The sequence below is a fragment of the Flavobacteriales bacterium genome (assembly GCA_026129465.1).
GTDB lineage: Bacteria > Bacteroidota > Bacteroidia > Flavobacteriales_F > PHOS-HE28 > PHOS-HE28.
Map to the genome: position 1 here is coordinate 287,398 of JAHCIA010000001.1, position 461,373 is coordinate 748,770.

382 protein-coding genes, 5 tRNA genes and 1 riboswitch (1 of these 388 only partly in view) are annotated in these 461,373 nt (G+C 63.6%); of the genes, 185 read left to right on the top strand and 202 right to left on the bottom strand.

Features of this window, described 5'->3' with window-relative positions:
- From KIT10_01155 to KIT10_01180, 6 genes are all read left to right on the top strand, one after another.
- Positions 1–1,595, top strand: the 3' portion of a protein-coding gene (locus KIT10_01155) for a M3 family metallopeptidase (protein MCW5897849.1). The gene continues 565 nt to the left of window position 1, outside the view; the window shows 1,595 of its 2,160 coding nt (coding positions 566–2,160); the start codon falls outside the window, past its left edge; the stop codon is at positions 1,593–1,595.
- Positions 1,596–1,786: 191 nt separating this feature from the next.
- Positions 1,787–4,747, top strand: a complete 2,961-nt coding sequence (locus KIT10_01160; GenBank protein MCW5897850.1) for a fibronectin type III domain-containing protein — start codon at positions 1,787–1,789, stop codon at positions 4,745–4,747.
- Between the two features lie 287 nt (positions 4,748–5,034).
- Positions 5,035–6,942: a type IIA DNA topoisomerase subunit B gene (locus tag KIT10_01165; GenBank protein ID MCW5897851.1), complete on the top strand. Its 1,908-nt coding sequence runs from the start codon at positions 5,035–5,037 to the stop codon at positions 6,940–6,942.
- Between the two features lie 116 nt (positions 6,943–7,058).
- Complete coding sequence (locus tag KIT10_01170) at positions 7,059–7,739, top strand: hypothetical protein (GenBank protein ID MCW5897852.1); 681 nt, start codon at positions 7,059–7,061, stop codon at positions 7,737–7,739.
- Positions 7,736–8,149 (top strand): hypothetical protein, encoded by a 414-nt coding sequence (locus KIT10_01175; protein MCW5897853.1) that lies wholly within the window; start codon positions 7,736–7,738, stop codon positions 8,147–8,149. Before KIT10_01170 ends, KIT10_01175 begins: the two co-directional genes overlap by 4 nt.
- Positions 8,150–8,159: 10 nt before the next feature.
- The gene (locus KIT10_01180) at positions 8,160–10,913 is read left to right on the top strand and encodes a DNA gyrase/topoisomerase IV subunit A (GenBank protein ID MCW5897854.1); all 2,754 of its coding nucleotides are present in this window, start codon (positions 8,160–8,162) and stop codon (positions 10,911–10,913) included.
- A gap of 22 nt (positions 10,914–10,935) precedes the next feature.
- Here the strand turns inward: KIT10_01180 and KIT10_01185 are convergent, their stop codons facing one another.
- From KIT10_01185 to KIT10_01195, 3 genes are all read right to left on the bottom strand, one after another.
- The gene (locus KIT10_01185; protein MCW5897855.1) at positions 10,936–12,039 is read right to left on the bottom strand and encodes a DGQHR domain-containing protein; all 1,104 of its coding nucleotides are present in this window, start codon (positions 12,037–12,039) and stop codon (positions 10,936–10,938) included.
- Positions 12,040–12,119: 80 nt separating this feature from the next.
- Entirely contained in the window at positions 12,120–14,906 is a 2,787-nt protein-coding gene (locus KIT10_01190; GenBank protein ID MCW5897856.1) for a T9SS type A sorting domain-containing protein, read from the bottom strand.
- 67 nt (positions 14,907–14,973) lie between these two features.
- On the bottom strand, positions 14,974–15,762 hold the full coding sequence (locus tag KIT10_01195; GenBank protein ID MCW5897857.1) for a universal stress protein: 789 nt from the start codon (positions 15,760–15,762) through the stop codon (positions 14,974–14,976).
- Between the two features lie 150 nt (positions 15,763–15,912).
- Here KIT10_01195 and KIT10_01200 point away from each other — a divergent pair, with 150 nt between their 5' ends.
- Positions 15,913–18,282 carry a choice-of-anchor B family protein gene (locus KIT10_01200; GenBank protein MCW5897858.1) on the top strand — a complete coding sequence of 790 codons (2,370 nt, stop codon included), beginning with the start codon at positions 15,913–15,915 and terminating at the stop codon, positions 18,280–18,282.
- 5 nt (positions 18,283–18,287) lie between these two features.
- On the opposite strand, the gene KIT10_01205 is transcribed toward KIT10_01200, so the two are convergent.
- Together KIT10_01205 and tsaD are read right to left on the bottom strand one after the other, a co-directional pair.
- Complete coding sequence (locus tag KIT10_01205; protein MCW5897859.1) at positions 18,288–19,250, bottom strand: tetratricopeptide repeat protein; 963 nt, start codon at positions 19,248–19,250, stop codon at positions 18,288–18,290.
- Between the two features lie 33 nt (positions 19,251–19,283).
- Positions 19,284–20,303, bottom strand: coding sequence for a tRNA (adenosine(37)-N6)-threonylcarbamoyltransferase complex transferase subunit TsaD (gene tsaD, locus KIT10_01210; protein ID MCW5897860.1), 1,020 nt, complete (start codon positions 20,301–20,303; stop codon positions 19,284–19,286).
- A gap of 64 nt (positions 20,304–20,367) precedes the next feature.
- Here tsaD and KIT10_01215 point away from each other — a divergent pair, with 64 nt between their 5' ends.
- Positions 20,368–24,780, top strand: a complete 4,413-nt coding sequence (locus KIT10_01215; protein ID MCW5897861.1) for a translocation/assembly module TamB — start codon at positions 20,368–20,370, stop codon at positions 24,778–24,780.
- Positions 24,781–24,801: 21 nt separating this feature from the next.
- Here KIT10_01215 and KIT10_01220 read toward each other — a convergent pair whose 3' ends face one another.
- The 5 genes from KIT10_01220 to KIT10_01240 form a co-directional block, all read right to left on the bottom strand.
- Positions 24,802–26,022 (bottom strand): bifunctional 3,4-dihydroxy-2-butanone-4-phosphate synthase/GTP cyclohydrolase II, encoded by a 1,221-nt coding sequence (locus KIT10_01220; protein MCW5897862.1) that lies wholly within the window; start codon positions 26,020–26,022, stop codon positions 24,802–24,804.
- Positions 26,023–26,094: 72 nt separating this feature from the next.
- Positions 26,095–27,282, bottom strand: coding sequence for a glycosyltransferase (locus tag KIT10_01225; protein ID MCW5897863.1), 1,188 nt, complete (start codon positions 27,280–27,282; stop codon positions 26,095–26,097).
- On the bottom strand, positions 27,279–28,484 hold the full coding sequence (locus tag KIT10_01230) for a glycosyltransferase (protein MCW5897864.1): 1,206 nt from the start codon (positions 28,482–28,484) through the stop codon (positions 27,279–27,281). Before KIT10_01230 ends, KIT10_01225 begins: the two co-directional genes overlap by 4 nt.
- Complete coding sequence (locus KIT10_01235; GenBank protein ID MCW5897865.1) at positions 28,459–29,916, bottom strand: LptF/LptG family permease; 1,458 nt, start codon at positions 29,914–29,916, stop codon at positions 28,459–28,461. The genes KIT10_01230 and KIT10_01235 overlap by 26 nt, the downstream gene beginning before the upstream one ends.
- A gap of 42 nt (positions 29,917–29,958) precedes the next feature.
- A complete protein-coding gene (locus tag KIT10_01240) occupies positions 29,959–30,336 on the bottom strand; it encodes an SRPBCC domain-containing protein (GenBank protein ID MCW5897866.1) in 378 nt (125 codons plus the stop codon).
- Positions 30,337–30,532: 196 nt separating this feature from the next.
- On the opposite strand from KIT10_01240, the gene KIT10_01245 reads away from it, so the two are divergent.
- A complete protein-coding gene (locus KIT10_01245; GenBank protein MCW5897867.1) occupies positions 30,533–30,988 on the top strand; it encodes a hypothetical protein in 456 nt (151 codons plus the stop codon).
- A gap of 107 nt (positions 30,989–31,095) precedes the next feature.
- Positions 31,096–31,169: transfer RNA gene (locus KIT10_01250), tRNA-Met, on the top strand.
- A 40-nt stretch (positions 31,170–31,209) separates the two neighbouring features.
- Here KIT10_01250 and KIT10_01255 read toward each other — a convergent pair.
- Positions 31,210–32,334, bottom strand: coding sequence for an FAD-binding oxidoreductase (locus KIT10_01255; protein ID MCW5897868.1), 1,125 nt, complete (start codon positions 32,332–32,334; stop codon positions 31,210–31,212).
- 69 nt (positions 32,335–32,403) lie between these two features.
- On the opposite strand from KIT10_01255, the gene KIT10_01260 reads away from it, so the two are divergent.
- Complete coding sequence (locus KIT10_01260; GenBank protein ID MCW5897869.1) at positions 32,404–36,144, top strand: hypothetical protein; 3,741 nt, start codon at positions 32,404–32,406, stop codon at positions 36,142–36,144.
- Positions 36,145–36,392: 248 nt separating this feature from the next.
- Here the strand turns inward: KIT10_01260 and KIT10_01265 are convergent, their stop codons facing one another.
- Positions 36,393–37,892 (bottom strand): DUF5106 domain-containing protein, encoded by a 1,500-nt coding sequence (locus tag KIT10_01265; GenBank protein ID MCW5897870.1) that lies wholly within the window; start codon positions 37,890–37,892, stop codon positions 36,393–36,395.
- Positions 37,893–37,955: 63 nt separating this feature from the next.
- Complete coding sequence (locus KIT10_01270; GenBank protein MCW5897871.1) at positions 37,956–39,551, bottom strand: peptide chain release factor 3; 1,596 nt, start codon at positions 39,549–39,551, stop codon at positions 37,956–37,958.
- A gap of 132 nt (positions 39,552–39,683) precedes the next feature.
- On the opposite strand from KIT10_01270, the gene KIT10_01275 reads away from it, so the two are divergent.
- The 4 genes from KIT10_01275 (at position 39,684) to KIT10_01290 (ending at position 47,544) form a co-directional block, all read left to right on the top strand.
- The gene (locus KIT10_01275) at positions 39,684–41,720 is read left to right on the top strand and encodes a T9SS type A sorting domain-containing protein (GenBank protein MCW5897872.1); all 2,037 of its coding nucleotides are present in this window, start codon (positions 39,684–39,686) and stop codon (positions 41,718–41,720) included.
- 219 nt (positions 41,721–41,939) lie between these two features.
- Positions 41,940–43,523 carry a PQQ-dependent sugar dehydrogenase gene (locus KIT10_01280; GenBank protein MCW5897873.1) on the top strand — a complete coding sequence of 528 codons (1,584 nt, stop codon included), beginning with the start codon at positions 41,940–41,942 and terminating at the stop codon, positions 43,521–43,523.
- A gap of 90 nt (positions 43,524–43,613) precedes the next feature.
- On the top strand, positions 43,614–45,593 hold the full coding sequence (locus KIT10_01285; GenBank protein ID MCW5897874.1) for a T9SS type A sorting domain-containing protein: 1,980 nt from the start codon (positions 43,614–43,616) through the stop codon (positions 45,591–45,593).
- Positions 45,594–46,209: 616 nt separating this feature from the next.
- Positions 46,210–47,544, top strand: coding sequence for a PhoH family protein (locus tag KIT10_01290; GenBank protein MCW5897875.1), 1,335 nt, complete (start codon positions 46,210–46,212; stop codon positions 47,542–47,544).
- 116 nt (positions 47,545–47,660) lie between these two features.
- Here KIT10_01290 and KIT10_01295 read toward each other — a convergent pair whose 3' ends face one another.
- From KIT10_01295 to KIT10_01310, 4 genes are all read right to left on the bottom strand, one after another.
- Entirely contained in the window at positions 47,661–48,053 is a 393-nt protein-coding gene (locus tag KIT10_01295) for a DUF1987 domain-containing protein (protein MCW5897876.1), read from the bottom strand.
- A 113-nt stretch (positions 48,054–48,166) separates the two neighbouring features.
- A complete protein-coding gene (locus tag KIT10_01300; protein MCW5897877.1) occupies positions 48,167–48,577 on the bottom strand; it encodes a hypothetical protein in 411 nt (136 codons plus the stop codon).
- Positions 48,574–49,119: a tetratricopeptide repeat protein gene (locus KIT10_01305; GenBank protein MCW5897878.1), complete on the bottom strand. Its 546-nt coding sequence runs from the start codon at positions 49,117–49,119 to the stop codon at positions 48,574–48,576. The genes KIT10_01300 and KIT10_01305 overlap by 4 nt, the downstream gene beginning before the upstream one ends.
- Before the next feature lie 23 nt (positions 49,120–49,142).
- On the bottom strand, positions 49,143–49,583 hold the full coding sequence (locus tag KIT10_01310) for a hypothetical protein (GenBank protein MCW5897879.1): 441 nt from the start codon (positions 49,581–49,583) through the stop codon (positions 49,143–49,145).
- Between the two features lie 57 nt (positions 49,584–49,640).
- On the opposite strand from KIT10_01310, the gene KIT10_01315 reads away from it, so the two are divergent.
- Entirely contained in the window at positions 49,641–50,807 is a 1,167-nt protein-coding gene (locus tag KIT10_01315) for a hypothetical protein (protein ID MCW5897880.1), read from the top strand.
- Positions 50,808–50,844: 37 nt separating this feature from the next.
- Complete coding sequence (locus tag KIT10_01320; protein ID MCW5897881.1) at positions 50,845–51,357, top strand: very short patch repair endonuclease; 513 nt, start codon at positions 50,845–50,847, stop codon at positions 51,355–51,357.
- Here KIT10_01320 and KIT10_01325 read toward each other — a convergent pair.
- Positions 51,270–51,614, bottom strand: a complete 345-nt coding sequence (locus KIT10_01325; GenBank protein ID MCW5897882.1) for a diacylglyceryl transferase — start codon at positions 51,612–51,614, stop codon at positions 51,270–51,272. The genes KIT10_01320 and KIT10_01325 overlap by 88 nt on opposite strands.
- Before the next feature lie 48 nt (positions 51,615–51,662).
- Positions 51,663–52,769: a PD40 domain-containing protein gene (locus tag KIT10_01330; protein ID MCW5897883.1), complete on the bottom strand. Its 1,107-nt coding sequence runs from the start codon at positions 52,767–52,769 to the stop codon at positions 51,663–51,665.
- A 101-nt stretch (positions 52,770–52,870) separates the two neighbouring features.
- On the opposite strand from KIT10_01330, the gene KIT10_01335 reads away from it, so the two are divergent.
- Together KIT10_01335 and KIT10_01340 are read left to right on the top strand one after the other, a co-directional pair.
- Entirely contained in the window at positions 52,871–53,947 is a 1,077-nt protein-coding gene (locus KIT10_01335; protein ID MCW5897884.1) for a PA0069 family radical SAM protein, read from the top strand.
- A gap of 202 nt (positions 53,948–54,149) precedes the next feature.
- Positions 54,150–57,791, top strand: coding sequence for a PQQ-dependent sugar dehydrogenase (locus KIT10_01340; protein MCW5897885.1), 3,642 nt, complete (start codon positions 54,150–54,152; stop codon positions 57,789–57,791).
- Positions 57,792–57,797: 6 nt separating this feature from the next.
- Here KIT10_01340 and KIT10_01345 read toward each other — a convergent pair whose 3' ends face one another.
- Positions 57,798–60,395 (bottom strand): TonB-dependent receptor, encoded by a 2,598-nt coding sequence (locus KIT10_01345; protein MCW5897886.1) that lies wholly within the window; start codon positions 60,393–60,395, stop codon positions 57,798–57,800.
- A gap of 108 nt (positions 60,396–60,503) precedes the next feature.
- On the bottom strand, positions 60,504–61,661 hold the full coding sequence (locus KIT10_01350) for a hypothetical protein (protein ID MCW5897887.1): 1,158 nt from the start codon (positions 61,659–61,661) through the stop codon (positions 60,504–60,506).
- 50 nt (positions 61,662–61,711) lie between these two features.
- Between KIT10_01350 and KIT10_01355 the strand changes: the two genes are divergently transcribed.
- Positions 61,712–62,365 carry a phosphatase PAP2 family protein gene (locus KIT10_01355; protein MCW5897888.1) on the top strand — a complete coding sequence of 218 codons (654 nt, stop codon included), beginning with the start codon at positions 61,712–61,714 and terminating at the stop codon, positions 62,363–62,365.
- Here KIT10_01355 and KIT10_01360 read toward each other — a convergent pair.
- The 4 genes from KIT10_01360 to KIT10_01375 are packed head-to-tail and all read right to left on the bottom strand — an operon-like array spanning position 62,350 to position 65,928.
- A complete protein-coding gene (locus tag KIT10_01360) occupies positions 62,350–62,853 on the bottom strand; it encodes a hypothetical protein (GenBank protein MCW5897889.1) in 504 nt (167 codons plus the stop codon). The genes KIT10_01355 and KIT10_01360 overlap by 16 nt on opposite strands.
- 45 nt (positions 62,854–62,898) lie before the next feature.
- Entirely contained in the window at positions 62,899–64,203 is a 1,305-nt protein-coding gene (locus KIT10_01365) for a DASH family cryptochrome (protein ID MCW5897890.1), read from the bottom strand.
- A 25-nt stretch (positions 64,204–64,228) separates the two neighbouring features.
- Positions 64,229–65,806 carry a cryptochrome/photolyase family protein gene (locus KIT10_01370; GenBank protein ID MCW5897891.1) on the bottom strand — a complete coding sequence of 526 codons (1,578 nt, stop codon included), beginning with the start codon at positions 65,804–65,806 and terminating at the stop codon, positions 64,229–64,231.
- Positions 65,761–65,928 carry a DUF2256 domain-containing protein gene (locus KIT10_01375; GenBank protein MCW5897892.1) on the bottom strand — a complete coding sequence of 56 codons (168 nt, stop codon included), beginning with the start codon at positions 65,926–65,928 and terminating at the stop codon, positions 65,761–65,763. The genes KIT10_01370 and KIT10_01375 overlap by 46 nt, the downstream gene beginning before the upstream one ends.
- 68 nt (positions 65,929–65,996) lie before the next feature.
- Here KIT10_01375 and KIT10_01380 point away from each other — a divergent pair, with 68 nt between their 5' ends.
- Positions 65,997–69,107 carry a histidine kinase gene (locus KIT10_01380; GenBank protein MCW5897893.1) on the top strand — a complete coding sequence of 1,037 codons (3,111 nt, stop codon included), beginning with the start codon at positions 65,997–65,999 and terminating at the stop codon, positions 69,105–69,107.
- Between the two features lie 5 nt (positions 69,108–69,112).
- On the opposite strand, the gene KIT10_01385 is transcribed toward KIT10_01380, so the two are convergent.
- The 5 genes from KIT10_01385 to KIT10_01405 form a co-directional block, all read right to left on the bottom strand.
- Complete coding sequence (locus tag KIT10_01385) at positions 69,113–69,271, bottom strand: hypothetical protein (GenBank protein MCW5897894.1); 159 nt, start codon at positions 69,269–69,271, stop codon at positions 69,113–69,115.
- A 152-nt stretch (positions 69,272–69,423) separates the two neighbouring features.
- Positions 69,424–70,152: a hypothetical protein gene (locus KIT10_01390; protein MCW5897895.1), complete on the bottom strand. Its 729-nt coding sequence runs from the start codon at positions 70,150–70,152 to the stop codon at positions 69,424–69,426.
- Positions 70,153–70,178: 26 nt separating this feature from the next.
- A complete protein-coding gene (locus tag KIT10_01395; GenBank protein ID MCW5897896.1) occupies positions 70,179–71,528 on the bottom strand; it encodes a hypothetical protein in 1,350 nt (449 codons plus the stop codon).
- Complete coding sequence (locus KIT10_01400; GenBank protein MCW5897897.1) at positions 71,525–72,193, bottom strand: hypothetical protein; 669 nt, start codon at positions 72,191–72,193, stop codon at positions 71,525–71,527. The genes KIT10_01395 and KIT10_01400 overlap by 4 nt, the downstream gene beginning before the upstream one ends.
- A gap of 5 nt (positions 72,194–72,198) precedes the next feature.
- Positions 72,199–72,495, bottom strand: coding sequence for a hypothetical protein (locus KIT10_01405; protein ID MCW5897898.1), 297 nt, complete (start codon positions 72,493–72,495; stop codon positions 72,199–72,201).
- 210 nt (positions 72,496–72,705) lie between these two features.
- Between KIT10_01405 and KIT10_01410 the strand changes: the two genes are divergently transcribed.
- The 4 genes from KIT10_01410 to KIT10_01425 all read left to right on the top strand — a co-directional run bounded on the left by KIT10_01410 (position 72,706) and on the right by KIT10_01425 (position 78,874).
- Positions 72,706–73,455: a response regulator transcription factor gene (locus KIT10_01410; GenBank protein ID MCW5897899.1), complete on the top strand. Its 750-nt coding sequence runs from the start codon at positions 72,706–72,708 to the stop codon at positions 73,453–73,455.
- 107 nt (positions 73,456–73,562) lie between these two features.
- Positions 73,563–75,716, top strand: coding sequence for a hypothetical protein (locus KIT10_01415; GenBank protein ID MCW5897900.1), 2,154 nt, complete (start codon positions 73,563–73,565; stop codon positions 75,714–75,716).
- A gap of 20 nt (positions 75,717–75,736) precedes the next feature.
- Entirely contained in the window at positions 75,737–77,323 is a 1,587-nt protein-coding gene (locus KIT10_01420) for a T9SS type A sorting domain-containing protein (protein MCW5897901.1), read from the top strand.
- 18 nt (positions 77,324–77,341) lie between these two features.
- The gene (locus KIT10_01425; protein ID MCW5897902.1) at positions 77,342–78,874 is read left to right on the top strand and encodes a hypothetical protein; all 1,533 of its coding nucleotides are present in this window, start codon (positions 77,342–77,344) and stop codon (positions 78,872–78,874) included.
- Between the two features lie 6 nt (positions 78,875–78,880).
- Here KIT10_01425 and KIT10_01430 read toward each other — a convergent pair whose 3' ends face one another.
- Positions 78,881–79,291 carry a transcriptional repressor gene (locus KIT10_01430; GenBank protein MCW5897903.1) on the bottom strand — a complete coding sequence of 137 codons (411 nt, stop codon included), beginning with the start codon at positions 79,289–79,291 and terminating at the stop codon, positions 78,881–78,883.
- Between the two features lie 117 nt (positions 79,292–79,408).
- Here KIT10_01430 and KIT10_01435 point away from each other — a divergent pair, with 117 nt between their 5' ends.
- Both KIT10_01435 and KIT10_01440 read left to right on the top strand, forming a co-directional pair.
- Complete coding sequence (locus KIT10_01435) at positions 79,409–79,987, top strand: type 1 periplasmic binding fold superfamily protein (protein MCW5897904.1); 579 nt, start codon at positions 79,409–79,411, stop codon at positions 79,985–79,987.
- A gap of 26 nt (positions 79,988–80,013) precedes the next feature.
- Entirely contained in the window at positions 80,014–80,409 is a 396-nt protein-coding gene (locus tag KIT10_01440; protein MCW5897905.1) for a MerC domain-containing protein, read from the top strand.
- On the opposite strand, the gene KIT10_01445 is transcribed toward KIT10_01440, so the two are convergent.
- From KIT10_01445 to KIT10_01505, 13 genes are all read right to left on the bottom strand, one after another.
- Complete coding sequence (locus KIT10_01445; GenBank protein MCW5897906.1) at positions 80,370–80,924, bottom strand: ATP-dependent Clp protease proteolytic subunit; 555 nt, start codon at positions 80,922–80,924, stop codon at positions 80,370–80,372. The two genes, KIT10_01440 and KIT10_01445, sit on opposite strands and share 40 nt — an antisense overlap.
- Before the next feature lie 77 nt (positions 80,925–81,001).
- The gene (locus KIT10_01450; GenBank protein ID MCW5897907.1) at positions 81,002–81,574 is read right to left on the bottom strand and encodes a hypothetical protein; all 573 of its coding nucleotides are present in this window, start codon (positions 81,572–81,574) and stop codon (positions 81,002–81,004) included.
- A 38-nt stretch (positions 81,575–81,612) separates the two neighbouring features.
- Entirely contained in the window at positions 81,613–81,924 is a 312-nt protein-coding gene (locus tag KIT10_01455) for a hypothetical protein (protein ID MCW5897908.1), read from the bottom strand.
- 6 nt (positions 81,925–81,930) lie between these two features.
- Positions 81,931–83,358 (bottom strand): TolC family protein, encoded by a 1,428-nt coding sequence (locus KIT10_01460; protein MCW5897909.1) that lies wholly within the window; start codon positions 83,356–83,358, stop codon positions 81,931–81,933.
- The gene (locus KIT10_01465; GenBank protein MCW5897910.1) at positions 83,358–84,731 is read right to left on the bottom strand and encodes an HlyD family efflux transporter periplasmic adaptor subunit; all 1,374 of its coding nucleotides are present in this window, start codon (positions 84,729–84,731) and stop codon (positions 83,358–83,360) included. The genes KIT10_01460 and KIT10_01465 overlap by 1 nt, the downstream gene beginning before the upstream one ends.
- 6 nt (positions 84,732–84,737) lie before the next feature.
- On the bottom strand, positions 84,738–86,438 hold the full coding sequence (locus KIT10_01470; GenBank protein MCW5897911.1) for an ATP-binding cassette domain-containing protein: 1,701 nt from the start codon (positions 86,436–86,438) through the stop codon (positions 84,738–84,740).
- 2 nt (positions 86,439–86,440) lie between these two features.
- Positions 86,441–87,115 (bottom strand): TetR/AcrR family transcriptional regulator, encoded by a 675-nt coding sequence (locus KIT10_01475; protein MCW5897912.1) that lies wholly within the window; start codon positions 87,113–87,115, stop codon positions 86,441–86,443.
- A gap of 172 nt (positions 87,116–87,287) precedes the next feature.
- Positions 87,288–88,409 (bottom strand): sorbosone dehydrogenase family protein, encoded by a 1,122-nt coding sequence (locus KIT10_01480; protein MCW5897913.1) that lies wholly within the window; start codon positions 88,407–88,409, stop codon positions 87,288–87,290.
- Between the two features lie 3 nt (positions 88,410–88,412).
- Complete coding sequence (locus tag KIT10_01485) at positions 88,413–88,853, bottom strand: universal stress protein (GenBank protein MCW5897914.1); 441 nt, start codon at positions 88,851–88,853, stop codon at positions 88,413–88,415.
- Between the two features lie 105 nt (positions 88,854–88,958).
- Positions 88,959–89,516, bottom strand: a complete 558-nt coding sequence (locus KIT10_01490; GenBank protein ID MCW5897915.1) for a hypothetical protein — start codon at positions 89,514–89,516, stop codon at positions 88,959–88,961.
- Positions 89,517–89,643: 127 nt separating this feature from the next.
- Complete coding sequence (gene selD / locus KIT10_01495) at positions 89,644–90,714, bottom strand: selenide, water dikinase SelD (protein ID MCW5897916.1); 1,071 nt, start codon at positions 90,712–90,714, stop codon at positions 89,644–89,646.
- Positions 90,683–91,720, bottom strand: coding sequence for a tRNA 2-selenouridine(34) synthase MnmH (gene mnmH / locus KIT10_01500; protein MCW5897917.1), 1,038 nt, complete (start codon positions 91,718–91,720; stop codon positions 90,683–90,685). The genes selD and mnmH overlap by 32 nt, the downstream gene beginning before the upstream one ends.
- A 20-nt stretch (positions 91,721–91,740) precedes the next feature.
- On the bottom strand, positions 91,741–92,181 hold the full coding sequence (locus KIT10_01505; GenBank protein MCW5897918.1) for an OsmC family protein: 441 nt from the start codon (positions 92,179–92,181) through the stop codon (positions 91,741–91,743).
- Between the two features lie 201 nt (positions 92,182–92,382).
- Here KIT10_01505 and KIT10_01510 point away from each other — a divergent pair, with 201 nt between their 5' ends.
- Both KIT10_01510 and KIT10_01515 read left to right on the top strand, forming a co-directional pair.
- Positions 92,383–92,745: a hypothetical protein gene (locus tag KIT10_01510; protein ID MCW5897919.1), complete on the top strand. Its 363-nt coding sequence runs from the start codon at positions 92,383–92,385 to the stop codon at positions 92,743–92,745.
- 133 nt (positions 92,746–92,878) lie between these two features.
- Positions 92,879–94,588 carry a hypothetical protein gene (locus KIT10_01515; GenBank protein ID MCW5897920.1) on the top strand — a complete coding sequence of 570 codons (1,710 nt, stop codon included), beginning with the start codon at positions 92,879–92,881 and terminating at the stop codon, positions 94,586–94,588.
- Here KIT10_01515 and KIT10_01520 read toward each other — a convergent pair whose 3' ends face one another.
- Positions 94,589–95,887, bottom strand: a complete 1,299-nt coding sequence (locus tag KIT10_01520; GenBank protein MCW5897921.1) for a hypothetical protein — start codon at positions 95,885–95,887, stop codon at positions 94,589–94,591.
- A gap of 23 nt (positions 95,888–95,910) precedes the next feature.
- Between KIT10_01520 and KIT10_01525 the strand changes: the two genes are divergently transcribed.
- Entirely contained in the window at positions 95,911–96,453 is a 543-nt protein-coding gene (locus KIT10_01525; GenBank protein MCW5897922.1) for a hypothetical protein, read from the top strand.
- 22 nt (positions 96,454–96,475) lie between these two features.
- On the opposite strand, the gene KIT10_01530 is transcribed toward KIT10_01525, so the two are convergent.
- From KIT10_01530 to KIT10_01545, 4 genes are all read right to left on the bottom strand, one after another.
- On the bottom strand, positions 96,476–97,081 hold the full coding sequence (locus KIT10_01530) for an NAD(P)-binding domain-containing protein (protein ID MCW5897923.1): 606 nt from the start codon (positions 97,079–97,081) through the stop codon (positions 96,476–96,478).
- A 100-nt stretch (positions 97,082–97,181) separates the two neighbouring features.
- Positions 97,182–97,988 carry a DUF481 domain-containing protein gene (locus KIT10_01535; GenBank protein ID MCW5897924.1) on the bottom strand — a complete coding sequence of 269 codons (807 nt, stop codon included), beginning with the start codon at positions 97,986–97,988 and terminating at the stop codon, positions 97,182–97,184.
- Positions 97,989–98,025: 37 nt separating this feature from the next.
- The gene (locus KIT10_01540; GenBank protein MCW5897925.1) at positions 98,026–98,958 is read right to left on the bottom strand and encodes a hypothetical protein; all 933 of its coding nucleotides are present in this window, start codon (positions 98,956–98,958) and stop codon (positions 98,026–98,028) included.
- 108 nt (positions 98,959–99,066) lie between these two features.
- Positions 99,067–99,813 carry a type 1 glutamine amidotransferase domain-containing protein gene (locus tag KIT10_01545; GenBank protein ID MCW5897926.1) on the bottom strand — a complete coding sequence of 249 codons (747 nt, stop codon included), beginning with the start codon at positions 99,811–99,813 and terminating at the stop codon, positions 99,067–99,069.
- Positions 99,814–100,168: 355 nt separating this feature from the next.
- On the opposite strand from KIT10_01545, the gene KIT10_01550 reads away from it, so the two are divergent.
- The gene (locus KIT10_01550; GenBank protein MCW5897927.1) at positions 100,169–100,534 is read left to right on the top strand and encodes a helix-turn-helix transcriptional regulator; all 366 of its coding nucleotides are present in this window, start codon (positions 100,169–100,171) and stop codon (positions 100,532–100,534) included.
- Positions 100,535–100,555: 21 nt separating this feature from the next.
- Here KIT10_01550 and KIT10_01555 read toward each other — a convergent pair whose 3' ends face one another.
- Positions 100,556–100,930, bottom strand: coding sequence for a helix-turn-helix transcriptional regulator (locus tag KIT10_01555; GenBank protein ID MCW5897928.1), 375 nt, complete (start codon positions 100,928–100,930; stop codon positions 100,556–100,558).
- 89 nt (positions 100,931–101,019) lie between these two features.
- Here KIT10_01555 and KIT10_01560 point away from each other — a divergent pair, with 89 nt between their 5' ends.
- On the top strand, positions 101,020–101,970 hold the full coding sequence (locus tag KIT10_01560; GenBank protein ID MCW5897929.1) for an NAD(P)-dependent alcohol dehydrogenase: 951 nt from the start codon (positions 101,020–101,022) through the stop codon (positions 101,968–101,970).
- Between the two features lie 63 nt (positions 101,971–102,033).
- Here KIT10_01560 and KIT10_01565 read toward each other — a convergent pair whose 3' ends face one another.
- Positions 102,034–102,852: a sterol desaturase family protein gene (locus KIT10_01565; GenBank protein MCW5897930.1), complete on the bottom strand. Its 819-nt coding sequence runs from the start codon at positions 102,850–102,852 to the stop codon at positions 102,034–102,036.
- 107 nt (positions 102,853–102,959) lie between these two features.
- Between KIT10_01565 and KIT10_01570 the strand changes: the two genes are divergently transcribed.
- The 15 genes from KIT10_01570 (at position 102,960) to KIT10_01640 (ending at position 112,485) form a co-directional block, all read left to right on the top strand.
- Positions 102,960–103,994, top strand: a complete 1,035-nt coding sequence (locus tag KIT10_01570; protein MCW5897931.1) for a helix-turn-helix domain-containing protein — start codon at positions 102,960–102,962, stop codon at positions 103,992–103,994.
- A 124-nt stretch (positions 103,995–104,118) separates the two neighbouring features.
- A complete protein-coding gene (locus KIT10_01575; protein ID MCW5897932.1) occupies positions 104,119–104,469 on the top strand; it encodes a winged helix-turn-helix transcriptional regulator in 351 nt (116 codons plus the stop codon).
- Positions 104,469–104,891 (top strand): hypothetical protein, encoded by a 423-nt coding sequence (locus tag KIT10_01580; GenBank protein ID MCW5897933.1) that lies wholly within the window; start codon positions 104,469–104,471, stop codon positions 104,889–104,891. Before KIT10_01575 ends, KIT10_01580 begins: the two co-directional genes overlap by 1 nt.
- A complete protein-coding gene (gene arr, locus KIT10_01585) occupies positions 104,888–106,228 on the top strand; it encodes an NAD(+)--rifampin ADP-ribosyltransferase (protein MCW5897934.1) in 1,341 nt (446 codons plus the stop codon). Before KIT10_01580 ends, arr begins: the two co-directional genes overlap by 4 nt.
- A gap of 52 nt (positions 106,229–106,280) precedes the next feature.
- The gene (locus tag KIT10_01590) at positions 106,281–106,715 is read left to right on the top strand and encodes an SRPBCC family protein (protein ID MCW5897935.1); all 435 of its coding nucleotides are present in this window, start codon (positions 106,281–106,283) and stop codon (positions 106,713–106,715) included.
- Positions 106,716–106,733: 18 nt separating this feature from the next.
- On the top strand, positions 106,734–107,126 hold the full coding sequence (locus KIT10_01595; protein MCW5897936.1) for a DUF1801 domain-containing protein: 393 nt from the start codon (positions 106,734–106,736) through the stop codon (positions 107,124–107,126).
- A gap of 3 nt (positions 107,127–107,129) precedes the next feature.
- Positions 107,130–107,591, top strand: coding sequence for a GyrI-like domain-containing protein (locus KIT10_01600; protein ID MCW5897937.1), 462 nt, complete (start codon positions 107,130–107,132; stop codon positions 107,589–107,591).
- Between the two features lie 21 nt (positions 107,592–107,612).
- Positions 107,613–108,206 (top strand): YdeI/OmpD-associated family protein, encoded by a 594-nt coding sequence (locus KIT10_01605; protein MCW5897938.1) that lies wholly within the window; start codon positions 107,613–107,615, stop codon positions 108,204–108,206.
- Positions 108,207–108,260: 54 nt separating this feature from the next.
- A complete protein-coding gene (locus KIT10_01610) occupies positions 108,261–108,938 on the top strand; it encodes a DUF998 domain-containing protein (protein MCW5897939.1) in 678 nt (225 codons plus the stop codon).
- A gap of 60 nt (positions 108,939–108,998) precedes the next feature.
- A complete protein-coding gene (locus tag KIT10_01615) occupies positions 108,999–109,556 on the top strand; it encodes an SRPBCC family protein (protein ID MCW5897940.1) in 558 nt (185 codons plus the stop codon).
- A gap of 4 nt (positions 109,557–109,560) precedes the next feature.
- Entirely contained in the window at positions 109,561–110,256 is a 696-nt protein-coding gene (locus KIT10_01620; GenBank protein ID MCW5897941.1) for a DUF1801 domain-containing protein, read from the top strand.
- Between the two features lie 38 nt (positions 110,257–110,294).
- A complete protein-coding gene (locus KIT10_01625; GenBank protein MCW5897942.1) occupies positions 110,295–110,672 on the top strand; it encodes a DoxX family protein in 378 nt (125 codons plus the stop codon).
- A gap of 67 nt (positions 110,673–110,739) precedes the next feature.
- On the top strand, positions 110,740–111,114 hold the full coding sequence (locus KIT10_01630; GenBank protein MCW5897943.1) for a DUF1428 domain-containing protein: 375 nt from the start codon (positions 110,740–110,742) through the stop codon (positions 111,112–111,114).
- A 37-nt stretch (positions 111,115–111,151) separates the two neighbouring features.
- Positions 111,152–111,652 carry an SRPBCC domain-containing protein gene (locus KIT10_01635; protein MCW5897944.1) on the top strand — a complete coding sequence of 167 codons (501 nt, stop codon included), beginning with the start codon at positions 111,152–111,154 and terminating at the stop codon, positions 111,650–111,652.
- 17 nt (positions 111,653–111,669) lie between these two features.
- Complete coding sequence (locus KIT10_01640) at positions 111,670–112,485, top strand: class D beta-lactamase (protein ID MCW5897945.1); 816 nt, start codon at positions 111,670–111,672, stop codon at positions 112,483–112,485.
- A 6-nt stretch (positions 112,486–112,491) separates the two neighbouring features.
- On the opposite strand, the gene KIT10_01645 is transcribed toward KIT10_01640, so the two are convergent.
- Together KIT10_01645 and KIT10_01650 are read right to left on the bottom strand one after the other, a co-directional pair.
- Positions 112,492–113,265: a C40 family peptidase gene (locus KIT10_01645; GenBank protein ID MCW5897946.1), complete on the bottom strand. Its 774-nt coding sequence runs from the start codon at positions 113,263–113,265 to the stop codon at positions 112,492–112,494.
- A gap of 100 nt (positions 113,266–113,365) precedes the next feature.
- Positions 113,366–114,544 carry an acetyl-CoA C-acyltransferase gene (locus KIT10_01650; GenBank protein MCW5897947.1) on the bottom strand — a complete coding sequence of 393 codons (1,179 nt, stop codon included), beginning with the start codon at positions 114,542–114,544 and terminating at the stop codon, positions 113,366–113,368.
- A gap of 123 nt (positions 114,545–114,667) precedes the next feature.
- On the opposite strand from KIT10_01650, the gene KIT10_01655 reads away from it, so the two are divergent.
- From KIT10_01655 to KIT10_01665, 3 genes are all read left to right on the top strand, one after another.
- Positions 114,668–114,760: transfer RNA gene (locus tag KIT10_01655), tRNA-Ser, on the top strand.
- A gap of 569 nt (positions 114,761–115,329) precedes the next feature.
- Positions 115,330–115,404, top strand: a tRNA-Pro gene (locus tag KIT10_01660).
- Positions 115,405–115,460: 56 nt separating this feature from the next.
- Positions 115,461–115,534: transfer RNA gene (locus KIT10_01665), tRNA-Arg, on the top strand.
- Between the two features lie 8 nt (positions 115,535–115,542).
- Here the strand turns inward: KIT10_01665 and KIT10_01670 are convergent.
- Complete coding sequence (locus KIT10_01670; GenBank protein ID MCW5897948.1) at positions 115,543–117,723, bottom strand: S8 family peptidase; 2,181 nt, start codon at positions 117,721–117,723, stop codon at positions 115,543–115,545.
- A 116-nt stretch (positions 117,724–117,839) separates the two neighbouring features.
- On the opposite strand from KIT10_01670, the gene creD reads away from it, so the two are divergent.
- Both creD and KIT10_01680 read left to right on the top strand, forming a co-directional pair.
- On the top strand, positions 117,840–119,213 hold the full coding sequence (creD, locus tag KIT10_01675; protein MCW5897949.1) for a cell envelope integrity protein CreD: 1,374 nt from the start codon (positions 117,840–117,842) through the stop codon (positions 119,211–119,213).
- A gap of 153 nt (positions 119,214–119,366) precedes the next feature.
- Positions 119,367–122,561, top strand: coding sequence for a right-handed parallel beta-helix repeat-containing protein (locus tag KIT10_01680; protein ID MCW5897950.1), 3,195 nt, complete (start codon positions 119,367–119,369; stop codon positions 122,559–122,561).
- A gap of 4 nt (positions 122,562–122,565) precedes the next feature.
- Here the strand turns inward: KIT10_01680 and KIT10_01685 are convergent, their stop codons facing one another.
- The 9 genes from KIT10_01685 to KIT10_01725 form a co-directional block, all read right to left on the bottom strand.
- A complete protein-coding gene (locus tag KIT10_01685; GenBank protein MCW5897951.1) occupies positions 122,566–123,333 on the bottom strand; it encodes a tetratricopeptide repeat protein in 768 nt (255 codons plus the stop codon).
- Entirely contained in the window at positions 123,330–125,066 is a 1,737-nt protein-coding gene (locus KIT10_01690) for a protein BatD (GenBank protein MCW5897952.1), read from the bottom strand. The genes KIT10_01685 and KIT10_01690 overlap by 4 nt, the downstream gene beginning before the upstream one ends.
- 15 nt (positions 125,067–125,081) lie before the next feature.
- A complete protein-coding gene (locus KIT10_01695; GenBank protein MCW5897953.1) occupies positions 125,082–125,552 on the bottom strand; it encodes a hypothetical protein in 471 nt (156 codons plus the stop codon).
- Complete coding sequence (locus KIT10_01700) at positions 125,549–126,346, bottom strand: hypothetical protein (GenBank protein ID MCW5897954.1); 798 nt, start codon at positions 126,344–126,346, stop codon at positions 125,549–125,551. Before KIT10_01700 ends, KIT10_01695 begins: the two co-directional genes overlap by 4 nt.
- Complete coding sequence (locus KIT10_01705) at positions 126,343–127,491, bottom strand: VWA domain-containing protein (GenBank protein MCW5897955.1); 1,149 nt, start codon at positions 127,489–127,491, stop codon at positions 126,343–126,345. Before KIT10_01705 ends, KIT10_01700 begins: the two co-directional genes overlap by 4 nt.
- A complete protein-coding gene (locus tag KIT10_01710) occupies positions 127,488–128,489 on the bottom strand; it encodes a VWA domain-containing protein (protein MCW5897956.1) in 1,002 nt (333 codons plus the stop codon). The genes KIT10_01705 and KIT10_01710 overlap by 4 nt, the downstream gene beginning before the upstream one ends.
- A 70-nt stretch (positions 128,490–128,559) precedes the next feature.
- On the bottom strand, positions 128,560–129,468 hold the full coding sequence (locus tag KIT10_01715) for a hypothetical protein (GenBank protein ID MCW5897957.1): 909 nt from the start codon (positions 129,466–129,468) through the stop codon (positions 128,560–128,562).
- On the bottom strand, positions 129,465–130,352 hold the full coding sequence (locus tag KIT10_01720; GenBank protein ID MCW5897958.1) for a DUF58 domain-containing protein: 888 nt from the start codon (positions 130,350–130,352) through the stop codon (positions 129,465–129,467). Before KIT10_01720 ends, KIT10_01715 begins: the two co-directional genes overlap by 4 nt.
- A 74-nt stretch (positions 130,353–130,426) precedes the next feature.
- Positions 130,427–131,455, bottom strand: coding sequence for a MoxR family ATPase (locus KIT10_01725; GenBank protein MCW5897959.1), 1,029 nt, complete (start codon positions 131,453–131,455; stop codon positions 130,427–130,429).
- Between the two features lie 138 nt (positions 131,456–131,593).
- Between KIT10_01725 and KIT10_01730 the strand changes: the two genes are divergently transcribed.
- Both KIT10_01730 and KIT10_01735 read left to right on the top strand, forming a co-directional pair.
- Positions 131,594–132,001 (top strand): nucleoside triphosphate pyrophosphohydrolase family protein, encoded by a 408-nt coding sequence (locus KIT10_01730; GenBank protein ID MCW5897960.1) that lies wholly within the window; start codon positions 131,594–131,596, stop codon positions 131,999–132,001.
- 61 nt (positions 132,002–132,062) lie between these two features.
- Positions 132,063–132,569 carry a DUF4442 domain-containing protein gene (locus KIT10_01735; GenBank protein ID MCW5897961.1) on the top strand — a complete coding sequence of 169 codons (507 nt, stop codon included), beginning with the start codon at positions 132,063–132,065 and terminating at the stop codon, positions 132,567–132,569.
- Here the strand turns inward: KIT10_01735 and KIT10_01740 are convergent, their stop codons facing one another.
- From KIT10_01740 to KIT10_01750, 3 genes are all read right to left on the bottom strand, one after another.
- Positions 132,570–133,178 (bottom strand): PorT family protein, encoded by a 609-nt coding sequence (locus KIT10_01740; protein ID MCW5897962.1) that lies wholly within the window; start codon positions 133,176–133,178, stop codon positions 132,570–132,572.
- A 63-nt stretch (positions 133,179–133,241) separates the two neighbouring features.
- Positions 133,242–133,730: a 6,7-dimethyl-8-ribityllumazine synthase gene (locus KIT10_01745; protein ID MCW5897963.1), complete on the bottom strand. Its 489-nt coding sequence runs from the start codon at positions 133,728–133,730 to the stop codon at positions 133,242–133,244.
- Positions 133,731–133,785: 55 nt separating this feature from the next.
- Positions 133,786–134,475, bottom strand: coding sequence for a tetratricopeptide repeat protein (locus KIT10_01750; protein ID MCW5897964.1), 690 nt, complete (start codon positions 134,473–134,475; stop codon positions 133,786–133,788).
- A 217-nt stretch (positions 134,476–134,692) separates the two neighbouring features.
- On the opposite strand from KIT10_01750, the gene KIT10_01755 reads away from it, so the two are divergent.
- The 3 genes from KIT10_01755 (at position 134,693) to KIT10_01765 (ending at position 137,228) form a co-directional block, all read left to right on the top strand.
- On the top strand, positions 134,693–135,829 hold the full coding sequence (locus tag KIT10_01755) for a DNA replication/repair protein RecF (protein MCW5897965.1): 1,137 nt from the start codon (positions 134,693–134,695) through the stop codon (positions 135,827–135,829).
- Entirely contained in the window at positions 135,798–136,088 is a 291-nt protein-coding gene (locus KIT10_01760; GenBank protein MCW5897966.1) for a DUF721 domain-containing protein, read from the top strand. The genes KIT10_01755 and KIT10_01760 overlap by 32 nt, the downstream gene beginning before the upstream one ends.
- A gap of 678 nt (positions 136,089–136,766) precedes the next feature.
- On the top strand, positions 136,767–137,228 hold the full coding sequence (locus KIT10_01765) for a hypothetical protein (GenBank protein ID MCW5897967.1): 462 nt from the start codon (positions 136,767–136,769) through the stop codon (positions 137,226–137,228).
- On the opposite strand, the gene KIT10_01770 is transcribed toward KIT10_01765, so the two are convergent.
- Positions 137,209–137,604, bottom strand: coding sequence for an IS5 family transposase (locus KIT10_01770; GenBank protein ID MCW5897968.1), 396 nt, complete (start codon positions 137,602–137,604; stop codon positions 137,209–137,211). The two genes, KIT10_01765 and KIT10_01770, sit on opposite strands and share 20 nt — an antisense overlap.
- A complete protein-coding gene (locus tag KIT10_01775) occupies positions 137,535–137,975 on the bottom strand; it encodes a transposase (GenBank protein MCW5897969.1) in 441 nt (146 codons plus the stop codon). The genes KIT10_01770 and KIT10_01775 overlap by 70 nt, the downstream gene beginning before the upstream one ends.
- A gap of 155 nt (positions 137,976–138,130) precedes the next feature.
- Here KIT10_01775 and KIT10_01780 point away from each other — a divergent pair, with 155 nt between their 5' ends.
- The 5 genes from KIT10_01780 (at position 138,131) to KIT10_01800 (ending at position 142,724) form a co-directional block, all read left to right on the top strand.
- A complete protein-coding gene (locus KIT10_01780) occupies positions 138,131–138,679 on the top strand; it encodes a T9SS type A sorting domain-containing protein (GenBank protein ID MCW5897970.1) in 549 nt (182 codons plus the stop codon).
- 46 nt (positions 138,680–138,725) lie between these two features.
- Positions 138,726–139,202 carry a hypothetical protein gene (locus KIT10_01785; protein MCW5897971.1) on the top strand — a complete coding sequence of 159 codons (477 nt, stop codon included), beginning with the start codon at positions 138,726–138,728 and terminating at the stop codon, positions 139,200–139,202.
- Positions 139,203–139,375: 173 nt separating this feature from the next.
- The gene (locus KIT10_01790; protein MCW5897972.1) at positions 139,376–140,317 is read left to right on the top strand and encodes a T9SS type A sorting domain-containing protein; all 942 of its coding nucleotides are present in this window, start codon (positions 139,376–139,378) and stop codon (positions 140,315–140,317) included.
- A gap of 73 nt (positions 140,318–140,390) precedes the next feature.
- The gene (locus KIT10_01795; GenBank protein ID MCW5897973.1) at positions 140,391–141,188 is read left to right on the top strand and encodes a hypothetical protein; all 798 of its coding nucleotides are present in this window, start codon (positions 140,391–140,393) and stop codon (positions 141,186–141,188) included.
- Between the two features lie 63 nt (positions 141,189–141,251).
- Positions 141,252–142,724 carry a tail fiber domain-containing protein gene (locus KIT10_01800; GenBank protein MCW5897974.1) on the top strand — a complete coding sequence of 491 codons (1,473 nt, stop codon included), beginning with the start codon at positions 141,252–141,254 and terminating at the stop codon, positions 142,722–142,724.
- A 65-nt stretch (positions 142,725–142,789) separates the two neighbouring features.
- Here the strand turns inward: KIT10_01800 and KIT10_01805 are convergent, their stop codons facing one another.
- Positions 142,790–143,209: a nucleoside-diphosphate kinase gene (locus KIT10_01805; GenBank protein ID MCW5897975.1), complete on the bottom strand. Its 420-nt coding sequence runs from the start codon at positions 143,207–143,209 to the stop codon at positions 142,790–142,792.
- 129 nt (positions 143,210–143,338) lie between these two features.
- On the opposite strand from KIT10_01805, the gene KIT10_01810 reads away from it, so the two are divergent.
- The 5 genes from KIT10_01810 (at position 143,339) to KIT10_01830 (ending at position 147,651) form a co-directional block, all read left to right on the top strand.
- Entirely contained in the window at positions 143,339–144,226 is an 888-nt protein-coding gene (locus tag KIT10_01810; GenBank protein ID MCW5897976.1) for a hypothetical protein, read from the top strand.
- An 8-nt stretch (positions 144,227–144,234) separates the two neighbouring features.
- Positions 144,235–144,840, top strand: coding sequence for a hypothetical protein (locus tag KIT10_01815; protein MCW5897977.1), 606 nt, complete (start codon positions 144,235–144,237; stop codon positions 144,838–144,840).
- A gap of 383 nt (positions 144,841–145,223) precedes the next feature.
- On the top strand, positions 145,224–146,249 hold the full coding sequence (locus KIT10_01820) for a bifunctional oligoribonuclease/PAP phosphatase NrnA (protein MCW5897978.1): 1,026 nt from the start codon (positions 145,224–145,226) through the stop codon (positions 146,247–146,249).
- On the top strand, positions 146,246–146,779 hold the full coding sequence (locus KIT10_01825) for an FKBP-type peptidyl-prolyl cis-trans isomerase (GenBank protein MCW5897979.1): 534 nt from the start codon (positions 146,246–146,248) through the stop codon (positions 146,777–146,779). Before KIT10_01820 ends, KIT10_01825 begins: the two co-directional genes overlap by 4 nt.
- The gene (locus tag KIT10_01830; GenBank protein MCW5897980.1) at positions 146,776–147,651 is read left to right on the top strand and encodes an FKBP-type peptidyl-prolyl cis-trans isomerase; all 876 of its coding nucleotides are present in this window, start codon (positions 146,776–146,778) and stop codon (positions 147,649–147,651) included. The genes KIT10_01825 and KIT10_01830 overlap by 4 nt, the downstream gene beginning before the upstream one ends.
- Positions 147,652–147,655: 4 nt before the next feature.
- On the opposite strand, the gene KIT10_01835 is transcribed toward KIT10_01830, so the two are convergent.
- Both KIT10_01835 and KIT10_01840 read right to left on the bottom strand, forming a co-directional pair.
- Complete coding sequence (locus KIT10_01835) at positions 147,656–148,339, bottom strand: SAM-dependent methyltransferase (GenBank protein MCW5897981.1); 684 nt, start codon at positions 148,337–148,339, stop codon at positions 147,656–147,658.
- 56 nt (positions 148,340–148,395) lie between these two features.
- Positions 148,396–148,869 (bottom strand): low molecular weight phosphotyrosine protein phosphatase, encoded by a 474-nt coding sequence (locus KIT10_01840; protein ID MCW5897982.1) that lies wholly within the window; start codon positions 148,867–148,869, stop codon positions 148,396–148,398.
- Positions 148,870–149,209: 340 nt separating this feature from the next.
- On the opposite strand from KIT10_01840, the gene KIT10_01845 reads away from it, so the two are divergent.
- The 3 genes from KIT10_01845 to KIT10_01855 are packed head-to-tail and all read left to right on the top strand — an operon-like array spanning position 149,210 to position 151,147.
- Positions 149,210–149,683 carry a T9SS type A sorting domain-containing protein gene (locus KIT10_01845; GenBank protein MCW5897983.1) on the top strand — a complete coding sequence of 158 codons (474 nt, stop codon included), beginning with the start codon at positions 149,210–149,212 and terminating at the stop codon, positions 149,681–149,683.
- Entirely contained in the window at positions 149,683–150,030 is a 348-nt protein-coding gene (locus KIT10_01850) for a delta-60 repeat domain-containing protein (GenBank protein MCW5897984.1), read from the top strand. Before KIT10_01845 ends, KIT10_01850 begins: the two co-directional genes overlap by 1 nt.
- Positions 150,011–151,147: a delta-60 repeat domain-containing protein gene (locus KIT10_01855; protein ID MCW5897985.1), complete on the top strand. Its 1,137-nt coding sequence runs from the start codon at positions 150,011–150,013 to the stop codon at positions 151,145–151,147. The genes KIT10_01850 and KIT10_01855 overlap by 20 nt, the downstream gene beginning before the upstream one ends.
- 60 nt (positions 151,148–151,207) lie before the next feature.
- Here KIT10_01855 and dnaA read toward each other — a convergent pair whose 3' ends face one another.
- Complete coding sequence (dnaA, locus tag KIT10_01860; protein MCW5897986.1) at positions 151,208–152,638, bottom strand: chromosomal replication initiator protein DnaA; 1,431 nt, start codon at positions 152,636–152,638, stop codon at positions 151,208–151,210.
- A 401-nt stretch (positions 152,639–153,039) separates the two neighbouring features.
- Between dnaA and KIT10_01865 the strand changes: the two genes are divergently transcribed.
- A complete protein-coding gene (locus KIT10_01865; GenBank protein ID MCW5897987.1) occupies positions 153,040–153,450 on the top strand; it encodes an acyl-CoA thioesterase in 411 nt (136 codons plus the stop codon).
- Here the strand turns inward: KIT10_01865 and KIT10_01870 are convergent.
- Genes KIT10_01870 through ribD form a run of 3 tightly spaced genes read right to left on the bottom strand, consistent with a single transcriptional unit; the run spans position 153,435 to position 155,970 of the window.
- Positions 153,435–154,043 carry a YigZ family protein gene (locus KIT10_01870; GenBank protein ID MCW5897988.1) on the bottom strand — a complete coding sequence of 203 codons (609 nt, stop codon included), beginning with the start codon at positions 154,041–154,043 and terminating at the stop codon, positions 153,435–153,437. The genes KIT10_01865 and KIT10_01870 overlap by 16 nt on opposite strands.
- Positions 154,043–154,897: a DMT family transporter gene (locus KIT10_01875; GenBank protein MCW5897989.1), complete on the bottom strand. Its 855-nt coding sequence runs from the start codon at positions 154,895–154,897 to the stop codon at positions 154,043–154,045. The genes KIT10_01870 and KIT10_01875 overlap by 1 nt, the downstream gene beginning before the upstream one ends.
- The gene (gene ribD, locus KIT10_01880; GenBank protein MCW5897990.1) at positions 154,885–155,970 is read right to left on the bottom strand and encodes a bifunctional diaminohydroxyphosphoribosylaminopyrimidine deaminase/5-amino-6-(5-phosphoribosylamino)uracil reductase RibD; all 1,086 of its coding nucleotides are present in this window, start codon (positions 155,968–155,970) and stop codon (positions 154,885–154,887) included. The genes KIT10_01875 and ribD overlap by 13 nt, the downstream gene beginning before the upstream one ends.
- A gap of 69 nt (positions 155,971–156,039) precedes the next feature.
- On the opposite strand from ribD, the gene prmC reads away from it, so the two are divergent.
- The 6 genes from prmC (at position 156,040) to KIT10_01910 (ending at position 161,775) form a co-directional block, all read left to right on the top strand.
- Positions 156,040–156,897 carry a peptide chain release factor N(5)-glutamine methyltransferase gene (prmC, locus tag KIT10_01885; GenBank protein MCW5897991.1) on the top strand — a complete coding sequence of 286 codons (858 nt, stop codon included), beginning with the start codon at positions 156,040–156,042 and terminating at the stop codon, positions 156,895–156,897.
- On the top strand, positions 156,894–157,541 hold the full coding sequence (locus KIT10_01890; GenBank protein MCW5897992.1) for a hypothetical protein: 648 nt from the start codon (positions 156,894–156,896) through the stop codon (positions 157,539–157,541). Before prmC ends, KIT10_01890 begins: the two co-directional genes overlap by 4 nt.
- On the top strand, positions 157,531–159,552 hold the full coding sequence (ligA, locus tag KIT10_01895; protein MCW5897993.1) for an NAD-dependent DNA ligase LigA: 2,022 nt from the start codon (positions 157,531–157,533) through the stop codon (positions 159,550–159,552). Before KIT10_01890 ends, ligA begins: the two co-directional genes overlap by 11 nt.
- On the top strand, positions 159,549–160,118 hold the full coding sequence (locus tag KIT10_01900) for a hypothetical protein (protein MCW5897994.1): 570 nt from the start codon (positions 159,549–159,551) through the stop codon (positions 160,116–160,118). Before ligA ends, KIT10_01900 begins: the two co-directional genes overlap by 4 nt.
- Positions 160,119–160,165: 47 nt before the next feature.
- A complete protein-coding gene (dapA, locus tag KIT10_01905; protein ID MCW5897995.1) occupies positions 160,166–161,059 on the top strand; it encodes a 4-hydroxy-tetrahydrodipicolinate synthase in 894 nt (297 codons plus the stop codon).
- 116 nt (positions 161,060–161,175) lie between these two features.
- Positions 161,176–161,775, top strand: coding sequence for a 3'-5' exonuclease (locus KIT10_01910; GenBank protein ID MCW5897996.1), 600 nt, complete (start codon positions 161,176–161,178; stop codon positions 161,773–161,775).
- A gap of 55 nt (positions 161,776–161,830) precedes the next feature.
- Here the strand turns inward: KIT10_01910 and KIT10_01915 are convergent, their stop codons facing one another.
- The gene (locus KIT10_01915; GenBank protein ID MCW5897997.1) at positions 161,831–162,277 is read right to left on the bottom strand and encodes a hypothetical protein; all 447 of its coding nucleotides are present in this window, start codon (positions 162,275–162,277) and stop codon (positions 161,831–161,833) included.
- Between the two features lie 132 nt (positions 162,278–162,409).
- Between KIT10_01915 and KIT10_01920 the strand changes: the two genes are divergently transcribed.
- From KIT10_01920 to KIT10_01930, 3 genes are read left to right on the top strand one after another with little or no spacing between them, the layout of a single operon-like run.
- Entirely contained in the window at positions 162,410–163,216 is an 807-nt protein-coding gene (locus KIT10_01920; protein MCW5897998.1) for a rhomboid family intramembrane serine protease, read from the top strand.
- Positions 163,217–163,264: 48 nt separating this feature from the next.
- Entirely contained in the window at positions 163,265–165,958 is a 2,694-nt protein-coding gene (locus tag KIT10_01925) for an HAD-IC family P-type ATPase (protein MCW5897999.1), read from the top strand.
- Between the two features lie 53 nt (positions 165,959–166,011).
- Positions 166,012–167,307, top strand: coding sequence for an acetyl-CoA hydrolase/transferase family protein (locus tag KIT10_01930; protein ID MCW5898000.1), 1,296 nt, complete (start codon positions 166,012–166,014; stop codon positions 167,305–167,307).
- A 6-nt stretch (positions 167,308–167,313) separates the two neighbouring features.
- Here KIT10_01930 and KIT10_01935 read toward each other — a convergent pair whose 3' ends face one another.
- The 8 genes from KIT10_01935 to KIT10_01970 form a co-directional block, all read right to left on the bottom strand.
- A complete protein-coding gene (locus KIT10_01935) occupies positions 167,314–167,724 on the bottom strand; it encodes an META domain-containing protein (protein MCW5898001.1) in 411 nt (136 codons plus the stop codon).
- 105 nt (positions 167,725–167,829) lie between these two features.
- Positions 167,830–168,951, bottom strand: a complete 1,122-nt coding sequence (gene dnaN, locus KIT10_01940) for a DNA polymerase III subunit beta (protein ID MCW5898002.1) — start codon at positions 168,949–168,951, stop codon at positions 167,830–167,832.
- Between the two features lie 128 nt (positions 168,952–169,079).
- Entirely contained in the window at positions 169,080–170,096 is a 1,017-nt protein-coding gene (locus KIT10_01945) for a hypothetical protein (protein MCW5898003.1), read from the bottom strand.
- Positions 170,093–171,847: a gliding motility-associated ABC transporter substrate-binding protein GldG gene (gene gldG / locus KIT10_01950; GenBank protein ID MCW5898004.1), complete on the bottom strand. Its 1,755-nt coding sequence runs from the start codon at positions 171,845–171,847 to the stop codon at positions 170,093–170,095. The genes KIT10_01945 and gldG overlap by 4 nt, the downstream gene beginning before the upstream one ends.
- A gap of 1 nt (position 171,848) precedes the next feature.
- The gene (gldF, locus tag KIT10_01955) at positions 171,849–172,574 is read right to left on the bottom strand and encodes a gliding motility-associated ABC transporter permease subunit GldF (protein ID MCW5898005.1); all 726 of its coding nucleotides are present in this window, start codon (positions 172,572–172,574) and stop codon (positions 171,849–171,851) included.
- 126 nt (positions 172,575–172,700) lie between these two features.
- Positions 172,701–173,570 (bottom strand): tetratricopeptide repeat protein, encoded by an 870-nt coding sequence (locus tag KIT10_01960; protein MCW5898006.1) that lies wholly within the window; start codon positions 173,568–173,570, stop codon positions 172,701–172,703.
- A gap of 29 nt (positions 173,571–173,599) precedes the next feature.
- Positions 173,600–173,896: an antibiotic biosynthesis monooxygenase gene (locus tag KIT10_01965; protein ID MCW5898007.1), complete on the bottom strand. Its 297-nt coding sequence runs from the start codon at positions 173,894–173,896 to the stop codon at positions 173,600–173,602.
- Between the two features lie 47 nt (positions 173,897–173,943).
- Complete coding sequence (locus tag KIT10_01970; protein ID MCW5898008.1) at positions 173,944–174,741, bottom strand: SAM-dependent chlorinase/fluorinase; 798 nt, start codon at positions 174,739–174,741, stop codon at positions 173,944–173,946.
- A 104-nt stretch (positions 174,742–174,845) separates the two neighbouring features.
- On the opposite strand from KIT10_01970, the gene KIT10_01975 reads away from it, so the two are divergent.
- Together KIT10_01975 and KIT10_01980 are read left to right on the top strand one after the other, a co-directional pair.
- A complete protein-coding gene (locus tag KIT10_01975; protein MCW5898009.1) occupies positions 174,846–175,802 on the top strand; it encodes a PhoH family protein in 957 nt (318 codons plus the stop codon).
- 23 nt (positions 175,803–175,825) lie between these two features.
- Positions 175,826–176,755: a phosphoribosylaminoimidazolesuccinocarboxamide synthase gene (locus tag KIT10_01980; GenBank protein MCW5898010.1), complete on the top strand. Its 930-nt coding sequence runs from the start codon at positions 175,826–175,828 to the stop codon at positions 176,753–176,755.
- A gap of 6 nt (positions 176,756–176,761) precedes the next feature.
- On the opposite strand, the gene KIT10_01985 is transcribed toward KIT10_01980, so the two are convergent.
- The gene (locus KIT10_01985) at positions 176,762–177,697 is read right to left on the bottom strand and encodes a hypothetical protein (protein MCW5898011.1); all 936 of its coding nucleotides are present in this window, start codon (positions 177,695–177,697) and stop codon (positions 176,762–176,764) included.
- A gap of 133 nt (positions 177,698–177,830) precedes the next feature.
- Here KIT10_01985 and KIT10_01990 point away from each other — a divergent pair, with 133 nt between their 5' ends.
- Positions 177,831–179,285 carry a sodium:solute symporter gene (locus KIT10_01990; protein MCW5898012.1) on the top strand — a complete coding sequence of 485 codons (1,455 nt, stop codon included), beginning with the start codon at positions 177,831–177,833 and terminating at the stop codon, positions 179,283–179,285.
- On the opposite strand, the gene KIT10_01995 is transcribed toward KIT10_01990, so the two are convergent.
- The 4 genes from KIT10_01995 to mtaB all read right to left on the bottom strand — a co-directional run bounded on the left by KIT10_01995 (position 179,286) and on the right by mtaB (position 184,628).
- Positions 179,286–181,115, bottom strand: a complete 1,830-nt coding sequence (locus tag KIT10_01995; protein ID MCW5898013.1) for a hypothetical protein — start codon at positions 181,113–181,115, stop codon at positions 179,286–179,288.
- An 81-nt stretch (positions 181,116–181,196) separates the two neighbouring features.
- Positions 181,197–181,994: an inositol monophosphatase gene (locus tag KIT10_02000; protein ID MCW5898014.1), complete on the bottom strand. Its 798-nt coding sequence runs from the start codon at positions 181,992–181,994 to the stop codon at positions 181,197–181,199.
- Between the two features lie 100 nt (positions 181,995–182,094).
- Positions 182,095–183,258, bottom strand: coding sequence for a prolipoprotein diacylglyceryl transferase (locus tag KIT10_02005; protein ID MCW5898015.1), 1,164 nt, complete (start codon positions 183,256–183,258; stop codon positions 182,095–182,097).
- A gap of 5 nt (positions 183,259–183,263) precedes the next feature.
- Entirely contained in the window at positions 183,264–184,628 is a 1,365-nt protein-coding gene (mtaB, locus tag KIT10_02010) for a tRNA (N(6)-L-threonylcarbamoyladenosine(37)-C(2))-methylthiotransferase MtaB (GenBank protein ID MCW5898016.1), read from the bottom strand.
- Positions 184,629–184,834: 206 nt separating this feature from the next.
- Between mtaB and KIT10_02015 the strand changes: the two genes are divergently transcribed.
- The 4 genes from KIT10_02015 (at position 184,835) to KIT10_02030 (ending at position 194,152) form a co-directional block, all read left to right on the top strand.
- Positions 184,835–187,684 carry a DUF11 domain-containing protein gene (locus KIT10_02015; GenBank protein MCW5898017.1) on the top strand — a complete coding sequence of 950 codons (2,850 nt, stop codon included), beginning with the start codon at positions 184,835–184,837 and terminating at the stop codon, positions 187,682–187,684.
- A gap of 136 nt (positions 187,685–187,820) precedes the next feature.
- Complete coding sequence (locus KIT10_02020; GenBank protein ID MCW5898018.1) at positions 187,821–189,968, top strand: DUF11 domain-containing protein; 2,148 nt, start codon at positions 187,821–187,823, stop codon at positions 189,966–189,968.
- A 10-nt stretch (positions 189,969–189,978) separates the two neighbouring features.
- Positions 189,979–192,195 carry a hypothetical protein gene (locus KIT10_02025; protein ID MCW5898019.1) on the top strand — a complete coding sequence of 739 codons (2,217 nt, stop codon included), beginning with the start codon at positions 189,979–189,981 and terminating at the stop codon, positions 192,193–192,195.
- A 322-nt stretch (positions 192,196–192,517) separates the two neighbouring features.
- The gene (locus KIT10_02030; protein MCW5898020.1) at positions 192,518–194,152 is read left to right on the top strand and encodes an ABC transporter substrate-binding protein; all 1,635 of its coding nucleotides are present in this window, start codon (positions 192,518–192,520) and stop codon (positions 194,150–194,152) included.
- On the opposite strand, the gene KIT10_02035 is transcribed toward KIT10_02030, so the two are convergent.
- From KIT10_02035 to KIT10_02065, 7 genes are all read right to left on the bottom strand, one after another.
- Entirely contained in the window at positions 194,134–195,081 is a 948-nt protein-coding gene (locus tag KIT10_02035) for a hypothetical protein (protein MCW5898021.1), read from the bottom strand. The genes KIT10_02030 and KIT10_02035 overlap by 19 nt on opposite strands.
- 3 nt (positions 195,082–195,084) lie before the next feature.
- Positions 195,085–196,521: an MBOAT family protein gene (locus KIT10_02040; protein MCW5898022.1), complete on the bottom strand. Its 1,437-nt coding sequence runs from the start codon at positions 196,519–196,521 to the stop codon at positions 195,085–195,087.
- Between the two features lie 52 nt (positions 196,522–196,573).
- Positions 196,574–197,716, bottom strand: coding sequence for an endonuclease/exonuclease/phosphatase family protein (locus KIT10_02045; GenBank protein ID MCW5898023.1), 1,143 nt, complete (start codon positions 197,714–197,716; stop codon positions 196,574–196,576).
- A gap of 16 nt (positions 197,717–197,732) precedes the next feature.
- Positions 197,733–198,626 carry a rhomboid family intramembrane serine protease gene (locus tag KIT10_02050; GenBank protein MCW5898024.1) on the bottom strand — a complete coding sequence of 298 codons (894 nt, stop codon included), beginning with the start codon at positions 198,624–198,626 and terminating at the stop codon, positions 197,733–197,735.
- Positions 198,627–198,694: 68 nt separating this feature from the next.
- Entirely contained in the window at positions 198,695–199,441 is a 747-nt protein-coding gene (locus KIT10_02055) for a rhomboid family intramembrane serine protease (protein MCW5898025.1), read from the bottom strand.
- Positions 199,441–201,261 carry a DNA mismatch repair endonuclease MutL gene (gene mutL / locus KIT10_02060; GenBank protein MCW5898026.1) on the bottom strand — a complete coding sequence of 607 codons (1,821 nt, stop codon included), beginning with the start codon at positions 201,259–201,261 and terminating at the stop codon, positions 199,441–199,443. The genes KIT10_02055 and mutL overlap by 1 nt, the downstream gene beginning before the upstream one ends.
- Positions 201,254–201,574 (bottom strand): hypothetical protein, encoded by a 321-nt coding sequence (locus KIT10_02065; GenBank protein MCW5898027.1) that lies wholly within the window; start codon positions 201,572–201,574, stop codon positions 201,254–201,256. Before KIT10_02065 ends, mutL begins: the two co-directional genes overlap by 8 nt.
- A gap of 156 nt (positions 201,575–201,730) precedes the next feature.
- Here KIT10_02065 and KIT10_02070 point away from each other — a divergent pair, with 156 nt between their 5' ends.
- Both KIT10_02070 and KIT10_02075 read left to right on the top strand, forming a co-directional pair.
- Complete coding sequence (locus KIT10_02070; GenBank protein MCW5898028.1) at positions 201,731–204,781, top strand: serine hydrolase; 3,051 nt, start codon at positions 201,731–201,733, stop codon at positions 204,779–204,781.
- Positions 204,782–204,856: 75 nt separating this feature from the next.
- Positions 204,857–205,342: a hypothetical protein gene (locus KIT10_02075; protein MCW5898029.1), complete on the top strand. Its 486-nt coding sequence runs from the start codon at positions 204,857–204,859 to the stop codon at positions 205,340–205,342.
- An 8-nt stretch (positions 205,343–205,350) separates the two neighbouring features.
- On the opposite strand, the gene KIT10_02080 is transcribed toward KIT10_02075, so the two are convergent.
- The 8 genes from KIT10_02080 to KIT10_02115 form a co-directional block, all read right to left on the bottom strand.
- Entirely contained in the window at positions 205,351–206,040 is a 690-nt protein-coding gene (locus KIT10_02080; GenBank protein MCW5898030.1) for an ABC transporter ATP-binding protein, read from the bottom strand.
- A gap of 1 nt (position 206,041) precedes the next feature.
- Entirely contained in the window at positions 206,042–207,298 is a 1,257-nt protein-coding gene (locus KIT10_02085; protein ID MCW5898031.1) for an ABC transporter permease, read from the bottom strand.
- 6 nt (positions 207,299–207,304) lie between these two features.
- Entirely contained in the window at positions 207,305–208,384 is a 1,080-nt protein-coding gene (locus KIT10_02090; protein ID MCW5898032.1) for an efflux RND transporter periplasmic adaptor subunit, read from the bottom strand.
- A 51-nt stretch (positions 208,385–208,435) separates the two neighbouring features.
- Positions 208,436–208,939 (bottom strand): tryptophan-rich sensory protein, encoded by a 504-nt coding sequence (locus tag KIT10_02095; GenBank protein ID MCW5898033.1) that lies wholly within the window; start codon positions 208,937–208,939, stop codon positions 208,436–208,438.
- 70 nt (positions 208,940–209,009) lie between these two features.
- Positions 209,010–211,235, bottom strand: a complete 2,226-nt coding sequence (locus KIT10_02100) for a BamA/TamA family outer membrane protein (GenBank protein MCW5898034.1) — start codon at positions 211,233–211,235, stop codon at positions 209,010–209,012.
- 122 nt (positions 211,236–211,357) lie between these two features.
- Complete coding sequence (locus KIT10_02105; GenBank protein ID MCW5898035.1) at positions 211,358–216,439, bottom strand: translocation/assembly module TamB; 5,082 nt, start codon at positions 216,437–216,439, stop codon at positions 211,358–211,360.
- A gap of 56 nt (positions 216,440–216,495) precedes the next feature.
- On the bottom strand, positions 216,496–217,461 hold the full coding sequence (locus KIT10_02110) for an SIMPL domain-containing protein (GenBank protein ID MCW5898036.1): 966 nt from the start codon (positions 217,459–217,461) through the stop codon (positions 216,496–216,498).
- A gap of 44 nt (positions 217,462–217,505) precedes the next feature.
- On the bottom strand, positions 217,506–218,138 hold the full coding sequence (locus tag KIT10_02115; protein MCW5898037.1) for a carboxypeptidase-like regulatory domain-containing protein: 633 nt from the start codon (positions 218,136–218,138) through the stop codon (positions 217,506–217,508).
- A 230-nt stretch (positions 218,139–218,368) separates the two neighbouring features.
- Between KIT10_02115 and KIT10_02120 the strand changes: the two genes are divergently transcribed.
- The 6 genes from KIT10_02120 (at position 218,369) to yaaA (ending at position 223,027) form a co-directional block, all read left to right on the top strand.
- A complete protein-coding gene (locus tag KIT10_02120) occupies positions 218,369–219,427 on the top strand; it encodes a T9SS type A sorting domain-containing protein (GenBank protein ID MCW5898038.1) in 1,059 nt (352 codons plus the stop codon).
- A 96-nt stretch (positions 219,428–219,523) separates the two neighbouring features.
- Positions 219,524–220,108: a LemA family protein gene (locus KIT10_02125; protein ID MCW5898039.1), complete on the top strand. Its 585-nt coding sequence runs from the start codon at positions 219,524–219,526 to the stop codon at positions 220,106–220,108.
- 1 nt (position 220,109) lies between these two features.
- Positions 220,110–220,553, top strand: coding sequence for a TPM domain-containing protein (locus tag KIT10_02130; GenBank protein MCW5898040.1), 444 nt, complete (start codon positions 220,110–220,112; stop codon positions 220,551–220,553).
- Positions 220,550–221,350 (top strand): TPM domain-containing protein, encoded by an 801-nt coding sequence (locus tag KIT10_02135; protein ID MCW5898041.1) that lies wholly within the window; start codon positions 220,550–220,552, stop codon positions 221,348–221,350. Before KIT10_02130 ends, KIT10_02135 begins: the two co-directional genes overlap by 4 nt.
- A 51-nt stretch (positions 221,351–221,401) precedes the next feature.
- Positions 221,402–222,163: a TerB family tellurite resistance protein gene (locus KIT10_02140; GenBank protein ID MCW5898042.1), complete on the top strand. Its 762-nt coding sequence runs from the start codon at positions 221,402–221,404 to the stop codon at positions 222,161–222,163.
- A gap of 96 nt (positions 222,164–222,259) precedes the next feature.
- Positions 222,260–223,027 (top strand): peroxide stress protein YaaA, encoded by a 768-nt coding sequence (gene yaaA / locus KIT10_02145; GenBank protein MCW5898043.1) that lies wholly within the window; start codon positions 222,260–222,262, stop codon positions 223,025–223,027.
- On the opposite strand, the gene KIT10_02150 is transcribed toward yaaA, so the two are convergent.
- The gene (locus KIT10_02150; protein ID MCW5898044.1) at positions 223,024–223,647 is read right to left on the bottom strand and encodes a hypothetical protein; all 624 of its coding nucleotides are present in this window, start codon (positions 223,645–223,647) and stop codon (positions 223,024–223,026) included. The genes yaaA and KIT10_02150 overlap by 4 nt on opposite strands.
- A 367-nt stretch (positions 223,648–224,014) precedes the next feature.
- Here KIT10_02150 and KIT10_02155 point away from each other — a divergent pair, with 367 nt between their 5' ends.
- Both KIT10_02155 and KIT10_02160 read left to right on the top strand, forming a co-directional pair.
- The gene (locus KIT10_02155) at positions 224,015–224,839 is read left to right on the top strand and encodes an alpha/beta hydrolase (GenBank protein MCW5898045.1); all 825 of its coding nucleotides are present in this window, start codon (positions 224,015–224,017) and stop codon (positions 224,837–224,839) included.
- Between the two features lie 152 nt (positions 224,840–224,991).
- Complete coding sequence (locus KIT10_02160) at positions 224,992–225,600, top strand: FKBP-type peptidyl-prolyl cis-trans isomerase (GenBank protein ID MCW5898046.1); 609 nt, start codon at positions 224,992–224,994, stop codon at positions 225,598–225,600.
- A 446-nt stretch (positions 225,601–226,046) separates the two neighbouring features.
- Here the strand turns inward: KIT10_02160 and KIT10_02165 are convergent, their stop codons facing one another.
- From KIT10_02165 to KIT10_02175, 3 genes are read right to left on the bottom strand one after another with little or no spacing between them, the layout of a single operon-like run.
- Positions 226,047–226,319: a DUF551 domain-containing protein gene (locus KIT10_02165; protein MCW5898047.1), complete on the bottom strand. Its 273-nt coding sequence runs from the start codon at positions 226,317–226,319 to the stop codon at positions 226,047–226,049.
- Between the two features lie 36 nt (positions 226,320–226,355).
- Entirely contained in the window at positions 226,356–227,909 is a 1,554-nt protein-coding gene (locus KIT10_02170) for a hypothetical protein (protein ID MCW5898048.1), read from the bottom strand.
- 31 nt (positions 227,910–227,940) lie between these two features.
- Entirely contained in the window at positions 227,941–229,056 is a 1,116-nt protein-coding gene (locus KIT10_02175) for an alkane 1-monooxygenase (protein MCW5898049.1), read from the bottom strand.
- A gap of 52 nt (positions 229,057–229,108) precedes the next feature.
- Between KIT10_02175 and KIT10_02180 the strand changes: the two genes are divergently transcribed.
- Positions 229,109–230,392, top strand: a complete 1,284-nt coding sequence (locus KIT10_02180; GenBank protein MCW5898050.1) for an insulinase family protein — start codon at positions 229,109–229,111, stop codon at positions 230,390–230,392.
- 4 nt (positions 230,393–230,396) lie between these two features.
- The gene (locus tag KIT10_02185; GenBank protein MCW5898051.1) at positions 230,397–232,577 is read left to right on the top strand and encodes an insulinase family protein; all 2,181 of its coding nucleotides are present in this window, start codon (positions 230,397–230,399) and stop codon (positions 232,575–232,577) included.
- A 14-nt stretch (positions 232,578–232,591) separates the two neighbouring features.
- On the opposite strand, the gene KIT10_02190 is transcribed toward KIT10_02185, so the two are convergent.
- A complete protein-coding gene (locus KIT10_02190; GenBank protein ID MCW5898052.1) occupies positions 232,592–233,062 on the bottom strand; it encodes an acyl-CoA thioesterase in 471 nt (156 codons plus the stop codon).
- 44 nt (positions 233,063–233,106) lie between these two features.
- On the bottom strand, positions 233,107–234,030 hold the full coding sequence (locus KIT10_02195; GenBank protein MCW5898053.1) for a LysR family transcriptional regulator: 924 nt from the start codon (positions 234,028–234,030) through the stop codon (positions 233,107–233,109).
- 57 nt (positions 234,031–234,087) lie between these two features.
- On the opposite strand from KIT10_02195, the gene KIT10_02200 reads away from it, so the two are divergent.
- Complete coding sequence (locus KIT10_02200) at positions 234,088–234,606, top strand: DNA starvation/stationary phase protection protein (GenBank protein ID MCW5898054.1); 519 nt, start codon at positions 234,088–234,090, stop codon at positions 234,604–234,606.
- Between the two features lie 487 nt (positions 234,607–235,093).
- Here the strand turns inward: KIT10_02200 and KIT10_02205 are convergent, their stop codons facing one another.
- The 11 genes from KIT10_02205 to KIT10_02255 all read right to left on the bottom strand — a co-directional run bounded on the left by KIT10_02205 (position 235,094) and on the right by KIT10_02255 (position 246,194).
- Complete coding sequence (locus KIT10_02205) at positions 235,094–235,624, bottom strand: hypothetical protein (protein ID MCW5898055.1); 531 nt, start codon at positions 235,622–235,624, stop codon at positions 235,094–235,096.
- A gap of 31 nt (positions 235,625–235,655) precedes the next feature.
- Entirely contained in the window at positions 235,656–238,082 is a 2,427-nt protein-coding gene (locus tag KIT10_02210; protein MCW5898056.1) for an immune inhibitor A, read from the bottom strand.
- A 51-nt stretch (positions 238,083–238,133) separates the two neighbouring features.
- Complete coding sequence (locus KIT10_02215) at positions 238,134–239,144, bottom strand: hypothetical protein (protein MCW5898057.1); 1,011 nt, start codon at positions 239,142–239,144, stop codon at positions 238,134–238,136.
- A 64-nt stretch (positions 239,145–239,208) separates the two neighbouring features.
- Positions 239,209–239,883 carry a YggS family pyridoxal phosphate-dependent enzyme gene (locus KIT10_02220; protein MCW5898058.1) on the bottom strand — a complete coding sequence of 225 codons (675 nt, stop codon included), beginning with the start codon at positions 239,881–239,883 and terminating at the stop codon, positions 239,209–239,211.
- 18 nt (positions 239,884–239,901) lie between these two features.
- A complete protein-coding gene (locus tag KIT10_02225; protein MCW5898059.1) occupies positions 239,902–241,116 on the bottom strand; it encodes a DUF1015 domain-containing protein in 1,215 nt (404 codons plus the stop codon).
- A complete protein-coding gene (locus KIT10_02230; protein MCW5898060.1) occupies positions 241,113–242,084 on the bottom strand; it encodes a D-2-hydroxyacid dehydrogenase in 972 nt (323 codons plus the stop codon). Before KIT10_02230 ends, KIT10_02225 begins: the two co-directional genes overlap by 4 nt.
- Before the next feature lie 3 nt (positions 242,085–242,087).
- Positions 242,088–243,176: a 3-phosphoserine/phosphohydroxythreonine transaminase gene (gene serC / locus KIT10_02235; protein MCW5898061.1), complete on the bottom strand. Its 1,089-nt coding sequence runs from the start codon at positions 243,174–243,176 to the stop codon at positions 242,088–242,090.
- Positions 243,177–243,239: 63 nt separating this feature from the next.
- Positions 243,240–244,019: a hypothetical protein gene (locus KIT10_02240; protein MCW5898062.1), complete on the bottom strand. Its 780-nt coding sequence runs from the start codon at positions 244,017–244,019 to the stop codon at positions 243,240–243,242.
- A complete protein-coding gene (locus KIT10_02245) occupies positions 244,016–244,897 on the bottom strand; it encodes a polysaccharide deacetylase family protein (GenBank protein ID MCW5898063.1) in 882 nt (293 codons plus the stop codon). Before KIT10_02245 ends, KIT10_02240 begins: the two co-directional genes overlap by 4 nt.
- Positions 244,898–244,938: 41 nt before the next feature.
- Positions 244,939–245,799, bottom strand: coding sequence for a hypothetical protein (locus KIT10_02250; GenBank protein ID MCW5898064.1), 861 nt, complete (start codon positions 245,797–245,799; stop codon positions 244,939–244,941).
- A gap of 47 nt (positions 245,800–245,846) precedes the next feature.
- Positions 245,847–246,194, bottom strand: a complete 348-nt coding sequence (locus KIT10_02255) for a 4Fe-4S dicluster domain-containing protein (GenBank protein ID MCW5898065.1) — start codon at positions 246,192–246,194, stop codon at positions 245,847–245,849.
- Positions 246,195–246,293: 99 nt separating this feature from the next.
- On the opposite strand from KIT10_02255, the gene KIT10_02260 reads away from it, so the two are divergent.
- Positions 246,294–247,370: an acyl-CoA reductase gene (locus KIT10_02260; GenBank protein ID MCW5898066.1), complete on the top strand. Its 1,077-nt coding sequence runs from the start codon at positions 246,294–246,296 to the stop codon at positions 247,368–247,370.
- Between the two features lie 10 nt (positions 247,371–247,380).
- On the opposite strand, the gene KIT10_02265 is transcribed toward KIT10_02260, so the two are convergent.
- The gene (locus KIT10_02265; protein ID MCW5898067.1) at positions 247,381–247,611 is read right to left on the bottom strand and encodes a hypothetical protein; all 231 of its coding nucleotides are present in this window, start codon (positions 247,609–247,611) and stop codon (positions 247,381–247,383) included.
- A 618-nt stretch (positions 247,612–248,229) separates the two neighbouring features.
- Here KIT10_02265 and KIT10_02270 point away from each other — a divergent pair.
- Positions 248,230–249,198 (top strand): T9SS type A sorting domain-containing protein, encoded by a 969-nt coding sequence (locus tag KIT10_02270; GenBank protein ID MCW5898068.1) that lies wholly within the window; start codon positions 248,230–248,232, stop codon positions 249,196–249,198.
- A gap of 89 nt (positions 249,199–249,287) precedes the next feature.
- Entirely contained in the window at positions 249,288–251,348 is a 2,061-nt protein-coding gene (locus KIT10_02275; GenBank protein ID MCW5898069.1) for a tail fiber domain-containing protein, read from the top strand.
- A 98-nt stretch (positions 251,349–251,446) separates the two neighbouring features.
- Here KIT10_02275 and KIT10_02280 read toward each other — a convergent pair whose 3' ends face one another.
- On the bottom strand, positions 251,447–252,952 hold the full coding sequence (locus KIT10_02280) for a hypothetical protein (GenBank protein ID MCW5898070.1): 1,506 nt from the start codon (positions 252,950–252,952) through the stop codon (positions 251,447–251,449).
- A 129-nt stretch (positions 252,953–253,081) separates the two neighbouring features.
- On the opposite strand from KIT10_02280, the gene KIT10_02285 reads away from it, so the two are divergent.
- Positions 253,082–253,348, top strand: coding sequence for a type B 50S ribosomal protein L31 (locus KIT10_02285; protein ID MCW5898071.1), 267 nt, complete (start codon positions 253,082–253,084; stop codon positions 253,346–253,348).
- 191 nt (positions 253,349–253,539) lie between these two features.
- Here the strand turns inward: KIT10_02285 and KIT10_02290 are convergent, their stop codons facing one another.
- The 4 genes from KIT10_02290 to KIT10_02305 all read right to left on the bottom strand — a co-directional run bounded on the left by KIT10_02290 (position 253,540) and on the right by KIT10_02305 (position 256,454).
- Positions 253,540–254,145, bottom strand: a complete 606-nt coding sequence (locus KIT10_02290) for a YdeI/OmpD-associated family protein (GenBank protein ID MCW5898072.1) — start codon at positions 254,143–254,145, stop codon at positions 253,540–253,542.
- Between the two features lie 73 nt (positions 254,146–254,218).
- Complete coding sequence (pcaF, locus tag KIT10_02295) at positions 254,219–255,424, bottom strand: 3-oxoadipyl-CoA thiolase (protein MCW5898073.1); 1,206 nt, start codon at positions 255,422–255,424, stop codon at positions 254,219–254,221.
- A 1-nt stretch (position 255,425) separates the two neighbouring features.
- Entirely contained in the window at positions 255,426–255,866 is a 441-nt protein-coding gene (locus KIT10_02300; GenBank protein ID MCW5898074.1) for a hotdog fold thioesterase, read from the bottom strand.
- 66 nt (positions 255,867–255,932) lie between these two features.
- Entirely contained in the window at positions 255,933–256,454 is a 522-nt protein-coding gene (locus tag KIT10_02305) for a methylated-DNA--[protein]-cysteine S-methyltransferase (GenBank protein MCW5898075.1), read from the bottom strand.
- A 28-nt stretch (positions 256,455–256,482) separates the two neighbouring features.
- Here KIT10_02305 and KIT10_02310 point away from each other — a divergent pair, with 28 nt between their 5' ends.
- Positions 256,483–257,166 carry a DUF2461 domain-containing protein gene (locus KIT10_02310; GenBank protein MCW5898076.1) on the top strand — a complete coding sequence of 228 codons (684 nt, stop codon included), beginning with the start codon at positions 256,483–256,485 and terminating at the stop codon, positions 257,164–257,166.
- 57 nt (positions 257,167–257,223) lie between these two features.
- Here KIT10_02310 and KIT10_02315 read toward each other — a convergent pair whose 3' ends face one another.
- Together KIT10_02315 and KIT10_02320 are read right to left on the bottom strand one after the other, a co-directional pair.
- Positions 257,224–257,883, bottom strand: coding sequence for a YceI family protein (locus tag KIT10_02315; protein MCW5898077.1), 660 nt, complete (start codon positions 257,881–257,883; stop codon positions 257,224–257,226).
- Between the two features lie 89 nt (positions 257,884–257,972).
- Positions 257,973–259,127, bottom strand: coding sequence for a 3-hydroxybutyryl-CoA dehydrogenase (locus KIT10_02320; GenBank protein ID MCW5898078.1), 1,155 nt, complete (start codon positions 259,125–259,127; stop codon positions 257,973–257,975).
- A 139-nt stretch (positions 259,128–259,266) separates the two neighbouring features.
- On the opposite strand from KIT10_02320, the gene KIT10_02325 reads away from it, so the two are divergent.
- Positions 259,267–259,893 (top strand): hypothetical protein, encoded by a 627-nt coding sequence (locus KIT10_02325; GenBank protein MCW5898079.1) that lies wholly within the window; start codon positions 259,267–259,269, stop codon positions 259,891–259,893.
- 10 nt (positions 259,894–259,903) lie between these two features.
- Here KIT10_02325 and paaG read toward each other — a convergent pair whose 3' ends face one another.
- From paaG to paaA, 6 genes are all read right to left on the bottom strand, one after another.
- Positions 259,904–260,683 carry a 2-(1,2-epoxy-1,2-dihydrophenyl)acetyl-CoA isomerase PaaG gene (paaG, locus tag KIT10_02330; GenBank protein ID MCW5898080.1) on the bottom strand — a complete coding sequence of 260 codons (780 nt, stop codon included), beginning with the start codon at positions 260,681–260,683 and terminating at the stop codon, positions 259,904–259,906.
- Positions 260,684–260,866: 183 nt separating this feature from the next.
- Positions 260,867–261,292, bottom strand: a complete 426-nt coding sequence (locus tag KIT10_02335; GenBank protein MCW5898081.1) for a hypothetical protein — start codon at positions 261,290–261,292, stop codon at positions 260,867–260,869.
- A 4-nt stretch (positions 261,293–261,296) separates the two neighbouring features.
- The gene (gene paaJ, locus KIT10_02340) at positions 261,297–261,782 is read right to left on the bottom strand and encodes a phenylacetate-CoA oxygenase subunit PaaJ (protein MCW5898082.1); all 486 of its coding nucleotides are present in this window, start codon (positions 261,780–261,782) and stop codon (positions 261,297–261,299) included.
- Positions 261,783–261,890: 108 nt separating this feature from the next.
- Positions 261,891–262,643, bottom strand: a complete 753-nt coding sequence (gene paaC / locus KIT10_02345) for a phenylacetate-CoA oxygenase subunit PaaC (GenBank protein ID MCW5898083.1) — start codon at positions 262,641–262,643, stop codon at positions 261,891–261,893.
- Positions 262,644–262,747: 104 nt separating this feature from the next.
- Positions 262,748–263,041 carry a 1,2-phenylacetyl-CoA epoxidase subunit B gene (gene paaB / locus KIT10_02350; protein ID MCW5898084.1) on the bottom strand — a complete coding sequence of 98 codons (294 nt, stop codon included), beginning with the start codon at positions 263,039–263,041 and terminating at the stop codon, positions 262,748–262,750.
- A gap of 85 nt (positions 263,042–263,126) precedes the next feature.
- Positions 263,127–264,068, bottom strand: a complete 942-nt coding sequence (gene paaA, locus KIT10_02355) for a 1,2-phenylacetyl-CoA epoxidase subunit A (GenBank protein ID MCW5898085.1) — start codon at positions 264,066–264,068, stop codon at positions 263,127–263,129.
- Between the two features lie 106 nt (positions 264,069–264,174).
- On the opposite strand from paaA, the gene paaK reads away from it, so the two are divergent.
- Positions 264,175–265,311: a phenylacetate-CoA oxygenase/reductase subunit PaaK gene (paaK, locus tag KIT10_02360; protein MCW5898086.1), complete on the top strand. Its 1,137-nt coding sequence runs from the start codon at positions 264,175–264,177 to the stop codon at positions 265,309–265,311.
- 105 nt (positions 265,312–265,416) lie between these two features.
- Here paaK and KIT10_02365 read toward each other — a convergent pair whose 3' ends face one another.
- The 5 genes from KIT10_02365 to KIT10_02385 all read right to left on the bottom strand — a co-directional run bounded on the left by KIT10_02365 (position 265,417) and on the right by KIT10_02385 (position 272,824).
- Complete coding sequence (locus KIT10_02365) at positions 265,417–265,971, bottom strand: hypothetical protein (GenBank protein ID MCW5898087.1); 555 nt, start codon at positions 265,969–265,971, stop codon at positions 265,417–265,419.
- 61 nt (positions 265,972–266,032) lie between these two features.
- Complete coding sequence (locus KIT10_02370; protein MCW5898088.1) at positions 266,033–267,577, bottom strand: response regulator; 1,545 nt, start codon at positions 267,575–267,577, stop codon at positions 266,033–266,035.
- Complete coding sequence (locus KIT10_02375; GenBank protein MCW5898089.1) at positions 267,574–269,706, bottom strand: GHKL domain-containing protein; 2,133 nt, start codon at positions 269,704–269,706, stop codon at positions 267,574–267,576. The genes KIT10_02370 and KIT10_02375 overlap by 4 nt, the downstream gene beginning before the upstream one ends.
- 48 nt (positions 269,707–269,754) lie before the next feature.
- On the bottom strand, positions 269,755–270,510 hold the full coding sequence (locus KIT10_02380; GenBank protein ID MCW5898090.1) for a hypothetical protein: 756 nt from the start codon (positions 270,508–270,510) through the stop codon (positions 269,755–269,757).
- 4 nt (positions 270,511–270,514) lie between these two features.
- Positions 270,515–272,824 carry an Rv1355c family protein gene (locus KIT10_02385; GenBank protein ID MCW5898091.1) on the bottom strand — a complete coding sequence of 770 codons (2,310 nt, stop codon included), beginning with the start codon at positions 272,822–272,824 and terminating at the stop codon, positions 270,515–270,517.
- Between the two features lie 143 nt (positions 272,825–272,967).
- Here KIT10_02385 and KIT10_02390 point away from each other — a divergent pair, with 143 nt between their 5' ends.
- From KIT10_02390 to KIT10_02415, 6 genes are all read left to right on the top strand, one after another.
- Entirely contained in the window at positions 272,968–273,456 is a 489-nt protein-coding gene (locus KIT10_02390; protein ID MCW5898092.1) for a response regulator, read from the top strand.
- Positions 273,457–273,520: 64 nt separating this feature from the next.
- Entirely contained in the window at positions 273,521–275,386 is a 1,866-nt protein-coding gene (locus KIT10_02395) for a M1 family metallopeptidase (protein ID MCW5898093.1), read from the top strand.
- Between the two features lie 175 nt (positions 275,387–275,561).
- Positions 275,562–276,506, top strand: a complete 945-nt coding sequence (locus tag KIT10_02400; protein ID MCW5898094.1) for a glycosyltransferase family 2 protein — start codon at positions 275,562–275,564, stop codon at positions 276,504–276,506.
- Positions 276,507–276,528: 22 nt separating this feature from the next.
- Positions 276,529–277,401 carry a hypothetical protein gene (locus tag KIT10_02405; protein ID MCW5898095.1) on the top strand — a complete coding sequence of 291 codons (873 nt, stop codon included), beginning with the start codon at positions 276,529–276,531 and terminating at the stop codon, positions 277,399–277,401.
- 12 nt (positions 277,402–277,413) lie between these two features.
- Entirely contained in the window at positions 277,414–278,574 is a 1,161-nt protein-coding gene (gene rffA / locus KIT10_02410; protein MCW5898096.1) for a dTDP-4-amino-4,6-dideoxygalactose transaminase, read from the top strand.
- A gap of 1 nt (position 278,575) precedes the next feature.
- Positions 278,576–280,399: a hypothetical protein gene (locus tag KIT10_02415; GenBank protein MCW5898097.1), complete on the top strand. Its 1,824-nt coding sequence runs from the start codon at positions 278,576–278,578 to the stop codon at positions 280,397–280,399.
- A 77-nt stretch (positions 280,400–280,476) separates the two neighbouring features.
- Here KIT10_02415 and KIT10_02420 read toward each other — a convergent pair whose 3' ends face one another.
- Together KIT10_02420 and KIT10_02425 are read right to left on the bottom strand one after the other, a co-directional pair.
- Positions 280,477–282,606 carry an elongation factor G gene (locus KIT10_02420; GenBank protein MCW5898098.1) on the bottom strand — a complete coding sequence of 710 codons (2,130 nt, stop codon included), beginning with the start codon at positions 282,604–282,606 and terminating at the stop codon, positions 280,477–280,479.
- Positions 282,607–282,800: 194 nt separating this feature from the next.
- Complete coding sequence (locus tag KIT10_02425) at positions 282,801–283,010, bottom strand: hypothetical protein (GenBank protein MCW5898099.1); 210 nt, start codon at positions 283,008–283,010, stop codon at positions 282,801–282,803.
- Positions 283,011–283,175: 165 nt separating this feature from the next.
- On the opposite strand from KIT10_02425, the gene KIT10_02430 reads away from it, so the two are divergent.
- The 7 genes from KIT10_02430 to KIT10_02460 all read left to right on the top strand — a co-directional run bounded on the left by KIT10_02430 (position 283,176) and on the right by KIT10_02460 (position 288,096).
- Positions 283,176–283,823 carry a hypothetical protein gene (locus KIT10_02430; protein MCW5898100.1) on the top strand — a complete coding sequence of 216 codons (648 nt, stop codon included), beginning with the start codon at positions 283,176–283,178 and terminating at the stop codon, positions 283,821–283,823.
- Positions 283,824–283,873: 50 nt separating this feature from the next.
- Positions 283,874–284,065, top strand: a riboswitch (cobalamin riboswitch).
- A gap of 107 nt (positions 284,066–284,172) precedes the next feature.
- Positions 284,173–285,459, top strand: coding sequence for a T9SS type A sorting domain-containing protein (locus KIT10_02435; GenBank protein MCW5898101.1), 1,287 nt, complete (start codon positions 284,173–284,175; stop codon positions 285,457–285,459).
- Between the two features lie 81 nt (positions 285,460–285,540).
- A tRNA-Thr gene (locus KIT10_02440) sits at positions 285,541–285,615 on the top strand.
- Positions 285,616–285,691: 76 nt separating this feature from the next.
- Positions 285,692–286,096, top strand: a complete 405-nt coding sequence (locus tag KIT10_02445; GenBank protein ID MCW5898102.1) for a nuclear transport factor 2 family protein — start codon at positions 285,692–285,694, stop codon at positions 286,094–286,096.
- Positions 286,097–286,136: 40 nt separating this feature from the next.
- The gene (locus tag KIT10_02450) at positions 286,137–286,763 is read left to right on the top strand and encodes a rhomboid family intramembrane serine protease (GenBank protein ID MCW5898103.1); all 627 of its coding nucleotides are present in this window, start codon (positions 286,137–286,139) and stop codon (positions 286,761–286,763) included.
- The gene (locus tag KIT10_02455; GenBank protein MCW5898104.1) at positions 286,763–287,257 is read left to right on the top strand and encodes an HAD family hydrolase; all 495 of its coding nucleotides are present in this window, start codon (positions 286,763–286,765) and stop codon (positions 287,255–287,257) included. The genes KIT10_02450 and KIT10_02455 overlap by 1 nt, the downstream gene beginning before the upstream one ends.
- Positions 287,254–288,096: an aminotransferase class IV family protein gene (locus tag KIT10_02460; GenBank protein ID MCW5898105.1), complete on the top strand. Its 843-nt coding sequence runs from the start codon at positions 287,254–287,256 to the stop codon at positions 288,094–288,096. The genes KIT10_02455 and KIT10_02460 overlap by 4 nt, the downstream gene beginning before the upstream one ends.
- On the opposite strand, the gene KIT10_02465 is transcribed toward KIT10_02460, so the two are convergent.
- Positions 288,093–288,680, bottom strand: a complete 588-nt coding sequence (locus tag KIT10_02465; GenBank protein MCW5898106.1) for a YqgE/AlgH family protein — start codon at positions 288,678–288,680, stop codon at positions 288,093–288,095. The two genes, KIT10_02460 and KIT10_02465, sit on opposite strands and share 4 nt — an antisense overlap.
- 105 nt (positions 288,681–288,785) lie before the next feature.
- Here KIT10_02465 and pdxH point away from each other — a divergent pair, with 105 nt between their 5' ends.
- Complete coding sequence (gene pdxH, locus KIT10_02470) at positions 288,786–289,433, top strand: pyridoxamine 5'-phosphate oxidase (protein MCW5898107.1); 648 nt, start codon at positions 288,786–288,788, stop codon at positions 289,431–289,433.
- A 69-nt stretch (positions 289,434–289,502) separates the two neighbouring features.
- Here pdxH and KIT10_02475 read toward each other — a convergent pair whose 3' ends face one another.
- The 6 genes from KIT10_02475 to KIT10_02500 form a co-directional block, all read right to left on the bottom strand.
- Positions 289,503–289,730: a 30S ribosomal protein THX gene (locus tag KIT10_02475; GenBank protein ID MCW5898108.1), complete on the bottom strand. Its 228-nt coding sequence runs from the start codon at positions 289,728–289,730 to the stop codon at positions 289,503–289,505.
- A 234-nt stretch (positions 289,731–289,964) separates the two neighbouring features.
- Complete coding sequence (locus KIT10_02480) at positions 289,965–290,651, bottom strand: RNA methyltransferase (protein ID MCW5898109.1); 687 nt, start codon at positions 290,649–290,651, stop codon at positions 289,965–289,967.
- Positions 290,652–290,739: 88 nt separating this feature from the next.
- The gene (locus KIT10_02485) at positions 290,740–291,012 is read right to left on the bottom strand and encodes an HU family DNA-binding protein (GenBank protein MCW5898110.1); all 273 of its coding nucleotides are present in this window, start codon (positions 291,010–291,012) and stop codon (positions 290,740–290,742) included.
- Positions 291,013–291,205: 193 nt separating this feature from the next.
- On the bottom strand, positions 291,206–292,171 hold the full coding sequence (fmt, locus tag KIT10_02490) for a methionyl-tRNA formyltransferase (protein ID MCW5898111.1): 966 nt from the start codon (positions 292,169–292,171) through the stop codon (positions 291,206–291,208).
- Between the two features lie 14 nt (positions 292,172–292,185).
- Positions 292,186–292,770: a DNA-3-methyladenine glycosylase gene (locus KIT10_02495; GenBank protein MCW5898112.1), complete on the bottom strand. Its 585-nt coding sequence runs from the start codon at positions 292,768–292,770 to the stop codon at positions 292,186–292,188.
- An 11-nt stretch (positions 292,771–292,781) separates the two neighbouring features.
- A complete protein-coding gene (locus KIT10_02500; GenBank protein MCW5898113.1) occupies positions 292,782–294,614 on the bottom strand; it encodes a RecQ family ATP-dependent DNA helicase in 1,833 nt (610 codons plus the stop codon).
- 100 nt (positions 294,615–294,714) lie between these two features.
- On the opposite strand from KIT10_02500, the gene KIT10_02505 reads away from it, so the two are divergent.
- Complete coding sequence (locus KIT10_02505; GenBank protein MCW5898114.1) at positions 294,715–295,785, top strand: branched-chain amino acid aminotransferase; 1,071 nt, start codon at positions 294,715–294,717, stop codon at positions 295,783–295,785.
- A gap of 11 nt (positions 295,786–295,796) precedes the next feature.
- Here KIT10_02505 and KIT10_02510 read toward each other — a convergent pair whose 3' ends face one another.
- On the bottom strand, positions 295,797–296,300 hold the full coding sequence (locus KIT10_02510) for a J domain-containing protein (GenBank protein MCW5898115.1): 504 nt from the start codon (positions 296,298–296,300) through the stop codon (positions 295,797–295,799).
- 73 nt (positions 296,301–296,373) lie between these two features.
- Here KIT10_02510 and KIT10_02515 point away from each other — a divergent pair, with 73 nt between their 5' ends.
- Positions 296,374–297,726, top strand: coding sequence for a carboxypeptidase regulatory-like domain-containing protein (locus tag KIT10_02515; protein ID MCW5898116.1), 1,353 nt, complete (start codon positions 296,374–296,376; stop codon positions 297,724–297,726).
- 7 nt (positions 297,727–297,733) lie between these two features.
- Here the strand turns inward: KIT10_02515 and KIT10_02520 are convergent, their stop codons facing one another.
- The gene (locus tag KIT10_02520) at positions 297,734–298,267 is read right to left on the bottom strand and encodes a histidine phosphatase family protein (GenBank protein MCW5898117.1); all 534 of its coding nucleotides are present in this window, start codon (positions 298,265–298,267) and stop codon (positions 297,734–297,736) included.
- Between the two features lie 32 nt (positions 298,268–298,299).
- Positions 298,300–298,740 carry a hypothetical protein gene (locus tag KIT10_02525; protein MCW5898118.1) on the bottom strand — a complete coding sequence of 147 codons (441 nt, stop codon included), beginning with the start codon at positions 298,738–298,740 and terminating at the stop codon, positions 298,300–298,302.
- Positions 298,741–298,951: 211 nt separating this feature from the next.
- On the opposite strand from KIT10_02525, the gene KIT10_02530 reads away from it, so the two are divergent.
- A complete protein-coding gene (locus KIT10_02530; protein MCW5898119.1) occupies positions 298,952–303,289 on the top strand; it encodes a hypothetical protein in 4,338 nt (1,445 codons plus the stop codon).
- Between the two features lie 5 nt (positions 303,290–303,294).
- Here the strand turns inward: KIT10_02530 and KIT10_02535 are convergent, their stop codons facing one another.
- Positions 303,295–304,050 (bottom strand): class I SAM-dependent methyltransferase, encoded by a 756-nt coding sequence (locus KIT10_02535; protein MCW5898120.1) that lies wholly within the window; start codon positions 304,048–304,050, stop codon positions 303,295–303,297.
- A 160-nt stretch (positions 304,051–304,210) separates the two neighbouring features.
- Between KIT10_02535 and KIT10_02540 the strand changes: the two genes are divergently transcribed.
- Together KIT10_02540 and KIT10_02545 are read left to right on the top strand one after the other, a co-directional pair.
- Entirely contained in the window at positions 304,211–305,308 is a 1,098-nt protein-coding gene (locus tag KIT10_02540; protein MCW5898121.1) for a prolyl oligopeptidase family serine peptidase, read from the top strand.
- 293 nt (positions 305,309–305,601) lie between these two features.
- Positions 305,602–306,012, top strand: coding sequence for a hypothetical protein (locus KIT10_02545; protein ID MCW5898122.1), 411 nt, complete (start codon positions 305,602–305,604; stop codon positions 306,010–306,012).
- Between the two features lie 98 nt (positions 306,013–306,110).
- On the opposite strand, the gene nhaD is transcribed toward KIT10_02545, so the two are convergent.
- Positions 306,111–307,409, bottom strand: a complete 1,299-nt coding sequence (nhaD, locus tag KIT10_02550; GenBank protein MCW5898123.1) for a sodium:proton antiporter NhaD — start codon at positions 307,407–307,409, stop codon at positions 306,111–306,113.
- 200 nt (positions 307,410–307,609) lie between these two features.
- Between nhaD and KIT10_02555 the strand changes: the two genes are divergently transcribed.
- On the top strand, positions 307,610–308,368 hold the full coding sequence (locus KIT10_02555; protein MCW5898124.1) for a DUF475 domain-containing protein: 759 nt from the start codon (positions 307,610–307,612) through the stop codon (positions 308,366–308,368).
- Between the two features lie 37 nt (positions 308,369–308,405).
- On the opposite strand, the gene KIT10_02560 is transcribed toward KIT10_02555, so the two are convergent.
- On the bottom strand, positions 308,406–310,922 hold the full coding sequence (locus tag KIT10_02560) for a DNA translocase FtsK (protein MCW5898125.1): 2,517 nt from the start codon (positions 310,920–310,922) through the stop codon (positions 308,406–308,408).
- Positions 310,923–311,089: 167 nt separating this feature from the next.
- A complete protein-coding gene (locus tag KIT10_02565) occupies positions 311,090–311,797 on the bottom strand; it encodes a hypothetical protein (GenBank protein ID MCW5898126.1) in 708 nt (235 codons plus the stop codon).
- A 125-nt stretch (positions 311,798–311,922) separates the two neighbouring features.
- Here KIT10_02565 and rocF point away from each other — a divergent pair, with 125 nt between their 5' ends.
- From rocF to KIT10_02580, 3 genes are all read left to right on the top strand, one after another.
- The gene (gene rocF / locus KIT10_02570) at positions 311,923–312,861 is read left to right on the top strand and encodes an arginase (GenBank protein MCW5898127.1); all 939 of its coding nucleotides are present in this window, start codon (positions 311,923–311,925) and stop codon (positions 312,859–312,861) included.
- 129 nt (positions 312,862–312,990) lie between these two features.
- Positions 312,991–313,950, top strand: coding sequence for an amidinotransferase (locus KIT10_02575; protein MCW5898128.1), 960 nt, complete (start codon positions 312,991–312,993; stop codon positions 313,948–313,950).
- 70 nt (positions 313,951–314,020) lie between these two features.
- Positions 314,021–315,811, top strand: coding sequence for an arginine--tRNA ligase (locus KIT10_02580; protein MCW5898129.1), 1,791 nt, complete (start codon positions 314,021–314,023; stop codon positions 315,809–315,811).
- A 45-nt stretch (positions 315,812–315,856) separates the two neighbouring features.
- Here the strand turns inward: KIT10_02580 and KIT10_02585 are convergent, their stop codons facing one another.
- From KIT10_02585 to KIT10_02595, 3 genes are all read right to left on the bottom strand, one after another.
- Positions 315,857–316,861, bottom strand: coding sequence for a type IX secretion system membrane protein PorP/SprF (locus KIT10_02585; GenBank protein ID MCW5898130.1), 1,005 nt, complete (start codon positions 316,859–316,861; stop codon positions 315,857–315,859).
- Positions 316,858–320,922 (bottom strand): gliding motility-associated C-terminal domain-containing protein, encoded by a 4,065-nt coding sequence (locus KIT10_02590; protein MCW5898131.1) that lies wholly within the window; start codon positions 320,920–320,922, stop codon positions 316,858–316,860. Before KIT10_02590 ends, KIT10_02585 begins: the two co-directional genes overlap by 4 nt.
- 73 nt (positions 320,923–320,995) lie before the next feature.
- Positions 320,996–323,923: a gliding motility-associated C-terminal domain-containing protein gene (locus tag KIT10_02595; GenBank protein ID MCW5898132.1), complete on the bottom strand. Its 2,928-nt coding sequence runs from the start codon at positions 323,921–323,923 to the stop codon at positions 320,996–320,998.
- A gap of 170 nt (positions 323,924–324,093) precedes the next feature.
- Between KIT10_02595 and KIT10_02600 the strand changes: the two genes are divergently transcribed.
- The 5 genes from KIT10_02600 (at position 324,094) to KIT10_02620 (ending at position 327,996) form a co-directional block, all read left to right on the top strand.
- Entirely contained in the window at positions 324,094–324,489 is a 396-nt protein-coding gene (locus KIT10_02600) for a hypothetical protein (GenBank protein ID MCW5898133.1), read from the top strand.
- Positions 324,490–324,494: 5 nt separating this feature from the next.
- Positions 324,495–324,824, top strand: coding sequence for a hypothetical protein (locus KIT10_02605; GenBank protein ID MCW5898134.1), 330 nt, complete (start codon positions 324,495–324,497; stop codon positions 324,822–324,824).
- A 75-nt stretch (positions 324,825–324,899) separates the two neighbouring features.
- Positions 324,900–326,240, top strand: a complete 1,341-nt coding sequence (gene ffh / locus KIT10_02610; GenBank protein ID MCW5898135.1) for a signal recognition particle protein — start codon at positions 324,900–324,902, stop codon at positions 326,238–326,240.
- 34 nt (positions 326,241–326,274) lie between these two features.
- Positions 326,275–327,165 (top strand): bifunctional 5,10-methylene-tetrahydrofolate dehydrogenase/5,10-methylene-tetrahydrofolate cyclohydrolase, encoded by an 891-nt coding sequence (locus tag KIT10_02615; GenBank protein MCW5898136.1) that lies wholly within the window; start codon positions 326,275–326,277, stop codon positions 327,163–327,165.
- Positions 327,166–327,255: 90 nt separating this feature from the next.
- Complete coding sequence (locus tag KIT10_02620; protein MCW5898137.1) at positions 327,256–327,996, top strand: hypothetical protein; 741 nt, start codon at positions 327,256–327,258, stop codon at positions 327,994–327,996.
- Between the two features lie 6 nt (positions 327,997–328,002).
- Here KIT10_02620 and KIT10_02625 read toward each other — a convergent pair whose 3' ends face one another.
- Positions 328,003–328,425, bottom strand: a complete 423-nt coding sequence (locus tag KIT10_02625) for a phosphoheptose isomerase (GenBank protein ID MCW5898138.1) — start codon at positions 328,423–328,425, stop codon at positions 328,003–328,005.
- Positions 328,426–328,438: 13 nt separating this feature from the next.
- On the bottom strand, positions 328,439–330,355 hold the full coding sequence (gene acs, locus KIT10_02630) for an acetate--CoA ligase (protein ID MCW5898139.1): 1,917 nt from the start codon (positions 330,353–330,355) through the stop codon (positions 328,439–328,441).
- 200 nt (positions 330,356–330,555) lie between these two features.
- Here acs and KIT10_02635 point away from each other — a divergent pair, with 200 nt between their 5' ends.
- From KIT10_02635 to KIT10_02680, 10 genes are all read left to right on the top strand, one after another.
- Complete coding sequence (locus KIT10_02635; GenBank protein MCW5898140.1) at positions 330,556–330,714, top strand: hypothetical protein; 159 nt, start codon at positions 330,556–330,558, stop codon at positions 330,712–330,714.
- 180 nt (positions 330,715–330,894) lie between these two features.
- Positions 330,895–332,124 (top strand): hypothetical protein, encoded by a 1,230-nt coding sequence (locus tag KIT10_02640; GenBank protein MCW5898141.1) that lies wholly within the window; start codon positions 330,895–330,897, stop codon positions 332,122–332,124.
- A gap of 10 nt (positions 332,125–332,134) precedes the next feature.
- Positions 332,135–333,199 (top strand): hypothetical protein, encoded by a 1,065-nt coding sequence (locus KIT10_02645; protein MCW5898142.1) that lies wholly within the window; start codon positions 332,135–332,137, stop codon positions 333,197–333,199.
- A gap of 141 nt (positions 333,200–333,340) precedes the next feature.
- Positions 333,341–334,927: a hypothetical protein gene (locus tag KIT10_02650; GenBank protein ID MCW5898143.1), complete on the top strand. Its 1,587-nt coding sequence runs from the start codon at positions 333,341–333,343 to the stop codon at positions 334,925–334,927.
- A gap of 73 nt (positions 334,928–335,000) precedes the next feature.
- A complete protein-coding gene (locus KIT10_02655; protein ID MCW5898144.1) occupies positions 335,001–336,734 on the top strand; it encodes a hypothetical protein in 1,734 nt (577 codons plus the stop codon).
- Between the two features lie 54 nt (positions 336,735–336,788).
- Positions 336,789–337,247 (top strand): hypothetical protein, encoded by a 459-nt coding sequence (locus KIT10_02660; GenBank protein ID MCW5898145.1) that lies wholly within the window; start codon positions 336,789–336,791, stop codon positions 337,245–337,247.
- 4 nt (positions 337,248–337,251) lie between these two features.
- Positions 337,252–337,794, top strand: a complete 543-nt coding sequence (locus tag KIT10_02665; GenBank protein MCW5898146.1) for a hypothetical protein — start codon at positions 337,252–337,254, stop codon at positions 337,792–337,794.
- A 399-nt stretch (positions 337,795–338,193) separates the two neighbouring features.
- The gene (locus KIT10_02670) at positions 338,194–338,775 is read left to right on the top strand and encodes a 7-carboxy-7-deazaguanine synthase QueE (GenBank protein ID MCW5898147.1); all 582 of its coding nucleotides are present in this window, start codon (positions 338,194–338,196) and stop codon (positions 338,773–338,775) included.
- 65 nt (positions 338,776–338,840) lie between these two features.
- Positions 338,841–340,763: a PD40 domain-containing protein gene (locus tag KIT10_02675; GenBank protein MCW5898148.1), complete on the top strand. Its 1,923-nt coding sequence runs from the start codon at positions 338,841–338,843 to the stop codon at positions 340,761–340,763.
- Positions 340,764–340,834: 71 nt separating this feature from the next.
- Complete coding sequence (locus KIT10_02680; protein ID MCW5898149.1) at positions 340,835–343,027, top strand: S8 family peptidase; 2,193 nt, start codon at positions 340,835–340,837, stop codon at positions 343,025–343,027.
- Positions 343,028–343,084: 57 nt separating this feature from the next.
- Here the strand turns inward: KIT10_02680 and KIT10_02685 are convergent, their stop codons facing one another.
- Positions 343,085–344,125 (bottom strand): hypothetical protein, encoded by a 1,041-nt coding sequence (locus tag KIT10_02685; protein MCW5898150.1) that lies wholly within the window; start codon positions 344,123–344,125, stop codon positions 343,085–343,087.
- Between the two features lie 26 nt (positions 344,126–344,151).
- Complete coding sequence (locus tag KIT10_02690; protein MCW5898151.1) at positions 344,152–345,195, bottom strand: SRPBCC family protein; 1,044 nt, start codon at positions 345,193–345,195, stop codon at positions 344,152–344,154.
- 363 nt (positions 345,196–345,558) lie between these two features.
- Between KIT10_02690 and KIT10_02695 the strand changes: the two genes are divergently transcribed.
- The 4 genes from KIT10_02695 (at position 345,559) to KIT10_02710 (ending at position 348,222) form a co-directional block, all read left to right on the top strand.
- Positions 345,559–346,137 carry a hypothetical protein gene (locus tag KIT10_02695; protein ID MCW5898152.1) on the top strand — a complete coding sequence of 193 codons (579 nt, stop codon included), beginning with the start codon at positions 345,559–345,561 and terminating at the stop codon, positions 346,135–346,137.
- Positions 346,138–346,272: 135 nt separating this feature from the next.
- Complete coding sequence (locus tag KIT10_02700; protein ID MCW5898153.1) at positions 346,273–346,950, top strand: zinc metallopeptidase; 678 nt, start codon at positions 346,273–346,275, stop codon at positions 346,948–346,950.
- Positions 346,951–347,048: 98 nt separating this feature from the next.
- Positions 347,049–347,495 (top strand): hypothetical protein, encoded by a 447-nt coding sequence (locus tag KIT10_02705; GenBank protein MCW5898154.1) that lies wholly within the window; start codon positions 347,049–347,051, stop codon positions 347,493–347,495.
- 31 nt (positions 347,496–347,526) lie between these two features.
- Positions 347,527–348,222 (top strand): SDR family oxidoreductase, encoded by a 696-nt coding sequence (locus tag KIT10_02710; protein ID MCW5898155.1) that lies wholly within the window; start codon positions 347,527–347,529, stop codon positions 348,220–348,222.
- 6 nt (positions 348,223–348,228) lie between these two features.
- On the opposite strand, the gene KIT10_02715 is transcribed toward KIT10_02710, so the two are convergent.
- Positions 348,229–348,627, bottom strand: a complete 399-nt coding sequence (locus tag KIT10_02715; protein ID MCW5898156.1) for a DoxX family protein — start codon at positions 348,625–348,627, stop codon at positions 348,229–348,231.
- Between the two features lie 119 nt (positions 348,628–348,746).
- Between KIT10_02715 and KIT10_02720 the strand changes: the two genes are divergently transcribed.
- A complete protein-coding gene (locus KIT10_02720) occupies positions 348,747–349,460 on the top strand; it encodes a tetratricopeptide repeat protein (GenBank protein ID MCW5898157.1) in 714 nt (237 codons plus the stop codon).
- A gap of 87 nt (positions 349,461–349,547) precedes the next feature.
- Here the strand turns inward: KIT10_02720 and KIT10_02725 are convergent, their stop codons facing one another.
- The 14 genes from KIT10_02725 to KIT10_02790 form a co-directional block, all read right to left on the bottom strand.
- The gene (locus KIT10_02725) at positions 349,548–352,769 is read right to left on the bottom strand and encodes a T9SS type A sorting domain-containing protein (protein MCW5898158.1); all 3,222 of its coding nucleotides are present in this window, start codon (positions 352,767–352,769) and stop codon (positions 349,548–349,550) included.
- Positions 352,770–352,843: 74 nt separating this feature from the next.
- Positions 352,844–354,016, bottom strand: a complete 1,173-nt coding sequence (locus tag KIT10_02730) for a hypothetical protein (GenBank protein ID MCW5898159.1) — start codon at positions 354,014–354,016, stop codon at positions 352,844–352,846.
- Between the two features lie 127 nt (positions 354,017–354,143).
- A complete protein-coding gene (locus tag KIT10_02735; protein ID MCW5898160.1) occupies positions 354,144–354,908 on the bottom strand; it encodes a response regulator transcription factor in 765 nt (254 codons plus the stop codon).
- Positions 354,909–354,910: 2 nt separating this feature from the next.
- Positions 354,911–357,283: a tetratricopeptide repeat protein gene (locus tag KIT10_02740; protein ID MCW5898161.1), complete on the bottom strand. Its 2,373-nt coding sequence runs from the start codon at positions 357,281–357,283 to the stop codon at positions 354,911–354,913.
- A 185-nt stretch (positions 357,284–357,468) separates the two neighbouring features.
- A complete protein-coding gene (locus KIT10_02745) occupies positions 357,469–360,624 on the bottom strand; it encodes a gliding motility-associated C-terminal domain-containing protein (GenBank protein MCW5898162.1) in 3,156 nt (1,051 codons plus the stop codon).
- A gap of 283 nt (positions 360,625–360,907) precedes the next feature.
- Positions 360,908–363,916, bottom strand: coding sequence for a T9SS type A sorting domain-containing protein (locus KIT10_02750; GenBank protein ID MCW5898163.1), 3,009 nt, complete (start codon positions 363,914–363,916; stop codon positions 360,908–360,910).
- Between the two features lie 621 nt (positions 363,917–364,537).
- On the bottom strand, positions 364,538–369,718 hold the full coding sequence (locus KIT10_02755; GenBank protein ID MCW5898164.1) for a proprotein convertase P-domain-containing protein: 5,181 nt from the start codon (positions 369,716–369,718) through the stop codon (positions 364,538–364,540).
- A 20-nt stretch (positions 369,719–369,738) separates the two neighbouring features.
- Positions 369,739–370,140 carry a DUF4907 domain-containing protein gene (locus tag KIT10_02760; GenBank protein ID MCW5898165.1) on the bottom strand — a complete coding sequence of 134 codons (402 nt, stop codon included), beginning with the start codon at positions 370,138–370,140 and terminating at the stop codon, positions 369,739–369,741.
- A 227-nt stretch (positions 370,141–370,367) separates the two neighbouring features.
- Entirely contained in the window at positions 370,368–373,103 is a 2,736-nt protein-coding gene (locus tag KIT10_02765; protein ID MCW5898166.1) for a T9SS type A sorting domain-containing protein, read from the bottom strand.
- A 6-nt stretch (positions 373,104–373,109) separates the two neighbouring features.
- On the bottom strand, positions 373,110–373,460 hold the full coding sequence (locus KIT10_02770) for a hypothetical protein (protein ID MCW5898167.1): 351 nt from the start codon (positions 373,458–373,460) through the stop codon (positions 373,110–373,112).
- Between the two features lie 497 nt (positions 373,461–373,957).
- Positions 373,958–378,901: a T9SS type A sorting domain-containing protein gene (locus tag KIT10_02775; GenBank protein MCW5898168.1), complete on the bottom strand. Its 4,944-nt coding sequence runs from the start codon at positions 378,899–378,901 to the stop codon at positions 373,958–373,960.
- 42 nt (positions 378,902–378,943) lie between these two features.
- Positions 378,944–382,282, bottom strand: a complete 3,339-nt coding sequence (locus KIT10_02780; protein MCW5898169.1) for a hypothetical protein — start codon at positions 382,280–382,282, stop codon at positions 378,944–378,946.
- 366 nt (positions 382,283–382,648) lie between these two features.
- A complete protein-coding gene (locus KIT10_02785) occupies positions 382,649–386,539 on the bottom strand; it encodes a response regulator (GenBank protein ID MCW5898170.1) in 3,891 nt (1,296 codons plus the stop codon).
- 293 nt (positions 386,540–386,832) lie between these two features.
- Positions 386,833–388,644: a T9SS type A sorting domain-containing protein gene (locus KIT10_02790; protein MCW5898171.1), complete on the bottom strand. Its 1,812-nt coding sequence runs from the start codon at positions 388,642–388,644 to the stop codon at positions 386,833–386,835.
- 596 nt (positions 388,645–389,240) lie between these two features.
- On the opposite strand from KIT10_02790, the gene KIT10_02795 reads away from it, so the two are divergent.
- The 6 genes from KIT10_02795 (at position 389,241) to KIT10_02820 (ending at position 394,266) form a co-directional block, all read left to right on the top strand.
- The gene (locus tag KIT10_02795) at positions 389,241–389,639 is read left to right on the top strand and encodes a hypothetical protein (protein MCW5898172.1); all 399 of its coding nucleotides are present in this window, start codon (positions 389,241–389,243) and stop codon (positions 389,637–389,639) included.
- Positions 389,640–389,866: 227 nt separating this feature from the next.
- Positions 389,867–391,810, top strand: coding sequence for a threonine--tRNA ligase (gene thrS, locus KIT10_02800; GenBank protein MCW5898173.1), 1,944 nt, complete (start codon positions 389,867–389,869; stop codon positions 391,808–391,810).
- Between the two features lie 128 nt (positions 391,811–391,938).
- The gene (infC, locus tag KIT10_02805) at positions 391,939–392,436 is read left to right on the top strand and encodes a translation initiation factor IF-3 (protein ID MCW5898174.1); all 498 of its coding nucleotides are present in this window, start codon (positions 391,939–391,941) and stop codon (positions 392,434–392,436) included.
- A gap of 71 nt (positions 392,437–392,507) precedes the next feature.
- Positions 392,508–392,699 (top strand): 50S ribosomal protein L35, encoded by a 192-nt coding sequence (gene rpmI, locus KIT10_02810; GenBank protein MCW5898175.1) that lies wholly within the window; start codon positions 392,508–392,510, stop codon positions 392,697–392,699.
- Between the two features lie 102 nt (positions 392,700–392,801).
- A complete protein-coding gene (gene rplT / locus KIT10_02815; GenBank protein MCW5898176.1) occupies positions 392,802–393,146 on the top strand; it encodes a 50S ribosomal protein L20 in 345 nt (114 codons plus the stop codon).
- An 88-nt stretch (positions 393,147–393,234) separates the two neighbouring features.
- Positions 393,235–394,266 carry an endonuclease gene (locus tag KIT10_02820; protein ID MCW5898177.1) on the top strand — a complete coding sequence of 344 codons (1,032 nt, stop codon included), beginning with the start codon at positions 393,235–393,237 and terminating at the stop codon, positions 394,264–394,266.
- Here the strand turns inward: KIT10_02820 and KIT10_02825 are convergent.
- The gene (locus KIT10_02825) at positions 394,260–395,477 is read right to left on the bottom strand and encodes an NAD(P)/FAD-dependent oxidoreductase (GenBank protein MCW5898178.1); all 1,218 of its coding nucleotides are present in this window, start codon (positions 395,475–395,477) and stop codon (positions 394,260–394,262) included. The two genes, KIT10_02820 and KIT10_02825, sit on opposite strands and share 7 nt — an antisense overlap.
- Positions 395,478–395,498: 21 nt before the next feature.
- On the bottom strand, positions 395,499–396,728 hold the full coding sequence (locus KIT10_02830; GenBank protein ID MCW5898179.1) for an alpha/beta hydrolase: 1,230 nt from the start codon (positions 396,726–396,728) through the stop codon (positions 395,499–395,501).
- 161 nt (positions 396,729–396,889) lie between these two features.
- Between KIT10_02830 and KIT10_02835 the strand changes: the two genes are divergently transcribed.
- Positions 396,890–397,495, top strand: coding sequence for a hypothetical protein (locus KIT10_02835; protein MCW5898180.1), 606 nt, complete (start codon positions 396,890–396,892; stop codon positions 397,493–397,495).
- Positions 397,496–397,561: 66 nt separating this feature from the next.
- Here the strand turns inward: KIT10_02835 and KIT10_02840 are convergent, their stop codons facing one another.
- Positions 397,562–398,116: a hypothetical protein gene (locus tag KIT10_02840; protein MCW5898181.1), complete on the bottom strand. Its 555-nt coding sequence runs from the start codon at positions 398,114–398,116 to the stop codon at positions 397,562–397,564.
- Positions 398,117–398,269: 153 nt separating this feature from the next.
- Between KIT10_02840 and KIT10_02845 the strand changes: the two genes are divergently transcribed.
- Positions 398,270–398,677, top strand: coding sequence for a hypothetical protein (locus KIT10_02845; GenBank protein MCW5898182.1), 408 nt, complete (start codon positions 398,270–398,272; stop codon positions 398,675–398,677).
- Here the strand turns inward: KIT10_02845 and KIT10_02850 are convergent.
- Positions 398,647–399,660, bottom strand: a complete 1,014-nt coding sequence (locus tag KIT10_02850; GenBank protein ID MCW5898183.1) for a tetratricopeptide repeat protein — start codon at positions 399,658–399,660, stop codon at positions 398,647–398,649. The two genes, KIT10_02845 and KIT10_02850, sit on opposite strands and share 31 nt — an antisense overlap.
- A 72-nt stretch (positions 399,661–399,732) precedes the next feature.
- Complete coding sequence (gene recA / locus KIT10_02855) at positions 399,733–400,752, bottom strand: recombinase RecA (GenBank protein MCW5898184.1); 1,020 nt, start codon at positions 400,750–400,752, stop codon at positions 399,733–399,735.
- Positions 400,753–401,294: 542 nt separating this feature from the next.
- Here recA and KIT10_02860 point away from each other — a divergent pair.
- A complete protein-coding gene (locus tag KIT10_02860) occupies positions 401,295–411,227 on the top strand; it encodes a hypothetical protein (protein MCW5898185.1) in 9,933 nt (3,310 codons plus the stop codon).
- Between the two features lie 82 nt (positions 411,228–411,309).
- The gene (locus KIT10_02865) at positions 411,310–412,587 is read left to right on the top strand and encodes a replication-associated recombination protein A (protein MCW5898186.1); all 1,278 of its coding nucleotides are present in this window, start codon (positions 411,310–411,312) and stop codon (positions 412,585–412,587) included.
- Positions 412,588–412,597: 10 nt separating this feature from the next.
- Here the strand turns inward: KIT10_02865 and KIT10_02870 are convergent, their stop codons facing one another.
- Complete coding sequence (locus KIT10_02870; protein ID MCW5898187.1) at positions 412,598–413,044, bottom strand: hypothetical protein; 447 nt, start codon at positions 413,042–413,044, stop codon at positions 412,598–412,600.
- Positions 413,045–413,130: 86 nt separating this feature from the next.
- Here KIT10_02870 and KIT10_02875 point away from each other — a divergent pair, with 86 nt between their 5' ends.
- Genes KIT10_02875 through KIT10_02885 form a run of 3 tightly spaced genes read left to right on the top strand, consistent with a single transcriptional unit; the run spans position 413,131 to position 416,322 of the window.
- On the top strand, positions 413,131–414,738 hold the full coding sequence (locus KIT10_02875; GenBank protein ID MCW5898188.1) for a hypothetical protein: 1,608 nt from the start codon (positions 413,131–413,133) through the stop codon (positions 414,736–414,738).
- 4 nt (positions 414,739–414,742) lie between these two features.
- Entirely contained in the window at positions 414,743–415,972 is a 1,230-nt protein-coding gene (locus KIT10_02880) for a hypothetical protein (GenBank protein MCW5898189.1), read from the top strand.
- Positions 415,973–415,995: 23 nt separating this feature from the next.
- On the top strand, positions 415,996–416,322 hold the full coding sequence (locus tag KIT10_02885) for a multidrug efflux SMR transporter (GenBank protein ID MCW5898190.1): 327 nt from the start codon (positions 415,996–415,998) through the stop codon (positions 416,320–416,322).
- Between the two features lie 73 nt (positions 416,323–416,395).
- Here KIT10_02885 and KIT10_02890 read toward each other — a convergent pair whose 3' ends face one another.
- Together KIT10_02890 and gyrA are read right to left on the bottom strand one after the other, a co-directional pair.
- A complete protein-coding gene (locus KIT10_02890) occupies positions 416,396–417,586 on the bottom strand; it encodes a tetratricopeptide repeat protein (protein ID MCW5898191.1) in 1,191 nt (396 codons plus the stop codon).
- Between the two features lie 25 nt (positions 417,587–417,611).
- Positions 417,612–420,179, bottom strand: coding sequence for a DNA gyrase subunit A (gyrA, locus tag KIT10_02895; GenBank protein ID MCW5898192.1), 2,568 nt, complete (start codon positions 420,177–420,179; stop codon positions 417,612–417,614).
- A 277-nt stretch (positions 420,180–420,456) separates the two neighbouring features.
- On the opposite strand from gyrA, the gene KIT10_02900 reads away from it, so the two are divergent.
- Complete coding sequence (locus KIT10_02900; protein MCW5898193.1) at positions 420,457–423,051, top strand: ATP-dependent Clp protease ATP-binding subunit; 2,595 nt, start codon at positions 420,457–420,459, stop codon at positions 423,049–423,051.
- A gap of 9 nt (positions 423,052–423,060) precedes the next feature.
- On the opposite strand, the gene KIT10_02905 is transcribed toward KIT10_02900, so the two are convergent.
- Genes KIT10_02905 through KIT10_02915 form a run of 3 tightly spaced genes read right to left on the bottom strand, consistent with a single transcriptional unit; the run spans position 423,061 to position 424,385 of the window.
- The gene (locus KIT10_02905; GenBank protein MCW5898194.1) at positions 423,061–423,729 is read right to left on the bottom strand and encodes a hypothetical protein; all 669 of its coding nucleotides are present in this window, start codon (positions 423,727–423,729) and stop codon (positions 423,061–423,063) included.
- The gene (locus KIT10_02910; GenBank protein ID MCW5898195.1) at positions 423,726–424,106 is read right to left on the bottom strand and encodes a hypothetical protein; all 381 of its coding nucleotides are present in this window, start codon (positions 424,104–424,106) and stop codon (positions 423,726–423,728) included. Before KIT10_02910 ends, KIT10_02905 begins: the two co-directional genes overlap by 4 nt.
- A gap of 3 nt (positions 424,107–424,109) precedes the next feature.
- Entirely contained in the window at positions 424,110–424,385 is a 276-nt protein-coding gene (locus tag KIT10_02915) for a DUF493 family protein (protein ID MCW5898196.1), read from the bottom strand.
- A gap of 87 nt (positions 424,386–424,472) precedes the next feature.
- Between KIT10_02915 and KIT10_02920 the strand changes: the two genes are divergently transcribed.
- From KIT10_02920 to KIT10_02930, 3 genes are read left to right on the top strand one after another with little or no spacing between them, the layout of a single operon-like run.
- Positions 424,473–425,576, top strand: coding sequence for a hypothetical protein (locus KIT10_02920; protein ID MCW5898197.1), 1,104 nt, complete (start codon positions 424,473–424,475; stop codon positions 425,574–425,576).
- Between the two features lie 11 nt (positions 425,577–425,587).
- The gene (locus KIT10_02925) at positions 425,588–426,193 is read left to right on the top strand and encodes a sigma-70 family RNA polymerase sigma factor (GenBank protein MCW5898198.1); all 606 of its coding nucleotides are present in this window, start codon (positions 425,588–425,590) and stop codon (positions 426,191–426,193) included.
- Positions 426,165–427,064 carry a hypothetical protein gene (locus KIT10_02930; protein MCW5898199.1) on the top strand — a complete coding sequence of 300 codons (900 nt, stop codon included), beginning with the start codon at positions 426,165–426,167 and terminating at the stop codon, positions 427,062–427,064. The genes KIT10_02925 and KIT10_02930 overlap by 29 nt, the downstream gene beginning before the upstream one ends.
- Before the next feature lie 6 nt (positions 427,065–427,070).
- Here the strand turns inward: KIT10_02930 and KIT10_02935 are convergent, their stop codons facing one another.
- On the bottom strand, positions 427,071–428,081 hold the full coding sequence (locus KIT10_02935) for a N(4)-(beta-N-acetylglucosaminyl)-L-asparaginase (protein MCW5898200.1): 1,011 nt from the start codon (positions 428,079–428,081) through the stop codon (positions 427,071–427,073).
- A gap of 78 nt (positions 428,082–428,159) precedes the next feature.
- On the opposite strand from KIT10_02935, the gene KIT10_02940 reads away from it, so the two are divergent.
- The 3 genes from KIT10_02940 to KIT10_02950 are packed head-to-tail and all read left to right on the top strand — an operon-like array spanning position 428,160 to position 433,330.
- Positions 428,160–429,434, top strand: coding sequence for a sugar MFS transporter (locus KIT10_02940; protein MCW5898201.1), 1,275 nt, complete (start codon positions 428,160–428,162; stop codon positions 429,432–429,434).
- Positions 429,431–430,354 (top strand): ROK family protein, encoded by a 924-nt coding sequence (locus tag KIT10_02945; protein ID MCW5898202.1) that lies wholly within the window; start codon positions 429,431–429,433, stop codon positions 430,352–430,354. Before KIT10_02940 ends, KIT10_02945 begins: the two co-directional genes overlap by 4 nt.
- A gap of 3 nt (positions 430,355–430,357) precedes the next feature.
- On the top strand, positions 430,358–433,330 hold the full coding sequence (locus KIT10_02950) for a GH92 family glycosyl hydrolase (GenBank protein ID MCW5898203.1): 2,973 nt from the start codon (positions 430,358–430,360) through the stop codon (positions 433,328–433,330).
- 9 nt (positions 433,331–433,339) lie between these two features.
- Here the strand turns inward: KIT10_02950 and KIT10_02955 are convergent, their stop codons facing one another.
- The 3 genes from KIT10_02955 to KIT10_02965 all read right to left on the bottom strand — a co-directional run bounded on the left by KIT10_02955 (position 433,340) and on the right by KIT10_02965 (position 438,716).
- Positions 433,340–435,883 (bottom strand): T9SS type A sorting domain-containing protein, encoded by a 2,544-nt coding sequence (locus tag KIT10_02955; GenBank protein ID MCW5898204.1) that lies wholly within the window; start codon positions 435,881–435,883, stop codon positions 433,340–433,342.
- A gap of 101 nt (positions 435,884–435,984) precedes the next feature.
- On the bottom strand, positions 435,985–437,979 hold the full coding sequence (locus KIT10_02960; protein ID MCW5898205.1) for a glycoside hydrolase family 2 protein: 1,995 nt from the start codon (positions 437,977–437,979) through the stop codon (positions 435,985–435,987).
- Positions 437,976–438,716, bottom strand: a complete 741-nt coding sequence (locus tag KIT10_02965; GenBank protein ID MCW5898206.1) for a hypothetical protein — start codon at positions 438,714–438,716, stop codon at positions 437,976–437,978. Before KIT10_02965 ends, KIT10_02960 begins: the two co-directional genes overlap by 4 nt.
- 49 nt (positions 438,717–438,765) lie before the next feature.
- Between KIT10_02965 and KIT10_02970 the strand changes: the two genes are divergently transcribed.
- Positions 438,766–440,709, top strand: a complete 1,944-nt coding sequence (locus KIT10_02970; GenBank protein MCW5898207.1) for a tetratricopeptide repeat protein — start codon at positions 438,766–438,768, stop codon at positions 440,707–440,709.
- Between the two features lie 75 nt (positions 440,710–440,784).
- Positions 440,785–442,029 carry a DEAD/DEAH box helicase gene (locus tag KIT10_02975; protein MCW5898208.1) on the top strand — a complete coding sequence of 415 codons (1,245 nt, stop codon included), beginning with the start codon at positions 440,785–440,787 and terminating at the stop codon, positions 442,027–442,029.
- Here the strand turns inward: KIT10_02975 and KIT10_02980 are convergent.
- The 3 genes from KIT10_02980 to KIT10_02990 all read right to left on the bottom strand — a co-directional run bounded on the left by KIT10_02980 (position 442,026) and on the right by KIT10_02990 (position 443,924).
- The gene (locus tag KIT10_02980) at positions 442,026–442,619 is read right to left on the bottom strand and encodes a peptidylprolyl isomerase (protein MCW5898209.1); all 594 of its coding nucleotides are present in this window, start codon (positions 442,617–442,619) and stop codon (positions 442,026–442,028) included. The genes KIT10_02975 and KIT10_02980 overlap by 4 nt on opposite strands.
- Positions 442,620–442,801: 182 nt before the next feature.
- The gene (locus KIT10_02985; GenBank protein MCW5898210.1) at positions 442,802–443,329 is read right to left on the bottom strand and encodes a hypothetical protein; all 528 of its coding nucleotides are present in this window, start codon (positions 443,327–443,329) and stop codon (positions 442,802–442,804) included.
- Between the two features lie 46 nt (positions 443,330–443,375).
- Positions 443,376–443,924, bottom strand: coding sequence for a 1-acyl-sn-glycerol-3-phosphate acyltransferase (locus tag KIT10_02990; protein MCW5898211.1), 549 nt, complete (start codon positions 443,922–443,924; stop codon positions 443,376–443,378).
- An 82-nt stretch (positions 443,925–444,006) separates the two neighbouring features.
- On the opposite strand from KIT10_02990, the gene KIT10_02995 reads away from it, so the two are divergent.
- Positions 444,007–444,564: a 3'-5' exonuclease gene (locus KIT10_02995; protein MCW5898212.1), complete on the top strand. Its 558-nt coding sequence runs from the start codon at positions 444,007–444,009 to the stop codon at positions 444,562–444,564.
- Between the two features lie 4 nt (positions 444,565–444,568).
- On the opposite strand, the gene KIT10_03000 is transcribed toward KIT10_02995, so the two are convergent.
- The 6 genes from KIT10_03000 to KIT10_03025 form a co-directional block, all read right to left on the bottom strand.
- Complete coding sequence (locus KIT10_03000) at positions 444,569–444,880, bottom strand: hypothetical protein (protein ID MCW5898213.1); 312 nt, start codon at positions 444,878–444,880, stop codon at positions 444,569–444,571.
- Complete coding sequence (gene coaE / locus KIT10_03005; protein ID MCW5898214.1) at positions 444,858–445,454, bottom strand: dephospho-CoA kinase; 597 nt, start codon at positions 445,452–445,454, stop codon at positions 444,858–444,860. The genes KIT10_03000 and coaE overlap by 23 nt, the downstream gene beginning before the upstream one ends.
- 49 nt (positions 445,455–445,503) lie before the next feature.
- Complete coding sequence (gene yajC / locus KIT10_03010; protein MCW5898215.1) at positions 445,504–445,827, bottom strand: preprotein translocase subunit YajC; 324 nt, start codon at positions 445,825–445,827, stop codon at positions 445,504–445,506.
- Positions 445,828–445,851: 24 nt separating this feature from the next.
- Positions 445,852–446,319 carry a DUF1573 domain-containing protein gene (locus KIT10_03015; GenBank protein MCW5898216.1) on the bottom strand — a complete coding sequence of 156 codons (468 nt, stop codon included), beginning with the start codon at positions 446,317–446,319 and terminating at the stop codon, positions 445,852–445,854.
- Between the two features lie 63 nt (positions 446,320–446,382).
- A complete protein-coding gene (locus KIT10_03020) occupies positions 446,383–447,336 on the bottom strand; it encodes a transcription antitermination protein NusB (GenBank protein MCW5898217.1) in 954 nt (317 codons plus the stop codon).
- A gap of 21 nt (positions 447,337–447,357) precedes the next feature.
- Positions 447,358–448,458 (bottom strand): Glu/Leu/Phe/Val dehydrogenase, encoded by a 1,101-nt coding sequence (locus KIT10_03025; GenBank protein ID MCW5898218.1) that lies wholly within the window; start codon positions 448,456–448,458, stop codon positions 447,358–447,360.
- 176 nt (positions 448,459–448,634) lie between these two features.
- Here KIT10_03025 and KIT10_03030 point away from each other — a divergent pair, with 176 nt between their 5' ends.
- The 12 genes from KIT10_03030 to dapB all read left to right on the top strand — a co-directional run bounded on the left by KIT10_03030 (position 448,635) and on the right by dapB (position 461,211).
- Entirely contained in the window at positions 448,635–450,533 is a 1,899-nt protein-coding gene (locus KIT10_03030) for an ABC transporter ATP-binding protein (protein ID MCW5898219.1), read from the top strand.
- 74 nt (positions 450,534–450,607) lie between these two features.
- Complete coding sequence (locus KIT10_03035) at positions 450,608–450,964, top strand: PUR family DNA/RNA-binding protein (GenBank protein ID MCW5898220.1); 357 nt, start codon at positions 450,608–450,610, stop codon at positions 450,962–450,964.
- Positions 450,965–451,188: 224 nt separating this feature from the next.
- Entirely contained in the window at positions 451,189–451,866 is a 678-nt protein-coding gene (locus tag KIT10_03040; GenBank protein ID MCW5898221.1) for a metal-dependent hydrolase, read from the top strand.
- A 99-nt stretch (positions 451,867–451,965) separates the two neighbouring features.
- On the top strand, positions 451,966–452,781 hold the full coding sequence (locus KIT10_03045; protein ID MCW5898222.1) for a ParA family protein: 816 nt from the start codon (positions 451,966–451,968) through the stop codon (positions 452,779–452,781).
- Positions 452,782–452,947: 166 nt separating this feature from the next.
- Positions 452,948–453,832: a ParB/RepB/Spo0J family partition protein gene (locus KIT10_03050; GenBank protein ID MCW5898223.1), complete on the top strand. Its 885-nt coding sequence runs from the start codon at positions 452,948–452,950 to the stop codon at positions 453,830–453,832.
- Positions 453,833–453,934: 102 nt separating this feature from the next.
- A complete protein-coding gene (locus tag KIT10_03055; GenBank protein ID MCW5898224.1) occupies positions 453,935–454,762 on the top strand; it encodes an alpha/beta hydrolase in 828 nt (275 codons plus the stop codon).
- A gap of 126 nt (positions 454,763–454,888) precedes the next feature.
- Positions 454,889–455,308, top strand: a complete 420-nt coding sequence (locus KIT10_03060; GenBank protein ID MCW5898225.1) for a hypothetical protein — start codon at positions 454,889–454,891, stop codon at positions 455,306–455,308.
- A 90-nt stretch (positions 455,309–455,398) separates the two neighbouring features.
- Positions 455,399–455,893: a hypothetical protein gene (locus KIT10_03065; protein MCW5898226.1), complete on the top strand. Its 495-nt coding sequence runs from the start codon at positions 455,399–455,401 to the stop codon at positions 455,891–455,893.
- 318 nt (positions 455,894–456,211) lie between these two features.
- Positions 456,212–457,693: a T9SS type A sorting domain-containing protein gene (locus KIT10_03070; protein ID MCW5898227.1), complete on the top strand. Its 1,482-nt coding sequence runs from the start codon at positions 456,212–456,214 to the stop codon at positions 457,691–457,693.
- 171 nt (positions 457,694–457,864) lie between these two features.
- Complete coding sequence (locus tag KIT10_03075; protein MCW5898228.1) at positions 457,865–459,397, top strand: T9SS type A sorting domain-containing protein; 1,533 nt, start codon at positions 457,865–457,867, stop codon at positions 459,395–459,397.
- 105 nt (positions 459,398–459,502) lie between these two features.
- Positions 459,503–460,138: a hypothetical protein gene (locus KIT10_03080; protein ID MCW5898229.1), complete on the top strand. Its 636-nt coding sequence runs from the start codon at positions 459,503–459,505 to the stop codon at positions 460,136–460,138.
- 335 nt (positions 460,139–460,473) lie between these two features.
- Positions 460,474–461,211, top strand: coding sequence for a 4-hydroxy-tetrahydrodipicolinate reductase (gene dapB, locus KIT10_03085; protein MCW5898230.1), 738 nt, complete (start codon positions 460,474–460,476; stop codon positions 461,209–461,211).
- Positions 461,212–461,373 lie beyond the last annotated feature (162 nt).

Consider the following 461,373-nt stretch of genomic DNA (forward strand, 5'->3'; position numbering starts at 1 on the left):
TCAAGGCCATCAACGAGGAACTCTCCAAACTCTCCACAGCGTTCAGCGACAACGTGCTGGCCGAGACCAACAGCGGCGCCGTGGTGGTGGACGATGTGAAGCGCCTCGAAGGGTTGGGCGAAGCGGAGATCGCCGCCGCTGCGGACGCCGCCAAGTCCAAGGACATGGAAGGCAAGTGGCTGATAACCCTCAGCAACACCACGCAGCAGCCCGTGCTGGCGAGCCTGAAGGACCGTGTGCTGCGCGAACAGGTCTACAAAGCCTCCATCGCACGCGGGTCACAGGGCAACGCCCACGACAACCTGAAAGGTGTGGCCCGCCAGGCCAAGCTCCGCGCTGAGCGCGCCAGGCTGCTGGGCTACGAGGATCACGCGGCCTATGTGCTCGCCGATGAGATGGCAGGCACCCCGAAGGCCGCGCTGGACCTGATCACCGGCATGGTGCCCGCCGCGGTGAAGAACGCACAGGCGGAAGCCGCCAAGTTGCAGGCGATGATGGACAGGGAGTACGCCAGATCCGCCACGAACCGTCAGGCCCCGCGCCTGATGCCCTGGGATTGGGACTACTACGCCGAGCAGGTGCGCAAGGCGGAATACGAGCTGGACGAAGCCGCCATCAAGCCCTACCTGGTACTGGACAGCGTATTGAAGAACGGAGTGTTCCATTCCGCCGAAGTGCTCTTCGGCATCACCTTCCGGGAGCGTGCCGACATCCCCGTGTACCACCCCGATGTGCGGACCTGGGAGATCTTCGATGCCGACGGCATGGGCATCGGCCTTTTCTATGGCGACTTCTTCGCCCGCGACAGCAAACAGGGTGGCGCATGGATGAGCGGCTTCGTGGACCAGAGCTTCCTGCTCGACGAGCTGCCGGTGATCACCAACACCTGCAACTACGCCAAGCCGCCCGCTGGCGAGCCCGCGCTCATTTCCTGGGATGATGTGCGCACGCTATTCCACGAGTTCGGCCACGGCGTGCATGGCATGCTCAGCCGCGTGAAGCACCCTTACTTCAGCGGGACCAACGTGCCACGCGACTTCGTGGAGTTCCCCAGCCAGTTCCAGGAGAACTTCATGCTGGAGCCCACCGTTTTCGCCAGCTACGCCCGTCACTACAAGACCAACGAGCCGATGCCCCAGGCGCTCGCTGGGAAGCTGCTGGCCAGCACACGCTTCAACCAAGGCTACGCCACCACCGAGTACCTGGCCGCAGCCCTGCTCGACCTGGAGTGGCACATGCTGCCCGCCGATGCCCCCGAGGTGGCGGACCCATTGGCCTTCGAAGCCGAGGCATTGATGAAGCACGGCATCGCGCTGGACGTGGTGCCGCCACGTTACCGCACACCCTACTTCAGCCACATCTGGGGCGGCGGTTACAGCGCTGGTTACTACGCCTACCTGTGGAGCGAGGTACTGGAGGCCGATGCCTACGCCTGGATGCAGGAGAACGGCGGCATGACGCGCGACAATGGTCTGCACTATTGGGGGCTCATCCTCGCCAACGGCGGCAGCCGCGATGGCAAGGAGCTCTACCGCGCCTTGACCGGCCGTGAGCCGCGTGTGGAACCTTTGCTCGCGAAGCGGGGTCTTCGCTGAACCCTGTGTCCCAGCGGAGTACGGGCGTTCCTACCCGTTTCCGTCGGGCTTTATGTGTTGTCCATCGAAATTATTCGGATCCCGGTCGTTTTACCGGTCGCTTGGTCGATCCCGGAGCAGGGAACCCGCGTTGCAAGGCACGCTCGCGGGCTATTTTGGCCCGGCACGCAGCACCACCATAAAGCACGCGCATGCGATCATTCTTACTCTTTCTTGTTCTGGCGATCGGTCTGGGACTGGGTTCAAATGCCCAGGGACCGGGACAGGTGGCGCAACACATCCAAGCCTTGCAGGGTGCGGGCAAACCCTTCCCTTCCGCCTCGCTGTTCGAGATGGAGCAGCCTACGCCATCGTCGGACCTGCTCTGGCAGTCGGCCTTGACACGTGCCGATGTGCTGCGCCTGGATGCCGCACGGATACCACTCCTGACCGCGATGGCCGGCACCACCGTGGCCATGGAACTGCCATCGCAGGAGGGCACCTTGATCCTGGACCTGGAGCGTGTGGACATCGTGACGGACGAATTCAAGGTGGTGACCAGCAGTGGCGAGGAGATCCATGGAGCACCGGGCCTGCACTACCGGGGCATGATCCGCGGCCGTGCCGGGTCATTGGCGGCGATCAGCGTTTTCGGTGATGAGGTCATGGGTCTATTGGCCGATGAGCAAGGCCAATTGGTGCTGGGCCGTCTGGAAAACGACATCCAAGGCCGCCATGTGCTTTACCGTGACAGCGACCTGCTGGGTACGCACGGCGCTGTTTGCGCCACCCCGGACGGCGGCCCTGACTACACGCCCGCGCAAGTGCGCTCCGAGGGTGTGCCCAAGACCCTGCGCTGTGTAAGGTTCTATTGGGAGGTGAACCACGATATCTTCCTGAACAAGGGCAATGTGGCCAACGCCACGAACTATGTGACGGGTCTGTTCAACCAGACGGCCATCCTTTTCGCGAACGATGGCATCGACGTGGTGCTCAATGAGGTCTTCGTGTGGACCACGCCCAGTCCATACAATGCCAACAGCTCCAGCGGCCGTCTGAATCAATTCGGCGACTACCGCACCAGTTTCAACGGCGACCTGGCCCACCTGCTGGACCTGGCCGGTTATGGCGGCGTGGCCTGGTTGAACACCCTCTGCAACGGTCAAGCGCGTTATCGCATGGCCTACAGCGGAATCAACAGCAGCTACCAGAATGTGCCCACCTACAGCTGGAGTGTGGAGGTGGTGACGCACGAGCAGGGCCACAACATGGGATCGAAGCACACCCACGCCTGCGCCTGGAACGGGAACAACACGGCCATCGATGGCTGCGGACAAGTAGCGGGCTATCCGGAAGGTGGCTGCCCCACCGGACCGATACCACCCTCGAATGTCGGTGGCACCATCATGAGTTACTGCCACCTGACGTCCAGCACGATCAAATTCGCCAACGGTTTCGGTCCGCAACCCACCGCGGTCATCGTCAACGCGGTGAACGGCGGCAATTGCCTGCCCACCTGCGGTTCTTCCTGCGGGCCGCCCCCTGGTCTTACAGCATCGAACATCGGCACCACCACGGCCACCCTCGTGTGGGCCAACACCGGTGCGGATACCTATTCCATCCGCCGCAGGCTCTCGCCCAGTGGGTCATGGACCACCACCAACGGTCTCGCATCACCGACCCACGCCTATACGGGGCTCGCCACAGGCACCACCTACGATGTGCAGGTGCGCTCGGTGTGTTCGGGGCAGAATTCCGCGTGGACAACCTCCTACACCTTCACTACCCTGGTGCCCTGCCCGGACGCGCTGGAGCCCAACAATACCATCGGTGCCGCGGCGCCCGTCGCGCTCCCGGCCTCCATCAACGCACAGATCGCCAGTTCCTCCGACGTGGACTACTACAGCTTTACGCTGGACCAGACCGCCAATATCGTGATGTCGCTCAGCAACCTGCCGGCCGACTACGACCTGCGCCTGCTGAACGCTGGTGGAGGGCAACTGGCGATCTCGCAGAATGGCGGCACCACCAGCGAGTCCATCAACTACGCCAATGCGCCGTCAGGTACCTACTACGCGCATGTCTATGGCTATCAGAATGCCAGCAGCAATACCCAGTGCTACCTGCTAACGGTGAACACCACAGGAGCCCAAGGTTGCGGAGTGCCCAACGGTCTCAATGCCTCGAACATCCTGTACAATGGCGCCACGATCGGATGGTCGCCCATGCAGGCCGCCACGGGCTACGACCTGCAATGGCGTGCGGTGGGCGCGCCCGCATGGACGGACGTGTCCAACATCACGGGCACCAGCCATATGCTCACGGGCCTCGCCTGGTCCACCTTGTATGAATGCCGCGTACGAACGCGCTGTGCCGGTGGCAACTCGCTCTACGGCGCGCCGATCCAATTCACCACTTTGGATCCGCCATGCGAAGTGGTGCCCAAGGTGAACGTGCGTCCCAAAGCGCTCCTCGATGGCCCTTACCAAGGCTCCGGCCTGATGTCCGACGGCTTGCGGACCCAGGGCCTCATTCCCTTGCAGGAGCCGTACAGTGCCATGGGTTGGACGATATCGGGCGCCACCTCCATCAGTGCGGGTGTGCTAGCCACCACAGGGGTGAACGCCATCGTGGATTGGGTGGTGGTGGAGTTGCGGTCCAACACGTCGCCGTGGGGAGTGCTGGAACGCAAGGCCGCCCTTTTGCAACGTGATGGGGATGTGGTCGGTCTCGATGGCACGTCCCCCGTGGGCTTCTGCGTGAACCCCGGCACTTACCGTGTGGCCATCCGCCACCGCAACCACTTGGGCGCCATGACCGGTCAGGGATATGCTTTGTCCGCCAACGCCGTCACGGTCGACCTCACCCAATCCGCCACCACCACCTGGGGAACCAGTGCCCGCAAGACCTCTGGATCGGTGATGCTGCTCTGGGCAGGCAATGCCCTCACGGACCAGATCCTGCGCTATACCGGTCAGTTCAACGACCGGGACATCATTCTCCAGCTCATCGGGGGAACAGTGCCTTCCAACACGGTGAGTGGCTATCACCTCGCTGATATCACCATGGACGGGCTGGTGAAGTACACCGGCCCCGGCAACGACCGCGACCCCATCCTGAGCAATGTGGGCGGCTCGCTGCCCACGAATACCTTGGTGGAGCAGATGCCGTGAGGCGTACACATGTGCATGCTGGCGGCCTTCGTCCGGTCAAGGGCGAAGGCCGCTTTCTTTCCCGCGATCGTGGTGGCGAGGTACCGCATCCGTGGCTGGCGCCTGTTGAAAACTCCCCCTCCCTGTTCATAACCCCCGCCCGCCCGCTCCGGTAACCTCGGCGTAACTTCGTCCACCCGCTGAAAGCCCCGCCGTTGCTGGGATTCCGGTGGATGACACGGACAAGGCATTCCCCGCCGCCCAGTGCCCGAACTGACTTCGGGACCCGGGCCGCACCCTATCGATCGATGAGCGAGACCACCTACAGCGAAGAGCATATCCGGTCACTGGACTGGAAGGAGCACATCCGCCTGCGCCCCGGCATGTACATCGGCAAGCTGGGCGACGGCAGCAGCTATGACGATGGCATCTACATCCTGCTGAAGGAAGTGTTGGACAATTGCATCGATGAATTCGTGATGGGCCACGGCAAGAAGGTCGAGGTGTCCATACAGGACAAGCGCGTGGAGGTCCGCGATTTCGGCCGTGGCGTGCCGCTGGGCAAGGTGGTGGACGTGGTGAGCAAGATCAACACCGGAGCCAAGTACGACAGCAAGGCCTTCAAGAAGAGCGTGGGCCTCAATGGCGTGGGCACCAAGGCCGTGAACGCGTTGAGCCACTATTTCAAGATCGAGAGCGTGCGCGACGGCCAATTGAAGCGCGCCGAGTTCGACCGTGGTGTGCTGCGCAAGGACGAGAAGCTGCAGAAGACCGAAGAGCGCAACGGCACGCGTGTGGTCTTCGAGCCGGACCCCGACATGTTCCGGCATTTCCAGTTCCGCGACCAGCACATCGAGCGGCTCCTCTGGAACTATTGCTACCTGAACACGGGCCTCACCATCTGGTTCAATGGCCGCAAGTTCCACAGCGAGAACGGACTGCTGGACCTGCTGAAAGAGAAGATGGACGGCGAGCCACTCTACCCGATCATCCACCTGAAAGGCGACGACATCGAGGTGGCCATCACCCATGCCAACCACTACGGCGAGGAATACTACAGCTTTGTGAACGGGCAGCACACCACCCAGGGTGGCACCCACCAGGGCGCCTTCAGAGAAGCCGTGGCCAAGACCATCAAGGACTTCTTCAAGAAGGACTGGGAGGCCGGTGACGTGCGCACGGGTATCGTGGCGGCCGTAAGCGTGAAGGTCATAGAGCCGGTGTTCGAGAGCCAGACCAAGACCAAGCTGGGCAGCCTGGAGATCGAACCCAACGGCCAGAGCATGCGCGCCTTCGTGGGCGACTTCATCGGCCGCGAGCTGGACAACTACCTCCACAAGAACCCGCCGATCGCGGAGGTGCTCCAGGCGCGCATCCTGCAGAACGAGCGCGAGCGCAAGGAGCTTAGTGGCATCCGCAAGCTGGCCCGCGAACGCGCCAAGAAGGCCAGCCTGCACAACCGCAAGCTGCGCGACTGCCGCATCCACTTCAACGACCCCAAGCCCCATCCGAAGAAGGGCGATACCACGCTCTTCATCACCGAGGGCGACAGCGCCAGTGGCAGCATCACCAAGAGCCGCGATGTGGAGACGCAGGCCGTCTTCAGCCTGAAAGGCAAACCGCTCAACTGCTACGGCCTCACCAAGAAGGTGGTGTATGAGAACGAGGAGTTCAACCTGGTCCAGGCCGCGCTCAACATCGAGGACGGCATGGACGGCCTGCGCTACAACAAGATCGTCATCGCCACCGACGCCGACGTGGACGGCATGCACATCCGCCTGCTGCTGATGACCTTCTTCCTGCAGTTCTTCCCGGACCTGGTGAAGAACGACCACCTCTACATCCTGCAGACACCGCTGTTCCGCGTGCGCAACAAGAAGGAGACGATCTATTGCTACAGTGACGAGGAGCGGCAACGGGCCATCCTGAAATTGGGGAAGGGCGCCGAGATCACGCGATTCAAGGGCCTGGGCGAGATCAGCCCGGACGAATTCAAGCACTTCATCGGTGAGGACATACGCCTGGAGCCGGTGATGATCACCAAGGAGGCCGTGGTGCATGACCTGCTCGATTTCTACATGGGCAAGAACACACCCAAGCGTCAGGAATTCATCATCGGCAACCTGCGTGTGGAGAAGGACCTGGTGGAGGAGATGAAGATCGATCCCGTGAAGGTGATCGCGCGCAAGCTGGACGAAGTGGAGGAGGAGGCATGAGGCAGGACACACGCATCAACGAGGGAAGCATGCGGATATGTGCCCATGTGGGCATGTGCGCATGGGGGCTTCGTGGTCTGGTATTGTTGTTCATGCTCGCATGTTCGCATGCCCACATGGGCACAACTCTGCACGCCCAGGACACCGGCACGCTGCGGCTGCTGATCGATCCTGGCGACAACTTCCAGTTCGTGGTGGACCGCCGGTTCCGCATGCAGCAACGAGAAGTGACGCTGAGTGGCGGCCCGCACCACTTCGCCATCTGGGCGCCCACGCGCACCATCGTCGACACCACTTTGCAGGTGGTCCCCGGACGCACCACCGACTTCGTTTTGCGCCTGCCTTACAGCCAGGAGTATCTCACGTTCCGCGGTGAACTGGACGCCCACGTCCAGAAACGGCGCTGGGCACGCACCTGGCCCGTGGCGATCAATGTGGGCGCCGTGGCCTGGACGATCGTGTCCTACAACGGCTATCGCCAGGCACACCGCCAGCTGGAGACCGACCTGGCCACCTACGAGAACAGTGTGGTGCCTGCTGATATCACGGTGCTCAAGGAGGAGATCATACCTGCCCACAAACGGGATTTCCGCCAGGCGCGCGACATGGCCATCGCCTCGGCGGGCGTGACGGTGCTGAGTGCCGGCTTCACCTGGTGGCGGTTCAAGCGCACGGCACAATGGCCACAGCCCGTATTCGAGGACAAGGAGCGCATCCGTTTCGAGGGACTCGCCTATTTGCCCGGCAGGCAGGGGGGGCATTGGGCCACCGCCATCACCATTCCCCTGGCACGATGAGGACCGCTGTCACCCTTTTGATGATCGCCCTGCTGGGCACGGGCTGTGTGAAGGACGAGTTGAAGGACCTCACCTACAACCCCTTCGACCCGGCCTATGATGGCCCGCCACTCTTCAGCCTGCACAGCACCACCGTAGAGGAGATCCTCACTCCGGAAGGCCTGGACCGCCGGCTCACGCAGCGCATCCGCATGGACCGGAACCTGCTGCTGCGCAACACCACATTCACGCTGGAATGCGTACGCATCACAGGCGGCAGCGGTACGGTTAACGTACCCTCCAACGAACTCCTGGACGGGTACTTCGACCTGGTCACCAATTTTTCCCAGCAGGGCACCGAGTATTGCTGGGAGATACGTTTGACGAATCTCGGCAGCATTGGCGCACGCAACGACGTGTGCGGCACATAGGATCGGGCCCATGAGTGAAGAAATGGATGAGCTGGCCAGCGGGGCCGGGAATGGAGCGGACGACGGCAAGGGCATTCCCGGGGCCGGCGCGAGCAACACGTTCTCGGTGAGCGGCATGTACAAGGACTGGTTCCTGGATTACGCCAGCTATGTGATCCTGGAACGTGCGGTGCCCGCGCTGAACGACGGCTTGAAGCCCGTGCAGCGCCGCATCCTGCACGCCATGAAGGAGCTGGATGATGGCCGCTACAACAAGGTGGCCAACATCATCGGTCACACCATGCAGTACCACCCGCACGGCGACGCCAGCATCGGCGATGCGCTGGTGCAACTGGGCCAGAAGGACCTGCTGATCGACTGCCAGGGCAACTGGGGCAACACCCTCACGGGCGACAGCGCCGCCGCACCGCGCTACATCGAGGCACGCCTAAGCAAATTCGGCAGCGAGGTGGTCTTCAACCCCAAGACCACCGAGTGGCAGTTGAGCTACGATGGCCGCAACAAGGAACCCGTACACCTGCCCGTGAAGTTCCCGCTGTTGCTGGCACAGGGTGGCGAAGGCATCGCCGTGGGCCTCAGTTGCAAGGTGCTGCCCCACAATTTCAACGAGCTGATCGATGCCAGCATCGCCGTGCTGCGCAAGCGCTCCTTCGACCTGGTGCCCGACTTTCCCACGGGCGGCATGGCCGACACGAGCAACTACAACGAGGGCGAGCGTGGCGGGCGCATCCGTTGCCGGGCGCGCATCCGCAAGGAGGACAACAAGACCCTGGTGATCACCGAGATCCCCTTCGGCACCACCACCACCAGCCTCATCGAGAGCATCATCAAGGCCAACGAGAAGGGCAAGATCAAGGTGCGGCACATCGAGGACAACACCGCCGAGCACGCCGAGATCGTCATCCACCTGGCCGCCGGCGTGAGTCCGGATACCAGCATCGACGCCCTTTACGCCTTCACCGACTGCGAGGTGAGCATAGCGCCCAACGCCGTGGTGATCGAAGCCGCCGGCAATGGTCTGCAGGAGCGTCCGCGCTTCGTGGGCGTGAAGGAGCTTCTGCGCATCAGCACGGAGAACACGCTTCGCTTGCTGGAGCTGGAGTTGAAGATCCAACTGGGCGAGTTGGAGGAGCAATGGCACTTCGCCTCGCTGGAGCGCATCTTCATCGAGAAGAAGGTCTACCGCAAGATCGAGGAGGCTGAGACCTGGGAGCAGGTGATCGAGTTCATCGACAAGGGCCTCAAGCCCCATGTGAAGGAGCTCAAGCGGCCGGTGACGCAGGACGACATCGTGCGCCTCACCGAGATCCGCATCAAGCGCATCAGCAGGTACGACGGCTTCAAGGCCGATGAGCACATCAAGCAACTCGACACGCGCATCCTCGAGACCAAGGACAAACTGGCCCACCTGACGGACCATGCCGTGGATTGGTTCAAGGAACTGAAGCGCAAGTACGGCGCTGGCCGCGAGCGGAAGACCGAGGTCCGCACCTTCGATACCATCGTGGCCACCAAGGTGGCCGTGGCCAACCGCAAGCTGTACGTGGACAAGGCCGAGGGATTCGCCGGATGGAGCCTGCGCAACCATGAGCTGGTGGGCGAGTGTTCCGATCTGGACGACATCATCGTGTTCCGGGAAGATGGCACCATGCTCGTGACCAAAGTGGCGGACAAGAAGTTCATCGGGAAAGGCATCCTGCACGTGGGCGTTTGGAAGAAGAACGACGAGCGCACCATCTACCACATGATCTACCAGGATGGCCCCAAGGGTGCCTTCTACATGAAGCGCTTCGCCGTCACGGGTATCACGCGCGACAAGGAGTACGACCTCACCAATGGCACCAAAGGCAGCCGGGTGGAGTATTTCACCGCCAACCCCGATGGCGCCGCCGAGGTGGTGCAGGTGACGCTGCGTGCGCGACCCAATCTGCGCAAGAACAAGTTCGACGTGGACTTCGCCAAGCTGGCCGTGAAAGGCCGGGGCAGCAAGGGCAATCTGCTTACGCGCCACATGGTGCAGAAGATCACCCAGAAGGAACGCGGTGCCAGCACGCTAGGCGCCATCCCCATCTGGTTCGATGAGACCGTGCGCCGCCTCAACGACACCGGGCATGGCCGATACCTGGGCCGCTTCGCCGGCGAGGACCGTATCCTCTGCATCACCAGGAGCGGCACCTATCAGCTGTTCCCTTTCGTCCTCACCACGCATTTCCCGGACGATACGATCACCGTGGTGAAATGGAACCCCAAGGAGGTGGTCACCGCCGTCTATTGGGAAGGGGAGAAGCAGCAGTTCAATGTGAAGCGTTTCCTGGTGGAACCCGCCCGCGATCCAGTGGGCTTCATCACGGACCACCCGGACAGTAAATTGACCGTGCACAGCCTGATGCCCGAACCGGTGCTGCATGTGGCCTATGACAAGCGAAGCACCAGCCGCGAGGACGAGGAGGTGGACCTGGCCGCCTTCATCGGTGTGAAGGGCGTGAAGGCACTGGGCAACCGCCTCACGCCGCACAAGGTGAAGGAACTGACGCTCTCCACGCCGGTCTTCATCCCCATGACGCCGGAGTTGGAAGAGGTGCAGGGCATGCTCATCACCGAAGAGGAGATCGGCAACTTGGAGGCGCCCGAAGAGGAAGGCCTGGAGGAGAGCCCGATGAAGCAGTTCCGCCGTCAGCAGGCCGCGGACGAAGTGGAACGCTCACCGGAGGACCCGATGATCGGCTACGAGCCGGGGAAACAGATCACGCTGGGGTTGGATTGAGGGTTCGTGTGGGGTCACACCCTCACGACCCCAACTTCCCCATCAGGTACTTGTGCACCTTGCCCACGCGTTCCACCTGCCCCTTGGCGGCGAAGCGCTCGTAGAAGCCCTCGTCCCGGAAATCGCGCACGCTTTCGGCCCAGGCGGCACTGAGGCGTTGCGTCCAGCGGGCCTCACGGGTACTGTCGTCGCCCCGGTCCCGTGCGGCCAGGTCGGCGCACACCCGTATCAGCGCCTTCAGTGTCACGGGCTTGGTCACGTGGTAGCGGGGGTCGCCCCAGGCATGGCCGAAGGCGGCCTTCGCGGCCCGCAGGAATTCCTGGATGATGCGATAGCGCCTTTCCACCGCGGCGGCGTTCACCTTCTCGCCCTTGTCCAGACCCCGGGCCACCCAGCGGTGCACCTCGTTGAAGAGCTCCGCCTGCATGATCCACTTCTCCTGTTTGCTGCGGTTGCCCAGGCGATTGATGCGGTAGCGCAGCGGGCTGTCCGGCTCGTTGTACAGCCTTTCGATCACCTTCGCCGCCAGCCGCTTGTCGGGCTTCTCCCAACTGACGCGCTCGTACAGGTCGATCAGGTGGCTCTTGTTGATGCGCGTGGGTGTGCTGTTGATGATGACGAACATCTCCGTGGCGAAGTCCTCGCTCTCCCCATCGAAGATGATGCAGGGCACGTGGATGGTGCGGGCCTCGTCCGGATGCGAACGCAGGTAGAACTCCAGTGCGGCCAGGCGGTGCTGCCCGTCGATGATGAGATACTTCTCGCGCGGTTCCTTCAGGTCGCCCACGTTGCTGAGGTTGCCCAGCGGGCTGAACTCGAGGATGTCGCTGCTGAAGAGGAGCACTGTTCCCGGGATCGGTGGCTGCGCCACGGCCGTCTCGTAGAAGTTGCGTATCGCTTTGATCTTGCCCTGCGACATGCTGCGTTGGAAAGCCGAGTCGCTGCGTTCGATCCGCTGGATGAAACCGGCCACCTCGTCGCCCTTGCCCGCCTCGTCCGCACTGATGGGCTTTTCGCCCTCGGCATAGAAACGGCTGATGAAGCGCACACGCCGCAGGATGTCCTCGGCGGGGTAGGACACGAAGTAGAAACGCGCGTCCTTCTGGCGGATCTGGGTGGCGATCATGGCGGTGGCGCCCGGCTTTTGTGGCGGGCGTTGAAAGTTAGGTGCTCCAAGGGATCCGCCACGCGGTCCCGGCCTGCGACTTATCCCGCTTTCACCAACCGGGCATGGGCGATCCGCCCATGGCGCACCACCCGAAGCAGGTAGGTGCCATCAGGTTGGCCGGAAAGGTCCAGCCAAAGGGGCCGGGCGGTATCCGCCGCTGTTGAGCCCTGGTCGATCGACCTGCCCATGGCATCCAGAATTTCGTAGGTCAGCGGGCCCTCGCCGGTCATTTCCACCCAGAAACCTGTGGCAAAGGGGTTGGGCGCCACCAACAGCCCCAGGGGTGCGGTCAGGTCCTCCAGCCCGGTGCAAAGTTCCACCTCCACATGTATGGTGGCGGTGCCTGCGCAGAAGCCTTCAGGTTCCGAGGTGAGTGTCACCGTCCACAGACCTTCGCCCCAGAATGCGGGATCGAAGAGGGCCATGGAGCCGAAGCCCGATGCGGCGCCCCCCCATATTCCCGGCGGGTTCCCCGTAAGCGTCACCGGTCCGCCGTCCAGGCAAACCAGTCCCACCGGGTCGATCACCACCGTGGCATCGAAGAGCACCTGCAACGTGGCGGGGCCGCTCTGCAGCACGCAGCCTGCGGGATCCGTGTAGGTATAGCCCACGGGATACTCGCCCGGGGCCGTGGAACCGGGATCGAATACGCCATTCTCATCCAGGGGGGCCTGCCAGGTACCGCCGGCCGGGAAACCGCTGAAGGTGACCGGCTCACCACTGCGGCAGAAGATCCAGGACGCCGAAGGTCCTTGCACCGTGGCGGCATCCGCCAGTATGACCTCCATTTGGGCGGTGTTGGAGCAACCCTCCGGGGCTTCATAGAAGTAGGCGAGCACATGGGTGCCGGCACCGGCGAGGGTTGGGTAGAAGACCTCTTCGATCACCCCGGTACCGCTCCACAGGCCGCCAGCCGGTTCGGCCACCAGGGCGATGGGCACACCACCCGCGCAATGCGGTGCGATGGGAGCTATGCTCAATTCGGGAATGTCATCGCTGACCACGATCACAAGTGTGTCCGTACCCATGCATTGCTGCGGGCCAGTGGGCATGCGCACGAGGATGACCTGGTAGAGGCCCGCTCCTTGTGAGGGATCGAAAAGGGCCGATCCCTCGGTGGAGGAGACGATGTCGCCGCTCCAACTGCTGTTGGGCAATTGCACTTCAGGTACGATCTCCTGCGGACCATCGTTCACGCAGAACGGCCCGGCGGGTTGTATGGCGGCGGGGATCGTGGCCCAGACCGACAGGGTGCCGAGGATCTGGATGCAGGTGCTGCCCGTGGGGTCGGTATAGGCGCACACGATGGTCTCGCCGGCGTAGGTGGCTGGATCGAGGATGGCCCCTTCCGTCAAGCCGATCCATTCGGTGGCCTGCGGAACGGAACCCATCTGGATCGGCCCGTCGCCACTGCAGATCACCGGACCCAATGCGGGCGTGACAACCGGCGCCATGATGAGCTGGATGAAGGCGCGGTCGCCCACCGGGCAGCCCTCGGGCTCGTACCACGTGTAGCCCAAGGGGTAGCTGCCCGAGCCCGGTGCATTGGAGCGATGCAGCATATTGTCAGAGACCCATGTGCCGCTCCACATCCCGCCACTGGGCAACGCATCTGGCAACGGAACTGAGGGGCCTGCGATGCAGAGCGTATCCAGCACAGGCAATGCCACAGTGGTGGTGGGTTCGGGCATCACGTTCCGGTACCAGGAGATGACGGTGTCGTCACCCAGAATGAGGTCATCCACCCCATCGCCATCCAGGTCCGCGAGCAACAACCCGTTTCCGCGTGGAATGGACGGCAGGTCTTTGGCGGGGGAGAAAGCGAACAGTCCCCCCAGGTACTGCCGCCAGCGCACTGGCAGAGCCGGGTTGGCAGGCACCCAGACCACGGCCGCACCGGCATCACAGGGGGTGCGGCCAAAACGTCCCTGGCCGGCTGAGGTAAAGCCTTCGAGGTGGCGCAGGGTGAAGGCGTTGAAAGGCACATTCTCGTCCAGCCGGTTCTCGGCCCATTGGATGGAAGTACCCGAGGCGTCCGCGATGTCGAGGTCACCGTCACCGTCCACATCGATCAGCTGCGGATCGGAAAAAGGCCCATTGAAGTTGATGAACAGCGGCAGTACATCCCAGATGCTGGCATCGCCTGCGCCGTTCATCACGCCCACGCCACTGAGCGCGTCGGCCATCAAGAACACGTCGACGCCGCCGCTCAGGTCCAGATCACCGAGGAGCATCACGGCCGGCGCATCGCCAAGAAAGAGCGTCGCCGTGGTGGCGAGCGCACCGAAGCCCGCCTCCAGGCCGGGGAACCAGCCGATCCTCACATCGCCATCCATCCCGAGGGTCAGGACCAGGTCAGGAATGCCGTTGCCGGTGATGTCTCCCACACGCAGCGCACCTGCTTCGCCTGGCAGACCGCCAACCAACATGGGATCCCCGAGGATGCCGGTCCCATCGTTCATGGCCACCATCATCAGATGCTCTGACTCCTCCACGTAAGCCAGATCGGCGGCCCCGTCGCCGTCCAGGTCGGCGATGGCGAAGTGCGCGATCGTGCCTGTGGTCTGGAACCAGGTCCCTTGCACTTCAAAGGCGCCTGACCCATCCACGTTGCGCATCCACTGCAAATGGTCGATGCCGCTGCGCTTCACCAGGTCCAGGTCGCCATCGCCATCCAGGTCCACCGCGAAAAGGCCTTGGCCAGGGCCAAAGGGCGCCACGGGAAGTGCTGGAGCGAACTGCGCCTGGACAGGACAAGCCGACAGCAGGAAGAAGGCGGGGAGGGCTAGAAGCCAAGCGACCCGGCTTGGGAAGGACAGGGTCATGTTGGAACGATCTTGTGTACGAAGGTATGGCGGCCTCCCGGGCGATCGACTGAGATGTATCAGCCGATCAGGCGCAGAGCACCGGGATGCCCGGGGTGTTGGTGAACATCCGCTCCTTTTCCGCATCGGCGATGAAGCGGTATTCACGCGAAGCGTGGGCCATCATGGCGATGCAGGAGGCCCCGGCTTTTTCGGCGTGGCGGATGGTGGGTTCGGCGAAACCTGCGCTGAACACCTCGCTTTCCTCGTTCACTTCGCGGTGGCGCACCCCCTCCTCCGCCAGGCGGCGCAACGTTTCCCTTTTGTTGCGGGCCAGTTCCTCGGAAGCTGCACCCAGTGGCCGGATCACCTCATACACCTCCACCTCGGCGGCGAAGAGCCGTGCCAGCTCGATGGTGATGTCCTCCAGCTTGTCCACGTCCTCGTGCGCGGCCACCGGCATCACGATGCGGTCCAGCATTTCACGCCTGGGACTGTGTTCCTGCACCACCAGCGCCGGGATGGGCAGCTTCCGCACCAGTTTCAGGATATCCGCGCCGAAAAGGCTCTGCCGCAGCCCCCTGGGTCCATGGGTGCATAGGACCACAAGGCCGTGCGCATGTGAAGCGGCTTCCGTGATGGCCGTCAAGGGGTCGCCACGCATGATCACCACCCGGGCCACCTCCGAACCTCCGGCTTCGGCGATACGATGCGCCATGTGCTCCCGGGCGCGGGCCTCGCTCTCCTCGGAGGCGTGCTTGTCCAGCACATGAAGAAGATCCACGTGTTTGCCTGCCCGGCCGGCGATGAGCAGGGCATGGTACAGGGCGGTATCCGAAGCGGGGCTCAGGTCCGTGGCACAGAGGATGTCTTTCATGGTCCGCGATCAGCGCGGCGAAAGTAGCCATCGCGCCAGCGCCGAGCATGCCCGCCTGTGCGGCTTTCCAATACTGGCCGAACCGCTCCTCGCGGAGATGGCTGCCAGCCACTGGCATTCCCCCTACCTTGCGCTCACCTGCAAGTGAACATGAGGAATCCGATCATCGCGGCCGCCATGGTGTGGTCGTTAAGTGCCGCTGCGCAATACAACATCGAGTATGTCGGCCGCCTGGATTACCAGGATCTGCGCAACTCCAATCTGAGCAATCTTTGGGGCTACACCGACGAAGTAGGCAACGAGTACGCCATCGTAGGGGTGAATGGAAACCCGGATGTGCCGAACAGCGGTGGTGTGAGCGTGGTGGCCCTTGGAGATGGTACCAACCCCCAGGAGGTCTTCTTCTATCCTGGCCCGCCCAGTATCTGGCGGGAGGTGAAGGTCTGGGGTGACCATGCCTACGTGACCACCGAGGCCAATAGCGGCGGCATCACCATCGTGGATCTGGGGCCGCTGCCGCAGAGCACGGCGCTCAACGCCACCGTATGGGACGCTCCGGATTGGTCCCGCTCGCACTCACTGTTCATCGATGAGAACGGCCGCCTGTACATCCATGGCGCCAACCGCGGCAACGGTGGCGTGATCATGTACGACCTGTCCAACCCCATGAACCCTGTGGAGGTGGGCGAGTACGACCAATGGTACTGTCACGACAGCTTCGCGCGGGGCGACACGCTCTATGCCGCGCACATCTACGCGGGCTTCTTCTCCATCGTGGACGTGAGCGATCCGGCCAACCCGGTATTGCTGGGGGTGCAGACCACGCCGGACGATTTCACCCACAACGTGTGGCTGGACGACAGCGGGCAATACATCTTCACCACCGACGAGCGCACCAACGCCTATGTGGGGGCCTACGACATCGGCGATCCCACGGACATCGTCTTCAAGGACAAATTGCGGAGCGACAACGGTTCGGGCGCTGTACCACACAACACCTACTGGTTGCACGGTCACCTGGTCACTTCGTATTACACTTTCGGGGTGACGATCTACGATGCCGAGCGCCCGCACAATCTGGTCGAAGTGGGGCACTACGACACATCACCCTTCACCGGCGAAGGATTCCGCGGGGCCTGGGGCGTATATCCCTTCTTCCCATCGGAACGGCTCATCATCTCGGACATCGAAACGGGCTTGTGGGTGCTGGAGCCCACTTACCGCCGTGCCTGCTGGCTGGAAGGTACCGTGCGCAACGCCGCGAACGAACTCCCTGTGGGCCAGGCCACGGTCAGCATCGTCTCCACGCCGGGCACGAGTACCACGGGCATCGATGGCAAGTACGCCACAGGCCACCACCAGGCGGGCACCTACACGGTCACTGCCAGCGCACCGGGCTATTTGTCCGCCACCATCACGGGCGTGTCGTTGGTGGAGGGCGAGGTCACCTTGCTGGACATCCATCTGCAGCCACTGGTCTCCTTCGTGCTCACCGGCACGGTGGTCGATGCCGGCACGCTGCAACCATTGCCGGACGCGCAGGTACGGATCAAGAGCGAGACCTACCTGTACGAGACCACGAGCAACGCCTCAGGTGTTTTCACCTTGCCGGCGGTCTTTACGGATGAGTACGAGGTACTCGGCGGCAAGTGGGGATGGCGCACCTCGTGCCCTGCACCACAGATCATCGGGCCCGCCACGGCGCCCCTGGTCATCGCGCTGGAGAAAGGCTACTATGACGATTTTGAGTTCGACTTCGGCTGGACGGTGAACTCCACAGCCTCGGCAGGCATCTGGGAGCGGGGCGTGCCCATCGGAACCACCTTCAACAGCCAATGGAGCAATCCCAATGTGGATGTGGGGGGCGACTGCGGCGCGCAATGCTATGTCACCGGCAATGGTGGTGGTGGTGCGGGCAATGACGATGTGGACGATGGCCACACCACGCTCACCTCACCGGCCTTCGACGCCACCTCGGTCTTCGATCCCCAGATCCGCTTCAACCGGTGGTTCTATAACGCGGGCGGCTCCGGTGCGCCCAACGACCGCATGGAGGTCCGCCTCACGGATGGCACCCAAACTGTGCTGCTGGAGACGGTGACGCAATCCTCCTCCTCGTGGTTCTACCGCACCTTCCGCATTCTGGACCACATGACACCGGGCACGGCCATGAAGCTCTTCGTCTTCATCACGGACGACAACCCCGGCCACTTGGTGGAGGGTGGGTTCGACATTTTCCAGTTGGTGGACCTGAGCCCGGTCGGTATGGGTGAGGTCACGCAATTGGAGATGAACCTCTGGCCGAATCCCTCGGCCGACCGTTTCGAGGTGACCCTCCCTGGTGCGCAAGAGGCCACATTGGAGGTGTTCGACGCCTTGGGCCGTGCGGCCTTGGACCCCATCGCCCTGCGCGGTGGAAGGGCCACAGTGCCGCATATGCTGTCTTCGGGCACCTACCTGGTCCGGGTCACTACGGCCGCGGGCGCACAGGCCACACAGCGCCTGCAGGTGGTGCGTTGATCGGGTCAACGGCTTTCGGGCAGCGGGGTGGTGGCGCAGTGCTCGCGCACCAGTTGGTCCACTTCGGCGATATCGCCCAGCACCTTGGCGAGTGTGAGGTCCTCGCAGGCTTGGGCACGGTCACCTTTTCGCAGGCGGATCAAGGCCCGCGTGCGCAACGCGTAGGGGTTCGCCGGCATGGACCGCAGGCTGCGCTCCACATCCTGCGCCGCTTCTTTTTCGCGGCCCAGCATCAGGTGCACGTAGGCCCGGTTGCTCAGGGCCACGGGTTCGTCCTTGTCCTTGGCCAATGCCTTTTCGATCACGGGCATGGCCTCTTGGTAGCGCCCCAGCATCACCAGTTCGAAGCCGCGGTTGCTCCAATGGCCCAGTTCATCCGGTTCCATTTCGCAGAGCTTCTCCAGCAACGCAAGGGCTTCGGCATGGCGACTGGCCGCATCGTACATGCGGGCCAGCGTGGACATGGCGCGGGTGTCGTCCGGGATCAGCGCAAGGCCCGCTTCAAGGTCCTCAATGGCCGGTCCCTGACGTTTGAAAGCGGCGCGCGCCTGACCCCGGATGAGCAAGGCCCTGGCGCGTGAATGATCATCGGGAGCATGGTCCGCAGCCCGTGTGGCGTGGTGCTCTGACAGACTGAAGTCCTCGCCGTAGAGGGAATAGGTGGCGCGCAGCAAATGCCCCCTGTGGTTGGCGGTGTCCAGCCGAAGCAGCTTCTCGGCATCCAGCATGAACTTGTCCAGCTTCTCCGTTTCGAACCAGGCCTGGCTCCGTCCTTCCAGCGCTTTGATGTGGTTCGGTGACAATTGGAGCGCCTTGGTGAAGGCGTCGGCCGCCTGCTTTTGTTTGCCTGCCACGAGCAACGAATCACCTTGGGCTGTCCACATGTCGGCGTCCTGCGCATGCAGTACCATGGCGCTGAACAGGATGGTGGATGCGATGAGGGATCGGGCGGGGATCGTCATGGGCATGGTCGGGCGAAGGTAACGGGCCGCGCCCTGCCACTATCGCGCCGATCGTGCGAAGGGCACCGTGTCCAGCGCGGCGGTGGTGCCCGCTTCAAGCAACAGGTGCCCGGCCATGGCGATCATGGCGGCATTGTCGGTGCAATAGGCGAAAGCAGGGATGTAGGCCTCCCAACCCTCGCGTGCGGCCAGCTCCATGGCGCCCTGCCGCAGGGCGCTGTTGGCACTGACACCACCGGCCAGGGCGATGCGCGGCACGCCTTCCTGGATGGCCGCATCGCGCAGACCGCGCAACAGGATGTCCACGATGGTCCGCTGCAACGTGGCGCAGAGATGCGGCAGTTCCTTCTGGATGAACATGGGGTCACGGTCCATGCCACCGTGCACGAGATCGCGGAAGGCGGTCTTCACGCCGCTGAAACTCATGTCCAGACCCGGCATACGCGGACGCGGCAGGCGGTGACGATCCGGGTCGCCACCCTGGGCATGCCGGTCTATCAACGGTCCGCCGGGATAGGGCAGCCCCAGCAGTTTGGCGCCCTTGTCGAAGGCCTCGCCGGCGGCATCGTCCTGTGTGGTGCCGAGCACCCGCATGTCCAACGCGCTGCGCACCAGCACCAATTGAGTGTGGCCGCCGCTCACGGTGAGGTTGATGAAGGGGAATGCGGGCACGGGACGTGGTTCTACATCGCCGATGAAGTGGGCCAGGACATGGGCACGGATGTGGTCCACCGCCACCAGTGGGATGCCCAAGGCCTGTGCCATGGACCGCGCGAAACAGGCGCCCACGAGCAATGCGCCCATCAGGCCGGGACCCTGCGTGAAGGCGATCGCGGTGAGTTCCTCCTTCCTCAGACCGGCTTCTCGCAGCGCCTGGTCCACTACGGGCACGATATGCTCCTGATGCGCACGGCTGGCCAGTTCAGGCACCACACCGCCCCATTGGCTGTGCACAGCCTGGCCGGCCACCACGTTGCTGCGCACCACACCGTCCACCAGCACGGCCGCGGCCGTCTCGTCACACGAACTCTCGATACCCAGTATCACGACCGGCCTCATGACGGCGGCTACTTTTATGCGCTTGGGCGCGTTCCTTGCGTGAAGGCGCCAAAGCTAACGGCCCATGGCGGGGGGCATCACACGGCATCTGCGGCGCGCATGGCGCATCCTGGGCTGGTCCATCACCGGCCTGCTGCTGCTTGTGGTGGTCTGCGCGCTGCTGCTGCTGGTACCCGCCGTGCAGCAGGTCGTGGCGCAACGCCTGGCGGCCATCGCCACGGAGCGGCTCGGTGCCGAGGTTCGCATCGGCCACTTCGCCGTACGGCCCTTCCTGGATGTGGAATTGGGCCAGGTATACATCGGCGACCTGCGCGGTGACACCCTCATCGCCCTGGAGGAGCTCCGCGTTTCGGGCTTGCGCATCCACCCGCGTCGCGAATTGGTCCAGGCCGCGTCATTGCGATTGAGCGGAGCACGTTTCAAGCTGCACAACGCCGCGGACGACCCGCACAGCAACCTCACCAACCTGCTGGGCAAGCTCGCCTCCGGCGACACCACCACCAGCGCGGCGGATTGGAAGGTCCGCTGCACCGCTTTCCACATCGCCGACCTGCGTTTCACCTACCACCACGATGAGAAGGAGCGGAAGCGATCCGGTGTGGATTTCGCGCATGTGGACGTCCAGGACGCCGACCTGCGCGGGCACCATTTGTGGGTGGCGGGCGATTCCGTGCTGGCACATCTCGATGGCATCACACTGCGGGAGCACGGTGGTTTGGCGCTGGAACGCTTGTCGGGCGCGGCGCAGGTCAGCCCGCGCGGCATCATCATCGAGGCGATGCGGCTGCGCACCGATCGCTCGGAGCTGAATGGTGAATTGCGCTTCATCACAGAGGATTGGAGCGACTACGACGAGTTCACCCAGCTGGTGACGATGCGCTTGGAACTGGACAGTTCGCGGCTGGACTTCGCGGATGTGGCCCTCTTCGCCCCGGAGTTGGAAGGTATCCAGCTGCCGATCGGCCTGCATGGGCGCGTGCGTGGCACCGTGGCCGACCTCAAGGGCCGGGGATTGCGGATCGACTTCGGCGAGCGTTCACACTTCGCAGGCAATGCCGAACTCATGGGCCTGCCCGACCTGTCCAACACCTTCATGCTGCTCGACATCGAGGAACTGCGCACGGACCACCGCGATGTGGCCGCCTTGCCGGTGCCGCCCTTCACTTCGGGTGCACGGCTTGAAGCGCCTCGCGAATTGAAGGAGCTGGGCACGCTCCAATTCACCGGCAACTTCACGGGCTTCCTGCATGCGTTCACCGCTTACGGCACCTCACGCACCGCGCTGGGCGAACTGCGCACGGACCTCTCTTACAAGCGCCACCCCGGCGATCCGGTCTTCGATCTGCGTGGCCGCCTGGCCACATCAGGATTCCGCCTGGGGCCTTTGATCGGCCTGCCTGCCCTGGGCAACATGGCCGCCAACATCCGCCTCACCGGTCACGGGCGCAGCTTGGCCGGCCTCCACGCAGACCTCGATGGTGAGATCCCCATGATCGAGATCTCCGGCACACGCTTGCAGGGGATCGTCGCCAAGGGAAGGCTCGAACCCAAGCTCTTCAACGGATCGCTGCGGGCGCGCGACGAGAATCTCGTGCTCAACTTCGATGGCCTGGCGGACCTGCGCGGGCAATGGCCCCAAGTGGACTTCAAGGCCGATCTTCAGCACGCCGACCTCGGTGCGCTCGGCATCACCCGGGTAAAGGACTACAACACGCTCAGTGTGCTGGTGGAGGCCGAGGGGCGACTTTCGCCCGACAGTCTGCTGGGCCGTGTGGAGTTGAAGGGGATCTCCTATTGCGATGAGGAGGGCGAACACGACCTCGGCGACCTGCTCCTCACCAGCGGAAGGCGCGATGGGGAGAACGTGGTGGACCTGGTCTCCACCTTCGCCGATGCCGAGGTACGTGGCACCTTCCTGCCCACGAAGCTGCCGGGTGCGATCACCAGCGTGGTGTACAGTGTGTTCCCATCACTGCGCGATGAAGTGGTGTACGCACAGGCCGAACAACGCTTCCGCTTCATGGTGCGCACCAAGGACACCGGTCCGGTGCTGGGACTGTTCGTACCCGGCCTTTCGGTGGACAGCGGCGGCACCATAGAAGGGTGGCTGGACAGCCGCAGCTTCGACATCGGGCTCACCGCCCGCCTGCCGGAAGTGCGCCGCGGCGATCTGCGTGCCAGTGGCATCCAGGTCATCGCGGACAAGACGTTGGACGTGCTCGCCTTCAGCATCGCCAGCGAAAGACAGAGTTGGCGCGACAGCCTCTGGATCTCGGGCACATCGCTTACCGGCAAGGCCTACCAGGATGAAGTCGACCTCGCCCTCGGCTGGCGCGACAGCCAGATCGGCACCAACGGACACGTCGATGTGCTGGGCGAAGTACGCGGGCTGGACCGCTTCACCCTGGACCTGATGCCTTCGCGGATCTTCTTGGGCCGCGGCGATTGGGAAACGCTGGAAGCCGCCACCGTGCGGATCGACAAGGACACCATACGCATTGAGCCGCTGGCGTTGCACAACGCCGGGCAGCGCATCACCATCGCCGGCACCATCTCTCCCGATACCACGGCCGCCCTGGACATCGGCCTGGTAGCGGTACGCTTGGAGAACCTGAAGCCCTTCCTCGGCGGACCCGTGCTGCGCGGCAGTGTCGGCGGCGAGGCGCAGGTGCATGGCTTGCGCGGATCGCCCTACGTGCTGGCACACCTCGACCTGGACAGTGTGCGCGTGCGCGACATCCCTGTGGGCGACATCACCTTCGATGCGCGCTGGGCCGAGGGGCAGCGTGCCATCGCCCTGCTCGGAACCCTGCATCGCGGCCCCATCAAGGCACTGGATTTCGATGGGGCCTTCCGCCTGGGCGCGGACGAGGAGCTCGATCTGCGGCTTGTGATGGACCGTTTCGACCTCACCTTCATCGACCCCTATCTGCCCGAGGGCATCAGCGGCATCCAGGGACTTGTCACCGGCACCATCGACGTCACAGGCCGCCTTGCCGACCCGCAGGTCCATGGCGACCTGGACCTGCGCGACGCGGGCTTGCGGATCGACTACCTGAACACGCGCTACCGCTTCAGCCACCCCGTGCAGGTGCGGCCGGACATGTTCGCGCTGGACTTCGCCACGGTGTACGATGAGGAAGGCAACACCGCGGTGATGAGCGCCACCATCCTGCACAACGGATTGAAGGAATGGAACTACCACCTCTGGGGCGAGATGGACCGATTCCTCGCGCTGAACACCACGCTGAGGGACAATGCGCTGTACTACGGGAAGGCCTATGGTACGGGCGAGCTCTCCATGAGCGGCTACCTGGGCCGGATGGAGGTGACCGTGGACGCCCGCACGGCGCCGGGCACCGACATCCACCTGCCCGTGGGCGGCAGCACCGAAGTATCTTCCATCGGCTTCGTGCGCTTCACCAGCAAGGAAGGCGCGGAAGCCGAAGCGCCGGCCGTGGACCTCAGCGGCATCTCGCTGGATATGAAGGTGGAGGTCACGCCCGATGCGCTCTTCGAACTCATCTTCGACCCCACCGTGGGCGACATCCTCGCCGGGCGCGGGCGCGGCACCCTGCAATTGGGCGTGACGCAGAGCGGCGACTTCAGCATGCGCGGGCAGGTGGAGGTGATCGATGGCGACTACCTCTTCACGCTGCGCAATGTGGTGAACAAGCGTTTCCAGATCGAACCCGGTGGCGTTATCACCTGGTACGGCGACCCCTTCGACGCCCAGTTGGACCTGAAGGCGCTCTATCGCCTCCGAGCGCCCCTGTACGACATCATGTTCGAGAAGAACGAGGCTTACCGCCGCCGCGTACCGGTGGACGTGGTGATGCACCTGCGCGACAAGCTCCTGAACCCGGAGATCGTCTTCGCGGTGCGACTTCCCACGGTGGATGAGGCCGTGCGCATGCAGGTGAACAGCGTGCTCAGCACCGAGCAGGAGATGAACCGGCAGGTCTTCGCGCTCATCGTGCTGAATCGCTTCCTGCAGCCGCCCACATGGGGTGGCGGAGCATCGGGCCCGGGGGGCGCCAATTTCGCGGGCACCACCGGTAGCGAATTGCTCAGCAACCAGGTGAGCAACTGGCTCAGCAAGCTCAGCAGCGAGTTCGATCTGGGCGTGAACTACAGGCCGGGCGACAACCTCACACAGGACGAATTGGAACTCGCCGTGAGCACACAACTCTTCGATGAGCGCCTGCTGGTGAGCACCAACCTCGGCGTGCAATACGGTGCCGCGGCGGCGCGAAACAGCAATGCGCTGGTGGGCGATTTCCAGTTGGAGTACCTGCTGCCACCGGAAGGGAAGATCCGCCTGAAAGCCTTCAGCGTGAGCAACGACCGCAACCTGAATCGCACGGACCAGTCCCTCACCACACAAGGCGCCGGGGTGGCCTACCGCGAGGAGTTCAACACCTGGAAGGAATTCTGGAAAGGGGTGGGCGGCCTCTTCAGCAGGAAGAAGAAGTAGCCGCGCACGGCCCCCGATGGCTCACTCCCGGCCCAGCTTCAAGTCGTGCCCCAGCTTGTCCTTCTTGGTGCGGAGGTAGCCGCTGTTGTGCGGGTTGGACGGTACTTCGATGGGCACGTTCTCCACGATCTCCAGCCCGTAGCCCACCAGGCCGGTGCGCTTGCGGGGGTTGTTGGTCATGAGCCGCATCTTGCGAACGCCCAGGTCGTGCAGGATCTGGGCCCCCACGCCATAGTCGCGCGCGTCCATGTCGAAGCCCAGCATCAGGTTGGCTTCCACCGTGTCGGCGCCCTGTTCCTGCAGCTTGTAGGCCTTCAGCTTGTTGAGCAGGCCGATGCCACGCCCTTCCTGCTGCATGTACACGATCACACCACGGCCTTCGCGCTCCACCATCTCCATGGCGCGGTGCAGTTGCGGGCCGCAATCGCAGCGGCAACTGCCGAAGATGTCGCCCGTGACGCAACTGCTGTGCACGCGCACCAGCACCGGCTCCTGCGGCTCCCAGCGTCCTTTCACCAACGCCAGGTGTTCCTCGCCGGTGGTGGTCTGTCGGTAGGCCACAAGCTCGAAATCGCCGTGGACCGTGGGCAGTTGCACATCCACCTGGCGTTCCACGATGCGCTCGGTGCGCATGCGGTAGGCCACCAGTTCCTCGATGCTGATGAGTTTCAGCCCGAACTTCTTCGCGATCTCGCGGAGCTGTGGCAGGCGGGCCATGGTGCCATCCTCGTTGAGGATCTCCACAATGAGGCCGGCCGGCTCGAAGCCCGCCAGCCGCGCCAGGTCCACGGCGGCTTCGGTGTGGCCCGTGCGACGCAACACGCCGCCCTGCTTCGCCTTGAGGGGAAAGATGTGCCCTGGGCGCAGCAGGTCGCCGGGGGTGCATGACGGGTCGATCAGCGCGAGCATGGTCTGGCTGCGGTCGCTGGCGCTGATGCCGGTGGTGGTGCCGCGGCCACGCACGTCCACACTCACCGTGAAAGGGGTCTCGTGGAGCGCGGTGTTGTCGCGCACCATCAGGTCCAGTCCCAGTTCCTCGCAGCGCTCCTCGGTAAGCGGGGCGCAGATGAGGCCGCGCCCGTGCATGGCCATGAAGTTGATCACCTCGGGCGAGGCGTTGCGGGCGGCGGTCACGAAGTCGCCTTCGTTCTCACGGTCCTCATCATCCACCACGATCACCACCTTGCCACGCCGGATGTCCTCGATGGCGTCCTCGATGGGGTCGAAAAGGCTGCTGCTCATGGGCGGGGGAATGCGGGGGCAAAGGTAGCGGGGGCGTGTGGCCCTTGGACCCTGCCACGCATGCCCCAAGGCTCAGGCGGGCATGGCGCGGCCGGTGCGCACGATGGTGTCCAGGGCTTCAGCGGCGCGGTCCCAATCGAAGCGTTCGCGCACGAACAGGAATCCGTTGTTGGCCAGACGTCCGCGTTCCGCGTCGTCGTCGAGCAGGCGCAGGATGTGCTCGGCGTAGTCCTCGGGCTTCTCGCCGATGAGGATGGAGTGGCCGGGATCGGCGCCCACGGCGTTGTTGGCCAGGGCGCTGGTGATGCAGGGTATGCGCATGGCCATGGCCTCCAGCAGTTTGTTCTGCAGGCCGGTGCCGATCTGCATGGGTGCCACAAAGATGCGCGCGGCGGCGTAGCTGCTGCGGATGTCGCGCACCCAGCCGGTGACCTCGATGAGGGGATCGGTGCGGGCCAGGTCGCGCACCGCCGGGCTGGGGTCCACGCCGCTGATGAGCAAGCTGGTCCCCGGCCGCCTGGCGCGCACCAAAGGCAGCACCCGGCGTACGAGATACAGCACACTGTCGATGTTGGGCGGGTAGTTCATGTTGCCCGTGAACAGCAGGTCATAGTGCGGATCCAGCCGCTGGGGGCTGAAGTGCTCGGTGTCCACACCGTTGGGCACCACCACCATGCGATCGCGCCAGGGGTGGTAGATGTAGTCACGGTCCTGTGCGCTGATGATCACCGTGTGGTCGAACAGGTCGAACATGAGGTTCTCGTAGCGGATCAGGCGGCGTGTCTCCAGCCGGAAGATGGGACGCAGATACCAGGGGGCGGTCTCCGTGCGGCGTTCCATGCCCTTGCTCAGGGTGTCCATGTAGTCGAGCGTCTTGGGCAGCTCGTGCCTGTGGCGCACGTATTCCGTGGTACGTACCAGCTGGCACAGCACATGGTCCGGCTTGAAGGCCGCGATGGCCTTGTCGATGCGGCGTTGCGCGTGCTTGTGGTGGAAGTAGACCACCTGGACAGGCAGCCTGGAGAAAACCGCGGTGAGGAGTTTCAACAGGATGCGCCACCGGCGGATGTGCACCACTTCGATGTGTGCGCATACGCGGCGCAGGTGATCCAGGTGCTCGGGGGCGGTGGGGGTATCGCTGAGACAGAAGAGGTAGACCTCGTGCTTGCGGGCCAGGCGGGTCACCAGGTGGTAGGCGCGGAGCTTGTCGCCCTTTTCCAATGGCCAGGGCACGCGCGAAAGGAGCACCAGCAGCCTCATGCCTTCAGCAGCCGCTTGTAGAAGGCCACCAGGTCGGCCACGATGCTCCCGTCGCTGTATCGCTTCTCCACCAGCTTGCGCGCTTCCATGCCCAGGCGGTGCGCCAGCGCCGGGTCGTCCATCAGGGCGACCATGTGCTGCGTGAACTCCTGCGCGTTGCGACCGATGAGGATGTCACGTCCTTCGGTGTGTGCGATGCCTTCGGCGCCGATGGGGGTGGAGATGATGGCCTTGCCCAGCGCCATGCCTTCAATGATCTTCACCCGCATGCCGCCTGCGCTGAAGAGCGGTACCACCATCACCTGCCGCGCCTGCATGTAAGTGAGGGCGTTCTTCACCCGGCCTTTCACCTGCACGCCGTCCAGTTCCAGTTCCATCAGGTCCTTGGGCATCTTGTTGCCAGCCAGGTGCAGCCGCGCGTCGGGTCGCTTCTTCACCACTTTGGGCCACACGCTTTCCAGCAACCAGCGCACGCCCTCCTCGTTCGGCAACCAATCCATGCTGCCCAGGTGGAAGAACACCGGCCTGCCGCCGGAAGGCCGTGGATCAACGGGGTATTCGTCCGGGTCCACGCCGAATGGGATGCTGGCGATGGGGGTCTTTGTCCCGTGTTCCTTGAAGTGTTCGGCGTCCGTGGGGCTTATCGCGGCCACACCATCCAGCCTGTCCAGCACGGCCATTTCGTACTGCTCCAGTTGCTTGGCCAGGAAACGCCTGTAGGGCCGCTTGAGGAAATTCCGTTCGCCCGTGGCGATGCGGTCCTGGATCACATGTTCCAGGTTGTGCGAACGCAGCACCACGCGTGCCTTGGAGTAGCGCCGGATGGTGGGGATGTAAGGCGTCATGAACAGGCTCTCCAACTGCACGATGTCGAAGGTCTCCTCGCTCAGCAGGCGGATCAGCCGGATGTCCATGTCAGGCGAGAAGAACCGGCTGATATTGTAGTTGTCCGCGGTGATCAGGTCGGTGAAGGCGTCCACCACGTTCACGCGGGTATCCACATAAACGGCCTCCATCCTGGTCTGCCGGGCCATCTCACGGGGCACCTCCGAGGGTTGGAACCCCTGTTTGGGCGTGCTGATGCACAGCACCTTCACCTGGTGCCCCGCTGCGACCAGGCCGCGCATGAGGTTGTGCATGGCCTTGCTTCCCCCGTCGATGGGTGGCCAGGGGGGCTTATTGCACAGCTGGAGAATGCGCATCGCGGCGGCGGAAAATGGAGCGTAAACGGTACCAAGCGCGATGATACGCATCGGCATCCAGCAGGGGACTGTCGGTGGCGGCCTTCCACACCAGGAACAGGCCGATGGGCAGCAGCGCCAGCGTGCCGATCCACATGCCTGGCCAGGCGGAAAGCTCGCCGGCCACCACAAGCTTCTCGGTGCTGAAGGAGATGATGTGGAAGGTGAGGAAGAAGAAGATGGCGAAGACCACAGGAAGGCCCATGCCACCCTTGCGAATGATGGCCCCCAGCGGCGCGCCGATGAGGAAGAACACCAGGCAGGCGAATGCGAGCATGGGCTTGCGGTGTGCCTCCACCTGGAAGCGGGCCAGTTGCTCGCGCCGGGCACGCCGTTCCTCCATCCCGCGGTCGATGAAGTTGAGGTGGTTGCGCACCATGTTCATGGCCACTTCGTAGAGCCCGGACTGCTCGGCGTGTGACAATCCGCCAAGGAATGGCGCCGCCGGAATGGCCGCCGCCTCCGTGTTCAGGCGCTGCGTTTCGCGTGTGGAGAACAGGCTGTTGCGCAGGTGCATGGCATGCTCCGCCTCGCGTTCGGCGAGTTTTTCCCGCAGGCTGTCCTCCGCCTGCCGCAGCTGGCCCAGCGTGAGCATCTTGTAGTGGTCCTTGAAGAGGTCCTCATCGGTGCGGTCCAATCCCAGGCCGGTGAGGTCCAGCCGCAATTCATCCTGCCTGAAGGTGCCGCGCAGCATGGGGTGGCCCGTCCTGCCTTTGTTCCCACTGCCGCCGGCGTTGTGCTCGTCGTAGAAATGGCCGTCGTGCAGGGTGAGCACGAGGAAGTGGCCGTCGGTACTGCGGCGCATGGTGCCGGTGCGGGCACGCACCACGGTGCGGTTGCCTTGAAAGGCCTCGCGGTGGTCGTAGATGAGCACATCGTGCAGCAGCCCGGTATCCTCGTCCTTGTCCATCACGCGGATGCGGAAACCGTCAATGCCCTCGTAGAAGATGCCGGGCCGCAGGTTCAGCGCGGGTTTCTTGCGTGTCACGTCCCACAGCAGCGATTGGAACTTCAGGTTGGCGATGGGCAGCAGGTTGTTGCTGAAGTAGAAGGAGGCACCGGCCAGCACGAGGGCCGATATCGCCAGGGGCAGCAGGATCCGGCCCAGGCCGAGTCCCGCGGAACGCATGGGCACCAGTTCGCTGTTCTCGCCCAGCCCGCCCATGGTCATGATGCTGCTGAGCAGCACGGCCAATGGCAGGGCCAGGGGCACGAAGCTGGCGGTGGCGTAGGTGAGAAGTTCCACCAGCACGTGCCACTCCAGACCCTTGCCCATGAGGTCGTCCACGTACTTCCACAGGAACTGCATCACCAGAATGAAGAGCACGATGATGAAAGTGATCACCAGGGGCCCGACAAAGGCCCGTACGATCATGCGGTGCAGCCGTTTCATCACGGCGTCAACGTGGGTGTGGGCCCCGTGGTATATGGGGCATCAGGCGCCCAGCACGCGCAACAGCGACGCGATCTGGCTGTTCCACAGGTTGCGCGTATCCTCCACTTCATGGGGCCAGGCGTGGTCCGTCACGATCAGTGCCACCTCGTTGGTCATGGGGTCCACCTTCACGCGGAACTCGAAGAAGGCCTCGGCGTCATCGTCGTCGTTGCGGCGGAAACGTATCACCTCGCCCAACCGCCGGCCGATCAGGGTGGTCACCTCCTCCTCACCGTCCCAGAGGAAGGTGTACTCCTCGCCACGCACGTTCACATCGTTGCAGTACCATTCGCTGAAGCCACTCGGGGTGCTGATCAATTCGTAAAGCACGTTGGGCGACCCGCGCACCTGGAATTCCAGTTGGACGCGCTCCTTCATGGGGCGTTTCGCGACAGCCGCCAACGGACGCGGTTTGGGTGCGGCAGGCTTGGCCGCTGTGGAAGCCGAAGGAGTGGCCCTGGCCTGTGCATTGGGTGCAATGGCGGGTTTGGCCGGGGCCTTTGATGTCTTGGGTGCGGGGAGCGTGGCCGGATCCCCTTTGGTGGTCTTCGGGGGCGTGGCCTTCACCTCTGCCTTGGCCAAGGTCGGTTTGGCTTTGCCCGCGGTTCCTGCTGCTGTTCGGGCAGGCTTCTTCGAAGTAGCGGGTTTCGCCTTGGTGGCCTGGGTCACCGGCCGTGGCTTCACCACCGCTTTTTTCACCACAGGCTTCTTCGCCAGAGGCCGTTTGGCGGCCCCTCGCTTGGCAGGCTTCGCGGATCTCTTCGCAGTGGCAGGTTGGCGCGCTGGGGCCTTCTTCACCGGTCGCTGCGCTACTTTCTTTTTCTCGGCGGGCTTCTTGGCGGTCTTCGCTGGCTTCGTTGCGGTCCTGGCCTTCTTGTTCGGTGTGGTCCGTGCGGACTTCACCACGGGTTTCTTCCGCGCGCTCTTGGGCGGAGCGGGTCTGGCCTTGCGCTTGGCAGCGGCGGTGCGGGCGGGCGTCTTCTTGGCCATTCGTGTGGGTCCGTGCTCGGCGATGTACGATCGCGGCTAAGGTAGCGAGATCGTCCACCCGCGCAAGCCCGTCTGTTTCGCCCGACTCCGTAGCGGTTGCAACGGCTGTCTATATTTGCCGCCCCTTGCCCGAAAGGGTGGGTGATCGGCGCGGTAGCTCAGCTGGTTAGAGCGCAGGATTCATAATCCTGAGGTCGAGAGTTCAAGTCTCTCCCGCGCTACGGAAAGGCCATCCATCGCAAGGTGGGTGGCCTCGTCATTTCAGCCCACCAAGGCAGCCGCCTTGCGTGCCACCCGTATGCCAATGGCCACGCCCATGCCGCTGAGGCCGGCGGCCACCACCATGCGTTCGCCGAGGCGCTCCACCAAGGGTTGCTTGCCCTTGCTGCGGAAGCCCATCACCCCGCTCCAGCGATGCGCGATGTGGTGGGGGATGTCGGGCAGAATAGTGCTTCGAAGCAGTTCTTCCAAGTGTTCCTGGATCAGGGGGGTCACACCCTCGTCGGTGGTCCGTTCACCTTCGGGGTCCAGGTTCCTGCCGCCACCCAGCAGCACACCGCCCTGGTATTCGCGGAAATAGATGTAGCCTTCGTCCATGTGGTAGGTGCCGCTCAAGGAGAGGCCGGGCACGTTACCGGTGAGCAGCACTTGTCCGCGTGCGGGCAGCACATCGATGCCGGGCAACAGGCTGGTGGAGTAACCGTTGGTGGCCACCACCACGCGGGCAGCGCGCATGCTGCTCCCGTCCTGGAGTTGGACCACCACATGGGCGCTGTTCTCCTCCATCCCGGTCACGGTTGAGCCTCCCCGGAAGAGCACTCCCTCCGCAGTGGTCTTTCTCAGGAGTGTGCGCATCAGCATGCCGCTGTCCAAAGGACCTTCAAGATCGGTTGTAGCAAGATGCTTCACATGATTGAAGCCCAGTGATTTGATGGAAGTGTCATTCCAGCGAAATGGGGTGGATCCCAGGATGGGTGACAGGGCTTTGTTCAGGCCATCGAACCCCTGTGCCACGTGGGTGTACAGGGGGTCATTCGCCATGAATAGTTCATGCCCGCCCGAGGCCTCGAAGCCGATGTTGCCATCCCCGAGTTCGGCACGCAGTTCCAGCAGTCCCCTCCAGCGTTCATCCACCCGGGCCAAGGCCGCTGCTTCGCCTTCCGCGGCGATGTCGGCAAGCAATTCGCTGGGGCTGCCGAAGCAGGCGAAGCCCGCATTGCGCACGCTGGCACCCGCCGGGAAGGCACCTTTATCCAAGACCACCACATGATCACCGGGTCGCGCGCGTTGATGGAAGAGGGCCGTGAAAAGGCCCACCAGGCCACCACCCACCACCACCAGATCGGCGTCGCGATGGAATCCTGTACGCTCCCAGATGCTCCACATGGGTCTGTGCGATCGGTGCTCCGCCAAGCCGGACGCCGCGCCCAAAGATGTCTTAATTTGCGGCGTTCTATGGACCACCTGCAGGTTAAGGGACCAAGTCCTGTCGTCGCACCCCGTTCCAACAGGAGCGCGCGCCTCATCGCCCTGTTGTTCCCCATCGCTTTCGCCTTGGGCGCCCATGCCCAGTTGGATGTGGTGTACATCTTCGGCACGGTGAAGGACTACTTCAGCGCCAAGAAGATCGACGGGGTGACCGTGACGGTCTACAAGAACGGGGCGAAGCTCACCGACGTCCGCACCAACGCCAGCGGCAAGTACGATATCAACCTGGACTATGGCGCGGACTACAAACTGGTCTATGCCAAGCAGGGCATGATCTCGAAGATCATTTCGCTGGACACGCGCAACGTGCCCGAGGAGGACCGGGTCGGGGGCCATGGCTTCAATCTGGAGATGACCCTCTTCAACGACATGCCCGGTGTGGATTTCAGCATCCTGCAACAGCCCATCGGCAAGGCCAAGTTCGATCAGGCCAAGGGCGAGATCTCCTGGGACTTCGCCTACACCGAGCAGATCCGCAATGAGGTGAACCGCCTCATGAAGGAGTACGAGGACAAGAAGAAGCGCGAAGCGGGCGCCGAGGCCGAATACGCCAAGCAGATGCAGGCCGGTGAGGCCGCCATGAAGGCCAACGACTTCAAGAAGGCCGTGGCATCCTTCTCCGCAGCGCTTGTGGCCAAGCCCGCCGATCCGATGGCCACGGCCAAATTGAGCGATGCGCAGATGCGGCTGGACGAGCAGGAGGGAGGCAAGCGCCGCGAGGAGGAGTATGCCGCCCTGATCAAGGATGGCGACGCGCTTTTCCTGAAGAAGAGCTACGAGGAGGCCAAAGTGAAGTACAACCTGGCACTGAACATCAAGGAGAACGAGGCCCACCCCAAGGCGCGCATCAAGGAGATCGACCGCCTTTTGGAAGAAATGGCGAAGAAGGCCGAGGAGGAACGCAAGGCGAAGGAGTTGGAGGAGAAATACAAGGCGGCCATCGCGGCGGGCGATGCGGCCTTCAAGGCGGAGAAGTGGGATGATGCAACCGTCAAGTACAACGATGCCATCGGCCTGAAGCCGCAGGAGAAATACCCGAAGGACCAACTGGCCGCCATCGCCCAGAAGAAGGATGAAGCGGCCAAGAAGGCCGAGGAGGAACGCCTGGCCAGGGAACTGAACGAGAAATACCAGGCCGCTGTGAAGGCGGGCGATGTGGCCTTCAAGGCGGAGAAGTGGGATGATGCCGCGGCGAAGTACACCGAAGCATCAGGCCTGAAGCCGGATGAGAAGTATCCGAAGGACCAATTGGCGGCGATCGCACTGAAGAAGGACGCCGCCGCGCGGAAGGCCGAGGAGGAGCGCTTGGCGAAGGAGCTCGATGAGAAGTACAAGGCGGCCATCGCCGCTGGTGACGCGGCCTTCAAATCGCAAAAGTGGGAGGATGCCACCGCGAAGTACAACGAGGCGCTGGGTCTGAAGGCCAACGAGAAGTATCCCAAGGAGCAACTCGCGGCCATCCAGAAAAAGCTGGACGAACTGGCGAAGAAGGCGGAGGAGGAGCGCATGCAGCGCGAACTGGATGAGCGCTACCAAGGCATCATCACCGAAGCGGACAAGGCCTTCGGGAAGCGCGATCTGGCCGAAGCCAGGACCCGCTACCAGGAAGCGAGCGGCCTGAAACCCCAGGAGCGCTATCCCAAAGATCGGCTGGCCGAGGTGGCCGCCTTGGAGGCCGAGTTGGCCAGGAAGGCCGAGGAGGAGCGCAAGCAGCGGGAACTGGATGAGCGCTATGCGGGCCTGATCGCCAAGGCGGACAAGGCCTTCACGGAGGAGCAATGGCCCGTAGCGCTGAATGACTACAGAGACGCGCTGCAATTGAAGCCCGGCGAAGCCCACCCCAAGAACCGCATCGCCGACATCGAAAGCAAACTGGACGCTGCAGCACGCGCCAAGGCGGAGGAAGAGCGGCTGGCACGGGAGAAGCAGGAACTGGAGAAACGCTACAACGAACTGGTGGCTGCGGCGGACAAGGCTTTCGGACAGAAAAAGTACGAAGAGGCCAAGGACGGTTATTCCGGAGCCTTGGGTCTGAAGCCTGATGAGCGCCATCCGAAGGACCGACTCGCCGAGATCCAGGCCATCCTGGCCGACCAGGCCAGCAAGGCCGAAGCCGATCGACTGGCCGAAGAGCAGCGAAGGGCCGAGGAAGAACGCAAGCGCCGGGAAAAGGAGGAGGCCGATGCCGCCGAGCTTGCCCGTCTGGCCGAACTCGAACGCCAGCGCAATGCGGATGCCGCAGCCATAGAGGCGCGCTTCAAGGAGTTGGTGGCCCAGGCGGACATGGCCTACACAGCGGATGACTTCGACCGTGCGCGCAGCAAGTATTCTGAGGCCTTGGAGGTGAAGCCCGAGGCGAAACACCCCAAGGACCGCCTGGCCGCCATGGATGCCGAACTGGCCCGCCGGGACAAGGCACGCTCGGAAGCCGATCGCCTGGCGGAAGAGCAGCGGCTTCGGGACGAGGAACGCCGCCTCCGGGAGATCGACGAGGCCGAAGCGCGCAGGCTGGAGGAGGAGCGGCAAAGGATGGAACGCGATGCCTCGAAAGCCATTGAGGAGCGTTATCGTCAGAGTATCATCGATGCCGATGAGGCGCTTGCGGTGAAGGAGTACGATCGCGCCCGCAGCCTCTATTCACAAGCCAGCGACATCAAACCGGCGGAGACCTATCCGAAGTCGAAGATCGAGCAGATCGACAAGCTGCTGGCCGAGTTGGAGCGCCAGCGTGAGGAGGCCGAGCTGGCCGCAAGGCGCGCGGAAGAGGCCCGGCAGGCCAACCGGCAGCGTTCAGGCAACACCATCGACACGCGCAAGGAACAGGAGGCCGAACAGTTCATGCGCGCCGCCCGTGAACGCGAGGAGGCCGAGAAGTACGAACGCATCCGCAAGTTCCGGGACAAGCTGGAAGGCGAAGAGGCGGATCGCGCCGACCGTTCGGCCGAACGCCGTTCAGCAGAGGTGGACCAGAACCAACGCACGCTTGAAGCCGGGGCGGGGGTCTACGAGGGCGATGATGCGCGCCGCCGCCGCAACGCCGAGGAGCTCGAAGCCTATCGCGAAGCACTGTCCCGGGAGGAGGCCCGCCGCGCCGGCCGTGCCGCCCAGGAGCGCGATGCGCAGTACAATGAGAAACTGCGGCGCGAGGAGGACAAGCAGGCCTTCGACCGTGAGCGCGATGAACTACAGGCACAGCGCAACCGGCAGGCGGCGAATGATGCCGAGCGGATAGCCCAGGAACAGGTGCGTCGCACGGAAGCAGGTACGGATCGCAATGTGCGCAACCGCGAGGAGGCCCTGGAGACCGCCGAACGACAGCAGCGCATGCAGGACAAGGGCAGCCACCAAGCGGAGGCGAATCGGCATGCCGTGGAGGACGAGAAGCGCGCACAGCAGGCCCGCGAGGCGGGTTATGCCAAGGCCAGCGAACTGGCCCGCACCAGCGCCCAGAACCAGCAGGCGGCCGCACAGGCCGGTGGGTCAAGGGCCTTCGCGGACATCAACCGCTCGAAACTCGCGCAGGAATACCCACCAGGGGTCACCGAGGAGAGCTATACCGAAGGCAACAAGGTGATCATCCGCCGGGTGGTGGTCAACGGCAACCGTGCTGATGAGTACAGCAAGGTCATCGCCAAGTGGGGCACCTTCTACTTCAAGAACGGCCAAAGCATATCCGAGGCCATCTGGAGCAAGGAGACGGAGGGGTGAACCCGGGTTGGCCTGTTGCGCGTTCGCAGCTGGCGACCCGGTCCGTTCATCAGGTCATCAGGATATGCCCCGCTTCGGCCCACATCCGAAGCCATCCGCGGACCAATCCCATTCCGGGCATCGATGGTAGGCGGCGGCCTCACGGACCCCAAGACGATCGTGCTCCACCTGCGTGAAGGTGACTTGCCGCTGGTGAACTTGCCGCTCGCCACTTCACGACTTCGGATGGGGCGTTCAGCACCAATGGTTCACTCCTTGTTCTTGCGTTCCTTCAAGCGTTTCACCAGATCCTCGATCTGCTCCGGGGCCAGTTGTTTGCCCACGATCTTCCGGTCGCCGTCCACCAGGAAGATCTTCGGCGTGCTGTACACGTCGTATGTGTCCGCATAGTTGAGGCTTTCCAAGGTGGTGAGCTTGGGGATGTACTTCATCGGGTCCTTGCGCGCTTCTTCATACACCGTCTTCGTCAGCGCCACATTCACCCAATCGAGGTCCTTCTCGCGGATGAACTTCTTCCAATCGCGCAGCAGGCCATCATCCACGGCCTTGGCCACGGCGAAGACCTCCACACCAAGCGCCTTGAGTTTTTCCTTGTAAACCTCGTGCAACGCGGGCAACTCCTTTTTGCACACCCCGCAGTGCGGGTCCCAGAAGACGATGACGACGTACTCGGCCGGCAGCTTGTGGAAGGAGATCCACCGCTGCTCGGTGCTGTCGGTGAGGATGATGTCCTTGGCGGGCTTGCCCAGGGTGAGCGGGGCCAGCTTGCGTGCCCTTTCACAGAGCTTCTCTAGTTTCTCGTCGCTCATCCAGGTGGCGCGGCTGCCACGGCCCGGCGCGGGGCAGTAATAGGTCTGCGCCATGTGCACGAACACCGCGTCCATGCCCATGATGTCGCTGGTCTCGTACTTGTGCGTGTAGCTGTGCACCACGTATTTGAAGACCTCCTCGCTGGCCTCGGTGCGGGCGATGAGGGCATCGGCCAGGCGGGTGATGGTGTCCGGCACCTGCGGCACCAGCTTGGTCATGTACTCCTCCAGCTTGTTGGCGAAGATGGGCACGCGCACGATGCGCTCGTCCGTGAGGTCGAAGTGGTCCCAGTAGTGTCTGCGGAACTGGTGGTAGGCGGCCAGGCTGTCCAGGGTTCCATCAGCCTTGCGGATCTCGGGCAGCTCGGGTGGCATGCTCATGTGCACCAGCCCGGCGGCCAGCGTGCCGGGGTTGTCGGCGATGAGCTTCCGTTGGAACTCCTTCACGCGCCGGTCCAGATCCTCCATGTCGGCCTTCATGCCGGCCTTGGCGATGGGGTCCTTCGCGGCGCCCATCCTTTCCCGCAGCGCGTCACCCTCGGCCTTTCGTTCGGCCAGGAAATGGATGTAGTCGAGGAACAGCTTGTTCTCCAAGGATTCCTTCACCTGCAGGTCGCCATTGAGATCGCTGAGGGTGGTATGCAGCACGATGCGCGGCTCATTCACCACCACCTCGAAGTACTTCGGGCCGGGCACCACCACCGCATACACGCCGGCCTTGTAGCCCTTGGCATCGTCGAAGCGCGCCGTGGCCTTGGCGTCGGCCACGGCCGTGTCGGCGTAGAAGAGTTTGTTCCCGTAGTAGTTGGCCAGGTAGACGGTATCGCCCTTCGCCAGTCCTTCGGCGCGCACTTCAATGACGCGGCTCGGGGCCTGTTGCGCGGCGATCGTTGTGGTCAGCAATAAGCAGGGGAGAAGCGCAAGGTCACGGTTCGGCATGGTCGCAAAAGTAGGATCGCGTGGCGCGCGCTCAGGCAAGATCCATACCGCGCGGGCGGCGCGTCAGACCACCGCGGTCTTGAACTCGCTGGTGGTGTGGAAGGTGATCCCCGGGTTGTTGCGCCGTTCCAGATCCAGCATGTAGGCGCTGGGGGCCATGAATACCGGGTTGCCGTCCTTGTCTTGCACGATCTGCTGGGCTTTGACGCGGATGAACTGGTCCAGCGCGGCGGGATCGTCGCTGGTCATCCAGCAGGCCTTGTGCGCGGGGATGGCCTGGAAGGCGCATTTGGCGCCGTACTCGTGCTCCAACCGGTAGGCGATCACCTCGAACTGCAGTTCGCCCACACAGCCCACCACCTTCTTGTTGCCCGGCTGCTGGGTGAAGAGTTGTGCCACGCCCTCATCGGTGAGCTGGCGGATGCCCTTGTCCAGCTGCTTGGTCTTCATGGGGTCCAAATTGACCAACTCGCGGAAGAGCTCCGGGCTGAAGGCCGGGATGCCGCGGAACTGGAATTTGGCGCCCTCTGTGAGCGTGTCGCCGATCTTGAAGTTGCCAGTGTCGAACAGGCCGATGACGTCACCGGGCCAGGCTTCGTCCACGATGTTCTTGCTGGCGGCCAGGAAGGTGGTGGGGTTGGCGAAGCGCAGGTCCTTGTCCAGGCGCACGTGATGGTACGGGGTGTTGCGCTGGAAGCGGCCGCTGCACACCCGCAGGAAGGCGATGCGGTCGCGGTGGTTGGGGTCCAGGTTCGCGTGGATCTTGAAGACGAAGCCGCTGAAAGCGGGATCGTCGGGCTTCACATCGCCCTGGTCGGTGGGACGTGGTTGCGGTGGTGGTGCGATGCCTGTGAAGGCGTCGAGGACCTCCTTCACGCCGAAGTTGTTGAAGGCGCTGCCGAAGAAGACCGGTGCGATTCGGCCCGCCCGGTAGGAGGCCACATCCAGCGGATCGTACACGCCCTGGATCAGCTCGATGTCCGCCCGAAGCTCCGTGGCGGCATCCTCACCGATCAATTGGTCCAACCGCGGATCCCCCACCTCGTTGATGCGCACGCTGCTGCTTTCCACCTTGGTCTTGCCGGGATCGAATAGCCGAAGCCCACCGGCATAGAGGTCGTACACACCCTGGAAGGTGGCACCGATGCCAATGGGCCAGCTCATGGGCCGCACCTTGATCGAAAGTTTTTCCTCCAGTTCGTCCAGCAGGTCGAAAGCATCGCGGCCCTCGAGATCGAGCTTGTTGATGAAGACGATCACCGGCGTGTCGCGCATGCGGCACACTTCCATGAGTCGCTCGGTCTGGGCCTCCACACCCTTCACGCAGTCGATCACCAGCACCACACTGTCCACGGCCGTGAGGGTGCGGTAGGTGTCCTCGGCGAAGTCGCGGTGGCCGGGGGTGTCCAGCAGGTTGATGAGCTTGCCCCCGTAGGCGAATGTCATCACCGAGGTGCTGACGGAGATGCCACGCTGGCGTTCGATCTCCATGAAATCGCTGGTGGCGCCGCGGCGGATCTTGTTGCTCTTCACCGCGCCGGCCGTCTGGATGGCGCCGCCGTAAAGGAGGAACTTCTCCGTGAGGGTGGTCTTGCCGGCGTCCGGGTGACTGATGATGGCGAAGGTGCGCCGGTGCTCGATCTCTTCGTGAAGGCCCATGATTCACCCGTGCTTGGCAGGGCGGCAAAAGTAGAGGTCACTGCCGGAGCGTGTGGGCATGCATGGCCGTCTTTCCTTGCGTGGGTGGCGTGTACCGGCTACTTTGCCATGCTCAACCCAAAATCCACGCTCATGGATCAGAAGAAAACCCTTGCCGCCCTGCTGCTGCTCGCAGGCACTACCGGCCTGCATGGCCAGACCACCCTTTTCCAAGAAAATTTTGAAGGGACCTATGCATTCACGCTGAACACCACGGACGTGGGATGCATAACGACATCCACCACCAACAAATGGGTGGTGAACAACGTGTATACGGGTGGGCTCTTCGGCCTGATACCGAACACTGCGGCCCAGCCCGCCGGGATCGTGCCGGCCAACGGCAATTACCTGCACACGTTGAGCAATACGGCGCAGACCTTTGGTGTGCTCAACAGCAACTTCATGGCGCCGGGTGACGGCCCCACCTTCGCCCGGATGAGCGCTGACGTGAGCACCATTGGCTTAGTGGACATCAACCTTTCCTTTTGGTGGGTATGCCAGGGCGGTCCCACCAATTTTGGGGAGGTCTACTACAGCACGAACGCTGGCAGTACCTGGACGCTGATCAACACCGGTTCGCCCGCTTCGGGGCAGTACCGCAACCAGACCGCCTGGGTGCAGCAGAATATTTCCCTGCCCGCATTCGAAGGGCAGGCCACCCTGCGGTTCGGGTTCCGTTTCGTCAACTCCGGCTCGACCGGCAGTCCCTCATCGCCGGGATTTTCGATCGACGATGTGCGGGTCATTGGTACGGCGGCCGGACCCACCTGCACCGAAGACCTCTTCTTCGTGCACAACAACACCACCAACTACCAGGATCTGGTGTGGACCATCCACGACCAGACGGACGACTCCGTGGTGGAGACCGGCGGCATCAACCCAGGCGAGGGCAGCGTGCCCCTGTGCCTGCCCGACGGCTGCTTCTACCTGCGCGTGACCAACAGCGGTGGCAACGTGATCAGCGGTGGCTACCGCCTGGTGCTGAAGGATGCCGTGGGCGCCTACGGCAATGCCCGCATCATCGACGATACGGACAACCTGGTGCTGGGGCCCGGTGGCGGCAGCGGCATCAGCAACAACGAGGGCTTCTGCATTCCGCTGGGCACCGATGAGCCCATCTACACCAGCTGCGACCGCTATTGGTGGAGCAGCGGCGACTACCTGGTGGGCAAGGAGAACGCGGCGGTGAGCGCCGAGTTCGGCGGTCCCAACGCCAGCAGCAGCGGCTACGAGTTCTGGTTCTACGATCCCAATGGTGGCCTCAGCTTCCGCAAGACGCGTGTACACACCGTGAGCGATGGCTTCGCGCCCAACAACGCAGTGCGCGCCTGCCACATCAAGCTCAACAACTGGGCGGCCGCCAGCCACCTGCAGAACGGGGTGCTCTACAACGTGCGCTCGCGCGGCGTGGTGGCCGGCAACCCGCTCAGCGAGTTCGGCCCCGCCTGCCGCGTGACGCTCGATCCGGTGCTGGCCGCCTGCCCGCCCACGGGTCTGAACGACATCCCCGGCAACCCCAACTACAGCTGCGGCGTGACCAAGAAATTCGGTGGACCCAACCAGGTGGCCAACCGCCTGTACTGCCGCCCGGTGGCAGGTGCCAACCTGTACGAGTGGGAGTTCACCAATGACCCCAACGAACCGGCCTACTACGTGACGCGCCAGACCACCGGCGTGCAGCGCCACCTGAACTGGCCTGCCAGCCAAGGTGATCCCATGCTCGTAGGCAATACCTACCGTGTGCGCGTGCGGGCCAGCAAGGACGGTGGTGCCAATTGGTGCGACTGGGGCTGGACCTGCGAGGTGACCATCATACCCAGCGCAGCGCCGGGCAATGAGAACATGGCCCCGGAAGGCGAAGCCGCCAGCAACCTGGCCCTCTGGCCCAACCCCAACAACGGCCAGCAAGTGTGGATCACCCTCCCTTCAGCCGGAGTGCCCCACGAGGCCCGTTCCATGACGGTAGACATCCACGATCTCGGAGGCGATCGGATCATGGCTCGGGAAATGGCCATTGGTCAGGGTGTCTTATCCATCGACTTGGAACACCTGCTGGCGCCTGGGGTGTACATGGTCATAGCAACGGTTGGCGAGGATCGCCATGTGCGGCGTTTGGTGGTCGCGCACTGAGGCCGTCGTGGTGTTATGATGCCGGGGCGGTATCACGAAATGGTGATGCCGCCCCGATCCTGCCTGTTCGGCCTGCATATCGGATAACCTGACACAAGGCACTCCCAGAATGCCATGGTTACTGCCCGGTCATGAAGTCCGTCAAGCCCTAGCTTTGAACACGAAACCCAAGGAAGAATCATGTTGTTTAGAGCAATTCCTCTGCTTGTGGGCGTTCTGATGTCCGCCTGTGCAGATGCCCAATCACCCAGCCCTGTGCGGGTGCAACTGCAGACCTTCGCCACTGGCCTGGGCCAGATCACCGATGTCGCCCATTGTGGCGACGACCGTCTCTTCGTGGTGCAACAGAACGGCAACATCCGCATCGTGCAGCCCAACGGCACGGTGCTGCCCACGCCCTTCCTCAGCATCAGTGTGAACACGGGGGCCAACGAGCAGGGTTTGCTGGGACTCTGCTTCGATCCGGACTATGCCACCAACGGCTATTACTACGTGTATTACACGGCCGGAACAGGAGCCGGCATTTCACGGGTTTCGCGCTTCTCCGTGGATCCGAACAACCCGAACGTGACCCTCCCCGGCAGTGAGACGATCCTGTACACGCGCTCGCAACCGCAATGGAACCACAATGGTGGCGATCTGGAGTTCGGCCCGGATGGCTACCTCTATGTCTCCTTCGGCGATGGCGGAGGCGCTGGAGATACGCAGAACAACAGCCAGAACAACGGCAATGTGCTGGGCACCATCATCCGCATCGATGTGCATGGTGAGCCGCCCTTCTCCATTCCGCCTGACAATCCCTTCGTGGGCGTGCCGGGCGTGATGCCTGAGATCTGGGCCAGTGGCTTGCGCAACCCCTGGCGCTTCGGATTCGACGCCCTTACTGGAGATGTGTGGATCGGCGATGTGGGCCAAAACGCTTGGGAGGAGGTGGACTTCTGGCCAGCGGGCGACAATAGCGGCCCCAATTTCGGCTGGCGATGCTACGAGGGCAATGCGCCGTACAACACCGCGGGCTGCCAGCCCGCATCGAACTATGTGGCCCCGGTGGCAGTGCATGTCACCAGCGGTTCGCAATGGTGCTCGGTGATCGGCGGACGCGTGTACCGTGGTGGTCCCTACTGGCGGCTCTATGGCCGCTATATATACACGGACTATTGCCTGGGGCGCTACTTCTCGTTGCGGCCCAATGGCTCGGGCGGCTGGATCAACGAGCAGATCACCACCACGGGTATCAGCGGCGCCACCTGCATCGGCGAGAACAGCGCGTTGGAACTCTTCGTGGGCAACCGTAACACGGGCATCGTCTACCGCATTGTGGACGTGTGCCCCATGGCACAGCCCAGCATCACGGTGGACGGCAACGTGCTCACCGCGAGCGAGGGCCTGGGCTACACCTGGTTCCTGAACGGGCAGGCGATACCGGGTGCCAATGAGCAGACCTTCGAGGCTGGACAGTCCGGCGACTACGCTGTGCTGGTGGACAATGGCCCGGACTGCCTGCTCCTTTCCGATGTGGTTAACGTGACGATCACCGGAGTGACCGTCCTGGCGGAAGGTGCGGTGAAGGTGCACCCGGTGCCCACCAACGGCCTGCTCTTCCTGGATGGCCTGTGCGCCGAGGCGTTCGATGCCGTGCTGGTGGACATGGCCGGCCGGACCCTGCTTCGCCAGGATCTGCGCATGCGCGACGGCCGGGCCACGTTGGATCTGACCTCACTGGCGGAAGGCAACTACATGCTGGTGGTTCGTGGCGCCCAAGGCGAGGAACTGCTGGGTCGGCAGGTGAGCGTTCTGCGATAGGCCGCTGCAGGCATCCAGCAGTGGCGAAGCCCGCGAGCCTTGACCAGTTCGCGGGCTTCGCTATTTTGCCCTTCCTTAACCAGCTCACCCATGCGATCGACCACGACCCTGCTCCTCATTCTGCCCTTCCTGTCGGCCCAAGGCCAGACCGTGCTCTTCTTCGAGGACTTCGAGTCCATGACACCGGCCTTTACCCTGAACACCACGGATATGGGTTCCGTGGCCAACTCACCCGACAACACCTGGCTGGTGAACAACGCTTACGCGGGCGGAAGCGGCACGGTGACCTGCCTGGGCTTCCCATTCCCCTTCACGGTGCCACCCACGGCGGCCCAGCCCGCTGGTATCACCAACCAGAACGGCCGATATATGCACACCACCAGCGTCGCCGCCATGAACAGCGGTGTGATGAACTGCTGCTTTCTGGCCGCGGATGGCTTATGCGCATCGGCAGCGAACCATTTCGCGCGCATGAACACGGATGTGAGCACGGTCGGCGCCTCGCAGGTGACCCTGAGCTTCTGGTGGCTCTGCGGAGGCGGAAACAACAACTACGGTGAACTGTACTACAGCACCAACGCCGGTGGCAGTTGGACCTTGATCACCGAGTCGCCCAACCAGTACCGCAACCAAAGCACCTGGACACAGCAGACCGTAAGCCTGCCGGCTTTCGACGGGCAGGCCACCTTGCGTTTCGGCTTCCGCTTCGTGAATGGCACCACCCTGAGTGCCTCCGATCCCGGCTTCGGCATCGATGATGTGCGGATCACCTCGGCGGGTGGCGCGCCGCCCACCGTGCAGCCCGGCCTCATCAACCCGCTGAGCTATTGTGCCGGCAACGCGGTGTCAGTGCCATACAACGCCCAAGGCACCTTCGATCCCGGGAACGTGTTCACCGCGCAACTGTCCGACCCCTTTGGTGGCTTCGCTTCACCCGTGAGCATCGGTTCGGTGGTTTCGACCACTTCTGGGACCATCGCGGCCACGATCCCGCCGGGCACTCCGCCGGGCGCAGGCTACCGCATCCGGGTCGCAAGCAGTTCGCCCATGATCGTTTCCGACCCCAACGCGTCCAACATCACCATTTCGGAGACTCCCTTCGCGGGTCAGAGCACCCAAGCGACATTCTGCACGGGATCGGGCAATGTGGATCTCTTCGCGCTGTTGGGGCCGGGCGTGAGCACATGCGGAAGCTGGACCGGCCCGGGTGGGGCGCCCTTTGGCGGAACGCTCAATACCAGCACGGGGGTGAGCGGCATATACACCTATGCCACGAACTGCCCGGGTCCTTGTCCACAGGACCAGGCGACCGTTACGGTGACCCTTGTGGCGGTTGCCAATGCCGGCAACGACGTCCAAGCCAGCTTCTGCGCCACCGGACCCGCGCCCGATCTGCCATCACTCGTTTCCAATGGACAGGCCGGTGGACAGTTCCTCTACCAAGGACAACCCTCACCATTGCCGGACTGGACCGTTCCAGGGGTGTACATCCTGCAGTATGTGGTGAATGCGCCACCGCCATGCGGAACGGACTTCGCCATCTTCACCATCACCGTCAGCGCTGCCGCGAACGCCGGCCAAGGGGCGAGCATCCAGCTCTGCGTCTACGGTCCGCCGGTGCAGTTGTCCGGTTTCCTCACCGGCGCGGATCCCGGTGGCACATGGACAGGCCCGGATGGCATGCCTTTCAATGGCACGCTTGACCCGGCCACCGGCATGCCGGGATTGTACACCTATACCGTTCAAGGCCAGCCACCGTGCCCCATCGCTCAGAGTTTTGTCGCTGTGGTGATCGATCCATGTCTGGGGGTGGAAGAGCAGAGTTGGACGGCTCCCATCCTTTGGCTGGGTCAGACCGTTGATGGAGGACATGATTTCTCCATGCCAATGGGTCGGGTGTTGGCGCATGAACTCTACGACCTTGGCGGTCGGCTGGTGAGTGGCAGCAGCTTGGTGCCGGTGGGAGAAAGACTGCGCTTGTCGCTGCCCTCCTCGTCGGGTGCCTATGTGCTTCGTCTTCGCTTGGAGGAAGGCTTTGCGGTGGTCCGGATCATCCACCAGGCATGGTGAAAGCCGTGTTCGGAAGTTGTGCATAAAGCAAGTCCTCACGATTTGGCCCAGGGTGACGCGCACGGATACATTGGCATCACCAACGTTCATTGAGGTCTGGCCGCAAGGCCACACGATCACGGATCACAAGGAGGGCGGAAACGGCGCGGCGGCATCGCAAGATGCATCCAACCTGGTAAGAGGTCATGCGCAACGGACCACCCGGCCATGCCAGCCATGCGCCACCTTGCCGTGTATCAGCGAGGGATGTGTGACCTTCGGGTGACACAAGTACCAAGGGCCGGGATGGACATGGTCATGCGCACAAGGCCAAGGCCGAGTACGCATGGGAGCGGGGATCGCCGACAAGGTGGTCCCCGCTTCGCATTCATGCCCACCGCATTTGCCATCGCCCCCGATCCATATCATGGCGGCATGTGGGACCGTCAATGGATACCCCTTGCACCAAGCGGACGGGTGACATGGATGGCGCGACGATCACCTGCGCTTGACACGGAGGAAAGCCTGCGTACACGTTGGCCCATTGGAACATCCGATCGTGGATAAGTGCACCATGCCGTCTCCCGGCCACCGCATCGCACGCGGATACTTTTGGTCATCACCGTTCATTGAGAGGATGAAGAAGAAAGACCGGAAGATCTTCGTACTGGATACCTCCGTGATCCTGTACGACCATTCGGCCATCGAAAGCTTCGAGGAGCACGACGTGGCCATCCCCATCCAAGTATTGGAGGAACTCGACACATTCAAGAAAGGGAACGACACGATCAACTACGAGGCGCGGGAGTTCATCCGCCACCTCGACGACATCGCGAAAAGGGACGTCCTCACGGACTGGATCCCGCTGAACGGCTCCTCGAAGGGGAAGTTCAAGGTGGTGGCCAAGCACGACCTCAATGGCGTGGACGCCACCAAGGTGTTCGATGATGGCAAGAACGACCATCAGATCCTGAACGCCACGCTTACCCTGCAGCGCCAGAACAAGGACCGCAAGGTGGTGCTGGTGAGCAAGGACATCGCCCTGCGCCTGAAGGCCAAGAGCCTCAATATCGTGGCGGAGGACTACCTCACGGGCAAGGTGCGCGATGTGCGGGAGAAGCTCTACACCGGCCGCACCGTGGTGGAGGACATGGACGAAGGGATGATCGACACGCTCTTCGCGAATGACCGGCTTCCAGTTGAGGACCTCGGTTTGAAGAAACCTTCAGGCAACCACTTCTTCATCCTGAAGCACAAGAAGAAAAGCATTCTGGCCAAGTTCGATCCGCGCACGGGCCAGGTGGAACGCGTGGAGAAGCAGAGCATCTTCGGCATCGGCCCGCGCAACGCGGAGCAGGCGCTGGCCATGAGCGCGCTGATGGACCCGGAGATCAAGCTTGTGACCTTGCAAGGCACCGCGGGCACGGGCAAAACGCTGCTGGCCCTGGCCTGTGCCCTGGAGCAGCGGCGCAACTACCGGCAGATCTATGTGACGCGGCCGGTGGTACCCCTCAGCAACAAGGACATCGGCTACCTCCCCGGGGACATCCAGAGCAAGCTGGACCCCTATATGCAGCCGCTGTGGGACAACCTGAAGCTGATCAAGGGGCAGTTCGAGAAGCACGACAGCACGCCCAAGCGCATCGATGAGATGCTCGAGAACGAGAAGATCGCCATCGCGCCGCTCGCCTACATCCGTGGCCGCAGCCTGAGCAACATCTTCTTCATCGTGGATGAAGCGCAGAACCTCACACCGCTGGAGATCAAGACCGTGATCAGCCGTGCGGGCGAAGGCACCAAGATCGTCTTCACCGGAGATGTGCACCAGATCGACACGCCCTTCCTCGATACCGAGAGCAACGGGTTGAGCTACCTGATCGACAAGGCCAAGGGCGATCCGCTCTTCGCGCACATCACTTTGGAGAAAGGCGAGCGCAGCCCGCTGGCCAATCTGGCCAACGACCTGCTCTGATCACAGGCCATTTCCTGATGACGATCCCCGTGCATGTCACGGGGATCGTCGTTCCCACCAGTCGCGAAAGGAGAAGCCCGCTGTGCAGCGGGCTTCATTCCTTGGCTTGAAGTGCTTCAGAAGAGCTCCTTCACCTCGATGAACTGGAAGTCGATGTTGAAGAAGCTTTCGTAATCCTTGCCGGTCTCGGCCATCTCCTCGTCGCCCGTCTCATAGTGCCAGTTCACCTGCACGCGCTGCCCGCGTTCGCTTACCGCGTCGAGCTTCTGGAAGATGTTGTAGAAGTGCTTGCTGGAACTGGTGTCCAGGTAATCGAGCCGCATATTCACCGTGGTCTCCCCCTTGGGTCGCTGGAGATACTCGTCCAGCCAGCGGTAGACGCGGCCATAGAACTGTTCGGAATTGGGCGGGAGCGAACGGCCGACGAATTCCATGCGGCCCTCCTCCAGGTCCAGATCCACCTGGGGCGAGGTCTCGGTGCGCTCGATGTGGTAGCGTTTCGCGGACATTTCCACCTTGGTGCGTGCTATGCTCCAAAGGTGGGGGTGGCCCGCATGCGGGTGCCCATGCTCGAGCCAGGCTCATGAACAGGGCGCTGTTGACTACGGTCCGCGCCGCGGGCTCAGCGACCTCTATACTCGGTGATGATCTCCTGGTCGGAGGGGAGGATGATCTCCGTGTCGTTCACACGGCGCACCCAGTAGAGGTACTTGCCCGTGCCCTGGCATGCGAAGGCTTCCATGCTCTCGTTGGCGGCCAGCGCCTTCACGGGGAAGGTGCGCCAGGTGCCGCCCTTTTCCTGCATGGCCATCTTCACCTCGATCATTTCCCGGCAGGTGTTGCGCATCTCCAGGATGAAGGTGCCGCTGAAATCGCGCTTGTAGCCCTCCTTGTAGTATTCACATTTCTCGCAGGGTGCGCCCCACTTGCTGCCCACCTTCATCAGGCAGTCCGAATAGCTCTGGTCCTGGGCGTTCACCGCGGCCACCATGGCGAAGGAGAGGATGACGAGTAGGGTAGGTTTCGCGCTCATTTGCAACGGGTGTTCGTGAGGATGATCTTGGCTTCGCCATTGCCCAGGCGTTGGCTGGTCTTCCAGTCGCGGCACGCGGCGTCCAGGTCGCCCAAGGCCTTGTGGGCCCAGCCACGGTTGTTGAAGGCCTCCTCGTTCCTGGCGTCCAAGGCGAGCACAGCGTCGAAATCCTTCAGCGCGAGTTGGGGTTCTCCCATGCGGAGGTAGGCGCTGCCGCGGCTGGTGAAGGCCCACAGGTGGTCCTGTTTTCGCGCGATCACCGCTGTGAAGTCCTTCACAGCGGCTGGGTAGTCCTTGTTCAAACTATGGCAGAAACCGCGCTGCAGATAGGCATTGAGGTGGTCGCCATCCAACCGCAGCACCTCGGTGAAGCGCTCGATCGCCGTGGCATGGTCGCCGCTGCGGTAGGCTCTTTCGCCGGCCTGGTAGATGGTCTGAACCTCCTTTCCCAGGCCGGTGTTGTCGGCCAGGTATTGGGCCACACAGCGACCTGTGAACAGCACCGGCAGGGCCATGGCCAGGGTGAACGCACGCGTCGTCATGGTCGTGTTCTACGGGGCAAGCATCAACGGGTTACACCAGCCTGCAAAGCGTGGGGGCAGGGGGAAGCGCGCCACATTTCATGCAGCGCCTCCATGGTCCGCGCACCATCATCGCCAGGGGGCAGGTGTATGACGTAGCGTGAACTCCGCTTCAGCAGCCCTGTGCGCAGATCCTCGCGTTCCACACAGCGGTTCCCATCACGGCAGGACAGCATGATCATGGGCGAACCGGGATCATGGACATTGGCCTCGGCATCCAGGTCGCAGATGGAGAACCTGTCCTGTCCGGTGCGTCGCCCTTCGTGCAAATGGTCTATGTGGAGCCGGCCGGTCGCATCGATGCGGTGGCGCGCACCCTCCCCGAACACGTGGATGTCCATGGGTCCGGGAGGCCGGAAGTGGTCCTGGGCCATCCCTTGGTCCGCGATCAGAACCAGGGAGAGAAGATGGAACAGCGGTCTCATCAGTGAACCTCCGAGGCGGCTCTTACGTACACCGGCGCCCTTGGTTCAACACCCGCAATGGAAGACCGCTACGAGACCGCTTGGCGCACCATCCTGATGGCCCTGGGCATGACGCTCGCGTTGATGTCCTTTGGGCAGGGCAAGTTCACCATCAACGGAAGGCTCAAAGCCGAAGGCGGTGACCTGAGCGGCGCACGCGCCGTGGTGTACAAGAATGGCGAGAAGGAGCGCACCATCACGAGCAACCTGAGCAAGTTCAGCATGGAGCTTGACCTGGATGCCAACTACGTCATCTCCTTCGAGAAGGAAGGCTATGTGACCAAGAAGCTCTCCTTCAACACCAAGGTGCCTGCGGACGCGCGCGGTGGCAGCTTCACGCCATTCGACTACGCGGTATCGCTCTTCAAGCAATATGACGACATCAACATCGTGGTCTTCAACCAGCCGGTGGGTGTGATCCGCTACGACCCGGGAACCGCCGACTTCGATTACGACACCGACTACACCAAGTCCATCCAATCGCAGTTGCAGAAGGTGATGGCCGAAGTGGACAAACGGCAGAAGGAAGAGTCCAGGACCGCGGTGCAGGACGCCAAGCAGAAGGCCGCCGAAGAGAAGGCCCGCGCCAAGGCGGAAGCCGAGGAGCGCAAACAGGCCGAAGCCGCGTTGAAGGAGGAGCAGCGCCGCGAAGCTGAAGCGCGCAAGGCCGAAGAAGAGAGACGTCGTGCAGAAGCGGCCCGCCTGGCCCAGCAGGAGGCACCGCCAGCACCCCGACCGATCGAGGAACCGGAGCCAGCACCCATTGCCGAGGTGGCACCGCCCGCACCGAAACCCGTATCTGCGCCCAAACCCGCGCCTGTGCGCAGGAATGCCCTGCTCGCCGAAACACTTGGTGGGGAGGAGGGCCGTCGCGGCATTTCACCGGTCATGGGTGAGGAGGCCTCACGAGTCGCGCCGGCGTTGGCGCATGGCGAATCCGATGAACGCCCGGAGGATATCGTCCATATGTCCGAGGTGTTCCGCAATGAGCAACTCATCGTCGAACCGAACAAGGTGATGACCATCGTGGAACTGGAGCGCGATGGGCGGCGGGACGAATACCGGAAGGTGATCCACAAGTGGGGCGATACCTTCTACTTCAAGAACGGCAAGGCCTGCTCCGCACAGGTCTACCAGCAGGAGGCCATGGCCGACCGCATGGTGGCCGCCATGCCCCGGGATTGACACGGTCCGACGCCGCCGTGCGGGGCTACCTTTCGACATGGCACCCGCTGTTTATGTCCGCGACCGCCGTTCACCCAAGCCCAAGGACGAGCGCACCAGTGCGCTCATGAGCCGGATCCGGTCGCGGGATACAGGACCGGAAAGGGTCATGCGACGCCTCCTGTCCGAAGCCGGTGTGCGCGGCTACCGGTTGCACCACGCGGGCACCGAAGGCCGGCCTGACATCGCTTTTCCCGGTCGGCGTGTGGCGGTCTTCATCCATGGTTGCTTCTGGCATGTATGCCCGCATTGCAAGCGTTACGCGCCGAAGAACAACGCGCGATTCTGGTCGGAGAAGCTGGAACGCAACCGGCTTCGCGACCAACGCAAGACCAATTGTTTGCGTGTTGCCGGCTGGCGGGTGGTGACCATCTGGGAATGCCGGCTCAAAAGTTACCCGGCGGCACAGGTGGGCCGGGTGCTTCAGGCCTTGTCACGGGCCGAGTCCGACCGACGACCGAAGAGCCGTGCGAAGAAGCGCTTCTCGAATGTCCAGAAGAAGCGGAACTGACCGAAGATCGCCCCGTAGATCAGCAGGATGACGTTGTAGACGGGCAGGATGAGGACGTAGTAGAGCACCGTGAACAATACGGGCTGCTCGCCCTCGCCGGCAAAGAAGGTCACCACCGGCCGCTTCAGGAACATCACGGTGAAGCCCGTGCAGGCGAACACGAGCAGGATGATGAACACCTGCGCTGTGCCCACACCCCAGCGATCGCGCAAGCGCCCAACCCAACGCGGGCCATTTGTGTCGTTCTTCCGGTGCATGTTCCGCTGGTCCTCTTCAGGCCAAACCCCACCCACCCCCAAACAGCGTCAATCCTTCCACTCCGCGATGAACAGGTTCGTGTCCCGTGAACCGGGCTTGTTGTTGCGGTTGCTGCTGAAGACAAGGTGTTTCCCATCGCCGCTGAAGACCGGGAAGGCGTCGAAAGTGTCGCCAAAGCTGATCTGCTCCAATCCGCTCCCGTCGATATTGACCATGAAGAGCGTGAAGGGGAAACCGCGCTGGCTCTTATGGTTGCTTGCGAAGATGATCTTCTCACCCTTGGGGTGCCAGTATGGGGCCCAGTTGGCCTGGCCCAGATCGGTGATGCGGCGGGCATCGCTTCCATCGGCGTTGGCCACATACAGCTCCATGTTGGTGGGCATCACCAGGCCCTGTTGGAGCAACTCCTGGTACTCGCCCAACTCCTCAGGTGTCTTGGGCCGTGAAGCACGCCACACCAGCTTGCTGCCATCGGGGCTGAAGAAGGCGCCACCATCATAGCCGGGTTCGTTCGTCACGCGGCGCACGTCACTGCCGTCAATGGCCATGGTATAGAGATCCAGGTCGCCATCGCGCATGCTGGTGAACACGATGCGGTCGCCCTTTGGCGAAACGGTGGCCTCCGCATCATAGCCGGGTGTGTCGGTGAGTTGCTTCACGATGTTGCCTTCCAGGTCGCTTACATAGATGTCGAAGCTCTCGTAGATGGGCCACACGTATTTGCCATCGGCACGGCGTTCCGGCTTGGCGGGACATGTAGCAGCGGCCTCGTGCGTGCTGGCGAATAGGATGGTGCGATCGCCCGGCATGAAATAGCTGCAGGTGGTGCGCCCGCCGTGGATGCTCACCCGCTGCGGGGGGACGCCCATGAGGTCGTTCTCAAAGGGGCTGAAATGGAAGATCTGGTCGCATTCGTCGCCCCATTCGGGTACGGTGGCCTGGAACACGAGACGGCGGCCATCGAAGCTCCAATAAGCCTCGGCGATGTCGCCGCCATTGCTCAGTTGGCGCAGGCTTTTGAAGTGTTTCTCATCGGGATGGATGAGTGCCCTGCCGGCAGGCTCCTCTTGCTGCGCCTGGCTTTCGCCTGATGGGGTACCACAAGTGGTAAGGATGAGGCTGAGAAGGATCGTGCTTTCACTGGCTCGTCGCATGGTTTCCTGCCCCGCTTCTTCACGCGGGGCCGCGAAGGTATCCCTTCACTTTCGGAGGAATGTCACTGAAGATCCACAGGACGGATATCTAACTTCCACGCATGCCGATCGACGAAAAAGTCGTCCGTGGCCGGGGCGCAATGGGGGAGGTGGAGAACCGCTTCCTGCGCGTCCAGCGTGGCATTGTGCATCCAGAAGGTGTGGATGGACCCGACCCGGACGATCCGGCGGATGCCCCCACCATTTACCGCGATGAGTGGCCGCGCAGCATCCTCAACAAGGTCGAAAGCGCCGATCTGCCCTTCCGTTGGAGCCTGAATCCCTACCAGGGTTGCGAGCACGGTTGCAGCTACTGCTACGCGCGGCCCACGCATGAGTATTGGGGCCTTGGAGCGGGTCTGGATTTCGAGCGCGTGGTGCTGGTGAAGCGTGATGCGGCCGCCCTGCTGGTGAAGGCCTTGCGATCACCGGGCTGGAAGGCCGAGCCCATCATGCTTTCCGGCGCCACCGACCCCTACCAGCCCGTGGAGCGGAGGGAACGCATCACGCGTTCCTTGTTGCAGGTGATGCACGACCACGGCCAGCCGGTGTCGGTGATCACCAAGAACGGCCTCATCCTGCGCGATCTGGATCTGCTTGCGCCCATGGCCGCCTTGAGACAGGCCCAAGTGGCCATCAGCATCACATCATTGAATGAGGACCTGCGGCGTGCCATGGAGCCACGCACCGCCAGCGCCAGGGTGCGCTTGAAGGCCATCGCGAAACTGTCCTCCGCAGGCGTTCCGGTGCATGCCATGATCGCTCCGGTGATCCCCGGTCTCAATGACCAGGAGATCCCCGCACTGCTGGAAGCCGCTGCCCAGGCCGGTGCCCGGTCGGCCAGCTACATCCTGTTGCGCACCAATGGGCCGGTGCATGAGGTGTTCACGCGCTGGCTGCGCACCCACTTCCCGCTTCGGGCCGCCAAGGTGGAGCATCTTACCGCGGAGACCCATGGCGGTTCCATGAGCGACCACCGCAGCGGGAGGCGCTTCAAAGGTGAAGGCCCTGTGGCCCAGCAGATCGGCGCTTTGTTCAAGCTCATGCATGGCCGTCACCTTCATGGGCGCAGTGCACCGCCCTTGGACAGCAGCGGCTTCCGCAGGCCCGCGCAGGGGCAGTTGGACCTGTTCCAGTGAGTGCGGACGACTCCTGGGGTGATGCCGATCATGGCGATCGTGGATATTTCACCTTGACCTTTGGTCGACTTCCGAGGTAATTTCGTCGTCCGTTTCCACTCGCTGGTGTGTGGAATGGACCAATTCGAAGGGCAGTTCAATGATCCACATCCCCACTTTCGTGTCGCGATTGCTCCGCTTGATGCCGTCGGCAGCGTTTCTCTTGACAGGGCCTACAGATGGAGCACAGGCGCAGATCGTACCCCCCAATTTCGCCGATGCCCTGGTCATGGGCGGTTGGAACGAACCCGTTGGGGCCACTTGGGACGCGAATGGCCGGATGTACGTGTGGGAAAAGCGCGGCATGGTGTGGATCGTGGACGGTGGCGTCAAGCTGCCGAATCCGCTGGTGAACATCAGCGAGGAGGTGGGCAACTGGCGCGACCATGGTCTGTTGGGGTTCGCGTTGGACCCGAACTTCCTGGCGAACGGGAGGGTGTACCTGCTGTATCTGGTGGATCGGCACCACTTGAAGTTCCACGGTACACCGAACTACAACCCCAATACGAACCACTACTACCAGGCCTCCGTCATGCGCATCACGCGCTACACGGCCAATGGTCCATCGTTCAACTCGGTCGACCCCGCCAGTCGTTTTGTTCTGGTGGGTGCAACGCCGCAGACCGGCGCACCCAACCTGCACGAATCCCACAGTACGGGGTCCATCGTCTTCGGCGCGGATGGTACGCTCATGGCCGCTTTTGGCGATGGTGCGAGCTATGCCAGCACGGATCTGGGCAATGCGGGCGAGACCTATGTGGATTCGGCGCTTGCGGACGGCATCATCCGACCGCAGGAGAACGTGGGCGCTTTTCGGTCACAGATGGTGAACTGTCTCAATGGCAAGGTGATCCGCATCGATCCGGTGACCGGCCATGGCATACCGAGCAACCCCTGGTACGACCCCGCTGAGCCCAATGCCACGCGTTCCAAGGTCTGGGCGCTTGGGCTGCGCAACCCGTTCCGCATGACGATCGACCGGAGCCAAGGCAGCAACGATCCATCCGCCGGGCGCCCCGGGACCCTATACATCGGTGATGTAGGCTGGAATGTGTGGGAAGACCTGAACGTATGCTACGAAGGGGGTATGAATTTCGGCTGGCCCCTGTACGAGGGCATGACACAGCACAACAACTACATGGGTGCGAGCATCATGAACCTGGATGCGCCGAACCCGCTCTATGACGGGGTCTCCTGCACCCAATCACATTTCATGTTCAAGGACCTGCTTAAGCAGGACACCCCCATCCACCTCAACGGGCACCCCAATCCGTGCAACCCTTCGGTGCAGATCCCCAACTCCATCCCGAAATTCTTCCACGCGCGTCCGGCCATCGACTGGCGCCATGGCAACCAATCGCGTTGTGCTGGATTCCTGGGCAGCACAGCAGTGACCTGGGACTTGGACGCTGCTGATTCCCCCGTGCCGGGTCCGCGTTTCGGGGGCAACGCCGCCATCGGTGGGCCGAAGATGGCCGGGCAGAATTTTCCATTGGGTTACCAGAACAGCAGCTTCCACGGTGATTACCCAGGCGGATGGATACGCCGCTTTGTTTTCGACGCCCAGGACAAACCTGTAAGCGTACACAACTTCGCCACCAACCTGGGTGCCATCGTTTGGATCGGGGAGGGACCTGATGGTTGCCTCTGGTACATCAAGTACAACAACAGCGAACTGCGCCGCATCTGTTACACCCTGGCGGTGAACCTGCCGCCTGTGGCCGTGGCCACGCAGAATGAGCAGTACGGGCCGGGGCCGCTCACGGTGCAGTTCTCCAGTGCGGGCAGCCTCGATCCGGAGAACGGACCGATAACCTTTCATTGGGACTTCGGCGACGGGCAGCAGAGCACGGCACCGAACCCCCAGCACACCTACACCGCGCCGCCGGGTGTACCCACCACCTACCAGGTTGTGCTTACCGTGAAGGATGACCAGAACCAGCAGGCCACGGCCAACCTGATCGTCTCGCTGAACAATACTCCGCCACAGGTGGAGATCATCAGCTTCGAGAACGGCAGCACTTATCCCCTGGGTGTCGATACCGTGTACCAGCTGGTGGCGAATGTGACTGACTTGGAGCATGGTCCTGCGCAACTTTCCTATGCCTGGCGAACCACCCTGCACCACAACACCCATATGCACCCGGAGGCCATCGACAACAATCCGGTGACCAGCACCATGATCAGCGGCGTGGGCTGCGACGGCGAGAGCTACAGCTACAACATCACCTTGACCGTTACGGACGCCGGAGGGCTGGCGACCACGGTGGACCACTGGCTTTTCCCGCGCTGCTCGGCCATTGCGCCTACCGCGGTCATCCTCACCAATACGAATGCAGGCCCGGGTCCGCTGCAGGTCCAGTTCGATGGCACCAACTCCTACGACCCCGGCTACATCGCGGCCTACCATTGGGACTTCAACGACGGCACCTTCAGCACCGATCCCGCGCCATTGAAGGTCTTCACCGAGAGCGGAGACCATGTGGTGGTGCTTACCGTGACGGATGATGATGGGCTCACCGATCAGGCCACGCGTGTGATCACCGTGGTGACGCCCGGACCAGCCGAGTGTGTGGGCGCTTTGGGCAGTCTGCTCGCCCAAAGGTGGACCGGCATCGGCGGCACCAACGTGAGCGACCTGCTCAACCACCCGAACTACCCCAACAACCCGAACACGACCTTCTACCCGACCAGTTTCCAGGGGCAGGTGAACATCGCCGACAACTACGGCACGCGTGTGCGGGGCTACATCATTCCACCCACCACCGGGCTGTACACCTTCACGGTCACCAGTGATGACGCGTCGGTGGTCTACCTCAGCCCCGGTCCCGACCCCCAGTACAAACAACAGATATGCAGTGTGCCGGGTTGGACGAACGAGACCGAGTACTTCAAGTATCCTTCCCAAGTGAGCGCGCCTGTCATGTTGCAGGCGGGCGCCTATTATTATGTGGAGATGATCCACAAGGAAGGCAGCGGCGGTGACCACTGGGCCCTGCGCTGGCAGACACCCACCAACTCGAACCGCGTGATCATTCCGGGTTCCGCGCTCGGACGCTGGCAGGATTGCGGCCCGGGCGTGAAGTTGCGTGCCGCGCTGCAGGGGCCATGGGATCCCAGCGTGAACCTGATGAAGGACGGCATGCGCCAGCAAGGGCTTGTGCCCCTGGCCGAACCCTATGCCGCGCTCGGCTTCGGCAATGCCGGTGGGGAAACCACCACACCACAACGGCTCGCCGTTTCGGGCAAGAATGCCGTGGTGGACTGGGTGTTGGTGGAGATCCGCAACAAGAACACGCCCACCACCGTGCTGGCCCGCAAGAGCTGCCTGCTGGAGCGCGATGGCGATGTGGTGGATGTGCAAGGCAAGTCGCGGTTGGAGTTCGGTTTGCCACAGGGCGAGTACCTCGTTTCGATCCGCCATCGCAACCACATGGGCGCCATGGCGCAATGGCCGGTGATGCTCTCGCCGCAGGCCGGCTTTGTGGACCTTACCATGCCGAGCACCGCTACGTGGGGCCAACAGGCGCGTGCCCCGCTCAACGGCGGACGCATGGGCCTGTGGAGCGGACATGTGGTGCGCAACGGCAAGGTGAAGTACACCGGCCAGGACAATGATCGCGATCCGATCCTGGTGCGTATCGGTGGCGTCGTGCCCTCCAACACCGCAGCAGGCTACCACGTGGAGGATGTGAACCTGGACGGCCTGGTGAAATACACAGGCGCCGGCAACGATCGCGATCCCATCCTGGTGAATATCGGCGGCACGGTGCCCACCTCGATCCGTGAAGAGCAACTGCCCTGATCGCGATCAGAAGCGGAAACGTGCCCCGGCGAGGATGGCCCGTGGCAGACCGGGACGTGCACCAGCGGGCACGAGCGACGCCAGGTAGCGCTCGTCCAGGAGATTGCGGATCGTGAAGGAGAATTCCACCTGCTCCTTCGCCTGGCCGATGACCGGCCGCCAATAGGCCACCAGATCCACCACGGCATAGGCCGGCACTTCCGTCTTCACGGCATCCGATCCACTGTGTCGGCCCGTGGGCATTTCGCCCACGAAAGTGGCCTGTGCGCTGATGCCGCCGCGGGCACTTTCCAATCCGGCGCGGAGGTTCACCTGGTGCCGGGCGATATAGGGTATGGGGTCCCCTTCCAACACCTGCCCCCAGCCGCTGAAGGTGCTGTTGAAGCTGCTTCCGAAACGGGCATCCGTCAACGTCCAGGCCAGTTGCATGGGCAGACGAAGCTTCTCACCGCGTCCGTGCAAGGCGTCGTGCTCCACATGCAGCTCGATACCGCGCACCAAGGCCCGGCCACCATTGAACAGGTCGCCGCTGCCCGTACCGCCCGCCGCGGCCAGATCGGCGCCGAGCAGTTCCTCATAGTCGTTCAGGAAGCCGATCAATTGGAAATGTGTGCCCTTGTGTCGGATGCGCAGCCCGCTCTCGTAGTTCAAACTTCGCTCAGGTCTGGTCTCCGGATCGCTGCCAGGCGGGGAGAAGCCCCGGTGGACGCCCGCGAAAAGGAAGAGGCCATCACGTATCGTCAGGTCCACGCTCACACCAGGTATCCACACCTCCACGGTATTCTCGGTCCGCACAAGCTGGTCACCCGTCCGCCCGGGATCCTGCCGGCCGTAGTCGTTCTGTGCCAGGGTGATATGCTCGTACCGCAGCCCTGGCCGAAAACCCACACATCCGCGCTCATAGGCATAGGCCACATGCGCAGCGCGTGCGTCGGCGGTGGCCAGCCGATTGCTCTCGGTGCCCTGTTGGCCGCGGCTGGTGAGCATCATGTGGCCGCTGCGCATGCGGTAGCCGTCTGTGCGTTGGAAGCGGTCCATCAGATCACGGTGCACGCGGATGCCAGCTTCAATGTCATGCCTGCCCCGATCCATGCTGATGTTCTTGGAAGCGGTGAATTGCAGCCCGCTGCTCTGGTAGTTGCGCAGGTTCGACTTCACTTGCATCGCATCACCGCCGGTATCGCCGCCACCGAGCGCCTCCATCGCCCATGGCCAAGGTGAGGGGTCATCGAGCAGGCTCGCGATCGGCAACTTGGCTCCAGAACTGTCCACCACCTGGTCCAACTTGTACCAGTCGCGGTGCGTGTTGGTGCGGTACGCCGTTGCTACGAAGCTTATTCCGCCCTTCAACTCCAAGCCATAGCGCGCGGTGAGCATATCCTGCCGCACCGTCATGCGGTCATTGGCCGATGCGGCATAGCGACGCAAGGGTGTCCGCTGGAAGTCGGCCATGGAAAGGCCCAGGTAGGTCTCGTCGCTCGCCTCGGTGTTGAGGCTGGCGCGAAATGAGATCGCCTGCCGGATGCGGGCTTCGTCACGTGCCCGCCATTGGGCCTTCACCACATGGTCGCCTTTCTGGAATCCGGTGGGGCCCTGGGTATCGAGCTGCTTGAATCCGTCGGCGGCCTGCTGGAAGGTCTCCACCAGGAAACCCGCGTGATCGCCGTTGGCCAGGGTCTGTTCGGTCCCCGCATGGGCATGCAGGTCGCGCATACCGAAGGATCCGCCGCGCAACAGGACCATACCGCTGGTGCGTTCGGGGATGGGTGTGGACAGCAGGTTGATGGCGCCACCCGTGGTGAGTGGCCCATGGCGGATCTGGCTGCTCCCCTTGGCCACTTCCACCGCGTGCATACGGCCCATGGTGGGGAAGTAGTACGCCGCTGGGGCCGCATAGGGCGCAGGCGCCACCAGCACACCGTCCTCCATCACGGTGATCTTCGCGCTGCGCTCCGCACCCGCACCGCGCATGCCGATGTTTGGTCGAAGTCCGAAACCGTCCTCCTCCTGCACATTCACACCGGGCACCGTGCGCAACAACCGGCCAATGTCCGTCTGGCCATACAGCGCCATCTCCTTCGGACCGATGTACCACACCGATCCCGGGGTCTCCTGTGCCGGGCCGGAACCACCGGTCAAGCTCGATCGCACCGTGAAGACAGGAAGCTCCACGACCCTTTCCTTCAGCTTGATCTCCATGGGTGCGCCATTCACGGCAGCGGCCCCGGTCCAGAGATCATGTCCCACGCTGCTTACGGCGATCCGTGCGCCTTCGGAAGGGATCCCTTGCAGGCGGAACCGGCCTTGGGCATCCGTGACCGTGCCGATGGATGTTCCCAGGATGGACACGTTCACGAAGGGCAGCCCCAGTCCCCGTGCATCTGTGACGATACCGTGCGATACCATCTCCTGGGCTTGGACCGATGGCATGCATGCCCACACCAAAGCGGCCACCTTGCCCATGGCGCGCAGCCAGGCCCGCAGCGCACGTCCAGGGGCCTCGCGGGAAATTTCGCCCAACACGGCCTTGGTGCGCGCATCCAGCAGCCGGGAGGTCTCGCTTCGCCTGGAGCGGTGGAGAGAACACTTGCCGATGGTGGACATGGGAGCCGGGTGGAGCGGCCGCAAAACTTCCCTCTGCCAACACAGTGGGCAATACTTCGATCGTGGTATTGATCGGCGGAAGGATCGACGATCGATCGTGGGATCGCGTCAGTCGCCTTGGTCGTTGCGGCGAAGCAGAAGGACCTGACGGCCGAGTTCGGCGAAGGACCAACCACTGGCCACGAAACCCTGGGCCAGGGCATGCACGTGCAGCAACTTCGCCTCCTTGCCGGTCTCATAGGCACGTTCCCATGACAGTTGCCCGTTGGTGCCGCAGCGCATCGCCATGGCGTCACCGATGGCCGACCGGTATCGCTCCCCGCCAATGATCAGGTCGCCGTTGGACGCCAGTGCGATGGCGTGGGCCGCGCGGTTGAAGATCGTGTCGCCATGCACGCGCGTCCAGAGCGTGTCGCCGTTGTGGTCCAGCTTGATGAGGTGGACGCAGCGTTTCCGCCTGCCCAGATGGTCCTGTGGCCCCAGTCCATCGGTGTGTCCTGCCAGGATGAAGCGGCCGTCCGGTGCGCGCACCACCGCCTTGGCGGTCTCATTCAATGCGCTGCCCGTGCTGTTGTCCCATTGGAGCGCGCCTTGAAGGTCCAGCCGCATCGCCATCGCATCACTGGCGCCGCCCGCGTTCATACGGCGCCCGGCGATCACCAGGCCGGTGGCATCCACCGCGACCCCGTTGGCCTCCTCATCGAAGATTGAGGGGAAGACCTGTGTCCATAGCACACCACCTTGGGCATCGAAGCGCGCCACCAGCACGTCATGCGTGGCGCCGGTCACAGAGACGCCGCAGACCACCGCACCGCCATCGGGCAGGGACGCCACGCCGAGGTATTGCTGTTGGCCGGGTAAATCGGGCCGAACCGCCCAAAGCACATTCGCCTGCGCATCCAGTTTGATGAGCACGCCGTCGTGGTCCGTTCGCCCTGGTGCGAAGGAACTGCCGGCGATGAAACGGTCGTCCCCTGTGCCCATGGCCATGGCTTGCAGGAATACCGCACCATTTAGGGGCAATTCCGCCTGACCGTTCAATTGTCCGTTGGAACCGCAGTGCATCAGGAACGGTCGGTATCGCCGTGCGCCTGGATCATAGATCCGCGCGGCCACCATCCAGCCGGTCGCAGTGGGCATCACACCCACGCCATCCTGCGCATACATGCCACCCAGCAACTGGGTGAAACTGCTCTGCCCATGAAGGGTTCGCACCGTGGCGATCGCCACTCCAAGGATGATGCACGATGTCAGGAGCCGTTTCATCCAGTGCGCCACGAAAGTAGTGGAGCCGGACCGGGCCGTAGTTTCGCCGCATGGAGCGCGAAATGGCGGTGCGTTGTTTCCTGGTCACCGGGCTGGCGTTCGCCGTTCCCGCGCTGGTGGCGGTGGCGCAGCATGATCAATTGGCGTTGCACCGCATCATCAACGCGCATCACGCGCCCTGGTCCGACCTGTTCTTCCGTTACGCCACACACCTGGCCGATGGCCTCGTTCCCACCGTACTGGCGGTAGTATTGCTTTTCCTGCGGGATGTCCGATCGTTCCTGATGATGGGCCTGGGATGCGGGATCTCCGCGATCGTGGTACAGGCGCTCAAGCATCTGGTCTTCGGTGCACACCATCGGCCAGCGGGCAGGCATGCAGAACTGGATGGCATCCGGTGGCTGGAGGGCGTGGACCTGCACCACCACTTCAGCTTTCCCAGCGGACACGCCACGGCCGCTTTCGCCATGTGTCTGGCGTTGGCGGTGATCGTGGCGCGTCCGCGTTGGGGTGTGGTGCTGGCCGCCGTGGCGTCGGTGCTCGCCTTCAGCAGGGTCTACATCTCTCAGCACTTCACCGAGGATGTGCTCGCCGGGGCGGCCTTGGGCGGCATCAGCGCATGGCTGGTGTACCGCTGGCTCTACCGTTCGCGCTTCGCCACGCGGCCCTGGCTTGACCGGCGCCCCTTCTACTTGCCGAAGTAGTAGCGGAAGCCGAGCGCCGCGCCGATGTCGAAGGTGGTGCTGGGCACGATGTCCAGCGTGGGTGACGCTTCCAGGAAGATGTCCACCGGAGCGCCCTCGAACATGTAGGTAAGGCCCACCGGGAACCTGACGCCCAGCCGCGTGTGCCCGCCCCGGCTGTCATACCACCGGCCATTGGCCCAATAGCGATCGCCGGTCCAACTGCGCATGCGGATGCCAGGACCGTAGTGCAACGCCATGCGGCCCTTGTTCACATTGATCAGGTTGAAGTTGTGGAAGAGGTAGTCGCCGTGCAGGTGGAAGTAGCCACCACGGCCCCAACCTCCCCAGGCCACCCCGAAGGCGATGGCGTTGTTGCCGCCGGTCCAAGCCTTGCCGGAGATGCCGGTGGGTTCGCCAAGCATGATGCCGAGGCCGAAGCCATGGTCCTGGGCATGTATGGCCATGCTGGAACCCAATAGGAACAGGATGATGATGTAACGTTTCATGGTGCAAAGTTCAGGTTGATGACGCACTGATGCCATTTTCCGTGCCTATGGACCTACCTCGCCCCGATTTTCCTTGATCGATGAGGCCCACAGCCGCTGGTGGTCACCTTGCGGATCGTACTGCGCAGCCTGGCGATCGGGGAGGAATTTCCTCAGGGGCCTGGGGTCGTTCCCCACACCGGCGATGTACTGCCAGTTGCCCCAATTGCTGCAAGGGTCGTAGTCGATGAGCATACACTCGAACCACCAGGCGCCCATACGCCAGTCGAGCCCCAGGTCGTGCACCAGGTAGCTGGCTGTGTTCTGGCGTCCGCGGTTGCTCATCCAGCCGGTGGCGGCCAGTTCGCGCATGTGCGCATCGATGAAGGGCTGGCCCGTGCGACCCTCGCACCAAGCGGCGAAGCGGCGCGGGTCGTGGTTCCCCTGGGCGGGCTTGTGGGCGATACCGCTGCGCTTGAAGAGGTCCGCACCGTGCTTCGCGGCCGTGAACTGGAAGAAGTCGCGCCACAGCAGTTCGAAGACCAGCCAGTAGGTGCTCTCATTGGCGCCATGGAGCCGCTCATAACGCTTCACCTGGTGGTACACCTCGCGCGCGCTGATGCAACCCAGCGCCAGCCAGGGGCTGAACTTGCTGCTGTAGTCCGCGCCGATCATGCCGTTGCGCGTTTCCTTGTAGCTGGAGAGGGAGCGGTTGTCCCAGAAGTAGTGCTTCAATCGTTCCAGTGCGGCGGCACGTCCGCCCGTGAAGTGCATCACCGCACGCGGGTCACTAGTGGGCGCTTCGCAGCCGAGATCCGCCAGGGAGGGAAGTTGGCTGGCCCACTCCGTTGGCGTGGGCAATTGTGAAGGTTCGGGCAATGCATCGCGCACCTGCCAATGGGTCTCCACCTTGTGGCGGAAGGCGGTGAAGACCTTGGGCAACTTCTCGATGGGAAGGGGTAAGTCCTCCGGATGCAGCAGTGTGGGGGGACCGGCCGCCCGCACGGGCAGCACTTCGGACACCGTGCGCAGGTGCCGTTGTTCCTCCCAGGCGAATTGCCGCTTGGTGTACACGGCTTCCACTTTCCATTCCGCCGCGATCCGCGACAGCACGGTGGCAGGTTCACCGATGTACACCCGCAAAGCCGACCCGCGCAAGTGCAGTTGGGCATCGAGGTCGGCAAGGCTTTCCAACAGGAACTGTGCACGGTACGGACCCATCCTGCTGAAGCCGAAGGGCGATGGAGCGATCTGCCGCGGATCGATGATGTGCACCGGCAGTACCTCGTCGCTGTCCGCCAAGGCATCCACCGCAGCGGGATGATCGGCCAGGCGCAGATCGTTGCGGAACCAGAGGAAGGAGCGGGACATGGTGCAAGGGTGGGGCGGATGCCGACTACAGCGTTTCGATATCGGCCAGCAGTTGTTCTCCTTTGTCCAGCAGGGCCTGCCGTGCCGCAGGTGCCATCTTCTCCCAGGTGCGGTACACCATGCCCACCCGCATCATCGTTCCGGGTCTTGCGTCAGGGCTTTCCAGGCGTTCCCGGTTGCGGGCGTGGAAGTGCCAGTATAGCGCGTTGAAGGGGCAGGCCTTCGGGCCAGTGCGGTCGTTCACGTCGTAATAGCAGTTTCCGCAGTGGTGGCCCATCTTGTTCAGGTAGGCGCCGCTGCTCACATAGGGCTTGGTGCCCACGATGCCGCCATCGGCCCACTGGCTCATGCCGCGCGTGTTGGTGATCTCCACCCACTCCAGCGCGTCGATGTAGATGCCCAGGTACCAGCGGTCCACCTCATCGGGGTGCACGCCCGCCAGCAGCGCGAAGTTGCCGGTGACCATCAGCCGCTGGATGTGGTGCGCGTAAGCGTTGGTGAGGCTGCCGGTGATCGCCTCGCGCAGGCAGGCCATCTTCGTGCGACCGGTCCAGAACCACTCGGGCAAAGGGCGTTCGTGGCCGAGGAAGTTCATTCCGGCGTACTGCGGCATGTGCGCCCAGTAGGCCCCGCGCATGTATTCGCGCCAGCCGATGATCTGCCGGATGAAGCCTTCCACCTGAGGCAGAGTGATGCGCTCGGGATCGGCCCTCCAGGCGGCTTCAGCGGCTTCGCATACTTCCAGTGGCGATATCAACTTCACGTTCATGGCGAAGCTGAGGCGCGAGTGGTACAAAGCCCACTGACCGGGCATCAGTGCATCCTGGTAGGTGCCGAAGCAGGGCAGGAGGTGTTCGCTGAAGTGGTCGAGCAGTTGAAGACTTTCCGCTCGGTCCAGCGGCCAGGGGAAATGCCGCGCGTCCACCGTGCCGATCGTCTTCACGCCGTGGGCCTCCACCATCTGCTGGATACCGCGCAGGTCGTGGTCGAAGAGCAGGGGAGGAGGGGCCACGTGCGACTTCGGTGGGCGGCCCCGGTTCTCCTTGTCGAAGTTCCATTGCCCGCCGATGGGCTGGTCACCATTCATCAGCAGGCCGGTGCGTTCGCGCATCACGCGGTAGAAGCGCTCCATCAGGTACTGCTTCTTCCCCTTGAAGAGTGTGCCCAGTTCCTCGCGGGTGGTGAGGAAGTGCTCGGTGTCCGCCACTTCCACCGCACAGCCGCAGCGCTTCGCGAAGTCATTCAGCTGCTGGTCCAGGCGATACTCATCGGGCAACTGGTACCCGAAGGTCCGCGCGCCGATCTGCTCCAGGATCCACTGCAGGTTGTCCGGGATGGACTGTGTGTTGCGCGGATCGAGGCTGATGTACAGCACGCGTTGTCCGTCCTTCCGAAGATGTTCCGCAAAGCGCCGCATGGCCCCGAAGAAGCCCAGCACCTTCTGCACATGGTGCCACGCGTAGTCGGTCTCCTGCCGCACTTCCATGAGCACGTACAGGGCGTCCGGGTCCGGCTCCTTGAACCAGCTGTGCGCCCCATTGAGCTGATCGCCCAGGATCAGGCGGAGGCGATCGGCCGGACCTGGTTCCTGTTGTTTCGGCATCGGTCGCTGCAGTGCTTCACCTCGTCCCACACACGCTCCCATTTCTTGCGCCAGTGGAAAGGCCTGCCACAGGTGGCGCAGGTCTTCGTAGGGCGTAGGGAGGGGGGGCGGTGGCGGGGCACGCGGAAGGAACACGGAACGGCAGCGCGTGTTCGTGCGGGAAGCGTTCGAAGCCCCAACTTCGCGAGCGATGTGGCGGCGTCTGGTCCTTGTTGTTTGGCTGATGGGCACCGGGCCGTGGTCCGTGGCGCGATCTCCCGTGTTCCGCTCCATCCAGGAGCGCGACGGGCTGTCGAACCATGACGTGCTGGCCTTACATCGTGATGTGACCGGTGCGCTTTGGATCGGTACCGCCCATGGCCTCGATCGCTATGACGGGGACCGCATCACGAACTTCTCTCCGGATGACGGCCTGCCCTCGCCCACCATCAAGGCGATCGCCAGTGATGCCGCGGGCATGTTGTGGATGGCCACCCTGGGTGGCGTGACGCGCATGGACCCGCACACCTGGCGCATGGAGAGTTGGCGCGTCAGCAATGGTGCCGATCCGGTGCGGAACAACATGTTCATGCATGTGCTCCCGCTGGGGGACCGTGTACTGTGCACCAGCGAAGGGGGCCTGTGGTGGTTCGATCCGCGGGACGCGTCGTGGAGCCGACCATCACCCAGGAACGCCGATGGGCTCGTGCCCTTCGGCAGTGTGTTGCGCGCGGACAGTGGCGGAACGGGATGCTGGATCAGCACGCGTGACAGGGGATTGGTGTACTACGATGTGGCCCGGGAGGTCCTGCACGATCGGAAGCAGAACCCCGGAGCGCATCCTTTGCTGGAGGGGCTGCACATCAGCGCCATGTGCACGGATCGCGATGGCAACCTGTGGCTCAGCGAGCATTTGAGCAAGGAGATCATCCACTACCGCGTGGCCAGCCGCCGCTTGGAGCGTTGGAAACATTGGCCCGGCCATCCGGAGGCGGTCATCCGATCCGGCGCCCGCGTGCTGGCCTGTGATGCCGCCGGCAGGCTCTGGTATAGCGGATGGGACTTTCTGCCGCGCGTGTTCGATCCCGTGGCGCGCACCCTCATCGATCTGGTGCCCGACCAGGGCGACCCCACCACCATCCCCTTCGGCTTCATACACGAATTCCATGAGGATGAGCGCGGCCTCATCTGGCTGGCCACACCCAATGGCATCGCCGTGCATGATCCCTCCGCGTTCCAGTACCAGGTGATCGACCCCGGACGCCATTTCGGGAGCTACTTCGACATGACGATCACCGGCATCGCGACCGATGAGATGGGCGCGATCTGGACATCATCGGAGGCCGGTCTGGTGCGGTACGATCCGGGTACTGGTGGCTATGAACATATGCCGTCATTGCCGGGTCCCGATGCCGCCAGCAAGGTCCTCTCCATGTCCAAGGGCGATGGGGTGTTCTGGTTGGGCACGCGCCACGGCCTCTACACGTTCGATCCGCGAAGCCGGAGATCGGTGCCGGTGGAACTGCTCAAAGGCCGGGATCCGGCGCGCGTCCCGATCTCCAAGGTGCACGTGGATCGGCAGGGTGGCATTTGGGTCTTCTCCTGGTCCGAAGGGTTGTTCCATCATGACCCTGCCACCGGCAGCACCGAGCAATGGCCGCACGGCTGGGATCCTCCGCGCGGATTCAGCTCGGGCATCATGCACAGTATGTTGGAAGCCGCGGATGGCAGCATCTGGTTGGGGCATATCTATGGGGGTATCGTGCGCTACGACCCGGCCAAGCGGACGTTCGCCGAGGTGCTCCGGACGGGTGGGACCGAAGGAGGTGCCGGCAAAGGACCCATCACCGCTTTGGCGGAGGACGCGCGCGGCAACATCTGGTACTTCTCCCAGGGCTTCGGGCTGTTCTCCCTGGACCCCGGTTCCGGCGCTGTGCGGCGCTACGGCATGCGGGAAGGGCTGCCCTCGCTGTCCGGTTGGAACATAGTACCAGACAGTCGCGGAAGACTTTGGCTGGGCACCGGCAAGGGGCTCGCCTGTTTCGATCCGGTGGCCGGCCGCGCCACGCCGATCCGCCTGGACCACGGACTGTCCTACCATGACATGCCTCCGGCCCATGCCTGGCTGCCCTCCGGCGAGTTGCTCATGGCCGACGGGTACACCTTGGTGCGTTTCGACCCCGGGCGCTTCGTGCGGTCCGATCCGCCGCCGGCCCCGGTCGTGCGGTCACTCCTGGTGAACGGAGAACGGGTACCTTTGTCCGGCGAGGACCCCATCCGATTGGAGCATGGTCAGGACCGCATCACCATCCGGTTCTCCTCCTTCGATCTGCCGGGGCGCATCACGCGATACGCCACACGGCGCGTGGGTGATACCACCTGGGTGGAAGGCCCCACTGGGACGTTCTCACTGTCCGGGCTCAATCCCGCAGAGTACGAGTTCAGGTTCCGCACCATGTCCGATACCGGCGTGTGGAGCGAGGAGAGTGGTTTGCGGTTCATCATCGCGCCGCCCTGGTGGCAGCGGCTCTGGGCGCGTGTGCTCTTCGCCCTGCTGATCGCGGCGTCCATCGTGCTGCTGTTCCGGCTGCGGCTGAACCTGATCCGTTCGCGTGAGCGCAAGGAGGAATCCGTCGCCCGAACGATGAACGACCTCAAGCTCCGCGCCCTGCGTGCCCAGATGAACCCGCACTTCGTGTTCAACTGCATGAACTCGATCGACAAGTACATCCTGATGAACGAGCCGGAGCAGGCCTCGCGCTACCTGAACCGCTTCGCCAAGCTCGTGCGCCTCATCCTCAACCAGAGCGACAGCGTGAGCGTGCCGTTGGACAAGGAGGTGGAGATGCTCCGCTACTACCTGGAGCTGGAGGCCCTGCGCTTCGAGGAGCCCTTCACCTTCGAGGTCACCGCCGATCCCCTGCTGATGAACGAGGATCCCGAGCTGCCTGCGATGCTGGTGCAGCCTTACGTGGAGAACGCCATCTGGCATGGCTTGCAGCACAAGCACGGCCGCGGCCACATCCGGGTGGACTTCCGCAAACTGGGCAACGACCTGGTGGTGACCGTGGAGGACAATGGTGTGGGCCGCGCCGAGGCCGCGCGAATCAAGGCGCAGCGCAGCACCGTGCACAGCAGCAAGGCCATGCAGGTGAACGCGGACCGCATGAGGCTCATGGAGGAGCTGAAGCTCGGTGGCGCCAGCGTGGCGATCGACGATCTCACGGACCGCGAGGGCAAGGCCCTCGGTACACGGGTCACGATCACCTTGCCTTTGGAGGCGCTGCGCGAAGGGGTGTGGATGGAAGAGCAGGAGGCCTGATCCCTTCAGCGCCCGTCCATGGTGAGGTCCAAGGGACGGATCACGCTGTCCACGATGCGGCCCGCGAGGAGTTCCTTCTCCCAGAAGGCACAGTCGTCGAGGAAAGCGCCGATCTCCCGGGCATCGTCCAGCGCGTAGGGCTGGTAGTAGTGCCGGGAGAGCACCACATGTACCGCGCGCGGATCGAGCCGCTCGCGCTCTCGGGCGCGGTGATGAGGGGTGTGGTGGTCATGGGGTCAGGGTTTCTGGTGTGCTATGGCCGACGCGCGGATCCAAGATGCCGGGGTGGTTCTGCACGTGTTGGGGTTGTTCGCGGTCAAGGGACCTTGGGCAGTTTCACCACCCGGTAGCGCACCGTGGCGCCGCTTGGTTCGTAGGTGCCATCGGGGCGGATGCCCTTGCGCATTGAGTAGGGCTCGCTCCAAGCGGTGTTGGCTTCCATGGGCCTTGCGGGAAGCACCATGTCCAGGGTGATCGATGCCCGGTCGTACGGGATGAAGGTGAGCATGCGGAAGGACGCCACGGTGTTGAGGCGGCCGCGCAGGGGGATCACCCATTGGCCATCGCGCAGGGCGATGCGTTCACGGTCCACGGTGATGTAGGCGTTGTCGTTGTCTCCCGCGTAGAGCGAGGCTTTGACGTACTCGTGGCGCAGGGCTTCCTCCGGGTAAAGGCCCTCGGGCACGAAGACCTCGGCTTCGAGTTCCAGCGCATGGCCGTCGATCGTGGGCGCCACGGGCCGCGTGAGCATTTTGAAGCCGAAGAAGAGGAGCACCAGCGCGTTGGGCAGGAGCTGGGCCAGCGTGAAGGCACGCCAGAACTGGGGCCATGCGTTGGTGCCCAGGATGCCCGTGGCGATGAGGCCCCACACGAAGCCCACCGCCGCGGCGAAGGGGCCGAACACGAAGAACACGCCCATGCTGCCGCCACCATCACGATCGTGGATGTTCAGCAGGTGCATGAGGCCGAGCCCCACCACTACCGTGATCACGAAGGCGAGCAGGGCGTTGGCGAAGGCGACGGTGAAGGCGATGGACCAGGACATTTTCATCTGGGTGTTGGGTCAGGCGTTCATTCCACGGCCCAGCGTAGGGCGGGCGGTACATCGATGAGCACGGGCTTCCACGTCCATCCGGCCTGGGTGACAGCCGCGATGAAAGGCGCCTTCAGTTCCTGCAGGTTGAAGCGGTAGGTGTAGCTGAGGTCGCCCGTGGGCCGTCCGTCAGGGCCGAACTGCAGCCCGTAGACCTTGCGGTGGTCCACTTGGAAGAAGGTGATGCCCAAGGCGGTGCTCCACTTCAGGCGGGCACCGTCCATGCCGACGCTGGTATCGAACAGCGACCACTGCTCGGTGACACGTACGGCCTTGTCCCCGGCATCGAAGCGCAGTACCAAGCGGTGGGTGCGCCGCATGCGGTGCGTGTTCAGCAGGTCGGTCCAGCGGGCGTCGGCATAGTTCCACGTGATGGCGATACGCCCGTCGTTCAACTCCTCCACGGTCATCGGTACGCTGGCGCCGTTCACGGCGAGGACACGTTCGCGCAAGCCGCTCTCCGCGATGGGCGCGGCACCCGGCTCCGCCGGCACCGAGCTCGCCCAGATCGCGCCCTTGAAGAACCAGATGGAGAACAGCAGCACCAGCAGCAGCACCGAGATCACTTGGATCCAGACGGGTTGGAAGAGGCGCTTCAAGGGCTGCATGGCGGGGATCAAGGGTGTTCCCGCGCTCGCCATGGCCGCTGGTGAGGCGACGCTTTCAGGCCTGCGGAGGATGGGGATCGCCGCCACACGGGCTTCGAGCATGGGCTCGGTGAGCGCGGTGACGATGAGCACGGCGTTGCCGCTGCGCAGCAGGTGCATGCGGTCTTGGCCCAAACCACGTTTTCCCTTCACTTCGGCACCGCCGCGGTCCAGTTCCACCGCCACCTCATAGAGGCCCAGGTAGGCGAGCAGGCCGTCGGTGGTCTGTTGCGCATCGCCGAAGACCAGCGCGGTGATGGTCTCGCCGGTGGGCAGCGATGCCGTGTTCGCAGCAAGGAGCCCGGGCATTCGGCTGGCGAAGAGCGCGCGGCTGTCCTCGAAGGAGGAACCCGGCATGGAGGGCCCGAAGACCTGCTCGGGCTCGGCGACCAGGCCGTCCTTCACGGTGATGCTGAAGGAGGGGAGGCCCAGCAGTGCGGCGGCATCGGGCTGGATGGCGCCCGCTTCCGCCACACTGCCAGGTTTCACGGCCATGGTCAGGTGCGCCACGAACTGTGGAAGCACCACCAGCCCGAAGGCGATGGCGAAGAAGATGATGGGCCGGAGCGATGCGCCGCCGCGTGACATGAAGAGGCCGAGCAATGAGCAGACGAGCAGGCCGCCCAGTACCAGGGCACCCATCACGCCCAGCATGGGGTTCTGTTCGATGATCTTGATCATGTTCCACCATACAGGGTGATGTGGTCTTCCGCCACGCGGTACAAGCCACCGCCGGGTACCTGGTCCAGCAGGGCCCGGTGGGCGATCCATCCCAGGGTGGCGTCGCGCTCCTCCACGGGCAGTCCGGTGGTGTTCTCCCAAGCGGCCCTGTTCGGCACACCGATGATGGCCACCGCGGGTTCCACGGCGAACTCCCACCACAGGCTGAAGGACGTGCGGTCGTCACGGTAGTGCACGGTGCCGCCACGGCCCTGGCTGGTGTAGCTCAGCGTGGCGTGGTGAGGTGCGGGCAAAGGTTTCCGGTCATCGGCGCGGCGCTGCACCAGCTTCGCGGCATGCGCCATCAGGTTCGCGTCGGCATCGAGCCAGCGGGCCACTTCATCCTCCCGCTGGCCGGCCGCGAGGTGCTTCATGGCCAGCGACAGGATCGCTTCGTACCGTGCATGGCGGGTGAATTGTGCCCTTCGCTCATCGAACCAGGCCTGCGCCAGGCGCTCCCCTTCGCGCTCGGCCTGCTGGCGCAGTTCGCGCAGGGCATCACGTTCGGCGATGGTGGCCTGTTGCTCGCGGGCCAGTTCTTCGCGCGCGTTGTCCAGCGTGGCCAATGCGGCCCGCATCGCTTCCGCGAAGACACCTTCGGGGCCAGTGTGGCGCTCTTCGCTCATGGTGTTCAGTTCCAGCGGGCGTGGGTGGCGGCGAAGAACACAAGTGCGAAGATCGCGGCCCAGAAGACAACAAGGACCACCGTGGCCGAAGTGGTCCGTGCCTGCTCTGACAGCCGCCAGGCCCACAGACCGATCCCGGCGAAGAGGACCATTGCACCGATGGCCAGGCCCCATTCCTTCGCGGTGTTGCGCGACCCGGCCACCAGGCCCGCAGCGGTGAACAGTGCGTTCACAAGGCCCATGGCGAGCATGGCCGTGGACAGTCCGTGCAGACCTAGCAGAATGAGGAAGAGTGTGCGCATCGCGGTGCAAGCATAGAAGGGGGTGTTCCGGCCCGAGCACAGAGCAAGGGGAACGCGGTATCTCGGAAAACCTCCACCCAACGGATCACCATGACCACTTGCTGTCAGGATCGCCCATTGGCTGGGACCTGCTGGACGACCTGACGGAAGGTGGACTTCCATGCCCTTGTTTTGGGGTGCAGATGAACGGAGACAAGAACCAACGGATCCATGCTCAATGCCCTGATCATCGACGACGAGGCCAACGCCCGAGAGAAGCTGGCCTTTCTGCTGGAGCGCTACTGCGCCGATACGGTGAATGTGATCGGCATCTGCAAGGATGGCGAGGAGGGCGTGGAGGCCATCCGCCAGCACCAGCCCGACCTGCTCTTCCTGGACGTGGAGATGCCGCGCATGACCGGCTTCGACGTGCTGCGCGAGGCGGGCCGCGGCCGGCACGAGGTGATCTTCACCACGGCCTACGACCACTACGCCATCAAGGCCATCAAGTTCGCCGCCATCGACTACCTGCTCAAGCCCATCGACATCGACCAACTGAAGGAGGCCATCACACGCACGCTGGAGAAGCGCGGCACCGCAGGTTCCGAGCAACGTGTGGAGCAGTTGATGGAGAACACGCGCCCCGGCATGGCGCCTGGCAGCCTCAGCGTACCCGGCAAGGATGGGTTCGTGATGGTGAAGGTGGACGACATCGTGTGGTGCGAGGCCATCAACTACTACACCGTGCTGCACCTGCTGGGCGGCAAGGAACTGGTGGCCACGCGTACGCTGAAGGATTTCGAGGAGATGCTCAGCGGCTCGGGCTTCGCGCGCATCCACCATTCGCACATGATCAATGTGAAGCACCTGGAGCGCTACATCAAGGGCGCGGGCGGCCAGGTGGTGATGGCCGGCGGAAAGACGCTGGACGTGAGCCGCCGCAAGAAGGACGAGCTGATGGCGCGCCTGGGCCGGGGCTGAACTGGCCCGCCACGACCACTTGCTGATGTGCCCTTCCACTTGCTGGAAGCGGCTTTACCACGGGGGGGGGACCGAAGCAGTTTCGCCATCGAAACGAACGGACCCCCATGAACCACCAACACACCACCCGTATCCACCGCAACAAACGCGGTACGTTGAAGCATCGCCTGTTGCGCAGTGGCCTGTTGGACCTGCTGCTGTGCATCGCAATCGCCATCGTGCTGGTTCTGCTCAGCAGCGGCGCGGCTTTTGGCCAGAACGTGGGCATCAACACCCCCACGCCTCACGACAAGGCCCTGTTGGACATGGCCAGTTCGGACAAGGGCGTGTTGGTGCCCCGCATGACGGTGGCGCAACGCACGGCCATCTTCCCCGCGCCCGATGCCACCGCCAAGGGCATGCTGGTGTACCAGACCGACGGGCAGGAGGGCTTCCACTACTATGATGGGGCACAATGGATCTTCCTGGATCCAGCGGGGACTCCGGCTTCTGCTGGCTGGGCCTTGGAAGGGAATACGGGCACCGATCCCGCCAACGACTTCGTGGGCACCACGGACGCACAGCCGGTGGTGTTCCGCACCGCCAATGCGGAACGCATGCGCGTGGGAGAGACGGGCAATGTGGGCATCGGCACCACCACACCGGTCCATGGCCTGCATGTGGTCCGTGCTGTGGAGAACGCCACGCTGGGCCTGCGCAACCTGAACAACAATGCCGTCGGTGGCGTGAACTATTATGGTTCGGGCGGTACGCTGGCGGGTGTCACCGGATGGTCCAATGGGGGGTACACCATCGCGCCGGGAAGCCTGCTGCATGGGACCTTGACGGCCAGCCCCGCCGCGTTCATCACCAGCGGCAATGAGCGCATGCGCATCGCCGCCAACGGCATGGTGGGCATCGGCACCAACAACCCCGCTTACAAATTGGACCTGTGGGACGATATCGCAGGACCAAGCATGCGCATACGCAACGTGAACAACGCGGGTTGGTCGGGCATGCACATGGAGAGCGCGGGCGGCACGGGTCGCGCACACTTCGGTTTCGGCAATGGTGGGGCGCCGGTACTGGCCGCCGTGGGTTATGCCGGCACCACGAGCAACCATCCCTTCGTGTTCACCACGGTGGATGTGGAGCGCATGCGGATCCAGCCCAATGGTAATGTGGGGGTAGGCACACAGAACCCCACTGCCCGGATGGACATCACCATGAATTCCACCATCGCACAGCCGCAATTGCGCCTGTCGGAGGTCGGTGACGACTTTGGGCGCATCGCCTTCAACAATGATCAGACGGCCAAGTTCTGGCAGATCGCGGGGCTGCCCCATGAGAACGACGACATCATGGCGCTCAATTTCTTCCACAGTTCCGGCGTGAACCTGATGAGCCTGCGCGGCAATGGCAACCTGGGGATCGGCACGGTGAACCCGGTGCACGGGCTGCACGTGGTGCGCACCACGGACAACGCCACCCTGGGCCTGCGCAACTTGAACGACAACGCGGTGGGCGGGGTGAACTACTACGGATCGGGCGGTTCCCTTGGTGGCGTAACGGGCTGGAGCAACAACGGTAACACCATAGCCCCCAACTCCCTGTTGCACGGCACATTCACGAACAACCCCCTCACCTTCATCACCAACAGTACGGAGCGCATGCGCATCCTGGCCAATGGCCGCGTGGGTGTGGGTACCGCAACACCCGCTGGACACATGGAAGTGGCCAGCAACTCCGGCGCTGGAAGTGGCCAGGTGATCATCACAGAGACCGAACTGGACCATGCGCGCCTGGGCATGCGCAACACCACCACGCCCAAGTTCTGGGAACTCACCGCGCTGGCCCACGCCACCGATGCGACGGCCAACTTCAACGTGTACCACAGTGTCACCGGAAACCTGCTCACCGTGCGCGGCAACGGCAACGTGGGTGTGGGCACCAACAACCCCACCACCAAGCTGGAGGTGAACGGCTACACCAAGCTGGGCAGCGATGCACCGGCGGTGCGCATGCGGAAGTACACCGGCACAACACCGGCAACATCTTCCTCCACCACGTCCATCGTTCACGGATTGGACCCCTCCAAGATCCTGGGGGTTCAGGCCATGCTGGTGGCCACCAACCTCGTGTATCCCAATGGCAATACGGTGAACGGCTACCAGTTCGACTGCTATGTGGACGGACCCACGATACGACTTTCACTGCCGACGACCGGTTCCAACCTGGCCGGTGCGCGTGCGGTCCGCATCCTGGTCACTTACGAGGAGTGATACCCCGAACACATACCACGATGGAGACACTCATCACCCTGCTTCGGATGCTGCGCCACTTCGGTCCCTGGCTGGCCCTTGTGCTGGGCACAACAGCGCTCCATGCGCAATCCTTGTTCGTGAAGGATGCCCTGGTCACGATCACGCCGGGCACCGAGGTCCACCTGAGCGGTGACCTCATTACCCAGGCGGCGGCCGAGTTGCGCAACAACGGCACGATCCATCTGGACCGCGACCTGTTCCACAACGGCACAGGGAATTGTTTCGGCAACAGCCAGGGCACCGTGGTGCTCAACGGCAACTGGCAGACGATCGGAGGATCGGGCATTCCCGTGTTCAACAACCTGGTGCTGGCGGGCATAGGCGACAAGTCACTGAACAACCATATCGAGGTGGGTGGGGCCGTTGCGGCACCCACGGGCGTGCTTCACCTGAACGATCGCCGCTTGCACCTCTCGTCGCGCTCGGCCACAGTGCGCAACCCTTCACCCTTGGCCATACAGCGCACCACGGGGCAGCTCATCAGCGAGACCGATCCCACCATCGGCTATGGCACGGTGCGTTGGAACATCGGACAGGCAACGACAGGCAGCGCCTACGTGATGCCCTTCGGCAACGCGGTCACCGGGCACGATCTGCCCTTCATGGTCACCGTCACCGATCCCGGTGCGGGGCTGACCGGATGGCTGGCCATGGCCACCTATCCCACGGACCCCATGCCCTGGCCCAACAACCGGCCCCTGCCGGATGGTCTCACCGAACTGATGAGCATGACCGGCCCGGAGAACGCACCCTTCACCCTGGACCGCTGGTGGGTGATGGAGACCGGTGGCTTCACACAGCCGCCCATGGCCGATCTCTCCTTCACCTATCGCGACAGCGAATGGAACAGCGGTACCAACATGATGACCGAAGATGGCCTCATGCTGCAGGACCATTTTGACGGCCAGTGGCATTTCCCACCTTCGCTGGTCATCCCCACGGACGACCGCCTCATCACCACGGGTGCCGTGTTGCGCAACTCCATCTGGACGGCTTCCTCCATGGGTTCGCCCTTGCCGGTAACACTATTGCGCTTCGAGGGCGAGCGCCGCGACAGACGGACGGTGCACCTGGATTGGAGCACCGCTTCGGAGCAGTTCTGCGATGGCTTCGAGGTGTGGCGCATGATCGAGGGCGAGGAGGACTTCACGAAACTTGGCTGGGTGGACGCCGTGGGCATCAGTACGTCACCCAGGCATTACACTTGGATCGATGACAACCCCACTGGCCACGTGAGCTACTACATGCTGAAGCAGTTGGATCTCGACGGCGGGCAACAGCCCAGCCCCGTGGTGGCCGTGCAGGGCATGGGCCTCCCCGGCGGATTCCTGCTCTATCCGAACCCCGCGACCGATGCGGTACTGGTGGATCTGCCCTTCGCGGTGGAAGGCGCGCTGCACGTGTTCGATGGCAGCGGTCGAAGTGTCATCACACAATTGGTCACTGGCGTATCCAGCGTGGAGCGCATAAATGTTTCCCACCTGGCCCCTGGCACCTACATGCTACGTTTTCAACCCGGCGATGGAAGCATGGATAGCTTCGCTCGGCTGGTGGTCTCGCGTTGAACGATACATCACAAGAAGATGAAAAGCCTCCTCCACACCCTCACGGCATCCCTGCTCTTGTCCGTGTCGCAGGCCCAGGATCCCATCATCTACACGGTGGACCTCACGGACCAGCGCAACGACCAGCTCAGCATCCGGGTGGACCTTCCCGCCCTCGACCGGGAGGTGGTGACCTTCGCATTCCCCCGCATGGTGCCCGGCATCTACGGCGCCATGGAACATGGCCGTCTGGTGCATGCGGTGTCCGCTTTCGATGAGGAGGGCTATCCCATGGCCGTGCGCAAGGTGGATGTGAACACCTATGTCATCGAAGAAGGACGGGCATTGCGTACGCTCACCTATGCGGTGGACGACGGCTGGGAGGAATTCGCCCCCCTGTACCAGTATGGCAGCTACCGCAGCAGCGAGGGCACCGTGAAGCGCGACGCGCAGGTGATCAACCACAATGCCCTGTTCGGCTATGTGGTGGGAGAGGAGCGGCGGCCGGTCGAGGTCCGCATGACCCACGCACCGACCCACTTTCCGGCCACAGGGCTCACCAGCACCGCCAAGGCTCCGGGTTCAACGGTCCTCACCGCGCGCGACTACCGGCACTTGGTGGACAACCCCATGCTGATCGCCGATCCGGATACCGTGCATCTGCTCATCGGGAACACCAAGGTGCTCGTGGCCTGCCACAGCACCACGGGGCAGCCCATCGCGCGCATGATATCCGAGCAGGCCAAGCCGTTGCTGCGCGACCAGTTCGCCTACCTCCGTGCCCTGCCCCTGGAGCGTTACACCCTGCTCATCTACCACCATCCCAACAGGGAGGAGGGCAACTACCAGGCGGATGGCCTTGAACACGCGTCCAGCACGCTCATCCTGCTCTGCCTGCCCTTGGAAGCCGAAATGCTCGGTGGTGTGGTCAGTGATATCATCAGCCACGAGGTCTTCCACACCTTGCTGCCGATCCACCTGCACGGCGAGGAGATCGCGCACTACGACTGGTCCGATCCCCAGGTGGGTTCGCACCTCTGGCTCTACGAGGGCATGACCGAATACTTCGCCATGCACATGCCGGTGAAGCAGGGGAGGGCCACGGTGCAGGAATTCCTGGCCACACTGGAGGAGAAGACGAAGAAGATGAGCGGGTTCCCCGACGATGAGGCGCTCACCCTTCTGAGCCGTGATGCCGTGACCAGGCAGGATGCCTACCCGAATTTCTACCAGAAAGGCGCCCTGTTCTGCATGCTGCTCGACATAGAACTGCGCGCGCTGAGCAAAGGCCGGTATGGCGCGGTGGACCTCTGCACCGACATGGCGCGCGTCTATGGGCCGGACAAGCCTTTCAAGGATGATGCGCTCTTCGCGGAGCTGGCGCGCGTGAGCGGCCTCCCCTCCATCGAAGGCTTCCTGCGAGACCACTTGGATCGTCCGGTGAAGCTCGATGTGGCGAAGCAACTGGCCCGTGCTGGTATCGTCCGGGATGCCACGAATGGAGGATACCGGTCGGATCCCAAAGCCACCGGCGAGCAGCAAAAGCTGCGCAAGGCCTGGTTGGGACGATAGTCCGACTCACGCGCAACCCTTGCAGCGGCCCTCCAGGTCCAGGTGGCTGCCCGTGAGCTTGAAGCCTTTCGGAAGCTTCACCGCGGGCATGGTCACCTGTTCCAGGCAATACACCGCGCCACAGCCCACGCAGCGGAAATGCGCATGGGTATCCTGGTGGCGATGCGTGTCACACCCGTCGGCACAGGCCGCGTAGCAGGCCACGCCCTCGGCATCCATCACCCGGTGCGCCAGGCCGGCCTCCTCAAAGGCTTGCAGCACACGGAACAAGGTCACACGATCGGCCAGACCAGGAAGCGCTGACTCCACATCGTGCTGGGCCAAGGCCCGGGGACTGCCTTGCAACAACTCCAGCACCGCCAGGCGGGCGTCCGTCACACGCAGGCCATGCTCACGCAGGAGGGAGGCGGTATCCATGGCCGCGAAGATAATTGTCGCCACCGGGTTGCGTTTTGATCAAAGGTGTGCATATTTGCAACCGGGTTGCGAATGACGTCCACGACCTTCCAACGGAGAAATACGATGGGACCTCTCATGAACATTGGCACCGCGCTGGTGCTTGGTGTGGCCATGATCATGGCCGGGTGCAAGAAGGATGATCCGGTCCCACCCACGCCGGGTGGCAACAACCCGCCGCCCAATGAACAGGAGCTGATCACCACGGTGGTCCTCCATTTCGAGAGCCAGGATGGCACCGAGCACAGGCAATTCGTCTGGCGCGATCTGGATGGCGACGGAGGCGACGCGCCCGTGATCGAGGTGGAGCCGCTCACAGCGGGCCAGGTCTACAGCGTGCATGTACAATTGCTCGATGAGAGCAAGGACCCACCGGTGGATATCACGCACGAGGTGGAGCAGGAGGCCGAGGAACACCAGTTCTTCTACATCGTGGACGGTGTCGGTGCGAGTTTCGTCTATGCGGACGCCGATGCGAATGGGCATCCGGTGGGCATCGGGACCATTTGGACCATGGGCGCGGCGGGCTCCGGCACATTGACGGTGGTACTGCGGCACGAACCGGACAAGGACGCGCCCGGCGCAAGTGCTGGTGACATCACCAATGCAGGTGGGGACACGGATGTGGAGGTGACCTTCCCGCTGATCATCCAGTGATGTCCACAACGATCCACCTACCCGCCATGGCCTCCGACCGATCACGCCGGGCCGACCTGCTGGGCATGACCAATTCGGTGTTGTGCCTGGCGCATTGCCTGGCCATGCCCTTGCTGGTGGCCATGGGCGCGGCCTTCCTCCACCACCCCCTGGTGTCGGTGGCCTTCATCGCCGTGGCGGCATGGGCCGTGCATGGTGCCACGCGCAGGTCCGTGAAGCGTGTTCTCACTTGGTACCTCTGGTCGGCGTGGGTGGTATTCGGCATCACGTTGATGCTGGAGGACCTGCATCACGGTTTTGAGATAGCCAGCCTGCTCGCATCGGCCGCCTTGGTGTTGGGGCACTTGCTGAATCGGTTCGGGGGGCCGTCCGTGCCAGCGGGTCAGGACAGTCTTTCGAGCAGCCCGTCCACGATGCCGTAGGCCACGCTCTCCTGCGCATCCATCCAGTGGTCCCGGTCGAAGTCCTTGAGGATGCGTTCCACCGGTTGGCCACAATTCTCCGCCAGTATCCTTGCCCCGAGGTCACGCGTTTTCAGGATCTCCTTCATCTGGATCTCCAGATCGGCGGAAGTGCCATGTGCGCCGCCACTGGGCTGGTGGATCATGACCCTGGCGTTCGGCAGGATGAAGCGACGGCCTTTGACACCGGCTGAGAGCAGGATGGACCCCATGGAGGCGGCGTAGCCCGTGCAGATGGTGCTCACCGGGCTATGGAGGCTGTTCATCGCGTCCAGGATGGCCATGCCCGAGGTGACATAGCCGCCGGGACTGTTGATCAGCAGTTGGATCTCCTTGCCGGGCGCGACAAGGTCCAGATAGAGCAGCCTTTCGATTACATGACGGGCCGAGCGGTCCTCCACCGGCCCCCATAGGAAGACTTTGCGTTCGTCCAGGATCCTGCCGTCGATGAGGTCTTGGAGTGTGGGGTTTTGCATGGTGGTATCGGATCGGTGTCGAAAGATGTCCTCAGGCGCGATCCGATCCGGCCAGGATGTGATGGACGGCGGTCGGCTCACACGAGGATCAGCCCCTCGTGTTCATCCCCGAGGCGCTCAGCACCGCCCCGTTGGTGGCGGTATCCGCTCAGCCAGCACAGCCAGGCGTCCGCTTCGTGGCGGTCCTTCGGCTCGGGCGGTGGCAGGGTGAAGAGACCGGCCATGAGCCGCAGCTTGTGGCGGGGTATGGCACGTCCCGCCGGTATCCTCAGATAGTCCCATTCCTGCCGGATGAGGGCTGCGGGATACACCTCATGCACCTCAATGCCGCGCGCACGCCAGCGCTGCGCCAGGCGAATGGCGCGCGCGGTAAGGCCGCCAAGGAACATGGGACTCATGCCACCGGCCAGACGGTCGGCACGGCGGAAGAAGTGGTCCTGCCCCTTGCCGTAGTAAGCGCCCGGCAGACTCAGCGGCGCATCGATGTAGATCGCTGTCGGAGCGCGCAGGCGCACTTCATCGTCGAGCCAGCCATCGGCATCCTCGCCCTTGGCGCAACGGCTGAAGCGGAAGAGTCCCCGTTCGCGCCAGCAGACCACGGTGCTGCCCGCCGTGCGCGCGCCGAAGTCGATGCCGATGTGTTGGTCCATCGCGCAAGGAACAACGCGGAGGGCCGCACCGTTCGCCGTCAGACCTTGGCCATGCGCTCCATCAGCTCCTTGGTGCTCTTCGGGTCAAGCGCGGTGACCGGTTGCGCCCAGACACGCACCAACCTTTCGCCCAAAAGCTCCATGGCCGTGCGCTCCACCGTACTGTGGAGCAGGGCCTTGGTGAAGCCGATCAAGTGGGTGAGAGACCGCCGTTCCAAATGGCCGCTGACCCACACCAGGTCCACATGCTCCTCAATGGTATCGAACATCAACAGTCCATGCTCGTGCAACACGCCTGCAAGCTCCACGGCGTCGGCTTCGGTGAGGGTGAGGAAGGAGATGCGGATCATGGCGTATCAGTTGGAAGTGAGTTGTGAGGCGACCTCCTGCCAGAGGATGCCGGCGTCACGATCGAGGATGAAGAAGGCCTTGCGCAGGCGGCCTTCGAGTTCCACCTGCTTGATGCGGCTGTCGAGCAAGGCCACTTCGCGCTGGTTCACCAGGAAGAGGGAACTTTCCCCGGCGGCGAAGCGCGTGTTCTCGCCTGCGAGCAGAGCCCGGTAGTTGCGCACCATGGCGGCACCGAGGTCCACCTGTCTGTTCAAGGTCGCCAGTTCCTCGTAGCGCCTGCCGATGGTGTTGCGGATGCCGAGGCGCTGGCGCTCCAGGCCCAACTCGGCATCCGTCAGGCCCAGGTTGGCCAGACCGAGTTCGCCTCTTTCGCGCCGGAGGAAGAGCGGCATGCTGAAACCCAGGCCCCACTGGCGGTCGGCGGTGTTCCAAGTGGGCGTTCCTTCGCCGCGCACCACCCCACCGCCTGCCAGGAAGGCGTGGCTCAGGTCGAGCCGGGGTTTGAGGAATTCGCTGCGCAGGCGACGCTCCACTTCCAACTGGCGCAAACGTCCCTGCTGTTCCAGCAGGTCGGGATGCCGATCCACGGCACGCGCCATCAATGTGTCCAGCGGAGGAGGAGCATCGGGTGCTTTCAGGTCGTTGGTATCGGGCAGGAGCGATGGCGCGATCTCCAGCGGGCGCAATGCCTCGTCCCACAGGTGGTTGCTGAGCCGCAGGCCGCTCACGCGGTAGGCCAGTTCCGCATCCTGCAGGCGCAGCCTACGATCCTGCACCTGCAGCAGGGCTTCGAGCGTGTCGATGGCGGGTACATCACCGCCGCGGAAGCTGCCGCGCACGGCGGTGAGGCGCACTTCGGCCTGTCGTACGGCATCGCGGGCCACCAGCAACTGGCGGTAGGCGGCCACCCAGTCCACGTGGTCGCTGAGCGCTTCGAGGAAGACCTCGTTCAGCAGGCGCTGCCGGTCGGCCTCGGCCATGTCCTGAAAGGCCTGGGCCTTGCGCAGTTCGGCTCGCCGCCTGTCGATGAAGAGCCCCTGGCCGAGTTGCACGGAGGCGCCCAAGCGCAGTTGCCCATCGCTTGGCATCATGTTCTGCGGGTCCAGGAACACACCGTCGCTTTCGCTGTAGCCGCCGAAGACCTCCGCACCGAACCAGGTGGGTACACGCAGGCCGACGTCGAGCAGGCGGTAGTATTCGGTGCCGCCGAAACTCTTCTCCGTGACCCCGCCCTGCGCCACGGGATCGAAAGCGCCGCGCGCGCTGCGCAGCACGGCCTCGCCCATGGCGTTGCGCAGGCCGGCCTGCCGCGCGGCGGGATGGTTGTCGGCCACCAGTTGCAGCAGGGCCTTGCGTGTGAGCAGGGGTCCGTCGCTCTGGGCCTGTGCCATGGCCGCGAACGCCACCAGGGGGAGGAAGAGCAGGTTGCGCATCACTCCTCGATCTTGGCGGGCACGGGCCAGTTGCCCACAGGTTTCAGATCCTTGTAGAGATCGGGTGGGAAGCCGTTGAGTTGGCGCCACAGTTCGTACCAGATCGGCACGTCCTTCAGCAGTGCGATGCCCAGCGCCCCGCTGCCCATGCGCAAGGCATCGGGCCAGGGCTTGTCATCGGGGTCGGGCGCCACCAGGATGCGGTACCTGCCATTGGCGCTGATCAGGTTGTCGATGGCCACCACCTTGCCGCCGTAGGTGCCGTAGCTCACGTTGGGCCAGCCGCTGAAGACGATCGCGGGCCAGCCGTCGAAGAGGAAGCGCACTTTCTGCCCGTTGTGCACCAACGGCATGTCCATGGGCCGCACGTATAGTTCCACGGCCATCTCGAAGCGCTCGGGCAGGATGCTGATCAACGGTTCACCCTCCTTGATCAGCTCGCCCAGGCCGGTGCGCAGGGCCTGCGTCACGTAGCCGCTCTGTGGCGCGGTGATGTAATAGTTGCCCGCGCGGATGGTGTAGCTGGCGAGGTCCACCTGCATCTTGCTCACCTCGGCCTCGGTGGTGTAGTACTGGCTCATGCTCGCGTACTTCTCACTCTCGGCCTTGGACAATTTGTCGCGGTAGTCGTTGCGGATGCCGCCGAGGTCCAGTTCGGCGTTGAGCAGTTCGTTGCGGCTTTGGAGCAGGTCGTTCTCGGCGTCGATCAGGTTGGCGTTGGCGCGTTGCTCGTTCACCCTGCGGCGTTCCAGTTCCACCATGCTGATCAGGCCCTGTGCGAATTGCTCCTCACCACGCTTCAACTGGTCTCGTGCCACGGTGATCTCGGTGCGGGAAGCCACCACGCGGATGCTGTCGCTGGCGATGCTGAGTTGGGCCTGCAGGATCTTGTTGCGCGCCTGGTCCAGCTTGATGCGCATGGCCTGGTTGAGCGCGGCGATCTGCGCATCGAGCGCGGCCACCTTCTCCTGGTAGCTGCGGGCGGTCATCTCCTTCGCGCTGATCTGCTGTCCGGTGCGCTCCAGCAGCATCGGATCGAAATACTGCTGTTCCACCTCGCTGATACGCAACAGCGTATCGCCCTGCACCACACGCTGGCCCTCCTGCACGTACCATTGCTCGATGCGGCCTGGGATGATGGCATGCACGGTCTGCGGACGCATGCCGGGGTCCAGGCCGGTGAGCGTGCCACGTGCGCGGATGTTCTGGGTCCACGGCAGGAAGAGCGAGAGAAGGAAGATGATCAGGAAGGTGGCGATGACACGTGCGAACCTGCGTGCCGAACGGGGATCGCCCACGGCCGTCATGGAACGGTATGTGCGCTCATCCAGCCTGGGCGTGGCGCTCTCGGGACCGATGTGGATGTCGAGCATGGCGCGTCAGTTCGTGTCGTTTCCGTTGCCGTTGTCGGAGATCAGGCGCCCATTGTGCAACCTCAGGATGCGGCCACAGTGACGGCGGAAATCGGGGTCGTTGCTCACGGCGATCAGCGTGAAGGGGGCATCGGCGCCGGTGAGCAGGTCCAGCAGCACCTTCTGTTCCTCGCCGGCGATGGGCAGGGCATCGTCCTCGAAGAGCACCAGCCTTGGCCGGCCGGCCAGGCAGCGCGCCACGATGATGCGCTTCACCAGGCTGCCTGGCAGGCGCGATCCGAGTGGATCGAGGCGGGTAAGGAGGCCATCTGGAAGATCGGCCAGCAAGGGCATCAAGCCCGTGCGTTCCGCCGCTTCACGCGCATGCTGTTCGGTGACCCAGTCGCGGCCCATGATGATGTTGTCCAGCACCGTGGCACTGAAGACCTCCTCCTGGTTGAAACTATCGCCCATGGCGCTGCGGGCCTCGGCCGGAGAAAGGCTTCTCAGGCCCAGACCATCCAGCAGCACATTGCCCTCGTCGGGCTCCACCATGCCGGCGATCAGGTGCAGCAGGGTGCTCTTGCCGCTGCCGTCCGGACCGCTGATGCAGACCTTCTCGCCCGGCGCGATGCGCAGATCGATGCCGTCGAGGATCGGCGTACCACTCCAGTGGCTGCGGAACACCAGGCCCTTCAACTCCACCGCCATGGGGCCGCCATCCTCCATGGTGCGGGCGATGGGCATGCCGTCCTGGCGTTCCACCGGCAGGTCGGCCACTTCGCCGAGTTTCTCCATGGCGGTGAGCACATCGTAGATCGACTCCAGCCCGAGGATCACTTTCTCCACGGCGTTCAGCACCAGGATGATGATGATCTCCGCCGCCACGAACTGGCCGATGTTCATGCGCTCGGTGAAGACCAGGATGCCGCCCAGTACCAACAGCGACAGGGTGATCACGGTCTTGAAGCCCACCATGCCCCAGTAATGGCCCAGCAGCACGCGGAAGTGTGATCTGCGCGCCTTCACGTAGCTCTCCGCGATGCCGTCCGCCGTGTCCACCGCGATGGAGGTGCGCCCGGCGAGCTTGAAGCTGGCGTTGCTGCGGCCCAGTTCCTCCAGCCAGTACGCCATGTCGTATTTGTACTTGCTCTCCTCCAGACTTGTGCGCAGGCCGTTCTGGCCGGTGACGCGGAAGAGCAGGAAGAGCAGCAGCATCAGGAACAACCCGAATCCGATGAAGAAGGGATGATAGAAGGCCAGCAGCACCAGGCCGAAGAGGATCTGCAGGGCGCTCACCGGCACATCGATGAGCACCTTGTTGAGGCCCTTCTGCACGGTGAGTACATCGAAGAAGCGGTTGGCCAGCTCGGGGAGGTAGCGGCCATGCACGGCGCTGGTGCGGATGCGTGGCAGGCGGTAGGCGAACTCCAGCGCGGCGCGGGCGAAGATCCGCTGCTTGAGGTGCTCCGACAGGCTCAGTTCCATCACCTGCAGCACGCCGGCGAAGAGGATGCCCAGGGTGACGAAGCCGATGAGCACGCCCCAGCTGGTGGCCACCTGTCCGCCGCCGATCAGGTTGATGATGGCCTGGATGCCCAGCGGCAGTGAGAGCATGATGAGGCCGCGCAGGAGGGCGTAGAGGTAGAGATACACGATGTCGCGCCGGTCCTGGCGCAGCATGCCGAACAGCCGCTGGAAGGGTCGTATGGCCAGTGGGGAGCGCATGGTCAGCGGGCGTTCACCGAGGCGAAGACCAGGTGGATGAAGAGCTCGGGCACACGGTTGCGGGCACCCTTGTCGGTGACCGTGGGCAGATGCTCGGCGAAGAAGCGCTGCGTCATGCTGCCGTCCACCACCTGGCTGGCGAGCGCGGCGGGAAAGGGATGCGCCGGTGCCACGGCCAGGATCATCTCGCGCAGCCGGTCGCACAAGCGGCGGAAACTGCTGAAGCATCCTTCCTTGTGCTCCTGGTCGACCTCCTTGGTCATGTAAGCTTTGCCGCTCTCGCTCACCGCGATGCGGTACAGGGCGCGCAGGTCCAGGTAGCCGAAGTTGCCCTTGTCTGTGACCGGCTCGGTGATGGAACGCACGGCGCGTTCCAGGCGCTCGCGGTCGTCGGCGATGTTGGCCGTGTCGAATACAAGTTTGAATTCGCGCCAGCTCCAGTACCAGCCTGTCAGGTAGATCAGCAGGCGATGCTTGTTCTCGAAGTAGCGATAGATACTGCTCTCGGCCGTGCCCAGCGCCGCGGCCAGCTTGCCGAAGGTGAAGGCCTCCAGGCCGAGTTCATCGATCAGCGCCACACTGGTGCCGATGATCCGGTGGCCCAGTTCGGTGCCCTGTGGATCCTTCAGGTAGACCGGCTCGGTCACCTGGACATTCATCTGCATCAGTCGCTCCATGCGATGGACGCCATGGCCTGGCGTGGGCGTTGGTGATGGGTGGCTTGATGGGGCAAAGATCAGCGAAGACCATGCCAAAACTTTCAAATACGACTGTAAAAAAAGCTAAAGGGATAGTAATACTATCATAAGGGGTCGCGCGATGCACGCTAGGGCCTGGTTCGGGCAAGGACTATTTGCCTGTGTAGGCGACGCGGTAGATCATGTCCGCCGCGTCGTCGCTCACCAGCAGGCTGCCATCGGGCGCGACCAGCACATCCACAGGGCGCCCCCAGGCTTTGCTGCCCTTCAGCCAGCCTTCGGCGAAGACCTCCGTGCGTGCGCTGCCGTCGGGCTGTGGCCAGGCCACCATCACCCGGTAGCCGATGGGTGTGCTGCGGTTCCAACTTCCGTGCTGGGCGATGAAGATGGCGTTGCGGTACTTGGCCGGGAACTGCTGCCCCGTGTAGAAGCGCATGCCCAGCGGCGCGGTGTGCGGACCAAGGATGGCGGACTCCTTCACGAAGTCGGAGCATGGGCGTTGCTGGCCGAACTCGGGATCCGGCAGGTCTGGCGCATGGCAGTAAGGGTAGCCGAAATGCGATCCCTCAACGGCCAGCCGGTTCAGTTCGCAGTCGGGCTGGTCGTCGCCCATCCAGTCGCGGCCGTTGTCAGTGAACCACAATTCTCCGGTCTCCGGGTGCCAGTCGAAGCCCACCGTATTGCGCACGCCGTGGGCGATGATCTCGCGGTCGCCTCCATCGGGATCGATGCGGGTGATGGTGGCGTAGATGGGGTCCTCGCTCAGGCAGATGTTGCAAGGCGCGCCCACGGGCACATAGAGCTTGTCGTCCGGCCCGAAGGCGATGAACTTCCACCCGTGGTGCTTGTCACCGGGGTATTGGTCGGTGACCACCACAGGTTCGGGCGGGTCGTCCAGCCGCTCCTCGATATTGTCGTAGCGCAGGATGGTGCTCACCGCGCTCACATGGAGCGATCCGTTGCGGAAGGCCACGCCCACGGGCATGTTCAGCTGGCGGGCAATGATCCAATGCTGGTCCGCGCGCCCATCGTTGTTCGTGTCGCGCAGCGCATGCACCACGCCCTCTCCGCGGCTGCCCACGAACAGGGTGCCCTTGTCGCCCCAACACATGGCGCGGGCGTTCTTCACCTTGTCGGCGAAGACCGAAATGGTGAATCCTTCGGGAAGGCCGATGTCCTTCAATTCGGGCCTGCCGCCGAGCACCGTGGGCATGCACACCGATCCGGAGAACAACCACCAGGCGGCGATGGACAGGACGATCGGACGGCGCATGGGTCAGGAGCGTGGTGTGGGAATGATCATCACCGGCACCTTGCTGTCGCGCAGGACCTGTTCACTCACACTGCCCACGAAAGCCCGGAACAAAGCGCTCTTGCCATGCGAGCCCATGACAATGAGCCCTGCCTCCACCTTGGTGGCCATTTCCAGTATGGTGTCCGTCGTGGGACCTTGCACCAGCCGCGCCTCGGCATCAATCCCTCGCGCATTGAGGTCCGCCGCGATGGCCTGGATGTCCTGGTGTTCCTGGCGCAGGGTCTCCGCGCGCTGCTCACGCACATAGCTCGGACCGACCTTGAAGCCGACGAAATCCGGATCCGGTGCGGCCACGTGTACCAGCCAGACCTTGGCGCCGAAGGCCTTGCCCAGGCTGGCGGCGGTCTCCACCACCAAGGGTGTCACTTCAGAAAAATCGATGGTGGCGAGCAGGTCTTTCATGGCGATGGTACTTGTGCGCAAGATAGAGGTGGCACCAAGCGACCGGAATGACGAAGGGCGGCATGGTTCGCCGCCCTTCATCCTGAACACTATTCGAACAGCCCGTCAGATCACGAGCTTGTCCAGGTGACCGGGGCGCATTTTGCCCGTGCTGGCGAAGAACCACTCCTTCAGCCCGTAGTGGTAGCCGCGGCGCAGACCGGTGCGGTGGGTGCCCAGCACGCCGCGCTTGCCGCTGAGCTTTTGCAGCACACGGGTAAGTTTCGCCTCCACATCGGCCTCCTTCATGCCGGGTTCGTTCTTCTTGGCCCAGGTGACAGCCTGCGCCATGATGTCCGCCTTGGGCAGCATGCGGTTGCGCTTGGTGATCAGGTCCACCACCATGAGGTCCCAAGGGCTCAGGCGATAGCCACCCTTCACGGCGCGGGATTTTTTGCGCCCGGGTTTCCGGCGGCGGCCTCTTTTCACCGCGGCCTTTTTCGCCGGTCCGCCGGATTTCTTCTTCGCTGCCGTTCCTTCGCCCCCACTGGCGGCGGGCAGGCCTTTCAGGTCCGCGATCGCGTCACGCACGCGGTCCAGTTGGAAGATCAAGCGGCGTCGCTCGCTGCGGTATTCGCTGAGCAGCCGTTCGATCTCCTTCGCATTCAGTCTTTTGGTCGCCATTCGATATTTGGATTTGGTTTGTACCGGAGTGCGGCGAAAATAGGGAAGTATCGATGCATTCTATCCCTTCGGTACGACCATCATCCATCCACGATCGTAAAGCTTTGCTGGCGGCGAACCATATGTTTCATGCAAGGTGCAGCATCACCCCACTTCCTTCGTTCGTCGTGAACCGACCGATCGTGACCGCCATGCCCACATGCCTATCCAGCAAGTGCAGGGCCTCCAATGCGCCTTCGGGCGCAACGGCCACCAACAAACCACCGCTTGTTTGCGGGTCGCTCAGCACCATCATGCGTTCCATGTCGCCGGCACCCGAAATACCGCCATGGTAGCTCTTCCAGTTCCTTAGTGCGCCATCCGCATAGCAGCCCAGGGCCAGGTATTCCTTCGCCTCGGGGATCACAGGAATACGGTCGTATCCGATCTCGGCCGTGAGCCCGCTGCCCCTGCACATCTCCAGCAGATGCCCCGCCAGTCCGAAGCCTGTCACATCCGTCATGGCATGCACCTCCGGGAGCTTGGCCAGTTCAGCGCCCACGGCGTTGCTGCGACACATCAGCTCGCTGGCGATGCGTGCATGTTCCGGCTTCAGGACAGCACGTTTCTGGGCGGTGCTGAGAATGCCCACGCCGATCGGTTTGGTGAGGATGAGCACGTCGCCGGCCCGTGCCGTGTCATTGCGCTTGAGCTGTTCGATGGACACTTCACCTGTCACCGCCAGGCCGAAGAATGGCTCGGGGGCATCGATGCTGTGTCCGCCTGCGAGTGCGATGCCCGCATCATGGCAGGCCTGTCTTCCGCCCTCCACCACCCGGGCCGCCAATTCCGCAGGCAGCTTCTCCACGGGCCAGCCGAGGATGGCCACGGCCAGGAGTGGCTTGCCGCCCATGGCGTACACATCACTCAGCGCATTGGTGGCGGCGATGCGTCCGAAGTCGAAGGCATCGTCCACGATGGGGCTGAAGAAGTCGGTGGTGCTGATCAGCGCGCGGCCGTCGCCCAGGTCGTACACGGCGGCATCGTCGCGGCTGCCGTAGCCCACCAGCAGGCGTGGATCGGGGAAAGTGCCCAGGTCGCTCTTCAGGATGGTCTCCAATACCGCAGGCGCGATCTTGCAGCCACATCCTGCGCCATGGCTGAATTGCGTGAGACGGACAGGGCCTTCAGCGGGCGGGGGTGGAGGCGGCAGCGGCATGTTCCTTCAGACGTTGGGCCAGGCCGCGAAGATCGCTGGCTGTGGCGGCAAGCTTCACGACACGCGATGCATCGCGCCTGGCGAGACCATGGGCGTAGGTCTTGTCATAATAATGGAGCATGGTACGGGCCACCATGTCCAGCTCTCCGGCCTCCAAAGCTTCCAAGGCGGTCTTGGCATGTTGTGGGCCAATGCGCCTGGCGATACGCTTGATCGCTGCGGCCAGTTCCTCCTTGGGAAAGCCACCGTAGTCCACCACGAGCCGCCCCACACGCTCGTGCAGCGGCATGTCGGCGAAAATGACCGTCGCCCGGAGCATGGCCTCATGCCATGGGGCTGGCAGCAGAAGTTTGCCGATCATCCGGCTTTCGTCCTCCAGCCATAGCGGCTTGGCAGGGTCCACGCGGCGCAGCGCGTCCCACAGCAGGTTCTCGAAATGCTCCTGGGTGGGTTGGGGCTGCTCGCCCAGCATGCCGAAGGAGGATCCCTTGTGGTGCGCCAGTCCCTCCAGGTCGATCATCTGCTCGCCCAGCTCGCGCAGGTGCCGCAATGTTTCCGTCTTCCCTGTACCGGTATATCCGCCGAGGATGAGGAGCTCCGGAATGTCGATGGAACCGGCCAGCACATGGCTCCGAAAAGCCTTGTAGCCACCCTTCAACGTGTACACCTCGATGAAGCCCGCCTTGTCAAGCAACCAGGCCACACTGCCGCTGCGCTCGCCACCGCGCCAGCAGTGCACGGCGATGCGGCGATCGGGCGCGAGTTCGATCGCGCGTTCCACGATGGTGGCCAGCTTGGGCCCTACGATCCGCAGGCCCTCCAGCACGGCGGCGTCTCGCCCCTGCTGTTTGTAGAGGATGCCCACCAAGGCGCGCTCCGCATCATCGAAGAGCGGCATGTTCGCCGCGCCTGGGATATGGCCGCGCCCGAACTCACCGGGCGAGCGCACATCGAGGATGGGCAAGCCTGTGGCGAGGAAGTCCTGGACAGGTAGCGCGCGGTGCACGCCCAAAAGTAGGAGCGGTCTCAGCCCAGTTTCGCGGTGAGCGTGATGGGTACGCTCTTCAGGGCCTGGCTGATCGGGCAGTTGGCCTTCGCATCCTCGGTGCAGGTGTTGAACAGGGCCTGGTCGATGCCGGGCACCTTCGCAGTCAGATCGAGATGGATGGCGGTGATGAGCATCGCTTCACCCACCTTGTCCATGGTCACGGTGGAGGTGCATTCCAGGCGCTCGGGCGTGAAGCCGTGGTTGCCCAGCACGAAGCTCAGCTTCATGGTGAAACAGCTGGCGTGCGCGGCGGCGATGAGTTCCTCGGGGTTGGTGCCGGCCTTGCCGTCCTCGCTCACGAAACGCGTGGTGAAGGAGTGCGGAATGCCGTTGAGGGCGCCGCTGGTGCTGCTGATGTGGCCGGTGCCTTCCTTGCCCGTACCGGCCCAGGTGGCTGTTGCTTTGCGATGGATCGCCATGGGCTTCTTGTGCTTGATGATATCGGCGAAGGTACCGCCGCATGCGCGTAACGTTGGCATACCAATGGGTCTTGCACCAATTGAAGGAGGTGGATGGATGTGCCGGACGCTGAACTGACCTGCTGAACAATGGTTACAGGCGCTTGCAGAACGCGGAGCGGATGCCTAGGTTTAGTCACCCTAACCAAACCATACAGGACCATGTCAAGAGCAACATCGGTGAGCGTATCCGCAACGGATCCAGGCCTGACCCGGGATACGAGCATCTCCAGGACCGGAACCGCGCGATCGGGCGACCAGGTCACCGTCACTGGATGGGAGGATTCACTCGTCGGAAGCAGCGTGGTGGTGGTGCTCCAGATCAATTGTGCGACCCAACCGACCGCCAGGACCGATACCAACGGCAATGCGGCCATCACCGCATCGGGCACCGGGAACACTTACTATCTCAGCATCACTCTCAACACCGCCACCCTGGACAATTGGAGCGTCCAAGTGGGCACGAGCGGTGGCAGCACCTACACCTTCACCAAGGGAACAGGCGGCGGTGGCCACAAAGGCTGATCGGTCGGCATCCATGGGATCCCTGCTCCAATGGCGAGCAGGGATCCTTTTGCTTGCTCTGGTCTGGCGAACACCGGTGTTGCCACAGGCCGACCGGACCGGGCGCGCATGGGCGGACAGTGTCTTCCGGACCATGGAGAACGTGTCCTTCGAGCACCATGCGCGCGAATTGGGCACGCTCAACAGCATGCGGGCCATCTATCTGGCGCATGGCGATAGTTGTAAGCTGGCGCGTGTGGGGTCCTGGCGGGCGAACTGTTTCGATGCGCTGGGACAGTTGGATTCCGCCATTGTCGCCGCCCAGCACGCGCTCACCCATTTCACCGCGCGTTGTGACAGCATCGCGTACATGTCCATCCAGGTCAACCTGGGCAATACGTTACTGAGCCTGGGCGAGCCCCAGCGCGTTCTGGACATCAGTGAAGCTGCGCTGGCCTTATGGAATGATGACTGGCCATACGCTGTGGCGCGCAATGGCCTCTACTCCAACCGGGCCATCGCACTGGCCTATCTCGGCGACATGCCAGCGTCGCAACAAGGCTTTCGTGACGCGCTGCTTCTGGCCAGGAGGGAAGGGGTGCTGAAGAATGAACTGGACGCGTACGCCAACCTGGGGGCACTCTTCGGGATGATGGCCGAGGGAGGGAGGCATCCTCATTTTCTGGACAGTTTGTCGTACTACAGCCGCAAGGCTTTGGGCGTATTGAAGCGCATGGAGGACCAGCAGGGGATGATGCTGCAGTACAGCAACCTGGCCGGGGCCGCAAAGGACCGCAAGCGTTACCGCGAAGCGCTCCAGTACCTGGACTCCACCTTGCGCATCGCGCGGCCCCTGGGGCGTTTGGACATGCGCACCACGGTGGCCGGCATGCGCGCGGACAGCTACCGTGGGCTGGGGCGCTTGGACAGCGCGCTCTTCTATTTGCAGGAGTTTGTCACGTTGAAGGATTCGCTCCTCAACACGGAGAAGGTCAAGGCCATCGCCGACGTGCAGGAGAAGTACGAGAGCGAGAAGAAGGCGCGGACCATCACCGAACTGCAGGTACAGAAACTTGACAGCGACCTGCGGCAGGAAGGCCTCAAGCGCACGCGCAACATCTACCTCTTCACCGGGATCGGTGTGCTGATGATGGCCGGTGGCCTGTGGAGCCGCCTGCGTTATGTGCATCGCTCACGGGCCGCCATCCGCAAGGAAAAGGAGGTCAGTGAAGGATTGCTGCTGAACATCCTGCCGGGCGAGGTGGCGGAGGAGTTGAAGGCCAAGGGATCGGCCGATGCCCAGCTCTTCGACCAGGTCACCGTGCTCTTCACGGATTTCAAAGGCTTCACCGCCCTCAGTGAACTACTGGGGCCGAAGGAACTGGTGCGGGACATCCACGAGTGCTTCTCCGCCTTCGACCACATCATGGCCCGCTACGGCATTGAGAAGATCAAGACCATCGGCGATGCCTACATGGCCGCCGGTGGCCTGCCCACGCCCAATGCCAGCCATGCGCGTGACGCGATCATGGCCGCCCTGGAGATCCGTGATTTCATCGAGCTGGGCAAGGCGGCGAAGGTGGCCATGGGACTGCCCTTCTTCGAGATCCGCATCGGCATCCACACCGGCCCGGTGGTGGCTGGGATCGTGGGCGTGAAGAAATTCCAGTACGACATCTGGGGCGACACGGTGAACACCGCCAGCCGCATGGAAAGCAGCGGCGAAGTGGGGCGTGTGAACATCAGTGAGGCCACCCATGCGCTGGTGAAGGACCTGCCGGGCCTCGTCTTCACCCCGCGAGGCAGGGTACAGGCCAAGGGCAAGGGCGAGATGGAGATGTTCTTCGTGGAGCGCGCCATGTGATCACCAGCTCCCATCGATCACACCATCCCCGTGCAGGTCATAGGTTTCCAGGCGCGACCGCAGGACCTCCCGCTGTTCCGGACTTTCCTTGGTGAGTGACCACCGGGGTCGCTTGAACAGCAGGGTGCGTCCCATGAAACCCAGTGTGTAGAGCGCATCGCCGTGATGGAAGGTCACGGGCTGTCCTTCGCGCAAGGCCAGGGCGTGGAGGTGCCCGATGTCCTGTTCGCCACGGATGGTGACCAACAGATCTTGCCCGTTCGGTGCCATGCCGCTCTCTGTGATCAGAAGTCCGTCGGTTGAACAGGATCGGGACCTGGATAATTTGCCAGAGGCCGAGCCCTGCTCATTCAATGGGCGCCGAACCAGCTTGATGGGATCGGGTTTCATGGGCGCCGTACCCGGACGAATGACAAAGGCATCGCTGCACAACCAGAAGAGCACCGTGTCCGGGATGGTCACATAGCCCTTCAAGCCCCAGCTTCCACCCCAGGAATTCAGCGCCACAAGGGTGCTGTCGTTGTCGTATCCCGTGCACACCATGATATGCCCTTCCCGGCCGCTCCAGTCCACAGGAAGCGGCTCATTCCAGATGAACGGCTTGCCACCGCCCGTTTGAAAACCTTCGTGGAACGTGGGTCCTATGGAAACCAGGAAGATGACCGGTTCGCCCTGGCTGAGGTGATAGCGCCATTGGGTGTAGTCGCGGTTGTCGATGGCCACCGGGTGGGCCATGCGGTGGCGGTTGGCCGCGTGGGTCACGCTTTCCGGGATCGGTCTCAGGCATTGGTGTGTGGCGGTGTCGAAGGGGAACTGCCGCCAGGTGACATTGCCCAATGAACAGACCACCTGGATCGCATCGGGCAGGGAGACGCCTTGGGTGCAATCGGTGAAGCGCTCCATGGAGGCCACCTGGGTGTACACGAATGCCGGGCTGAAGACCGCCGCCGGATCGGCGAGGAATGTCGTGTCGGCCAGCCTGCCCATGGCCCGGTTCCATTGGAAGGTGGCGAGGCCGTAGCCCAAGGCCCAGCCGCTGCAGGAGGCTTGGGCGAACTGGTCTCCGGCGGGCGGGAACCAAGGGGAGAGGTCCACGCTGGGAGGAAGCACATACCCTTTGGGCATGGCGAAGGGGAGTTCCCAAGGGATCTCGAACACCTCCGCGGGCGTGGGAAGCGCGCCACCTGCGGCACGCGATGCTTCCTGCGCCGCGCAAGGAGGCACCAGATGAAGCCCGGGCAGCAACCCAAGTACATGGATGCCGATGACCCGCTGGAGGATCGGATCAAAGGAAAACATCACAGGACAAGGTATCGAGACCTTTGCTATGCCACAGGGAGCAGGTAGCTGAATGCCACCATACCGTCTTCGAGATCCACATCGGCGTACACAGCGGGCCGGTGGTGGCGGGCATCGTGGGGGTGAAGAAGTTCCAGTATGACATCCGGGGCGACACGGTGAACACCGCGGCGCGCATGGAGAGCAGCGCGGAGGTTGGGCAGGTGAACAATAGCGAGGCGACATATCGGCTGGTAAAGGATGTTGTCAGTTCTCAGTTGTCGGTTGTCAGTGGGGGGCAACGGCAGCCGGACAACCGACAACTGAGAACTGACAACCAAGGCATTCACCTTCACCTCCCGTGGCCAGTGGCCGCCAAGGGCAAGGGCGAACTGGAGATGTGGTTCGTGGAGCGCGGTGTGTGGATCGGAAAGCCCAACAGCAACATGGGCCATGGTGCGGACCCGGTGGCTTCAGCGCGTGATGCTGCGCGATCACCTCGAGAACTTCGGGCCTTGTCCGGGTCGGCATCCCGGCCAGGGTGGAACGAAGCAGGTGTTCACTGTTGGGGCACTGATCGAGGTTGAGCCATAGCTCACATCGCCATGATCACCGCCGCATCAACTTGAAGGCGATGCCCCGGCCCATCTTCTGGAAGATGGCCAGGTCGATCCACACCAGCGCGAAGCCCTCGAGGATGGGCACCTTGTCGTCGCCGCCCATGTCGTGGCATGCGGCGAAGCCCACGTCCTTCACCAGCGCGGCCACCGTCGCCTTGGCCCCGGCACTGCCACCGGCCATGAACATATCGGCCACATCGTTACCGTAGTGCGGGTCGGCGAGGTTCTCCCAGCCGGTGCAGTTGAACACCTTCACCGCGTCGGCACCGGTGCTGCGCAGGGCCTCGAAGCCGGGCGCCGTGCCCAGCGGACCGGCCATGTTGGTGGCGTCCATCACCAGCTTGCCCTTGAGCGTGATGCCCAAGCTGGCGGCGAGGTCCACCACCACCTTGCCGGGTGTGGCGACGAGGACGGCCTCGGCCGCTTCCACCGCCGCCGGGATCGACAGCACGCGCGCCCCGATGCCTTGGGCCCATTTCAGGATCTCGGGATCGCCCGGGTTGCGTGCGCCGATGAGGATGTCGTGCCCTGCGGTGTTCCATTTCTCCGCGAGCGTTCCGCCGATGTTGCCGGCGCCGATGATGGTGATGGTCATGTTTTGCAAGGGTTGCAGGGTATCGGTGAGATCTCGGTTGCGCACCTGTAGCGTCGACCCATTGGGTCGACACTACGGGTGCATCCTATGCATGCATGGGTCATCGCCTTTCGTAGCTGATCCCGAAGGTCCACAACAGATCCTCGTAGGTGTTGCGCTGCTGCACCACGCTCTCGTAGCTCCAGTTCACGGCCTGGCGCAGCGCGAAACCCTTCTTCAGCGGGATGCTGAGCGCGGCTTCCACGTGGGCACGCAGGTTGTCCGCATCCGTGAGCGAGGGCTGCACCCAGCCTTCGTACTGCAGGCGCAGGAGGCCTTCCATGATCCTGTGCTCGCCATAGAGCCTGCCGGTGATGCGCCAGGTCTCCAGCTCGGTGCTGGTGAGGTCGGTTCGTTCACGGAAGCTGGCGCTGCGGAAGGTGTTGGCCTCGTAAGTGCCGGTGGCGGAGAGCTTGAGCAGGTTGCCCGGCTTGCGCAGCAGCACATAGGTGATGCCGGGCCCCACCTGCGTTCGGTGGTCGATGCCGCGCTGGTGGCTCCGCTGGTACCAAAGCATGAGGTAGGGATAGAGCTGAGCGTGCGGGTTCGCGTACACGAAGTTGCGCCAGATGCCCTCGCCCAGCGTCTGGCGGTAGAAGAAGGTGCCGTACTGGTAGTTGATCGCGCTCTTGACACCCCAGTGCGCACGCACATGCGCCACCTCGCCGGTGCCCAGCAGCATGAACTGCTCGATGTTGCCGCGCATCCAGCTGCCCGTGGCGCTCACGCGATACTGCCAGCGCAGGGTGTCGGCTTCGCTGAGTTGGGCGTGGGTGCTGGAGATGGCGGTGAGGCTGATGATCGCGGTGAGCGCGAGAGTGTGAATGGTGAGAAAGTGAGAAAGTGAGAAAGCCCCCCACTTTCTCACTTCTTCACTTTCTCTCTTTCTCACCCTTGAATACATCTCATTCCAGGTATCCATCCACAGCCTGCAGCTTGGCGGGCAGGTCTTTTTCACCCAGCAACTCGCGCAGGTCGCGCTCAATGGTGTTGCACAGGGCGGTGAGCGGCACGTCGGTGATGCGGCCCTCGAAGGGGTCCTCGTTCACCTCGCCCACCTTGCCGATGACGGCGAAGACGAAGCTGATGAGGAGGGCCAGCGGCAGCACCATCCAGCCGATGCCCATCTTTTCCAGGTCGGCCACCAGGCAGAAGGGCAGCAGCACGATGAAGACCTGCAGGAAGAGCCGTGTGAAGTAGTGGTACTGGCGGAGCAATGGGGTGTTCTTGATGCGCTCGCAGCCGCCCTGGTGATTGGCCAGCGCCAGCAGCTGTCCTTCCATCTGGAAGCTGTCGAAGCCGCCGAGCGTGCCATCGGCCATGGCCTGGTAGATGCGGTGGCCCAGCTGCTGCATCACGAGGTTGGGTTTGTTGCTGGCCTTCAGCAACTCGTCATATTCCGCCGGCGGCAGCAGCGGGGCGAACTCGGGCCACTGCTGCTGGCCGCGCAGGTGCAATCGCAGGGCGTGCACCCAGGCGATCACCTTGTGCACCATCTCGCGCTTGAAGGCCTCGCTGCGGGCGCGGTCGTAGTTGGGCTGGTGGGCGTGGCTGTCGGCGAAGGTGATGATGAGCCGCGCCAGCACCCGCGTGCTGTTGACGATGCCGCCCCAGAGCGTGCGCGCCTCCCACCAGCGGCCGTAGGCGCTGTTGTTGCGGAAGCCGATGAAGATGGCCAGCGCGCTGCCGAGCGTGGCCGCGATGCTGAATGGCAGGGCCACCAGCGGCTCCCAGCGGTGCAGCAGGTAGGCCGCCACGGCGGCGACCAGCGCCAGCAGCAGCTCACTGCGCACGTAGCGCAGCACCTTCAACGGGTCGAAGCGGCGTTTGATGATCATGGTGGGGTGGAATGCATCGTTCGCGATTCTGCACCAACGGTGATCGATCGCACCTGTAGAGTCGACCCACTGGGTCGACACTGCGGGTGCCTCGATCCAGGTTGTGCGTTACGCCCCCAGCGCCTCGATCACCATTTTGGCGGTGGCTGCGCCGCTGAACTGCTGCTGGCCGGTGATCAGGCGGCCGTCGCGCACGGCGAAGGCCTTGAACAGGCCGCCGGTGATGAAGTTGGTGTTGGGCAGCTTCTTCGCCTCGGTCTCGATCCAGAAGGGCTGGATGCGCTGGCCCACGAAATTGTCCGCGAACTGCTCCTCGGCATCAGCGAAGCCCGTCCAGGTCCTGCCGTCAACGAGCAGTTTGCCATCGGCGGTCTTGGCCTTCAGCAGCACGCAGGTGGCGTGGCACACGATGGCCACCACCTTCTTCGCCTCGTGGAAGTCCACCACGAGCTTGTGCAGCGGCGCGTTGTCGATGAAGGTGTACATGGGGCTCTGGCCGCCGGTGAGGAAGACGGCATCGTAGTCGGCCACCTGGATCGCGCTCATGGGCCTGGTGTTCGTGATGAGCTCGGCATGCTTGGGGCTTTTCTTGAAGCCGAGGCTGAGGATGTCGGCCGCGCTGTAGCCGCTGGCGTCCTCGGGGTCGCTGAAACCGTCGGCCATCAGGTCGCCGCCGTCGGGGCTGTAGATGTCCACCTGGTAGCCCTTCTCCACGAACTCCCAGTAGGGGTGGGTGAGCTCGGCCCACCAGAAGCCGATGGGCCAGCCGGTCTGCTTGCTGGTGGAAGGGTTGGCGGCGATGAGGGCGATGCGCTTGGGCTTCGCGGGGTCGATGAGGTTGAGTGCTGCGCTCATGGTTGAAGTTGTGGGGTTGCTCTAGTTGCGGCTGCAAACCTTCGGCAGGTACAGGCCCTTTCCGCGGGTAGCGCGCATTGGTGAGGTACTCACGTTTTGGTAAGCATGCGCCGATCTGGGGGGTGCGGCGATCTTTGCATCCGCCAGGGATGGGAGCGGCAGCTCCCGACGGGCAAGGCCCAGCGGATGCCGCAGCGAGGAGGCGACCAGCGGAAGCCCCCGCAGCGCGAGCAGCCGCAGGCCGGCCCGGCGGGACTATAGCGGACAGCCCGCAGGCGGCCCAACATTGAAAAGACACAACCAAGATGCTGGGGCGATCATCCGATCATCTCATCATCTGATCATCCGATCGCCCATGCCCGACTTCACCCACGACGGCCACGTGTACTACAACCCCTTCGAGTTCGCCATGGCCTTCATCGGCGGCACGTGGAAGGCGCCCGTGCTGTACCGGTTGAAGAAGGGCAAGCAGCGCTACAGCGAGCTGAAGAAGAGCATGCAGCACATCAGCGACCGGCAGCTGGCGGCCACCTTGCGCGAACTGGAGAAGCACGGCCTGGTGACGCGCACGGTATACCCCGAGGTACCGCCGCGCACGGAGTACGCGCTGACGAAGCGCGGCGAGCGTGCGATCCCGGTGATCGAGACGCTGCGGCAGTACGGCATCGCGCTGATGAAGGACACAGGGATCGAGAGCGAATTCTATCTGGGGAAGAAGTGAAGCACCGGTACGATGCCCGGATCACGTGGCACATGGACCGCCCATGTCCTCCAGCCCCCATGCGCTCATGGCGTCCACCACGGGCAGCAGGCTCTCGCCCTTGGGGGTGATGTGGTACTCCACGCGCGGCGGGATCTCCGCATGGATGGTGCGCGACAGGATGCCGTCCCGTTCCAGTTCGCGCAGTTGTGTGGTGAGCATCTGCTTGCTGATGCCATCGATGGCGCGTTGAAGGGCGCCGAACCGGTTGCAGCCCTTGCGCACCAGGAAGAGGATCACCGGCTTCCATTTGCCGCCGATGAAGCGCAGGGTGTGCGTCACCGGGCATTGCGCAGGGCCCACCGGGGGATCGTTCATAACCAGCGCTGTGCGGCGCTCGACCACTGTTGACGGCATGACTCAGGAATTTGTGACTATGGCCGAAAAGCCTGACTACTTGCGGGATGCAGAGCAAGGTAGGAGTTTCGGGCCCGAAGCAACGCGCCATGAAAGCACTCCTTTACGACAAATACGGCGGTCCTGAGGTGATGTACTGGGGCGACCGCCCCGATCCTGTGCCCGGTGCCGGACAGGTGACCGTGCGCGTGGAAGCGGCATCCATCAATCCGGTGGACATGAAGGTGCGGCAGGGCGCCATGCGGATCATCACCGGCGGGCGCATGCCGCGCGGCATGGGCTGCGATGTGGCGGGACGGGTGGAGCGGATCGGTGCAGGGGTGACCGGTATGAAGCCCGGCGATGCGGTTTTCGGATATGCGGGCTTCAAGGCGAGCAACACCTTCGCGGAGCTCGCCCTGTTGCCCGCGGATCTCGTGGTGCACAAGCCGGATGCGATCCCGTTCGCCGAAGCGGCATGCCTGCCACAGGCCGGCGTGGCGGCCTTGCGGGCACTGAGGGAGAAAGCGGACCTGAAAGCGGGCCAGCAGGTGCTCGTGGTGGGCTGCACAGGGGGCGTGGGCCAATTCGTGGTGATGGTGGCGAAGGCCTTGGGCGCTCGGGTGTGGGGCGTGTGCGGTGGCGATCAGTCCAGCGCCGCGCGCGCCTTGGGCTGCGACGCGGTGATCGACCACCGCAAGCAGGACCTGGCCACACTGGATGCGCGGTTCCATGTGGTCTTCGACACGCCAGGTGCGCTCGGCTTCGCCAAGGCGGCGAAGCCACTCCTGCCTCGTGGCCATTTCCTCGACCTGAACGCGAAGCCGCAGGCCATGCTCACCGCCTGGGCCGCGAACGCTTTGCGTGCGCGCAAGCACCATCCGCTCATCACCAAGGTGCGGCGCGAGGATCTGCAAGCCCTGGCCAGGCTGGCAGCGGACGGCAAGTTGCGGCCGTTGATCGGGCGCACGGCCCCCTTGCACGAGGGCCCGGCGGTGATCGCCGCCATGGAGCGCAGGGAGCGGACGGTGGGGAAGACGGTGCTGGTGGGGAAGGTATAGGGGGCGCACAACACGGGAACAGGGCGCTTATGGCACCCCGTTCCATGGACCATTCCCTGCCTGTCACGCCCTTTTTTGAACAAGGTCGTCGGCGGTGATACCCTCCTCGATCCACTGCTCATGGGTAGCTGGCTCGTTGCTGGAGATATCCTTGAACGCGAGCATCTCCAGGACCCGGCTGCTGTCGCCGTCCTTGAACCCGGTCTCTTTCGCGAAGTCGTTCGGATTGTGGAAGGTGCCGAAGAGCATGTCCAGAACGGGCAGATCGGCGTAGTTGCCATGGTGAACGCCGCGCTCGTGGTGACGGCTGTGGCTCTCGGGCCGTTGGATGATGTACCCCAGCCACCGTGGCGTGCGCACGTTGGTGTGCGCGAAGACGGCGAAGAAGGTGGTGACGTAGATGACATGGACCGCGGCCTGCGGATCGATGCCCACGATCAGCGTGAGGCAGATGGAGCCCACGGCCGCGATGCCCACCGAATCCACGGGACCAAGCCAGAAGGCGCTGAAGGTGTCGAGCCGTTCGGCGCTGTGGTGCATCTGGTGCACGGTGCGCCAAAGCAGGTCGTAGCGATGCACGGCACGATGCCAGACGTAGATGCCCAGTTCAAGCACGAGCAGACCGATCGCGAAGCCTGCTGCGACGCCGAGGCCCGTCACGTCAAAAAGCTGGAAGCGTGCCAGGTGCTCCGTCCACAGAAAGGGCAGGTAGGAGGTGAGCAGGAAGTAGACGGCGAATGAGAGGAGGCCTTTCCACTTCCATCCCTTCACGGGTGGCAATGGCCGCGCGGGGAACAGCGCCTCCCAAAGCATCAGCGCGGCATAGATGCCGAAGACGGTAAGGGAGACCGGGTCGGTGAGGAGTTCGATCAGGGTGGGCATGGTCGTTCGGTTTTGTGTTCGATCTTTCGAGGGCAAAAGTCCCGGGGCGTGAAGCCTCGGATCAACGCCAAACCCGCCACGGACCGGTCATTCCAGCCAGTCACGCCATGAAGGATCGGCCCATCCGCGTCGCCATCCTGGCCTTCCCGGCCTCCACGGCCTCCATCGTTCATGGCCTGTACGACCTGTTCCACATGGCGGGCCGCGACTACGAGCGGATGACCGGCAAGCCGATGGCGGGCGAGGTGTTCGACCCGGTGATCGTGGCCAAAGAGCGAGGCGAGGTGAGCTTGTGCAACGGGCTGCGCACCACGGCGCACGCAGCGCTGGGGGAGGTGGACCGCCCGCACATCGTGTGCATTCCGGAGGTGCTGCTCTCACCGGAGGAATCACTGGAAGGCCGGTTCGAGGAGGAGAAGCACCGGTTGGTCCAATGGCACCGATCGGGGGCCCTCATCGCATCCGCTTGTACCGGCGGCATGTTGCTGGCAGAAAGCGGTCTGTTGGATGGTAACGAGGGGACCACGCATTGGGCGTTCTGCGAGGTCATGCAACGGCGTCATCCAGCAGTGAAGGTGAAGTCCAAGGGTGCGCTGGTGATGACCGGGGAGGGCCAGCGGTTGGTAATGGCCGGCGGCGGCACCTCATGGCTCGATCTCGGTCTGTATCTCATCGCACGCACGGCGGGCCTTGAGACCGCCATGAACGTGGCGCGGGTGAGCATGATCGAATGGCACCACGATGGGCAACAGCCTTTCGCCGCCACGATGGCACTGCGGCCCAGCCCCGATGCCGTGGTGGCGCAATGTCAGACCTGGGCCGCGCAACGCTTCCACGAACCGGCACCAGTATCCGGCATGGTCGCGCTCAGTGGCCTGCCCGAGCGTTCGTTCGCGAGGCGATTCAAGCAGGCCACCGGCCTCACACCGCTGGCGTATGTCCACGCCCTGAGGTTGGAGGAGGCCAGGCGCATGCTGGAGGGGAGCGATGAACCGGTGGAGGCGATCGCACTGGAGGTGGGGTACGAGGATGCGGGTTTTTTCACGCGCATGTTCAAGCGCAAGGTGGGCCTAACACCGGGGCAGTACCGCCGCAGGTTCGGTGGTTTGCGCAAGTCGCTCGCGGGACAAGTGGCCAACTGACCGATCGATCCCGCTTCGATAGGGAAGTGCCCACAACACGATCACTGTGTGATGAACGGCACATCACCGAACTTGTATTTAACCTAATGGTTTAATATATTTGCCCTCGCAACAGCACACAAGCATGTCGCCCGCCATCGCCCCCGACCGCCTGAGCATGACCTTCCATGCCTTGAGCGACCCCACGCGCCGGGCGATCCTCTCGCGCCTGGCGGACGGACCAGCCTCTGTGAACGAGTTGGCGGCTCCGTTCGCCATGAGCCTGCCCGCCGTTAGCAAGCATCTCAAAGTGCTGGAGCGCGCGCAATTGATCAAGCGCGGAAAGGAGGCGCAGTGGCGACCCTGCGAGTTGAAGGCCGAGCCATTGAAGGAAGCCGATGCCTGGATCGAGCGGTACCGCGCGATGTGGGAGGCGCGCTTCGACCGGCTCGACGCCTACCTGATGGAGCTGCAAGGCAAAAAACCGAGGAAGTGATGCGCGACGGATGCCCCATCGACCTGCCCGTGCTGGAGCCCATCGGCGCACCGCTTCCGCAGCGCCCTGCCCGCGGGCTGCGCTTCTGCCGGGCCTTCACGGCCCCGTTGGATGCGGTGGTGGCGCGTTGGTGCGAGCCGGAGCTGCGCCGCCTGTGGATCCTGCCCATCAGCGGGTCGTGCTTCACCATCCTTCTCGCGGCACCCGCCTATCTGGAAGCCGAAGAGACCGATGGCCTCCATGCCGTGCGACTCACCGCCACCTTCGAGGAGGACGGCGTGCTCACCACCGTGTGTGTGCGCATTGAGCCTTTGCTTCCTCTCACCACGGACACGCTCCTTGCCAGCGGCTATGCCGATCGTTGGGAGGAGCGCCTGTACGCGCTTGCCGACCTGATCGACCCTGAACCATGGGAACCATGACCATGCCCAACGCCGACCGCGAGATCGTCATCACCCGCCACATGAAGGCGCCGCAAGCGCTGGTGTGGAAAGCCTGCACCGAACCCGAACACATCGACCGTTGGTGGGGGCCGGACGGATTCGTCAATCGCACCGCCCGCATGGAGTTTCGGGTGGGCGGTGAATGGGAATACACCATGACCGGCCCTGATGGCAAGGTGTGGCCCAACCTGATCACCTACCGGGCCATCGTACCGATCACGCGCTTGTTCTACGACCATGGAGAACCGGGCAACCCCAGGCAGTTCGAGGGCGAGTTGCGCTTTGAGGAGCAGGACGGTGGCACCTTGGTGACGCTTCGCACCGTGTTCCCCACCAAGGAGATCCGTGACCACTTGATCGAGACGGTCGGGGCCATCGAAGGCGGTAAGCAGACGCTCGCGCACTTGGACGAATACACCCAACGCATCATGAACAAGCCCAAGCCCGCCCTCTTCAACTTCTCCGTGCGGAAAGAGGACCGCACCATCACCGTGGAGCGCTCCTTCAACGCGCCGCTGGATCCCGTGTGGGCCGCCTTCACCGAAGCGGACATCCTATGCCAGTGGTGGGCGCCGAAGCCCTATGTCTGCGTGGTCACAGGCCTCGACCTGCGCGCCGGCGGACGTTGGTCCTACCACATGAAAGGCCCCGAAGGCGACTGTCATTACTGCTTCTTCGACTACGAGGACGTGCGGCCGAAGAGCTACTTCTCCGGCAGCGATGGTTTCTGCGACGAAGCCGGCAACATCAACGTGTCCATGCCGCGCTCCAGGTGGGAGAACCATTTCAATGAGAAGGAAGGCAGCACCGTGGTCCGGGTCAAGATCCACTTCAGTTCAACGGAAGACCTGGAGCGGATCATTGAAATGGGCTTCAAGGAGGGCTTCACCATGGGCCTGGATCAGTTGGGGCAGCTGTTCACGGACCAGAAGTTCTACCACGGCACCAAGGCCGATCTGAAGCCGGGTGACCTGATCGAACCAGGGAACCACTCGAACTACGGACAGCAGAAGAAGGCCAGGTTCGTGTACCTCACCGCCATGCTCGATGCGGCCACCTGGGGCGCCGAACTGGCGCAGGGCGAAGGACGCGGCCGCATCTACATCGTGGAACCGACGGGCCACTACGAGAACGACCCCAACCTCACGGACAAGCGCTTCAAGGGCAACCCGACGAAGTCCTACCGCACCAAGGCCCCCTTGCGCGTGATCGGCGAAGTGAAGGACTGGCAGGGCCACGCGCCGGAGCAACTGCAGGCCATGAAGGACCATCTGCAAAAGCTGAAGGAGCAGGGCATCGAAGCCATTGAAGACTGAACCAGTATGAGCGCGAGATCTCGCGCCCCGACCAACCCCAACCCCAACCCCAATGCCCACCCGCATCACTATCACCGCCCACGTCAACAAGCCGGTGGCCCACGTCTGGAAGATCTGGACCGAACCCGACCACATCATGCGATGGAACGCCGCCAGCGACGACTGGCACTGCCCGAAGGCCACCAACGACCTGCGCACCGGTGGCTCCTTCAGCAGCACCATGGCCGCGCGCGACGGCAGTTTCAGCTTCGACTTTGAAGGTGTGTATGACGATGTGCAAGATCCCGGCTCAAGGCCGGGACAAGCACGCATCGCCTACACCATGAGCGACGGCCGCACCTGCCAGATCATCTTCAATGAGAAGGATGGTGGCACCGAGGTGGTGGAAAGCTTCGATGCGGAGGCGCAGAACCCTGTGGAAATGCAACGCGCCGGCTGGCAGGCGATCCTGGACCGCTTCAAGGCGTATGTGGAAGCGCAGGGATGACCCATACGACGGCAAGCGATGAGCCACGAACGTTTCGACCCTGCCACAAGTGCCTTGCTCGATGCCCACAAGCATCCGCTGCGCAAGGAGATCGATGCCCTTCGAGTCATCATCCTCGGTGCCGACAAGTCCATTGAAGAAGGTGTGAAGTGGAACACGGCCAGCTACCGGACCACCGACTGGTTCGCCACGTTGAACGGGCCGAAGCACGTGAAGGAGCCCATGGTCATCCTGCACGCTGGCGCCAAGGCCAAAGGCCATGTGCTGAAGGACCGCATCCCCGATCCCGAAGGCCTCTTGAAGTGGCTGGGCAACGACCGGGCGCAGATCGTCTTCAAGGATGGAAAGGACATCGCAGCCAAGGAGGCCGCCTTGACCAAGGTCATCAAGCACTGGATACAACAACTTTGACTCATGCTCACCCCACCTGAGATCGTCACCACCAGCGCCATGCCCGCCGCCACCATCCACCTGGTGATCCCCGGCATGGACATGCCCAAGCACATGGACCCCGCGATCCAGGAGATCCTGAAGGTGCTTGCGGACCAGGGCCTGCGGCCCGCGGGACCGATGTTCAGCTATCACCACCGAAGGCCCAGCGACACCTTCGACTTCGAGATCGGCTTCCCAGTGGCGATGGCGATCACGGAGAGTGGCCGTGTGAAGAACAACACCTTGCCTGCTGAGCGTGTGGCAAGGGCTGTGTACCAGGGGCCCTATGAAGGTCTGTCGAAAGCCTGGCCAGCCTTGCAGGAATGGGTGCGCCAGCAGCAGCTGCCTGAGACGGGCCGCTTTTTCGAGCGCTACCTGAACAACCCCGACGAGGTGAAGGACCCGAAAGAGTACATGACGGAATTGAATTGGGTGATCGGATAGCACCAGTACTGACCAGCACCTATGAAGAAGCGGACCAAGACGATCAAGGAGGAGGAACCGATGCTGGCCTTCGAAAGCGCCCAGCAATGGGATGCCTGGCTGGAGCGGAACGGAGCCACAGTGCAGGCGATCCGCATCCGCATCGCGAAGAAGGACAGCGGCATCCCATCGGTCACCTATGCCGAGGCCGTGGACACCGCACTTTGCCACGGCTGGATCGACGGTGTGCGCAATGCTTATGACGACAAGACCTTCCTGCAGCGCTTCACACCACGTGGCCCGCGCAGCATCTGGAGCGAGATCAACAAGAAGAAGGTGCAACAATTGACCAAGGCCAGACTGATGCGGCCGGCTGGCCTTGCAACCGTGAAGCAGGCCAAAGCGAACGGCCAATGGGACAAGGCCTATGCACCTGCCACTGCGATCAAAGTGCCTCCCGACCTCGCCGCTGCGCTGAAGAAGAACAAGAAGGCCAAGGCCTTCTTCGACACCCTCACCGGAAGCAAGCGCTACGCGTTCCTGCACCGCCTGCACACCGCGAAGAAGGACGAGACCCGGGCGAAACGGCTCGGGCTGTTCGTGGGCATGATGGAGCGTGGCGAAGCCTTCCATTGACAGCATCGCACGATGACGGAACACGGTAGCACACCCTTGAAAGCCTTGGACTCGATGAGAACGGCGACCATGAACAGGAGAGAAGCGGTTCTGCTGCGCTGTGGGACATACGCAGGCCTGACCTACGTGACCTTGGGCCTGTTGCAGATCCTGCTGCGTGACGGGTTCGACATCACACGCCATCCGCTCAGCATCCTGGCGAACGGGCGCATGGGCTGGGTGCAGATCGTCAACTTCCTGGTCACGGGCATGCTCATGCTGGCTTTCGCCGCTGGCGTGTTCTCCACGCTACGTGGACGCTTCGGCGGCACCCTCGGTGCCTGCATGCTCGGGCTCTTTGGGGTGGGGCTTGTCGGGGCCGGCATCTTCGTGGCAGGGCCCATGGCCGATTTCCCACCACCGGATGACCGCGTTCCCGGCCTGTTCCCGGTGAACGGCATGCTCCATTTCATGGCAGGCGGCATCGGCTTTCTAGGATTGATCATGGCGGCGATCACCTTCGCCCTGCGTTTCGCCAAAGGCCGGTCCTGGGGGCGCTCTCTTTTCTCTCTCGTGATCGGGACCTTCTTCGCCTGCGCATTCGCGGGCATCGCCTCCGGACCTCCGGATGCCATCACCATGATCACGTTCTACCTTGCTGTGCTCTTCGCATGGGCCTGGGTCGTCGCGCTGTCCGCCTGGTTGACCAAGGAAGTTGCTTCGCGCCCATCAACCGCAAAGAGCAGTGCCTAATGAGACTCCTGCCTGGCGCTCGCGGGAACACACGGGTCTGAACCCTACATCCACAACCCCATGCTCAAGAAGATCCTCCTCGGCCTCTTGGCGGTCATCGCCGTCATCATCATCGTCTCGCGCTTCCAGCCTGACACCTACACCGTGGAGCGCAGTGCCACCATCGAGGCGCCACCCAGCGTGGTGTTCACCCAGTTGAACGACTTCCGCAACTGGGAAAAGTTCAACCCCTGGGCCGATGCCGACCCCAACGCCAGGTACACCTACGAAGGCCCTGCGACCGGAGCGGGGTCTGTCTACCTCTGGGAAGGCAACAAGGAATTCGGCAAGGGGCGCTTCACCATCACCGAAAGCAAGCCGGATGAATACATCAAGGTGGACATGCGGTTCATCGAACCCTTTGAGGGTGCTGGCGTGGTGGAGTACCGTATGGCGCCTGCTCAGGGAGGCACGCACCTCACCGAGACCATGACCGGTGAGCACAGCTGGATGAGCAAGATCATGTGCCTCTTCGTGAGCTTCGATGACATGCTGGGGGAGAAGTTCGAGGAGGGCCACCGCCGTATGAACACGGTGATGAGGGGTATTCCGGTGGAGACCATGGACCTGGAGCAATGAACTGATGACTCCCATGCGCACCTGCCCGAAGGGCCATCGCTACAACAAGACAAGCGACTGCCCGACCTGTCCGCAATGTGAAGCCGAACGGGCCCCGGTGGACGGCTGGATGGTGAAGCTTGGCGCTCCCGCGCGCCGGGCGTTGGAAAGTGCGGGCATCCGTTCACTGGAGCAGTTGGCCTCACGAAGCGAGAAGGACCTGCTCGCGTTGCACGGCTTCGGCCCGGCCTCGCTGCCCATACTGCGTAAGGCGTTGGAAGCCGCCGGCCTTCAGTTCCCATCGCCCGCCAAGCCCATGCGAGATCTTCCCAAGAAGCCGGCCAGCACGGACGAATACCTCAAGCAGTTGCCCGCGGAACAGCGCAAGGCCCTGGATCACTTGCGCAAGCAGATCCTCGCGGCCGTGCCGGGCACCGAGGAAGCCTTCGCCTACGGCGTGCCCGCCTTCCGGTACAACGGCCATCCACTGGTGTACGTGGGCGCCTCGAAGAACCATTGCGGCTTGTACGGATCGGTGCCGCCCGGCTTCAGGGAAGCGCTCAAGGGATTCAAGATGGGCAAGGGCTCCATCCAGTTCACGCCGGAGAAGCCGATACCCCCGGAGGTGCTGAAGGCGCTGCTGAGAGCGAAGGCGGCAGAGATCGAGGTGCGGTGGCCGGTGAAAACGACCGCGAAGGGAAGGACAAGGAAGTCGAACTGAACCAACTCGGCTCCGGATCATGCACGGAACGCCAACCCATGAAAAAGCTCAACATCACCTACTGGATCGTCACCGCGCTCTTCAGCGGGTTCATGATCTTCAGCAGCATCGGTGGTATCACCTTGCATCCGGAAGCCGTGGCCCTCCTCCACGATCACTTGGGCTATCCGCTCTACTTCATCAAGCTGATCTCCTGGGCCAAAGTGGTGGGTGCCATCGCCATCCTGCTGCCCATGATGCCGGCGCGCGTGAAGGAGTGGGCCTACTTCGGCTTCTTCATCGATCTGGTGGCGGGGGCGTTCTCCTTCCATGCCGTGGGCGATCCCTTCGCCCATTGGGCGCCAATGCTGCTGTTCATCAGCGTGCTCATCGTGGCTTATGCACTGCACCACAAGCGGCTGTCGGACGTTTCCTGAACATCCATTCCAGTTGTGATACCGGTCAAAGGCCGGAACTGTTCCCACCTTCCCAACCCTCCAACACATGGCACACTACATCGACGCGTTCGTCCTGCCCGTTCCCAAGGTGAACATGGCCCGCTACAAGCGTATGGCCACCGCTGCGGGCAAGATCTGGATGGAGTATGGCGCATTGCAGTACTGGGAGTGCATGGGCGATGACCTTGAAAACACAGGTCCCATGCTGCCATTCCCCAAGATGACCAAGAGCAAACCCGGAGAAACCGTGATGTTCTCCTGGATCGTGTTCAAGGACCGCAGGCACCGCGACCAGGTGAACAAGAAGGTGCTTGCCGACCCGCGCATGGACGAGATGTACCGACAGATGATGTCGCCGAAGATCTTCGATGACAAGCGAATGGCGTACGGTGGCTTCAAGGCGATCGTCGAATGCGGTTGAATGGGCGTACTTGCTTCATGCGGCTACATTCGCATGCATGGACGCCACCGCCCAACGCACCCGCAACAACGTCAGCACACCCACGCCTGACGAGATCCGCATCACCCGCGTGTTCGATGCCCCGCGCGAGTTGGTGTGGAAGGCCTGGACAACCCCCGCGATGCTCGTCCATTGGTTCGGTTGCGCGGCCTTCAGTACCATTTCGGCGGACAATGATCTGCGCGAAGGCGGCCACTGGCGCGTGGTGCTGCGCACGCCCGATGGCGAGGACATCCCCAGCTATGGCACCTATACGGCCATGAAGCCCGTTGGCCATCTGGCGTTCACGCACCAGTGGGAGAAGGCTCCTGTGGACGTGAATCCAGCCCACCACCGCACACTGGTGACCGTGGACCTGTATGAGGAGGGCACCAGGACGCGACTCGAGTTCCGCCAGACCGGCCTCGTTTCCGAAGCCTCGCGCGACAGCCACATCGGAGGCTGGTGCGACAGCATGGACGCGTTGGCGGAGCGGATCGGACGACAACAGGTGGCCTGATGCCATCATCCAGGCCGATGGGCAAGGCACTTCCATTTCTTCTGCTGCTGCTCGGTTGCGGCAATTCCGCCCCGGTACATATCAGGTCTTCGCGCGAGGTCCGGGACGACCTGCGCCACCTGTACGATGCCGAGCGGCTCACCGGATCCTTCATCCTGCACGATGCCGGCCGCGACCATTGGGTCTTCATCGACAGCGCCCAGGCCGATGTGGCCACCCTGCCCGCCAGCACCTTCAAGATCTTCGGCAGCCTCTTCGCCTTGGAGACCGGTATCGTGAAGGACGCCGGCCATGTGAAGGCCTGGGATGGTGCCGACTACGGGCGTGAAGCGGCGAACCGCGATCTCAGCCTGCGCCAGGCCTATGACGTGAGCGTGTACTGGTACTTCCGCGATGTGGTCCGCGAAGCCGGCCCGGAGACCTTCAAGCGTTGGCTGGATCGTGTGGACTATGGCAACGCCGACACCACGGGCGGCTATGACCAATGCTGGGTGCGGGGTGGACTGCGGATCACCCCACGCCAACAGGTCCGTTTCCTGGAGCGGGTGCAACGCCAGGAGCTGCCTTTCCGCGCAAGCACCTATGCCATCGTGAAGGACATCATGGTGCGCGAGGACACCCTGGGCCATGTGATGCGCGCCAAGACCGGCTGGGCCATCGGCGACGAAGGCAGCATCGGTTGGTACGTGGGCTGGGTGGAAGCGCCCGTGGGAGGACCCTGGTTCTTCGCCAACCGGGTGATGACACCGGATACCGCGCATGCCACCTTCGCGGGGGCGCGCATCGCTATCGCGAAAGCGGTGCTGCGTGAGGTCGGGGCGTGGCCTCGATGATCGTGTTCAGAGCACCCGCCGCACCATCCGCAGCTTGTGGGTGTACACCCCGGCCTCCGTGTTGAAGATGCCCTGGTGGTCCAGCTTGTCGATCCGCACGCGGCCGCTGCTGTGGGCGATGCGCAGATCGCCCTCTTCGTTGCGGGTGAGGACGATGCCCACATGCGTGATCCGGCCCTCGTCGTTGGCGAAGAAGGCGAGATCGCCGGGCTCGCACAGGTCCAGCAGTTCCACCACATCGCCCTCACCGGCCTGCTGCGACGCATCACGCGGGAGATAGATGCCCAACAGGATGTAGATCATCTGCGTGAGCCCGCTGCAGTCCACGCCCCAGGGCGTGCGGCCGCCCCAGAGATAGGGCGCGCCCAGGAAGGGATGCAGGTAGAACTCCATCAGGTCGGCGCGTTCCAACTCGGGCCGGTGGTTGGTCACGGCCTGCACGGTAACGCGGCGGTCCTGCCACAGGATGGTGCCTTCCTCATGGAATGGAAGCACGGCGCCGTAGGGCAGCACCACCTGCCGGTGACCCAGGTCCACGATGGTGTTGGGGCCGATCACCCGCTGGTCCGGATCGTAGTTCGGGGTGGGGCAGGGGGCGATCTGCTTGTTGTCCACCCAGCCTTCATAGCCATCGTGGTCGAAACGCAGCCGGCTCCAGTTGCCGCGCTCCTCCAGCACTTCGCCTGTTTCGCCGAAGAGCCATTGCGAGACCATCTCGGCGCGGTCGTCGGGTTCGGCTCGCACGGGGACGATCGAGAGGGGGGAGATGACCGCGGGCATGGTGGGTGGCTGGTTTGTCTGTTGCGCGTTGCGTGTCGCGGTCCCGGGCCTCGCAACACGTGACGTGTCCAAACGCTACGCGGGCGAGCCGGTGATCGGTTCAGAGGGCTTCTATGACCATCGCGCTAGCACCCCCGCCGCCGTTGCAGATGCCGGCCGCACCATACCTGCCGCCATTCTGCTTCAGCACATTGATCAGCGTGACGATGATGCGCGCGCCGCTGCACCCCAGCGGATGACCCAGCGACACGGCGCCGCCGTTCACGTTCACCTTGGCGGGGTCCAGGCCCATGAGCTTGGTGTTGGCGATGCCCACCACGCTGAACGCCTCGTTCAATTCCACGAAGTCGATGTCACTCATCTTCAGTCCGGCCTTCTCCACCGCGCGCGGCAGGGCCTTGGCGGGTGTGGTGGTGAACCATTCCGGCGCCTGTTCGGCATCGGCCCAGCTCAGCACGCGCGCCAGCGGCTTCAGTCCGAGTTCCTTCGCCTTGTCGGCGCTCATCAGCACCAGGGCGGCGGCTCCGTCGTTGATCGTGCTGGCGTTGGCGGCCGTCACCGTGCCATCCTTCTGGAACACGGGCTTGAGTGCCGGGACCTTCTCGAAGTTCACATTCTTGTACTCCTCGTCCTCACCCACGACCGCATCGCCCTTGCGGGTCTTCACCGTCACGGGCACCACTTCATCGGCGAATTTGCCGGCGGCCCATGCGGCGGCGCTGCGCTTGTAGCTCTCGATCGCGAAGGCGTCCTGCTCCTCGCGGCTGATGCCATGCTCCTTGGCGCACAGTTCGGCGCTCACGCCCATGGCGGTCTGGTGGTACACGTCGGTGAGGCCATCCTTCACGATGCCGTCGATCATTTGCCCATGGCCGTAGCGGTAGCCGTAGCGCGCCTTTTCCACATAGAAAGGCGTCTGGCTCATGCTCTCCATGCCACCTGCCACCACGATCTCAGCATCGCCCAGCTTGATGTCCTGCGTGGCCATCATGATCGCCTTCATGCCGCTGGCGCACACCTTGTTCACGGTGGTGCAGGCCACGGCATCGGGGAGGCCGGCGAATTTGGCCGCCTGCCGCGCGGGCGCCTGGCCCAGGTTGGCCTGCAGCACGCTGCCCATGATCACCTCCTGGATCAGCTCGGGCTTGATGCCGGCCCGCTCCACGGCGGCTTTCACGGCGGTGGCGCCCAGCTGGGTGGCGGGTACTTCGGAAAGGGCGCCCCCAAAGGAGCCCATGGGGGTGCGGACGGCGGATACGATGACGACTTCCTTGGACATGTCTGGTGATTTTCGTTCAGGGACGGCAAAGGTAGCCGCGTCGTTCCCTTCCTTCCCCGATCGGAAGGGCCTTCTATCTTTGCCGCCCCCGGAACAAGGGGGCTGTTCATTGCGGTCCGACAAGGAGAGGTGGGTGAGTGGCTTAAACCAGCAGTTTGCTAAACTGCCGTACTGGGTCAACCGGTACCGGGGGTTCGAATCCCCCCCTCTCCGCCAACGATAAGCCTGGCCACGTGGTGGCCGGGCTTTTTCATGCGCGGACCGAGCCAAGCTTGCTTGCGCGAGGGCCGCGCATGAAAAAGCCAGGGAGCGAAGCGATCAGGGCTTTCGTTGATGCCTCCCCCTTCGGGATAGCCCGTCTTCGGGCCATCCCATTCTCGTCCGAGCCAAGCTTGCTTGCGCGAGGGCCGCGCATGAAAAAGCCAGGGAGCGAAGCGATCAGGGCTTTCGTTGATGCCTCCCCCTTGGGGATAGCCCGTCTTCGGGCCATCCCATCCTCGTCCGAGCCAAGCTTGCTTGCGCGAGGGCCGCGCATGAAAAAGCCAGGGAGCGAAGCGATCAGGGCTTTCGTTGATGCCTCCCCCTTGGGGATAGCCCGTCTTCGGGCCATCCCATCCTCGTCCGAGCCAAGCTTGCTTGCGCGAGGGCCGCGCATGAAAAAGCCAGGGAGCGAAGCGATCAGGGCTTTCGTTGATGCCTCCCCCTTCGGGTTGGCCCGTCCTCGGGCGCTCCCAACTTCATCGTCGGATGAACGCCCTTTTCCCCGTTCTTTGCCGCCCATTGTTCGGGGTGTAGCGCAGTCCGGTTAGCGTACCTGCTTTGGGAGCAGGGGGTCGCAGGTTCGAATCCTGCCACCCCGACGAACGAAAGGTCAGCCAAGGGGCTGGCCTTTCTTGTTCGCACCTTTGCCAGCGCTGGTCCCGTAGCTCAGCTGGATAGAGCACCTGCCTTCTAAGCTGGTGGTCGCAGGTTCGAGTCCTGCCGGGATCGCGAAGCCTTTAAGGCTTGATGAAGCGGGCGCTGGCTTGCTGGCCTCCCCATGAGGCGCGCACCACGTACAGCCCGGCGGGCCAACCGGCCACTTCCAGCACCATCGGTCCTGCTCCGTTCCATGGCAGGTCCGCGACCACCCGGCCCATGGCATCCTGCACGGTGATGCGCGCGGCTCCCTGGTCATCAGGCAACGACAGGAACACCTGGTCCATGGCGGGATTCGGCCACAGCCCGATCCCCTGCGAACCGATCTCCGGCACACCCACCAGGCCCAGCAGTTCCAGCATGGCGTGGTAGGCGTTCACCTTGCCCATGCCCCAGCGTGTGCTGCCTTCCGGAGGGATCTCACCCGTGAAACTGTCCGTTCGCGCGGTGGCTTGCAGCAGTTGTTTGAGCGCCTGCGGGGTCAAGGAGGGATCCGCTTCCAGCAGCAGCGCCGCGATGCCCGCCACAGCCGGTGACGACATGCTGGTGCCGGAGAAACGCGCGAAGGGGTAGTTCTCCCCCTGGAAGTTGATGGTCTGGATGGCCGTGTAGGAATTGTTCGTCCACGCACTGATCGATGAGGCCACGTTCACGCCCGGCGCGGTGATGTCGGGCTTGAGGCGGCCGTCCAGCGTAGGGCCGAAGGAGGAGAAATTGGCGATGCCGCCGCCCAGCGGATTCCCAGCGCTGTTGATGTATTCCGCCGAATACGCGGCCACCGAGATCGCGTCCTCGGCACAGGCCGGTTCGCCGATGCCGTAGTGGCGGTCGCCCTGTGTCCACCCCGGCTGGGTGCCCAGGAAGGCCTGGCCCCAGTTGCCCACGTCGTTGTCCAATTCGGTGACGTTCCAGGCATGCACGGTGCCCGCCGTGGCCGTGACCTGCAGCACCACCTGGATGGTGCTCCGGTTGTGGATGCGCAGTCGGAAGTGGGGGCGGCCGTTGAGTGGGTGGGCCGCGTCGCAGGTGAGGTTGAAAAGGATGGTGTCGTTGCCCTGCACCAGCAGGCTGTCCAGGTAGTAGGGTTGGGTGGCGGTGTGGTACCACGGACTTTCCTGCAACACCGTGGCGCCGTTGTTCAGCGAGAAGCCCGCGGAGAATGCGGCGCCCGGCTCGCCCCACAGGCTGATGCTCTGCCCCCACATGTTGGGGTGCGAGGCGTAGGAGTAGAAGACCACGCGCGAGCGCAGCGTGTCGGCCGGGAAGGTGCGGGCCAGGTGGAAGTCCACACCACCGTTGTTGCCGGCGGAAGTGACGAAGACCACGCCTTCCGCAGCGAGTTGTGCCATGGCCTGGCTGAGCAGGGAGGTGCCGTCCAGCGTGCCGATCCAATGCAGGCCCCAGCTCATGTTCACCACCAGCCGCTTGCCGTCCTGCTGCGCGATCTGGTGCATCCAGGTCCAGGCGTCGAGCACGGCGGCGGCATCAACAAGAAAAGTGGTGAAGAGGAACTCCGCCTCGAAGGCGATGCCCCGATAGGCCGTGCCTGCGCCGCCGCCGCCGGCGATGCCCGAGACGTGCGTGCCGTGCGTGGCCCAACTGTAAATGTTCGCCGTATCACCTTTGGCGGCGAGCAATTCTCCGGGTGTGGTGTATTCGGTGCCATAGGTGAAGCCCGGTGGCGCAGGCCCGCTTTGCTTGAAGTGGTCCCACGCGGCGCGGATGCGCGTGGCGGTCAAGGCCGTGTCGTAGAACATCGGATGGGTGTAGTCGAAGCCCCAATCCGTGACGCCGATCAGCACATCGCGCCCGGTGTAGGCCTGCGGCAGGTTGATGCCCAGGTGCACGCTGTCCACGCGGGTGGCGCCGAGCACGCGGTCCAGGGTGGGCGCCACTTGGCCGGCGAGTTCCACGAAAGCGAGTCCGCCCAAGCTGTTGATCGCATCGAGGGCCAGCACGTCCACCCGGAACGAGATGATGTCACCCTGGCGCGCACCCCATCGAATGGCCCCATGCTGCATTTCGTTCAGGTCCGCACCGGGGTGGAGCAGGCCGAGGAAGCCCACCATGCAGCGTCCGTGTACCAGAGCGGTGGGGAAGTTCCCTTGTGTGGTGTGGGTCAGTTTCGCTGGATCGGGTTCTGCTTGGGCCAGCAAGGCGAGCCGGTCCAGCCCTGCGCGGGTGGTGGCAGGCATGCGCGGCTGCGCGACGAGTAGGGAAGTGGCGAACAGCAGCAGGGTGGAGGCGGGGAGGCGCATCATATGCAGGGCTGGTGGTGGAAGGTACGGGTGGTGCGTGATCCGCCCTTTTTCCCGCCGTGCATACCAACCGCATGGCGCTCCCCGTTCACGCCGGGAAAAGACCCCATCGCCAAACCATGGACACCATTCCTCCAACACCTCCCGCGCCGCCCTCCAATGGATCCGGTTCGTGGATCCGCCGCTCCATGACCCTGCGCGTGGCGCTGATCGCCGTGATGGCGCTGCTGATGCTGATCCCCCTGTCCATGGTGGAGAGCCTCATCCACGAACGGGAGTGGACCAAGCAATCGGCGCAGCAGGAGGTGAGCGCCACCTGGGGCGGGCCGCAGGTGGTGACCGGCCCGGTGATCAGTGTGCCGTACGAGACGCAGGTGCGGGTGGAAAGCACCGAGGGCGGTGGCCGCTACGAGTTGCGCAACGTGATCGCGCACGCCCATTTCCTGCCCGAGACGCTGGACATCGCCACGGACCTGGAGCCGGAGAAACGCAAACGTGGCATCTACGAGGTGGTCGTCTACCGGGGAAGCATCACACTCTCCGGGAAGTTCAAGCCGCTTTCGGCGAATGACCTGGACCTGAACGACCGGCTGCGCTGGGCCGATGCCACCATGACCGTCGGTGTCAGCGATCTGCGCAGCATCCGCAGCGCGGTGACCATGCGCTTGGGGCAGCGCGAATTGGCCTTCGAGCCGGGAGCGCCATCCTCCGATGTGGTGGGTACCGCCGTGCAGGCGCCGCTCTCCCTGGCCGATGGGGCCATGGACCAGGAACTGCCCTTCACCATGTCGCTGCAACTCAATGGCAGTTCCTCGCTGCGCCTGTCGCCAGTGGGGCGCGTCACCACCGCATCGTTGGTCTCCACCTGGCCGGACCCGAGTTTCCAAGGGGCCTTTCTGCCGGATTCCTCGAAGATCGACGACCAGGGCTGTTCGGCCCGGTGGACCGTGCTCCACCTGAACCGGCCCTACCCGCAGCAGTTCACCGGCAGCCGCGCGTACCAGATCCAGGAGAGCGCCTTCGGATTGGACCTGATCCTGCCCGTGGACGAGTACCGGAAGAGTTCGCGCGCCGCCAAGTACGGCCTGATGCTGATCACCCTGGTGTTCACCGTCTTCTTCTTCGTGGAAGTGCTGCAGCGCATGCGCATCCACCCGATCCAATACCTGCTGGTGGGCCTGGCGTTGACCATCTTCTATGCCTTGCTCATCGCCCTGAGCGAGCATGTGGGCTTCGGTGCGGCCTACGCCATCGCGGCGGTGGCGGTGGTGGGCCTGGTGGTGTTCTACGCCGCCAGCGTCTTCCGCATGCCGCGCGCCACGCGCCTGCTGGCCATGGTGCTGGTGCTGGTCTACGGCTTCGTGCTCACCATCATCCACCAGGAGGACTACGCCCTGCTGATGGGCAGCATCGGGCTGTTCATCGTGCTGGCCGTGGTGATGGCGCTGGCGCGGAAGATCGACTGGTACAACGTGCGCGGCGATCGGCCCTGAACCACTTTTCAAGGCGGATCATCGGGAACGTCCGGCACTCCGCCGGGCATGGTCCCGCACTGGTCGAATTGTTGATCATCGTCATGGCGGACACGTCGTGCGAGGATCGGTGCTGGCCAATTTCACGGCACCTCTGCAAGGACCTCGAACCGCATGAACATCTTCCGCTCGCTGACCCTCCTGGGGGGCCTGATCCCCGTCTGTCTGTACGCTGTCACCTACTACGTTTCCCCCAACGGGAACGACAACAACAACGGCACTTCGCCGGCCACCGCATGGCGCACCGTGCAGCGTGCGCAGCAGGTGACGCAGACCATGCAGCCCGGCGACCGCATCCTCTTCGAGCGTGGTGGCCTGTACCCCGGCATGTTGAGCCTGAACGCCTCGGGCACCGCGGCCAACCCCATGGTCTTCGGCGCTTATGGCACAGGGGAGAAGCCGATCATCTCCGGCGGCGTGCCCGTGGTGAACTGGGTGCAGCACCAGGGCAACATCTGGCGGGCGGCCTTCACCGGTTCGCCCAAGTACCTCATCGTGGATGGCCAGCCCATGACCCTGGCGCGTCACCCCAACAGCGGCTGGCTCCGCAACGCGCAGGGCAGCCAGACGCACATCAGCAACCCCGACCACATCACCCAGCCCAACGGCCATTGGAACGGCGCCACCGTGGTGGTGCGCACCACCAACTGGAGCTACGAGAAGGCCACGGTGAACAACCACGCCAACGGCACGCTCAACATCACGCCCATCGGGTCCAACCTCGGCAACCAGGACTGGGGCTTCTTCATCCAGAACAAACTCAACGCGCTGGACATGGCGGGGGAGTGGTTCCATGACGCCAACACCAACCAGTTGTACCTGTGGGCGCCCAACAACGCCAACCCCAACAACATGCAGGTGCTGGCCAGCATCACGCACCACGGCTTCGCGCCCGGCTGGCAACGGCAGCACATCCGCATTGAGGACATCGTGTTCCAGGGCCAGACCGCGGCCGGCATCAGCACCGAGGTGGCGCACCATGTGGTGGTCACCAATTGCGAGTTCCGCCACTGCTACAAGGCCATCTCCAGCAGCGGCAGCAACAACCAGTACGTCAACAACATCATCCACAACACCTTCGGCACGGCCATCAACATCTATGGTGAGCCCAATACCATGGTGGCCAACAACGTGATGACCGACATCGCCATCAACCCCGGCATGGGCGAGGACGGCTGGGGCTACATGGGGATCGTGATCTCCGGCACCAACACCGTGGTGCGCGACAACCGGCTGGACAACATCGGCTACATCGGCATCGGCACCACCAACAACGGCGTGGTGGAGCGCAACGTGGTGATGCATGCCACCTCCATCCTGAATGATGGCGCCGCCATCACCTTCGACGATTGCGACGGGGTGATCATCCGTGACAACATCATCCTGGACATGGTGTGCGACCTGGAGAGCGTGGCCACCAACTTCAACATCTACTACCGCATCGGCTTCGGCATCTACTTCGGCAACCGGGTCATCAAGAACAGCATCGTGGAGCGCAACACCGTGGCGCGCTGCGCCGGGGCGGGCATCCACGTGGACCACACGATGCTGAACAGCGGCAACATCGTGCGCGACAACGTGCTGTTCGACAACAAGGTGCAGCTCAGCCTCAGCGACTACAGCAACAACAACACCCCCGGCGGATCACCGCCCTTCTATGTGCCCAGCTTCAACACCATCTACTCGGGCAACGTGATGTACAGCATCAAGCCGGACCAGTTGTGCATGCGGCAATACCATGTGTACAGCGCCCAGCCGGTGAACTTCGGCACCTTCAGCGGCAACCGGTACTACAGCCCGTATGAAGAACTGAGCATCCGCCAGCACATCTTCCCGGCCAGCCTCAACAAGCCCTTCACCCTGGAGATGTGGCAGGCCGCCTTCAACACGGACGCCGCCTCGGCACGCAGCCCGCAACGCCTCAGCCCCTTTGAAGTGACCGAGGTGCTCGGAGTGGACCAGGTGGTCAACGGCCACTTCACCGCCAATGTGAACGGCTGGACCGGCTGGCCCACGCAGGCGCAGATCACGCAGGACTTTTCCCTGCTGGACAACGGCGCCATGAAGGTGCACTTCGCCAACAACGCCAGCTACGACGTCCACTTCCTGCACCCCACGGCCATGGCCAGCATCCAGAACGGCCAGTACTACCGGGCGAAGATCAGCCTGCAATCCACCGGCATGGGGCTGGTGCAGTTCGAGGTGAAGGGCCAGTCGCAGATCGAAACGCCCTACGCCTTCTTCCAACGCCAGCTGCCTTTCGATGGCGAACGGCGCGACCTCACCATCATCCTGCAAAGCGATCGCACCGAGCCCGCGCGCATCCAGTTCATCAACCACTACACCGAGCCCACCTTCTGGCTGGACAACATCACCTTCGAGCGCGTGGCCGTGCAGCCGCTGGACCCCAACGTGCGGCACAAGCTGCTGTACAACGACCAGCCCGTGGCGCAGTCCTTTTCCCTCGATGGCTGCTGGCGCGATACCAATGGCGCGTTGCTGGATTTCCCGGTGACGCTGCAGCCCTACCGCTCGCTGGCGGCCTACCGCGTGGAGGAGGAAGGCTGCTCCGCGCAGGCGCCTTTCACCGCGGGGGCCAGGGTCTTCCTCGGCGGCGCCTACCAATCCGCCAGCAACACCATGCGCACCGACCTTCGCGACCAGGGGCTGATCCCCGCCACCGAGCCTTACACCGCCCTGGGCGTGGAGGTGGAGAACAGCGGCGAAAGCCTGGACCCCGCGCTGTTGCAGGCCACCGGCCCGGCCGCGATCGTGGATTGGGTGGTGCTGGAACTGCGCTACCACGATGCCAACGCCTCGGTGGCCGCACGCCGCGCCGCACTGGTGCGGGCCGATGGCCAGGTGGTCTCCACCCAGGGTCAGAACCTGGTCGCCTTCGACACCGACCCGCAGGGCAAGTTCCTGTCCGTGCGGCACCGCAACCACTTGAGCGCCATGACGGCCTTCGTGTTGCCCGGCAGCGGCACCACCGTGGACTTCACCGACGCCACCGTGGTGATCTTCGGGCAGGAACCCACCAACATCGTCAACGGCAAGCGCGTGTTGTGGCCCGGTGATGTGGACGGCGACGGTACCGTGCGCTACACCGGCCTGGGCAACGACCGCGACCCTGTACTGGCGGCCATCGGTGGCACCGTGCCCAGTGGAACGCTGCCCGGCTACCACGCCGAGGATGTGAACCTCGATGGCGTGGTGAAGTATTCAGGCGCCGCCAACGATCGTGACATCATCCTGCAGGTGATCGGCGGCTCGGTGCCCACGGCCGTGCGCTTCGGGCAGATCCCGTAAGCGATCAGATCCGTTCCGCCGCGCCGGGCGGCATCCAGCCCATGTGGCCGTTGGGCAGGCGCACCTCGCTCCAGCCGCCGCTTTGCTGCAGCACGTTCACCTTGGTGCCCTTGTGCAGGGTGAAGAGGAGCGTGGCGCCCTCGCGGGGTTCGCCGCGGATGTCCACCTTGGGCGCCAGGATGATGGCCTCGCTGCGGTCGCGGACCTCGGCGGCGCGCGCGATGGAGAGGGAGGTGGTGGCGATGGTGGCGATGAGCATGAGCGCGGCGCACACTTGGACGGCGCGTTTCCACACCCCACGCGGCAGCGCCACGGCCATGGCGAGCAGGGCGAAGAGGACCAGGCAGCACCACAGCGCACGGCGTGCCCAGATGTCCGGATCGCGGCCACCGCGCCAGCGGCCCCAGGTGGCGCCCAGCGAGAAGCCGGGCAGTTCGTTCACACGGTCCACCACTTGCTGGCGCGCGAGGTCCAGATTGGCCCGCACATCGTCGGCGCCGGGGGCCAGGCGCAATGCGCGTTCGTAATTGAGGATGGCGCGTGGCACATCGCCCAGCTTGAAGTGGCAGTTGCCGATGTTGAAACGCAATGCGGCGGCGTCCCAGGTGGTGGCCACGCTGTCGTAGAGGGCGAGCGCTTCGGCGTATTCCGCCTTCGTGTAGGCATCCTGCGCACGGGCCAGCAGACTGTCGGCCGTGGTGCGGTCCATCGCCAGCATGTGGGCCGTGGTGCCCATGATCAGCAGGATCGGAAGCAGCGATCGCGTGTTCATGTGCGCAGCGTTTGTTCCAAGCGGCCGATGAGCCGTGCCGCACGGTCGTACAATTCCTGGCGTGGGTGTTCCTCCACCGGGGCGAAGCGCGCCATGTCGCACACGGCGGAGAGGTCAAGGAATTCCTGGGCCAGTGCTGCGCCATCCGGCTGCGCGGCGAGTGTTGTGCGCACGCGGTCGGGCGTCACTTCGGCGGGCGATACGCCGGCCTTGTCGGCCATGTACCCGGTGAGGGCCTTGCTGAGCGCGGTGTGGAAGGTGGCGCGGTCGGCGTTGCGCAGCGCGTCCTGGGCCTGCTTCAGGCGGTCGCGCGCCACGCGGTCGGCCAGGCGGCGGCGGCGGCCGGTGGGGTCGGCCAGATCGCGCTGACGGCGGTGGCGGATGAGCAGGAAGAGCAGGAAGGCGAGGGGCGGGGTGGCCATGCCGGCGAGCCAGGGCGCCGAGCCGTGCAGCAGCCAGCCTTTCGGCCGCAAGCCCAGGTCGCCGGTGCGGATGTAGCGGATGTCGCGGTCCAGCACGCGCACATCGCTCTTGCCGGGTCGCTGCGGCGCGGCCTGCGTGGCGTCGCCCGCGTCCACTTGGATGGTGATGGGGTCCGCGCGCAGGGTGCGGTAGGCACCGGCCTTGGTGTCGAAGTAGCTGTAGGTGATCGCGCCGAGGTCATAGATGCCCTCGTAGCGCGGGATGAGCAGGTATTGGAATTCGCGCGAGCCGCTCATGCCGTTGGCGTTCACCGTGATCTTGTCCGTCACCTTCGGGTCGTAGCTGTCGAAGTCGGCGGGCAGGTCCAGGCGCGGCGTTTCCAACAGTTTCAGGTTGCTGCGCCCGCTGAGCTTCAGGCTCAATTCCACGGCCTCGTTGGCCTTCACATCGCTGCGGTCCACGCGCACGTTCAGTTGCAGTTCGCCCACGGCGCCCTGGAAGCCCGTCGGCGCCGGCGTGGGCAGTTCCTGTGCGGTGAATTCCACGGCGTTGCTCTTCAGTTCCAGCTGTTGCCCGCGGTTGAAGAAGGAACGGTTGACGATGCAGGTGAGTTCCAGCGGTTCGATGCGGAGCTTGCCACTGCGTTGCGGCAGCAGCACCTGCTTCTTCAGGATGGCCACACGGTACTGCAACCCGTTGATCGTTTCCAGCTTGTCCTGCCACGAGGTGGTGCCCAGGTCCACATCCTCGGCCCAGAAGCCGTTCATCTTGGGCACGTCGTAACGGGAGAGTTCCAGGTTGTTGTAGCGCGAGTAGAGCGTCCAGGTGGCGATGATCTGCTCGCCCACATAACCCTTGTTCCTGCTGAGCGCGATGGTGGCGAAGAGGTTGGGGTCGCGGCCCTGGCCCTGCGCCGCTTGGGGATCCTGCGGACGTGCGACGGCCTTGCCCACTTCAATGGTGATGGACTCGGTCTGGATGATGCCGCCACCGATGCGCACCGTGGCCGGGCCGATGGTGAACCGGCCTTCCCGCGTGCCGGTGAGCGTCCACGTGCGCGAGACGGTGCTGCTCATGCGGCCGTTCACGTAATTGAAGCTGGACTGCTCATAGGGTCCCTGCACGATGACCAGACCACCGAGGTCGGGCGCGGTGAAGGCTTCCTTGGCGTTGACGAGCGTGACGGTCAGGCGCACATGCTCCCCGGCGGCGATGGTCTGGCGGTCCACCTTGGCGGTGAAGGAGATCTCCTGCGCGCAGGCCACACCCATGGTGGTGAACGGCACCAGCGCCAGCAATATCGATCGCATGCCTTGGGCCATCATCTACCAGTCCTTGTCGGCGGGTGTTCGTGGTACCGGGCGTTGCCGCTCGCGCACCTTGTCCTGGGTGTCGCGCTCCTGCCGGTCCAGGGCGTCCAGGATGCGCTTGGCGTCCTGCGGCGAGATGCGGCCGCCCTCCGGCTTGTCATTGCGCTGTTCCTGCTTCTGTTGCTGCTGGCCGCCATCGTTCTGCTGGTCCTGCTTGTCCTGTTGCTGGTCCTGGCTCTGCTGTGGCTGCGGTTGTTGTTGTTGCTGGTCCTGTTCCTTCAGCAGTTCTTCCGCCAGCCGCAACAGGCGTGGATCGCCGGGATGCTCCTGCAGGGCGCGGTCCAGTGTGCGCAGGGCGAGGGTCTTGTCCTGTTTCACGTATTCCTTGGCCGCACGGTTGAACCAATCCTCGGGGGGCAACGACTGCCCGAAGATCGGCCCCGCGAGCAGGACCGCCATGGTGGTGATGTGCGATGCGCGGATCATGTGGCTTGTGCGGCGCGGTCCACCGTCTCCAGTTTGTCCATGTATTCCTTGCGCTGCTCCAGTGAGGGATCCTGCTTCAGGCCCTCCTGCAGCAAACGCAGCGCTTCCTTGAACTTGTGCTCCTCCACCAGCTGGTCGGCGCGTTCGATGATGAGCCGGGCCTTTTCACCGAGTTCCTTCTGGTCGTTCTTGTCGCCGCCATCGCCACCGCTGTCGGGCTTGGGCCGCAGGGCGATGAGCTTCATCGTCAGCGCCAGATCGTGCCGGGCGTCCTCATTGCGTGGCGCGCGCCGAAGCGTCTCGCGGTAGGCCTTCGCCCCTGCGACAAGCGATGAATCGGCCAGTGCGCCGAGTCTGCGTGTCTCGCGGCGCAGGGAATCGCGCAGCACGAAGAGGCTCACCTTGCGTGCGATGTCGTCGCCCTCGATGGTGATCTTGGACAACACGTCGGCATGCTGGCGCGAGAGACTGTCCGCCCACAGCGCCTGGGCCACGAGCAGGTGGCCCAGGTCCTGCCATTCGCGTTCCTGCACCAGGCTGTCCTCGGTGAGCTGCGCGGCGAGGGTCACATCGGCCAGCGCCTTGCCCCATTCCCCGAGTTGATGGTGCGCATAGGCCCGGTTGTGCATGGCATGCACATCATGCTCCGCGCGGGAATAGCGCTGCACCGCACCGGCATGGTCACCGATGGCATAGCGCATGTTGCCTGCGCGCAGGGCATCCTCCGCGATGCGCTCGGGCGATGACGAGCAGGCCGTCAGCAGGGCGATCGCTATGTACGCGTGTGTTCTCATGCGGCGATCGCGGGTGGATCGAAGCGGGATGGCAGACGTTCGGGCAGGGCGATGGACAACACGATCAACAGGATGCCGAGTCCGAGCGGCCATTGGTAGCGGTCCTCATGCGCGGTGAAACGGTAGCTGCCCTCGAACTCGGTGCGGTCCATGCCCTTCAGTTCGTCCACCAGTTGGGTGATGGCCGTGCCCGCCTCATTGGCCCGCAGGTAGGTGCCGTTGCCTTCCGCCGCGATGCGGCGCAGCATGTCCTCGTTCAGCCGCGTCACCACCGTGTTCCCCTGGCGGTCCTTGCGGAAGCCCGTGGTCTTGTCGTTGCGGCGGATGGGGATCGGACCACCCTGGGGCGTGCCCATGCCCACGGTGTGGATCACGATGCCTTCCGCGGCGGCACGGCGTGCGGCGCCCAGCGCGTCGTCCTCGTGGTCCTCGCCGTCGCTCACCACGATGATGGATCGCGCGGCCGCGCTTTCGGGATCGAAGCTGCGTTGCGCCAGGTCGATCGCGGCGCCGATGGCCGTGCCCTGCGCCGCCACGGTGTGTGTGCCCACGCTGTGCAGGAATAGCTTCGCCGCACTGCGGTCGATGGTGATGGGCAGCTGCACGTAGGCTTCGCCCGCGAAGACCACCATGCCCAGGCGGTCGCCCTGCATGCGATCGATCAAACGCGTCACCGAGCGGCGCGCCACCTCCATGCGGCTGGGGCGCAGGTCCTCGCAGGCCATGCTGTTGCTCACGTCGATGGCCACCACCACGTCGATGCCCTCGGTGCGCACCTCCTCCACGCGGCCGCTGGTCTGTGGGCCGGCCAGCGCCACGATCACCAGGCCCATGCCGTGGCGCCAGGTGAGGAAACGTGCCAGGGCGAGCTCCGTGGAGATGCCGGGCAGCATGCGCTGGCGCACGGGCTTATCCGCGAAGCGGGCCAGCGTGCTGTTGCGGCGCGCCATGTCGAAGAGGTACAGCAGGGTCATCACCGGCATGGCCGTCATGGCCCACAGGGCCCAGGGCCGCTCGAAGCGGAAGGAGGGCACCTCGCGCATCAGCAGCCACCACAGGGACAGCATCACGCCCCAGGCCACTGCTTCCAGCAGCAGGGTGGTCCAGGCGATCAGGCCCATGCGATATCCGCGCGTGCCGCTCATGCCATGGTGCGCAACAGGGTGCGGTCGAAGAGGAAACCCAGCAGCAACAGGCCGGCACCGGCCGCGGCGATGGGGAAGTACTCCTCGTGCCGCTGGCTGAATTCGGTGACGCGGACGCGCGTGCGCTCCAACTCGTCGATCTCGCGGTAGATCTCGCGCAGCTTCTTCTCGTCGGTGGCGCGGAAGTAGCGGCCGCCGGTCATGGTGGCGATGCGTTCCAGCAGCGCGTCGTCGATCTCCACATCGATGTAGTCGAAGCGGTATTGGCCATTGGGGTAGCGGGCCACGGGGCTGAGGGCCTTGCCGCGTGTGCCCACGCCGATGGCGTAGACGCGCACACCGAGCGCCTCGGCGATCTGCGCGGCGTCCATGGGTTGCATCACGCCGGCGTTGTTCACCCCGTCGGTGAGCAGGATCACCACCTTGCTTTTGGCCTCGCTTTCACGCAGCCGGTTCAGCGCGGTGGCCAGCCCCATGCCGATGGCCGTGCCGCCTTCCATCAAGCCGGAGCGCACGCCTTGGAAGAGGTCCTTCAGCACGGCGTGGTCCGTGGTGAGCGGGCATTGCGTGAAAGCCTCGCCCTCGTAGACCACCAGGCCGATGCGGTCGTTGGGGCGCGCTTCGATGAATTCGACCGCCGTGCGCTTGGCGGCTTCCATGCGGTCCGGCTTCAGGTCCTTGGCCAGCATGCTGGCGGAGACGTCGAGCGCCAGAACGATGTCGATGCCCTCGCGTTCCACGTCCTGCCAGCTGTCGCGGCTTTGGGGGCGTGCCATGGCCACCAGCAGCAGGCCGGTACCGGCCAGCGCCAGGCTGAAGGGGAGGTGGCGCAGCGCGGTGAGCGGGCCACGCGGCCCGCGCAGCAAGGTGGGCGTGGTGGGCAGCAGGGCACGCGGCCGCCGCATGCGCAGGCGCCAGACATGCCAGGCGGCGATCAGCACCACGGGCACGAAGGCCCAGAGCAGGCGCGCGTCAGCAGGAGTGAAGCGGCGCCACATCCACACCAGGGCGAGCGCCACGGGCACCACAGCGGCCAATGCCCACAAGGCGGCGATGATCCTCTCGCGGTCAGGACGCATGGGTGGCAGGCGTTGCGGTGGGGGTGGTGTCCAGCACGAAGCGGATGGCGCCGGCCATCATGGCCTCGTTCTCCGGCGCCGTGGGCATGGCCTTGGCGAACTTCACCAGGTCGGCCAGTTCGAGCATGTGCTTCAAGCGCAGACGGGCCTCATGCTCCACGGGGGCAACGGCCAGTTCCTGCATCAGCTCCGCGGTGGTGCGCTCCAGCGCGGGCACCTTGAAGCGCTCCTCGATGTATCCGCGCAGCAGGTCCGTGAGGCGGGCATGGTATTCCTTGTGGCGGCCGGCCTGCCAGACCTTTTCCGCTTCCAGTGCGCGCAAACCGGCCAGCACACGCTCATGCGGGTCGGGCGTGGCTTCCACGGTCACCACGGGTGCCGTTTCCCGGCGCGGCCTGCGTTTCAGGATGAAGAGCAACAACGCTACGGCGGCGCCGATGCCCAGCACCCAGGGTCCCCAGCGGCGCACATGCCACCACAGGCTGAAGGGCGGTTCGTACAGGCCGCGCATGGGGCGCAGTGCGGCGGGCTCGTCGATCGCGGTGGCACGCACTTCGAGCAGCAGGGCGGCGGTGGGCACATCGCGGCCATCGATGCGGAACACGAAGGGCGGTATGGCCCAGAAGCCCGTGTCGAAACTGGTGATGCGAATGCGGCGCACCGCTTCCCCGACACCGGCTGCGATCAGCGTGTCGGTGCCGCCCACATGGAGCACTTCGATGTGCGCGCCGATGCTGTCGGGCACCTGGGGCCACACCACTTCGCTGCCATCCAGCGGCGTGCGCAAGGTGATCACGGCCTGTTCACCGATGCGCAGCACGGCGGTATCCAGGTCCATCGTCACCTGCGCCACGGCGGGCGGCACAAGCAGCAGCGCTATGGCGGCCGCGCTCCTCATCGCATGGCCTCGCGGCGCTTGAAGAGGTTCATCAGCGGCTTCACGTAGCCCTCGTGGGTGCTGATGGTGGCGTGGTCCACACCGGCGCGCCGCAGGATCTCGCGCGTGCCATTGGCGTGTTTCATGGCCGCGGCACGGTAGGCGTTGCGCACGGCACGCGACCCGGTGTCCACCCAGGTGCTGCGGCCCGTTTCCGGATCGGTGAACCAGGCCAGACCCATGCTCGGCAGTTCGTTCTCGCGCGGATCGCTGGTGCGCAACACCACCAGGTCGTGCCGGCGGTTGGCGATGCGCAGCGCGTCGGCGTAGCCCTCATCGCGCATGTCGCTGATGAGGAAGGCGATGCTCCGCTTCTTGATCACGTTGTTCAGGAAGCGCAGGGCCTCGGTGATGTCCGTGGCGCGGCTTCCGGGCCGGAACTCGAGCAGTTCGCGGATCAGGCGCAGGATGTGGCTGCGGCCCTTCTTCGGCGGGATGAACTTCTCCACACGGTCCGTGAAGAGGACCAGTCCCACCTTGTCGTTGTTGCGGATGGCGCTGAAGGCGAGCGTGGCGCAGACCTCGGTGATCAGTTCACGCTTGAGCTTGTCAGTGCTGCCGAAATCCTCCGATCCGCTGACATCGGCCACCAGCATCACGGTGAGTTCGCGCTCCTCCTCGAAGATCTTCACGAAGGGATGCCCGAAGCGCGCGGTGACGTTCCAATCGATGGTGCGCACCTCATCGCCATGGGTGTACTCGCGCACCTCGCTGAAGGCCATGCCGCGGCCCTTGAAGGCGCTGTGGTACTCGCCGCTGAAGATCTGCTCGCTGAGCCCGCGCGTGCGCAGTTCCACGAGGCGGACCTTCTTGAGGAGTTCCTTGGTATGTTGGGCGGTGTTCATGTGGGCTTGTGCCCATGTGCTCCTGTGCTCATGCGGCCGTCGGTTCCATGGCACATGGACGTATGGGCCGATGATCAGGGCACTTCCACCGTGTTCAGCACACGGTCGATGATCTCCTGCACGGTGATGTTCTCGGCCTCGGCCTCGTAGGTGAGTCCGATGCGGTGGCGCAGCACATCGGGGCACACGGCGCGCACGTCCTCGGGGATGACGTAGCCGCGGTGCTTGGTGAAGGCCCAGGCCTTGGCGGCGAGCGCCATGTTGATGCCGGCGCGCGGGCTGCCCCCGAAGGCGATCAGCGGCGTGAGGTCGGCCAGCTTGTACTGGTCCGGCCGGCGCGTGGCGTGGGTGATGTCCACGATGTACTGCTCGATCTTCTCGTCCATGTACACCTCGCGCACGAGCTTCCGCGCGGCGAGGATCTCCTCGGGCCGCACCACCTGCTGCGGTTGCTCCAGACCGCCGGGCCGCACGTTCTGGCGGATGATGAGTTTCTCCTCGGCGTGGCGCGGGTAGTCGAGCACCACCTTCATCATGAAGCGGTCCATCTGCGCCTCGGGCAGGGGATAGGTGCCTTCCTGCTCGATGGGGTTCATGGTGGCCAGCACCAGGAAGGGCTCGGGCAGGCGATGCGTCTCGGGACCGATGGTGACCTGGCGTTCCTGCATGGCCTCCAGCAGGGCGCTCTGCACCTTGGCCGGCGCGCGGTTGATCTCGTCGGCGAGGACGAAGTTGCTGAAGACGGGTCCCTTCTTCACGGTGAACGCCTCGTCGCGCTGGCTGTAGATCATGGTGCCGATGAGGTCGGCCGGCAGGAGGTCGGGCGTGAACTGGATGCGGCTGAAATCCACCGCCACGGTGCGGGCGAGCGCCTTGATGGCCATGGTCTTCGCCAGGCCGGGCACGCCCTCCAGCAGGATGTGCCCGTCGGCCAGCAGGGCCGTCACAAGCTTGTGCACCATGTCCTTCTGCCCCACGATCACGCGTGACATTTCGCGATCGATGAGGTCGACGAAGGCGCTGCCCGCCTGGATGCGGTCGTTCAGCGCGCGGATGCTGTCGGTGGTGGCCGTACCGGGGCCTGTGGCGAGGGTCTCTTCCATGGTGTCTCGGTGTTGGTCGGGGCCTACGCCCACAAGGGGAACGCACAAAGTTGACCGGAGCGCGAAAGGTGGTCCAAGGCCATGCAGTTAAAGTGTGTTAACCCCATCATAGGCCGATATGCGGCTACATTCGAGGCCATGCGCGACACGTCACCGCTCTCCCTGGCCGAAGCCATCGGCCACGTACGCACCTTCCATGAGGCTTTCGGCATCACCAACGCCAAGGCGCCGCTCGGGGCCATCGGCGACCGCGAAGCGCTGCTGCGTTACAAACTCATCCGCGAGGAGAACGAGGAATACCTGGATGCGGCCCTGCGCGGCGACCTGACCGAGGTGGCCGATGCGCTCGGCGATATCCTCTACATCCTTTGCGGCACCTTGCTCAAACACGGCTTGGAGCACAAGATCGACGAGGTCTTCCGCGAGATCCAACGCAGCAACATGAGCAAGCTGGACGCCGACGGCAGGCCCATCTACCGCGATGATGGCAAGGTGATGAAAAGCGACCGCTATACGCCGCCGGATATCGCCGCGATCCTGAAGTAGAAATTGGTTGTCCGTTGTCGGATGCCCGGCACGGACGACCGACAACGGACAACCCTTCCCCATGCACCTTCCCACGCTTCTCCGCAAAGCCCGCCATTCCGCCTTCACGCGTTGGTGGATGAACCATGCGCTGGACTGGATGATCCCCTTCAACGCCCCGCACGGTTTCCGGGTGGTGCCCATGAAGGAGGGCGGCATCCGGGTGGAGATCCCCTGGTGGCGGGTGAACCGCAACCACATCAAGGGCATCCACGCCTGCGCCATGGCCACCGCGTCCGAAATGTGCAGCGGGCTGTCGTTGCTGGAGCACCTGGACCCCAAGGCGTACCGGCTGATCATGCGCAGCCTGCGGATGGACTACCACTACCAGGCGAAGCAGCGTGCGCATGCCACCTGCGTGCCCGGCTTGGCGGACATCGAGCGGCAGGTGCTCGTGCCCTTGCGCAACAGCGAGGTGGCGGACTTCACCAGCACCGTGGAGGTCCATGACCAGGCGGGCAAACACCTGGCCACGGGCACCATCACCTGGCAGGTGAAGCGCTGGGACAAGGTGCGCACGAAAGTGTGATCAGCTCTTGCCCGGGATGCGATAGGCGAAGGTGAGCGCGTAGACCACGTTCTGCAGGCGCTGGATGCGGTCGAAGGGCGTCACGCTCGTCATGGCACGCACGTCGAAGGCCCAGCGCTCGCCTTCGAGACCCATGCCCACCAGTCCGCTCATCTGCAGCTTGCGGCCGTTGATGGGCGTGTTGAATTTGAAGTCCCAGAGCAGTTCGTTCTCCTGCCAGGTGCGCGAGCGGCCGCGCAGGAAGTAGCCCACACTCGGGCCCGCCAGCAGGTAGATGCCGTTCTCGTTCTTGTCCAGGCTGGCCTTGATCAGGATCGGCACCTCCAGATAGTGATAGGTCTGCCGGTTGCGCACGGCCTGCGCGGGATTGCGGTTGGCGAAGCCCTTGGTGAGGTAGAGGATCTCCGGCATCAGGCTCACCTGCGGATGCAGCGGCGCCTCGAAGTGCCATCCCACCAGCGGCCCGGCCATCAGATCGCCCGTGTTCTGGAAAAGTCCGCCGGCGCTCAGCGTGGCGAAGGCCGGGCCGAAGCGCGGCCCCATATGGCCGGTTTGCGCGGCGATGGCGAAAGGAAGCAGGGCGAAAAGATGGAGGAGTGTTCTGCGCATGGTCATGTGTTTCATGGCCAGGAGTGGCAGGTACGAAGATCGGGGATCCGGGGGCAAGGGTGATCAGCCGCCCTCCTTCAGCGCGGCCATCTTCAGCGCGGCCACGGCGCAATCCACGCCCTTGTTGCCGTGGCGCCCGCCGCTCCTTGCACGGGCCTGCTCCAGGTTGTCGTCGGTGAGCACACCGAAGATCACGGGCATGTTGTATTTGATCCCCACGGCCATGATGCCCTGGGTGGTGCCCTGGCACACATAGTCGAAGTGCGGCGTTTCGCCACGCACGATGCTGCCCAGGCAGATCACGGCCGTGAAGCCGCCACGTTCGATGAGCACCTGCGCGCCCATGGCCAGTTCGAAGCTGCCGGGCACCCAGGCTTCCACCAGATCGGCCTCGGCCACACCATGCTTCAGCAGGGTCTCCCGCGCGCCACGCCGCAAGGCATCGGTGATCTCCAGGTTCCACTCGCTCACCACGATGGCGAAACGGTGGCCCGCACCGGAGGGCACCGTGGCGGGGTCGTAGTGGGAGAGGTGTTTGTCAGCTGTGGACATGGTGTCATGCGCCATCCAACATCCAACGGCTCAACAGGCCGGCGACCCAAGGCCTTCAACCACCCAAAGCCTCCGACCTCCCCGCATACTTGCGCGCCTGGTTGGCCTCGCTGCTGTTGGGGAACTCGCTGGCGATGCGGCGGAAGGCCTTCGCGGCGGCGCGGTGGTCGCCCGCGCGCTGGTGGATCAGACCGGCCTTCATCAGGAAGAGCGGCGTGGTGAACTCGTTGCGGTGCATGCCGGCGGCCTTCTCGAACTGCTTCACGGCATCGGCCTCGCGGCCCAGTTCCACGTAGGCGTCGCCGATGGCGGCCACGGCCAGGGCGCGGAGCACATCGTCCTTCACCTTGGCCTTCTGGTAGTGGTCCACGGCCAGGTCGTATTCGCCTTTCTGCATGTAAATGCTGCCCAGGTAGTAGTGGGCCAGCTTGCCGGCGGGCGTTCCGCCGTAGTCGCTGGCGATGGCCTGGAAGCCCGGCCACTGGTCGTCGCCATCCAGGGCCTTGTCCAGCGAGTCCACCTCGAAGTAGTACTCGGCTTTCCACATCAGCTCGCTGGCCTCCTGCGCGCGCGGCTCGGCGATGAACTTGCGGTAGCCCAGCAGCAGGGCCACCACCACCACCAGGCCCGTGGCGCCATAAGTGATGGCCTTCTTGTTGCGGTCCAGGAAAAGCTCGGTACGGCTGTACACCTCGCCCAGGTCCATATCCTGCGTGCCGGTGTCGTTGCTGGTCTTCTTGCTCATGTATGGGGCTGGCCCGCCAGGGGGAGGGCTTTTTCAGCGAGGCGCAAAAATAGACCTTTCGGGGACTTGCGCTCAGGGAGCATGGGCGCTCATGAAGGCACGAAGACACGGAGGCCACGACCAGGGTGCTTGTCGCTGGTCCAACCTGTACATGGCCATGGCCAGTGATACGCCCCGGACCGCCCCCCTCCGCGCGCCGGTTACCTTTGGCCGCGTCATGCGCTTCCACCTGTCCCGCCTGCATGTGCTGGCCTTCCGCAACCACCGGGAGATGGCCCTGGACCTGGGGCCGGAGGTGAATTGCTTCACCGGACCCAACGGGGTGGGCAAGACCAACCTGCTGGACGCTGTGCACTACCTGGCGCTGGGCAAGAGCTACTTCGAGCCGCAGGACCAGCACAACATTCGCCACGGCGAGGAGCAGTTCATGGTGCAGGGCGTGGTGCCCACCGCCGAGGGCGATGACACCATCCTCTGTGCTGTGCGGCGCGGGCAGCGCAAGACCCTCAGCCGCAACCGCAAGGAATACCCGCGCCTGGCCGACCACGTGGGCCGCTACCCCGTGGTGATGATCACGCCCTACGACGGTGTGCTGGTGCTGGAGGGCAGCGAGGTGCGCCGCCGTTTTCTGGACGGTCTCATCGCACAATTCGACAAGGGCTATCTCGAAGCCTTGATCCGCTACAACCGCGCGCTGCAGCAGCGCAACGTCCTCTTGAAGCGTTTTGCGGAGCAGGGCGGCGGGTCCGCGCAGGCCCTGGAGCCCTGGGATATGCAGTTGGTGTCGCTGGCCACGGTGATCCATGGTGCGCGGCGGGCCTTCATGGACGAGCTTTCACCGCTGTTGCATGCGCATTATGCCGCCATCAGCTCGGGGCCGGAGGAAGTGTCGATCACCTACCGTTCCGCGCTGAACGATGGCGAGATGTCCACCCTGCTGTCCGCCGCCTGGGAGCGCGACCGTTCCGCGCAGCACACCACCGTGGGCATCCACAAGGACGACCTGGAATTCGGCATCGGCGATCGCCCGCTGAAGCGCTTCGGTTCGCAGGGCCAGCAGAAGACCTTCCTCATCGCGCTGAAGCTCGCCCAGTTCGACCTCACCCGGGAACGTTCGGGCATCCGCCCCATCCTGATGCTGGACGACATCTTCGACAAGATCGATCCGCAGCGCATGCGCCACCTGCTGGCCATGTTGGCGGGGCAGCGTTTCGGGCAGGTGCTCATCACCGACACCGACGCCGCCCGCCTGCACCAGGCCCTGGATGGGCTGGGGCTGGAGGTGCGCTTCTTCGGCCTGGACCATCAACCTTCCATCCCCCATGAAGAGATCCAACGAGCGGTCGCTACATGAGGCCTTGGGCGACCTGGTGGACGACGCCGGGATGCGCGAGAAGATGGACGAACTGGACATCGCCACGGCGTGGGACCAGCTGGTGGGCGCCATGGTGGCGCGGCACACCGTATCGCTGCGGTTGAAGCAGGGGCGACTGCGTGTGCGCGTGGATTCCGCGCCGCTGCGCCAGGAACTCACCTATTTGCGCACCGACCTGCTGGCCAGGCTGAATGAGCACGCCGGCCGCGATGTGGTGAAGGAGATCGTGCTGGAGTGAGCGGTGATGGCCGCCGTTGGAGTTGTTCATTCTCCCTGCCGCTTGGGATGCACGGATCCCGATGGATACAAGCGAACGATCTCCATTCGGCCATGAAATGTGTGTCTCAGGATATGTAATAGTTCCAACAAGATGATATGAAGTATCGCACATATCCTTGGTGGATGCCAATTGGATCCCTATGTTCGAAAGGTTGAAACTGCGATACCCTGTTTCCGGGAGGGTGTTCCGCAGGTTGGAGAAGGCCGAAGTCAAACCCATGGCGATCCATGGACCTGGATCACAGCACATACCACCGCAACAGGCCAGGCGCAGCATCCAAGACGGCAGCGGGTGCGCGCGCTCCGTCACCGCGACGAAGTGACCGGTCTCTCTCTCTACAATGACGCGGCCTGCACGGGCTGCACAGAAGAAGCCCCCGGTGCTTGGAACACCGAGGGCCTTGGTCGCTCATGTCCCACCAAATTCTGACGTAAGATGAACACAAGCTGAAGCAAAGGTACAGACCCTTGGGGAGCAGGCGCTTGCCCCAAGGGCGCCGGGTACGGCGGGCGGGCCACAGGCTCGCCCGCACGGGCAGGCAGCGCATCCATGGTGGTGCGCTGTCTACCTTACCCAGGAGCGCCAGCATGTTTCTGGGCCGGAACGATGCTTCCGGCTGATACGAACAAATACACGATGCGCACCGCCTATACATACATCCGCGAGCATGATCTGCTGCTTGTAGCGGCCTTTGTGATGGCGGCTTTCTGCATACCCAACACCAGCCACAGCCAGAACTTGGTACCCAATCCCGGGTTCGAGGAAACCGATAGCTGCACCTTCGGGCTGGGGCTAGGTCAACTGCACTATTGGTATAGTGCTTACCTCACTCCGGATCATTTGCAAAGCTGCCTTCCATACGGGTCGGCGAATGGCTTGCCTATGAACCAGTTCACCTACCAGCAGCCGTTCGAGGGAAGTTCCTGTGCAGGCTTACATACCTACGATGGTGATAGCGGTCAGGAGTGGCGTGAATGGCTCATGGTTCCCATGCTGGACACCATGGAGCCGGGCCAGACCTACTACTGTAGTTTCCGGGCGAATGCAGCATTCGGTGGGAATGTGACTAGAAGCCATCTCAAAATAGTTTGCGCATGAGGATCATGGCACAAGCGAGCTGGACGAAGCCCAGGAAGTTGATGCTGTGATACTCGTAGCGGACCACAGTACGCCTGAAGTTGTTGAGCCAGGCGAAGCATCGCTCCACCTTCCATCTCCGCTTGTATCTGCGAAGCTCCCTTCCATCTTGGGATTTTGAACGCCCTGCGCGGTTCGGTGCGATCATGCGGACCTTCCTGCGCTTGAGCTTGCGATCGAGCTGATCGCTATCGTAGGCCTTGTCGCCGATGAGCACTTGGGGCAATTCTTCCATGAAACGCGCGGCCAGCGTTTGGGTCACGAGCTTCACTTCGTGGGTGCTGGCTCCGAAGGTCCGTACGGCGATAGGAAGACCAGCAGCGTCTGTGACGACCATGATCTTGGTGCCTTTACCTCGCTTAGTCGGGCCGATATGGAGCCCCCTTTTTTGGCACTGGAGAAGGTGCCATCGATGAAGCATTCTGTGATGTCGATCTTCCCTCTTCGTTTGAGGTCCTGCGCCAAGGCCCACAGCACCTTGTCCCATACGCCCTGCTGACACCAGCGCTGGAAGTACCGATGGCACGACTGGTAAGGAGGGTAGCGCGGTGGAAGATCCTGCCATCTGGCTCCTGTCCGGCAGATCCATAATACCCCATTGAACACCTCCCGAGCATCCAGTGGCTTCCTGCCACGCGTCTCGGTCCTCTCTTGAATAGGTGAGAGCAGGTCCTTGACCGCTTCCCACTGGGCGTCCGTGCAGTCCATCGTTTTGGACATCGAAAGAGGACATGCACGGTGAAAGGATCAAGACCCTCCCTTCTTCGGTTGTCAAACGCCCGTTGTTCATGGCTCAGGACACCTCAACTATTTTTGAGATGGCCTCTAATCCGAATATTTGGCTGGCTAGTAGCCATCTGGGCATGCTTTTCACCACGTACGACCGGCGGTGGAACTGGGGGGATCCCTATCCCGCAGCCTTGGACCAGGCGCACATCCTGTACCCGCAGATCCTGAGCGATACGGTGGGCTGGACCTTGGTGAGCGGCAGTTTCGTGGCGGACAGCGCCTACTGGTACCTGATGATCGGCAACTTCTTCAGCAACGCGCTCACCGACACGCTCCACTTTGCACCACCAGGTCCAACATGGAATGCTTACAGTTACACGCTGGTGGATGCGGTTTGCGTGTCGCCCACACCGGATGGTTGCGAGCGGAGCCAAAGTCTGGACGAAGTGAGCGATGCAGGTCCGTACGTGTATCCGAACCCAGCCAGGGATGTGCTGGTGATCGGTAACGCGGCAGGTGCCGAAGCGGTGGTGCTGGACATGCTGGGCCAGCGGGTGTGGAGCGGCAGGGTGGGCCATGATCGCTATGCGGTGGACGTGGGCAACTGGGCACGTGGTGCGTATGTGTTGCAGGTGCATGATACACGCGGAGCGCGTGTCGTGAAGTTCGTATTGGCCGAATAGGGAGCATCGTTCCGGTCCTTTCGATGAACCGAAAACACGAAAGGACATGAGAACGAACGACTTCTTGAAGCACCTGATACTGGGTGCGCTGTTGCTCACCACCGGCAAGGTGGCGGGGCAAGTGACTACTGCCAATAACGTGGCTAACGCCGGAACCGATTTCCTGGGTTGGGACAACACCTTTCCGGCCAACAATTTCCCGCTGCGGGTGCGGCATGATCTGAACCAGCCGATCGAGTTCTACACGCACAACATCCAACGGATGCGGTTGAACCATACGGTGACCTACACGCTGGGCTCCTTCGCCACACCAGCGGCGGACGGCTACCTGGGGCTGAGTCCGAACAACAGCCTGTGGCCCACCAACAAGGGCCCCTTCAGCCGCTTGCACCTGCACGATGGCAGTTCATCGCCACTGGAGCAGGTCTACCGGCCGTGGATGGACAACGGCATCACCTTCACGGGCAACCGCGACCAGCGCTCCGTGGGCGCGATACGGCCCCGGCCCAACGCCCCCTGCTGAGGGCCGGGGTACCCAACCGACACGCGCTGCTGAAGTGGAGTAGGCAGCGCAACGCCCCCTCGGGGCGGTCCTATCTTCACGAGCGGGCACGGCGCCACGGCCCGGGCGCCCTGCACGACCAACCACGGGCTTTGAAAGGAGAACAAACCATGCTCAGAGCACTCCTTCTTTCCTTGACCACTCTCGCCCTCGCAATGATGGCGACGGCACAGACCAACCTCGTTTTGAACGGATCCTTCGAGGACACGGTCTTCTGCTCCACACCCACCCAATGCACGCTGCTGAAAGCCGTGGGCTGGTACAACCCCAACACCGCCACGCCCGATGTGTGGGACTGCGATCTGGACCGGATCTGCGGAAGCGCCATGTACCCGACCGGACCGAACGCACCGTACTTCCAGCTTTCACATGAAGGTGATCGGCACGCGGGCATCTACCTGATGCTTACACCGAACGGCTCCACACGTGAATACCTCATGACCAGGCTCAGCGCCCCCATGGTGGCTGGTGCCGGGTACGAGGTTTCGTTGTGGCAGGTGCGCAGGCGCTGGCGCTATGCCATCGACCACATCGGGGTATGGTTCGGGCAGGACAGCCTGTTCGAGGCCACACCCAACTGGTTGAGCGTGACACCCCAGATGCGGCTGCGCCACCCGGAAAGCCCATACCTGTTGGAAGGTTTCGTGTGGGAACAATTGGCGGACACGTTCGTTGCGCAAGGCGGTGAGCAGTGGATGGTGATCGGCAACTTCGATCCGTTGGGAACGGTGGACTACATCGACCTGTCACCCGGTGGATCGCCCGTGTCCTACGCCTATCACTTCATCGACCAAGTGGCCGTGCGACCTATCGAGAAAGGAACGGGTATCGCACCGGCCCAACTGCAGACCCATTGGCAGGGCGATGGCTGGTGGCTGCGTTGGCCGCCGGACCTGCGACCGGATCGCGTGCGCCTGTTCGATGCCGCTGGCCGTTTGGTCTACGAAGAGCGGATCACAGCGCATGGAGGCACGCTCCGCTTGTCCTGGCCAAATGGCTCGCAGGGGATCTACCTGGTGGTGCTGACCGGTACCGGCTTGAAGCTGACCGCGCGCGTGGCCGCCATGGGGCGGTAGGTGATGAAGTCAAGCAAGGAAGAAGGAGGCTTTGGGCGCAATACCCGAAGCGATGAAACGAACGATGATCGCCATGCTGCTTAGCGCAGGCATGGCCAGCATGCAGGCACAATGGATGGAGACAGGCAATTTCGGCCTGAATGCCGTGACCAACTTCTTGGGCAACACGGATGCGGTGCCGATGAACATCCGCACGGAGGATATCCGGCGGTTCCGGCTGAACTACGATGAGGTGTACGCCATCGGCCCCTTCGGCGGGCAGGTGAAGAACGGCAGCCTTCTGCTGAGCCCGGTGGTGGACCAGTTCTACGGCAATGGCGCACCGGGGCCCTACAGCCTGCTGCATTTGGCAGCAGCCAACAACAACGCCCAGGAGGGCAGCTACCGGCCGTGGATGAATACGGGCATCACCCTTACGGGCAATGCCGACCACCAGTACATCGGGCAGAAGGCCGGCGAGTTGGACTACACCGACCTGGTGATCCACTGGAGCGACAACCCCGGGGAGTTCCTCAAGGACCGGCTGCGCTTCATCTTCACCAGCGGGTACGATGCGGGTGCCGCCAGCGGCGCCCAGAGCACCGAAGGGCTGGAGTTCATGCGCTTCTTCCCGGACCGGTATGAGAACCCGCTCATCGGCATCGGCGATTTCTACGCGGCCAACCTTGCCGACCCCACCATCACCGAGCCCACCGAACGCGTGGACCTGCTCAATGGCCGGCTGCGCATCCGGCAATTGCCCACATCCGCTCCCATGGACACGCTGTATCGCTTCATGGTGGTGGACCAAACGGGCGTGGTGCATTGGCGCAACATTCCGCCGGGCACTTTGGGTTGCGAGTGGGACCAGGTGATCGGCCCCAACCACTAGCGCACGGCCTGGGCCGGCGCGCCCGGCGGTTGCCCCGGGGAAACCAGCCGGGTGGGCATCGGCATGGATACCACGCCAGGGGGCAAGCTGCATGTGCTGGCCACGCCGGGCAGCGAAGCGGCCACGGCGTTGCTTGTGAACCAACAGGGTACGACAGGCACCACCTACGGCCTTGATGTGACGAATAATGAACCTTCGCTGGGATTCAACCCGGGTATCGCATATGGCATACGCTCCAGGGTGAAGAATGCCGCCATCGCCTATGGTGTGCATAGCTCGGTGAGCAATACATCAGGGCAGAGCGGAACGAACAGGATGTGGGGTGTTTACACCTATAGCCATGCCTTCAGTCCAGCCATTGGGGCCGGAGGCGTCTATGGGGGAGTGGCCGCTGCGGCCAATGCGAGCGTGAACGAAATTCTCGGGGGGCAGTTCCGCATCGAAATGGGACCTGGCAATGCACATGGCACCGTACGAGGTGTGGACGCGAAAATTGTCCCCAGTAGCAGTACCGCCACCACGGTCCATGGTGGATATTTCGAGGCGGCCAAGGGAACGACCGGGACCTACGGCGTTCAAGCCCTCGCGCTTGGCGCCGGTGTGGGCCAAAGTTGCGGCGTGCTTGCATCAGGCAACCAAGCTGGATCGTTCAACTATGGGGTGATGGCTTCCAGTTCGAGCATTGTCCAGGGATCCACCAACTACGCGGTACATGCAAGGGTCTCAGGAGGTACAGGAACACGCTACGGCCTTTATGCCCAAGCTCCTGTGGACGCCAACAGTTACGCGGGTTACTTCAACGGAGATGTTCACGTGACGGGGACCGGCTACCATCCTGGCGGTGTGTGGACGCCTTCCGATGCGGAGCTGAAAACGGGTGTGGAAGATCTTCAAGGGGCCAGTGCGACCCTGGCACAGCTCACACCCAAGACCTACCACTACTTGGCGCAAGAACACTTGAGCGCCGCTTTACCTGAGGGTATGCAAGCTGGCTTGATGGCCCAGGACCTTCAGGATGTCCTGCCCCAGTTGGTCCGGGAGATCAGCATTCCGGCATTGCTGGATACCCTGGGTGTTGAACTCGCGCCTGCCGAAACGATCATGGCCATCAACTACACGGGCCTGGTGCCGTACTTGATCGCGGCGTTCAATGAGCAACAGAAACGCCTCGACCAGCTTGAAGAGTCCTTGGCCGCCTGCTGCGCCCAGGACACCGACAAGTCCTACCAGCCCGGGCCGATGGACGGCTACGGCCAGGTGAAGCAGGACCCCGCCCTGGAGCGTTGGCTGCGCATCGATCCCAACCCCTTCACCGACGCCACCACCGTGCGCTACACGCTGGAACACGCGGGCCGCGTGCAACTGCTGGTGAACAGCGGCGACGGCAAACAACTCCAGGTGCTGCATGAAAGCCTGGCCTCCGCGGGCGACCACCGCTACGACTGGCACACCGCGCACCTGACGCCGGGCGTGTACTATGTGACGCTGCTGTTGGACGGCGAACCGCTGGTGAAGCGGGCGGTGAAGGTGCGGTAGGTAATCCTGGCCACGACCGATGCGATCCGGGTCAGCCCCGGATCGCATCGGTCCCCGGCGGCCGCTCAGAACCGCTCCCTGCCGCTGAAGAAGAAATTCGCCTCGATCTCCGCGTTCTCGTCGCTATCGCTGCCATGCACGGCGTTGCGGGCCTTGCTTTCGGCGAAGCGCTTGCGGATGGTGCCCTCGGCGGCCTGGGCCGGGTCGGTGGCGCCGATCAGCGCGCGGAAATCCTCCACGGCGTTGTCCTTCTCCAGGATGGCGGCGAAGATGGGCCCGCTGGCCATGTACTCCACCAGTTCCCCGTAGAAGGGGCGCTCGCGGTGCACGGCGTAGAAGGTGCCGGCCTCCTGCCGGGACAGCCGCGTGAGTTTCAAGGCCACGATGCGGTAGCCGCCATCGGTGATCGCGTCGATGATCTTGCCGGCCTGGCCCGCGGCCACCGCCTCGGGCTTGATCATCGTAAAGGTCCTGTTGCCTGCCATGGGGATGTTGAAAAAGCCGCGCAAAAGTAATCGGCCATGCGGAAGTGGCGGCCCGGCGGCGCATGTTCCTTCGTGGCACGGTACGGCCCCACGGACCGCCGTGCCCACATCCCCGGACAGACCATGAGCATGCGAACCCTGATCGGCATCCTTCTACCGGCCCTGCTGCTGCCCGCCTGCGGTGGCGGTGAAACGGCGCAGGACAGCGCGCCCGGCCTGGTCATCGGCGGAGAGGACGCCGGTGCCAACAGCACCAGCCTCTATCAGATGCCCACGCCCAACGAACTCTTCAGCCTGGTGCGCGACATGGCCGGCGATGGCCACCGCCGCATGCTGAACCCCGCGGCACATGCCGATCGCTACGTGAGCCGCCGGGCCCGGGCGGTGAACTTCGGCGTGTACAGCACCGATCTGGTCTACGCCAGCTACTTCAAACTGAACGTGGAGGTGGCCCGCTACTACCTCACCACCAAGAAGCTGGCGGAAAGCCTGGGCCTCACCGGGGCCTTCACCGATGCGGACTTCGTGCGCCTGGAAGCCAATCTCACGCGCGGCGATTCCCTGGAGGTGATCAGCAACCAGGCCTACATGCGCGCCTACGAGAAGTTGCAGAACGAGGACATGGGCGCCACCCTGGTGATGGTGCTGGCCGGGGGCTGGGTGGAGAGCATGCACCTGGTGATCCGCCAGATCGAGGCTTTCGGCACCAGCGAAGCGCTGGTGGCTCGCATCGCCGAGCAGAAGGTGACCCTGGAGCACCTGCTGTTCATGATGGAACCCTACCTCACCGACCCCGACGTGGCCGCGCTCCATGGGCGCCTGCAGGGGATCCAGGGCATCTACGACGGCATCGCCGTGAAGCGCAGCGCCCCCCCGGACCGGTCCACCTCGGGCCGCATGGTGCTGGGCGATGAGACCCGCCTGGACCTCGGCCCCGAGCAATACCAGGAACTGGTGCGCGCCGTGGACGCCCTGCGCGAAGAACAGACCCGCCCCGAGGACGGCGACAACGCATGACCATGGCCATGGTACGGAAGCATCCCCTCATCACCCTGGCGCTGGCCCTCGCGGTCACGGCGCCAGCATTGGCACAATCGCCCTGCACGGACTACCACAAGTACAACTGCGGACGTTCCCCCGACAAGCGTTTCTCCCTGAACGGCCAGAGCAAGAGCGCCGCCATCCAGGTGGGCCAGGAGACCGAGTTGAACATCATCATCTACCGCGGTCAGGACTACCGCATGTCCATCTGTGCCGATGCGCGCATCCTGGGCGAGGAAATGGCGATCAGGCTGGTGGAGAAGGTGCGCGAACCACGCGACAAGGAAGAAGTGGTGGTGACCCAGGAGCCCGTGCTGGACGGCGACGGCAACCCCACGGGCGAGATGCGCGAGGTGCGCACCCGCCAGAAGCAACGCGTCTTCGAGGAGGTGGAGAAGGTGCTGTGGGACAACACCGCGCACGACATGGTGCAGGAAGTGGAGTTCTCCTGTACCGCCACCAAGCGCATCGCCGTGAAGATCATCGCGCCCGGCGCCACCAAGCCCAAGCGCGGCCAGCAGTTCGACATCGGCTGCGCGGGCATCCTGGTGGAGCACATGCCCACGCCGGGGCTGGGGTTCAAGAAGTGACACGGGATCAGTGTCCTGGTCTGCCGAAAAGGATGGAAGGCCATGGTCATGTCCACCTTTTGCTTCGCCAAAAGGTGGAGTCAAAAGGCGACCACGATCCAAGTCCAGACGGCTCGGCTACCGCACATGCTCTACCCACGGGCACGCCGACCGCCTGTCCCATGCCTGGCGGCATGCAGGCGCGCTCGCCTGCCGAAGGCAGGGATCGTGGAAACCAGCCGCACGCTGGACCCGGCAGGTCGGTGCGTGCCCTTTGCCGCTGCGCGTGAGCAACACGTTGTACTTGTCGCTCAGGACGGGATCCAGCTTGCGCCGGATCACTTGGATCAGGGCGGATCGGTACAAGAGGTGGCACGGGCCGCGCGGCTACCTTTGGCCCCCGCATGTCCGCGCATTACGCCTCTCCCGAACGCGTCGCCCCCCTGCGCGAACTGCTGGCGGTCCCACGCCGCATCGCCATCACCACGCATTACAACCCGGATGGCGACGCCATGGGATCCAGCCTGGGGCTGGCCGGTGTGCTGAAGGCCATGGGCCACACCGTGCACGTGGTGCCGCCCAACACGCCCCCGCCCAACCTGCACTGGCTGCCGGGCCATGCGGACATCCTGCCGCACGACAAGATGCCCGCGCAAGCCCTTCAGGCCATGGCCGATGCGGAGATCGTCTTCGCGCTCGACTTCAACCGCACCGATCGTGTGCATGAGTTGGAAGCCGCATTGAAGGCCGCACCCCTCAAGGTGCTCATCGATCACCACCGCGACCCGGAGGACTTCGCACAACTCACCTTCAGCGACCATGACGTGTGCTCCACCTGCGAGATGGTGTACGACATCGTGGAAGCCCTCGGCGCCGCATCCTCGATCGATCGTGATGCGGCCACCTGCCTGCTCACCGGCATCATCACGGACACCGGATCGTTCCGCTACCCCAGCACCACGCCACACACCCTGCGCGTGGCCGCGGCGTTGATGGAACATGGCATCAGCACCGAGACCATCCACCACGCGGTGATGGACGACAACAGCGAGGAACGCATGCGTTTGCTGGGCTTCACCCTGCACGAGCGCCTCACGGTGCTGCCCGAACTGGGCACGGCGATCATCCGCCTCAGCGTGGACGATCTGCAGCGCTTCAACTACAAGCCCGGCGATACCGAGGGCTTCGTGAACCAGGGCCTCGCCATCCAAGGGGTGAGACTCGCGGCCTTTTTCCTCGAAAGACCCAACGAGGTGAAATTGAGCCTGCGGTCCAAAGGCGCCCTGCCGGTGGACCAGCTGGCGCGTGCGCACTTCGCCGGCGGTGGTCACCGCAACGCATCAGGCGGCCGTGGCACGGACGGCCTGGACAACATGGTGAAGCGTTTCATGCAAGTGCTGCCGGACTTCATCGCCCAACATCCCGCATGAAAGTCCTTCCACTCGCCTGGATCGGTCTGGCCATGGCCTGTGGCGGCGGTGATGGTCGTTCGCCCGTGACGCATCGCGAAGTACCCGACCAGGAGACGCGCATCCAGGAGAACCGCGACGCCATCCGGCTGGAGGACCGCGACCTCAAGCTTTATGCGCAGCGTGAAGGATTGGAGCTGCAGGCCACGGGTGGAGGTGTGCGGTACCGGCTGTGGCGCGATGTGGAAGGTCCGGTGGTGCGGCCGGGCGAGTGGGCCATCGTGAACTACCGCCTGCAACTGCTGAATGGGGATACCATCTTCGCCAGCACACCCGGCAGGCCCGAAGCCTTCCTGGTGGAGATGGACGATGTGGAGAGCGGCCTGCACGAGGGCATCCAGCTGATGTCGCCCGGCGACAGCGCCATCCTGCTGATACCGTCCTACCGCGCGCATGGCCTCATCGGCGACATGGACCGCATCCCGCCGCGCAGCACGGTCATCTACCACATCGGCCTGGTGAAGGTCTCCGGCAAGCCCCAGGGCAAATGAGCCGTCGTCCGGTGTTGTTGGGCCTTGTGCCCTTGCTGCTGGCCGCCTGCTCGCGTTCGCCCTACCCGGACTACAAGCGCGTGGACCGCGACATCCACATCAGGTTGCTGGCTTTGGGCGATGGCGATGAGCGTGCGGTGGACGGCGACAGCATCGAACTCGATCTGCGCATCGCGGCCTGGGGCGGGGAGCCGGGCTCCTGGTACAGTACGCGCCGCTGGTATGCCGCGAAGGATCTGCGGCAGGAGGCTTTCACCGAAGTGCTGCAGCGCCTGCGTTCCGGCGACAGCCTGAGCATGATCACCACGGCCGCACGATTGCCCTGGGAGCAGTTGGCACCCGGGGCCCACGCCACACCGGCCGATACCACCCGCATGATCCTTGAAGTGGCCCTGCGCACCATCCGCACACCGGCCATGATCCGCGCCGAGGCCGAACGCCTGCGCATCACCGATCCCGAAGCCTACGAGCGGCGGCTCATCGAAGCCTGGGTGGCGCGGACCGGTGATGTCTATGAGCCCTGGGGCACCAGCCTGTTGCGTTACCGCATCACAGGCGTGGCGCGTGACACCGCACGTATACAAATGGGCGATCCGGTGCTGGTGGAATGGCGCGGCGAAAGACTGGAGGACGGTGTGGTGATCGACGACACCGGCCGCAACGGGCAGCCTTTCAGCTTCCGCTATGGCGATCCCGACCAGGTGATGAAAGGCATTGAAACGGCGGTGATGCTGCTGCGCGAAGGGCAGGAGGGAAGCTTCGTCATCCCCAGTGCCATGGCCTTCGGTGCACGCGGCATCGATGGACTGGTGGAGCCGCACAGCCCGGTGGTGTACACCGTGCGACTGCTGCGCGTGGAGCGCGGAACGTGAGCGTTCACACGCCCAGGATGAACACCGCCGGCCGCTTGCCGATGGGCCGGTACACCTTGCGCCAGGTGGCGATGTCGTGGGTGACCACCGAACCGCTGGGTTGGGTCAGGTCCACCGCCACGGCGAGCAGCGTGCCGGGCACGCAGCTGCGCAGCAGATCCTCCATCATCGCATCGTTGCGGTAGGGCGTTTCAATGAAGAGCTGTGCGGCACCAGTGCGTTGCGCCTCCCTTTCCAGGCGCTGGATGGCCTGCCGCCGTTCGCGTGCGTCGCGCGGCAAATAGCCATGAAAGGTGAAGGCCTGTCCATTCAAGCCGGAAGCGGCGAGCGCGAGCAACAAGGAAGATGGACCGGTGAGTGGCACCACGGTGATGCCTTGCGCATGTGCCGCGCGCACCAGCTTGGCGCCCGGGTCGGCGATGCCCGGCATGCCCGCCTCGCTGAGGATCGCCGCGTCGCGCCCATCGCGCAGCAAGGCGATCAACCGCTGCGCATCGTGGTCGTCGCTGTCCTTGTCGAAGCGGTGGATCTCCTGCGCGGCGAGGTCGATGGTGGGCAGCATGCGCCGCAACATCCGCCGTGCGGTCTTCTCCTCCTCGGCGAACCACAAGCCGATGCGCCCCGCGATGGCCAGGTTCTCCGGAGGCAGTTGCTCCACACCGCCGGCCTCGCCCAGCCACACGGGCATCAGATACAAGGTGCCACTTCGTCCTGCCATGTTCTCCGCGACTTTCAACTTCCAACCTACCTGCGGTAGGCAGGCCCCTCAACTTCATCCAGAACAGCATCACAGGCCTCCACCAACATGTCGTACACCTCATCGAATCCTTCTTCACCGCCATAGTAGGGATCGGGCACTTCGCGATGCGGCAGGTGCGGCGCATAGTCCAGGATGGGCTTCACCTTCCTCGCCAAGGTCTGGTCCGGCGCCAGGCGCAACACGTTGCGCGTGTTGCTCGCGTCCATGGTCACGATCAGGTCGAAGCGCTGGTAGTCCTCCACGCTGAATTGCCGTGCGCGCAGGTCGCTGATGTCGATGCCCTGCCGCCGCATGGCCGCGATGGCGCGTTTGTCGGGCGCTTCGCCCACGTGGTAATCGCCTGTGCCGGCGCTGTCGGTGACGATGGTGATGCCGCGTTCACGCGCGCGATGCCGCAGCACGCCCTCGGCCATGGGGCTGCGGCAGATGTTGCCCAGGCAGACGGTGAGGATCTTCATGGGGCGAAGGTGTGGGATCCGAAGGGATAGTGTCATCCAAGGCGGTGGACAAGTTGGCGCGGAGGCAGCAGGTCATGGCAGATGCTGCTGCCCGCGAACACAGGAACGCATGCACGCGAACGCCGCCGTGCACGACCTGTGGATCTTCACCATGCCACACTGTGAAAAATCCCCATTGCGCTTATCCGCACTGCCGCTCGCCTGGCGCATGGGTATGCACTGCCCAGTTGCCGCAGCCTGAGCTGTTCGTTACATAACCCTTGACCGGTCTGGCGAAGTAGCGCCACCGCAACGAGCAACGGCGCACCTGCGGCGCATGGCGCGGGCTAATTTGCAGGCCATGGGAAGGCATGGTACCGGCCACGATAGGAGCGAACTGGACAGCACCGAGGTGGCCCAGCTGCAAGCCTTGATCAATGGCAAACACGACCGCCCGGCGGTGTGGGCGCAAAACATCCTGTGTTTCCACTACGGCCTGTGCCGCCCACCTTACACAGGTGGTGGCAACCTGGCGCCCAAAGCCCTGCCCTATACGCCCAAGGAAGTGGTGGAGACACCACGGCCCACCCTGATGTTGTACCCCAACCCGGCAACCATTTACGTGACCATGTACTACGACCTGAAGGCCGATGCGGACCACAGCCGCATGTTGATCCGGGACATCGGGGGAAGGGAAGTGGCGCAACGCCGCTTGGGCCATGCCGAGGGACAGGTGGTGTTGGACACCCGCCGCATGCCTCCTGGCGTTTACACCATTGAACTCCACAACGCAGGCCAACGCCAACTCACGGAAAAACTGGTGGTGCGACCCTGATGCGCACGATGCTGCATAGCACATGGCTGGTGGCGGCCATTCTGGCCGCCACCAGCGCTGTTGCGCAGCAGCCTTTCGGCTTGGATGCTTCGTTCAGGACAAGCATCCACGAGATCAATGTGAGTTCGATACTTCCATTGTCGGATGGGAAGATCATTGTTTCCGGGCGGATGCGCTTTCCAGGTGAAATGGAAGACAAGCGGCTTGCACGGTTGCTGCCGAACGGGCAGCGCGATGAGACATTCAATAACAGCGGACTAGGGGGGGGGGATCACTCCATGGCAGGACCGATTTTATGTGGCCGGGAATGTGATCGTGCGGCGGATCATGGAGAACGGCCAGAATGATCTCTCATTCGCCCTTGGTTCCGTTCCTACTATTCCTTACTTCACCCCCAGCCAAGGCGGCGACTACCACGTGTACCCCGATGGGCGGGTGCTGCTGAGCGGGGCGCACAGTGTGAACTATCCACAGGGTGGCTTCACTGGCACCCACCACTTGATCTGGTTCACCAACACTGGGCAGTTGGACACCACCCGCACACACCGAAAAGCCAATGCGGCGATATACAAGATCCACCAACTTTCCGATGGCCGCTTCCTGCTTAGCGGGGTGCTCACCCAATACGAAGGCACGCCGGTGGGTCGCATCCTGCGCGTCCACCCCGATGGCGAACTGGACACCACCTTCCACACCAGCATCTACTGGGGCCAGGCGGTGGGCTTCCACGAACTGCCCGATGGCCGCGTGCTGGCCGCGGGCCGCTTCCTGTTCCAGAACGACCCCGACACCCTGCACCTGGTGCGCCTGCTGCCCGATGGGCAATTGGACAACACCTTCAACAACCACCTGCGATCGTTGTACAATGGACAGTTCGGACCCACCGGTTTCTATCCATGGGGTGGCGTATTCCCTATTGATCAGGAACGGATGGTGGTGTATGGCGCATTCACCAGCATCGATGAGCAAGCGCGTGGCGGAATCGCCTTGGTGGACACCGCTGGGAACCTGCTGGACGCCCCCTTCGGCGAGGGGGGGTGTGGGCAGTATTTGTATGATGGCTCCACATTGCATGGTAGTATCGAGGGCATCACCATGGCCCCCGTTGGCCACTACTACATCTGGGGCGCCTACCACGGCTACGACGATGGCAGCACGCATGACCCACTGCAACGCATGGTAAGCCGGTTGTATGGGCTCAATGTGGGCGTGGAGGAACAGCAGGTGCTGCCCTGGCGGGTGTACCCGAACCCGGCCAGCACGCAGCTTACCGTGGAGTTGGAGCAAGTGCCACCGGGTGCCATGCTGCTGCTGCGCGATGCGCTGGGGCGTGCGGTGCGGCAGGAAGGCATCAGCGGGCACTACCACACGCTGGCTTTGCAGGGCCTGGGTGGTGGGCTGTACTTGCTGGAAGTGTGGCAGGGCGGCAAGCGGCTGGCGGCGGAGAAGGTGGTGGTGGAGTAGAAGCCATCAACAAGAAACCCCGGCATGCGCCGGGGTTCCCTTGTCCGTGATGGGCATTCCTCAGTGGATGCTCAGCTTCTTCTCCAGATCCTCCAGATAGCCTCGGAACTGTTTGTCGGTCTCCGAGAGGTTGTTCACCGTGCGGCAGGCGTGGAGCACGGTGGCGTGGTCCTTTCCGCCGCAGTGCGCACCGATGTTCGCCAGCGAGCTCTTGGTCATCTTCTTGGCGAAGTACATGGCGATCTGCCGCGCCTGCACCACTTCGCGCTTGCGCGTCTTGCTCTTCAGCAATTCGATCGGCAGGTCGAAGTAGTCGCACACCACTTTTTGGATGTAGTCGATCGACACTTCGCGCGCGGTGTTCTTCACGAACTTGTCGATCATCTGCTTCGCCAGGTCCAGCGTCACCGCCTTCTTGTTCAGCGAGCTCTGCGCGATGAGGCTGATCATGGCGCCTTCCAGTTCGCGGATGTTGGTGGTGATGCTGTAGGCCAGGTATTCCACCACCTCCTTGGGCAGGTCGATGCCCTCGGCGTACATCTTCTTCTCCAGGATGGCGATGCGCGTCTCCAGGCCGGGCGTCTGCAGGTCGGCGCTCAGGCCCCACTTGAAGCGGGAGAGGAGGCGCTGTTCCATGCCGGCCATTTCCACCGGCGCCTTGTCGCTGGTGATCACCAGTTGCTTGCCGCTCTGGTGCAGGGCGTTGAACACATGGAAGAACACGTCCTGCGTCTTCTCCTTGCCGGCGAGGAACTGCACGTCGTCGATGATGAGCACGTCCATCATCTGGTAGAACTGCGTGAAGTCGCCCACGGTGTTGTTCTTCACCGCCTCGATGAACTGCTGGGTGAACTTCTCGGCCGGCACATAGAGGATGGTCTTGTCCGGGTGGTGCTTCTTGATCTCGATGCCGATGGCATGCACCAGGTGTGTCTTGCCGAGACCGACCCCGCCATAGACGAGCAACGGATTGAAGGCGGTGCCGCCGGGCTTCTGCGCCACGGCGTAGCCTGCACTGCGCGCCAATCGGTTGCAGTCCCCTTCGATGAAATTGTCGAAGGAGTAGTTGGGGTTGAGGTGGCTTTCGATCTTGATCTTGCGGAGGCCCGGTATGATGAACGGGTTCTTGATCGGGCTGTTGGCCACATCGATCGGGAGGCTCACCGCCGGGTTGCGCGTGTCGCGCGCATGGCTGGTGGGCACCTTCACGGTGTACGGGTGGGCGCTCTGGAAGCCGTTCTCCATGATGATGGAATACTCCAGACGCCCTTCGTTCCCCAATTCCTTCTTGATGATCTTCTTCAGCAGCCCGATGTAGTGTTCCTCCAGCCATTCATAGAAGAACTGTGAGGGCACCTGGATGGTGAGCACGGATTCCTGCAGCTTCAAAGCCTTGATCGGTTCGAACCAGGTCTTGAAACTCTGCTGGCTGACGTTGTCCTTGATCACGCCCAGACACCGGTCCCAGATCTTCTCGTGGTCCTTCTTCATGGATGGGTCAGCGAGTTGATGGGTTCGTGGTGAGTGACGGGTGCCGTTCCTGAAGCGTCATTGATACGGTGGCGGTCGCCTCGGAACGGGGGGCAAATATGTGGGCAAGAAAGTGAAAAAAAAACGTGGGGGTCACTTGATGGGAAGGAAAATTTTACTTGCGCACGTTCCGGAACGCGTAGTGCTGGAACGCTTGTCCGGCGCGGGTTTCCGGAGGGGTGGCGATCGTCGGCCGCGCTCCTCCGGAGGATCGCCACTACGGCCTTCGCGGTCTTCTCCCGGCAAGCGTGGCTGGCGATCATGATGTGGCGGCTTGGCCTCGAAGGTACGCGAGTGGACACCCCCCGGCAATAGCGGACACACAATGGGAAGGGGAGCGTCGCGGACTAACTTCCGGCCCCATGTACACCCACGAAACGAAGCTGCGCGTGCGATACGGAGAGACCGACCAGATGGGCTTCGCGTACCATGGGGACTATGCCTCGTGGTTCGAGGTGGCCCGCGTGGAAGCCTTGCGGGACCTGGGTTTCCCGTACCGGCGGCTCGAGGAGGATGGTGTGCAACTGCCCGTCTTCGAGATGCATGCGCGCTTCCATGCGCCGGCACGCTATGATGATGCGCTCACCATCCGCACCACGATCCGCGAGCTTCCCGGCGTGCGTTTCACCTTCCATTACGAAGTGTACGGACCGGACGATGCGTTGCTCACCGAGGCGTCCACCACGCTGGTATTCATGGACCGCGCGACACGGCGACCACGGCGTGCACCACAGGAGTTGCTGGATGCCCTCGCGCCCTATTTCTCCTCCTGAGGGACCACCGTGACGGCCCGCATCGCATGTTCGCTGAGCAGCGTGCTGGTCGCCGAGCGCGGGACGCGTACCAGCAGTTCGCACCGTTCACCATAGTCGCCTGAGACCACTTCGCCGCCATGCGCGATCACCGCTGCGCGAAGCGGTTCGAGTTGGTCATACCCGCAACGCAACAGCAGGGTGTCGGTGACGATATGTTCCGCCTTGGGCGCGGCGTCGATCGCCAGATGCGCCGCTTCACCATAGGCCCGCACAAGTCCGCCCTTGCCCAGCAGCGTGCCACCGAACCAACGCACCACGATCACACCGCACCAGGTGAGGCCGGCCGCCTGGATGCGCGTGAGGATGGGCTTGCCGGCAGTGCCTGAAGGTTCGCCCGCGTCGTGCGCCCGGTGACGTTCGCCCGCATCACCCATCACCCAGGCGTAACAGAAGTGCCGCGCGCCGCGATGCTCTTTCACATACGCTTCCATGCGCGCATGGAACGATCCCTCATCGCGCACAGGAAAGGCGACGGCGATGAAGCGGCTGGCCTTCTCGCGCAATTGTCCGTGTCCTTCCCCGGCGAGTGTCAGGTAGCGATCGCCGGACATCAGGGCAGGGCTTGGAGGATGAGGACCAGCGCCAGCACCGAGCAGGCGATGCCGATGTACTGTCCGCGCCGTGGCCTTTCCTGGAAGAGCAGCACCGACAGCGCCACGCCGAAGAGGATCACCACGATGTTGATGAGCGGATACACGCTGCTGCTGGGCATGCCCGCATGCGCGAGCGCCTGGACCACGAAGTAGAGCGATGCATAGTTGACCACGCCGAGCAAGGTGCCGCCCACCCAGACGCGGTGCGAAAGAAAGGACGCATGCTTCCTGCCTGCGACGGCCCACAGGGTGCCGATGACACCGGCGCAGCCGAAGACCAGGGTGGGGAAGACCGCTTCGGTCTCCGGGGTGAGCCGCATGCGCTGTGTCCAGTTGATGCCGATGTCGATCACCGCGTTGCCGAGGAAGAGCATGGTGGGCAGTATCCACACGCCGCGCACCGCGCTCCGGTTCGGGACCCAGGATGAGAGCACCACGCCTGTCAGCGCCAGGGCGATGCCGGCCCACCCGAGCGGACCGGTGCGCTCGCCATAGAGGTACATGGCGAAGAGCACGGTGAGCACCAGGCTCATTTTGCTGGCCACGGCGGTGGCGGCCACACCGGCGCGTTGCGCGGAAAGTCCGGTGAGGTAGAAGATGGCGATGAACAGCACCCCGAGCAGCGCGCTGGGCAGGGCGATCGCTTCCAGCCCGGGCGCCTTCCAAGGTGCCGAGACCATCGAGCCGCAGATGAAGGCGGCGAAGTAGTTGACCACGATGGCCGGCAGCAGTTCCACACGGCGCTGCTCGAAGACCTTGAACAGCAGGAAGAGCAGCGCCATGAAGAAGGCGGCGGCGATCACCAGGGCCATGTGGGAAGGGGTGCGTGGGTGGCGATGGGTGACGCCGGGTCCAAGTGATGTTCGATCGTGTCCACATCGGAGACGACCGTGCGGAGCGGAGCAGTGGAGATCACGGGTGCCGGGGTGCCATCACCGAAGCGTGGCCTTCCCTGGATGATGCGCGTTTCATCCCACAGGCCGCGTTGGAGAAAGGCATGGTGCAGTTGCGCACCACCCTCCACCAGCAAGGAGCGGATGCCACGCCGGTGCAGTTCGTGCAACACCTGGTCCAGGGGATCGGCGTCGTCTTGCAGCAGATGCTGTTCAATGGCAGGTCCGGTCCGTGGGGTCCTGGTGAAAAGCAGGGTGGGGGCTTGGCTGTCGTACACCTGTGAAGCATCCGGTGTGATGCCGTTGCGGTCGATCACCACACGCAGTGGATGGCGGCCGGGCACGTGGCGCACGGTGAGGGAGGGATCATCGTGCACCACCGTGCGGCTTCCGACCAGAATGGCCTGCTCCATGGCGCGCCAGCCATGCGTCACCACATCCGTGGCCGCACAGGTGATCCGCTGCACGCCGCGTTCCGTGCGCGGACGCTTGTCCAGGAAGCCGTCCGCCGAGCGCGCCCACTTGAGGATGATATAGGGCCGCTTCTCCTGCACGGACATCAGGAAGCGCCGGTTCGTCCAGCGTGCTTCGTGCTCACCAACGCCGACCGTCACCTTCACGCCGGCACCACGGAGTTTGGCGATCCCACGTCCCGCCACTTCAGGGAAGGGGTCCTCGTGCGCCACCACCACCCGCTGCAAGCCGCGTGCGATGAGCAGATCCGCACAGGGGGGCGTCTTGCCCTGGTGGCTGCACGGCTCCAAGGTCACATAGAGTATGGCATCGGCCGGCAATTGACCATCGCCCAAGGGGCGCAGGCATTCCACCTCCGCATGCGGCCCGCCGAACGACTTGTGCCAGCCTTCCGCGAGGATGCGGCCACCGGACACGAGCACCGCGCCCACCAGGGGATTGGGCGCCACCGCTCCGCCACCGAGCCGCGCCAGTTCCAGCGCGCGCCGCATGAAGGTCTCGTGATGGGCGGTGTTCATCGCGGCAAAGGTCAGGCATCTGGGCCGCTACTTTTGCGCGTTCCTGCAAGGAGACCCTACGCCACCACCATGCGCACAGCGGACAACCGCGTGGATACCATGCTCGCCCTCTATGGCAGCACCCTCTCCGGCCACTATGCCGAAGGGGAGGTGCGGGCCATCGCGCGGGCGGTGTTCCAGCATCGGCTGGGATGGGATGCCGCACGGTTGGAACTGGGGCGCGGCGAACGGCTCAGTGAAAGCGAGCTGCTTCAGGTCTACCAGCCGCTGCAACGGCTGCGTGCCGGGGAGCCCTTGCAGTATGTGCTGGGGTCGGTCATGTTCCACGGACTCGATCTGGAAGTGGGACCCGGCGTGCTGATCCCGAGGCCGGAGACGGAAGAGTTGGTGGAACGTATCATCACCAGTGGCACACCGCCCACGGTGGTCGCCGACCTCGGCACGGGCAGTGGATGCATCGCCCTCGCCTTGAAGCGCGCTTTTCCGCTGGCGGAAGTGCATGGCATCGATATCTCGCCCGATGCGCTGGCGATCGCGCAGCGCAATGCCGGTCGCCACGGACTGGAGGTGCACTGGCATCTCGCGGATATGCTCGATCCCCGGTTCGAGCTTCCGGAAGGGACCGACCTGGTGGTGAGCAATCCACCCTATGTGCCACGCGCGGAGGAAGGCACGTTGACCGAACAGGTGCGCGTCCATGAACCCCACGTGGCGCTCTTCGTGGAGAACGACGATCCGCTCCGCTTCTTCCGTGCGATCGGACAGACCGCGCATGATGCGCTTCCCAAGGGCGGTCATCTCTGGTTCGAGGGGCACTACCGGCATGCCGATGCGGTGGGCGAGTTCTTGCGTGGCCTTGGCTTCGCGCAGGTGGATACGATCATGGACCTCAGCGGCAATCCGCGCTTCATCCACGCTGTACGATGAGGGCCGCGCATGTCATCCTGGTCGGGGCATGGTTGACCTGTGCTGGTGGCGCCGCGGCCCAGCCCGGTGAACAGGCCCGGGAGGGCATGGCCTACCGCGTCCTCTTCAACTTCGACTTCCGCCGCACTTTCGTCAATGCCGAACCGGTGCGCTTCTATGGCTTCAGGATCGGTGCGCAGCGCGGCAAGGACATCGTGGCCGTGGGCTTCTATGGATTGGGTGACGCCTACCTGCGCCGCGATGTGGAGCTCGATGGACTGGGCACGCGCGACCTGAACACCAACTTCGACTATGTGGGCCTGACCTACGAGCGTTTGCTGGTGGACGCGAAACGCTGGCAGATCGGTGTGCCGGTCGCCCTCGGTCTGGGCAACTACAAGACCAGCTACCGCGACAGCGCCGATGTGTTCCGGGCCTGGAGTACCAATGAGCTGGTGCCGGTGGAGGCCACACTGCACGTGGACTACAACGTGTTCTGGTGGGCCTTTATCGGGGTGGGCGGCGGCTACCGGCATGTGCTCGCGGCCGATCGTGACGTCACCGTCTCGCTGAGCGACTGGACCTATTACATCAAAGCCGGGCTGCGTTTCGGCGAGATCGTGAAGCGCGCCCGCAAGGAATTCCTACGCAACGATGGATCGTGAACAGGCGGCGCGACGGATGCGGGAACTGGCCCGCGAGCTGGAGTACCACAACCACCGGTACTACGTATTAGCGCGACCGGTCATCAGCGACCAGCAGTTCGACTTTCTGCTGAAGGAACTCGAAGGGCTTGAAGCGCGATACCCTGACCTGGCCGACCCCAACAGCCCCACGCAGCGGGTGGGGGGCGACATCACGAAGAACTTCCCCACCGTGGCGCACCGCTGGCCCATGCGCTCGCTGAGCAACAGCTACAGCCGCGAGGAGGTGGAGGAGTTCGTGGCGCGGGTGGAGCGCGAGATCGGCCGCACCACCTATTGCATGGAGTTGAAGTACGATGGCGTGGCCATCAGCCTCGCTTATGTGGATGGTGCGCTGGTGCGTGCCCTCACCCGGGGTGATGGCGAGAAGGGCGAGGAGATCACCGCCAACGTGCGCACGGTGCGATCGATCCCTCTCACCTTGCAGGGTAAGGACTGGCCGAAGGACTTCGAGGTGCGTGGCGAGGTGGTCTACACCCGGCAGCGCTTCGAACAACTCAATGCCCAACGCATCGCCGATGGGGAGGAGCCTTACGCCAATCCACGGAACACCGCCGCCGGCACCCTGAAGCTGCAGGACCCCAAGGAGGTGTCCCGCCGCGGACTCAGCAACTACATCTATGGTGTGCAGGGCGAGCAACTGCCCACGCGCAGCCATTACGACAACATCCGCCAGGCGGGCGAATGGGGCTTCCACGTGCCCGACCCCGCAAAGGCCATGATCGGCAAGGCCGATGACGTGGCCGGCATCATGGACTTCATCGACCATTGGGACAAGCACCGCCACACTTTGCAGGTGGACATCGACGGCGTGGTGGTGAAGGTGGACGACCTGGACATCCAGGAGGAACTCGGTCTCACGGCCAAGAGTCCCCGCTGGGCCATCGCCTACAAGTTCGCCGCCGAGCAGGCCGTGACGCGGCTGGAGAACGTGGCCTACCAGGTGGGCCGCACTGGTGCCATCACACCCGTGGCGGAACTCGTCCCGGTGCAACTGGCAGGCACCACAGTGAAGCGGGCCAGCCTGCACAACGCCGACCAGATCGCCAAGCTGGGCCTGCATATCGGTGACCTGGTGCAGGTGGAGAAGGGCGGGGAGATCATTCCCAAGATCGTGGCTGTGGTGGTGGACCAACGACCGCATGGCGCCTTACCGGTGGTCTTCCCCGAGCATTGTCCCGAGTGCGGCGCGGCGCTCATCCGTTTGGAAGGTGAAGCGCAGCACTACTGCCCCAACGAGCACCAGTGTCCGCCGCAGATCACCCGCCGGATCGAGCACTTCGTGTCGCGCAAGGCCATGGACATCGAAGGTCTTGGCGGCGAGACCGTGGAGGAACTTTTCAAGGCGGGCCTGATCCGCGATGTGGCCGATCTGTACGACCTGAAGGAGGAACAGCTGCTGGCGCTGGGCAAAGGTTGGGGCGAGAAGAGTGCGCGACTGGTGGTGGGCGGTGTGGCGAAGAGCCGGGAAGCGCCCTTCGAGCGGGTGTTGTTCGCCATCGGCATCCGGCACGTGGGCGAGACCGTGGCGAAGAAACTGGCCCGTGCCGTGGGCAGCATGGTCCGGCTGATGGCCATGAGCAGGGAGGAACTCACCGCGCTGGACGAGGTGGGCCCGGTGATCGCCGAGAGCATCGTGGACTTCTTCGCCGTGGCGGGCAACCGCGCGATCATCGACCGGCTGCGGGCGAATGGCCTGCGCATGGCGCTGGATCCCGCGGAGATCCCGGAGGTGGGGGAAAAGCTGAAAGGTCTCACCTTCGTGGTGTCGGGCGTTTTCCGCAATTTCAGCCGCGACGGCATCAAGGAGACCATCGAACGCAACGGGGGCAAGGTGAGCGGTTCCATTTCCAGCAAGACCAGCTACGTGGTGGCGGGCGCCGACATGGGCCCCGCCAAACGCGCCAAGGCCGAGCAACTCGGCGTACCGGTGATCGACGAGGATGCCTTCACGCGCATGATCGAAGCATGAAGCTGCTGGACCGCATCAAGGAATGGATGGGCATCCGCAGGCTGCTCCGCGAACTGCCCGCGGAGCGCAAGCCCATCGCCCGCAACCTGGGGCTGGCCCGCAAAGTGGGCATCGTGTACCTGGTGGAGGATGAGGCGGCGCACAACCACGTGCGCAACTACGTCAAGCGCATCAAGGACGAGCTGGGCATCAACAACATCATGGCCCTGGGCTTCTCCGATGAGAAGGTGCTGCCACACTACCTGCACGCCAAGCTCAATTTCGACGCCATCTGCCAGAAGGACCTCAACTGGTACCGCATACCGCAGGGCAACACGGTGAAGAACTTCATGGCCGAGGAATACGAGATCCTCATCGACCTCACCCTGCAGGACCGCCTGCCCATCCAGTACGTCATGGCCGGCAGCCGGGCGCGCTTCAAGGTGGGCCGCCTCAGCGAAAGCAACAAGCGCATCCTGGACATGATGATCGACATGGCCGGGTCGCAAAGCCTCCCGCAACTCATCCAGCAGGTGCACCATTACCTCATGATGGTCAACGCCAAGCCGGAGCCTTCGATGAACTGATCGCCGCATCGTCCGTACCGCAACCCCCTCAACTTCCAGCTTCCTTCATGGACCCCCGCTTCCAAGGCCTCGGCGTAGCCCTCGTCACACCCTTCCGCTCCAATGGCCAGGTCGACTATGCCGGCCTGGAGAAGCTCATCGAGCACCAGATCGCCGGCGGGGTGGACTATGTGGTGAGCATGGGCACCACGGGAGAAAGCGTCACGCTCACCAAACCCGAGAAGAAGGAACTGCTCGCGCAGACCATCGCCTTCGTGCGCAACCGCGTGCCGGTGGTGCTGGGCGTGGGCGGCAACAATACGGCGGAGGTTATCGAGGCGCTCGGCGGCTTCGAGATGGACGGTGTGGACGCCATCCTCAGCGTGAGCCCCTACTACAACAAGCCCACGCAGGAAGGCATCTACCAGCACTACAAGGCCATCGCCCAGGTGGCGCTGCGGCCCATCATCCTCTACAACGTACCCGGCCGCACCGGCAGCAACATCACCGCCGAGACCACACTGCGTCTCGCGCGCGACTTCAGGAACATCATCGCCATCAAGGAGGCCAGTGCCAACCTGGACCAGATGGGCCGCATTCTCAAGCATCGCCCCAAGGGCTTCATGCTCATCAGCGGCGACGATGCGCTCACGCTGCCGATCATCGCCCTCGGCGGAGAAGGTGTGATCAGCGTGGTGGGCAATGCCCTGCCGAACGAATTCAGCACCCTGGTCCACGCGGCGTTGAAAGGCGATCTCGCCACCGCGCGCCGCGAACACCTGCGCTTGATCGAGGTCATCGACCTGCTCTTCGCCGAGGGCAATCCCGGAGGCATCAAGCATGTGCTGAAGGTGCTCGGCATCTGCGGCGACACCATGCGGCTTCCATTGGTGAACATCAGCGAAGCCACGGCGGGAAAGCTGTACAAGGCACTGGCGGACGCGGAGGTGGTGAAGTTGTGAGCCGGGTGCATGGAGGGATCATCGCCACGCCGTGGCGGATCTCCATGGACGTTTCGGATCGATCTCCATCCTTGTGCCGGCTTGGATAGGCGGCCGTACCTAACTTTTGGCGCCCCATGGATCTCCTCGCCCTCGACTTCGAGACCGCCACGCCGCAGCCAGACAGCCCCTGCGAGCTGGGCATCGCCATTGTGCGGGGCGGTGTGGTGCGCGAGGTGCGCAACTGGCTGATAAAGCCGCCGCAATGGCCATACTTCAGTCCCTGGAACATCGCCGTGCATGGCATCACGCCGCAGGATGTGGCCGACGCACCACGCTGGCGCGACATCTGGAACGAGGTGTCGGAACTGCTGCATGGGAAGGTGGTGGTGGCCCACAATGCGGCCTTCGACATGACCGTGCTGCGCAGCACGTTGACCAGCCATGCGCTCCAGCCGCCCACCTTCCAGTACTTCTGCAGTGTGAGCATGGCCCGGCGCGTGTGGCCGGGGCATCGGTCCTATGGGTTGGGGCCGATGTGCGCTTTCCATGGCATCCCGTTGAAGCACCACCGTGCCGGCAACGACGCCGAGGCCACCGCCGAACTGGTGCTGCGCGCCACCGATCAGAGCCCTTCCTTCGACATCACACGGTTCCTGCTGGACCACAAGGTGAAGGTGGGAGGCTTCATGCCGGGCATGCACCGCACACCAAGCGGCAAGGTCACGCGGATCTGATCCGCCGCGGTGCGCAGGCCCATCGGGCGCGGACCTTCAACCACCTGACATGCTACTACTCCAACTCCACATACATCTTCCTGATCCGCATCAATGGACCGGGGCAATGGGTGCCGTGGCAGTTGGCGCAGCTCTGGACCAACGCGTTGTAAAGGCGCGGCCGCTCCTGGGCGTCGCTCGCGTATAGCAGATCGAGCTTGGCCAGATAGTCGCGGCCGAAGGTGGGATAGGTGATCGGATCGATGTGCATACCCTCGGTGGGCGTGGCCGTGAAGAGCCTGGCGAACTCCTCCGGGAAGGCCGGCAGATCGGCGCCCCGTGACATCGTGGCCTTCACGCTGTCCACATGGGCCGCCATCGCCCGCATCAGCAAGGCCAGTTCGCTGGCGTCATCGGGGTCGGGAGCATGGGAGGTCGCCGTTCCGGTGTCGGCCTGCCGCGCGAAGCAACCCACGATGGCGATCGTCAACAACAGCACACTCAGATGACCAGGTCGTGTCATGGCGGCAAAGTAACGCAAGCCGCGGGCCTGCCACGATGACCGGCGCACGGAAGAGGCCCGGGAATTGACCATCTTGTTCCAATGCATCATGAGCCGGTCCATCAAACTGCTCCTCCCGGGCGATCCCGGCTGATGACGGCGGCCATCCTGCCGGCGCTCGGCGTGGCCCTGCTTTGGATGGTCCACTTGGTGGGTGCGGCCTACGACATCGATCTCGGCCGCTATGGCATCCTGCCGCGCCATCTGGATGGTCTGCCGGGCATCCTCCTCGCGCCATTCATCCATGGCGACCTGGAGCATCTCTTCAACAATTCACTTCCCGTGCTTTTCCTCGGCTGGGGATTGATGTATTTCTATCCACGGATCGCCCTGCGCGTGACCCTGGCCACCTGGCTGCTGGGCGGAGCGTGGGTGTGGATAAGCGCGCGGGGCAACTACCACATCGGCGCCAGTGGGGTGGTGTACGGCCTGGCCGCATTCCTCTTCCTCAGTGGCGTGCTGCGCCGGCAGCGCACGCTCATGGCGCTTTCGCTGCTCGTGGCCTTCCTCTATGGCAGCATGGTCTGGGGCATCTTCCCGATCGTGCCGCGCATCAGTTGGGAGAGCCACCTGTGGGGCGCGGTGGCAGGGGCGGTCATGGCCGTGCTCCATCGCAAGGTGCCGCCCGCCGTGCAGGATCCCGTTCGGCCGCCGGATGATGATGATGATGAGGTGGAGGAGGCTGATGATGATGGATCGTCGGCACCTGCGCCTGCTACGATGGGCCGTACGAGCACCACGGCGCGTGTCCCATTGCGCATCGTCTATCACCACGACCCCGGCGATGAGGTGGATGATGCGGAATTGGCCTGGCGCCGCGACCTGGCCGGCCGCGATGCCGGCATGGCGCCGGACGACATGGCCGACACCTGGTTCGACGACGAGGAGCCACGTTACTGACCGCCATCACGCCCGGGTATCTTGTCACGGCATTCCTTGTGCCTGCCGATGAAGGACCTTGACGCCCACCATCTCACCGCGGAGGAAGCACTCACCCAGTGGCATTCCTCCGTGGCCGGTCTGAGCGATCAGGAGGTCGCTGGTCGTCGTGCACGCACCGGCCCCAATGTCATCCCCGAGGCCGGCAAGCGCCACTGGGTCTTCCTTCTACTGAAGCAGTTCAAGAGCCTGCTGATCCTCATCCTGGCCATCGCGGCCTTCATCTCCTGGCTCACCGACCACGAGGTGGACATGTGGGTGATCATCGGCATCATCCTCATCAACGCGGCCATCGGGTTCTTCCAGGAGTACCGCGCCGAGAAGGCGGTGGAAGCGTTGCGCGACATGCTGGCGCCCACGGCCAAGGTGCGGCGCGCGGGCAGGCTCTGCACCGTGCCCGCTCGGGAACTCGTGCCCGGGGACATCATCGTGCTGGAAGAGGGCGACCAGATCCCCGCCGACGCGCTGGTGCTGGAGGCGAAGGACCTGCGCTGCATCGAAGCGGCGCTCACGGGCGAATCGGTGCCTGTGGGCAAACGCGTCGGCGCACTGCCGAAGGAGACCTTGATGGCCGACCGGAGGAACATGCTGTGGAAGAGCACGCATGTGGCGGGTGGCAGTGCCGTGGGCTTGGTCACCGCCACAGGCCTGGCCACGCAGATCGGCAGGATCGCCGGCTCGCTCACCGCGATCAAGGAGGTGAAGACCCACTTCCGCGAGAAGACCGACAAGCTGGCCAGGCAGATGGCCCTGATCGCCATCATCAGCGCGTCCTCGCTCTTCGGCCTGGGCTACGCCTTCCACAGCATGGCGGTCGATGACCTGCTGCTGGTGTCCATCGCCGCGCTGGTGTCGGCCATTCCCGAAGGGCTCCCCGCCGTGCTCACCATCGTGCTGGCCGTGGGCGCCCATCGCATGGCGAAGCGCAAGGCCATCATCCGGGAATTCACCGCCACCGAAACGCTGGGGGCGGTGAGCGTGATCCTCACCGACAAGACCGGCACCCTCACCCAGAACGTGCTCGCCGTGGAACGCGTGGCCCTGCCCTTCGGCCGGGAGCGTCGTGTCACAGGCAGCGGATGGTCGCCCATCGGCAATGTGATGGAAGGCGATGAAGTGCTGGACGCGGAGGAGCTTTCCGACATGGACCCGCTGCTGCGCGTGGCGGCCCTGTGCAACAACGCACAGGTGGAGCATGACAAGGACAGCGACCAGTACGCGTTGGTGGGCGATCCCACGGAGGGTGCGCTGCTGGTGCTTGCCCGCAAGGCGGATGGCAGCGACAGGCACCAGGGCTGGAAGCGCGTGGACGACCTGCCCTTCAACTCGGAGCTGAAGCTGCGCGCCACGCTGGTGCAGCGCGAAGGCAGGCGGCAACTGCTGGTGGTGGGCGCTCCGGAGAAGCTGCTCGCCCTCTGCGACAAGGCCTGGGACGGCCGCGAAGCCATGCCGATGGAGGAGGCCCGGCGTGTCGCGATCCACCAGCGCATCGAGGCGTGGAGCGGGCAGGCCTACCGGGTCATCGCCCTCGCCTTCCGGGATGCGGAGGAGGAGGCCATCGACAAGACGGGGATCGCGGGTCTCACCATGGCGGGCCTTGTCGGCATGATCGATCCGCCGCGCGAGGATGTGCCCGCCGCGGTGGAGGCCTGTCATGGCGCCGGCATCCGCGTGATCATGGCCACGGGCGACCACATCAATACAGCGGTGGCCATCGGGCGCTCCATCGGCATCATCCGCAAGGACGTGAGACCCGGTGCCACGCTCGCCCTCAACGAGCAGCAACTGGAGAAGCTGGACGAGGCCGAGTTCGACCGTGCCGTGCGCGCAGTGAACGTTTTCGCGCGCCTCACACCAGCCATGAAGCTGCGCATCGCCGAGCGCCTGCAGCACATGGGCGAACTGGTGGCCATGACCGGCGACGGCGTGAACGACGCCCCCGCGCTGAAGAAGGCCGACGTGGGCATCGCCATGGGCATCAACGGCACCGACGTGGCGCGCGGATCCGCGCAGGTGGTGCTGGCCGATGACAACTTCACCAGCATCGTGCATGCCGTGGAGGAGGGCCGCATCGTGTTCACCAACGCGCGGCAGACCAGCTTCTACCTGCTCACCACCAACTTCGCCGAGATCACCACCCTGCTCACCACCGTGGTCATGGGCCTGCCCATCCCGCTCACCGCCACACAGATCCTCTGGCTCAACCTGGTGACCGATGGGCTGTGCGACAAGGCGTTGGCCGTGGAGCAGGGCCACGGCGACGTGCTGGGCCAGAAACCGCTGAGGCGTGGCGAGAACATCCTCACCGGCGAGGTGGTGCCCTTCATCCTGATGACCGCCGTGCTCATGGCCGTGCTGGCCATCGTCGCCTTCAAGTTCTTCCTGCCACAGGGCGTGGAGAAGGCCCGCACCGCCGCCTTCGTGGTCATGGCCTTCTCGCAACTCTACAACGCCTTCAACCTGCGCTCCATCAAACGCTCCATCTTCCGCATCGGCGTGTTCAGCAACAAGTGGTTCAACTGGGCCATCGCGGTATCGATCATCATCCAGGTGGCCATCATCGAGATCCCCTTCCTCCAGGACCTCTTCCACTTCAAGACGCTCGACTTCCTGGAGTTCCTGGTCCTTGCATTGGCCGGATCGCTGATCCTGGTGGCGGGGGAGGTGTTCAAGTATATGCGGCAGAACTTGGCGGGCAGATAGTTGAATGTCGATGGATCGCGGTTCGCCCTGGATCGTGACCTCGTCGATCTTCGATGCACAATAGAACAGAACGGATGATCACACCTCAGCAAGCGGTCACAGCGGTCAAACCCGGCGACCGCGTCTTCGTCCACGGCAGTGCCGCCACGCCGCTCACCTTGCTCCACGCGCTCTTCGATCGGGCCGCGGAGCTGCGCGATGTGGAGATCATCAGCATCAGCACCCTGGGCGACATCGGCCTGGACAAGCCCGGCGTGAAGGATGCCTTCTTCATCAACTCGCTCTTCGTATCGGCCAATGTGCGGCAGGTGGTGAACACCGAGCATGGCGACTACGTGCCGGTCTTCCTCAGCGAGATCCCACGCCTGTTCGACCGGGGCATCATGCCCATCGATGTGGCCCTGGTGCACGTGTCGCCGCCCGACCGCCATGGGCTGTGCTCGCTGGGTGTGAGCGTGGATGTGGCGCGGGCCGCCGTGCGCAACGCCAAGGTCCTCATCGGCCAGGTGAACCACAACATGCCGCGCACGCATGGCGAAGGACATGTCCACATCGGCCGCTTCCACGCGCTGGTGGAGGTGGACGATGCCCTGCCCGAGGTGGACTACCGCACCCGCATCGGCGACTGTGAGCGGGCCATCGCCATGCGTTGCGCCGAACTCATCGAGGACGGCAGCACCCTGCAGATGGGCATCGGCGCCATTCCGGACGCCATCCTCGGCGCGTTGGAGAGCCACAAGGACCTGGGCATCCACACCGAGATGTGCTCCAACGGCATCATGCCCTTGCTGGAGAAAGGCGCGATCAACAACCGGTTCAAGAAGAAACATCCCGGCCGCACGGTCACCAGCTTCGCACTGGGCAGCCGGAAGCTTTACGATCTCTTCCACGACAATCCCGAGTTCGCCTTCCTCGATGCGCAGTACGTGAACGACGGCAAGGTGATCCGCGAGAATCCCAAGGTGGTGGCCATCAACAGCGCCATCGAGATGGACCTCACCGGCCAGGTCTGCGCGGACAGCATCGGCACCTGGCAGTACAGCGGGGTGGGTGGGCAGATGGACTTCATGCGCGGCGCGGCGCTCAGCCCAGGCGGCAAACCCATCATCGCCATGGCCAGCACCACCGGCAAAGGCATCAGCAAGATCGTGCCCTACCTGAAGGAAGGCGCCGGCGTGGTGACCACGCGGGCGCATATGCACTGGGTGGTCACCGAGTACGGCACGGCCTACCTGTACGGGAAGAATCTTCGGCAGCGCGCCGAGGCGCTCATCGCCATAGCGCATCCCGACCATCGGGAGATGCTGGCGAAGGCGGCCTTCGAGCGATTCGGGAAGGGACGGGGATGATCGCGCCTACTCCGCCCGCAAAGTGGCCACGTTGGTGCCGCCCTGTTGCAGCTTCAGATCGCGGCCATCCAGCTTGTAGCTGTCCACCCGTCCCAGCGCGGACTTGATCTCGTCCTCGATGCGCTGCGTGTTCTCGCAGTACATCTTGGTGCTTCCCACGCCGGGGAAGCTCAGGCGCTCACCGGCCAGTTCGTACGTGCCCATCAGCCGGTTGCAGCCCCCGAAGCCCTGCAGGCCGTCGGCGGTCAGTTGCACCCAGGGCTGTTCCACGCCGTCGGGCATCTTCAACGCGCTGCCGCCCACGCTCTGGAACACCCATTTGCGGTCCAGCAGCGAGGCCTTGCCATCGCCGCCCTCCTTGCATTTGTTGGCGCTCAGGATCATCCCGATCGCCAGAAGCATCATCAGTTGTTTCATGGTCGCCTTGGTCTGGTGGCTCTTTTCAACAGGTCCGATCCCTATGGTCGGTGCTACATCTGGCAATGATCGGTCCACAACCCTGCCCGCAGGCAGGCTTCAACCTCAATTGTTCAACATCACCGGCATCACCAGCATCAGCACGTCCTCGCCAACTTCTCCGGCTTCGCCGGGCAGCAGGATGCCCGCCCGGTTCGGCGCGCTCATCTCCAGCACCACATGTTCGGTCTCCAGGTTGTTGAGCATGTCCAGCAGGAAGCGCGAATTGAAGCCGATGGTGATCTCCTCGCCCTCGTAGGAGCAGGTGAGCGTTTCCTTGGCCTCGTTGGCGAAATCCAGGTCCTCGGCGCTCACCGTGAGCGCGCTGCCGTTGATGTGCAGGCGCACCTGGTGGGTGGTCTTGTTGGCGAAGATGCTCACCCGGCGGATGGAACTGAGGAAGGCCTGCCGGTCGATGGTGAGCTTGTTGGGGTTGGTCTTGGGGATGACGGCCTCGTAGTTGGGGTACTTGCCGTCGATCAAGCGGCACACCAGCACCGTGTTGTCGAACCGGAAGGCGGCGTTGTTGTCATTGAACTCGAGGATCACCTCGGCGTTGGTGCCGGAGAGCGTGTTCTTCAGCAGGTTCAGCGGCTTCTTGGGCACGATGAAGGAGGCCGAGCGGGGCGCCTGCACATCAGTGCGCTTGTAGCGGACGAGCTTGTGCGCGTCGGTGGCCACGAAGCGCACGTCCTCTTCGGTGAGTTCGAAGAAGATGCCGCTCATCACCGGACGCAGGTCATCATTGCCGGTGGCGAAGATGGACTTGTTGATGGCGGTGGCCAGCGTGCCGGCGGGGATGCTGAGCTTGGTGGCGTCCTCCAGCACGGGGCTCTTGGGGAACTCGGCACCACTGAAGCCGGTCATCTTGTACTTGCCCTGGTCGCTGCTGATGTCCACCCCGTGGTGTTTGCCATCGATGTTGAAGGTGAGCGGCTGCTCGGGGAAGGCCTTCAGCGTGTCCAGCAGCAGGCGGGCGGGGATGGCCACGCTGCCCTTGTCCTTGGCCTCCACGGGCATGGTGGCCGTGATGGTGGTCTCCAGGTCGCTGGCCGTGATGGTGAGCTGCTTGCCTTCGATCTCGAAAAGGAAGTTGTCCAGGATGGGCAGCGTGTTGCTGCTGGCGAGCACACCTTGGAGCACCTGCAGTTGTTTGAGCAGGGCGGTGCTGGATACGATGAATTTCATCGGGTAAGAAGGTCGTTTTTTGAGGTCGGGCAAAGTTAGCCGGGCACTTTCCCGGCCTTGGCCTGTTTTATCAACAAGGGCGGGCGTTTATCCACAGGTGTGGATAAGTCCGGAAAGCCTTGTGGATGCTAAGGAAGGAGGAACTCGCGCGGCTGGAGCACCACGTCGAACATCTGCCGCTGGACGGTCACCAGCAGGGTGTCCTGCACCAGGGCCTGCATGCGCACTTTGTCATGCTCGGCCTGCACGGCTTCCGGCGCGGTGAGGTCGCCCTCGTAGGGTTTCCACCAGAACTTGATGCGCTTGGTGCCACCGTCGCGGGCGGTGATGGCCAGCACGTGGCTGGGTGGCGTGGCGATGAGGGAGTCGCGTTGGCGGCGGTCCAGGTTGCGCTCGATGTACTCGTAGTTGAGTTGCTCAAAGGCCAGCAAATAGCCCTTCACCAGCAAGGTGTCCGTGGGCAGTGCGCGGCCATCCGGGGCCAGGAGCCGCACCACGCCCGGGGCGGGATGTTCCACGCGGTAGGAGGCGTCGGGTTCGCCCGTGAGCGTCATCTCCACGGCGGCCACTTCGTACACGTCGTCGAAGGCGTACACCTCGGTGTCGCGCCAGGTGTCCAGATCGGCGTGGAAGCGGGTGTTGAGCACGCCGGTGAAACGGCTCATGCCCATGATGAAGGGCGAGGAGCTGCGGCCGATGCCGGGTTTCTCCAGCAGCATGTAGGTGCCGAAATGGTCCTTGGTGCCGTGCCCCACGATCCAGACCTTCTCGGGCTTCTTCCCGCCGGTATAGATCTCCACCTTGCTGGCCGAAGCGCTCATCACCCGCAGCACGTTCTCCTCGGCGCTCTTGGGCACCGGGGCTTTCACCTCCACGCGCAGGAAGGTGCGCAGCAGCAGGTCCACCTCATGCTTCTTGGCCTTGTAGATGTCGTTGAGCGACCAGCTCCCATCGGGCCGCCGGCGCAGGTCCACCCATTTGCCGTTGTGCTCGGCGATGAAGATGCGGTCCACCTGGCTGGTGTCGGCGACCATGAAATCGCTCAGGGGGCGGTCCAGCGTGGTGCTGCCACGCGATCCGGCGAGGTACCAGGCCGTGGCGCCCAGGGCGACAAGCAGTAGGAATAGGAGGAGGCGTCGGTTCATGCTTGGCTGTATCGGCGGCGGCGGAAATAGTGGAAAAGCAGGCCCGCGAGGACGGACACCAGCACGGGTGCGGCGGTGTTGAAGGCCTGCAGGTAGGCGCGTTCCAGCACGGTCCGTTCGGGATCGAGCTGCCGCAGGGTGATGGCCCGTGAGCGGATGCTGATCAGGCTGTGGTCGTCCAGCAGGTAGTTCATGGCGTTCACCAGGAACTCGCGGTTGCCGTAGATCTTGGCGTTGGCGTAGCGGTCGTAGCCCAGCATGTAGTACATGCCTTTCTCGTGGTCCACGCGGTTGGCGATCACCTCGCCGTCGCCCACCACCAGTTGCGCGGTGCGCTTGCCCTGTTCGCGGTAGCCCCACAGGCGCAGCGTGTCGGGCGCCACCAGCAGGCGGTCCGCGTAGGCACTGGTGAAGGCGCCTTCGAGCAGCACGGCGAAAGGCTGGTAGGGCGTGGCGTTGCGGTCCAGGCCCAGGTCCATCTCCACGATGTTCAGGCTCACCCGCACGGGGTTGCGCATGATGCGCGAATAGGGCGAACTGGTGAGCAGCACGGTCTTGCGGATCCCTTCCGCCGCCACGGTGTCCAGGCTGCTGGCGAAACGCAGGTGCACCGGATCGATGTTGGACACGATGGGGTGGGTGCTCTCGGGGATGGAGACCGGCTCGAAGTACCAGGGGAAACGCTCCAGTTTGCGCTGGTTGCCGTAAGGCTGGGTCCAGATCTCGATCGGGGCGCAGCTCTTGTCCAGCACCAGGTCCTTGTTCACGCGCACCCCGTAGGCGAAGAGCAGGTCGTCCAAGCCGTGCTCCATGGGCGTGGCGATGGAGAACTGGTTCTTCCGAAGGCTGTCCAGGTGGGCGTTCATGCCGTCCACCAGCCAGAGCACCTTGCCGCCGTTCATCACGAACTGGTCGATGACGTACTTGTCGCGGCCATCGAAGGGCTTTTCCGGCTTGGCCACCACCAACGCATCGTAGCTGTTCACGCGGTAGTTGCCGCCTTCCAGCGGCTTGCTCAACGCATCGATCTTGCCGTTGATGCGCACGCGATCCACCTCGTAGGTCTCCTTCAGCGCGTTGGTCACATCCATCACATACAACTCGGGCAGTTCACCGTTGCCCTCCAGGAAGGCGATGCGGGGCTTGTGCAGGGTGGACGCCTGGCGGAAGGCACTGGCCAGCTCGTATTCGAGGTTGTTGATCGAGCGGTTGACTATCTCGGCGTCGGGTGTGCGCAACTGGGTCTTCAGCAATTGCACCGGCACCGTCTTGTCGCGGTAGGTCACCAGGGCGCCGGGAAAGACGATGCGCTCGGTGAAAGCGCCCTTGTCGCGCAGGCGGATGCTGCTGTAGCGCAGGCCTTGCTTCTGCAGGTCGTCGTAGACCTCGTTGCGGGTGCGTTCGTCCTCGCTGGCGCTGGGGTCGATGAAGGTGTACTGGATGTGCTCGGGGTTCCACACGCGCATCTCGTCCAGCAGGTCCCGCGTGGCCTGCGAGAGTTGGCGCAGATCGGCCGGCAGGGCCCCGTGGAGGTAAACGCGCACATACACCACGTCATCCAGCCCCACCACCATCTCGCGCGTGGCATCGGTGAGGGTGTAGCGCTTCTCGCTGGTGAGGTCGGCACGCAGCCGGACGAAGGAGCCGATGAAGAGCACCAGCAGCACGATGCCGATGCCCGCACCGAGTTCGAGCAGGTCGCCCGCCCGCCCGCCGCGTGTTCCGCCCGATCCGGAGAGGAGGCCCTTCATGCTACCACTTGCGGCTTTGCAGCGCGGTGCGCGTGAGCAACAGGAAGATGGCGATCACCGCCAGGTAGTAGAGCACGTCGCGCAGGTCGATCACACCGCGGCTCATGCTCATGTAATGGGCCTGTATGCCGATGGACTTGATGGGGCCCTCCAGCGCACCGAAGACCTGGAAATCGGCGATGAGGTCGAAACCCAGATAGAGGAAGAAGCACAGGAAGACGGCGATGAGGAAGGCCACGATCTGGCTGTCGGTGATGGCCGAGGCGAAGATGCCCACCGCGGCGAAACAGGCGCCCAGGAAGAGCAGGCCAGCGTAGGAGCCCAGCGTGCCGCCCACGTCCACGTTGCCGCGCGGCACGGCCAGGTCGTGGATGCTGTACCAGTAGAACAGGGTGGGCAGCAGCGCCAGCACCACCAGCATCACGGCGGCGATGTACTTGGCGCCCACCACCTGCAGTTCAGTGAGCGGCTTGGTGAGCAGGAACTCGATGGTGCCCGTGCGCCGCTCCTCGCTGAAGCTGCGCATGGTGACGGCCGGCACCAGGAAGAGGAAGACCCAGGGGGCGATGAAGAACAGCGGGGCCAGATCGGCATAGCCGCGGTCCAGCACATTGTCGGGGAAGACCCAGAGGAAAAGGCCGGTGAGGAGGAGGAACACCACCACGGTGATGTGGCCGATCAGCGAACCCAGGAAGCCCCGTACCTCTTTGGCGATGAGCGCGTACATGCTTGAAGCGGGCGCCAAGATACACGCGGGGTCGGCCGGGCTTGATGCCGTTCCCTGGCCCAAAGGGTTGGAGGTCGGGACAGTTGGACGTTGCCTGCGACCTTCAACCTTCAACTGCCCTCAGCCTCAGAACTCAATGACCATCTGCCTGCGCTTCTTCACCGGCTTCTTCGGGATCTTCGCCTCGTCGGTGTTGCAGTAGTTGCGTACGATGAAGACGGCATCACGGTCGCCCAGTTCGGCGCTCTTCCGCCAATCGGCGCAGGCCGCCTCCTTGTCCTCCAAGCGATAGTGGCAGTCCGCGCGGTAGTAGTAGGCCTCTTTCAGGTCCTCGCCACTGGCGATCACGGCCGTGAAGCGCTCGATCGCCTCGGGGAAGCGTTCCATCTCGAAGAGCAGGATCGCCGCGCTGAGCTGGCCGCCGGGGATCCCGGGCTTCAGTTGCAGGGCGGACTCGATATCCTCCAACCCGGCCGCTTCCTTGAACATCTCACCGCGGACCACACCGCGCAGGAAGAGGGCGTCGGCGTTGTCGGGCCTCAGCTTCAGGGCCTTGTCCAGATCGCGCAGGGCACCTTCGTTGTTGCGGCCCAGGTAGCTGGCACAGGCGCGGTTGTAATAAGCGTCAGGGTCATCGGGGGCCAGCTTCAGGGCACGGTCGGTGTCGCGGTAGGCCTCTTTCAAGCGGCCCTCAGTGATGTACACCGCGGAACGGCTGACATACAGACGCGCGTCGCTGTCGTCCTGCTTCTCGGCCTTGGTATAGTCCACCAAGGCACCGTGCAGGTTGTTGCTGCGCTGTTTGATGTCGCCCCGCAGTTTGTAGCCTCCGGGGATGGTGGCGTCCAGCGCGATGGCGCTGTCGGCGTGCGCCAGGGCCAGGACCATGTCCTCGGCGGCATAGGCGACACGGGCGCGTTCCAGGTGGTCGAAGGCCTCGTCCTGTGCGGCAAGCAGCATGGGGAGGATCAAGAAGAGCAGGCAAGTGCTACGCATAGGGCGAAGTTCGGGGATCGGCGCGGATGTCAGGGCAGGTGCTCCAGCCGGTCCAGGGTCCAGGCTTCGGCCGGTGCGGCGAAGAGGCGCTTTACCACGGGCCATACCGAAGCGAAGACCTCCGAGACGCGGTAGGCTTCCAGGTCGGCCGGACCATCCCAATGGCTGTAGGTGAAGAATATCCGCGGGTCGTCCACATCGCGCAGCAATTCCAGGTGGCGGCAACCCGGAAAGGACCGGATACGCGGCTTCCAACCGGCGAACAGCTCCAGAAAGCGGTCCTCCTGGCCGGCCTGAAAGGTCATTTTCACCACGCGTACCACCATGTCCTGCGTCGTCTTGTCCGCTGTTCCACCGGCCTCCAACGGCCTGGTCATCGAAAATCCACCCTGACGGGATCCTCCACCTGCACGCCGAAAAGCTGGGAGAAACCGCCACCCACACCGGGCGCGCCCTTGTTCACGGCGATCTCCAGCAGGCCGTTCTCGCCGAAGAAGGCCAGCTTCTCACCGGATGGCACATCGCCATAGCGTTTGTCCAGGCGCGTGATGGCATCGCCCGGCCGGCCGAAGCCGATCCGGAAATTCCTTCCACCACCGATGTCATCGAAGAGCCTGCGGCGGATGTTGGTGATCACGTTCCCGTAGTGGTCGATATGGACCACCTTGCCGCGGATGCTGTTGGCGTCGGTGGCGGGCTGGAAGCCGATCTGCTCGCGCACCCCGGCCATCTGCCGGCCGATGACCTCGGGCTTGCCGCCGCGCGCCAGATGTGCGGCCACCTTCACGAAAACGCTTCGCACCGGGAAGGTCGCATGGTCGTCATCCAGCTTCATGGTCAGTTCCCATGCCGCCTGGGGCTGTCCTTCGAAGAGGAGCGAGAAGATGCCATTGTCGGTGCCCACGAAGTAGTGGCCCTGGTGGCGCACCACCACATGGGGCTCATGGGGCCCACTTTCGGGATCCACCCCGATGATGTGGATGCTGCCCTCCGGGAAGGCCGGCCAGGCGCTGCGCAGCACGAAGGCGGCCTCGGCGTTGTTGAAAGGCGTGATGCCGTGGCTGATGTCCACCATGCGGGCCTCGGGCAGCTCGCGGTAGAGTGCGGCCTTCACCACGGCCACATAGTGGTCCTTGTGGCCCATGTCGGTGGTGAATGTGATGATGGCCATGGCGATGGCGATACGGAGCCCTTCCGGCGGATTACCTTCGGCCACCAAAATTCCGGGGCCGCCCAAGGCCGCCCGAAGTCGAACCCCGGCGAGTTATCCACCGCTTGAGCGAGAAACTCATCACCATCGAAGGCACCGATCCCGTGGAGGTGCTTGGCGCCAACGACGCCAATCTGCGTATCATCCGCGGCATCTTTCCCAAGCTCAACATCGTGGCCCGGGGAGACACCCTGAAGGTGACCGGTGCCGCCGATGACATCGCCCTGTTCGAGGAGCGTTTCGCCCAATTGGTGGAGCATGTGGCCAGGTACAACGAGCTGCCGCGCAAGGTGCTGGACGACATCATGGGCACGGGCGAACGCGGCGATGGTGCCGATGACGAACAGGTGCTGGTCTACGGCAATTCCGGCTTGCGGATCAAGGCGCGCACGCCCAACCAACAGCGCTTGGTGGAGGCCGTGCGCCAGGCGGACATGGTCTTCGCCGTGGGGCCGGCCGGGACGGGCAAGACCTACACCGCCGTGGCATTGGCCGTGCAGGCCTTGAAGGAGCGCAAGGTGCGGCGCATCATCCTCACCCGGCCCGCTGTGGAGGCGGGGGAGAACCTGGGCTTCCTGCCCGGCGACCTGCGCGAAAAACTCGACCCCTACCTGCAGCCGCTCTACGACGCGCTCAAGGACATGATCCCCGCCTCGCGCCTGGCCACCCATCTGGAGGAGGGTGTCATCCAGATCGCACCGCTGGCCTTCATGCGCGGCCGCACATTGGACCATGCCTTCGTGATATTGGACGAGGCCCAGAACGCCACGCTGCCCCAGTTGAAGATGTTCCTCACGCGCATGGGGCGCAACGCCAAATTCGTCATCACCGGGGACATGACCCAGGTGGACCTGCCGGAACGACAGCCCAGCGGCCTGCTGCCGGCCGTGGACATGCTGCGCGGCGTGGAGGGCATCACCGTGGTGGAACTGGACGAACGCGACATCATCCGCCACGAGCTCGTCACGCGCGTGCTCAAGGCCTTCAAGGAATTGGAGGACAACAAAGGGAGACCCGCATGACCACCACGCTGCCCGGCACGTTGATGCGATCCGAGATACGCCACCCGCGCATCACCGGGGTATACCGCGGCAAGGTGCGCGATGTGTACACCCTGGACGATGGCCGTATCATGCTCGTGGCGAGCGACCGCATCAGCGCTTTCGACGTGGTGTTGCCGCGCGGCATACCGCACAAGGGGCAGGTCCTGAGCCAGCTCAGCTGGTACATGTTGCGGGCCACGGCCCACGTGGCACCCAACTGGGCCCAGGCGCAGCCCGACCCCAACGTGGTGGTGGGCGTGGCCTGCGAAACGGTGAAGGTGGAGATGGTGGTGCGCGGCTACCTGGCGGGCCATGCCTGGCGCACCTACAACAGCGGCCAGCGCATGCTCTGTGGCGCGCTGATGCCCGATGGCCTGCGCGAAAGCGACCGATTCCCCGAACCGCTGGTGACCCCGAGCACCAAGGCCGATGCGGGCCATGATGAGGACATCACCCCGGATGAGATCGTGGCGCGTGGGCTGTGCACCGAAGCGGAATGGGAAACCATGCGCCGATACGCCCTCGGCCTCTTCGCCGAAGGATCACGCATCGCCGCGGAGCGCGGCCTGCTGCTGGTGGACACCAAGTATGAGTTCGGCCGCACACCCTCCGGGGAATTGCTGCTCATCGACGAGGTCCACACGCCGGACAGTTCGCGCTACTTCCATGCGGAGGGCTATGCCGGACGCCAGGCGCGCGGCGAAAGGCAGAAGCAGCTGAGCAAGGAGTTCGTGCGCGAATGGCTCATCGCCGGCGGCTTCATGGGCCGGGAGGGCCAGCAGGTGCCGGAGATGGACGATGACTTCGTGCGCAGCGTCACCGACCGCTACGTGGAACTGTACGAACGAGTGACCGGTGAGACCTTCCGCCCGGCGCCCACGGAGGACATCGGCGCGAGGATCCAGCGCGCCGTGGAGGAATTCCTCGGTTGAAGGCCGCTACATCAACCGGCCTCCCGCTGGTGTCAGCGGTGCGGGCACGTCCTTGTCGCCGAGCGTCTCCTTCAGGTCGATCATGATCGTGGTGGTGATCGCGTCCATCGGGATGTCGGTGCTCCAATTCTCGAAGGGGTTGGACATCACCTTGCCGAACACATAGATCTGGTAGAAGATCCAACCCACCACCACGGTGAGCGGGAATACGATCCAGGTTCGGCCCATGTCCGCGAAGTGGTCCGCCACGGAGAAGGGGAAGAAGACCAGGAAGAGGCTGAGGAAGGCCATGGTGTAGTAGTCGTAGGGCCGTGGCAGGGGCGTGTTCTTGATCCGCTCGGCCATGCCTTGCAGATCGGTGAGGCGTGTCATGGTGTCGTCGATCTGCACGTAGCTGAAATCATCCATCACGTGCTCCATGTTCATCAGTTTGATGAGCCTGCCCTGAAGGATGCCCAGTTGCGTCACCCGGTTGGTCCGCGACATGATCAGGTCGTAGGTCTCGGGCTCCAAGTGCACACCCACACGCTCACGCCATACGGCCTCGTCCCTGATGCTTCGCAGTTGCAAGCGCAGGGCGTTCACCCAGGCGAGGTGGTTGCGCACCAGACGTTCCATCTCCGCCCGGCGCTTGGGGTGCGTATGCCGCGGATCGGCCAGCGTCAGGGCCATGCGGGTGAAGGTGCGGCTCTCATTCACCACGCCGCCCCAGATCTTGCGCGCCTCCCACCAGCGGTCGTAAGCACTGGCGTTGCGGAAGCCGAGGATGATGGCCAGTGCGGTGCCCAGCACGGTGATCACCGCCACGGGCATTTCCACACGCGGGATGGCCGGCAGGGTGTACATGGCGTAGGCCGCCCCGGCGCAGACCAGGCTGAACAGGATGTTCTTCCAGGAATAGCGGACGGCTTGGACCGGGTGCAGCCAGGTGCGGGTGATCATGGGGGCGCCAAAATAGGCAGGTGTACCGTGCCGATACGCTGGCCTCCCTGGCAGCGATCCCCGCGGCATGGTGGAGAACTCCAGCGCCGTATCGCGGACACGGATGCGCCTGCTGGCGCAACTTGCGTCGCACATGCCACCGGCCCTCGTCCTCGCCGTCATCGCCGCCTACTTCGGGCTGCTATTTCTCATCGCGCGCTTCACTGGGCGCGGCGCGGGCAACAGCGCGTTCTTCCTCGGCGAGCGGAAGTCGCCCTGGTACGTGGTGGCCTTCGGCATGATCGGCGCCTCGCTCAGTGGTGTCACCTTCATCAGTGTGCCGGGCATGGTCGGCGGCGACCAGTTCAGCTACCTGCAGATGGTGCTGGGCTATCTGCCGGGCTACGCGGTCATCGCCTTCGTGCTGATGCCACTCTACTACCGCCTGCGCCTCACCAGCATCTACGGCTACCTCGGCCAGCGCTTCGGCCGTGCCAGCTACCTCACCGGGGCCTGGTTCTTCCTGCTCAGCCGCGGCCTGGGTTCCGCCGCGCGGCTCTACCTGGTGGCGCTGGTGCTGCAGTTCCTGCTCTTCGATGCCTGGGGCCTGCCTTTCGCCGCCACCGTGGCCATCACCATCGCGCTCATCTGGCTCTACACCCACCGGGGCGGCATCCGCACCATCATCTGGACGGATACCCTGCAGACCGCCTTCATGTTGTTGGCGGTCGGCGTCACCGTCGTGCTGGTAGGGCAGAAGATGGGCTTGTCGCTGGGTGAAGCGATCGCCGAGGTGCGCGCCAGCGAACTGGCCCGGGTGTTCTTCTTCGACGACCCCAGGCCCGGCACCTTCTTCTGGAAACAATTCCTCGGAGGCATGTTCATCGCCATCGCCATGACCGGCCTGGACCAGGACATGATGCAGAAGAACCTCAGCTGCCGCAGCATTGGCGAGGCGCAGAAGAACATGGTCTCCTTCAGCCTGGTGCTGGTGCTGGTGAATCTGGTCTTCCTCACGCTGGGTGCGTTGCTGTACATGTACGTGGATCGCTTCGGCATCACCCCGCCGGAGCGTGCCGATCAATTGTACCCCATGCTCGCCACCGACGGCGGGCTGCCCATGGTGGTGGGCCTGCTCTTTCTGCTGGGGCTCATCGCGGCCGCCTATTCAAGTGCAGACAGCGCCCTCACGGCCCTCACCACCAGCGTGTGTGTGGATGTGCTGGAGATCGACCGCCGGCCGGAGGACAAGCGTGAATCGCTCCGCAAGCGCGTCCACATCATGGTGAGCATCGCCATGGTGCTGCTGATCCTGCTCTTCAAGGCGCTGAACGATGACAGCGTGATCAAGACCGTGTTCCGCGTGGCGGGCTACACCTACGGTCCATTGCTCGGGCTCTTCGCCTTCGGCATGGCCACGCGGCTGGCCGTGCGCGACCGCTGGGTGCCGCTCGTCGCCGTGCTCTCGCCCGTGATCACTTTCCTGCTGGACCGGAACAGCGAGGCGCTCTTCGGTGGTTATCGCTTCGGCTTCGAGCTGTTGCTGGTGAACGGCACCATCACGGTGATCGGCTTGTTGCTCCTCGCGCGCAAGCCGGTCCGGGCCTGATCAGCGCGCCAGTGCCCAGATCTCGTTGTGCCCCAGGGAGACGTGTGGCTTGTAGTGCTGGCGAATGTGCGCCATGATGCGCGGGATGCGCGCGTCGTTGTCGTGGTGGTCCAGCGTGTTGTACCAGTGCCCATTGGTATAGAGAAGCCATTGGATATCGCCGCTTTCGAGCAGGGCGATCACCTCATCCTGGTAGTGTGGGAGCTGCGCGAACTGGATCACGTTGAAGCGCGTGGGGCAGGGGCGGTCCAGGTAGTAGTACCAGGCGGCCTCTCCTGTGAGGGTGATGAAGCCCTCGTCCTGGCCCAGGTTCTCGCGCAGCCAGGCCACCGCCTCGCGGTCCTCCGCCGGGATGAAGGCCTCGTCCGCGACGCACCATGGAAAGTTCTCGCGCCATTGACCCGTCACGGTGACCGTCACCAAGGACAGCACGATGAGCGCGGGCGCGAGGAGCGCTGGCAGGCGCTTCGTCGGCGCAGGCCATGCCGTGGCCGTGAAGGGCAGCGGAATGCCCGCCCGGAAGAAGACCAGGGCGGCCAGGAACAAGCCCCACCAGCTGTATTTCAAGTGCAGTGCATCGGCGCGGCCCAGGGCGTTGCGGAAGAGCAGCAGCGCCAGCATCACCAGGCCCAACGTGAAGAGGTGATCGCGGAGGAAGCGTTCCACCGCCTTGGGCCATGGGCGCTCCCGCCAGGTGGCGAGAAAGACCCAGAGCAGCGCGAGCGGGAGCAAGGCCGCGAGCAGGGCGCAGGCCAGATAGCGTGGCGACAGGATGCTGTACGGATAGCTGTCCATCAGTTCCTTGTACAGCGGCATTTCGCCGAAGCAGAACTGGAACATCCCAGTGTAGTTCCAGCGGATCATCAGGCCCAGCAGCAGGGTCCCGGTGATCAGCCCGGCGAGCAGGAACATCGCCGTGGCGCGCCTGGATCGCTTTGGCAGGAGCCAGAGGGTGATCGGTGCGATGACCAGGAGGAACAGTGTGAGGTAGAGGCCACGATCCACGGAAACGCCCAAGGCCAGGCCGGGCAACAGGCCCAGCATGAACATGGCTATGCGTGGTGGCCGCACGGCGGGCAGGTCATGGTCCCGCACCTCCAAGGCGATCCGTGCCAACGCGAGCAAGGCCAGCAACGTGGGCAGGTCGCGCGTCATGATGTCCAGTTGGTCCGCGATCGCCAACGCCTGGATCGCCAGAAGTACCACCGCCGCGTGCAGCGTGTTCCGCGGGAAGAGGCGCAGCAGCAGCAACGCGAGCAGGGCATGGATGGCCACCTTGGTGAAGGATTCCAGCGCGCGCACCGCGCCGATGGAACGGCCGAAAAGTTTGAAGGCCACCACGCTGCGCAAGGGATCCTGCCAGGTGCCGTGAATGAAGAGGTGGTCGCGGTAGGGGACCTCGCCGCGCGCATAGCCCACGGCCGGTCCAAGGCTCTCGCCCTCATGGAAGCTGTCGAAGGGGCCGCTGGCGAAGGAGGTGGGCGAAAGGAGGGACAACACCATGGCCGTCAACACCAGCCAGCGTCCTGCGCCGCCATGTTCCGGCATGTCGCCGAGCGGCAGGGATGGTGCCTGGCCGGCATCCGCCATGGTTTGGCGTGCCAGGGGCAGGAACCGCCAGGCCGATAGGAGCAACAAGGCGGGCAGCAGCACCAGCACGCCAAAGCGAAGGGAGTTGTTCGCGGGGCTGTATTCCAGCAGGCTTACCTGGCTGGGGATCCCCAAGGGGTTGCTGTAGGGAAGCTTCAGGTGTTCCCAAAGCAGCACGCCGAGCCCCACACCGAGCAGGAGCGGAAGGCCAAAGACCGCGGAGATGCGCCAACGTGACATTCGGGTACGGCGATCCTCCGGGGATCGGCCCCGGCAATATAGAAGGATGGCGGGTATCCCCGGGCCTGGTCGTCCGCGCGGTCAGTCCTGGCGGCGCCAGTAGCGCTCTATGGCCTCCAGCAATTCATTGTGGATGGCGCTGTTGCTGGCCACGATCTCCTCGTCGAAAACGGGGTCGGTGCTGGGGCGGAAACCACTGACGCGCCCGCCGGCCTCGCGCACCAGCAGCACGCCCGCCGCCACATCCCAACTGTTGAGGCCGTACTCGTAGAAGGCCTCGAAGCGCCCGCAAGCCACATAGGCCAGATCGGCCGCGGCGCTGCCCAGGCGCCGGATACCGCGGGTGCGGTGCATCAGTTCGCGCAGCAGTTCCATGTACTCCGCCTCGTGGCCGAAGTCGTCGTAGGGGAAGCCCGTGGCGAGCAGGCTGTCCTGCAACTCCTTCCGCAAGGAAACGCGGATGGGTGCACCATTGAGGAAGGCGCCGCCGCCCTTCCAGGCGGTGAATCGCTCATCGCGCGTCACCTCATGCACCACACCGAGGATGGGTTCGGTTCCATCCACCAGCGCGATGCTGATGCAATAACAGGGCACGCCGTGCACGAAGTTGGTGGTGCCGTCCAGCGGATCGATCACCCAATTGAGGCCGGTGCCCTGCTCGCCACTGCCTTCCTCGGCGATGAAGCCAGCGCCCGGGAGAAGCTTCTCCAAGGCTTCCACGATGCGGTCCTCGGCCGTGTGGTCCACGTCGGTCACCAGGTTGTTGGCGCTTTTGGAAGAAACGCCCGCTTCGGTGAGCTTGGGGGCTTCGGCACGGATGAAGGCGGCCACATCAGCGGCGATGGCGCTGACCTGGGAGGTGAGTTGTTGGAGATCCATGTCGTTTCCGTGGTCGATCGTCCGTTGCCTGTTGTCAGTTGTCCGTGGGGTGGCCGGGGAGATGAGCGTTGGGTGCAGCTGAGCGACCGGCAACTGACAACTATGGTCTGACAACTTCGTTCCTCTTCCGCCTCCTCAGCCACACCATTCCGGCCACACCGGCGATCATCAGGATCGAAGAGATGATCTCCGCCTGGGTGATGCTGCCCAGCACTTGCACATTCACGCGGATCTTCTCGATGAAGAAACGCTCCAGTCCGTTGAGAAAAAGAAAGAGGAAGAAGATCATGCCCGGCGGTGTCAGACGTTTCCGCAGGGCCCAAAGCAGGAAGAAGAAGCCCACGCAGACAATGGTCTCATAGAACGGGGTGGGAAAGACCATGTCCGGAAGCACGGTGCAATACCCGTCGAAGCAGGGGCGGCCGTCGGTGAGTGGTATGCCCACGCCGTTCACGTTGTTGGGGTAGTCGTACTGCCACAGCCATTTCGGGCCGGGACCGAGCATGGTCTTGTTCACGATGCCCCAGTCGCCGTCGCCGCTCACCTGGCAGCCGATGCGGCCGATGCCGTAAGCGAGCATCACACCGGGCGCCGCCGCGTCGGCGCCACGCCAGGCCGGTATACCATGCTTGGTGAAGTAGCGGATGACCATGGCGCCCGCCACGATGAGCCCGCCGTACATGGTGAGTCCGCTGAGGATGGCATCGCCGCTGGGGTCGGTGATGAAGGCGATGAACTCACGTGGATTCTCCAGCCAATGGAAGAGCTTGGCGCCGATCAATCCCCAAAGCGCGGCGGTAAGGGTGATGTTGCCGGCATGTTCTTGGGGTTGAACAACGACCTGCTCCGTGCGGGGCTTGTCCAGTCTGGCCTTGTCCTTTTCCCGCCATTTCAACCAGGCCAGCAGGCCCGCGAGGAGCACGCCACCGATGAACACGCCACGCCCGCTCAACAGAAAGGCCTGTGGGTCGGCGGTGGCCTCACTGAAATGCAGCAACAGATAGAGGCCTTTCCAGCCGAGCAGGAAGCCGAGGATGCCACTGGTGATCAGTTCGCCGACCGTGGCGGGCTTGCCTACGGTGACCGCACGTGTGGTGGAGCCAATTACACCCGCACCGCCCATGCGCTTCAACTCCAGGCCGAGGGTCCAACTGGCGAAGATGAAGGCCGCCGCCACGAAGAAGCCGAAGCTGTTGAGGAACTTCAGGAAGGGGAGGTCCAGTCCCGTGAGGTCCAGCAGCGCATGGTAGATGGTGGGGTACATGGGGGTCAGTTGACCAGTTGCAAGTTGGCGGTTGGCTGGTTGGCGGGCACCAGCGCCTCCCATGGCGCCGGCTCGCCGGTCACGTGCCCATCGCCGTTGATGCGATGCAATTCCACCGGTGTGATCCGGTCGGCCAGGGCAGGATCGTAGGGGAGGGCGACGCGGATATAGTTGTCCGTGTAGCCCTCGATCATTCCAGCGGCCGCCTCATCGCCGTGCTCGAACAGCACGCGGCGTGTGGTGCCCAGGTGCCGCTCGCAGTGTGCGCGTTGGAGTTTGCCTCCCAGGATGCGCAGCTGCCGGGTACGTTCACGGCGCACTTCCATGGGCACGCTGTCCTCCATGCGAACGGCGGTGGTATTGGCGCGCTCGCTGTAGGTGAACACGTGGAGGTAGTCGACCGGGATCGAACGCAGGAACGCATGGGTTTTGATGAACTCCTCCTCCGTCTCGCCCGGTGTGCCGGTGATCACATCCGCACCGATGCAGGCGTGGGGCATGCGCTCCTTGATGCGCTGCACGCGTCCGGCATAGAGGAGCGTGTCGTAGCGGCGACGCATGCGCTCCAGGATCGGATCGCTGCCGCTTTGCAGGGGCATGTGGAAGTGCGGGGCGAAACGCCGGCTCTCGGCCACGAAATCGATGATCGCGTTCGAGCACAGGTTGGGTTCGATGCTGCTGATGCGGAACCGCTCGATCCCCTCCACACCGTCCAGCGATTCGATGAGTTCCAGGAAGCTCTCGCCGTGGCCGCGTCCGAAATCGCCTGTATTCACGCCGGTAAGCACGATCTCCCGCACTCCGGTGGCGGCGATGCGCTGCGCGATGGCCACCGTTTCCGCGATGGTGCCGCTGCGGCTGCGGCCACGGGCCAGCGGTATGGTGCAGAAGGAACAGAAGTAGTCGCAGCCATCCTGCACCTTCAGGAAGGTCCTGGTCCTGTCGTTGGCGTTGTAGGAGGGGATGAAGGCGCGGACGTCCTTGATCGCCCCGTACACTGCCAGGCCCTGTTCCTGCTTGCCTTCAAGCTTTTCAAGATGTGCGGCCAGGTCGAACTTTTCGTTCGCACCCAGCACCAGGTCCACGCCGGGGATCGCTGCGATCTCCTCGGGCTTCAGTTGGGCGTAGCAGCCCACCACGGCGATGAAGGCCTCCGGGGCGATGCGTTGGAATCGGCGCACCCATTGCCGGCATTCCTTGTCGGCGTTCTCCGTGACGCTGCACGTGTTGAGCACGAAGACATCGGGCCGCTCCTCCACCTTCACCCGAGCATAGCCGGCCTCCTCCAGCGAACGGGCCAGGGTGCTGGTCTCGCTGAAGTTGAGCTTGCAGCCCAGGGTGTGGAAGGCGACGGTGCGGGGGGAACTCATGTGCCATTTGCTCATGCGGGCATGTGGCCACGGCGCAAGCGGCGGCAAAGGTATCCCGATGTGTGTGAACGGATGGTTGCATGGGCCCGGGGGGCATCCATGCCGCTTGGAGCGCGTCTAACTCGTGTTATCCGTTCCTGCCTCTACACGAACTTGACCCAGCATACGAAAGACCGCGCCGCCGGTCATCGACAATCCCGCATGGCATGATCCCGACCCACGATCCGCGCCCACAAGCCATTCCGCTTTTCATCCGGCCGCTTGTCGTGCACGTCCGTTCCACTGGTCGTCAGTACTTCAGATCCATCCGCTTTCTGCTCCTGCTGCCCTTGCTGTCGCCCATCTCGGAGAGTCGCGGCATGGATGCCAGCATTCAAATGGAGAGTCCTTCCTTCTGTGACGCACCGACAGGCCGGTTGTCGGTGATGGTCTTCGGAGGGGTGGAGCCGTACACCTACCAATGGAGCACGGGTGGCACCGGCTTCATGATATCCGGTCTGTGGGCCGGGTGGTATTCGGTCACGGTGACCGATGCCACGCTCACGGAGATCACCGTGGAAGGCGAAGTGGAAAGCCGGACCTACTCGGAATGGTACTCCAACACCATCGGCCCGCCGCAGGTGCAGGGCTGGTGTGCTGAAGGAACGCCCTACGCCTATCCCTATTCATCGTTCACGGACGAGCAGGGCAACTATTGGGTGGGGCCAGGCCCATGGACCTTCTTCGTGAATGGTGAATTCACGCCCACGGTGCCGAATCCCTGCTACAACAGTTGGCTCGATCCCGAACGCTACCTGCCGCTCGATCATACGGTGGGCGAGACCGTCACGGTCTCCTACTCGGATGCGAATGGTTGCCCAGGCGAAGCCACGATCACCATCAAGCCACCGATCCCGGAGGTCCCGCTTCAAGTGATGAGCGTGAGTGGCAGTTGCTCTGGCCTGGCGCTGGGCAGCGTGGTGGTGGCCACCGGGCCTTGGGTGGAGCCACCGTTCCCAGGGGCTTATTACCTGGGTGTCGCCATCCGCCATGCTGGTGGATCCTTCCTCCAGTCGGAATGCAGCTTGGACGGGGTGCAGAGTGCTCCCATGAATGGCAGCGTGCGCACCTTCACTGGTCTGCCTCCAGGGGACTATGAAGTGGTGATCCGGCCGTCGGACAACACGATGCAGGCACAGCCGGAATTCTCCTCCTGCCAGTTCGTCCCCTTCACGGTTCCCGACCTCGGCGTGGATTGTGGCCTCGTGACCGGACGTGCCTTTATGGACTACAACCTGAATTGCACGCGGCAAACGAATGAGCCGTATGTGCCCGGTGGCATCATTGAAGTGCAGCCAGGCCCGTATTACGCCACCACCAGCTCGCAGGGCCAATACTCCGTGGCGCTGCCTTCGGGCTCCTACACGGCCGAGCAGCATAGCGAACTGCTCGGGGAGCATTGCACCGGCGGCCCGATCCCATTCATCATCTCCCCAGGTGGGACCAGCACCTTGAATTTCCCGGATACCTCCATGGTACCGCTGGACGTGGGCATCATGCTCAACAGCGGACTGGCTCGGCCGGGCTTCGAGTTCACTTATGCCATTGGCGTGAAGAACAACACCCCGGCGGCCAGCGGCGCCATCACGGTCACGCTGGAATCCGATCCCACCATCACCTTCCTCTCGGCCACGCCGAACCCGAGCAACGTGGTCGGTAACATCATCACCTGGAACCAGACGCAGCTCACAGCCTGGCAGGGGCGTGGGATCACGGTCCGCTTTCAGGTACCACCCGATGTGGGCCTGTTGGGCTACGAATTGGTGGCTACAGCCAACGTTTCCTCAGCGAATACCGACGGGATCCCGGAGAACGACACGGCGACCAACTACCGCACGATCACCGGAGCCTACGACCCCAATGACAAACTGGCCAGGACCAACTCCGGTGGCACCGCATACTGGGTGCTGGAACAAGACGAATGGATCGACTACACGATCCGCTTCCAGAACACGGGCACGGACACGGCCTTCAACGTGGTCATCACCGACACGCTGCCGCCGAACCTGGATCCGGGCACCATCATCGTGGGTGCGGCTTCGCACAACTTCACCTGGGAGCTGCGTGATGCGGGTACGCTCAAGTTCTACTTCCCGAACATCCTGCTGCCGGACAGCAACATCAACGAACCGCGCAGCCACGGCTTCGTGGGCTTCCGCATCCGACCGCGCCTGCCGCTGTTGCCCGGCGATGAGATCGAGAACATCGCCAACATCTACTTCGACTTCAACCCGCCGGTTATCACCGAGCCGAGCGTGCTCACGGTGGTGGTGCCACCGCTGCTGGTGGACGTGCATGCTTTCCTGGGTGGGCCCTACGACGCGGGCAGCATGAGCATGACCGATGCGCTGCGAACGGCCGGCTTGCTGCCCCTGCAAGAGCCTTATACCGCGCTTGGTTACCCGCACACGGGTTTGGGCGGCGACGAAAGCACCGCGAGTGCGCTGCTGGCTCAAGGCGGTGCGGAAGCGATCGTGGATTGGGTACTCCTCGAATTGCGCGATGCGGACGATCCCGCGGTGGTGCTGGCTTCACGCAGTGCGCTGATCTGCCGGGACGGCCGGGTGGTGGAGGTGGACGGCTCGATCGGCGTGCAGTTCCATGTGGAGGAAGGGCCGTACCACGCCGCCATCCGCCACCGCAACCACCTGGGTTGCATGACGGTCGCGCCTGTCGCGCTTTCGCAGACCATCGCCACGGTGGACTTCACCAGCCCCTCCACCGCCACCTGGGGAACAGAAGCACGCAAGCAGGTGGATGGTACCCTGGTGCTCTGGCCCGGTGATGCCAACTTCAACGGTGAAGTGAAGTACACCGGCGCCGCGAACGACCGCGACCGCGTATTGGTGGAGGTGGGCGGCAACGTGCCCAGCAACGTGGTGCCCGGCTACGGCGGAGCGGACATCAACCTGGACGGCGACTTCAAGTATGTGGGTGAGAGCAACGACCGGGACATCGTCCTGCAGACGATAGGAGGGGTGGTGCCCACAACGGTGAAAGTGGAACAGGTGCCTTGAACCCAGAAGATAGGAACCCATGCGATCATACACGCTCAGGTCGCTGCTCACGGCGATGGCATGCTTCCATCTGCTGTCCGCCCATGCCCTTGAGATATTCGTCTCCGTGCAGGGCTATTCCATATGTGGTCAGCCCATGGGAAGCCTTTGGGTGGGGATCTCGTCCGGTGTGCCGCCCTACAACATCCAGTGGAGCAACGGCGCCACCACGGAAACGATCACAGCACTGCCTGCCGGGACCTACACGGTGACGGTGACCGACGCCACCATGGAGGAAGCCACCGCGGAAGGAACGATCACCGACCTGCCGAGCTATCCCTTCAGCACGTTCTCAGCGCTTCAGGTTTGTCCCGGCGAAGTTCCGATGGTCTCCTTCTGGGGTGGTACGGAGAACGGGATGCCTCCCGACTTCTCCACCGGTACGCAGCATGGCCCGGGCCCCTATGGGTTCAACGCCCCGGGCTATTCGCTGGAATGGCTTGAGATGCAGGAAGCCTGTGGCATCTATGCCTATTACAACATCAGGGTGATCGGTGCCCAGCCCGGCGCAGGCGTGACGATCAACTACACCGATGGCTCAGGATGCCCGGGCAGCTTCGACTTCACGGTGCCTGCGCCCGTCCCTTTGCCCACCCCGCAGCCGCTCAGTGTGACCGGCTCCTGCACGAACGGCAATATCGGCAGCGCGTTGGTATCGGTGGGTAGCGGGTACCTGGAGGTGCGGCTGAAGAACAGCGCCGGACAATACCTGGGCTTCGGCGGTTACTGCGCTTACCATCAACTCCTGCCCAATGGCACGGTGCAGTTCACGGGCCTGGCACCGGGCAGTTACTGGGTACTGGTGGACCACGATACGTTCGACCAGTACACGTATCCGAACTACTACGATCTGATCTGCCGCGATTCGGTGGAGGTGGTGATACCCGACCTGGGCAGCACCTGCGGACTGATCAATGGCCGGGTCTTCGTGGACAACAACTCGAACTGCGCCCTCAACAGTGGCGAGAACCTGGTGCCCACCACGGTGGTGCAGCTCACGCCCGGGCCCTACTACGCCACCACCAACGATCTGGGCTTCTACAGCGCGCAGGTGCCCCTGGGCACGTACGACATCGAGGAACTGCATCCCGTGCTGGAGCAGAGTTGCCCGGTCACGGCCGTGCTCACCGGTGCCAGCCTCAACAACATGAATGTGGCCTGTGCGCCAGGGGCGCCGCTCGATGTGCAGTTGACCATGGGCAGTGGGCCGGCCAGGCCGGGATTCGAGGTGCTGGTGGCCATGGACATCGATAACCTTACGCCGGATCCCACCGGCACGGTGGTGCTCACCTTCACCCACGACCCCGTTATGGGCTTCGTCACGTCCACACCGCTTCCTTCCAGCATCGTGGGCAATACCATCACCTGGACGGCACCACAGCTCACCATGACCAGTGCCTTCCAGCACCGTGATGTGAACGTGCGACTGCAGGTGCCACCCGATGTGGGACTCCTGGGAACCGAACTGCAGTTCAACGCCGGATTGACGACCCAGAACACCGATGTGGACCTCACCAACAACAGCGTGGAATTCGCGCAGCTGGTCACCGGCAGCTACGACCCCAACGACAAGCTGGCGACGACCAGCGACGGGAACACCGCTTTCTGGCACATCGGGTTGGACGAGTGGGTCGATTACACCATCCGCTTCCAGAACACGGGCACGGACACGGCCTTCAACGTGGTGATCACGGACACGCTTCCGGCGAACCTTGATGTGGCGAGCATCACCTGGGGCGCGGCCTCACATGCCCACAACCGGGAAGTGGTGGGCCAGGGCATCCTCCGGTTCATCTTCCCCAATATCATGTTGCCAGACAGCAACGTGAACGAGCCGCTCAGCCACGGCTTCGTATGCTTCCGCATCCGCCCACACCTGCCGCTGCTGCCCGGCGATGAGATCGAGAACATCGCCAACATCTACTTCGACTACAACTCGCCGGTGATCACCGAGCCGAGCATCCTGGTGGCGACCACGGGGACGGGGGTGGAGGAGGAGCAAGGCCCAGCAGATGTGCGCTTGGTGCCGAATCCGGCATCGGACAAGGTGCGTGTCATCAGCGAGGGTGGGCAGATCCGTACGATCCGCCTCCGCGCGATGGATGGCAGGGTCATCATGGAAGGCAGCGTGGTGACCTCAACGACCGAACTCGACATCGCGGGCCTCACGGCTGGTGCGTACATGGTGGAATGCATCCTCGTCGATCAGGCCAGACCCGTGCAACTCCGGTTCATCAAACTCTGAACACGAACCCATGAACAAGCTCGCACACCGAGCTTTCTGCACAACGGTCGTCCTGCTGGTCGCATTGGCCGGAATGGCCATTGAGGTGTGGGTGTATGGCGGTCACGCCAACTGCGGAAACAACACCGGCTATGCCTTCGCGCAGGTGGGCGGCGGGGTGGCACCTTACACGTATGAATGGAGCACTGGCGCCACCACCGACACCATCACGGGACTGGCGCCCGGGACCTACTCGGTGACCGTCACCGACGCCAACAGCGACCAGGCCACCGGACAGTTCACGGTGCTCAATATCCAGAACCCCATGCTGGATTATTCGGGTACCACCCTGGGCCTGAACAGTTGCCACGGGGAGTGCAACCAGGGCATCTGGATCGGCCAGGAGATCATAACGCCCGGCATTCAGGCGCCGGTGAGCTTCTCGCCGCCCCTGGAACTGGTCGGTCAAGGGTCCGGCTTGGGCGCTTACACGGGCTACTGCCCGGGACAGCCGATCACGTTCACCATGACGGACGCGACAGGCTGCAGTTTTCAATACACGGCCTGGCCTCCGGCATTGACCTCATCGGACCCCTCTCCCATGTCCATTGTGTCCGTTAATGGCTCCTGCTCGGGCATGAACTCGGGAAGCCTCACCGTCAACTTGGGGGTGGAGCTCATCGGGCCATTCACACCCATGTGGCAATCGCGCATCCTGGACAGCGCCATGCAGCCCATAGCAGGTGGCAACTTGTCCGGTTATCCGATGATCGGCAACAACATCGTTACCAAGACCAACCTGGCCGCGGGCGACTACTACGTGGAGCGCCTATTCCAGCATGTTCAAGGCGACTGTGTGGACCTGCTGCCCTTCACCATCCTGGACCTGGGGCCTGACTGCGGCGTGGTCACCGGCACGGCCTTCATCGACGACAACACCAACTGCCTTTCCAACGTGGGCGAGGCTCCGGTGCCCCAAGGCATCGTGGTGGTGGAACCGGGACCGTACTACGCCAACTTGGGCGCGAACGGCAGCTACGCGATCAGCCTGCCCGCAGGCAATTACACCCTGACGCAGCAGAGCGCCTCGGTCGTGGAGCATTGCGCAGGCGGACCCATTGCGTTCGATATCACCACAGGTCAGGGTACGAACCGGCTGCTGCCGGATACATCCATCGTGGCCCTTGACCTGGAGACGGTGATCGGCAGTGGTCCCGCGCGACCGGGGTTCCAGTTCCAGTGCGGCGTCACGGTGCGCAACCTGACCCCCACGGCCAGCGGGAACACCACGCTCACGCTCACCTTCGATCCCTTGCTGAGCTATGTGAACGCAACACCCGCTCCAAGCAATGTGGCGGGGAACACGATCACGTGGAACCAGGCCCAGCTCACCGCCTGGCAGCAGCGTTCGTACACCATCACCTTCACGGTGCCGCCCGATCCGCTGCTCCTCGGTACGGACCTGATCACCACGGCAGCGGTCACCAGCGTGGCACTGGATGGTAACCTGGCCAACAATACGGCCACGAACACACGGACCATCACCGGCAGCTACGACCCCAACGACAAGCTCGCGCAGACATCGTTGGGAAGCTCGAGCGCTTGGATCATTGATGAAGATGGGTGGATCGACTACACCATCCGCTTCCAGAATACCGGCACCGATACCGCCTTCAACATCCTGATCACCGACACGTTGCCGGCCAACCTGGATCCAGCAACGATCCAGATGGGTGCGGGATCGCATGCCTTCACCTGGGAATTGCGGGATCAGGGCACCCTGAAGTTCTACTTCCAGAATATACTGCTGCCGGATAGCAACTTCAACGAGCCGTTGAGCCATGGCTTCGTATGCTTCCGCATCCGCCCGCGCCTGCCGCTATTGCCCGGGGATGAGATCACCAACATCGCCAACATCTACTTCGACTTCAACCCGCCGGTGATCACCGAGCCGAGCGTGCTGGTGGCGACGATCAATACGGGCATCGTCACGACCGTATCGCAAGAGCCCAAGATCTATCCGAATCCGGCGATCGACCAACTCTTCATCCAGTGGCCCGAGGATCAGCCCGGCCGAATGCACTGGCGCATCCAGGCGCCCGATGGCCGAGGGGTGCGTGAAGGCCGGCTGGGCAGCGGTGAGAACACCATCCCTTTGGGCGATCTGGCAGCGGGCACATACATGCTGTTGTTGGATTCCGCGAATGGACGGTCGATACACCGGTTCATCCGCTCAAGCCGGCCTTGATGTTCCGATGACCTTGTCCAGCGCAGTGGAATGCGGGCCGACCATGGTGTGAGGCGAGCAGCTCGGATCGATCAAAGAACCCATCGGGCAACCCTTGGCGATACCCGCGTCATTATGACACTCAACGGACCGACCTCAACCACTGCTCCATGGACCGCTCCCGAACCGCCCACCGCGGACCCCTCATCCGGATCAGCGCCGTCATCTTCGCCCTGCTCGCGGTGATCTCCTTCGCCCTCGCGCATTCGCTCTGGTAGCCCGGGCCAGCCTGGCATCGCCGATGGCGAGCCGCCTTGCGCGTTCCGTCGCTTCCTTTGCGGCCATGTGCGCCGTCCTCGGCCGGTCCTGGCCCATGCTCCTGTTGCTTGCCGCCTGTGGCCGCCCCGGCGCGGACGATGGGCGCACGGTGTTCCGCTTCAACCAGTACGCGGCGCTCACCAACCTGGATCCGGCCTTCTCCAGCCACATGCAGAACGAGAAGGTGTGCGACCAGTTCTTCGACGGCCTGGTGGAGATGGGGGCCGACCTGCGCGTGCGGCCCGCCATTGCGGCGCGTTGGACCATCGCGGACAGCGGCCGCCTCTACACCTTCCACCTGCGCCAGGATGTGTGGTTCCATGATTCGGAAGCATTCCCGGACGGCCGGGGTCGTCTGGTCACCGCGCAGGACTTCCGTTACAGTTTCGAGCGGATCCGTGATCCGCGTGTGGCCTCACCAGGACGCTGGGTGTTCGAGCATGTGGTCCCCGGCCCGGAAGGATTCCAGGTGATCGATGACAGCACCTTCGCAGTGCGGCTGGTACGACCGTTCGCGCCCTTTATCGGCATCCTCTGCATGGTGTACACCAGCGTGGTGCCGCGCGAAGCCGTGGAGCACTTCGGCACCGAGTGGCGCAGCCGACCCGTGGGCGCGGGACCCTTCCGCTTCTTCCACTGGGAGGAAGGGGTGAAGCTGGCCATGCGGCGGAACGAGCGCTACTACCAGCGTGACGAGGCGGGCGAGGCCTTGCCCTATCTGGATGCCATCGCCATCTCCTTCGTCAAGGACCGCAATGCCGAGTTCCTCGGGCTGGTGAAGGGCGAGTTCGACATGATGAGCGGCGTGGAGGGCAGCGCTTTGAACGAGATGCTGGACCCCCTGGGCCGCATCCGCCCGAAATACGCCGATCGTATCCGGCTGATCCGTACCCCCTCCCTGGAAACGAGCTACCTCGGCTTCTTGATGGACAGCGTGGCAATGCGCAACAGCCCCTGGCGCGATGTGCGCTTGCGGCGCGCGGTGAACATGGCCATCGACCGTCAGCGCATCATTTCACACATCCAGCACGGTATCGGTGTACCGGCGCACAGCATCATTCCGCCCGCCTTGCCCGGCGCATCAGGGCGGGGGCGTGGCTACGATGCCACGGAAGCGCGCCGCCTGCTGGCCGAAGCGGGATTTCCCGATGGCCAGGGCCTGCCTGTGCTGACCGTGGCCACAACGTCCACCGGCTTGGAGCTGTGCGAATTCATCCAGCACGATCTGGCGGCATTCGGCATCCGGCTGGCGGTGGATGTGCTGCCCCTCAGCACCCACATCTCCGGTGTGGCCAACCGGGAGCACCCCTTCTTCCGCAAGAACTGGTCGGCGGATTACCCGGATGCCGAGAACTTCCTGATGCTTTTCGTCGGGGCCAACAGCACCCCGGCCGGTCCCAACTACACCTGCCTGCGGAACAGCACCATGGACCGGCTCTATGCGGAAGCGCTGAGCGTGGTGGACGACAACATGCGCATCGCGCTGTATGAACGCATGGACAGCCTGGTCGTGGCCGAAGCACCGGCGATCTTCCTCACGCACAATGAAGTGGCGCTGTTCGTTCGCCATGAAGTGCGTGGTCTGGAGGCCCATCCCATGAGCCGGTTGGACCTGTGCCGTGTGCGGAAGGAGCCCGTTGCTCAAGGGGCGGGCAGGTAGCCGCGTACGCGCAGCGTGTCGATCAAGGCCGCATTGAACAGTTCCACACCACGCTGGTTGAGGTGGTGGTTGTCGTAGAAGTGGAGGCGGTCGTCGAGCTCCGCCGCGCCATTCATGTCGATGTAGGTGGCACGTTCGCGCATCCGATCGGCGAAGCGGGCGTGGTCGCTGTAGGAAGCGTAGCGTGCGCTGGTCACCGGCGCCTCCACGAGCAAGACTTCGATGCCCTGCGCTTGAAGCATGGCCAGGGCGCGGTCCAACGCGGCGAGTTGCATGGCACGCGGTGTCAGATCCGCCCTGCCAGCGCCGGGGACGCGCGTGTTGTAGGCCATGTCCTGCTCCACGAAGCCACCGGGGATGTAGGTGTCCGGCCCCTTGCGCCGCTCCTCCACATCCGCCGCACCGAGGCCGAGCACTTGTTTGCCGCCATTGTGCAGCAGGGCGTTCCAGGTGCGCAGGTGCCCGATCCGCCACGCCAGCCGCAGCACATCCCGATCGATGGGGCCATTGGCCATCAGGTCCAGCGCCCCCTCCACACCGTCGCTCATGAACACATGCGGCTCCACTTCGATGATGACCACGCGAGGCGAGAGGTCCGACAGATGCCGCTTCAGCAGCACCTCGTATTGCAGGGGCGTCTGCCGGCTGCTGCCCAGGTTGAAGCTCCTGGCGCCGGCTTGTGCGAAGATCCGCGTGTCGAACCCGCGGTAGGCGTGCGATGAACCAAGGAACAGGATGTCCACCTGGCCCCAGGTGCGCGCCTCGGCCATGCGCGTGAGGTTGTGTCCGTAGCCACCGCGCGGCACGTTCAGGTCGCGCACCACGGCGGTGGGCAGGGGCCTGGGCAGGCTGGTCAGCAACACCGTGTAGAAGACGCTCGCGAAGACGCCGAAGCCCAGCACGCGAAGGAGGAGGCGAAGCTGTGCCATGGCTCAGAACTGGAAGTAGATGAAGGGTGTCTCCTCGGTGCTCATGTACAGTCCGATCAGGGTCAGCACCATCGCGTACATCCCCCAGCGCAGGATCGTGGGCCACCGAAGTCCGATGCGTTCCAGAACATGTTGGTCCGAACGCCCCAGCCATTCCATCAGCAGGAAGAAGACCATGGGCACCACCAGCGTCCGCGCCGCCAGCTTGGGCGTAGCGAACAAGGTGGGCGATCCGATGCGCGCCAGGATCTCCCACGCCTGCGTCAGATCCTCGGCGCGGAAGAACACCCAGGCCAGGCAGGTGAGCAGGAAGGTGAGCAGCATGCGTAACGCATCGGCCAGGGTGGGCAGCAGGCGGCCTTCGGCCACGGTACCCAGGTGCGTGCGGTTGCGGCCGGCGAGCAGCAAGGGCAGGAAATACAGGGCGTTGAGCGCACCCCACACCACGAAGGTCCAGTTGGCGCCATGCCAGAAACCACTCACCAGGAAGATGATGAAGGTGTTGCGCACCCGCATCGCCGTGCCTCCGCGGCTGCCGCCCAGGGGCACATAGAGATAGTCGCGGAACCAGGTGCTGAGCGAGATGTGCCAGCGGCGCCAGAACTCGGCGATGTCGCGCGAGAAATAGGGGAAGGCGAAGTTGCGCATGAGGCCGAAACCGAACAGGCGCGCCGTGCCGATGGCGATGTCGCTGTAGCCGCTGAAGTCGCCGTAGATCTGGAAGGCGAAGAGCACCGATGCCAGCAGCAAGGTGCTGCCGGCCATTTGCACGTGCGCACCGAACACACCGTCCACCAGCAGTGCGCAGTTGTCGGCGATCACCACCTTCTTGAAGAAGCCCCATAGGATCTGCCGCAGGCCGTCCACCGCGCTGGAGCGATCGAAGACGCGGGGCGCGGCGAACTGGGGCAGCAGGCTGGTGGCGCGTTCGATGGGGCCGGCCACGAGTTGCGGGAAGAAGGCCACGTAGGCCGAGAAGGCCAGCGCATCGCGCGACGGCGCCAGGCGGCGGTGGTACACGTCCAGCGTGTAGCTCAGCGTTTGGAAGGTGTAGAAGCTGATGCCCACGGGCAGCACGATGTCCAGTCGGTCCGCCGCGATGGGCGTGCCCATGAAGGTGAAGGCGTCCGTGAAGCTCTCGATGAAGAAGTTGGCGTACTTGAAGAAACCCAGCAGGCCCAGGTTCACCGCGAGGCTGGTCCACAACAGCAGCTTTCGCCTCCGCGGATCCTCTTCGGTGGCGAGCCCACGCCCCACGGCGTAGTCCACCGCGGTGCTCAGCGCTATCAGCCCCAGGAAACGCCAGTCCCACCAGCCATAGAACACGTAGCTGGCCGCCAGCACCACGGCATTGCGGCGGGTGGTGTGGGCGCCCACGGCCCAGTACAGCAGGAAGACGAGCGGCAGAAAGACGAGGAAGTCGATCGAGTTGAAGAGCATGGCGCCGCCGCTGGCACAGGCGCCCAAAGATGCGGGTTCCTGCGCTGCGCGATCACGGGCGCGGGGCGATCATGCACGAGATGGCCCGGTGGTCGCTGAGTTCCTCGGGGTGTGTGACGAAGCCCCAACTGGCGATCGCGTCATCGTGCAGGATGTGGTCGATCCGCAGGCTGGGCAAAGCGCCCACATAGGTGCCGCCACGCCCACGGCCACTTTCCCGGAAGGCGTCACACCGGTCCTTTCGCAGCATATGGTAGCCGTAGCTCATGGGCACATCGTTGATGTCCCCGCAGAAGACCACCGGGTGCGGGCTGCCCGCCATGTGCGCCGCGATGCGTTCCACCTCGGCCGCGCGCTGCCGCAGCCCTCTTCGCAGCAGCCGCAGGATGCGCAGCCCGCCACGCCGCAATTCCTCGCCCTTGGTGTCCGTGTCCAGTTCGCCGATGAACTTGTAGTCGTCGTCACCGAAATGGTAGGAACCCAGGTGCGCGTTGTACACGCGTATGGTGTCCCCCGGCAGGGCGATGTCGCTCCAGATGCAGAGGTTGTTCGGGTTGGCCTCGAAGGTGATCGTGCCCCGGTCCACCACGGGCCATGCGCTGAAGGTGGCGATGCCGAAGCGCTGGCCGAAGCGCGCCTCATGACCATAGTGCTCATGCAGGTGCCGGTACCGGAGATCCTTCAGCAGCGGCTCGCGGGTGCGGAAGAAGCGCTCGTCATCGCTGTGGAAGAACTCCTGCAGGCACAGGATGTCCGCGTCCTCCCGCAGCAGCACGTCGAAGATGGCGTCGCGCGTCACGCGGTTGCCACTCCAATTGTAGAGGTCGAAGAGGCGCACGTTCCACGACATCAGCTTCACGCCCGGCACTTCGATCCCCTGCGGCGCACCCTGCCTGCCGAAGAGCTTGAAATGGTCGGCGATGTGGCCGTATCCCAGCAGGAGCACCGTGATGGGGAGTAGCATGCGCTTGCGGCGGAAGAGCAGCCACAGCACGATGAAGCCCGCCTGGACGAGCACTTGGAAGGGGTAGGCCATGGCCAGCAAGGCCAGGGGCCAGAAGTGGTCGGGGCTGATGTGTGGCGCTGGATAGGTGATCAGCAGCACCAGCGCGGACAGACCGTTGAGCCACCACAGCGGACGCAGCCAGAAGGAGGGGCGCCGTTTCCGGGGGGCTTCTTCGTTGGCTTCGGCCATGGCGGTGGATGGCCGCTCACTGGCTGGCCTTGAAGAGGAAGTCCTTCTCTTCCTTGGTGAGGCTGTCGTAGCCGCTGCGGCCGATCTTGTCCAGGATGGCGTCCACGCGCGCCTGCTTGTCGCGCTTGGCGGCGTTGAAGCCCGCATCGCGGTCCATCACATTGCGCACGGGCTTCTTGGCCACCTTCATGCGCGGCCCTTTGCGCGGGGTGAAAGCCCGGCCGATGGCCTCCAGGGCCTGCACAAGCCTCAGCGAGGGGTCACGGCCTTTCATCAACTGGCGCGCCGCCAGGTAGCCGTAGATGGCCCCGCCGAGATGCGCCAGATGTCCGCCGCTGTTGCCGCCCTCGCGGATGCTCACCAGATCGATGAACACATAGATCAGCGCCAGCCATTTCAGTTTGATCGTGCCCAGGATCAGCAGGCGGATCTCCAGGTCGGGCCGGTAGGTGGCGATGCCGATGAAAACGCCCATCACGGCGGCGGAGGCGCCCAGGATGGTGCTCGCCTGCGCGTATCGCTCGAAGGCGGGCAGCAGGTTGTAGCCCAGGAAGTACAGGGCCAGCCCCGCGAAGCCGCCGAGCAGGTAGTTGCCCAGAAGCCGTTTCCCGCCGAGGAGGTCCTCGAAGATCCTGCCGATGTAGAACAGGATCAGCATGTTGAAGAACAGGTGCCACAGCCCCCAGTGCGTGAACATGTAGGTGACCACGGTCCAGGGTGTGCGCAACAGCCCCGCGGGCGAGCTGGTGCTCATCAGCAGGCCCACCAGATCGGGCCCATCGCTGCCGAAGAGGAAGAAGATGAGGTCCACCAGGCGCAGCAGCAGGAATACGCCGGTGTTCACCAGGATCAACCGGTAGAGCATGCCGCCCTGCCGCCACAAGCCCTGTATATCGTCACGCAGTCCCATGTGCTTTCATCCAAGGCGGCGATCCAAGGCCGGCGCGCATCGCCGCGAATTTCGGAACAGCCGCACGTTCATACCGGTTCGCCCCGGTGCCGCCACAGCCGGATGAGGAAGTAGCCCACGATCATGCCGCCGAGGTGGGCCAGATGCGCCACATTGTCGCCGGGGTTGTTGGCCATGGCCATGTAGATGGAGATGCCGCCCAGGATCCACACGAAGTAGCGGGCCTTGATGGGGATGAACAACGGGAAGATCATCAGTTCCACGTTGGGGAAGGTCATGCCGAAGGCCAGAAGCACCCCGTAGAGCGCGCCGCTGGCGCCCACCATGGGGCGGTTCAGCACGGCATTGAGGGCGCCCATGTCGGGGTCCACGTAGTTCTGGTAGCGCATGATCAGCTCGTGGCCCTGTGCGCGCACCAGGTCCACCTTGGCCGGATCCATGATGCCCAGCAGACGCTCATACTCGAAGGTGTGCGCGGCGGCGTAGAGCAGTCCCGCGCCGATGCCGGTGACCATGTAAAAGGTGAGGAAGCGCCTAGATCCCCAGCGGTATTCGAGTGGCGGCCCCAGCATGAAGAGGCCCAGCATGTTCAGCGCCAGATGGCCGATGCTGCCGTGCATGAACATGTGCGTCACGGTCTGCCAGGGTCCGAAGAGCGGCGAGGCGAAGAAGTGCATGCCCAGCCAATGCGTCATGCTGCGGCCCGCCAGATCGCCCAGGCCGGAAATGGTGAGCAGATACATCACCACATTGATCAGCAGCAGGTTCTTCACCACCACGGGGAGGCCGGCGAAGGGGGAGGAGGAGTGGCGCATCAGCGGTCGAAACGTTCGTTCAGTTCATCCAGCCCGAAGGTGATGAGCGTGGGCTTGCCACCGGGCGTGGCGGTGGGCATGGCGCAGGCGAAGAGCCGGTCAATGAGGTCGTGCATGGCGCGGTGGTCCAGCACACGGCCGGGGCGCATGGCCAGGCTGCGCGCCAGTCCGCGGGCCAGCACCTGGTGACGCTCGTTGCGCAAGGCGCCCTGGTCCTGCCGCAATTGTTCCAGCACGCTCTCCAGCAGTTTCCCGGGATCCTCGTCGGCGGCTTCAGCGGGCATGCCGTTCACCTGCATCGTGCGGCCGCCGAAGGGCTCAATGTCCAGACCCATGGCACGCAGTTCAGGCAACAGTCCGGAGACCAGCGCATGGTCGGTGGGCGAGAGCTCCACGTTGCGGGGGAAGAGCAGTTGTTGCGCAAGGCCTGCACCCTGCTCCAATTGCTTCAGGTGTCGTTCGTAGAGGATGCGCTCATGCGCACGCTGCTGGTCGATGACCATGAAGCCGCTGCGCATCTGCGCGATGATGTACGTGCCGTGCAGTTGGAACACGGGCCGTTCGCCGGGTGTGCCCTCATGCTCGCGCGATGGCAGCACCCGTGGCGCGGGGATCCCCGGCGTTCCGGCAGGCGCTGGCGCATCCAGGTCGAAGAGCTGCTGCCAGCCTTCGGGCACCGGACGTGGCGGGGACTGGAAGGCGCCGAGTTCCTGCGGACGCCAGGCGGGTACCGCGGCCGGAGCGCTTCCGCCGCTGAAGGCCCCGATGATGGCGGGTTCCGGCTCGAAGTCCAGGCTGGGCGTGATGTTGAAGCGGCCCAGGGCCCGGCGCACCGCCGCGTGCACGATGGCGTACACGGTGCGGTCGTCACGGAACTTGATCTCGGTCTTCGTGGGGTGGATGTTGATGTCGATCTGCGCGGGATCGAGCTCGATGAAGAGATACCACGCCGGATGGACCTCGCGCGCCACCAGTTCATCGTAGGCCTTGCGCACGGCATGCTCCAGGTAGGCGCTGCGGATGAAGCGGCGGTTCACGAAGAAGTACTGCTCGCCACGCGATCGCCGTGCGAACTCGGGCTTGCCCACGAAGCCGGTGACGGACAACAGCTCCGTGGCCTCCTCCACGGGCACGAGCCGTTCGTCGTATTTGCGGCCCATGAGCGCCACGATGCGCTGGCGATGCGCCGCGCCCGCGTTCGCCGGCTGTGTCACGGCCGGGAGGTTCAATTCCTCGTGGTCGTTGTGCACCAGCTTGAAGGCGATCTCCGGATGCGCCAGGGCCACCCGTTGGAACTCCTCCACCACATGCTTCATCTCCACGGCGTCGCTCTTCAGGAACTGGCGTCGTGCCGGCGTGTTGTAGAAGAGGCTGCGCACGTTGATGGTGGTGCCCACGGGGCCGGCGAAGGGTTCCTGCGTGCGCACGCGGCTGCCTTCGATGAGGACCCGTGTGCCAAGTTCCTGGTCGTGTTCGCGCGTACGCAACTCCACCTGGGCGATGGCCGCGATGCTGGCCAGCGCTTCACCGCGGAAGCCCTTGGTGCCGATCGTGCCCAGGTCCTCCGCCGCGCGGATCTTGCTGGTGGCGTGGCGCTCGAAGCTCATGCGCGCGTCGGTGGGGCTCATGCCCCGGCCGTCGTCGATCACCTGCACCAGCGTGCGGCCGGCGTCCTTCACCACCAGGGTGATCGCGCCAGCTCCCGCGTCCACGCTGTTCTCCAGCAGTTCCTTCACCACGCTGGCGGGCCGCTGCACCACCTCGCCGGCGGCGATCTGGTTGGCCACATGGTCGGGCAGGAGCCTTACGATGTCAGGCATTCCAGTAGCCGAGGAGCCCGAAGCCCTTCACGATGAAGTAGAGGATGGCGATGACCAGGCCCATGATCACCACCAGGCGCATGATGTGCGCCCGATCGCTGCTCTGGCGGCGCCAGCTGTGGCGCATGCGCTGGGCGAAGAGTTCGCGGTCGGCGGTGCGCAGGTCCCGGGCATCCGCCTCGCGCCGTGTGCGCTTCAGGCGTTCCTCGCGTTGCTCCTTCAGCGGGTCGTAGTAGCGTGTGCCGATGTGGAATTCCCGCGGCCCGCGCTGGCGGAAAAGGCTGAAAAGGGCGGGGACCCGGAAGGCGTACATGGTGCTTGACGCGTGGCCACGAAGTTAGGCAGCGCGCAGCGGCCCGCCTGTGCAACCCCGGCCGCGATGTTGAGAACTGCACGCGGCGCGCGGCCGGGGCCCGCATGCCACCCGGGTAGTTTTGCCACGTGGCATGGGCATGGCATATGCAGTGGCATGTCCATCCCGCGTTTCCCCTGCATGAAGCATCGTTCGCGTGCACTCTTGCTGCCCTGGCTCATGGGCATCGCCTTGGTGGGCACATCCCTGACCGAGGGACCGCCGCACGATCCGCCGCCCACGGATACGCCGCCACCCTTCCTGACCGTGCCCACGCCCTGGGCCGATTCGCTGATCGCCACGCTTTCCATGGAAAGGCAGATCGCGCAGCTGATGATGGTGGCGGCATACAGCAACAAGGACGGCAAGCATGAGGAGGCCATCGAGAAACTGGTGCGCGAACGTCATATCGGTGGCTTGATCTTCTTCCAGGGCGGACCCTACCGCCAGGTCCGCCTCACCGAACGTTACCAGCAGGCCGCGCAGGTGCCGCTGCTGCTGGGCATGGACCTCGAGTGGGGCCTGTCCATGCGCCTGGACAGCACCATGCGCTTCCCCCGCCAGATGCTGCTGGGCGCGTTGCACGATGATGCGCCCGTGGAGGCCATGGGTCTGGAGATCGCGCGGCAGATGAAAAGGATCGGTGTGCATGTGAGCTTCAGCCCGGTGGTGGACGTGAACAACAATCCACGCAACCCCGTGATCGATGACCGCAGCTTCGGCGAGGACCGGGAGAATGTGCTGCGCAAAGGGCTGGCCTACATGCGCGGACTGCAGCGGGGCGGTGTGCTCGCCGTGGCGAAACATTTCCCCGGCCATGGTGATGTGGACAGCGACTCGCACCACACCCTGCCCTACATCGCGCATCCACGCGAACGCCTCGATTCGTTGGAATTGTGGCCCTTCCGCCGGATGGCCGGGGCCGGCCTTTCCGCCGTGATGGTGGCCCACCTGGAAGTGGCCGCGTTGGACAGCACCAAGGGGCTGCCCAGCACGCTCAGCAAGGCCATCGTGCATGATCTGCTGCTGGGCGAACTCGGCTTCCAGGGACTGGTCTTCACCGACGCGCTCAACATGAAGGGCGTGGCCAACGCCGAGAAACCGGGCGAGATCGAGCTGCGCGCACTGCTCGCCGGCAACGATGTGATGCTCTTCCCGCAGGACCCCGTGAAGGCCATCGAACGCATCCGCAAGGCGGTGACCGATGGCGAGGTGGACAGCGCGCGCATCGCGCACAGCTGCCTGAAGATCCTGCGCGCCAAGGAATGGGCGGGCCTGCCGCAGCGATCGCCCATCGCTTTGTCCGGTATCGCCGGCGATCTGGACCGGCCCGAGGCACGTGTGTTGCGCCACGACCTGCACGCCGGTGCCATCACCGTGGTGCGCGACCACCATGGCCTGCTGCCCCTGCACGGCCCCAGGGAGAAGGAACAGGCGCGGATCGCCTCGGTGGCCATCGGCGGCGAGCAGGACAACCCCTTCCACCGCGCATTGAAGCGCCACGCCGATGTGGCCACCTTCCGTTGCGACAAGGACCTGGGCGCTGATGCGTTGAAGCGCTTGCTGGAGGACCTTGGGCCCTACGACGTGGTGATCGCCTCGGTGCATGGCACCACCTGGCGCAAGAACAAGGAGTATGGCATCCCCGCCAGCGCGTTCAGCATCGTGAAGGCCATCGCGGCGAAGAAGCGCACGGTGCACGTGCACTTCACCAATCCCTATCGCCTGCTGAAAGCCGATGGGCCCATGCTGATGGCCACCACGGTGCTCGCCTACGAAGAGACCGACGACGCCATGCTGGCCGCGGCCGATGCGCTCTTCGGCGCGATACCGTCCAACGGCCGTCTGCCCGTGACGGCCCAGGCCATGTTGCGCGCCAACGATGGTGTGGACCTGCGCGCCACCGGCCGGCTGCACGATGCGGCACCCGAGGCCTTGGGCATCCGCACGTCCTCACTCGCGGGCGTCGACAGCATCGTGCTCGAAGGGATCAAGGCGAAGGCTTTCCCGGGCTGCCAGGTGCTGGTGGCGGTGGATGGCCAGGTGATCGTGGACCGCGTGTACGGCCACCACACGTACGATGGGAAACGCTTCGTGCGGCAGGACGACCTCTACGACCTGGCCTCCATCACCAAGGTGGCCGCCACCACACTCGCCCTGATGGCCCTGGTGGACGATGGCCGGATCGCGGTGAACGACAAACTGGGCAAGCATCTGCCCGAGTTGGAGAAGAGCCATCCACAGCACGCGAAGATGACCCTGCGCGACATCCTCACGCACCAGGCGGGACTCAAGGCCTTCGTGCCATTCTACACACGGATCCGCAAGAACGGCGGCTTCAAGCCGAACACCGTAAGCCCTTCGCGCAGCGAGGAATATCCCATCCGGATCGCGGATGGACTTTACCTCCACAAGGCCTACCAGGACAGCCTGCTCCGCTGGACCTTGGACACCCCGCTGCGCGACAAGAGCGACTACCTGTACAGCGACATGGGCTACTATCTGCTGCAGGCCCTGGTGGAGCGGATCACCGGTACGTCGCTCGACCGTTTCACCGAGGAGCGTTTCTACCGGCCCATCGGCGCCACAACGCTCGGCTATCGCCCGTTGGAGCGGTTCCCGCTGGACCGCATCGCGCCCACGGAGAAGGACACCATCTTCCGCAAGCGCCTGGTGCATGGCGATGTGCATGACCCCGGCGCGGCGATGATGGGCGGTGTGGCCGGCCATGCGGGCCTCTTCGGCAGCGCGCGTGATCTGGCCAAGGTGATGCAGATGCTGCTGGATGGCGGTACCTACGGCGGCAGGCGTTACATCAGCGAGGAGACCGTGAACGAGTTCACGAAGTGCCAGTTCTGCAAGCCCGATGGCAATGGCAACCGGCGTGCGCTGGGCTTCGACCGGCCCGTGGCGGGCGGTAAGGGCCCCACCTGCGACTGTGTCAGCTACGCCAGCTTCGGCCACACCGGCTTCACCGGCACCATGGCCTGGGCCGATCCCGAGAGCCGCGTGGTCTACATCTTCCTCAGCAACCGCGTATACCCCGATGCCGAGCCCAACAAGCTGGTGAAGGCCGGCACCCGTACGCGCATCCAGGAAGTGGTGCATGCCGCCGTGGCCGCGCGCGTGAAGACCGAACCGATGTCCACCGTGGGGCTGGGGAGGTAGACCATTCATCCCGCACCACGACCGGTCCTGTCAACCCCGGGACCTGACCGCCATGGCATTGCGAACTTCGATCGCATGTGGTCCCTTGAGCATCTTCCCGGCCGCACCATCGCCTTGCATGATGCGGAGGCCCGCGACCTGGGCACGCTGCGCTACCCCAGCATCTGGTCCAGCCGGGCGGAGATCACGGTGGCGGGTGGCCTGTACATCGTGAAGCGCAAGCCGGGACTCACCACGGCGCTGTGGGTCATGGTGGGCGATGTACCGGTGTGGGAGATCCGCTTCGGATGGAGGGGCATCCAGTTCCATCGCCCCGGCAACACGGAACAGCTCTTCCTTGTGGTGCGGCCATCGGCCTGGCAAGAGCGCTATGCCTTGCAGGACATTTCGGGCCGCGTGATGTTGCGCTTGCAGGCGCGCATGTCGTGGCGCCAACTGGAGCGCCGTTTCTCCATCATCGAAATGGGTGGCCCCGCGCCTGAACCGCTGCTGGTCCTGCTGGCCCTGCACGCGGTGATCATGCGGCAGCGGCGCAACGCGGCCATGACAACGGCCACCTGACCCCCGGTTCAATGGCCGTGGTCCACCACCCGCCCGTCGTCCATGGTGATGATGCGGTCGGTGGCCTTGGCGAAGTCGTCATCGTGCGTCACCACCAGCAGGCTCTGGCCTTTGGCGGCGAGTTCCTTGAAGATGTCGAAGACGATGGCGCTGTTGCGGCTGTCCAGGTTGCCGGTGGGTTCGTCGCACATCAGGATCAGTGGGTCGTTGATGAGCGCCCTGGCGATGGCCACACGCTGCTTCTGCCCGCCGCTGATCCGGTTGGCTCCCTTCAGCGCCTGGTCCTCGATGCCCAGTGTGCGAAGCCGTTCCATGGCGTGGTGTTCCACTTCCTGGGCACTGTGCTTGCCCAGTTTCAAGCCGGGCAGCATCACATTCTTCAGCACGCTGAATTCGGGAATGAGGTAGTGGAACTGGAACACGAAGCCGATCTTCTCGTTGCGGATGCTGCTGAGGCGATCGTGCGGCTTGCCGGTGACCCGCTCGCCATCGAGGAAGAGTTCGCCTTCGTAGTCGGTGTCCATGGTGCTGAGGATATAGAGCAGGGTGCTCTTGCCGCAGCCGCTCTTGCCCACCACGCTCACGAACTCACCACGCCGCACCAGCAGGTCCACCTCCTTCAGCACTTGCACGGTCACCGGATCGTGGAAGTACTTGCTCACCCCGCGGGTCTCGATGACGGGATCTCCGTTGCTCATGTCACTTGCCCCGGATGATCTCCACCGGATCGATGCGGCTGGCCTTGCGGGCGGGGAACCAACCGGCCACCCAGGTGGTGCCCAGGGCGAAGGCGATGCCGATGAGGTAGTACTTGGCGTCGTGGTCCACCGGGTAGGTGGTGATGGTGGGCAGGGCGTCGAACTCGAAGGGGATGCGGTCGATGCCCATGGCGAGCAGCCTGCCCAGCAGCATGCCCGCCATACCGCCGCACACGCCGATGATCAGCGAAAGGTTGAGGAAGATGACCCGCACATCCCCACCGCTGAAGCCCGTTGCCTTGAGGATGGCGATGGCATCGAGCTTCTCGTAGATGAGCATGTTCAGGATGTTGTAGATGCCGAAACCGGCCACCACCAGCAGCACCACGCTGACCACGTAGCTGATCATGGTCCGCACGGCGCTGCCGGTCTCGAACTGCGCGTTGGCCGTCTGGATGTCCAGCGCCTCCACCCCGAAGCGTGCGGCGTATTCCTTCGCCACGGACGGGGCCAGCGCCAGATCGTGCAGGCGCACCTGGATGTCGGTGATGTGGCTGCGCGGCTGCACCAGCAGGTTCTGTACGGTGGCGAGCGTGGCGTAGCACTGCACGTTGTCGAAGTCGGCCATGCCGCTCTGGTAGAAGCCCAGCACCTTCAGCATGCCGCGGTCGCCTTGGGCGGTGGTCAGCTGTACCACGTCGCCGATGCCCACCTGCATCTTGTCCGCCAGGCCCCTGCCCAGCACGATGCCATTGCTGCCTTGGGCGAGGTCATCCACGGTGCAGCCCAGCAGGTAATCGCTGAAGGCCAGCAGGCGGTCCTCTTCCATGGGGTCGATGCCGTTGACCGCGCCATTGAGCTCGATGGTGCCCACGTTGAAGAGCACCTGCGCCACCACCTTGGGGGCGATGCCGCGCACACGTTCATCCTGCCGAAGCGCGTCCATGATGCCCATGGCGTTGCGGATGCGCGCCTGCTCGGCCTTGGGCTTGATGCGGCTGATGAAGTTGTGCTCCGCTCCACCGGAGTACAACTCCAGCGGTTGCTGTTCCGAGGCGCGCACCTCGTTGTACAGCCGCACGTCGGGCGTTCGGTTCAGCACCAGGCCATCGAGCAGGCCGTTCAGCCCGTTCATGAATCCGCTGAGGGCGATGTACATGGCGATGCTGAAGGTGACCCCCACGGCGGCCACGATGCTTTGCCGCAGGCGGGCCAGCAGCAGGGTGGACGAGATGCCGAGCAGCAGGCGGTGGCGCATGGCGGCTCAGGGCTGATAAATGACGCTGGTGCTGTCGATGCCGCGCAGGATCTCCACGCGCCGCAGATCGCGGAGGCCCACCTCCACTTCCGTGCGCTTCTCCGGGCCGATGAGCACGTAGCGCTTGTCCACCAGATAGCCGGCGGGGATGGTGAGCGCGCGCTCCTTGCGGCGGATGATGATGTTGGCTTCGGCGGTGAGGTTGGGGTAGAGCAGCGGCGGGTCCGTATAGACGGCCTCCACGGTGAAGGTGCGGCTGCGCTCGTTCATCAGCGGATCGACCCGGGTGATGACGGCCTGCAGCACGCGGCCCTGGTACGCGTCCATGTGTACCGCCACCTCCTGGCCGGGTGCCACGCGTACGATGTCATACTCATCCACCTGCAGTTCCAGGACGAAGGCATCGGCCCGGCCCACGATGGCCAGGGCCCGCTGGGTGGTGGCCAGTTCGCCGCGTTCGATGAGCACGTCGTACACGCGGCCGTCAACCAGGCTGCGCACGGTATGGTCACCCTGGGCGGAGCGGCGAAGCGCCAGTTCGTTCTCGGCCATGCGCAGCTCGTTCTTCAGCCTGGTGCGCGTTTCACTGAAGGCCTTCTGCGCGGACTGGTAAGCGTTGCGGGCGCTGGTGTAGGCCAACTCGCGGTTGTCCAGTTCCACCTTGCTGCCCACCTTCTGGTCCCAAAGGTTCTTCTGGCGGAAGTACATCAGGCTGTCATTGGCCAGGCGTGCGCGCGCCTGTTCCACGTTGATGCGCAACTGCTCCAGCACGGGTGAAGTACTGCCCGCGTTCGCGCGCAGCAGCTCCAAGGCCATTTCGGCGCGTTGGCTGCCCAAACTGCTGGCCCGGTCGTCGATGCTGAAGAGCGCATCGCCCTTGGCCACGGTGTCGCCCGCCTGCACATGGACATGCGCCACCAGTCCGCTCACGGCGGCGAAGACCTGGTACTGGTCGCGGGCCTTCACCACGCCACTGGCGTAGACCGCGTCGGTGATGGGACCCATGACAGGCCTTTCATGCGGCCGCTCGTCCGCACAGGCCGTGAGCATCAACAACGCGAAGGCGCCCTGGGCGAATGGTCGCATGGGGCGAAAGTACCGAGCGGGAAGGGGTGGGGGCTGAGGACGGTCAGTTCCTCAGTTCAGCACGTGGATCGCGGCGTTGAGGACGCTGGCGAAGGATACCCACAGCAGATAGGGCATCATCAGGTAGGCGGCCCAGCGGTCGATGGGGTGGAAGGCGCGGATGCAGAGGATGATCGTGAGGAGCAGCAGGGTGATGTCCACCAGCGCCAGCCCGGGGCTTTTCAGCCCGAAGAAGAGCAGCGACCAGAGCACGTTGAGCAGCAGTTGAAGGCCGTAGAGCAACAGCCCACGCCGCACCTGGGGATCGTCCGTGCCGTTGCTCCACACCAATCCGGCGGCGAATCCCATCAGAATGTAGAGCACCGTCCACACCGGGCCGAAAACGCTGTTGGGTGGATTGAAGGAGGGCTTTTCGATCTCCATGTACCAGCCTTCCACGGCTCCCGCCGTCACCAGCCCTGATGCGCTGCCGAGCAGCAGGGTGACGACGATGGCGATGCCCACTTTCCAGGCGGGCGATGCGGTGTCCAGGAGGCGGAAGGTGCGGTCGAGCATGGCGCTTTCTACGATGCAACAACCGTTCCGTTGCGCTTGTTCCCGACCTTGGACCTTCAACCTTCTACCATCAGAAGGGATAGCCTATCGCGATGTTCACGATCATGCCCCGGAACCAGTTGGCCTCGGGGTCCTGGAAGGTCCAGCGCAGGCCATCGGGCCGGTCGGGCCGGTGCAATGGCGCGGCCAGGTCGATCCGGATGACGATCCCCTCAGGGTCGATGCGCAGGCCGAAGCCCGCGTCCATGGCCAGTTCGCCGAGGAAGTCGTCATACTCCAACTTGCCGCCAGGGCGCTGGGGGTCGTCCTGCAGCAGCCACACGTTGCCGGCATCGGCGAAGAGCGCGCCTTTGATGAAGCCCGTGATGGTAAAGCGGTACTCCAGGTTGGCTTCGATGCGCACGTCGCCCACCTGGTCGATGAGCAGGTTGTTGATCTGGGTGCCCACATAGCTGCCCGGCCCCACGCTGCGCGCCCTGAAACCCCGCAGGCTGTTGGTGCCACCGGCGAAGTACTGCTTCACGTAAGGCACCGTGCTGCTGTTGCCGTAGGCGAAGGCGCCATGGACGAGCAGGCGTGAGACCAACAGGGCGTCGGTGCGGCCCACGCGCTGGTACCAGCGCAGTTCAGGGCGCAGGCGCACGAACTGCGAATAGCGTTCGCCGAAGAGCGTGTAGCCTTCCTCCGGCCGCGGACCCTCCAAGCCGCGGTACACGGCGCTGGTGAGCAGGCCGCCCTCATCGCCGCCCAGGGAGTACACGAGCCAGCCGCGCTGCCGGGCACGCCGCTGGGTGCTGCGCGTGTAGGTGTAGCCGAAGCCGATGATGAACTGCTCCTCGAAGCTGCGCTTGATGGCCGGGTTGGCCTCCAGGAAGAGGTCGAAATCCTCCGAGGTGTAGTACAGGTTGTTGTAGCTCACGTCGAGGAGCTTCAGGTCATGCCAGGTGCGGCGGTCCTCGCGCCAGGTGTAGCCCACGCCCGTGTTGGCGCTTTCCAGGCCATACAGGCCGATGCGTCTGAAGAGACCGTAGCCCAGTTCGAAGTGTGTGATCGGGGCGCTCGTGCGGGTGGTGCGCAGGAATGGCAGCAGCAGCATGCGCGGCACCTGGAGGCCGGCCTTGGCGCCGATCTCATACGCGTTGGTGCCCCGCCCGGCACCGGCCACCTGCGTCTCGAAACGCGAGTTGAGGTCCAGGGTGAACTGCTCGGCGCCCCGGAAAAGGTCGCGGTCGCGAAAACCGAACTTCAGACCCGGGCCCGCGAAGTTGTTGCTCTTGCTGATGGCGTTGAGTTCGCTGAAAAGCGAGAAGCGCCGTTGCGGGGTGAGCACGATCTCGGTGTGGAGTACGCCCTGCCGCAGACTGTCGTCCTGGTAATTGATGTCCACGCTGCGGAACACGCCGTAGCTGTTGAGGTAGCGCTGGGTGGCGTTGTGGCGCCGCAGGGAATAGCGTTCGCCAGGCCGGATGAAGACGCCCCGGGTGATGGTGCGTGGACGGTACATGCCCAGGTAGTCCACATAATGCACGCTGTCCACGAGCGTGGTGTCCGACGGCGGGAGGAGTTCATCGCGATCGCCGTGCACCATGACATCGCCGATGGAGTACCGCATGCGCTTGACGGCGCTGGTGGCGGGTTTCAGGCGCAGGTGCAGGGACACGGACCGGCCGGGTATGGTGGTGTCGGCGGCCCAGACGAGGTCATCGGCGCGCAGGCGGAACCAGCCACGGTCGCGCAGTTGGTCGGCCACGCGGTCGCGCTCGCTGGTGAGCAGGGCCAGGTGGTAGGGCTCGCTGGTGCGCAGCAGGGAACCACGCGCGCTGCTCGCCAGTGCGCTGTCGGGCCCGGCCGCGGTGCTGTCGCCCCAGCGGATCTCCCGGATCAGATGCGGCGCTCCGGGTGTCACCGTGAAGTGCACATGGGCCGTGCGTTCGCGCCGGTCTATCCGATAGCTGCTCCGTGCGCTGAAGTAGCCCCGGTTGTTCATGCGGTTCACCAGTGCGGCGTTGATGTCGTCCAGCGGCACATCGGCCAGGTACACCGGCGCCGAACCGATCTTGTGCTTGAGCAGGTTGCGCAGGCCTTTGGGCCGGTCCGGTTCCTTCACCATGTTGTGCAGCGCCACCGTGGGCCGCACCCCCAGCAGGCTGTTGTTGGGCGTGGGCGTCACCACTTCCTCCAACTCGATCAGGGCCAGGCGAGCATCGAAGGCCGGCTTCTCTGTCCAGGCCACCGTGAAGCCCGCGAACAAAGGCCTTTCCTCGCTCGCGTACTTCAACCCGGTGCAAGAGGACATCACCAGGGGCATCATCACCATCATGGCATGGCTCCATCGGCCCATCGCCGACCTTCCCCCGGTGGGTATCCGGGCTTTCAACCCTGCCTGCCGGCAGGCAGGTTCCAACGACCTTCCCGTCCTCATTCCTCCTCTTTGTTGGTGGCCTGTTGACGTCGCTTCGCTTCCTCGCGCTTGCGTTCCCTGTCGCGGTGGTTCTCCTCGAATTCGCGCGTGATGGTGATGGCGATGCCGTTGTTGATGATCTCGCCGTCGTAGAGGTCGAAGGCGTTCTCGTGGAAGGCGCGCAGCCGCAGCCGTCCATCGGTGGTAAGGTCGTAGCTGATGGCGTATTGCGCCGCGCGGTTGTTGCTCACCCCGCTCACGCCCTGCTGCCTTTCGTCCACGCCCAGCGATCCCCCGGCCTCGATGCGCACGCGGTCGTTGAGGATCCGCTGGCTCACGCGGTAGTCCACCGAGGTGCGCTGGTACAACTCCCCGCCCGCGCTTTGGTCATAGGTGTTCACGCCAAGCTGTATGTCCATGCCCTTGATCATCTGCCCGGTGAGGCGGTTGAGCTGGTCGGTGAGGATGCTGTTCACCGAGTTGCGCGCCGCGGTGGTGGCCAGGCTGGCGCTGGGCTGCCCGCTGGCGCCATCATCCTCGATGAAGGTGTTCAGCACCAGCAGCCCGAAGACCTGCCGGTTCAACTCCTCCTCGTTGGCGGGCTGCGCCAGTTGGTCCAGACGGCTGCCCACCTGCGGGAAGTTGTTGCGCGAGAGGCGGTCCAGCTCCAGGCCGAAGGATATCGCGGGGTTGTCGATCAGCTCCCGGATGTTGATCAGTACATCGAAGGGCAAACGGGCCTGCAGGCGGTTGCGTTCACTTTCGGTGATGCCGCCGCGCGCGTTGGCCACCAGCGGGAAGGGTGCGGCATCGGCGCGGTAGCGGGCCTGGATGTCCATGCGGCCCCGCAGCGGATCGCCGTCCCACACCACGGTGCCGCCGGGCACCAGCTCGAAGCGCTTCTTCACCAGCCCGTAGAACTCCAGCGTGTACCCGCCATCGGCCACGGCGAAGGACCCGCGCAGGTCCATGTCGCTGTCGGGCGCATAGCGGAAACGCAGGTCGGCCTCGCCGCTGAAGGTGGCCTGATCGCCTGTGGTGGGGTCGATCACCACGGCGAAGCGCGCGCGCTTGTCCAGGCGGATGCGCAGGTCCAGCGCCACCCCGGGCAATTGCGCCGCCAGTGAATCGCGCAGCATCTCGCTGTCGGTGCGAACGGCCAGTGTGTCCTGCCGGCCGAAGTCCGTGGTGAACTCCACGATGCCTTCATGGTCGATCAGCTCCACGCGGCTGCCGGGCAGCACGATGCTGATCGCGGTGCCGTCCAGGATGCCCACATCGCCCCGCACGTCGGGGTTCAGGGCCGTGCCGCCGATGCGCAGGTCGATGCCACCGAAGAGTTGCCCGAAGAACATGGCGTTGTCCTCGATGGTGCTGTTCACCAGTTGGAAGCGATCGGTGCGCAGGCGCAGGTCCAACCCGGGCACCATGCGCTTCGCGGTATGGATGCGGCCATCCAGCTGGAAACGGTTGCCTGCCGTGTCCAACACGGTCACCCGGTCGAAGAGCATCCCTTCCGCATCGAAGACGACCGTCTCCTTCGGCAGGCGGTACATGGCGCCGGTCTGGATCACGCCCACTCCGGCCCGGGTGAAGGTGGTGCGCCCGATGATGCTCATATCATCGCCGTGCTGCTCATAGCGCAGATGTCCATCCAGCCCGCCTTCCACGGCGAAGAGGTACTCGGTGACGAAGGGCTTCAGGAAGGAGAGGTCCTGGAAGGCGAGTTCGGCATCGGCACGGATGTGCGGTCTTTCACCGCGCAGGTCGGCGTCGGCCTTGGCGCGCAACTGGTTCCCCGGCCCATCCAGCGTGATCTCCCCGCGGTACCGGGCGGCCTCGATCTCGGCGGCCTGCATGCGCAGATCGCCCATCGGCACGCCCTGTATGGCCAGTTCACGGATGGTGAGGTCCGCTTCCAATCGTCCGGCATCCACGAAGGGAAGGCTGATGATGCCCGTGGTCCTGCCACGCACCAGGGGCAGACTGTCGCTGGTGCCCACCAATTGGGAGATGGTACTGAGCCGGAAGGCCTCGAACTCGATGTGCTGCCGCTGCCGTCCGGTGCGCATGGCCACGCGCTCGCCCTGGCTGGTGAGTTCGAAATGCTCGGCGCGCGGCCCTTCCTCGGTGAAGCGCAGCGCGTTCTCAGGATGTGCGGCCCAATCGCGCTTGTTCAGGAGGAAGGTCTCGGTCATGTGCAGCACCGGAATGCCGTCCTCGCGGCGCAGGGTGGCCCCGATGCGGTAGCGGTCGTCGCCAGCGTCGGTGATGCGGAAGGTGGCATCCAGCGCGTCGTTGGCGGTATTGGCCTCCAGGGCCAGGTTCTCCAGATACATGGAATCGCGCTCCACACGTGCGAGCCGCATGGCGCCCTGGAGCTTGTTGCCTTCGGCGTCCAGGTCCAAGGCCAGCCCATGCAGGTCCACACCGGCGTAGTCCAGATGCGGCACATCGATGTGCAGGCCCAGTTGGTCCGTGTCGCTGTCGTAGTACCCGTCGAAGCGGCGCAGCTCGATCGCGTCCAGTTCCGGGAAGACGATGTCCGTGAGCCATTCCGTCCGCGGCAGGGTCATTTTCAGGTCCATGCGTCGGCCGGCCACGGGTTCGAAAGCGCCTTCGGGCTGGAAGAAGCTGGTGATCTTCTGCTGCGCGCGGGGCACGATGCTGTCCGCGCCCAAGTTGCTGTGGTAGGTGAGGGTGATGGCGTCACTGTCCAGTTCCACGGCGGTGGAATCGCTGGCGAGCAGCGCACCGATGCGGAAGCGCTGGAAAAGGAACTCCTCGTTGCCGTTGGAGAGCCGCAGGTCGCGGGCACCCAGCTTGGTGCTGCCGTGGAATTCCGGCGAGAAGGCCAACCGGCCAGCGAGTCCGCCAGACAGATCAAGCGGCCAGCCCACGAGTCCGAGCTCCTGCAGTTGGAGCTTGCGCATCACCAGGTCCAGGTCCACGGCCAGACTGTCGCCAGGTTGCGGCCAGCGCCCTTTGGCATCCAGCAGCAGGTCGGCATGTTCGGCGCGGGCCATCAGGCCCATGGCCAGGCTGTCGCCCTGGGCGGTGAGGTGCAGGCGCAGACTGCTGAGGTCGTTGCCGGCGTAGGTGAGCGCGGTGGGGGTCACCGAGATGGACCCACGCCGCGAAGGGCCGTTCAGGTCTTCGCCTCCGGCCACCACCTTCAGATCGATGGGTCCAAGCGACGTGTCGCCCACGATCCTCCCGGCGTCGATCGCCGAGAGGGTGAGCGCGAGATCGAGACCATCGGGCATGTTGCCGCTCCAGTCGTGCACCACGGCGAAGCCCGTCACGCGGCCCAGGTCGCTGTTCAGGGCGAGGACCGTGCGTAAGGTGCCACGCTCGCCGCTGGCATCGCCGCGCATGCTGAGGTGTTGCGGAAACGTCACATCTGGCGGTGCGAAGGCCCGCGCCACCTGCCGGATGCCCTTGCCCATCACGAATTCTTCCAGGTGCAGGGCGAAATCGTTGAAGGGCCAGTTCTCCGCGCGGCGGGTACGTCCTTCCAGGCGGATGCGGCTGCCCTGGTCGCCGGTGAGATGCAGGCCCATGCTTTCCGCACTGTTGGCGGTGCCTTGCAACCACGCACGCGTGTCCCAGATCTCCTCCGCGGAGGCGGCGGCGGGCAGCGCGATGCCCAATGCGGCGAGCAGGGGATGGAGGCCCGCCATGCGGAGTTGGGCGCTGAGCTCGGCCTCGAGGGGAACCGCGTAGGGGGTACGGTAGGCGCGCGACAGATCGCCGGGATGGGCCCGCAGTTGGAAGGCGATGGTGTTGTCCATGGCGCTGATCCGCCCTTTGTGCAACGCGATGGTTTCCGGGGTGGCGACCAAGGCGAAGGATAGTTCGAGTGAAGTGGTGTCGGGCCCTGCGGCGACACGCATCCGCTCCAGTTCCATGGCGATGCGTGAATTGTTGACGGCGATCCCCTGCGCTTGCAGCTCGATCCCACGCGACACCACTTGGGTGGCATCCGCGAGCGAGCTGGGCGTGGCGATGCTGTCAGTATGCAGGGCGAAACGGCTCTGTGCGATGCGCAGATCGCCGATCGCCAGGTCCCAGTCCTGTGTCCAATACCTGAAACCGTCATCGCGGTCCAGCCACAAGGGATCCGGATGGGCCGTGGTATCCGGCACGTCCTCACCCGACATCGCCAGCATGCCGAAGTCGAGCCCCGCGATATCCACCCGCTCCAGGTCGATGTGTTGTCGCACTGAGGCCATGGCGCGTGTCCGCACTTCCCCGTGTCGCAGGCCGAGCCACAGGCTGTCGCCGCTGCCGGTGGTCTTCATGGTGAAGTTCACCGCTTCCAAGGCGATCCTGCGGAAGCGCACGTCGATGTCCGCCAAGGGGTTCTCCAGTTCAGGATAGGCCGGGGGCGTGGGATCGCCGCCCGCGAGGCGCAGGTCGAGGCGGGTATTGTTCAAGCGCAGTTCACCGGCATGGAAGATCAGCGGATCCAGCGCGAAGCGGTCGAAGCCCAGGTCCAATTCGCCCAAGCGCAATTCCAGCTCCAGTGAAGAGGGCGCCAGATGCATGGTGTAATGGATCCTCTCCAACCGCACCTGTCCCAAGCGGATGTGCGGGCCGCCGCCGGTTTCCTCCTCCACCACCGGTGCGCTCGGCTCTTCACCCACGAAGGCATCGATGATGAACTGGAAGTTGAACACGCTGTCCGTGTCCTGCGTGAGCGTGGCGCGTGTGTCGGCGAGGTGGACGCGCTTGAGAAAAATATCGCCGCCCAGCAAGGCACGCAGGCCTACATCGGACTTCAGCAGGCCCGCATGCAGCAAGGTGTCGCCCCTCTGGTCCGCCACGAAGAGGCCCTCCAACTTCAGCCCCAGGGGAAAGCGCAACCGCAATGCTTCCAGTTCCACTCTGGTGCCTGTCTTCTCGCGGAGAATGGCCACCGCCTTGCCGCGCACCAGGTCCTGCACCGGCGGCAGATAGAGCAGCAACGCGGCCAGGGCTGTGATCAGGAGGGGGAGGAGGAGGAGCCCGGCCACCACCCGCAGCCACCGGCGGCCCCTGCTCCGCTGGGCATTTGGGGGCTTCGCGTCATTGGTATCGGCGGAGGGCGGCGACAATGCGCCGAAGTTACTGAGGGGCCTCACCGCGCACCCTCACGCCACACCTGCAGTGGTCACAAGCGCAGCTCCTTCATCTCTCCCTTGTCCGTGACCATGAAGTAGCGCACGATCTCCTTCGCTTCCTTCTTGGGGAAGGCCTCGGGCAGTTGGCAGTGCAGGGTGAGGTTGTAGGTGTATTGTACCGGTGGTTCGGTGATCTCGGCGTGCAGCACGATGTCGAATTGACCGTAGGGCACCTTGTTGTAGAAGTGCGCGTTGGGCCGGCGCACATCGTTCACCACCTGGCCCTTGCGGCGGCTGTTGAGGCTGCTCTGAACGCGGCTCTGGTAGGTGGTGTAGCGGTCCAGGGGGAAGTAGGCCCCGTTCCGCTCGGCAGCGACGCGGTGGCTTTCACCCGTCTTCAGGCCCAACTTCTCGCAATTGGCCAGCTTCTGTTGCAGCAGCTTGGTGGCGAACATCCGCAGCGTGTCGTAGGCCGCGCCCTGGTGCTTCACGAAGAAGTCCACCTTCACCAGATCGTAGATCTCCTCCTTGGCGCAGGCGGTCACCAGTTGGTCCAGCACGCGCGCATCGGTGAAGCGGATGTGGATGTTCTTCTGGATCTCGAAGCCGGCGGGGATCTCCTGGTAGCTGCGGCTGAAGAGCTTGCGGTTCGCTTCCAACTCATACACGGGCACGAAGGAGAGCATGTCGGTGAAGACGTCGGCATCCTTGATCCCATGCCTGGCCACGCGTTTCAGCACGCCACCGATGCGCGCGTTCATCAGGCTGTCGGCCTCCTCGGCGGTCTGGCCCAATTGCGTCACGTGGAAGATCGCCAGGTAGCTGTCGGCCCGCACGTTCATCATGGCGTTCACCTCCAGCACCAGCATGTTGCCCTGTATGCTGGCCTTCACCGGCTGCTCGGCCTGTTGGAACCAGATGCGGCTCGCGGCCTCGTACATGAGGTTGCCCATGGCCTGGGGCCGCGCGGACAAGGCGGAGAACAGCAGTGCGAAAGCGAGGAGCGGACGGGTCATGATCGGGGTTTTGCCCGATCGGTACACGCGCCCTTGGGGGCGGTTCAGTCCTTCTTCCTGAAATCCCCGTTCTGCCAGGCCTGGATGAATTGCGCCCAGGCGATGGGGTTGAAAAGGTTCACCGTGGGCGTGCCGCCGCTGTAGTAGAGCTGCGTGCGGTCCATGGCCATCTGGTACTGGAAGCTCTGGTAGGCGTCCGGCGGCAGGTTCTCCATGCGCTGGATCATCTCGGCGGGCGAGAGGTTGCGCATGGCCAGCTGGAAGTCGTCCTCCGGCAGCTTCAGGTTGAGGAAGGCCTCCTTGAACTGCTCCCGCGAGGGCCAGGGGTACACGCTGATCTCGCCCAGCATGATGGTGTCGCGCGCCATCACGTGGATCATGGAGTATTTGCTCTCGGGCAGGTCGCGCGGGATGACGTACTGCGAGCGCTGGAAGCCCACGGCGCTGAACAGGATGGTATCGCCCTCCTGCGCCACGAAGCTGAAGTAGCCGAACACATCGCTCATGGTGCCCCGGAAGCTGTTCTTGATGAGGATGTTGGTGAAGGGCACCGGCGAGAGGCTGTCGGTGACCACCACGCCGCTGAACTGCACCAGGTCGTTCTTACGCTCGGGCTGGGCCTGGGCCATGGCGGCGGCCAGGAGAAGGGGCAACAGGGCGAGGAGCTTCGATCGCATGTGGACAAAGGTAGCGGCGCGGCCGGGCAAGCTTCGGGCCGTTGTGCTTCGCCCTGGACCGGGAATGGACGGGAATGAACGGAAATGACGGGGGCCGCAACTGGTCGGCTGGAGCATGCCCATGCACGACCATCCATGTACATGCATGTTTCTGCCGGGCCGGATCCCGGCCCGTTGTGCGGCATGGTCCCACCGGATAGCTTTGTGTGCTCCCTTCTCCCCCAGCCACCATGCGACACTTCCTGCTCCTGGGCGCCTGTGCGCTCCTCGCTCCTGTTACAGCCCAGATCGTCATCGGCCCGGCCGACATGCCCATCGCCGGCGACACCATGCGCTACCAGACCACCCTGCCCGCCGGTATCAATGTGGAGCAGACCGGCCCCGGCGTGGTGTGGGACTTCGGCGACCTGCAGCCCTTGCTGCCCGGCGCCGACACCGCGGTCACCGTGGCCTCCACGCCCTTTCTCTACCAATTCTTCTTCAACAACAACATCCTCTACCCGGAGCACGCCGCCAACTACGCGGTGAAGGGCATGGGCTTCAGCCTGCAGGGCATCACGCTGGAGAACGTCTTCGAGTACTACAAGATCGGCCCCACCGGATTCCGGAATGTGGGCTTCGGCGCCACCATCAACGGTCTGCCCGCCTCGGTGCGCCGCATCCCCGTGGATTGGATCCACCGTTTTCCCATGGAATACGGGGATACGGACGACTCCTTCAGCGAATTCCAGATCGACATCCCCACCCTCGGCTTCTTTGGCCAGACGCAACAGCGCGACAACGTGGTGGACGGCTGGGGCACCCTCTACCTGCCGGCGGACACCTTCCAAGTGCTGCGCGTGCGTTCCACGCTGACCCGGCGCGACACCATTTTCGTGGACCAGATCGGCATCGGCTTCGGCTTCGATGAGCCCCTCACCGTGGAGTACAAGTGGATCGCGCCCGGCATGGACGTGCCCGTGCTGCTGGTGACCACCACAGCCGGTGTGCCCGGAACCGCGCGCTTCCATTACAACCCCGGTGTTACCAGCGTGGAGGAGACCATCAGCGGCACGCTGCCGCAGGTCTTCCCCAACCCCGCTTCGGAAATGGTGCGCGTACGGATCCCCGAAGGATGGCGCGGCCAGCTCTTCCTGCACGATGCCACCGGCCGCGTGGTGCTTGGTGGCCTGGCCGTGACACCCGGCGCGGACATCGCCCTGGACCTTGGCGGCCTGGCCGCCGGCTCCTACCTGCTGCGGATCCAGGGCACCTCCCTGTGGACCACGCGTCTGGTGGTGGCACGCTGATCCCTGCCAGCCTGACACGTGCACCGTGTTGGAACGATGCTTGATCGCGAGCACCGCCGCTACCTTCGCGGCATTACCTGACACCCCCGACACAACATGAAAAGCATCGGTCTCTGGATCTTCGTGGGCGTGATCGCCCTGCTCGCCTTCTGGGGCATGCGCTTCTACAACGGCACCATCGGCATGGACGAGGACGTGAAGAAGCAGTGGAGCAACGTGGAGAACGCCTACCAGCTGCGCGCTGACAAGACGCAGAACCTGGTGGCCATCGTGAAGGGCGCCGCCGATTTCGAGCAGGAGACCCTCACCGGCGTGATCGAAGCCCGCGCCAAGGCCACCAGCGTCAATGTCAGCGCGGACAACCTCACGCCCGAGAACATCCGCGCCTTTGAAGAGGCCCAGCAACAGTTCACCGGTGCCCTCTCGCGCCTGATGGTGACCGTGGAGCGCTACCCCGAGCTGAAGGCCGTGCAGGGTTTCCGCGATTTCCAGGCCCAGTACGAGGGCATGGAGAACCGAATCGGCGTGGAGCGCCGCAAGTACAACGAGGTGGCGCGCGAATTCAACACCCGCATCAAGCGCTTCCCCGGCAACCTGCTCGCCGGCATGTTCGGCTTCTCGGAGAAGGGCTACTTCGAGGCCCGCGAAGGCACCGACCAGGCACCGCAGATCGCTTTCTGACGTGCTCACCGCCGAGGACTTCCTGACCGACGAGGAGCGTGCCCGCGTGGCGGCGGCCATCGGCGAGGCCGAACGCCTCACCAGCGGCGAGATCCGCGTGCATGTCGAGGACCACATCGAGGAGGATGTGCTGGACCATGCCGCCTACATCTTCACCGAACTCGGCATGCAGCACACGCGCGAACGCAACGGCGTGCTCATCTACGTCTCCGCCGGCGATCGGCTGGTGGCGGTCGTGGGCGACAAGGGCGTGAATGAAAAGGTGCCCACCGGCTTTTGGGACCAGACCCTCGCCGTATTGAAGCTCCATTTCGCCGCCGAGCGCCGGGCCGATGGCCTGTGCGAAGCGGTGCGCATGGTGGCCGCCCTGCTCGCCAAGCACTACCCACCGCGTCGCGATGACGTGGACGAGTTGTCCAACGAAGTGAGCATCGGGCGGCGATGAGGACGAAAGGGGTCCTGCTCTTCCTTCTGCTCACATCCACCGGGTGGGCCGCATCGTTCGATTGCTCACTGAAGCCGCCGCCGGAGCGCCAGCAGGACAAGCTGGTGTGGCAGTATGGTGAGCCCTGGCTGAAAGCCGCCGAGGTGGAGCGCCTCAATGCCAAACTCGTGGAATTCGCCCGCGAGACCAGCAACCAGATCCTGGTGCTGGTGGTGGACACCCTCTGCGGCTACCCCGAATCGGACCTCGCCTTCGAAGTGGGGGAGAAGTGGGGCATCGGACAGAAGCGCTTCGACAACGGGATCGTCTTCCTCGTGAAGCCCTTCGGCAAGCCCGGCGAGCGCGCGCTCTTCATCGCCGTGGGCTACGGCCTCGAAGGCGTGATCCCCGACCTCACCGCCAAACGCATCGTGGACCGCGAGGCCATTCCGCACTTCCAGGAAGGCCGCTACTTCCAAGGCGTGGACCAGGCCACCGACGTGCTCATGGCACTGGCCAAGGGCGAGTTCGATGAAAAGAGCTACGGCCGTGATCCGATCCCCTGGGGCGTCCTCGCCTTCATTGTCATCATGATCGTGGTGATGACGCTGTCCTGGCGTGGAGGTGTGAAACGCTACGCCAAGCGCAACAACATCGATTTCTGGACCGCCATGTGGCTCCTGTCGCAGACCCAGCAGAAGCACGGGCGCCGTGGCGGTGGCGGCTTCGGTGGCGGTTTTGGCGGTGGCGGTGGCGGCGGATTCGGTGGCTTCGGTGGCGGCGGCTTCGGTGGCGGCGGCGCCGGTGGCCGCTGGTAACGCCAACCTCCATCATCCAAACCCACACCCTACCAACCTTCCAACCATCCCTTGACCTTCAACAAATGGATCGGCGGCGGACTGGGCTGGGCCTTCGGTGGCCCCATCGGTGGCGTGCTGGGCTTCGCCGTGGGCGCGATGATCGATCGCATGGGCCGTGGGGAATGGATCCCGGGGCCTGAGGAGGGTGCCGGACCTGGTGGGCATACGCAGCACACGGGCCGCACTACCACCGGCGATCTGGCCATGAGCCTGGTGGTGCTCAGCGCCGCGCTGATGAAGGCCGATGGCCGCGTGACACGCAACGAGCTGGACCATGTGCGGCGCTTCTTCCTGGCCCAGTTCGGCACCCTGCGCGCCAAGGAAATGTTGCTGGCCCTGCGTGAAGTGCTGCAGCGCGACATCCCCCTGCGCGAGGTGTGCGAGCAGGTGCGGCGGAACATGCCCCATCCCGTGCGGCTGCAACTGATGCACTACCTCATCGGCCTGGCCAACGCCGATGGCCGCGTGGAACGCAGCGAACGCGATCTGCTGCACCGCATCGCGCAGGACATCGGCATCAGCGACAAGGACCTCGCCTCGCTCAGCGCCATGTTCCGCATGGCCGACCCCACCGCCGCCTACGCCGTGCTGGAGATCGATCCCAAGGCCAGCGACGAGGAGGTGAAGAAGGCCTACCGCCGCATGGCCATGAAGTTCCACCCGGACAAAGTGGCCCAGCTGGGCGAGGAGGTGCAAAAGGCAGCGGCCGAGAAGTTCAAGAAGGTGCAACAGGCCTATGAAAGCATACAAAAGGAGCGGGGGATGAAGTAGTCTCTTGCCGTTGGAGGATGAAGGTCGCGGGAACCTCCTCCAGGGAACAACGCCTTCCACTTTCGACATTCAACCCCAAGCCTTCATCAACCACCCATGCTCATCCTGCTCTCCCCGGCCAAAGACCTCAATGAAAGTCCCGTGAGCGGCATCCGGACCACGGTGCCGGTGCTGTTGGAGCATGCCGTGCCGCTGGCGGAGAAGTTGCGCGGCATGAGCGCGAAGAAGCTCGCCACGCTCATGGACATCAGCCCCAAGCTGGCCGCGCTGAACCACGCGCGTTACCAGGCCTGGTCGGTGCCGTTCGGGAAGCATGCGCTGCCGGCGGGCTTCGCCTTCAACGGCGAGGCCTATCGGGGGCTGGACATCCGCACGCTTGATGCTGACGACCTCCGTTTCGCGCAGCGGCATTTGCGGATCCTGTCCGGGTTGTATGGCGTGCTGCGTCCGCTGGACCGCATGCTGCCCTATCGCTTGGAAATGGGCACCCCCTTGGCCATGGGCCGTGGCTTGAAGGACCTCTATGCCTGGTGGGGCGATCGCATCACCGACGCGTTGCAGGGTGATCTGAAACAGGCGGGGAAGGTGGTGGTGAACCTCGCCTCGCAGGAATACTTCAAGGCGGTGAGGACCGGACGGCTTGGTGTACCGGTGATCACGCCCGTATTCAAGGACCGCGTGGGGAGCGGTCACAAGGTGGTCATGGTCTTCGCCAAACACCAGCGCGGCGCCATGGCGCGGCACATCATCCGGCACCGCATCCTCGATCCGCAGGCGCTGAAGAAGTACGATGGTGATGGTTACCGCTTCAGCGCGGAGGAGAGCACGGTGGACCAGTGGGTCTTTCTGCGCGACCGGCGTTAGAAGCGCAAGAGCAGTCCGGCCGTGAGCCGCGTGGAGGACCACGATACGGAGATCGGCCTGCCGTCCGCGTCGTTCACCGCTTCGCCCTCCAGGGCAAGATCGGCCGTGGCGCTGGCCGCATGATCCGCAGCGACGAAGGCCCCCAGCGTGCCGGAGACCATGCGCAGCCAGCGGGCGCCCACCTGCACCACACCAGCGTTCGCCCCATAAGGCAACCTGCCGCCCACCGGACGCAAGGCCAGGATCGAGGTGCCTGCGCCTGCCAGGAGTTCCAGCGCCGCACGTTCACCGATCCATGGACGCCAGCTCGCTTCCAATTGATAGGTGGTGATGCGCAGGCGTTCCAAGGGCTCCGCATGTTCAGCGCTGCCGATGCGGTCGTAGTGCAGGCCCAGGGACCACCGCTTGCCGAAGCCGTGCGCGAAGGCGAAGCGTACCGCGCCACAGGGCAGTTCCGGTTGGCCGATCCCCCCGCCCGACCCGTGCAGGTCCAGCAGCCCCGCACCGCCGCCGAGGCTGCTCACCAGGCTGCCCTTGCGAACCGATTGCGCATTCGCCGTACAAGGCGCCAGCAGCGCCACCACGAGCGCCGCCCATGCGAGATCACGCGGACCGACCATGGTGCAAAGGTCGGCAGGGGGGTCAGTGTCTCAGTTCGCTAACAGGTCAGGTCGGCGAACATCGACGTTGACATACCCTTTTCCACCCTTTGCTTCGCCAAAAGGTGGAGCCAAAAGGCGACCACGATCCGAGCCGCAGCCCGGCTCACACGGGCCCGCAGCACAAGCCCACGAGCCGGGCGCGTCCGCGCGGATCGTGGACGCCCACCGCACGCTGTACCTGCACGCTCTGCTGTACACTACGAACTCTTGCTCCTCAACTGTCCGTTGCTGTTGGGCGCCCAGGCCGAAGCATCGGTCATGGAACTGATCAACATGGGTCGAAGTGAGACACTACGCAGGGGGCCACCACCGGTAATTTCGCCCCATGGGTCTGCTGTGGATGTTGGCCGGTGTGCTGCTGGTGGGCTATGCGGCCCTCTGCCTCTTCTACTGGATCTTCCAGGAGCGCTTCATCTTCATCCGGTTCCGGGTGGGACCGAACTACCGCTGGCGGTTCACCTTCCCATTCGAGGAACGTTGGCTGGATACCGGGGATGGCGCCCGCCTGCACGCCTTGTACTTCCCGGCGGAGAAGCCGCGCGGCGCGATCCTCTACTTCCATGGCAACACGGGCAGCTTGCGGCGCTGGGGCAGTTTGGCGCCGCGCTTCACGCGCATGGGCTTCGATGTGCTCATGCCCGACCCACGCGGCTACGGCAAAAGCCGGGGACGCCTCAGCGAGGCCGCCCTGCTGGATGATGCCGAAGCGTGGTACAAGCACCTTGGTATGCGATGGCGCGAGGAGGACATCGTGCTCTTCGGCCGATCATTGGGCAGCGCAATGGCCACCCCGCTCGCGGCCGCGCACAGTTCGCGCCTGCTCCTGCTGGAAACGCCCTTCGCCAATCTCTACGATGTGGCCATGTCCTATCTGCCCATCCTGCCCTACCGCCTGTTGCTGCGCTATCCCTTCCGCAACGACAAGGCCATCCGCCGGGTGCGCTGCCCGGTGTACATCTTCCACGGCCGCCGCGATACGCTGGTGCCCTACAACAGCGCGTTGCGGCTCTATGCCCAGGTGCCCGCGGACCTGCCGCGCGAGATGATCACCTTTCCCCGGGGCCACCACGGCGACCTGTCGCGCTTCCGGAAGTATGACAAGACCCTGCGCCGGGTGCTGATCGCGGCAGGGGGTGGGGGGGCGCGGTGAAGCATGAACATCCGCCTCCCTGGCCACCGCCTAACTTCGCGCCCTTCAAAACGCCGAACATGACCATCCGCATCATATCCGCCGCGCTGGCGATGACCGTCCTCAGCGCTTGTTCCCAAGGCCAGAAAGGCCGCACGCCGCTGAAGACCGAGATGGACTCGGTGAGCTACGCCATCGGGGCCGACATCGGCGCCAACTTCAAGCGCAACAAGCTGGAGGGCGTGAACCTCGAAGCCATGCGTGATGGCCTGCGCGATGGGCTGGACAGCAGCGTGACCATGGACGAGATGGTGCTGCAGAGCGTGGTGCAGCGCTACATGATGCGCATGCAGGAGGAGCGCCAGGCCGAGGAGCGCAAGCAGGGCGAGGAGAACCGGGTGATCGGCGAGGAATACCTGCTGGCCAACGGCAAGCGCGCGGGGGTGACCACCACCGAGAGCGGCCTGCAGTATGAAGTGATCAAGATGGGCACGGGGCCGAAGCCCACGGCGAGCGACCGCGTGAAGGTGCACTACGCCGGCACCTTGATCGATGGCACCGAGTTCGACAGCAGCGTGCGCCGCGGCGAACCGGCCGTGTTCGGCGTGACCCAGGTGATCCGCGGCTGGGTGGAGGCCCTGCAACTGATGCCCGTGGGCAGCAAGTGGAAACTGCACATCCCCAGCGATCTGGCCTATGGCCCCAGTGGTGGCCCCGGCGGCGCCATCCCGCCCAACAGCGTGCTCATCTTCGAGGTGGAGCTGCTGGAGATCGTGAAGTAGGAGGGTGCAAGGGGTGGTAGGTCCCAAGTGGAAAGGTGCGAGCGCGGGTGCGCTTGCACCTTTTCACTTTTCCACCCCTTGCACTTTGGTAGTGTCCCTGTTCGCCGATGAACAAACGCTCAGACCCTCCTTTCCACCTTTTGCTTCGCCAAAAGGTGGAGCCAAAAGGCGACCACGATCCAAGCGCAGGGCCACGCACCCACATACCCGCGCACTATCAGCGTTGGCCCGCGCCGCGCGGATCGTGGACACCCACGCACACGGTGGCCGTGAGGTCTATGCGCTCCGGACCCTTATGCCGGTCCACCACCCGATGGTCCCTGGCATTTGCGGCCCGAGACAATGTTCACAGAGCGTTTGGGGGCGAGCCAAAGTGGGACACTACCTGCAATCTCCACCTTCATGCCCTCTCGCCCTTGCACGTTCCACCCCTTGCACCCTTTCCACTAAGGCGCTTCCGGCAAAGGCATCCAGTGGGTGACGTCGGCGAAGAAGTGGTTGCTGGAACCCTCGCCCTGCCAGAAGTGGGGCACGCCGCTGTAGCCGGTCTTGCTGGCGTTCTTCAGGAAATGGTCGCGTAGGAAACGCAGGATCACCACGGGCCGCTCCTCGTGGTCGCCGCTCTTGCCGGGCAGGTACACCCGGTTGGCGGGCAGATGGCAAAGCACGCGCTGGCCGTCCTCGGGCAGTTTTTCTTCCACGGATATCCAGGCGCTCATGCGGTCAAGGTCGATGTGTGGCCAAGATAGGAGCCATCACAGAGGCTCGTCCGGTACAGCGCCGGCGGTGACCAGGGCCAGCAGCTGGTCCGCTGCGGTGCGCGCGAGTTCCTTGATCTCTTCAGGCTCGTTGGCGAAGAGCTTGCCGGCCTCCTTGCGGAGCAGATAACCGATCACTTCGGGGCGGATCTCCAGACCGGTGGTGGTGCTCACCGATTTGTCCAGGTGGAGCCAATGCCACAGCATCCTCAGCGCCAGCCGCAACGAGGAGCGATCGTGCAGGCGCCCGCCCTGCTCCACCCGCCCTTGCCCCGTAGGGTGATAGGTGAGGGCGCAAAGCGCGGTGCGCGTCATGGCCAGCAGGCTGTCCACGGCGACGGGGCCTTCCGGTGTGCGCAGCAGATCGGCCGCATGGAAGACCTCATGGCGCAGGTAGTTCATCTGGTGCGCGCGCGGCATGCCCTTGTTGAACTCCATCACGGCGGCGTTCACCTGACCGGCGTGCGTGACCAGGGTGCCATCATGACCATCCACCGCCTGGCGCTCCTTGTCCGCCAGCATGGACAGGTGGTCGGCTCCGGCACGGAGGGGATCCTTCGGCGGCAGGGTGAAGGAAGGCGGACCGATGGCGTGGCAGCCACGCCGATGGCACAGGCCGATGAGATGGAGACTGAGCGCGCGCAGAAACGGGCTGTCCAGCCCGATGGTCTCACGGCCTGGCAAGGGTGCTCCTTGGGGATCGTGGAACTGCGCGATGATGTCCGCCACACAGGCCTGCGGGTCGAAGGAGAGTCCGGCGCTGTGCTGTGCCAGAGCGAAGAGGATCTCATCCGCTTCCAGCATCGCGCGCACGTTGTCGATCATCACCGTGGCGCGGATGGTGCCCGTGGGCAGGTCGGCGCATTCCTCCAGTTCATGGAACAACCGGCCCCACCATCCTGCTTCCTGCTGGCCCCGCACGTCGCGCAGGTAGAGGTGCACTCCGCCCTGCCTTTCCATCAGGTTAATGGCGCAATTGCCCACCACGCGGGCCAGGTCGATGATGGACGCGGCGATGTCGTCGCCCGCGCCTTCGGCCGCATGCGCCGGCACGTGCAAGGGGCGCGGCACCACCATCAACCGCACGGTGCTGGCGGGATTCATGCGGATGCGGCCACCTTCGGCGGGTACATAGGCCAGGTCGGCCCTGGAGGCGCGTTCCAGATTGCGGTGCGCGCGAATGATGCGCCAGGGGTCCCCGGCACAGAGGTCCCACAGATCGGCCACGTAGCTCTTGGCACCGGTGTTCAGGCCATCCACCAGCTCCTGCCGCGTGGCACCGCCGAGCAATTCCACGCGCCGCTCCAACAAGCTCTCGGGCGGGGTGGCCACCTGCCATTCCTTCATACGCAGCGCCGCGGTCGCCTCAGGGAATTCCACCGATGAGCGGTCCGTCCAGGGCAGCGGATCACGGCGCGCTTCCAGTAGAGCGATCCGCTCCGCACCGAATGTGCCGTGAAGATGCCGCGCGAGGTCCAGCGTCTTCGGGTCCAGGAAGGATCGCTTCAGGGTATGCGCCAAAGGGTGATGCCCGAGCGCCTGCTGCGCCATGGCGCCGCGAAAGTAGCCATGGGTGCCGCCCTCAGCGCGCCAGCTCCAGATGCTCGCGTTCGGCCGCGAGGCTCCGCAGGCGGGGATGCAACACGTGGAAGAAGAGCGGTGGCACAAGGCTCAGCACCATCATGCCCGGATAGCCGGTGGGCATCTGCGGCGCATCGGCGTGGCTTTGCAGGATCTGGTACTTGCGGCTGGCTTTCCAGTGGTGGTCGCTGTGCCGCGTGAGCTCGAAAAGCATCAAACGCCCCGGCAGGTGGTCGCTGTTCCACGAGTGGTAGTGCATCACACGCACCGGAGCACCTTGCGCGCCGATCGTCCTGCGCAGTCCATAGTGCTCGATGTAGTTCACCGTTTCCAGCAGGAGGATGCCCATGAGCGCCGCGCCCAGGAACGCCCACACCGCGGCCAGGCCGAAAACCAGCGCTATGGTCGTGACCAGCGCACCCTGCCACAGCATCGCCTGGGTCATTTCGTTGGCCGGGCCGTAGGGGGCCTTGCCTGCCTTGCGCAGCCGGTCGGCCTCGATGCGCCAGGAGCTGAGGAAGCTGAACACGATGCTGCGCGCCCAGAAGGCGTAGACGCTTTCGCCGTAGCGCGCCGAGGCGGGGTCATCAGCCGTGGCCACGCGGCGGTGGTGACCGCGGTTGTGCTCGATGATGAAGTGCATGTAAAGGCTGGTGAGCAGCAGCGCCCGGGCCAGGTCGCGCTCCCAGCGCTTGGCGCGGTGGCCCAACTCATGCGCCACGTTGATGCCGTAGATGCCGCACAACATGCCCATGGTGGCGATGCGCCCGGCGATCTCCCAGCCTGCCTGGCCCGGCGCGCCCACCGTGGCCAGGAACCAGATGAGCATGCCCCATTGCACCGGCACGATCAGGTAGAGGATCACATCAAAGACCGGATCCTCCAAGGCCGCCCGTTCCTCCTGCTCATTCAGTTTGTAGTGCTTCCCGCTGAGGAACAATTCGGCGAGCGGGATCACCACGAAGGCATGCACGGGCAACACCCAGGTCCAGATGCCGCCGAGCAGGAAACCCGCCGCCGCGATCAGCGGTGCGGTGAAGGTGATGGCGTAGCGCAGGGCCCTGAGGCGCATACGGCGGCGCACCTTTGGGGCGATGGCGGAGGCGGTCCCGGACATGCTCCAAAGTTATCGGCGGGCGAAGCGCACCGCGCTAATTTGGCGCCTTCCCATGGTGCACCAGGCAGGTTCTTCCGCTGCGGACCCGGAGATCACATTCACGGAATTCACGTTGGACAACGGTCTGCATGTGATCCTGCACGAGGACCACAGCACGCCCATCGTGGCGGTGGGCGTGATGTATCACGTGGGCAGCAAGGACGATGCGCCCGGCCGCAAGGGCTTCGCGCACTTCTTCGAGCACCTGCTCTTCGAGGGTTCGGCCAACATCCCGCGGGGCGAATTCAGCCGCCATGTGGAGCGTGCCGGGGGGCAGCTCAACGCCAACACCAGCAGTGACCGCACCTATTACTATGAAGTATTGCCCAGCAATCGGCTGGCCCTGGGGCTGTGGCTGGAGCGTGAACGCATGCTGCACGCCCGTGTGGACCGCCAGGGCGTGGACACCCAGCGCGATGTGGTGCGTGAGGAATGGCGGCAGATGTACGAGAACCGCCCCTACGGCAACCTGCTGCCCGAGGTGCTGCGGCGCGCCTACAGCGATCATCCCTACCAATGGCCGGTGATCGGCCACATGCCCGATCTGGAATCGGCCGGGGAGGGGGACTTCCGCGATTTCTACCAGCGCTATTATGTGCCGCGTAACGCCGTGCTGGTCCTTGCCGGAGACTTCGATACCGTCCAGGCGCGCGAACTGGTACACCACTATTTCGATGACATCCCCATGGGCGCAGAGGTCCCTCGGACGCCGTTGCCGGTGGCCGGGCTTGAACACGAGGTGCGTGCCGTGGTGCACGATCGCGTGGAACTGCCGGCCGTGGTGCAGGCCTACCGCATACCGCCGGTGCGGGATCCCGCCTTCATGCCGGTGGATCTGCTCCTGCATGGCATGTCCTCGGGCCATGCGGCGCGGCTGAAACGGGCCTTGAAGGACCGCCACCGGCTGGCCGTACAGGTGGGCAGCTTCGCCCTGCCCTTCGAGCAGGGTGGCCTGGCCATGATCTTCGCCATCGCCAATACCGGCGTGGATCCCAGCGTGCTGGAACGGGCCATGGACGAGGAACTCCAGCGGCTGCGCGAAACGACCATGGAGCCGGCCGAATTGGACGCGATCCGCACCCGGGCCCGCATGGAAGCGGTGCAGGGCATGCGGCGCATGGCCGGTGTGGCGCACCGGCTGGCCACGGCCCACATACTACAAGGGGGCGCGCACGCCGTGCGGGATGAACTGGCCCGCATGGCCGGAGTGACTTTGCAGGACATCAGGCAGGCCGCACTGGACCATTTGGACCCCGCACGCCGCGTGCTGCTCCACTATCTTCCGGCCCATTCCTGAGACCATGACCACACGGTCCACCAGCAGTTCGCCCGTCCGCGCCCTGGCCTTCGCCCATGGCCTATTCGCATCCTGCATCATGTACGCACAAGCCGATCGCGGCCTGCCGCCTGAACCCGGCCCGCCGCCCGTTGTCCGCGTGGGCGACCATGTCACCTTCGCCTTGCCCAATGGTTTGCGCGTGATCGTGGTGGAGGACCACAAGCTTCCTTTGGTGGGCGTCCAGTTCCACGCTGACATTCCGCCCATGGTCATCGCGGGCAAGGCGGGTCTGACCGATCTGGTGGGCGAGACCATCGCCACGGGGACCAGAACGCGCGACAAGGCCGCCATTGATGAGGCCGTGGACGCCATCGGGGCCACCTTCGAGACCTCGGCCGATGGCGTTTATGCCGCCTGCCTGAAGGAACATGTGCCGCAACTCATGGGGCTCTTCCGTGATGTGGTCACCGCGCCATCCTTCCCCGATGCGGAAGTGGACGCCGCCCGGAAGAACCTCGCCTCCCTGCTGCGCCAGCGCACCGCGGATCCCGAGGGCATCGCCGATGCGGTGATACGACGGCAGATCTACGGCAAGGCGCATCCCTATGGAGATATCGCTGCGGAGCACTCCGTGCTGCGTATCACCGCCGCCGACGCCCGCGCCTGGCATGCGCGCTACTTCCGGCCGGACAAGGGCTACCTGGTGCTGGTGGGCGCCATCACCGAAAAGGAGGCGCGCAAGCTGGCGAAGGACCATTTCGGCAAGTGGAAAGCCACGGTGCCAGTGCCCAAGAACCTGGAAAGTGGTGAGGAAAAGGTGCCGGGCCTGGGCGATGTGCGCTACCTGCGCCGTACCGCCACACCGGGCGAGAAGCGCCGCGTCTTCGTGCACGACCGGCCTGGCGCCACCCAATCGGTGGTCCGTGTGGGCCACCCGCTCAACCTCAAACCCAATGACCTGCGCGCACTTGATGCCCGGGTGATGAACACCATCTTCGGCGGGGGCACCTTCAGCTCGCGCCTCATGGACAACCTGCGCGAGGACAAGGGGTGGGCCTACGGCGCATACTCCGAGATGGACCCCGACCGGTACAACACCGCGATGATCGTATCGGTGAGCGTGCGTACCGATGCCACCTCCGCCGCGGTGGGCGAGATCATCGCGGAAATGGAACGAATGCGCGGATCCACGCCCGGCACCGAGGAATTGGAACTGGCGCGGAGCACCATGGCGGGCGCCTTCAGCCGCGCTTTGGAAGAGCCGCGCACCGTGGCGCGATTCGCCTTGGAGCAACAGTTGAACGACCTGCCCAAGGACCATTACCGCACCTGGCTGGAGCGCTTGTCCGCCGTGGGCAAGCAACAGGTGCGCTCCGCCGCCGAGGCGTTCCTGCGGCCGGAAGGCGTGGTCATCCTGGTGGTGGGCGATCTGGAGGCCATCCGCGACGAGCTGGAAAAGTTCAGCGACGACCTCCAGGAACCCATCGTGGTCATCAACGCGCAGGGCGAGCCCATGAAAGAGGTGCTGGTCGCAGTGCCGGGCATCACGCCGCAAGGCTTGATCGATGGCCACTTGGAAGCCATCGGTGGCCGCGCGAAAGCCGAGCGCATCGACGATCTGCGCATCACCTGGTCCGGCACCATGGACGGCGACACCGTGCTGGTGGAGCAATGGATCGGATCGCGCGGGCGCTACCGTTCGCGGCTGGTGTCCAAAGGCGTGACGGTGGAGGAGGTGGTGCTCGATGGGCAACGTGCCGTGCGCCGCTCACCCGCCGGCGACGAGGAACTCTTCGACATCGACCTGCGGGACATCCAACTCATCGCCGCGCCGGTGCCGGAGGTGGACATGGACCGCATCGCCGAGCGCATGACCGTGAGCGGCCGGACACCACTGGGCCGGGGACAAGCCTACAAGCTGCACATCAAGACCAGGCCCGGACCCACCTGGCAGGACTACTTCGATGTGGAGACCGGCATGCGCCTGCGCCGGGTGGAGATGAAATTCATGCACGGCCGCGGCCTCACCATCACCACCGATTATCTGGACCACAAGCCCGTTCTGGGCGTGCTGTTCCCGCATCGCATCGAACAACGTGGCGGCATCCGGGGCCGAACCATCCTGGAGGTGACCAACATCGAGGCGAACAAGGGTTTCCCGCAGGGCTTCTTCGAGACGGGACTGCCGCCGCCGGAGGATTGATCGGATACCAGCGCTCAGCGCAGTTGCGCGATGCGCTGCTCGAAGGTGATCGAGGGGTCGGGCAGGGGTGCTTCCCACGGTCGGAAGCGCGCGCTCATCGCTTCATTGTGTGGTATGGATCGTCCGCTGCGCAGGTCCACATGCACGAAGGTGCTCCACAACAAAGCCTTCAAGGCGGTCCGCTCCTCGTCCCACATGCGCATTTCCACCAGCACTTCGCGCTCGCGCCACGCGAGGATGGTGCTGTCGATGCTCACCGTTTCCATCAGCATGGCAGGCTTCAGGTAGGCGATGCGGTTGATGCCCACCACCCAGCTCGTGCCCGTTTCGCGGGCATACTGGTAGATGTTGAAGCCGAGGCCATGCATCAAGTGGTCCTCCCGCGCGTTGATGAAATAGTCCAGGTAGCGCGCGTTGTTCAGGTGGTTGAAGGGGTCGCAGTCCGGGAAACGGATCAGCGAGGTGCTCCTGAGGGTCTTTTCCATGTCGTTCTTCTTTTCGGCCATATGACGGGGCCGGCCGCCGAAAGCTACACGGGCACGGCGGCACCGCGCGATGGGGTCGCGAGCATGCGCCTGGGCACCGCCTGGCGGATGCAGCGCGACAATTCCTCCAGGAGTCTGCGCCGCACGAAGGGCTTGCGTACGACCAGGCTCACCTGCCGCACGGGTTCGGGGTCCATGAAGCGGCGCACGCGCGGGTCTTCCGGGCGAACACTCAGTTCAGGCACCAGCGTCATGCCGCTGCCGCGACGCACCATGCGTTTGAGCGTTTCAATGCTGCCGCTCTCATACAGGAGGTTCTCGTTGCCGCCGGCACTCGGTCTGTCGCACAGGCTCAGGGTCTGTTCCCGGAAGCAATGGCCTTCGCCCAGCACCCACAGCGCCTGGTCGCGGATGTCGGCGCGCTGCAGGCGCTTCTTCCGTGCGAGTTTGTGGCCGGGTGGCAGGTAGGCGAGGAAGGGCTCATTGAAGAGCGGGATCTCCTCGATGTCATCGGCATTGACCGGTGTCACCAGGATGCCGACATCCAGCTCGCCGCGCCGCAGGCCTTTGAGGATGCGGCTGGTCTTGCGCTCGTCGATGGTGAGCCGCACATCGGGATGGCCCTCCGCGAAGCGCGGCAGGAACAGGGGCAGGAGGTAGGGCGCCAGGGTGTGTATGACGCCGATCCTGTATGCGCCGGCGAGTCCCGCTTCCAACTCGTCCACCAGGTCCATGAGTTGGCCCGCCTCGCGCAGCACCACGCGCGCCTGGGCGATGAAATGCCCGCCCATGTCCGTGGGTCGCACCGGTTGTGTTCGCCGGTCGAAGAGCTCCGCGCCGATCTCCTCCTCCAGCTTGCGCACCTGCATGGTGAGGGTGGGCTGGGTCACATGGCAGGCTTCTGCGGCATGCGTGAAGTGGCGGTGCGTGTCCAAGGCCACGATGTACTCCAGTTGTTGCAGGGTCATAATGTGAAACTATTGGAACATCGAATGTATCGATGATCCCTATGGTACCTTCGCGGCATGGGAATTAGAATGCCGAATGGGACGAAGGGGAAGCGCGCCAGGTCCGTCACCAACAGTCTCGGTCTGGACAGGGATCGAAGCGCGTCTCAGGTGGAAGGCTTGAACACCATGTTGGCCACCTACCAGGTGCATTACCAGAACCTTCGGGGATGCCATTGGAACATCACCGGCCCCGCATTCTTCGAGTTGCACGCCAAGTTCGAGGAGTTGTACACCAAGGCGCAGACTTTCATCGATGAACTCGCCGAACGCATCCTGACCTTGGAAGGACGACCCTTGCACACTTTCAGCGCCTACCTGCGTGAAAGCCGCGTGAAGGAGCACCGCGACCTGACCGGTGCGAAGGAGACCGTGGCCTATGTGATGTCGGACATGACGACGCTCATCTCGCTGCAACGCGAAGCCCTGCATCTTGCCGGCGCCGCTGGGGATGAGGCCACCTCCACGCTCGTGGGCGACAACATCACGGCCATGGAAAAGGACCTTTGGATGCTGCGCGCATACAGCGCCGCGTAACGGAAAGTACATGCGTATCCGAACCAAGGGAGCCGAAGGATTGTTCAGCACCCAGAGGGCCGACAGGTCCACTGGTAAATGGGTGTGGGAGCGTACGATGGATAGGAAACCTGCAAAGTGTGGTGCCGCCGGTCCAGCGATAGGGTAAAGGCCGGCGCGTGTCACTCCGGGAGCCGTCTCGAAAGGGGCGGCTCCTTTGTTTCCAGAGGTTGCTGGTGTGGCATGGTGGTCCATCGACTGGAAGTTCTTCGGTTCAACACCATGCGGCAACTCGATGGCGTGGCCGCTGGCACCTACGTGGTGGCCGTGACGGCAGGGGAGGAGTGCCACGTGCAGAGGCTGGTGGTGCAGCCCTGAGGGAGAGTTGTGAAGTTGCGACCAGGAAGGCCGGGCCCAGTTGGTGCCTGGCCTTCTTCCATGAATCACGTGCCTTCACGAGGCCCGGCCTGGTCTACGCATTCTTGGGTGGCGGACCGGCTTCGCTGTTTCAGGCCACGCCCAGCCTTTGCTCCAGCAGCACGGCCATGTCGCGCAGCATAGTGGCCTTGTAGCTGTCCGGTTCGGCGCCTTCCGCGTCGCGCAAGAGCTTCAACGCGCGGCGGGCGGCCTTCTCCGGCCAGACCTCCTGATGCTCCACCACCGTGAGTACCTCGAAGGCGAGCGGTGCATCGCCAGTGATGGCCAGTGCCACCAAGCGTTCCAAGTGGTCGCGCACGTCGAGGCCCGCGTTCCACAGCACGGCCACCACCTCCGCCCTGATGTCGAACAGGGTGGGGTCGTCCAATGCGGCGATCAACTCCAAGGTGGCGCCTTCGGCTTTCACCTCGTGCAGCAGCGCGTTGATGCGGTGTCGGCGCGTTTCGTCCGTGGTGCGGGCCAGGGCTTGGAGCAGCGGGGGAATGGCACGGGCATCGCCATGCGCCCGGATACGGGTGATCGCCTCCAAGGCCTGGGCATCATCCTCGCTGAGCAATGCCGCGAAGGCCAGGTCCATTCGCTTGCGTTGGTCCTTGGACATGAGGCGCGAATCTACTCGGCCTTGTGCGGTCTCAGGGCCGCACCACCACCAGCCGTTGCGCGGTAACGGGCCTGTCGCCGAACAAGCCTTGCAGGAGATACACGCCAGCCGGGAGGTCGGAAACGTGCAGCCGCATGCTGCCTTGTGGGCCGCTCAACATCCAACGCTTCACCACGGCGCCCAACGCATCGCGGAGCACCAGCGCATGCCCGCCCTGTGTCGCTCCGGTCCAGGTGGCCCAGCAATGGTCCATGGCCGGGTTGGGCATCACGGCGATCGTGACCTCCTCAGGCACGTCGACCCCGGTATTCAGCGCGATGGTCTTCATCACCCTCAGGTCGTCGAAGTAGAATCCATCGCGGCGGCCCTGCGCATCGGAGATCATGCGGAAGCGAAGCTGCACCTCCTCGCCCAGGAAGTCGTCCAAAGCGATCTCCTCTCGCACCCAGGTGTAGCGCTGGCCATCGTAAACGGGCTGGCCTTCATCCTGTGCTTCGCCACCTGGCCGTGTAAAGCGCCCACAGAGCGGGACCCATGTGCTGCCATCGGATGAGGCATAGACCTGCGCGTGGTCGAAGCGGGCCTCGATGTCCCAGCGTGCCATGAAAGTGAGCACCGCCGAGGTGGCGTCCGTTAGATCGAAAGGTTGCGCCAGCGTGATGGTGCGCACGTTGTTGTTCGGGTAGTCGCCGTTGGGCGAATCGGTGATGGAAGTGGGTGGGGAATGCCAGTACGCGGCGCTCAGGCCCCAGGTGTTAGTTTGCCATTGGGCCATGGAGGAACCGTTCTCCACCAGCACGGTGAGTGGTGTGCCGAAGTGTTTGATGAGCGTATCGCGCAGGGTGTAGGCACCGTTGCTGACCGCGAGAACGAAGCGCATCACCTCGCCTTGAAGCATTGCCGGGGCGGGTGTGAAGGCGATGGAGTCGATACGGGTCTCCAAAAGGGCCATATCGCCGAAGACGATCGGTGCGCCTGTGGTGGAGACGTTCTCCAAGGGTTCGAGGGAGACGATCAGGTCTCCGGCTTCCTGGCCGAGACGTGTGAGGTGGAACACGATGTGCCCTTCGGGACCATCCAGGATCCCGGGCGATCGGTCGGCGGCCATGCCGTATACCCCGGCGAGGTGGGCGGTGCGCAGGTTCCCGGCCATCATGTCCTGGCAGATGGGTACGATGCGCGTGCTGGGTGGCCAGAAGCCGTCGCTGCCGAAGCCCGCCTCGGGGGTCATGGAGAGGATGTCCTGTTCGGCGTACATCCAGTCGTCACTGCCGCCGTTCACCACGTAGTTCACCGTCTGGTCGCCCGTGCCATAGAGGTAACGGTTGTGCTCCGCGATGTGCGCGCCGTATTCGGCGAACACGGCCGAATCGGGCGTGAAGAAGGAGGGGAGGTAACCCCAGGGATGGATCAGCAGGCCGCCGAAGGTGTGGTTGTTCATGGCCAGGCGGAAGTTCCTGCTGGCGCTGAAGTCGCGGATGACCTGGGTTTCCGGCTCGGAGAAGGGCTCCGTGCCCCGGTAAACCTGCGACTCCGGGTTGCCCGAGGAGCCGCTGTTGTCGTAGCCCCAGGCATGGCCGTAGTTGCGGTTGAGGTCCACGCCGAAGGAACCGCCGGCATTGGGCCTGCGGTTCTTGCGCCACATGCCGCCACCATCCGGCGCCAGATCGTGGTTGTACACATAGCCATCCGGGTTCACGCAGGGCACGAAGTAGAACTCGAAATGGTCCAGCAGGTAGGTGGCCTCGGGATCGCTGCCGTAGTTCTCCAGCAGGTGCCACATGAAGAAGATCAGTTGCGAGAGCGACCCCGGTTCGCGCGCGTGGTGCAGCGCGTTGTAGAAGACCTCGGGCTTGCCTTGTTCCACATCGGGGTCGTTGGACATGCGCACCATGTGGATGGGCCTTCCTTCCAGGCTCAGGCCGATCTCTTGTTTCGCGGAGACCAACCCCGGGAACTCGGCGTGCATCAGGTCCAGGACGTCGAGCATCTCCTCCCAGATGTAGTAGCCGCCCATGCTGCCCAGGGTGAAGTGCGCCGGCACGGGAAACGCAGGAGGACCACCACAAGCATTTCCATCGCCCGCCTTCTCCGATGCGCCCGAGTTGTTGCGCGCGACATACCAGGTGGTCACATCGGCGATGAGCACCTCACAGCGGAAGCCGTGTGACCTTGCTCGAGCGATCTCCGACAGGGAAAGATCCGTTTCGATCCAGGCACCGGGCCGCACATCACCGTGGTCCACCGCCAGGCCCAGCGCGCCCAACCGTTCCATGGCGCGGGGGTCGTCATCGAACCAGATGCGCACGCGGTCGTGTTGTTCGATGCCTTGGCCATGCAGGGCGGGCAAGGTCAACAACAGCAGGAGGGAAGCGAGCAGTGTTCGGCGCATGGTGTTGGTGCCTGGGATCGGCACCACAAGGTAGACCTTGGCCATGGGAGCGGTCCGTCCGTTCATGACAACGGACCCCGAAGGGTCCGCGTCATGGGTCTTGGCAAGGAAGCGGTCTCAGAGGTTGACGAAGCTGCGGCGGGCGGGCTTGCGCTTGAACTTGTAGCTCACCTCGAAGCTCAGGAAGCTGATGGTGTCCAGCAAGCCCGGATTGCCACGTCGGCTGGTGAAGATGCCCTCTTCGCCGTTGGTGCCCAGGCCGGTGGGGTCGCTGATGTAGCGCGCCAGTTCCTGCTTCACGGGGTCATTGGCATAGGTGGCATCGATCTCCGCCCAGGTGGCGTAGCGGTCGCTCACATCGTCGATGCGGTCATTGGTGAACATGAGGTACTGGTACTCCACGCCGAGGCTGATCTCCTTGGTGATCATGTAGCGCACACCGGCGCCCATGGGCACGGCCACATGCCAGGGGGAATCGCGTGAGGCGCGTGTGTTCTCGCCGTAGCCCTTCGGCGCCTGGGTCAGCCAGTCGTACAGGTCGGTCTCGTACTCTCCGTCCTTCTCGATCACCTGCGCGTCGGGTGTTCCGGGCGCCGCGTCGCGGATGGTGCCGTCGTTCCAGAACCAGTAGCGGTTGGCCGGGTCGATGTCGCCGCGGAAGAGATCGGCCTTCGGACGGCCGTGGTAGACGCCCAGGCCGATGTGGAAGTACATGAAGAAACGCTGCTGGAACAGGGGCTGGTAGGGCTCACGGTAGGCATTCAGAACCAGGTGTCCCGAGGCGCCCACCAGATCGTTGCGGAAGCTGAGGCCACGGCGCAGGTTCTTCATTTCGGAGAGTTCCATCCCCGGTATCAGGGCGCGTTCGTCGTAGCCCACGCGGAACCAGCTCAGCCGGGCCTCGGTGGTGAGCGAGCGCGTCACATAGCGCTTCGGGTTGTTCAGGAAATCGCGGAAGGTGAGCGTCATGCCCGGCCTGGCGCTGTTCCACTGCACGGGGCCGTCGTAGTTGCCCAGGTCGCCATAGTACTGGACCGCGCCAGTGGCCACACCCACCTCCAAACTGCGTTGGGCCATGGTGGCGGGTGCTGCGGAGACGAGCAGGAACGGAAGGAGAAGGCGGCGCATGGTGGTCGTTGGGCACATCAAACTTACAGTGGAAAGACGCCGGCGACCCGGCCGGTTGCCTGGTTCATCCTCGCGGGCCGAAGAGGGCCGTGCCGATGCGCACCATGGTGGAACCTTCCGCGATGGCCAGGTCCGCATCGTCGCTCATGCCCATGCTCAGGGTGTCGAAGGTGGCATGGTCCACGCTGTTCTCCGCGTGCAACGAGCGGTACAGGGCGCCCAGCCGGGCGAACTCCCGGCGCACCTGCTCCCGGTCCCTGGTAAGGGTGGCCATGCCCATCAGTCCGCGCGCACGGAGTCCGGGCCATCGGCCCGCCCCGAAGGCTTTCAACAGTGCGCGCAGATCGTGCTCCTGCGAACCGTGTTTCGTGTCCTCCGCTGCGATGCGCAGTTGCAGCAGCACATCGATGGTCCGGCCGGTGGCGGCGGCGCGCTTGTCCAGTTCATCCAGCAGCCGCTCACTGTCCACGGCATGCACCAGATGTACGAATGGCGCCAAGTACTTCACCTTGTTGGTCTGCAGGTGGCCGATGAAGTGCCAGCGGATGTCGGCCGGGAGAAGCGGCTGCTTGTCACGCAATTCCTGCGGGTAGTTCTCGCCGAAGTCCCGGTGGCCCAGGTCGTACAGCGCGCGGATCTCCTCCACAGTCCGCGTCTTGCTTACGGCCACCAGGGTCACATTCGGCGGAAGGGCGGCCTTCACCCGATCGTATCGTTCCTTCAGCGCGGTGGTGTCCATGGGTGTGCCGCGATGTTCTCAGCCTTTGGGGTCCAGGTCGTACACGAGCAGGCCGCTGCGAAGCTTGGGTTCTATCCAGGTGCTCTTGGGGGGCATGGTGCCTCCGTGGTCGGCCACGGCCTGCAGTTCCGCGAAGCTCACCGCGTGCAGGTGGAAGGCCACGGCGGCCTCACCGGCTTCCACCATATGTTCCAATGCGGAGGTGCCCTGCGTGCCAGGCACAAAACCAACGCGCGGGTCGGTGCGCAGGTCCTGGATGCCGAGGATCGGTCCCAGCACCAGTTCGCTCAGCCGCGCGGCATCCAGGCGGGCATCGGGCGCGGCATCGGCAGGCGGTGGCGTCAGTCTCAATCCATGCCAGCCGCCCGGCGTGCGCACGGCCACCAGGCCTGGTTCGGTCCACGGAGCGGCCATGGGAATGGGATCGCCGGCCTGCCTCAAGCGATCCAGGAAGTCAGCTTCCGACAGCCCGCCCAGATCGGCCACGGTGCGGTCGAAGTTGTAGATGTACAGTTGGGGCTTGGGTACGATGAAGGCCAGGCACCAGGCGCGGGGATCGTTCTCATCGGCATCATGCGCCTCTGAGAGTCGAGCGCTCGAGGCCATGCGGTGGTGGCCATCGGCGATGTAGAGGGCGGGGACCTCCGCGAAGGTCTTGTGCAGGGCCTGCTCCAATGCGGGATCGTGGACGGTCCAGAGGCGGTGCCGTACGCGATCGGTGGTGCTGAAGTCCACATCGGGACGGATGTTGAGGAGCGGATCGAGCAGGGCTTCCCAGGCGATGCCCGCCGGCGTGCAGAGCAGCACGGGCTCGGCGTTGATGCCGGTGCTGGCGAGATACTCGGCGAAGAGGTACTCGCGCGCAGTGAGCGTCTGCTCATGCACCCTGATGCGGCCTTCTCGGTAGTCACGCACCGACACGCCCGCGATGATGCCACGGGACACGTTGCCGCGATGCTGTTGCTCATACACGTACAACGTGGGCTTGGCATCCCGCACCATCACGCCCCTGTGCACGAAGTCGTGGAAGGCGGCACGCACGGCGGCGAAGCGTTCAGCGCGGGTGGCGTCGCCAAGCCCCGGAGGGTGGATCACGTGCAGGAAGGTCCAGGGGTTGCCGGCGAGCCGGTCGGCGAGTTCCGCCTCGCTGTACGAAACGTAGGTGCGCGAACCCACCAGGTGGGCCTTGTCCGGCGCGGGGCGCCAGGCGCGGAAGGGCCGCAGCGCGATCATCCGCTCACCTGCACGGAGGAGCGCCAGGCCACCAGGCGGTCCACCAGCTCCTGGCCCACGCGGTCCTGCGCCTCGGCGGTGGCGGCGCCGATGTGGGGACTCAGCGAGATGGCCTCGTGGGCGAGCAGGTCGGCGCGCGGCTCGGGCTCATTGGTGAAGACATCCAGAGCGGCGCCCTTCACCCGGCCTTCGTTCAGGGCCTTCAGCAGGGCGTCCTCATCCACGCTGCCGCCGCGTGCGGTGTTCACGATGACCACACCGGGCTTCACCAGCGCCAATTCGGCCGCGCCCAGCACGGGGGCGCCATCTTTCTGTGCGGGCACGTGCAGGCTGATCGCGTCGCTTTGCGCGAGGAGTTCGGCCATGGAGACCATCTTCACCGGTACGCGCACGGTGTGTCCACCCACCTCCATTTCGATGGCCTCCGCCACGGCATGGTTGTCCACGTAGATCACGCGCATGCCGGCGCCCAGCGCATAGCGGGCGGTCCATTGACCGATGCGTCCGAAGCCGACCACACCCAGCGTCCTGCCACGCACTTCGCCGCCCTTCTCGTACTCCTTCTTCAGTTCCTTGAAGCGCGCGCGTCCCTCGCCGGGCATGCGCCGGTTGCTCTTGTGCAGGCTGCGCATCAGGCCGAAAAGGTGGGCCATCACCAGCTCGGCCACACTGATGCTCGATGCCGATGGGGTGTTGATCACCTCGATGCCCCTGGCGTGCGCATGGGCCACATCAATGTTGTCCAGGCCCACACCGCCGCGCCCGATGACCTTCAGGCCCGGGCAGGCGTCGATGAGGTCCTTGCGCACCTTGGTGGCACTGCGTACCAGCAGCACTTCCACACGTTCCCTGGCGATGAACTCCGCCAGCTGGTCCTGTGGCACGGCCTGCGTGCTCACCTGGAATCCCTCTTCCTGCAAAGCGGCCTTGGCGCTCGCTGCGATACCGTCGTTGGCGTGTACACGCATGGTCTATCCGTTCTTTTTGGCGAAGTCCTTCATCACATCCACCAACACCCGCACGCTCTCGATGGGCAGGGCGTTGTACATGCTGGCGCGGTAGCCGCCCACGCTGCGGTGGCCACGCAGGCCGCTGATGCCGGCCTCTTTCCACAACGCGTCGAACGCGGGTTCCAGCGCCTTGTCCTTCAGTACGAAGGTGGCGTTCATGTTGGAGCGGTCCTCCCGGGCGGTGGTGCCTTCGAAGAGTGGCAGCGCATCGATGGCACCGTACAGCAGCGCGGCACGCGCCTCGGCGCGACGCTCGGCCTCGGCGACCCCACCGATGTCCTTCAGCCATTGCAAGGTGAGCATGCTCACGTACACGGCATAGACCGGCGGCGTGTTGTACATGCTCTCCTTGGCCGCGTGGTTCTTCAGGTCCATCATGGGGCTCAGCTTGCGGCCGGTGTTGCCGGTGCGCTCGGGGTCGAAGAGGTAGACGGTGGTTCCGGCGGGTCCCATGTTCTTCTGCGCTCCTGCGTAGATCAGCGCGAAGTCCTTCACCGCCACCGGCCGGCTGAAGATGTCGCTGCTCATGTCGCAGACCACCGGCACGGGACTTTTCGGGAAGGCCTTGTATTGTGTGCCGAAGATGGTGTTGTTGCTGGTGAGGTGGAAGTAGTCGGCGTCGGCGGGGATCTCGTAGCCCTTGGGGATGTAGTTGAAGTTGCGGTCCTCGCTGCTGGCCACCACCACGCAGTCGCCCGCGAGCCTGGCTTCCTTGATGGCGCGTGCGCTCCATTCGCCGGTGTTGGCATAGGCGCTGCGGCCACCGGGGCGCAGGTAGTTCTGCGGCACCATGTGGAAGCCCATGCTGGCGCCGCCACCGAGGAAGACCACCTGGTAATGGTCGGGTGCGCCCAGCAGTTCCTTCACCAGCGCCTGCGCCCTGGCCATCACCTCCTCGATGGGCTTGCTGCGGTGGCTCATCTCCAGAATGGAGAGGCCGGTGCCTTGGAAGTCGATCACCGCTTGGGCGGCCTGCTGGAAGACCTCCTGGGGGAGAATGCAGGGGCCGGCGCTGTAGTTGTGGACCTTGGGTCTGGTGAGGGTGCTCATCCGCTGTGGGCGATAGGTCGGCAAAGGTATGCCCCTGCCTGAACCAGCCCGGGATGACCGCGATCAGGCGCGTGCCGCGAGCCTTTTGTGCTGCCGCATGATGCGCAGATACTGCCCGAAGGTGGGCGTGGTGCGCTTGTGCCCTGCACCTTGGGGCTTCGCATCCGCCAGGTGCTTCGGCAGATCATCCAGCACGCGGCGGAGGCCGGCGGCACTGGCTTCCAACAGCGCGGCCATGGTGTGCGCCACAGTGGCGCGCAGGGTGGGCATGAAGTGTATGGCCACCACTTCGCGCAGCAGTATGGCGCCGGTGTCGATGCCCCGGTCGATGCGGTGGATGGTGTAGCCGGTGTTCGGGGATCCATCGTGGATGGCCCAGACCACGGCTTGTGCGTTCTGGCGCTCGGGCAGCAATTCGTGGTGGATGTTGAGCATGCCCAGGCGCGGTACGGTGAACACCCGCGACGGGATGTAGCCGTTGCCCAGGCTGATGGCGATGTCGGCGCCGGAGGCACGCAAGAGCTCCACCGTTCGCGCATGGCCGATCGCGGGGGTGACGGCGAACGCGATCCCGTACTGTTGGCAAAGGATCTCCAGGTCCTCCATGGGGAGGATCGCCCGCACGTCCGCATCATACCAGCGCCGCATGCGAAGGCCCATCCAGGCGCCCAATGGTCCGATGCGCAGGATCTTCCCCAGCTTCTTTCGCCATGCCCGATCGCTCGGAGGACCACCTTCCACCAGGATCACCTGCGCCACTTGAAAACGCCCACTGCCGATCAGGGCGGGCAGATGATGGGCGGCCGTGCCCCGGCGCGCGCTGGTCAGCAGGGCCACCTTCATGTCCGCGCGGGATAGCGGTTGTTCGCGGGATCGGCCTTCAGCGCGTTGGCGGCGAGGAAGTAGCGCACGTGGTCCAGCGGCCAGTCGAGGACCACATGATCGCGTCGGATGAGCAACTGGTCGTGTGGTACGGGCGTGTCGACCACATGGCAGCCACGTTCCGCACTGGCACAACTGCGGTGGCCGGCGGCGAACACGGCGCGGAAGCCTTCCACCGGCAGGTCCGTGAAACGACCATAGGGGTAGGCGAAATGTGGTGCTTCGCCCAGATGGGAGACGATCGTTCCGCGACTCCTGGCGATGTCCTCGGCAAGGGCTTCGGTCCCCAGGCGGGCCAATCTGTGGTGCTCCCAACTGTGCGAGCCTATCTCGTGGCCCATGGCCTTCAGCGCCGACACTTCGTCCCAGCCGAGGAAGGCCACCGGCGGAAAGTGCAAGCGCTCACCGCAGATCTCCCGGATGCGCTTTTCGTCCCGCAGGGCGATCAGGCCGGGGTTGATGAAGAAGCAGGCGCTGATGCCGTGGTCGCGCAGGATGCGGCCGCCATCCAGATTGTTGCGGAAGCCGTCGTCGGAACTGATGCACAGGTAGGGCTTGTCGATCCGCGCCTCCAGCACGCGGTCCACCGCTTCACTGTAAGGGATGAAGGTGTGCGTGCGGCCCAGCTCCGCGATCAGGCGTTCCAGCGCGGGCAGTTCGTCGCTGAAGGTGTGGTGGATGTAGAGGAATTGCACGCGCGGTCTTTCCAGCGCGTCGGCCATGCGTCCGCTCCAGCGGTAGAAGGAACTCATTCCCGTGAGGGCGGCATGCCGCAATCGGCCACGCATGCCGGCTGGCGCGTATTCCTTGATCTCGGCGTAACGTTCGGCGAAGGGCATCGGTGGCGCGGTGCGCGGCGGCCGAAGTTAGCGGGCCGGCATCAGCGGCGCGGCTCGGGCGGTGGTGTGTTGAAGGGCCGGTCCGGCTTGCGCATGTCACGCGCGTCGATGTCGCGCTCGAAGCGCCAATGGTCCTTGTCCCACACATAGGCGTCGTAGCTCAGGTCCGGGCCGTAGAAGGCACGCTGTCCTTCCAGGTCGCCACGTGTTGGGGAGAGGTGGTCCAGCACGATGCGGCCAAGTTGGGGTTCGTGCCGCAGCATCATGGTGGCCTGGAAGGAGAAGCCGAAGACCTGGCGCGTGCGACGGATCCGGCCCTCGCCGAAGAGCGGCGCCCCGAAGCGCGGCTGCCCGCCCTTGAAGTGGAGCACGTCGATCACTTTGCGCGTCTCCACCTTACTGTGGCCCTTCCAGCCCAGCAGCGTGTACCACACCTTGCCGCCCTTGCGCACGGGGACCACCTCGTAGTACAGTGCGCCGTACCAGCGCTCGGGTCCCAGTTCAGGCACCTCGGGAGCTGTGATCGCCGCTGTGCCATCCTTCAGCTCCGTCAGGATCGTACGCGATCCCTGCCGGTGCAGCAACAGACCCTCGTAGCGGTGCGTGCCGTCCGTGCGTGGCACGTTCCAGGTGATGAGCCGGAAGCTGCCGTCGGGTGCCTCCACGCGGCTCAGCGGAAGGTCCGTCAATGGTATCGTCAGCGCATCTGGCCGGGACAACACTTCCCGCAGTGTGGCCTTGAGCGCGGCGCTGATGCTGTCGCGCACCGCATCTCCGTTGGCCTGTTGCAGGGCCTTGGCCTCGGCGATCGCCTTGGGCAGTGCATTCTGCTCCTGCGCGTTCCCGGGAGAAGCGAAAAGCGTGAGGAGATAGACCGGAAGGACAAGCCGCATGTGCATCATCAACGGCGAAGATCGGGCCGGTCGTGTCCCAACCCCTCGACCTCCAGCTACAAGTGCATGAACTCCTTCTTCGCCATCAACTGCTCCTTGGTCTCGCGGTGGTCGGGGTCGTCCACGCAGCAATCCACGGGGCAAACGGCGGCGCACTGCGGCTCATCGTGGAAGCCGGTGCATTCGGTGCATTTGTCGGAAACGATGTAGTAGACGTCCATGGCCACGGGCTTCTGGGCGGCGTCCGCATCGTAGCTGTTCCCCGTGGGGGTGGTCTGCGCACCATGCAACGCCGTGCCGTCGCCAAGCCGCCATTCCACGCCACCCTCGTAGATGGCGTTGTTGGGACATTCGGGTTCACATGCACCGCAGTTGATGCATTCGTCGGTGATCATGATCGCCATGGCGGGGAGGTCTACTTTTGTGCGCCCGCCGCGCGGTACAGCGTACCAGGCGTTCCAGGCGGCGGCAAAGATAGGATCCGCAACAGGGTGGTGAAGGGCATGGTCCGGAGCACTGGGAACACGGTCACCGATCGCTTGGTCGCACTGGCGCAACTGGGCCGCGTGATGGGCGCCATCGGCCGCAGGGAACCCTGGCAGGGAGATGCCCTCGGGCTGGCGGAGATCGAATACGACGCGTTGGATGCCGCCGTGCGCCGCGCTGCACAGGCCAACGGCTGGGCCACCGAGGAGAACGTACGACACGCTTTCGTGGCGTGGTCCCAAGCGCTTGATGGGGATGCGCCCGCGCGTTGGCTGGCGGCCTATCCGGAACTGGCGCATGATGGACGACCGCAGCGCACCGTGGGCCTGGTGCTCCCGGGCAATGTGCCGTTGGTGGGCCTGCACGATCTGCTGTGCGTATGGCTCAGCGGACACCGCGCCGTGGCAAAGAACTCCACGCAGGAACCGGAGCTGCTGCCCCTGCTGGCCGGGGTGTTGGAACGATTCGTGCCCAGCACCGAGGAACAAGTGTCTTTCACAGCGGGCCGCCTGGGCACGGTGGATGCCGTGATCGCCACGGGCAGCGACAACACCGCACGCTATTTCGAGCACTACTTCGGCCACCTGCCGCGCATCGTGCGGAAAAGCCGGGTGAGCGTGGCCGTGCTGGATGGCACCGAGACCGACGCCGAACTGGCCGCGCTGGGCGAGGATGTGTTCCGCTACTTCGGCCTGGGTTGCCGCAACGTGTCCAAGCTCTATCTGCCGCAGGACTTCGACCTGGACCGTCTCTTCGGGGCCTTCTTCGCGTGGAAGGACATCGTGCACCACAAGAAGTACGGCAACAACTACGACTACACCCGCGCGCTCTGGTTGTTGGATCGCGTTCCTTTCCTGGAGAACGGATTTCTCCTGCTCCGCGAAGTGGAGGCCCTGCCCAGCGCCGTGGCCACTTTGCATTACACACGCTACACCGATCGCGAAGCGGTAAATACCGACCTGAGGTCACACGTGGACAAGATCCAATGCATCGTGGGCCATGGGCGAATTCCATTCGGCCAGGCGCAACACCCGGCCCTGTGGGACTATGCTGACGACGTGGATACCATGCGGTTCCTGATGGAGCTGCGATGACCTACGGGCACTACTCGTAGCAACCCAGGTCGAAGCCTTCGCCGTCGCAGTTGCGCATGTCGCCATTGATATCCTGGATGGCCTCGATGGTGCTGGAGGTGCCCCGGTTGCGGGCGAAGGCGCCCTGCGTGAGCCGGAAGTTGCGTTCCACGCTGCTGACGAAACTGAAAAAACTCTGCAGGGTCTCTCGCAGAGGACCCTGCACCTCAGCCGGGCAACTATCCTGATCGGCCCACTGCAACCAACGTATCGAGTGTGATCTCTACAAGAAGTTATCCATCATTCCTTGGTCGGTCGAATTCCATCATCTACATTCGTTCAGCATGAAGTTCCTTGGGTTCCGATCGGATGAACGCTTCACCCGTATATGCGGGCCTACTGCGGTACGTCCCCAAGGGGCCACGGGCGTGATATCTGCGGTACAGGGATCGGCACATCACCGCGACGACGGAGGGGCTCTCTCTCTCTCTCTCTCTCTCTCTCTACAATGACGCGGCCTGCAAAGGCCACCACGAAGAAGCCCCCGGTGCTTGGAACACCGAGGGCCTTGGTCGCTCATGTCCCACCAACCCACTGGTATAGGTAAACGAAACAGAGCACTGCGAAGGTAAGGTGCCCCATGGCCATCGGCAGCACCGGCCGCCCATGAGCGGTCTTGACGATGGGCCCACCCGCCAGGGATACGGCGGGGCATACCGGCGGGGCCGCAACGCCGGTGGTGCTTGGCAAGCGGTGACCGGACCGATGCACCGGGGAACCCATCGCCAACAGGCGGTGCCCGGCGCTCGATCGACAACGAACACGAACGATGACCTCTCGCGCGATGGACAATAGGTGGCCGGGCAATAGCCTTGGCTGCATGCTCGGTTGCCTGTTGTTCATGGCCGCTTTGCCCTGTATGGCCCAGAACCTGGTGCCCAACCCCTCCTTCGAGGAGTTCACGGATTGCCTGGAGGTGAACACCGCCTATACCGTGGAAACCGGCCCCTTGGGTTGGTTCTCGGCTGGAGGTACTGGCGATTACTACTTGAGTTGCCTGCCATACGGGGCGTTCAATGGGGTACCCCTCAGTTCCGCGGCTTTCCAATATCCACAGGATGGGGAGTGCTACGCAGGTGTGGTTACTTACCAACAGAGCCCAGAGGTTCGCGAATTCTTCATGATCGAGCTTTTGCAACCTTTGATGGTAGGTCAAACCTACTTTGCCAGCTTCTTTGCGAACGCGGCTTGGAACGGGAGTTTACCCTACCCGCCAGTTTACCTTGCATCGAGCCACGTGGGCATGAAGTTCACCACACAACCAAGTCCATGGGTGAACGGAGACCCCTGGCCGACCGGTGACAATGAGGCGCACGTGTACCACCCTTGGATCATTGCGGACACCGTGGGTTGGACCTTGGTGAGCGGCAGCTTCGTGGCCGACAGTGCCTACCAGTACGTGATGATCGGGAACCACTTCGACAATGCCAACACGGATACACTCCACTTTGCCACATTTGCTTGGACGCCGAGAGCGTACACGTTGATAGATAACGTGTGCGTTTCACCGGATCCCAAGGGGTGTCCTTTGGCGCTGGGAGTATCCGAGCCAGAATTGAATGCGGTGGTGTTGTTCCCCAACCCGGCGAGTGCGGAGATCGCGTTGGGCGGAGTGCCAGTTGGTAGCAACATCAGCATCCATGACGCGCTGGGGCGGTTGGTGTGGCGTGAAGAGAAGATGGGCGGCAGTTGGCGTAAGAACGTGCGGGCATGGGCCAGAGGCACCTATGTGCTGCGCTTGGAGCAAGAGGGGAGGATTCGTTCGTTCAAGTTCGTGTTGATCGAGTAGCGGAGATCCGGTCTTCGGAAGAGAATGAACTCAAACAACCGAAGACCATGAAACATACAATTCAAAGGCCGTGGACCTTGGCCGCTTGCGTGCTGACCATGTGGCCGCTGAATGCACAAGTCACCACGCCAGCTAATTCAGGCTTTTCTGGCGATTTCGTCGGCTGGGACAATACGGTGACGAACGACCCGCTGATGATCCGGCACGATGCGAACCAGCCGATCGAGTTCTACACACATGGCCTGCAACGGATGCGGCTTTATCCCACCGGAACCATCAATGTGAACACCTACCCTGGCATTCCGCAGAACGGCTATTTGGGCATCAGCAACCAGCCCCTGTTCTTCACCAATACCCAGGGGCCATTCACCAGGTTGCATCTGGCCGATAGCACCACCAATTCACCGGGTGTCTATGCGCAGCAGCGCGGCTTCCGGCCCTGGCAGCGCAATGGTGTCACCTTCACCGGCAATGGGGACCATGGATACGTGGGCCAGAAGTACCACTTCAACAGCGGAGGCGGACTGATCAACGACCGCACGGACATGGTGGTGCAGTGGAGCAATGACCTGGATGGTTCGTTCGGGCCAGACATCCTCACCTTCCGGTTCACCACATCGCCGCTGGCAGGAACGAACACCGGAGCGCGCAGCTATGAAGGACTGGAAGGCATGCGGCTGTTCCCGGAAAGCCACCACAGCATACTCGTGGGAATTGGTGATTACCAGGCGGAAAGCTTTGTGCAAGGGGTGGACATTCAGCCTGAGGAGCGCCTCGACATCCTGGACCGTACCATCCGCCTGCGGGATTTCGTGCATCCTACGCTCTACCGGAATGATTCGCTGTACCGTGTTCTGGTGGCCGACTCCACCGATGGACGGGTCTATTGGCGGCCGATCGACAACTTCAACGGTTCCGACTGCACCTGGACGCTGCAAGGCCCGCCGGGTTCCAACAGTTCCATCTCCACGGCCTACCCGGCCAATCCCGGCTGCCCGCAGATGCCGCAGGGCGTGGGCATCGGCCTGCAGTTGCCCAAGGCCAAGTTGGACGTGCATCATGAGGTCTTCTCCGAGTTGGACCGTATCGCGATCCGCGGCACAGTGGTGCCGAATGTCCAACAGGATCATTTCGGGATGTATGGGTTCTGCCTACCCACCGGCGCAGCAGTGGGCCTGAACAGCTACGGTGTGCGCGGCCTGTCCCGCAATGGCCGCGGTACATACGGCGTATCCGGCCGTGGAGAGTTGACCACCACGCAAGCGGCTTTGGGTGGGTCAGTCTATGGTGTGCATGGCGTGGCAGTGAAGTCCTTCAATTTGGGCACTGGGTTAGTTGCAAGCGTGTATGGCCAGGCCATTGTCCCCGACACTTCCATGGCCAACTGGTGGGGCGGCTACTTCGAGGGCCGCGGTTTTCTGGGCGCCTCGGCATGGACCTATTCCGACGCGAACCTGAAGACCGGCATCGAGGAGCTGGCCTTGGAGGAGGCGCTGGACCTGGTGCTGCAACTGAAGCCCAAGCGCTACGCCTTCGCCGCTGCCGAGATGCCTTACCTCTCCCTGCCCACGGGCGGGCAGATCGGTCTGCTCTCGCAAGAGGTGGAAGCCATCCTGCCGGAACTGGTCATGGACGTGGAACGCCCTGCGGCGATCGACAGCACGGGCACGGAGACCGAGCCGGCACTGACCTTCAAGGCCATGAACTATGATGGGCTGATCCCCGTGCTGGTGGGCGCCGTGCAAGCGCAACAGCAGGTCATCGCCCAGCTACAGGAACAGATGGCCGCCATGCAAGAGCAAGTGGCCGCCTGCTGCGCCCAGGACACGGACAAGGCCTACCAGCCCGGGCCGATGGACGGCCACGGCGAGGTGAAGAAGGACCCCACCTTGGAGCGCCTGCTGCGCATCGACCCCAACCCCTTCACCGACGCCACCACCGTACGATACACGCTGGAACGTGCGGGCCGCATGCAACTGCTGGTGAACAGCGGCGACGGCAAGCAATTGCAGGTGCTGCATGAGGGTCTGGCCTCGGCGGGAGACCACAGCTATGATTGGAATACCGCGCAGCTGGCACCGGGCGTGTACTACGTGACGCTGTTGCTGGATGGCGAGCCGCTGGTGAAGCGGGCGGTGAAGGTGCGGTAGGCGGGGCGCATGAACGTACGAAAGCTGGGAAGCCCCGTGTGTTGGATCACCCACATGCGGGGCTTCTGCTTGAACAGGGTGATCGACAAAGCGCCCCCTCAATCCGGGCACCACTCGTAGCAGCCCAGGTCGAAGCCTTCGCCATCGCAGTTGCGCATGTCGCCATTGATGTCCTGGATGGCCTCGATGGTGCTGGAGGTGCCCCGGTTGCGGGCGAAGGCGCCCTGTGTGAGGCGGAAGTTGCGTTCCACGCTGCTGACGAAACCGGGCTCGATATTGCGCCAGATACGGTCCTGGAAGGGGAACCAGTCCAGGTTGGAGGTGGCCTGGTCGGTGCGCAGGATGAAGCGGTCGAAGGTGAATTGCGGTGCCACGGCGTCATTGAACTCCAGCAGGAATTCGTTGGGATTGCCGCCGTAGATGATGCCGTTGAGGAACTGGCTGTTCAGGATCTCGCGTACCTGCACATTGCCGGTGATGTCGGCGTAGGTGTTGGTCATCACGAAGGCGGGCGTCTGCCGGATGCCGTAGTTCCAGTAATTGGCGATGGTGCTGTGGTTGAAGAAGTACTCGCCGCCGCCGGTGAGGGCCACGGCGTACTGGCCGCAGTCGCCCACGAGCAGGTTGTTGCTGGTGATGCGGAAGTTGCGGCTGAGGATGCCCGCCGCGCTGCAGTTGCGGATGCGCACGTTGTTGAGCACCACCTTGGCGGCGCTGGTGGGCGCGTCGGGCACCAGCGGCCAGTTCTCGCATTGTATGCCGATCAAAGCGTTCTTGATGAGCACATGCTCGAACACGTTGTCCTGCCCGGCCGGTCCGTCGTTGATCCAGATGCGGTCCCACTGTCCGGGCAGTTCGCTGTAAAAGGGCTCCAGCCGGTCGCTCTGGAAGGTGATCAGCTGTTCCAAGCTCCCCTGTGCCAGGATCCGTCCCCAGCGGTAGATCCACAGGCCGCCGCCGCCGTGCACATGCACACGCACCCCGGGCTGGATCTGCAGGGTGCTGCACGAATCCACTGCCGCGTAGCCGTAGATCACGTAGGGCTTGTCGTTGGGCCAGGTGACGGTCTCGCAGATTGTGTTGCCGTTCTGGTCCGTGCCCCCGGCGATGATGCTGAAGGGCGGGAAGCCCTGGATGAAGCGGTCCGGGAAGAAGAAGTGGGCGTCCTGCCCCCAGGCCACCAGCAGCACCTTCTGCTCGTTGCCGTTGGTGAGGAAAACGATGTGGTCCTCGTGGATCAGGGGGCTGTTCTGGCCGGTCTGGTCCAGGCTGGCCTCCACAAAAACGTACACGCTGTCGCCTCCCAGGATCTCCACCCCCTCGAAGCTGGTGCCGGACACGCCGTCCACATTGATGCGGAAGGGGGAGGGGCCGCCGCCCTCCAGCACGATGTTCACCCGCACAGCGCGGTTCTCCAGGTTGCGGGCCACGAAGCGCTTGGTGACCGAGAAAGGCACCGTGGTGAAAATGGTGTCGAAGAGCATCGTGTCCAAGCTGAACTCCAGCCGCACGCCGGGGTCGTCAGTAAAGAGGCGGTCCCGGCGACAGGCCCCCAGCAGCAGGGCGGCCAGGAAAAGGAAAAGGAGGGGGCGCAGGGTGTTCAATGCTGGCAAAGATGGCCCGTGGGTGCGCTTCCTACGCTCGCAGAGGGGCGATCATTGCCCAGGGCTTCGCTGGAAAGGGGGATAAGCTTACATTTGCGGCCCGCTGGCCAGCAGGCCGGCACGCAGACCATGAAAAAGGACATCCACCCCACAAGCTACCGCCTCGTGGTGTTCAAGGACATGAGCAACGACTACATGTTCGTAGGCAAGAGTTGCGCCTCCACCAAGGACACCATCACCTGGGAGGACGGCAACGAATACCCGCTGGTGAAGCTCGACATCAGCCACACCTCGCACCCCTTCTACACCGGCAAGATGATGCTGGTGGATACCGCGGGCCGCGTGGACAAGTTCAAGAAGCGCTTCGCCAAGCACCAGGAGAAGAAAGCCGGCTGAGGCCGTTCCCTTCATCCCCAAGCACAATGAAGCCCCTGCTGAAGAGCGGGGGCTTTTTGCTTTGGGAGCGAGGAAGTTGTGGTGTTGAAGCTGGTTCCTTCGCTTCGCTGGGAATGACCGGTTGAAGGTTGCTGGCCTGTTGGTTGGGGCCAAGCTCCAACTCCTCAACCTGTCAACCTCCAACAGCCTTTTCAACCCACCTTGTGCGCATCCCCCTTCGCCTGCCCCTCGCGGATCATTTCCAAGGCTTTGGCGATGCGGCGTTTGCGGGTCTCCTCCTTGGCGGCGTCGGCGATCCACTCGATGTACTCGCGCTTGTGGCCAGGTGGCATGGCGGCCCAACGCTCCAGGGCCAGGTCATCCTTGGTGAGCACGTCCTCCAGGTCGGGCAGCATGTCCATGGAGCGCTTGCCTGATGCCGCTTCACCGTGTTGTCCACGCACCTGTTTGATGGCGCGTTTCACCAGGTCGGTGAAGCCTTTCTCGTGGAGGCTGTCACCCTCGTCCACCTTGTACTTGCGCACCAAACGCTCCTCATCCTTGTCGGTGAGCTTGAAGAGCCCGTGAGTGTCCTTGAGCAGGGCCCCCTTGTGGAACCACGCGCTGGCGCAGGTCTTCAGCCCATGCAGGGCGATGATCGGCTCGCCGTTCACCTCGAAGCTGGGCGCGTGGCCACGCCACGCCTCCTTCACAGTGGCGTCCGCACCATGGATCAACTGGCGCATGCGCACCAGCAGCTTGCGTTGCCATTCGGGTTGTTCGGCGATGTAGAGATTGATCTGTTCCTGCGGTTGCATGGCGGTCGATCGCTAAGGGGGGACCAAGCTAATACCGGGAATTTGGCACGTGGGCCGTGGGCCAGGACGCCGCTCAGCAGCCTTCCAGGATCGTGGCATAGCCCTGGCCCACCCCGATGCACATGGTACACAGGGCGTAGCGCTTGCCGGAGTCGTGCAACTGGATGGCCGCCGTCTGCAAAAGCCGGGCGCCGCTCATGCCCAAGGGGTGGCCCAGGGCGATGGCCCCACCGTTCGGGTTGATCCGGGGGTCGTCATCGGCCAGCCCCAGTGCCCGGGTGCAGCTGAGCACCTGGGCGGCGAAGGCCTCGTTCAGTTCGATCACATCCATCTGGTCCAAGGTCAGTCCGGCCCGCTCCAAGGCTTTGCGGGTCGCGTTCACCGGCCCGATGCCCATGATGCGCGGTTCCACCCCCGTGACGGCGCTGCTGATGATCCGTGCCAGGGGCTTCAACCCGTGCCGCTTCAGTCCCACATCACTGGCCACCAGCACGGCGGCGGCACCGTCGTTCAAACCGCTCGCATTTCCGGCCGTCACTGTTCCATCCTTCCGGAAGGCGGGCCGCAGTCTGGCCAGGCCGTCCTGGGTGGTGCCAGGCTTCACGAATTCGTCCAATGCGAACAGGATCGGGTCACCTTTGCGCTGGGGCACCGGTACCGCCACGATCTCCTTGGCCAAGCGGCCATTCTGTTGCGCCTTCGCCGCCTTTTGCTGGCTCCACAGGGCGAAGCGGTCCTGGTCCTCGCGGGTGATGGGGTTCATTTCCAAGAGATTCTCGGCGGTTTCGCCCATGGCGTCCACGCCGTACCTCTCCTTCATGGTGGGGTTGATGAAGCGCCAGCCGAAGCTGCTGTCGAACATCTGCGCATCCCGGCCATAAGGCGTGCTGGTCTTGCCGATCACCCAGGGGCCGCGTGTCATGTGCTCCACACCACCGGCGATGAAGAGGTCGCCATGGCCTGCCGTAATGGCCCTCCCGGCCTGCACCACGGCGCTCATGCCACTGGCACAAAGGCGGTTCACCGTTTCGCCCGGCACGCTCACCGGGAGGCCGGCCAGCAGCACGGCCATGCGGGCCACGTTGCGGTTGTCCTCACCGGCCTGGTTGGCGCAGCCCATGACCACGTCGTCGATGGCCGCAGGGTCCAGGTCCGCGTGCCGGTCCATGAGGGCCTTGATCACATGGGCGGCCAGATCATCGGCACGCACGGGTGCAAGGCTGCCGGTGAAGCTGCCGATGGGGGTGCGGATGGCGTCGACGATATGGGCGGCGTTCATATCAGGTGTTCGGTTGATCTTCCGGAAACCAAGGCTTGCCCAAGCGGTACACGGTTCCCTTGAAGAAGGCGACCCGCTCGTTGCGTTGGTTCGTGATGGTGATGTGGTACAGGCCAATGCCCCGTGTCAAACTCATTTCCTCACTGGTGGCGGTCAGCACATCACCCTCTTTCACGGGCTTGGTATGGCTGATGGAGGTCTCCACGCTCACGCTTTGGATGCCATGGCTGTTGGAGGCGAAGGCCAGGCAGCTGTCGGCCAGGCTGTAGGTGATGCCGCCATGGGCGATCGCGAAGCCATTGAGCATCTCTTTCCTTACGGTCATGCGCAACACGCAATGGCCGGGCTCCACCACCACACGTTCGATCCCCAGCCAAATGCTGAATGGGTCATGGTCGTACATGCGGGCCACAACGCGCCTGGCGAGTTCCTCAGGTGCCATGGGCCGAAGGTATCGGCTCGATCACAACCACCCCTCAACACACCAACTTCCAACGCCCCCGGCGCCTCAGAAAAGTTCCCTCGTCAACACCCCCTCATGCTCCAGCAGCCACTTCTTGCGCCAGATACCGCCCACGTATCCGGTGAGCAGGCCATCGCTGGCGATCACCCGGTGGCAGGGCACGATGATGGGCAGGGGGTTGGCGCCGGTGGCATTGCCCACGGTGCGCGCGATGGCCTTGCCGCCGATGCGGTCCGCGATCTCCTGATAGGTGCGCGTATCACCGAATCGGATGTCGTCGATGGAGGCCCAGACCAACTGCTGGAAGCGCGTGCCTTGGCGCTGCAACGGCAGTTCGAAGTGTTTGCGCCGGCGCTTGAAAAAGGTCTCCAATTGCTTGCGCGCCTCCACCAGCACCTTGGGCGGCTTGGCGTGCCGCACCTTCAGCGGCTCGAAGGAAACACGCGTGATGAGCTCCCCGTCGCTTTCCACCCATACCTTCCCAAGCGGACCATCCACCACCACCACATGGTAGTGCAGGAAGAGCTCCGGGCCGCTCGCGATGGGCTTGGGGCGTTGGGTGGCCATGGCGCTAACTTGCCGCAAAGTAGCAACGATGGCCTGGTTCACCGCTGACTTCAACGGCTTCTTCAAGGATCTGGCGAAGAACAACCACCGGGAATGGTTCGAGGCCAACCGCAAGCGCTACGAGGCCAGCGTGAAGCAGCCCTTCGAGGCCTTCGTCACGGAGGCGATCCAGCGCATCGCGAAGCATGACAAGGCCGTGGCGATCACGCCACGCGAGGCGATCTTCCGGCTGCATCGTGACATCCGCTTCAGCAAGGACAAGACGCCCTACAAGCTGGAGTCATCCGCCATCATTTCGCCTGCTGGCCGCAAGGACCACAGTGTGCCCGGCATCTACTTCGCCCTGGGCCCTGAGAGCGTGAAGTTCTACGGCGGGGCCTATGCGCCGGACAAGGAGCAGGTGGAGCGCATCCGCACGGCCATCATGCGTGACATGGCCACGTTCCACAAGGTGGTCCATGCCAAGACCTTCAAGGAGGTCTTCGGCACCGTGCAGGGCGAGGCGAACAAGGTGCTCCCGGCACCCTTCAAGGAAGCCGCGAAGCAGGAGCCGCTCATCGCCAACAAGCAGTTCTACGTGGGGGGCGAGCGCAAGGCCTCCCTGGTGACCGACCCCAAGCTGCTGGACGTGCTCATGGAACACTACCTCGCCATGCGTCCCTTCAATGCCTGGCTGGCCCAGGCCATGCGGTGGACCGATCCAGGCCGGTAACGAAGAACGCCCACCTTTCGGCGGGCGTCCCTCCCTTTCACCAAAACCTGGCGGTCCTTAGCTGACCTTGCCAGAAAGCTTGATCGAGAGGTTGATGTCGTCGCTCAGCACCGCATCCTTGGCGCCGGTGCCCCAGGCCACCCCGTATTTCTGGCGGTTGAAGGTGAGGTTGCCGGTGGCCGTGACGCTGCCACCTTCCTCGCTCACATTGATGTCAGTGACCTTCTCCTCATGGGTCTGGCCGCGCACGGTGAGGTTGCCGTAGGCCGTATTCCCTTCCACGCGGGTGATCTCGAAGCTGGCCGTGGGATGGTTGGCCACATCGAAGAAATCGCCTGACTTCAGGTGGCCGGTCAGCATGCTCTTCGTGTTCTTTTCGGAGCCTTCTGGGCTGTACTGGTAGTTGGCATCATCCTGGGGCGCGATGGTGTTGAGGTCCACTGCGAAGGAACCGCCGGTGACCAAGGGCCCCTTGAAGGCCAGCTTGCCTTCGGTGATCCTCACGATACCGTAGTGCTTCTTGATGCCGAGCATGGTGCCGGTCCAGTTCACGTTGCTGGCATCGCTGTCGATGTGGGCGATGCGCTCGGTGGCGGCCAAGGAGGCCAGGCTGTCAGCGGTGGCCTTCGCCTTCGCCGCTTGGATCTCGGCTTCGGTCGGGCCACAGGCCACCAGCAGCATGGCGCTGGCGGCAAGGGTGATGAGTTGGGTCTTCATGGTGATGAGGGTTTTATGGGAGCAAAGGTCGCTCTTATTCTCCATGGTGAATAAATGAGCTTGTTAAAGTTCCTCAACAGGGCAGCGCCTTATGCGTGAAAGCGGCCGCCGGTGCCGGCCAACCGCTGGAAAAGCGGTGATGGCCGGTAACGGTCCTCGCCATACTTGGCTTGGAGGCTTTCCAGCACGTTCAGCCAGTGCGCGGCGCCTTGCTCATCGGCCCAAGCCAGCAATCCCTTGGGGTAGTTCACGCCCTTGGTCATGGCCAGGTCGATGTCCTTCGCACTGGCCACCTGCCAGAATAGCGCATCGGCCGCTTCATTGATCAGCATGGCGAGGATCCGCTCCACGATGGGTGCTGCCTCCGAGGGTGCGACATTCGGGAATGCCGGTGTAGAGCCGTCGGCGTAGCTGTAGTAGCCCCGCCCGCTCTTCCTGCCCAACCTTCCGCTCTCCACCTGCCGCTGCTGCGTGAAGCTCGGTTTGTAACGCGGGTCGAAGAAGAAAGCCTCCCATACGGTCTTGGTCACCGTGAAGTTGATGTCGTTGCCGATCAGGTCCATCAGCTCGAAGGGACCCATGCGGAACCCGACGCTCTTCATTGCGGCATCGATGGTGGGCATGTCGGCGATGCCTTCCTCGTAGATGCGGATGGCCTCGCCGTAGAACGGCCGTGCCACCCGGTTCACGATGAAGCCGGGGGTGTCCTTGCAGATCACCGGCACCTTGCCCCAAGCTGTCATCAGCGTGGCGCTTCGGCTGGCGAGGGCGTCATCGCTGGCCAGTCCGGGCACCACTTCCACCAACGGCAGCAGGGGAGCGGGGTTGAAGAAGTGCAGGCCCACCATGCGTTCCGGATGCTTCAAGCCACCGGCGATGGCCGTCACGGACAGGGAAGAGGTGTTGGTGGCAAGGATCGCGTCCGTGGCCATGATGCCTTCCAACTCAGCGAAGAGCTTCTGCTTGATACCAAGGTCCTCTACGATCGCTTCGATGACCAGTCCTCTGCCCGCAAGGTCCTTCAGGTCACTGGCCGGGGTGATGCGGCTGTGGATGCCATCGGCCTGCTCGGCGGTGAACTTGCCTTTTTCCACCAGCTTGTCCAGCGTCTTCCGCAGACCGGCCAATGCTTTGTCCACCGCTTCTCTCCGCGTATCGAACAGGACCACCTTGTGGCCGGCTTGTGCAGCGACCTGGGCGATGCCGCTGCCCATCGTCCCGGCGCCGATCACGGCGACTTTCATCGAGGTATCCATGCGTCGTGCCCCAAGGCTAGGATGAGGTCCAGGGGGCTAAGATCGCTTCATTGGACGATCGATCTCTGGTGCAATGGCCATTACTAACCTCCAGGGGATTAGCTTTCGCCGAAATAGTGCATCGATCATGATCATCTCACGAACCAGCTTCCGCCTCAAGTTCGGGCAGACCAAACCCGCCGTGGCCATCTGGAAAGAGATCATGGACCATACGAGGGGCAAGGAGTATGCACGGCCCATGCAGCTGATGACGGACCTCAGCGGTCCGAACTACACGCTGGTCTGTGATTTCCATCTGCGTGGATTCACCGAGCTTGGCACGAGCATGCATCTCTGGCTGTCCGATCCGCTCATCCGGGAACTCTACCCGAAGTTCGTCCTCCTGTGCGAGTCGTCCACAAGCGAATTGTACCATGTGGAGCATCAGGTGGGCACCACCCCCGTCGCGGCTGGCAATGTGGTGGAGTTGATGACCTTCCGGCTACGCTTCGGACAGGCGCGTGAGGCCTGTGCCATCTGGAAGGAGATCATCACCGCTGGTGGTAAGGCGGGATTGAACATGCGGATGTACACGGACATCACCGGCGAGAGCTATACGCTGCTGATGGACCAGCACTACCACAGCATGCTGGAATACGGCCCGCGCAAGTACCTCTGGATGACCGATCCGGACCTGAAGGAGGCCTACAAGCGATTCGTGCCCCTGTGCGAGTCGGCCAACCGCACGCTCTTCACGATGGTGCACCACGTTTGATCCCCGGGGATCATTCCCCCTTGTACACCGGCTTCCGCTTCTCCAGGAACGCCTTCACCCCCTCGTTGTAGTCGTGGCTGCGGCCGGCGATGCTCTGCAGCTCGTTCTCGATGTCCAGCTGCTGGTCGAGGTTGCTGTGGCTGCTGCGGTTCAGGGCATCTTTGGTGAGGGCGATGGCCTTGGTGGGCATGGTGGCCAGCTTCTTCGCCAGGGCGGTGGCCTCGTTCATCAGCTCGGCATCGGGTACGGCCTTCCAGATCATGCCTTGGGCCTCGGCCTCCTTCGCGCTCACCTTCGGCGCCAGGATCATCTGCCCAAAGGCGCGCTGCATGCCCACCAAGCGTGGCAGGGTGAACGTGCCGCCGCTGTCGGGGATCAGGCCGATGTTGATGAAGCTCTGGATGAAGTTGGCGCTTTCGGCCGCCAGCGTGAGGTCGCAGGCGTAGGCGATGTTGGCACCGGCACCAGCCGCCACACCGTTCACCGCGGCCACCACGGGCTTCGGTAAGGCCCGCAGGCGACGCACGATAGGGTTGTACTGCGTGGTGATGATCTCCTCGATGAGCGTGCCAGGAGCAATGGCCTCGGCCAGGTCCTGACCCGCGCAAAAGGCGCGCCCTTCGCCGGTGAGCAGCACGGCCCGGACGTTCGCATCGTCCTTGCAGTTTTCCAGCGCATCAATGGTCTCCAGCGACATCTCTCGGTCGAAGCTGTTGAGCTTGTCCGGACGGTTCAGGGAAATGGTGGCCACGCCGTCGGCGATGGTGAGGAGGATCTTGGTGTAGGGCATGGGGTAAAGATCAGAAGATCAGACGATCAGAAGATCAGATGAACGGTTGGTGCGTTCCGGAAGGTTGCTGCTTCGCTGACATGAGCAGATCAATGAGTGTCCATGCAACTGGAAGTGAATGGAAGCGCCAATGGTAGACTTGAGATAAGGAAGCCATTTCAGCTGGTGTGGTGTCCGGAGACATCAATAAAGGGCCTTTCGGCACTCCATCCGCACTCGCTCCGATTCAAGTGTCATTTCAGCGAGCACCCCTAGACTTTCCGGATCTCTGTACTTCCGATAGCCGGTTATCTTGTAAACACCAGCGAATTCTTCGCTGTCCGTTATGATCTCCAAGTACTGTTGCTTGTCCTTGATGAACCACCTCCAGGTACCTGTCTCTTTCGTCGTATGACGGTCCTCGAACCGGACCACTGGTAAAAAGCAGGTGTGGTCGTCGTTCAGGGCGAATGCATTGTTGAGGATCAAGAAATCTGCTTGTAACCGCTCTATCGACCATGAACCTTGGATATCGGCTTCGCGCCAGTCGCATCCGGCCAATAACAATGGCGTTATCACCAGTAACAAGGAACGGCGACTACACCACTTGGTTACTCCGAATATCGCCATCTGTTCATAAACATTTGAACTGATCGAACGGCTCCAAACAATCCTCACACTTCCACAGCGCCTTGCAGGCCGTGCTGCCGAAGAGCGATAGCATCACCGTGTTCTTCGAATTGCACTGCGGGCACTGCACCACGGGTTGTTCGCCTTTCAGTGCGCGGATGTCGGCGCTCTTTTCCGGCGGAGCGATGCCGTATTCCTTCAGTTTGCGTTTGCCCTCGTCGGTTATCCAGTCAGTGGTCCAGGCGGGGGCGAGGCTCATTTTCACTTCCACCTCGGGCACGCCGGCCTCCAGAAGTTCTTTCTTGATGTCCGCCGCCATCACGTCCATGGCCGGGCAACCGGTGTAGGTGGGGGTGATGGTGATGATGGCCTTGCCGCTCTCTTCCACCTCCACGCCGCGCACCACGCCCAACTCCAGCACGTTGATCACCGGGATCTCCGGGTCCTTCACGTAGTCGAGGAGCTCGAGGATGCGGTGTTTGGTGATCATGGGTCAATTGCATTCACCGCAGAGACGCGGAGGCGCAGGGTACGCGGAGAGCATTGTCACACTCACTTGGCGCCCTTTGCGTCTTTGCGCCTTTGCTGTGCGCATTCCTCACCACTCCACCCCCGGATACGCCCGTGTCACATGCTGCATCTCCGCCAGGATGAAGCCCATGTGCTCGCTGTGCAGGCCCTTGCGGCCGCCGGTCATCATGAAGGCGTCGGTAGGACGTTTCAGCGTGGCTTCCGCCAGCACCTGGTCCACGGTCTTGCTCCACGCTTCCTTGATGGCGGTGATGTCCGGTGCGATGCCCGCTTTGGTCATCTCTGCCAGCACGGCATCGCTCTCGAATAGCTCGCCGGTGTAGGTCCACAGGTCGTCGAGGGCGGCTTGAGCACGCTGGTGGCTCTCTTCGGTGCCATCCCCGAAGCGGGTCAACCATTCGCTGCTGTGGCGCAGGTGGTAGGTGGCCTCCTTCACGCTCTTGCCCGCGATGGCGGCGAGTTGCGCATCGGAGCTCTTGGTCAGCGCCTGCATCAGCGGCAGGTGGTAGGCATCGAAGAGGAAACTGCGGACGATGGTGTGGGCGTAGTCGCCGTTGGGCTGCTCCACCAGTTTCACGTTGGTGTACTGCCGCTCCATGCGCAGGTAGGCGAGGTCATCCTCCGTGCGACCCTTGCCTTCCACCTGTCCGGCGTAGGTCAGCAGGTTGCGGGCTTCGCCGAGGTGGTCCAGCGCGCGATTGGTGAGGGCGATGTCCTCCTCCAGCACGGGGCCGTGGCCGCACCACTCAACCAGGCGTTGGCTCAGGATGAGGAGGTCGTCCGCCAACCTCAATGTGTATGTGAAAAGGGATGGGCTCATTCGTTGTCCGTTGTCCGATGTCAGTTGCCTGGCTGCCGACCTGGTGGGTGCAGAGTCATCGCCCAAGCGAAGAACAACTGACAACCAACAACTGACAACCGCATTCAGATGTATTTCGCGCCCTCGGGCACCGTGTAGAAGGTGGGGTGCCGGTACACCTTGTCATCGGCGGGGTCAAAGAAGCTTTCGGCGTCCTCGGGTCGGCTGGCGTGGATGTGCTCGGCCTTCACCACCCAGATGCTGTTGCCTTCCTGGCGGCGGGTGTACACATCACGGGCGTTCTCGATGGCCATCGCGGCATCGGCGGCGTGCAGGCTGCCCACGTGCTTGTGGTCCAGCCCGCGCTTGCTCTGGATGAACACTTCCCAGAGGGGCCAGTTGTTGGGGTTGTCGCTCATGTTCTTTTGAATGGCGAGTGGCGAGTGATGAGTGGCGAGTGGTGCTGCCGGGGCAGACTCGCCACTCGCTACTCGCCACTCCGTATCATGCTGCTTTTCGTTTGGCTTTCTTCGTCGCGTAAGCAACGGCCGCATCGCGTACCCATGCCCCATCATTGTGGGCCTTGTTGCGGGCGGCCAGGCGTTCCTTGTTGCAGGGGCCGTTGCCGGCCACCACGTTGTTGAACTCCGTCCAGTCGATGGTGCCCCAGTCGTAGTGCTGGGTCTCCTCGTTCCACTTCAGATCGGGATCGGGGATGGTGAGGCCGATCACCTCCGCCTGCTGCACGGTGCGGTCGATGAAGATCTGGCGCAGCTCGTCGTTGCTCTGGCGCTTGATCTTCCACTTCATGCTCTGCGCGCTGTGCGGGCTGTTGGCATCGGTGGGACCGAACATCATCAAACTGGGCCACCACCAGCGGTTCAGGGCATCCTGGGCCATTTCCTTTTGTGCGGGGCTGCCCTTTGCCAGCACGGCCATGATCTCGTAGCCCTGGCGCTGGTGGAAGCTCTCCTCCTTGCAGATGCGCACCATGGCGCGGGCATAGGGGCCGTAACTCGTGCGGCAGAGCATCACCTGGTTCATGATGGCGGCACCGTCCACCAGCCAGCCGATGGCGCCGATGTCCGCCCAGGTGAGGGTGGGGTAGTTGAAGATGCTGCTGTACTTGGCCTTGCCGCTCAGCAGGTCGTCGATGGTCTGCTCGCGACTGGTGCCCATGGTCTCCACAGCGCTGTAGAGGTAAAGGCCGTGTCCGGCTTCGTCCTGCACTTTGGCCAGCAGGATGGCCTTGCGCTTCAAGCTGGGCGCGCGAGTGATCCAGTTCCCTTCGGGCAGCATGCCCACCACCTCACTGTGCGCGTGCTGGCTGATCTGGCGCACGAGTGTCTTGCGGTAGGCATCGGGCATCCAGTCCTTGGGTTCGATCTTCTGCTCCGCGTCGATCTTGGCTTGGAACAGGTCCTCGAGGTTCTTCACTTCCGTCATGAGGGCACGTCTGTTTTACGGTCAGCTAAGGTAGGACCGGGGCGCTATGCGAGGTTGACCGCGGTCAGTCAGCGAACGATCGCGGCACGCCATGGGTTCATTGCCCATGACGCTGGAGCCCAGCGGCTATTTTCGCGCCCTCATCATGAGCAGCACCCGGATGGCCCGTTTCCATACCCTTCCCGTCGCAGACGTCCACCAGGAGACCGCGGACAGCATCGTGGTCACCTTCCGGATCCCTCCGGAACAGCGCGAGGACTTCCGCTTCGTACACGGTCAGTACCTCACGCTGAAGCTCACGGTGAACGGGGAGGAGTTGCGCCGCAGCTACAGCATCTGCAGCAGCCCGCTGGATCCGGAGGAGATCCGCATCGCGGTGAAAAAAGTACCGGGTGGCCGGGCATCCACCGTGCTGGTGGACAAGTTGAAGCCGGGCATGACCATCGAGGTGATGACACCGATGGGCAACTTCACCAGCGCCCTGGACCCCGCGCATGTGAAGCATTATGTGGCCTTCGCGGCCGGCAGCGGCATCACGCCCATCCTCAGCATCCTGAAGACCGTATTGCGCGGCGAGCCGAAGAGCCGTTTCACTTTGTTCTATGGCAACACCGATGTGGACCGGATCATCTTCCGCGGCAAGCTGGAGGAGTTGAAGGCACAGTATGGCGAGCGGCTGGGGGTACACCATATCCTGACCCAGGGCCAGGACGAGGACACGCTCTTCAACGGCAGGATCACCACGGAGAAGGCCAGCCAATTGCTCGGCCGTTTCGTCACCGACAGTCTGGACAAGGAGTATTTCATCTGTGGCCCGGAACAGATGATGGTGAACGTGAGCGAGGCACTGGAGATGCTTGGGGTGGAGAAGAAGCGCATCCATATCGAGCTCTTCACCACGCCCGTGACGGCCGAGGCCAAAGCACCACCCCAGGCCGTGGGCGATGGGGCCTTCTCCGGCATGGCGAAGGTGACCGTGATCCTCGATGGGCGTGAGACGGTCCTGGATGTCCGCGCCAGCGGCGATGCCGTGCTGGATGTGGCCTTGGATGCCGGACTGGACGTGCCATTCGCCTGCAAGGGCGCGGTGTGCTGCACGTGCAAGGCCCGCGTGGTGAAAGGCCAGGTGGAGATGGCGATGAACTACGCCCTGACGGACGAGGAGGTGGAGGATGGCTACGTGCTCACCTGCCAGACGCATCCGCGAAGCGCGGAGGTGACCATCGACTACGACCAGCACTGAACGACCGGAAAATGAAGCGAGGCGGACATCGATCGTCCGCCTCGCCTGGTCCGGTGCCTCTTTCCTTGGTTTGTTTGTCGAGGTCCGGAGGATGGTGGTTCCGCGTCAGAAGGCCGCGCTGGCGATCCCGGTAAGCCTGGTCTGGATGTGCGAGAGGTAGTTCTCGCTGTGGTAGAATCCGCTCATATCATCACTCCAACGGATGATCGCCGATGGGAAGTCGGTGTAGAAGGGGTCGATGTTCTTCGCGTTCGGGGGCATCAGGTTCACGAAGAGCTCATAGTCGGGGTAGGTCACCAGATCGGGCGGGAGATGGGTGTCGATGTAGATCATTTTTTCCTGGTAGCCCTCCTTGGTGATGCGCACGGTATAGAAGCCATCGATGTCGAGCTGAAGCTCGAAACCGCCTTTCTTGTGGATGGGTATGGCGCCCATGGGCTTGTTGTCGCGATAGAGCACCAACGTGTAGTCGTTGCTGCGCTTGCCTTCCACCAGCACCTGGCCTTGCACGGGCAGGTACCAGCCTTCGGCCTGGCCTCGCTCATCCACCAGACGGCGTTGGCCGAAGGCGAGCGTGGCGGTGCACATGGAGGCCAATAGCAGGGCATAGGGCATCCAGGCGGCGTTGTGCTTCAGGGCAATGGTTCGGGTGCGTGCCATGGGTATGGATCTGTTTCCAATTGCGGCCCTTAACGCCTGTGGGTGCCACCGGGTTACGTGATCAGGCGACTTTCACGAAGGGGATCGCTTCCTGGGCCGAGGAGGAGGAGGGCAATGACACGCGGATGATGGTACCCTGGCCGACGGCGCTCTGTGCCGAGACCTCCCCGCCGTGCTTGGCCACGATGCGTTGCACGATGGCCAAACCCACGCCGGAGCCCTCGAACTGATCGGCGGTGTGCAGCCGCTTGAACACGCCAAAAGCATGGTCCTTGTGCTTGGGGTCGAAACCCACCCCATTGTCTCGCACTTCGATGATGTGCCGGTCTCCTTGCGTCGTATGCGCGATCACGATCTCGGGCCGCTCCTCCGTGCGCGTGAACTTCAGCGCGTTGGAGAGGAGGTTCTGCAAGAGGACCAGCAGCATGGGCGGGTCGGCCAGCAGGGTGGTGCCTGGGGCTATGTCGATCCGCACCTCGGCGCGCCGATGCTCGGGTACATGCTGCCGCACCAGATCCTCCACCAGGGCATGGAGTTCCACGTCCCGGCGTTCCAGGTCGCGCGTGTTGGTCTGGCTGAAGCGCAACAGGTCGTCCACCAGCTCGATCATGCGCTGGGAGGCCTTGCTGATGCGTTCGGTGAAGGCGAGGACGTCCCCGTCGCCGTTGTCCTCGGCATGGCTGTGCAGATGACCGCTCAAGGCCAGGATGTTCTTCAATGGCGAACGCAGGTCATGCGCCACGGTGTAGGAGAATGAGCCGAGGTCTTCCAAGGCTTCGAGCAGTTGTGCGGTGCGCACGGACACGCGACGGTCCAGGTCCGCGTTGAGCTTCAACAGGCGCTTCTCCTCCTGGCGGCGGTCGCTGATGTCCTTCAGGATGGCCTGGAACACGTCCCGCTGTTGACCATGCTTGTCCAGGTAGGTGGCGGTCATCAGGCAGTCCAGCAGATCGCCCTTGCGGTCGCGCACCGTGATGTCCACGTTGATGAACTCGCGCCCCTTGCGCCGCGCTTTCAGCGACCGGACCAATGAGGAGGCGTTCTCCAGGTGATCGGTGAAGCGAGTTCTCATCAATTCCTCGAGCGGCATGCCGATGAGGCGTCCACAGGCGGCGTTGGCGTCCAGGATGCGGCCACGGTGGTCCACGATCACGATGGGATCCGCGGCGTTGTCGAACACCTGCTGGTATTGCTGCAACAGGCGGTCCTTCTGCGCACGCAGCTGGTGGATCTCGAAGGCCTGTTCGATGCGCAGCTTCAGATCGTTGGCATCCCAGGGCTTGGTGGCGTAGGCGTAGATACCGCCCTTGTTCACCGCCGCCACCACGGCCTCCAGATCGGCGTATCCGGTGAGCAGCATGCGCATGGCGCGCGGATGTCGCTCCCTGGCCACGGCCAGGAACTCCGAGCCGGTCATGCCCGGCATCCGCTGGTCGGACACGATCACGTGCACCTCTTCCTGTTCCAGGATCTCCAGTGCTTCAACGCCGGATGAGGCCACGAGCACCTCCATGTCGCGGCGGAATGTGGTTCGGAAGGCCTTGAGGTTGCCTTCCTCGTCGTCCACGAAGAGCACCTTGATCCGTTCGTCCTTGTGCTGGTTCATGCGCGTTTCTCTTTCAAGCTGGAATGACGTAGCGGTAGTGTGACCTTGAATTCGGACCCCAGTTCCGGTGTGCTCTCGATCTCCATGGCACCATGGTGTTCCTCCACGATGCTGTACACGATGGCCATGCCCAGTCCCGTGCCTTCGCCTACGGGCTTGGTGGTGAAGAAGGGCTCGAACACACGGGCCTTAACGGCCTCGTCCATGCCGGTGCCATTGTCGCTGATGCTGATGGTCACCGTGTCGCCATCACAGGTCGTCCTCGCCGTCACCAGACGTTCGTGATCGCCCGGCTTGGCGATGGTGGCCTGCGCGGCGTTGGTGAGGATGTTCATGAAGACCTGGTTGACCTTGCCCGGGAAGCACTCCACCTTGGGGATGTCGCTCAGCTCCAGCCGGAAGGTCACCCGGTCGCGGTACTGGGGGGCGAGCACGGAGAGTGTGCTGCGGATGCCCTCATTCAGGTCGGACTCCTTCAGGTCGTCCTCGTCGAGGCGGGAGAAGTTGCGCAGTCCGCGCACGATCTCCGCTGTTCTGGACGAGCCCTCGGCGATGCTGCCGATGATGTCATCCAGTTCCTCGATGGAGGTGGCGATGTCCAGCCGGCGTTCCAGGTCCTTCAACTCGCGCAGGCGGTCTGCGGCGCCTCCTTCCTCCAGGGACCGGTAACCCTTCATCACTTCGAGGATCTCCTGGATGTTGCGCCGCAGTGGCCCGATGTTGCTGGTGATGAAGTTGATGGGGTTGTTGATCTCGTGCGCGATACCGGCCGTGAGTTGACCGATGGAAGCCATCTTCTCGGCGTTCACCAGCTGGGCCTGGGTGCGTTTGAGGTGCTCGTTGGATTCCCGCAGGGCGCGCGTGCGTTCCTGCACTTTCGATTCCAGGATCACGTTCTGCTCGCGGATGATGCGTTCATTCTCCCGGGAGGCCTCGAGCGCAGCGGCCTGCGAACGTTCCTTTTCGCGCCGCAGTTCATTGATGCGATCCGCTAGACCGAAGGAGAGGAGCACCACCTCCACTGCGGAACCCACCACCATGGTGCTCTTCGTCAATGAGGTATAGGGCAGCACATCCAGGTCCTTCAGCACGAATAGCATCACGCCCAAGAGGAATATGGTCCAGGCGATGAGGAAGAAGCGTGCGCTGCGCGATCCATTGCGCAAGGCGATGATGCCCACGATGAGCTGGTAGAGCGCGATGCCGCCCGTGGCCCCCTGCAGCAGGTTGTAGGAGACGATGTCCATCCCCATGGCTTTCATGGAAAGACCCACGATGAAGAGCGCATAGAAGAACCAGGCGAAGCGTCGCGTGCCCGGGGCATGTACCTCGGTATTCAGGAAACGGTGCATGAACCGGTTGGCCGCCACCGCCGTGATGATGGTGAGCACGAAGGCGGCGCCGTGGCCCAGCCATGGACTTTCGGGCCAGAGGTAGTGCTTGTTGATCCCCAGGAAATCGGCCTGGGTGATGCCCACCAGCGTGATGTAGAGGACGTAGTGCAGGTAGCTCCTGTCCCGGGTGGAAAGGAAGATGAACAGGTTGTACAGGAGCATCACCAGGATCACCCCGACGTAGGCCCCTCCGAAACCGTCGCGCCAACTGCGCACTTCGGCCAGCGCCACGCCGGTGCCCACGTGGATGGGCAGCCGCAGCAGCTTGTCGCTGGATACGCGCAGGTAGATGGTCGCCTCCCCATCTGCGGGAACGGGAATGCGCGTCCACATGTCAATGTCCTTGTTGCCCCATTGTGAAAGGGGTATGGACTGGCCCATGCGCTGCTCCAGGATGGAGGTGCCGTCTCGCGCGATCGCATGGATGTCCATGCTGCCGATGTCCGGCTGCGGGATGTGGAGAAAGAGTCCTTCCTGGTTGCCGGTATTGCGCAGGCCGAAGCGCACCCAGAATGTTGAACGGGATACGTGGAAGTTGGGGACCGCCTGCTGAGACCGCTCGTAACCGTCCGTGGCGATCGCGTCTTCGAGGGTAAGTACGCCATTCGGATCTTCCAGGATCTCCACCAAATGGCCGATGGATCGCATCTCATGCCGGTCGCCCGCCTCGATCAGCGGCTGGGCGGCGAGCAGGGCGGGCAGGAAAGGCCAGAGGGCGATGCAGGGCGCACGCATGCGCGGCTTCTACGCCACACAACGTGCAGGGGTTCCTCCCGGAAGGGATCAGGCGATGTAGCGCAAACGATCCTCCCGGATGCTATCGTAGGTGGCCAGATCGTGGATGCCATTGTCCAGCCGCATCCGATAGTGGATGAAAAGATCCGTGCGGGTGGTTCGTTCCACGCGCTTCTGGTCCGGTGCCATCCGCAGGCTCAGGATCCTTTCGCGCAATGGCGCGATGGCGTGCTCCAGGGTCAAAAGGTCGTCAATGCCCACCACTATGCCTTGGAAGCCCCGGCGCGGGTAGGCATGGAACACCCCTTGGTCCCCGATGCTCAGCACGGGTCGGAAGCCGAAGTCCAGGCTGTGGTCCAGGGTGTAACGTGCCGCCAGTCCAAGCAGGGTCTTGATCCCCAACTGGCTGGCCAATGAAATGGCGGAGAGGCCGAATAGCGTGGGCATGCCCTTGCCGTGGTAGCGCACCGCGTTCCACATGCCGCAGAGTTCACCAACGCCATCCTTGGCGCGTTCACGGACCAGTTCGTGGATCGAAGGGTCCAACTTGCCTATGGCCAGTTCAATGGGCAAGTGGTTGTCGGCGGAGGTCCGCACATGCACGCGTGCGCCACCGACCATGCCCAGTTCGGCGTGTTCCACGGTGATCACATGAACATCCGGGTCGGTTATCCAATCGGCGTTGTTGGTGTTCACATGGGTGATCCCATAGTCGGTGAGCACCCGCACATGTTCCCGAAGGAATTCGGCACAGGAGGCGGGGTCGTCGGTGGCCCGGAAGGCACGGATGGTGAGAATGTCCATGGGTTCAGGTCGTTACGGTCTCGTGTTGGGTGAACAGAGCCGAAAGGGGTCGCCGGAGCGAACGGGCGCTGGGTGGTGGTGCGTAGGAAAGGCGGACCATGAACAAGGGTTCGCGGTCGTTGATGCGGAAGAGTTGGACCAGTTGTTCCCAGAGGTCCAGGGCCTCCTGGCGCTCCTGTGGTTTGAACCCCGAGCCATCGCGGCGGGCATGCTGGCCCAGGAAGATGGGAGCGGAAAGGGGATGCACCGCCAGCCCCAATGCCGTGGCGCACAACCACAGACGCTGGGCGGCACGTCCTCCATCGATCCGCTGCGCGAAATCGAGGGAAGGCATGGAGAGCAGCACCACGGCCGAGGAGGTGCGCACGGTATCGGCGGACAGTTTCTCCAAGGCGCCGCCGCCGCCCATGGCGCCCAGCGTGCGGATGGCCATGGGCGCCGCCGCCATGCGCATGCCCACACGCCCCGCTGCCCCAAGCTCCAGTGTCGCGATATCCAACCCGTCCCGGTGACGTTCGGCCTCCTGGGTGTTCCAGCGCAACTGGTGTTGGAAGAACTCGCGGTGCCCATGCTCGTTCATGATGCGCAGCCTGTCCGCGGCACCCTGCAACACGGCCAACGTGTCGATCGCCGCTCCATCCGTGATGGTGTGGAGCTCGGCCCCGTCGACCGACCGGACTTCCCGGACCAATCGTTCCAACTGCAACGTGGGAATGGGGCGCCCGTCTCCCTTCTGGCGATTGGTGTGCCTTGCAGCCAGGAACCGGCCCAATGCGGGGTCTACGGTCGAATTGGCCCCATTGCGGCTGAAAACGGCGACCAGGTCGTGGTCTTCCGACAGGGGCAGGGTGTCGCAATGCAGGTCCATGCCGCGCTCGGCAGCACGCAGCAGGATGTTCTCCACGCACATGCCCAAGCCGATGTGGGGTATCAGCCGGTCCGGGTCGAGCACCGATGTTGATCGTGCCGGATCATGCCACAGCAGCAGGCGACCCTCCACGAGTTCGAACCGCCACGGCTGCATGTTGTCCGCCGATGGTGCCATGGCACCGGCTTCGGCCAGATCCCGGGCCTCTTGAGTAGACAATCCGCCATGGCCCCGTCCTGCCAGGGATGTGGGTTCGCTTGGTAGGGTCACCACCACTTCCTGGGCCGGAGCATCAGGCTCCAAGGGTGGGGCGGGCGAAGGAGCCTGAGCGCCGGCACCACCGATCAACGCTTCCATGTCCACATACCAGCGGCCGGAAACACGGAACTCGTCCAGCGCTATTCTCCGGCAGACATCCCCGGTGAGCGCACCGCCGAGCACGGTGCTTGTGGCCAGTTGGGGCCAGGATGTGATGGTATGTCCCACCTCGATCATGCTCGCCTTCATGCGCGGACTCAGGTGGTCCAGCCCCGCCATGGGCGCCAGGTAGGGTATCTTCTCCTCCATGGTGCGGGCGTGGGTCGCGGCCTCCAGGTCCAGATGGTCGATCAGGCCATGGAGGATGGGCCGATCGGGTTCCAGGTCGAAGCGCTCCACATCGATCATGCCGCGGTCATTGGTGTCCATTACCACCGCGATCCGATGGGCCTTGGCTCGCTGCCGGGCCAGGATCTTCATCTCCACACTGTCACATTCCTCCACCAGGATGTCGAGCTTGCCTCCGTCGGTGAGGAAGCGGTCGATATTCCCACGTGTGATCCCCTCGGTGAAGCAGGTCACCCGAAGGAAGGGGTCCATCTCGGCGATCTCGCGGGCCGCCAGAACGGCTTTGTTGATGCCCAGTTGGTGCACCCCACCCCGGATCCGGTTCAGGTTGCTCAACTCCAGTTGGTCGAAGTCGGCCAATCGCAACTCACCGAAGCCGCGCTCCAAAGCCAGTGTCAGGGCCACGCTCTGGCCCACGCTCAGTCCGATGACCCCGATGCGCTTGGTCGACAAGAGGGCCTGTTCCTGCCGGGTGATCTTGTTCCGGTTGCGATCGGTGCGGACCAGGGCGAATTCCGGCTCATCCAGAAGATGAACCAGGCGGCCGGACCATGGGTAATGGGCCCACACGCCGTACTCCTCACCGGGGACCATGCCCAAGTGTGCCTGGGCGGCGGCGTCAAGTTCTTGTCGGTTGAACTGCCGGGATGGGTTCAGCGACCGCACCAATTCGGTGAGTTGACCGTGCAACGCGTCGTGCGTCACGATCCGTGGGTCGCGCTTCAGCAGTTCCTCCAGCCTTTCCCGGTCCCCCGGTAAGGCCAAGCGGAAGAACTCCGGCCTGTACGTGTCCAAGCCGGTCGCCGAAGCGCCCCTGAGGGCGTCGGTCAGAAAGGTCATCAAAAGGTCAGACGAGAGCGGTCCAAGGTTCTCTTGCGCAGACGAAGGTAATCAAGGCCGGGTTATCAACAAGTTTTGAACATGTTGTTCAATAACCTGCTGATACACACTTCCGTAGCAGGGGGCCAAACAACGCCATACCCATGTCCAATGCCATGCCCCTGCGCCATGTGGAACCGAAGCCCGTGGTGGTCTTCGTGGACGATGATGCGGGCAATAGACAGGCCTTCAAGGCGGCCTTCCGCCATGCCATGGAAGTGCTCACCGCCGCTGACCTCGCTGAGGTTTGGCAGCACCTGGCCCAGCATCGGGTGCATGTGGTGATCACCGATCAGCGCATGCCGGGTACCCGGGGCAGCGAGTTGCTCTCCCTGGTGCGCGACCGGTATCCTCATGTCCGCCGCATGCTGGTGACCGCCTATTCGGACCTGGAGGCCATCATCGATGCCGTGAACAACGGTGGTGTGACGAAGTACTTCGCGAAGCCCTGGGTGAACGACCAGATCCAGCAGGCCGTGAAGCAGGCCTTCCAGGAGATCCGTACCGAGGAGGAACGGGTCGAACGTTTGGAGCGGCTGGAGGAGACCAACAGGCAACTCGAGTTCGCCCTGCGCCAAAGGCTTCTGTCCTAGTCACTGAACGCACTGTTCGTGCCATGCGCCGCATCGCTCCGATCGCGGCGCCTTTCTTTGCGGCATGGGTCTTCTCTTGATCCGGTCCATGGTGGCCGCCGGCATCTGCGCATCCACGGTGCATGTCAGTGCCCAATGCGACCGTTGGCAGCAACGTGTGAGGTACAGCATGGATGTGGCCTTCGATGTCCGATCGCATCGCTACAACGCGGAGGCCTCCCTGCAGCTCGTCAACAACAGCCCCGACACGTTGCGCGAATTGTGGTTCCATCTGTACAACAATGCCTTCAGGCCGGGCAGCGAGATGGATGTGCGGTCGCGTACCATCGAGGATCCGGACAACAGGGTGGCGGCACGCATCGCCGAATTGCAGCCCCATGAGCTGGGCGAACTCGTGGTGGAGCGCATGTCACAAGGAGGGAAGCCCGTGGCACTTGAACCGATGGGCACCGTGTTGCGCGCCACCTTGTCCCAGCCGCTGCTTCCCGGACGCAGCACCACGGTCAACTACGCGTTCCGGGGCCAGGTGCCCGTGCAGATACGCCGCAGCGGCCGCAACAGCAGCGAGGGTGTGGCCTACAGCATGTCGCAATGGTATCCCAAGCTCGCCCATTACGACCACCGGGGTTGGCACGCGTATCCCTACGTTGGGCGCGAATTCCATGGTGTGTGGGGCGACTTCGATGTCAAACTCACCCTGGACAGCGCCTTCACCGTGGCCGCCACCGGTGTGCTGCAGAACCCGGAGCAGATCGGGCATGGCTACCCCGCGAAAAAGCCATTGAAGCGTCCTGCCGGTGACCAACTCACCTGGCGTTTCGTGGCCAAGGATGTGCATGACTTCGCCTGGGCGGCGGATCCTGACTATGTGCACTTCATCGAGGAGGTACCCGGCGGACCGGTGATGCACTTCTTCCACAAGAACGACCCCGAGCTGGCCGCCGTGTGGAAGGACCTGCCCGGCCACATGGTGAAGGCGCTGCACTACCTGAACGAGCATTTCGGGAGATACCCCTGGCCGCAATACAGCTTTGTGCAGGGTGGCGATGGGGGCATGGAATACCCAATGCTGACGCTGATCACGGGCAGGCGCCGTCTAGGCAGCCTGGTGGGTGTGAGCGTGCATGAATTCGTGCACAGCTGGTTCCACGGCATGCTGGCGAGCAACGAGGGCCGTTACGCCTGGATGGACGAGGGCATGACCCAATATGCCAGCAGCAAGGTGATGCGACATCTCTTCCCACGGCCGGAGGATCCGCACGCGAGCGCCTTCGCGGGCTACAAGGCCCTGGTGGAAAGCCCCAAGCACGAGCCGGCCAGCATCCACGCGGACCACTTCCTCAGCAATTTCGGATATGGCGTCACGGCCTACAATTTCGGGGAGGTGTTCGTCCATCAACTCGGCGCGGTGATCGGTGAGAGGACCCTCGCGGCCGGCATGCTGCGCTACACCAGGACCTGCGGCTTCAAGCACCCGGAACCCATCGACTTCGAGCGCGTGATGGAGAAGCAGAGCGGTCTGGAACTGGACTGGTACTTCGACCAGTGGATCAACACCACGCGCCAGTTGGACTACGGCATACACAGCATCCTGGAAGTGGATGGCCAGCTGCGCATCACACTTGAACGCAAGGGCGAGATGCTGATGCCGGTGGACCTGGCGGTGGAGGAGCGGGATGGCCGCATCACCATGTACCACATCCCCTTGTCGTTGATGCGAGGCCCCAAGCCGGATGGCAGCGAAGAATGGCCCAGCACAACGCTGCCCGCCTGGCAGTGGACCGACCCCACCTACAGCTTCACGATACCAGGCCGCATCACGCGATTGGCCACCGTCACCATCGACCCCCTGGATCGCACCGCCGACATGGACCGCAGCAACGACCGGGTGGAACTGCCGGAAGGGGCCGGGGGCTACGTGAAACCGTAAGCCGGCAGATAGGGGAGCGCCATCCGTACACCACGGGTCCCAGGGTCGATCGGAAGTGCCGGTTAGATTTGCCCATACCCCGTTGGGACAAGGCCGTGGGGGTTGTGGATACCACCGAGGCCCCAGCGAAGATCCGAAGGATCACAGAACGATGACGACCGGACCACGGATGGAGATGGAAGCAGGCGAACGGCCGTACTTGTCCATCGTCAGTCCGGTGTACATGGCGGAAGAACTGGTTGCCCCCCTGGTGAAGCGGGTATCCGCCGCAGCTGAAGGGATCGGCCGTCCTTTCGAGATCGTGTTGGTGGAGGACGGAAGCCCCGATGGCAGTTGGGAAGCCATTCGATCGGCCTGCGCGAAGCACCCGCATGTGGTGGGCGCCAAGCTGAGCCGCAATTTCGGTCAGCATCATGCGATCTCCGCCGGCCTCGCCATCGCGCGTGGCGAATGGGTGGTGGTGATGGATTGCGACCTGCAGGATCGGCCCGAGGAGATCAAGGCCCTGCTGGACAAGGCGCATACCGGATACGATGCGGTGCTGGCGCGCAGGGCGGTCCGTCAGGACGGGCCGCTCAAGCGGCTCTCCTCATCGGTCTTCTACAGCATCCTGGGCTGGCTCACCGGTGTACCCCAGGATCCGGCCATCGCCAATTTCGGGGTCTATCACCGCAAGCTGGTGGACGCCATCGTGGCCATGCCCGAGAGCATACGCTATTTCCCCACCATGGTGCGCTGGGTGGGATTCCGTCGCACCACGGTCGATGTGGAACACGCCACCAGACCATCGGGCCGGACCTCCTACGGCCTGCGCAAGCTCATCCATCTCGCCTTGGACATCTGCCTGGCGTACTCCGACAAACCATTGCGGCTGGTCGTACTCACCGGGATGCTCGTCTCATTCGTGGGCTTCGGCTTCGCCGTGTACACCATCCTCATGGCGCTCCGTGGGGAGATCGCGGTGCTGGGCTATGCCAGTCTCATCGTGTCCATCTGGATCCTTTCCGGGCTGGTCATCCTCATTCTGGGCGTGGTGGGCCTTTACGTGGGCAAGACCTTCGAAGGCGTGAAGCAGCGCCCCGCTTTCATCATCGACACCATCCTGCGCGATGCCCACTGAGCACCTGCTTGGCCTTCATCTCATGTCCAGCCGAGGTGAAGCGGTGCTGCGACGCATCGTGGAGGACCATGGCGCGGCCGTGGTCGCCCATGTGGTGACCGCACGCGACAAGGCGACCATGGACGACGGGTACGAAGCCATCGTGCGGTTGGCACGCTCCGCCGGCATCCCCGTTGTGGATCGTGGACAGCCGCCGCCCGATGACTCCCAGGCAAGGTTCCTTTTCGCTGTTGGATGGCGATGGCTCATCAGCCCCCGGCCCGGTCAGCAGCTGGTGGTGTTCCATGACGCGCTTCTTCCTCGTTACCGCGGTTTCGCGCCGTTGGTGAGCGCCCTGGTGAACGGTGAGCCGCAAGTAGGCGTGACCGCGCTTTTTGGGGCCGCGGAGTACGACCGTGGGCCCATCATCGCACAGCGCGCCATGCCGCTGCACTATCCGGTCACCATCGCCCAAGTGTTCCGTGACATCGCGCCGGTTTACGCTGAACTCGCATCGGAGGTGGTGTCGCTGGCCATGCGCGGCGAACTGCGTGGGGTGGACCAGAACGAAAGCCGCGCCACCTACAGCTTGTGGCGCGATGACATGGACTATCTCGTGGATCTCCGCTGGGACGCGGCGCGCATCCGGCGATTCGTGGACGCCGTTGGGCCACCCTACAAGGGCGCGCTCGTACAGCTGGAGGGTGTGCCATGCCGCATCAGGGCCTGCGCCGAACTGCCGGATGTGGTGATCGAGAACCGTACCCCCGGCAAGGTCATCTTCATGCAGGACGGCAAGCCCGTGGTGGTCTGTGGAACTGGAACCCTGCGGATAGATGCCTTGAACGATAAGCAGGGGCGGGACCTGCTCCCGCTACCGCGATTCCGGATGCGGTTCACTGGCCGGACCGATTAGCCGCCACCACACATGCCAGCGCCGATCCCCTTCAATCGATCCTCCATCATCGGGGATGAGATGCGCCACATCCACGATGCGTTGGCGATCGGCCAGGTGGCCGGCGACCAGACCTTCTCCCGTCGTTGCCAGGGTGTGCTGGAAGCGGTGACCGGCAGTGGCAAGGCGTTGCTCACCACCTCCTGCACCCACGCGTTGGAGATGACGGCCCTGCTTCTGCGGATAGGTGAAGGGGATGAGGTGATCATACCGGACTTCACCTTCGTTTCCACGGCGAACGCCTTCGCCCTGCGCGGTGCGAAACCCGTGTTCTGCGATGTGCGGCCCGATACGTTCAACATCGATGAGCGGCTCATCGAGGCGCTCATTACACCTCGCACCAAGGCCATCGTGCCGGTGCACTACGCGGGCGTGGGTTGCGAGATGGAGGCCATCCTGGATATCGCGGCGCGTCACGGCCTGGCGGTGGTGGAGGACAATGCGCACGGCCTGTTCGGGCGATACAAGGGCCGGCCGCTGGGATCCTTCGGCGCACTCGCCACGCAGAGCTTCCACGAGACCAAGAACATCACCTGCGGAGAGGGTGGGGCTTTGCTCGTGAACGACATGTCGCTGGTGGCAAGGGCCGAGATCCTACGCGAGAAGGGCACGGACCGCGCGCGCTTCTTCCGGGGCGAAGTGGACAAGTACTCCTGGGTGGATCTCGGCTCCAGTTATGTGATGAGCGACGTGCTCGCGGCATTTCTCTTCGGCCAGCTGGAGCGTTGGGAGGAGGTGCAGGCCAGAAGACGCACCATCTGGGAGCGGTATGACCAAGCCCTGGGAGAATGGGCGGATCTTGCAGGCATCCGTCGTCCCATCGTACCCGGGCATTGCGATCAGGCCTGGCACATGTACCATCTGCTGATGCCCTCGCTCCAGGACCGCACGGACTTCATCGCGCACCTGGCCGCGCAGGACATCAAGGCGGTGTTCCACTACCTGCCGCTTCATCTCAGCGAGTACGCCGCACGCTGGGGAGGTCGCCCGGGCGATCATCCGGTGAGCGAGGACGTGAGCGATCGTTTGGTGCGCCTGCCTTTCTACACCAGCCTTTCAGAGGAGGACCAGGGGCGGGTGATCGACGCGGTGGTCCGCTTCAGGCCCGGGCTTGCTGGCAGTGCCCACCGTTGACATGGAAAGAAGACAGGTGTCCGCCAAGGCCGCACAGGTTCCCATACGGGCGGTGGCCGCGCTGGACACCGCGCTGTATCTGGCGCCGTTCGCCGCGGCCTGCTTCGTGGTCGCCCACATGCTCCGATACGCGGGGCATGGTCTGGATATCACCGATGAAGGATTCTACCTGAACTGGCTGGCGGATCCCTTCCTGTATCGCTCTTCCGCCACGCAGTTCGGCTTCGTCTACCATCCGCTGCATCTGCTGCTGGGTGGCGACATCGCACTGTTGCGGGCCGCCAACGTGCTGCTCACGTGGGGGCTCGCCTGGGCCATGACACATGTGCTCTTGCGCGGCGTGGTGGCCGGGGAGGGGCCGGGCCGATGGCGCCGGGCCTCCATCGCGGCGGGCATGGCCACGACCGCGCTCGCCGTGTTCAATGTTTGGCTGGTCACGCCCAGCTACAATTCACTCGCCGTGCAGGGCATGCTCGTAATGGTGACGGGTGTGGCGCTCGTCCATCATGGACCAGGAGGCCGATCGGCCCAAGGCTGGATACTCCTCGGCGCGGGCGCATGGGTGCTCTTCATGGCGAAGCCCACCACGCTGGTCACCACGTCGGTATTGCTGGGCGCGCACCTGATGCTCTCTCGGCGGCTCCATCCCGCATCCGTCCTGCTCGCGGCAGGGGTCATGTTGCTGCTCACCCTGGTCTCCGCCCTGGCCATCGATGGATCGGCCACCTTGTTCATGGAGCGGTTGCGAGCGGGTGCCGCCGAACTCCAGTTGCTGGATCCACAGTACGAGCCGGCCCGACTTTTCAAGCGTTTCAGGATCTTCATGCCCGACCGTGCCTTGGCCTTCTGGTCCTTGGTATTGCTGGCCCTGTTGTTCATCACCTCCCGGGGAACTGGCCGCTGGTCCGCCCAGCGTTCCTTCGTCGGTACCCTGCCGGTCGCGGTGCTGCTGTTGCTGGTGATCGCTTTGGTGGCCGGTGGTCTGACCATTCCCAAGTTGACCGGACGCTTCCAGGGCATGCTGTTGTCGGTGTTCCCCATGGTGATGCTGTTCGGTGCGGATCGGTTTGCACTACGCAACGAAGGCGTCGGCCGGATATCGCTTGCCTTCGCGCTCCTGTTGCTGCCACTGGCCTTCGCGTTCGGCTCCAACACGGATTACTGGCGCACGGGGATCTACGCCGGCATTTTCTGGGCCTTGGCCGGTGTACCACTCCTGCCACGCGACGGTGGTTCGCGCCTGCCCCTGGCCTCGGCACTGGCCATGTCACTGGTCGCGGCCGTTCTGGTGTCCCATGCCACGCGCACGCCCTACCGGCAACCTGGGCCGCTGGGCGACAATGCGGTGGTCATGGAAGTGGGATCGGCACGCAGCGTCCTGCGTTTGCATCCAGAGATCGCCGCTCAATTGCGGGCCGCCATGTCCGCTGGAAAGGCTGCGGGCCTGGTGGCCGGTACACCGGTGATCGATCTGAGTGGCAGATCACCGACCCTCCTGTATGCCATGGAGGCGAAACCCATTGGACAGCCTTGGATCCTTGGGAGCTATCCCGGAAGCTGTGATTGGGCCGGGATCGCCATGGCCAGGGTCTCCTGTGATGACCTCGCGCGCGCCTGGCTCATCGATGGGCCCGGCGATCCCAAGCGCATTTGCCCGGAGCTGCTGCACAGCTTCGGCGCGGACCTGGACAGGGACTATGCCGTGGTGGGCGAATGGCCGGCCCGCGACCCCGATGCGCATGAGCCGGTCTTCCATGTCCAGCGCCTCTTGAAGCCGCTCAGACCGATCGCCATAGCGACCGCGGCGTGTGCGGACCAACGTTGACCCGGTCCCGGTCCTGGCAAAGCGACGCCCCCCACGGCCGATAGGCCGTGGGGGGCGCCTGCACGAGGTAATGCGTCTCAAGCGGGCACGCCTTCCTCCTTGTGCTCGCTCACCAGCCTGTGCTGCAGTTCCGGCGGCACCTGCTGGTAGGCATGGAAGCGCTCCGTATAGGTGCCCCGGCCTTGGGTGAGGCTGCGCAGCGTGGTGCTGTAGCGGTCCAGCTCGGCCAACGGGGTGTGGGCCTTGATCATCTGGTAGCGGCCACTGCCCTCCATGCCCATCACGATGCTGCGGCGCCCCTGCAGGTCGGTCATCACATCGCCCATCAGGTCGGTGGGCACGCGCACCTCGACCTCCTGGATGGGCTCCATCAGCTGCGGATCGGCGTTCTGGAATGCCTCCTTGAAGGCCATCATGCCCGCGATCTTGAAGCTGATGTCGTTGCTGTCCACCGTGTGCATCTTGCCGTCGTACACCATCACCCGGATGTCCCGCGCGGGCGAACCGGTCAGCGGGCCGCGTTCCATCTTCTCCATGATGCCCTTGAGGATGCTGGGCATGAACTTGTTGTCGATCACACCGCCCACGATGCAGTTGTAGAACACCAGCTTGCCGCCGGTGGGCAGGTCGTGCTCCTCCTTGCCACGCAAGCTCATGCCTTCAGGTTCGGGGATGCCTTCGTACCAGGGCTCGATCTTCATGTGCACCTCGGCGAACTGGCCGCTGCCGCCCGTCTGCTTCTTGTGGCGGTAGCTGGCCTGCGCTGGCTTGCGGATGGTCTCCCGGTAGGGGATCCTTGGACTGCCGAACACCGGCTCCACCTTGTAGTGGTGGTCCAGCTTCCACTTCAGCAGGTTCAGGTGCAACTCGCCCTGCGACCCGATCAGTTGCTCTCCCGTTTCGCGGTTGTATTTCAGCACGATGGTCGGGTCCTCCTTTTGGATCTCCACCAACGCGGCATGCAGCTTCTCCTCCATCTTCTGGTCCGTGGCCTTCACCGTAAGCCACAAGCGAGGGCCGGGGAAGTCGATGGGACGCAGTTTCACCGACACGCCCGGTGAGTGGAGGGTGTGCGCCGTGGCGGTGTCCTTCAACTTGATGGTGCCGCCGATGTCACCCGCGGCCAGCTGCTTCACCGGCTTGCGTTCCTTGCCGTCCACGATGAAGAGTTGATTGATGCGCTCGGTGGTGCCGGTGTTGTCGTTCACCAGGTCCTGGCCTTCTTTCAGTTGGCCGCTCATCACCTTGAAGAGCGTGATGTGGCCGGCGCGCGGCTCGATCACGGTCTTGAAGGTGAACAGTACGGTGGGTCCATCCGCCTTGCGTTCCAGGGTGCCACCGTCGGCCAGACGGGCGGGTGGCATGTCGATGGAGCAGGGGGCCACATTGTCGATGAAGCCCATGAGGCGGCCGCTGCCCATGTTGCGCAACGCGCTGAGGCAGAACACCGGGAAGCAGGTGCGGGCCATCATGCCTTTGCGCAGGCCGAGGCGCATGTCGTTCTCATCCAGTTCGCCGTGCTCGAAGTATTTCTCCATGAGGGCCTCATCGTTCTCGGCGGCCTTCTCCACCAGTTCCTTGTGCAGGGTCTCGGCGCGCTCCTTCTCGTTCTCCGGGATATCCTGTTTCTCGGGCTTGCCGCCATCATCCTTGAAGACGTACATCTTCATCTTCAGCAGGTCGATGATGCGGTGGAAGCCCTCGCCCTGCTCCACGGGGTATTGCATCACGGTAACGGCGGGGCCGAAGATCTCCTTCGCCTGGGCCACCGTACCGTCGAAGTCGGCGTTCGGGTGGTCCAGCGCGTTCACGCCCAGGATCACCGGGCGGTCGTATTGTGCGATGTGATCCCAGACGAGTTCGCTGCCCACCTCCACGCCGTGGTGCGCGCCCAGCAGCAGAACGCAGGTGTCGGCGGTACGCAGGGCGGGGATGGTCTCGCCCACAAGGTCGTCCAGCCCGGGGGTGTCGATGATATTGATCTTGTAGTTGCGCCACTCGGTGTGCAGCACGGTGCTGTAAACGCTGCTGCCGCGTTCGTGCTCCAGCGGGTGGTGGTCGCTTACGGTGTTCTTGTCCTCGATACGGCCGCGGCGTGTGATAAGACCCGCTTCGAAGAGCATGGTTTCGGCCAGCGTGGTCTTGCCGCTTCCGTGGGATCCCAGGAGGGCGATGTTCTTGATGTGTTTCGCATCGAAGGTGTTCATGGCAGGGCAGGGATTGGGTGGGACATGGGTTCATGCCACCGTGGAGGTCCCGGCCAGCCACATACCGTTCTGAACACGGGACGCGCGGAGGAGCGCTGAAGGTAAGCACGGAGCGCACCCGGGACAATGACCGGAACCGGGAACCCCGGAGGCCATTTCTCGTGAACAAGTAAAGTGGATCCGCCGTGTGGCGCTCAGTTGAGCACCTCCATGTCGCGGCAGCCCTTCAGCCTGCGCAGTCGCTCCAACACCTCGTCATAACTGCCCGGCAGGTTCAGGTCCTTCAAGGGGTCCACATCGGCGGTGCGGTCCGCTTGCAGCGCCGCGTAGCCCTCCGTGTCGGCGCTTCGCGCCTTGTCATTCGGGGATGACTTCTCCTGCTTGTCCTGGGGATGCTGTGCCATGCGAGGGGATGAACGGCCTGGAGCGAAGGTTGTTCACCGGAGCGGTGCGAATGTAATGGGAGCCGGGCCCGGTCCGTAAAGTCCCTTGGGGCGCATCATCGGAAGGCCGAATCGATCTTGGAACGAACTTTGGCCGGGCGCCGCCCATCTCCAACACCAACGATCATGCGCATCCTTCTGACGCTCTCCATCGCCCTTCTCCTGGGCGGCAGATCCGGCCTCCATGCCCAGTACAACGAGCGTGGCACCGTGCATCTCGGTCTGGGCATCGCCCTCGGAGCGTATGGCACCGAGTATGAGCAGACCATCACCCTCTTTGGCATCCCCTTTCTGACGCGTTCCACCGGTGGTGCGGCCACCATCACCGCGCCCCTGGAGTTCCACTACGGGCTGGCCGACATCTTCAGCCTGGGCGTGTACGCCGAAGGAGGCCGCTACATCGATTCGGTGGAGACCAAGCGCAACACCATCACCGCCTTCGGGCTGCAACCACGCTTCTACCTGGTGGACCGCGACCGGTTCTCCTGGATGGCCGGCCTGCAAATGGGCGCCACCACCCTGCGGATCGATGATCCCGTAAGCACGGGCAGCCCCAAGAGTCTGCTGCGCGGCGGACACTTCGGGATCAACACCGGCGTGGGCTTCCGCTTCGGTGAGACCGTGGGCCTGCAGGTGATGCTGCGCTATCTCGCACACAACCTGCCCTTGCGCGAATATGAGTTCATGGGGCAGCAGTTGGACCTCGACCTGGTGGACGCTGAGTTGCGCGCCCGTGGCGTGATGTTGCAGACCTCGCTCCACCTGCGTCTTTGATCGATCGCCGCGTCTACATTTGGACCCGCGTCAAGGTGCCGAAAGGCGATGGAAGGGACCCTTCACCGGGAGCCCGAAGCCGCCCCAGGAGAATAGGGAATCCCGTGTGAACCGGGAGCTGTTCCCGCAGCTGTGAACCACCGATGACCGCCGCAGAAAGCCACTGTACGCCACCTGGTGTGCGGGAAGGCGTGGTGGGAGGGTGGTGAGCCAGAAGACCTGCCAGGGCGCGAAAGGACCACGGCCACGGGAACATGGCCGTCCGCTTGCGGTACAGGCGGTCGGCCGTTCCCATGGTTTCACATCATACACGCCGCGCGGTGAACGCGGCAAGCAAAACCACAGGACCATGTACCGTTCATTCCTCATTTCCCTGGCAGTGGCCGCGGCGTTCCATGCGCAGGCCCAATCGGTGACGCACCGCGTGCTGGTGCTCAACGAAGGCTACTACGACTTCGGTGGCGGCGGGCAACTCGTACCCGTGTCGCTTGGTGCCTTTGATCCATCCACCGGAACCTACGGGACCGTGGCCGTGATCGAAGGGCCACGCTTCGGCAGCGATCTGCTGGTGCATGCGGGTTCCATCTATGTGGCCGCTGACGACCGGGTGCTGCGCTACGACCTGGAGAGCTATACGCTGCTGGCCAGTGCGGAGGTCATCGGTGTACGCAAGCTGGCGGTGTGGAACGATAGGCTGTTGCTGACCCGGGGCGAACTCGGCGGATTGCCGCACTACTTCGAAGCGCGCGAGATCGCTTCGCTGGACCTCGTGCAGGCGATCACCCCTGCGGATGGCTTGCCTTATGCGGTGGAAGACGTGCTGGTGGTGGGCGATCTGGCCTACCTCGCCGTGGGCAACGCCTTCGAATGGGGCAATATGCAGGGCCGCATCGGCATTGTGGACCTGCCCACCATGTCCTACACCGGCGAGGTGGACCTCGGCCCCCAGGGTCTCAACCCCGAGAAACTCATGCTGCACGATGGGGACATCCTGGCCTTCAACAACAAGGATTTCAGCACCAGCAGCATCAGCCGCGTGAACACTGTGGATGCTTCCCTGACCTATACCGTGGATGTGACGGTGAACTCCAGTTGTGCGGCATCGGCCCGTGTGGAAGCCAATGCTCTGGTCTACTTCATGGAGTACGCCCAGAACGAGCTGGCCCGCTTCGATCCCACGTCCGGCGCCGTGGCCGACACGCTCACCGGCAGCCCCGCCATCTACGGCCTGCTCGAGGACCCCATCAACGGCGTGCTCTATGGCACCACCACCGATTTCTTCAGCACCGGTGCGTTGCATGTAATGAGCCTGCAAGGGGAGGTGCTCTCCACCGTGGCGGTGGGTGTGGCGCCCGGCAACCTGGCGCTGGATATCCGGCAGGCCACGTCCGTGCCCGATCGTGCCAGCGCAGCACCGCGGGTCTTCCCCAATCCGGCCACCGATCTGGTCTCCGTGTCCGGAACAGCGGTGAAGGCCGGCCAGTGGATCGCCATCCACGATTCCATGGGCAGGCGGGTGATGGAGCAGCAGGTGCGCACCGATGGCCAGCAGTCGCTGGAATTGACCGGCCTGGCGCAGGGCGCTTATGTACTGCGTGTGGGCGAAGGCCCCGGATCGCGCTTCATCAAACACTGACCCCGGCGGCGAACCTGGGCGGCCATTACATTTGCGGCCCGCGTCCACCAACCACCCGGTGCGGTGGCGCGGGCCGTACCAGCCTCCTTAGCTCAGCGGTAGAGCAGCTCATTCGTAATGAGCAGGTCGTCAGTTCAAATCTGACAGGAGGCTCCAAGAGGGACCATCTCGATCGGTCCCTCTTTCCATTTGGATGAGGATCTTCAAGGGATCGCATAAGTTAGGGTTGGTCATGATGGTGGCTTCGTGCTCGTCAGACCAGGACAACCGTTTCACCTCCACCGATGCGCATGCCATAAATGCCGTCCTGGCCAACCAAGAAGCCGCCTGGGACCGGGGCGACATCGAGGGCTTCATGCAGGGCTATGTGGACACCGTGTGCTTCGTGTCGCGCGGGCGCATGACCTGCGGGCGCGAAGCCGTTACCGCCAACTACCGGAAGAATTATCCGGACGGGGCCGCCATGGGGGACCTGACCTTCGGTGTGGACGAGATCGTGCCGGCGGGTGGGGCACACGCCTGGCTCACGGGTACCTGGCGGCTGGAACGCGTGGCCGACACACTTTCCGGAGGCTTCGCGCTGTTGTGGGCAAAGGGGCCGGAAGGCTGGCGCATCGCCCGCGACCTGAGCCATTGACGCGCCGGGGATATCTTTCGCCACACCCCACCGCGGCCGCGTGATCGACAGCGTCACCCTCCTCCTCGTCATCCTCAACGTGCTCGTGTCCCTCGCGGCCTTCAACGACCGCAGGCTCTTCACGGCGCTGCTCTTCGAACCCTTCGTGATCCGCGCGCGTGGCGGCTGGCACCGCTTCATCACCCATGCCTTCATCCACGCCAACTGGCCGCACCTGCTGGTGAACATGTTCGTGCTGTACATGTTCGGCCGCAACGTGGAGATGTTGCTGCCCATGCTCACCCCACTGCCCGCCACACTGGTCTTCCTCGGCCTTTACCTGGGGGCCATCGTGGTGTCGTCCATTCCCGCCTACCGCCGCCACATGCACGACCCCAACTACCGGGCGGTGGGGGCCAGCGGCGCGGTGAGCGCGGTGCTCTTCGCGCAGATCCTGATGATGCCCACCACCGAGGTGGCCTTCCTCTTCATTCCCGTGCCCATGCCGGCCTGGGTCTTCGGCCTGCTCTACCTGGCCTATTCCTGGTACATGGACAAGCGTGGTGGCGACAACGTGGCGCACGACGCGCACTTCTATGGAGCGGTCTACGGCGTACTGTACATGGGGCTGCTGGCGCCGCATCTGGTGCTCGACATCGGCGGCTTCCAACGCACACTCGGCATCTGATGGCACGCAAGGCGATCTTTCTGGACCGCGATGGCGTGTTGAACCGCGAACGCGGCGAGCACACCTGGCGCCTGGAGGATTTCGAGGTGCTGCCTGATGTGCCCATGGCGCTGGCACGTGCACAGGCGGCCGGCTGGTCCCTGGTGGTGATCACCAACCAGAGCGGCATCGGCCTGGGTCTCTACGGCCACGCGGAGGTGGAGCGGCTTCATCGCTACCTTCACGCCATGCTCACGGAACAGGGCGTATCTCTGATGGACATCCTTTATTGTCCGCACCATCCGACCCGGGGGAAGTGCCTGTGCCGCAAGCCGGGTTCCCTGCTCCTGGAGCGCGCCATCGCGCGTCACGGCCTCGATCCCGGGGCGTCGGTCTTCATCGGCGATCGTGCGCGTGACCTGGAGGCGGCCTCTGGAGCCGGCGTACGCGGCATCCTGGTGGAGGCGAACGGACCACTCATGCCCGTGTTGGAGAAGCATGCGCTGATCCCATGAAGGACCTGGTGAACGTGAACGGCGAAGTGGTGCCGGGCGACAAGCCGGCGATCACGCTGGACAACCGCGCCTTCCACTATGGTGATGGGCTCTTCGAGAGCCTCCGCCTGGTGGATGGCAGGCCCTGCTTCGTGGACGCGCACTGGGCCAGGCTCACCACCGGTGCGGCCCTGCTGCGCATCACCCTGCCGCCCACCCTGGACCGCGCCAACTTCGAGCGCTGGATCGTGGAATTGTCCAAGCTCACGGGCCGCGACAGCGCGCGTTGCCGTTTCACCCTCTACCGGGGCGGTGGTGGCCACTACCGTCCCGAGAAGCATGAGGGCGCCTTCACCATCGAGGTGAAGCCCATGGAGGATCGTTACCACACCCTGAACGAACAGGGCCTGATGGTGGACATCTGGCCGGAGATGCGCAAGCCCATCAACGAGCTCTCCCGTCACAAGACGCTCAACTGCCAGTACTACATCATGGCCGCTTTGTGGAGCGAGCAGCGTGGGCTGGACGATTGCCTGCTGCAGAATGAGCGCGGCAACATCATCGAGAGCAGCAGCGGCAACCTCTTCATCGTGAGCAACGGTGTGCTCTACACGCCATCGCTCAGTGATGGTTGCCTGGGCGGCGTGATGCGCGCGCAGGTCATCAACCTGGCGCTGGCCAACGGCATCAAGGTGTACGAGTGCTCCCTCAATCCGCAGAATCTGCTCGCCGCCGACGAGTTGTTCTTCACCAACGCCGTGCGTGGCATCCGCTGGGTGGGCACCTACCGCACCAAGCGCTACACCAACCGGCAGTCGAAGACGATCACCGATCTGCTGGTGGCCGCCACGCGCGGCTAATTCAAGGAAGGGTCTTCGGGGAAGTTGGCCAGCGGGGCGTACTCCCGGCCCATGGCGCGCAGCGTGTCCGCCCAAAGATCGTCCGTGGAGGTGTTCATGATGCGTCGCTTGTCCGCACGGGAGACCAGCCAGCTGCGCTGTTCCAGTTCCTGCTCCAGCTGCGAGCTGCCCCAGCCGCTATAGCCCACGAAGAAGCGCACATGCTTGGAGAGGCGCGGGTCGGTGGCGAGGATGGAACGCAACTGTTCATAGTCACCGCCCATGTGCACACCGTCCACCACTTCCACACTGCCTTCGATGTGCGGTCCGAGGGTATGGAGGTAGTAGAGGTTGCCACTCTGCACCGGTCCGCCGATCCCCACGCGGGTGCCGATGGGAGGCATGTTCTCCATCAGGTCGTCCACATTCATGTCCATCTGCCGGTTCAGCACGAAGCCGAAGGAACCCTCGTGGTTGTGCTCGCACAGCAACACCACCGTGCGCCGGAAGTAGGGGTCGGGGAGGAAGGGCTCGCTCACGAGCAGCCTGCCACGCGCCGGTTTGTGGCGGTTCCTGGGATCGAGATCGAGCGGGTCCTTCGCCATGGCGAGGGGAAGTTAATGGACCACCCTTCGAGCCTGCAAGACAAGACCGTTGTCAGGTGGATCGAGGCGGGCATCGGATACCTTCGCACGACCACCGTGAACGCCATGGAAGATCCCCGACACCTCCCGCAACGCAAAGAATACGAGATGCACGAACTCACGGAGAGTGAGGCGGGCGACGACCCCATCGTGTTGTTCGATCGTTGGATGCGTGATGCCGAGGCGGCGCCGGACATCCTGGAACCGCACGCGATGACGCTGGCCACGGTGGGCAGCGTGACACTCAGCTGCCGCATCGTACTGCTTCGCTCTTTCGACAAGCGCGGCTTCGTCTTCTTCACCAACTACAACAGCCGCAAGGCGATGGATCTGGAGCGTGACCATCGCGTGGCGCTGAACTTCTTCTGGCCCCAGCTCGAACGGCAGGTGCGTATCGAAGGGCGCGCAGAGCGGGCGGACGACCATGAATCCGACGCGTACTTCGCCTCACGTCCGCGGGAGAGCCGCATCGGTGCATGGAGCAGCGATCAGAGCCGGCCCGCGGAGAGCAGGGCGTCCATCGAAGAACGATTCGCGCGCTGGACGGAACGCTTCGCGGAAGGTGAGATCCCGCGTCCTCTTCACTGGGGCGGTTTCCGTGTGCGGCCGGTGCGCATCGAGTTCTGGCAGGGCAGACCGGGCCGGTTGCACGACCGTATCGCGTACGAGGCGATGAACGACGGCACCTGGTTGCGCACCAGGCTGCAACCGTGATCGGAATGGAAGGGTACCAATGCAGAAGACCCCGGCTTTCGCCGGGGTCTTTGCTTCTGTGGTCCGAGATCACTTGCGCTTGGCGGCCTTCTTCGTGGCCTTCTTGGCGGCCTTCTTCGGAGCGGCCTTCTTGGTCGCCTTCTTCGCAGCCTTCTTCGGAGCTGCTTTCTTGGCGGCCTTCTTCGCAGTGGCCTTCTTGGCAGCGGCTACACGCGTCTTGCGCTTCGCAGGACGGCTCTTGCCGGTGCTGCGAGCAGCACGTTTGCCTTTCTTCGTCTTCATGTCACCTTTTCCCATTGTAATGGAGTGTTAAGGGTTTGAGTCAAAAGTATCCGCGCTTGCATACGCCGGCATGATTTCATTGGTTCCATTTGTCAACGCGTGGATGTCAATAACCATGGCGTGCGATCGACGTCATCACGATGCGATCGGGATCGCTTGATGATGGTGTGGAGCATGATGCGCACATCACGATGATGATCGCGCATCCTCGTGCATCGCCCGTTTGGCGCGGCATGCGTGATGATGCGATCAAGCAGGTGAAGTGTCCTTTCCTTCAGCGTGCAAACGCGATTCGATGGCCTTCGCGTCGCGGATGGAAGCACGCAACCATCCAAGCTTGATGGAAGCCAGCGCCTGCGCATCGAGTCGCCAATCCACTCCACTCGCACGCAAGCGTTCGATCACGGTGTAGAGGACGATCGCCGCCGACACGGAAAGGTTGTAGCTCTCGGTGAAGCCGTACATCGGTATGCGCAGATGTTCGTCGGCCTCTTCGATCGCGGCGTCACTGAGTCCGTCCATCTCGGTGCCGAAGCAGATGGCCAGCGGCCGGTCGATGTCGATCGTGGCGGGTGTGACATCTTCGGCACGCGGCGATGTGGCGACGATGCGATAACCCTTCGCGCGCAGATCGGCGAAGCATTTCGTGCGGCCCTCCTCCGATCCTCCATGACGATGGACGTCCACCCACTTGGATGCGCCCAAGGCGATCTCGGGATCGACGCGGTAGCTGTTGCGGCGCTCGATCACATGCACGTCCTGGATGCCGAGCAGGTCACAAGTGCGCACCACCGCGCTCATGTTGTGTGGCTGGTAGGGATCCTCCAGCACGGCCGTGACATGCCGAGTGCGCAATGGTGCGAGCCGCTCGAACAGGGCGTTGCGTTCATCCGTGACGAAGGCGGACAAGCGCCCGATCAGTTCCTGGTCGTTCATGGTGCCGGGGTGGGTGGGGTCGGTATGCCTGCAAAAGAAGATCCCCCGCCGTTGGGCGGGGGATCCTCTGTTCCGGTGATGTGACGGATCACTTCACCTTGTTCTGCAGGTCGGCGCCGGCCTTGAACTTCACCACCTTCTTCGCGGCGATCTTGATCTCCTTGCCGGTCTGGGGGTTGCGGCCTTTGCGGGCGGCGCGCTTGGTAACGGAGAAGGTGCCGAAGCCCACGAGGGCCACGCGCTCACCCTTCTTCAGGGCCTTGGTGGTGCTGGTAACGAAGGCATCCAAGGCACGCTTGGCATCGGCCTTCGAGATCTTGGCATCGGCTGCGATCGATTCGATCAGTTCGGCTTTGTTCAGACCCATGGTCGTAAGTTTTGTTGAGTTGTTGGTTTGGGAACTCGAGGGCAAATGTATCCGCGCAGCCACGTGTGTCAAGGGTTTCCGACGCGATGCCCGGAAAATGTTGAAAAAACAGGGGGTTTGTTCATAACTGCGCCTGTATCCCGCCCCTGTCAAGGGTTTCCGGAGGAGGGGGTGGAACGGAAAACGGTCAGTCGCCGATCCTCATGCCGGGCATCGCCCGGTGTGCTCCAGCGATGCCGCGCAGCAGTTCGGTGGCGCTCATGCGCCGCCTGCCCTCGGTCTGCACTTCAAGCAGTTCGAGCCAACCGTCGGAGCAGCGCAGGAGCAGCCGTCCATCCACGGGCAACAAGGTGCCCGCTTCCGCGCCGGCATCGTGTGCCGCATGGCGGGAGCGGAACAGTTTGAAGTGGACCGGTGGCCCTTCACCGATCCGCAACATGCACCAGGCGCCGGGTGCGGGGGACAGGCCTCGTATCCGATCGTGCGTTCGTGCGGCGCTCATGTCCGCGCTGATGCGGCAGGTCTCCGGGTCCAGTTTCGGAGCGGATCGTTCCTGGCCGGAAGGGCGTTGTTGCCTGGGCTCGATCGATCCCTCGGCAAGCGCATGGACGGTGCGCCCAACGAGCGCGGCACCCATGACCATCATCCTATCATGCAGTTCACCGGCCGTCTCATCAGCGCCTATGGTCAAGGTCTCCTGCAGCAACACATCCCCGGTATCTATCTCCTCCCGGATGAGGAAGGTGGTGAGGCCCGTGGAGCGGTAGCCATGCATGACCGCCCATTGAATGGGCGCCGCTCCGCGCAGATCGGGCAGGAGGGAGGCGTGCAGATTGATGGTGCCCAGCCGGGGCCGCGACCATACCACCTGGGGCAACATGCGGAAGGCCACCACCACGTACAGGTCGGCGGCATGCGCATCGAGTGCGGCGAGGAAGTCCGGATCGCGCAGGCGCTCGGGTTGGAGAACGGGTATGCCCAGTTCCAGCGCACGGTCCTTCACCGGGGAAGTGCGGAGCTTCTTCCCCCTTCCAGCGGGACGGTCCGGGGCGGTGACCACGGCGGTCACCACATGGCCGGCCTCCACGAGCGCGTTCAGTGTCGGCACCGCGAAGAGCGGGGTGCCCATGAAGATGATGCGCGTACCGGCCATGGTTCAGCGATGGTTCAGCGATGGTGCCGCCGCGAAGGTGCGACGCGGAACCGATAGGGAAGAAGCGCATCCTTGCCCGCGTAGTCCACACCTACACGTGGACCGGCGATGATCCGTGAGGAGGCGATGCGCATGCCGTGGTCCTCGATGCGGATCGGACCGGAGAGCAGGTCGCCGCCGCTATGCCTGGTCAGTATGCCCAGCGCCTGGGACAAGGTTCCCGGTCCGTTCGTCGTGGGCGGTGATGGCGCGCGACGTTGGGCCATCAGACCATGACCTTCCAACGGATCGATCGCCCGGATGAGCACGGCGTGTGGCACCCCCTCGCGATGCGTGACCACGTTGAAGAGGTGATGGATGCCATAGCAGAGGTAGACATAGGCGGTGCCGCCGACCGCGTACATGTGCGTGTTCCTTGGTGTGCGACGGCCACCGAAGGCGTGCGATGCGCGGTCGCCCACCCCGGCATAAGCCTCCGTCTCGGTGATCACACCCGCGGTCCGGCCGCCATCCAGATCCGTGACAATGACCTTGCCGAGCAGATCGCGCGCGATGCGTACGACATCGCTGCGCATATAGAAGGAACGATCGAGGACCATCCGCATGCGGGTCACGAAGCCCCACTTCCGAACTCGTCCATGTCCAACCGGCGGTCGTGGGTGGTTCGTTCGTAGGGCGCGAGTGGTTCTTCGGCAGTGTTGTTCCCTGCAGTCGCTTCATAGGCGAATCGCCGCTTGCACAGGTCGCATTGTCCGCAGGGCACACCGGGAGGTTCATCGAAGTGGGCCAGCAGGATCCTGGAGCGGCAGCCGGACTCGGCTTCGGCGTAGTGCAGCACCGCCTCCAGTCTTTCCATGGCGCGCTGCTTCCGTTGTTCCAAAGCGGCGGGATCGAGGGTCAGGCGCTGGGCATCCTGCCGGGGTTGGAGCAGGGTCACAAGCGGGGCGTCGTTCTGCGGGGTGTAGATGATCACCTGCTGGCGGTCCAATTCATGGAGGCGCTTGCGCACGGTCTCCACGCTCCATTCGCTCAACCGGGCGATGCGCAACTCATCGATCTGTGCGGCTTCCTCATAGAGCCCCCCATAGAGGCGGAGCAGGGCTTCGAGCAACGGTCCAAGCCGGCGATCGTTCACCCGCATGTGATGCACCACCCGGGGCGCTGCCCGCACGAATACGCGCGAAGGACTGTGTACGCCATCAGATAGGGTGATGCGGCCATCCAGTTCCAGACTTCGCAGGGCATGGAGCGTGGTGTTGGGTGTTGCGCCGGCGCGTCGGGCCAGGTCCTCCAGATCGAACGCATAGGCCTCCAGGAAGCCCGAACCCATGGCGATGCCGTGCCGATCGGCGAAGGACTGGTACACCCGCCGCACATCGGCCAGTGATGGAAAGGACGCCAGGGTACGATCGCGCAACCGGTCCGCATCACCGGGACCATATAATAGGAAGGCTTGCGAGCGTTGACCATCGCGCCCGGCGCGCCCGGCCTCCTGGTAGTAGCTCTCCAGGTCCGGCGGCGGTTCCATGTGGACCACCGCGCGCACATCAGGCTTGTCGATGCCCATGCCGAAAGCGTTGGTGGCCACCACGCAGCGCAGGCTCCCTTCGGTCCATGCCCGTTGGATCGCTTCACGCTCCACATGCGGAAGCCCCGCGTGATAGGCCCTCGCCTCGATGCCATGGTGCTCCAGGAATTGTGCGATGCGCAGTGTGCCCCGCCGCTGCCGCATGTACACGATGGACGACCCGGGTACATGCTCCATGATGCGCAGCAGGCGGCCATGCTTGTCCTCCCCGCGGCTCACCCAGAAGACCAGTTCATCGCGCTGGAAACCGCCCCGCAGCACATGGCGCTCCCGGAAGGCGAGATTCTCCATGATGTCATCGGCCACACGAGCTGTGGCTGACGCGGTGAGCGCGAGCACCGGCACACCGGGAAGCTTTTCGCGCAACTCGCCCACCTTTCTGTACGCGGGCCTGAAATCATGTCCCCATTGTGAGATGCAGTGGGCTTCATCCACGGCGATCATGCCGATGTCCATCCGGTCCAGCCGTGCGAGGAGGATGTCGGAGGCCAGACGCTCCGGGGCGAGGTAGAGGAAGGACAGTTCGCCCTGCGCCGCGTTCTCCAGCGCCGTGTCCACTTCCGCATGGCGCAGACCTGAGTGCACGGCCACCGCCGCGATCCCCTGGGCGCGCAATCGTTCCACCTGGTCCTTCATCAGGGCGATCAAGGGGGAGACCACCAGACAGAGCCGCCCCATGGCGAGCGCGGGCACCTGGAAACAGAGGCTCTTGCCGCCACCGGTGGGCAACAGGGCCAGCGTGTCGCGCCCGTTCAGCACGGCCCGTATGATGTCCTCCTGCAACGGGCGGAAGGTGCTGTAGCCCCAGTGCTGGCGCAGCACGGCGTGGATGTCCTTCACTTCACGCTTGCCCATCGTTCACCATCGCTTCACATGCCCCACCGGCCATGACCATGTCATCCTTGTGGCGGAAGCCGATCGGCTACATTTGTTCGCACCCCTTTAGCGTCATGGGATGATCACCACAGGGCAAAAGATAGACATCCAACGCACCGCTGCTTCGCGGCTGCAGGACACCGACCTGGAGAACATCAAGTTCGGCCGGGTCTTCAGCGACCACATGTTCGCCATGGACTTCGAGGAGGGCGCCTGGCGGCGTCCACGGATCGTGCCCTTCGCCGATCTGCGCATGAGTCCCGCGGCCGCCGTGCTCCATTACGGCCAGTCGATCTTCGAAGGGCTGAAGGCCTACCGTTCAGCCGAAGGTGGTGTCAACCTCTTCAGGCCACAGGCCAACATCGCGCGCATGAACCGGAGCGCACACCGCATGTGCATGCCGAAGCTCCCCGATGACCTCTTCTTGGAGGCCCTGTTGGAACTGGTGCATCAGGACATCGATTGGGTGCCCGGCGGCGCTGATGGGGCGCTCTACATCCGGCCCTTCCTCATCGCCGGTGACGAGTACATCGGCATACGCCCGAGCGACACCTACCGCTTCATGATCTTCACCTGCCCGGTGCGAGGCTACTACGCCGAGCCTGTCCGCGTGCAGATCGAGATGGAGTACAGCCGTGCTTTCCCCGGTGGCACCGGCGATACCAAGTGCGCCGGCAATTACGCCGCCGCGCTATACCCCGCCAAGCTCGCCCAGGACCGGGGCATCCACCAGCTGGTGTGGACCGATGGCATTGAGCACAAGTACATCGAGGAAAGCGGCACCATGAACATCTTCTTCCGGATCGGTGGCACGCTGATCACACCGGAGACCGGCGGCACCATCCTCGAGGGCATCACGCGCGACAGCATCATTACGCTGGCCCGCGACATGGGCATGCCGATGGAGGTGCGCAAGGTGACCGTGGCCGAGGTGGTGGAGGCGGCGCGGAGCGGATCGCTGCAGGACGCTTTCGGCGCGGGAACCGCCGCCACCATCGCCCACATCGCCAGCATCAAGATCGGTGAGGAGGTGTACACGCTGCCGCCGGTGGATTCGCGCGATGCTTCCAGGTCGATCGGTGCGAAACTCGATGCCATTCGCCGCGGCGTGGAGCCTGACACCTATGGCTGGATGGTGCCGGTGCACTGACCGGCGATCGATCACGTTCCGCCCGTTCGCGACAGGCCCTCCAGGCTTGCGGGTATGGCCGCCAGCCCAGGCAGGGTGAAGAAAAGCAGGGGCGCCGGCCAGCCCAGAAAGGTGATGCTCACCAGGATGCCGGCCACCGACGAGACACCGAAGAGCAGGCCCGTGATGTGCAGGCCGATGAAGACCGACCGCTGGAAGCGCGTTGGGGGGACCTCCTCCTCTTCCGTGCCAGTTCGCACCTGTGGCCGCATGTATCTTCCGATGGGCTCCTCGGTGCGTGACGCAGGCCGGTAGAAGCGCAGGCGTTCGTCGTACCGCGCCCGCAGTTCCTTGTCGCACAATACTTCATAGGCCTCGTGCACCGCGTGGAAGATGACCGCGGCATGTGGTGAGGCGTTGCGGTCCGGGTGGCAGTCCTTCACCCGCCGCCGATAGGCCTGCTTGATGTGCTTGGGCGAAGCATCGCGCGGCACACCGAGCACCTTGTAATGATCGAAGCGGAGCATTCCTTCCATGCCGCGTCCTGTTCAAAGCGCACCGTTGCCCGTGGTATCCGTATGCGATCCGCGCCGCGCCGGTATCTTATGCATGCAACGGATGGTAAGCTCGTATCGCATGGCGCTGGTCATCGCCGGGGTGTTCTTCCAAAAGACGCTACCGGCCCAGGAAAGGTTGTTGCACGGCCGTGTGCTCGATGCGGATGACCGGGTTCCGGTGGCCCGGGCGCATGTAACGGCACCACACACACAAGGCGGGGCGGTCACGGACGGGGAAGGTCGTTTCGCGTTGCGCTGGACCGGGGTGGAACCGGCAGCCTTGCGCGTCAGCCATGTGGCCTATGGCATGCAGGATGTGCCGATCGCCAAGCGAACGGAAAGCGATGACGCGCCGTTCGTTCTTCTTGTTGCCCGCCGTGGCCATGAACTGGGCGGTGTCACCATCAGTCCCGGAGCTCCCGAGGTGGTGTACCAACACCCGGACCTGCACGTGGGCGACTACGTGGTGGACGACCGGGGCATCTGGGTGCTGGCCTATGCGCGGCCGCAACTTTGGCACCACGCCGACCGGGCGGGTGAGCGGCTCTACCGCGAAGCGCGCCTGCACCTGCTGGACACCGCGTTCATCGAACTCGCCTCGTGCGCGATCCCCGGCAAAGCGGCAAGAATGCACCGGGACCATGCGGGAAGGATACTCGTGGAGGGGGAGGAGCGGGCTTGGACAGTGCGGATGGACCGCGGCGCCATCGTGCTGTCCGCGCTTTCCTTGGAAATGTTGCGCACCGCGGTGCTGCCCTGGACGGACAGCATCCCCGGCAAACTGCTGGGCAACGACCGCAACGACCACTGGCCCGCCTTCAGGCACTTCGCCCATTCCCCGGGTGCGTCGTCCATGGATGTGATCTGCGCCGTGGAGGACAAGCATGTGATGTCACTCTTCCGAAGCCAATACAAGTACATGAGCGGTGCCGACAAGGTGAAGGCGATGAACATGGAGCACCGGCTGGGAGTGGACCGGGAGATCATCGCCGGATTCATGACCGGCTTCCAACGCGATCCCTACTTCCGCGTGCCCTACGCGCCGCTATTCGTGGTGGGCGACACGCTTTGCGTATTCGACCATCCCGCGTCGCGCTTGAGGAAGTATGACATGGACCTGCGGCCCTGCGGTGATCGCGCGATCGCGCATCACATGGAGAAGGGCTGGCGCGAAGCCATGGAGCAGGACCGCGTGGATGGACGGGTGCATGTGCTGCTTCGGCGTGAAGGACTGGTCACGCTTCGCGCGATCGATACCGGAACGGGAGAACTCCAGGCGCCAAGCACCATCGCGCGCCGCTTTCCCGAGGAGGTGACCGTCCATGGCGGCCATGTCTACTATGTGCATCGGCCACCGGGTGGCACGGAGCGCCGGACCTTGTACCGTGAGGCGCTCGGACGCTGAAGCACGATCAGCCCTGGCCCGGATGGCGTTTGGGATGGTCGCGCCAGACGAGCATCCCCAGGTCGCGCGCGGCCATCTTCCAGCTGTCGATGGGGAAGTCGATGCGCACGATGCCACAGGTGGGCAGGTTGTCCAGGTCCTCATTGCCGAAATAGACCACGGCATCGGTGAAGCCGGGGTTGTGGCCGAAGAGCATCACATGGGACGTCGCATCCGGCAGACCATTCACCACACCCAGGATGGTGCGTATGGAGGCGTGGTACAGATTGGCATCCAGCAGTAGTTGTGGACGCGGCGCCGAGGGGTCGAAGGCCGGCGTTTCCTTGGCACCGAGCTCCTGGGCGAAGAACCGCGCGGTGGCCAACGCGCGCGCCGCCGTGCTGGTCACCATCAGATCGAGCTTTTCACCGCGCTCCTTGAAGAGCCTGGCCATGAAGGGCGCATTGCGCAGGCCACGTTCGTTCAGCGGCCGGTCGAAATCATCCTGCCCGGGATCGGCCCAGCTGCTCTTGGCGTGGCGGCAGAGGTAAAGGGTGCGCATGGCGGAGACCGGATCGCACCCGAAGGTAAGCCCTACACGGTGACGTTGCGCAGGCTGTCCAGCAGGCTCATCAGCAGCACGTTCGGATCGGTGGTCAAAGGCAGCTCGAAGCGCACCTGGCGCGCGTCGCTGAATTGCTGCCCGTTGCGGAAACCTTTGCTGATGGTGAGGTACAGCGCCTGTGGATACGCTCCCGTGAAATGCAGCTGGCAGAGTGCGCCGCCCGCCATGCGAAGCACATAGCATGGGTAGTGTGCCCCGGCCGCGCGCCAGGATCCATCCTCCTCCAGCACGTGGCCCTGCTCGCGCAGGTCCTGCGCCCATTCGTCCATCACATACAGCAGCACGTCCTCCACGAAGATCTCGCGGTCGCGTGGCAATTGGTGTTGACTGAGGTCAAGTGGCGCCAGCAGGCGTGAGCGGGTAAGGCGCAGGGCGGTGGTCAGCCCGTCGATCTGTGCGTTGAAGGTCATCGTTCTTCCTCGTTCTATCCGGTGGGCAAAGTATCCAAGCGCGCCATGCCACGCCACCATGTGACCAGTGGGTTATGCACGATCGATCCCACGATCGGTATATGGCGGCCGGATCTGCCAATGGCCTCCAATAGATCATGGCAAGGCCAGGCTAGGCCTGCGAATGGTCCATTCTGATATCTTTCGAGCCCGATCAGATAGCACCAAGCGCATGCAGGACCCTGGAACACCACCGAGCCCGCTGCTTGGTATCATCGACCCCTTCGAAACGAACGAGGCATGGGAACGCCTCGGCGATGAGGACGCTGCTCTTGTGATGAACGAGGTCATGCGCCACTGCCCGGCTGTTGGCGATGGATCTCTACTGTTGGAGGTGGAACGACTGGTGGATGTCCGGCCTCTGGAAGGCTCAGGTTACCGGCTCGTGCGCATTCCATGGCAGCAGCACCCTGGCAAATTCCTCGTCGGGTTCCATGCACCATACGATCTGAGGCCACTGGACCGCCTCGGGGAGTGCTTCGATCTGGTCGCTGGCCTCGCGCCCCTTCCAGATACGGACGCTGCACGGCAATGGTGGGCGACGCTGAAGAACCAATGGATCACGCATGCCTCAGCAACGGAGCCGGAGGTACCGCTCCGTCTGGCGGCGATCTCCCCGGTTACAAGATGGCGAGCGCTTCATTCGGACAACGACCAGGAGAGCAGGGAGGTCCAAGCGCTCAAGGCTGACCTGAAGCATCCATCCGGAAATGACTGGCAGGGTGATGAACTGTACAGGATCAGCATGGACCAGGACATCACATGCTATCCTGCGATGCGTTTGGTGGAGGTTGTGATGCCCAGCGACAACTGGACCAAAGCTTCAAGGGCCTACGCGCTCATCGGACCTTTCAAGGATGGTGCACTCATGGAGGACGGAATCATCGTGAGAGCCATTGACGGTACTTCATCGGCCTTGCACGATCTGAATGATGCGGAGAAGAATGGCGGCAAGAGCTTTCTCCAGCTGGATGGGAACGGTGCTCGGGATTACGTGCGATTCTTTTGCTGGGCCATCAATGGGGAAGAGGGCAGTTTCCAGATACCTCGGGATTGGCGGGAACTGGGCTGGCAGGTCGCTCCCGATCGCGAGGTGTACCAGTTGCTCAGGGCAACAACGAATGAGCTGTCGAACATTACGGACACCAAGGAAATTGAGCGACTCGTTCCTGCTGAGCAATATGACCACATGCTCAGCTCGGCAGTGGTGTATGGTGGTGCCGCTTTCAAAGCCTGCTTCGGACTGTTGGCGACAGGTGCTATCGCCATGCTCGAGGATACACCGATCATCGGCGGACTGAAGATCGGATCTTCCATGATCGGCATGGAACCGACGCGGGTATTGATGACACCCGATCAGGTGGCCGACCGAAGACATCCTAGATCCCTGAACCACTACCTCTTGACCAAGCACGTGGGCAAGGACTTCCGATCGGCACAGCTACGGGTCAATGAACAAGATCCGAAGGAGTCTTCAGAACGGATCGACCAAACATGCGTGACCGCTGACCAAGGCACTTTCGAGATCAAAGGGAAGACCTTCAGAACGCCAACAGAGAAGCCATTGGTCCTGAATCTTCTTGAACTGCTTGAGAATGGGCGATCGCTTCCTGCGGCTGTGGAATTCATCGATTGTGTCTTCGAAGCACCCTTGCACCTGGCCCATTGGTCGAAGGATGACCACAAGGTCGCTCTGCGCTTCCTGCGATGCGAGTTCCAGAATGGGCTCAAAGCGTCGAACATGCTGATCAACGGGTCACTCGACCTGATCGCTTGTGAGATCGGCAAGGGAAGGTCCTCCACCATCGCCTTGGAACTGGACAATACGGTGGTGAATGGAAGTCTCACCATATGGGAAACCCTGATGACAGGGAGATGCCATGCGCCGGGTATTCGCGTGGACGGGAGCTTGTCCTTGCGGGGCGTACGCATCGCCAACATCAATAGGGGAGCGATGGTGAGGTGGCTCCGTTTCAGAGATCTGGATCAGGTCGAGATCAACAAGCATCACGTCAAGAAGGATGAACGCCAAGTGAAGGAGTATGACATGGCAGGCTTCAAAGCGGAACCGTTCGAATCGAGCCGTGCCCTGTGCCTTGATGGTGCTCAAGTTCAAGGCATCCTGTCCATCACATTGGCCATGGATGAAAGCGAAGAGATCTACAGACCATTCGACAAGACCAGATCGTCATATCCCATCCGTAGCTCGGTGAGCATCGTCTGTGGCGGTCTCAGTGCCAAAGCGATGAGCATCAAGGGCGAGACGGTACTGTACGGAACGATCTCGCTCGGAGACTGGGACATGTCCGGCTCGACCTTCGGAGGGGATGTGACCTACTACTACTGGGACGCTCATGTAGGCCGCAATTTCAGGGTGTTCGATGGCGACCTCAATATGTCCTCCGGTGCTATACAGGGCGATCTGGACCTGCGGACCATGGAGGTCGCCGGGGATGTTCTGCTCTACGGCATGCGGGTCGCGGGCAACATCGGGTTCTTGGGCCTTTCCGCCAAGGATCTCCACTTGCAGAGAACCAGCATTGGCATGCGGTTGACCGCCTGCATGTGGGACACCCAAGCGACGATGCTTTCAACTCATCTGAAGGGTGGCGTGTACCTCAATGGTGCGGACATCGGGGAGTTGATCTTTCAAGGCGTCCATATCGACGGACCGCTCTGGATGAGGGCCGGGTGTATCGGCCGGGTCATGATACGACCAGGATTGCACCGGGCGTCGGTCGTGGCAGAGGCTGAGAACGCTTCGCCAGCACCTGTCTTCAAGGTGGAGCCCACGCGATTGGGGGGATTCTACATGGCGTCGGTCCTGATAAAGGAGTCCATGATCTGTCCCGAATTGATCCTTGAACTGCCTGCGGATGAAAAGCTGCGGCAGACCGTTCGGGACGTTCAGGAACGCAGTGCATTCCAGCTCCGGCAGTCCAAGGTGGGTGGTGACCTACAGTTCTTTCAATCTGACGTCCCGGCCAGGCTGCGCCGGGACATGAGCGACCTGCCCGGGAACGTGGTGTACGATTCCGACCAACCGCTCCATACCACGGCCGCCTCAGAGGCCAGGTTCTGGGGAGGCATCGATCTGCGGGGATCGGAGATCGGCGGGGACCTGGACCTGCGTCATATCCATGTGGATGGTGATCTGCGACTGAATGACCTCCATGTCCGCTTGGATCTGGTCGCCTCCGGACAGTATGAGCGACCAGAACGTGAAGGTTCATTCTCCACCGGATCGGTCAGGTTCCATGGCTTGCTGACCAAGGCGCATTCCATGCACCTCGAAAAGCTGCAATGCGGGGGCGACCTGGATCTTTCGGGATTGGAACTTACGGAGGACCTTGCCGGCAGGGGCATGAAGGTGAGGGGCACCTGCGCCCTGGTCGACAAGGATGGCCATAAAGAGGTTTCGACCGGGAGATCACAGAAGAATGCGAAAACAGAGGTGATCCTTTCCGGGACATATCGACCCTATGCGCGGATCATTGGCAAAGCCGATCTGGCATCCCTCGAGGCGAACCATTTTCTGGTCTGTGGGCATGTCTTTCCAGCATTGACCAGACATTCGGACCACCGTGCTGCTGCGTCTGGGACCACTAGCGTCGATCTGGACTTGGAACGCAGTCGCCTGGGCGAACTCGAGATCCTGACACCCACACCCGACAACATCCGCTTGTCAAACATCCAGGTGGACCGTTGGCGCATCGGCACCAGCGATACACCAACGGCCAGTGGGTTCATTGGGGTACTCAGGAAGATGGTCCCCTTCGACCGGGCTGTGTGGTTGGATGTGGAGAAGTACTTCCGGAACCGCAACCAGAATTGGGACGCCAACAGGATATACCGAAGCATGGTGCGCGCCAGCCTTGAGAACCACCCCCAATGGGAGCTTGGCCTTGGCTTCTGGCTTCGTCTTGTGGGCTTTGTCGTGATCCTGGCATTGTTGGCATGGTCCTATCCGAGTGTCATCCGGGTCATGCTGGAGCGCGGCTTACTGGAAGACCTGCTACATCTTGGAATGCTCATGGCCGGCGTTTGGCTGGTGCTATCCCTTTGGAGCCACCGGACCCGGCTATTGCTCAACGAGCTCTACGCCATACCCACCGCGCATGGTACACAGCCATGGCGCCCCATGATCGGCACGGTGATAAGCTTCGTGCTTGTCATGTCCATTCTTACCGACGGGAACAAGGTGGCCGCGACCTTGAGCCATATGGAAGTGGTCGGCAAGGATGAGAAGGAGGGAATGGAGTACACTCCTTACGAGTTGGTCCACGAATGGACTTGGCAGGACGCTATGGGCTTGTCGATCCGCTACGTCATCCCTTTGGCACCGCTGGTCACCCATGAGCGATGGGAGGCGGGTCGAACGGCGGCATTCGAAGGTTCAAGGGTGACTGCGGAACAGGTGGCGATGTGGGTACAGCTCTACAACTGGATCGCCTGGCCGCTGTTCCTGATCTTCATGGCGGCTAGGGCCTTCAGAGGCAAGCAGACCTGATACGCTTACTCCATCCTCCCCACCCGCATCATCAGCGGCCACACCACTTCGCGCGGCGAATCGCCCCACGCGGCCTGCAACGCTGAAGCATGTTCGACCAGAGGGTCGGAATCCAACGCCTTTCGTGCCTGGCGCACGGCGGACCAGGTGCCCAGATAAGCAAGCATCTGATCCGCGGTCCAATTCATCCGGCAAAGGAACTTGGGGGCATCATCCAGGTCCGCGAAGGGGAAGGGAAGGTCACGGTAACCGCTGTCGATGTGCGAACGCTCGATAGGCCAGAAGGGGGCCACATGTTCGAAGATGGCCTGGAGAACCCGATCCACATCCGGCGAAATGTGCGCGTAGCCATACGACCAGACCGCGAGCACGCCTCGGGGCCTCAGCACGCGGCTCACTTCCGCATGGAAGGCCGCATGGTCGAACCAATGCGCGGCGGTGGCGGCGGTGACCAGGTCCACACTGCCCGGCTCCATGCCGGTGGCGTGTGCCAAGGCCACCTTGTAAGTGATCCTGGGATGTCGCACCGCGTGCGCGACCTGCTCCGCGCTGGCGTCCGTGGCCACCACCCGATCGAAATGCGCCGCCAGGCCCAAGGCCGCCTGACCGCTTCCGGTGCCCGTGTCCAAAGCCAATGCGCGGCCCGGTGGGATGGAGGCGAGCCAGGCGAAAAGCTCCGCCGGGTAATGCGGCCGGTGCGCGGCATAGGCACTGGCCACATCGGAGAAATGGTCGGGGAAGGTCTCCGGTTCGGTTGACATCTATCGCCTGGTCGCGGTCGACGACGAATGTAGGAGGAGGGTGGGCCAATGATGAGCGCTGAACACCCATGGATCCCATACTTTCGATCGCGTACGACATTGCTCCGGTCCTCCAGCTCCTTCCTTCACCATGCGTCATCTACCATGCGCTTTGTTTGCCGTGCTTCTGTCTGCGCGACTCTTGGCGCAGCCCGTGGTCACCGGCAGTTTCCAGTTCGAGGGGATCCTGCGCGACTACCGCCTGTACATTCCCTCCAGCTATTCGCCTGGTACGCCCGCGCCTTTGGTCTTCAACCTGCATGGGTATGGCAGCAACAACCTTCAGCAGGAATATTATGGCGACTTCCGGGCGATCGCGGATACGGCCGGCTTCATCATCGCCCACCCCAATGGCACCCTGAATGGTTCAGGTTCGCGCTTCTGGAACACCTTCGGCACTTCCAACGTGAATGACCTGGGCTTCCTCGCGGCCCTGATCGATACCATCAGTGCACAATACAGCATCGACGCGGATCGGGTCTACAGCACGGGCATGTCCAACGGAGGGTTCATGAGCCACGACCTGGCCTGCTTCCGCAGTGAGCGGTTCGCGGCGATCGCGTCGGTCACCGGAACCATGATCACCGCACGCATGAACAGCTGTGCCGCTTCGCACCCCACCCCGGTGATGCAGATCCACGGCACCGCCGATGGTACCGTGCCGTACAATGGGGGCGGTGGCTTCGTACCCGTGGTGGACCTGATGACCCATTGGGCACAGGTGAACAATTGCAACACCACCGCTACCATCATGCCGGTGCCCGACATCGTTACGACCGACGGCTGTACCGTGGAGCACCATGTGTATGAGGGCGGAGATGCGGGCAGTGTGGTGGAACTTTTCAAGGTCCTGGGCGGCGGGCATACCTGGCCTGGCGCGTCATTCATCACGGGCGTCACCAACCAGGACATCAACGCGAGTGTGGAGATCTGGCGCTTCTTCAGCCGGTACCGCCTCAGCGATCTGCAGACCACCATCGCCGAACCGGTGCCCGTGTCCTTCACGGTGGGACCGAACCCATCCACGGATGTGTTCCACCTGCGCTTCACCGATCCGGTCCTTCGTACCATCACCGTATTGAACGCCACCGGCCAGCGGGTTCGGGAGATCCGATCCACGGCTACGGAAGTATTGCTGGACCTGGATGGTCATGGTCTGTTCCTGGTCCAGGTGCAGGAAGGCGCATACCGCGCCACCCAGCGGATAGTGCGGATGTAGGCTGGTGGTGCGCTTGCTGCAAGGGCCACCGGATCCATCCGGCCGTGACGCGATCTGGTCCCACTCGGCTTAGAGAAGTTCCAACTGGGCGATCGTGGCATGGCCTGCGTCGAATTGCCGGCCTTCCTCCAGAACTCCTTGTTGTGGCGCTCGTAATCATCCCGGCACGCAAGCCACCGATCCCATACACCATGAAAAGGCGCACCCTCATCCCCCTGCACATTGGCATTTGCGCGGCCTTGTTGTCGCATACCGGTTCCGCAAAAGCTGGCAGCCCACCTCCGGCCCCCCCTTTGAATGAGGTCGTCCTCACTGGCTGGCTGCATGTGGATGATCTGGCGATGGACGACGTGACCGTGGAAGTGGAGGTGGATGGCCGCACTTGGCAGGCACAGCTTTCCGAGGGTGGACGCTTCACGGTGGCATTGCCGGCCGAAGCCGAGGCCATCCTGCGCTTCGAGAAGCCCGGCCACCTGACCAAGGAGGTGATGGTGGATACGCGCCATGCCCGCATCGGTGGCTTCCAGCGCCGCGATCGCCGGATCCGGTTCGCCGTGGTCCTGGAGCAGGAACGCCATATGGCGGGCCTTGACTACCGCGGGCCCGTGGGTACGCTCAGCTTCGAGGAAGGCGGTGGCTGCCTGGCCGTGGCGCACGATCGCACCATGGTGCCTGCGCGCCGCGCGAAACAGATGGTGTTCTGATGTGGCCTTTGGGGCCATGGTCCTGGAGCGTTTCACACATTGTGCTCGGGTGTGAAAGGCCATGAGGAACGATGACCTGTGCGGACCGGATCGCTGCTTCAATTGTTGAGCAACCAGAACGTGAGGATCCCGCCGAAGTAGCCCAACGCTGCAGGCAATGCTACCCGGCGCAGGTACCAGAGAAAGTCGATCCCCAGGATGCCCATGGCCGCCACGCCCGAAGCCGAGCCGATGATGAGGATGCTGCCACCGGTTCCAGCACAGAGCGCCAGCAGCGACCAGAATGGACTGTCCGGCGTGAACTGGGTCAGGGGATACATGCCCATGGCGGCCGCCACCAGTGGCACATTGTCCACGATGGCGCTGAGTACGCCTATCACGGTGTTCACAGCATAGATATTGCCCAGGCGTTGGTCCAGGAAATGGGCCGTATCGGTAAGGTGACCGGCCACCTGCAGGCCCGATACCGCCGTAAGGATGCCGAAGAAGAAGAGCACGCTGGGCACATCGATCCGGCGCAGCACACTGGTCACCTTCAGGTGCCCGGAATCCGATCCGATCTTGTTGCGGTGCAATAGTTCCGTAATGATCCACATGACCCCCAGGCCCAGCAGGATACCCATGTAGGGTGGGAGGTGTGTGATCGTCTTGAAGACCGGCACACCCAACAATGCGACCAGGCCCATCACGAAGATCAGGACCTGCTCCCCACGCGGAACGGCCGAATGGATGCTCTTCCCCGTTTCCTCGGCCGGCCATTCGATGGTGCCTTTGAAGGTGAGCGTGTACCAGACCAAGGGCAGGAGCAGGCACACGACGCTTGGCACGAACAGGACCTTCATGATGCTGGGCGCGGTGACCTGGCCGCCGATCCAGAGCATGATGGTGGTGACATCGCCGATGGGACTCCAGGCCCCCCCGGCATTGGCCGCGATCACCACGATGCCGGCCAGGACCCACAGGTCGTTCCGGTCCTTCACCAATTTGCGCAGCAGGGCGCACATCACGATCGTGGTGGTCATGTTGTCCAGGGCGGCACTGAGGAAGAAGGTGATCGCGCCCACCACCCAGATGAGCATGGACTTTTTCCGGCCGGTGATACGGTCCGTGATCACGCGGAAGCCCTCGTGCGCATCCACCAGTTCCACAATGGTCATGGCGCCCATCAGGAAGAACAGGATGCTCGCGATCTCGCCCAGGTGTTCCAGCAGTTGGTGGTTGATGTGTTCCGCGCCCTGTGCTTCGGGAGCCAGCAGGGTTCCCTGACCCACCACGATCAGCACCCAGACCAACACACCGGTCACCAGGGCCGATGCCGCCTTGTTGATGTGCAACGGGTGCTCCAGGGCTATGGCGAGATAGCCGATCACGAAGACCAGGGCGATGAGCGCGTACATGGGGGTGGGGGTGGAAACGGGTCAAATGTGCATATACGCCGGGCCGATGTCGTTCCCATGCCATACCCCAGATGTGAGCATACGATCGTGGGTTCGCAGGCAGGTTGGTCCGGGGGGCCAAGGCACCACCGGCGCGCGGAATTCCCGCCAACCTCCGCGCAAAGGGTTGGGCACCGAATTACGTTTGTGGTCCGATCCGCATGCTGCACCACTTCGAGGCCATCCTGGCCGACCCCGTTGGCAGCTTATTGGTCATTGGGAACCTCATCCTTATTGAGAGCCTGTTGTCCGTGGACAACGCCGCCGTGCTGGCCACCATGGTCATGGACCTGCCATCGCAGCAGCGCAACAAGGCACTGAAGTATGGCATCATCGGAGCCTACTTCTTCAGGGGTCTTTGCCTGCTCTTCGCCTCGATCCTGGTCCAGATCTGGTGGCTGAAGCCCTTGGGCGGCTTCTACCTGCTGCTGATCTTCTGGAACTGGTTGAAGGGGAAGCGCACGCCCACCAGGACCGATGACATCCTCGACAAGCGCAGCAACTGGTTCTACAGGAAGACCTCGGGGCTGTTCGGCGTTTTCTGGGCCACGGTCCTGTTGGTGGAACTCATGGACCTGGCTTTTTCCATCGACAATGTCTTCGCGGCCGTGGCCTTCACCGACAACATCATCCTCATCTGGGTGGGCGTGTTCATCGGCATTCTCACCATGCGCTTCGTGGCCCAGGGCTTCGTGCGCCTGATGAGCCGCTTCCCCTACCTGGAAAGTGCGGCCTTCATCGTGCTGGCGATCCTGGGCATCAAACTCAGTCTGTCGATCATGGACAAGTTCCTGCCCGACCATGGGTTCACGGCCTTCTTGAACAGCCACCAATTGGACCTGATCGTTTCGCTTCTGACGATCGCGATCTTCATACTGCCCATCCCCATCGGGTGGATGATCGGACGGTTCCAAAGGTGAACCACCGGTGCGGACCCGGTTGGACGTTGGAGGCTGTTCAGTATGTTCCCATACCCGGTCCCGCAGGAACCCCTTGGTTCAGGTGCGCCTCCAGCGCCGCTTCGTTGGGTATGAGCACCCGCCGTGCCTTGCTGCCCTCGAAGGGGCCCAGCACACCGGCGGCTTCCAGTTGGTCCACGATGCGGCCGGCGCGGTTGTAGCCCAGCTTCAGCTTGCGCTGGATGAGACTGGTGCTGCCTTGCTGGGTCATCACCACCAGGCGGGCGGCATCCTCGAACATGCTGTCGCGGTCGCCATCGTCCAGGTCCACGCCCTCGCCCTCCTCGGTGGGCACCTCGGGCAGGATCAGCGCTTCGGGGTAGCCGCGCTGGTTGCCGATGAAGGCCGTGATCTCGTCCACCTCCGGGGTGTCCACGAAGGCGCACTGGATGCGGATCAGGTCGTTGCCGGTGCTGAGCAGCATGTCGCCACGGCCGATGAGTTGTTCGGCGCCGCCGCTGTCCAGGATGGTGCGGCTGTCGATCTTGCTCGTTACCCGGAAGGCGATGCGCGCCGGGAAGTTGGCCTTGATGGTGCCGGTGATGATGTTGACACTGGGCCGCTGGGTGGCGATGATGAGGTGGATGCCGATGGCACGTGCCAGCTGGGCCAGACGGGCGATGGGCGTTTCCACCTCGCGGCCCGCGGTCATGATCAGGTCGGCGAACTCGTCCACCACCAGCACGATGTAGGGGAGGAAGCGATGGCCATTCTCAGGATTCAGGCGACGCTTGATGAACTTGGCGTTGTACTCCTTGATGTTGCGCACCTGGGCATCCTTGAGCAGCTCGTAGCGCTCGTCCATCTCGATGCACAGGCTGTTGAGCGTGGCCACCACCTTCTTGGTGTCGGTGATGATGGCCTCCTCGCTGCCGGGCAGCTTGGCCAGGAAGTACCGCTCGATCTTGTTGAAGAGGGTGAGTTCCACCTTCTTGGGATCCACCAGCACGAACTTGATCTGGCTGGGGTGCTTCTTGTACAGCAGGCTGACGAGGATCGCGTTCAGGCCCACCGACTTGCCCTGGCCCGTGGCACCGGCCATGAGCAGGTGGGGCATCTTGGCCAGGTCGGTCACGAAGGTCTCGTTGCTGATGGTCTTGCCCAGCACGATGGGCAGGTCGAAACCGCTGTTCTGGAACTTCTCGCTGGCCACCACGGCGCGCATGCCCACCACCTGCGGCTTGCTGTTGGGCACTTCGATGCCGATGGTTCCCTTGCCGGGGATGGGCGCGATGATGCGGATGCCGAGGGCGGCGAGGCTCAGCGCGATATCATCCTCCAGGTTCTTGATCTTGCTGATCCGCACACCGGCCTTGGGGATGATCTCATAGAGTGTCACCGTGGGACCGATCGTCGCTTTGATCTTGTCGATGCCGATGTTGTAGTGGCCCAGCGTTTCGACGATGCGGTCCTTGTTCAGCTCCAGTTCCTCCTTGGTCACCGTCACTTCACCGGTACCGTGTTCCACGAGCAGGTCCAGCGGCGGCGGCTCGTAGCTGCTCAGGTCCAGCGTGGGGTCGTACTCACCGAACTCCTGCAGCCTGGCGTCGATCTCATCCTCACTCAATAACGCTTCCGTGGGCTTGGCCACCTGCACGCTGAAACCCTCGTCTTCGCTGTCCTCGGCCATTGCAGGTCTTTCCTCCTCGGCGGCGACAGGGGATGCGGGTTCCAGTTCCAGGTCGAGGGTCTCCTCCTCGTCCCCGGCTTCCTCAACGTCCTCTTCTTCCGCTTCGCCCACGGTCTCGAATTCTTCCTCCGCCACGACCGGTGGCAGGGGTGTTTCGCGTTGACGTACCCCAGTGAAGCCTTGCGCATCGGTCTCGGCCTCCGGGGTGACCGGTTCCTCTTCCTTCGGTTGGCGGAGCTTGGCCATCCACTCACCCACAAAGGCGAAGCTGGGGTTGAAGGTGACCACCACGAAGACCGCCAGGGCGAAGGCGATGAGGGCACCGGTGCCGAAGCCACCGAGCATGCCGGTCAGGTGGTGGTTGATCGCATGTCCTATCCCGCCCCCGAGAAAGCCGTACTCGCCGCGGAAGGTGAAGCCCAGCAGCACAGGCAGCCACAGCATGGCCATGGCCGTCCAGCCCAAGGTGCGGCGCGGGGGCAGCACCCAAGAACCGAGCAGGACGCGCACCCCGCCGAGGAAGCACCACAGCGGCACGGCGAAGGCCGCGATGCCGAACCAGAGGTGGATGAAACGATGCGCGGTGAGCGCGCCCACTTTGCCGAGCCAGTTCTCCACGCGCACCTCGGGGCTGAAGATCTCCCGCCATGGCCGGGCCATCAGGTCCTGGTCCATGCGCCAGGTGAAGAGAAAGGAAACGAAGGCCACCAGCAGGTAGGCCGAGGCCAGCACCAGGAACATGCCCAACACCTTGTGGGTGCGCTCATCGGCCCAGAATGCCTTGAAGCGCGCCCAGGCACCTGCCTCGTTGCCTTGGCGTCGGGCGCGGGACTTCTTGGGAGCGTCCCCCTCACCACGTACTCGGTTGCTGTTCTCCCTGGCCAAGTGGTCTCGGTTGATGGTCGTTGGAAATACCAGCCCGTCACGCGCGGGCAGGCGATGCGACCAAAAGTATCGGGGTGCCAAAAGGCAACGTTCGGCGTATCCCCGCTATTATCAACGGACCGGTGTTGGAGGTCGCCGGGCCCGTCTGCGGGCAGACAAGCTTCCGGCTACATGGAGAAAGTCCCAAGCACCTCGGCCATCTCGTGATGGAGTACTTCGGGAGGCACCTGCTGGTGCTCGGTGCTGGGGGCGAATTTGGCTAGATCCACCTTGCCCGGCTTCACGCTGATGGCGGTAAGTCGCATCCGCAATCCGTAGTGCTGCACCTCGTAGCACAGCAGCACGCCCGGCACTTCAGCGAAGGGGTTGAACCAGTTGGGTTCCTTCAGGTCGATCCTGTCCGTGTACCAGAGTTCGATCTCCGGGTGGTCGATGCGGTCGAAGATGGCGATGGCGCGGCGGCAGGGGTAGCCCGCGATGCTGTCCAGGTCGTTGGTGTAGATGATCGTGGGCTTGCCGCTCTCGGCCACAAAAACGTCCAGGTCGCGTGCCTTCATGTCCGCAGCGATGCGCTTGCCCATCATGCTCATGCGGTAATCCACCGTGCGGTGCTCATCATCGGTGATCATCGCCGTGCGGAACAGGCCCATACCGGCGCTGAGCTCGGCCAATTGCCGGCCTTCCCGAAAGGTGAGCTGGCTGCGCTCCGGCAGCATGCCGGCCATGATGCCGTTGGGGTCGTAGTCGGGGAAGGTGAGCGCGTATTCGATCACGCCCTCGTCCAGCCGGTTGAAAAAGCCTGTGGAGCCGCAGCCGTGGAAGAGCATCAGCAGGGCCGGGACCAGGGTGAACGGAAGGGGGGTTGAGCGTGCCATGGGCATGGTTGGTCGAAGGATAGGATACGTTCGTACGGCATGGCGGCGGGTTTCGTTGCACCCGTTCCAGAATGGGCCTCAACGGCCGGGTGTACCTTCGCCCCGCCTCGAATGAGGCCCATCCCATGGAAGTCAGATTGATCGAAGCCGCTTCGGAGATCGGGGCAGGCACCCGGGGCACCAGCATGGGCATGGCGGCCCTGCGCGTGGCCGCTTGGAAGCTGGGCAGCGAGTTGTTCGGCCATGCCGAGGAAAGCATCCTGCGCGACGAGAACGACGTGCTTTACGAGGACGACCGTTCACCCAACGCCCATCACATCGACGGACTCATCCGCTTTGAAAGCGACCTGGCCTATGAGGTTTACAAGTACCTGAGGAACGGGGTGTTCCCCATCGTGGTCGGAGGTGATCATTCCATCGCCATCGGCTCGGTCTCGGGCACCAAGATGGCCTACCCCAAGGAGCGCCTTGGCGTGGTGTGGGTGGATGCCCATGCCGACCTGCACAGCCCCTGGACCACGCCCAGCGGCAACGTCCACGGCATGCCCCTGGCGCTGCTCATGCACATCGAGAAAAAGGGCCGCAACAAGCCGCAGATCTATACCATGGCCACCTGGGACAGGCTGCGGAAGATCGGTGTGAACAGCCCCAAGCTGCAGCCGCGCGACCTGGTCTTCATCGCCTTGCGCGACTACGAACCCGAGGAGGAAGCCATCATCAAGGAGCATGGCATCAAGATCATCCCGGTGGAGGAAGTGCGGAAGAAGGGCGCCGCCGCCGCTGTCAAGGACACGCTGACACACCTGGCCGATTGCCAGCGCATCCATGTGAGTTTCGATGTGGACAGTCTGGACCCCACGATCTCCGTGGGCACCGGCACCCCGGTGAAGAACGGACTCTTCGTGGAGGAGGCCCGTGCGTTGCTTACCGGGCTGTGCAGCGATCCGCGTACGGCCACCCTCGATGTGGTGGAGATCAACCCCGCGCTGGACGACAAGAACGCCATGGCCGAGGCGGCGCTGAGTATCATGGAGCCGCTGTTCCCCATTCTGCGGGCGCGTTAACGGAACACGCCGTGTGACCATGTGCGCTTTGACCCATGTGCCCATTGACCCCACGGGATCGATCGGACCTGGCGCCAGGTGCACGTGCCGCAAAGGCGCTGTGTGCGGCGCACATGCGCGCATGAGCACATGACCCAAAGCGCCTCCTCCGTCATACTCGTTCGTCCCAAGGGCTTCGGTTACGACCCGGAGACCGCCACGAGCAATGCCTTCCAGCGTCGTATGGATGATCTGGAGGTGAAGCGCCTCGCCGCGGAAGAATTCGATGCCTTGTTGGATGCCCTTCGCCGGATAGGGGTCGCGGCCACCGTGCTGGACCCTGTGGACCCTGGGGCGCCCAACGCGGTCTTCCCCAACAACTGGTTCAGCACGCACGCCGACGGCACAGTGGTGATCTATCCCATGCTCACGCCCTCACGCCGCCGCGAGCGCGATCCGGATCTCAAGGCCACCATGGGCCGTGAGGGTTTCCATGTGCTGCAGGTGATGGATCTGGCACAATGGGAGGACCAGGAGCTGATCCTGGAAGGCACCGGCAGCCTGGTGCTGGACCGCATCCACCGCCGCGCCTACGCCTGCCTGTCGCCGCGCACTTCCGAAGCCGCGCTCAACGCCTGGTGCGAGCAACTGGGCTACACGCCCGTGCCCTTCACCGCCACCATGGACGGCACCCTCACCGGCCAGGCCGTTTACCACACCAATGTGGTGATGAGCATCGGCACCGCCTTCGCCGTGGTCTGCTTCGAGGCCATGCCATACCCCGGTGAACGCAGCGAGGTGCTCCGCGAACTGCAAGGCACCGGGCGTCAGGTCATTCCCATCACACTGGAGCAGATGCATCGCTATGTGGGGAATATGCTGGAACTCAGTTCTGCGTTGTCGGTTGTCGGCCCTGCCTCTGCCGGACAACCGACAACTGCCAACCACATACTACTGAGCCAGACCGCCTTCGAAGCCCTCACCACCGACCAACGCCAGGCCTTGCAAAGTCACGCACGCTTGGTGCCGGTTTCCATTCCCACTATCGAGGCGGTTGGTGGGGGTAGCGTGCGCTGCATGTTGGCGGAGAATTTCTTGTCCAGGGCATAGTTGACCGTTGTCGGTTGTCCGACGGACCGACATCTGACAACCGACAACTACTTCCTTTGCACCCCAAGCCATGCATCCGGATCCCCTCCATGCCAAGCTGTTGCCCCCGCTCCAACGGGCCTTTCAGGAACTCTTCGGTCACGACCTGGACCCCAAGGCCATCGGATTCCAGCACACGCGTCCGGAGTTCGAGGGTGACATCACCATCAACGTCTTTCCCTTCCTGAAGGCGAGCGGCAAGGGCCCCGAACCCACCGCCACCGCCATTGGCGAATTCCTCGTTCGTGAATTGCCCGAGGTGGAGCGCTTCAACGTGGTGAAAGGCTTCCTCAACCTGGTGATCGCCGATGCCTACTGGACCGGCTTCCTCCACGAGGCCGTTGAGCGCGACATGCTCGCGTTCCCCGCCACCGGCCGACAGGTGATGGTGGAGTACAGCTCGCCCAACACCAACAAGCCGCTGCACCTGGGCCACCTGCGGAACAATTTCCTCGGGCACAGTGTGAGCCGCATCCTGCGGGCCGCTGGCAACGAGGTGGTGCGGGTGCAGGTGATCAACGACCGGGGCATCCACATCTGCAAGAGCATGGTGGCCTGGCAACGCTTCGGCAACGGAGAGACTCCGGAGAACAGCGGGTTGAAGGGCGACAAGCTGGTAGGGAAATATTATGTGGAATTCGACAAGGTGTACAAGCGGCAAGTGCAGGAACTGGAGGCAGGAGGCATGCCCAAGGAACAAGCCGAGAAGGAGGCCCCCATCCTGCAGGAAGCCCAGGACATGCTTCGTCGCTGGGAAGCCAGCGACCCGGATGTGCGCGCCTTGTGGCGGAGGATGAACGGCTGGGTCTATGCGGGCTTCAATGCCACCTACACCCGCATGGGCGTGGAATTCGACAAGCTCTACTACGAGAGCGAGACCTACGTGCTGGGCAAGAACGATGTGCTCGAAGGCTTGAAGCGCGGTGTCTTCTATGAGAAGGATGGTGCGGTGTGGGTGGACAACACGCCGGAAGGCCTCGATGAAAAGGTGCTGCTGCGCCGCGATGGTACCAGCGTGTACATGACCCAGGACATCGGCACGGCGATCAAGCGCTTCGAGGAGTATCCCGGCCTGCGACAGCTGATCTACGTGGTGGGCAACGAGCAGGACTACCACTTCAAGGTGCTGTTCATCATCCTGAAGAAGCTGGGCTTCACCTGGGCCGATGGCCTGCACCACCTCAGCTACGGCATGGTGGACCTGCCCAGTGGGAAGATGAAGAGCCGGGAAGGCACCGTGGTGGACGCCGACGACCTGATCGAGGAAGTGGTGAACGAGGCGCGCAGCAAGGGCGAGGAGCTGAGCAAGCTGGATGACTTCACCACGGCCGAGAAGGACGCGCTCTTCGAGATGATCGGCCTGGCCGCGTTGAAGTACTTCCTGCTGAAGGTGGATCCGAAGAAGCGCATGCTCTTCGACCCCGCCGCCAGCATCGATCTCCAGGGCCATACCGGGCCGTTCATCCAGTATACCTACGCGCGGATCCAGTCGCTGCTTCGGAAAGCCGGTGATATGGGCTCATGTGCCCATGGGCACATGGGCACATGGGCTTTGCTTCCCGAGGAACGCACGGTCATCAAACACCTGCACCACCTGCCGGCCGTTCTTCAGGATGCCGCTGAAAAGCTCGATCCGTCAGCGTTGGCCAACCATACCTACGAACTGGTGAAGGCCTACAACTCCTTCTACCAGGCCGTTCCCGTGCTGAAGGAGGAGGATGAGGCGAGGCGCGGGTCCCGGCTGGCCTTGAGTGCCGCTGTGGCAAGGACTACGAAGAAGGCGATGTGGTGTTTGGGGATCGCGGTGCCCGAGCGGATGTGAGCACCGCCGGACCGCGTTCTTCGCACGATGCGGAGAAGTCGCCGATCAGAACTTCGGGCAGGGCACGATGCGCACCCGCCGATTCTTGGTATGGCGCGGCCATTCGTAGCTGAGGCTGATCTCGTGCGCGCCACCACTGGCCATGGTGAGCCTGCTGATGGTGATGTCGTAGCTGTAGGTGATCCGCAGTTGCTGCTCGGTCTCGAAGCCCACCAGCAGGATCACCGCCTCGCTGTTGGGGTAGCCGGGCGCATAGCTCTTCAGAATGGGCAGCCCCCGATACCACAGGCCGCCGATCATCCGGTGCCGCTCGATGTAGCCGCCCAGGTCCAGTTGGTCCCATTTGCCCTGCGCCTTGTAGTGTGTGGCCAGGGTCATGCGCGTTTTGCTGCGGTCGAAGCGCATGCCGTCAAGCGCGAAGAGGTAGCCCCCATGCAGACTGACCCGCATCGGCAGACGCGCGTCACGCTCGAGGAACAGGCTCTGGTTGGGCCGGTTGAGGTGGGTGAGTGAAATGCCGACCCAGTAGCGCTCGGAGAAGTACAGGCCGCCGGCCGCGAGGTCCAGGTAGCTGATCTGCTCCACCAAGCCGGTCTCGATGGTGCGTGGCGCGCCGTCGCGGATGATCTGGTCGGCGAAGAGGTAGCCACTGGGGTCGATGCCCCGCATGGTATAGCCCATGCGCAACCCGAAGCGGAAGGCGCGTTTGTGGTCCAGCCGGGCCTCATAGCTGTAGGCCATGGCGATGGTGGTGAAGTGCAGGCCAAGTGTGCCCGCCTTGTCGCGGAGCACATAGCCGCCCAGGCCGCTGTTCGCATCAGCGAAACGGTGGTCGTAGGCGAAGGCGTAGGTCTCGAAACCGGGCTGGATGCCGGGCCATTGCAGGCGGTAGTTCAGCGCGATGCGGTCCTGCTGCGTGTTGCCGGTGAGCGCCGGGTTGAGGTATTGCGGGGCGGCGTAGAACTGCGAGAACTGCGGGTCCTGTGCGGATACGGACCACATCATGGCAAGCGTGGCGAACAGGGCGATATGGCGCCTGGCGGTCCTCATCGCAGAAGGGTCAGATCCGTGGTACGCACCAGTTCCTTGCCGTCCGTGAAGCGGAACCAGGCACGGACCACATACACGTCCTGCGGACACAATTGGCCGCGGTACCAGCCATCCCAGCCGCGCTTCAACTCGTCACTCTCGAACACGAGTTCGCCCCACCGGTTGAAGATCCTCATCCGGAAATCGGCCACGTCCTTGGCGAAGGGGTAGAACACGTCGTTGCTCAGATCGTAGGGGTCATACGCACCGCCGCCGGATCCGTTCGGGTCGGGCGTGAACACGTTGGGTATGACCACCTCATGAACCGGGTCCACGGTGACCGCCAGGCTGGTGGCATCCACACAACCATGCACATCGCTCACCCAGAGCTCCACGGCGTGCATGGCGGCCCATCCGTAGGTATGTGCCGGGTGTTGGGCGTTGGAGGTGCCACCGTCGCCGAAGTCCCAGGCCCATTGGGCGATCTGCCCGGTGGACATATCCGTGAACTGGATGGTGGGCGAACCCATGTCCGTGTGCCAGGGATCCGCGGTGAAGGCCGCGGTGGGGGGCTGATGCGCCACCACGGCACCACTTGCCGACGCGGAAGCGGAGCAGCCCAGTGGCGATGTGGCCGTGAGCGTCACCGTCCAGGTACCCGCTCCGAAGGTGATGGTGGGGGTGGGGGTGAAGGCTTGGGTGCCGTTGCCGAAGTTCCAATGCAGGAGTGTGCCCGCAGGTGCACCCGCGGTCGGCATGGTCACGGTCATTGGTGCGCATCCTTCGGCGATGAGCATTGGCAGGGTGATCGGCGGTGGTGCGTCGATCGCGAGGGCGATCAGTCCATTCAATTGATGGCCGCAGACATTGCTCGCTGTCACGCCGATCTGCATGCTCTGGTCCACCACCAGCGCGTGCGGACCCGGTCCGCTCAGGTCACTGATGGACCATTGCAGCGCGTAGGGCGCAGGGTAGCCGATCACCATGGCACTGACAGTCGCCATGCCGCCCGGGCAGACCGTGGTGTCACCATGGGTGAGCAGCGTGGCGCTTGGGAGATCGAGCACAGCGATGGGCACTTGCAGGGAAGGACCCGAGCAACCGAGCGCGTCCATCACCGATACCGTGATCGTCTGTGAGGTGCTGAAACCAGCCTCGATCGGCGATCCAGTGCCGAGGCCTGCCCAAGTGATCACATGGCCACCGTTGCCTCCCGATGCCACCGCGTTGAGTTGCACCGCGGCACCCACACAGACCGTGTCCGGCACCTCGACCGCCAGGGTTATCGGCTCCGGCGCTTGCACCAGGATCTCCAATGTAGCGCTGCATCCATGGGCATCCACCGCCGTCACGGCCACGGTTCCCGAAGCCAACGCCGAGGCGAAGGCACCGGATTGGCCATCGCTCCAGGTGATGTTGCTAGCGCCGCTTCCACCGCTGGCGAACACTTCCGCCGATCCGTCCTGTCCGCCTGCGCAGGTCACAGGGGTCAGTTGCACCAAAGCGATGGTCAGTGCTTCCGGTTCGATGATCGTTGCGCTCATGGTGCTGTCACAGCCCAGCGCATCGGTCACCAGCACGGTGTATGTGCCAGCGTCGAGTCCCATGGCGATGGCCGTCGTTTGTGCCTGTGGATCGTCCCATTGGTAGACCATGCCCGGCTGGGCGGGAGTGAAAGTGATGGTGCCATCCACCGACCCATGGCAGGTGATGTCGTTGGCCAGCAAGGCGGCCTGGATGAAGCTGTTCGAGATGGCGATGTGGACGGTATCGTGGTGTGGCGGGCAGGATGTATCGCCGACCGCCGTGAGCACGAGATCCACTCCACCGGCGGCGATCTCTTCCGGGGAGGGCGTGTAGATCACGTTCATGCCCGTTCCCAAGAACGAACCGGACCCACCGCTCCAATAGCCATCCGTGGCGTTCACCACCTGGCCATCGAGTTGCACGGCGGTCATGCCGGGGCAGATCACCAGGTCGGGACCCGCATCGGCCAGGACTGGCGTTCCAAAATGCTCGATCGTCACATCAGCCGCGACCGGACCACAGCCGTTCGCATCGGACACCTGTACGCTATAGTCCCCGGCGGTGGCGATGAGGGTGCTGGCTTCACTGCCATTGCTCCATATGAACTGGTAGGGTGCGGTTCCGCCGGCCACCTGGACCGTGGCGCTGCCATCATCCACGCATCCGGCAGGCATGGTGCTGATCGCTTCGATCGTCAAGGGCGCTGGTGCTTCCAGATCCGCGCTCAGCGTCACCGTGCAGCCGATCTCGTCGGTCACCGTCACTTGCCAAACGCCGGCCCCAAGGCCGGTGGCCGTGCTGGCCTGTTGGCCTTGCGGATCGTTCCATTGGTAGGTGATGCCATTCGAAGCGAACACCGTGGCGGATCCGTCCAGCGCATCGTGGCAGGAGGGTGGGTTGGTGGTCACGGAAGCGTCGCCGAGCAGATGTGGCACATCGATCCAGAGGCTGTCACTGGCGGCCGGGCAGGCATCGTTGCCCGTGGTGGTCAGCACCAGCCAGGCGCCCCCTTGGGCGGCATCCTCCAGTGAAGGCGTGTAGCTCACCACCGGCCCACTGCCGGTGAAAGAGCCTTGCCCGCCGCTCCACTGGCCTCCCGTGGCGTTGACCACCGTGCCGTTCAACTGGATGGCGACGCCCGCGCAGGCCTGGTCGTTCTCGCCGGCCATGGCGGCATTGGGCAGTCCCTGGGTGCCGATCGTCGCGCTCATTGGTGGCAACGCACAGCCGGCCGCATCTTCGATCGTCACGCTGTAATCACCTGGGCCGCCTGTGATGGAGGCCTCGGACGATCCGTTGTTCCAAGTGAAGCTGTACGGTCCGCTGCCGCCGCTGACCACCGCTGTGATCACGCCATCGGCATTGCCCAGGCAGCTTTCATCGATCACTTCAAGCGTGGCGGTCATGCCACTCAGCACCGTCACGGCGTAGACATAGGTCTGGATGGCCGGAATGGGACAGGCACCGTCGTTGGCCGTGATGATGAAGGGGAACACGCCTGAAATGCCCGCCTGTCCCGGCCAGCAGACCATGGCGGTAATGGGGTTGGATCCGCTGTAGCTGAAGGTGGCTCCGGGCAGACTCAGCGTCACATTGCTGAAAGCCGTGAGCACATTGTTCGTGTTGGGGTCGGCGATCGTGGCCTCGAAGCAGAAGCCGTTCGCTGGGCACACTTCGATCGCGCGTGGACCGGTCAGCACCGCACCACCCATGAGTTCCTCCACCAGGCCTGTGGACGGATCGGGTGGCTGGTTGTCGCAGGGGTAGGCCACGAACTGCATGTCGCGCATGATGGAACCTGTCCACACCCCATTGACATACTGGTCCACCCGGACAACCACCACCCAGTTGCCGATCAAATTCAAGGTGAACTGTACCTGGCCGGTGACAGGGTCGATCGTGAGACCGGGGATGGGCTCCTGCCCGGTATAGGGGGGCACATAGGCCAGTGGTGCGCCCAACAGCCCCATGGCGTCGATGAGTGTGTAGCTGAGCGAGTCGCTTTCCACATCGTAGGCGCCGAAGCTGTAGCCCATGGGGTAGCCGAGGCAGACGAAGGGGATGGCTACGTTGGTGAAGCGCGGCGAATCGTTGCAGGGCGCCGCCAGCGTGTTGATCACGGCCTTGATGTAGGTGCGCTGCTGGCCGGGATTCACCAGGTTCACGATGGCCGCGTTGCGGTAGATGTTCGTGTAGCTGATCGTCCACGAGGCGCAGGGCGCCAGGGTGATCAGACCGGAATAGGTGTAGCGCTGGATGCCCGGCAGGGTGCCGCCGTTGCAGGTGCTGTTGGGCAGTTGGATGTCGCAGAGCTGTGATAGCTCCACGCCTTCCTCCATGTGCACGAGCAAGCTGGTGTTGCCGCAAGGGCTTTGCACCTGCAGGTTGTAGTAGGGGTCCACGTCGATGCCGAAGCAATCGCGGTAGATCACCATGGTGATCTTGTACTGGTTGGGCCCCGCGCAATCCCAGTAGATCTCGCCGCCCGACATGTGCGAGGCGCGTCCGATCAGGACGGACCCGGTGAAAAGGGCGATGAGTGCGGTACGGAGCATGGCGGAAGACTTGCTTCCCCTGGGTTTCGCGCCGCTGGTACGTGCTGAAGCGTGCAGGGTTGCGCGCGCCCCGTCAACGCAGGAGCGTCACATCGCCCATCAGGGCCCGCTCCGCGCCATCCACGAACCTCACCCACAATTGCCACACATAGACATCCTGGGCGCAGGGCTGGCCCCGGTACCAGCCGTCCCATCCGATCGCCAGTTCATGGCTCTCGAAGATCTGCTCACCCCAGCGGTTGAATATCCTGAAGCGGTAGTCCTGCACGAAGCGCACGAAGGGATAGAACACGTCGTTGCTCAGGTCCAGCGGGATCCATTGTCCACCGGCGCTCAACTGCGTATTGGGCGTGAAGACGTTGGGCACGGTGATGTCGTACACCGGCGTGATGGTCACCGGCCGCACCACACTGGCCACGCAGCCGTGGACGCTGGTCACCTGGTGTTCCACCATGAAGGTGCCGATGTCATCGTACGTGTGCGTGGGGTGCTGCTGAAGACTCGTGGCCCCATCGCCGAAGCTCCAGGCATAGCCGTTGACCTGTCCGGTGGCGAGGCTCGTGAAGTCGATCGTCGCGTGGTCGATGTCCGTGACCCAGGGATCGGCGGTGAATTGCGCCACAGGCGGTGGATGCACGATGATGAGGCCGGTTGTGGAGGCCCCTGCCGTGCAACCGGCGGGCGTGTAAACGGTGAGCGTCAGACCGAACGTACCGGCCGGATAGGTCACGGTGGGTGTGGCTTGTTGCGAAGTGCCGCCATTGCCCAGGTTCCAATGATAGGTGAGGGGCTGGTTCGGTACAAGGGAAGGAAGTGTCAGCGTGAATGGCGCGCATCCCTCGGCGATCACCGGCGGCATCTGGATCACCGGTGGTGTTTCAAGGAGCAGTTGCACGGTGCCGGCCAATTGCTGGCCGCAGCCATCCGTGACGATCACATGCAATAGGCTGTCACCGATCACCACCACACTGTGTGGGCCGGGTCCTGTGGAACCCAGTTGCGGCCAGCTCATGCTCCAATCGCCCGGGTAACCGGCAAGCGAGGCGGAAACGCTGGCCACGGCGCCGGGGCAGAAGGTGGCGCCACCAGCCGTGGTGAGTGTCGCGGATTGCAGGTCCAATACGGACACTGGGAAACTCAGTGTGGGACCCGCACACCCGGCGGCGTCCTGCACGGTCACGGTCACCGTCGTGTTGGACTGGAACAGATGCGTGATCGGGCTTCCGGTGCCGATACCGGCCCAGGTGATCACGTATCCGCCCGACCCTCCGCCGGCTTGCGCGGTGAGCGTCACCGGAACGTTCACACAAACGGTGTCGGGCACCTGGGCCGTGAGTGTCACAGGTGGCGGTGCTTGCAACGTGCCATCCAAGGTGATCGAACAGCCGTTCGCGTCGGTGATGGTCACACCGAAGGCACCACTCGGCATCCCCGTGGCCTGTGGCGTGCTTTGCCCTGCCGCAGTGCCCCACCAGGCGTAGGTGTAGGGCGCGGTACCGCCGGAAACATCGATGCCAGCGGATCCGTTGGCGTCGCCGGAGCAGACAGGTGCCTCAAGCGCATTGAATGAGGCGTTCAGTGGCGCAGGTTCCGTGATCGTGATGGTGAGGCTGGTATCACACCCCAAGGCATCGGTGACGAACACGGTGTATGCACCAGGTCCAAGGCCATTCGCCGTAGCGGTGGTCTGTCCTGCGGGATCGTTCCACAGGTAGCTGAGTTCCGGATCGGCGGGCGCAAAGGAGGCGGTACCATCAGCTGCGCCCTGGCAACTCACGTTCGTGGCTTCGATGGTGGCGCCGAAGAAGGGAACCCCGAAAAGGATGGTCAACACATCCGATCCTCCCGGGCAGGGGCCGTTGCCCGTGGTGGTGAGCGTCAATTGCACGAAGCCAGCAGCGATCTCCGCAGGGGTCGGCTGGTAGGTCGCACCAAGCGTTTCGGGAGATGGAAGAAATACGCCCTGTCCACCACTCCAAATACCTGTGGTCACCCCTGTGACGCTCCCGTTCAGTGGCACGCTGGTGGATTGTCCGCACACCAAAATGTCATCTCCAGCAGAGGCCGTGATGGGGTTGGCGAAGCCGTTCACCACCACTTGGGCCGTGGCTGGCGGGCAGTTGGACGCATCGTTGAGCGTCACCGTGTAGGTGCCTGGCCCCACGAATATGCTGGAGCTTGTTTCGCCCGTGCTCCACAGATAGCTGTAAGGAGGTGTTCCGCCATCTCCGACCACGGTGATGTCGATGCCTGGCGCGCCAAAGCATACCACCGGGTCTTCCGGCACGATCACCGCGGTGAGGGTTGGATTGAAATACACCCGCACGGTATCGCAATAGCTGTTGCTGCTGCAAGGGGCAATGGCGTTGCCACAGACCTGGTAGTCCACATAGGCGGGCGCGCCCGCCTGGCCGGTCACCTGCGTGTTGGCGCATGTCGGACAAGCGAGGTAACCGTTGTAGGCACCAGGCGGTCCGGGTTCGATGGAGGTCCATTGGATGGTGCCCGGGGCGAAACCGCTGCTGGTGAGCGTTCCGGTGCAACCGTCATTGAGGACAAGGCCCGGTCCCGCGGATGGTGCGGGCACCGAGGTGATGCAGTACTGATTGGAATTGTTGCCGGGCTTGCAGAAGGTGAGCACATGGGGACCAGGGCCATCGAGGCAGATGGGCTGGCCGACCTGGATCGGCGGGCCACAGCCGATCTGGTAGAACAAGGCACCGGGTGGTACCGCTCCCGCGCAGATGTCGAAGTGGATACCCTGCGCATCAGGGTGCAGGGTGATGATGAACTCCAGGCATTGATCGGGTGCGGTCACGCCGCAGCATTGCCCATTGCGCTGGATGGAAGGACTCAGGAAGGTGGCATTCGGCGCACTGCTCAGGTCCACCACAAGGCTGGGCACGGTGGGTCCACATTGGCCCTGTGCGGAAGCCTCGAGCAAGCAGACCATGCCCATGGCAAGGAGTGTCAATAGCTGGATCCGGAACATGGTCTCCATGCGCGGTACTACGGTCAGGTGTTCCAAAAGATGCCCTAAATGGATGGGAGGTGGCCCATCGTCGACGGATGCTTGAATAAGTCCGCCCAATGGTCGGCTTACCGGCCATCGCGTTCCCATCCATGACCGTTGTCAAGGACCAGCCGCATTCCCCGTTGAACTTTGTGGTCATGTGGTGGAAGGTCCTCGCCATCTGGTTGCTGTGCATGGTCGGCGCCATCGCCAACGGCAGCCTGCGTCAGTTCGTCCTCAACCCCGCGATCGGCGCAGCCTGGGGCCATGTCCTCAGTACGTTTCTGTTGGCGATCATCATCCTCGGCATCACCTGGGCCACCATCCGGTGGATGGGGCCGGCCGATGCGCGGCAGGCATGGGCCATGGGCACCGCCTGGCTGCTCATGACGCTGGTCTTCGAGTTCGGCATGGGCCGTTTCATCAGCCACCTGAGCTGGACCGAAATGTTCGCGGACTACAACCTGCTGAAGGGCCGGGTGTGGGTCTTCATCCCCATCATCACGTTCATGGCCCCCTGGTGGATGGCGCGGATGCGCGGTTTGTTCCATTGACCGCCATGCGCGCGCTCACCGCGATCAAGCTGCTGCACACCGCCGTGTGGGTCTTCTTCAATGGGGTGATGCTCTACCTGCTCTATGCCGTCATCACCGATCGCATCGACCACTGGGTGTGGATCGGCCTTGGGTTATTCGGGCTGGAATGCCTGGTGCTGCTGGTGTACCGGATGAGCTGTCCGCTCACCCTCGTCGCCCGCCGCTACTCGGACTCCGATAAACCCAACTTCGACATCTACCTGCCCGAATGGCTGGCGCGGCACAACCAGCTCATCTACGGCAGCCTGCTGGGGCTGGTGGCCGCAGGGGTGATCTGGCGGGTGGTGGGGTGAGGCACCTGAGGGGTCTTCGCTTTGAACCGACGGCGGATCCGTCCCGCTACCTTCGTGGCCCCATTGTCAACAAGGATGTTCGAGAACCTCAACGACAAGCTCGAAAGAGCCTTCAAGGTCCTGAAGGGCCAGGGCAAGGTCACGGAGATCAACGTGGCCGAGACCATGAAGGAGATCCGGCGCGCGCTGCTGGACGCCGACGTGAATTACAAGACCGCCAAGGATTTCACCGACCGGCTGAAGGAGAAGGCCCTGGGCGCGAACGTGATCAACGCCATCAGCCCAGGGCAGCTGCTCACCAAGCTGGCCCAGGACGAACTGGCCGAGTTGATGGGAGGCCGCAATGCGGGCATCAACCTGGGTGGCAACCCCACGGTGATCCTCATGAGCGGCCTGCAAGGCTCGGGCAAGACCACCTTCAGCGGCAAGCTGGCCGGGTACCTGCGCAAGAAGGGCAAGAAGCCCCTGCTGGTGGCCTGCGACGTGTACCGCCCCGCCGCCATCGATCAGCTGGAGACGCTGGGCAAGCAGCTGGACATCGCCGTGTTCAGCGACCGCGAGAGCAAGGACCCGGTGGCCATCGCGCAGAAGGCCATCGCCCACGCCAGGCTGCACGGCTACACGGCCGTGATCGTGGACACCGCCGGCCGCCTGGCGGTGGACGAGGCGATGATGGACGAGATCACCCGCGTGAAGAAGGCCATCCAGCCTCAGGAGACGCTCTTCGTGGTGGACAGCATGACCGGCCAGGACGCCGTGAACACCGCCAAGGCCTTCAACGAACGGCTGGACATCGACGGCGTGGTGCTTACGAAACTGGACGGCGACACGCGCGGCGGTGCGGCGCTGAGCATCCGCAGCGTGGTGGACAAGCCGATCAAGTTCATCGGCACGGGCGAGAAGATGGAGGCGCTGGACGAGTTCCACCCGGACCGCATGGCCGGCCGCATCCTGGGCATGGGCGATGTGGTGAGCCTGGTGGAACGCGCCCAGGAGCAGTTCGATGAGAAACAGGCCCGCGAGCTGAACCGGAAGCTGCAGAAAGACCAGTTCGGTTTCGACGACTTCCTGGAGCAGATCGGGCAGATCAAGAAGATGGGCAACATGAAGGACCTCATGGGCATGATCCCCGGCGTGGGCAAGGCCATGAAGGACCTGGACATCCCGGACGACGCCTTCCGCCACATCGAAGCGATGATCGGCAGCATGACACCCGATGAGCGCCGCGAACCGAGCATCATCAATGGCAGCCGCCGGCAGCGCATCGCCCGGGGCAGCGGCCGCGACATCAGCGAGGTGAACAAGCTGATGAAGCAGTTCGAGGAGACCCGCAAGATGATGAAGATGATGGGCGACAAGACGAAGATGAAGGCGATGATGCAGCGGATGCAGCAGGCGCAGGGGATGAGGCGGTAGATGCCGGCCTCAGCATTCGTCTATCTTCGTCGGCATGCCGGAAGTGACCACTTACCAATTGCTGGATGGCCGTGCGGCGTCAAAAGCCATACGCGCGGAGATCGCCTCGAAAGCGGCTGAAGTGAAGGCCCGGCGCGGCCATGCTCCCCATCTGGCCGCTGTGCTGGTGGGTGATGATGGTGCCAGCCGCACCTACGTGGAAAGCAAAGTGAAAGCCTGCGAGAGCGTGGGCTTCCGCAGCACATTGCTCCGCAAGCCTGCCGACATCACCGAAGCAGGCCTGCTGAAGCTCGTGGACGAGTTGAACAGCGATCCCGAGCTCGATGGCTTCATCGTACAACTGCCGCTGCCCAAGCACATCGATGCCGACCGCATCACGCTGGCCATTGATCCGCGCAAGGATGTGGATGGCTTCCACCCGGTGAACGTGGGCAACATGGTGCTGGGGCTGCCCGGTTTCCTGCCAGCCACGCCGGCCGGCATCGTGGAATTGTTGAAGCACTACCAAGTGCCCACCAGCGGCAAGCATTGTGTGGTCATCGGCCGCAGCAACATCGTGGGCACGCCCATGAGCATCCTCATGAGCCGCAACAGCGAACCCGGTAACTGCACGGTGACACTCGCGCACAGCCGCACCAAGGACCTGGCGGCCATCACCCGCCAGGCCGACATCCTGATCGTGGCACTGGGCAAGCCGGAGTTCGTATCGGCCGATATGGTGAAGGAAGGCGCCGTGGTGGTGGACGTTGGCATCCATCGTGTGGACGCCCCCGCGCGCAAGAGCGGCTTCCGCTTGCTGGGCGATGTGAAGTTCGATGAGGTGGCACCCAAATGCAGCGCCATCAGCCCGGTACCTGGTGGGGTGGGGCCCATGACGATCACCAGTTTGCTGCTGAACACGCTGAAGGCAGCATCGTTGTCATGAAGCGCCCCTGCTGACGTTCTTGTCGATCACATCAGGGTGTCGGTCTAATTGGCCTTGCCTGCCCTTAAATGGCGGGGATACCTTGGCAGCATGAACACCCGGATCACCCTGCTGATCCCATGTCTCGCGACCGGCCTGGTGCTTTCAGGCCAATGTCTGGTGGATATCCCACAGGACACGGTGACGGTCTTCCACGGTTACGAACCTCTGGCATGTGCAACGGTGGAAGCCTTGGTGGAGGAGGCTGTTGAACCCTACACCATGGAATGGAGTTCCGGCGTGAGCGGCACACAGATCACTGTTTGCGACACCATTCCGGGCTGGTACTTCGTCAACCTGCAGGATGCGGAAGGTTGTTCATACATCGATTCCGTGTTCGTGAACGTGGCGGATGTGCGCTGCGGTGCCAACAACCACAAGGTGCTGGTGTGCCACCTGCCCCCGGGCAATCCGGCCAATATGAAGCAGATCTGCATTGGAGCACCAGCGGTGGCGGCTCACCTGGCCCACGGTTGCCTGCTTGGTCCCTGTGCTGTGGTTACTGATAGTGTCCAGACCGATGGGCTGCAACTGACCATCGCACCCAACCCCATGAGCAAGGTCGCCTCCGTCAACTTCTCCAGCACGACCGATGAGCGGGTGAGTCTTTCCGTGATCGATGCCAGTGGCCGGATGCTCAGCGTGCTGTACGAAGGCGATCTGGCCGCGGGTGATCCGCGTACGCTATACCTGGACGAAGCGGAGCTGCCGGCGAGCACACACTTGGTCTGGCTTAGGCTGCAAGGCTTATCGGGCGTGATGGTCCATCGCGCGCTGGTCATCGGCCGCTGATCCGGCTCAGTCCTCTTTGAAGGTCTCGATCGTCGCGCGGCGTTCCACCAGATCGGTGAACCTGCCGTTGTACCGAGTGGCCCGCACAATGTGGTTGTCGATCCAGTGGTAGTTGCCGCCGCGCGGCTTGCCGAACAGGCACGCGTGGTACTTGAAGCCATGCTTGCTCAACCAAGCTTCGGTAACCGCGCGATGCTCCTCCAGGCGGCTGGTGAAGAAGGTAATGATGTGCCCTTCGTCGTACCACTTGTTGCAGATCTCCAGCGCGCCCTCGTATATCGCCGCCGTGGCCATGCGCTCGGGCTCCTCGTTGGGGATGTCCTCGCAGATGGTGCCGTCGATGTCGATCAGGAAGTTCTTCTTCCCCTCGGGCAGTTTGGGGCTGATGCGTTTGCCGTTGTCGAAGGCGTCGTGGAGGTGGTCGCTCATGGAACGAAGGTCGTTACAACTTGCCCGCCGTGATCTCCTCCACCACCGCCGGATCCAACAGGGTGCTCGTATCCCCCAAACTCCCCAACTCGTTCTCCGCCACCTTCCTCAGGATGCGCCGCATGATCTTCCCGCTGCGCGTTTTGGGCAGGCCGCTGACGAACTGGATCTTGTCCGGCTTGGCGATGCGTCCGATGCCGGCCACCACGGCTTCCAGGATCTCGCCGCGCATGTTCTCCATGGCCTGTGCATCGTCGGCGGGGATCGGCGTTTCGCAGACCACATAGGCGTAGATGCCCTGGCCCTTGATATCGTGCGGGTAGCCCACAACGGCGCTTTCCACCACGCCCTTGGCCTGGTTGATGGCGTTCTCGATCTCGGCCGTGCCGAAGCGGTGGCCGCTCACGTTGATCACATCGTCCACCCGGCCGATGATGCGGTAGCGGCCGTCGGCATCGCGTTTGGCGCCGTCGCCGGTGAAGTAGTAGCCCTTGTAGCTGCTGAAGTAGGTCTGGCGGCAGCGCTCGTGATCGCCCCAGGTGGTGCGCAGGATGCTGGGCCACGGGAACTTCATGCACAGCAGGCCCTCCACTTCGTTCTCGGTGATCTCCTTCCCATCGGGCGTCAGCAGCACGGGTTGCACACCGGGCAGGGGCCACGCGGCGTGCGCGGGTTTCTCGTCGTTCACACCGGCCATGGTGCTGATGAGGATGCCGCCGGTCTCGGTCTGCCACCAGGTGTCCACCACGGGGCATTGGCCCTTGCCGATGTGCTGCTTGTACCAGTGCCAGGCCTCTTCATTGATCGGTTCGCCCACCGTGCCGATCACCTTCAAGCTGTCAAGCGAGTAGGCGAGGACGTGGTCCAGCCCTTGGGCCATCAGGCTGCGGATAGCCGTCGGGGCCGTATAGAAGATGTTCACGCCGTGCTTGTCGATCACCTGCCAGAAGCGGCCCGCATCGGGGAAGGTGGGCACGCCCTCGAACACCAGCGTGGTGGCGCCGTTCAGCAGCGGCCCGTAGATGATGTAGCTGTGGCCGGTGATCCAGCCCACGTCGGCCGTACACCAGTAGATGTCGCTCTCCTCGTACTGGAACACGTTGCGGAAGCTGTAGTCGGTGTACACCATGTAGCCACCGCAGGTATGCACAACGCCCTTGGGCTTGCCGGTGCTGCCGCTGGTGTAGAGGATGAAGAGCGGGTCCTCCGCATCCATCACTTCGGCCGGACAATGCTTGTCCACGTGCTGTAGCTCGTCGTGCAGCCACACATCGCGGCCTTCCTGCATGTTCACGCTCCAGCCCAGGCGCTCGGTCACGATCACCTTTTGAACGCTGGGGCAATTCTCCAGCGCCTCGTCCACCACACGCTTCACGGGGATCTGCTTGTGTCCACGGTTCAGGCCGTCGCTGGTCAGCACCATGGTGGCGGCGGCATCCTGGATACGGTCGCTCAGACTCTGTGCGCTGAAGCCGCAGAACACCACGCTGTGGATGGCCCCGATGCGCGCGCAGGCCAGCGTGGCGATCATCAGCTCGGGCACCATGGGCATGTAGATGCAGATGCGGTCGCCCTTCTTCGCGCCGCTGCGCTTCAGCACGTTGGCATACTGGCACACGCGCTCGTGCAGTTCGCGGTAGGTCAGGCGCACGAAGCGTTCCTTGGGGTCGTTCGGTTCCCAGATGATCGCCAGCTTGTTGCCGCGTTGCTTCAGGTGGCGGTCCAGGCAGTTCTCGGTGATGTTCAGCTTGCCGCCGATGAACCACTGCACATCAGGCTGCTCGAAGTCCCATTCGAGCACCTTGTCCCAGGGCTTTTGCCAGGTGAAGCGTTCGGCTTGGGCGGCCCAGAAGGCTTCGGGGTCTTGTACGCTGGCGGCCAGGGCGCTGTCGTATTCGGCTTGGGTGCGGATGCGGTGGAAGTCGGTCATGCTTGAGGCTAGTTCACGACGAAGTTGGCGATCGGGGCCGGAACAGGAGCGACCGAACTGGCCAGCACGGCTGGCCATCTTGTGATCGACGATAGTTTTTCAACATTCATCGATATATTTTTCACATTCGTCTTGACAATGTGATCCGTCTTGGTGCAACTTGCGCCCACTCTTCAGGGAGGCCCAAACCCCTCTCTGACATGTGGCCGATACAAACCATTACGCTGTTGCTCTGTTTGACCGACGATGAACAACTGTTCGCCCAAGCCATTCCACCTGTGGATGCACTCCCGGCCGTGGAATGCCTGGCGCCAGAACCGAATGTGGAGGAGGATGCCTTGACGATCATGGTTGTCTGAGCGGCGGCGTTGCACCCGAAAGATCCCAGGCCGACAGGTCTGGTTCCCCAGACCCCGGTACCACTGCCCTGGTGCCGGGGTCGCCTTTTCTGGGGTGTGGTCGTCCATGGTGATGGACCCATGCGGCCGCGAGGGGAGGCTGTGCTGAAGCCCTACTTTCGCCGCCTCGAAACCAACGACATGAAGAACTACCTGATCATCGCATTGGCGCTGTGCTCGGCGCCTTGCCTGGCCGTGGACCGCATCGTGGAGGAATTCGGTGTTCCCCCGGCCTTTCCCAGCATCGCTTCGGCCATCACAGCGGCCAACGACGGCGACCGCATCATCATCAAGAACCGCGCGGGCGGTGTGCCTTGGATCGAAACCATCAACGTGGCCAAGAGCCTGGAGTTCCTCAGCTTCGATAACAACGGTTTCTTCAACGTGCAGGGGAACTGGACGCTCACGGCCGCCACCGGGCGGGTGATCCGGATCATCGGCATGTACAACACCAGCGGCTCCATCACCAGCTCGGGTACGGGCACGGTGGGCAGTGCGAGCGTGTCCATACTCGACAGCCGCTTGGTGAACGGGAACATGACCCTCACCACGGCGGTCTTCAAGAACGAAGTAGTGGGGTGCACATTGGAGAGCGGACGCATCCACCTGAACATGGGGAGTGTGATCGGTTGCAACATCAACAACCAGGGTGTGGGCCACGCCATCTACATCAACTCGGCGGCGGCCTTCCAGAACGACACCAGCGCCGTGGTGGGCAACATCGTCGTGAGCACGGACTCCAGCCCCGCGATCTTCATGCTCACGCCGGCGCAGGTGGTGCATGTGCGCAACAACTACATCCGCCACAGCAACGAGGGCATCCGGCTGAACAGCGGCAACACCCAGGCCGTGCCCAACCTGATCAGGAACAACACCATCGTGGCCTTGGCCGGCAGTGTCAACAACGGCATCAACCTGGGCAGCTTGTCCTCCAACTCCGTTTGGGAGGTGATGAACAACGCGATACGTGCCAACACGGGCAATACGAAGCGCGGTGTGCACAACGGTGGTTCGCTCGGCAATGCCCAGGTCAACGTGTACTGGAACGTGTTCGATGCTTCGCTGACCGTTCCGGTCGCGACCGGTTTCACCTTCGTGGGGAACAATGTGGAGGGCGGCAATGTGAACGTGGACCTGGCCACAGGTGCGTTGGAGGCAGGCAGCTCGGGCATCGATCAAGCCAATCCCGCCGCGCCCTTCTTCGACCTGGACCTGAGCTTGGGCGATGCGGGCGCTTACGGCGGCAGCTATACGCTGGTGAACTTCCATCCGCTGCACACCGGCGCGGCCCGCGTTTTCCTGGCCGGGCATCCCTACAACATCCGCGAAGGCGCCACGCTGCGTGTGAAGGCCAAAGCTTGGGACCGCTAAGCCCACTGCCATGAGCTTGACCAAGTCCTTCCTGTTGCTGGCGGGCTGGCTGTTGGGCCTTTCGCTCGCCGCACAGCACATCACAGCCGCTGAATATTTCTGGGACACCGACCCTGGCGCGGGGAACGGCACGCCCATACCAGCCGTGGACGGCAACTTCAACGATGCGTTGGAAGCCATCCTGCTGGAGACCGCCACACTGCCCGCCGTGGGCCAACATACGCTGGGCATTCGTGCCCGTGACCTGAACAACGCCTGGGGTCCGGTCTTCAGGAAAGTGATCGTGGTGGAGCCCTCCTTGCTGAGCCTGCCGGAGATCCGCATTTCACAGGCCGAGTATTTCTGGGACAATGACCCCGGCCCTGGCAACGGCCTGCCCATGCTCGCTTTCGATGGCGACTTCAACAGCGCACTGGAACAGGTGATGGTGGAGACCGCCGCGTTGCCCCCGGTGGGTGCCCATGTGCTGGGCATGCGCGCGCGCGATGCACAAGGCGGTTGGGGGCCTGTTTTCCGGGTGGTGGTGGACGTGCTGCCCAATGCGGTGAGTTTCCCCTCGATCCGCGTCTCATTGGCGGAATACTTCGTGAATGACGATCCCGGTCCGGGCCAGGCCATGCCCATGCTCGCCGTCGATGGTGACTTCTCCAGCGCATTGGAGCGGATCCGGGGCGGGGAGATCCCCACGCCGGTCTACTCCGGTGTGAACGTGTTGTGGATGCGTGCCCGTGATGCCCTGGACCAGTGGGGGCCGGTGTTCGGCATCGTGGTGAACATCGATACCACCATCGTGGGCACGGTGTCCATCCCGGAACCGGAGCCTCCGGCAAGAGAGGTCATACTGCTGCCGAATCCTACCGACGCCGCCAGCGGTTTCATCATCCGCTTCAGCGATGCGCCTGGCGATGTGCGTGTGATGCTGTTGGATGCCGGAGGCAAACGGGTGGCCGAGCACCATTTCCTGGCGGACAACGAGGTGCGCGTGCCGTTGAATGGCATGGTGCGAGGCCTCTACCACGTGGGCATCTGGTTCCGCGAAGGACTGCCCGAATGGCGCAGGCTTGTGGTGCACTGAACAAGAGCGGACCGCGTGCAGCTGGGCGGGCCACTGGGTACGCTTTATACTTTTTTCCTGCGCATGCCTTGGCTGGTACAGAATGGATCCATTCCTTTGGCTGCATTGGCCGCCATACCCACCTTAACACCTCTGTAACAAATGAAGATCTTACTGCCTATCGCTCTCAGCCTGTGGCTGGGGGCCACACCCCTTATGTCCCAAAGCAAGACCGACCGCGCCTCCGTGAAATGGGGTGTGGAGATGAACGACAGCAAGGATGGCGCTTTCGAGGAGGTCGTTGGCTATACGGACGACCATGTGTACATGACCGTGTCCGTGAAGAAGGAGGTCTTCTTACGGAAGATGGACAGCAAGCACCGCACGGTGTACCAGAAGCTCATACCGCTGACCTTCGACAGGAACGACCACACCTTGAAGGAGGTGGTGTTGTTCGGCGACAAGCTGTTGGTGTTCACCACGTTCCTCGACAAGAAGGACAAGTCCACCTCGGTCTACCTGCGCACGTTCAGTGAAGCGGACATGAAGCCGCTCGGTCGCATCCGCAAACTCTCCACCATTGATGTGGCAAGCCGCAGGAACACCGGAGCCAGCCAGGTGCGTGTTTCGCCCGGTGACAAGGCCGTGCTGGTCAGCCAGTTGCTGCCATTTGACAAGGATGGGAGCGAACGCTTCGAACTAAAGGTGTTCGATACAGAGATGAACCCGATCTGGGAGCGAAGCGTGGAACTGCCATACGCCGACAAGGAATTCACAGTGGAGAACGTCCGTGTGGCCGATGATGGCTCCGTGCTCATGATCGGGATGAAGTATGCCGAAAAGCGGGAGGCCAAGGAGTTGAAGAAGGACGGGAAAGCCACGTACGAGTACCACCTGCTCGTGTTCCATGGGGACGGTTCACCGGTGGAGGACCATCCCATCACAGTACCGGATAAATTCTTCCAAGACCTCTCGTTGAACATCGGCACGGATGGGGACATCCTTTGTGGCGGGTTCTACGGGAGCAAAGGCAGTTTCGCCATCAGTGGCACGTTCTTCCTTCGGCTCGACCGGGAAAGTATGGCGATCATCCATTCCAGTTTCAAGGAATTCGAGAAGGACTTCATCACCTCCTACATGACCGAGAAGGAGGAGGCCAAGGCCACCAAAAAGGCAGAGAAAAAAGGGGAGGAACTGGAATTGCCCAACTACGAGTTGCGTGACATCATTCGTCGCGACGATGGTGGCGTGGTCATGGTGGCCGAGCAGTATCGTTACTATGTGACCACCGTCACCACCACGGATGCCAATGGCCGCACGACGATGCGGTACGTCGACAACTATGTCTACAACGACATCATCGTGGTGAACGTGGATCCCAATGGCGACATCGTCTGGGCGGCCAAGGTGCCCAAGCGACAGCACAGTGTGAACGATGGCGGCCGCTATTCCTCCTATGCCTTGGTGGTGAAGGACGACCACATCTATGTGATGTTCAACGACAGCGGCAAGAACCTGATGCTGCTGCCCGGGGACAAGGTGGAGCCCTTCAAGTACGGCAAGGACATGCTGATCACCCTGGCCACCATCAATGCCGATGGCAAGGTGTTCCGGGAGGCGCTGCTGCCGCAGGACAAACGCGATGCGATCACGCGGCCCAAGGCCGGTGTGCAGACCGGCGACGACCGGCTCTTCATCTACGCCAATTGGAAGAAGACCCACCGGTTCGGTACGGTCACGTTCAACTGATCGGGATCTTTCGGTAGTGTGCACCGCCAATTGTCGATCATCGGCCAGTGGCGGTGTCGCATTTTTGCCGTCCATGCGAACCGTGTTCCTGCTGCACCTCATGATGGTCCGAGCCTTGCTTAGCGCTCAACCAGGAACCGGTGCTTGGACCTTCACCGGCACCACCACGCCCACCTGGGCCGAAGCCATTGATGCGTTCCGGGACCTGGACCATGCGCACGCGGGCGCCACGCTTACGGTGATGGGGGCCGACGACGACGGCTCACCGATCCACCTCTTCATCCTGCACGACGGCACCGCGCCGCACCCGGACAGCCTGCGCGCGGCGGGCAAGCGCATCCTGTGGATCACCAACGGCATCCACGCCGGCGAGCCCGATGGGGTCGACGCCAGCCTGCTACTGGCCAGCGCCCTGCTGCACAGCGACCAGTACATGGGCCTGCTGGCGAAGACCACCGTGTGCATCGTGCCGGTGTACAATGTGAGCGGTGCGCAGCAGCGCAACAGCCACAGCCGCGCCAACCAGATCGGCCCCGAGGAGTATGGCTTCCGTGCGAACGCCCGCAACCTGGACCTGAACCGCGACTTCATCAAGGCAGACAGCCGCAACACCCGCGACCTGCTGAAGACCTTGCGTCACTGGGACCCGGACATCTACTTCGAGACGCATGTGAGCAACGGCGCCGATCACCAGTATGTGATGGAACTGCTCACCACGCACCCGGACCGCTTGGAACCCGCATTGCGCATGTACCTGGATGGCACTTTGAAGCCCGGACTGTACGAATGGATGGGGCAGCGCGGCATCCTCATGTGCCCCTACTTCGAGACCTTGAAGGACTTCCCGGAGCAGGGGCTGCACGGCTTCCTCGATGGGCCGCGCTACAGTTCCGGTCACGCGGGTCTCTGCCAGCGCATCGGAATACTCTCCGAAACGCACATGCTGAAGCCCTTCGCGGAACGCGTCAACGCCACCTTCCAGCTGATGCTGGCCACAATGGCCGTGATGGACCGTGATGGGGAGCGGCTGGCACGTGTGCGGGAACAGTCCAGGAGAAGCACCGCCTCGGCAGGCACCTTCGGGTTCAACTACACCTTGGACTCCACCCAAGTGGAATGGCTGGATTGGAAGGGCTATCGTGCGGGACACAGGAACAGCGCGGTGAGCGGACTTCCACGTCCGTACTACGACCGCGGCCAGCCCTTGGACACGCTGGTGCCATGGCTTGACCGCTATGCGCCTTCCTTCTTCATCACCAAACCCAAGGCCTACCTGATACCGCAGGCCTGGCGCGAGGTCATTACCAGGCTCAAACTGGACGAAGTGGCCATGGAAGTGGTGAAGGACCGGACCAGTTTCGCGGTGGAGGTCCAGCGCGTGCAGGATCTGAACACCGTGAAGACACCTTATGAAGGGCGCTACTTGCACCACGGCATCACCACGGCCACTGAGAAGGGCAGGGTGGAGGCCATGCCCGGGGATGTCCTCGTACCCATGGGCCACGCCACCGACCGGCTTGTGATGGAGATCCTGGAGCCGCGCGCCAGCGACAGCTTCTTCGCCTGGGGCTTCTTCGACAGCGTGCTGCAGCAGAAGGAATACTTCAGCAGCTACGTCTTCGAGGATATAGCGACGGACCTGCTGGCCAGGGATCCCGCCCTGCGCCGGGAATTGGAGAAGAAAAAGTCCTCCGACCCCGCTTTCGCCGCCGATGCGCATGCCCAGTTGCTCTGGATCTACCGTCGTTCTCCCCATCATGAACCCGGCTACCGGCGGTATCCGATAACGCGGGTCACCGGCCCATGAACGGAACGGTCCCGTCCTGCTTACCTTGGCGCAATACCCCGAACATCACGGACCATGGACCACACCGCGCTGAAACGCAGCGTGCTGAGATCGGCACGAGCCCGGCTGGACAACACCGCTGGCGAATTGCGGACAAGGATCGAGGAATTGCGCGCCGTCACCATCGGAGATGACAACGCCGAGAGCGCCAGCCAGACGGAAAGCACCCGCGGCGGCGACCTCGAGTTGATGAACTCACTGGGGGAGCAATTGGAGCATGTGCTGCTGGACATCGACCAACTGGCCAATATCGATCCGGAGGTGAAGTTGGACCAGGTGCAGTACGGCGCTGTGGTGCATACCGATCAACGCAATTTCCTCATCGCCGCCAGCCTGGAGGAGTTCGATTCCGGGGGAAAGCACTACCTCGGTGTGAGCACCAAGGCGCCCCTGATCCAGGCCATGACCGGGAGACGGGTGGGGGATAAGGTCACCTTCAACGGCGTCACTTACGACATCCAGGACATCTGCTGAACGCATGGAGCTGTACGCCATCACCATTGGGGCGCGGGTGAAGCACCCCGCCATGGGCACGGGCGTGGTCCACGACATCGACGACCGGACCGTGCATGTCTTCTTCAAGGACCATGGCGAGCAGGCCATCAGCCGAAGCTTCCAGGGACTTGAAGTGACCGCGCCCGGACCGGAGCTGCCGGGTGCTGAACTGGACATGGAGGCCGTGGAGGAAGCCCTGCGGAATGTGCTGGAGCAAATGCAACTGCCCCAACGCCCGGTGGAGATGGCCAGCAAGTACGAAGGGGGTACGCTTGAAATGAAGCCGCGCGACGCCTCGTTGAAGAGCAAGGAACTGCCCATCGACGCCTTCTTCCACAAGATTGTGATGATCCGCGACCGCTTCCGCGTGCTGGAGCAGAAGATCAACGCGCACCCCAAGCTGAGCGAACAGGACAAGGTCGAGCTGCAGCAATACATCACCCGCTGCTACGGTTCGCTCACCACCTTCAACATCCTCTTCGAGGACAAGGAGGACCACTTCGTGGGGCAAAAGGGGGAGGGGTAGGCAGGTTCGCAGGGACGGCCTATCGGGTCGATCGTCGTTTCATCAATGGTACATGAGCGAGCGGGTTGCGATCCGCGCATCACGGACTTACCTTGGTACCCACGCTCCGTTCTTTCTCAGCCGGCCGGCTGATCATCCCACAGCCCGCACAGGCCACACGTTCTCAAAACCAACAGTATTGCCTCAGGGTCGGAAGATCCAAAGGGCTAGGGCGGGCCGCCTCCCTGCTTCGGCAGGGACCTCCCCGGAGGCGTGGCGGATTACCGAAACCTTTCTGTCCGATCCGCTCATGTGATCCATGGGTTTTTTGAACTCGGTCCTGTGCGGGCTTTCTTTTGCCCCAGCGTGAACGCTCCAGATCATTCCTCCAAGACCGCGACAGAGGCCCGCCTGCCCGTGATGGAGGCCTTCGCCACCATCCAGGGCGAAGGGCTGTTCGCCGGGCAGGCCGCCTGGTTCATCCGCTTGGGCGGTTGCGATGTGGGCTGCGTGTGGTGCGATGTGAAGGAGAGCTGGCCCATGGACGCGCACCCGCTCAGAGGAGTGGACGACCTGGTGGCGCAAGCCGCACAGCATCCCGCCCGCATCGTGGTGATCACCGGCGGCGAACCCTTGATGCACGATCTCGGACCTCTGACGGCCGCGTTCACCGCAGCTGGGTTCCGCACCCACCTGGAGACCTCCGGCGCGCATCCGCTCAGCGGCACATGGCACCATATCTGCCTCAGTCCGAAAAAATTCAAGGCGCCATGGCCCGGCATCCACAAGGCCGCGCATGAACTCAAGGTGGTGGTGTTCAACAAGCACGATCTGGCATGGGCCGAGGAACATGCCGCACTGGTATCCCCGACATGCGCGCTCTACCTGCAACCGGAATGGGCCCGCCGCGATACCATGACCCCCTTGATCGTGGACCACGTACGGACCCATCCACGCTGGCGCATCTCGCTGCAAACGCACAAGTATCTGGGGATACCATGAAGTTGAATGCTGTTGAAGGTTGGCGTTTGAATGTTGGCTCGCGATGGAAGATCGTGTGGACGGCCATGATGTTGCTGTTCACGGCGCATGTCCAGGCCCAGCCGCAGCGTTACACCACCACGGACAAGAAGGCCATCAAGGCCTACGAATCGGGCTTGGAATGCATCCGGGCGCGTGATGCGGACTGCGCCCTTCGCGAATTCACCCGTGCGGCCCAAGCGGACGCCGCATTCCTGGAACCGCGTCTCATGCTCGCGGAACTCTTGTCCGACCGGGGCCGGGATGAGGAGGCCATCACACGCTACCGCGAGGTGGTGCAGGTGTCCACCCGATTCCATCCGCCCGCCATGCTGCACCTGGCCGACCTGGAGTTCCGCACCGGCCGGTTCGACGATGCCGAGCGCCACTACAAGGCCTACATGGAACTGGAGCAGGACGGGCAGCGCCGGGCACGTGCAAGGCTTGGCTTGGACAATTGCGCCTTCGCACGCCACGCCATGAAACAGCCCGTACCCTTCGATCCGGTGAACCTGGGGCCCGGGGTCAACAGCGCAGCGCCCGAATATTATCCCTGCGTCACCGCCGACGACCGCACGCTGCTTTTCACCCGCCGTGTGAAGGCCGAGGATGCGCGGGTGGGGGAGCAGGAGGATTTCTTCGTGAGCCAACGCGGCAAGGATGGCCTATGGGGCTCCTCGCGCGGCGTGTCGTCCGTGAACACCGAGCGCAACGAAGGCGCGGGTACCTTGTCCCCCGATGGGCGCTTCATCATTTTCACCGCCTGCGCTTATGTGGACGGTAGCTACGGGCCGGGGCGCAAGGGTCTGGGCAGCTGCGATCTCTTCATCAGCCGTCGCATCGGCGAACGATGGAGCCCGCCAGAGAACCTGGGACCACCGGTGAACTCCAAACATTGGGAAAGCCAGCCCAGTCTTGCCAGCGACGGCCGTACACTCTACTTCGTGCGTGGCATCCAGGCCCGCGACGGTGTGCGTGACACGGACATCCACATGACGGTGCTCGGCGACGACGGCCAATGGAGCACACCCGTGAAACTGGGACCGAACATCAACACGCCCTTTCAAGAGGAAAGTGTGCAGATCCATCCCGACGGCCGCACGCTGTATTTCAGCAGCAATGGCCATCCCGGCATGGGCGGACTGGACATCTATGTGAGCCGGAAAGAGCAGGATGGTTCCTGGGGGCCGGCACTGAACCTGGGCTACCCGATCAACACCAGCGCCGACGAGAACAGCCTGCTGGTAAGCGCCGATGGGCGGGTGGCCTACTTCGCCAGCGACCGGCCCGGTGGCCATGGCGACCTGGACCTCTATGCCTTCGACCTGTACCCGGAAGCGCGGCCGCTGCCGGTGAGCTACATCCGGGGCCGGGTGTTCGACGCGGAAAGCAGGGACCCCCTCGAAGCGGATGTGGTGTTGTACGACCTCGCCAGTGGCGAGCTGGCCACAGCGGCCTACAGCGATCCGCGCACCGGTGAGTTCCTCGTGTGCCTGCCCACCGGCCGGACCTACGCGCTCAATGCATCCAGCGAAGGCTATCTGTTCTTCTCACAGAACTACGACGTGCGGGGCGAGGACCCGGCCTTGACGCCCGTGGCCCTGGATGTGCCCATGGCCCGACTGAAGCCCGGTGCCACCATCGCGCTGCGCAACATCTTCTTCAACACCGCCAGCTACGATCTGCTGCCCGCCTCGGAACTGGAGATCGACAAACTGGCGGCCTTGCTGAAAGCGAACGCCACACTGCGGATCGAATTGGGCGGACATACGGACAACGTGGGGCAGGACGCCGCCAACCAGAAGCTGAGCGAGCAGCGCGCCAACGCTGTGCGCGACAGACTTGTCGCCAAAGGCATCGAGGCCACGCGGCTGACGGCCAAAGGCCACGGCCGCATGAAGCCGATCGCGACCAACGACACCGAGGAGGGCCGTGCACTGAACCGCCGCACGGAGATGACCGTGCTCTGAGCGCTGGAAGGCCAAGGTCCGCGACCCCTCTGGCGAAGCCGGTCCGCCACGCAAGGGATACCTTGGTCGTCATGAAGCATTTCGGAATGAAATGGTTGTTGGCCGCGCTCGTGGCCATGGGCGCAGGTCAGGGCCTGGCGCAAGGTGTGATCGGCGTGGCAGCGCGATCGCTGCTGCGCGACATGGCCCAGGAAGGACGGCAGGAGGAGACCCGGTCCGTGCGGAACATGGCGGAGCGCTTCGGCCTGGAACGTCGCGCTGGCGTGTGGATGGTGCATGCCGTGGCGCTGGTCGACGAAGGGCTGTTCGATCCACGGGCTTTGGTGGAGGTCGGCGTGCAATTGCAGAGCGAACTGCCCGGTATACGCACGCTGCGGCTGCCCGTGGAGCGCCTTGCCATGGTGGCCTCGCTGCCCGGGGTCCATTACCTCGATACCGGCTGGCCGGCATCACCCGATCTGGAACACGCACGACCCGACACCCGCGCCGACAGTGTGCAGGCGGGTCTTGGCGGCTTGCCCATGGGCTACGATGGCGATGGCGTGGTGGTCGGCGTGATCGATTGGGGCTTCGACTACACCCATCCGGTGTTCCGCGATGCGGCGATGAATGGCCTGCGCCTTACCAAGGCCTGGGACCAGAACAAGACCTCCGGGCCGCCACCGGCAGGCTACAGCTATGGAGCGGAGTACGTGGGCATGGACGAACTGCTTGCCGCAGGAGCGGACACCCTGTTCGTGTTCGGCCCCTTGTCGCATGGCACCCATGTGGCCGGCATCGCGGCTGGCAACGGGGCCGGCACCACCCATGTGGGCATGGCCCCCGGCGCGGAGTTGGTCTTCGTTTCCTACCGGCGTGATCCGGCGGCCTTCATTGATGCCATCGCGTGGATCAGGGCGCACGCCGAAAGCCAGGGCAAACCCTTCGTGGTGAACATGAGTTTCGGGCGGCATACCGGCCCGCATGACGGCAGCTCGCTGGAGAACCAGGCCATGGACCTGATGGCCGGCACGGGCAGGATCTTCGTGGGATCGGCCGGGAACAATGGCACCGGCAACTTCCATCTGAAGCACAGCTTCACCCCGCCAACGGATACGGTGAGCACGGTGATCGGCTTCGCGAGTGGCGCCGAGTATTGGGGGCAGGGTCTTTCCATTTGGGGCACACCTGGGTCTCCATTCAGCCTGGGCCTGCGCATCACGTCACCGGTGAACAGCACGCTGGCCGAAACGGTCTTCTACCACAGTGGAGACAACCCCACCGTGGAGGACACCATCGTCACCGCCCCGGGCGATACGGTGATCGTGCGGCTGGTAGGTGAAGCCGCCTCGCCTTTGAACGGCAAGCCGAACATGATCCTGGAAGTGCGGCGCACGGGTGGAAACAAAGTGTTGTTGCGCCTGGCCGGAACGGCAGGCGAGATCCATGTCTGGAATGTGCAGCGCTTGGTGAACCGATTCACCAACTGGGGCGTGTCGCTGGCCTCGAACTATCCGGGCGCCACCAATGGCGACAACAACTATGCGGTGGGCGAACCGGCCGGCGTGGGCAACAGTGTCATCACCGTGGCCTCACACCGCGCGGAACAGTTCAATGCCCAGGGAGAAATGCTCTTCGGGGGCCGATCGTCCTTCTCCAGCAGGGGGCCCACGGTGGATGGCCGCGTGAAGCCTGATATCAGTGGCCCGGGCCAGCTGGTCCGCTCCAGCGTCAGCTCCTTCGACCCCAACACGGCAGGGGCGCCGCAATGGATCTCCTTTGAGGGGGTCCAATATCCTTTCGACACATACTCTGGCACCTCGATGTCCGGCCCGGCCGTGGCTGGTGTGGTGGCCTTGATGCTGCAAGCGCATCCGCAATTGGATGCGGTGCAGGCCAAGGAGATCATCCGGCAGACGGCACGGTTGGACGAGCGCACGGGCGAGATCGGCCCGGAGGGCTCGCTGGAGTGGGGCTGGGGCAAGGTGGATGCGATGGGCGCCGTAAGGGCCGCCTTGATCGCGACGGGCTGGACACGCGAAGCGGCCACGAACGTGCAAGTGACCGTGTTTCCGAATCCCAACGATGGGACTTTCAGGGTATTGGGGATTGAACTGAAGAGCTACCGGGTACTCGATGCCCAAGGTCGTTTGGTCCGCGAAGGACCCGGTTCAGCCCGGGGTTGGGACCACAGCCTGACCTTGACCGGAATGAAGCCGGGGGTCTACCTGCTGGAGCTGGTGGGGGTGAGTGGCTTGGCTCGGTCTCGTATTGTGATCCAGTGACGCGGAGCCAGGAGATTGGACTGATGTTGAGCGAAATACAACTTAACATAATATAAATTATGCGCCATTCGGATCAAACTCGATCGGCAAGGCCAAAGCCACGCCCTGGCCCTCGGGACCATCGATCCAGAGACCATCCTCACCCATTGCAAGACCTTGGAACGGATCATTGCCCAACAACCAGGGTCCATCCAGATCCACCAGATCGGCCATGCTCCGCAGTTGGGCCATCGCCGAACAGCCGAGTGAACTCTCACTCATGCATCCCAGCATGATCCGCAGGTCATGGCGCTGCGCGCGATCGATCATCTCCATGGCACGATCGGTACCTCCGCACTTCACCAGCTTGATGTTGACCCCGCCATATTCCCCTGCATACCGTTCCACATCCGCCGCGTTCTGCATGCGCTCATCCGCATAGACCGCCACGCCGACACGTTCGGCCAATTCCTTGGACCACGCCATCCGGTCCTTGTGGAACGGCTGCTCGATCCCGACGATCCGCTGCACATCGGTAGCTTCCAGCACACGCATGGCCTGGTCAACGCTTGGCCAGCCTTGGTTGGCGTCCAGGAACAAGGGTCTTGCATCCAGGGCCATGACCGCCCTCAGGATCGCCGCATCCTCGGCACCACCCAGCTTCACCTTCAGCACTTGCGCCATGGGCAGATCGGCCAGTTTGGCGGGTATCTCTTCCAAGGTTCCCAGTCCAATGGTGGCCATGGCCGGTGTCTTCTTCCCCGTGCCGGCCACACCCAGCAGTTCCGCCACGGAACAGCCCCGCGACCGCGCCAATACATCGTGCACTGCCATCACCAAGGCGGCTCGTGCGGGGGGTGATAGTCCCGGATCCGGATCGCTGAAAGGACCGGGAAACGACTTCAACCAGGTACTCACAAGTACCTGTATCCCAGGTCGGCGCAATTCGCGCTCGATTTCTTCGGCGGTCCGCTCAAGATATGGCGGCAAGGTGGCCTCACCATAGCCGGTAGCGCCCTGCCACTTCAGTCTGATGAAAACGGCGTCCGTTCCATCGCGCACACCATGCGCCGTTCCGAAAGGCCGCTTGAACTGGAGCCTGTATCGTGCGATGCCCATTTCGGCGTCCATGACCCGCCGCCCGGTCAGCGGATCTGGTAGAGGATCACGGTCACCCACTTGCTGCTGTCCGGTTCGGCAGGTGCGGCCACCACGTATTCCTCGATCACATTGCCCAAGTGGACGAGTTCACGATTGCTCAGCATCTCATCAATGGCCGTGTGCGCTTCTCCAAGTTGACCATAGCCGCCCACCATTTCCAGCCGGAGCGCCTTGGAAGCTTCCACCACGTGGGTGTCCAAGCCGGGGAGCTTCGTATCCGCTGGAGCCTTCACCGGCAGCCCGGGCATGTGATCCGTGCGCTGGTTCTTCTCATCCCACAGGAAATACACGTGGCTGTATGGACCATCGAGCTCCAACCCGGCCGCGGTGATCGCCGCGCCCGCCGCCTCCATGCTCGCTTGGGCATGCTTCTGCATATCCGCCCACTTCACAACAGCGCGCTTGCCGATATATACCCGTCGTGGCAGATCCACGATCTCGATCTCGTAGCCCCGGAACGTTCGCGCTGCGCGCTCCGCATCCGCCCTCTGTTGCTCGCTTTCGGCAAGCGCCTTCAAGTTGGCCAGGCCACGCTCGAAGTCCGGACCGATCATCTTGTCCATGTCCATGAAGACCCCGAAGAGCCTTCCCATGAAGCCATTCTTGATGGTCATGCGCCAGGTGACGTTGCTGCCCGCATCGGCCGACTCCAGGTCCAGATCCACCTGGCTTACCGTTTCCCAAGGCTCGATGAAGCGCAACTCGGTCTCCAATCGTTTGCCCGGCTCCACGGCCGTGATGGTCTGCATCCCTGTGCCCACCGTGTCCCCCTCCCAGCGCTGCGTGGACCCCACGGTGCCATCCTCGCCTTCCCAACTGGTGCGTTGGTCCTTGTCCATGTCCTTCCATACGCCCCAGGCGTGCAGGGCGCGCAGACTGGCGATGTGGGGCCAGACGAGGTCGTCGCCGGCTTCGATGGTGATGGAGCGCTGTACCACGGTGGTCCTGGGCCCCACGAGGAAGCCAAGCACCAGGACCAGCACGACCACGGAAGTCAGGATGATGAGCAGGGTCTTGAGGGCTCGCATGGCGAAGGATTTGAGAGCAAAGATGGACATGCCCGGCCCCCGATCCTGGGCCATAGCTCCATATGTTACCTGGCAGGCTGTGGATCTTTCAGTCCCGGTTGGTGCGCAAAGGGGCTGAAGCCATCCATCCAGGTCATTCTTGACCGTGAATGGACGTTGATGGACGGCAATGCCTGATCCATGAGATGCCTGTGGGCCTTCGACCAGACGCGAACTCACGTTCATCCACGTGCATTAACGGTTCCAGGTGCCCAAGCGCGACAGCCCGGCCCCCTTTCGCGCCTTGCGGGATAATTGCCCAACTTGGCATCGCCGCCTTGGCACGATCTTTTCCAAGCGGCCACCGATCACAGCCACCACGCCATGAAACGACTCCTCTCCCCCCTGCCCTTCGTGCTGCTCCTCGCCCTGGCCACGGCCGTGGCGCTGCCCGCCTGCCGCAGCAAGAGCGGGCCCGCCGGCACCAAGGTGAAGCAGCCCTTTACCGGCAGCAAGTACATGAGCAACAACGCCTGGTTCCGAGGAACGGGCATGGGCGCCAGCAGCAAGCAGAACATCGCCCGTGGCAAGGCCGACAGCGAGGCGCGCAGCCAGCTCGCCAGCCAGGTGGGCACCAACATGCGGGCGGTGACGGACCAGTACCTGGGCCAGACCGAGAACGAGCGGGCACGCGATGTGGCCGACAAGTTCCAAAGCCTTGTGCGTGAGGTGATGAACACCGAGCTGGCCGACATGCGCAAGATCGGTGAGGAGACCTACTTCAACGAGACCACCCAGGAGTACACGGTATACGTGGCCTACGAGATCCGCAAGAACGCGATGCTGCGTTTCATGAAGAAACAGGCCCGCGCCGACGCCAAGATCGACGAGTTGACGAGGAAGACCATCGACGAGATCCTGGACAAGGAGATCGAAAAGGCCGACGCCGCCAAGGACGAGTGAGCCTGACAACATGGGAGATCACGGCGGGAGGCTTCGGTCTCCCGCTGTCGTTTTGGCCGGGCCGCGAACGCTGGCCTTAGCTTTGTCCACGCGGTCACCGCAACCTCAAACCCAAGGAAGATGGAAGGAAATCCGATGATGGGCGCCTACCTGATCGGTATCGTGATGATGCTGGTGAGTTGGCTGGTGGGCCAGCGCTTGAAGAGCCGCTTCGAGAAGTACTCCCGCACCCCGCTGCAGAGCAATTTGAGCGGCAAGGAGGTGGCGGAGCGCATGCTCGTGGACCATGGCATCACCGACGTGAAAGTGATCAGTGTGCCGGGCCAACTGACCGACCACTACAACCCGGCCAACAAGACCGTGAACCTGAGCGAGCCCGTGTACCATGCGCGCAACGCCGCTGCGGCGGCCGTGGCGGCCCATGAATGTGGCCACGCGGTGCAACATGCCACGGCCTACAGCTGGTTGCAGATGCGCAGCAAGCTGGTGCCTGTGGTGAGCGTCACTTCGCGTTTCATGCAATGGATCCTGCTGGGCGGCATCCTGCTGATCAATTCCTTCCCGGAGCTGCTGCTTTTCGGCATCATCCTCTTCGCCACCACCACCTTGTTCAGCATCATCACCCTGCCGGTGGAATACGACGCCAGCAACCGGGCACTGGCATGGATGAAGCAACGCAACGTGGTCACCACGGGTGAGTATGCCATGAGCGCCGACGCCTTGAAATGGGCGGCACGTACCTACCTGGTCGCCGCGCTGGCCTCCATCGGCACGCTGCTCTACTACCTGATGATCTACATGAACCGGCGCTGAGACCGGCGCTCCCACGTGTTGAAGGCGTCCTGCGGGGCGCCTTCCTCGTTTGGGCAGGGTCGCCGAACATGGACCGCCGCCTCACCGTTGCCTGAACGATGCGTTGGTTGAACATCAGCTACAACGACCCGGAAGTGCGGCGGCAAGTGGAGGCCATCTGCGGCAAGCCATTCGGACTGTGGTCAGCACTGCGCAGAGGGGGTACCGGATCGCCGCGATCGCTGCTGGCGGACGGCTCCCCCACCCTGTTGGCGCCCTTCACCCGCCAGGAGGACCGGCGCACGCTGAGCATCGAAGTGCGCCAGGGGGGCCTTTTGCTGCGCTGCCGCCATCGCCTGGAGACCATGGGACTCCCGCTTTCCTTCGCCATGATCGAGGCCATGCGGATGACCGACCCATCAGGAACAGGACCGGGTACGATCGGTTTCGATCTTGCGGAAGGTCACGGATTGGTCATCGCGGTCGATGCCGGCCATTGGACGAGTATCGTGCGGCTGCTTCAAGGTGCGTTGCCGCCGAACAAGCTGTCCGCCCCCTTGACGTGAACCCCGCACGGGTGGAGGCTGTTGCATCGCCATGTCCACTCCCCCCTACCTCATAGTCGGTGCCAGCCGGGGCATCGGCCGAAGCATCGCGGAACGTCTGGTGTCACAAGGCCGGCCGGTGATCACCGTGGCCCGTTCGCCGGCCACCGTGGATGGCGTGATGGACCACTGGACCTGCGATGTGGTGCAGGATGGCCTGCCGGCAGGACTGTTGCCCGACAGCCTGGCCGGGATGGTCTATTGCCCGGGCACCATCGACCTCAAGCCGCTGCGCTCCATGCGTGCGGAGGACATGGACCTGGCCTGGCGCGTGAACGTGCTCGGGGCCTTCCGCTGTGCGCAGGCCACGGCCGATCGGCTGCGGAAGGTGCCGGGCTCCGCGATGCTTTTCTTCAGCACCGTGGCGGTGCGCCAAGGCATGGCCTTCCATGCGTCCGTGGCCAGCGCCAAGGGTGGCGTGGAGGGCCTGGTGCGGAGCCTCGCAGCGGAGTTGGTACCCAGCGTGCGGGTGAACGCCATCGCGCCCAGCCTCACCGCCACGCCGCTTGCGGAAAAGCTGTTGTCCACACCGGAAAAGGCCCAGGCGCTCGCCGAACGGAATCCCATGAAGCGCTTGGGGACCACCGATGACATGGCCGCGATGGCCGTGATGCTGCTGGGTCCCGATGCGGGGTGGATCACCGGGCAGGTGATCGCCGTGGATGGCGGAATGTCCGTGTTGCGCTGAGACGGCTCAGCGGAAAGAGATGCGGTCCACCGAAAAGCGGCCGCTGCCGGCGAAGAAGGTGGTGAGGAAGGCCACGAGGTAGACCGCCGCGAGTTCCTTCTTGCCGAAGTCGGCATCGCCCAGATGCACGAAGACGATCACCGCCATGCCGATGATGAGGGGCAGCACGGTGAGCCGCGTCCAAAGGCCCAGCATCACCAGGGCCGAACACAGCACTTCCGCGATCACGATCATGATCAAGGAGATCGTTGGCCCCAGGCCCAGGGGGTCGGCGAAGGAATCGGCACGCTCGCCGAAGGCCGCCAATTTGGGCCAGCCGTGGCCGATGAGCATCATGCCGCCCGAGCCCAGACGCAGGATCAGCAGGGCCAGGTCAGCGTGGATCGGTTCGCTACGCAGCAGCATGTGGGTGGAAGTATGGAACAAAGGTGACGCGGTGGCCTGCGCGGCATGTGCGACCCGCAGCGCCGGTTATCAACCGCCGATCGGGAACATTCGCCACGGGCTTGCGTACAACGCGCGCCATGAGAACGATCGCCCTGCTCCCCTTCCTCCTTGCCCTGTTGCCCGTTGTGGCCCAGGATGATGCCGACGCGATGCTGGCCGGCCTGCAGGCCTTGCGACGCGACGACCACACCCGCGCCGAGAAAGCCTTCACCACCGCCGTGGAGCGCGACCCCGCCGATGAAAAGGCCTGGTACTACCGGGCGGTGAATCGTCTGGCGGCCGGGGATGCCCCCGGTGCCAAACGCGATCTGGACCACCTCATCGCGCTGGACCCCGCCCATGCGCACGCCTACCTGCGCCGCTCCGAGGCCCTTGCGCAACTGGGCGATGTGCGTGCCGCGGGATCCGACCTCCACACGTTGCTGCGGCACCATCCCACCGGCCCGGCGGCCGAGCATGCGCTGCTTCAACTGGGCCATTTCGCCATGCTGCGCGGTGAGGTGGCAGAAGCATTGCGCCAATACGATCGCCTGGTGGCGATCTCCCCCGAACACGCCATGGGCCGCTGCAACCGGGGCATCGCCTTCGCCGCCTTGGGCAGGGACCAGGAGGCCCGCACCGACCTGGAGAAGACCATCACGCTGGATGCTTCGTTGGATCAGGCCCACGCCAACCTGGGCATCGTCCTCATCCGCCTCGGTGAGCGCGAACGTGCTTGCAGCGCCTTCGCACAAGCCCACGCCTTGGGCGATGCCTCCGTGGAAGAGATGCTGTTGATCTGGTGCGAGTAGATCCCAGCGCCGGAAACGCCCAAAGCGAAGCCCCGCAGCGATGGTCGCCGCGGGGCTTCGCATTATCGACCGTACACCAACGATACGCTACGGCTGCACCACCAGGCGGCGCATGTGCTGCTCGTCACCGGCGGTGATGGTCACCAGGTAGGTGCCGGCCGCCAGGCCACCGAGGTCGATGTTGGTGTAGAGCTCTCCGCCCTGCGTGGCGATCTCGCGTGCCATCACGCGCTGGCCGCGCAGATCGAAGATGTCGATCGCCACGGTGGCGGTGGACACATCATTCAACGCGATCCACACCTGCTGGCCGTTGTTGGGGTTGGGCCAGAGGGCCAGGTCGCTGGCGGCATCGCCTTCCAGGGCCATGTTCTCATTGCCCGGCGCCGCGCTGGGCACGATGGTCACCTGGCAGGCCCAGCCCCACTCGCACCACGTGAGGCCGCCGTTCTTGCTGGCCCGCACGCGCACGTTGTAAGTGCGGCCGGTCTGCATGGGATCCTGGCTGTTCCAGTTCAGGTGCCGCTGCACGCCCGTGGTCTGGAGCACGGCGCTATAGGCCGGTTCGTTGGGGTCGTTGGTGAACTCCCACTCATACAGGTTGGCACCGGCCACCGGGCGGCAGAAGATGCGGTTGGCCAATTGGTTGGGCCCGCCCCAGATGCGGTCCACGCCGCAGCTGAAGTTGGGGTTGCCAGGAATGTCGTTCAAGCCCGTGGGCGGGCAGGCGGCCAGCACCGGATCGAGCGTCACGCGGCAGGCGGGGCCGTACTCGCTGAGCGGGTTGCCGGCCACCACGCCGCGCGAGCGCACGTTGTAGAGCACCCCGTTCTGCAGGTGGCTGGCGGCCGCCCAGTTGTTGAGCTTGATGTGGCAGGCGCGCACCGCGTTGTTGGGGGCGAAGCCATCGCTCACGGTGTGTACACGCGTCTTGCGGAAGCTGAGGCCGCCGTTGGGATCGTAGAACCAGAACTCGTAGCCGCTGTTACCGGCATTGGGCCCACCGAACTCGGCGCTCACCGTCAGGTTCTCGCTGCCCACCAGGTAGTCGCCGCTCTTCCACCAGTAGCGGTCGCAGCTGGTGTAAATGGGCTCATCGGTGCCCAGCGGAATGCAGAAGCCCTCGTTGCCGCTGATGCCGCTGTCGCCACCGGGGCCCAGCACCAGGTTGTCCGTATCGTCGATGATGCGGGCATTGCCATAGGCGCCCACGGCGTTCTTCAGGATCAGCCGGTAGCCACCGGCGATGGTGTTGCCACCGCTGTTGGTCACGCGCAGGTAGAAGCAGCCGTCGGGCAGGCACAGGGGCACGCTACCCTCGCCGGGGTTGATGCCGCCGGTCTCCACCACCGCATCGTTGGTCTGGTCATGGATCGTCCACACCAGATCCTGGTAGTTGGTGGTGTTGTTGTGCACGAAGAAGAGGTCGGCGGTGCAGCTCAAGCCCGTGGTGACGGCGATGACGTTGCTGTTGCCGCTATCATCACAACCGCCTCCGGTGGCTCGCACGCGGTAGTAATAGGTGGTGGCGGGATCCAAGCCGGTGACTGCTTGCGAAAGCCCCGCCACAGGCAGCGCTTCATAGCCTGGCACGAAGCTCGGTTGGAAGGCGGCCGACACCACGATATCATCGATGCGGCTGGTACCCAAGGTGGTAACGCTCCCTACGCCCCCCGTGTTGGTGTTGGAGGTCATGATCCAGCGCAGGAACAACTGCGGCTGGTCATCACATGCGGCCGGAAGTGGCACAGCTGTGAGCACACCGGAGGTGAAATTGTCGGCCACCAGCACCGTGCCTCCAGCTACCGGTGTCCAAGTCCCCAACACACCGATGCGGTACTCCAACTGGAAGTCGCGGGGGCCGGAGGCTGAACTCCGCTGTTTGGAGGAGACCGTGATACCGGTGTAGCCTTCCGTGGAGAGGTCCACCTGCCACCACTTGGTTCCCGTTCCACTATTCCAGCCGGTGGCCGTGGCGGCATTGGTGGTCGCCCCCTGGACATCGAAGGTCGGTGCGTTGGCGCCCACAGTGCTGATGGTGCGCGTGGCGTTGGCCGCGATCCCTCCGTCGGCGACCGCGTTATCGGGGTTGTTCGGGAAGTTCCATTCCACCAGAACACCACCTGGAACACCGAAGCCCGGCAGGGTGCTCACGTCCAGTTCATAGCCCGTGGCGATGGGCACCGCGTTCCAGTTGGCCGTGAAGCTGTCAGCGCCGATGGCCGTGCCATCCGTGGCCACCGGGGCCACCAACAGATCATCATCGACCACGGTAAGCGTCGAACTGCTCTGGAAGCCGACCACCGGAGTTCCCTGCCCACCCGAGATGCCCGTGATGGAGAATACCACGTCCTCATCGCCATCGCACAACATGTTGTTCGCGATCGTCACCGTGCACGGTTGGTCACTTCCACTGTTGGCGGGGAAGTTCACCGGGGTGGTGAAGGTGGTGATGCGGCCTGTGGCACCTGCCGCCGCGATGGTCACACTCGTCGGGTTGGTCGTGGAGGGATTGGTGATCGCCAATGGCAGGTTGACCGAGGCGGCGCTCTCGTTGACCGATCCGGTGGCCGAAGCGAATTGCACACTGGTGTTCGATCCTACGGGGTCGGTCCAACTCAATTGGAAGTCGTCGATGGCGGTCCTTGGCCTGCTACCGGATCCAGTGGATCCGGTCAAAGCCACCACGCGGATCCATACCGGACCCGTTTGGTTGTTCAAGGCGGAACCGAAGTTGACGGTAACATCCACGTTGCTGAACACGCCTTGCGTGGTCTGCAGGACCGCAGGCACGGTGGCCGCCGGGGTGAAACTCGAAGGTGTCGCACCGAAGCCATAGTCCACGGTCCAGGTCACCGTGCGATCCGTGGTGGTCGCGTGCAATTGCTGAAGTTTGAACGCGAGTTGGAAGTTCTCCTTGCCCAAGGTGTTGGCTACCTGCAGCACCCACGCCGCTCCAGGATCACCAACGGCGCCGGTCTGCCGCACCGAGGGCACCCGGTTGGTGGAGGCGGCCTGAACGGCACTGCTCTCCGCGCCGGTCGATCCCGTGGCCGAAGCGGCGTTGCTGAATCCGCTTCCAATGGAACTCCATTGGGTGGCGGTATTGGTGAAAGACGCCGCCGTACCCAAAGCAGAGGCCGTAGCACCGGTGCGCACGGTCCACCCAGTGGGAAGGCCGGATCCCACACCATTGAAATTCTGGGTGTAGGGCGAAGTGCCCAGGGTCACTTGGGCCAGCACCAAGTGCTGGAGTATGCCACCGGTCGCAAGAAGCACGAGCAGGGCACGTTGGGTAGCTGAAGTTCGCATGTGGACGGATCTTGGGGGATGTATGGAGGGCGATGGGTCCGGCTTGCTCGGACGAGGATTCATATCCGGATGTATCAGTGATCTGTGAACGGCAGACGCATGCCCCAGCGCCCTTGGTCGGTGGTGCCTTCCAACACGTAGATCCCGCCCGGCAGCCAGGCCAGCGGGATCTCCATCCGCCGCGTACCGCTGGCCATGGTGATGCCGGACATCACCTCCTTCCCGGTCATGTCCAACAGGCGCAACCGCAAAGGCGTGGCGAGGCCGCCTTCCACCACCACCGCACCGGGGATGCTCCAGGCGCGGAAGGGTACGATGTCCTGCTCGCCAATGGAACTGGCCGTGGTGCCATTGCCGGTCGCAGGCACGGTAGGCGCTGTGCCGCCGCCGGTGATGACGAAGGAGATGTTGCCGCTTTGCGGACCCGCCGATGTCGGCGAGAAGCGCACATAGACCGGCGTGGGCGTGATGGAGGAGGCCGTATAGGGGATCTGCACCGAGCCACTGAAGTCCGTGCCGTTGAGGCTCACGCGGAAGTCCGTGCCCGGCGGGTTGTTCACGATGATGGACCCCGGCACACCGATCAGCGCACTTGCGTTGACCATCAGTACCTGGGCATTGCTGTTGGCCCCCACGGCCACATCACCGAAGGCGAGCGAGGTGGGCATGGTGGTCAGCGTGGGCGATGATCCCACCAGGCCGGTGATGCGGACATCATCAAGCCGAATGGCGCCGGAACCGGCCGCCTTGATGAAGCGCAGCCGGAGGTTCGAAGCGGCCGGCAGCGAGCCCGGCGGCAGTTCTATGAGGCGCCAGCCGGCCGTGCCGGCACCGGAGGGTTGCAGTGGCACGTTCAGCTGTGTAAGGCCGCCGAAGGGATCGGTGCCGTAGTACACCGTGAATTCCGACATGTCGCTTGAGCTGAGTTGCTTGTGCGCACCGAAGCTCAGGGCGATGTCCGTGAAGCCCATGGTATTGATGCCCATGATGTCGAAGATCCATTCACTGATGTTCGGGAAGAGGATGTTCCCTCCCCCGCTCGCGTCCGTGTAGCCGCTGCTCGGCGTGGTGTCCACGGCGTCCACGTTGCCCCCATAGGTGTAGGTTCCGCTATTCTGGAAGGTGTGCTGGACCACTGGCACGGCGCCCACGGGGAGGCCCATGTTCTCGCTCATGATGGTGGTCTGGCCAAGCGCCGGGGCCGCAATGCAGAGGGCGAGCGAGAAGCGTAGCAGTGTTCTTTTCATGGTTATTCGAGTGGTCGTGGGTGGTAACAACACTTTCAGTCGAAATGTGGGGCTCGATGGGCCTTGGCAGGAAATGGATCTTGCCCGTCGGGTGGGCTTTTTGACGAGTGGTCAGGGCCGCTCTGGATCAGCCTATGAGGTTCAACAGATCGGCCTTTTGCCGCCGTGATACAGGCACCTGGGTGCCGTCCACCAGCTCGAGTTTGAGCCCATCGCGGTCCTGCACGGAACGCACCATGCGCAAGTTCACCACATGCGAACGGTGCACACGCATGAACCAGGCGGGGTCCAAGTGTTCCTCGAACTGTTTCAAGTTGTATGACGAGAAGTGCCGCTTGCCCGCCACATGGATGTGGGTGTAGGCACCCTCGGCCTCCAGCCGCATGATGTCCTCCATGCGCACGAACACGGCGCCCTCGGTGCTGGGTATGCGCAGCGTATGTCGCAACGGCCTGTCCGCATCGGGACGCTGCTTGGCGTCGCGTTCCACCAATTCCGCCACCTTGGCCACCGCCCGGCGCAGTTCCTCGTCGTCCACGGGTTTCAGCAGGTAGTCGGTCACGGAGTAGCGGAAGGCCTTCACCGCGTATTCCGGGTGGGCCGTCACCAGGATCACGTGGAACCTGCGGTCCTCCAGCCGCTCCAGCAGGTCGAAGCCCGTGGCGCCACTCAGGTCCACATCCAGGAAGACCAGTTGCGGACGCATGGTCCTGATGGCGGTGACGCCATCCTCCACATCCTCGGCTTCCGCCAGGACCTTCACTTGCGGGCAAGCCCGGTCGATCAGACGACGCAGCACCGCGATGGCCTTGGCCTCATCGTCGATGATGATCGCGTCCAGGCTTCGGGTGGCCGTCGTTCCCGGCGCGGTATTGCTTTCGATGGGCGTCATGCTCAGGTATGGATGGGCACCTCCACGGTGACCCGTGTTCCGGTGGGGCGACCTTCCGCATCGGTGAGGTCCTCCGTCACGCAGGCGAGTTGTATGCCGTGCAGAGTGCCCAACGCGTCCATGCGCTCACCGATGATCGCGGTGGCCACGGGCTGATGGCCATTGCCGTTCTCCCTGCCATCACCGTTCATCCGCCGCGCGGCATCGCGCCCCACCCCGTTGTCGGCCACCGAGCAGACGAGCTTGTCGCCTTCGTGCAGGAAGCTCACCTTCACCAGCGCCTCGCCCTTCTTGTGTCGAATGCCGTGCTTGATGGCGTTCTCCACGATGGGTTGCACCAGCATGCCGGGGATGTGGACGCGCCCTGTGTCGATCTTCGGATCCACCTCGATGACATGCTCGAACTTGTCCTCGAAACGCATGCGTTCCAGGTCGAGGTAGAGGCGCAGCATCTCCAGTTCCTGGCTCAGCGGGATGAAGGGTGTGCGCGACTGCTCCAGGATCGCGCGGATGAGCTTGGTGAACTTGTTGAGGTAGGTCTCCACGGCCACCATGTCGTTGCGCCCGGCGTAGTACTGGATGCTGTTGAGCACGTTGAAGATGAAATGCGGGTTCATCTGGGCGCGCAGGGCTTTCTGCTCGGTCTCGAGCAATCGCCGCTCGAAGGCCGCCCGTCTTTTCTGTGCCGCCAACCGCAACACCACGATGGCGAAGACCACGATGAGCACGAACCCCGCGATGAGGTAGCGCACCGTGGCGTGTTGCCTGCCAATGCGCGCCTCCTGAAGGGCCCGCTCCTGGTCCAAGAGTTCCAGCTCGCTGTCCTTCAGCCGCAGTTCCTGGTCCTTCACCGCGGTCTCGTAGCGTGCCTTGAGGTCCGTGATGCGGCGGTCGCTCTCCTCGTTGAAGAGCGAATCCTTGAAGGCGGAAAAAAGAACATGGTGCTCGTAGGCCTGCTGGAAGACGCCACGGCGGCCGTGATGGGCGGCCAGCGCCCCATGGGCCGCCACGATGCCTTTCTTGTATCCGGCACTGCCGGCGCTGCGCAAGGCGTGCTCAAAAGCGGTCCGCGCTCCGCTGGCATCGCCCAGGGTCTCGAGCACCTCGCCCATGCCCTGGCGCAGGTCCGCCTCCAGCAGGGCATCAGCCATCTCCTCGTTCACACGCAGCCCCTGCCGGTAGAGATCGAGCGCTTCCCGGTGGCGCCGCTGGGTGCGATGCAACTCGCCGAGGCGCAGCAGTGAACGGGCCATGCGTGGCTTGTCGCCGATCTCCCGCTGGATCTCCAGGGCGCGCAAGTGGTCCTGCAGGGCCTGGTCGTAAAGGCCGCGGGCGGTGTTGGCGGCGCCGATGGCGCTCAGGCAAAGCGCGATGCGCGATCGATCGCCAAGCCGTTCCAAGGGCCCCATCGCACGACCGAAATGGACCAGCGCCTCCTCCACTTCGCCCCGCGTCATCAGCGTGTTCCCGATGTTGAGGTGCACGGTGCCGATGGATAGCGCGTCGCCGATCTCCTCCGCGGTGGCGAGGGCTTGGAAGTAATGTTCCAACGCCTTCGCATGGTCGCCCCACCGTTCGTGGATGTCGCCCAGATTGTTGTGGAAGCGCACGGTGCCCATGGGGTCGCCCAGTTCCTGGGCCAGCTCGTGCGCCATGCGGTAGTGCTCCACCGCCTGCCGGTCCTCACCCAAAGCGAGGTGGACCATGCCCAGGTTGTTGTAGGAACTGGCCAGCGCCTGTTTGTCGCCGCTCTCGCGCCGCAACTCCAGCGCCTTCATATGGGCCTCCAAGGCCTTTCGGTGGTCGCCCTGCTCGTGGTGTATGTAACCGATATTGTTGTAGGAACGGGCCAGTCCCAGCACATCACCAAGCGACTCGCGGGCACGCAATGCCAGCAGGTTGTAGTCCAGTGCCACGTCCAGATCGCCGTTCTTGAGATGCACGGTGCCCAGGTACCACAGGGCCATGGCCTCGCCCTTCTGGTCACCGGTGGCGCGATGAATGGCGAGGGCACTTTCAAGTTCCGCCAATGCGGTGCGGTGGTCGCCTGCCTCCATGGCGCATAGACCGCGAAGGCGGTGGGCTGAAGCGCGATATCCGTCCGCTGCACGCGCCACACGATCCGGCCTGCCTTTCACGGCCGCCAAGCGCCCGGCCAGTTCGATCTGCTCCTCGGCCAGCACACGCGTCTCCTCGCAACGCCCCTCCTTGTGCAGGGCCTCATTCAGCGCATTGAGGGTGGACAGCGCCGAGGTATCCAGCAACGCACCGCGATAGGCGCGGGTGAGGGAGTCGATGGTGCCGGGTTGGGCGTGGACCAGCAGCGATGCCAGCAACGGACCCCAGAGCAAAGCGATGCGCACAACGGGGAGCATGGGATGCCGCGGTCCGAGATGACGGATGCTTTCGCTGAGGGAACCGATGCGGAAGATCCTGCGGTACATCATGGCCGTCCCTTTCCGCCTTAGGGCCTGCAAGGTATCCGTGCGGTGGACCTCAATGGCCACTGGTGCGTGGCCGCGAACACCAGCATCCGCTGAAAACCTGTTGACCGGATCGCTCAACGTATCAAGGTCAAATGCCCGGTGAATGATCGGCGGAAACCACCGAAGGCCGGCCTGGCCGCGAGTTTCCACACGTACACACCATCCGGAGCGGGCGTTCCGGCCACTGTGCCATCCCAGCCTTCCAACTTGCCGCGGGTCTCGAAGATCGTTTCCCCCCAACGGTTGAAGACCAGCAGTTCATAGGCTTCGGGGTCGTGGCCCAGGACCACGGGCAGGAAAAGATCGTTCACACCATCGCCATCCGGCGTGAATGCGTTGGGCACATGCACGATCAACTCATCGGCGAGGACGATGGAACGACAAAGGCTGTCCACACAACCCGCAGGCGAGGTCACGAGCAGGCATGCTTCGTAGGTGCCGGGTGGCATACCCCATAGATCGAGTACGGGATCGGGGAGCGTGGAGGTGGCCGGGTCGCCTGCCGAAAAGGTCCAAAGCCAGGAAGCCGCGCCGGAGGAGAGGTCCTGGAAGCGCACACGCGGATCATCTGGCGGAACGGGTTGCGGCGTACTCGAGAAGGAGGCCACCGGGGCCGGCTCCACACAAACCAGTTGCGGATAGGTGATCGTGGCGGCGCAACCTTCGGCCGAAACGGTCAGGGATACGTCGAAGCAACCTGGTGACGAATAGGTGTGCGGCGGTGGAGAACAATCATTGGAAAAGCTTCCGTCGCCGAAGGACCACAGGCACCCGAGGCCGGGCTGTTGCAGGATGCTGGCGAAGTCCACCGCGAGCGGCGCGCATCCGCTCCCGGGCGAAGCGAGCAGGTCGGGCTGTGGCACGTCCACCACGGTCACGGTGGCGGCGAACTGGTCCACACATCCGGTCTCATCGGCGGCGGTGAGGACCACCGACCATACACCCTCTGCGGTATAGGTGTGCACCACCACCGGCCCCGTATAAGTGCTGCCATCACCCATGTCCCAGTGCAGGTCGTTCGCTCCAGTGGAAGTGCTGGTGAAGACGATGGGCGCATCGGTGCATCCGCCGTTCGCTGTGAAGAAGGCCTCCGGTCCGGGGGCATCGGGCACGGTGGTGGTGAAAGAGGCCGTGCATCCAGCGGCATCGGTGATGGATACGGTCCAGTTGCCTGGCGCCAAACCGCTGGCCATGGTGCCGGTCTGCATCGGCATGGTGTTCCAGATCGGATCATAAGGCGCTGTTCCGCCCGACACCACCGCCGTGATACTGCCGTTCGCTTCACCACAGGTGGCAGGTGTGGTCTGGAACGTCACGTTCAAGGCCTGTGGCGCACCGATCGTCACCGCTTGCGCGCTCACGCAGCCATTGGCCTCGGTCGCCGTCACCATCCATACACCTGCGGAAAGGCCTGTGGCGATGGGGCCGGTTTGAGGGGGTTGCGTGTTCCAGGTGTAGGAGACCGGCTCGCTGGCGCCGGTCATGGTGGCCACGGCCTGTCCATCGGCCGCGTTGGCACAGGTGGCATCGGTGGACATCACGGACAAGCTCCCGGCACCGGGTGCCGTCAAGGTCATGGACATCGTGGCCACACAGCCATTCGCATCGAAGACCGTCACGGCGTACGACCCCGCCCCCAAGCCCGTCGCGGTCGCGCTGCTTTGCGGTGGCACGGTGTTCCATCCAAAGAAGTAGGGTGCCACGCCGCCGGCCGGGATCGCCGTGATGCTGCCGTTCTGCTCACCGCAGACGGGCTCCACGGCATCCAGGGTCACCGTCAATGGTGCGGGGCCGCCGATGGTGACCTGTGCAGTGGCGCTGCAACCCAGCGCATCGGTGGTCGTCACGGTCCAGGTGCCCGCCGGAAGCCCGCTGGCTGTGGACGCGGTCTGTGGTGGCGTGCTGTCCCACAAGTGTGTGAACGGTCCCGTGCCCGACGGTTGGACCGTGGCCGTGCCGTCGCTCGCACCATGGCAGGACACATCGGTGTGTTGCACGATCAGAAGCGGTGGATCCAACACGGTGACCGTGGCACTGGCGGTGACTTCGAGCCCGTTGACATCAGTAACGATGACCGAGTAGGTCGTGGTCGCCTCCGGACAAATTGGGTATGGGCCGGGACCAGCGGGAAGCCCGCCGCTCCAGAGGTACGTGTAAGGCGGTTGATCGGCATCCGACAGTTCGGCGTACACCTCGGTGCATCCACCAGGACAGGTGGAGCCCGCGACGACATTCACCTGATGCGCACAAGGGTCTACCACCACCGTCACGGAAGCCGTATCGGTCACGATACCGCATGTGCCCAGCGCGGTGCTCACCACTTGATAGGTCGTGGTGGCCGTGGGCGATACCGTGAAGGGGCCGGCGCCCGTGCCGATGGCCGGTATCCAGGTGAAGGTTCCGCTCCCACCCTGGGCCTGCAGCGTCACGGACCCTTCACAGGGGATCTGCGTGGCACTGGCCAGCAACTCCAGCGGCGTGGTGTTCGGCGGGCACACCTTGGTCAGCGACAGGTCGTCCACAATGAGGTAGCCGTTGTTGATGTTGCCACCCGTGCCGATGGACATGCTGGCATCATCACGGAAGTTGCCGATCACGATCCAGGTCTCTCCGCCCTGTGCGCAGAAGGTGCCGCTGCGCAAAGTGCAGGTGTTGATCAGATCGCCATCGTCCAATTGCCAATATGCGGTGGCGCCGATCGGTGAACCAGCGCCCAGGAAGGACTGGCCATTGTTCATGGTGGTCACGTCCACCATTTGGTCGGTGAACCAGATGCCCAGGCCGTTGTTGGGCTGCATCGTGCTTGTGGGTCCTTTCTTCACCTGTGTCCTGAAGCAGTACTCCACGCCCGCTTCCAAGGGTTCCAGAAGCTGGCTTTGGATGTACTCCCGGCCGTTGCTGGCCGACACCTTGGTGAAGAAGCCCAGCGAACCCAGGCCCTGACCGCAGTTGTTGGTGTTGTTGCCGAAGCAGTTGTTGTTGAAGTTGTCCGGCGTGATACCGCTTTGTGGGCTGTTCACCCCAGCGATGCCGAACCATCCCTGTACCGGTGTCTGATCCGTGTAGAGCTGGCCATTGGGGATGGTGTTGCACACGGGCGTGGTGATCTCGAAGCCCGGGTTCACCAGCAGGTTGCCGCTGCAAGCGTCGGCGCATTGGGACCATGCGAAGGCGGCCGGTGCAATGGCCGCGGATACCACCATGGCGGCGCGGATGGACAGTAAGCGCATGCCCCGTAGCTGCTTCGTTTCCATGCTGGCTATTTGAAGGGCCGGGGCCAGGACCGATCCGCGCTTCGCACCACTTGATGCCGCACGGACCGGTCTGTTCCCCTTCGTCATCGCCTTGACCCTCGTTTCCAAAGGTGGCGGAACAGCATGTGCCGAACGCCCGGCGTTTGACCGTCTTGGGCCACCGTTTGACCAGTGGAGTGGTGTATCCGCAAGAGAAAGCCCCGCTCCTGCGCAGGAGCGGGGCTTCGTGGAGGTCGCCCATCGGGGGGGCAGGCGACGCTCAGGGCTGCACCACCAGGCGGCGCATGTGCTGCTCGTCACCGGCGGTGATGGTCACCAGGTAGGTGCCGGCGGCCAGGCCACCGAGGTCGATGTTGGTGTAGAGCTGTCCGCCCTGGGTCGCGATCTCGCGTGCCATCACGCGCTTGCCGCTCAGGTCGTACAGGTCCACGGCCACGGTGCCCACCTCAGCGGCCAGCTCATCCAGGGTGATCCACACTTGCTGGCCGTTGTTGGGGTTGGGCCAGAGGGCCAGGTTGCTGGCGGCATCGCCTTCCAGGGCCATGTTCTCATTGCCCGGCGCTGCGCTGGGTATGATGGTCACCTCGCAGGTCCAGCCCCAGTCGCACCAGGTAACGCCATTGTTCTTGCTGGCACGTACCCGCACACGGTAGGTATTGCCTACGAGCATGGGATCACCTTGGCTGGCAGGCCAGTTCAGGTGGCGCTGCACGCCGGTGGTCTGGCGAGTCACGTAGTAGGCCGGTTCGTTGGGGTCGTTGGTGAACTCCCACTCGTACAGGTTGGCACCGGCCACCGGGCGGGCGAAGAGGCGGTTGGCCACCTGGTTGGGCCCACCGAATTTCTTGTTCACGCCGCAGCTGAAGTTGGGGTTGCCGGGGATGTCGTTCAGACCCGTGGGCGGGCAGGCGGCCAGCACCGGATCGAGCGTCACGCGGCAGGCGGGGCCGAACTCGCTGAGCGGGTTGCCGGCCACCACGCCGCGCGAGCGCACGTTGTAGAGCACCCCGTTCTGCAGGTGGCTGGCGGCCGCCCAGTTGTTGAGCTTGATGTGGCAGGCGCGCACCGCGTTGTTGGGGGCGAAGCCATCGCTCACGGTGTGTACACGCGTCTTGCGGAAGCTGAGGCCACCATTCGGATCGTAGAACCAGAACTCGTAGCCGCTGTTACCGGCATTGGGCCCACCGAACTCGGCGCTCACCGTCAGGTTCTCGCTGCCCACCAGGTAGTCGCCGCTCTTCCACCAGTAGCGGTCGCAGCTGGTGTAAATGGGCTCATCGGTGCCCAGCGGAATGCAGAAGCCCTCGTTGCCGCTGATGCCGCTGTCGCCACCGGGGCCCAGCACCAGGTTGTCCGTATCGTCGATGATGCGGTCGTTGTTGTAAGCGCCCACGGCGTTCTTCAGGATCAGGCGGTAGCCACCGGTGATGGTGTTGCCACCGCTGTTGGTCACGCGCAGGTAGTAGCAGCCGTCGGGCAGGCACAGGGGCACGCTGCCCTCGCCGGGGTTGATGCCGCCGGTCTCCACCACCGCGTCGGTGTTCTGGTCGTGGATGGTCCACACCAGATCCTGGTAGTTGGTGGTGTTGTTGTGCACGAAGAAGAGGTCGGCGGTGCAGGGGCCACCACTGGGGGTGCAGGCCGTGGCGCCCAGCCCACTGGTCTCCCCATCGGGACAGGCCAGGCATTCGGTCTGCGCGGAAACGGGGTTGTAGGTGTTGGCCGGGCAGAGATCGCACTCCTCCGCACCGGCGCTTGCGCTGAAAGCACCCGGTGGGCAGGCGGTGCAGGCCGTTTGGCCCATGTTGTTGTTGGCGTATCCGGCCGCACAAGGCGCGCAGTTGATCGCACCCACACTGTCGCTGAATGTTCCAGCAGGACAGGGCGCGGCGGACAAACCATCCGGGCAAAAGCTGCCCGGCGGGCAGATGGTGCAATCCGTGATCACATCGTTGCCGTCGATGTCCTCGATGGTGGCGTAGAAGCCCAGTTCGCAGGCGCAGGTGTTCTCATCGAAATTGGGGAGGTTCTCGAGGGCGAAGGGGCAGGGAGGTGCCGGGCTGGTCTCAAAGGTGAAGTCGTCCACCATGATGCGTTCCGTGGTGCCTGTGGAGATCACGCGGACCACGAACTGGCCTGCTGGTACGAAGGATGGGCTGGCGATGATATGGCTGAACACCTTCCAATCGGAACTGTTGTTCAGGTAGGCATTGTTGATCACGGCCACCGCAGCACTGAAGGTGGATCCTCCATTGGTGCTGTAGCTTACTTCGAACGCGGGACTTGGCGAATCGTCCCAGCGGCGCACGCTGAACCCGAAGTTCTCCAAGATATCCCCACCCTCGTAGGTAGCCCGCCAGTCCACGCCAGCCACGTTCTGCAAGCGCCATGCATAGGTGCCCAGCGCTCCCGCGAAACCGTCCTGGGCGGCGGTGCCATTGCGCAGTGCCGGTCCTCCGGTGAAGCTCCAATCCGCCTCCTCGTAGACATGGTCGCTGAAATACGAAGCCAGGCTACCTGAACCTGCGGTCCAAAGAAGTGCCTCATCGAAAGAGATGGTCGTACCGGCGAACGGTGGCTCGCAGGAAGGTGCTGCACCGTTCACGGTGAGGGCGTCGCAAGGCGAGCTGAAGGTGATGTTGTACGCATCGTCCTCGTTGATGCCACTGATCACGATGGTACCGTCGCTCACCAGTGCCGGGTCGTCTCCGCCCACGGTGCCGGAGCCGCTGTTGTTGATCACCGACACCAAAGCGTCGATACCCGTGTATGGGATGCTCAGGTCATACGTATCATTCCCCGGACCAGCGGTCTGGCTGTTGCAAGCGGCGTTGGCCGCACCCAGGAAGATACCGCACATGGGACCAACACCAGGTTCCACCGTGCCACCGATGGCCAGGTCATTCCCCGCCAGACGGCCGATGGCGAAGGTGCCGCCAGTGGCGGAGGCCCCCCAGCCGAAAAGCCGGAAGGTGATCGTCGTTCCTGCGGCCACATTCTGCAGCGCCGCGATGGCACTCAGGTCGATCTGCGCCTGTGCATCGCCGTTGGTGGCGGTACCCGTGTAGCTGATCTCCGCACCCGCGTTCACACCCGCCGTGGCGAAGCCGTCCAGGCTGTACTGCCACTGGAAGGCGTTGGGGCCTGTGCTCGAACGGCGGAAGTTGGCATCGAGCGTGCTCAACGAGACCTGCCAGCCCGTGTTGGCCGTGATGGAGAACTGCAGGTACTTGTTGCCGCTCTGTGCACCGGCCAGTCCCGTGTTCAAGAAGTTGGATGAACTGAAGGCATTGCCCAAGACAGAAGGACTGAGTCCTGCGCCACGGGTCATCGCGCCTACGGTCAGGTTGGCATTCGCTGTGGTGGCCGCCACCGAGGCTTAATTGCCTGCGAGCCCTGCCATTTCCCATGCGGCCACTTGGGCCTGGCCTGCCATGGTGCAGAGGAACATGATGGAGACCAGCACGGAGCGGGACCATGCAGGGAGGAGGGTGGATCGGAAACGCATTGTTGTATGTTTTTGGTGATGATTACCCCTGGCTTGAACGAAGGCTGGCAAAGGTGCCCTCGGTGTGATGCGGTGCCTGTTACCCTCAAGTGACCTTTGTGTGGTCATTCGGTACGGCGGGATGCGGCGGACAGCGCATCACATCGATCGTTGAAGATATACACGCCCGCCCTTTGGCCATGGTCCCAGCCACTTGGACCGAATTGTCGGCATCCACACGCGCACACCCGGTGCCTGCCCCATCCCTTGCGTTGCCCAACACCAATGGGTTTTCATTGGTGCGTGGATCGGCGGGATCCGGAGCCGATACACCGGCCACGGCCACAAAGCAGGAAGCCGCCCCCTTGCGGGAGCGGCTTCCTTCGTTCCGTGATGCGATGATCAGCGTGCGATCACCAGTCGCTCGGTCACCACATGACCGTCCATGCCCACCTGCACGAAGTACACGCCAGAGGCGAGGTCGTTGCGCAGATCGAGTTGGGAGATGAAACGTTCACCCTGGGTGGCGAAGATCCAGCTGTGCTGACGCTGGCCCGCCAGGTCGAAGACCTCCACGGTGATTTGGTCCACACCGGCCGGCACATCGTCGATGCTGAGCATCACCAGCGCCCCATCGGTGGGATTGGGGAACAGGCCCACACCGGGAAGCGCGGCACCCAGGCTCTTCGGGCAGGGCCCGAGGGTGGCGTTGGGGTTGTTCGCCAGCACCGCTGCCACCGCGTTGATGGAGATGCACACGTTCACGCCGTTGATGCACACGCGCACCTTGTTGTTGTTGCCCGGTCCGCTGCAGTTGATGTTCACGGCCAGCACGGTCACCTCATCGGTGGTCACACAGCCTGCGGCATCGGTCACCGTGAGCAGATAGACCGTATCGGTGGTGGGACATACCTGCAAGGGCAGCGAAGTGCCCTGCACCACGGGACCATTGCCCCACTGGAAGAGGTACTCGCCGCCCGGGAAGGGCGCGCCGCCTGTGGCGGTGCCCTGCAAGGTCACGCAGCTCTGGGGGTTGTAGTTGCCGAAGAACACCATGGCGTCGTTGCCCGCATTGGCGTCGAAGGGAATGTCGCAGGTGGCACAAGCGAAGGTGAAGGGCCCCAGTACCACCTCGCAAACGCCGGTGATGAGGTTGTTCACCGTGATCGTGACGTTCGTGTTGACGGGGATGTCCGAGAAGGCGAAGAAGTTGTTCGCGTCCACGGTCTCCGTCACGACATCGTCCACCAGCAGCTGCACCTGCAGACCCGCCAGGGGCCCGCCCGGTTCGGAGATGGCCACCTGGATGCTGAACACGCCAGCATCGCAATCGCCATCGATCACCCAGGCATCCGCGCTGATGAAGGAGATGCCGGTGTTGCCACCGATGCAGGCACCGCAATCATCGAGGTAGGCCGTGCCGCCGAAGACACCGTTGCAGTCGGCCACGCAGGGCTCATTGCCCGTATCGCCGCCCACACAGTTGCCGCAGCCGTCCACGTAGGCCGTTCCGTTTGTGACACCATTGCAGTCCACCGGACAATCGGCGGTCAGCCCCAGCGACCAGGACAACAGCGAACCCGTATCCCCTCCGGCGTTGTCCGAGATGTTCAGCGTCCAGGTGCCGGCGATGTCCACGCCTGCCAGACCATCGAGCAGGAAGACCTGCGTGGGCGCATCGGCACCCGTGGCGAAGTAATTACCGCCGGGAATGGGTGTGCCGCCCACGGTCCACAGGTTGGCCGTGTGCGCGTCATTGAAGGCGTAGTTGCCGCCGAAGTCGGCGGAGAGACCGAAGCCGGTGACCACGCGCCCCACGCGGTTGAACAGCGGACGGGTGGTGCCCGAAGCCTCGTGCGTGATGGTGGCGATGAGATCGCCGGCCCAGGTGTGGCCAAGGCCTGTCAGCGTCACGGTGATGTCCGACAAGGCGCCCGCATCGGTGACCACGATCGAAGAGGAAAGGCCAGCCGGATCGTTGTCCGGAATGATGAAGCCATCGCCTTGGAAGCTGTAGTTCTCCAGGCAGCAAGGCTCAACTCCGGTGTCACCTCCCACACAGTTGCCGCAGTCATCGATATAGGCCGTTCCGTCCTGCACACCCGCGCAATCGATCACGCAGGGTTCAAGGCCGGTGTCACCACCCACACAGATGCCACAGGCGTCGACATACGCTGTGCCGTTGAGGTCGCCATGGCAATCCAATTGACACTCCGCGGTCAGTTCCAGGGTCCACGCTTGCAGTGAACCCGTATCCCCTCCGGCGTTGTCCGAGATGTTCAGCGTCCAGGTGCCGGCGATGTCCACGCCTGCCAATCCATCGAGCAGGAAGACCTGCGTGGGCGCATCGGCACCTGTGGCGAAGTAGTCACCGCCGGGAATGGGGCTGCCGACCGCGTTCCACAGATTGGCCGTGTGCGCATCATTGAAGGCGTAGCTGCCGCTGAAGTCGGCGGAGAGACCGAAGCCGGTGGCCACGCGCCCCACGCGGTTGAAGAGCGGACGGGTGATGCCGGAAGGCTGGTGCGTGATGGTGGCGATGAGATCGCCGGCCCAGGTGTGGCCAAGGCCTGTCAGCGTCACCGTGATATTCGACAGAGCGCCTTGATCGGTGACGACGATGGAACTGGCGATGCCTGCAGGCACGTTGTCCGGAATGATGAAGCCGTTGCCCTGGTACGCGTTCACCACCAGGCAGGGCGGCACGCAGGGATCAAGACCCGTGTCTCCACCCACGCAGATGCCGCACTCGTCGAAGTAGGCTGTGCCGTTCTGCACCCCCGCGCAATCGAGCACACAGGGATCGATGCCGGTGCTGCCCCCTACACAAATGCCGCAAGCGTCCAAGTAGGCGGTGCCGCCGAACTCGTTGTTGCAGTCCTGCACGCAGGGTACTTGACCGGTATCGCCGCCCACGCAGGTGCCGCATTCGTCCACGAAGGCGGAGCCTCCGAAGACACCGTTGCAGTCGGCCACACAGGGTTCGTTGCCGGTGTTGCCGCCCACGCAGTTGCCGCAATCATCCAGGTAGGCCTCGCCACCGGGTTCACCTGCGCAATCGGGCAGGCAGCCCACGGAGAGCCCCAGGTTCCAACCGATCAGCGACCCCGTATCCCCTCCGGCGTTGTCCGAGATGTTCAACGTCCAGGTGCCGGCGATGTCCACGCCGGCCAGACCATCGAGCAGGAATACCTGCGTGGACGCATCGGCACCCGTGGCGAAATAGTCACCGCCGGGAATGGGGCTGCCGACCACGTTCCACAGGTTGGCCGTGTGCGCATCATTGAAGGCGTAGCTGCCGCCGAAATCGGCGGAGAGACCGAAGCCGGTGACCACGCGCCCCACGCGGTTGAACAGCGGACGGGTGGTGCCCGAAGCCTCGTGCGTGATGGTGGCGATGAGATCGCCGGCCCAGGTGTGGCCAAGGCCTGACAGCGTCACGGTGATGTCCGTCAGGGCGCCTTCATCGGTGACGACGATGGAACTGGAGATCCCGGCAGGCACGTTGTCCGGGATCACGAATCCGTCACCACTGAAGCTGTATGCCGCACCACAGGGGGGCGTGCAGGGCTCCAGGCCCGTTGTTCCACCAACGCATTGGTCACACTCGTCCAGGTAGGCTGAACCACCCTGCACGCCGGCGCAGTCCGCCACGCATGGTTCTTCGCCGGTATCGCCGCCCACGCACTGCCCGCAGGCGTCGAGGAAGGCGCCACCATTGGGCACGCCATTGCAGTCGTTCACCACGATGGACTGGTAGGACCACACCTCATCGTCCAGTCCGAAGGGGCCGAAGCCTGTGGCCAGGTAGCCATGATCATCGATGACGAAAGTGGGGGTCGCGGTTCGCGGCCCACCGGGCAGGGATGCGCGTTGGGTCCAGGCGTCCGCGAAAGGATCATAGGACCAGGTCTCCGACAGGGTGGTCGCGGCCGTTCCTCCGGCCATGATGCCCCGGCTCACCAGTGCGAAGCCGGAGGCCAGGCGACGACCCACCCCGGGCAGCGCGGCTTTGGGGTCCCAGGTGTCCGTCGCTGGGTCATAGGCCCACAGGTCGTTCAAGGCATTCACGCCATCGAACCCGGTACCGAGGTATACCTGGCCACCCAACTCAAAGCCGGCGGCTTGGTTGCGGGCGATACCGGGCAGTTCGGCACGTGGTGTCCATGAATCGGCCAAGGGATCATAGGCCCACAGATCGTTCAGGCGCACGGTACCGGTGAAACCGGTTCCCACGAAGGCCGTTCCGCCCACCACCAACGCCAAGGCGCCATTCCTGCCCGCAGTGGGCATGGGCGCGCGGGCACTCCAGCTGTTCGTGCCGGGATCATAGGCCCACAGGTCGCTCACGCGGCCACTGTTGCGGGTGAATCCGGTGGCCACATAGCCTGTTCCGCCAATGGCGAAGGCGACCGGCGAGGTGCGGCCTTCAGCGGGCAGGTCAGCTCGCTGCGACCATTGGTCCGTGGCGGGATCGTAGGACCAGAGATCGTTGAGGAAGTCCCCGCCACGGCCACCGAAGACATAGCCTTTGCCATCCAGCGCGAAGCCCGCACCCAGGTCGCGGCGATCGTCGGGCGCGCCTGGCGCAGGTGACCATGCATTGGCCACCGCGTTATAGCGGGCCATGTCGGTCAAGTAAGTATTGCCCAGCAATGGGTCCGCACCAAAGCCAAAGCCCACATAGGCCTCCCCACCCGCGACAAAGGCCGCGCTGAGATAGCGTCCGAGGCCGGGACGCGATGGCAACGCCGTCCAAGTGTTCGTCGCCACCTCATAGCGCCAGAGATCGGCCAGGATGTCGCCACCCTGGGCCAGACCCGTGGCGGTGTAGCCTTGGTCGTTCAAACTGAAGCCCACGCCTGCCCTGCGACCCAAGGCCGGAATGCTGGCCACCTGGGTCCAGATGTTGGTGGCGGGGTCATAGGCGAAGGCGGCATTGGTGCGCACCAGCCCGTCGAAACCGCCCACCATGTAGCCCTTGCCACCGGAGGCGAAGCCCGCAGGGCCCTGGCGGCCGCTGTTGCCGGGCAGGGGCGCCCTGGCGGTCCAGGTGTCGGTCGCCGCATCATAGGCGTACAGATCGCTCTGAAGGAAGGTATCACCACCGATACCGCCCCCCACGTGGGCCACGCCGTTGATCGAAACCACGAAGGCCTGGTCACGGGTCTGGCCGGGCACGTTGGCGCGTTGGGCCCAGCTGTTCGTAGCGGGGTCGTAGCGCCAGGTGTCATTCAGGCGGATGTTGCCGTAGGTGATGCCTGTGGCCACATAACCATGGTCATTGGTGGAGAAGCCCACCCCATAGGCCCTTGGTGTCCCGGGAAAGTCCGCCTTCTGCGACCAGGTCAACGTGGCGGGATCGTATTCCCAGAAGTCCTCGATGATGGTTCCGTTGTTGAGTCCCTCGCAGAGGTAGGCCTTGCCACCAACGGTGAAGGTGGCCGCGCCGATCCTGGCCAAGGGACCGCTGGGAGGCACCTCGCCCAGGCTGCTGCGCTGGGTCCAGGTGTCGGGCTGTGCCATGGCCGCAACGGCCAACAGGCCGGCGACCAACAAAGTGGAAATTCGCTGGGTGCTCATGATGTTCCTGAAATAGGTTGTCAGAGCCCCATGCCGGCCAACTCCTGCTGGCTGATGGTGGGCGGATCGATGCCGTTGATGAGCTTCTTCGCCGCCAGTTCGGCCACGCGTGCGGCCTGTTCAGCGGTGGCGAAACCGGTCACACCCGCACGACCCGGAACGGTCTCCTGGCGGATGTACGTCCTGCCATCACGAGCCACTTCATATCCGAAGGTGCCTTGTGCCACCTGGACGATCCTGAAGGTGATCTCCTGGGCCGGTGAAGCGCTGCGGTGGCCCACTTCATCCACGGCAAGGCCGGGGCTCACAGGTCGGATCATGTCATCCAGCTCCGCTTGCTGGCCCTGCGCCATGGCGAAATTCATGGTGGCCATGAATGCCATCGCGGCTACCATCCGTTGGAAGTTCTTCGTCGTCTTCATCGTCATTGAGTTTTGGTTTCGTGTTCGGTTCGTAGGGCATTCTCACCGCTTCCACGGTGATGCGCCAAACGTATCGGGACCATGGGGTGGATGACAATAGAACATTCGTTAGTGGGGAATGCGGGCCATTTGGCACGCGCTCGTTCACGGCGGCCACCGTCAAGAAGCGGAAAGCCCCGCCCACGATGACCGTGGACGGGGCTTCAGCCGTTGGTATCAGGATCGGCTCAGGGCTGCACCACCAGCCTTTGCATGTGGCGCTCCTCCCCTGCCGTCACGGCCACCACATAGGTGCCTGCGGCCACGCCATCGAGGTCGAGCATCGTGTACAGGTGATCGCCTTGCGCAGGAACCTCGCGCGCCATCACGCGCTGGCCGCGCAGGTCGAAGATATCGATCGCCACGGTGGCGGTGGACACTTCATCCAACGCGATCCACACCTGCTGGCCGTTGTTGGGGTTGGGCCAGAGGGCCAGGTCGCTGGCGGCATCGACTTCCAGGGCCATGCTCTCGTTGCCCGGCGCCGCGCTGGGCACGATGGTCACCTGGCAGGTCCAGCCCCAGGCGCACCACGTGAGGCCGCCGTTCTTGCTGGCCCGCACGCGCACGTTGTAGGTGTTTCCCACGGACATGGCGGGTGTGGGGCTTGCCCAGTTCAGGTGGCGCTGCACGCCGGTGGTCTGGCGAGTCACGTAGTAGGCCGGTTCGTTGGGGTCGTTGGTGAACTCCCACTCGTACAGGTTGGCACCGGCCACCGGTCGGCAGAAGAGGCGGTTGGCCACTTGGTTGGGCCCGCCCCAGATGCGGTCCACGCCGCAGCTGAAGTTGGGGTTGGCGGGGATGTCGTTGAGACCCGTGGGCGGGCAGGCGGCCAGCACCGGATCGAGCGTTACACGGCAGGCGGGACCGTATTCCCCGGCACTGCCATCCACCACGCCGCGGATGCGCACGTTGTAGAGTTGGAACTCCTGCAGGTGGTTGGCCGCCGCCCAGTTGTTGAGCTTGATGTGGCAGGCCCGCAGCGCGTTGTTCGGCGCGAAGCCATCGCTCACCGCATGGGTGCGCAGCTTGCGGAAGTTCAGCGCGCCGTTGGGGTCGTAGAACCAGAACTCATAGCCGCTGGTGGCGTTGGTCACCCCGAACAGGCCGCTCACCGCCGCGTTCTCGCGGGCCACCAGGTACTCGCCGCTCTTCCACCAGTAGCGGTCGCAGCTGGTGTACAAGGGCTCATCGCCGCCCAGCGGGATGCAGAAGCCCTCGTTATTGCTGATGCCGTTGGAAGCGAAGGCACCGAGCGTGAGGTTGCCCCGGTTGTCGATGATGCGCAGGTTGCCGTAGGCGCTGGTGCCCTGCAACGAATCGAGCACCAGGCGGTAGCCGCCGGAGACCACGTTGCCACCGCTGTTGGTCACGCGCAGGTAGTAGCAGCCATCGGGCACGCAGGTGGTCACGCTGCCTTCGCCGGGGTTGAAGCCACCGCTGGCCACCACCGCGTCATCGGCCTGGTCGTGGATGGCCCAGACCACATCCTGGTAGTTGGTGGTCTGGTCGTAGGCGATGTAGAGGTCGGCGGTGCAACTGCCGCAGGGCACAATGGGTTCATGCACACACACCGGTGGACCTGCGCCCGCCGGTGTGGCCAAACGCACGGTCAGAGTGGTGCTGCCGCTCATGCCACTGTACACTCCCCCCGGTGCACCCACGAAGTCGATCCGGTAGGTGATGTCGAAGAAGCTGTCCACATGCCAGTCGCCACCGTTCTGAAATAGAGTGGTATGGCCCGGGCTGGGCAGGCCGAAATCGGTACCCGATACGATCCGGAAGAGGTCGAAATCCGGATCGCCGGTGATCTGCCCAAAGAGGCGGAACAGGTCCGCATCAAAGGATTGCACCGGGTCGAATGGCGTACGTGGTGCGAAATGCATCTGGGTCTCGATCGGAATATCCAGATGGCGGAACCAACCTAAGTAGATACCAGTGCCCACCAGATCCAGCCGAAGGAAGGAGGAAGCACAACTCTGCTCACCTGTTGCCGGTGTTCCCTCGGAGCAATCAACACCCGGTATAGGGTATGGGAAGGCGCACACGGAGGGTCCGCCCATGGGACACGTGAAACTGTCGTTGATCGCGGCGATCTCGATCGGCGACCCCCCGGGCAGACCGTTCACCACATACATGGGGCTTTGTGCCATATAGCTGCAAACAGCGGCCGGCAGGTCGGCCGTGCCAGCGCCATTTCCGGGGGCCAGACAGGCACCAGGGAGCACGAGCACATCATCGGTGCATGGGTCGGCATCGTCGCATGGAACAGGGGTGAAGACGCAGCCCAGGATCGTATCACAGGTATCCACCGTGTAGGGATCATTGTCATCGCAAACAATGGGGATGTTGTAGCAGGTGCCAGGACCGATCCCTGCTGGCGATGCCAAACGCACGGTCAGCGTAGTGCTGCCGCTCATGCCACTGTACACTCCCCCCGGCGCACCGACGAAGTCGATCCGGTAAGTGATGTCGAAGAAACTGTCCACATGCCAGTCGCCACCATTCTGGACCAGTGTTGTGTGGCCCGGGCTGGGCAGGCCGAAATCGGTACCCGATACGATCCGGAAAAGGTCGAAGTCCGGATCGGCGACGATCTGCCCAAAGAGGCGGAACAGGTCCGCATCAAAGGATTGCACCGGGTCGAATGGGATGCGCGGATCGAAGTTCATCTGGGTCTCGATCGGAATGTCCAGATGACGGAAGTAACCGGTGAATATCCCCGTTCCCACAAGATCCAGCCGCAGGAAGGAAGAAGCACAACTCTGTTCCCCGGTCGCCGGTGATCCCAAGGAACAATCAACTCCCGGAATAGGGTATGGGAAGGCGCACACGGAGGGTCCGCCCATGGGACACGTGTAACTGTCGTTGATCGCGGCGATCTCGATCGTCGACCCCCCGGGCAGACCGTTCACCACATACATGGGGCTTTATGCCATGTAGCTGCAAACAGCGGCTGGCAGGTCGGCCGTGCCAGAACTATTGTCAGGCGCCAGGCAGGTACCGGGCATCAGGCAGAGGTCCGTGGTGCAGGCATCGCCATCGTCACAATTCAGCGGCACCCCACCGGTGCAATTGCAGGCGCCGTCCACGGTCTCGCCGGCCGTGCACGGGTCCCCATCATCGCAGGGGTCGCCGATGTTCAAGCCCAACAGGGGGCAGTCGACCGGTGGTTGTACGGAGCCCGCCAAAATATCCAAGGAATAGGGGCCGGTATTGGCCAAGGCGTTCAATGCAAGGGGCAGTATCATGCCCAGCATGAAGATCGGGGATCTGTTCATGCCTTCCATGGTCCAGATGGGTGTTGGGTGTGTCGCGCGCAATGGTCTTGATGGGGCGATCATTCGACGGTGGGCACCTACCGATCGTGGTATGCAGGCGCACCAAAATGCTCGATCCGATCCAAGTTGCCTGACCGTAGTACAGAGTGTCCTGATGAGGACGAGGCGCTGTATCCTTCGCACATCCACGGTGCCTTCCGGATATCCGACCGTGGTACCCGCGCACGCGCCGGGTCGACATGGGAAAGCTAGTCCCGTTCCCCAGCCAGGACAAGCGATCGTGGATAAATCGTCCTTGTTTTCCGCCGAGAGGCAGTTCGTCCATGTCCCCTTATGCCAGCCCACGCCTTGGGCGATGCTTCCGTGGAAGAGATGCTGTTGATCTGGTGCGAGTAGATCCCAGCGCCGGAAACACCACAGACGAAGCCCCGCAGCGATGAACGCCGCGGGGCTTCTTCCCAATTGGCCCTCCCCTATCGGGCCCTCTGAGGTCGGCGCTATGGTTGGATCACCAAGCGCTTCACGTGTTGCTGGTCACCGGCGGTGATCGTCACCAGGTAGGTGCCGGCCGCCAGGCCACCGAGGTCGATGTTGGTGTAGAGCTCTCCGCCTTGCGTGGCGATCTCGCGTGCCATCACGCGCTGGCCGCGCAGATCGAAGATGTCGATCGCCACGGTGTTGACATGCACTTCATCCAATGCGATCCACACTTGCTGGCCGTTGTTGGGGTTGGGCCAGAGGGCCAGGTCGCTGGCGGCATCGCCTTCCAGGGCCATGCTCTCGTTGCCCGGCGCTGCGCTGGGGATAATGGTCACCTGGCAGGTCCAGCCCCAATCGCACCAGCTGGCGCCATTGTTCTTGCTGGCCCGCACACGCACGTTGTAGGTGCGGCCGGTCTGCATGGCGGGCTGGCTGGTCCAGTTCAAGTGCCGCTGCACGCCCGTGGTCTGCAGCACGGCGCTATAGGCCTGTTCGTTGGGGTCGTTGGTGAACTCCCACTCGTAGAGGTTGGCACCGGCCACCGGGCGGCAGAAGATGCGGTTGGCCAATTGGTTGGGCCCGCCCCAGATGCGGTCCACGCCGCAGCTGAAGTTGGGGTTGCCGGGGATGTCGTTCAAGCCCGTGGGGTGGCACTGGGCCAGCACCGGATCGAGCACCACGCGGCAGGCGGGGCCGTACTCACCAATCGGGTTGCCGGCCACCACGCCACGGATGCGCACGTTGTAGAGGGTGCCGTTCTGCAGGTGGTTCGCCGCCGCCCAGTTGTTGAGTTTGATGTGGCAGGCGCGCACCGCGTTGTTGGGCGCGAAGCCATCGCTCACCGTGTGCACGCGCGTCTTGCGGAAGCTGAGGCCACCGTTGGGGTCGTAGAACCAGAACTCGTAGCCGCTGCTGCTGGCATATGGACCGCCGAACTCGGCGCTCACTGTGGCATTCTCGCTCGCCACCAGGTAGTCGCCGCTCTTCCACCAGTTGCGGTCGCAGCTGGTGTAGATGGGCTCATCGCCGCCGATGGAACCATTGGTGATGCAGAAGCCCTCGTTGTTGCTGATGCCGTTGTCGCCACCGGGGCCCAGCACCAGGTTGTCCGTATCGTCGATGATGCGGTCGTTGTTGTATGCGCCCACGGCGTTCTTCAGGATCAAGCGGTAGCCGCCCGTGATGGTGCCCGTGCCGCTGTTGCTCACCCGCAGGTAGTAGCAGCCGTTGGGCAGGCACAGGGGCATGCTGCCCGCACCGGGATTGATGCCGCCGCTCACCACCACCGCGTTGGTGTTCTGGTCGTGGATCGTCCACACCAGGTCCTGGTAGTTGGTGGTGGTGTTGTGCACGAAGAAGAGGTCGGCGGTACAGGAAACCACCGGTGTACCCGCGCAGGTGCACGCTGCAGTCACCAGATCGTTCTCGGTCCCCGCGTCACCATCGTCACAGGCCTCCCCTTCCTGGGTCAGGTTCGGGTCGCTGTCGTCGCAGTCCGTACCCGATGTCCCCACGCTGTACCCTTCAGGTGCCGCAGCGCCGTAGCACACGGTCTGGGTCCCATTGTCATACCCGTCGCCGTCCGCATCCACGTAGAGCAGGCCATTCTGCCACACCAAGGGATCACTGTCGTCGCAGTCGGCACCCAGGGTACTGGCGCTGTACCCTTCAGGCACGGTCGCGCCATAGCACACGGTCTGGGTACCATTGGTATATCCGTCGCCGTCCGCATCCACGTAGAGCTGGCCGTTCTGCCACAGCAAGGCGTCGCTGTCATCGCAGTCGGCACCCAGGGTACTGGCGCTGTACCCTTCAGGCACGGTCGCGCCATAGCACACGGTCTGGGTGCCATTGGTATATCCGTCGCCATCCGCATCCACGTAGAGCAGGCCGCTCTGCCACACCAAGGGGTCGCTGTCATCGCAGTCGGCACCCAGAGTCCCCACGCTGTACCCTTCGGGTGCCGCAGCGCCATAGCATACGGTCTCGGTCCCATTGGTATACCCGTCGCCATCCGCATCCACATAGAGCAGGCCGTTCTGCCACACCAGGGCGTTGGTGTCGTCGCAATCATCGCCGTTGTTCACGTGGCCTGCTGGTGGGGCCACTCCACAGGTGCCGCCCACGGCGGTCGCAGGATCGCCGTAGCCGTCGCCGTCGGCATCCACGTAGATGGTCGCAATGCCGTATGGCCCGCCTGCCCATGGACCGCAGATCTCATCGGCACCGATATCAGGCGGGTTCTGGCGGGTGTCGCCGTCGAAGTCCGTGGTGATGGAAGCTGGCGATGTGATCGCGATGCCGCCGCTTTCGGCCAGTGAGAACACCGTGGGGTCCAGGTGCAGGAAGCCGTAGTTGGTGCCATCCACGCTCATGAAGGTGGGCATCTCCGACACGGAGTTGGCGTCGCGCGGCGCCAGTGTCGCAAGTGCCTGGTAGGCCGCGAGGGTCGCCAGGTGGGTCGTGCCGTTGGAGAAGATGAAGGCCATGGCACCATTGCCCACATGGAAGAGGTTGCGGTCGGAGACCTGCCCTGCGGTGTTGCTGTAGTTGGTCAGCGTCGCATCGCTCCTCCGGAAGGCCACCGTACGTCCGGTCGTGCCTTTCGCGGTGGAAGTGTTCACGATGATGTTGTTGCGCATCACCAGGCGGTTGGACGTGGCGGTGCCGCTTGTGGTATGGAACACCCCGCTGGTGCCGAAGTTGTTGGTCCCGGTGCTGCTGGCGTTGAGGTGGATGGTGTTGAAGGACACGTAGCGGTTGCTGAATGAGGCCGTGCCCAGCAGGTCGATGCCGGTCACTTGTGAAGGGTTGGCGGTTGTGGTCCCGGTGGCGGACGCCCGCAGGTCACCGATCAGGTTGTTGTGGATGAAGATGTTGCGGACGGAGGTGCTCGTGCCGGAGCCCACGTTCGATTCCACCCGAATGCCCCGCACTGTCACCGCGTTGCCGGAATTGGTGGCATGCAGGCCGCTGATCCGGTTGCGCACCACGGTCACCGTGGGCTCCGATGGCGTCGTCACACCGGTTCCCTCGAGATCGATGCCCACGAGGGGGAAGTTTCCGGTCACCACCAGCCCATGGATGCGGTTGCCGACCACGTTCGCAGGTACGTTGATGCGGATACCGCTGGCGTTATTGGGGGATGTGCTCCCGCCACAGGTGATGCCCTCGATCGTGTTGTTGGTCGCGGTGGCGAAGCCTGTTCCACCCAATCGCAGCCCCACCAAGGCGCCGCTGGTACCCGCCCTGGTGATGTTGCGGATGGTATTGCCGCTCACCGTGGAAACCCCGGAGCCACCAACGCTCAGCACGATCATGTTGAGTGAAGTGTTGCCCGTGACATCCCAGTTGGTGAAGGTGTTGGTGGTCACCGTCCGCGTCACATTGTTGCTGTTGGTGGCCATGTCCCAGCCCGCGATCAAACCGGTGCCGCTGAATGTGATGTTGCTGAAGTCATTGTCGATGCTCTCTTCGAAAGCACCGGGCGTGGTGCCGTTCTGGGCCCTGTACAGGAGCAGCGTCCCGAAGCCCCCTGTCGTTTGCGTGAAGGATCCCACGATGCGGTTGTTGTTCACCCGCTTGGTCGCGTTGGCCGGTATGGTCACGCTGTTGATCATGGTCACGTCCCCGGTGGTCTTCACCTGCAGGTCGGTGAACAGGTTGTTGTTGATGTTGTGGCTGCGCGACCCTGAGTTGCAGCTGATGAAGGTGATGGCCCCGGACGCGGTCGGCCCAGCATTGGTGTGGTCGGTGTTGTGGAACTCGTTGTTATTGACCGACAATGACGATCCCACAGTGTTGTTGTTGGTGTTGAAGTGGACGTAGATGGACTGGATGGCATTGCCACTCGTGAATTGGCGCAGGGAGATCCGGTTGTTGTCGATGACCTGTGTCGTCACACCGGCAGGTTCTGCAGGTACGCCGCCGCCGGATCCAGTGGTCTGGTTGTCCACATAGATCCCCCGCAGCACGCCGCCATTGTACTCCTCGAAGCTGGTGATGTCGTTGTTGGCGATGACGTAGTTGCGCGTGTTGCGCAGGGTGATCGCGTTCTGGCCGGCCTGGATGCCGACGACGCCAGCACCAGCGGGCGCGCCCGTGGAACCGAAGTCGGTGATGATATTCCCATCCGCAGGGTTCGGGCCGCCGATGGTGATGTTGTCGTTGTAGGCGTTCACCGCCGGAGGGGTGCTGGAGGCGGATCGGGCGCCTACCACCGCGACGCCGATGTTCACACTTCTGATGGCGTTGCCGCGCACCACCAGGCCGGAGCAGGAAAAAGTCGCCGGCATCGCTGCAGGGGCCGAAAGAGCGACCGAGGTGGTGGGGGTCTCCGCCTGGTGCCAGGCGTTGGCATAGACCCCGAAGCTGGTGGGGTAGAGCCGGTCCAGGGCGATGTCGTTGTTCCGGACGGTGCAGTTCAGCGGGCCATTGGTAGGGCTTGCCAGGGTCAGGGCCACGCCCCATTCGGTCATGTTGTTGGAACCGGGCGTGTACACCGGCGTGGCGGCATGCTCCCGCATCCGGAAGTTCTCGATGATGATCCAGTCGCCACCCCTGATCTCGAAAATGGCATCGTGGGTGACCCCGGTCACGGGCACTGCGGCGGTCACGGTCACCGTGGGGGTGCTGCCCACACCCCGGAGGGTGATGGTGTTGACCGCCGTGCCCGAGGCCGTGATGATGAAACCGCCCTGTGGTGTGGTCTCGTCATCCAGCAATGTGATGACCACCGGCGAGGAGATGGTCGCCGCGTTCAGTGCGGTGATGGCGGCGTTCAGTGTGGGGTACGTGGCCGCCAGCCCCGACCCTCCGTTGGTGGTGACGTTCTGGGCCACGACCCCGATGGGTGCGGTAAGGATCGACAGGGTGAAGAGGCGGAGTGCGCCACGAAGCCGGGAGGCCCAGGTCGGTATGCCGTGGGGCGCGCGGATCGGGGTACGGTCAGCGGTGTTCATGTTTGTCAGGGATTTCGGGTTGGAAGCGATGGAGAGCGTGGGTCAGCGCAGGATCACCAAGGGGAAGACCTTCGTTCCGGCGGTTCCTGTGGCGCAGAGGTAACAGGTGCCGCTGAAGGGCTGTGCGATGTGGAGCGGCACGGGGTCCTGGCCGCTGATGCGGAAGGGTGCCACCACGGTGCGGCCGAGGGCGTCATGCACGGTGATCTCATAGGGCCCGCTGCCGCCGGGCAACAAGGTGAAGGCTCCCGTGCTGGGGTTGGGATAGATGGATGGCCAACCGGCCTCCAGGTCATGGCCAAGGCCGGTGGATGGGGTGCCCGCGCAGCTGCAGTCGGCCTGCACGATGTCGTTCAACGTGTTCGGGTCCCCATCGTCGCAATTGTTCCCTGTCTGCGTCAGGTTGGCGTCGGAGTCGTCGCAATCCGTGCCCAGTGTGGTGGCGCTGTACCCGCTGGGGATGTTGGCGCCATAGCATACGATCCCCGAGCCGGCGTCATAGCCGTCACCATCCACATCCACATACAATGTGGCGCTCTGCCATACGGTGGCGTTCGCATCGTTGCAGTCCGTGTTGTTGTCCACATAGCCGTTGGGCGCGGTGCCGCTGTCGCATATGCCCGGCAGGGCATTGTTCGGGTCGCCGTACCCATCGCCATCGGCGTCCAGATAAAAGGTGGTGGGTATGCCGTATGGCCCGCCTGCCCATGGACCGCAGATCTCATCGGCACCGATATCCGGCGGGTTCTGGCGGGTGTCGCCATCGAAGTCCGTGGTAATGGTCGCTGGCAGGGTGAATGCGATGCCGCCGCTTTCGGCCAGGGAGAACACTGCGGGGTCCAGGTGCAGAAAACCGGGGTCGTCGCCATCCGCGCTCAGGAAGGTGGGCATCTCTGACAAGGCGCCGGCATCGCGCGGTGCCAGTCCCCCAAGTGCCTGGTAGGCCGCGAGGGTCGGCACGTGGGTCGTGCCGTTGGAGAAGATGAAGTCCATGGCGCCATTGCCCACATGGAACAGGTTGCGGTCGGAGACCAGTCCTGCGGCGTTGCTGTAGTTGGTCAGCGTCGCATCGCTCCGGCGGAAGGCCACCGTTCGTCCACTGGCACCATTGGCGGTGGAAGTGTTCACGATGATGTTGTTGCGCATCACCAGGCGGTTGGACGTGGCGGTGCCACTTGTGGTGTGCGACACCCCACTGCTTCCGAAATTGTTGGTCCCGGTGCTGCTGGCGTTGAGGTGGATGGTGTTGAAGGACACGTAGCGGTTGCTGAATGAGGCCGTGCCCAGCAGGTCGATGCCGATCACCTGTGCTGGATTCGCGCCGGTGGTACCCGTCGCCGAGGCCCGCAGATCGCCGATCAGGTTGTTGTGGATGAAGATGTTGCGGTTGGAGGTGCTCGTACCATTGCCAACGTTGGTCTCCACCCTTATGCCGCGCACCACCACCAGGTTGCCCGCATTGGTGGCATGCAGGCCGCTGATCCGGTTGCGCGCCACGGTCACCGTGGGCTCCGATGGCGTGGTCACACCGGTTCCCTCGAGATCGATGCCCACGAGGGGGAAGTTCCCGGTCACCACCAGCCCATGGATGCGGTTGCCGACCACGTTCGCCGGTACGTTGATGCGGATACCGCTGGCGATATTGGGGGATACGTTCCCGCCACAGGTGATGCCCTCGATCGTGTTGTTGGTGGCGGTGGCGAAGCCTGTTCCACCCAATTGCAGCCCGACCAAGGCGCCACTGGTACCCGCCCTGGTGATGTTGCGGATGGTATTGCCGCTCACCGTGGAAGCCCCGGAGCCCCCAACACCAAGCACGGCCAGATTGAGTGTATTGGTACCCGTGACATCCCAGTTGGTGAAGGTGTTGTTGATCACCGTCCGCGTCACATTGTTGCTGTTGCTGGCCATGTCCCAGCCAAGGACCAACCCGAAACCGCTGAAGGTGATGTTGCTGAAGTCATTGCCGATGCTCTCTTCGAAAGCCCCTGGCGTGGTGCCGTTCTGGGCCCTGTACAGGAGCAGCGCCCCGAAGCCCCCCGTCGTTTGCATGAAGGATCCCACGATGCGGTTGTTGTTCACCCGCTTGGTCGAGTTGGCCGGTATGGTCACGCTGTTGATCATGGTCACGTCCCCGGTGGTCTTCACCTGCAGGTCGGTGAACAGGTTGTTGTTGATGTTGTGGCTGCGTGACCCTGAGTTGCAGCTGATGAAGGTGATGGCCCCGGACGCGGTCGGCCCAGCGTTGGTGTGGTCGATCTTGTGGAATTCGTTGCCACTGACCGAGAGCGACGAACCGGCGGTGTTGTTGTTGGTGTTGAAATGGACGTAGATGGCCTGGATGGCGTTGTTGCTTGTGGCCTGGCTTAGGGAGATGCGGTTGTTGTCGATGACCTGGGTCGTCACACCCTGCGGTGCCGTGGGCGTCCCGGCCCCACCATTGGCGCCGGTCGTCTGGTTGTCGACATAGATCCCCCGCAGGACACCACCGTTGTATCCGGCGAAACTGGTGATGTCGTTGTTGGCGATGATGTAGTTGCGCGTGTTGCGCAGCGTGATCGCGTTCTGGCCGGCCTGGATGCCGACGGCGCCCGCACCACCGGGCGCGCCTGTGGAGCCGAAGTTGGTGATGATGTTCCCATCCGCTGGGCTGAGGCCGCCGATGGTCACATTGTCGTTGTAGGCGTTCACCGCCGGAGGTGTGCTGGAGGCGGACTTGGCCCCCACCACCGCGATGCCGATGTTCACACTGCTGATGGCGTTGCCGCGCACCACCAGGCCGGAGCAGGAGTAGGCCGCCGGCATCGCCGCAGGGGCCGAAAGACCGATGGTGGTGTTGGGGGTCTCCGCAGGGTGCCAGGCGTTGGCATAGACCCCGAAGCTGGTGGGGTAGAGCCGGTCCAGGGCGATGTCGTTGTTCCGGACGGTGCAGTTCAGCGGGCCGTTGGTGGTGCTCGCCAGGGTCAGGGCCACACCCCATTCGGTCATGTTCTGGCCAGCCCCGGAATACACCGGCGTGGCACCATGCTCCCGCAACCGGAAGTTCTCGATGGTGATCCAGTCGCCGCCCCGGATCTCGAAAATGGCGTCGTGTGTGATGTTCGGGACCGGTACCGCCGCCGTCACGGTAACTGTGGGGCTGGTGCCCGCACCCCTGAAGGTGATGGTGTTGGCCGCCGTACCCGAGGCCGTGATGATGTAGCCGCCCTGGGGTGTGGTCTGGTCCGTATTGACAGTGATCACCACCGGAGAGGTGGCGCTGGGGTTGGCCAGGGTATTCAACGCGTTGATGGCATCCGCCAGGGAGCCGTACGAGGCTGCCAGGCCTGATCCTCCGTTGGTGGTGACCTGTGCCGCTGCGACCAAGGGCGATGCGAGCAAGAGAAGGGCGAAAAGACGCTGTACGCCAGAGCCCAAAGTCTTGGCTCCCAGGCTGGCAAGTATCCTCATCGGTGGTACAGGTCCCATGGTATCAGTCGTCATCAGTGTTCTTGTGTTCAAGGGTGTTGCCGGTTTCTGTTTCGGACGTTGCCGTCCATCATGGCGTGTTCGTGTCCGACCCCACTGGGCAGGTTCGTGTGTTTCCATCCTGGGAGTCTTCCTCGCGATGCCCGTCTTGGGGATAGGCCACAGCTGCGGTCGCTGTCTGTGTTCGGCGTGCAAGGTGCGCTGCCGCTCCGCCCAGGGCCGTACTATCCTGCGGCGTTCTTCACCGATCTTGCGGCATGGAGCGGAAATGCCTGGCGATCAAGCCTTGATATGCTCCGAAGGGCGGTGGCCGTAGGCTTGGAAATAGACGTCGCTGAAGTAGTTCGGGGTGTTGAAGCCACATGCATAGGCCACGTCGGCCACCGTATGCCCCCCTTGTTCCAACAGGGTCTGTGCCTTGGCCAGGCGGAAGTCACGCATGAGCACCACCGGGGTGCTGCCGGTGAGCGCCTTGATCTTGCGCAGCGCCTGGCTACGGCTCAGGTGAAGCGCCTGTGCCAACTCTTCCACACCAAAGTCCGGGTCGGCGAAATGCTTCTCCAGCACCAAGCGCACCTGCACCAGGAAGACGTGCTCGATGTCTTCGGGGATGGGCCCGCCGTTGGATCGCGGACCGGTCTCCCGGCCCTCCGATCCCGCCTTTTCCAAAGCGGCCGTGCGCTCCTCCCACTCACGCTGGTAGCGTTGCTGGATATTCCGCTGCAAACGGTGCAGGTTCTCCAGCACAGCCAGCAGTTCGCGTTCGTCGAACGGCTTCACCAGGTAGGCATCGGCCCCCCTGGTGATGCCCTCCAGTCGTGAGGGCTGGTCGCTTCGTGCGGTGAGCATCGCCACCGGGATATGGCTGGTCAGGGCGTCACCTTTCAATGCATGGCACAATGCGAAGCCGTCCATGCCGGGCATCATCACGTCGCTCAGGATCAGGTCGGGAATGTGCTCCCTGGCCATGGCCAGTCCTTGGTCACCATCGCGGGCGCGCAACACATGGTGCTGGGCCGATACGCAGTCCATGATGTAGTCGCCCACGTCGGGGTCATCCTCCACCACCAGAAGCACAGGTCGATCCCCATCGAAGGTCCTCGCCTCAGCCACAGGAGCAGGTTCTTGCGTGCTGACAGGGACCTGCTCCTCATCGGCGGGTTGGGCCACCTGTCCGGGCTCGGCATACTCCAGGGACAGTTTGACGGTGAAGCAGGCGCCTTTGCCCAACTCACTCTCCACCAAGACCTTGCCCCCCATCGCGTCCACCAATTCTTTCACCAGGGCCAGCCCGATCCCGGTTCCTCCCGATGCGATGCGGTCATGGCTTTCGCTCTGGAAGAAGCGATCGAAGATGCGTGGCAGGTCCGCTTCGGCCATGCCCGGTCCGGTATCGCTTACCTCCAAGGTCAGGTCGCACAGGACATGGCTGGCAATGATGGCCCGTACCGTGACCACCCCAGCGGGCGGGGTGAATTTCAAGGCGTTGCCCACCAGGTTGTCGGCGATCTGGCGCAGGCGCTCCGCGTCGTACAGCACGATCACATCATCACCGGTGACCTCCACATCCAAGCGCAAGCCGCGCACACCCGCCAGGGAATGATGCGCTCGCAGGATGCGGCGCAGGTAGGCACGCAATTGGCCTGGCCGGCGATCCAGTTCCAGCCGCCCATGTTCCAACCGGGTCAGGTCCAATACCTGATCGACCAGGCCCAACAGGCGTTGGCTGTTGCGTTGTATCACGGCCGCCTTGCCCTGCACCTCCGCCGGGGCCGTGGTGTCAGCGCCCAGTTGTCCGGCCAATCCCTGTATCACGGTGATCGGTGTGCGGAACTCGTGCGTCACATTGGCGAAGAACCGGTCCTTGAACGCGTTGAGTTCCAGGACGCGTGCGGCTTCGGCGAGCTTCGCCCGGCGGCGCGTCGCCTGGCGCAGCAGCACCACGGTGATCAGGGCCAACAAGGCCAACCAAAGCGCGATGGCCCATTTGCGGAGATACCAGACCTGCATCACGGTGATGGGTATGTCCAGTTCATTGAGCGCCGCCACCCCGCGGTGGTCGAAGGCCTTCACGCGAAAGCGGTAATCACCAGGTGTCAGTCCATGGTAGCTGACCTCGGCACGGTCACCGGTATTGAACCACGGCGGTTCGAGGCCCTCCAGGTAGTAGCTGAAGCGATGCGCGCTGGGATCGGTGAGCTTGTCCAGGGCGAAGGCGATGGACATGGTGCGCTCATGCGGCCGCAGGGTGATGCGTTGCGACAGGCCGGTGTGATGCTCGGTCCAGGTGGTGGCGCGGTCATCGGAAATGCGGAGCTGGACCGGCCGCAAGCGGGCCCCATCGCGCGGGATCGCGCTCACCTCGGCGGGATCGAAGTGCACCAGGCCGTTCTGTCCGCCCATCCAGCAGCGGCCCCCGGCGTCGAGCAATACCGGTCCGGTGTTGAACTCGTTGAAGGGCAGGCCATCCTCCATGCGGAAGTTGAGGCATTGCCCGGTGTTGGGGTCCACCAGGGTCAAGCCGTTGTTGGTGCCCACCCAAAGCCGGTCGCGCTCACCCAGCAGGCTGAACACCACCGGGTCGGCCAGGCCATCCGCTTCGCTGATGTGCCGTATCACGCGCCAGGTGTTGGTGTCCACGCAGAGGATGCCGTTGCTGGTGCCTATGTGAAGCATGTGCCCGGCGGGCACGATACCACGCACACCTTTCTCCAGCATTGGCTCGCTCAACCGCAGGTCGATGGTGCGTACCCGCATGCTTCCGAGTTCCACGATGCGCAGCCCCCTGCTGTCCGGCACATAGAGCCGTTGCCCGGTGAGGAGCACTTCGGCATCCTGCGCCTTGGACAGCGGGAAGGGGCCGCCGAGGCGTTCAGCCGCCGGATCGAAGAGCACGGCGCTGTCATTCTCCAGAAAAAGGATGCAACGATCGCCGGACCGGGAGGCATGCAGGGAGGTGATGCGTGCGCCATGCACCGTTGGGCCCGGCCTCAACTGGGGACCGTCGCCCACGAAGGCATGCAACCGCCCGTCGCTGATGACCCAGACCGTGCCATTGGCCGCCTTGCAGATCCCTTCCACGAGCGCGGTACCGCCATCGGGCGATCTGGCGGCCATGGTCGTGATCGATCCGCTGGCATCCACGCGCAGCATGCCTCCGTTGTCCTCGAACATCAGATAGCGGGCTCCGGACTCCTCCACCAAGCCTCGAATGCTGCGGCCCTTGCCCGCGTTGACGCCGCTGGTGGGCGATGCGGCGATTGGTGTGAACCAGGGCAGCGGCTCGCGCAGCCGCAGCAGGCCCGCTTCCGTGCATGACCAGAGGATCCCTTCCGTATCGCGGAACACCCGGCTCGCACGCGCCACCAATTTGCCATGGTCGATGGTCTCGCCGGTCTGAAGGTCAACGTACATCAGATGGTGCCCCCCCACCATCAGCCAGTAGCCGCCAGCATCGTCCAGGTCGTGGAACTCCACCATGTGACCCAACTCGGCATGGGGCAGCTGGATGCGCTGCAAGCTTCCATCCGGTCGTGGCAGCCAAAAGGATCCAGTGCTTAGCGATATGGCGCGGTCCTGTGCTGCGGCCGGTTGCCGCAGAGGTGTCTCGGGTCCCGTCGCTGGTCCGAGCGGCACGATGCGCGCATCGCTGCGGTGCAACCAGATGCGGCCATCACGGGTGCGCTGGAACGCCCATGGCCGGTACTCATAGCCGGCGAGTTCCCGCACCCGTTTGCGCAGCGATTCGGGACTTCCGAGGGGCTGCAATACATCATAGAAGGGGTAGAGATACGGGCAGATGCGCTGCATGTCAGGTTTGGTGGGCAGCACAATGGGCCCCACCTTCACCTCGGTCCGTTCCGTCAGGGGGTCGAAACGCAAGGCGTGCCGGCCGTTCTTCTCCACAAGCCAGACCCACCCCTCGGGGTCCACATGGAACCTCGGCACGCCGATGAGGCTCCGCTGCAGGGTGTCCGGAACAAGGCGGTTGAAACTCTCGAAACGGTGCCCGTCGAACCGCTGGATGCCCTGCTGCCCCAGGACCCATAGGAAGCCATTGTCATCGCGATACACGTCCGTGGGCATCCCGACGGAGAGGCCGTCTTCGGTGGTGTAGAGGCGGGTGTTGACCGCCTGACCGGCACCATCGGCTGGCAGCATCCACGCCATGACGGCACCCAACAACACCGTTCGCACACGACGATGCGACAGCCGGGACATCTTCGCTTGCACTTGCCGATTGTAGGGGTGAAAGTTAGTGTCCTGCAGCACCATGCATCCTGCGGACGAACACGGGGGGAGCCACCACAAGGCAGCGCATCATGGATAGGCCGACCGTGATGATCGGCGATGCCATGGGCAAGACGTCCGACTACCTGATCATTGGCACGACCGTGCGCCATGGACAAGCCGGGGAGCGGTCCCGCCTCCCTTGGAACATTGATCCCCGGGGCTCCCCAAGCCTATTCCTTCACGAACCGAGCGACCCTGTCGCCGATCCGCAACAAGTAGAGCCCTCGTGGCAAGGTGCTCACATTGAGCAGGCCTTCGTGGAGCACCACATCGGGGAGGGGTACATGCGCACCGGCCGCCGTGAAAACCTGCACCGTGGTCCCTTCTTCGGGGTCGGCCCCCACGATATACAACACATCGTTCGCCGGATTGGGGAACACGCGGAGGCCCGGATGCATATCCGTGGTCACAGCACGCACTTCCGAATAGGTGGCCATACCGTAAAGATCCACCTGCCTGAGACGGTAGTAGTTGGTGCCCGGTAAGGGCCCCAGGTCCATGTAGCGGTAGAGGATCGGGGACATGGAGTGGCCTGCACCTGGGATACGGGCCAGGCCCTCGAAGGTCGCTCCTCCCCGGCTGCGTTCCACATCGAACCAGGCATTGCCGGTCTCGCTGGCTGTGGCCCAATCCAGCTGGACGGCATCCGGTCCAGCGGGCTGTGCGGAGAAGTGCAGCCACTCGATCGGCAATGGGGTGTTGTTGTAATGGATCGTGGCAAGTGTGAAGAATGGCCGTTCGGCATCCAGTGTGACCCCTGCGAATTCGATGCGGGCCCCGTCCATCACCGCGCCGGAGATCACCATGGCGTTCGTCCAGTTCGTACCATCGTCATCCACCAACAGGCGGAGGTTCCCCAGGGGCGTGTACCCCACCAGCATGTAGGCCTCGAATCCGACCGTGACGAGCTGGCTGAAGTTCGTCGCCTGCGACTTCCACACCCGTTGGATCCTCGCCTCTATGCCCGGGGGCAGGTCAATGAAGCAGTTCGGGTCGGAGATCTCGGTCTGCAGGGAAAGCCCGTTGTTGCCCCACATCAGGAATGAGGTGTTCGCGTCGAACGAATGGCCATTGGCGGCGTTGCTCGCGTCAATGCTCACCAGGCCAATGGACACCGGCTCTCCATTGTTCACGCTGATGGACTGCTTTTGTACCAGCGCGCTCGCATCGTCCCGCCCGATCCCGGCGATATCGTTGTTGTACCCCGCGTTCAAGGGTTTGTCCCAGATGGTCGTGTTGTTCGCGCTCACATAGTTGAATGCGGCACCCACCCCCGTATTGCCACCGCGGGTGATGCCGTACTTCACTGCGAGGTAGGATTCGATCCGGCGTATCTGTAACGCGTTGAGGGAGTTGCTGTAGATCACGATCTCGCCCAAGCCCCCGGTGAGGTATTCGGATCCCCCGCCAGCCGCATTGCGTCCCACCCGGAGGCCTGTGGTGATGTTCGGATTGAAAGTGGTGTTGCCGCAGATACTGCACGCGAGGGACACCGAGTTCAACCGGTGCGCAGCATTCACACCGAGGCCGGAAACGGCGAACAACGCGGCGGAGTTGACCGAGTATTCCGTCGGCATGCCGAAGTCGGCGGTGTATCCGCTCGATCCTGTCGAGGTCTGTATCCTGAAGGTGGGCTTCATCTGGATCCGCTTCGTGGACAGACCCGTGGAGTAGCTCAGTGCCGTGGCGTACGTGGTGTTGTGATCGCTCACCAGGAACACGCTGCCTGCTGTGCCATACAGGTCAGGCGAGGTGGAACCGTTCTCCAATCGGGTCAGGTTGGCCGCCGAGAAGGACACCCTCGGGTTGTAGTTGTAACGCTTGTAGTTGACGTCCCCGCTGGTAAGTCCCGGTCGATAGGCGGCGTTCCCTTGGTTGAGTTGAAAACCGGTCGCACTGCCTCCGCTCGTGTTCCATGCACTGACCGGATCACCTACAACGTTCAGGTCGGCCTTGTACCAGGCGGCCAGGTTGGCGGTCACCCCACCGGGAGCTTGCCCCCGACAGACCGCTGCGACCACAAGAAGAGTCGCGCACGACATGAACCGCCGTGTGATGCGTTGGAGCTTTTGTGCGTTGAGCATGAAAGACGATGTTGCCTCAGCGGAGGGCGTATCGTTGTTTTCGGGGGCATCAGGTCCTTGGATCCAAGGGCATGCTTGGTGACAAGGCCAGCATGCTTCTACCATACTTTCCGTCTGTGTTCGTGCCTCGTGTCCGTGCTCACCAAGTGCGATCATCGATGGAAGCATTTTCGCACCCCATCCCGGTCCAGCGGAGATGTCCATGACTGCTTATGGCGTCAGGCCTCGAAATTCCCGCAATGGCCTGTCCGGGGCCATACTGTCTTGCGGCGATCTTCACCGATCTTGCGGCATTGGTCGGAAAGTGCCTGGGGTACAGCCCTTGAGTGGCCGGTTGGATGATGTTCGAAGCCCTGATGGGCCCATTCCTGGACCACACCGGTGGGCCGAAGGCATCACGCATTCCAGCGCGTCGAAAGCACTTCCGAAATGCGTGGTCGCTCACCGGTGCTCCATGAGCACGCCCCGGCACCGATCTTGCCCAGCGGCCGTCCATGCTCCAACGTCTCCTCCCCTTCCTGCTCTTCCTGCTGATCGGCCATTCCGCCATGGCCCAGCGGCTCTACGATGGCGCTGGGCGCTACATGGGCCGTTTCGACGCGGGCCGCTACTACGATGAAGCGGGCCGCTTCAAGGGCCGGGTGGACAACGACCGTTTCTACGACGATGCCGGGCGCTTCAAGGGCCGCTGGGACGCTGGCCGCGTGTACGACGAGGCCGGGCGCTTCCGGGGCCGCATGGATAAGGGCCGCGCCTATGATGCCGCTGGCCGTTTCCTGGGCCGTGTGGACCAAGGCCGCCTTTACGATGAGGCCGGCCGCTACATGGGCCGCCTGGACCCCGCCGACGAACGCTACGCCGCGTTGTGGTACTTCTTCAGCGTGTGGCGGTAGAGTCCGTCCTGGAATGGAAAGTAATTGACGTGCATGGCGGTCGCAGGCGCGATGACAGCGGTCACGGGATCCGCTCATCCCCGTTCATTTCCCGGTATCTCCCTGTCTCCCATGCTGCGACCCTAAGGCGGTGGCCGAACAGCATGGCGCGTTCGGCGCCCCACGCATGGGAAGGATACCTTCGCGCCCTGTTCGCGGGCCGCTCGTAGGGCCCCGAGCGATCGAAGATGAAGATCAACGTCACCCTGCCGGACGGTTCCGTCCGCACTTACGACCAAGGCGCCACCGCCATGGACGTGGCCAAGGACATCAGTGAAGGGCTCGCCCGCAACGTGCTCGCCGCCAAGGTGGATGGCGAGGTCCGCGATGCGAACCGCCCCCTGCCCGGCGATTGCGGCCTGGCCCTGCTCACCTGGAACGACCCCGATGGCAAGAGCACCTTCTGGCACAGCAGCGCGCACTTGCTGGCCGAAGCGCTCGAAGCCCTCTACCCCGGTGTCAAATTCGGCATCGGCCCGCCCATCGAGAACGGCTTCTATTATGATGTGGACCTGGGCGACCGGGTGATCGGCGACGGGGACTTCGCGGCCATCGAGGCCAAGATGAAGGAACTGGCCGGCAAGAAGAGCAGCTACCAGCGCCGTGACGTGCCCAAGGCTGAGGCCATGGCCTATTTCCAGGAAAAGGGCGACGAGTACAAGCTGGAACTGCTGGAGGGCCTCAACGACGGCGAGATCACCTTCTACCAGCAGGGCGACTTCGTGGACCTCTGCCGCGGCCCGCACATCCCCGACACCTCCTTCATCAAGGCCATGAAGGTGATGGCCGTGGCCGGTGCCTATTGGCGCGGGGACGAGAAGCGCAAGCAGCTCACCCGCCTCTACGGCATCACCTTCCCCAAGCAAAAGGAGCTCGACGAGTACCTGGCGATGCTGGAGGAGGCCAGGAAGCGCGACCACCGCAAGCTGGGCAAGGAGTTGGACCTGTTCACCTTCAGCGAAAAGGTCGGTCCAGGGTTGCCCCTCTGGCTGCCCAAGGGAGCTGCGCTGCGCGAGCGGCTGGTGAACTTCATGAAGAAGGCCCAGGAGGACAGCGGCTACGAACAGGTGGCCACGCCGCACATCGCCCACAAGGACCTCTACGTCACCAGCGGCCATTACGAGAAGTACGGCAAGGACAGCTTCCAGCCGATCCACACCCCGCACGAGGGCGAGGAGTTCCTGCTGAAGCCCATGAACTGCCCGCACCATTGCGAGATCTTCAAGAGCAGGCCTCGCAGCTACAAGGACCTGCCCATCCGCTACGCGGAATTCGGCACCGTGTACCGCTACGAGCAGAGCGGTGAGTTGCACGGCCTGACCCGGGTGCGCGGTTTCACGCAGGACGATGCCCACCTCTTCTGCCGGCCGGACCAGGTGAAGGAGGAATTCATCAAGGTGATCGACCTGGTGCTGCTGGTGCTGAAGGCGCTTGACCTGGAGGACTATGAGGCCCAGATCAGCCTGCGCGACCAGGTGGACCGCAGCAAGTACATCGGCAGCGACGAGAACTGGGAGAAGGCCGAGCAGGCCATCATTGATGCGGCGGCCGAGAAAGGCCTGAAGACCGTGGTGGAGTATGGTGAGGCCGCTTTCTACGGCCCGAAGCTCGACTTCATGGTGAAGGACGCCCTGGGCCGGCGCTGGCAGCTGGGCACCATCCAGGTGGACTACAACCTGCCGGAACGCTTCGAACTGGAGTATGTGGGCAGCGACAACGCCCGCCACCGGCCGGTCATGATCCACCGGGCGCCCTTCGGCAGCCTGGAGCGTTTCGTGGCCGTGCTCATCGAGCATACAGGCGGGCGCTTCCCCCTGTGGCTCACCCCCGAGCAGGCCATCATCCTGCCCATCAGCGACAAGTTCGTGGAGGCCGCCCACGCCGTGGCCGCATCGCTGAAAAATTCCGACATTCGCGCCTCCGTTGACGAGCGGAACGAGAAGATAGGCCGCAAGATCCGCGATGCGGAACTGGCCAAATACCCGTTCATGCTCATCCTCGGGGAGAAGGAGGCCGATTCAGGCTCCGTATCCGTTCGTGAACATGGCCAGGGCGACCTGGGCGTGATGAGCACCGGGGACTTCGCGTCCTTGGTGAACGACAGGATCCGGAAGCAACTGGGTGGCCATTGATCGGAACAGGAACCAAAGAACACTAAGTGGCAGGACCTTTCTTCAGACGCCCCGGCGGGCCGCCCCGCCCCGGTGGTGGCGCGCGCAGACCGTACAGGGGCAGGGTGATCAAGGAGGATCCGCACCGGATCAACGAGCGGATCACCGGTGTGCCCGATGTGCGCGTGGTGGGCGAGAACGTGGAGCAGGGGGTCTACCCCTTCCGCGATGCGCTCCGGATGGCCGAGGAACTGGGGCTGGACCTGGTCGAGATCAGCGCCACGGCCGTCCCGCCTGTCTGTCGCATCATCGAGTACAAGAAGTTCCTCTACGACCTGAAGAAGAAGCAGAAGGAGATCAAGGCGAAGCAGGCCACGGTGGAGATGAAGGAGATCCGCTTCGGGCCGAACACCGATGAACACGACCTCAACTTCAAACTGAAGCACGCGCGCAAATTCATCGAGGAGGGGCACAAGGTGAAAGCCTTCGTCTTCTTCCGGGGACGCACCATCGTCTTCAAGGAACGGGGCGAGATCCTGCTGTTGAAGTTCGCGCAGGAACTGGAGGATGTGGCCATCGTGGAGCAGATGCCCAAACTGGAAGGCAAGCGGATGATCATGTATGTGATCCCCAAGAAGAAGAAGTGACCCACGCGGCGCCAGAGGGCGCGCGACCAACGAACGACACGAAGCGGAACACCACAACACGACCAGCGGCCATGCCCAAGATGAAGACCAAGTCCGGCGCCAAGAAGCGGTTCAAGCTTACCGGCACCGGCGAGATCAAGCGCAAACACGCTTACAAGAGCCACATCCTCACCAAGAAGGAGACCAAGCGCAAGCGCAACCTCACGAAGATGACCCTTGTGCATCCGAGTGACAAGAAGAACATCCAAAGCCTTCTTCCATAAGGCTCCCGATCGCTCCGGGGAACAGGTAGCGTTGACCAGGACGTGCAGCACCAAAGAGCCAGGCGATAGCCGGGCCGCTCACGCCCAAAAACCAAGAGAACTATGCCACGCAGTCAGAACAAAGTAGCCAGCAAGGCCCGTCGCAAGAAGGTGCTGAAGATGGCCAAGGGCAGCTTCGGCGCCCGCAAGAACGTCTTCACCGTCGCCAAGAACAGCGTCGAAAAGGGCCTCACCCACGCCTACACGGGCCGCCGCCTGAAGAAGCGCGACTTCCGCGCGCTCTGGATCCAGCGCATCAATGCCGCCGCCCGCGAGAACGGCATGAGCTACAGCACGCTGATGTCCGGTCTGAAGAAGGCCAACATCGGGCTGGACCGCAAGGCCCTTTCAGAGATCGCCTACAGCGATGCCACCGCCTTCAAGGCCATCGTGGACAAGGTGAAGTAGAAAGACCAACGACCGCTTCGTGTGAAAGGGATCCCACCGGGGTCCCTTTCTATTTCCGCCCTCACCCGCCCCGGATACCTTTGGCGCGATGATGCGCATCCTGTTGCCGATCGTCCTGCTCCTCTGGCAGGACCTCGCGGCCCAGCCACCGCCCGGCTACTACGATGCCGCGGAAGGTCTCACCGGCCAGTCCTTGACACAGGCGCTGAACGGCATCATTTCGCCACACACCGTACTGCCCAATAACGCCTTATGGGCCGCCTTCGAGAGCACGGACAAGAAGGATGACGGAACCGTGTGGGACATGTACAGCGATGTGCCGGGTGGCGTGCCGTCCTATGTGTACCAGTTCGTGGCGGACCAGTGCGGCACCTACAACAGCGAGGGCGACTGCTTCAACCGGGAGCACTCCTTCCCCCAAAGCTGGTACAACAGTCTGGCGCCCATGAGCACGGACCTCTTCCACCTCTACCCAACCGATGCCTGGGTGAACCAGCAGCGCGCCAACTGGCCCTTCGGCAGCGTGGCCCAACCGCAATGGACCAGTACCAATGGCGGCAAGCTGGGACCCTGCTCCTGGCCGGGCTGCACCGGCACCGTCTTCGAACCGATCGACACCTACAAGGGCGACTTCGCGCGCAGCTATTTCTACATGCTCACGCGCTATCTGCCGCAGTTGCCCGGCTGGACCAGCCCCATGATGTCGGAAGGGGCGTTCCTGCCCTGGGCGGAAAGTCTGCTCCTCGCCTGGCACTTGAACGATCCGGTGAGCACCAAGGAGACTGACCGGAACAATGCGGTCTTCGCATTGCAGGGCAACCGCAATCCTTACATCGACAGGCCGGAGTGGGTCCAGAGCATTTGGGGGCCCATGGCCTCGGTGGGAACCCTGGCCGATGATGTGGTGAAGGCCTGGATGCACGAAGGTGCCTTGTATGCCTCCGATGACCTGGTCGCGATCTCTCCGGGCTGGCGTGTCGTGGACCTTTCCGGACGCACCGTCTTGCAGGGCCGTGTCACAAGGGCCATCACACCGGTACCATCCACCCTGTCATCAGGGAGCTACCTCATCCTGCTTGACCTGGGCATCCGGACCCACGCCATCCGCTTCGTTCATTGAGCGGCGCCAAGCCTGCCAGCCAGATACCCCGTGGTCCAGGCCGCTTGGAAATTGAACCCACCGGTGATGCCGTCGACGTCCAGCACTTCACCTGCGAAGAAGAGCCCGGGAGCCATGCGGCTTTCCATGGTCAAAGGATCGACCTCATCCAATGGGACACCGCCCGCCGTAACGAACTCCTCCTTGAAGGTGGTCTTGCCCTGTACCGTGTAGCGGTCGTTGGTCAGCGTATCGATCAACCGGTCGCGCTCCTTGCGCGGCAGTTCTCCCCATGGACGTGCGGGGTCGATGCCTGCTTTCTCCAACAGATGCGACCACAACCTCCGCGGTATGCCCGGCATGGACACGTTGCCTGAACGTTTCCGTGCCAGTTCCAGGGCGCGCTCCTGCATCCCCTTGCGGACATCATGTTCCGATGCGCCGCCCAGCCAGTTGACCCGGATGGCGAACCGATAGCCCATGTCATGAACGACGCGTGCGCCCCAGGCACTCAGCCGCAGGATCGCTGGCCCGCTCATGCCCCAATGGGTGACCAGCAAGGGCCCGGTGCTTTCCAGATCGGTACCGATGATGCGCACTTGCGCGACCTCCACGGATACGCCCATCAGTTCGCGGATCGGTTCGCCGGGCATGTTGAAGGTGAACAGCGAAGGCACCGGCGGTACGATCGAATGGCCCAACGCGGTGATCCAGTTGTAGGCTTCGGGTTTCGCCAGTCCGCCTGTGGTCACGATCAACTTGTCCGCGTGGTGGACCCCGTCGTTGGATGACCTGACCGTAAAACCCGCACCCCGCTTCTCCACGCCCACCACAGCGGATCGGAGCAGCACCCGCACCTGCGCCAGAGCGGCGTGTTCACGCAACAGACCGACGATGGTGCCCGAGTCATCGGTCACCGGGAACATGCGGCCATCCGCTTCGGTCTTCAACTCCACACCACGTTCGCGGAACCAGCGCACCGTTTCGGGTTGTCCGAAGCGCTCGAACGACTTGCGCAAGAATGCCTGGCCACGCGGGTAGTGGCTCGCGAAGCGCCTTGGATGCGGACAGGCATGGGTGACGTTGCACCGTCCTCCCCCACTGACACGCACCTTGGCCAGTGTGTCAGCGGTCTTCTCCAGCAGCGTGATGCCGGCCTGTGGGTGATGGGCATGCGCACTGAGCGCGGCGAAAAAGCCCGCCGCGCCACCGCCCACCACCACCACGTCCATGGGACGAAGATGCGGCGATCGTCAGTGCGCGATCACGATACGCGCTGTGGGTGCCGAACCGTCACGGGCAAGGATCTGATACACCCCGTCAGGCAGCATGGCCAGATCAAGTGGCGCAAGCCCACCGGGATGCCGTCCCTGCCATACTTCACGGCCGCCCATGTCCAGGATGCTCAGCATACCGGACTGTGGAAGTTCGAGCCAGACCAGGCCGGCCGAGGGATTCGGATAAGGGAGCGAAGCCTCCACCCCGGCCATTTCATCCAAACCCACGCTGCCTGGGATGCAATCCACTGGCACCTCGCAGATGAGTTTGGCGGTGAAACTCGCCACGTAATGCAGCGAGTTGGCCTGGTCATTCTGGATGTAGCCCACATGCGCATTGGCCGTGATGCTCTTCAGGCAGTTGTCCAGCCCCAGGCTGTTCATTCTCAAATGGATGTCATGGCTGCCCGAGGCCGTGAGCCCCGTGGGGATGCCTATCACGGAAACCTGTTGTGTGTAGTAGGGCACCACGTTGTCGCCGGTCTCATGGATGCTGACCAGGGGTTTGTCGCCGGGTTCGATCCAGAGCGTGTCGCCCAGCGCGCCGCTGAAGCTGTACACGGCGAAGACCTCGCTGGAATAGCCTGGTGATCCGCTGTTGCCCTCCACACCGCCCAAGGCGGCGCTCTCTCCCTGCAGGATCGCGGGGATCTCCTCGTCCTGGTCCAGGTAGGTGGCATGCAGCGCACTGATGGCGCCAGCCGACACACCGCCGATGATGATGCGGTCCGGATCGATCTTGTATGGATTGCCCTGCTCGGCCACGGTCTTGCGCAGGAAGCGCACACAGGCTTTCATGTCGTGCGCACCACGCATCACCGCACGCGTGGTGGTGACCTCGTTGGGCAGGAAGAAACCCACGCGGTAGTCGGGCGCCACGGCCACATATCCCATGCGCGCGAAGGCCTGACAGAGCGGGGCCACATCGGCACGGGTACCGGTGATGAAGGATCCACCGAAGGCCAAGATCATCACCGGGCGCTGGTCCAGCACATCACCGGCGGGTTCATAAACGTCCAGACGTAGCGTCTGGGGTTGGCCATTGACGCCGGTGTTGCTGCCAAATACCACGGCCTGGGTAACGGTCACATTCGGGAAAGTGGATTGCGAGGTGTAGCGTCCTCCATTGCAGTCCTGTGCCGGGGCCAGGGGAGCGATGAGCGTGAGGAAGCAGGCCAGCAGGCCATGGTGTGGTGCGATGCGCATGTTGCGGAGAGCTGGGGTAAAGGAGCAGAGGATGCCAAGGTAGATCGCGTTCTTGTTGCGAGCAAGCGCCGGCCATCGCCTTGAATGACAGGGACTCCCGGATAGTGTACCGCGATCGGCACGGCATTGGACAAGGGCGGCGTGGATCAAACCATCGGACCATGAAAAAGTCGATCATCATCGCGGCGCTCGGCATACCCTTCGGGATAGCCAATGCCCAATTCCAAGTGAACCCCCAATTCGGGGTCAACTACCAAAGCATCACAGGATCGGCCGAAGGCACCGAGTTCCGCGCCGGCATGGGCTGGCAGTTGGGTGCGGACCTTCGCTTCGGCGACCGTTTCTACTTCCAGCCTGGTGCCTTCTTCGGCCGCAGTGCCACCGTGGTGAAACAGACCGCCATCGATGCGCTTGTCATCGAGGATGATCTGGTGCGCACCAACCTGCGCATGAAGGCCATGTTCGGCCACCGCATCATAGATACCTACCAGTTCGACCTGCGCTTCGCCATGGGTCCCACCTATGATGTGCTGATGAGCGTTGACGACAGGAACGACCGCATCAGTTATGACCAGGGCGACTTCCGCCGCGGATCGCTGAACCTGGATGCCGCGCTTGGCTTCGACATGGGCTACTTCACCATGGAGCCTTCCGTGAGCTTCGGACTGAGTCGGGTCTTCAAGGACAACCCGGCGGTGCAGGACATCGGCTCGCGCTACCTCACCTACGGCCTCACCATCGGCATCAACCTGGGCAACGACGACTGAGCCCAGGATCCACCAGAACATGGAAGCCCCCGGCCAACACCGGGGGTTTTTCATGGGTTGTCTTGATCAGGATCCTCCTTGTGTTGCTGGACGCGCCACGTCCATGGCACGGGAAGGTCGATGCGCGCGGAAGATCGGCTGGTCCAATGCACCTTCGATGAAGGCCTTGAGGAGATCGACCTCATCACGCGTGCGGCGCTTGGCCTCCTCGGACAGGAAATAGAGGAACAAACCACCCGCCAGGCCGATGAGCAACACATACAATCCCCAGGTCCCGCCGCCATTGCCCCAGTTGAGGAAGGCGATGAACAGGCCGGCGATGCCGGTGATACCGAAGGCGATCAGGGCACCCCTGAAGAAACGCCAGATGCGGTAGGATGGGCCGATGATGGTATGGAAAGCCGTGCTCCGATCCAGGGGGGCCAGTCTGATCCTCACCTGAGGGGTCCAGATCCTGCTGATGTGCGAAGGGAACCGAAGCACCAAAGCTTCGTGCTCCTTGCGCAACTTCAGGTCTGAGGGGTTGTTCCTGCGGAGTTGCTGGCGTATGCGGGCCTCGATCCATTCCGCCGATTCCGGCAGGATGGCCTTGTGTCGAGGTCTGAAACCGAACGCTGGCATGATAGCCCTAAGTTAATCATCCCCGGTTGGCATCCCGCAATACAGGATCGCCCATCGGTGCCCTTGGACAAAAGACGTACCCTGGCCATTCCCGTTGCCCTGCGGCACGGTCGTCCGGCGTAACGCGAAAGGAACCTGCTCGTACAAGCCCACATGCGCATCATGATGCTCTTCAGCCTGCTCTCCCTGTCGCTTGGGCTCTTTGCCCAAGGGAGTTTCGACGACTTCGCCTATGCGCCACCCGGACAGGCGCGTGCCGTGGACCGAAGCCAGGCGTTGTCCATCATGGAAGGACCCCTGCCCGGCACACTTGACCTGGGACTACCACCCGGCACCACCCGGGTGGATCTGTTCAACAGCAAGGGAAGGCTCAAACGCACGATGCCTGCGGAAGAGGCCATCGGACTGAAGGAACTTCGTCCGGGCACCTGGACGTTGCGCGCACATACGGCCCAAGGGCTGGTGGTGCGCCGGATCACCGTGCTCGACAACGGTTCGGTATGGAGCATGGACCCGCCGCGAAGCCGCGATCAACGCGTGATGCGCAGGCCTTTGGACTGAAGCCGCTGAAGGCCTTCCGCCGCCAGCGTGAAGCCGGGGTCCAAGGTCAGGGCGCGCTGGTAGTCCATGCCCGCGCTGTCCAACCGGCCTTCTCGTTCATGAGCAAGTCCATGGTTGTACCAGGCATCGGGGTACGCTGGCCATCGCCGCAACGCTTCAGCGAATTCCATGCGCGCGGCGGCGGGCTCCTGAAGATGCTCCAGCAGCACATAGCCGGTGTTGTACCAGGCCAGCGCGTTGCCCGGATCGATCTCCTTGATGCGCGCATAGCAGGCCAATGCCAAACTGTCCCGGCCTGACTCCTGTGCGAACATGCCCATGCCATAGAGCGCTTCCACGCTGTTCGGCCGAAGATCCAGTGCGGAAGCGTAGTACTGGCCCGCCAGCGGGTCGCGCCGGGTAGCATGCAGCATCCCCAATTGCACATAGGCGTCGAAGTATTCCGGGTCCTGCTCCACGGCCGTTCGGAAACTGCTCACCGCGAGCGTGGTGTCACCCGCCTCCATGTGGATCCATCCCTTGAGGAAGTAGCCATGCGCCAGGCCTTGGTCGATGCGCAACGCGGAATTGACCATCTCCATGGCACCCACGTACTCGCGCACCAGCAACTTCATTTCCGCGATCTTCAACCGTGGCTCCGTGGCGTCGGGGTCCAACGCGATCGCCCGTTTGAAACTCTCGTCCGCATCATCCAACCGCACCTTCTTGAAGAAGAGGTCCCCAAGGGCCACATGGTAGGATGCGTTGGTGCTGTCCAGCGCGATGGCCCGTTTCCAGTCGTTCATGGCCAGCACGGCACTGTCCAGGCCTTCATGATAACGGGCGCGCTCCGCATAGAGCGACGCATTGGCCGGATCGGCGAGTATCCTCCGGTCGATCTCGCCCAGACTTGTACTCTCCGAGTCTGAGGACTCCGCCTCAGGCTTGCAACCCGAAAGGAGCGTAAGGACCAGGGAGGCGATCAGCGGGGCAAGGAACTTCATGGGATGCTGAGGAAAAAAGAAGGCCCCGGCAACACTCCACGCCGGGGCCTTCAAAAGTAGCGGGTGACATGATCACGCCGTGACCGGCAACTCGGTCTTGGCCACCGCTTCCTTGATCCTCTTCTCCAGTTCCTCGCACAATTCCATGTTGTCCTCGAGCAGTTGGCGCACCATGTCGCGGCCCTGCCCAAGTTTGTTGTCCTCGTAGCTGAACCAGCTACCGCTCTTCTTGATGATGCCCAGTTCCACGCCCAGGTCGATGATCTCGCCCACCTTGCTGATGCCCTTGCCGAACAGGATGTCGAACTCCGCCTTGCGGAATGGAGGCGCCACCTTGTTCTTCACCACCTTCACCTTCGTGCGGTTGCCGACCACCGTTTCGCCGTCCTTCAACTGGGAACTGCGCCGGATGTCGATGCGGATGCTCGAATAGAACTTCAGCGCGTTGCCGCCCGTGGTGGTCTCGGGATTGCCGAACATCACGCCGATCTTCTCGCGCAGCTGGTTGATGAAGATGCAGCAGCAACCCGTTTTGCTGATGGTGCCGGTGAGCTTGCGCAAGGCCTTGCTCATCAGGCGGGCCTGCATGCCCACGGCGCTGTCGCCCATTTCCCCTTCGATCTCCGCACGTGGGGTGAGTGCCGCCACACTGTCCACCACCAGGATGTCGATGGCGCCGGAACGGATGAGGTTGTCAGCGATCTCCAGCGCCTGCTCGCCGTTGTCCGGCTGGCTGATCAGGAGGTTCTCCGTGTCCACGCCCAAGGCTTCGGCATAGAAGCGGTCGAAGGCGTGCTCGGCATCGATGATGGCCGCCACCCCACCCTGCCGCTGGCATTCCGCGATGGCATGTATGGCGAGCGTGGTCTTGCCCGAGGATTCCGGGCCGTAGATCTCCACCACCCGGCCCTTGGGATAGCCACCCACGCCCAGTGCGAGGTCCAGGCCGATGCTGCCAGTGGGGATCACCTCCACCTGCTCCACGGCATCGTCGCCCATGCGCATGACGGCTCCCTTGCCGAAGGTCTTCTCCATCTTGTCCATCGTCAGCTGAAGGGCCTTCAGCTTCTCCTTGTTGATCTCAGCTGCCATGAGGATAGGTTTTGATCGTGGGTGGACAGAAGCGCCGAACGCTTGACGCTTTTCTTGTCAACATGATGACAGCCAAATAAGCGAGCCAAGTTGTGATCGCCAAATTTCTCGGCGGAAAGTTTTGAACAGCCCCGGTAGGCCGCTACCCCACGCTGATCTCCACATGGATCGATCGGTGAAGCTTGCCACTATATCTTGGCAACTAGGCCGTAGTGTCGACGTATCGCGATCAATATTCGACGAATGCTTGACATGCGTCGACGAATGACATCACATTTGCGCCTCATCAGAAGGATCGCTCTTCAGACCACGCCTTTGGACACTTGTTCGGCTGACCCCTGAGCAAGATCATGCGATCCCAGAAGACCACTGCCCTGGCTGGCGCTTCCGCGCCCAGTCCTAAGGCGACCAGAGCTGTTGGCGCTGAATGCGCTGGCGTGCCTCGGTCCGGCAACATCACATGGAGCACTGGACATGGTGATCCAGCATATCCCTCAACCTCCAACACCAAACAACACCCATTGCCAATGATACCCCTCTACATGGAGAATAAACTCATGCGCCTGTCGTGCCTGTTGGTACTGCTGGCGGGCATGTCATTGCGCTTGGAAGCGCAACATGCCCGACACGGTCAGGGTCATGACCACCATGGGCACGATCATCAACACGATGATCTGCGAGCGCTGCTGAACATGCACGACCAGCGCATCAACTTCACAGAGAACAAGGGCCAGTTCAGCGAACCGGTGCTGTTCCGCGCCGACTTCCCATTGGGCCAGGCTATCGCCACCCGTGAAGGGATGGTGGTCACGGCCTTCGACCCGGTGGAAGTGGAGAAGCGCGTGGACGAAGGTTTCCGCATCGAAGATGATATCCTGCGTGGCCTGCCGCACAGGGAGTTGGAATGGCGCCGCAAAGGGCACGCCTGGCAATTGCATTTCCTGGGCGCTTCACCAGCGATGCGTATTGATGGTGTGGAAGGCCATGAGGAGCTGAACCACTACTTCCTGGGCGATGACCCCAGCAGGCACGCCACCCATGTGCGAAGCTTCCAGGAGGTCTGGTACCGCGATGTGTACCCCGGCGTGGATGTGCGCTACTACCCGGCGGAGGACGGTTCCCTGGAGTATGACATCATCTGCAAACCCGGCAGCGACCCCTCGCGCATCGCCATCGAGTTCCGCGGCATCGAGAAGATGCGCGTGGATGACAAGGGCCAGCTGTTTCTGGAGACGAGCCTGGGCGAGATGAGCTATCCCGCGCCATATGTCTATCAGCGCATCAACGGCCGCGAGGACGAGGTGCGGTCGGCCTTCCGGGTGGAGGGCAATGTGCTTCGTTTCGAACTGGATGCCCATGACCGCCGCGAACCCTTGGTGATCGATCCCATCGCCATGCGTTGGGCCACCTGGGTGAACACCAATTCAACCGGTGACAATCATGGTCACTGCATCTGGGTGGACCCCTCCGATGGTGCCATCTATATGGTGGCACGTGTGGTGGGCACCACGGACCAGATCACACCAGGCGCCTTCGATGTGACCGGCAACGGCAATCTGGACATCATCATCGGCAAGTACCTGGAGCCCGACAACGTGGGCGATAGCGGCACGCGGGTCTGGCAGACCTACCTCGGTGGTGGTGGTGACGACAACCCCTACGCCATGGAACAGGGTCCGGATGGTCACCTCTACATCACCGGCAACACCACCAGCACCAACTACCCCATGCTGGGCGGCACGCTCTTCAGCGGAAGCAGCATCAACCAGCAAGCGCAGACCGGCGCTGACATCTTCCTGACGAAGATCGACCGGGATGGCACCTCGATCAAGAGCGCGGTGGTGGGCGGCAACCAGGCCGACCTCTCCTTCGACCTGCGCATCGGCGCCAATGGCGATGTGGTCGTATGCGGCTACACCCAAAGCACCAACCTGGCCACTGTGAATCCTGGTGTGGGCGCCACCAACAGCAACGCAGGAGGCCGTGATGTCATCGTCTTCAAGATCGAGCAGGACCTGAACACACTCTCCTGGCTGCGCAACTACGGTGGCTCGGCCAACGACCAGGCCATGATCATGCTGCAAGCTGCCAATGGCGACATCTTCATCGGCGGCCTCAGCGCCTCCACCAATTTCCCCACGGTAAGCCCTCGGCAGAACACCCGCGGCGGGACACAGGCAGGCATCCTGCAACGGTTGAACTCGACCGGCACCACACTGTGGTCCTCGTACTTCAGTTCGGCCACGAACCAGACGGCCTCCATCCTATGCATGGAATTCAACACCACGCAGACCGAACTCTACTTCGGCGGTATCACCAGCGGCCTGCCGGCGAGCAACATCGGACCTGTGGGCGTGTATGACAATTCCGCCATCGGCAGCAACGACTTCTTCGTCTGCCGCATGAGCACCAACCAGGACTTCATCGCTTCCACCTATGTGGGTGGATCGGGCAATGAGGAGAACATGATGGGCCTGAACGTGGACCTGAACAACGATGTCTATGTCTTCGGCTACAGTGGCAGCACCAATTTCCCCATCTCCACGGCGCCCAACGTGCCCTTGCAGGCCACCAACCAGGGAAGCCGCGACAAGGTCTTCTTCAAGCTGGAGAGCGACCTCAGCGCATTGGAGTTCAGCACCTACTACGGTGGCACCGCGGACGACTACGACCCCGTGGGCGAGCGTGGTATCAAGTTCAGCAACTGCCGCATCTACACCATCGTCACGGCGCGCAGCAACAACATTCCCTTGACGCAGGGCGCGCTGAACACGACGAAGCTCAGCGCGAGCGCAGGTGGTGGCGCCATCTACGAACCCGGCCTGGTGATCTGGGCCAACCCGCCCGACCTGTTGGACAACGCCATCTTTGGCAACCAGAGCGTATGCGCAGGAGAACTGCCTGCCGATATCACCGGCACCGCACCCAGCTATGTGCTGCCCACGATCGTGCGCAACAATGTGCCTTCGGCTTACCCACCCCTGGGCGCTGCAGCCACCTACCAATGGCAGACCAGCGCGGACAGCATCAATTGGGTGGACATCCCCGGCGCCAATGGACAGAACCTGCCGGGCGCTCTGCTGGGTCCCATCGATGAAAAGACCTATGTGCGCCGCATCATCGGTGGTGACGCCTGCATCCTGGCCGGTGCCGCCGACCAGGTGGTGACGGTGAAGCTCATCAGTGTTTCGGCCCAAGTCCAGCACGTGAGCTGCAATGGGTTCAATGACGGCACCATCACCGCGACCTCCGATGGCGTGGGTCCATTCCTGTATTCGTGGGCACATGGACCCGATACCGAGACAGTATCGGATCTCGCCCCCGGTTTCTACACGGTGACCGTTACGGACATCAACGGTTGTTCGGCGGAAGGCACCTTCCAAGTGACCGAACCCACGGTGCTGTCCGCACAGGCCCAAGTCACCGATGCCACCTGCAACACCAGCAATGGCTCGGCCACCGCATCGGCCAACGGCGGTACCGCCCCTTACCAGTACTTGTGGGACACGGGTGCGGTGGGCGCAACGCTGAGCGGAGTGCCCGGCGGTCTTTACGAAGTGACGGTGACAGATGCGAACCTATGCACCTTCTTGCTGCCCGTGCAGATCGGCAGCACTGGTGTGCCCGATATCACCGCAGGTCCTGCCGGCTTGATCAATTGCACCTCCGGCCCTGAGATCCAACTCGCCGGTGGCTCCACCACGCCGGGCGTCACCTACGCTTGGGTGGCCAGCAATGGTGGCAACATCGTCTCGGGCGCCGATCAGGCCGACCCCACGGTGAATGCGGCCGGAACCTACACGCTCACGGTGACCGCGCCGAACAACTGCTTCGCGACCGAAGCCACCACGGTGACCATCGATACGGCCACCCCGGATGCGGACGCCTCGGTCGCCGATGTTCTCACCTGTGATCTGACCAGCGTACAACTGGAAGGCACCAGCACCACGGTTGGTGTTTCCTTCGCTTGGATCGGCCCTGGTGGCTTCACAAGTGATGAGCAGAACCCATCGGTGACCACGGCAGGTCTCTACATCCTGACAGTGACCGACCCGAGCAATGGTTGTACGAACACCGCTCAAGTTCAAGTGGATGAGGATGTGGAACTGCCCGGCGCCAGCGCCAGCGGCGGAACCATCACCTGCGATGCGCCTTGCGTGACCCTCAGTGGCAGCGGCAACGGCACCTTCGCATGGACCGGACCCAACGGCTTCGAGAGCAGCGAGCAGAACCCCGAGGTATGCGCCACTGGCACCTACGTGCTCACCGTGACCGGCGAGAACGGTTGCACCAGCACGGCCAACGCCAACGTCGGTGAGGACATCGGCCTGCCCGGCGCCAGCGCCAGCGGCGGAACCATCACCTGCGATGCGCCTTGCGTGACCCTCAGTGGCAGCGGCAACGGCACCTTCGCATGGACCGGACCCAACGGCTTCGAGAGCAGCGAGCAGAACCCCGAGGTATGCGCCACTGGCACCTACGTGCTCACCGTGACCGGCGAGAACGGTTGCACCAGCACGGCCAACGCCAACGTCGGTGAGGACATCGGCCTGCCCGGCGCCAGCGCCAGCGGTGGAACCATCACCTGCGATGCGCCTTGCGTGACCCTCAGTGGCAGCGGCAACGGCACCTTCGCCTGGACCGGACCCAACGGCTTCGAGAGCAGCGAGCAGAACCCCGAGGTATGCGCCACTGGCACCTACGTGCTCACCGTGACCGGCGAGAACGGTTGCACCAGCACGGCCAACGCCAACGTCGGTGAGGACATCGGCCTGCCCGGCGCCAGCGCCAGCGGTGGAACCATCACCTGCGATGCGCCTTGCGTGACCCTCAGTGGCAGCGGCAACGGCACCTTCGCCTGGACCGGACCCAACGGCTTCGAGAGCAGCGAGCAGAACCCCGAGGTATGCGCCACTGGCACCTACGTGCTCACCGTGACCGGCACCAACGGTTGCACCAGCACGGCCAACGCCAACGTCGGTGAGGACATCGGCCTGCCCGGCGCCAGCGCCAGCGGCGGAACCATCACCTGCGATGCGCCTTGCGTGACCCTCAGTGGCAGCGGCAACGGCACCTTCGCATGGACCGGACCCAACGGCTTCGAGAGCAGCGAGCAGAACCCCGAGGTATGCGCCACTGGCACCTACGTGCTCACCGTGACCGGCACCAACGGTTGCACCAGCACGGCCAACGCCAACGTCGGTGAGGACATCGGCCTGCCCGGCGCCAGCGCCAGCGGCGGAACCATCACCTGCGATGCGCCTTGCGTGACCCTCAGTGGCAGCGGCAACGGCACCTTCGCATGGACCGGACCCAACGGCTTCGAGAGCAGCGAGCAGAACCCCGAGGTATGCGCCACTGGCACCTACGTGCTCACCGTGACCGGCACCAACGGTTGCACCAGCACGGCCAACGCCAACGTCGGTGAGGACATCGGCCTGCCCGGCGCCAGCGCCAGCGGCGGAACCATCACCTGCGATGCGCCTTGCGTGACCCTCAGTGGCAGCGGCAACGGCACCTTCGCATGGACCGGACCCAACGGCTTCGAGAGCAGCGAGCAGAACCCCGAGGTATGCGCCACTGGCACCTACGTGCTCACCGTGACCGGCGAGAACGGTTGCACCAGCACGGCCAACGCCAACGTCGGTGAGGACATCGGCCTGCCCGGCGCCAGCGCCAGCGGCGGAACCATCACCTGCGATGCGCCTTGCGTGACCCTCAGTGGCAGCGGCAACGGCACCTTCGCCTGGACCGGACCCAACGGCTTCGAGAGCAGCGAGCAGAACCCCGAGGTATGCGCCACTGGCACCTACGTGCTCACCGTGACCGGCGAGAACGGTTGCACCAGCACGGCCAACGCCAACGTCGGTGAGGACATCGGCCTGCCCGGCGCCAGCGCCAGCGGTGGAACCATCACCTGCGATGCGCCTTGCGTGACCCTCAGTGGCAGCGGCAACGGCACCTTCGCCTGGACCGGACCCAACGGCTTCGAGAGCAGCGAGCAGAACCCCGAGGTATGCGCCACTGGCACCTACGTGCTCACCGTGACCGGCACCAACGGTTGCACCAGCACGGCCAACGCCAACGTCGGTGAGGACATCGGCCTGCCCGGCGCCAGCGCCAGCGGCGGAACCATCACCTGCGATGCGCCTTGCGTGACCCTCAGTGGCAGCGGCAACGGCACCTTCGCATGGACCGGACCCAACGGCTTCGAGAGCAGCGAGCAGAACCCCGAGGTATGCGCCACTGGCACCTACGTGCTCACCGTGACCGGCACCAACGGTTGCACCAGCACGGCCAACGCCAACGTCGGTGAGGACATCGGCCTGCCCGGCGCCAGCGCCAGCGGCGGAACCATCACCTGCGATGCGCCTTGCGTGACCCTCAGTGGCAGCGGCAACGGCACCTTCGCATGGACCGGACCCAACGGCTTCGAGAGCAGCGAGCAGAACCCCGAGGTATGCGCCACTGGCACCTACGTGCTCACCGTGACCGGCACCAACGGTTGCACCAGCACGGCCAACGCCAACGTCGGTGAGGACATCGGCCTGCCCGGCGCCAGCGCCAGCGGCGGAACCATCACCTGCGATGCGCCTTGCGTGACCCTCAGTGGCAGCGGCAACGGCACCTTCGCCTGGACCGGACCCAACGGCTTCGAGAGCAGCGAGCAGAACCCCGAGGTATGCGCCACTGGCACCTACGTGCTCACCGTGACCGGCACCAACGGTTGCACCAGCACGGCCAACGCCAACGTCGGTGAGGACATCGGCCTGCCCGGCGCCAGCGCCAGCGGCGGAACCATCACCTGCGATGCGCCTTGCGTGACCCTCAGTGGCAGCGGCAACGGCACCTTCGCCTGGACCGGACCCAACGGCTTCGAGAGCAGCGAGCAGAACCCCGAGGTATGCGCCACTGGCACCTACGTGCTCACCGTGACCGGCACCAACGGTTGCACCAGCACGGCCAACGCCAACGTCGGTGAGGACATCGGCCTGCCCGGCGCCAGCGCCAGCGGCGGAACCATCACCTGCGATGCGCCTTGCGTGACCCTCAGTGGCAGCGGCAACGGCACCTTCGCATGGACCGGACCCAACGGCTTCGAGAGCAGCGAGCAGAACCCCGAGGTATGCGCCACTGGCACCTACGTGCTCACCGTGACCGGCACCAACGGTTGCACCAGCACGGCCAACGCCAACGTCGGTGAGGACATCGGCCTGCCCGGCGCCAGCGCCAGCGGCGGAACCATCACCTGCGATGCGCCTTGCGTGACCCTCAGTGGCAGCGGCAACGGCACCTTCGCATGGACCGGACCCAACGGCTTCGAGAGCAGCGAGCAGAACCCCGAGGTATGCGCCACTGGCACCTACGTGCTCACCGTGACCGGCACCAACGGTTGCACCAGCACGGCCAACGCCAACGTCGGTGAGGACATCGGCCTGCCCGGCGCCAGCGCCAGCGGCGGAACCATCACCTGCGATGCGCCTTGCGTGACCCTCAGTGGCAGCGGCAACGGCACCTTCGCCTGGACCGGACCCAACGGCTTCGAGAGCAGCGAGCAGAACCCCGAGGTATGCGCCACTGGCACCTACGTGCTCACCGTGACCGGCGAGAACGGTTGCACCAGCACGGCCAACGCCAACGTCGGTGAGGACATCGGCCTGCCCGGCGCCAGCGCCAGCGGTGGAACCATCACCTGCGATGCGCCTTGCGTGACCCTCAGTGGCAGCGGCAACGGCACCTTCGCCTGGACCGGACCCAACGGCTTCGAGAGCAGCGAGCAGAACCCCGAGGTATGCGCCACTGGCACCTACGTGCTCACCGTGACCGGCGAGAACGGTTGCACCAGCACGGCCAACGCCAACGTCGGTGAGGACATCGGCCTGCCCGGCGCCAGCGCCAGCGGTGGAACCATCACCTGCGATGCGCCTTGCGTGACCCTCAGTGGCAGCGGCAACGGCACCTTCGCCTGGACCGGACCCAACGGCTTCGAGAGCAGCGAGCAGAACCCCGAGGTATGCGCCACTGGCACCTACGTGCTCACCGTGACCGGCACCAACGGTTGCACCAGCACGGCCAACGCCAACGTCGGTGAGGACATCGGCCTGCCCGGCGCCAGCGCCAGCGGCGGAACCATCACCTGCGATGCGCCTTGCGTGACCCTCAGTGGCAGCGGCAACGGCACCTTCGCATGGACCGGACCCAACGGCTTCGAGAGCAGCGAGCAGAACCCCGAGGTATGCGCCACTGGCACCTACGTGCTCACCGTGACCGGCACCAACGGTTGCACCAGCACGGCCAACGCCAACGTCGGTGAGGACATCGGCCTGCCCGGCGCCAGCGCCAGCGGCGGAACCATCACCTGCGATGCGCCTTGCGTGACCCTCAGTGGCAGCGGCAACGGCACCTTCGCATGGACCGGACCCAACGGCTTCGAGAGCAGCGAGCAGAACCCCGAGGTATGCGCCACTGGCACCTACGTGCTCACCGTGACCGGCACCAACGGTTGCACCAGCACGGCCAACGCCAACGTCGGTGAGGACATCGGCCTGCCCGGCGCCAGCGCCAGCGGCGGAACCATCACCTGCGATGCGCCTTGCGTGACCCTCAGTGGCAGCGGCAACGGCACCTTCGCATGGACCGGACCCAACGGCTTCGAGAGCAGCGAGCAGAACCCCGAGGTATGCGCCACTGGCACCTACGTGCTCACCGTGACCGGCGAGAACGGTTGCACCAGCACGGCCAACGCCAACGTCGGTGAGGACATCGGCCTGCCCGGCGCCAGCGCCAGCGGTGGAACCATCACCTGCGATGCGCCTTGCGTGACCCTCAGTGGCAGCGGCAACGGCACCTTCGCCTGGACCGGACCCAACGGCTTCGAGAGCAGCGAGCAGAACCCCGAGGTATGCGCCACTGGCACCTACGTGCTCACCGTGACCGGCACCAACGGTTGCACCAGCACGGCCAACGCCAACGTCGGTGAGGACATCGGCCTGCCCGGCGCCAGCGCCAGCGGCGGAACCATCACCTGCGATGCGCCTTGCGTGACCCTCAGTGGCAGCGGCAACGGCACCTTCGCATGGACCGGACCCAACGGCTTCGAGAGCAGCGAGCAGAACCCCGAGGTATGCGCCACTGGCACCTACGTGCTCACCGTGACCGGCACCAACGGTTGCACCAGCACGGCCAACGCCAACGTCGGTGAGGAGCCCTGCGACGAGTGCCCACCCATGATCATCTCCTGTGATGCGGACACGACGATCGAGTGCGGCGACAGCATCCACCCGCTGGATGTGGGCCACCCGATCTTCCGCAAGGATGAGGAATGCCCTCAGGTCTATGTGAGCTGGGGCGATGAGTGGTTCGGCAGCTGCCCCTACACGCTGGTCCGCCACTGGACGGCCTGGGACGATCTCGGCAACGTGGAATACTGTGTTCAGACCATCACCGTGATCGACACTCAGCCCCCCGTGATCAACAACCTGCCGGCTGACATCATCGTGGATTGCCACAGCGTGCCCGAGGCCAGCTGCGAAGTATGGGCCGCTGACGCCTGCAAGGACTGGTACCATGTGTACGTGACCGACAAGATCGAGGAGGGCGATTGCCCGGACAGCTATGTGATCCAGCGTGTGTACTGGGCCGTGGACGATTGCGGCAACTATGGCTTCGCGATCCAGACGATCACTGTGATCGACCAGAACGCGCCCGTGCTGCACGGCGTGCCGAGTGACATCACCGTAGCCTGTGACGCAGTGCCCGCAATGGCCAATGTCTGGGCAGAGGACCTCTGCGATCCCAATGTGTCGGTGCTTGCCGAAGAGACCATGCACCCGGGCAATTGTGCGGGCAACTACCAACTGGTGCGCATGTGGAGCGCCGTGGACGCCTGCGGCAACCCCGTGGCCGCCGCCCAGCTCATCACCGTGGTGGATGAAGAACCGCCTGTGTTCCTGTGCGACCTGGCCGACATGACGGTGCATTGCTATGCCGTGCCCGAGCCGCCCGATTGCCAGGCCGAGGACAACTGTGACGACAACGTCACGATCGACATGGTGGAGGAGAAGACCGGCAGCAACTGCAAGAAGCCGTACGTCATCACCTGGACCTGGACGGCCACCGATGGCTGCGGCAACGCCACCACTGTGGTGCAGACCATCAATGTCACCAACAAGCAATGGCCATTCGTGGTGGGCAATGATCCGAACTGGAACCAGAAAATGTTGGTGGAGGTATCACCGAACCCCTTCCGCGACCGGAGCATGATCAAGTTCATCGCGCCGGAGAGCGGCATGGCCACGGTGGAGATCCTCGATCTCGCAGGTCGCAGCGTCGCACTGCCCTTCCAAGGCCAGGTACAAGAGGGTCAGGAAGTGCGCGCCCTCTTCGCCCCGGTGGAGAACGGCAGCGGCACCTACCTCTACCGCATCGTCCTCAACGACATCATGGAGCATGGCAGGCTGATCCACCAGCCCTGACCACATCCTTGGTACAAGGGCGAAGGCCCCCGCATCCGCGGGGGCCTTCGTCGTTGAGCGGCGGTACTTTCGCCTCCCCACCATGACCCTCCACGCACCATTGGCCGAGCGCATGCGTCCCCGCTCCCTGAGCGAGGTGGTGGGCCAGGAGCATCTGGTGGGAACTGAAGGCGTATTGCGCCGTGCGCTCGCCAGCGGCATGTTGCCGAGCATGATCCTGTGGGGTCCTCCAGGCGTGGGAAAGACCACGCTGGCACGACTGGTGGCCGCGGAGTTGAAACGGCCCTTCCATGTGCTAAGCGCCATCAGCAGTGGTGTGAAGGAGGTGCGCGAGGTGATCGCCCAGGCGGGTGGCACGGGTCTTTTCCAGCGCAGCGCGGTATTGTTCATCGACGAGATCCACCGCTTCAGCAAGGCCCAGCAGGATTCGCTGCTCGGCGCCGTCGAACAGGGCATCATCACGCTCATCGGGGCCACCACCGAGAATCCGAGCTTCGAGGTGATCGGTGCGCTCCTCTCCCGCTGCCAGGTCTATGTATTGAAGCCACTGGATGAGGAGCAGCTGATGGGCCTGTTGCAGAAGGCCATGGCGGAGGACGAGGAACTGCGGAACCGGCCGATCGTGCTGCGCGAGACCAAGGCCCTGATGCAGGCCAGCGGCGGCGATGCGCGCCGGTTGTTGAACACCTTCGAACTGTGCGTGAAGGCCGCCGAAGGACCCGAGGCGATCATTGATGACGCCCTGGTCGCCGCGATCGCGCAACAACGCGCCGCGCGATACGACAAGGGCGGCGATCAGCACTACGACATCATCAGCGCCTTCATCAAGAGCCTGCGCGGCAGCGACCCGCACGCGGCGGTGTATTGGCTGGCCCGCATGGTGGAAGGCGGCGAGGACCCCCTCTTCATCGCGCGGCGCATGGTGATCCTGGCCAGTGAGGACATCGGCAACGCCAACCCCAACGCCCTGTTGATGGCCACAACGGCCATGCAGGCCGCACAGATGATCGGCTGGCCGGAGAGCCGCATCATCCTCAGCCAATGCGCCATCCACCTGGCCTGTTCGCCCAAAAGCAACGCGTCTTACATGGCCATCGAGGATGCCCTGGCCAAAGTGCGTGAGACCGGCGACCTGCCCGTGCCATTGCACTTGCGCAATGCCCCCACCAAACTGATGAAGGACCTGGGGCACGGGAAGGACTACGCGTACAGCCATGAGGGCGAAGGCAATTTCATCCCACAGGAGTATCTGCCCGCCGATCTGAGCGGAACCGTGTTCTATAGGCCTGGCGACAACCCACGCGAGCGTGAACATGCCGCAGCGTTGCTCCGGCTCTGGCGGGACCACTACAAGGGTTGACCCCCGGCCTTCAATGCGAGCGTTCCTGCTCCAGGAAGCGCTGGTGGAGGTCGTAGATGATGCCAAGGCTCACCATCAGGCCGCCCATCCCCTGTTCGAACATCTGCCAAAGACTATCGGCCAGTATGTGCATCAGGCCTCGATCGGCGAAGGAAAGGCCGAGCACGAAGATCATCAGGTAAACGATGAAGCCAGCGACCGCCCCGACGCCGAAGGAGGTCAACGGGAATGGGCCTTTCAAGGAGATGATCTCGTACTCGATGCCCTTGTGGATGGCGATGGTAAGCCCGAAGCCGAGGACCAGATAGACCATGCCGGCGAGCACCAGGTAAAGCGTCAAGGGGATGCGCAATTCCTCCAGGTCCTTCAACGCGATGCCATGCCACACGTAGGACAATGCGAACATCACCAGGGAGGAAAGCAGCCAGGGCAGCAGGATATGACGACGGAAGATCACAGGAACACACGATGCGGCCGGGCAATATAAAGGTAGGGGCAACAAGCGCCCATGACCTGCGTGGCCATCATCGTACTTTGCCGCCCATGCGCGTCTTGCTGGAACGTCCGGGTCCGTTGGTACTTGCGCTGGCGGTGATGCTCGCGTCGGCCTGCCGCAAGGAGAGTGACCGCCCGAAATGGGACGTGGACCTGCTTTTTCCGCTGGTGACCACCTCGCTCACCATCGGCGACCTGGTGGCCGACAGCCTGCTGGTGGTGGATCCCGATGGCGGAGTTTCGCTCCTGTACCGCAGCGAACTCTTCGCGGTGAGCCTCGATTCGGTGCTTGTGGCCTCGGACACCACCTTCTTCTACCCCGGCGTGATCCCGGTGCCCGGTCCGTTGAACCTGCCGCCCGGGTTCGGGATCGTCTCGGACAACGACGTGACGAGCTTCGACTTCGACGGTGTGGAGTTGCGCCACCTGGAACTGCGTGAAGGTCAGGTGACCCTGCGCATCGTGAACATGATCCAAAGCATCGTGCTCGCGGCTTTCCAGCTGCCCTCGGCCACCTTCCCGGGTGGCAATGGCACCCTCAACGCCTCGGTCGGACCTGGCACCCCCTCGGCGCCAACCTCCATCACCCAGATGCGCGACCTCTCCGGGGTGACACTTGACCTGCGTGGGCCGAACCTCAACAGCGTGAACACGCTGCAGACCATCGTGGCCATCGACCTGGATCCGGCAGGCAGCGGCGCCACCGTGACCGATCAGGACAGCGTGAACGCGCTGGTGACCTACAGTGGTCTTGTTCCCCAGTACGCACGCGGCTATTTCGGCAGCCGCACCATCGAGGTGGAACCCACCGACAGCGATCTGGGCCTTTTCGACAACATCGTCTCCGGCACGCTCGATCTGGACGCCGTGACGTTGCGCGTGCGCATCGAGAACGGTATCGGCATGGACATCCAGGTGGTGATGAAGGAACTCGTTTCCGTGAACAGCCGCACGGGCGCCACGGTGGACCTGACACACACCCTCCTGGAAGGCCCGATCAATCTGGCCCGGGCCCAGGACGTCAACGGCATGGTGCAGCCCTTCATCTACGAGCGTGTCATGGACGAGCAGGACAGCAACGTGGATCTCTTCATAGAGAACCTGCCCGACCGGCTGAGCTACGCGATGGATCTTCGCCTGAACCCCTTGGGCGACATCAGCAACGGACACGATTTCGCCTACCACGACAGCAAGCTGAAGGCGGACATCGAGTTGGAGGTACCGCTGCGACTGATCGCCAATGAACTCACCCTGCGCACCCACACCAAGGTGGATCTGCCCGGCAGTGAGGACGGACACGGGCTGCAAAGCGCCGACCTGAAGATCTTCGCCACCAACGGCTTCCCCTTCTCGGCGCGGCTCGAACTGGCCATCGTCAATGCCAACGACGAGGTCCTGGCCCACCTGCCGGTGCAGGGGACCGTCGCAACAGGCATCCTGGGCGGTGATGGCTTTGTGCAACAGGCCGTGCCATCGCAACTCACCACACGCCTGGAACCGCCCCATGTGGACCTGCTCTATGGGGAGAACCGCCTGCGCATCCAAGCCGTGTTCAACACCGCGGACCAGAGCCAGCACCTGCAGTTGCTATCCAGCTACCGGCTGGACCTGCAGGTGACCCTTGGTGCCAACTACATCGTCAACGGTGATGAATAAGTGGATGCCGGTCCTCCCGGCCATGCTGCTGGCCGGAAACCTTCTGGCCCAATGGCCCGCGCTGCCCTTGGACAGCGTGATCGACGACCGCACCGGTATCCGGCATATCGCCTGGTTTCGCGGCGGATTGGAGGCCAACATGAACAGCTTGGAGAACGGACTTTTCGCCGGGCTCTGGCGCGGCGCGTTCCTGGATCGTGGCATGCGGGAACGCATCCGCGATGGCTTGAAAAAGCGCAACCGCGCAGGTTATCTGTTGGGCGCGGAGATGGCCTACATCGGGCCGGACAGCCTTTTCCGGCGCGGTGGCTGGCACCCCATGGTGCATTTGGGCTACCATGATATGCTCGGCGTCCGATTCGCACCCGACCTGTACACCACCGCTTTTCTCGGCAATGCGGGTTTCGAGGGCCGCACGGCGGAATTGGGCCCCTCCGCACATGCCGCCATGCGCTATGCCACCATCGGTCTTGGCGTGTCCGATGCGCACGGACAACGTTTCCTGCGCCTGGCGATGGTGCGCGGTGATGCGATGACCGCCTCCGAACTGCGCCGTGCAGATCTCTACACCGCACCGGATGGGCGCGCCTTGGTGTTGGACCTGCAAGGCGACCTCTGGCAAAGCGGGGCCTCCTCGCGCGAGATCGAGGCCGGCTGGGGCCTGGCCCTGTCCGGCGCATGGAAGGGCGATCACCTCCTGGCAGGGCGGCCCATGCTCTGGCGCTTGTCCGTGGAAGATCTCGGCTTCATGCGCTGGCGGCCCGGCACCTTCCATTTGGGCCGCGACACGGTGATCGACTACTCGGGCATCCAGATCGCCGGCATATCCAGTTTGGACCAGACGCTCATCAGCGGCGATCAACTGTTGGATACGTTGGGTTTGCGCTCCTCCCGAACAACGAAACTGGACCTTCTGCCCTTCCGCGCGGCGTTCGAATGGGTGATGCGCACCGACGGGCCTTGGTATTACGCGCTGGAACTGCGTTACGTGCACCTGCCCGGCTACATGCCCGAATCGACCTTGAGCGGCGGCAGGAGCATCGGCCCCAAAGCACAAGTCTCGGCATGCCTCGGTTATGGCGGCTTCGGAGGACCTCGCTTCGGGCTGGGTGGTCGCTGGCGCGTGGATCGCCATGTATCCTTCGGCATGTCCACCACACACCTGCCGGGTTTCCTGCTGGGACGCATGCGGGGTTGGGGCACGCAAGGCTCATTGATCTTCCACCTGCCCTGAAGGCCGAACAAGCCACTCCGCACATGGCCTGGATACTCCTGTTCATCGCCGGCTTGTTCGAGGTGGGTTTCGCCACCTGCCTGGGCAAGGCCAAGGAGACCTCGGGCAGCGAGCAGCTATGGTGGCTGGCCGGCTTCATCGTGGCCCTGGCGATCAGCATGTCCCTGTTGTACCGCGCGGCGCAAAGCCTGCCCATAGGCACGGCCTACGCGGTTTGGACCGGCATCGGCGCGGTGGGCACGGTGTTGGTCGGCATCCTGCTCTTTCGGGAACCCACGGACTTCTGGCGGCTCTTCTTCCTGTTCGCCCTCATCGCGTCGCTGGTGGGCCTGAAGGCGGTGACACCCTGAGACCCTGTTACTGGCCCATAAAGCCGAAGGGCCGCCCCATGTGGGACGGCCCTTCGCGCGATCATGGGAAGGCTCAATTGGTGAGCTTGTCCTTCATCTCCTTGTACTTCGCCTGGTCGTTCACCTTGGCGTAGAGCTTCATCAACTGGTTGATGGTCTGCTTGTCGTCCGGCCGCAACTCGTGGGCCTTCTCGAAGTATGGCTTGGCCATCAGGTACACGTCATCGGCCAACTTCTTGCACTTCATGTACTCGCTGTCGCTCTTGATCTTGTTGCACTTTTCGTACTCGAAGGCCGCGCGGTTGTTGTAGAGCACGCCGATGTTGAAGTAGGCGTCGAAGAACTTGGCGTCCTTCTCGATGCTCTTCTTGTAAGCGGCTTCGGCCCGCTCGGACCATTGCTTCATGCCGGCCTCGTCATTCGCCTCCATGGCGGCGTTGGCCTTCTTGTCGAAAAGACCGCCCTCCACGGAGTGTAGCACGGCATTCTCCGGGTCCTTTTCAAGCGCCAGCTTCACGATCTGTTCCGCGTCGTCGCTGCGGTCGGCGTTGAGCAGGTCGCTCATCAGGTCCAGGATCAGGTCCTTGTTGTCCGGGTAGCGGGCCATGCCCTCCTTGGTCGTGGCGATGGCGCCATCGGCGTCACCTCCCTTGCGTTGCAGGCTGGCGATGTAGCGGTACACCTCGGGCTTGTCATAGCCCAAGGCGAGCACCTCGCGGTAGTGCTTGATGGCGTTGGCCCCGTCGCCCTTGCTCTCGTAAGCGAGCGCCTTGTTGAAGATGGCATTGGTGTCCACCTGCCCGAAAGCTTTGGCGATGCGCTCCGAGTTGCCATAAAGGACGATGGCGCGATCGTAGCTCTTGCCCGTGAAGGCTTCGTTCCCGGCGTTCAGGCTCATGCCCTGCAGGGCGCCCAAGGCCTTGACGTTCTCGATCTTGTAGCTGCCCTTCACGTCCAGCTCATTCGCTTTCAGGTAACTGTCAATCGCCTTGTCCAGGGCGTCGGGGAACATGGACCGCAAAGCCTGGTCCTCGCTGGAGGCGATGAGGCGGTAGATATCGCCCCGGTAGCGCCAGGTCTTCTCACTGGCGCCGGTCTTGGCATCGGAAATTGCAGGTTCGATGAACTCGGCGGCCTTGGCCAGTTCACCGGCTTTCATGTGGTTGTAGGCGTTCACCACGTTCACGTTCTGGGCGCCTGCCTGCCGTGGCAGGGAAAGGGCCAGTGCCGCCGTGGCGAGCGCGATGGTCAGCGTGGTCTTCATGGTCGGGTTCCTATCAGGGTTGTGTTCATTCTGTGCCATTCCCATTCGCAACATCGGTGCCATCCGGGGTTTCTCCACTGCCGGCCTCGCCTTCCGCGCCATCCTCTTCCTTCAATTCGCTGTCGATCTTGGCCACGGCGGCGATCTGGTCGTTCTTCCGCAGTTCGATCAGGCGCACACCCTGGGTGGCTCGGCCCAGCACACGCAATTCATCCAGCCCCATGCGGATGGTGAGGCCGCTCCGGTTGATGATCATCAGCTGGTCGTCCTCGGAGACATCCTTGATGGCGATCAGTTCGCCGGTCTTGTCGGTGATCTGGAGGGTCTTCACGCCCTTGCCTCCCCGGTTCACCATGCGGTAGGCGTAGTCGCCATTCTCGTCCACGATGGCCGAGCGCTTGCCATAGCCCTTGGCGCTCACCACCAGTACCTGGCGTGTGGAGAGTTCGGTGGCGTCCACGGCGATCATGCCGATGACCTCGTTGTCCTTGGAGCCACCCTCGAGGTTCATGCCACGCACACCGCTGGCGTTGCGGCCCATGGGGCGCACGTCGCTTTCCTTGAAGTGCACCGCGCGGCCGTCTCGGCTGGCCAGGATGATGTGGCTGTTGCCCGTGGTGAGCTTGGCCTCCAGCAATTCGTCGCCCTCGCGGATGCCCACGGCGATGATGCCGTTGGCACGCGGCCGGCTGTAGGCTTCCAGGGTGGTCTTTTTGATCACACCCTTCTTTGTGCAAAGCGTCACGAAATGCTTCGCCAGGTGGTCGGTGTCCTTCAGGTCGGTCACGTTCAGATAGGCCACCACCTTGTCGTCACCTTCGATCTGGATCAGGTTCTGGATGGCCCGGCCCTTGCTCTGGCGGGTGCCTTCGGGAATATCGAATACGCGCATCCAGTAGCATCGGCCCTTCTGCGTGAAGATGAGCAGATAGTTGTGGTTGGTGGCCACGAAGAGGTGCTCCAGGAAGTCCTCGTCGCGCGTGGTGCTGCCCTTGCTGCCGACGCCGCCCCGGCTTTGCGTGCGGAACTCGTGGAGGCTGGTGCGCTTGATGTAGCCCAGGTGGCTGATGGTCACCACCACGGCCTCATCCGCGATGAGGTCCTCCATGCGCATGTCGCCGCTCGATTCCACGATGGCCGTGCGCCTTTTGTCGCCGTACTTATCCTTGATCTCCAGGGTCTCGTCCTTGATGATCTTCATCCGCAGGCCCTCATCGGCCAGCACCGACTTCAGGTACGCGATGGTCTTCATCAACTCGGCGTGCTCCTCGCGGATCTTGTCGCGCTCCAGGCCGGTGAGGCGCTGCAGCCGCATGTCCAGAATGGCCCGTGCCTGGATCTCGCTCAAGGCGAACTCCCGCATCAGGCCTTCGCGGGCCTCGTCCGGGGTCTGGCTGCCACGGATCAAGGCGATCACGGCGTCCAGGTGGTCCAGGGCGATGAGGAGGCCTTCCAGGATGTGGGCGCGTTCCTCGGCCTTCCGCAGGTCGTACTTGGTGCGGCGCACCACCACATCATGGCGGTGACCGACGAAATTCGAGATCATGGCCTTGAGGCCGAGCAATACGGGGCGCCCGCCCACCAGCGCGATGTTGTTCACGCTGAAGCTGGTCTGCAGTGCACTGTACTTGTACAACTGGTTGAGCACCACGGTACCCATGGCTTCGCGCTTCACGTCATAGGCGATGCGAATGCCGTTGCGGTCGCTGTAGTCGTTGACATCGCTGATGCCCTCGATCTTCTTGTCGTTCACCAGATCGGCCACGCCCTTGACGAGTTGCACGGCCTTGTTGGTCTGGAAGGGGATCTCCGTGCAGATGATGGTCTCGCGGCCGCTCTTGTCATCCTCCTCGATGTGGCACTTGGCGCGCAACACCACCTTGCCCCGGCCGGTCTCATAGGCCTCGCGGATGCCCTCGGTGCCATGGATGACGCCGCCGGTGGGGAAATCGGGGCCCTTGATGTGCTTCATCAGGCCGTCCACGGTGATCTCCTTGTCGTCGATGTAGGCCACGATGCCGTCGCACACCTCGCTCAGGTTGTGCGGGGGCATGTTGGTGGCCATGCCCACAGCGATGCCGGCCGCGCCGTTCACCAGCAGGTTGGGTATGCGGGTGGGCATCACACTGGGTTCCTCCAGCGTATCGTCGAAGTTGGGTCGCATGTCCACCGTCTCCTTGTCCAGGTCGGCGAGCACCTCCTCGGCGATCTTGCGCATGCGGGCCTCGGTGTATCGCATGGCGGCGGGCGGGTCACCGTCCAGGCTGCCGAAGTTGCCCTGGCCGTCCACCAGCGGGTAGCGCAGGCTCCAGTCCTGGGCCATGCGCACCATGGCGTCATACACGCTGCCGTCCCCGTGCGGGTGGTATTTGCCGAGCACCTCGCCCACGATGCGGGCGCTCTTCTTGTACGGCCGGTTGCTCAACACGCCCAGGTCCTGCATGCCGAAGAGCACGCGGCGGTGCACGGGCTTCAATCCGTCGCGCACATCGGGCAGGGCCCGGCTCACGATCACCGACATCGAATAATCGATGTAGGCGGTGCGCATCTCGTTCTCGATGTTGATCTGGATGATCTTCTCTCCGTCGCTCATTTTCAGGTCGGCCCGTCACCGGTCCGGAAGCTGTTTCCGGGCCTTCTGAACGGGGGCCCGAAAGTACTCAACACGCCTTGGCCATGGACCCGATCTTATCCACGATCGCCGCGCCCCGTGTGGAAAAACGACCGCACAGGATGCTGTGGATAATTGCGCCGATCGCGATCTGGCCCGCGATCGGGCCGATCCCTAGCTTGCTCCCGATGGCCGTGCCCATAACTTGGCACCGCCGTACGCGCCGCAAGGCCCCCACAAGTACGCATACCACCACCGCATGGACGCCAAATTCTCACCGCAGGTCAGGGAAGTAATGAGCCAGAGCAGGGACGAGGCCCTGCGGCATGGCCACGACCACATCGGCATCGAGCATATCCTCCTGGGCCTGCTGCATGACAGCGACAACAACGCCATGCGGGCCTTGAAGGAACTGGAGGTGGACCAGGACGAAGTGCGTACCAAGTTGGAATCGCGCATGGCCCCGGCCAGCCCGGCCCCTCCCCCGAGCAAGGACAAGCTCGCGCTGGTGAAACAGGCCGAAAAGCTGCTGCGCATCACCTTCCTGGAGGCCAAACTGCTCAAGAGTCCGGTGATCGATACCGAGCACATCCTGCTGGGCATTCTCAAGACCGAGGACAATGTGGCCATGAAGGTGCTGCACGACCTCCAGGTGGACTACGACCGCGCCAAGCAGGCCGTGGACGCCATCATGGCGCAGGACCCCAAGAACCCCGGGCGGATCCACCCCAAGGCCCAAGGCCCGCAGAGTGCCGATGACGATGATGACGAGGGCGGGGGATTCCCCACTGGAGGCCAGCGCAAACAAGGCGACACCAAGAGCAAGACCCCGGTGCTGGACAACTTCGGCCGCGACCTCACCAAGCTGGCCGAGGATGGCAAGCTGGACCCCATCGTGGGCCGCGAGAAGGAGATCGAGCGTGTAAGCCAGGTGCTGAGCCGCCGCAAGAAGAACAACCCCGTGCTCATCGGCGAACCCGGCGTGGGCAAAAGCGCCATCGCCGAGGGCCTGGCCCTGCGCATCATCCAGCGCAAGGTGAGCCGGGTGCTCTTCAACAAGCGCATCGTGGCCCTGGACATCGCCAGCCTGGTGGCCGGAACCAAGTACCGTGGCCAGTTCGAGGAGCGCATGAAGGCGGTGATGAACGAGTTGGAGAACAGCCCGGACGTGATCCTCTTCATCGACGAGATACACACCATCGTGGGCGCTGGCGGCGCCAGCGGAAGCCTCGACGCCAGCAACATGTTCAAGCCCGCGCTGGCGCGTGGCGAGATCCAATGCATCGGTGCCACCACGCTGGATGAGTACCGCCAGTACATCGAAAAGGACGGCGCGCTCGAACGCCGTTTCCAAAAGGTGCTGGTGGAACCCACTTCCGTGGAGGAGACCATCCAGATCCTCAACAACATCAAGGAGAAGTACGAGGACCACCACCATGTGTCCTTCACCCCAGAGGCCGTTGACGCCTGTGTGAAGCTCACGGCCCGCTACATCACCGACCGCCACCTGCCTGACAAGGCCATCGACGCGCTGGACGAGGCCGGCAGCCGGGTGCACATCAGCAACATCGTGGTGCCGAAGAACATCCTCGATATCGAGCAGAAGATCGAGGACATCAAAGAGGAGAAGAACAAGGTGGTGCGCAGCCAGCGCTACGAGGAGGCCGCCAAGCTGCGCGACAAGGAGCGGCAGCTGCTGGAGGAACTGGACCGTGCGAAGAAGCAGTGGGAGCAGGAGAGCCGCAGCAACCGCACCATCGTCACCGAGGAGAACGTGGCGGAGGTGGTGGCCATGATGAGCGGCATCCCGGTGACACGCATCGCCGAGAAGGAAAGCGGCAAGCTCAGGCGGATGAAGGAGGAGATGGAGGGCCGCGTCATCGGCCAGCCGGACGCCGTGGCCAAGGTGGTGAAGGCCATCCAGCGCAACCGCGCCGGTCTCAAGGATCCCAACCGCCCCATCGGCAGCTTCATCTTCCTGGGTCCTACCGGCGTGGGCAAGACCCAACTCGCCAAGGAACTCGCGAAGTACCTCTTCGACACCGAGGACGCATTGATCCGCATCGACATGAGCGAATACATGGAGAAGTTCTCCGTGAGCCGTCTGATCGGTGCCCCCCCGGGGTATGTGGGCTATGAGGAAGGTGGACAACTCACCGAAAAGGTGCGCCGCCGCCCCTACTCCATCATCCTGCTGGACGAGATCGAGAAGGCCCACCCGGACGTATTCAACCTGCTGCTGCAGGCCCTCGACGACGGCAAGATGACCGACAGCCTCGGCCGCCACATCGACTTCAAGAACGCGATCATCATCATGACCTCGAACATCGGGGCACGCGACCTGAGCGACTTCGGCAAGGGCGTGGGCTTCGGCACCACCGCTCAGTCCTCCCAACAAGAGGACAGCAACCGGGGGGTGATCGAAAAGGCGCTGCGCAAGGCCTTCTCTCCGGAATTCCTCAACCGCATCGACGACATCATCTTCTTCCGCGGCCTGAAGCGCGAGGACATCCACCTGATCATCGACATCGAACTCGGGCATCTGTACAAGCGCATCGCCGAACTGGGTTACGAGTTGAAGCTCAGCGACGAGGCCAAGGACTTCCTGGTGGAGAAGGGCTACGACGAGAAATTCGGCGCACGTCCGCTCAAGCGCGCCATCCAGAAGTACGTGGAGGATCCGCTGGCCGAGGAGATCGTGAACCAGTCCGTGGAGGAAGGCGACAAGATCGTCGTGGGCCTCAACAAGGACAAGAACGACCTCACCATCAAGGTCTCCAAGGGCCGCAAGAAGGTGGGCAAGGGCGATGCAGGCAAGGAGGAACCCCCTGCGGGGGACGAGCCCACCGCCTGACCACGGCACTCACCAGCCCCGTGGGCCTTCATCACTGCGGCGCAACCGCGTGCTGAAGCCCATGCCCACCAGCAGGTTCTGGAAGTTGTGCGCTTCGGCCTTTTCGCGCCGTCCAGGGAATCCTTCCAAGCCCAGATCGGTGGCGCTGAACCGCGTGGCATCGGTCTCGTAGCCCAAGGAGAAGCTGAAGGCGAGATTGTCCGTGGCATGCACGAAAAGCGCGGCGTTCAAGGCCCAATGCAGTACCGTTCGCCGGCTGTCATCCGTGCAGGTGGGGCAACTGAAGACATAGGTGCTCGGACCGGCACGGGCGCTCAATTCGTAGAAGGTCCGTTCGCTGGTGTAGCGCTCATATTGCAGCTTGCCCACGAAGGTCATCCGCCGGATGTCGCCGGTGTTCAGCAGTGGGGCCAGCGCGCGTTCCTTCACCCCGAACCAGGTGACCTTCGCCCCGGCGCCCACCCCCAGCCCTTCCCAGATGGGCACCTGGAATACCGCGCCCACCTGGCCAAGCGTTTCGGTAACGCTGTTGAAGAGCGGATTGCCCAACGGCACGGGCAGGGCCAGGTCCACCTTGATCGTGGGGGAGACATCGGGCGACCGCGATCCGGTGCCCTGGGCGAACACCACCGCGGTATTGCATAGGATGAGCGCGGAAAGGAGCAGCCGATGGTTCATGCCTGTCGAAGACGGAAGAGGCGCACGGTGCGTTGCGTGTCGGTGCGCATTTCCAGGAAATAACCGCCATCCTGCAGATCAGGCAGCAAGTGCTCCACCTCGTGCTCGCCGGGATGCAATTCGCTGGCCGGCCAATCGTGCAGTGTGCGATGGTCCCCATCGAGCAGGGCGGTGCGCACCAACTGCCGGCCTGGCAGCTTGATCAGGATCCGCAACCGTGCCGGGTGGTAGGCCACTTCCACCGTGATGAGTTCGGCGTGCAGCGGCGCGGGCAGGTCCTTGGCCCGGACATGGTCGCGGAAGCGCTTCCAAGCCAGGACCACCACAGTGATCGAAAGGCTGATGATCAGCGCGGTGCGGATGTCCACCAGGTCCATCGTTCAAAGCATCATCACCCCGCCGATCTCGCCCGCGCGTCGGTAGCGGTCCACCACGGACTCCGCGTCCATCATCACTTCGCGCACCGTGAGGCTCAGGTAGCGCCCCCCTTTGGAGTATTTGCGCAGGATCTCGGTCTCCGGCGGGAACAGGGCCAGTACGGCGCGCAGCCGCTCATCGTCCGGCTCGAAGATCATCTTGAACATGTAGACCGTCGGCCATTCATGCACCTCGTCCAATCGTTGGCGCAGGCGGGCCATGGCATCTTCTTCCATCATCGGCTTGCTTTGCAAAGGTAGCTGAGGCTCCCCTGGCGATCGAACCTTTCGGCATGGTGCGTGTACAGTGATCCGCAAGCCTTCCGCATGAAGCGCCTCCTCCCCTTCCTGTTGCCCGGTCTGCTGGCCATTCCGCAGGCCCCGGCGCAGACAGCCCCGCCCCAGCGGGCAGCCGTGATGAACGATGCCGTGCAGGGCGGCTGGCAGCCCCAGGAGTTGCGCGATGCCGTGGACCTCTGGACCACCATCGCAAGCGAGAGCCCATTGGACCAGCAGGCCCGGCTGAACCAGTTCCGCAGCTCGCGCAACGAGGCCCTGGTCCGCAACCAAGGTGTGATGCCAGCGACGGAGCAGGTGAAACTCGAGACCATCGTGAAGGGCATGGAAGCCATCGATCCCGATGGATTCGAGACCCACCTCGCGCGCTTCCACCTGGAATTCCCGCAGGCTTCGGCCTTCCAGCACCTGGAACTGGCCCAGGCACGCGACCGCGACCGGGATGAACTGATAGCGCCGATGTTGGTGGATGCCGCGCGACGAGGCGATGAGACCGCCATGGCCAGCTATGGCACCGCCTTCAAGCAGCGGGGTGGCGTGGCACCAGGACTGTGGGTGCTGGCCGATGACATCCTGCTCAGCGTGGAAAAGAACGCCGTACTCATCGCCGCCGGTGAAATGGACGCCTACCCCATTTGGGCCAGACAATCCGCTGACGCGCACCGCAAGGATGTGCTCACCGTGGATGCGCGCATGCTGAACGATGTCGCCTACCGCCTGCGCATCTGGGAGAAGGCCCGCGCCAGGGGCCAGGTGCCGGGTGACGCGGCGACTTTCCTGCGCGAACTGCCAGCCGCGACCACCCGGCCCGTATATCTGTCCATCGCCCTGGGACCCGAACGCATCACCGGGTTGCGTGACCGGGTCTATGTCACCGGGATGGCCCTGCGCTTATGCGAAACACCGATCGACAACATCCCTCAACTGGAGCGCAACTGGAAGGCGATGAGGAAGACCACCGGGGCAGGTCCCATCGGGGCCAATTATTTGCTGCCCGGCGCCGTGCTGTTGAAGCACTACCGCGCTTTGGATGAAGAGCAGAAGGCCGCACCATTGGAACATGAGCTGCGCCAGCTGGCACGCGGCTACAAGGCCACGGACCGTTTGTACCGCAGCGGCGTGCTTGAACACTGACCATGGGCCTGATGGGCGGACCATACGGCACCCTGAGCGACGAGCGGCTGATGACCCTTGTGGTGGAAGGCGATGAACGCGCCTTCGCCACACTTTACGACCGCCATCACCGCAGGCTGCTCAATTACTTCCACCGCATGCTGTGGCAGGACCGAGAGCTGGCGCAGGACCATCTGCAGGATCTCTTCACCAAGCTGGCCAAGCGCCCCGCGAGCTACGACCGCGCAAGGCCCTTCACCACCTGGCTCTTCAGCGTGGCCAACAACATGTGCAAGAACGCCTACCGCCACCATGCCGTGGTGCGCCAGGCGGACAAGCACCTGCGCAACGGCACCGACCGCGAGGAGGCCGTGGCCGGCCGTGCCGTGGACCATGAGCTCTTCCGCAAAAGACTCCAGGAGGAACTTGACCTGCTCGATCCGGACCACAAGGCCACCTTTTTGATGCGCTTCGAGGAGGAACTCCCCGTGAAGGAGGTCGCGGCCGCCTTCGGATGCTCCGAGGGAACGGTGAAGTCCCGCATCTTCTACACCCTGAAAAAACTGGCCGCTCGCCTGCCCGAGTTCGGCCCCGATGCCCAGTTGCACGATGGAACGCCACGAACGATACGACCCTGAGGACATCGAACAGTTGTTGCGCGAGCGCGACTTCGACGCCCTGCTTGAAGAGGAGCGCGCCTATGTGCTGCGTCATCTCAGCGGACGCGATGAGTACCAGGCCATGCGCGGCCTGATGCGTTCCATGACCGATACACCCAGAAGCGATGCGGGCATCACGGCCGACGACCGGGTGCGTGAAGCGGTGATGGATGTGTTCCGTCGCGAGCGCGAACCGCGCTGGCGCATCTGGCTGAACCTGGCCGCCACCGCGTTCTGGCCCAAGGAGGCCCGAGTCGTATGGTTGCGCCCAGCACTGGCCTTGGGCACACTGGCCTTGCTCATCGTGGGCACCGTCACGGTGGTACGCTGGATGGGCCATGAGCAAGGCACGAACATCCTCGCCGAGGTGAAGCAGGCCAAGGAAGAGACCGCTCCGGTGGCCGATGAGCGCGCTATCACGCAGGAGACGGAAACAGCGGATACCGTGACCTTGACGACCGCGACAGCCCTTGAGGAGGCGCGTAACGAAAGCAGCCGACCGGTGGGCGAAGCGCCGGTGGAGCGATCACGCGTTCCGCACGCCACCGACCTGGTGGGCCATGGTCCAGGCGATGCCGATAGCGGCGTGGCGATGTTCGACACCGAGGTCCGGGAACAAGCCAAGGACGATCTGGCCGCGCAACCTGCCACATCCGCGGCCGCCAGTGGCCATGTCGTGACCCGGGAGGAATTGGAGATGAACATGTCCTTGGCGGAAACGAAAGCGACCGGTGTGACCCGTGCGAAACAGCGTACCGCCGAGATCGATGTGCCCAAGCGCCCCCATGCCACGGCTCGCAACCTGGCGCAGGACGAGCAATTGCTGGACCTGCTCACCGCGGGTTGGTAGAACACTTCACGCGGAAGCGCCCCATTCCAATTCGGCGCCGCTCACCACCACGCGGGTGCCATGCCGATCGGTCACGGCCATGTCGAAGCCGGGATAGATGCTCCACGTGCCGAAGAGCCCGTCCCGGCGCAGGGCGATGAAACCCACCTGCTGGTCCTTGAGGCCCGGGTTCTTGCGCAGGATGCGGCGCACCGCTTCGCGGCAGGCTTCCTCTGGCGCCATGCCCTGGCGCATCATCTCCACCACGGCATGGCTGCCAGCGATGCGGATCACCAATTCGCCCACACCGGTGGCGCAGGCGGCGCCCACATCCCCATCCACGAACAAGCCGGCACCGATTATGGGTGAATCGCCCACACGACCATGGACCTTCCAGGCCATGCCGCTGGTGGTGCAACTGCCCGCCAGCGTACCCGCCGCGTCCAGCCCCAGCATGCCGATGGTGTCGTGGTTCTCGATGTTGGCCACCGGCTTGTACTCGCCCTTCTTCTTCCACTCCTCCCATGCCTGTCGCACCTCCGGCACCTCCACGTTCATTTCGGTGAAGCCCTGCTCGCGCGCCCAGCGTTCGGCGCCGGCTCCCACCAGCATCACGTGCGGTGTACGCTCCATCACGGCGCGCGCGATGCGGATCGGGTGGATGAACCCCCGCACGAAAGCCACCGATCCCGCGCGGCCCGCATGGTCCATGATGCAGGCGTCGAGGGTGACGATGCCGTCGCGATCGGGCAGGCCACCGAGGCCCACACTGCGGTTCGTGAAGTCGGCCTCCACCACGGACACGCCCTGCTCCACGGCGTCGAGGATGCTGCCGCCACCATTCAGTTTGCGCTGGCCATGGTCGTTGGCGATGAGGCCATGCCGCCAGGTGGAGAGCAGCACGGGACCGCCCGGACCGACGGTCGCAGGTGCGGGTGTTTCCTCGGGAGACGCTTCGTTTGAAGTGCCGCAACCCGCCGCGACAGCTGCTGTACCCGCCAGTCCGAGTTTGATGAACCGCCTTCGATCGTGTACCATGGTCGGTGTTGATCGATGCCAATGTAACGCCCATCTTTGGCTCACCTCATGCGCGCCGCGAACGACCGATCGAGCCTGATGCCGCTGGTGGCGGTGACATCGCTCTTCTTCCTATGGGGCTTCATCACCGTTCTGGTCGACGCCTTGATCCCGCGCTTGCGCGAAGTCTTCGCGCTCACCTACTTCCAAGCGGGCCTGGTGCAATTCGCCTTCTTCATCGCTTACGGCCTCTTCTCCATTCCCTCGGGCGGTCTGCTGGCGAGGATCGGCTACCGCCAGGGCATGGTCGCGGGCCTTGGCATCATGGGGCTGGGCTGTCTGCTCTTCTGGCCTGCTGCGGGGTTCCGGCTCTTCCCCCTGTTCCTGCTGGGCACCTTCGTCCTCGCCGGTGGCATGACCGTGCTCCAAGTGGCCGCCAACCCTTATGTGGCCGTGCTGGGCGATGAGCGCACCGCCAGCAGCCGCCTCAATCTCGCACAGGCCTTCAATTCCCTGGGCACCACCATCGCTCCGGTGGTGGGGGCCCTCTTCCTGCTGAGCGACCGTATTCTTGATGAGCGGACCCTCGCCGGTATGGGCGATGCGGAGCGCTTGTCCTACATGGTATCGGAAGCTTCTGCGGTGCAAGCCCCCTTCGCCCTCATCGCGGGCGTTCTTTTCGCCGTGGCGATCGGCATGTGGCTGCTGAAGTTGCCTGGCATTTCGGGTGAACGGATCACCGGTGGCTATGCCGAAGCGTTGCGCAGTCCCCGCTTGATGCAGGGGGCGCTGGGCATCTTCCTTTATGTGGGCGCCGAAGTGGCCATCGGCAGCTACCTCGTCAGCTATTTCCTCAGCCTGGGTCTGCCGGACATCATCCGGGCCAATGCCTTCATGTCCTCGATCGCGTCCACCGTGCTGGGCAGCGACCTGCAAGGCCTGGACGGCAAAGGCGTGGCGGGCGCCTTCGTGGCCTTCTACTGGGGTGGCGCCATGGTGGGCCGTTTCTTGGGGTCGGCACTCACGCGTATGTTCCGGCCGGGACGTGTGCTTGCGCTCTTTTCCGGCCTCGCCATCCTGGCATTGGTCATCTCCATGAACAGCGGCGGCCTGGTGGCCATGTGGAGCATCCTCGCCGTGGGACTCTTCAACTCCATCATGTTCCCCACCATCTTCACCAACGCCATCGACGGCCTGGGACCACTGAAGCCACAGGGATCCGGCATCCTCTGCACGGCGATCTGCGGTGGTGCTGTGGTGCCTCCCATGCTCGGCTGGTTCGCGGACCTGGCCGGTTTCCAGATCGCCTTCATCCTGCTGCTGGTGTGCTATGCCTACATAGCACGCTACGGAGCGCGCTACGATACGGCATGATCGCGGGCATCGACATCGGGGGCACCACCAGCAAGATCGGGCTGGTACGCGATGGTCATATCGTGGGTCGCGCACGCATCGCCACCACCGGCCATGCGGATGAGCACGCCTTCGCGGACACACTGGCCCGGGAGACCCTGCGAATGGGCGAGGAATTCGGAGCAAGCGTCACCTCCATGGGTATCGGTGCGCCCAACGCGAACCAACTGACGGGTGTGATCGAGATGGCGCCCAACCTGCCATGGAAGAACGAGGTTCCCCTGGCGCGCATGCTGGAGGACCGATTGGGCGTGCCCTGCGTGCTGGGCAACGACGCGAACGCCGCCGCCCTTGGCGAATGGCGATACGGTGCGGGGCGTGGCATCGAGGACCTGCTGGTGGTGACGCTGGGCACCGGCGTGGGCAGTGGCTTCATCATCGGCGGCAGGCTGGTGCTGGGCAGTGCGGGCAATGCGGGCGAACTGGGACACACCATCCTGCATCCGCAAGGGCGGCCATGCACCTGCGGCCGACGTGGTTGCCTGGAAGCCTATGTGAGCATCCGGGGCATCCGGCGCACCTACGCCGAACTCAGCGGCACCGAGGACGGACATGGCATTCTGGCGGGTGAAGGCGTTCTGCCCATCGCGGAGGCCGCACGCCAAAGCGACCCGCATGCACAGCGCACCTTCCACCATACGGTCGATCATCTGGCCATCGGTCTCGCCAACGCGGTCTGCTTCAGTGGACCAAGGCGTATCGTGCTCTTCGGTGGCATCGCCCGGAACGGGGATCTGATCATGGCGCCCTTGCGCGATCGCTTCGCCGCACGACTGCTGAACATCTACCAGGGCCGCGTGGACCTCATGGCATCGGCCTTGCCGGAGGATGACGCGGCGCTGTTGGGGGCGGCGGCCCTGGGGGACCCTTTCGATCCGTAGGACATGACGAACACCGACACTCCTTACCTGACAGGTGGGCCCATGGGGCTGGCCATGCATGCGACACTCGCTATAGCGCTGTTCCTCTCCGCATCCATTTCGAATGGCCAATCCCCGATCGCCACCACCCTGGTGGACCCTTTCATCGGCACCGGCGGCCACGGCCACACCTTCCCCGGCGCCTGCGTGCCTTTCGGCCTGGTGCAGTTGAGTCCCGACACACGCCCCGACGGCATACACGACTGGGACGGCGCCAGCGGATACCATTACAGCGACAGCATCATATACGGTTTCAGCCACACGCACCTGAGCGGTACCGGTGTAAGCGACCTGTGCGATGTGTTGCTGATGCCCACCACGGGAAGTGGTACCACCGATCCGAACCGGTACCGTTCATCCTTCCACAAGGCGTCCGAACATGCGCATGCCGGATACTACCGTGTGCATTTGGATGGGCCTGATGTGGGGGTGGAACTCACCGCGTCACCGCGTACAGGCATGCACCGCTACGCCTTCCCTGCGGGGAAGGAGGCCTTCCTGACGATCGACCTGGAACACCGTGACTTTGTGGAGAACGCCAGCATCGTTCGCGTGGGCGACCGTGAGGTGACAGGCGAAAGACGATCCAGTTCCTGGGCACGCGACCAGCGGTTGTTCTATTGCATACGCACCAGCCATCCCTTCGCGCCACGCGAGGCGGACAACCCGCTGGCGGAGACCATCGCCGCGCACCAGCGCAGCCAGGACATCCTGCGCTTCGGCGACCTGATGGGCGAACCGCTCGTGGTGAAGGTCGGCATCAGCGCGGTGAGCATCGAAGGTGCCCGCAAGAACCTGGAAGCCGAAGTGCCCCATTGGGACTTCGACCAGGTGAAGCGCGAAGCGGAGACCACTTGGGACCGCGCATTGGGCCGGATCCACATCAGGGGTGGCGAGGAACGCGACCGGCGCATCTTCTACACCGCGCTCTACCACACCATGATCGCCCCCTGCATCTTCAACGATGTCGACGGCAATTACCGGGGCATGGATGGCGAGGTCCATCATGCGGACCATGATGTGTACACGGTCTTCAGCCTGTGGGACACCTTCCGGGCCCTGCATCCCCTGATGACCATCCTGGAACCGGACCGCACCAGGGATTGGATCCGCACCATGCTGCTGCACCACCAGCAGGGCGGGCGGCTGCCCATCTGGGAACTTTGGGGCAACGAGACAGACTGCATGATCGGCCACCACGCCGTGAGCGTGATCGCCGACGCCCATGCGAAGGGCATTCGGGGCTTCGATGAGGAACGGGCCTTGGAAGCGATGGTCTCCAGCGCGGAGTTGGACCGCTTCGGTCTGAAGCACTACCGTGAGCGGGGCTACATCAGCAGCGAGGACGAACCCGAAAGCGTGAGCAAGACCCTGGAGTACGCCTACAACGACGCCTGCATCGCGCGCTATGCGGAAGCCCTGGGACGGCAGGGGATCGCCGCCCACTACAAGGCCCGCTCGCGCAATTGGCACAACCTCTTCGATCCGGTGACCGGATTCTTCCGGCCGAGACGCAATGGCGGCTTCATCGAACCCTTCGACCCCCATGAGGTGAACTTCCACTTCACCGAGGCCAATGCCTGGCACTATGCCCTCTTCGTGCCGCACGATATGGAGCGCTACATCGAACTGCTCGGTGGCCAGGCGGGTCTCACGGAGAAGCTTGACGCCTTGTTCACGGCCGATACGCGCACCACGGGCCGCGACCAGAGCGACATCACCGGCTTGATCGGCCAGTACGCGCATGGCAACGAGCCCAGCCACAACTACGCCTACCTCTATTCCCTTTCATCGCGCCACTACAGCATGGATGTGTGGTTGAAGCGCATCATGGACGATCTGTACACCGATGCGCCGGACGGGCTTTCCGGCAACGAGGACTGCGGGCAGATGAGCGCCTGGTACGTGCTCAGCGCGCTGGGCCTCTATCCCATCGACCCCGGTGATCCGAACTACACGCTGGGTTTGCCGCGCTTCCCGGAGGCGGTCATCCACCTTGGCGATGGGCGGCGGTTGAGGATCATCGGTGAAAGCGAGGGCGGCTCGCGCGACCATGTCACAAGCATCAGTTGGAATGGCGGCGAAACCGCTGGTTTCCGCCGGATGGACCACGCCGCGTTGATGCAAGGCGGTGAGTTGCGTTTCTACTTGGGACCACGGCCTGGTTCCGCTCCTGTGCCCGACCAGCGCGAGGATCGCAGGCGCGATCCCGGCCCCATGCCCGTGCCCATCATCCAGGCTCCGGGCCAGGCGTTCGCCGATTCGGTGCGCATCTCCGTCACCAGCATCCCAGGACCTTGGCATATCGTGATCAACACGGAGCATGACGCCTTCGATCCGAAGCGCAACCCCCGCGTGCGGGACAACGAGGTGACCCTGTACCGCGATGGGTATGTGCGGGCCATCTGCGCCGATGGCACGGGTAGGAAAGGCATGCCGGTAAGTGCGCGATTCGTGAAGCGCGACAATGACCGCACGGTGGAACTCGAGAGCAATTACGCGCCGCAATACGCCGCCGGTGGCGACCAGGCGCTGGTGGACGGGCTGCGCGGGGGGCAGGACTTCCGCACCGGCGAGTGGCAGGGCTTCGAGGCCCAGGACGTGCTTGCCACCGTGGACCTGGGCCGGCCCATGCGCATAAGAAGGCTCGGGCTGGGCGTCTTGCAGGACATCCGCAGCTGGATCTGGTATCCCGCCAACGTCACTTTCGCCGTGAGCATGAACCAGCGCCAATGGAGCACGATGGAAGTAGCCAACCCGGTGCCGCAGGACGCCGAGGGCGCCATGAAGATGGACCTCTGGACGGAACCCATGGACAAGCGTGTGCGCTACATCAAGGTCATGGCCACCAGCATCGGCCCGTGCCCGGAATGGCACCCCGGCGCGGGGCATCCTGGTTGGATCTTCACCGACGAGATCCTCGTGGAGCCGTATTGATCGACATCGTCAGCGTTGCACCTGCACGCGTTCGCTGTGCACCGCGTGCGGTGTGATCAACTGCATCACATACTGCCCGTTCGCCAGTCCGCCCAGATCGATCGTGTGGAAGCCCTCGGCGGTCAGCACCAACCGGTGCTCCAGCACGGTTCGGCCAGCGGCATCAAGCACGCGCATGGATGCGGCGCCCGAAGCTCCGGACCACGTGATGAAAACAGTTCCCTCCGTGGGGTTGGGATGCAGGCTGAACGCCGGAGCCATCGTTTCCTCCAGGCCCACCATGCCACAGACCACGAACCATTGCAACTCGGCAAGCGCCGCGTTGTCCTGGCAGGAGCCCGCACCATCGGACTGGATGCGCATCGTGATCGCGTTCTGTGGGTTCAGGGAATTCACTGCGAAGCCGAGGAAGCTTCCACCGTTGTTGCCCTGGAAGAGCACGGGGGCGTTCTCGTTGAAGCCGTTGTAAACGATGATCCGGTCCGTACCGGTCATCTGCCCCTGGAAGAAGCCGATGGTGATGGGCATGGATTGGGCGGCCTGCCAGGTGTACCAACGGTCCTCATTGTTGCCGTAACAATAGTTGAAGTTGTCGTAGCCACAGGTCACCATCACGCAGTCCTGGCTGTCGTAGGTGAGCGTTCCGCTGTAATAGGCGCATTCCAGATTGTCCGCCTCGGCGACCATGAACTCCACGGGCGTGTTCTGCGGGTAGGGTCCGAAGGCGTATGTGCCCGTCGCTGATGCGAGGATCGTCTCGCTGGTGATGGTGTTCACGATCTGCAGGCCGGCGGCGCCAGGAGGATCGCTCACGACCACCTCGGCCATGAAGGTGCGGTCGCGGCAGTCGGGCACCATCTCATAGGCGATGCCCGGTGCGGCGCAGCCATCACAATAGACCTCCCACTCGAAGGGGTCGTAATTGCTCTGGCTGGTGCAATGGATGCTGCCATCCGATGTGAGTTCCATGTAGAGGTTGTTTCCCGTGGCCTCCACATCCACATCGTAGTAGGCGTTGAAGTTGTTGTTGATGGCACTGCCCGGAGGCCCCAGGTTGTAGGTGGCCGAGAAGGTGTGCTGGAACAGCAATGGCGCGGTGTTGTCCGGCCCGTCGAAGATGCGCAAGCGGTCCCAGGTGCTGCTCTCGATGGTGCCGCGCAGGAACTTCAGGTGCAGCGTACCGGCCGCGCCGGGCTTCTCATAGGCCCAGGCCTTGTTCTCATTCGCGCCGTAACAATAGGTCTCCTCGTACACCTCGGCACCACAGATCGTCACCGGGCACAAGGGGTTGATGAAGACCGGACTCGTCACATTGCACAGCGAATTGGAGTCGTGCGCCACGGTCACCTGCACCGGCGTTCCCGTTGCTATCGGTCCCACCTGGTAAGTGCCCGGCTCGGTGACCTGGAAGGTTGGTGCCCCGGCGGTGTTGGTGACGTTCAGCGTGTTCGCCGTTCCGACATCCGTGATGCCGACCTCGATGAAATACTGGGCGTTGGCGCAATCCTGCACGAGTTGGAAGGTGGTGGCCGGTGGCGCACAATCCAGACAGGAGGCCGTCCAGTCCAGGGCCGCGTTCTGACCCGTGACGCAGGAGATGGAGATGTCCGTGGTGATGCGCAGGGTGAGCGCGTGCTGCGGGTTGGTGCTGATGAAGAGCTGGCCTGCAAGATTGCCGTTGATGCCCTGGGCAGGTGTGAGCAGGGGCGCCGTGATGTCGGGGCCGTCATAAACCCGAAGCCAATCGCAGCAGGTCTCCAGGAAGCCGGCATTGAAGAGAATGGCCAATGGATAGGGTCCGGTGCCGGCGTAATTGAATATGACGTTCTGGTTGTTGCCGTGGCAGTGTATCTCGTTCAGTTCCGTACCACATACCACCTGGGTGGGGCAATTCCCGCTGTCCGTGATGTTGCCCAGCACCAAAGTGCAGGCGGGATCGCTCTCATGCTGCACCACCACGTTCACCACGGTACCCAGTGGGAAGGGTCCCAGCGTCACGGGTCCGGTACCGAGCTCCTCCAGAATGGTCACGTCGGCACCGACGGTCTGCACGATGTCCACATGCGCACCATCCCCCAGACTGTTCACGGAGACCTGGATCGTGAAGGTGTAGGCCATGCAATCCTCGATCACGGAATAGCCCGCCTGGGGCGGTGTGCAATTGAGCAACAGCTGCACCGTGGTGACGACGCAGAACACGCCGAATGCGCATTGGTCGTCGGCGGTGTAGTGCGCGAAGAGATCGCCGTTGGTCACCGCCTGTACCGACACGGGGCTGGACCCTTGACCCACCACCGGCCCATTGGCCGTACCCTGCCGAACCGTGATGTATGCGCCGGCCGATGCGGTGAACTGGTAGTTGGCCCCTGCGAATATGTTGGTGATCCGGCTGTGCTCCTGTGCCAGATTGCAGGTGGAGATGTTGGTCACCGTGCCATTCGCATTGGGGACGACGGCCTGCGCAGGGAACTGGAAGTTGGTGAGGCAATCCCCCTGGGCTATCGCGTTCGTGCAGCAAAGGGCGATGAACAGTGTGGATAGAATGTTTCGCATGCTTCCCGGTATTTGGAGGAACGAAAGGGACACTCAAATGTAACCGCCACGACAGGTGGATGGGCCATGCTTGGCGACCTCGACGAACAAGAGCCTGTTCTTCAGCGCCCACCGGCCCGTATGCGCCCATACGTACTACGCACCGCGTGATAGGCCGGCTTGCGGCGGCCGGCATGGTCGATCAGCGACCAACTGGCTCCGGGCCAGACATCATTCAATTGCCAAAGCAGCGTGCCCATGCAATGTGGCCGAGCATCGTGATGCGCTTCGATCGCCATGCGGCAGGCCATCGCTTGCAGGGCCTGGCTCTTCTCCACCAGATCACGACGGTCCTTCACCGGTCCCATGTACCGCTCCGCCAAACGGGCGATCGCACCATCACCCTTGTAGCTCAGTTGTCGTGAGGACCAGAAGCCGGGATTCTCCAGATCGCCAGGCCCTGCGATGGCCTCAAGTGTTTCCCAGAACGGGTAGGACTGGAAACCATACTCGCTGACGAAGCGTCCGACGTTGGAAGTGAATGCCTCGAAGGGTTCATCCCCGTGCCACACGCCCCAGTAATGCAGATCGCCATGGCGAAGCCCTTCCGTGTCGCCCCAATTGCTCAAGGGAGAAGTGTGGACATAGGGCCGGTCATCCAATGCGGAGATCCAACGCGGCATTTCTTCCTGGAAGAGGTTCGCGTAGGACCGCCACATGCGCATGGAATCCTTGGGCGCTATCTCCCAGGTCCTCTGCCAGCCCCAGTTGTGCCAGGCCACATCGATCTCGTTGTTGCCGCACCAGAGCGCCACACTGGCGCGATGCTGCAAGCGCGTCACCTGCTCCTCCACTTCAGCGCGCACGTTCGCCAGGAACGGATCCCCGTCCGGCACCATGGTGTTGGCGAACATGAGGTCCTGCCACACCAGGATGCCCGCTTCATCACAGGCATCGAAGAAGGCCTCCGGCGGATAGACGCCTCCGCCCCAGACACGCACCATGTTCATGTTCGCTTCGGCCATGGCCCGGACCAGATCCACCCAGGCCCTGTCGCCAGCACGCGGCAGGAATTGGTCCGGGGGGACCAGGTTGGCGCCCATGGCGAATAGTGGAACCCCGTTCACGACGAAGGAGAACGGGGTGCCCAGGCTGTCAGGCTCCTGATGGAGCAGGATGTCCCGCAGACCGATCCTGCCCTGCCAGGTGGACATGGTCCGCTCACCCACGATCAGCTCCACACGCAGATCGCGGAGACGCTGATCACCCATGCCAGCGGGCCACCACAGCCCCGTATCGGGCAGCATCATCCGCACACCAGCCTCCAGGGAGCCGGTGGCCACCTTCGCGGCATCGATCGTCGCTCGCCAAATCGCGTGGGCCGGTGCCGTGCCTTCCAGAGCGGGACGGATGCGCAGCTCACGCTGTCCATTCCGCGCCCGTTGCTCCACCTGCACGCCGGTGATGCGCGCATCATCCCAGCCGTGCAGATGGACCGGCCTCCAGATGCCGCAGGTGACCAGCCGCGGCGCGAAGTCCCAACCGAAATGCACACCGGCCTTACGGACGAATGGTGCCACTTTCACACGCCCCTGATCATTATCGGCGGGCAGGGAGCGGCCGTAAGCCCTCATCTGCTCCTCCCCTGCCAGCACCGCTGAGCGAAAACGCACTTCAAGTTCGTTCCTGCCTGTGCGAAGCCGCCCTTTCACAGGGAAGCGCCAGGTGCGGTGCATGTTGTCCGCCGACCCGATGCCCGCGCCGTTCAGCCGCACTTCCGCGAACGTGTCCAGTCCTTCAAAGACGAGATCCAAATGATCGTGTTCCCATGTGCCGGCCGACACCTCGAACGACATGGTGTAGACCCATTCGCGGTCCTCCACCCACTGCACATTGGCCAACTCGGTACCGTGGTAGGGATCACGGATCACACCGGCTCGCATCAGGTCGGTATGCACCGTGCCGGGTACTTCGGCCGCATGGGATCCATCGGCACCGGCCTCATGGACCCGCCAACCCGTATGCAGCTCGATCCGCGTTTCCTTCCTGCCCCCCGCCTCTCCGCGACCGCAGGAGAAGATGACGCCGCCCAACAGGAGAATGACCCACCACCTCATCGGAGTCCGGCATCCATCAAAGCGTTCAACACGCCTTGGACCTTCTCCCGGTCGGGTACGGTATCCCAAGCGCGGGCATCCCCGGAGGACATGGCCACACCCCTGGGAGGCTGGGAAGATGGCCCGCGCGCCGCGAAATGCACTTCGCCTACACCGGTAACACGCACGAGTTCGACCACATCATCGGGCAGGATCCCGCCAGCGGCCGCGACCGTCGTCCTCCCCCCGGCCATCATCACCATGCGCGCCAGCATGGGTGCACCATCCAGGGCCCGTACCGCGCCGCCGGAGGTGAGCACGCGGTGCACGCCCAGGTCCAAGAGGATGGCCATCGCACGCTCCATGTCGCTGGCATGGTCGATCGCACGATGGAAGGTGATCTCCATACCCTGCGTGATATCGATCACGCGTTCCAGAAAGGGCACGTGAGGTAGTCCATCCGAGCCCAAGGCCCCGACCACGATACCCATATCCGGCGTCAGGCGCCTGATGGCCCCCACATCCGCGAGCATGATGTCCAACTCCTCGGCGGTGTAATGGAAATGCCCTGGTGTGGGCCGGACCAGGATCCTGGTGGGCATGGGCACCGCGCGCTGCAGGATGTGGATGCTTCCCAGGCTGGGGGTGGTGCCTCCGCATTCGGGCCAGGTGCACCATTCGATATGGTCCACACCCGCTTCGAATGCGGCATTCGCTTCCGCGAGCCCCGCCACGCAGACCTCCACCTTCACGCCCATGGGGCCAAACATAGGATCGGGCGCCCATCGGACCCGCAACCCTGGCCGGATGCGCTCGTTAGAAGGCTCCGCCATGTCCTGCACCATTAGAAGCGCCATCCGCACCCTGATCCGCCTTTCGCTCGCGCTCACGGCGCTGCCCGCTTGGTCATCCCCGCCTGAAGACAGCCTGCGCTCAGCCTTGACCGGCCAGGCACCGGCAGGGCTCAAAGCCGATGCGCTTGTGAACCTGGCAGAGCGTGCCATGGCCGTGGATCCGCCCGGCGCTTTGGGCTACGCGCGCAATGCCCTGGCTTATGCGGAGCGGTCCGGCGACCAGAAAGCCGAACTGCAGGCCTTGCAGGTGAAGGCCGATGCGGAGACCGCCCTTGGACTTTATGCCGATGCCCTGCAGACCCGTTTCCGTGCCTTGGAGATCTCCAAGGTCATGGGCGACCCCCAGGCCATCGCCCGGGATCTGCGAGCCTTGTCCGATGCCTATCACTTCGAGGGACTCCTGGACAGGGCCGTGGATGAGGCGCGCAATGCCGTGGCCATCCTGCTGCCCACCAACGACGAACACACCATCGCCGAAGCGCATGCCGACCTGGTGCGCTGCCTGCGTGACGCGGGCCGCCATGACGAGGCCATCACCGTGGGCAACGCGGCCTTGAAACGCATTGAGAGCGCGGGCACCATGCCCGTTAAAGCCACGCTCTGGCGCCAGATCGGCGAGGTGCTCCTGGACCAGGGCAGACCCACCGACGCCCTGCCCATGCTCACGCGTGCGGAGCGTGAGTTGGAGAGCGGCGACAGCGGATCGGAACGGTTCCAAGTGGACCTCGCCCTGGCTCGCAACCATACCCTGCTGGGCCGCTTCAAGGAGGCCGACCAACACATCCAGAAGGCGGAACGATCCACCGGTTCGGGACTCTCCTTCAGGCAACGCGATGCCCTGCGCCATGCCCGTTACCAGTGGGCGCTGGAGCAGCACCAGTGGGAAGAGGCCGTCCGCTATCTCCAGGCCATCAAGGCCACGGATGATTCCCTGGACCTGGCCCGTGTGAAAATGAAAATGGTGGGCATGCAGGTGATGCACCAGCTCGAGCGCCGCGACGAGGACAACGCGAAGCTGCTGGTGCGCAACGTGATCAATGAAGAGGCCATCGCCGACCAGCGCGCTTACAACCGCTGGCTCATCGTCATGTCCGTGGTACTTTTCGCACTGGCACTTGTACTGGGCTTCACCATGCGGCATGCGCTGCGCATGAACCGCCGTTTGAAGTTGAAGACCGAGGTGATCCGCCGGCAAAGCGAGGAGATCGGCGCCAAGAACCTGGAATTGCAACGCCAGAACATGCGTCTCTCCGAATCACTGGTGAACGAGGAGGAGAAGGAGATGCTCATCAAGGAGATCCATCACCGCGTAAAGAACAACCTGCAGGTGGTGGACAGCCTGCTGACCATCCAGGGCAGCATGCATATGGACCCCGCACTGGAGAAGCAGTTCCGCGAAGCCCAGGGACGCATCCGCTCCATGGCATTGGTGCATGAGCACATCTACCGCTCAGGTGGTGGCCAGGGCGGTTCGCTGAAGTCCCATCTGGAGCAGCTGGCCCGCACAGTACTCGTGGCCTATGGCCTGCATGACCGGGTGTCCGTGAGCGTGGCGAGTCCGCTCGATGGCTTCCCGGAGGAGACCCAGATGCCCCTGACGCTGATGGTGAACGAACTGCTCACCAACGCCGTGAAACATGCCTTTACCGGTCGCGAGCACGGACACATCCGCATCGTGGTGCGGCCTGCGGGTGAAGGCTATGAACTGCTTTTCAGCGATGATGGCCAGGGGCTTGGACAGGATGGTGGGTATCTCCGCGATCGCTCCTTCGGGATGGAACTCGTGGAGATCCTGGCGCGCCAGCTCAATGGCGAGGTGCGCCTGTTGAAGGGCCAGGGCACGACCTTCAGCTTCAGCTTCGTACCAGACAAGAAGGAGATACGCGCGGCCTCCTGAGAACCGCCGTGGCAAGACCTATCTTCGCCCACCGTAGGCCGGGCACGCCATTCAAGCGGCCCCATTCCGTAGAACATGGATTTCAAGGACCTGGGTCTGAGTGAGGACCTCCTGCATGGATTGGATTCCATGCGCATCACAACACCCACCCCCATCCAGCAGCAGGCCATACCGGCGGCATTGGATGGCCGCGACCTGATCGCCTGCGCGCAGACCGGTACCGGCAAGACGGCAGCCTTCCTGCTGCCCCTGATCGATGTGATCACCGGCTATGCCCCGCATGAAGAAGGCAGCATCCGCGGATTGATCGTGGTGCCCACGCGCGAACTTGCCCTCCAGATCGATCAGCAGCTGCAGGCCATCGCCTACTTCACACCGATCACCTCCATCCCCCTTTACGGAGGTAGCGACGGCAGCACCTTCGACCAACAGAAGCAGGCCCTCACGGGGGGCGTGGAAGTGGTGGTGGCCACCCCCGGCAAGCTGCTCAGCCATCTGAACCTGGGCTATGTGCCCGTGAAGGGCCTGGAGTTCCTGATCCTCGATGAGGCCGACCGCATGATGGACATGGGCTTCGTGGACGACATCAACCGGATCATCACTTTCCTGCCGAAGGAGCGGCAGACGCTGATGTTCAGCGCCACCATGCCCCCGCCGATACGCGAACTGGCCAAGCGCATCCTGCACGACCCCGTGGAGATCTCCATCGCGCTGAGCAAGCCCGCGGAAGGTGTGGACCAACAGGCTTACGTGATCTTCGAGATGCAGAAGGCCGCCATCCTGGAGCACATCCTGCGCACCAACGAGGCCACCAGCATCGTGATCTTCGCCGGGCGCAAGATCGAAGTGAAGAACCTGGACCGCCACCTGCGCAAGAAAGGCTTCGACTGCCGGGCCATGCATAGCGACCTGGACCAGAGCGAGCGCGAGGCCGTGATGCTCGACTTCCGCAACCGCAAGCTGCGGATCCTGGTGGCCACCGATGTGGTGAGCCGCGGCATCGACATCGATGATATCGACCTGGTGATCAATTATGACGTGCCGCGCGACCCGGAGGATTACGTGCACCGTGTGGGCCGTACGGCGCGTGCCTCGCGCAAGGGTGCCGCCATAACCTTCGTCAACGAGAAGGAGATGCGCGAATTCGGCCGCATCGAGGCCCTCATCGGCTATGAGGTGAAGAAGATGCCGATGCCCGACAGCATGGGCCGCGGACCGGCCTACGACCCCAAGGCGCGCGTGGCCCGCGATGGTGGAAAACGCGACGGCCACCGCCGGGGTGGCGGTGGCCGTGGTCGTTCCGCGGCGCGCGCGCGTTAGCGGGCCTTGAACTTGTCCTTGTTCGCGTCCAGCACCTTCATGGCGTCCCACGCCTTGGCATCCTTGCCGATGCGCTCGATGGTGACCTTCTCCATGCGCACGTCCTGGTTCGGGCGATCGGCCTGGCCACGGGGCACGGCGGCTATGGCGTCCACCACGTCCTGGCCCTTCACCACATAGCCGAACACGGCGTGGCGGCCATCCAGGTGAGGCGTGGGGCCATTGGTGATGAAAAGCTGACTGCCATTGGTGCTGGGGCCTGCGTTGGCCATGCTCAAGGTGCCCGCCCGGTCATGCTTGAGTTCCGGATGTATCTCGTCGCTGAAGGCGTAGCCCGGCCCCCCGCGTCCGGTGCCCGTGGGGTCGCCACACTGGATCATGAATCCGGGTATCACGCGGTGGAAGATGATGCCATCGTAGTAGGGCGTTCCATCGGGCTTGGCGCTGTTCTTCATCTTGCCTTCGGCCAGGGCCACGAAATTGGCCACCGTCATCGGGGCGCGCTGGTACTCCAGTTTGATGCGGATGTCGCCCTTGCCGGTCTTGATCGTGGCGTAAAGGCCATCCTCGGGGTTCTGTGCTTCGGTCATGCTGCGTGTCTCGGGGTTTGGTGGGGCCGTCTCGGCCACTACGTTGTTCTGGTTTCCGGCTCCGGCGCCACAGGCGGCGAAGACGAGGCCCGCGAGGGCCATGAGGCTGCTGATCGGCATGTTGCTGTACATGTGTTGGTAGCTGTTCGGGAGCGCGAAGTTAGCCGCGCCATTGGAGCCGCTCAGTCCATGAGGAACTCCTCGATCTTGTCCAGTTTGTCGTGCTTGAAGGCGCCTTCCGTGCGGTACACCACGCGGCCCTGCCCATCCAGCACGAAGAAGTAGGGCGTGCCCTTGTCGGCCATGCCGAAGGCGTCCTTCAGCGGGGCCACATCACCCTTGCTGAAAAGCACATGCTTCACGATCTCCGGGTGTGCACTCTTGCGGAATTTCTTCAGGGTGGGCTCATAGGCCGCCTTGTTCAGTCCGGTGAATAGGGGCACGAACCACACATCCACTTCATAGCTGCCCGCGAAAAGCCCGTGCTTGGCCACGAAGCGCAGATAGGCCGGCTCGTACCAACTCTCAAGATGCTGTTGGGCCTGCTGTCCGTAGGCGATGCCGATCACGGTCATGCGCCCGGACGTGGTTCGCGGCAGTTCCACGTTGAGTCCATCGGCCGTCTCGCCTTCGAGCTTCGGGAATACCGGGCCCTGGGCGAAGAGTCCACCAGTGGAAAGCAGTGCGATGATGATGGCGAATGCGCGCATGTTGATGTGTCGGGGGCGGCGTCGCGACGAGCGAAGTCCGTGCCGATCAGCGGACCCCATCCTCCGGGTTGCGGCCCTTGTGCGGTCGGAACCAGTCCTTCATCCGCTCGATATCGGCCTCGGGATCGGCGGTGAGTTGGAAGGGCGCGGTGAGGATCACCAACTTCTTCGGATAATCGAATGTACCGAGGATGATGGGCACCTGGGCGCGGGTGGCCATGTGGTGGAACCCGGTCTTCCAGTGCGGTTGATAACGGCGCGTACCCTCGGGGGTGATGGCGATCTTGTCGATCTCGCCACGATCGAACATGGCCACCACGGCGTCCACCAGGTTGTTGTGCTTGCTCCGGTCCACAGGGTAGCCGCCGAGCCAGCGGAACAGCCAGCCGAAAGGCGGCTTGAAGAGCGACTGTTTGGCCAGGTACTTCACATCGCCCATGCGGGCCAGCTTGCGCACGAACAAACCCACGATGAAGTCCCAGTTGCTGGTGTGGGGCGCCACCACCACGATGTAGCGTGGCAGATGGGCCGGGCGCTCGTCCTGGATGCGCCAGCCCCAGAGGGTGTGGAAGACGAAACGGTACAGGGCGCTCATCCCATGGTGCGGCAGCGTTGCGCAAGTTAGCCGGGTATCGGATGCGGGCAACCCTCATCCATTGGCCACGTATGAAGCCGCCATGGATCAGGGTGGCTTCGTGGTGCTGGATGTGGAGACCACCAGCGGGGACCCCACCGCCGGCCGTGTTCTGGAGGTGGCCGTGGTGGATGGCGGTGGACAACACGACGCCTGGTGCACCCTGGTGCGGCCCCGGACGGAGATCCCGCCCTTCATCGCGCGCCTCACGGGCATCCGGCAGCACATGTTGCACGATGCGCCGCTCTTCCACGAGGTGGCTCCAACGCTCATCGAGCGCTGCCGGGACCGGATCCTGGTGGCGCACAACGTGCGCTACGACATGACGGCGTTGGGCCACGAGTTCGCGCGCTGCGGACTGGTGTTCGAACTGCCCACCCTGTGCACCGAGAAGCTCGCGCGCCACTATTTCACCGGTCTTCAACACTACAACCTGGGGAGCTTGTGCCGCTTCTTCGGCATACCGTACGCTGCGCGCCACCGCGCCCTGCCCGATGCCGTGGCCACGCACGCCTTGCTGGCCCGCATGGCGGATGTCCATGGGCTGGATCGGTTGCTGCGGCACGTGGTGCCCGCGCGTCCCGCCGCGATGCGCGCTTGACAAGCTACTTTCCGGGCAGGATGGGCAGGATGCCGCGCATCCACAGGATCCAGACCACCACGGACAACAGCAGGCCGATCACTGCCAGCCGCAGCCCCCACAGGCCGCGCAGCACCGTGGCAGGCCGGTAACGTTCCGGCTGACGGCGGACCAGCGCGCGTCCTGCGATCCCCAGCACGATCCCCCAAAGCGCCAGCACCACCGCCAGCGAGACCAGGTGCCGGGCAAAAGCCAGTGGAAGGCTCAACGCGCCGAAGAGGAGCGTTGCCACATGGAATGGCAGGCTCCGCTGCTCAGGCGCCTCCGGCAGCGGCATGTTCCAACGCTTCATGTACGGCCAGCACCTGCGGGATCACCAGTTGCCGGTCGTCGTTCTCGATCACTTCGTGGGCCACCCTTTCCCTTTCCGCATCACCGGCCTGTCTGGCCATGCGGGCGCGCACCTCCTCCTCTCCCACTCGGTCACGCCGCATCACCCGCTGGATACGCAGCGCTTCGGGGGCCTTGACCAGTATGATACGGTCGAAGGCCCGGTGTCCGCCCGTTTCGGTGAGGATCGCCGCCTCCATCATCACGTAGGGTGCCCGCTGCTCCTCGGCCCACGCACGAAAAGTGGCGCGCACGGCGGGATGCACGATCGCGTTCAGGTCCGCCAAGGCCCTGGCATCCTGGAACACGATCGCCGCAAGGGCCTTGCGGTCCAGGGACCCACCGGCATAGAGCGCCTGCCCGAACCGGGCCTTCACGGCCTCCCGCACGGGACCTTGTTCATCCAGGTGGCGGCGGCCCGCGGCGTCGGCCTCGAAGACGGGAACGCCCAGCACGGCGAACACGCGCGCCACGGTGCTCTTGCCACTGCCGATGCCACCGGTGAGACCCACCTTGAACATGGCCCGAAGGTGCGCACTGCGCGGGAAGCCATCAAGCCCCGCGCCTGGATCAGGACTTGGCGGCAGGCTGCTCGGCGAGTTGGGCGTTGCCATCGGGCGAGATGGCGCTCTTCTCGAAACGCAGCTTCACGTTGCTGTCCACCTCCACCAGCACGGTGGTCTCGGCCACTTCCACCACCTTGCCGTGGATCCCGCCGATGGTGACCACCTTGGCGCCCTTCTGCAGCGCCTCGCGGAACTTGCGTGCCTCCTTGGCCTTCTTCTGCTGGGGCCGGATCATGAAGAAGTAGAAGACCACCATCAAAAGGCCCATCATCACCCAGAAGTTCATGGGGCTTTGTTCCTGGGCCTGCAGCACGATCAAGTTCGGGATCATCGTCGTCGGGGTTGCTTGTTCTTACTCCACGGGTTCCACACCGCTGGGCCCCACCACCTCACCGCCGAGGGTGAGCACGGTGCTGGGCGGGCTGGTGTTGGCCACCACGGTCACGGTCTTGTCCTGTCGTCCGGTGCGGCCTTCGCTGTCGAAACTCACTTCGATCGAGGCCTTCTCGCCGGGTTTGATGGGCTGGCGTGGCCAGTCCTTGCTCACCGTGCAGCCACAACTGCCGCGCACATCGGTTATCACCAGGGCGCTGCGGCCCGTATTGGTGAAGGTGTACCGATCGGTGAATTGTGTGCCCTGCACGATGGTGCCCATATCGATGTGCGTGCGGTCGAAACGCATCACCGGATGGTCCTTCGTATCGGCCTTCTCATAGCCCGAGGCCGGGAAGCGGATATCGTCCGGCGTGATATCGCGCTCGCTGTGGTCGGTGATCCAGCAGGACGGCAGGAAAAGCATCATCGCCACCAGCAAGGTCATGGGCACATGGGCGCATGGGCACAGGCGCACGAAACGGAATATGGAGCGCTTGCCGACCATGCTTCAACTCTCCAGCAGGCCCCTGCCCACCTTGCGGATGCGGCCGTCGGCCTTCAGTTCCACGAACAGCTTGTCCAGCACGCCATTGATGAAGCCCTTGCTCTTGGGCGTGCTGTAAGCCTTGGCGATCTCGATGTATTCGTTGAGGGTGACCTTCACCGGGATCTCTTCGAAGACGCGGGCCTCGGTGAGGGCCATTTTCATCAGGATCATGTCGCTCATGGCGATACGGTCCGAGTCCCAGTTGCTGGCACGCGCGGCGATGGCCTCCTCGTGCTCTGGACCCTGTGCGATGGTGCGCTGCAGGAGCGTGCGTGCGAAGGCGTACTCCTCGTCCGGCGCACGCTCCAACTCACTCCATTCGATCGTGGTGCGCGAACCACCCTCCCGCATGCCTTCGATGATGCGCTTCACCATGGTGGCGGCCAGGTCAAGCTCCTCCATCCAGTGGATGCTGCGGCCCTCGAAGACGTCCTGCAGGGCCTCGTTGTTGGCGATGTGCTCGGTGAAGAGGTGCGACACGAAGGCCTGCCGTTGTTTGAAGGTGGGCTCCTCGCCCGCCATGTAGGCGATGTAGCGCTCGTCGGCCATCACGGCGCGCATCATCTGGCCGAAGATCTCCTGGTGGCCCACCCATGACACGCGGCGGCGCGCGGCCTCCGTGGTGAGCCTGTCGCTATCGGCGATGGCGCGTAGCAGCGGTTCCTCCACCAGGCGCATGTTGGGGGCCAGGTCCTCCTGGGTGGGCAGGTGCTTCTTGCGGCGCTCTTCCATGCGCAGTTGCACCACATGGCGCAGTTCGCCGAAGGCCAGCAACAAGGCCAGGAAGAGATCGTAGGTGCGTTCAATGCCGGCGATCATCTCCTTCTCGAGGCGTGCGGGGCTGGCCTCATCGCTCTGCCAATAGGCGTAGAGCGTCTGGAACACCTTGATGCGGAGGTAGCGGCGGTTGAGCATGTCCGGGGCGCGGGCGCAAGATCAGAAGCGTATGCCGGCGGCGCGCACGCTGCGGATGCGGTCCTCTGCGGCCTGGTTGGCGGCGAGGTAGGTGGGTATACCCTGGTCGGCGCTGGCTTTGAGGATGCCCAGCATGGTGGCGTAGATGGCCTCGGTCTGGCCCAGGGCCGCCTTGCGGTTGTAACCCTTGCGCTCCCATGCACAGTTGATGATGCCACCGGCGTTCACCAGGAAGTCCGGCGCGTACAGGATGCCTTTCTCCATCACCGCGCGGCCATGCGTCTCCTCGCTGGCGAGTTGGTTGTTGGCCGCGCCGCAGATCACGCTGCACTTCAGGCGCTTCAAGGTGTCGTCGTTCACTGTGGCGCCCAGCGCGCAGGGCGAGTAGATGTCCACGTCCAGATCATAGATCGCGTCGGGGGCCACCAGCTCAATGGCGGGGAACTCCGCCTTGATGGCCTCCAGCTTCTCCGGATGGATGTCCGTAAGGAAGACCTTGGCGCCGTCCTTCACCAGGTGGCCCACCAGGTAGCGGCCCACGTTGCCGGCCCCCTGCACGCTCACCTTGCGTCCCTTGAGGTCGTCACTGCCATAGGCCGACTTCGCCGCGGCCTTCATGCCTACGTACACGCCATAGGCCGTGACCGGACTGGGGTCACCGCTGCCACCCATTTCCTCGGGCAGGCCGGCCACATTGGTGGTCTCCTTGCGGATATTCACCATCTCGGTGGTGCTCATGCCCACGTCCTCTGCGGTGATGTAACGGCCATTGAGGCTGTCCACGAATTGACCGAAGCGGCGGAACATGGCTTCGGTCTTCTGGGTGCGCGCATCGCCGATGATCACCGCCTTGCCGCCACCGAGGTCCAGACCCGCCAGGGCGCTCTTGTAGGTCATACCACGGCTCAAGCGCAGCACGTCGTGCAGGGCTTCGGCCTCATTGGCGTAAGGCCACATGCGGGTGCCGCCCAGCGCGGGGCCGAGGGTGGTATCGTGGATGGCGATGATGGCGCGCAGGCCGGTGGGGCGGTCGTAACAGAAGAGCACTTCCTCATGGTCGTGCTGTTCCATGCTTTCAAGGACCTGGCGCCGCGTTTCGGTGAGGGTGGCGGTGTTGGACATGTGGGTCTGTGCTTGGGCTTTTCGGGATCACCTCTTCACCTGGCCGTGGCCTGCTTCCGGGGTGTTCCGGCGGTGTGCCACGATCGCTGCTCCGAGGGTGTGGGACCTACCTTTGGGCGCTTTCCAGCGGCGCTTCCGTGCAGGTGGCGCAAAAGTAGCAAGTTCCCTTCCGCCGCATGCGACCGCTTCTGAAGCTCAATCCCTACTTCGCGCGCTACCGCGGCCGCATCCTGCTCGGGGTGCTCTTCATCGCCCTCAGCAATCTCTTCGCGGTGTACTCCCCGCAGGTCATGCGCGAGGCCATCGACCTCATCGCCGAGGCCATCGCCCAGGTGGAACGCCCCGTGGACGAGCGCGCGCTGGCCACACCACCGATGCTCGATCTGTGGCTGGGCTGGACCGGCCTGGACCTGCGCGCCATGATCGGCGACCTGGCCACCGAAGATTCCGTGCGTGGCACCGTGGTGCGCCTGGCCGGACTGCTCGCGCTGCTCTTCCTGGTCTTCGCCCTGCTGAAGGGCTTCTTCATGTTCCTGATGCGGCAGACGATCATCGTGGTGAGCCGCCTGATCGAATACGACCTGAAGAACGAGGTCTATGCCCACTACCAGCAACTGGACCGCGCCTTCTACAAGCGCAACAGCACGGGCGACCTGATGAACCGGATCAGCGAGGACGTGGGACAGGTGCGCATGTACCTCGGCCCCGCCGTGATGTACACCATCAACCTGGTGGTGCTCTTCGTGATGTGCATCGGCTTCATGTTGCACGTGAACACCGAACTCACGTTGTGGACCTTGGCCCCGCTGCCCGTGATGAGCCTGGTGATCTACCGCGTCAGCGACACCATCAACCGGCGCAGCATGGCCGTGCAGCAGCAGCAGAGCCGCATCAGCACCATGGCGCAGGAGAGTTTCAGTGGCATACGCGTGCTGAAGACCCATGCCAAGGAGGCCATGGCCGTGGACCGCTTCCGCGACGCGGCGGCCGAGTACCGGCGGCGCAGCCTGGCGCAGGCCCGGGTGGATGCGCTCTTCATGCCGTCCATCATGCTGCTCATCGGCCTCAGCACCGTGCTCACCATCTTCATCGGCGGCATGAAGCTCATCTCCGGCGATCCCACGATATCGGTGGGCAACATCGCCGAGTTCGTCATCTACGTGAACATGCTCACCTGGCCTTTCGCTTCGCTGGGCTGGGTCACTTCGCTGGTTCAGCAGGCATCCGCCAGCATGACGCGCATCAACGAGTTCCTCGACACACCGCCGGGCATCAAGGCTGAATCGGACGACCTGCGCGACATCCGCGGGGCCATCACCTTCCGCGACGTTTCCTTCACCTACCCCGACACTGGCATCGAAGCCTTGCGCAGCGTGTCATTCCACGTGCCAGCGGGTGGTACACTGGCCATTGTGGGGCATACCGGAGCGGGCAAGAGCACCGTGGCCGACCTCATCGCGCGGCAGTACGACGCCAGCGCCGGCGAGGTGCTCATCGATGGGGTGCCCATACGCCGCATCGCCCTGCACCGCCTGCGCAGCGCACTGGGCTTCGTGCCGCAGGACGTCTTCCTCTTCAGCGACAGCATCCGCAACAACATAGCCTTCAGCGCCGACCCCGGCCCGGATGTGGACCGCCAGGTGCGCGAGGCGGCGCGTGCCGCGCAGGTGCACCACAACATCGAGGGATTCCCCCACGGCTACGACACGCAACTGGGCGAGCGTGGCATCACCCTCAGCGGCGGGCAGAAGCAGCGCGTGAGCATCGCCCGGGCCATCCTGGGCAAGCCGCGCATCCTGCTGTTCGACGACGCGCTAAGCGCCGTGGATACCGCCACCGAAGAAGCCATCCTGCGTGAATTGCGCGCCGTGATGCAGGGGCGCACCACCATCATCATCAGCCACCGCATCAGTGCCGTGCGCGACGCGGACCACATTCTTGTGATGGACCACGGCCGCGTGGCCGAGGAAGGCACCCACGAGCAGCTTGTGACGCGTGGCGGCATCTACGCCGGCATGCACGCCGAACAGTTGCTGGAAGCCGCCCGCGAAGGCGTGGCCGGGGACGGGGCGTGAGCGCCGGGCTTGCCCGATCGGCCCTTCCGTCTATATTTGGATGGTTCCCATGGGGCGATGCCCCGGCTGGTGCGATGAGCGACGACCGCGAGGACATCTATTCCAAGGCCGTAAGGGCCGGCAAGCGCACGTACTTCTTCGATGTGAAGAGCACGCGTGGCCGCGACCTCTACCTCACCATCACCGAGAGCAAGAAGCACACGTCTTCCGACGGCTCGGCGCACTACGACAAGCACAAGATCTTCCTCTACAAGGAGGATTTCGACAAGTTCCTCGATGGCCTGCACGACGCCTTCGGCGAGATCGAGCGCCTGAAGGCCTCCGGCGAATTCGTGCATCAGCCCCGCGAGCGGCAACCTGAACAGGACGAGCCGCCCAGCACCCCCTTCACGGACGTGAACTTCGAGGACCTGGACAGGAAGGATATCTGAATACGGGTGCGAGGGTGCGGTTGTGGATTGTTGCGGGCTTGTGTAGCGTGAGGAGTGGCCCCATGCGGTCAGGTATTTCGCGCGCGCCCTCGTGCCCTTGATTCCCTCTCGATAAGCTTGTTCAAAACTCGCCCGGTTATCAACAGGTCGAAGGGCATCGGGTATCGGTTCTTTGTTCCGGCAAAGCGTTGACCCAACGGAACCGCCCGGCGAACCGAACGACCATGACCCTCACCTACTACGGCCACTCCTGCGTGGGCGTGCGCACCGCCGGCAGGGACCTGCTCTTCGACCCCTTTGTGAGCGCCAACCCGCTGGCCAAACACCTTGATCCGGCTTCCATCCCTGCCGATGTGGTGCTCCTCACCCACGGCCATGTGGACCATGTGCTCGACGCGGAGGCCATCCTGAAGCGCACCGGTGCCACGCTGCTGAGCAACTTCGAGATCGTTACGTGGTACGGCAAGAAGGGCATCGAGAACGGCACCGGCATGAACATCGGTGGCGGCACCGCCGTCGGCGACCTCCGTGTGCGCATGACCATCGCCCACCACAGCAGTGAACTGCCCGACGGCAGCTACGGCGGCAACCCCGGCGGTTTTGTGGTGCAGGGCCCGGAAGGGGCTTTCCACCATGCGGGCGACACGGCTTTGACGCTGGACATGCAACTGCTCAAGCGCTTCGACCTGAAGTTCGCCTGCCTGCCCATCGGCGACGTCTTCACCATGGGCGTGGACGATGCCGTGGAAGCCGCCAAGCTGATGGGCGTGAAGCAGGTGGTGGGCATCCACTACGACAGCTTTCCGCCCATCGTCATCGACAAGCCAAAAGCCCAGGCCACTTTTCACAAGGCCGGCATCACCCTGCACCTGCCCGCCATCGGCGAAAGCATTTCCCTGTAACGGACCACGCTGCTCCTTTCTACCAAGCGCCACAAGAACACCAACGATCCCATCGACCTTCAGGGTCGGCTTCACCAGGTATCAAAGCACCAAGCTCCCATGGCCAAGATCATCTCCATTGTGAACCAGAAAGGCGGCGTGGGCAAGACCACCACCGCCATCAACCTCGCCGCCAGCCTGGGCGTGCTGGAGCGCCGCACCCTGCTGGTGGACGCCGACCCGCAGGCCAACGCCACCAGCGGCACCGGCTTCGACCCCCGGCAGGTCAAGGCCAGCATCTACGAGTGCATCATCAACGACACGCCGGCCAGCGAGGTGATCGTGGGCACCGACAACCCCAATCTGGACCTGCTGCCGGGACACATCGACCTGGTGGGCGCCGAGATCGAGATGATCGACATGCCCGAGCGCGAGCAGCAGATGAAGCGCGTGCTGGAGCCGCTGCGTGACCAGTACGATTTCATCATCATCGACTGTTCGCCTTCGTTGGGCCTGGTGACGGTGAACAGCCTCACCTGCGCCGACAGCGTGATCGTGCCCGTGCAGTGCGAATATTTCGCGCTGGAGGGCCTGGGCAAACTGCTCAACACCATCAAGATCGTGCAGCAGCGCCTCAACCCCGAGTTGAACATCGAGGGCATGCTGCTCACCATGTACGACAGCCGCCTGCGCCTGGCCAACCAGGTGGTGGAGGAGGTGAAGACCCACTTCCAGCAATTGGTGTTCGACACGGTGATACACCGCAACGTGGCTTTGGGCGAGGCTCCGAGCCACGGCCACACCATCATCATGCACGACGCCAGCAGCAAGGGCGCCGTCAACTACCTCAACCTGGCGCGGGAGATCCTGCAGAAGAACAGCCTCACGCGGATCCCCGACAGCGAACGCACCATCCCCATCGAGGAAGCGGAGTGAATGCGAGCCGGGAATGGACCCGCCTACTGGCAGGCAGGTGTGCATGAACGTGAATGGAAGCCTACCTCACATGGCACTTGGGTATTGATGCAACTGACATTGACGTTCATTGCCGTTCATTGATGTCCGTGCGCGGTAAGATCGAACGGTGGAACACCACAACACCATGAAGAAGAAAGGATTGGGACGCGGACTGAGCGCCCTGCTGGACGACCCGGCCAGCGACATCACCTCCACGGCGCGGCCGGTGGGCGAAGCGGCGGCACCGCGCACGGCGGGCAGCATCAGCGCGCTGCTCATCGCGCACATCGAGCCCAACCCCTTCCAGCCGCGCGCGCACTTCAGCGAGGAAGCCCTGTCGGAACTGGCCCAGAGTATCCGTGAGCTGGGCGTCATCCAGCCCGTGACGGTGCGTAAGGTGGGCTACGACCGCTACCAGCTCATCAGCGGAGAACGCCGCTTCCGCGCCGCGCAACTGGCCGGCCTGGGCGAACTGCCCGCCTACATCCGCATCGCGAACGACGAGGCCATGCTGGAGATGGCCCTGGTGGAGAACATCCAGCGCGAGGAACTCGACGCCATCGAGGTGGCCATCAGCTTCCAGCGCCTCATCGAGGAGGTGAAGCTCACCCAGGAGCAACTCAGCGAAAAGGTGGGCAAGGACCGAAGCACCGTCACCAACTACCTGCGCTTGCTGAAGCTGCCGGCGGAGATCCAGTTGGGGCTGCGCCAGCGCACCATCGGCATGGGCCACGCCCGCGCGCTCATCGCCATCGCGGACCCCATCCGCCAGGTGGAGCTCTACCACCGCATCGTGGAGAGCCAGTTGAGTGTGCGCCAGGTGGAGGAACTGGCCCGCCAGAGCGCCACCGCCAAGGGCCACCGCACGCCCGCCTTCGCCCCGCGCGCCAACAAGGAACTGGCCCGCCGCATCTCGGACCGCGTGGGCAGCAAGGTGAATGTGAAGCAAAGCCCCCAAGGCCGGGGCAAGATCGAGATCACCTTCAAGAACGAGGAGGAACTGAAACGGCTGGTGGAGTTGCTGGGGTGAGCCAAGCCCGATCGCCAAGACCACGGCCATAATGCAGCTGTTCGTCACACGTGGCGGAACCACATGCCCGTGGCGTGCGACCTTCGCGTTCCACCGAACGCCATGGTCCGTCTCCTTGCCATGCTCTGCCTGGCATCCACTGCCACACCGATCGCCGCTCAGCGCGCCTCGCCGCCCGGCCCCTTCACCCTCGGCATTACCGAGACCTTCCATTCCGTCATGCTGGGTGAGGACCGCATGCTCAACATCCACCTGCCACCCGGCTATGCGGCGGACACCGTAGCGAACTACCCGGTGATCTACCTGCTCGATGGTGGCGCCGATGAGGACTTCATACACGTTTGCGGCGCCCTGCAGTTCGCCAGCTTCGAGTGGATCCAGTGGATGCCGCCCAGCATCGTGGTGGGCATCGTCAACACCGACCGCCGGCGCGACCTCACCCACCCCACCCGTATCGTGGAGGACCAGGAGAGGTTCCCTTCTTCTGGCGGCTCCGCGGCCTTCCAGCGGTGCCTCAGCGAGGAACTCATTCCCTTCGTGGAGGCCCATTACCGCGCTCGCGGGCCACGCACCCTCATCGGACAAAGCTTCGCGGCGCTCTTCGCCGCGGAGGTCCTTCTGCGCGCACCGCAGCTCTTCCAGCACTACCTGATCGTAAGCCCCAGCCTTTGGTGGGACAACGGTTCGTTGCTGGAACTGCCCTTGGATAGTCTGTTGGCGCCCGGTAACGCCCCCGCCACCCTTTATGTGGCCGTGGGCCGGGAAGGGCGCACCATGGTGAAGGGCGCCCAACGGCTGGCCGCCCGGGCAAAGAAGAGCCGCAGGACACGCGTGGGCTATAGCCGGATGCCCAATCATGCCCATGCCAATATCCTGCACCAGGCCGTGTTGGATGGCTTCCGGTGGAGAAGCGGGCAGAGGATCCGATGAACATCCATGTTCATGCACGGACTCTTGGACCATCCGAAAACCGCATCACCGCCCCCTTAGCTTTGTACCCGGTTCCGGCTCCACGCTGAGCGATCATCGCCGCGCGATAGCACAACCAAGCACCACATGACGCTGGCATCCACCGCCGCACGCAACGGAATGGGCGACTTCCATCCGGCCCCACGGGCCGTGCGGGGCGCCTTGCTGCTGCTGGCGGTGCTCTATGGTCTTGCCGCAGGGACGGGCGCACGTGCTGAAGCCACCACCGCTTCCCTGGAGAACCACGGTTCCATGGCCGTGTCGTGGGCCTTCGGTCATGCGGGGCCGCACCTCCAGGCTCCGGCACCGGCATGGGGCGTGGTCAACCCCACCAGCGCAGCTCCGTCCACCAGCGCCAAGGACCGGACCACCGGCTTCGCGGCGATCGCCCAGGTTCACGGCCGCTCATCGCGGACCGCATTGGCGCGCACCGCCAGCACAACGCGCAGCGTGCCCCTGGCGCTCCGGCGTTTCCAACTCCTCTTCCCCTTCCACATCTTCTGGTGATCCCGCCGAAAGGCCCTTGCCCCTGCGGTGACGGCCGGGCTGCGCCATGCGCGGCCCACGGACATTCCACGGATCGATCACCAACAACACTTGAAGATGAAAATGGATGGAGCGACCATCGTGGTCGGCATCATCGTGCTGGCCATGTTGACATTGCCCTTTGTGCTGGACACGATCAGGCGAAGGAAGAAAGCATCACACCTGCTCCACGCCCTGCGGAGCCTGGCGCTGCAACAACAGTGCAAGGTGGACCAGCATGCCGTGGTAGGCGATATGGCGCTGGGTATGGACAAGACCAGGAATATCCTGTTCTACTTCAGCGATCTGGAGGAGCCCCCCGCAGCCCAGCGCGTTGACCTGGCCGAGATCCGGGCCTGCCAGGCGGTGAAGGAGAAAGCTGGCAAGAGGAGCGCGGACGCCACCGCACTTCCGGACCGCGTGGAACTCGCCCTGCTGCCCAAGGCCAAAGGCGGCAGCGAAACGCGGCTGGTGCTGTTCCAAGCCACCTTGGGCGTGGCCGTGAACGGCGAAGTGCGCATCGCCGAGGAATGGGCCAAGCTGATCAATGATCGCTTGGTGAACTGACCTGCCATTGGAGAACGCCCCGTGGAAAGGCCATGGGGCGGTTCTCCGGCCGCAATGGATCGTGGTCATTGCCGTGAAGGGCCGGTCGCGTTGAAAGCTCAACGCTTCATCGCCTCGCGATAGCAAGTTTTCCATATGGGGTTCAGTTCGAGAGCAGACACTGCTCCCCCAACCATCCATCCCTTTCCCCTTTCCTGTGGACAACTCGCCCTTCCCTTGCGGGGCGGCCCTGACCAGGGGGCCTATACTTGTTCTACACCCACAAACCCTACGCTGATGAGAATATCACTACTCGCCTTATGCGCATCGATCCCTTTCATGGCCTCCGCACAGGACGGCCAGCTGGATCCCACCTTCGCCGACAACGCCGGCTACGCGCTGGTGAACCCCTCGGAGTTCGACAGTGAGTTCATGACCGAGATCGCCGTGCTGCCCAACGGCAAGATCCTGCTGGGCGGCAACATGGGCACGCCGGCCAACAACCAATTGATCGTGGTGCGGTTGATGCCCGATGGCACGCGCGACAACAGCTTCGGCACCGATGGCGTGGCGGTGATCAACCTTTCGCCCGGCGCCACCGAATGGCTTACCGGCATGGTGCCCCAGGGCGACAAGATCATTCTGGGCGGCCACACGAACAACCTGGGCACGAACGACTTCTTCGTGATGCGGCTGAACGCCAACGGCGAGGTGGACGTGACCTTCGGCGGGCTGGGCGCCACCATTGTGGACGTGGGCACCGGCACGCAGGACATTTCCCACACCCTGCGCATGGACCCCGGCGGCAAGCTGCTGGTGGGCGGTTCGGCGGAGGACCCCAACGGCCCTAACGGTGCGGACCTGGCCGTGGTGCGCTTCACAGCCGATGGCCAGTTGGACCCCAGCTTCAATGGCACGGGCAGGTTGATCTGGCCCGTGGTGAACAACGAGGACAAGGTGAAGGACATCGTCTTCGGCGCCCAGCAGCGCACCTACCTGGTGGGCGAGGCGATCTCCAGCGGCCAGCGCCGCATCGTGATCGGCGCGTTGAACAACGACGGCACCAAGTACTTCGATTACGGCGGCAACATGACGGGCCGAACCATTCTGCCCATCCACGCCAGCGCCAACGCCATTGTGAACCGCGCGCTGATGGAGGGTACCGGCAACATCATGGTGGTGGGCGGCGCCATCAACAACGGCATACGTGGTTTCATGGCCCAGGTGGACCCCCTGGGCGCCTACACCAGCTTCGATGCCGACGGTGTGATCATCTTCGGGATCGACAGCGAGGCGTACGACATCATGAAGGTGCAGGACGGCTACCTGGTGTGCGGTACCATCGTGGAGGCCTTCCTGAACACCTTCGTGGTGCGTGTGAGTGAGGAGGCCGAAGCCGTGACGACCTTCGGCGATGAAGGCGTATTCATTGAGGATGTGGCCTTCCTGGAAAACGACGCGGTATACGGCATCGCTGCCCAGGGCACCGGGCACGCGGTAGTAGTGGGCAGCGCCGAGACCGCCGGCCCAACAGGCATCTATGGCTTCGCCTACCGCATCACCGTCGATGGCATCCTCATCGGTGTGGAGGAGAACGAAATGCCGCGGTTCAGCGTGTACCCCAACCCCACCGATGGTCTGTTGCATCTGCCCGGCGAGCTTCCCGTGAACGCTTTGGTGGAAGTGGTGGACCTGCGCGGCACCGTGGTGATGACCGCCAACCTGGACGGCAACCGCCAGCTGGATGTCCGCGGATTGGCATCGGGGCTATACACCCTGGTGGTGGACCGTGCGATGAGCGCGCGCTTCGTGCGGCAGTGAGATGGGGAGATCCCCCTACTCAGAAACGCAGGCCCTGCATCCGGATCGGAATGGTGCGGATGGCAACATGCCCGCTCGGATCCCGTATCGGTGGACCATCTGCGGCCACACGGCGGAGCGCGTTCGCCTTGGTCGCGTATTCCTGTTCCTACACCCACAAACCCTACGCTGATGAGAAAAGAATTGCTCACCCTATGCGCTCTGCTTCCCTGGGCGGCCCATGCGCAGGACGGCCAGGTGGACCCCACCTTCGCCGACAACGCGGTATATGCCTTGGTGAACCACACCGAGTTCGACGACGATTGGATGAAGGAGATCGTGGTGCTGCCCGACGGCCGGATCCTGCTGGGCGGCAACATGGGCACCTGGACGGAGAACAAGATGATCATTGTGCGCCTGCTGCCCGATGGCACGCGCGACAGCAGCTTCGGCACCGATGGAGTGGCCCTGGTGGACCTTTCGCCTGGCAATACCGAGGCCCTCAAGGGCATGGTGCCCCAAGGCGACAAGCTCATCCTGGGCGGCCAGACCAACAACTTCGGCACGAACGACTTCTTCGTGATGCGCCTGAACGCCGACGGCTCGGTGGATGAAAGCTTCGGGGGGGTGGGTGTGACCATCGTGGACGTGGGCAACGGCACGGAGGACATCGTGCATTCGGTGCGCATGGACAGCAACGGCAAGGTGCTCCTCGGCGGTTCGGCCGAAGACCCCGACGGACCCAATGGGGTGGACCTCGCCGTGGTACGCTTCACGGCCGACGGCCATTTGGACCCCACCTTCAATGGCACGGGCAAGTTGATCTGGCCCGTGGTGAACAACGAGGACAAGGTGAAGGACATCGTGTTCGGCGCCCAGCAGCGCATCTACCTGGTGGGCGAGGCGATGAGTTCCGGACTGCGCCGCATCGTGATCGGTGCGCTGAACAATGACGGCACCAAGTACCTGGAGTATGGCGGCAACATGACGGGTCGCACCATTCTGCCTGTGCAGCAGAACGTGCATGGCTATGTGGACCGCGCCCTGATGGACAGCAACGGCAACATCATGGTGGTCGGCAACGCCTTCCTGAGCTTCACGCGGGGCATGATGGCCCAGGTGGATCCCATGGGCGCCTATACCTCCTTCAATGACAGTGGCGTACTCCTGTTCGGCGTGAAGAGCCAGCTGCACGACATCCTGAAGGTGCAGGGCGGCTATCTGGTCTGCGGCTACTATTTCGATGACGACAAGAGCTTCCAGAGCTCCATGGTGGCGCGCATCAGTGAAGCTGCCCAACCGGTGCCCAGCTTTGCCGACGACGGCATGCTGGTGGAGAACGTGAACGTGCTGGGCAATGACGGCTGCGCCGCCTTCGCCGCCCAGGGCACCGGGCATGTGGTGGTGGTGGGCATGGGCTTCGTACCCGGGCCCAATGGCTTCTACGGCTTCGCCTTCCGCATCACCGTGGATGGCATCCTCACCGGTTCGGAGGAGCATGAACTCCCGCGTTTCCGCGTGTACCCCAACCCCACCGATGGCCTGCTGCAACTGCCCGGCGAGCTGCCCTTGAACGCGTTGGTGGAAGTGGTGGACCTGCGCGGCGCCGTGGTGATGACGGCGAAGCTCGACGGCACACGACAGTTGGATGTGCGCCGATTGGCATCGGGCCTCTACACCCTGGTGGTGGATCGTTCGATGAGCGCGCGCTTCGTGCGGAACTGAGGAAGGGAGAAGCGCACACGGAGGCACGAAGGGCTCTCAGCCCCGGCCTCCGTGTGGCTTTTCGCACTGGTCAACACCTCCCCCATTCCTGCCGACCTTTGTCCGATGCCTATCGGTACCAAGCGCCCGCTGCTGATCTCCCTGGCCCTGTTGCACGGCGTGGCATCCGTGGCGCAGACCGACAGTACCGCCACCGAAGCGATCGAGGAAGCACCGGTGATCATCACAGGCGGTGTGCCCGAAGCCGTGGGCCACGTGTCCACGAACCAACAGGACACGCTGGACTGGCGGCAGCGCCACAGCGCCCACAAGGCCAGCCTCTACAGTGCGGTGCTGCCCGGCGCGGGGCAGATCTACAACCGCAAATACTGGAAGGCGCCCATCGTGTGGGCCGGGTTGGGCACCTGCGTGTGGTTCATCAACGACAACACCGGTCAGTACAAGTACTATCGGCGCGAATACCTGGCGATGGTGGACAACGACCCTGATACGGTGAGCGAGTTCGAGGGCGAATTCGCTCCGGAGGCCGTGCGCGACGTGATGGACACCTACCGCCGCTGGCGCGACCTGAGCTACATCGCCTTCGGGCTGGTGTACATGCTCAACATCGTGGACGCCTCGGTGGACGCCCATTTCGTGCGCTTCGATGTGGGGCCCCACCTTTCGCTCCGGCTGGGGCCGTCCATGCCGGTGGCCGCACAGGGCGGGATGGGCATCGGCATGGCGCTGACGCTGCGGTAGATCCGCGCGTGGAAGCCTTCAACCGGGAATGGACCCGCCGGCCGGCAGGCGGGCCTGCATGAACGAGAATGCCTGACCGGTCCGAATACTGAAGGGTCATCGCATCGGGACCACCCTCTGATCGCTGTGCGTTTCCCTTGCGGCCGCCGGCGGGAAGTCCCATTCACGTTCATTCCCGGCCGTGCACGGCATAGCCCGTGGACCGCGACAGGAAGTTTCCAGGTCAAGCCTTGGAAGCCGCCCATACCACTTCACATTCCTTCACAAGCGGTCCGGTTAACTTCGGCGCCTCACATGGCGCCACCATCCAACATCCGACCGGCCCAACTTTCAACATGAGGATCGCGCTCTACGGCTACGGTAAAATGGGCAGGGCCATCGAGGCGGCCGCCGCCGCGCGTGGGCATGAGGTGGTGCTGCGCGTGGACAGCGCCAACGCCGGCACAGCGCCCACCGACGCCGAGGTGGCCATCGAGTTCAGCGCGCCGGAGCAGGCCGTGGCCAACATGCGGCTGTGCCTGGCGCATGGCGTGCCTGTGGTGGTGGGCACCACCGGCTGGTACGACCAGCTCAATGCCGTGCGCGCGCTGGTGCAGGAACACCGGGGCACGCTGCTCTGGGCCAGCAACTTCAGCATCGGCGTGAATCTCTTCTTCCGCGTGAACCGCCAACTGGCCGCACTTATGGAACGGCAGCCAACCTATGCCGTCCACATCGACGAGGTCCACCACACCCACAAGAAGGACGCGCCCAGCGGCACGGCCATCACCCTGGCGCGCGACATCGACCTGCGCGTGAAACGCTGCGACGGTTGGGCGCTTGTCCATGGCACCGGTCACCGCGAGCGAAGCGATGCGCCCATGCCATCGCCCATCCCGATCAACAGCGAACGCACCGGTGAAGTGCCCGGCAAGCACAGCGTCACCTGGGCCGGACCCGACGACCGCATCACCATCACCCACGAAGCTTTCGGCCGCACAGGCTTCGCCACCGGCGCCGTGCATGCGGCCGAGTGGCTGCAAGGGCGCCAGGGCCTCTTCACCATGGACGATGTGCTCGATGTGGATGGATGACCCCCGATCTCCAACCCTTCAACCCTTCCTGCCGGCAGGCAGGTTCCCAACTCTCAACCTCCCACCACCTTGCTCCCCTACATCATCCTCATCGCCTACTTCATCGTGCTGCTGGCCAGCCTGTGGAAACTGTTCCAGAAGGCGGGCCAGCCGGCCTGGGCT

What these genes read in the sequence shown, in the direction of transcription:
- KIT10_01640 (MCW5897945.1), top strand. Translation starts at nt 111,670, where the DNA reads ATGGGCAAGGCACTTCCATTTCTTCTGCTGCTGCTCGGTTGCGGCAAT.
- KIT10_01645 (MCW5897946.1), bottom strand. Translation starts at nt 113,265, where the DNA reads ATGCCCGCGGTCATCTCCCCCCTCTCGATCGTCCCCGTGCGAGCCGAA.
- KIT10_02975 (MCW5898208.1), top strand. Translation starts at nt 440,785, where the DNA reads ATGGATTTCAAGGACCTGGGTCTGAGTGAGGACCTCCTGCATGGATTG.
- KIT10_01345 (MCW5897886.1), bottom strand. Translation starts at nt 60,395, where the DNA reads ATGTCCACCATCGGCAAGTGTTCTCTCCACCGCTCCAGGCGAAGCGAG.
- KIT10_02745 (MCW5898162.1), bottom strand. Translation starts at nt 360,624, where the DNA reads ATGCGCTTACTGTCCATCCGCGCCGCCATGGTGGTATCCGCGGCCATT.
- KIT10_03015 (MCW5898216.1), bottom strand. Translation starts at nt 446,319, where the DNA reads ATGACCTTGCTGGTGGCGATGATGCTTTTCCTGCCGTCCTGCTGGATC.
- KIT10_01475 (MCW5897912.1), bottom strand. Translation starts at nt 87,115, where the DNA reads ATGGAGCGACTGATGCAGATGAATGTCCAGGTGACCGAGCCGGTCTAC.
- KIT10_02740 (MCW5898161.1), bottom strand. Translation starts at nt 357,283, where the DNA reads ATGCTCCCCGTTGTGCGCATCGCTTTGCTCTGGGGTCCGTTGCTGGCA.
- KIT10_01400 (MCW5897897.1), bottom strand. Translation starts at nt 72,193, where the DNA reads ATGAGCGAAGAGCGCCACACTGGCCCCGAAGGTGTCTTCGCGGAAGCG.
- KIT10_01890 (MCW5897992.1), top strand. Translation starts at nt 156,894, where the DNA reads ATGAGGGCCGCGCATGTCATCCTGGTCGGGGCATGGTTGACCTGTGCT.
- KIT10_02455 (MCW5898104.1), top strand. Translation starts at nt 286,763, where the DNA reads ATGGCACGCAAGGCGATCTTTCTGGACCGCGATGGCGTGTTGAACCGC.
- KIT10_02650 (MCW5898143.1), top strand. Translation starts at nt 333,341, where the DNA reads ATGAAGATCTTACTGCCTATCGCTCTCAGCCTGTGGCTGGGGGCCACA.
- KIT10_01540 (MCW5897925.1), bottom strand. Translation starts at nt 98,958, where the DNA reads ATGATCATCAAACGCCGCTTCGACCCGTTGAAGGTGCTGCGCTACGTG.
- KIT10_03035 (MCW5898220.1), top strand. Translation starts at nt 450,608, where the DNA reads ATGAGCGACGACCGCGAGGACATCTATTCCAAGGCCGTAAGGGCCGGC.
- KIT10_02150 (MCW5898044.1), bottom strand. Translation starts at nt 223,647, where the DNA reads ATGGTCGGTCCGCGTGATCTCGCATGGGCGGCGCTCGTGGTGGCGCTG.
- KIT10_01900 (MCW5897994.1), top strand. Translation starts at nt 159,549, where the DNA reads ATGAAGCTGCTGGACCGCATCAAGGAATGGATGGGCATCCGCAGGCTG.
- KIT10_02725 (MCW5898158.1), bottom strand. Translation starts at nt 352,769, where the DNA reads ATGCGAACTTCAGCTACCCAACGTGCCCTGCTCGTGCTTCTTGCGACC.
- KIT10_01220 (MCW5897862.1), bottom strand. Translation starts at nt 26,022, where the DNA reads ATGAGCAGCAGCCTTTTCGACCCCATCGAGGACGCCATCGAGGACATC.
- KIT10_02595 (MCW5898132.1), bottom strand. Translation starts at nt 323,923, where the DNA reads ATGGAGACCATGTTCCGGATCCAGCTATTGACACTCCTTGCCATGGGC.
- KIT10_01925 (MCW5897999.1), top strand. Translation starts at nt 163,265, where the DNA reads ATGAAGGACCTTGACGCCCACCATCTCACCGCGGAGGAAGCACTCACC.
- KIT10_02710 (MCW5898155.1), top strand. Translation starts at nt 347,527, where the DNA reads ATGTCCACTCCCCCCTACCTCATAGTCGGTGCCAGCCGGGGCATCGGC.
- KIT10_02380 (MCW5898090.1), bottom strand. Translation starts at nt 270,510, where the DNA reads ATGGACATTCTCACCATCCGTGCCTTCCGGGCCACCGACGACCCCGCC.
- KIT10_01530 (MCW5897923.1), bottom strand. Translation starts at nt 97,081, where the DNA reads ATGACCATCACCATCATCGGCGCCGGCAACATCGGCGGAACGCTCGCG.
- KIT10_02205 (MCW5898055.1), bottom strand. Translation starts at nt 235,624, where the DNA reads ATGTCCAAGGACCAACGCAAGCGAATGGACCTGGCCTTCGCGGCATTG.
- KIT10_02675 (MCW5898148.1), top strand. Translation starts at nt 338,841, where the DNA reads ATGATGTTGCTGTTCACGGCGCATGTCCAGGCCCAGCCGCAGCGTTAC.
- paaC (MCW5898083.1), bottom strand. Translation starts at nt 262,643, where the DNA reads ATGAGCCCATCCCTTTTCACATACACATTGAGGTTGGCGGACGACCTC.
- KIT10_02860 (MCW5898185.1), top strand. Translation starts at nt 401,295, where the DNA reads ATGGAGAATAAACTCATGCGCCTGTCGTGCCTGTTGGTACTGCTGGCG.
- KIT10_01735 (MCW5897961.1), top strand. Translation starts at nt 132,063, where the DNA reads ATGCACCTTCCCACGCTTCTCCGCAAAGCCCGCCATTCCGCCTTCACG.
- KIT10_02960 (MCW5898205.1), bottom strand. Translation starts at nt 437,979, where the DNA reads ATGAGGTGGTGGGTCATTCTCCTGTTGGGCGGCGTCATCTTCTCCTGC.
- KIT10_03025 (MCW5898218.1), bottom strand. Translation starts at nt 448,458, where the DNA reads ATGTCCAACACCGCCACCCTCACCGAAACGCGGCGCCAGGTCCTTGAA.
- KIT10_03070 (MCW5898227.1), top strand. Translation starts at nt 456,212, where the DNA reads ATGGCCTCCGCACAGGACGGCCAGCTGGATCCCACCTTCGCCGACAAC.
- KIT10_01295 (MCW5897876.1), bottom strand. Translation starts at nt 48,053, where the DNA reads ATGTCCGCGAAACGCTACCACATCGAGCGCACCGAGACCTCGCCCCAG.
- KIT10_02820 (MCW5898177.1), top strand. Translation starts at nt 393,235, where the DNA reads ATGATGCGCATCCTGTTGCCGATCGTCCTGCTCCTCTGGCAGGACCTC.
- KIT10_01840 (MCW5897982.1), bottom strand. Translation starts at nt 148,869, where the DNA reads ATGAAGATCCTCACCGTCTGCCTGGGCAACATCTGCCGCAGCCCCATG.
- KIT10_01605 (MCW5897938.1), top strand. Translation starts at nt 107,613, where the DNA reads ATGAAGAAGCGGACCAAGACGATCAAGGAGGAGGAACCGATGCTGGCC.
- KIT10_02305 (MCW5898075.1), bottom strand. Translation starts at nt 256,454, where the DNA reads ATGGCCACCCAACGCCCCAAGCCCATCGCGAGCGGCCCGGAGCTCTTC.
- KIT10_02190 (MCW5898052.1), bottom strand. Translation starts at nt 233,062, where the DNA reads ATGGAAAAGACCCTCAGGAGCACCTCGCTGATCCGTTTCCCGGACTGC.
- KIT10_01225 (MCW5897863.1), bottom strand. Translation starts at nt 27,282, where the DNA reads ATGAGGCTGCTGGTGCTCCTTTCGCGCGTGCCCTGGCCATTGGAAAAG.
- KIT10_01470 (MCW5897911.1), bottom strand. Translation starts at nt 86,438, where the DNA reads ATGCGCTCCCCACTGGCCATACGACCCTTCCAGCGGCTGTTCGGCATG.
- KIT10_02935 (MCW5898200.1), bottom strand. Translation starts at nt 428,081, where the DNA reads ATGGTACACGATCGAAGGCGGTTCATCAAACTCGGACTGGCGGGTACA.
- KIT10_02290 (MCW5898072.1), bottom strand. Translation starts at nt 254,145, where the DNA reads ATGCAACCGCAGGAACAGATCAATCTCTACATCGCCGAACAACCCGAA.
- KIT10_01325 (MCW5897882.1), bottom strand. Translation starts at nt 51,614, where the DNA reads ATGCACCGGAAGAACGACACAAATGGCCCGCGTTGGGTTGGGCGCTTG.
- KIT10_02940 (MCW5898201.1), top strand. Translation starts at nt 428,160, where the DNA reads ATGCCGCTGGTGGCGGTGACATCGCTCTTCTTCCTATGGGGCTTCATC.
- KIT10_03040 (MCW5898221.1), top strand. Translation starts at nt 451,189, where the DNA reads ATGACCCTCACCTACTACGGCCACTCCTGCGTGGGCGTGCGCACCGCC.
- KIT10_01825 (MCW5897979.1), top strand. Translation starts at nt 146,246, where the DNA reads ATGAAAGTCCTTCCACTCGCCTGGATCGGTCTGGCCATGGCCTGTGGC.
- KIT10_02645 (MCW5898142.1), top strand. Translation starts at nt 332,135, where the DNA reads ATGAGCTTGACCAAGTCCTTCCTGTTGCTGGCGGGCTGGCTGTTGGGC.
- KIT10_01685 (MCW5897951.1), bottom strand. Translation starts at nt 123,333, where the DNA reads ATGAACACGCGATCGCTGCTTCCGATCCTGCTGATCATGGGCACCACG.
- KIT10_02965 (MCW5898206.1), bottom strand. Translation starts at nt 438,716, where the DNA reads ATGGGCGTGAAGGTGGAGGTCTGCGTGGCGGGGCTCGCGGAAGCGAAT.
- KIT10_02585 (MCW5898130.1), bottom strand. Translation starts at nt 316,861, where the DNA reads ATGAGGACCGCCAGGCGCCATATCGCCCTGTTCGCCACGCTTGCCATG.
- KIT10_02375 (MCW5898089.1), bottom strand. Translation starts at nt 269,706, where the DNA reads ATGCGTGCGCCCTGCATCGCCCTCTGGCCTTTCCTGCCCGCCCTGCTC.
- KIT10_01730 (MCW5897960.1), top strand. Translation starts at nt 131,594, where the DNA reads ATGCGCGACACGTCACCGCTCTCCCTGGCCGAAGCCATCGGCCACGTA.
- KIT10_02255 (MCW5898065.1), bottom strand. Translation starts at nt 246,194, where the DNA reads ATGGCGATCATGATCACCGACGAATGCATCAACTGCGGTGCATGTGAA.
- paaJ (MCW5898082.1), bottom strand. Translation starts at nt 261,782, where the DNA reads ATGATCACCAAACACCGCATCCTCGAGCTCCTCGACTACGTGAAGGAC.
- KIT10_01430 (MCW5897903.1), bottom strand. Translation starts at nt 79,291, where the DNA reads ATGGATACCGCCTCCCTCCTGCGTGAGCATGGCCTGCGTGTGACGGAC.
- KIT10_02110 (MCW5898036.1), bottom strand. Translation starts at nt 217,461, where the DNA reads ATGACCCGTCCGCTCCTCGCTTTCGCACTGCTGTTCTCCGCCTTGTCC.
- KIT10_01855 (MCW5897985.1), top strand. Translation starts at nt 150,011, where the DNA reads ATGGAGAACGGCCAGAATGATCTCTCATTCGCCCTTGGTTCCGTTCCT.
- KIT10_02075 (MCW5898029.1), top strand. Translation starts at nt 204,857, where the DNA reads ATGTGGTCCCTTGAGCATCTTCCCGGCCGCACCATCGCCTTGCATGAT.
- KIT10_01965 (MCW5898007.1), bottom strand. Translation starts at nt 173,896, where the DNA reads ATGGTGGTACGCGTGGTGAAAATGACCTTTCAGGCCGGCCAGGAGGAC.
- KIT10_02100 (MCW5898034.1), bottom strand. Translation starts at nt 211,235, where the DNA reads ATGTCCTCTTGCACCGGGTTGAAGTACGCGAGCGAGGAAAGGCCTTTG.
- KIT10_01960 (MCW5898006.1), bottom strand. Translation starts at nt 173,570, where the DNA reads ATGCGTAGCACTTGCCTGCTCTTCTTGATCCTCCCCATGCTGCTTGCC.
- KIT10_03060 (MCW5898225.1), top strand. Translation starts at nt 454,889, where the DNA reads ATGACGCTGGCATCCACCGCCGCACGCAACGGAATGGGCGACTTCCAT.
- KIT10_01595 (MCW5897936.1), top strand. Translation starts at nt 106,734, where the DNA reads ATGAGCCACGAACGTTTCGACCCTGCCACAAGTGCCTTGCTCGATGCC.
- KIT10_02025 (MCW5898019.1), top strand. Translation starts at nt 189,979, where the DNA reads ATGAACAAGCTCGCACACCGAGCTTTCTGCACAACGGTCGTCCTGCTG.
- KIT10_02240 (MCW5898062.1), bottom strand. Translation starts at nt 244,019, where the DNA reads ATGAAGGTGGCCCTGCTGACCAGCGCGCGCCGGGGCACGGCCGCCCAT.
- KIT10_02115 (MCW5898037.1), bottom strand. Translation starts at nt 218,138, where the DNA reads ATGCGATCGAAGCTCCTCGCCCTGTTGCCCCTTCTCCTGGCCGCCGCC.
- KIT10_02705 (MCW5898154.1), top strand. Translation starts at nt 347,049, where the DNA reads ATGCGTTGGTTGAACATCAGCTACAACGACCCGGAAGTGCGGCGGCAA.
- creD (MCW5897949.1), top strand. Translation starts at nt 117,840, where the DNA reads ATGGACACCATTCCTCCAACACCTCCCGCGCCGCCCTCCAATGGATCC.
- KIT10_01205 (MCW5897859.1), bottom strand. Translation starts at nt 19,250, where the DNA reads ATGCCCATGACGATCCCCGCCCGATCCCTCATCGCATCCACCATCCTG.
- paaA (MCW5898085.1), bottom strand. Translation starts at nt 264,068, where the DNA reads ATGACGGAAGTGAAGAACCTCGAGGACCTGTTCCAAGCCAAGATCGAC.
- ligA (MCW5897993.1), top strand. Translation starts at nt 157,531, where the DNA reads ATGGATCGTGAACAGGCGGCGCGACGGATGCGGGAACTGGCCCGCGAG.
- KIT10_02755 (MCW5898164.1), bottom strand. Translation starts at nt 369,718, where the DNA reads ATGAGCACCCAGCGAATTTCCACTTTGTTGGTCGCCGGCCTGTTGGCC.
- KIT10_01625 (MCW5897942.1), top strand. Translation starts at nt 110,295, where the DNA reads ATGAAAAAGCTCAACATCACCTACTGGATCGTCACCGCGCTCTTCAGC.
- KIT10_02420 (MCW5898098.1), bottom strand. Translation starts at nt 282,606, where the DNA reads ATGAACACCTTCGATGCGAAACACATCAAGAACATCGCCCTCCTGGGA.
- KIT10_02070 (MCW5898028.1), top strand. Translation starts at nt 201,731, where the DNA reads ATGTCCATCCCGCGTTTCCCCTGCATGAAGCATCGTTCGCGTGCACTC.
- KIT10_01420 (MCW5897901.1), top strand. Translation starts at nt 75,737, where the DNA reads ATGGAGACACTCATCACCCTGCTTCGGATGCTGCGCCACTTCGGTCCC.
- KIT10_02495 (MCW5898112.1), bottom strand. Translation starts at nt 292,770, where the DNA reads ATGGTCCTCGATCGTTCCTTCTATATGCGCAGCGATGTCGTACGCATC.
- KIT10_02465 (MCW5898106.1), bottom strand. Translation starts at nt 288,680, where the DNA reads ATGGCGAAGGACCCGCTCGATCTCGATCCCAGGAACCGCCACAAACCG.
- KIT10_02220 (MCW5898058.1), bottom strand. Translation starts at nt 239,883, where the DNA reads ATGGACACCACCGCGCTGAAGGAACGATACGATCGGGTGAAGGCCGCC.
- KIT10_01755 (MCW5897965.1), top strand. Translation starts at nt 134,693, where the DNA reads ATGCGCTTCCACCTGTCCCGCCTGCATGTGCTGGCCTTCCGCAACCAC.
- KIT10_02635 (MCW5898140.1), top strand. Translation starts at nt 330,556, where the DNA reads ATGTGGCCGATACAAACCATTACGCTGTTGCTCTGTTTGACCGACGAT.
- dnaN (MCW5898002.1), bottom strand. Translation starts at nt 168,951, where the DNA reads ATGAAATTCATCGTATCCAGCACCGCCCTGCTCAAACAACTGCAGGTG.
- KIT10_01695 (MCW5897953.1), bottom strand. Translation starts at nt 125,552, where the DNA reads ATGATCCGCGCATCGCACATCACCACCATGGCGGTCCTGCTCGCGGGG.
- KIT10_02995 (MCW5898212.1), top strand. Translation starts at nt 444,007, where the DNA reads ATGGATCAGGGTGGCTTCGTGGTGCTGGATGTGGAGACCACCAGCGGG.
- KIT10_01915 (MCW5897997.1), bottom strand. Translation starts at nt 162,277, where the DNA reads ATGACACGACCTGGTCATCTGAGTGTGCTGTTGTTGACGATCGCCATC.
- KIT10_02685 (MCW5898150.1), bottom strand. Translation starts at nt 344,125, where the DNA reads ATGGGCATCGCACGATACAGGCTCCAGTTCAAGCGGCCTTTCGGAACG.
- KIT10_01795 (MCW5897973.1), top strand. Translation starts at nt 140,391, where the DNA reads ATGCTGCTTAGCGCAGGCATGGCCAGCATGCAGGCACAATGGATGGAG.
- KIT10_01930 (MCW5898000.1), top strand. Translation starts at nt 166,012, where the DNA reads ATGCACAATAGAACAGAACGGATGATCACACCTCAGCAAGCGGTCACA.
- KIT10_01320 (MCW5897881.1), top strand. Translation starts at nt 50,845, where the DNA reads ATGGCACCCGCTGTTTATGTCCGCGACCGCCGTTCACCCAAGCCCAAG.
- KIT10_01980 (MCW5898010.1), top strand. Translation starts at nt 175,826, where the DNA reads ATGCGATCCGAGATACGCCACCCGCGCATCACCGGGGTATACCGCGGC.
- KIT10_02840 (MCW5898181.1), bottom strand. Translation starts at nt 398,116, where the DNA reads ATGCCAGCGTTCGGTTTCAGACCTCGACACAAGGCCATCCTGCCGGAA.
- KIT10_02680 (MCW5898149.1), top strand. Translation starts at nt 340,835, where the DNA reads ATGAAGCATTTCGGAATGAAATGGTTGTTGGCCGCGCTCGTGGCCATG.
- KIT10_02510 (MCW5898115.1), bottom strand. Translation starts at nt 296,300, where the DNA reads ATGGAAGGAATGCTCCGCTTCGATCATTACAAGGTGCTCGGTGTGCCG.
- KIT10_02880 (MCW5898189.1), top strand. Translation starts at nt 414,743, where the DNA reads ATGCCGGTCCTCCCGGCCATGCTGCTGGCCGGAAACCTTCTGGCCCAA.
- KIT10_03050 (MCW5898223.1), top strand. Translation starts at nt 452,948, where the DNA reads ATGAAGAAGAAAGGATTGGGACGCGGACTGAGCGCCCTGCTGGACGAC.
- rplT (MCW5898176.1), top strand. Translation starts at nt 392,802, where the DNA reads ATGCCACGCAGTCAGAACAAAGTAGCCAGCAAGGCCCGTCGCAAGAAG.
- KIT10_02505 (MCW5898114.1), top strand. Translation starts at nt 294,715, where the DNA reads ATGATCACCACAGGGCAAAAGATAGACATCCAACGCACCGCTGCTTCG.
- KIT10_02310 (MCW5898076.1), top strand. Translation starts at nt 256,483, where the DNA reads ATGGCCTGGTTCACCGCTGACTTCAACGGCTTCTTCAAGGATCTGGCG.
- KIT10_02200 (MCW5898054.1), top strand. Translation starts at nt 234,088, where the DNA reads ATGGGAATTAGAATGCCGAATGGGACGAAGGGGAAGCGCGCCAGGTCC.
- KIT10_02580 (MCW5898129.1), top strand. Translation starts at nt 314,021, where the DNA reads ATGCATCCGGATCCCCTCCATGCCAAGCTGTTGCCCCCGCTCCAACGG.
- KIT10_02900 (MCW5898193.1), top strand. Translation starts at nt 420,457, where the DNA reads ATGGACGCCAAATTCTCACCGCAGGTCAGGGAAGTAATGAGCCAGAGC.
- KIT10_01710 (MCW5897956.1), bottom strand. Translation starts at nt 128,489, where the DNA reads ATGTGGCGCCGCTTCACTCCTGCTGACGCGCGCCTGCTCTGGGCCTTC.
- KIT10_02525 (MCW5898118.1), bottom strand. Translation starts at nt 298,740, where the DNA reads ATGACCTTCAACGCACAGATCGACGGGCTGACCACCGCCCTGCGCCTT.
- KIT10_01600 (MCW5897937.1), top strand. Translation starts at nt 107,130, where the DNA reads ATGCTCACCCCACCTGAGATCGTCACCACCAGCGCCATGCCCGCCGCC.
- KIT10_02020 (MCW5898018.1), top strand. Translation starts at nt 187,821, where the DNA reads ATGGGAAGCCTTTGGGTGGGGATCTCGTCCGGTGTGCCGCCCTACAAC.
- KIT10_02655 (MCW5898144.1), top strand. Translation starts at nt 335,001, where the DNA reads ATGCGAACCGTGTTCCTGCTGCACCTCATGATGGTCCGAGCCTTGCTT.
- fmt (MCW5898111.1), bottom strand. Translation starts at nt 292,171, where the DNA reads ATGGCCGGTACGCGCATCATCTTCATGGGCACCCCGCTCTTCGCGGTG.
- KIT10_02165 (MCW5898047.1), bottom strand. Translation starts at nt 226,319, where the DNA reads ATGAGCGCCTGGATATCCGTGGAAGAAAAACTGCCCGAGGACGGCCAG.
- KIT10_01460 (MCW5897909.1), bottom strand. Translation starts at nt 83,358, where the DNA reads ATGCGCAACCTGCTCTTCCTCCCCCTGGTGGCGTTCGCGGCCATGGCA.
- KIT10_01390 (MCW5897895.1), bottom strand. Translation starts at nt 70,152, where the DNA reads ATGTCCTGGTCCATCGCCTTCACCGTCGCCTTCGCCAACGCCCTGCTC.
- KIT10_02700 (MCW5898153.1), top strand. Translation starts at nt 346,273, where the DNA reads ATGATGGGCGCCTACCTGATCGGTATCGTGATGATGCTGGTGAGTTGG.
- KIT10_03020 (MCW5898217.1), bottom strand. Translation starts at nt 447,336, where the DNA reads ATGCTCAACCGCCGCTACCTCCGCATCAAGGTGTTCCAGACGCTCTAC.
- KIT10_02600 (MCW5898133.1), top strand. Translation starts at nt 324,094, where the DNA reads ATGTGGTGGAAGGTCCTCGCCATCTGGTTGCTGTGCATGGTCGGCGCC.
- KIT10_01490 (MCW5897915.1), bottom strand. Translation starts at nt 89,516, where the DNA reads ATGGCGACCAAAAGACTGAATGCGAAGGAGATCGAACGGCTGCTCAGC.
- KIT10_02400 (MCW5898094.1), top strand. Translation starts at nt 275,562, where the DNA reads ATGGAAGCAGGCGAACGGCCGTACTTGTCCATCGTCAGTCCGGTGTAC.
- KIT10_02615 (MCW5898136.1), top strand. Translation starts at nt 326,275, where the DNA reads ATGCCGGAAGTGACCACTTACCAATTGCTGGATGGCCGTGCGGCGTCA.
- KIT10_01215 (MCW5897861.1), top strand. Translation starts at nt 20,368, where the DNA reads ATGGCGGGGGGCATCACACGGCATCTGCGGCGCGCATGGCGCATCCTG.
- gldG (MCW5898004.1), bottom strand. Translation starts at nt 171,847, where the DNA reads ATGAAGGGCCTCCTCTCCGGATCGGGCGGAACACGCGGCGGGCGGGCG.
- KIT10_02395 (MCW5898093.1), top strand. Translation starts at nt 273,521, where the DNA reads ATGGGTCTTCTCTTGATCCGGTCCATGGTGGCCGCCGGCATCTGCGCA.
- KIT10_02090 (MCW5898032.1), bottom strand. Translation starts at nt 208,384, where the DNA reads ATGCGACCATTCGCCCAGGGCGCCTTCGCGTTGTTGATGCTCACGGCC.
- KIT10_02215 (MCW5898057.1), bottom strand. Translation starts at nt 239,144, where the DNA reads ATGCGCCGCCTTCTCCTTCCGTTCCTGCTCGTCTCCGCAGCACCCGCC.
- KIT10_02435 (MCW5898101.1), top strand. Translation starts at nt 284,173, where the DNA reads ATGTACCGTTCATTCCTCATTTCCCTGGCAGTGGCCGCGGCGTTCCAT.
- KIT10_01255 (MCW5897868.1), bottom strand. Translation starts at nt 32,334, where the DNA reads ATGTGGAGCATCTGGGAGCGTACAGGATTCCATCGCGACGCCGATCTG.
- KIT10_02370 (MCW5898088.1), bottom strand. Translation starts at nt 267,577, where the DNA reads ATGAACCAGCACAAGGACGAACGGATCAAGGTGCTCTTCGTGGACGAC.
- KIT10_02950 (MCW5898203.1), top strand. Translation starts at nt 430,358, where the DNA reads ATGACGAACACCGACACTCCTTACCTGACAGGTGGGCCCATGGGGCTG.
- KIT10_01670 (MCW5897948.1), bottom strand. Translation starts at nt 117,723, where the DNA reads ATGATGCGCCTCCCCGCCTCCACCCTGCTGCTGTTCGCCACTTCCCTA.
- KIT10_01310 (MCW5897879.1), bottom strand. Translation starts at nt 49,583, where the DNA reads ATGAGACCGCTGTTCCATCTTCTCTCCCTGGTTCTGATCGCGGACCAA.
- KIT10_01875 (MCW5897989.1), bottom strand. Translation starts at nt 154,897, where the DNA reads ATGGCCCTGGTGATCGCCGCCGCCTTCTTCATGGCGCTGCTCTTCCTG.
- KIT10_01780 (MCW5897970.1), top strand. Translation starts at nt 138,131, where the DNA reads ATGCTTTTCACCACGTACGACCGGCGGTGGAACTGGGGGGATCCCTAT.
- KIT10_01580 (MCW5897933.1), top strand. Translation starts at nt 104,469, where the DNA reads ATGCGCGACGGATGCCCCATCGACCTGCCCGTGCTGGAGCCCATCGGC.
- KIT10_01775 (MCW5897969.1), bottom strand. Translation starts at nt 137,975, where the DNA reads ATGGACTGCACGGACGCCCAGTGGGAAGCGGTCAAGGACCTGCTCTCA.
- KIT10_02030 (MCW5898020.1), top strand. Translation starts at nt 192,518, where the DNA reads ATGTGCGCCGTCCTCGGCCGGTCCTGGCCCATGCTCCTGTTGCTTGCC.
- KIT10_01560 (MCW5897929.1), top strand. Translation starts at nt 101,020, where the DNA reads ATGAAAGCACTCCTTTACGACAAATACGGCGGTCCTGAGGTGATGTAC.
- KIT10_01510 (MCW5897919.1), top strand. Translation starts at nt 92,383, where the DNA reads ATGTCAAGAGCAACATCGGTGAGCGTATCCGCAACGGATCCAGGCCTG.
- KIT10_01425 (MCW5897902.1), top strand. Translation starts at nt 77,342, where the DNA reads ATGAAAAGCCTCCTCCACACCCTCACGGCATCCCTGCTCTTGTCCGTG.
- KIT10_01990 (MCW5898012.1), top strand. Translation starts at nt 177,831, where the DNA reads ATGCCACCGGCCCTCGTCCTCGCCGTCATCGCCGCCTACTTCGGGCTG.
- KIT10_01465 (MCW5897910.1), bottom strand. Translation starts at nt 84,731, where the DNA reads ATGCTCGACATCCACATCGGTCCCGAGAGCGCCACGCCCAGGCTGGAT.
- KIT10_02770 (MCW5898167.1), bottom strand. Translation starts at nt 373,460, where the DNA reads ATGAACAGATCCCCGATCTTCATGCTGGGCATGATACTGCCCCTTGCA.
- KIT10_02660 (MCW5898145.1), top strand. Translation starts at nt 336,789, where the DNA reads ATGGACCACACCGCGCTGAAACGCAGCGTGCTGAGATCGGCACGAGCC.
- KIT10_02335 (MCW5898081.1), bottom strand. Translation starts at nt 261,292, where the DNA reads ATGGCGATATTCGGAGTAACCAAGTGGTGTAGTCGCCGTTCCTTGTTA.
- KIT10_02980 (MCW5898209.1), bottom strand. Translation starts at nt 442,619, where the DNA reads ATGACCGAAGCACAGAACCCCGAGGATGGCCTTTACGCCACGATCAAG.
- pcaF (MCW5898073.1), bottom strand. Translation starts at nt 255,424, where the DNA reads ATGAACGCCGCCCATATCGTCGACGCCATCCGCACCCCCATCGGCAGC.
- KIT10_01590 (MCW5897935.1), top strand. Translation starts at nt 106,281, where the DNA reads ATGCCCACCCGCATCACTATCACCGCCCACGTCAACAAGCCGGTGGCC.
- KIT10_02735 (MCW5898160.1), bottom strand. Translation starts at nt 354,908, where the DNA reads ATGACGCCCATCGAAAGCAATACCGCGCCGGGAACGACGGCCACCCGA.
- KIT10_02260 (MCW5898066.1), top strand. Translation starts at nt 246,294, where the DNA reads ATGGTCCGGAGCACTGGGAACACGGTCACCGATCGCTTGGTCGCACTG.
- KIT10_01480 (MCW5897913.1), bottom strand. Translation starts at nt 88,409, where the DNA reads ATGCGCCGTCCGATCGTCCTGTCCATCGCCGCCTGGTGGTTGTTCTCC.
- KIT10_02920 (MCW5898197.1), top strand. Translation starts at nt 424,473, where the DNA reads ATGAAGCGCCTCCTCCCCTTCCTGTTGCCCGGTCTGCTGGCCATTCCG.
- KIT10_02325 (MCW5898079.1), top strand. Translation starts at nt 259,267, where the DNA reads ATGATCATCTCACGAACCAGCTTCCGCCTCAAGTTCGGGCAGACCAAA.
- KIT10_02575 (MCW5898128.1), top strand. Translation starts at nt 312,991, where the DNA reads ATGACCCAAAGCGCCTCCTCCGTCATACTCGTTCGTCCCAAGGGCTTC.
- KIT10_01175 (MCW5897853.1), top strand. Translation starts at nt 7,736, where the DNA reads ATGAGGACCGCTGTCACCCTTTTGATGATCGCCCTGCTGGGCACGGGC.
- KIT10_02955 (MCW5898204.1), bottom strand. Translation starts at nt 435,883, where the DNA reads ATGCGAAACATTCTATCCACACTGTTCATCGCCCTTTGCTGCACGAAC.
- yaaA (MCW5898043.1), top strand. Translation starts at nt 222,260, where the DNA reads ATGCTCATCCTGCTCTCCCCGGCCAAAGACCTCAATGAAAGTCCCGTG.
- KIT10_02155 (MCW5898045.1), top strand. Translation starts at nt 224,015, where the DNA reads ATGGGTCTGCTGTGGATGTTGGCCGGTGTGCTGCTGGTGGGCTATGCG.
- KIT10_01180 (MCW5897854.1), top strand. Translation starts at nt 8,160, where the DNA reads ATGAGTGAAGAAATGGATGAGCTGGCCAGCGGGGCCGGGAATGGAGCG.
- KIT10_02270 (MCW5898068.1), top strand. Translation starts at nt 248,230, where the DNA reads ATGCTCGGTTGCCTGTTGTTCATGGCCGCTTTGCCCTGTATGGCCCAG.
- tsaD (MCW5897860.1), bottom strand. Translation starts at nt 20,303, where the DNA reads ATGAGGCCGGTCGTGATACTGGGTATCGAGAGTTCGTGTGACGAGACG.
- KIT10_02555 (MCW5898124.1), top strand. Translation starts at nt 307,610, where the DNA reads ATGCTGCACCACTTCGAGGCCATCCTGGCCGACCCCGTTGGCAGCTTA.
- KIT10_01315 (MCW5897880.1), top strand. Translation starts at nt 49,641, where the DNA reads ATGGAAGACCGCTACGAGACCGCTTGGCGCACCATCCTGATGGCCCTG.
- KIT10_01570 (MCW5897931.1), top strand. Translation starts at nt 102,960, where the DNA reads ATGAAGGATCGGCCCATCCGCGTCGCCATCCTGGCCTTCCCGGCCTCC.
- KIT10_01555 (MCW5897928.1), bottom strand. Translation starts at nt 100,930, where the DNA reads ATGCCGTCAACAGTGGTCGAGCGCCGCACAGCGCTGGTTATGAACGAT.
- KIT10_03045 (MCW5898222.1), top strand. Translation starts at nt 451,966, where the DNA reads ATGGCCAAGATCATCTCCATTGTGAACCAGAAAGGCGGCGTGGGCAAG.
- KIT10_02385 (MCW5898091.1), bottom strand. Translation starts at nt 272,824, where the DNA reads ATGACCTTTCTGACCGACGCCCTCAGGGGCGCTTCGGCGACCGGCTTG.
- KIT10_02230 (MCW5898060.1), bottom strand. Translation starts at nt 242,084, where the DNA reads ATGCGTGTACACGCCAACGACGGTATCGCAGCGAGCGCCAAGGCCGCT.
- KIT10_03000 (MCW5898213.1), bottom strand. Translation starts at nt 444,880, where the DNA reads ATGCCGCTGCCGGAGGCGCCTGAGCAGCGGAGCCTGCCATTCCATGTG.
- KIT10_01945 (MCW5898003.1), bottom strand. Translation starts at nt 170,096, where the DNA reads ATGAACCGACGCCTCCTCCTATTCCTACTGCTTGTCGCCCTGGGCGCC.
- KIT10_01620 (MCW5897941.1), top strand. Translation starts at nt 109,561, where the DNA reads ATGACTCCCATGCGCACCTGCCCGAAGGGCCATCGCTACAACAAGACA.
- KIT10_02405 (MCW5898095.1), top strand. Translation starts at nt 276,529, where the DNA reads ATGTCCAGCCGAGGTGAAGCGGTGCTGCGACGCATCGTGGAGGACCAT.
- KIT10_01435 (MCW5897904.1), top strand. Translation starts at nt 79,409, where the DNA reads ATGAACATTGGCACCGCGCTGGTGCTTGGTGTGGCCATGATCATGGCC.
- KIT10_02530 (MCW5898119.1), top strand. Translation starts at nt 298,952, where the DNA reads ATGCAGGACCCTGGAACACCACCGAGCCCGCTGCTTGGTATCATCGAC.
- KIT10_02835 (MCW5898180.1), top strand. Translation starts at nt 396,890, where the DNA reads ATGAAAAAGTCGATCATCATCGCGGCGCTCGGCATACCCTTCGGGATA.
- KIT10_02515 (MCW5898116.1), top strand. Translation starts at nt 296,374, where the DNA reads ATGCAACGGATGGTAAGCTCGTATCGCATGGCGCTGGTCATCGCCGGG.
- KIT10_02475 (MCW5898108.1), bottom strand. Translation starts at nt 289,730, where the DNA reads ATGGGAAAAGGTGACATGAAGACGAAGAAAGGCAAACGTGCTGCTCGC.
- serC (MCW5898061.1), bottom strand. Translation starts at nt 243,176, where the DNA reads ATGAGCACCCTCACCAGACCCAAGGTCCACAACTACAGCGCCGGCCCC.
- KIT10_02185 (MCW5898051.1), top strand. Translation starts at nt 230,397, where the DNA reads ATGACCACACGGTCCACCAGCAGTTCGCCCGTCCGCGCCCTGGCCTTC.
- KIT10_01265 (MCW5897870.1), bottom strand. Translation starts at nt 37,892, where the DNA reads ATGCCGAACCGTGACCTTGCGCTTCTCCCCTGCTTATTGCTGACCACA.
- KIT10_02015 (MCW5898017.1), top strand. Translation starts at nt 184,835, where the DNA reads ATGATCCCGACCCACGATCCGCGCCCACAAGCCATTCCGCTTTTCATC.
- arr (MCW5897934.1), top strand. Translation starts at nt 104,888, where the DNA reads ATGACCATGCCCAACGCCGACCGCGAGATCGTCATCACCCGCCACATG.
- KIT10_01305 (MCW5897878.1), bottom strand. Translation starts at nt 49,119, where the DNA reads ATGACGACGCGTGCGTTCACCCTGGCCATGGCCCTGCCGGTGCTGTTC.
- KIT10_02640 (MCW5898141.1), top strand. Translation starts at nt 330,895, where the DNA reads ATGAAGAACTACCTGATCATCGCATTGGCGCTGTGCTCGGCGCCTTGC.
- KIT10_01455 (MCW5897908.1), bottom strand. Translation starts at nt 81,924, where the DNA reads ATGATCCGCATCTCCTTCCTCACCCTCACCGAAGCCGACGCCGTGGAG.
- KIT10_02620 (MCW5898137.1), top strand. Translation starts at nt 327,256, where the DNA reads ATGAACACCCGGATCACCCTGCTGATCCCATGTCTCGCGACCGGCCTG.
- ribD (MCW5897990.1), bottom strand. Translation starts at nt 155,970, where the DNA reads ATGAACACCGCCCATCACGAGACCTTCATGCGGCGCGCGCTGGAACTG.
- KIT10_01515 (MCW5897920.1), top strand. Translation starts at nt 92,879, where the DNA reads ATGGAGAACGTGTCCTTCGAGCACCATGCGCGCGAATTGGGCACGCTC.
- KIT10_01760 (MCW5897966.1), top strand. Translation starts at nt 135,798, where the DNA reads ATGAAGAGATCCAACGAGCGGTCGCTACATGAGGCCTTGGGCGACCTG.
- KIT10_01330 (MCW5897883.1), bottom strand. Translation starts at nt 52,769, where the DNA reads ATGCGACGAGCCAGTGAAAGCACGATCCTTCTCAGCCTCATCCTTACC.
- KIT10_02095 (MCW5898033.1), bottom strand. Translation starts at nt 208,939, where the DNA reads ATGCTCGACCGCACCTTCCGCCTCCTGGACACCGCATCGCCCGCCTGG.
- KIT10_02730 (MCW5898159.1), bottom strand. Translation starts at nt 354,016, where the DNA reads ATGAAAAGAACACTGCTACGCTTCTCGCTCGCCCTCTGCATTGCGGCC.
- KIT10_02915 (MCW5898196.1), bottom strand. Translation starts at nt 424,385, where the DNA reads ATGATGGAAGAAGATGCCATGGCCCGCCTGCGCCAACGATTGGACGAG.
- dapB (MCW5898230.1), top strand. Translation starts at nt 460,474, where the DNA reads ATGAGGATCGCGCTCTACGGCTACGGTAAAATGGGCAGGGCCATCGAG.
- KIT10_02865 (MCW5898186.1), top strand. Translation starts at nt 411,310, where the DNA reads ATGACCCTCCACGCACCATTGGCCGAGCGCATGCGTCCCCGCTCCCTG.
- mtaB (MCW5898016.1), bottom strand. Translation starts at nt 184,628, where the DNA reads ATGAGTTCCCCCCGCACCGTCGCCTTCCACACCCTGGGCTGCAAGCTC.
- KIT10_01520 (MCW5897921.1), bottom strand. Translation starts at nt 95,887, where the DNA reads ATGTTTTCCTTTGATCCGATCCTCCAGCGGGTCATCGGCATCCATGTA.
- KIT10_01410 (MCW5897899.1), top strand. Translation starts at nt 72,706, where the DNA reads ATGCTCAATGCCCTGATCATCGACGACGAGGCCAACGCCCGAGAGAAG.
- KIT10_01740 (MCW5897962.1), bottom strand. Translation starts at nt 133,178, where the DNA reads ATGCGCAGAACACTCCTCCATCTTTTCGCCCTGCTTCCTTTCGCCATC.
- nhaD (MCW5898123.1), bottom strand. Translation starts at nt 307,409, where the DNA reads ATGTACGCGCTCATCGCCCTGGTCTTCGTGATCGGCTATCTCGCCATA.
- KIT10_01260 (MCW5897869.1), top strand. Translation starts at nt 32,404, where the DNA reads ATGGACCACCTGCAGGTTAAGGGACCAAGTCCTGTCGTCGCACCCCGT.
- KIT10_02005 (MCW5898015.1), bottom strand. Translation starts at nt 183,258, where the DNA reads ATGTACCCCACCATCTACCATGCGCTGCTGGACCTCACGGGACTGGAC.
- KIT10_01705 (MCW5897955.1), bottom strand. Translation starts at nt 127,491, where the DNA reads ATGAGCGGCACGCGCGGATATCGCATGGGCCTGATCGCCTGGACCACC.
- KIT10_02320 (MCW5898078.1), bottom strand. Translation starts at nt 259,127, where the DNA reads ATGAAAGTCGCCGTGATCGGCGCCGGGACGATGGGCAGCGGCATCGCC.
- KIT10_02665 (MCW5898146.1), top strand. Translation starts at nt 337,252, where the DNA reads ATGGAGCTGTACGCCATCACCATTGGGGCGCGGGTGAAGCACCCCGCC.
- KIT10_01935 (MCW5898001.1), bottom strand. Translation starts at nt 167,724, where the DNA reads ATGAAACAACTGATGATGCTTCTGGCGATCGGGATGATCCTGAGCGCC.
- KIT10_03055 (MCW5898224.1), top strand. Translation starts at nt 453,935, where the DNA reads ATGGTCCGTCTCCTTGCCATGCTCTGCCTGGCATCCACTGCCACACCG.
- KIT10_01920 (MCW5897998.1), top strand. Translation starts at nt 162,410, where the DNA reads ATGACGGCGGCCATCCTGCCGGCGCTCGGCGTGGCCCTGCTTTGGATG.
- KIT10_02195 (MCW5898053.1), bottom strand. Translation starts at nt 234,030, where the DNA reads ATGACCCTGCAACAACTGGAGTACATCGTGGCCTTGGACACGCACCGC.
- KIT10_02590 (MCW5898131.1), bottom strand. Translation starts at nt 320,922, where the DNA reads ATGCTCCGTACCGCACTCATCGCCCTTTTCACCGGGTCCGTCCTGATC.
- KIT10_01845 (MCW5897983.1), top strand. Translation starts at nt 149,210, where the DNA reads ATGGGAAGGCATGGTACCGGCCACGATAGGAGCGAACTGGACAGCACC.
- KIT10_01575 (MCW5897932.1), top strand. Translation starts at nt 104,119, where the DNA reads ATGTCGCCCGCCATCGCCCCCGACCGCCTGAGCATGACCTTCCATGCC.
- KIT10_02120 (MCW5898038.1), top strand. Translation starts at nt 218,369, where the DNA reads ATGCGACACTTCCTGCTCCTGGGCGCCTGTGCGCTCCTCGCTCCTGTT.
- KIT10_01910 (MCW5897996.1), top strand. Translation starts at nt 161,176, where the DNA reads ATGGATCTCCTCGCCCTCGACTTCGAGACCGCCACGCCGCAGCCAGAC.
- KIT10_02315 (MCW5898077.1), bottom strand. Translation starts at nt 257,883, where the DNA reads ATGAAGACCCAACTCATCACCCTTGCCGCCAGCGCCATGCTGCTGGTG.
- KIT10_02300 (MCW5898074.1), bottom strand. Translation starts at nt 255,866, where the DNA reads ATGGCACCTGAGGAACTCGCCAGGCGCGTTGTGGCCCGCATGTACGAC.
- KIT10_02890 (MCW5898191.1), bottom strand. Translation starts at nt 417,586, where the DNA reads ATGAAGACCACGCTGACCATCGCGCTCGCCACGGCGGCACTGGCCCTT.
- KIT10_01865 (MCW5897987.1), top strand. Translation starts at nt 153,040, where the DNA reads ATGTACACCCACGAAACGAAGCTGCGCGTGCGATACGGAGAGACCGAC.
- mutL (MCW5898026.1), bottom strand. Translation starts at nt 201,261, where the DNA reads ATGCCTGACATCGTAAGGCTCCTGCCCGACCATGTGGCCAACCAGATC.
- KIT10_01805 (MCW5897975.1), bottom strand. Translation starts at nt 143,209, where the DNA reads ATGGCAGGCAACAGGACCTTTACGATGATCAAGCCCGAGGCGGTGGCC.
- KIT10_02175 (MCW5898049.1), bottom strand. Translation starts at nt 229,056, where the DNA reads ATGTCCGGGACCGCCTCCGCCATCGCCCCAAAGGTGCGCCGCCGTATG.
- KIT10_02065 (MCW5898027.1), bottom strand. Translation starts at nt 201,574, where the DNA reads ATGTACGCCTTCCGGGTCCCCGCCCTTTTCAGCCTTTTCCGCCAGCGC.
- KIT10_02720 (MCW5898157.1), top strand. Translation starts at nt 348,747, where the DNA reads ATGAGAACGATCGCCCTGCTCCCCTTCCTCCTTGCCCTGTTGCCCGTT.
- KIT10_01715 (MCW5897957.1), bottom strand. Translation starts at nt 129,468, where the DNA reads ATGAGGAGCGCGGCCGCCATAGCGCTGCTGCTTGTGCCGCCCGCCGTG.
- KIT10_02930 (MCW5898199.1), top strand. Translation starts at nt 426,165, where the DNA reads ATGGAACGCCACGAACGATACGACCCTGAGGACATCGAACAGTTGTTG.
- KIT10_01635 (MCW5897944.1), top strand. Translation starts at nt 111,152, where the DNA reads ATGGACGCCACCGCCCAACGCACCCGCAACAACGTCAGCACACCCACG.
- KIT10_02605 (MCW5898134.1), top strand. Translation starts at nt 324,495, where the DNA reads ATGCGCGCGCTCACCGCGATCAAGCTGCTGCACACCGCCGTGTGGGTC.
- KIT10_02945 (MCW5898202.1), top strand. Translation starts at nt 429,431, where the DNA reads ATGATCGCGGGCATCGACATCGGGGGCACCACCAGCAAGATCGGGCTG.
- KIT10_01565 (MCW5897930.1), bottom strand. Translation starts at nt 102,852, where the DNA reads ATGCCCACCCTGATCGAACTCCTCACCGACCCGGTCTCCCTTACCGTC.
- rpmI (MCW5898175.1), top strand. Translation starts at nt 392,508, where the DNA reads ATGCCCAAGATGAAGACCAAGTCCGGCGCCAAGAAGCGGTTCAAGCTT.
- rocF (MCW5898127.1), top strand. Translation starts at nt 311,923, where the DNA reads ATGGAAGTCAGATTGATCGAAGCCGCTTCGGAGATCGGGGCAGGCACC.
- KIT10_01970 (MCW5898008.1), bottom strand. Translation starts at nt 174,741, where the DNA reads ATGGCCATCATCACATTCACCACCGACATGGGCCACAAGGACCACTAT.
- KIT10_01405 (MCW5897898.1), bottom strand. Translation starts at nt 72,495, where the DNA reads ATGCGCACACTCTTCCTCATTCTGCTAGGTCTGCACGGACTGTCCACG.
- KIT10_02760 (MCW5898165.1), bottom strand. Translation starts at nt 370,140, where the DNA reads ATGAAGACGACGAAGAACTTCCAACGGATGGTAGCCGCGATGGCATTC.
- KIT10_01720 (MCW5897958.1), bottom strand. Translation starts at nt 130,352, where the DNA reads ATGAACACCGCCCAACATACCAAGGAACTCCTCAAGAAGGTCCGCCTC.
- KIT10_01835 (MCW5897981.1), bottom strand. Translation starts at nt 148,339, where the DNA reads ATGCCCGTGTGGCTGGGCGAGGCCGGCGGTGTGGAGCAACTGCCTCCG.
- KIT10_01765 (MCW5897967.1), top strand. Translation starts at nt 136,767, where the DNA reads ATGCGCACCGCCTATACATACATCCGCGAGCATGATCTGCTGCTTGTA.
- KIT10_02765 (MCW5898166.1), bottom strand. Translation starts at nt 373,103, where the DNA reads ATGTATGTGGTGAACGGTCTGCCCGGGGGGTCGACGATCGAGATCGCC.
- dnaA (MCW5897986.1), bottom strand. Translation starts at nt 152,638, where the DNA reads ATGAAGAAGGACCACGAGAAGATCTGGGACCGGTGTCTGGGCGTGATC.
- KIT10_02285 (MCW5898071.1), top strand. Translation starts at nt 253,082, where the DNA reads ATGAAAAAGGACATCCACCCCACAAGCTACCGCCTCGTGGTGTTCAAG.
- KIT10_01785 (MCW5897971.1), top strand. Translation starts at nt 138,726, where the DNA reads ATGAGAACGAACGACTTCTTGAAGCACCTGATACTGGGTGCGCTGTTG.
- KIT10_02085 (MCW5898031.1), bottom strand. Translation starts at nt 207,298, where the DNA reads ATGCGCCACCGCCTGCTGCTCGGCATCTCGTCCACCCTGCTGCTGGCC.
- KIT10_02040 (MCW5898022.1), bottom strand. Translation starts at nt 196,521, where the DNA reads ATGCTCTTCAACTCGATCGACTTCCTCGTCTTTCTGCCGCTCGTCTTC.
- KIT10_02830 (MCW5898179.1), bottom strand. Translation starts at nt 396,728, where the DNA reads ATGCGCATCGCACCACACCATGGCCTGCTGGCCTGCTTCCTCACGCTC.
- KIT10_02850 (MCW5898183.1), bottom strand. Translation starts at nt 399,660, where the DNA reads ATGAAGTTCCTTGCCCCGCTGATCGCCTCCCTGGTCCTTACGCTCCTT.
- KIT10_02430 (MCW5898100.1), top strand. Translation starts at nt 283,176, where the DNA reads ATGCGCATCCTTCTGACGCTCTCCATCGCCCTTCTCCTGGGCGGCAGA.
- KIT10_02415 (MCW5898097.1), top strand. Translation starts at nt 278,576, where the DNA reads ATGGAAAGAAGACAGGTGTCCGCCAAGGCCGCACAGGTTCCCATACGG.
- KIT10_01230 (MCW5897864.1), bottom strand. Translation starts at nt 28,484, where the DNA reads ATGCGCATTCTCCAGCTGTGCAATAAGCCCCCCTGGCCACCCATCGAC.
- KIT10_01200 (MCW5897858.1), top strand. Translation starts at nt 15,913, where the DNA reads ATGAGGAATCCGATCATCGCGGCCGCCATGGTGTGGTCGTTAAGTGCC.
- KIT10_01350 (MCW5897887.1), bottom strand. Translation starts at nt 61,661, where the DNA reads ATGAAACGGCTCCTGACATCGTGCATCATCCTTGGAGTGGCGATCGCC.
- KIT10_02690 (MCW5898151.1), bottom strand. Translation starts at nt 345,195, where the DNA reads ATGCGAGCCCTCAAGACCCTGCTCATCATCCTGACTTCCGTGGTCGTG.
- KIT10_02445 (MCW5898102.1), top strand. Translation starts at nt 285,692, where the DNA reads ATGATGGTGGCTTCGTGCTCGTCAGACCAGGACAACCGTTTCACCTCC.
- KIT10_01415 (MCW5897900.1), top strand. Translation starts at nt 73,563, where the DNA reads ATGAACCACCAACACACCACCCGTATCCACCGCAACAAACGCGGTACG.
- ffh (MCW5898135.1), top strand. Translation starts at nt 324,900, where the DNA reads ATGTTCGAGAACCTCAACGACAAGCTCGAAAGAGCCTTCAAGGTCCTG.
- KIT10_02785 (MCW5898170.1), bottom strand. Translation starts at nt 386,539, where the DNA reads ATGGCGTGGATGCTGCCAGCCGATGGTGCCGGTCAGGCGGTCAACACC.
- rffA (MCW5898096.1), top strand. Translation starts at nt 277,414, where the DNA reads ATGCCAGCGCCGATCCCCTTCAATCGATCCTCCATCATCGGGGATGAG.
- KIT10_01185 (MCW5897855.1), bottom strand. Translation starts at nt 12,039, where the DNA reads ATGATCGCCACCCAGATCCGCCAGAAGGACGCGCGTTTCTACTTCGTG.
- KIT10_02500 (MCW5898113.1), bottom strand. Translation starts at nt 294,614, where the DNA reads ATGGGCAAGCGTGAAGTGAAGGACATCCACGCCGTGCTGCGCCAGCAC.
- KIT10_01815 (MCW5897977.1), top strand. Translation starts at nt 144,235, where the DNA reads ATGGTACGGAAGCATCCCCTCATCACCCTGGCGCTGGCCCTCGCGGTC.
- KIT10_01195 (MCW5897857.1), bottom strand. Translation starts at nt 15,762, where the DNA reads ATGAAAGACATCCTCTGTGCCACGGACCTGAGCCCCGCTTCGGATACC.
- KIT10_02180 (MCW5898050.1), top strand. Translation starts at nt 229,109, where the DNA reads ATGGTGCACCAGGCAGGTTCTTCCGCTGCGGACCCGGAGATCACATTC.
- KIT10_02000 (MCW5898014.1), bottom strand. Translation starts at nt 181,994, where the DNA reads ATGGATCTCCAACAACTCACCTCCCAGGTCAGCGCCATCGCCGCTGAT.
- KIT10_01690 (MCW5897952.1), bottom strand. Translation starts at nt 125,066, where the DNA reads ATGCGATCGATATTGCTGGCGCTGGTGCCGTTCACCACCATGGGTGTG.
- KIT10_02050 (MCW5898024.1), bottom strand. Translation starts at nt 198,626, where the DNA reads ATGGGACTGCGTGACGATATACAGGGCTTGTGGCGGCAGGGCGGCATG.
- KIT10_02715 (MCW5898156.1), bottom strand. Translation starts at nt 348,627, where the DNA reads ATGCTGCTGCGTAGCGAACCGATCCACGCTGACCTGGCCCTGCTGATC.
- KIT10_02925 (MCW5898198.1), top strand. Translation starts at nt 425,588, where the DNA reads ATGGGCGGACCATACGGCACCCTGAGCGACGAGCGGCTGATGACCCTT.
- thrS (MCW5898173.1), top strand. Translation starts at nt 389,867, where the DNA reads ATGAAGATCAACGTCACCCTGCCGGACGGTTCCGTCCGCACTTACGAC.
- KIT10_02565 (MCW5898126.1), bottom strand. Translation starts at nt 311,797, where the DNA reads ATGGCACGCTCAACCCCCCTTCCGTTCACCCTGGTCCCGGCCCTGCTG.
- KIT10_01615 (MCW5897940.1), top strand. Translation starts at nt 108,999, where the DNA reads ATGCTCAAGAAGATCCTCCTCGGCCTCTTGGCGGTCATCGCCGTCATC.
- KIT10_02775 (MCW5898168.1), bottom strand. Translation starts at nt 378,901, where the DNA reads ATGAACACCGCTGACCGTACCCCGATCCGCGCGCCCCACGGCATACCG.
- KIT10_03075 (MCW5898228.1), top strand. Translation starts at nt 457,865, where the DNA reads ATGAGAAAAGAATTGCTCACCCTATGCGCTCTGCTTCCCTGGGCGGCC.
- KIT10_01395 (MCW5897896.1), bottom strand. Translation starts at nt 71,528, where the DNA reads ATGATCAAGATCATCGAACAGAACCCCATGCTGGGCGTGATGGGTGCC.
- KIT10_02225 (MCW5898059.1), bottom strand. Translation starts at nt 241,116, where the DNA reads ATGATCGCGCTGCGGCCCTTCCGCGCCTGGCGCCCCGCGCCGGACAAG.
- KIT10_01985 (MCW5898011.1), bottom strand. Translation starts at nt 177,697, where the DNA reads ATGATCACCCGCACCTGGCTGCACCCGGTCCAAGCCGTCCGCTATTCC.
- KIT10_01380 (MCW5897893.1), top strand. Translation starts at nt 65,997, where the DNA reads ATGTGGCGGCGTCTGGTCCTTGTTGTTTGGCTGATGGGCACCGGGCCG.
- gyrA (MCW5898192.1), bottom strand. Translation starts at nt 420,179, where the DNA reads ATGAGCGACGGAGAGAAGATCATCCAGATCAACATCGAGAACGAGATG.
- KIT10_01160 (MCW5897850.1), top strand. Translation starts at nt 1,787, where the DNA reads ATGCGATCATTCTTACTCTTTCTTGTTCTGGCGATCGGTCTGGGACTG.
- KIT10_01680 (MCW5897950.1), top strand. Translation starts at nt 119,367, where the DNA reads ATGAACATCTTCCGCTCGCTGACCCTCCTGGGGGGCCTGATCCCCGTC.
- KIT10_01630 (MCW5897943.1), top strand. Translation starts at nt 110,740, where the DNA reads ATGGCACACTACATCGACGCGTTCGTCCTGCCCGTTCCCAAGGTGAAC.
- KIT10_01285 (MCW5897874.1), top strand. Translation starts at nt 43,614, where the DNA reads ATGCGATCGACCACGACCCTGCTCCTCATTCTGCCCTTCCTGTCGGCC.
- KIT10_01360 (MCW5897889.1), bottom strand. Translation starts at nt 62,853, where the DNA reads ATGAAACGTTACATCATCATCCTGTTCCTATTGGGTTCCAGCATGGCC.
- KIT10_02045 (MCW5898023.1), bottom strand. Translation starts at nt 197,716, where the DNA reads ATGGCCGAAGCCAACGAAGAAGCCCCCCGGAAACGGCGCCCCTCCTTC.
- KIT10_01870 (MCW5897988.1), bottom strand. Translation starts at nt 154,043, where the DNA reads ATGTCCGGCGATCGCTACCTGACACTCGCCGGGGAAGGACACGGACAA.
- KIT10_02845 (MCW5898182.1), top strand. Translation starts at nt 398,270, where the DNA reads ATGCGCATCATGATGCTCTTCAGCCTGCTCTCCCTGTCGCTTGGGCTC.
- KIT10_02825 (MCW5898178.1), bottom strand. Translation starts at nt 395,477, where the DNA reads ATGGACGTGGTGGTGGTGGGCGGTGGCGCGGCGGGCTTTTTCGCCGCG.
- paaK (MCW5898086.1), top strand. Translation starts at nt 264,175, where the DNA reads ATGACGCTGGAGCCCAGCGGCTATTTTCGCGCCCTCATCATGAGCAGC.
- KIT10_02245 (MCW5898063.1), bottom strand. Translation starts at nt 244,897, where the DNA reads ATGCCCTTCGCCGAACGTTACGCCGAGATCAAGGAATACGCGCCAGCC.
- KIT10_02910 (MCW5898195.1), bottom strand. Translation starts at nt 424,106, where the DNA reads ATGGACCTGGTGGACATCCGCACCGCGCTGATCATCAGCCTTTCGATC.
- KIT10_02970 (MCW5898207.1), top strand. Translation starts at nt 438,766, where the DNA reads ATGCGCTCGTTAGAAGGCTCCGCCATGTCCTGCACCATTAGAAGCGCC.
- acs (MCW5898139.1), bottom strand. Translation starts at nt 330,355, where the DNA reads ATGACCGACTTCCACCGCATCCGCACCCAAGCCGAATACGACAGCGCC.
- KIT10_02080 (MCW5898030.1), bottom strand. Translation starts at nt 206,040, where the DNA reads ATGAGCAACGGAGATCCCGTCATCGAGACCCGCGGGGTGAGCAAGTAC.
- KIT10_02135 (MCW5898041.1), top strand. Translation starts at nt 220,550, where the DNA reads ATGAGGACGAAAGGGGTCCTGCTCTTCCTTCTGCTCACATCCACCGGG.
- KIT10_01850 (MCW5897984.1), top strand. Translation starts at nt 149,683, where the DNA reads ATGCGCACGATGCTGCATAGCACATGGCTGGTGGCGGCCATTCTGGCC.
- KIT10_01700 (MCW5897954.1), bottom strand. Translation starts at nt 126,346, where the DNA reads ATGAGAACACACGCGTACATAGCGATCGCCCTGCTGACGGCCTGCTCG.
- KIT10_01650 (MCW5897947.1), bottom strand. Translation starts at nt 114,544, where the DNA reads ATGTCCAAGGAAGTCGTCATCGTATCCGCCGTCCGCACCCCCATGGGC.
- prmC (MCW5897991.1), top strand. Translation starts at nt 156,040, where the DNA reads ATGCGCACAGCGGACAACCGCGTGGATACCATGCTCGCCCTCTATGGC.
- KIT10_02390 (MCW5898092.1), top strand. Translation starts at nt 272,968, where the DNA reads ATGTCCAATGCCATGCCCCTGCGCCATGTGGAACCGAAGCCCGTGGTG.
- KIT10_02210 (MCW5898056.1), bottom strand. Translation starts at nt 238,082, where the DNA reads ATGAACGGACGGACCGCTCCCATGGCCAAGGTCTACCTTGTGGTGCCG.
- KIT10_01270 (MCW5897871.1), bottom strand. Translation starts at nt 39,551, where the DNA reads ATGGGCCTTCACGAAGAGATCGAGCACCGGCGCACCTTCGCCATCATC.
- recA (MCW5898184.1), bottom strand. Translation starts at nt 400,752, where the DNA reads ATGGCAGCTGAGATCAACAAGGAGAAGCTGAAGGCCCTTCAGCTGACG.
- KIT10_02250 (MCW5898064.1), bottom strand. Translation starts at nt 245,799, where the DNA reads ATGATGCACATGCGGCTTGTCCTTCCGGTCTATCTCCTCACGCTTTTC.
- KIT10_01370 (MCW5897891.1), bottom strand. Translation starts at nt 65,806, where the DNA reads ATGCCGAAACAACAGGAACCAGGTCCGGCCGATCGCCTCCGCCTGATC.
- KIT10_02905 (MCW5898194.1), bottom strand. Translation starts at nt 423,729, where the DNA reads ATGAACCATCGGCTGCTCCTTTCCGCGCTCATCCTATGCAATACCGCG.
- KIT10_01485 (MCW5897914.1), bottom strand. Translation starts at nt 88,853, where the DNA reads ATGAAAGACCTGCTCGCCACCATCGATTTTTCTGAAGTGACACCCTTG.
- coaE (MCW5898214.1), bottom strand. Translation starts at nt 445,454, where the DNA reads ATGTTCAAGGTGGGTCTCACCGGTGGCATCGGCAGTGGCAAGAGCACC.
- selD (MCW5897916.1), bottom strand. Translation starts at nt 90,714, where the DNA reads ATGCCGCTGCCGCCTCCACCCCCGCCCGCTGAAGGCCCTGTCCGTCTC.
- KIT10_01275 (MCW5897872.1), top strand. Translation starts at nt 39,684, where the DNA reads ATGGATCAGAAGAAAACCCTTGCCGCCCTGCTGCTGCTCGCAGGCACT.
- KIT10_01170 (MCW5897852.1), top strand. Translation starts at nt 7,059, where the DNA reads ATGGGCACAACTCTGCACGCCCAGGACACCGGCACGCTGCGGCTGCTG.
- KIT10_01365 (MCW5897890.1), bottom strand. Translation starts at nt 64,203, where the DNA reads ATGTCCCGCTCCTTCCTCTGGTTCCGCAACGATCTGCGCCTGGCCGAT.
- KIT10_01745 (MCW5897963.1), bottom strand. Translation starts at nt 133,730, where the DNA reads ATGTCCACAGCTGACAAACACCTCTCCCACTACGACCCCGCCACGGTG.
- KIT10_01550 (MCW5897927.1), top strand. Translation starts at nt 100,169, where the DNA reads ATGCCCGACTTCACCCACGACGGCCACGTGTACTACAACCCCTTCGAG.
- KIT10_01450 (MCW5897907.1), bottom strand. Translation starts at nt 81,574, where the DNA reads ATGGACCAACACATCGGCATCGACTTCGGCGCGCGCACGGCGGGCAGC.
- KIT10_01820 (MCW5897978.1), top strand. Translation starts at nt 145,224, where the DNA reads ATGTCCGCGCATTACGCCTCTCCCGAACGCGTCGCCCCCCTGCGCGAA.
- KIT10_02990 (MCW5898211.1), bottom strand. Translation starts at nt 443,924, where the DNA reads ATGAGCGCCCTGTACCGTTTCGTCTTCCACACCCTCTGGGGCTGGCGC.
- KIT10_02425 (MCW5898099.1), bottom strand. Translation starts at nt 283,010, where the DNA reads ATGGCACAGCATCCCCAGGACAAGCAGGAGAAGTCATCCCCGAATGAC.
- KIT10_01300 (MCW5897877.1), bottom strand. Translation starts at nt 48,577, where the DNA reads ATGAGCGCGAAACCTACCCTACTCGTCATCCTCTCCTTCGCCATGGTG.
- KIT10_02535 (MCW5898120.1), bottom strand. Translation starts at nt 304,050, where the DNA reads ATGTCAACCGAACCGGAGACCTTCCCCGACCATTTCTCCGATGTGGCC.
- KIT10_01750 (MCW5897964.1), bottom strand. Translation starts at nt 134,475, where the DNA reads ATGAGCAAGAAGACCAGCAACGACACCGGCACGCAGGATATGGACCTG.
- KIT10_01190 (MCW5897856.1), bottom strand. Translation starts at nt 14,906, where the DNA reads ATGACCCTGTCCTTCCCAAGCCGGGTCGCTTGGCTTCTAGCCCTCCCC.
- KIT10_02875 (MCW5898188.1), top strand. Translation starts at nt 413,131, where the DNA reads ATGCGCGTCTTGCTGGAACGTCCGGGTCCGTTGGTACTTGCGCTGGCG.
- KIT10_01445 (MCW5897906.1), bottom strand. Translation starts at nt 80,924, where the DNA reads ATGCAAAACCCCACACTCCAAGACCTCATCGACGGCAGGATCCTGGAC.
- KIT10_02055 (MCW5898025.1), bottom strand. Translation starts at nt 199,441, where the DNA reads ATGCGCCACTCCTCCTCCCCCTTCGCCGGCCTCCCCGTGGTGGTGAAG.
- KIT10_01610 (MCW5897939.1), top strand. Translation starts at nt 108,261, where the DNA reads ATGAGAACGGCGACCATGAACAGGAGAGAAGCGGTTCTGCTGCGCTGT.
- KIT10_01335 (MCW5897884.1), top strand. Translation starts at nt 52,871, where the DNA reads ATGCCGATCGACGAAAAAGTCGTCCGTGGCCGGGGCGCAATGGGGGAG.
- KIT10_02160 (MCW5898046.1), top strand. Translation starts at nt 224,992, where the DNA reads ATGGACTCGGTGAGCTACGCCATCGGGGCCGACATCGGCGCCAACTTC.
- KIT10_03080 (MCW5898229.1), top strand. Translation starts at nt 459,503, where the DNA reads ATGCCTATCGGTACCAAGCGCCCGCTGCTGATCTCCCTGGCCCTGTTG.
- pdxH (MCW5898107.1), top strand. Translation starts at nt 288,786, where the DNA reads ATGGAAGATCCCCGACACCTCCCGCAACGCAAAGAATACGAGATGCAC.
- KIT10_03030 (MCW5898219.1), top strand. Translation starts at nt 448,635, where the DNA reads ATGCGACCGCTTCTGAAGCTCAATCCCTACTTCGCGCGCTACCGCGGC.
- KIT10_02460 (MCW5898105.1), top strand. Translation starts at nt 287,254, where the DNA reads ATGAAGGACCTGGTGAACGTGAACGGCGAAGTGGTGCCGGGCGACAAG.
- KIT10_01545 (MCW5897926.1), bottom strand. Translation starts at nt 99,813, where the DNA reads ATGAGCGCAGCACTCAACCTCATCGACCCCGCGAAGCCCAAGCGCATC.
- KIT10_02365 (MCW5898087.1), bottom strand. Translation starts at nt 265,971, where the DNA reads ATGGCACGCACCCGAACCATTGCCCTGAAGCACAACGCCGCCTGGATG.
- KIT10_02985 (MCW5898210.1), bottom strand. Translation starts at nt 443,329, where the DNA reads ATGCGCGCATTCGCCATCATCATCGCACTGCTTTCCACTGGTGGACTC.
- KIT10_01810 (MCW5897976.1), top strand. Translation starts at nt 143,339, where the DNA reads ATGCGAACCCTGATCGGCATCCTTCTACCGGCCCTGCTGCTGCCCGCC.
- KIT10_02695 (MCW5898152.1), top strand. Translation starts at nt 345,559, where the DNA reads ATGAAACGACTCCTCTCCCCCCTGCCCTTCGTGCTGCTCCTCGCCCTG.
- KIT10_02035 (MCW5898021.1), bottom strand. Translation starts at nt 195,081, where the DNA reads ATGGCACAGCTTCGCCTCCTCCTTCGCGTGCTGGGCTTCGGCGTCTTC.
- KIT10_01290 (MCW5897875.1), top strand. Translation starts at nt 46,210, where the DNA reads ATGAAGAAGAAAGACCGGAAGATCTTCGTACTGGATACCTCCGTGATC.
- KIT10_02125 (MCW5898039.1), top strand. Translation starts at nt 219,524, where the DNA reads ATGAAAAGCATCGGTCTCTGGATCTTCGTGGGCGTGATCGCCCTGCTC.
- KIT10_01830 (MCW5897980.1), top strand. Translation starts at nt 146,776, where the DNA reads ATGAGCCGTCGTCCGGTGTTGTTGGGCCTTGTGCCCTTGCTGCTGGCC.
- KIT10_01355 (MCW5897888.1), top strand. Translation starts at nt 61,712, where the DNA reads ATGGAGCGCGAAATGGCGGTGCGTTGTTTCCTGGTCACCGGGCTGGCG.
- dapA (MCW5897995.1), top strand. Translation starts at nt 160,166, where the DNA reads ATGGACCCCCGCTTCCAAGGCCTCGGCGTAGCCCTCGTCACACCCTTC.
- KIT10_02885 (MCW5898190.1), top strand. Translation starts at nt 415,996, where the DNA reads ATGGCCTGGATACTCCTGTTCATCGCCGGCTTGTTCGAGGTGGGTTTC.
- KIT10_02625 (MCW5898138.1), bottom strand. Translation starts at nt 328,425, where the DNA reads ATGAGCGACCACCTCCACGACGCCTTCGACAACGGCAAACGCATCAGC.
- KIT10_01235 (MCW5897865.1), bottom strand. Translation starts at nt 29,916, where the DNA reads ATGAAACGGCTGCACCGCATGATCGTACGGGCCTTTGTCGGGCCCCTG.
- KIT10_02170 (MCW5898048.1), bottom strand. Translation starts at nt 227,909, where the DNA reads ATGGCGCAGCAGGCGCTCGGGCATCACCCTTTGGCGCATACCCTGAAG.
- KIT10_01240 (MCW5897866.1), bottom strand. Translation starts at nt 30,336, where the DNA reads ATGAAGGAGCGCGTCCAACTGGAATTCCAGGTGCGCGGGTCGCCCAAC.
- KIT10_02670 (MCW5898147.1), top strand. Translation starts at nt 338,194, where the DNA reads ATGGAGGCCTTCGCCACCATCCAGGGCGAAGGGCTGTTCGCCGGGCAG.
- KIT10_01725 (MCW5897959.1), bottom strand. Translation starts at nt 131,455, where the DNA reads ATGGAAGAGACCCTCGCCACAGGCCCCGGTACGGCCACCACCGACAGC.
- KIT10_01800 (MCW5897974.1), top strand. Translation starts at nt 141,252, where the DNA reads ATGGATACCACGCCAGGGGGCAAGCTGCATGTGCTGGCCACGCCGGGC.
- KIT10_01440 (MCW5897905.1), top strand. Translation starts at nt 80,014, where the DNA reads ATGGCCTCCGACCGATCACGCCGGGCCGACCTGCTGGGCATGACCAAT.
- KIT10_01770 (MCW5897968.1), bottom strand. Translation starts at nt 137,604, where the DNA reads ATGGTCGTCACAGACGCTGCTGGTCTTCCTATCGCCGTACGGACCTTC.
- KIT10_01995 (MCW5898013.1), bottom strand. Translation starts at nt 181,115, where the DNA reads ATGTCACGTTGGCGCATCTCCGCGGTCTTTGGCCTTCCGCTCCTGCTC.
- KIT10_02795 (MCW5898172.1), top strand. Translation starts at nt 389,241, where the DNA reads ATGCTCCAACGTCTCCTCCCCTTCCTGCTCTTCCTGCTGATCGGCCAT.
- KIT10_01280 (MCW5897873.1), top strand. Translation starts at nt 41,940, where the DNA reads ATGTCCGCCTGTGCAGATGCCCAATCACCCAGCCCTGTGCGGGTGCAA.
- paaB (MCW5898084.1), bottom strand. Translation starts at nt 263,041, where the DNA reads ATGAGCGACAACCCCAACAACTGGCCCCTCTGGGAAGTGTTCATCCAG.
- KIT10_02480 (MCW5898109.1), bottom strand. Translation starts at nt 290,651, where the DNA reads ATGAACGACCAGGAACTGATCGGGCGCTTGTCCGCCTTCGTCACGGAT.
- KIT10_01165 (MCW5897851.1), top strand. Translation starts at nt 5,035, where the DNA reads ATGAGCGAGACCACCTACAGCGAAGAGCATATCCGGTCACTGGACTGG.
- paaG (MCW5898080.1), bottom strand. Translation starts at nt 260,683, where the DNA reads ATGCCCTACACCAAGATCCTCCTCACCATCGCCGACGGCGTGGCCACC.
- KIT10_01505 (MCW5897918.1), bottom strand. Translation starts at nt 92,181, where the DNA reads ATGGCGATCCATCGCAAAGCAACAGCCACCTGGGCCGGTACGGGCAAG.
- KIT10_02520 (MCW5898117.1), bottom strand. Translation starts at nt 298,267, where the DNA reads ATGCGCACCCTTTACCTCTGCCGCCACGCCAAGAGCAGCTGGGCCGAT.
- gldF (MCW5898005.1), bottom strand. Translation starts at nt 172,574, where the DNA reads ATGTACGCGCTCATCGCCAAAGAGGTACGGGGCTTCCTGGGTTCGCTG.